Here is a 461373-nt window from a genome sequence, read left to right as displayed (position 1 = left end):
CTCCCCCATGACCGATACCCCAGATCGTGACGAACGCCATTTGGCGCGCATGTTGCGTAAAAAAGCTGTGATCGACGAACGCATCGCCAACTCGCCAAACGAATGCGGCCTGCTGCTGGTGCTCACCGGCAATGGGAAAGGCAAAAGCAGCTCGGCGTTTGGCATGCTCGCCCGTTCCATGGGCCATGGCATGCAGTGCGGCGTGGTGCAGTTCATCAAGGGTCGCAACAGTACCGGTGAAGAATTGTTTTTCCGCCGCTTCCCGGAGCAGGTGCGTTTCCACGTGATGGGCGAAGGCTTTACTTGGGAAACCCAGGACCGCCAGCGTGACATCGCTGCCGCCGAAGCGGCCTGGGCGGTGTCCCGCGAGTTGCTGCGCGATCCGTCGATTGGTCTGGTGGTGCTGGATGAGTTGAACATCGCTCTCAAGCACGGCTACCTCGACCTCGATCAGGTCCTCAGCGACCTGCAAGCGCGTCCGCCGATGCAGCACGTGGTGGTGACCGGCCGCGGCGCCAAACCCGAGATGATCGAGTTGGCCGACACCGTTACCGAAATGGGCATGATCAAGCACGCCTTCCAGGCCGGTATCAAGGCGCAGAAGGGCGTTGAACTGTGAGTGAGCCACGTCATTGCCCGGCGGTATTGATTGCCGCGCCGGCCTCCGGTCAGGGCAAGACCACCGTCACCGCCGCCCTGGCGAGGTTGCATCGCAACCAGGGGCGCAAGGTGCGCGTCTTCAAGTGTGGCCCGGACTTTCTCGACCCGATGATCCTCGAGCGCGCCAGCGGTGCGCCGGTGTATCAATTGGACATGTGGATGGTCGGCGAGCAGGAAAGCCGGCGACTGTTGTGGGAAGCCGCCGCCGAGGCTGACCTGATTCTCATTGAAGGGGTCATGGGCCTGTTCGACGGTACCCCGTCCAGCGCCGACCTGGCGCGTCACTTCGGTGTGCCTGTACTCGCGGTGATTGACGGCACGGCCATGGCGCAGACCTTTGGCGCCCTGGCACTGGGCCTGGCCCGCTATCAACCGGACCTGCCGTTTGCCGGTGTGCTGGCCAACCGGGTCGGCACCCTGCGCCATGCGCAATTGCTCGAAGGCAGCCTGACCGAAGGTTTGCGCTGGTACGGCGCGCTGTCCCGGGAAACCGGAATCGAGCTGCCGAGCCGACACCTGGGCCTGGTTCAGGCCAGTGAATTGAACGATCTGGATCTGCGTCTCGATGCTGCTGCCGATGCCCTGGCCAGCAGTTGCGAAGTCGCGCTGCCGCCCGCCGTGGCGTTTGCGGCCCCTGAAGTGATCGCGGTCGAGCCTTGGCTGGCCGGCGTGCGCATTGCCGTGGCGCGTGATGAAGCCTTTGCGTTCACCTATGGCGCCAGCCTGGACCTGCTGCGGGCGATGGGCGCCGAGTTGGCATTCTTCTCGCCGATTCGCGACACGCAACTGCCGCCCGCCGACAGCCTCTACTTGCCCGGCGGTTACCCGGAACTGCACCACGTGGCGCTGGCGCAGAACACGTCGATGCTAGAAGCGATCCGCGCCCACCATGCAGCCGGCAAACCGTTGCTGGCCGAATGCGGCGGCATGCTCTACCTGCTTGATTCGTTGACCGATGTCGAGGGCACTCGCGCCGAGTTGGCGGGCTTGCTGGCGGGGGATGCGGTGATGCAGAAACGCCTGGCGGCGCTCGCCTTGCAGGCGGTTGAATTACCGGAAGGCTCGCTGCGCGGGCACACCTATCACCATTCGCTGACCACCACCGAGCTGGCTCCGATTGCTCGCGGCCTGAGCCCAAACGGGGGGCGCGGCGCGGAGGCCGTTTATCGTGAGGGGCGGATGACGGCTTCTTATGTGCATTTCTATTTTCCGTCAAATCCTCCTGCGATTGCTGCGCTTTTTGCGCCGGACCTTACGGACGCCATCGCGGGCAAGCCCGCTCCTGCAGGGGGCGAGTGTATTGGTGTAGGAGCGGGCTTGCCCGCGATGAGGCCATGACCGACAACGCCTTCTCCGAGGCCGAACGCCAAGCGGTCTACCGCGCCATCGCCGAACGCCGTGACATGCGTCACTTCACGGGTGGCACCGTAGAACCTGAGCAACTGCGGCGCCTGCTCGAAGCCGCGCACCAGGCGCCGAGCGTTGGCCTGATGCAGCCGTGGCGCTTCATCCGCATCAGCGACCGAAGCCTGCGCGGCAGGATCCAGTCGCTGGTGGAGGAAGAACGCATGCGCACCGCTGAGGCCCTCGGCGAGCGCAGTGACGAATTCATGAAGCTGAAAGTCGAAGGTATCAACGACTGCGCCGAGGTGCTGATTGCGGCGCTGATGGACGACCGCGAACGGCATATTTTCGGCCGCCGCACGTTGCCGGAAATGGACATGGCCTCGTTGTCCTGCGCGATCCAGAACCTGTGGCTGGCATCCCGCGCCGAAGGGCTCGGCATGGGTTGGGTTTCGTTGTTCGAGCCCCAGGCCCTGGCTGACCTGTTGGGGCTGCCCGCCGGGGCCAAGCCTTTGGCGATTCTCTGCCTGGGACCGGTCGAACAGTTTTATCCGGCACCGATGCTGGTGCTTGAAGGCTGGGCGCGGGAACGTCCATTAAGCGAAATGTTGTATGAGAATTATTGGGGAGTGAGTCAATGAGTGTGGCGTTGTTGAGTGTCGCTGCGGTGGCGCTGGATGCGCTGCTGGGCGAGCCCAAGCGCTGGCATCCGCTGGTCGCCTTCGGCCGTTTTGCCGACCGCATCGAACAACGTTTCAACGGGGGTGGTCGCGGCTGGCGCAGCCATGGCGTGACGGCCTGGGTGATTGCGGTCGTGCCGCTGACCTTGCTCGCCACGGCTTTTTCCTGGGCGCCTTATGTGGGTTGGATCGTCGAGATTCTCGCCCTCTATTGTGCGCTTGGCTTGCGCAGCCTGGGGGAGCACGTCGAGCCGGTTGCCAAGGCTTTGCGTAGCAATGATCTGGAGCAGGCGCGCCAGCGTGTCGGTTATCTGGTCAGTCGCCAGACCACTGAGCTGGATTCAACCGAAGTGGCCCGCGCCGCCACTGAATCGGTCCTGGAAAACGGCAGTGACGCCGTCTTCGCGGCGTTGTTCTGGTTTGCCGTGGCCGGCGCGCCAGGGGTGGTGCTCTATCGCTTGAGCAACACGCTGGACGCGATGTGGGGCTATCGCAACGAGCGTTTCGAACGCTTCGGCTGGGCGGCTGCGAAGATCGACGACGTGCTCAACTACATTCCTGCCCGATTGGTGGCGTTGACCTATGCACTGTTGGGCAAGACCCGACTCGCATTCAAATGCTGGCGCACACAAGGCCCCACCTGGGACAGCCCGAACGCCGGTCCGGTGATGGCCGCCGGGGCAGGCGCCCTGGGGGTCGAGTTGGGTGGGGCGGCGATTTATCACGGTGAGTTGCACCAGCGTCCCCAGTTGGGCGAAGGTGTGCCAGCGGACGCCGATTCCATTGATCGAGGCTGGCAACTGGTCCAGCGCGGGGTATGGTTATGGTTGCTGATTCTGTGTGTGGGAGCTGAATTTTATGCTTGAACACGGTGGTCGGTTGCGCAAGGCGGCGCTTGAATACGGCATTGCCGAAGCGGATTGGCTCGACCTGTCCAGCGGCCTTGCGCCCTGGCCGTTTGCCGTGCCGGACATTCCGCTGCGCGCCTGGGCGCGGTTGCCGGAAGCCGACGATGGCCTGGAGCAGGCGGCCTGCGAATACTACGGCGCCTCGCAGGTGCTGCCGGTAGCGGGCTCGCAAATGGCGATCCAGTTGCTGCCGCGTTTGCGTCGGGCCGGCAAGGTCGGAGTGCTGTCACCCTGTTACGCCGAACACGCCGAGGCCTGGCGCCGCAACGGCTACATCGTGCGTGAGGTGGTGGAACAGGAAGTCGATTTTTTCATCGACAACCTCGATGTGCTGGTGGTGGTCAATCCGAACAATCCAACCGGCTTGTGCATCGCGCCTACGCGTTTGCTGGAATGGCATTCCCGGTTGGCTCAACGGGGCGGCTGGTTGGTGGTGGACGAGGCGTTCATGGACAACACGCCGCAATTGAGCCTGGCACCTTTTTCCCATCAGGTCGGCCTGGTGGTGCTGCGCTCCTTCGGCAAGTTTTTTGGTTTGGCCGGCGTGCGCCTGGGGTTTGTCCTGGCCGAGCGCAAGTTGCTCAAGTTGCTTGCCGAACAAGTCGGACCCTGGGCTGTCAGTGGGCCGACCCGTGTGCTGGGGCGAGTCTGCCTGCTGGATAAACAGGCGCATGCCAGTCAGCGCGCGCGCAGCGATGCCGCCAGTGAGCGGCTGGTGACGCTGCTGGAAAAACACGGTTTCAAACCCCAGGGCGGTTGCGCCCTGTTTCAGTGGCTGAGCACCGAACACGCCGAAGAGTTGCATGAGTTCATGGCCCTGCGCGGCATCCTGCTGCGCCTGTTCTCCAGCACCAGCAGCCTGCGCTTTGGCCTGCCGGGCGAGGAAGCTGATTGGTTGCGGCTGGATCAGGCACTCGAAGCCTTTGCCGGGGAAAAACGATGACTGCGCTCAAGCCCCGGGGCTCCACCTTGATGGTACAGGGCACCACGTCCGACGCCGGTAAAAGCACGCTGGTGACGGCCTTGTGTCGTTGGGTCACTCGCCAGGACGTCGAGGTGGTGCCGTTCAAGCCGCAGAACATGGCGCTCAACAGTGCCGTGACCGCCGACGGTGGCGAGATCGGTCGCGCACAAGCCGTGCAGGCCCAGGCGGCTTATCTCGAACCGCACACCGACATGAATCCGGTGCTGCTCAAGCCCAACAGCGACACTGGCGCCCAGGTGATCATCCACGGCCGTGCGGTCACGACGATGAATGCGGTGGCGTACCACGACTACAAAGCCATCGCGATGGAAGCGGTGCTGGCTTCGCACCAGCGCTTGAGCGCGGCGTATCCAGTGGTCATGGTCGAAGGCGCGGGCTCGCCGGCAGAGATCAACCTGCGTGCCGGCGACATTGCCAATATGGGCTTCGCCGAGGCGGTGGATTGCCCGGTCGTGCTGATCGCCGATATCAATCGCGGCGGAGTGTTCGCGCACCTGGTCGGCACACTGGAGCTGTTGTCGCCCAGTGAGCAGGCTCGGGTCAAAGGCTTCATCATCAACCGTTTTCGTGGCGACATCGCCTTGCTCCAACCGGGACTCGACTGGCTGCAGGCCCGCACCGGCAAACCGGTGATCGGCGTCTTGCCCTACGTGATGGACCTGCATCTGGAAGCCGAGGACGGCATCGACCAGCGTCAGGCCGACAAGGCCGATCAGGTGCTCAAGGTGGTGGTGCCGGTGTTGCCGCGTATCAGCAACCACACCGATTTCGATCCACTGCGCCTGCACCCCCAGGTGGACTTGCAATTCATCGCCCCCGGCCAAGCCATTCCCCCCGCCGACCTGATCATTCTTCCCGGCTCCAAAAGCGTGCGCAGCGATCTGGCGTACTTGCGGGCGAATGGCTGGGACACTGCCATCACCCGCCACTTGCGTTACGGTGGCAAGGTGTTGGGGATATGCGGTGGTCTGCAAATGCTCGGTGAACAAGTCCACGATCCGCTGGGCCTTGAAGGCGCGCCCGGTTCCAGTGCCGGCCTTGGGTTGTTGGCGTTCGAGACTCGGTTGGAAGCCGACAAACAACTGCGCAATGTGCGTGGGCGCCTGGTGCTGGAGGATGCGGACGTCATGGGTTATGAAATTCACGCCGGCGTCACCACCGGGCCAGCCCTGGAGCAAGCGGCCGTGTTCCTGGATGACGGTCGCTGCGATGGCGCGCAGAGTGCCGACGGGCAGATTTTCGGCACTTACCTGCATGGCTTGTTCGAGTCGCCGGCGGCCAGTGCCGCGTTGTTGCGGTGGGCAGGGCTGCGGGATGTGCAGGAAGTCGATTACCACGGGCTGCGCGAGCGGGATATCGAACGGCTGGCGGATCTGGTGGAGAAGCATCTGGATACCGGGCTTTTGCGCAAGCTCTGTGGGATTTGAGTTGTTCCTGCCCGCGATGAGGCCGGTTGCCTCACCATCTATTTTTCAGGATGTCTCAATGATCCAACTGATCCTCGGCGGCGCCCGCTCCGGCAAGAGCCGCCTGGCCGAGAAACTCGCCGCCGACAGCACCCTGGCTGTGACCTACATTGCCACCAGCCAACCGCTGGACGGTGAGATGAATGATCGTGTGGCCCATCATCGCGCCCGGCGACCGGCCGCGTGGGCGCTGATCGAAGAGCCGGTGCAGCTCGCGCGCGTCCTGCGTGAAACCGCCCGGGCTGACCGTTGCCTGCTGGTGGATTGCCTGACCCTGTGGATGACCAATCTGCTGATGCTCGACGACGCCGAACGCCTGGCGAGCGAGCGGGAAGCGTTGCTGGACTGCCTGGCGGACCTGCCGGGCGAAATCATTTTTGTCAGCAACGAGACCGGAATGGGTGTCGTGCCGCTGGGCGAATTGACTCGCCGTTATGTCGATGAAGCCGGTTGGCTGCATCAAGCGCTGGCTGAACGTTGCCAGCGCGTGGTGCTGACTGTCGCCGGCTTGCCCCTGACTTTGAAAGGAAACGCGTTATGACCCAATCCTGGTGGCTGAATCCATGCAAGCCCATCGACGCCCAGGCCGTCGAACAGGCGCAGGCTCGCCAACAACAGCTGACCAAACCCGCCGGTTCCCTCGGTCATCTTGAATCGGTGGCGGTGCAATTGGCCGGTATGCAGGGGCAGGTGAAACCAAGCCTGGACCAGGTATGGATCGCCATTTTTGCCGGTGACCATGGCGTGGTGGCAGAGGGTGTGTCGGCGTTTCCCCAGGAAGTCACCGGGCAGATGTTGCTCAACTTCGTCAGTGGTGGCGCGGCGATCAGCGTGCTGGCGCGCCAGCTCGGCGCATCACTGGAAGTGGTCGACCTTGGCACGGTGACGCCGGCGTTGAACCTGCAGGGTGTGCGTCATTTGAACATCGGCCCGGGCACGGCGAATTTTGTCCAGGGCCCGGCCATGAGCCAGGTTCAGGGCGAACTGGCCTTGCAGGCCGGCCGCGACAGCGCTCGCCGCGCCCTCGAGCGGGGCGCGCACTTGTTCATCGGCGGCGAGATGGGCATAGGCAACACCACTGCAGCCAGTGCGTTGGCCTGTGCCTTGCTCGATTGCCCGGTCACCCACCTGACAGGCCCTGGCACCGGACTGAACGCTGCGGGTGTCAGCCGTAAGGTGCAGGTCATCGAACGGGCGTTGTCCGTGCACGCGGCCCAGCGCGGCGATGCGTTGCAGACCCTGTTCAACCTTGGTGGGTTTGAAATCGCCGCACTGGTGGGCGCGTACCTGGCGTGCGCCCAGGAAGGGATCGCCGTGCTGGTGGACGGGTTCATCTGCAGCGTCGCGGCGCTGTTGGCGGTACGCCTGAACCCGCCGGCGCGCCAGTGGATGCTGTTTGGTCATCGTGGTGCTGAGCCGGGTCATCGTCATGTGCTGCAAATGCTGGAGGCCGACCCGGTGCTGGAGCTGGGTCTGCGATTGGGCGAGGGCAGTGGTGCGGCGCTGGCCGTGCCGGTGCTGCGCCTGGCGTGTGATCTTCACGGGCAAATGGCGACGTTCGCCGAGGCGGCCGTCGCGGATCGTCCGGCATGACCTTGCGCCTGGACCTGCTGCGCCACGGCGAAACTGAACTCGGTGGCGGCCTGCGCGGCAGTCTCGACGATGCGCTGACCGACGCCGGTTGGGCGCAGATGCGTGCGGCGGTGGTTGCGCAGGGGCCCTGGGATCGGCTGGTCAGTTCACCCTTGCAGCGTTGCGCGCGCTTTGCTGAAGAACTCGGCGAGCAACTGGGTTTGCCCGTGCAACTGGAGGTCGATCTGCAGGAACTGCATTTCGGCGCCTGGGAAGGGCAGAGCGCAGCCGCGTTGATGGAGACGGATGCCGAAGCGCTCGGCTTGTTCTGGGCCGATCCCTACTCGTTCACACCGCCGCAAGGGGAGCGCGTCGAGGACTTTTCGGCGCGGGTCCTGGCCGCCATTGCGCGGCTGCACGCAGCCCATGCCGGCGAACGGGTGTTGTTGATCAGCCACGGTGGGGTCATGCGCCTGCTGCTGGCGCAGGCACGTGGATTGCCACGCGAGCACTTGCTCAATGTGGAAGTCAGGCATGGCGCGCTGTTTTCTTTAAACGTCACACCCGGTGTCCTTCTCAAGGAATTGATCTGACCATGTTGCCGTTCTGGATCGCCCTGCAATTTCTCAGCAGCCTGCCGATTCGCCTGCCAGGCATGCCAGCACCCCAGGAGCTGGGGCGTTCTTTGCTGTTTTATCCGCTGGTGGGGTTATTGTTCGGGGTGATCCTCTGGACGTTGAACGGCTTGTTGCTCGGTGCGCCATTGTTGCTGCACGCGGCGCTGTTGCTGACGGCGTGGGTGTTGCTCAGTGGCGGCTTGCACCTGGATGGTCTGGCCGATAGCGCCGACGCGTGGCTGGGCGGTTTTGGTGATCGCGAGCGCACACTTGCGATCATGAAGGACCCGCGCAGCGGCCCGATTGCGGTGGTCACGCTGGTAGTGGTGTTGTTGCTGAAATTCTGCGCGTTGCTGGCGCTGATTGAGCAACAGCACGCGGTGTTGCTGATCATCGTGCCGGTAATCGGTCGCAGTGCGTTGTTGGGGCTGTTTTTGACTACGCCTTATGTGCGGGCGGGTGGTTTGGGGCAGGCGTTGGCGGATCATTTGCCGCGTTTGGCCGGCAAGCGGGTGTTGGCGGTTAGCGCTTTGGCGTGTGCGTTGATCGGTGGGCTCAGTGGGGCTTTTGCCGTCGTGTTGGCGGCGTTGGTGTTCGTCTGGTTGCGACGGGTGATGCTGCGGCGGCTGGGAGGGGCGACGGGGGATACGGCGGGGGCACTGCTGGAGTTGCTGGAGGTGGCGGTGTTGGTTGGGATTGTGTTGGTCTGACGTTGTTGTGTGAGGGAGTAGACCGCTATCGCGGGCAAGCCCGCTCCCACCATTTGACTTGTAGACACCAGGCGGAATGTGGGAGCGGGCTTGCCCGCGATAGCAATCTAACTTACAACACCATTTTTGAAACTTGATTTAACTGATTCGCGGGTATATACACGCACCATGCTCGACTCCCAATGTTTATGCATCAACCTGCGTCGCGCCGCTCGTGGCGTCAGCAGGCATTACGACGGCGCTCTCGATGGCTTCGGGATCAACGTCGCCCAGTATTCTTTGCTGTGCAATCTGCAGCGCCTGGACCAACCGAGCATTTCCAGCCTGGCCGAAGCCATGGGCCTGGACCGTAGCACCCTTGGGCGCAACTTGCGGGTGCTGGAAGGCGAGGGCCTGGTGATGCTGGTCGAGGGCGAAGACATGCGTAACCGCATCGTCAAGCTCACCCAAACGGGTGCTGAACGACTGGTGGCGGCCTTGCCGGCGTGGGAAGCCGCGCAACAACGATTGGTCGAACGCCTGGGTGCCGAGAAACGAGAAACCTTGCTCAAGCTGCTGGACGAACTGGCCTGAGGCCTGTTTTTCCGACTTTAAGCGGGTATATACCCGCTACCGGAGAATAAGAATATGACATCGATGTGGCGTACTTGCGGCTGGGTTCTGTTGGGGAGTGCGTTGATTCTTGCGTTGTCCCTGGGCGTACGGCATGGCTTCGGGCTGTTTCTGGCGCCGATGAGTGCCGAGTTTGGCTGGGGGCGTGAAACCTTTGCCTTTGCCATCGCGTTACAAAACCTGATCTGGGGCCTGGCCCAGCCCTTCACCGGCGCGTTGGCCGATCGCTTCGGTGCGGCGAAAGTCGTGCTGATCGGTGGTGTGCTGTACGCCTCGGGCCTGGCGTTGATGGGGCTGTCGGATTCTGCATTGACCCTGTCGTTGAGCGCCGGTCTGTTGATCGGCATTGGTCTGTCAGGCACCTCGTTCTCGGTGATACTCGGCGTGGTGGGGCGTGCGGTCCCGCCGGAGAAACGCAGCATGGGCATGGGGATCGCCAGCGCGGCCGGTTCCTTCGGTCAGTTCGCCATGTTGCCCGGTACGCTGGGATTGATCGGCTGGCTGGGTTGGTCGGCGGCGTTGCTGGTGTTGGGCCTGCTGGTGGCCATGATCGTGCCGTTGGTGAGCATGCTCAAGGACAAGCCATTGCCGGCGGCCGGCCACGAACAGACCCTGACCGAAGCACTGCACGAAGCCTGCTCCCATTCCGGGTTCTGGCTGCTCGCGTTCGGCTTCTTCGTCTGCGGTTTCCAGGTGGTGTTCATCGGCGTGCACCTGCCAGCCTACCTGGTGGATCAACATCTGCCCGCGACGGTTGGCACGACGGTGCTGGCGCTGATCGGCCTGTTCAATATCTTTGGTACTTATACAGCGGGCTGGCTCGGCGGGCGCATGTCCAAGCCGCGTTTGCTCACCGGTCTGTATTTGCTGCGGGCGGTAGTAATCGGACTGTTCCTGTGGGCGCCGGTCACGACCATCACGGCCTATCTGTTTGGTATGGCAATGGGCTTCCTCTGGTTGTCGACGGTGCCATTGACCAACGGTACGGTGGCGACCTTGTTTGGCGTCCGTAATCTGTCCATGCTCGGTGGGATCGTGTTCCTGTTCCACCAGCTCGGCTCGTTCCTCGGCGGCTGGCTGGGCGGGGTGGTGTATGACCGAACCGGGAGCTATGACTTGATCTGGCAAGTCGCGATTCTGTTGAGCCTGATGGCTGCCGCGCTGAACTGGCCAGTGCGTGAACGGCCTGTGGCGCGCCTGCAAACGCAAATGAGCGCGACATGAATAGCCTGTGGCCGCGGGTCGCCGTTGCGGCCGCTGGCACCCTGTTGCTGGCCCTGGCGTGGTGGGGCTGGCACCGGGGCGGGCTGGCGTTGATGCAACTGGGCATGGGTGCTTGCTAGCGCAAGCCCAGGGCGAGTAAGTTCGTTGCAGATGACTTGAAGGATGACTGGATATGTTGATGCGCTGGCTTGCTGTTCCCGCGTTACTCCTAGCCGTTGGCGGTTTGGCGCAGGCCGCCGAATGCCCGGAGCTGTTGCAGGGCTCGTTGCCGAAACTGCGCGCCAAGGAGTCCATCGATTTGTGCCAACGCTTCGCCGGCAAACCGCTGGTGGTCGTCAATACCGCCAGTTTTTGCGGCTTTGCCCCACAATTCAAGGGGCTTGAGGCGCTCAATCAGCAATACAAGGACCAGGGGCTGGAGGTCATTGGCGTCCCGTCCAATGACTTCAAGCAGGAGTCCAAGGACGGCGAAGAGACCGCCAAGGTCTGCTACGTGAACTACGGCGTGACATTCACCATGACCGAGCCGCAGAAGGTTCGTGGTGATGACGCCACGCATCTGTTCCGGGTGCTGGCAGCCCAGAGCAGCGCGCCGAAGTGGAATTTCTATAAATACGTGGTTGATCGCAAAGGCCACGTGATCGCCAATTTCTCCAGCCTGACCAAACCGGATGATCCAGCCTTCATCAGCGCCGTGGAAAAAGCCCTGGCTTCACAGCCCTGATCTTCATGCATTCTGTAGGAGCGAGCACGCTCGCGATGGAGGTTTAGGCCCCGCTGGGTGTCAGGCATCCAGCGTTATCGTTGACGACCATCGCGAGCATGCTCGCTCCTACAGGGACAGGTTCAGGCGTTGATCATCAGAAGCGGTAAGTTGCGCCTACACCAAAACCGTTTGCCGAGTTTTCATACTTGGAGCTATACGACTGGTTGCGAGGTGCACCGTTGGAGTTGTTCACCGTCACCGACTCTTCTTTCAGGTACGAGTACGCCACGTCGATGGTCAGGTCGTCGGTCGGGCTCCAGCCGGCGCCCACGCTGAAGATCGTGCGATCGCCAGTCGGGATGCGTGGGGAGCGGTGTTCGTTGTTGGTCGGCGACTGGTCGAAGGACAGGCCGGTACGCAATACCCACTGCTTGTTCAACTGGTAGGAAGCACCGATGGCGTGAGCCCAGGTGTCGTGCCAGTCTTGCTCTTCAGTGATGGTGCCGAACTGGGGACGCAGTGCGGCTGGAACGCCATCGTTCTCAACCGAGATCTCCTTCAGGCGGCTCCAGCGGGTCCAGGTGCTGCCTGCGTAGAGGGTCCACTGGTCGTCCAACTGGTGAGTCACGGAGAAATCAACCGACTCAGGGGTGGAGATGTCCAGGGAGGCATCGTACTTCTGGTTCGGATTCTGGCCTGCAAGGGCGAGACCGACGTAGCTGACCTTGGTGTCGCCGTCGAGTTTGTACTTCACTTTCGAGTGATAGGTCATGCCCAGGCGAGTGCTGTCGGTGGCTTGAACCAGTACACCCACGTTGAAGCCCAGGGCAGTATCGTCACCCTTGATGGTCACAGTGCCGTCCGGACCCCGAGGGTTCAGCGACAGGTTTGATTCCAGTTTGCCGTCGATGCGGTTGATGGTCGGCCCGAAACCGATCGACACCTTGTCGTTGAAGGCGTAGCTGATGGTTGGCTGGACGGTCACGATCTTGACTTCGCTTTTGCTGCCGAAGTACTTGCCGGCAAAGCCGTTCTCGTAGTCGGTTACCAGGCCGAACGGCGCGTATACGCCCAGGCCGAATGCCCAATGGTCGTCGATTGGCTTGACGTAGTAACCCATAGGTACGCCCATGAACGGAACCATGTCACCTTTATTGGTGCCGCGGTTCGGGCTGGAGCTGGCGTCGCTGATATCGGTGTGTGCGTCAATGAATGCAACACCGCCGGTCACTTGTTCGCGCTTGAGGCGCGCCATGCCGGCAGGGTTGCCAAATACGGTGGATGCGTCGTCGGCAGAAGAAGAGCGCCCGGCAAAACCTGTCCCCATCCCGCTGATGCTTTGTTCGTTGAGGGCGAAGCCACTCGCAAAGATCTGGGTGGAGGCGAGGGTAACGGCGAGGCTAAGGGTGGTTTTGAGCATGACTTTTTTCATTATTAGAACTCCTGATGATCACCGGGGCGGAAATTACCAACATTTTCGTCCGGGCGCTATAGGCTGTATCGCTTGAGTTAGAGCGGTTTTGTAGGACAATCCAACCAGATTCGCGGCATGTTGCACGATCTTTCGGAGCGGGGTGTATCAGCAGGCGACCTGATTCAGCGGTGAAACACAGGTTTGCCAGGCATAGGTGAAGTCTCTGAGGCGTCCTTGCGGCTGAAAGGTCTGGCGCCAGATGCGCGCCATGCCCAACAGATCGTCGGCTTCGGGGAGTGGAGTGTTCTGTTCTTCCACCAGCAGCCAGGCGATGGCTGTGGCGTAACGCAGGTTGACGGTCAATTCAATGTGGGGGCCACTGAGGAAAGCGTGTTGGCTGGCCAGCCCGCGGACCAGGCTGGCGCGTTCCGGGTCCAGTGCCAGGTAATCGTCCCACAGCGCCTGGTGGCGGGGTTCGGCAATTCGGTACAGGCCATGGCCACGGCGGTCATGCAGGGCGGAACCAAGGGCGGACTGACTGGCGGCGATGCCCAGCAACAGGGATTCGGCGGTTGCGTTATGGCGTCCAAGGTAGATCAACGTCGGACGGATCACATAACGGCAAAGTTCGCTGGCAGCGATACCCATAACACCCTCGGAACATGAAGTGGTCGGCGAGTCCTGAGAGGGAGCGTTGGCAGCGGTGGATAAAGACTCAGGCTCGCCGGAAGCGGATCAAGCCGCTTGAGTTGAAGTCTAGTGTCATATTCGCGTTGTAAAGGATTGTTTTTAAAATATTTCTGATCGGCAGTTATAAACGTTATATCGATTGGGACTTAGTCGCTGAGAAACACAAGGCAATAAAAAGCCCCGCTTTTAGGGCGGGGCTTTCGCTTTCGCTGCACTCTGTAGGAGCGAGCATGCTCGCGAATGGAGGTCGGTGCACCGCGGGCATTCAGGCATCCCGCGTTTTCGTTTACGTCCATCGCGAGCTTTTGCTCGCTCCTACATGGCGTGGCAGTGTCAGGCGACCAGCGCCTGGCGAGTACGCTCGATCACGGCCTGCAGCGGCTCGGCGCTGGAGTACTGGTCGGGGTACAGGCGTTCGCTGTGACGAGCGATGCCGTGTTCGTTGACCAGCGTAAAGCTGAAGCAGCCTTTGCGAGCGGCCATGATCAGGCAGTTCATCGGAGCAAAAGCATTGGTGAGGGTGCGGATTGCATCCTGTGTATGGATTTGAGTAGTCATTAAAGGTGTTCCTGCAAGCGACACGGATATGAACCGTGCAAAATTAAAACGTTCCAGTAACGACGACCACCATTGGTCGAACGAAGAACCCGACTGGAACAAAGCAGCCAGTTTGAAGCGCTGATTAAATTGGCGCGCTTGGGCTGGCAGGTAGGTACTTAGGAGGGCAGGCATCACATCGAGGGCAAAGGTTCTGGGCCCGGGGTGAAGATCCTGATCAATTTGCAGGTTGGTTCGGTCAGAGTAAGGGGCTTCGCAACACCCTTTGATTGCGATTCAAAGGTCGTGTTGGCGCAAGTTTTACCTGGAAACCATCGAGGTGGCCGATCCCGCTTGTTCGGTGGGCTTCTGTGCAAGAAGGCATGCCGGGGGGATTTGTTCGACCAGAATTGACTTTCAGCTTGGTACTAACGCCGCGGATAGTAACGGATCGAACGGAGAAAGGGAAGGGTATCGATCAATTACCTTTGAGTAGGCCTCTGGGCTCAATCCCCCTGCGGCATTTCCCGGGGCTTTTTTGCCCGAAATGGCCCGGAATCCGACAGTCGGTCAATGACGTTCGTCGCCCAAAAGGCGGCCTTAGGCCAGGGGTTGCCAAGGTTTATCCCCAGATTGGGTAACAAAACGCGCCGAAAAAGCGCATCCATATAACCGCCTTGGAGGTACTTGTGCACATTAGTTGCGCAACCTGTAACCTCGCTGTCACATCGCCCTCAAGCGCAATGGCTGCCTGCAGGAAAAATTTAAGTCAATGAAAAACATCGCTTTTTTTTACTGGTGAAAAAATCGTCAGTTTGACTGCGAGCCCCATTCCATAAGGCTTTGCGGGAGTTCAAGGGCGGTTGTCCACTGAGTTATCCACAGCTTCTGTGGATTGTCCCGAGCGCTTGCTCTAGGACGGGCGTGCCGGGATTTTTTAGACTTTACCTGTAAGAAAAAGAGAGTAGAGTGGCGCGCCTCCGATTTGCCCCACAGTGCTTTATGAAGTTTCGCTCCGTATCAGTTTCTACCACCTCAAATCCTTCCAGTGTTACCCCACCTCAACGCATTTCGATGCGCGTAGCCGAGTGGCTGCTCGACAGTCCACGCCTGGGTGACAACACCAATGTCAAACATTTCGCCGGACGTTTGCTCAAGCAGCCAGCTCGCGAAGGGGTGGTGGCCGCGCAAAGCCGCCTCGGCCAGTTAATGTGCCGCGAGTGTGGCAATGCCCGGGATCGCCGTATCGGCCAGGACCTCCTGCGCCAGGCGGCTCGAGCCGGTGACCGCCGTGCCCAGAAGGAACTCGGGTTGATCGAAGACTGAGCTGTCCAAGACCTGACGCCTTGGTTAACCTTCAATTTTCAGCGGATGGGCAGGAATGGCAATGGCGATGGACTTGACCAGCATATTGCTGGGTCTGGCAGGGGCCGCACTGCCGTTGTTGGCGTTGGCCTGGCAACTGCAACGCCGGGCGAGCCATTCGCAGTCGGACGTTGCCCTTTTGGAAGAGCGCCTGGCCATGGCTCAGATGGCCCAGAATGGCTTGAACGCGCAACTTGAAACCTGTCGCGACGAAATAGCCGATCTGGGGCAGGCTAACACCGCCAGGCAGGCTGAACTGGCCGCCCTGCGCCGTGAAGTCGAACTGCTGCAGATCGAGCGTGACGATGCCCGTGACGCTGCCCATGCCTGGAACATCGAGCGCGCGGGCAAGGAGGCCGAGCTGCGTCGTCTGGATGCGCAGGCCGCCTCGCTGAATGCAGAACTGCGTGAGCAACAGGAAAGCCACCAACAGCGCCTTAATGACCTGCAAGGCTCGCGAGACGAGCTGCGTGCCCAGTTCGCCGAACTGGCCGGCAAGATCTTCGACGAGCGTGAGCAGCGTTTTGCCGAATCCAGTCAGCAACGTTTGGGGCAGTTGCTCGATCCGTTGAAGGAGCGCATCCAGTCGTTTGAAAAACGCGTTGAGGAAAGTTACCAGGCCGAGGCTCGCGAACGCTTTTCCCTGGCCAAGGAGCTGGAGCGCCTGCAACAGTTGAATCTGCGCCTGAGCGACGAAGCCACCAACCTGACCCGCGCGTTGAAAGGCCAGAAAACCCAGGGTAACTGGGGCGAGCTGATTCTTGAGCGGGTGCTGGAACACGCCGGCCTGGAGAAAGGGCGCGAGTACCAGACCCAGGTCAACCTCAAGGGCCCGGACGGTGAGCGCTTTCAGCCGGATGTGATTATCTACCTGCCGGGCGACAAGCAAGTGGTGGTCGACTCCAAGGTCAGCCTGACCGCCTATCAGCAATTCGTCGCGGCTGAAGATGACGGCATTGCCCAGATCGCCATCAAGCAGCACGTGCAATCGTTGCGCAGCCACGTCAAGGGGCTGGCCGGCAAGGACTACAAGCGCCTCGACGGCCTGCACAGTCTGGATTTCGTCTTGTTGTTCGTGCCCATCGAGGCGGCGTTTTCCGCCGCGTTGCAGGCCGAGCCGAGCCTGTTCCAGGAAGCGTTCGACCGCAACATCGTGATTGTCAGTCCGACCACCCTGCTGGCCACGCTGCGGGTGATCGACAGCTTGTGGAAGCAGGAGCGCCAGAGCCAGAACGCCAGGGAAATTGCCGAGCGGGCAGGATGGCTGTACGACAAGTTTGTGTTGTTCATCCAGGATCTGGACGAGGTCGGAAATCGCTTGCAGCAGCTGGACAAAGCCTACAGCGCGGCGCGCAACAAGCTGACAGAAGGTCGCGGCAATCTGGTCAGTCGTAGCGAGCAACTCAAGTTGCTCGGGGCGCGCGCCAGTAAAAGCCTGCCGGCGGATTTGCTGGAGCGGGCGATGACGGATGTCGATGGGTTGGTCGAGCTGCCTGAATAAACTTCGCTCCAGGTGTCCGCATCCCCCCTGTAGGAGCGAGTTTACTCGCGATGGTCGTCAACGATGACGCAGGACACCTGACACCCTGCGGTGCCTGGGCCTCCATCGCGAGCAAGCTCGCTCCTACAGGTCTCCGCATCCCCCCTGTAGGAGCGAGTTTACTCGCGATGGTCGTGAACGATGACGCTGGACACCTGACACCCTGCGGTGCCTGGGCCTTCATCGCGAGCAAGCTCGCTCCTACAGGTGTCCGCATTCCCCCTGTAGGAGCGAGTTTACTCGCGATGGTCGTCAACGATGACGCTGGGTACCTGACACCCTGCGGTGCCTGGACCTTGATCGCGAGCAAGCTCGCTCCTACAGGTAAAGCGCCGATCACAGCGGCAGATGCCGGCTCAACAAGGCGCGCAGCGCCGCAGGTTTGACCGGCTTGGCCAGGTAATCCAGGCCAGCTGCATGCACCCGCGCCACCGTCTCCGGGTGACCATCGGCGCTGATCACCACGCCTGGCACCGGCTCACCCAGGCGGGTGCGCAGCCAGGCCATCAACTCGGTCCCGGTCTCGCCATCGTCCAGGTGGTAATCGACCAATGCCAATTGCGGACGTATGCCGCTGTCCAGCAGTGCCGCGCACTCGTCACGGTTGCGGGCGGTCCAGACCTGGCAACCCCAGCGGGTCAGCAGGCTGTTCATACCGATCAGGATGCTGTCTTCATTGTCGATGCACAGTACCTGCGCGCCGCTCAACAATTTACCGTTGAGTTCGGTGGCGTTGATCGGTGCGGCAACAGGGGCCTTGCTCAACGGCACGCTGACGCTGAACACGCTGCCGCGTCCTGGCCAGGAGCGCACTTGCAAGGTATGGCCGAGCACACGGCACAGCCCATCGGCAATGGCCAGGCCCAACCCCAGGCCTTTCTCGGCGCGGGTCTGATGGCTGTCGAGGCGCTTGAATTCTTCGAAGATCACTTTCAATTTGTCTTCGGCAATCCCCGGGCCGCGATCCCAGACTTCCAGGCACAGCTCGCCCTTGCGCCGACGTACTCCCAGCAGCACCGGGCCACGGGCATAGCGGAAAGCATTGGTGAGGAAATTCTGCAGGATCCGGCGCAGTAGCTTGATGTCGCTGTCGACCCGCAGGGTGCTGCCGCGCACCCTGAACTTGAGCCCTTGCTCGCGTGCCAGCGCCTTGAATTCCGCGCCGAGAATGTCAAACAGCTCGTTGAGCATGAACGGTTTGATATCCGGGTTGATCTTGCCGTTCTCCAGGCGCGAAATATCCAGCAGGTCGCTGATCAGGTCTTCGGCCGAGCGCAGTGACGAATCCAGGTGTTGCACCAGCTTCTGCGCCTCGCTGGACAAGCCGTCGTCCTGATGGGACAAGGCGGCAGAGAACAGGCGTGCGGCGTTCAGCGGCTGCATCAGGTCGTGGCTGACCGCCGCAAGGAATCGGGTTTTCGACTGGTTGGCCGACTCGGCGGTGCCCTTGGCTTCGGTCAGCGCGATGTTGAGTTGCGACAGCTCGTGGGTGCGCTCCGTTACCCGGCGCTCCAGGCCTTCGTTGGCTTCGGTGAGCGCCTGTTCGGCCTCGCGGAACGCGGTGATGTCGGTGAAACTCATGACAAACCCGCCGCCCGGCATCGGGTTGCCGATCAACTCGATCACACGCCCGTTAGGGAACAATCGTTCGGAGGTGTGGGCGCGGCCCTGGCGCATCCAGTGCAAGCGGCGCGCGACGTGCACTTCCGCTTCACCGGGGCCGCAAAGCCCACGCTCGGCGTTATAGCGGATGATGTCGGCAATCGGACGGCCGACACTGATTAACCCGTCGGGGTAGTTGAACAGCTCCAGATATCGTCGGTTCCACGCTACCAGGCGCAGCGATTGATCGACCACGCTGATGCCCTGGGTGATGTTCTCGATCGCACCCTGCAACAGCGCGCGGTTGAACTGCAGCACTTCCGAGGCTTCGTCGGCGATTCGGACGACGTCCTCAAGTTGCATTTCCCGACCTTCGATGGCGGCTTTTACCACTGCCCGCGTCGAAGACGCGCCGAGTACACCGGCCAGCAGGCGTTCGGTGTGGGCGATCCATTCATCGTCGGCGTTCTGGTTGGGGTTGAAGCCTTTGCCCTGGCGGTAGGCGAAGCGGATAAAGCTCTGGCGGGCCCGTTCTTCACCGACAAAACGGGCCGCCAGTTGCAGCAGGTCGTCGATTTGCACCGCCAGCATTGAACGGGCGCTGGGGCGGGCACTGATTTCCTGGCCAATGAAACGACCTGCTTGCCAATGTTCCGAGACGCGGGTTCGCGACAGTACCGATACCCAGGCGAACAGGGTGAAGTTGCCCGTCAGGGACAGCACCACACCTTGCGTCAGGGGGGTGATTGGCAGATTCAGTGGATTGCTGTGCAGCCAGGCCAGGCCCGGGAAGCTGCTCAATGACAAGCCCAGGCTGTGGGCGGCAATCGGCAGGACCAGCGTGTAGAACCACAGGAACGTGCCAGCGGCGAGACCCGCGAACACGCCCCGGCGATTCGCCTGTTTCCAGTACAACGCACCCAGCATGGCCGGCGCCAGTTGGGTCACGGCGGCGAAGGCGATCTGGCCGATAGTCGCCAGGCTGGCGGTTGAGCCCAGCAATCGATAGCTGACGTACGCCAGCAGCAGAATTACCACGATGCTGACGCGGCGCACGGAGAGCATCCATTGGCGGAACACTTCGAACGGCCGCTCGGCATTGTTACGGCGTAGCAACCAAGGCAGCAGCATGTCGTTGGAGACCATGGTCGACAGCGCCACACTGGCCACAATGACCATGCCGGTCGCCGCCGACGCGCCGCCGATAAATGCCAGCAATGCCAGCGCGGGATGGGACTGGGCCAGTGGCAGGCTGATCACGAACGAGTCAGGTATCACTGAACTGGGCAGCATCATTTGGCCGGCCAGGGCGATGGGCACCACAAACAGCGCCGCCAGCGCCAGATAGGCGGGGAACACCCACTTGGCCAGGCGCAGGTCCTGCGGATCGATGTTCTCCACCACCGTCACATGGAATTGTCGCGGCAGGCAGATGATCGCCATCATTGCCACACCGGTCTGCACCACCATCGATGGCCAGTTGATGGTTTCCTTCCAGTATTCCTCCAGGCGCGGGGCGAGCATGGCCTGGTCGAACAGGTCGTCAAAACCGTCGTACAGCCCGTAAGTCACGAACGCGCCGACCGCAAGAAAGGCGAGCAGCTTGACCAGCGACTCGAACGCAATCGCCAGCACCATGCCGCGGTGGTGTTCCGTGGCGTCGAGGTTGCGAGTACCAAACACGATGGTAAACAGCGCCAGTACCAGTGACACGATCAGCGCGGTGTCCTGGGCGCGGGTGCCCATCGCGTCGGCACCAGCACCGATCAGCAGGTTCACGCCGAGCACGATGCCCTTGAGTTGCAGGGCGATGTAGGGCAGCACACCGACGAGGCAGATCAACGCGACGACGATCGCCAGCGACTGGGATTTGCCGTAGCGGGCGGCGATGAAGTCGGCGATGGAGGTGATGTTCTCCTGTTTGCTGATCATCACCATTTTCTGCAGGACCCACGGTGCACAGACCAGCAGCAGGATCGGCCCCAGGTAGATCGGGAGGAACGACCAGAGTTGTTCAGCCGCCTGGCCGACGGCGCCGAAGAAGGTCCAACTGGTGCAATAGACCGCCAGCGACAGGCTGTATACCCAGGCACGCACTCGCGGTGGCAGCGGCGTACTGCGCCGGTCACCGTAGAAGGCGATGGCAAACATGATGGCCATATAGGCCAGGGCAACGGCGGCGATCAGCCCGCTGGACAGCGACATGGAGACTCCAGACAAAAGACACCCGGGGCATTTGCCCGGACAGACAGTCTCGCACGACCGTCTGCGTTAGTCAGTGTCGACCAAGGTCGTGGCGTGGCGGGGTGTCGCATGGGGTTTTCCGGGGGATTTACGGTGGCTGAGCTGGCCTCATCGCGGGCAAGCCCGCTCCCACAGGTACAGCGGTGCTCTTTGTGGGAGCGGGCTTGCCCGCGATGGCGGTTTCACTGACTCAACGCAATCCCGACCAACCCCTGCAACTCCTCGATCTCCAGCGGCGCCGTGGAGAACAGAATGCGGAACACTGAAGGCGCCACCACCAGATTGATCAGATGATCCACGCTGGGCCTGGGCTGATCGGGGTAACGATCCAGGATCGCCTGCAACTGCCCGGCAATGATGGTCGCGCAGCAGCCGGGTGTCGGGCTCGCCTGTACATCGCGCAGCATGTTGCGGCCTGGCTCGGAGCTCATTTCGTCCAGGTACTGCTCCGCCCATGCCTGCACGTCGCCGCGAAGGCTGCCGGTATCGAGCGGCTGACTATCGGGTTGCATACGCGCCAGGGCGACGTCTGCGAGCAGGGCCGACAGATCACCCCAGCGCCGATAAATGGTCGACGGCGTAACGCCCGCGCGCGCAGCGATCTGCGGGACGGTCACGCTGGCGCGATCCTGCTCGGCAAGGAGCGCGCGCACCGCCGAGTGGATCGATTCCTGAACCCGGGCGCTGCGACCGCCTGGGCGTAAACCTTCTTTAATAGCCATGTGCCGGACCTTAACACAAAGAATTTGCTTTAAGCGCCAGTGAGTCGCACACTCCGCAAAAGCAAAAAATTAGCTTTTGCGGAGTGTGCACATGCCGAATTCAAATTCCACACGGTCAAGCCTGGGCTTTCTGGCGATCACTTTACTCAGTTTTCTCGCCGCTTCCACGGCGCCGACGCCCTTGTATCACCTGTATCAAGAGCAACTGCAGTTCTCGGCGGCAACCCTGACCCTGATTTTCGGCGTGTATGCCATGAGCTTGCTCGTGGCGCTGCTGACAGTCGGTTCACTTTCCGATTACCTCGGACGCAAGCCGGTCATTTTTACCGCGGTGCTGCTCAACATGTTGGCCATGCTGCTGTTTATCCATGCCGACAGCGTGGCCTGGTTGATCGGCGCGCGCGTCCTTCAAGGTTTCGCTACCGGGATGGCCACCGCATCGTTGGGGGCGGCACTGCTCGATTGCGATCGTCAGCAAGGCCCATTGGTCAATAGCGTAGCGCCGTTGCTGGGCATGGCGGCTGGGGCCATGGGCTGCGGCTTGCTGGTGGAATTCGCACCCCTGCCATTGCAATTGACCTTCTGGATTCTCTTCGCGCTGTTCGCCTGGCAGGCACTCTATGTCTGGCGTCTGCCAGAGAGCGTGAGTCCCCAACCTGGCGCGCTGTCGTCGTTGCTGCCAACGCTGCATGTGCCGGTGCAGGCGCGGCGGACCTTGTACCTGGTGCTGCCGATCAACACCGCCGCTTGGGCGCTGGGTGGTTTTTTTGCCTCCCTCGCTCCTTCGCTGGTGCGAACCGCCACGGGCTCGACCTCGAACCTGATCGGTGGCGCGACCGTGGCCGTGCTCACCGTCACCGGTGCCCTGATGATTTACACCTTGCGCAATCGGCCTGCCGACAAAGTTTTGCGCCTGGGGGCGAGCGTCCTGCCCGTGGGCGTGATACTCATTCTGCTGGCTGTGCACAGCGCCAGCCTGGTGTTGTTCTTCATCGGGACCCTGGTTGCCGGTTGCGGCTTCGGTGCGAGTTTTCTCGGCACGCTGCGCACGGTTGTGCCACTGGCCTTGCCGCATGAGCGAGCGGGGCTGATGTCGGCCTATTACGCGTTGAGCTATCTGGCGTTCTGCTTGCCGTCGTTGCTGGCCGGTAACCTGACGCGAACCTTTGGCCTGGTAAAGACAACCGAGGGCTACGGTGTCGTGCTGATCGTCCTCGCAGTCGGTGCGCTGCTGGCGTTGCTGCGCCAGCAGCGCGCCCAACCGTACAGCGCCGCCGGGCGTCCATGAAATGCGCCGCTGGGTGAAGCCGCAGCGGGGCATTTTGGGTTAGCCTTGGCCGGTCATTCATCGACGGACCGACCATGAACATCATCCGCAGCAAAAGTTTCACCGCCGAGCGTGCCTGGGGTGCGCTCGACATCGCCAACATGAATGGCATCACCACGCGCCTGCACTGGACCGACCAGCCCTACAAATGGCACGTGAACGACGGCCAGGAGGTATTCGTCGTGCTCGATGGCCACGTGCAGATGCGATACCGCGAGGACGGTGTCGAGAAAACCGTCGTACTGGAAGTCGGCGATATCTTCTATGCGTCGGTCGGGACCGAGCATGTGGCGCGGCCATTGGGCGTGGCGAGAGTCCTGGTGATCGAGTCGGAAGGCAGTGTCTAGAACACTTATCTGTAAAATAGATAACAGTTAGAGAAATTACCCGTTATATAGATATTCGATCTGGATCTACCATGGGCTCTACCTCTTCAGAGGACAGGAGTTCGACATGACATGCCCCACTATCGCCACGCCCAGTTTCAGACCTTTAAGCCATTTGCAGCATCCGCGCGATGTCATTCGCCATTTCACCCCGAACTGGTTCGCCGCCACCATGGGCACCGGTGTCCTTGCGTTGGCGCTTGCACAACTGCCATTCGCAGTGCCCGGTTTGCGAGCGTTGGCTGAAGCGCTCTGGCTGTTGAACATCGTTCTGTTTGCCTTGTTCACGGCGCTCTACGCAGCGCGTTGGCTACTGTTTTTCGATGAGGCCCGGCGCATTTTCGGCCACTCCACGGTCTCGATGTTCTTTGGCACCATTCCCATGGGGCTGGCGACCATCATTAACGGTTGCCTGGTGTTTGGGTTGCCGCGCTGGGGCGATGGCATGATTCAGGTCGCCGGGTTGCTGTGGTGGCTGGACGTAGCGCTGTCCGTGGCCTGTGGCGTGTTGATTCCTTATATGATGTTCACGCGCCAGGAGCACAGCATTGACCAGATGACCGCTGTCTGGCTCCTGCCGGTGGTGGCTGCCGAGGTCGCCGCCGCCAGTGGTGGGTTGCTTGCACCGCACCTGGCCGATGCCCATGCGCAACTCGTAGTGCTGGTCACCAGTTACGTGCTGTGGGCGTTTTCCCTGCCGGTGGCCCTGAGCATTCTGACCATCCTGTTGTTGCGCATGGCCCTTCACAAGTTGCCCCACGAAAACATGGCGGCGTCGAGCTGGCTGGCGCTCGGCCCGATTGGGACCGGGGCGCTGGGCATGTTGTTGCTGGGTAATGACGCGCCGGCGATTTTCGCCGCCAACGGCATGCCGGGTGTCGGTGAGATCGCTGCGGGCCTGGGGCTGGTGGCGGGGATTACGCTATGGGGCTTCGCGCTGTGGTGGATGTTGATCGCGTTTCTGATCACCTGTCGTTACCTGAGCTCCGGCATTCCGTTCAATCTGGGTTGGTGGGGCTTTACCTTTCCCCTGGGCGTCTATGCTCTGGCGACGCTGAAACTGGCGAGCCACCTGGACCTGATGTTTTTCAGTGTCTTTGGTTGTGCGCTGGTGGCGCTGCTGGTGGTGATGTGGTTGATCGTCGCCGGACGCACGGTGCAGGGCGCTTGGCGCGGCGAGTTGTTTGTCTCACCTTGTATTGCAGGTTTAAAGAAATAACCGTCCAGGATTCGGTAAGGTGTGGCCTGGATCGACGTTCGACATTCCAATAATTAGAATCCAGGCCACTCGTTACCCAAGAACAGGGACACACGGAAGATGAGTCACCCCTCACAGTTCACCTTGCTGCGCACCCGGCGCTTCCTGCCGTTCTTTCTGACTCAGTCCCTCGGGGCATTCAACGACAACGTGTTCAAGCAGTCGTTGATTCTTGCCATTCTGTACAAGCTGACCATCGAGGGTGATCGCTCGATCTGGGTCAACCTGTGCGCGCTGCTGTTTATTCTCCCGTTTTTCCTCTTCTCGGCACTGGCCGGGCAATTTGGTGAGAAGTTCGCCAAGGACGCGCTGATCCGTCTGATCAAGCTCGGGGAAATCGCGATCATGGTGGTAGGGGCGGTGGGGTTCGTCTTCGATCATCTGGCCTTGATGCTGGTGGCATTGTTCGCCATGGGCACGCACTCGGCGCTGTTCGGCCCGGTGAAATACTCGATCCTGCCCCAGGCGCTGCACGAGGAAGAGCTGGTCGGCGGCAACGGTCTGGTGGAGATGGGCACCTTCCTGGCGATTCTCGCCGGGACGATCGGCGCCGGGATCATGATGTCGTCCGCCAACTACGCCCCTATCGTCTCCACGGCGATCATCGGCATCGCGGTGCTCGGTTATTTGGCCAGCCGCAGCATCCCGCGTGCGGCGGCCTCGTCACCGCAAATGCGTCTGAACTGGAACATTTTCAGCCAGTCCTGGGCCACCTTGAAACTGGGGCTGGGGCAAACGCCGGCCGTGTCGCGCTCAATCGTTGGCAACTCGTGGTTCTGGTTCGTCGGGGCGATTTACCTGACGCAGATCCCGGCCTATGCCAAGGAGTGGATGCACGGCGACGAAACCGTGGTGACCCTGATCCTCACTGTATTCTCGGTGGGCATCGCCCTCGGCTCGCTGCTTTGCGAAAAGCTGTCCGGGCGCAAGGTTGAGATCGGCCTGGTGCCATTCGGCTCGTTCGGCCTGACCGTATTCGGTCTTTTACTGTGGTGGCATTCGGGTGGGATCCCCGACAACACCACCGGCCACGGCTGGATCGAAGTCCTCGGTTTCGCTCACACCTGGCTGGTGTTGATGGACATTCTCGGCCTGGGGATCTTCGGTGGTTTCTACATCGTGCCGCTGTACGCGCTGATCCAGTCGCGCACGCCGGAAAACGAGCGGGCGCGGGTGATTGCCGCCAACAACATTCTCAATGCTTTATTCATGGTGGTCTCGGCCATTGTCTCGATCGTGCTGCTGAGCGTGGCCAAATTGTCGATCCCGCACCTGTTCCTGGTGGTGTCGCTACTGAACATCGGCGTCAATGCCTACATTTTCAGGATCGTTCCCGAGTTCACCATGCGATTCATGATCTGGCTGCTCAGTCATTCCATGTATCGCGTCGAGCATCGCAACCTGGAGGCGATTCCGGATGAAGGTGCGGCGTTGCTGGTGTGCAATCACGTGTCGTTCGTCGACGCGTTGCTGATCGGCGGCGCAGTGCGTCGGCCGATTCGCTTTGTGATGTATTACAAGATCTACAACCTGCCCGTGCTGAACTTCATCTTCCGCACTGCCGGGACCATTCCTATCGCCGGGCGTCATGAGGACATCCAGATCTATGAAAAGGCTTTCACGCGGATCGCGCAGTATCTGAAAGACGGTGAGCTGGTGTGCATTTTCCCCGAGGGAAAGTTGACGGCCGATGGCGAGATCAACGAGTTCAAGGGCGGCCTGACGCGGATTCTCGAGGAAACCCCCGTGCCGGTGATTCCACTGGCGTTGCAGGGCTTGTGGGGCAGCTTTTTCAGTCGCGATCCTGCCAAGGGAATCTTCCGGCGCCTGTGGTCGCGGGTGACGTTGGTGGCGGGGCCGGCGGTAGCGGTTGAGTTGGCGGAGCCAGCCAGTTTGCGCACACGGGTCGGCGAGCTGCGCGGCACGCTGCGCTGAGGTATCGAGATGGGCCGCTGCGGCGGCCAGCCCGATTCAGCCTGCCATCGCCAGGCGATTGCGTCCTTCACGCTTGGCCACATAGAGCGCGCTGTCGGCACGGCGAAGCAGGCTCTCGGCCGACTCGCCGGGCAGCAGGGTCGAACAGCCAAGGCTGACGGTCAACTCGATCAAATGACCATCGGCGAGGAAATCCTGGTTCTGTGCACAAGCTCGCAGGCGTTCGCCAACCAGGGCTCCGGCCTCGCGGCCGGTGTTGGACAGCAGGATCAGAAACTCCTCGCCACCGTAGCGAAACACCATGTCGACGTTGCGCAACTGGCTCTTGATCGCGGCTGCCACGGCACGCAGTACGTCATCGCCAGCGCCGTGGCCATGGGTGTCATTGATCTGCTTGAAGTGATCGATGTCCAGCATGAGCACTGACAAGGGCTGCAGATGCCGACGCGACATGTCGATTTCCCGCTGCAGCGTCTGATCCATGGCGATGCGGTTGCCGGTATCCGTCAGCGGGTCGCGCAGAGCGCTTTGGGTGGCTGCGCGATAGAGCAGGGCATTGCGCATCGGGTACAACAGGGTCGAGAGCAGCGATTCGAGGTTGCCCAGCTCCTGATCGCTGAAGCGCTGGTTGCGGCGGAACACCAGTTCGCCCAAGTGCTCGCCTTCATGACTGAGGCTGTAGCTGATCGAGTGGTGGCCGCGTCGGCCGAACTCCAGGCGCAGGTCGCTGGCCTTGTGTTCATAGCTCAAGGCGTCCAGTGGCACCAGCCGATGAATTTCACGGAAAAACCCGTCGAGAATACGTTGCGGCTCAAGACTGGTCTGCAGCTGCTGATTCAACTGCTGGCGCACCTGCGCAAGGCTGACCGGCCGCTTCAGCAGTGAGGGTTGTAGACCAATGCCCAGGCGTTGCAATTTGGCAGCGTCGAAGTCAATTGCGTTGGTCTGGGGGGGTGATTTCATATGGCGTGCGCCCTTGAGCAGTAAGTCTGTCTTACAAGCAGGGTGAGGGCGGCACTGGCTGCGCGTCGTACTGATCCATCAGTCCCGTAGGACATTTACGACAAAGTTTAGTGGGAAGAGTGCCGTGACGGGAATTCGCCACGGCACAAAGCCGACGCACGGTATTACTGGGCGTTGAACGCCTGGCCGTTGATGCCAGTGCTGTCCGGACCCATCAGGTAGAGGTAGACCGGCATGATCTCTTCGGGGGTTGGGTTGTTCAGCGGATTTTCCCCAGGGTAAGCCTGGGCGCGCATGCTGGTGCGGGTGGCGCCGGGGTTGATGCTGTTGGAGCGCACCGGGGCAACGGTGTCGACCTCGTCCGCCAGGGTTTGCATTAGCCCTTCGGTGGCGAATTTCGACACGCCGTAAGCGCCCCAATACGCACGGCCCTTGCGCCCGACACTGCTGGAAGTGAACACCACCGAGGCGTCCTGCGACAGCTTGAGCAATGGCAGCAGGGTGCTGGTGAGCATGAACATGGCGTTGACGTTGACCTGCATGACACGCATGAAGTTTTCGCCGGACAGCTGTTCGATGGGCGTGCGCGGACCAATGATCGACGCGTTGTGCAGTAAGCCGTCGAGGTGGCCGAACTCGCCCTCGATCATCGCCGCCAGTTCATCGTACTGATGGGGCTGGGCGGTCTCCAGGTTGAACGGGATCACCGCTGGCTGTGGATGGCCGGCGGCTTCGATTTCGTCGTAGACCTGGGTCAGGTTGGCTTCGGTCTTGCCGAGCAACAGCACGGTGGCGCCGTGGGCCGCGTAGGCCTTCGCTGCGGCGGCACCGATGCCACGACCGGCACCGGTGACCAGGATGATGCGGCCCTGAAGCAGATCGGGGCGTGCGGAGTAATCAAACATAAGAACCTCAACAAATCAGGTTGTGCGCCGGGGTGACCGCTGCGCGGTCAATCGCGAGCAAGCTCGCTCCCACAGGGTCAGGGGTGTAAACACCACTTATGTACGACGCAGTAACTGTAGGAGCGGGCTTGCCCGCGATGGCGTCAGCCGAGACAACGCAAATCTCAGCACCCACACAACGCGCTATCAAGCACCTTGCGCAGCTCCAGCGGATGATCCACCACCACGTCCGCACCCCAATGCCGCGGATTGTCGTCGGGGTGAATGTAGCCATAGGTCACCGCCGCCGTACGGGTGCCGGCGTCGCGGCCCGACTCGATGTCGCGCAGGTCGTCACCGACGAACAGTACGCTGGCCGGGTCCAGGTCGAGCATCTTGCACGCCAGGATCAACGGCTCCGGGTCAGGCTTGCTGTTCTTCACATGGTCGGGGCAGATCAACAGCGCCGAACGCTCGGCCAGCCCCAGTTGCTGCATGATCGGCTCGGCAAACCGCACGGGCTTGTTGGTCACTACGCCCCAGATCAGGTTGGCTTTCTCGATGTCGGCCAGCACTTCAGGCATGCCGTCGAACAGCTTGCTGTGAACGGCACAACCCTTGAGGTAGCGTTCCAGGAACTCCTGGCGCAGCTCTTCGAAGCCCGGCGACTCCGGGTCCATGGAGAATGTCACGGCGACCATCGCCTTGGCGCCACCGGAAATTTCGTCGCGGATATGTTTGTCATTGATTGGCGGCAAGCCGCGATCGGCCCGCATTGCCTGACAGATCGCGATGAAGTCCGGCGCGGTGTCGAGCAGGGTGCCGTCCATGTCGAAAAGGACCGCTCTGATACGCATCGGCTTACTCCTCGCGCAGGGTCTGGATCATGTAGTTGACGTCCACGTCGCCAGCCAGCTTGTAATGCTTGGTCAGTGGGTTGTACGTCAGGCCGATGATGTCCTTGACGGTCAGGCCGGCCATGCGGCTCCAGGCACCCAGCTCGGAAGGGCGGATGAATTTCTTGAAGTCGTGGGTGCCACGCGGCAGCAGCTTCATGATGTATTCGGCGCCGACGATGGCGAACAGGTACGCCTTCGGGTTGCGGTTGATGGTGGAGAAGAACACCTGGCCACCCGGCTTGACCATTTTGTAGCAGGCGCGGATGACCGACGACGGGTCGGGTACGTGCTCGAGCATTTCCAGGCAGGTCACCACATCGAACTGTTCCGGCATTTCTTCGGCCAGGGCTTCGGCGGTGATCTGCTTGTATTCGACCTGCACGCCGGATTCCAGCTGATGCAGCTGCGCGACGGCCAACGGCGCTTCACCCATGTCGATGCCGGTCACGGTGGCGCCGCGCTGGGCCATGGCTTCGCTGAGGATACCGCCGCCGCAACCGACGTCGAGCACCTTTTTGCCGGCCAGATTGACGCGCTCGTCAATCCAGTTGACCCGCAGAGGGTTGATGTCATGCAGGGGTTTGAACTCGCTTTCACGGTCCCACCAGCGATGGGCCAGGGCTTCGAATTTGGCGATTTCGGCGTAGTCGACGTTACTCATGGTTCATCCTCTAAAACTTGAAAAATCCTGTTGCCCCGACGGCGGTCAGGGGGCTTACGATTCGTTGTGGCCGCTGATGCGCTGGCCCCAGGCCCTGGCGGTAGCGGCCAGTTGTTCTTCATCGAGCCGCGTCAGGCGGCGATCGTCGAGCAATTGTTTACCGGCGACCCACAGGTGTTTCACGCAGTCGCGGCCGGTGGCATATATAAGCTGCGAAACCGGATCGTAGACCGGCTGTTGCGCCAGACCAGACAGGTCGAATGCAACCATGTCCGCGACCTTGCCGATTTCCAGCGAGCCTGTCTCGGCTTCGATCCCCAGGGCTCGGGCACCGTTGAGCGTCGCCATGCGCAGGGCGCGATGGGCGTCCAGCGCAGTGGCCGAGCCCGCGACGGCTTTGGCCAGCAGGGCCGCCGTGCGGGTTTCGCCCAACAAGTCGAGGTCATTGTTGCTGGCCGCACCATCGGTGCCGACCGCCACGTTGACGCCCGCCTGCCACAAACGCTCTACGGGGCAGAAACCACTGGCCAGTTTCAGGTTCGATTCCGGGCAGTGAACCACCGTGGTGTTGCTTTCTACCAGCATCGCCAGGTCTTCATCGCTGATCTGAGTCATGTGTACCGCCTGAAAACGCGGTCCCAGCAGGCCCAGGCGCGCCAATCGGGCCAATGGTCGCTCGCCACGCTGCTCAACGGCCTGTTGCACTTCGAACGCGGTCTCATGCACGTGCATGTGGATCGACGCATCCAGTTCTTCAGCGATCACCCGGATTTTCTCCAGGTTTTCGTCGCCCACGGTGTAGGGCGCATGGGGGCCGAATGTCACTTTGATGCGCTCGTGATGCTTGAGGTCGTTGAACAGTTCTACGCCCTGACGAATGGCTTCATCGGCGTTGCTGGCGCCCGGGATGGGGAAGTCGAGGATCGGAATCGCGATTTGTGCGCGGATACCGCTGTTATGTACGCGTTCGCTGGCAACCTTCGGGAAGAAATACATGTCAGAGAAACAGGTGATGCCACCTTTGATCTGTTCGGCGATGGCAAGGTCGGTGCCGTCGCGTACAAAGGCTTCATCGACCCATTTGGCTTCTGCCGGCCAGATGTGGTTTTCCAGCCAGGTCATCAGTGGCAGATCGTCGGCCAGGCCGCGGAACAGGGTCATCGCCGCATGGCCGTGGGCATTGATGAGGCCGGGGCTGAGCAGCATGTCCGGCAATTCGCGGACTTCGCTCGCGTTGAGCTTGAGCGCGGCGGCGCGTGGACCAATGAACACGATGCGGCCGTCGCGGATGCCCAGACCATGGTCCTTGAGGACAACGCCAGCGGGTTCGACGGGTACCAGCCAGGTCGGCAGCAATAACAGGTCGAGCGCAGCGGCAGTGTTCGGCATCGAGGATCGGTTCCAGTACTTTTGTAAAAGATGGCGAAGTATACCCGAGCGTCTTCGCGGGGGGATCGCTATAATCGGCGGCTTTTGTTCATGAGTGCGGGGTGAAGGATGCGCGATCGACTGTTGGCGGCGGAGAAAGTTAAGGCCATCGATTGGCGTGATGGCGCCCTGTATCTGCTGGATCAGCGCATTTTGCCTCTCGAGGAAACCTGGCTTGCGTACACGAGTGCGGCCGGGGTGGCCGAGGCCATTCGGTCGATGGTGGTGCGCGGCGCTCCGGCAATCGGCATTGCTGCCGCTTATGGCATGGTGCTCGCCGCCCGGACCCGTATCGCCGAAGGAGGCGACTGGTATGCGGCGCTGGAAGAAGATTTCGCCCTGCTGGCCGACTCCCGTCCCACGGCGGTCAACCTGTTCTGGGCGCTGAACCGTATGCACGATCGGCTCGATCGCCTGAAAGGCCACGACAATCCGCTGGCCGCGCTGGAGGCTGAGGCCATCGCCATTCATGAAAGTGATCGCGAGGCCAACCTCACCATGGCGCAACTGGGGGTGGATCTGATCCGCAAGCACCAGGGCAATGCCCAGACCATCCTGACCCACTGCAACACCGGCGCGCTGGCCACGGGCGGCTTCGGCACGGCGCTGGGCGTCATTCGCGGTGCTTTCATCGAAGGCATGGTCGAGCGGGTGTATGCCGACGAAACCCGTCCCTGGCTGCAAGGTTCTCGATTGACCGCGTGGGAGTTGGTCAACGAAGGCATTCCCGTGACGCTCAATGCCGACTCGGCCGCAGCGCACATCATGAAGACCAAAGGCATCACCTGGGTCATCGTCGGTGCGGACCGCATCACCGCCAACGGCGATGTGGCGAACAAGATCGGCACCTATCAACTGGCGGTGAATGCCATGCACCATGGTGTGCGCTTCATGGTGGTGGCGCCGAGTTCGACCATCGACATGAACCTGGCCAGCGGTGACGACATTCCGATTGAAGAGCGCGAAGGTCGTGAGTTGCTGGAAGTGGGCGGCAAGCTGATTGGTGCGGATGTCGATGCGTTCAACCCGGTATTCGACGTGACCCCGGCGGACCTGATCGATGCGATCGTGACGGAGAAGGGCATTGTCGAGCGTCCGGATACCGCGAAGATGGCGCAGTTGATGTGCCGTAAGCGCCTGCATTAAAAATTTTTGTTGTCTGGGTAGGCCTGATCGCGAGCAAGCTCGCTCCTACAGTGGGTTGATGTCGCTCACAATCCCCTGTAGGAGCGAGCTTGCTCGCGATTAGGCCAGTAAAACCAACAAAAGAACCAGATCCAACCCTGTTTTCAACATTCGATACAGCTCTAAGCCCCTCAGAACCCCGTCAAGCCAGTCACCGCTCATCTAACTACTCTCCATGCGCATCAGGGGGATAGGTGCGTGGCGGCTCTTGTGATAACATCCGGCGGTTTCCAGGGTCGCCCGAGGTGGCGGCCCCAACTGCGCAGATCCATGGCATAACTTGTTGATTTGTCGTAAGTCGGTGCATTGGCAATCAGCCGGCATCGGCGAGCTTCGTTGGTCCTGACGAAGTTTCACCAGAAAAAGGAATCAGGCTTCTCATGGGCGAACTGGCCAAAGAAATCCTCCCGGTCAATATCGAAGACGAGCTGAAGCAGTCCTACCTCGACTACGCGATGAGCGTAATCGTCGGGCGGGCACTGCCGGATGCGCGCGATGGCTTGAAGCCCGTGCACCGGCGTGTGCTGTTCGCGATGAGCGAGCTGGGCAACGACTTCAACAAGCCGTACAAGAAATCTGCCCGTGTCGTCGGTGACGTGATCGGTAAGTATCACCCTCACGGTGATACCGCGGTGTACGACACCATCGTTCGGATGGCGCAGCCATTCTCGCTGCGTTACCTGCTGGTCGACGGCCAGGGCAACTTCGGTTCGGTGGACGGCGATAACGCCGCGGCCATGCGATACACCGAAGTGCGCATGACCAAGCTAGCCCACGAGCTGCTGGCCGACCTGCACAAGGAAACCGTGGACTGGGTGCCGAACTACGACGGCACCGAACTGATCCCGGCGGTCATGCCGACCCGTATTCCCAACCTGCTGGTCAACGGTTCCAGCGGTATCGCCGTGGGCATGGCGACCAACATTCCGCCGCACAACCTCGGTGAAGTCATCGACGGTTGCCTGGCACTCATCGACAATCCGGAGCTGACTGTCGATGAACTGATGCAATACATCCCTGGCCCGGACTTCCCGACCGCAGCGATCATTAACGGTCGCGCCGGCATCATCGAAGCCTACCGCACCGGTCGCGGACGCATTTACATGCGCGCCCGCTCGACCATCGAAGACATCGACAAGGTCGGTGGTCGCCAGCAGATCGTCATCACCGAACTGCCTTACCAGTTGAACAAGGCGCGCCTGATCGAGAAGATCGCCGAGCTGGTAAAAGAGAAGAAGCTCGAAGGCATCACCGAGCTGCGCGACGAGTCCGACAAGGACGGTATGCGCGTTGTGATCGAACTGCGTCGCGGCGAAGTGCCTGAGGTGATCCTCAACAACCTTTACGCCCAGACCCAGCTGCAGAGCGTGTTCGGCATCAACATCGTTGCGCTGATCGACGGTCGCCCGCGGATCCTCAACCTCAAGGACCTGCTGGAAGCCTTCGTTCGCCACCGTCGCGAAGTCGTGACCCGCCGTACCGTGTTCGAGCTGCGAAAAGCCCGTGAGCGCGGTCACATCCTTGAAGGTCAAGCGGTTGCCCTGTCGAACATCGACCCGGTCATCGCCCTGATCAAGGCCTCGCCAACGCCGTCGGAAGCCAAGGAAGCGCTGATCAGCACGCCTTGGGAGTCGACCGCCGTGGTCGCGATGGTGGAGCGTGCCGGCGCCGATTCGTGCCGCCCGGAAAACCTCGATCCGCAATACGGTCTGCGCGATGGCAAATACTTCCTGTCGCCAGAGCAGGCCCAGGCCATCCTGGAACTGCGCCTGCACCGCCTGACCGGCCTGGAGCATGAGAAGCTGCTGGCCGAGTACCAGGAGATCCTCAACCAGATCGGCGAGCTGATCCGCATCCTCAACAGCGCAGCGCGCCTGATGGAAGTGATCCGCGAAGAGCTGGAAGTGATCCGTGCCGAATACGGCGATGTGCGTCGCACCGAGATCCTGGATGCCCGTCTCGACCTGACCCTGGGCGACATGATCCCGGAAGAAGAGCGCGTCGTGACCATCTCCCACGGCGGTTATGCCAAGACCCAGCCTTTGGCTGCGTACCAGGCACAACGTCGTGGCGGTAAAGGCAAGTCGGCCACTGGCGTCAAGGATGAGGACTACATCGCTCACCTGCTGGTCGCCAACAGTCACACCACGCTGTTGCTGTTCTCCAGCAAGGGCAAGGTGTACTGGCTGAAAACCTACGAAATTCCAGAGGCGTCCCGCGCCGCTCGCGGTCGTCCACTGGTGAACCTGCTGCCGCTGGACAGTGATGAGTACATCACCACCATGCTGCCGGTCGAGGAATACACCGAAGGTCACTTCATCTTCATGGCCACTGCCAAAGGCACCGTGAAGAAGACCCCGCTGGAATCCTTCAGTCGTCAACGCAGTGTTGGCCTGATCGCGCTGGAGCTGGACGAAGGCGACGTGCTGATCTCCGCTGCCATCACCGACGGCGAGCGCGAAGTCATGCTGTTCTCCGACGGTGGCAAGGTGACTCGCTTCAAGGAAACCGACGTTCGCGCCATGGGCCGTACCGCTCGTGGGGTGCGCGGCATGCGCCTGCCGGAAGGCCAGAAGCTGATTTCCATGCTGATCCCGGAAGAAGGCAGCCAGATCCTCACCGCTTCCGCACGTGGTTACGGCAAGCGTACGGCGATCACCGAGTTCCCTGAGTACAAACGTGGCGGCCAGGGCGTTATCGCCATGGTCAGCAACGACCGTAACGGCCGCCTGGTTGGCGCGGTCCAGGTTCTCGACGGTGAGGAGATCATGCTGATTTCCGACCAGGGCACCCTGGTTCGTACCCGTGTCGACGAAGTGTCCAGCCTGGGCCGTAATACCCAGGGCGTGACCCTGATCAAGCTGGCCAACGATGAAACGCTGGTGGGGCTTGAGCGGGTGCAGGAGCCTTCGGAAGTCGAAGGCGACGAACTGGAAGGAGAAGAAGGTGCAGGGTTCGACGGTGAGGTCGTGATAGACGACGTTGCCGAAGACCAGCAACTCGACGCCGCCGCTGACGAAGAACCGCAAGAGTAAGCGGGTAAAGAGGGGGCGGATGAAAATTCGCCCCCTTGTTGTTTGCCCCTGATGAAAATATTGATTTCCTGTAGGAGCGAGCTTGCTCGCGAAGACGGACTGACATCCACTGACGATGTCTGCTGATAGATCGCTTCGCGAGCAAGCTCGCTCCTGCAGTAGATCGCTGCCGAGCGATCACAGTGTATTTGTTGTGTGATACCACCAAATCAGAGCGAGATTGGATGTGAGCAAGAGAGCCTATAACTTCTGTGCCGGTCCTGCGGCACTTCCCGAAGCTGTCCTGAAGCGCGCTCAAGGTGAACTCCTTGACTGGCACGGCAAGGGCCTGTCCGTCATGGAAATGAGCCATCGCAGCGATGAGTTCGTGTCCATCGCGACGAAGGCCGAGCAGGACCTGCGTGATCTGCTGAATATCCCATCGAACTACAAAGTGCTGTTCCTGCAAGGTGGCGCGAGCCAGCAGTTCGCTCAGATCCCGCTGAACCTCCTGCCCGAGGGCGGCAGCGCTGACTATATCGACACCGGTATCTGGTCGCAGAAAGCTATTGAAGAAGCTTCGCGCTACGGCCATGTCAATGTTGCGGCAACCGCCAAGCCTTACGATTATTTCGCGATTCCCGGCCAGAACGAATGGAAGCTGTCCAGGGACGCGGCCTATGTTCACTATGCGCCGAACGAAACCATCGGTGGCCTGGAGTTCCAGTGGATTCCCGAGACCGGTGACGTTCCGCTGGTCGCCGACATGTCCTCCGACATCCTCTCGCGTCCGGTCGATGTATCGCGCTTTGGCATGATCTACGCCGGTGCCCAGAAAAACATCGGCCCAAGCGGCATCGTCGTCAACATCATTCGCGAGGACTTGCTGGGCAAGGCCCGCGCCCTGTGCCCGACCATGCTCGACTACAAGGTCGCAGCCGATAACGGCTCGATGTACAACACCCCGCCAACCCTGGCCTGGTATCTGTCCGGCCTGGTGTTCGAGTGGCTCAAGGAGCAGGGCGGTGTCGAAGCCATTGGCAAGCTCAATGAAGTCAAACAGCGCACCCTGTACGATTTCATCGACGCCAGCGGCCTGTACAACAACCCGATCAACAAGTCCGATCGCTCGTGGATGAACGTGCCGTTCCGCCTGGCTGACGATCGCCTCGACAAGCCGTTCCTGGCCGGTGCCGAAGAGCGTGGCCTGCTGAACCTCAAGGGGCACCGCTCCGTGGGCGGCATGCGTGCCTCCATCTATAACGCCGTGGATATCGGTGCAATCAATGCGCTGATTTCGTACATGGCAGAGTTCGAGAAGGAACACGGCTGATGTCTGAGCAAGAACTCAAGGCACTGCGCGTTCGCATCGACGCCCTGGATACCAAGGTCCTGGAGTTGATCAGCGAGCGTGCACGCTGCGCCCAGGAAGTTGCGCGAGTCAAGATGTCTTCGCTGGCTGAAGGCGAAGTGCCGGTGTTCTATCGCCCGGAGCGCGAAGCTCAGGTGCTCAAGCGCGTGATGGAACGGAACCAGGGGCCGCTGGGTAACGAAGAGATGGCGCGGCTGTTCCGCGAAATCATGTCCTCGTGCCTGGCGCTCGAGCAGCCATTGAAAGTCGCTTACCTCGGCCCAGAAGGCACCTTCACTCAGGCCGCCGCCATGAAGCACTTTGGTCACGCCGTGATCAGCAAGCCGATGGCGGCAATCGACGAAGTGTTCCGCGAAGTGGCGGCCGGTGCGGTGAATTTTGGCGTGGTTCCGGTGGAGAACTCCACCGAAGGCGCGGTCAACCACACTCTCGATAGCTTCCTCGAACACGACATGGTCATCTGTGGCGAAGTCGAGCTGCGTATTCACCACCACCTGTTGGTGGGTGAAAACACCAAGACCGACAGCATCAGCCGCATTTATTCCCATGCGCAGTCGCTGGCCCAGTGCCGCAAGTGGCTGGATGCACACTACCCGAATGTCGAGCGCGTGGCGGTTTCGAGCAATGCCGAGGCGGCCAAGCGGGTCAAAGGGGAGTGGAACTCGGCGGCGATTGCCGGCGACATGGCGGCCAGCCTCTATGGTCTGACCCGTCTGGCCGAGAAAATCGAGGATCGTCCGGACAACTCCACGCGTTTCCTGATGATCGGTAACCAGGAAGTGCCACCGACCGGCGACGACAAGACGTCGATCATCGTCTCGATGAGCAACAAACCCGGTGCGCTTCATGAATTGCTGGTGCCGTTCCACGACAATGGCATCGACTTGACCCGCATCGAGACGCGTCCTTCGCGCAGCGGTAAATGGACCTACGTGTTCTTTATCGATTTCGTGGGTCACCACCGCGATCCGCTGGTCAAGGGCGTGCTGGAAAAAATCAGTCAGGAAGCAGTGGCACTTAAAGTGTTGGGTTCCTACCCGAAAGCCGTTCTCTAAGGGGTAGCAAATGAGTGGCAACTTCCTCGCCCTGGCACAGCCAGGCGTGCAACAACTGTCGCCCTACGTTCCGGGCAAGCCTGTGGACGAATTGGCGCGCGAGCTGGACATCGATCCGGCCAGCATCGTCAAACTGGCCAGCAACGAAAACCCGTTGGGCGCCAGTCCCAAGGCGCTGGCCGCGATTCGTGAAGAGCTGGCGGAGCTGACCCGCTACCCGGACGGCAATGGTTTTGCGCTCAAATCCCTGTTGGCCGAGCAGTGCCGCGTCGAGCTCAATCAGGTGACGCTGGGCAATGGTTCCAACGACATTCTGGAGTTGGTCGCCCGTGCTTATCTGGCGCCCGGCCTGAATGCGGTGTTCAGCGAGCATGCGTTTGCGGTCTACCCCATCGCGACGCAAGCGGTTGGCGCCACGGCCAAAGTGATCCCGGCCAAGGCGTGGGGGCATGATCTGCCGGCCATGCTGGCCGCGATCGACGCCAACACTCGCGTGGTCTTCATCGCCAACCCGAACAACCCGACCGGGACCTGGTTCGACGCCGAGGCGCTGGACGAGTTCCTCCAGGACGTGCCAGAGCATGTGCTGGTGGTGCTGGACGAGGCCTACATCGAATACGCCGAAGGCAGCGATCTGCCGGACGGTCTGGATTTCCTGGCGGCCTACCCGAACTTGCTGGTGTCGCGCACCTTCTCCAAGGCGTATGGCCTGGCGTCGCTGCGCGTAGGTTATGGCCTGTCCACCGCCGTGGTCGCCGATGTGCTGAACCGGGTTCGCCAACCGTTCAACGTGAACAGCCTGGCCCTGGCGGCTGCCTGTGCCGCGCTGAAAGACGAAGAGTACCTGGCCGAAAGCCGTCGCCTGAACGAGGCCGGCATGCAGCAACTGGAAGCGGGTTTCCGCGCATTGGGGCTGAGCTGGATCCCGTCGAAGGGTAACTTCATCTGCGTCGATCTGGATCGTGTAGCCGCTCCGGTGTTCCAGGGCCTGTTGCGCGAAGGCGTCATCGTGCGTCCGGTGGCCAACTACGGCATGCCCAATCACCTGCGCGTCACCATCGGTCTGCCATCGGAAAACAGTCGTTTCCTCGAGGCGCTGACCAAGGTTCTGGCTCGTGGTTGATGTCACTTTGCCGCAATCTGCTGAGCCTATGATCGGTCGCCTGGTGGTGGTGGGGCTGGGATTGATCGGTGGTTCGTTTGCCAAGGGCTTGCGTGAAAGCGGTCTGTGTCGCGAGGTGGTCGGCGTCGATCTGGATCCGCAATCGCGCAGGCTGGCAGTTGAGCTGGGCGTGGTCGATCGTTGTGAAGAAGACCTGGTGAAGGCTTGCCAGGGCGCCGATGTGATTCAGTTGGCCGTGCCGATCCTGGCCATGGAAAAACTGCTCGGCCGTTTGGCCAGCATGGATCTAGGGCAGACGATTCTGACCGACGTGGGCAGCGCCAAGGGCAATGTCGTGCGCGCGGCTACCGAGGTGTTTGGCGGCATGCCGGCGAACTTCGTGCCGGGTCACCCGATTGCCGGTTCCGAGCAGAGTGGGGTAGAAGCCTCCAATGCCGAACTGTTTCGTCGTCATAAAGTTATCCTGACCCCGCTGGATCAAACCGATCCGGCGGCGCTGGCACTCGTTGACCGCTTGTGGCGTGAGCTGGGCGCCGATGTCGAGCACATGCAGGTCGAGCGCCACGACGAAGTGTTGGCGGCGACCAGTCATCTGCCGCACTTGCTGGCGTTCGGCTTGGTCGATTCGCTGGCCAAGCGCAATGAAAACCTTGAGATCTTCCGTTACGCTGCCGGCGGTTTCCGCGATTTCACGAGAATCGCGGGGAGCGACCCGGTCATGTGGCACGACATCTTCCTCGCCAACCGCGAAGCTGTCCTGCGCACACTCGATACATTTCGCAGCGATCTCGACGCCTTGCGCGACGCGGTCGATGCTGGGGATGGGCACCAGTTGTTGGGCGTCTTCACTCGCGCCCGGGTTGCCCGCGAACATTTCAGTAAAATCCTGGCCCGCCGGGCTTATGTGGACGCTATGAACTCCAACGACCTGATTTTCCTGGGACAACCGGGTGGCCGCCTGAATGGGCGGATTCGTGTACCGGGCGACAAATCGATTTCCCACCGTTCGATCATGCTGGGCTCCCTGGCTGAAGGCGTGACCGAAGTCGAAGGCTTCCTCGAGGGTGAAGACGCCCTGGCCACCTTGCAGGCTTTCCGCGACATGGGCGTCGTGATCGAGGGACCTCACCACGGTCGCGTGACCATCCACGGCGTCGGCCTGCACGGCCTGAAGCCAGCGCCGGGCCCGATCTACCTGGGTAACTCCGGCACTTCGATGCGTCTGCTGGCGGGGCTTTTGGCCGCACAGAACTTCGACAGCACCCTGACCGGTGACGCTTCGCTGTCCAAGCGTCCGATGAATCGCGTGGCCAATCCGCTTCGCGAGATGGGCGCCGTGATCGAAACCGCCGCCGAAGGTCGTCCGCCGATGACCATTCGTGGCGGGCATAAACTCAAGGGCTTGACCTACACCATGCCGATGGCCAGCGCCCAGGTTAAATCCTGTCTGCTGCTGGCGGGCCTGTATGCCGAAGGCAAGACCACCGTCACCGAGCCGGCACCGACTCGCGACCACACCGAGCGCATGCTGCGCGGCTTCGGTTACCCGGTCAGTGTAAACGGCGCAACGGCATCGGTTGAATCCGGCCACAAGCTGACCGCCACCCACATTGAGGTCCCAGGGGATATTTCTTCCTCTGCGTTCTTCCTGGTGGCCGCATCGATTGCCGAAGGTTCGGAGCTGGTGCTCGAGCACGTCGGCATCAACCCGACCCGTACTGGCGTTATCGATATCCTTCGTCTGATGGGCGCTGACATCACTCTGGAAAACCAGCGTGAAGTCGGCGGCGAACCTGTTGCGGACTTGCGCGTGCGTGCAGCTAAACTCAAGGGTATCGATATCCCCGAAGAGCTGGTGCCGCTGGCCATTGACGAATTCCCGGTATTGTTCGTCGCCGCAGCCTGCGCAGAAGGGCGCACCGTGCTGCGCGGCGCTGAAGAGCTGCGCGTCAAGGAATCGGACCGGATCCAGGTGATGGCCGATGGCTTGCTGGCGCTGGGCGTCAAGTGCGAACCCACTCCGGACGGCATCATCATCGACGGCGGCCTGATCGGCGGCGGCGAAGTGCACGGTCACGGCGATCACCGTATCGCGATGGCCTTCAGCGTGGCGTCACTGCGCTCCACCGCACCCATCCGCATCCATGATTGCGCCAACGTCGCGACTTCGTTCCCGAATTTCCTGGCGCTGTGCGCGCAGGTCGGTATCCGTGTTGCACAAGAGGCTCAGTCGTGAAAAACATTGCCCCGGTTATCACCATCGATGGGCCGAGTGGCTCCGGAAAGGGCACGGTAGCCGGAATCCTGGCCAAGCGCCTGGGCTGGAACCTTCTGGATTCCGGTGCGCTGTACCGTTTGTTGGCGTTTGCGGCGCATAACCATGGCGTCGACTTGACCAACGAAGAACTGCTGAAAAAACTCGCCGCTCATCTGGATGTTCAATTCATTGCGGCGACCGAAGGTCAGTTGCAGCGCATTATACTGGAAGGCGACGAAGTCAGCGATGTGATCCGCACCGAAACCATCGGTGCCGGTGCTTCCCAGGTGGCAGCATTGCCGGCCGTGCGAGAGGCGCTGCTGCAGCGTCAGCGTGCATTCCAGGAGGCGCCTGGTCTGGTGGCTGACGGGCGGGACATGGGAACCGTCGTTTTTCCGGATGCCCCGTTGAAGATTTTCCTCACTGCCAGTGCCGAGGAGCGCGCGCGCCGTCGATACTTGCAGTTGAAGGGAAAAGTTGATGGTGTTAGTCTGTCGAGTCTGCTAGATGAGATACGTGCGCGCGATGAGCGTGACACCCAGCGAGCGGTAGCCCCGCTCAAGCCGGCGGCTGACGCCATTCAGCTGGATTCCACGGAATTATCCATCGATCAGGTGCTGGAACGCATCATGAGCGAGATCGCCATTCGCGATATCGCCGGGTGACCAAGAGGGCCGCAGGGGACCAGTCATAGTCCTGGGGCGCCTCTTTTAAATGCAACCAACCCACATCGTCTGGGATGTGGAAATGGGCGTATTCTTCGCCCTTATCTACAGGAATTAAAATGAGCGAAAGCTTTGCGGAACTCTTTGAAGAAAGCCTAAAAACCCTGAACCTTCAGGCTGGCTCCATCATCACCGGTGTTATCGTTGATATCGATTACCAAGCTCGCTGGGTAACCGTTCACGCTGGCCTGAAGTCTGAAGCACTCATCCCGCTTGAGCAGTTCTACAACGATGCTGGCGAACTGAACATCAACGTTGGTGACGAAGTTCACGTTGCTCTGGATTCGGTTGAAGACGGCTTTGGTGAAACCAAGCTGTCCCGTGAAAAAGCCAAGCGCGCTGAATGCTGGATTGTTCTGGAAGCAGCCTTCGCAGCCGAAGAAGTGGTCAAGGGCGTTATCAACGGTAAGGTTAAAGGCGGCTTCACTGTCGACGTTAACGGCATCCGTGCGTTCCTGCCAGGTTCTCTGGTTGACGTCCGTCCTGTGCGCGATACCACGCACCTGGAAGGCAAAGAGCTGGAATTCAAGGTCATCAAACTCGACCAGAAACGCAACAACGTTGTCGTTTCCCGTCGCAGCGTCCTCGAAGCCGAGAACTCCGCCGAGCGTGAAGCTCTGCTGGAATCCCTGCAGGAAGGCCAACAAGTCAAAGGTATCGTCAAGAACCTCACCGATTACGGCGCATTCGTCGATCTGGGTGGCGTCGATGGCCTGCTGCACATTACCGACATGGCTTGGAAACGCATCAAGCATCCTTCCGAAATCGTCAACGTTGGCGACGAGATCGATGTCAAGGTTCTGAAATACGATCGCGAGCGCAACCGTGTTTCCCTGGGCCTGAAGCAACTGGGTGAAGATCCATGGGTCGCTATCAAAGCCCGTTACCCAGAAAGCACCCGCGTTACCGCTCGTGTAACCAACCTGACCGACTACGGCTGCTTCGCTGAGCTGGAAGAAGGCGTTGAAGGTCTGGTACACGTTTCCGAAATGGACTGGACCAACAAGAACATCCACCCTTCGAAAGTCGTACAAGTCGGCGACGAAGTGGAAGTCATGGTTCTGGACATCGACGAAGAGCGTCGTCGTATCTCCCTCGGCATCAAGCAGTGCAAGTCCAACCCATGGGAAGACTTCTCTGGCCAGTTCAACAAGGGCGATAAAATCTCCGGCACCATCAAGTCGATCACCGATTTCGGTATCTTCATTGGTCTGGACGGCGGCATCGACGGTCTGGTTCACCTGTCCGACATCTCCTGGAACGAAGTGGGCGAAGAAGCCGTACGCCGCTTCAAGAAGGGCGACGAGCTGGACACCGTTATCCTGTCGGTTGACCCAGAGCGCGAGCGCATCTCCCTGGGTATCAAGCAACTGGAAAGCGATCCGTTCTCCGAGTACGTCTCGGTTAACGACAAAGGCGCCATCGTTAAAGGCACTGTGAAAGAAGTTGACGCCAAAGGCGCCATCATCGTTCTGGCCGACGATATCGAAGCGACTCTGAAAGCCTCCGAAATCAGCCGTGACCGCGTTGAAGACGCGCGCAACGTTCTGAAAGAAGGCGAAGAAGTAGAAGCCAAGATCATCAGCGTTGACCGCAAGAGCCGCGTAATCCAGCTGTCGATCAAGTCGAAAGACGTTGAAGACGAAAAAGAAGCCATCCAGAGCCTGCGCGACAAGCCAGTCGCTTCGGATGCTCCAGTAGCCACCACCCTGGGTGACCTGCTGCGTGCTGCACAAGCGGAAAAACAGAACTAAGTTCTGACTTTCTGTGAAAAAGGGCGACTTCGGTCGCCCTTTTTTGTGCCTGAGATTTAGTGCGGCCCACGTATTCCGGGGAAATCACCCTCGGGAAACCAAAGGCCGTCTACTGGGGTCTGTTTCTGTAGCAGGATCAAATGCTTATTTGCAGCTAGTCTTGGTCTAAAGCGAGTCGCAGTCGGACAGGGTGCCTGGCCTAAGGAAGTAAATGAACAAGCTCATTGTCGTGATAGCCCTAGTGATGCTGGCGGGTTGTGGCACCACAGCAAAGACGCATGCCGTGCGCGGGGTCAGCGGTATAAAGGTCGACTGCTCAGGGTTGGGCTCAGGATGGGAAAAATGCCAGAGGCGCGCCGCCAAGGAATGTAAGGGGGCCGGTTACAAAGTGATCACAAGGTCTGACGACGCCAAGGATGAGGATGAATACCCCTTCGGATTCAACCCTGCTGGCTACTTGACACGTACCATGCTGGTTGTCTGTGTGTAGCTGGCGCCCGGTATTGCTGAATCGCATCAGGTTCTCAATGCAACGTGGGGGCTGATGTCAATACTTAGGCTGTTCAAATGCCTCCGGTCGTGCTAAAACCTCTGAAGCGATTTTCCTAGCTGCTTGAAAAAGAAGGGAAAAATATGACGAAGTCGGAGTTGATCGAACGAATTGTCACCCATCAAGGGCTGCTCTCATCGAAGGATGTGGAATTGGCCATCAAGACTATGCTTGAACAGATGTCCCAATGCCTGGCGACCGGTGATCGGATTGAAATCCGCGGGTTTGGCAGTTTTTCTCTGCACTACCGCGCGCCACGGGTTGGGCGTAATCCGAAGACTGGGCAGTCGGTGAGTCTGGATGGGAAGTTTGTTCCGCATTTCAAGCCGGGGAAGGAGTTGAGGGATCGGGTTAATGAGGAGGAGGAGAGTAACGCCTGATTATTGGTGGGAGGCCTGAGTGAGCAAGATTAAACGTGTCACATTTGGAGCATTGTTATTGCTGCTGTCCGCGGTAGTAATCGTGTTCATGCTGGAGAACAGTCAGTCGTCAGAGCTGGTGTTTCTTGGCTGGTCGACTCCTCCGTTGCCCGTCGCAGTCTATATTGTAGCGGCGCTGCTGTTGGGTGGGGTGGTAGGGCCGGCGATCGGCTGGGTTGTGCGTTCGGGAAAAAAGGCGAGAGGGTAGTGACGTGAAAGTTTGGTGAATCGACTCTTCAGTATTTTACCGATTGTGATCAGCTAGTTTCTTATTGGGTAGTGGGAGTAGTTGGTTTGTTTGGAGTTTTTCATTCATAAAAAATGAGCGGTGTACCTTCTTGATATGGTTTATACGCTTGTCAGTTTTGTTTTCAGGGGGGGTTAAAACTGGTGGTGGGTAAAGTTTAATTAGATCTTAGTTAAGTTAGGTCCCATCTATATTTCAGGCCATTCTTTACCGTTCTCGCTTATTCAATTTCGCATGTCCGCGTTTCGAGATTTTCCCCAAACGTCACTATCTGGACTCTTGCTGAATAGCAATTATTCCGCTTCATTTATGAGTCAATGGCGAAGGCGAGTCGCTTGACTTGACCTGCTCGATGTCTATGTCAAAATGCCATCTGTTTAGTTGGTCTTCGGCGTTTCTTTGGCTTCTGCTTGCCCGATCTCACAGCTTCCATCGTCTTGATTTGGCATTGGCATGATAATGCCGTGCTTCGATCCGTGACCTGATGTGATGAAAAAATCAGATCCATGAGTGCTGTAGTCTGCGGGCAAACAATAGCTCCCATGAGGCTTGGTCTCGTCTGATACCTGTCGCAGGCTGGGTCATTCCCTGAAAATCGCGTGTCACAGAAGGCACTGGTCGACTCTTCAATTACTTTGAAGCCATGGAGGAAGATAAACGGCATAATGTGGTCTTTCGGTTACGGATGCGCTGCCAAGGCGTGACCGCCTGAACCATGGGCACGCCGACCAATACAGGTTCGCCAGTTGTGTAACCAGCATTTGAGTACGGCTGTCTGAGCTATGTGTGCTGCGTCGCGGGGACCAAACGGGAGTGCTGGTCTGCAAAACGATAGTTACCCATCCAAAGAAATAGTAGCGGCGGACGGTGATCCCCGCGCAGATTACGCGCTCATCGTTCAAGAATTAGCAAATGGAGTTTTACCCGATGTCAGGCATCAAGCAGGCGAGTGTTGACAAGTTCAAGAGCAGAGAAGCTCTGATTGGTATCGTTGGACTAGGTTATGTCGGCCTGCCTTTGATGTTGCGTTACAACGCCATTGGCTTCCGTGTTTTAGGTATCGATATTGATGAAGGCAAGGTCTCGCGACTGAACGATGGGCAGAGCTATATCGAACACATTCCTGCCGAGAAAATATTCGAAGCTCGGCAAAGCGGTTTCGAGGCTACCTCTGATTTTCGCCGGGCGAGCGAATGCGATGCACTGATTCTCTGTGTGCCAACGCCGCTGAACAAATATCGTGAACCAGACATGAGCTTCGTAATCAACACCACCGAGGCAATTAAGCCTCACTTGCGTGCAGGGCAGGTAGTTTCGCTGGAGAGCACCACCTACCCCGGGACGACTGAAGAAGAACTGCTCCCGCGTGTTGAAGAGGCCGGGTTGACGGTGGGCGAGAATATCTTCCTGGTCTATTCGCCTGAGCGCGAAGATCCAGGCAACCCGCATTTTGAAACTCGGACTATTCCCAAAGTAATTGGTGGGCACACCGCCGCGTGTCTCGAGGTAGGTATCGCACTCTATGAGCAGGCGATAGATCAAGTGGTTCCGGTCAGTTCAACCAAAGCCGCGGAGTTGACCAAGCTGCTGGAGAACATTCATCGTGCGGTGAATATTGGCCTGGTCAACGAGATGAAAGTGGTCGCTGACCGTATGGGCATCGATATCTTCGAAGTGGTCGATGCTGCTGCCACCAAACCATTCGGCTTCACTCCATACTATCCAGGGCCAGGCCTGGGTGGGCATTGCATTCCAATCGACCCTTTTTACCTGACCTGGAAGGCTCGCGAGTACGGTTTGCATACCCGATTCATCGAATTGTCCGGTGAGGTCAACCAGGCGATGCCCGAATACGTTGTCAGCAAGCTGATGGATGGCTTGAATAACGACGGCAAGCCATTGAAGGGCAGCAAAGTGCTGGTGCTGGGTATCGCCTACAAGAAAAACGTCGACGATATGCGTGAATCGCCTTCCGTCGAGATCATGGAATTGCTTGAAGCCAAAGGCTGCGTCGTGGCTTACAGCGACCCACACGTTCCGGTGTTCCCGAAGATGCGCGAGCACCACTTCAATCTGTCCAGCGAAGCGCTCACCGCCGAGAACATTGCAGGCTTCGATGCCATCGTCCTGGCCACTGACCACGATAAATTCGATTACGAGCTGATTCGCCAACACGCACGGTTGGTGGTCGACAGTCGCGGCAAGTACCGCACCCCTGAAGCTCATATCATCAAAGCCTGATTGCTGGAGTGTTCCTTTTGAAACGTTTCGCCCTTATTGGTGCCGCCGGCTACATCGCCCCGCGGCACATGCGCGCTATCAAAGACACGGCCAACGAGTTGGTGTCGGCCTACGACATCAACGACTCCGTCGGCATCATCGACAGCCTGTCCCCGCAAAGCGAGTTCTTTACCGAGTTCGAGCGTTTCATCGAACACGCATGGCAGCTCAAGCGCGATCCGTCTACCGCGTTGGACTTCGTCGCAGTGTGCTCACCCAACTACTTGCACCATTCGCACATCGCGGCGGGGCTGCGGCTTGGTTGTGATGTGATCTGCGAGAAGCCACTGGTCCCAACGCCTGAAATACTGGACGAACTGGCGCAGGTCGAGCGTGAGACCGGCAAACGCGTCTACAACATTCTGCAACTGCGCCATCATCAGGCCATTCTCGACCTTAAAGAAAAGGTTGCCGCAGAAGCTCACGACGGTAAATACGATGTAGAACTCACCTACATCACATCGCGGGGCAAGTGGTACATGGAGAGCTGGAAGGGCGATCCGCGCAAGTCTTACGGTGTCGCCACGAATATCGGCGTGCACTTCTACGACATGTTGCATTTCATCTTCGGCAAGCTGCAACGTAATGTTGTGCACTTTGCCAATGACTACAAGGCGGCTGGTTATCTGGAATACGAAAAGGCCCGAGTGCGTTGGTTCCTGTCGATCGATGCCAATGATTTGCCGGATTCCGTCAAAGGTAAAAAGCCCACTTACCGTTCCATCACCGTTGATGGCGATGAAATGGAATTCTCCGAAGGTTTCACCGACCTGCATACCACCAGCTACCGGGAAATTCTCGCGGGCCGTGGTTATTGCATCGAAGACGCGCGTCACTGTGTAGAGACCGTGAATACTATTCGTTCGTCTGCCATCGTCGCGCCACAGAACGACGAGGGCCATCCTTTCCTTGCAACACTGAGTCGCTGAGGTAGGACATGAGTTACCAGATTCATCCTTCCGCCATTGTTGACGACGGCGCGCAGATCGGAGACGACTCCAGGGTCTGGCATTTTGTTCATGTCTGCGGTGGCGCACGTATTGGCAAGGGCGTATCCCTCGGGCAAAACGTGTTTGTCGGTAACAATGTGGTGATTGGGGACAACTGCAAGATTCAGAACAATGTCTCGGTCTATGACAACGTCACCTTGGAGGAGGGCGTGTTCTGCGGGCCGAGCATGGTGTTCACTAATGTTTACAACCCTCGTTCGCTGATCAATCGTAAGAATGAGTACCGCGATACTCTCGTGAAAAAAGGCGCCACGCTGGGTGCCAACTGCACGATTGTTTGCGGTGTTGTCATTGGCGAGTACGCGTTCGTAGGTGCCGGTGCAGTGATCAACAAACCGGTACCGGCGTATGCACTGATGGTAGGTGTGCCTGCTCGCCAAATTGGCTGGATGAGCGAGTTCGGCGAGCAGCTGGAATTGCCTGTCACGGGCGAGGGCTCGGTGGTGTGCGAGCACAGCGGCGACCGTTACGTGCTCAGTGGTAATGAATTGCGTAGGGAAACAGGCGCGTCGACGATCTAGCAGCTTGTCTGTCAGGTTCGCAGTATCGTCCGAGTCATGACATGTTTTCACGGTGGCAAGCCGCCAATAACGAAGTGATTTATGGAATTTATCGATCTCAAGACCCAATACCGTGAGCTCAAGGATTCGATCCGAGATCGCATTGACCGTGTACTCGAGCATGGCCAGTACATCATGGGCCCTGAAGTGGTCGAGCTCGAGACTCGACTTGCCGAGTATGTGGGGGTTAAACACTGCATCAGTGCAAGCAGCGGCACCTGCACATTGTTGATCGCCATGATGGCTTTGGGAATTGAGAGGGGTGATGAGGTCATCACTACTCCTTTCACTTTCATCGCGACGGGCGAGATGATCGCATTGCTGGGCGCAACGCCGGTCTTTGTCGACGTCGAACCCCATACCGGCAACATTGATCCCGCAAGGATAGAAGCCGCCATCACGCCACGTACTCGGGCGATCATGCCGGTCAGCCTGTATGGGCAATGCGCCGACCTTGATGCCATCAATGCGGTGGCCGACAAGTACGGCTTGCCGGTCATTGAGGATGCGGCCCAGTCATTTGGCGCCACCTACAAAGGGCGTCGCTCCTGCGCATTGAGCACTATTGGCTCCACCAGTTTCTTTCCGTCCAAACCGCTGGGTGCCTATGGCGACGGTGGTGCATTGTTCACCGATGATGATCAGTTGGCCAAAGCCATGCGCGAGATTCGCATTCACGGGCAGGACCGACGCTACCACCATCCGCGTATCGGTCTCAATGGCCGGCTGGATAGCCTGCAGGCTGCCGTTCTGCTGGCAAAACTGGAGCGTTTCGACTGGGAAGTCGGGCGCAGGACTCAAGTGGCAGAGCGATACGATCGGTTGATCGCAGCAGCTTGTCCGGGGATCGTCACGCCTTGCGTTCTACCTGATCGTAGCAGTGTGTATGCGCAGTACACCTTGCAGGTCGATGCTCGTGATGAACTGTCCAAGGCGCTCAATGCGCTCGGTGTACCTACGGCTGTGCACTATCCGGTGCCGCTGCATCTCCAGCCGGCGTTTGAGTATCTGAGCCAGGGCCGGGGCTTCTTCCCGATTGCCGAATCATGCAGTCGGCGGGTGTTGAGTTTACCCATGGGACCGGATGTGACCGAGGAGCAACAGGCGCAGGTGGTTGACGCGTTACAAGTAGCATTGCGAAAAACTGTATGACGGCGTTGAAGCGACTGCTGAATTCCACTGCTACATACGCGTTGGCGAATGTCATCAACAGTGCCATCCCGTTTTTCCTCCTGCCCGTTCTCACAAGGGTTCTGGCGCCATCGGAGTATGGCGTGGTGACCATGTTCACCACTGTGGTGGGTGCGCTTTCGGCGTTCACCGGGCTGAGTATTCATGGTGCGGTCAGCGTGCGTCATTTTGATAGTGGCACTGATCACCCGCGCTTTGTCGGCGCATGTCTTGGTGTCCTGGCGGTGAGTACTAGCCTGGTACTGCTGGTGGTTTGGCTGATGGCCGGGCCGCTTGCCCGCTCGACGGAGATTCCCGAAAACTGGCTGCTGGTCGCTGTGCTGGTTTCGGCTGCGCAGTCCATCGTTCAGGTCCGTCTGGTGATCTGGCAGGTCCGAAACGAGGTGATGCGGTACGGTTTGTTCCAGATCCTGCAGACGTTCTTGAACCTTTCGCTTTCCCTCGGTTTGATTTTTTTTCTCGGTCTGGGTTGGGAAGGGCGGGTGCTGGGTATTACTTTGGTGGGCTTTCTATTTGCCGGCCTAGCGCTCTACGGTCTACAGCGTCGGCGGCTGGTTCGCTGGAGTCTGGAGCGTGAATATGTCCGGTCAGTCTTGCGCTTTGGCGTGCCACTGATCCCCCATGCAGTAGGTGCAATGATGATCGCCATGAGTGATCGATTTATCATTACTCATCTGCTGGGCATCGGTGTGACGGGCGCTTACGCGGTGGGCCTGCAGATGGGAATGGTGGTTGGGTTGCTGGCAGATGCTTTCGTCAAGGCTTTTGGTCCTCATCTCTTTTCCGAATTGAAAACCCGGGACTCGACAACCGGCCTTCGTATGGTCCGCCAATGTGCCGTAGTCTTTGCAGGTTTCCTGGTGCTGGCACTCGGCTATGTGGCATTTTTGCCGTACCTTTATCCCTTCATTGTCGGCGAGCAGTACAGTGCCTCGCTACCGATCGCGCAATTAATCGGTTTCGGCAATGCATTCATGGGGATGTATTATGTGGTGGCGGGATTCCTGTTCTTTTTTGAGCGAACCGTGCTTTTGGCGAAACTCACTTTGGCGGTCGGTTTGCTGAGCGTCGCGCTGACGTATTCGCTGGTGAATTGGGTGGGTGTAATTGGCGCCGCGTGGGCCTATGTACTTGTTCAGTTTATGTTCTTTATGGGGGCATGGCGCCTGGCCCAGAAGGTGTTCCCTCTGCCGTGGCGCTCACTGTTCAGCGCACAGAGTAATCCAAGATGCTAAGCATGGCCCGCAGGTTTTTAGTCAGGGTGCTGCTTGCCCTCAGTGCTCTTTATTGGCGAGTGATTTATTCTGAGTTCCGCGCACGCTATGGCGTGTCGCCACTCTTTCGTTTCAATGGCAAGAATATTTTGCTGTACGGAGACGGAAGGATCTGCCTAGGAGAGAATAGCTACATAGGTGATAACTCCACCGTGCATGCTTCTTCCGGGTTCAGTGTGCAAATTGGCATCGGTTGCCATATTTCATCGAACGTGCGGATATTCACTGAATCCGTTTTGCCGGATAGCGATTTTCGTGTGAAGCCGGTGCCTTCAAAAGCAGGCGATGTGATAATTGCCGAAGCGTGTTGGATTGGGGCAAACGTCCTAATCACTCCGGGTGTTTTAATTGGTGCAAATAGTGTAGTTGGTGCAAATAGTGTAGTAACACGAGATATTCCGCCGGATGAGATTTGGGGCGGTGTGCCGGCAAAGCTCATTAGGAAGAAGCGGCAGCAGGCTGCCAGCGCGGCTTCTTAACCACAGTAAAAACTTGTGATGTAGGGTTTATGATTCCATACGGTCGACAAAATATTAGTGATGACGATATTGCAGCGGTGGTTGAGGTGCTGCGTTCGGAGTGGCTGACTCAGGGACCCGGCATAGCCAGCTTCGAGCGAGCCGTGGCCGAGGTTTGCCAGGCCCGGCATGCAGTGGCTGTCAGCAATGCCACTGCCGCGCTGCACATCGCTTGCCTGTCGCTGGATGTAGGGCCGGGAGATCTGGTCTGGACCAGCCCCAACACCTTCGTCGCCAGTGCCAATTGCGCGCTTTACTGCGGCGCCGACATTGACTTCGTCGATATCGACTCGCAAACGCTCAACCTCAGTGTGGAGCTGCTGGCCGAAAAGCTGGAGGCCGCACGCGAGGTTGGCCGTCTGCCAAAAGTGGTTATTCCGGTGCATTTCTCTGGTCGCAGTTGCGACATGCAGGCCATCGCGGCGCTGGGCAAGGAATATGGTTTCCGGATCATCGAGGATGCCTCGCACGCAGTGGGCGCTGAGCATCAAGGCATGCCAGTCGGTGCTTGCCAGTACAGCGATATCACTGTCTTTAGCTTCCACCCGGTGAAAATCATTACCACCGGTGAAGGCGGCATGCTGACGACCAATGACATGGCATTGGCGAAGCGTTTGCTTCGGTTGCGCACCCATGGCATTGCGCAGGGCAACGACGAGATGGTCAGTGTTCCGCAGGGGCCATGGGAGTACCAGCAGATTGAACTGGGCTTCAACTACCGCATGACCAACCTGCAAGCCGCATTGGGCCTCAGTCAACTGGTGCGCCTCTCGCCGTTCATTGCGCGTCGTCGCCAACTGGTGCGGCAATATCATGCGCTTCTGACTGATCTGCCCATCGTTCTGCCGCAGGCCAGCGAAGAGTCGGCTTGGCATCTGTACCCAATCCGGGTACCGGCGGAACGTCGCCTGGATGTGTTCTCCAAATTGCGCGCCGCAGATATTTGGGTACAGGTGCATTACATCCCGGTGCATACCCAGCCGTATTACCGCAACCTGGGGTTCAAGCCGGGCGACTTTCCCGAGGCTGAAAGCTATTTCTCCGAGGCCTTCAGTCTGCCGCTGTTCTATGACCTTACCGACGAAGAGCAGCAAAGCGTGGTAGATTTGCTCCGCGAGGCCTTGTCTTGAAGGTGGCAGTGATACCTGCACGAGGCGGCAGCAAGCGCATTCCGCGCAAAAATATCAAGGAGTTCTGCGGACGACCGATGATCGCCTGGTCGATCCTGGCTGCGCAGCAGAGTGGTCTGTTCGAGCGTATAATCGTCACCACTGACGATGAGGAAATCGCCGAGGTCGCGCGTGCCTGGGGGGCAGAAACACCCTTCGTGCGGCCGCCGGAGTTATCCGACGACTACGCCGGGACCACCGAGGTGATCGCCCATGCAACACGCTGGTTGCAAGATCAGGGCGTTTCCGTCACGGCAGTATGCTGCATTTATGCGACTGCGCCGCTGATTCGGCCTGAAGATCTGGCACGTGGTCTGGAGATTTTCCATTCCGGAGTCTGGGCCTATGCGTTCTCGGTTGCCGAGTTTTCTCCTTCCGTTTATCGCGCCTTTCAGGCGTCTGCGGAAGGCGGTGTGTCTATGCTGTTTCCCGAGTTTTTCACAACGCGTTCCCAGGATTTGCCAGTCGCCTTGCACGATGCCGGTCAGTTCTACTGGGGGCGCGCTGATGCTTGGACCCAAGGACTGAAAGTCTTCGATCGCCACTCAACGCCGGTTTGCATTCCGCGTTGGAGGGTTCAGGATATCGACGTTATGGACGATTGGATTCGCGCTGAAATGATTTTCAAACAATTGATGAGTGACCAGAGACAATGAGTGCATCGGATTTTGTGACACCGCAGGAAGAGTTCTGGGCGGGTGACTTCGGGTCCGAGTACATCGGCCGTAACGACAGTCAGCAACTGCTGGCCTCCAACCTGAATTTCTTCACTAAGGCACTCAAGCAGGCTGGCCGGATTTCTTCGGGCATCGAGTTTGGTGCCAACATTGGTATGAACCTGCGGGCATTGCAGTTGCTTTATCCGGGCATCGACCTGCATGGTATCGAGATTAACCCTGACGCTGCGAAGCAGTTGCGGGCGAATATTGGTCAGGACAATGTCCATGAAGGCTCGATCTTCAATTATCCGGTGAACGAGCAAGTCGATCTGTCGCTGATCAAGGGCGTGCTCATCCATATCAACCCGGACATGTTGCCGGTGGTCTATGAGAAGCTCTATAGCGCCTCCCGGCGTTTCGTGCTGGTGTGTGAGTACTACAACCCTTCACCTGTCGCCATTTCCTATCGCGGTCATGCCGATCGCCTGTTCAAGCGCGATTTCGCTGGCGAGATGATGGATAAGTACCCGGACCTTAGACTGGTTGATTATGGTTTTGCCTACCGCCGTGACCCGGCGTTTCCGCAGGACGACATCACTTGGTTCCTGATGGAAAAGAGGGTTTGAGATGTTGAAGTACTGCGTTCGCTGCGTGATGCCGCACACCAAGCCGGACCTACATATCGACGAGGAAGGCGTCTGCAATGCTTGCCGTTCCTTCGAAAAACGCAAGGAAGTCGATTGGGACCAGCGCAAAAGCGAGCTTATGACGCTGCTTGAAAAGTATCGACGCCATGGCAGTAACTGGGATTGCATTGTTCCGGTAAGCGGAGGCAAGGACAGCACCTATCAGGTCATCCGGATGTTGCAGCTGGGTTTGAACCCGCTGTGCGTCACCTCGACTACCTGTGACCAGAGTGAAAACGGCCGGCGGAATATCCAGAATCTTCAGCGTCTGGGCGTTGATCATGTCCAGTTTTCACCCAACCCTCTGGTGCGTGCCAAACTCAATCGCATCGGCCTGACCGAGGTCGGTGATATTTCCTGGCCTGAGCACGTGGGTATCTTCACGATCCCGGTGCGTGCGGCTGTGCAATACAACGTGCCACTGATCGTCTGGGGTGAAAACTCGCAGAATGAATACGGCGGACCCGCGGCAGCCACCGAGAACAACACCCTTACCCGTCGCTGGCTGGAAGAGTTTGGCGGGCTGCTGGGGTTGCGCGTGTCCGATCTTTCCGAGACCTACGGCATTGAACCGCGCCACCTGCTGCCTTACCAGTACCCTTCGGACGAGGACCTGCAGCGGGTTGGCGTAACCGGCCTGTTCCTCGGGCACTATCTGCCATGGGATGGACTTTCCAACACCCTGATTGCCCAGGCACACGGTTTCATTACCAACGATCAGCCGGTTGAGGGGTCGATGGTCAACTACGAAAACCTGGACAATCACCAGACTGGTATTCATGACTATTTCAAGTACCTGAAGTTCGGCTTCTCTCGCGCCACTGATATCGCCTGCTTGCATGTACGGCGTGGACGTATCACACGACAGGATGCCGTTGAAATCGTCAAGGCGCGTGACGGCAAGTTTCCTTGGACCTACCTGGGTAAGCCAATCGCGGAAATACTCGAGCCGCTGGAAATGACCACGGACGAGTTCATCAAGATCTGTGACCGGTTTACCAACAAGAAAATCTTCAAGCGTGATGCCTCCGGCGTGCTGGCCAAGGATCGACACGGCAACCTTGTAAAGCTGAATCACGACAACGTATGAAAGTCGCCATCGTCAATTACGGGGTGGGCAACCTGAGCTCGGTACGCCGAGCCTTCGAGGAGCTGGGAGCCGAGCCGATAATCACCAATCACCCGTCCGCGCTGTACGACGTGAATCGTATCGTGCTGCCGGGTGTCGGGGCGTTTAAGGAAGGCATGGCTCATCTCAATCACGGTGGCTGGAGTGAGGCACTGCGTGAGGTAGTGGGCGAGCAGGGCAAACCGTTGCTGGGTATTTGCCTGGGCATGCAACTGCTAGCCAGCGAAGGCCATGAGAATGGCGTTACGCCCGGGCTCGGCTTGATCCCCGGTCAAGTGCGGCGCCTGGACGAGCTGGGCTGCACGTTGCGTATACCGCATGTAGGCTGGAACGAAGCGTGTCACGACGGCAGCGACGTTCTTTTTAACGGTATCCCGGACAGGTCGGACTTCTACTTCGTGCATAGCTATGCCTTTGTTACGGAGGCAGCTGAACATAAGCTAGCGACCGTTCCCTACGGCGTCGACCTGACCGCGGCTGTGCGCCAGGGACATGTATTTGGTTGTCAGTTCCACCCGGAGAAAAGCTCCAAGGCGGGCCGACGTCTACTTCGTAACTTCCTGGGCTATTCGCCATGTTGAAGGTTCGTGTCATCCCCACTCTGCTCTGGAAGGGGCTCGGGCTGGTGAAAGGTGCCGGCTTCGATAGTTGGCGGCGGGTTGGCCCCGTGCTGCCCGCGATCAAGGTCTACAACGCGCGCGATGTGGACGAATTGATTCTGGTGGATATCACTGCAACTCAGGAAGGTGAATTGCCGGACCATGATTCGGTCAATGACTATTCCGAAGAATGCGCAGTGCCGCTGACGGTGGGGGGCGGTATCACCAGCGTTGAGCAGGTGTTGGCGCTGTTGCACAGTGGTGCCGACAAAATTGCCATCAATAGCGCGGCCTACACCAGTCCCGAGTTGATTGAGGCGGCAGCCTCGCGTTTTGGTGCGCAATGCGTGGTGGCGAGCGTCGATGTCCGGCGCATGGATGATGGGAGCTATCGCTGCTTCAGCCATGCAGGCACCCAGGACACCGGTCGTGAAGTGGAGTCGTGGGCCAGAGAACTGGCTGCGCGTGGAGCGGGCGAGATTCTACTGACCTCCATCGAACGGGACGGCACCATGGGTGGATATGACCTGGCACTGGTGGAAAAAATTGCCAGGGCCGTGGATATCCCTGTGATTGCTTCCGGGGGGGCCGGCAGTTATCAGCACATGATTGATGTGGTAAAGCAGGCGGGGGCTTCAGCCGTGGCTGCGGCCAGTATCTTTCACTTCACCGAGCTGACGCCTGCTGGCGCCAAGGTTGCAATGCAGGCTGCTGGCATTCCGATGAGGCGCAATTTCCTGGGTGAGGCGAGTTCTTGAACGTCGTTTTGCGTGTCGATGCCGGCCAGAGAATGGGGACCGGGCACTTCATGCGTTGCCTTACCCTCGCCGACACGCTCGCGCAACGTGGTGCACAGTGCGTCTTTCTGTGCCGCGAGTTGCCGTCGCACCTTTCGCAGTTGCTGGCGCGTCACGGGCATGCGCTGCGCAGCCTGCCTGCACGTGAGAACGACACATCCGATACCGAGCTGGCGCATGCCGACTGGTTGGGTACGACGCAGGTCACTGATGCTGTCGATAGTCTTGAGGCGTTACAGGGACAGACGTGGGACTGGTTGATTGTCGATCACTATGCCCTCGACCGGCACTGGGAGACGCGTTTACGACAAACCGTGCGCAGGATCTTGGTGATCGATGACCTAGCGGATCGTCGACATGATTGTGACCTGCTGCTGGATCAGAATTTGTATCACGACATGCAGTCGCGTTATGACGGCAAGGTGTCCCAGGCATGCCAACGGCTGCTGGGGCCGCGTTTCGCGCTGTTGCGCGAAGATTTTCGTCGCCTTCGCGTGAATCTGTCTCCCCGTGGGGAGGAGATCAAGCGGGTGCTGGTGTTCTTCGGCGGCGTCGATGAACACAATTTCACTGGCCAGGCGCTGGCTGCTGTACCAGGTATTGCTCAGGCAGGCATTGAGGTCGATGTGGTGCTTGGTGCGTTACATCCGCAGCGTGCTGCTATCGAGACCCTGTGCCAGCAGCAGGGTTACCGTTGTCATGTGCAGACCACGCGAATGGCTGAGCTGATGGCCGGCGCTGATCTGGCGATTGGCGCAGGTGGAACGGCAACGTGGGAGCGGTGTAGTCTTGGACTGCCAACATTGGCACTCAGCACTGCGGACAATCAGACTCGACAGTTGGCCGATGCAGCAAGCCGGGGCCTGGTCTATACCCTTCCCGTTGGGGATAACTTTCAGGCGGATCTCGCGTTACACCTGAAAGCCCTCCAGCAAAATCCTGCTCTGCGCGCGCTGATTTCGAACCAGGGCATGGCTGCCGTGGATGGTTTAGGTGCGCAACGCCTGGCTGCACACATGGGGTGCACTGGTGTAGACATGCGTGCCGCACAGCCACTGGACTCTGCCGCCCTGTATCTCTGGCGTAACCATCCCTCGATCCGCGCTGTTTCTCGAAATACCGAGGAAATTTCCTGGGAGAATCACTGCCGCTGGTTCACGTCAGTGCTCGCAGATCCGCGACGTAAGCTGCTGATAGGCGAACAGGGCGGAGAGCCTGCGGGGGTTGTGCGTTTTGACCTGGAAGAAGGTGGTCAGGCAGAGGTGTCCATTTACCTAGTCCCCGATGCGGCCTCGTGCTGCCGCGGTGGTGATCTGCTTCAAAGCGCCGAGGACTGGATTTTCCGGCATTGCGCTGATGTGCGTTGGCTGCACGCGCATGTCAAGGGATCCAACAAACGCTCCAATGGGCTGTTCATGGCCGCAGGCTATGACATCGACAACACTCGATTTTCAAAGAAGTTGCATGAGCTATGACTGAATCATTCAAAATTGCAAATCGTCACATCGGCCCTGGTCATGCGCCTTTCGTCATTGCTGAAATGTCAGGAAACCATAACCAGTCCCTCGAGCGGGCTCTCGAAATCGTCGAGGCGGCGGCGCGCGCCGGCGCCCATGCTCTGAAAATTCAGACCTATACCGCGGATTCGATGACGCTGGACTTGGATGAGGGCGAGTTCCACATCAGTGACCCCAACAGCCTGTGGGCCGGTACTTCGTTGTACAAACTCTATGGCGAGGCGTTCACTCCGTGGGAATGGCATAAACCGATCTTCGACCGGGCACGCGAGTTGGGGATGATCGCGTTCAGCACCCCATTCGATGACAAGGCGGTCGATTTTCTCGAGGCGCTGGACGTACCCTGCTACAAGATCGCATCCTTCGAAAATACTGACCTGCCGTTGATTCGCCGTGTGGCAGCTACGGGCAAGCCGTTGATCATTTCCACCGGCATGGCCACGGTGGCGGAGCTGGACGAAAGCGTACGTGCTGCGCGGCAGGCCGGTTGCAAGGATCTTGTATTGCTCAAGTGCACCAGTACCTACCCGGCGACGCCGCAGAACACCAATATTCTGACCATTCCGCACCTGCGCGAATTGTTCGGCTGCGAAGTGGGATTGTCCGACCACACCATGGGTATCGGGGTGTCCGTCGCCAGTGTTGCGTTGGGCGCGACTGTGGTCGAGAAACACTTCACGCTGAGCCGTGCCGAAGGCGGGGTCGACAGTGCGTTTTCGATGGAGCCTGCCGAAATGGCGCAGTTGGTCATCGAAACCGAGCGTGCCTGGCAGTCCTTGGGACGTGTCAGCTATGGCGCCACCGCTGCCGAAGAGAAGAGCCGGGTTTTCCGCCGCTCCATTTATGCCAGCGAGGACATCGCAGAGGGTGAGCTGCTGTCGCCGGCCAACGTACGCATTATCCGGCCAGGTCTGGGGCTGCCACCGAAGTACTTCGAGCAGGTGATAGGCAAGCGTGCGAAACAAACCATCAAGCGCGGCACGCCGATCAACTGGAATCTTATCTAGTGCGGCAGCCAAGCTTTTCGCAACTACTGGAAATTGAGAACGACCCCGCGTTTCTGACGTTTCGCTGCCCCCGCAGCGGAGCGTTGCTTTGGCCTCTGGTCCGTAACCAGTTTTATCGCCAGTTGATTTCCGACCTCTACTACCAAGAGGCCCCGTTGATCGCTGCCGTGCCTGCCGTGCCACGTGGGCAAGCGCTGGCATCGCTTTCCCGTGTTGCTCGGCACAATCTGGGGCAAAGGCGCTTGAGTGGTGATGTTCTGGTAATCGGGACGGGGGCGGGCAGCTTCCTGCGGGAGGGACGATGGTTCAACCGCATTACCGACTATCTGGTACAGGCATCGCCGCCGGATACTGTGACCGTCGAAGGTCTGGTGGACTGGAACGTACCCCGGCCGCGCTGGAATCAACGGGTTTCCTACTGGTTGCCGTGGCAGGGTGCTATTACCTTAGCCGGACGGTTGTTGCAGCGAGATTCGCATGTTGCGATCGCGGGTGAGGTGCTGGCATACGCCAGGCAGCGGGCGAATGACCTTCTCGATTTGAACATCGCCGCGACACAGATGGATATGCTGGTTGGAATGTTGGCCCGCAAGTTGGCTCGCCTCCCGGTTGTCCATCATGCCTATCGGCGTCTGCTGGAAAAGGTTCGGCCGCGTTTGATCCTGCTGGAACAGGCTTGCTATGGCGATTTTTCGCCGATCAACCAAGTTGCCCGGGAGATGGGAATACGCGTCGCCGAGCCTCAGCATGGCATGGTGTCCGGTGGTCACGATGCGTATTGCTATGCGCCGCTACTGCGCGACAGTGCCGAATACAAAGCGTGTCTACCGCACGACTTCCTCGGTTATGGCTCGTGGTGGAACAAGCAGATCAATGTGCCGGTGGAGAAATGGGTGATCGGGCATCCCCATTACAGTGAGCAGCGACGCGGTATGTCACTAGCCAAAGGTGTGCAGAACGATATCCTTCTACTGGGCGATGGTATCGAGTTTCCGCTCTACGTGGCGTTGGCCACCGAGCTGGTTGAGCTGTTGCGCGGGCAGTACCGTATCGTGCTGCGTCCGCATCCGCTGGAGCGTGCGGAGGTCCATCGGCGTTATCCTGACGGTAAAATCGGGGACGTCTTCATTGATACCAATCGCGACATCTACAGCTCCTTTATCAGCGCGCAGGCTGTAGCCGGCGAAGTTTCAACCGGTTTGTTTGAAGCAATAGGCATTGCCGGTAAGGTCCTGTTGTGGGAAACGCCCAAAGCCCGATTCAGTTATCCCAGCCATCCGTTCTCCGGATTCGTGGATGCAAAAGGTTTGGTAGAAGAGCTGCTCAAGCCTGTGGGTTCCGGGTTGCCTGTTGTCGATGAGGATATCTGGGCAAGCGACTGGATGAGCAACTACAAAAACTATCTTGGCCACGTGCTTAACAATGCTGGCTGAAATTTTCGAGAAGAACGGGCCTGTGTTCCTTGCCTCGCTGACCGGCAAAATGGATCAGAACAAGGTATCCTGCGTCGCTTTGAACGGGCCTGATGCAGGGTGGTACTGGCCTGAAAGCGAAGCAACCCCAATCGATAGTGAATACTGGCCGTGCAAAAAATTTCTGTGATCGATTATGGCTGCGGCAATCTGGCCTCGGTCGTCAACATGATTCAGCATGTCGGCGCAGAGGCGCAGATCATTCGCTCGTCCGAGCAATTGGCCGATGCTGGCAAACTCATCCTACCCGGTGTCGGGGCCTTCGATCATTGCATGGGTAACCTGCGCGATGCCGGCTGGATCGCGCCGCTGAAACAAGCGGTCTTCGAGCGCCAGGTGCCGATCATGGGCATCTGCCTGGGTATGCAATTGCTAACCCGTGGCAGCGAGGAGGGGCGATTGCCCGGACTCGGTTGGGTCGACGCCCAAGCGCGACGTTTCCGGCCGGGCGATGTAGCGCTCAAGGTACCGCACATGGGCTGGAACGAGGTGCACCAGATGCGTGCAGATGTCTTGTTGCCGCCATCGGAAAGTCCGCGACGTTTTTACTTCGTGCACTCTTACCGGGTTGAATGTGCTGATCCCGATGATGTTCTGCTCCAGTGCGAATACGGCGAAACGTTCGTCGCTGCGTTCCGGCGGGCGAATATCTGGGGCTTCCAGTTCCATCCGGAAAAGAGCCACAGGTTCGGCATGGAACTTTTCCGACATTTTCTCGAGGTGTGACGTGCTCAAGCATCGTGTGATACCCGCGTTGCTGCTGCGCGAGGGTGGTCTGGTCAAGACCCAGAAGTTCGGCAAGCACAAGTACGTCGGTGACCCGGTCAATGCCATTCGTATCTTCAACGAGAAGGAAGTGGACGAACTGGTGGTGCTCGACATCGATGCAAGTCGCCAGGGGCGCGAGCCCGACTATGCGCTGATCGAGAGCATTGCAGCAGAGTGCTTCATGCCATTGGGATACGGTGGTGGTATTTCCACGATCGAGCAAGCGCGGCGGATTTTTTCTTCCGGCGTGGAGAAAGTTATCCTGCAGACCTCCGTGCTGGGCAATCCGAAGCTGGTCACCGAGATTGCCGAGCGGTTTGGCAGCCAGAGCGTTGTGGTGTCCGTCGACGTCAAGCGGGACTGGCTCGGGCGTTATCGCCTGTGGTCGTCTTCGGCGCGGCGCTCACACGGAGACGACTGGCTGTCGACCCTCAAGGAACTGGTCGCGGCGGGGGCCGGAGAGGTGCTACTGAATTCGGTTGACCGTGATGGCATGCAGCAAGGGTATGATCTGCGCTTGATTCAAAGCGCCGCAGAGGCAGTGGATGTGCCACTGATTGCTCTCGGTGGTGCGGCCGGACTGCAGGACTTTGTCGAGGCGGTCAAGGCTGGCGCCTCTGCCGTTGCTGCCGGCAGCCTCTTTGTGCTTCAGGGGCCGCACCGTGCGGTGCTCATCAGCTATCCAAAATATTCAGAGCTCGAGTCGCTTTTCAGGGGTAAAGATGTTTCCTAAAGAACACAGGGTATGTACTCGCTGCGTAATGGATGACAGTGCATCCGGTATATCTTTTGATGAACAGGGCATCTGCAATTTCTGCACGTATTTCCAGGAGCGCGTCAATGGCGTGGTTTTCGCTCAGGAAGCCGAACGTGCGCAGCGGCGCAAGGCTTTTATTGAACAGGTGAAAAAAGCCGGTGAGGGGAAGCCATACGACTGCATCATCGGGCTTTCCGGTGGTGTCGACAGCTCCTATGTAATCCATCTGGCATTGGCCGAAGGCCTTCGGCCACTGGCCGTGCACATGGACAACAACTGGAACTCAGAGTTGGCGGTCAACAACATCAAGAATCTGGTGACCAGCCTTGGTGTCGACCTATACACACATGTTATCGACTGGCCTGAGTACAGGGGGCTGATGCAGTCGTTCTTCGACGCCGACGTGATTGACGTGGAGCTTCTCTACGACAACGCGATGCTGGCGGTGAACTACGAGCAAGCGCGACGCTACGGCATCAAGTACATCCTCTCGGGAAGCAACTCGGCAACCGAGGGCATGCCGATGCCTGAGGACTGGAACTGGCGCAAGTGGGATAAGCGCAACATCAAGGCGATCGCGCGTCGCAATGCGGTGCGCATCAGGACCTTTCCGATCATGGGAACCCTAGGCTACATCTACAATCGTGTATTGCGCGGTATAAAATGGGTGTCGTTCCTCGATTTCTATGATTACCAGAAGGACGCGGCGCTGGACTTGCTTGAAGACAAATACGCCTACAAGCGCTATCCGTACAAGCACTACGAATCGGTGTTCACACGCTTCTATCAGGGCTACATCCTGCCGCAGAAGTTCGATGTGGATAAGCGCAAGCTGCATCTGTCGACCCTGGTGATGAGTGGGCAGATGACCCGCGAGCAGGCATTGACGCACCTGCAGCAATCTCCTTATGCCTCGTCTGAAGAGCTTGATCGTGATCGCAAGTACTTCCTGAAGAAGATGGGGTGGACCGAGGGTCAGCTGGAGGCGTACCTGCAAAGGTCGGCCAAGCCGCACGATGCCTATCCCAGTGAGCGATTTGCCTGGGACTTTATCCGCAAGCTGTATCAGATGAAGCGTTCGTCCTGAGTCTGTTCGATAAGGTTTGTCGGCTCTGATCTGTTAAGGGTTTTTCTTTTGAAAGTCTTGTTTTTGCACCCTGCGGCAGCGTTTGGCGGTGCCTCGAAAAGCCTGATCGAGTTGTACGCCATGTTGCGTGGCGCAGGAGTGCGCGGCACTGTGCTGACGCCCGCCGGGCCGGTCTGCCAATCCTTTGCCCAGGCAGGATTGCAGGTAGAAGCGGTCAGGGGGCTGAGCCAGTTCGATAACACCCGCTACGGTTACTACCGCAAGGTGCGCTGGCTTATTCTGCTGCGCGAACTATTCCTGCTGCCGTTCTCGCTGCTCGGATTGTGGCGCCTGCGCCGGGAAACCTTCGATCTGATCCACGTCAACGAAGTCACCTTGTTGCCCCTTGCGGTGATTGCCAAATGGATGCTGCGCGCGCCTTTGGTGGTCCATGTCCGTTCATTGCAGCGCAAGCCGGGCGTCGGCTTGCGTACTCGCTGGGTGAACGCTCTTTTACGCCGTTATGCCAACGCCGTAGTGGCGATTGACCATACGGTGGCCGCGACGCTCGAGCCAAACTTGCCGCTTAGCATTATCCATAACGGGCTCAAGGTCGCTGGGCAAGTCCCGGCCTCAGAACCCAAAGGGGATGATGAGGTGGTCAGGGTCGGTTTTCTGGGGGTGCTGATCCCACTCAAAGGCATCTTCGAGCTTGTCGAGGCGGTGCGTATTCTCAAGGAGCGAGGCGTACGTATCGAGTGCTTGGTCGCTGGCGAGAACGCGCGCCAACTTTCTGGTTTCAAGGCTTGGCTGCTCGGGAAATTCGGTTTCGCTCGGGATATGCGTGCCGAACTCGAAGCGCTGATCCGGCGTGACTGCCTGGAGGAACAGGTTAAGCTGCTCGGTTTCGTGAGCGATGTCCGTACGCTCTATCCGCAACTGGATATTCTCTGTTTCCCATCACACTTGGATGCGGCCGGTCGGCCGGTGTTCGAAGCGGCCTTCTATTCCGTTCCGAGCGTCGTCGCGGTGACCGATCCGGTGCCGGATGCCCTGGTACATGAGGTCACGGGACTGGCGGTGCCTGCACCCGATCCGACGCTGATCGCCAATGCCCTGCAGCGGATGGCCGAGGCTCCGCTCTGGCGCCGCCAGTTGGGCACGCAAGCCAGGAGCTGGGCAGAGCACACATTCTCGATCGAAGCCAATGCCGTGCGCATGCTCGATCTTTATCGGCATATTCTTTCATCACAGGCAAGTCGTTGAGTTATGCGCATTCTGATGCTGTCCCAGTACTTCTGGCCGGAAAGTTTCATTATCAACGATATCGTTCGGACCCTTGCCGAGCAGGGGCACGAGGTTGTGGTTGCTACCGGCAAGCCCAACTACCCGGACGGCACTATATTCGAGGGCTATAGCGCCAAGGGTACCCAGCACGAACGCTACCTCGGAAAGATTGATGTGCTGCGCGTTCCGCTTTGGCCACGAGGGGAAGGCGGGGCGAAAAACCTGATTCTCAACTACCTTTCCTTTGTCTTCGCCGGCTTGCTGTTTCTGCCTTGGATGCTGCGTAAACGAGAGTTCGACGCCATCCTGGTCTTTGCCCCTTCGCCTATCCTGCAGGCCATTCCCGCGATTCCATTGAAGTGGCTGAAGAGGGCGAAACTGGCTTTGTGGGTGCAGGACCTGTGGCCGGAAAGCCTGTCTGCCACCGGTTTCGTGCGCAATCGGCATTTGCTCAAACTGGTGGGCTGGATGGTCAAGGCGATTTATCGCCATTGCGACACGCTGCTGGTCCAGTCGCGCGCTTTCGTCGAGCCGGTGGCTCGCTATGCCGCACTCGAGAAGATTCAGTACTACCCCAACTCCATGGATGTGCGCAGTGAGCGGTTGGAGGTGGCGGTTTCGCCGGAGCTGGACACGCTGCTCAAGCAACATTTCTGTGTGGTGTTTGCCGGCAATCTGGGCACTGCCCAGGCGCTCGATACGCTGGTGCAGGCGGCGGAACAACTGCACGATGAACCGGATATTCGTCTTGTGCTGGTCGGCAGCGGAAGCCGCCTCGACTGGTTAAAATCGCAGCAGCAGGCGCTGGGGCTGGACAATTTGGTGCTGCCAGGGCGTTTTCCGATGGAGGCGATGTCTGCGATTTTTGAGCGCGCATCTGCCCTGCTGGTATCGCTCAATGATGAAGAGGCCTTCGCCCAGACCATCCCCAGCAAGATCCAGGCGTACCTCGCCGCTGGCCGGCCGATTCTCGCTTGTATGAACGGAGAGGGTGCTAGGGTGGTCTATGAAGCTGGGGCGGGGCTGACTTCGCCTGCTGAACAGGTGTTGCCTCTGGTTACCAATATCCGACGCATGAAAGCGCTGGGAGCGGCTGAGCGAGCGATCATGGGAGAGGCGGGAAGGGCCTACTTCGATGCGCATTTTGAGATGGACAGTCAAGTAACCCGTTTGGTCGAGTTGTTGCAGCGCTGACGGCGCAGGACGAGAAGGAATGGATGATGCGCGTGATGGTCTTCCCCGTCGCCTTCATGGCGAACACCTTCGCCATGATGGTGGTCATGATCGGACTGAGTCTGTTCGGAAAGTCCGCTCTGGCTGCGGATTTCGGACTTATTCACGGTGCCACGGTTGCGCTGTTCTACTCGTTTTCGGGCAATGCTCGCAGTCTGATTCTCTCTGAATCCGGCGCTATTGATGCTCCCGGAGTTCTTCGATTACGCCTGATTCTGCTGCTGCCGCTTAGCCTGCTGGCGTGGATGCTGTGTGCCGGAGTTGTGGATAGCAGCTGGTGGTTTGTTCTACTGTTGGTGGTTCGCCGCGCTGTCGAATGGTTGGCAGAGATATTTCTCAGTGAGCAGGAGTTGCGTCAGCAGGAACGCGCAGCGATCCGCTTCTTGCTTACCCAGGGCTGTCTCAGCCTGGCGTTGCTGCTTGCGCTGTTGAACGACGGCCCTTTGTCTATACCCATGACGTTGCTCTGGGCTCTGTCGCCATTGCTTGGGTGCATGAGTCTTGAGCTCCCAAAGCGTGCTCTGGACAGTGGTGTGCCACTGTCTTCCAGTATTCGGCTTATGTTGCCACACTTCGGTTCGACCGCGGTTATCGGTGTGTCGGTTTACGTTTTCCGCCTGTTCATCTTGTTGGTGGCGGACAAGCAGGTGGCTGGCGATCTGTTTTCGGCATTTGCCTTGGGCGGCATTCTAGGTGCGGTTTTCTCCCAGGCATTGGGGCCGACCATGGTGCGGCACGAGCGGCGCTCGGCGGGGCCGGGGCGTCTGGTCAAGATGTTCAATCTGATACTTGTCGTCATGCTGCTGACTGGTGGGGTGCTGGTGGCCGGGGTGTGGAGCGTTCCCCATTTGCTGGACTGGACGGAGAAGGACCATTTGTTCTGGCTGGCCGTGGGTTGCTCCTTGATGGGGGGGGCGTGATGGTGCTGGCACAGCGCATCCGTCTGCGCATTCTCCAGGATGAGGCCGGAGGTGACGTGTTCGGTTCGGACATGTTGTCGAACATTCTGCTGATTGCAAGTATTCCATTTTTGTATTACGGGATCGGCGTCAACGCCCTGGGAATGCTGTACTTGCTGGGTGCACTCCTGTCCTGGGTGTTCTACGCCAGTGAACGTCACGGCCTGCTTTCCTGGCGCGATTCAGGCTGGTTCATACAGAAAAACCTGCTGCTGATGATTGCGCTGATGATCTTTCTGCCCGTGTTTTTCCAACTCAATGGCGGCATTTTTCATGATCCATCCCATAGTTTCAGCCACGGAGGAGTGCTGGCTATGTTACCGATTCCCCTGTCGGTACTGGCTTGTTATCTGGGGATTGTGTTGCTCGGTCGCTACTCGCACGCGCGGCTGGCGCTGCTGAGTTTGTTTTTCGTTTTCATCGGCATGCTGTTGACCAGTCTGCTAATGGGGCTGGACGCGAGCGGAGGGGGGAGTCAGAAGATGATATTGCTGATCCAATACATCCTGCCGATGTTCGCTTTGGTGCTTGGGCAGCAGTTTGGCATGCGCGAAGGCGCGCTGACGCTGGTTGCTAAGGCCGCACTGTTCATTCTACTGTCGGTATTACCTTTGCAGTTGCTGGCGACTCTAACGTCCGGTGAGGTACTGCTTTCGCCTTCTGTCTACATCTTTAGCATCTATCAGCACCTGCAGTATGCGTCGTTGTTGTTCGTCGCAGCATTCGTGCTTGCACTGTTCACGCTCTGGGGGCGTACAGGTTTTGATGGATGGCTGCGCGCCTTGGCGTTGCTGATGGGCGGCTACGTGATTTTGTCCTGGTCACTGCTTGCGATGCTACTCTTCGTGCTGGCGGTATTTTGCTTTGTTGTTCAGCAAGTGGCGCGAGGGCGACGCTTGGTATCTTTGTTAGGCGTACCGCTTTTGGCGATATGCGGGGCGATGCTGTCGTTTCTGTACATGCGTTATGTGTTGCAGGCGCAAGTGCCGACATCGCTGTCGGGGGCGACCAATCTTTCCATGCGGTTGCTCGAGGGGCGGGTCGGTTATCTGGAGAGCTGGATGTTTTATATCGATGGCATTTCCGTGAGTTGGAACAGCGCCCTTTTCGGCCATGCTACCTCGCCAGAGAGAGGGCTGTACCCCAGTGCGCTCAACTACTATCTCGATTTCGCTTACAACTTCGGTCTGCTGGGATTGTTGCCGCTAATCGCGCTGGCTCTGTATAGTCTCGCGGTCGTATGCCGACGGTGGCAGGATTTTTGGGCGCACAGTCCATACATGGGCCTAGCGTTGGTGGTCATGTTTATGCTGGTGGTCGACAGCACGTTCAAAGTTGGCCTGCGCCAACCGTATTCTGGCGTAATAATGTTCTTTTTATGGGGTTTGTTGCTGGCGGTGATTTCTCTGCCAAAAGCGCACCTTTCATCGGTAAACGGAAATGTTCTCTGAGGGATTATGCGCTGGGATATTCTGATTAAAAGTGCTTGGTTACTAGTATTAGTGGGAATTGCGATTATCGGTGCCTGTGCATTGGCCGAATATCAGGGAAGTTCCTGGATTTATATACTGTTTACTTTGCTCTCGACGGCAGTTTTGTTCTTTGGCTTCGGTCGAGGTGCGATTTTTTTCGATTCCTTTATTGGAGTCTTGCTGTGGATTGGCTTCTGGCTGAAGTTCAGTGTGCACACCGCTTTTTCCCAAGGTCGCTTTAATATTTCGGTGGGGACTTTCGATGGGAGCCCTGACTCTCTGGATCAGGTGCTACTTGTAGTTTGCTGCGCTCTGACGGCAATTTTACTCGTGCGATTTGTTCGTCAGCGCTTCTTTTTTAGTTATCCTGATACCCTGCCGAATATATCCTATACCGGCTTGTATGCTTTTTATCGAAACTATCGCGTCGCGCTACTGACTGCGTTTGTTCTGGCGGTATTGGCTGTTTGTATATCCAACGCATGGTTCGGTATTTACCAGCGAGGCCTGGTTGAACGGATAAAATTACCTTTCGGTCTGAATGGTGTTTACGCCTGGCTGTTAATGTTTGGCATGGCGTCCATTTCTGCAATTATATTGCGTTTCGAATTCGAGTTGAACAGAGATCGTTATTGGATCGCAATCGTCATCGCTCTACTGGAGGTGGCGTTGTCCAATATCTCCTTGTGGAGTCGGGGCATGATCCTTAACGGCTCTGCATTGATGTATGGCGCCGTGACACAATTTCGGCAGCAAGAGCCTCGCTTGCGTTTGGGGTTAGCGGGATTTGTGGTAGTGGTTTTTGGTACTTTTTTTGTTGCGTCGGTGTTGTCTGTCAACTACCTGCGTGCGAATGCTTTTTACACTGGTTACACTCAGGCTGAGCGTAATGGAGCAGTTGTGGAGCAGACCTCCACTCTGTTTCTTGATCGTTGGGTGGGTGTGGAAGGTGTCATGTCTGTAGTCGGTTCCACGGATAAAGGCTGGGCGTTGTTCAAAGAGGCACTTTCCGAGAAGTTCGATAAAACTGTAAACTCTTTTTATGACAAAAATTTTGTGGAGTCTTCCTACGACAACTCTCGAGGTGATGGTACGCACTTCGTTTCGTTGCCAGGATATATCGCTTTTCTGTTTTATCCTGGGTCCTATCTCTTTTTGTTTTGCGCAGTGTTTGCGTTCTCGGTAGTTGCAGCATTTGTTGAGTACATGGTTTACCGGCTGGGCGGAAAGAATTTGGTGTTCTGCGCGTTGATTGCTCAGGTTGTAGCTTTTCGTTATACCAGCTTTGGTTATGTTCCGTTGCAAAGTTACATGCTATTCGGTTCCATATTTTTGAATGTTCTGATTCTATTTTTCGTTGATAGATTTTTGCGTTTTTCCTACAAGATTTGAAATTCTGAGAAGGTTTACGATTCATGGCACGAGTTCTGGTTCTTGGTGTTACCGGCATGCTCGGCAATGCTGTTTTTCGTGTGTTCTCTGCTGATGCAGGCCATGAAACGTGGGGTACGCTACGTAGTGCAGCGGCGCTGCGGAATTTTCCGCTTCAAACGCATAAGCGTTTGCTGATTGGTGTAGATGCGCTCGATCAGGATGCGCTGACGGCGGCATTCTCCCGGGTGAGGCCAGATGTGGTGATTAACTGTGTCGGGCTGATCAAGCATCTGGCAGATGCAAAGGATCCGCTCACCGCTCTGCCGATTAATGCCATGCTGCCGCATCGGCTGGCCCGGCTGTGCGAGTTAAGCGGTGCGCGGCTAATCCATGTGAGCACCGACTGCGTGTTTTCCGGGCGTAAGGGTGGTTACCTGGAGTCCGATGCTTCGGATGCAGAAGATTTGTATGGCAAGTCCAAGTACATCGGTGAGCTGCATGATTTGCCCCACGCAATTACGCTACGTACATCGATCATCGGACATGAGCTCGGTTCGAGCCATGCGTTGGTCGATTGGTTCCTGTCTCAGCAGGGGAGTGTAAAGGGATTTACCAAGGCAATTTTCTCCGGGCTGCCGACGGTTGAACTAGCGCGGGTTATGAAGGACTTCGTCGTTCCTCACATGAGTCTCAATGGCCTGTATCATGTTGCTGCGGAGCCGATCGCCAAGTTTGATTTACTGGGTTTGGTCGCCTCGGAGTATGGCAAGCAGATTGACATTCGGCCGGATGATGCACTGGTCATTGATCGCTCGCTGAACGGTTCGCGTTTTCGTGAGGTAACTGGCTACGTGGCGCCGGGTTGGTCAGAGCTGATTCGCAAGATGAATACGGATCGTTGAATATTGCTGGTTTCGACTGTTGCTGATGCTGCTAGACGTTTTGAGTAATTTGTAGCCGACGAGCTAGATGGCTTTATCTTAAATTGCGCTTCGTTGCGAAGCCCCATGATTCAGAAGGTTTACATGTTCGACGACAAGGTATTGATGATCACCGGTGGTACCGGTTCCTTCGGCCATACGGTCCTCAAGCGCTTTCTCAATACCGCTGTGCGTGAGATCCGCATCTTTAGCCGTGATGAGAAGAAGCAGGAGGACATGCGCATCGCCCTGGCCAATGACAAGGTCAAGTTCTACATCGGTGATGTTCGTGATTACGACAGCTTGCGTCAGGCGATGGTCGGTGTGGATTACATTTTCCATGCAGCGGCGCTGAAGCAGGTTCCGTCCTGCGAGTTCTATCCGATGGAAGCGGTGCGCACCAACGTGCTGGGCACCGAGAACGTGTTGAATGCCGCCATCGCCAGCGGTGTGCAGCGGGTTGTGGTGTTGAGCACTGACAAGGCGGTCTATCCGATCAACGCTATGGGCATCTCCAAGGCAATGTCCGAGAAGTTGATGGTGGCCAAGTCGCGCATGATCCCGGCTAATGGCCCGGTCATTTGCGCGACCCGTTATGGCAACGTCATGGCTTCGCGGGGCTCGGTGATTCCCTTGTTCGTCGACCAGCTTCGCACGGGTGGCGCGCTGACGGTGACCGATCCGGAAATGACCCGCTTTCTCATGTCGCTGGAAGATTCCGTTGATCTGGTTTTGCATGCTTTCGAGCACGGCCAGCAAGGCGATTTGTTCGTTCAGAAAGCCCCGGCCTCGACAGTCGGCGACCTGGCCGAAGCGCTCAAGCAACTGTTCAGCAAGAAAAACGAGGTCAAGGTGATCGGCACTCGCCACGGCGAGAAACTCTACGAGTCGCTGGTTTCCCGTGAGGAAATGGCCAAGGCCGAGGACATGGGGCGTTACTACCGGATTCCGGCGGATAACCGTGACCTGAACTACAACAAGTACTTCGTCGAAGGCGAGGAGCGTATATCCGAGTTCGACGACTACACCTCGCACAATACGGAGCGCCTGGATGTACCGGGTATCAAGGAGCTTTTGCTGAAACTCGATTACATCAAGGAGCAACTCAATGCTTAAGGTGATGACGCTGGTCGGCACACGCCCCGAGCTGATCAAGATGAGCCGGGTCATCGCCGAACTGGATCGCCAGGTCGACCATGTCCTGGTGCACTCCGGACAGAATTACGATTACGAACTCAACCAGGTGTTCTTCGACGACCTGGAAATCCGCAAGCCGGATCATTTCCTCGGCGCTGCCGGTGATACGGCCGCCAAGACCATCGCCGAAGTCATTGCCAAGTCCGATGAAATCTTCGAACTGGAAAAGCCTGACGCGTTGCTGCTATATGGCGACACCAATACCTGCCTGGCAGTGATCTCCGCCAAGCGTCGTAAGATTCCGGTGTTCCATATGGAGGCGGGTAACCGCTGTTTCGATCAACGGGTGCCTGAAGAGCTGAACCGCAAGGTGCTGGATCACCTCAGTGACATCAACATGGTGTTGACCGAGCATGCTCGCCGCTACCTGATCGCCGAGGGTATTCGTCCTGAAACGATCATCAAGACCGGTTCGCACATGCAGGAAGTCCTCGACTACTACATGCCCAAGATCGCGAAGTCAGATGTGCTGGCCCGCAGCGGACTGGAACAGGGCAAGTTTTTCATTGTCAGCGCTCACCGTGAGGAAAACGTCGACACGCCGGATAACCTTCGCGATTTACTGGATACCCTGCGAGCGTTAGCCGATCACTACGGCTTCCCGGTGATCGTTTCCACCCATCCGCGTACGCGCAAGCGGTTGGAAGCCCTGGGTGAGTCTCTCGATCACCCGCTGATTCGATTCGTTAAACCTTTCGGATTGCTCGATTACATCAAGCTGCAGATGTCGGCATTCTGTGTCCTTTCCGACAGCGGCACCATTACTGAAGAAGCTTCGCTGCTGAACCTGCCTGCGGTCACGCTCCGCAATGCCCATGAGCGTCCGGAAGGCATGGATGAAGGGACCTTGATCATGAGTGGTCTCAAGCGTGGTTCCGTGATGGATGCTGTTCGCGTGGTCACCAGTCAGCACTCGCGTGACCAGCGCCAGGTTCCGCTGGTGCCGGACTATAAGGGGGGACCGGTTTCCTTGCAGGTGGTTCGTGTGGTCCTGAGCTATACGGACTACATCAATCGCACAGTATGGAACAAGGTTTGAACGGGCTATGACGCGGGTTCTTTTAACGGGTGCCAGTGGCTTTGTCGGGTCGGCAGTCGAGGCCCATCTGTTGGACGACTCGCAGTATGTCGTGCGTTCTGTTTATCGACAGCCAACTCAGTCGGCGTTGCCGCGTTTGCAGATGTGCCATGTGCCAGCGCTTGAACGGGAGACGGATTGGAGCGAGCCGCTTCAGGGCATCGATGTTGTAATTCACTGTGCGGCCCGCGTGCATGTGATGGACGAACGCGAAGCCGATCCGCTAGCCGTTTTTCGTCAGGTAAATGTCCAGGGAACGCTGCGTCTGGCGGAACAGGCCGCTCAGTGCGGGGTTCAACGGTTCATCTATCTGAGTTCGATCAAGGTCAATGGAGAAGGCACGCTACCAGGTCGTGCGTATACAGCCGACGATCAACCGTCTCCACTTGATCCCTACGGTATTTCAAAACTGGAGGCGGAGCAGGCGTTGCAAGCGCTCTCGGCACGGACCGGGATGGAGGTCGTTATCATCCGCCCCGTGTTGGTCTACGGGCCAGGGGTCAAGGCAAATTTTCGTAGCATGATGTCTTGGCTCAATCGCGGCGTGCCGTTACCCCTCGGGTCCATTTCGAACAAGCGCAGTCTGGTAGCCGTGGATAATCTGGTCGGCCTGATCGTCACGTGCATCCATCATCCCGCCGCCGCGAATCAGGTATTTCTGGTAAGTGACGATGAAGACTTGTCGACCAGTGAATTGCTGCGACGGATGGCCCGGGCTCTGGGGAAACCAGCACGCTTGCTCCCCTTGCCTATGTGGCTGCTTGACGCCGCCGCGCGAGTCTTAGGGAAAAAAGCCCTGTCTCAGCGTCTCTGTGGATCGTTGCAGGTTGATATAGAAAAAACGAAGTCATTGCTCGAATGGACCCCGGCAATCAGTGTGGATGGGGCGTTGGCAAAGACTGCAAAAGATTTCCTGGAGCATTGAGTGTGGCAAGGAGAACGTGGTTGGTAATCAGAAAGTCGAACGAAGGGACTTCGTGCAATGCGTGATCGGTTATTGAATCTTCCGCGAGGTTCCAAGCGGGTCTTGCAATTGTTGGTCGACGTCGTCTTGGTATGGGGTGCTCTTTGGCTGGCGTTCGTTGTGCGCCTGGGAATTGGACGCCCGATCAACCCTTTCGAGGATTACGCTTGGTTATTCATGGCTGCGCCGATCATCTCCATTCCAATTTTCATGCGCCTGGGTTTGTATCGGGCGGTGATGCGTTATTTCGGCAATGATGCTCTGGTCAGTATCTTCAAAGCTGTCACCCTGTCAGCGCTCGTGCTGACGGTTTACGTATATTTGTATCGCCCGAATGTATTGGTGCCTCGGTCACTGATTTTCAATTATTGGTGGTTGAGCTTGTTAATGGTCGGTGGCCTTCGACTGTTCATGCGTCAGTACTTTCTCGGGGACTGGTTTCTTGCCGGGCAGCATGTGCCTTTTTTGCGTCAGGACAATGATGCCACCAAGGTGGCCATCTACGGTGGCGGTGCAGCGGGCAATCAGTTGGTCGCGGCATTGCGCATCGACAAGGCGATGCGTGCGGTAGCCATTATTGACGACGACGAGGGCATCGCAAGCCGTGTGATTGCGGGCCTCAAGGTCTATCGGCCTACGGACATTGAACGAATGATTGCCGAGACCGGTGCGACGGAAGTGTTATTGGCTATTCCGTCAGCTTCGCGTGCTCGAAGACGTGAAATTCTGGCCACTCTTGAATCCTACCCCGTCCACGTGCGCACGATCCCAGGGTTCATGGACCTGGCCAGCGGTCGAGTCAGTGTCAGTGACTTGCAAGAAGTCGATATCGTTGATTTGCTGGGGCGAGATCCGGTGGCCGCGCAGCAGGATCTGTTTGAGCGCTGCATTCGTGACCATGTTGTCATGGTCACCGGCGCTGGCGGGTCGATCGGTTCGGAGTTGTGCCGACAGATTCTCACCAGCGAGCCTACCGCGCTGATTCTGTTCGAGCACAGTGAGTTCAATCTTTACAGCATCCAGATTGAGCTTGAGAAGTTAATTCAGGACAAGGGGCTTAGGCTTGAGTTGGTGCCGATCCTCGGCTCGGTCCGAAACAGTGAGCGTTTAGTGGATGTGATGCGCACCTGGGGCGTGAAGACGGTCTACCACGCTGCGGCCTATAAGCATGTGCCGATCGTTGAGCACAACGTTGGCGAAGGCGTGCTGAATAATGTCCTCGGAACCTTGCAGACCGCCCAGGCCGCAGTGCAAGCCGGAGTGAAGCACTTTGTTCTCATTTCAACCGACAAGGCGGTACGTCCGACGAACGTCATGGGTTGCACAAAGCGCCTGGCAGAAATGACGCTGCAAGCTTTGAGTCGTGAGCCCAATCCCCTGTTGTGGGGCAATATCTTTACCGCCCCCTGCGCAAACACGACACGGTTCACCATGGTGCGATTTGGCAATGTGCTCGGTTCATCGGGTTCTGTCATTCCGTTGTTCCGGGAACAAATCAAGAATGGCGGACCGATCACGGTAACTCACCCGAATATGACGCGTTACTTCATGACCATTCCAGAGGCTGCGCAATTGGTAATCCAAGCGGGGTCCATGGGGCAGGGCGGCGATGTGTTCGTGCTGGACATGGGGCATCCAGTGAAAATCGCTGATTTGGCGGAAAAGATGGTTCACTTGTCGGGTTTATCTCTACGAAACGAGGCGCGGCCTAATGGGGATATTGCTATCGAATTCACCGGGTTGCGCCGCGGCGAAAAGTTGTACGAAGAGTTGTTGATTGGTGACAACGTTTCTCCGACCGAGCATTCGATGATCATGCGGGCGGACGAAGAGCATCTTCCTTGGGAAAGCTTCAAAGAAGCGATTACCGCCTTGCTGCGGGCTGTAGCGGAAGATGATTATGTGAAGGTTCGAGCGATGTTGTGCGATACGGTCAATGGTTACGTACCTGAGTGCGAAATTGTCGATCTGATTCATCAACGTCGTCAGGGTCCAATGCGATCTGCCGCCGATTGACTCCACGCCCGTCGAAGTGCTGTTCTTGCGCTTTATATGCAGGGGCACGGCATACAATGCCAATAGACTGTTTTTAATTATAAGGTCGTTAACAATGGACTACTGGTGGCTCATCCCGGCATTGGCCGGGCTTTCTTTTTGTCTCACTGCCGTCCTGCGTCGCTATGCATTGTCAAAGAGCTTGCTGGATATCCCGAATATGCGTAGCTCACATTCCGTGCCGACACCACGTGGCGGCGGCGTTGCCATAGTTATGAGCTATCTCGGTGGCTTGACGGCACTGTCAGCGACTGGGTTGATACCCGCGACGGTGTTTATCGCATTGACTGGCGCAGGAGCGCTGACCGCTATCATCGGTTTTTTGGATGATCATGGGCACATCGCCGCCCGTTGGAGATTGTTGGCGCATTTCTCAGCCGCTGCATGGGCTGTGTGGTGGTTGGGTGGGCTACCCGTTGTCAGCGTGTACGGCCTCCAGATTGATATGGGCTGGGTCGGTCATCTTCTTGCCGTGATTTATCTGGTATGGATGTTGAACCTCTATAACTTCATGGACGGTATTGATGGCATCGCAGGTGTCGAAGCTGTAACAGTTTGCGCGGGCGGCTTCCTGCTTTATTGGGTAAGCAATGTTGCAGGTCAGGGATGGCCGTTGATTCTGCTTATCGCCGGCGTTGCAGGTTTCCTGTTCTGGAACTTTCCGCCCGCTAGAATTTTCATGGGGGACGCGGGTAGCGGATTTCTCGGGATAGCTCTGGGCGTCTTGTCCCTACAGGCGGCGTGGATTTCCTCTGATTTGTTCTGGGCGTGGCTGATACTCCTCGGTGTGTTTATCGTTGATGCCACCTTTACTTTGCTACGCCGTCTCATACGCGGGGATAAGGTGTATGAAGCTCATCGCAGCCACGCTTATCAGTTTGCATCTCGTAGGTTTGGCAGGCATCTGCCCATTACATTGGCTGTAGCGATGATCAATGTCTTTTGGTTGCTGCCAGTGGCGCTATGTATGGTTTTGTACAGGCTGGATGGTGCTGTGGCACTGACAGTTGCGTACCTACCGTTGATAGTCCTTGCTTTCAAATACAAGGCGGGCGAGCGCGAGGACGTCCCAGCGCAGCGCACTTCCTAAGCAGGTATTGAGTGGGCGTTGCTTTTTTATTGTTTCACATTCTGCAACGAAACCATTTTTGACAGGCTCCATAGATCACCTAAATTTGAGAAGCAGCTTTGGAATGGCTGCTTTCTCAATCGATGTTATGGAGCTTTCTTTATGCGTACCGGCTATTTCTGTTCTCTGGCCTTCGCTCTACTTGCCAGCGCCTCAACCAATGCCTTAGCAGCGCCTCCCAAGAACCCGGAGATCAGTAACTCACCTTTGATCATGGAGTTGTCTCCGAAGCCTCAAATCGAAAAGATCGACCTGAATCAGGCTGATGCTTCAACCCTGCAGCGAGAATTGACTGGAATTGGAGAGGCCAAGGCAAAGGCGATTGTTGCATATCGCGATGCAAATGGCCCGTTTGCGTCGGTGGATGAATTGCTCGAAGTCAAAGGAATCGGCAAATCGATTCTGGACAAGAATCGAGAGAAGTTAGAGGCAAACTAAAACTCTAGCACGCCCTGGAGGCCGGTCATGGACCGGCCTTTTTTTGCGCGTGTAAATGCTACCGCGTGTAAAACCTGTTTATTTGTTTATCGCTGAAGATATATCGTCGCGAAATTCCCCTGCAAATTTCAGAAACGTCCTACAACGAAAAGCTTGTTATTTCAAATAATAACTGAGAAAGTGCGCCGGAATTTGCTGTAGCGAGTTTCATTGTACGTGATGCGGTTTTCGAGTGGACGTGGATAGTTATTAATGCTTGGGAAACTAACCCGCAATAACTAATTATCGATTCTTTAAAGTTAGTAAGCAAGTTACATGTCTGCTCGAACGTACGTAGTTTTAGCTGGCCTGGCTTGAGTACGCATTTGGTATCCTCATATTGTTAAGAATATGCATTTTTCCTTTAGCGATCATGGCTAACTCTTTTTCCATGATGGCTATCATGATCGGTTTAAGCCTGTTCGGAAGACCGGAACTCGCTGCGGATTTCGGCATCGTCCATGGTGCTACGGTTGCACTTTTCTACGCCTGTTCTGGCAATGCGCGAAGTATCATTCTCGCTCGGAGTCGTGTCGTCGACACTGTCTATATCTTAGGTTTGCGTTGTTATTTAGTAATTCCCCTCGGTACATTGGCGTTTATTTTAAGCGTTGGCTTGGTTTCGTCAGGCTGGTTGTTTGCTTTTGTACTAGTGCTACGGCGTGCGTTCGAGTGGCTGGCGGAAGTATTTTTGAGTGAAGGGGAACTTAATCGTCACTCCCAGGGTGCGCTACGTTCTTTATTCACGCAAGGCATTGCAAGTATCGTGGTACTCGTTACGCTCTGTCACGACACGACGATTGGTTTCTGGGCGCTGGTTGTATGGTCGGTCACACCGCTGTTCTGGTGCGTTAGCGGTGAGGTATTCAGACCAAGAATTCGATCGATTTCTGATGGATTCAAGCAACTTAAAACCTTGTTGCCACATTTTGGTTCAACGGCTGTGATCGGCATTTCGGTATATGTTTTCAGGGTTTTCATCATTTTGCTCGTTGGAAGCGAAATGGCGGGTGACCTCTTTTCAGCTTTTGCACTCGGAGGAATATTAGGGGCGATTTTCACACAGGCTCTAGGGCCCACGCTGGTGCATAACGAGTTTGAAACCAAGTCGGCGGGTCAGGCACGACGTTATATAACCCTGCTTGTATGGGGCTCTTTTAGTTTGGGTACATTGTTGATAGGGCTTACATTAATACGGCCCGAATTATTTAAGTGGACAGGGAAGCACGATCTGTTCTGGTTGGCAGTCGGTTACTCGCTCCTGGGTGGACCTATTATGGTCATGGCTCAACGAGTGCGCTTGCGTCTGATCCAGAGCCACGATGCACAGGACGCATTAGGTTCAGATATTTTAGCTAATATTCTGCTTGTTGGATGTATACCATTTCTTTATTACGGACTCGGTGCTTCGTCTCTCACCCTACTTTATTTGCTAAGCTCAACGTTGGCTTTGGTTTTTTACGCCAGTGAGAGAAAAGGGTTGCTTAGCTACATGATGTTGGATAGGGCCAGACGATGGATCCTTTCAGGTGTCGCACTGTTTCTGTTTCTTCCGATATTTTTTCAGCTGTCCGGTGGGTGGTATCAGGGTAAAAATCCTTATTTTTCCAGTGAGGGATATCTGATGCAGTTGCCTCTACCTGTTTCTGTATTGGCCGCTTATGTAGGTATTGCACTATTCGGGACGTACGCTAGAGTTCGCCTGTCACTTATTTTTGTCTTCTGTCTATTCATTGGGATGTTGCTCTCAAGTCTATTGCTGACAGGCGAAAGAGGTTTGCAAGGGCAAACCAAGTTAATTCTGATTCTCCAATATATCCTACCTGTTTTTGCTCTTGTTCTCGGGCAGCAATATGCGAGGGAAAAGAGTGCTATACCGATAATGGCTAAAACTTGGTTGACAATTCTATTATTAATTGTGCCAGCCGAGATTGCCTCGACAATTTCTGAGAGGATGGACATTCTCTCTCCGTCGGTGTATCTGTTCAGTATCTATCAGCATATGCAGTATGTACCGGTCATTTTTTGAAGCGGATTTGTCATCGCTCTGTTTTCTCTATTTCAGGAGCCAAGGTATCGCAAACTTTTGATATTGCTCGCGCCAATGATGGGTGTCTATCTCGCACTATCATTTTCCACGCTGGCTTACCTGCTGATGTTAGTCGGCGCATTGATCTTTCTCATTCGGAGTTTCTTATTCAGAAAATACGTCTGGCAAAGCGCTTTAATGGCATCGCTCGGCGGCGCCGGCATAGTCCTCGGCCTTGCGTTTCTGGCCAATGGTGTGGTGATGCAAGCCAAATTTGGCACCAGTGTTCGTATGGATCAGTTGAACGTCGCGGCGCAAAGCATGCCAACGGAGGCGGTGGTCCCGCTAGTTGAAGCAAATCCAGCCTGGCACACATTGGAGCGTAAGAAGGCAGAATGCCATTCCGGCAATGCCCTCGAAGGCTTCCTGGAGGCCCTCGAGATGGAGTGTCTAGAGAATTATCCCGTGACAGAGATAGAAGCAGGTGAGCCAAAAAAAGCGGAAGGGGAATCTCTCAACAATCGCCAAGAGCGCCTGGAATATTGGGATTTTTACGTGACCGCAATTTTTCACGATTTGACCTCTTTTTGGCTAGGTCATGATCATGCGCCTGATAGAAATAAGATTCCCAGCGCTCATAACTACTACTTGGACTTTGCTTATAATTTCGGATTTTTGGCCGTGATACCTTTTGTTGGGTTGATCGGTTATACGATCTACTGCGCTACACGCAACGCCGCACGGATCTGGGCATCTACCGAAATGACGGGCGTGACAGGCGTAGTGCTATTTTTGCTCCTTGCCGACAATATGTTGAAGGTCGGTATGCGGCAGCCTTACCCGGGAATAGTGGCTTTTTTTCTTTGGGGCATGCTCATCTCGCTTCTCATTGAAATGAGAGATGAGAAGCGTCACTCAGATCGCGCTTGCCGCAAGGCAACGCTCTACCGTTGATCAATAGCGCCAATTTAGCGATGCGCGTTTCCGACGCGTGTAAGTCTCGAAAGTTAAAATTCCACATCCGCAATTGGAACTCGGCTGTTTGGCCGACATTTTGTCGGCATTATACCGTGCATGAATGATATCAATATGGTGGCGCGAGGCCTGGCCGAGACCCTAAACGCCGTAACTATGAGTAGTGGGCATCATGAATAAAACGCAATGGTCTGATAATACATATTGCTTGCTACCGTTGGTCGGTAAAGTTTTAAGGGGCTACCGTAGCAATTACTTGAGTTAGAAGAAAAAACCGGCGTTCGAACAGATCGAAATCGTGTTTTTCTACAGTTATGTGTGTTCGACACCTGCTCGATATGCTTCTACGCTCAGCTGACAAAATTCTGATATCCCCTTGGCAGCAGCTTATTTGATAAAACTATTCATTTTTCCGGCAGCTTTCATGGCCAACACTTTTGCCATGATGGTTATCATGATCGGTTTGAGTCTGTTTGGCAGGCCGGAGTTAGCTGCGGATTTTGGTATTGTCCACGGCGCTACGGTTGCACTGTTTTACTCATGTTCCGGCAATGCCCGAAGCATCATTCTTTCTCGAAGCAAGGTCGTTGACACGGCCTATATCTTGCGTGTGCGCTGTTATTTGTTGATTCCCCTCAGTGCTCTGGCTTTTGTTTTAAGCATCGGACTGGTGTCGTCAGGCTGGTTATTTGCATTGGTATTGATTTTGCGTCGCGCGAGTGAGTGGCTCGCGGAGGTGTTTTTAAGCGAGCAAGAATTCGATCGTCACTTTCAAGGGGCACTACGTTCTTTCCTGACGCAGGGTATTGCGAGTTTTTTTGTGCTCGTTGCGCTTTGTCTCGACACAGCTATCGGTTTTTGGGTCTTGGTTGTCTGGTCGCTTACCCCTCTGTGCTGGTGCGTTCGCCGCAGCATGTTCGTATCGGCATTGCGAAGAGATTTCGGTGGATTTAAATATCTCCAACTGTTGTTACCTCACTTTGGCTCTACCGCAGTGATCGGCGTTTCAGTATTCGTCTTCAGGCTTTTCATCATTCTGCTGGTTGGAAGTGAGGTCGCGGGTGACCTTTTCTCAGCTTTTGCGCTCGGGGGTATATTGGGGGCGCTCTTCAGCCAGGCTTTAGGGCCGACTCTGGTTCATAACGAGTTTGAGGTCCAATCATCCGGTAAGGTCTTGCGATATCTAAACCTGCTCGTATGGGGCTCGCTAGGCTTGGGAATACTGCTGGTAGGTCTCGCATTACTGCGGCCCGAGTTATTTCACTGGACAGGCAAGCATGATCTTTTCTGGCTAGCGGTTGGGTACTCGCTCATGGGCGGAGCAGTCATGGTCAAGGCTCAACGGATGCGCCTGCGTCTGATCCAGAGCGACGAAGCACAAGACGCTCTGGGCTCGGATATCTTGGCTAATATTCTGCTCATCGGTTGTATCCCATTTTTGTATCACGCCCTCGGTACGTCGTCTCTTACCGCGCTTTACTTGCTCAGCTCCACATTGTCACTTGTATTTTATGCCAGTGAAAAGAATGGTTTGTTGAGCTCCGGGCTGCTGAAGGGATCCACACGTTGGGTTCTGCCATCTCTTGCTTTTTTATTATTTATCCCACTTTTTTTTCAACTGTCAGGTGGGTGGTATCACGGACAACATCCTTATTTTTCCAGTGAGGGCAAGCTGGCGCAGCTACCTATACCCGTCTCTGTCTTGGCGTGTTATGTCGGTATTGCGATCTATGGAAGATACACGACGGCGCGCCTGTCGCTTATCTTCGTTTTCTTTTTGTTTATGGGTATGTTGCTAACAAGTCTGTTGTTGGCAGGCGACGCCGGTATCCAAGGACAATCCAAGCTAATCTTGATTGTGCAGTACATCCTGCCGGTCTTCGCGTTGGTGCTTGGACAGCAGTGCGGGAAGAATCTAAGCGCTATTTCTATAATCGCCAAGGTGTGGTTGGTCATGCTCCTGCTCATTGTGCCGGTGGAGGTTTATTCAACGATATCCAAAGGACCGGGTACTCTTTCACCGTCGGTTTACCTTTTCAGTATCTACCAACATATGCAGTATGTGCCGGTCATTTTTTCGAGCGGTTTTATCATTGCTCTGTTTTCTCTATTTCACGTGCCGTGGTACCGGAAATTGCTGTTCTTGTTTGCTCCGATCATGGGCATATATCTAGCACTTTCATTTTCAATGTTGGCTTACCTGCTGGTTGGTTCCGGCGTGCTGGTGTTTTTAGTTCGGAACATTTTATCGAAAAACGGTATAAAGCAGACTATTGTGCTGATGCTACTCGGCGGATTGGGTGTGGCTCTTAGCCTGTTTTTTTTAGCCAGCGGCGCCTTTATGCAGGCGAAATTTGGCGTCAATCTTCACATTGACCATCTGACTAGCCATGTTGCAGAAGTGTCAGCACAGTTGGAGACACAGCCACTCAGTAATCGACAGGAACGGCTAGCATATTGGAACTACTACTTGATCGAGGTTTTTGATAATTTCAGATCGTTTTGGCTGGGGCATGAACAGGCTCCCGATAGATCAAAAATACCCAGCGCGCATAACTATTACCTGGATTTTATTTATAATTTTGGGTTTCTGGCTGTCTTGCCAATTTTGGGGCTGATCAGTTTTACGATTTATTCTGTGATACGCAACGCGTCTCGGATTTGGGCTTCCTCCGAAGTACTCGGAGCGACAGGTGTAGTTGTATTTTTGCTTCTTGCAGACAACATGTTAAAAGTCGGAATGCGTCAGCCTTACCCTGGAATACTGACATTTTTTCTTTGGGGAGTCGTTATAGCGATTCTCGTCGAAATGAAACGTGGGAAGGGGGCTCCTCAGCAAGCAGGCCCCGGAAGCAATTCCACAATCGTGTAATCAAGCTGCTGGTACCGATTGCATACCTGCTCTGCGATGCAAAGACCCCGCTACACGATTTTCGATCCTCAACCCGGAGCACCTCTGGTCGAGGATCGGAAAATTATAGCTATCATATTCTTTTTAGATTATGCATATAATAATTGCGCATCCACCCGAAGCGTTCTGTAATCAGACGCATATCTTGCTCGCATGCAACCTCTGGAGCCATTTTCATGACCACCACGCACCCCCAAAACACCGCCCTAATCACCGGCGCCTCCTCCGGCATCGGCGCCATCTACGCCGACCGCCTCGCCGCCCGCGGCTTTGATCTACTCCTGGTCGCCCGCGATCTGGAACGACTGGAAAGCGCGGCCACCCACCTACGCACCCAACACGGCATTCAGGTCGAAGTGTTGAAGGCCGATCTCACCCAAAAAGACGACATCCTCAAACTCGAACAACGCTTGCGCAGCGATTCAAGCATCGCCCTGCTCGTAAACAACGCTGGCGTGGCCGCGGATGGCTTGTTGGCCAATGCGGATCTGGATCAGCTGGAAAAGCTCATCCAGCTCAACGTCACGACCGTTACGCGCCTTGCCTCGGCTGCCGCCGCTGGTTTCGCCAAGGCAGGGCGGGGCACGATCATTAACATCGCGTCGGTGGTGGCTTTGTTTCCTGAGCGCTTCAATGCCACGTACAGCGCCAGCAAGGCGTATGTGTTGAGTCTGTCGCAATCGTTGGGTGCCGAGCTGGAAGGCACCGGTGTCAAGGTGCAGGCGGTGTTGCCTGGGGTGACTCGTACCGAGATTTGGGAGCGTTCCGGTATCGATGCGAGTCAGATTCCGGCGGATATGGTGATGGATGCGGGGGAGATGGTTGATGCGGCGCTGTCCGGTTTGGATCAGGGCGAGTTGGTTACCATTCCTTCGTTACCGGACGCCAATGAATGGAGCGCCTTTGTAGCGGCGCGGCATGTCATGGCGCCGAATCTGTCCAAGAGCAAAGCTGCGGCACGATACAAGTAATGCACCCTATAACTGAGGACGTTGCGGTATGAATGACCGTCGAGTGGTTGTAACGGGCATGGGGTTGGTTTCTCCGCTGGGGAGTGGCCTCGAGGTTGTCTGGTCGAGGTTGTTGGCTGGGCGTTCCGGCATCCGGAATTTGCCGGACGAAGTGGTGGCCGATTTGGCAGCCAAGGTGGGTGGTCCAGTGCCCGCTGTGGCTGAGGATGCCGAGGCGGGGTTCGATCCGGATCTGGCGACACCTCCCAAGGAACAGAAGAAGATGGACCGCTTCATCATGTTCGCCATGGAGGCGGCACGCCAGGCGATCGCACAGGCTGGTTGGCAACCGCAGACGGATGATGCCCGAGAGCGTACGGCAACGATCATCGGTTCTGGGGTAGGTGGTTTCGGTGCGATTGCCGATGCGGTGCGTACCACGGACAGTCGTGGGCCGCGGCGTTTGTCGCCGTTTACGATCCCGTCGTTTCTGGTGAATTTGGCCGCTGGCCATGTGTCGATTCAGCACGGTTTCAAGGGGCCGCTGGGCGCGCCGGTGACTGCGTGTGCAGCAGGGGTACAGGCGATTGGCGATGCGGCGCGGTTGATTCGGTCTGGAGAAGCGGATATTGCCTTGTGCGGTGGCGCGGAAGCGGCGATCGATCGAGTCAGTCTCGCCGGGTTTGCTGCTGCTCGGGCGTTGTCCAGCGGCTTCAACGACACGCCGGAGCGTGCTTCGCGCCCGTTCGATAGTGATCGGGATGGCTTCGTCATGGGCGAAGGTTCGGGACTCCTGGTTATCGAGTCGCTGGAGCATGCCCTGGCCCGAGGTGCGCAGCCGCTGGCGGAACTGGTCGGCTACGGCACCAGCGCAGACGCGTATCACCTGACTGCCGGGCCTGAAGATGGCAGCGGTGCGCGACGAGCGATGTCGCTTGCCTTGGCTCAGGCTGGAATCGCCCCCGATCAAGTGCAACATCTCAACGCGCACGCCACGTCGACGCCGGTTGGGGATCTGGGCGAGTTGGCAGCGATCAAATCGTTGTTCGGTGCGGACAACAAGATCGCCGTGACGTCGACCAAGTCGGCTACCGGGCATCTGCTCGGCGCTGCGGGGGGGATTGAGGCGATTTTCACCCTCTTGGCGATTCGCGACCAGATTGTGCCAGCCACCCTCAACTTTGATAACCCGGACCCGGCAGCGCAGGGTGTGGACATCGTTCACGGTCAGGCGCGACCGATGGCAATCGAATATGCCCTGTCCAATGGCTTTGGTTTTGGGGGAGTGAATGCCAGCGTGTTATTCAAGCGCTGGCAGGGTTAACCCTTGTATTGCTTGAGCAGCCGGCGGTTCACGTCGAGTATGCGCTGAGCCAACTCAGGGCACTCGACGCTGCGTGACAGCAACAATGCCCCGACCAGGGCAGACATGATGAAGATGCTCTGGTCGGATGCATCGCCCGCGTCGAGGGTGTTTTCGATCTGCTCGAGCCTGCCCCTGAGCACGCTATCGGAACTCGGGCTGGGGCGGCCACGCAGGCCCAGCTCCGATGACATGGTCGGCAATGGACACCCTTCATGGGGCGAAGTCTGGTGCCATTCGGACAGGTAGCAGTCGATAAACGCTTCGAGTGGATGTTCTTCGGCAAAGCGCTGCGCACAGAGGTCTTCTACCTGCTGACACGCCGCCTGCAGCGCCTCTTCCACCAGTTCGTCCTTGGACTTGAAGTGCGAGTAAAACCCGCCGTGTGTCAGACCCAGCGCTTTCATCAGCGGTTGCAGGCCTGTCCCACCAATGCCGTCACGGCGAAACCGTGCTGAAGCTTCCTTGATTATGCGTTCGTGGGTCTGGGCTTTATGGTCCTGCGAGTAACGCATTTGAGATCTCCGCAACGATGAACCATAGTAACCAATGAAAATTGAATGGTGACTGTACTTCTACTTCTAAAAAGCGTGCAGATGCGTCCAACGTCGTCGTAGCTCATTAAATGAACTGTAACGGGCATTGGCTCAAGTTTGCTTTTGATTATTGCCCTGATCCGGGCTGGAGGACATGTCACAGGTCAGTGTAGGAGCAAGCTTGTCGAGGCGTCGAACCGTCGCGATGCTGTCTCAAACACCGCTGGGTGTCAGTCCATCAGCGTTATCGTTGACGACCGATCGCGACGGTTCGACGCCTCGACAAGCTCGCTCCTACAGGGATGGGCAGGGCAGGGCAGAGCATCAGCGATCCTGCGCATCCTTGGCATCCGCTGCCGCATTGCGCTCCGCAACACGCTTGCGCTGCTCATCGGTCAGTTCGACCTTGTTGGCCGTGTCGCGCAGCATCATCAAACCGCCGACGATCGAGCCGATTGCAACGACCAGAATCAACCAGGCATACCAGGGCATGGGAATCTCCTTGAGTGCAGTTCGGTTGGCAGTTTTGCCAACCGATCCTGCTTACCACTTTGAGCGATTTATTTTCGCGGTGGTTCCATTCTATGCCTGATCTGCCGGTTGTACCTGCCGTCAGTCAAAGTCCGGTCAACATGGCGTCCGTGGGCGCATCCGCGCGCAGTTGCGCTGTCAGCATGAAGTAAACGAATCCCACGGCCATGAAGCCGAGGAAAATCAGCCCGATCAACGTGTTGAACCAGGCCATTGCCACCAGGCACACCACCGCCAGCGCCAGGGCAATGATGGGCAGCAGGGGGTAGCAGGGAGCACGGAAGGTGCGCTCGAGGTTGGGTTCGGTTTTGCGCAGTTTGAACAGGCTGAGCATGCTCATTATGTACATGACGATGGCACCGAACACGGCCATGGTGATCATCGCTGCCGTCAGTGTCATCCCGCCGAGGTTGATCAGGCCGTCGCTGTAGATGGCGGCGATGCCGACCACGCCACCGGCGATGATTGCTCGGTGCGGCGTCTGGAAGCGCGACAGTTTGGCCAGGGATGCCGGCAGGTAACCGGCGCGGGCAAGGGCGAAGAACTGGCGCGAGTAGCCGAGGATGATCCCGTGGAAGCTCGCCACCAGGCCGAACAGGCCGATCCACACCAGCATGTGCAACCAGCCGGAGTTTTCGCCGACCACGGTTTTCATCGCCTGCGGCAGCGGGTCGTTGATGTTCGACAGGGTGCGCCAGTCGCCGACGCCACCGGCGAAGAACATCACGCCCATTGCCAGTATCACCAGGGTCAGGATGCCGCTGATGTAGGCCTTGGGAATCGTGCGTTTCGGGTCCTTGGCTTCTTCGGCGGCCATGGCGGCGCCTTCGATGGCGAGGAAGAACCAGATCGCGAATGGAATCGCCGCGAACATGCCGGCTATCGCGGGGGCGCCGAACACATCGGAACCTGCCCAGCCATTGAGGGCGAAGTTGCTGAAACTGAAGGCCGGAGCAACCACGCCCATGAACACCAGCAATTCAGCCACGGCGAGCACGCACACCACCAGTTCGAACGTGGCGGCGAGTTTGACCCCGAGAATGTTCAGGGTCATGAACACCAGGTAGGCGCCGACTGCGGCGTGCTTCGGATCGAGCGCCGGAAACTGCACGTTCAGGTAGGCACCGATCGCCAACGCGATGGCCGGTGGCGCGAAGACAAATTCGATCAGCGTCGCCAGCCCGGCGATCAATCCACCTTTTTCACCAAAGGCGCGGCGGCTGTAGGCAAAGGTCCACCCGCGTGAGGAATCGCGGTGGTCAGCTCGGTGAAACTGAAGATGAAGCAGGTGTACATGGTGGCGACCATCAACGAGGTCACCAGGAAGCCGAGTGTGCCGGCCACGCCCCAGCCGTAACTCCAGCCGAAATACTCGCCGGAAATCACCAGCCCGACCGCGATGCCCCACAGGTGGAGCGTGCCCAGCGTGGGTTTGAGTTGTGTGTTCATGCGTTTCTCCCTGGACGGTTGGAAAGCTCGGGGGAGGGCGTGTGCAGTGGGCGTGCCATTTTGTAGATGAGTGTCGTAAAGGCCTGAAACCTGTCGTATCGGGGATGTTCGCGGCTGGATGTACTGTTTTTGTGCATCAGTTGGGGGCAGCGGTGACTGTGCCGGCCTCTTCGCGGGCAAGCCCGCTCCCACAAGGTTCTCTGATGATCACAAATCTTGAGTACACCTCGATACTTTGTGGGAGCGGCGGTGCGACGGTTCGACTTGCCCGCGAAGAGGCCCGTCCTGCCTCCACAGAGCCCACTCTTTACACTTTCTTTATGCCCCGCCACACCCCTCGATCTCGTTCCTTTACAGCCTCCCTCCCGACAATGACTGCACACGCGGCAATACGCCGTTACACGGAGAATTTCCATGAGCGTTCTGGACGGAGTGTCACTGCTGCTGGCAGTGGGGCTGTTCATTTATCTGTTGGTTGCGCTGTTGCGCGCGGACCGGAACTAGGAGCGGCTATGCACAGTTATGACTATTGGCTGATCCTGGCCTTCTTCGCCGTGGTGCTGATACCGGCACCGTTCCTGGGGCGTTTCTATTACAAGGTCATGGAAGGGCAGCGCACCTGGCTGACGCCGGTGCTGGGGCCGGTGGAACGCGGCTGTTATCGTGTGGCCGGGGTCGATCCGCACGCCGAACAGAGCTGGCAGAAGTACACCCTGGCCTTGCTCGCGTTCAACCTCGCGGGTTTTTTGCTGTTGTTCTTCATCCTGTTGTTTCAGGGCCATTTGCCGTTGAACCCGCAGAATCTGCCGGGCCAGGAGTGGACGCTGGCGTTCAACACCGCTATCAGTTTCATGACCAACACCAACTGGCAGGCCTACAGCGGCGAGGCCTCGCTGAGCTACCTCAGCCAGATGGCCGGCCTCACCGTGCAGAACTTCGTCAGCGCCGCCACGGGCCTGGCGGTGCTGGTGGCGCTGTGTCGCGGGATTGGTCGCAAGTCCGCGCAGACCCTGGGCAACTTCTGGGTCGACATGACCCGCGCCACCCTCTACGGCCTGTTGCCGCTGTGCCTGCTGCTGGCGCTGTACCTGGTGTGGCAGGGCGTGCCGCAAACCTTCGCCCAGTACGTCAATGCCGTGACGATGCAAGGCGTGGATCAGGTCATCCCGCTTGGCCCGGCCGCCAGCCAGATTGCGATCAAGCAACTGGGCACCAACGGCGGGGGCTTCTTCGGTGTCAACTCGGCGCACCCGTTCGAGAATCCGACGGCGTGGAGCAACCTGTTCGAGGTTGCATCGATCATCCTGATCCCGGTGGCCCTGGTGTTCACCTTCGGCCACTACGTGAAGGACCTGCGCCAGAGTCGCGCGATCATTGCCTGCATGTTCGCGCTGTTCCTGATCGGTGGGGCGACGTCACTGTGGGCCGAGTATCAGCCTAACCCGACCCTGAACAACGTCGCCGTCGAACAGACCGCGCCGCTGGAAGGCAAGGAAGCGCGCTTCGGCACCACCGCCACCGTGCTCTGGTCGGTGACCACGACGGCCGCCTCCAACGGTTCCGTCAACGCCATGCATGACAGCCTCAACCCCCTGAGCGGCATGGTCGCGTTGGTCAACATGATGGTCGGCGAGGTGATCTTCGGCGGCGTCGGCGCCGGGCTCTACGGCATGTTGCTCAACGTGTTGATCGCGGTATTTCTCGCCGGCCTGATGATCGGCCGCACCCCCGAATACCTCGGTAAAAAGCTGCAAGCCAAGGAAGTGCAACTGCTGGTGGTGACGCTGCTGGTGATGCCGGTGGGCGTGCTGGTGCTTGGCGCGATTGCTGCGAGCCTGCCCGGGCCGGTGGCATCGGTGAGCAACCCCGGCGCGCATGGCTTCAGCCAGCTGCTTTACGCCTACACCTCGGCCAGCGCCAACAACGGCTCGGCATTCGGCGGCTTTGGCGCCAACACCGCGTTCCACAACCTGATGCTGGGTCTGGGCATGTTGATCGGCCGCTTCGGTTACATCCTCCCGGTACTGGCCCTGGCTGGCAGCCTGGCGATGAAGAAAACCGCCCCGGTTGGCCAGAACAGCTTCCCGACCCACGGTGCGCTGTTCGTCACCCTGCTGACCGTGACCATTTTGCTGGTGGGCGGCCTGACCTTCCTGCCGACGCTGGCACTGGGTCCTATTGCTGAACATTTGAGTATGGGCTTCTAAGCCTCTCTATTTAGGAGCAGCATCATGAATATGCCTGCTGTAAAACCCGCCGCTGCCAAGGCGCCGGAACACGCAAAAACCGCGATCTCTGCGTTATGGCGCCCGGCGCTGATCCAGGCCTTCGTCAAGCTCGACCCTCGTCAGTTGCAGCGTGCACCGGTGATGTTGGTGGTCGAACTGACGGCGGTACTGACCACCGTCCTGTGCTTCATCCCTGACAGCGCGGTGCCGACGTTCGTCGCCGCGCAGATCGCCCTGTGGCTGTGGTTCACCGTGCTTTTCGCCAACTTTGCCGAAGCGCTGGCCGAAGGTCGTGGCAAGGCTCGCGCCGACAGCCTCAAGGCCGGCAGCGAAGGCCTGAGTGCCCGGCGTAAAAACGCCACTGGCACGTTTGAAGTAGTCCCAGCCGCGCGATTGCGCAAAGGTGACGTGGTGCGGGTCGAGGCCGGGGAAATGATCCCCGGTGACGGCGAGGTCATCGAAGGCATTGCAGCGGTCAACGAAGCGGCGATTACCGGGGAGTCCGCGCCGGTCATCCGCGAGTCCGGCGGCGATCGTTCCGCTGTGACCGGCAACACGCGGCTGGTGTCCGACTGGCTGCTGGTGCGCATCACCGCCAACCCCGGCGAGTCGACACTGGACCGCATGATCGCGCTGGTCGAAGGCGCCAAGCGCCAGAAGACCCCGAACGAAGTGGCGCTCGACATCCTGTTGATCGGCTTGACCCTGATCTTCCTGCTAGTGGTCGTGACCCTGCAGCCGTTCGCCCACTTCGCCAACGGCAGCCTGCCGCTGGTGTTCCTGGTGGCGTTATTGGTCACGCTGATTCCGACCACCATCGGCGGCCTGCTGTCGGCCATTGGCATCGCCGGCATGGATCGCCTGGTGCGCCTGAATGTGATCGCCAAATCCGGTCGCGCGGTGGAAGCGGCGGGGGACGTGCATGTCTTGTTGCTGGACAAGACCGGCACCATCACTTTCGGCAACCGTCGTTGCGCGGCGATTTATGCAGCGCCTGGCGTAACCGCGAGGGATCTGGCTGAGGGCGCACTGTTTGCATCGCTGGCGGACGAGACGGCGGAAGGCAAATCCATCGTCGAATACCTGCGCAATTTGCATCCACAGTCTGAACCGGCCCCCGAGGTACTGACCGTCGTGCCGTTCAGCGCCGAGACGCGCTTGTCCGGGGTCGATTATCAAGGGCACGTGTATCGCAAGGGTGCCGTGGATTCGCTGCTGACATTCGTGGGTCAGAAACGCGCTGATCTGGCGCCAGCCCTGTCCCGTGAAATCGACAAGATCGCCCAAAGTGGCGGCACGCCTTTGCTCGTGTGTGTCGACGGCAAACTGCTCGGCGCCATCCACCTCAAGGACGTGGTCAAGCCCGGCATCCGTGAGCGTTTTGCCGAGCTGCGCAAATTGGGTATTCGCACCGTCATGGTGACTGGCGATAACCCATTGACCGCTGCGGCGATTGCGGCGGAAGCGGGTGTTGACGACGTGCTGGCCGAAGCCACGCCGGAGAAAAAACTGGCGCGCATTCGTCATGAGCAGAATGACGGTCGATTGGTGGCCATGTGCGGCGACGGCGCCAACGACGCACCCGCCCTGGCCCAGGCCGATGTCGGCATGGCGATGAATGACGGCACGCAAGCCGCGCGCGAGGCGGCGAACATGGTCGACCTCGACAGCGACCCGACCAAGTTGTTGGACGTGGTGCAGATCGGCAAGGAATTGCTGGTGACCCGTGGTGCGCTGACGACGTTTTCCATCGCCAATGACGTGGCCAAGTACTTCGCGATTCTGCCCGCGTTGTTCGCCTCGATCTACCCGCAACTGGGCGTGCTCAACATCATGCAGTTGAGCAGTCCGCAGAGCGCGATCCTGTCGGCCATCGTGTTCAACGCGTTGATCATCGTGGTGCTGATTCCACTGGCCCTGCGCGGCGTGCGGGTGCAGGCGGCAAACGCGGCGGCACTGCTGCGACGCAACCTGTTGATCTACGGCCTCGGCGGGATCCTGGTGCCGTTCGTGGGCATCAAGGCGATCGACATGTTGCTGACGGCGCTGCACCTGGTCTAACCAACACATTCACCCTGTAGGAGCGAGCACGCTCGCGATGGTCGTCAACGATGACGAGGGGCCTCTGACACCCCGCGGTGATCCCGAGTCCATCGCGAGCGTGCTCGCTCCTACAGGTGAAGCCACCTCTCTGAGTTCGAGGAATTAGAAATGTCCACAATCATACGTCCGGCCCTGAGCCTCCTGATGCTGATGACCCTGATCACCGGTGTCGCTTACCCCCTGGTCGTCACCGGTGTCGCCCAGATTGCATTCCCCACTCAGGCCAACGGCAGCCTGGTACACGACGCCGAAGGCAAGGTGCGCGGTTCGTCGCTGATTGCCCAGGATTTCGTCGGTGACGCCTGGTTCCATCCACGGCCTTCCGCCGGTGCATTCGCGACGGTGTCGAGCAGCGCGAGCAACCTGTCGCCGAGCAACCCGGCACTGGCAACGCGGGTGATCGACGAGGCCGGTAAACAGTTGGTGCCAGGACAAGGTCCGGTGCCGCTGGCGCTGCTGACCACTTCGGGCAGCGGCCTCGATCCACACTTGCCACCGGCGGCGATTGCCTATCAACTGGCGCGTGTCGCGCAGGCGCGCAATCTGCCAGTGTCGACGTTGCAACAGTTGCTGGAGGCGCACATCGAGCAACCGTTGGTGGGGCCGCCGGTGGTGAATGTGTTGGCGCTGAATATGGCGTTGGAAAAACTTTAAATCTGTGTTGACGCCATCGCGGGCAAGCCCGCTCCCACAGGAGGCGGTGTCGTTCACAAATTTTGTGTTCAACACTCAACCTTGTGGGAGCGGGCTCGCTCGCGAAGGCGGCCTCAAAGACACCTCATCAACATCAGAAAAAACGAGACCCCAGCATGAGCAACTCCGGCCGCGCCGACGCCCTCTTAGCAGACCTGCCCCGCGACGGCCGTGGCCGGCTCAAGGTGTTCCTCGGCGCGGCACCCGGCGTGGGCAAGACCTACGCCATGCTGCAAGCGGCGCACACCCAATTGCGCCAGGGCGTGAAAGTCATTGCCGGCGTCGTCGAAACCCACGGTCGAGCCGAAACCGAAGCGCTGCTCGGCGGCCTGCCGCAGCAGCCGCTGGTGCGTTCGCAATACCGTGGCGTGATGCTCGAGGAAATGGACCTTGACGGCTTGCTCGCCGCCAGGCCGAAGTTGGTGCTGGTGGACGAGCTCGCCCACAGCAACGCCCCGGGCAGTCGTCATGCCAAGCGCTGGCAAGACATCCAGGAACTGCTTGCCGCCGGCATCGACGTGTACACCACCGTCAACGTCCAGCACCTGGAAAGCCTCAACGACCAGGTACGCGGTATCACCGGCGTGCAGGTTCGCGAGACCTTGCCCGACTGGGTGTTACAGGAGGCCTACGAGCTGCTGCTGATCGACTTGCCACCCCGCGAGTTGCTCGAGCGCCTGCGCGACGGCAAGGTGTATGTGCCGGAGCAGGCGAGGGCGGCTATCGACGCGTTCTTCACCCAGACCAACCTCACTGCCCTGCGTGAGATGGCGATGCAAACCGCAGCGGCCCAGGTCGATAATGACCTGACCCAAGGTTATCGCCAGCTCGGCCAGGCGGCGCCCACCGTGCGCGGTCGGCTGCTGGTGGGTGTCGACGGCGATGACCAGGCCGAGCGGCTGGTGCGCCATGCCAGCCGGGTGGCCCAGCGACGGCACCTGCCTTGGAGCCTGGTGCATGTGGACAATGGCCGGGTGGCCGACGAGCAATCGCGCCTGCGCCTGCAAAGTGCCCAGCAACTGGCGGAGCGACTGGGCGGCGAAGTGGTGTTACTGCGCGCCGGTGAAGTGGCGAAAACCCTGATCCAGCATGCGGCCGAGCGACGTGCCAGCCTGGTGCTGGTTGGCCAGTCCCGGCAGCGCTGGCGTCGGCGGGTGTTCGGTGGCGGCCTGGCATCGCGCTTGCTGCGCGATGCCCGTGGGCTGGAAATCAACGTCCTGGACAGCGACCACACACAGGATCAACCGCGCTTGCGGTCGCCGCGTTCGCTTGTCTGGTTCGACTATGCGCTGGCGGTGTTGGCGACGTTGCTGGCCAGTGCCCTGGCCTGGGCGGTGGCCAGTGTCCTGCCGTTGCCGAATATCTCGCTGGTGTTCCTCGCCGCGGTGCTGCTGGTGGCGGTGCGCAGCAGCCTGGGCCCGGCGCTGGTGTGTGCGGCGCTGTCGTTCCTGACCTATGATTTTTTGTTCATTCCGCCGAATTTCTCCTTGAGTATCCAGCGCGAAGAAGACGTGCTGACCTTGCTGTTTTTCCTGCTGATGGCAGCGCTCACCGGCAACCTCGCGGCGCGCCAGCGTCAACAATTGCAGGCGCTGCGCGACACCCAGGAAGAGACCAGCGAACTGCTCGACCTGTCGCGCAAGCTCACGGCCGCCACCGACCGCCAGGCCGTGGTCAGCGCCGCCGCGCAGCATCTCGACGGCTGGCGCGATGCGCAGGTGTGCCTGCTCAATCGCGATGGACCGGCTGCCTGGAAAGTCGAGACCGGCGGCCCGCTTGAATTCACCGAGGCCGAGCGTGCGGCTGCGGACTGGGCCTGGCAACACGACCAGCCCGCGGGCGCTGGCACTGGCACGTTGCCGTTCGGCCGTTGGTGGTGGTGGCCGTTGTCCGTGGACGATGGACCGCTGGCGCTGTTGGGTGTCTGCGCCAAGGAGGGCCAGACGCTGAGCGGCCAGCGCCGACGTCTGTTGACCGCCTTGAGCCAGCCACTGGCTCAGGCCTTGGCGCGTGCACAACTGGCACAAGACCTGGAGGCGGCGCGTCTTCACGGTGAAACCGAACAACTGCGCAGCGCCTTGCTCGCCTCGGTGTCCCACGATTTGCGGACGCCGCTGACCGCCATGCGCGGCAGTATCGACAGCTTGTTGGCGTTGGGCGAAGCAATCCCGCTCCAGGACCGTCGCGAACTGCTCGAAGGCACCCGCGATGAAGCCGAGCGCCTGGACCGTTACATCCAGAACCTGCTGGACATGACTCGTCTGGGCCACGGTGCGCTGAAGCTGGCACGGGACTGGGTGGCGCCGGCCGATATCGTCGGCAGTTCGCTGAGTCGCCTGCGGGCGGTACTGGCGCCACTTCAGGTGAGCGTGGATGTGCCGGCCCAGTTGCCGCTGCTGTACGTTCATGCGGCGCTGATCGAGCAGGCGCTGGTCAACGTGCTGGAAAACGCCACACGTTTTTCTCCCCTGCACGGTCGTTTGCAGGTGCAGGCAGGTGTGAAGGAAAACGAGCTGTTTTTCTCGGTCAGCGATGAAGGGCCGGGGATTCCCGAGGCTGAGCGGGCGAAGATTTTCGACATGTTCTACACCGCCGCGCGCGGGGATCGGGGCGGGCAGGGCACGGGGCTCGGGCTGGCGATCTGTCAGGGCATGGTCGGCGCCCATGGTGGACACATCAGCGTTGGGGACGGCATCGAGGGGCGCGGTACTTGCATCGCCCTGCACCTGCCGTTGCAGGAGCAACCTGCCGACGAAGACGAGGGCTGAGCCTTGAATCCTCAAGCCAGAACCCGCAAGCCTGATACTCTTTGGATCTCCCCATGCCGCGACCGCCAACCATGAGCCAGACCACGACCATCCTGGTCATTGACGACGAACCGCAGATCCGTAAATTTCTTCGCATCAGCCTGGCTTCCCAGGGCTACAAGGTCCTGGAGGCCGGGACCGGCACCGAAGGCCTGGCGCAAGCGGCACTGAGTAAACCCGACTTGCTGGTGCTCGACCTCGGCCTGCCGGACATGGACGGCCAACAGGTACTGCGCGAGTTTCGTGAATGGTCGACGGTGCCAGTGCTGGTGTTGTCGGTGCGTGCCAGCGAAGGACAGAAGGTCGAGGCGCTGGATGGCGGCGCCAACGACTACGTGACCAAACCGTTCGGCATTCAGGAATTTCTAGCCCGGGTGCGTGCGTTGTTGCGTCAGGTGCCGGCGGGGGACGCTCAGCAGGCAGCACTGAGCTTCGGCCCGCTGACCGTGGACCTGGCCTATCGCCGGGTGTTGCTCGAGGGTGTGGAAGTGGCGTTAACCCGTAAGGAATACGCAGTGCTGGCGCAACTGGCGCGGCATCCCGGGCGAGTCATCACCCAGCAGCAGTTGCTCAAGGACATCTGGGGGCCGACCCATACCGAAGACAGTCATTACCTGCGGATCGTGGTCGGGCATCTACGCCAGAAACTGGCCGACGACCCGACCCGGCCGAGGTTTATCGTGACCGAGGCGGGCGTGGGTTATCGGTTGTTGGGGCAGGGGTAGTTTACAGTTTTGTATTGATTGCACTGGCGCTATCGCTCCCACATTGGTCCTGTGTACACAGTTCCCCTGTGGGAGCGGGCTTGCTCGCGAAGAGGCCGCGACAGCCACCCCAGAACCGTCAGGACTCGCGCTCACTCTCATACCGATCCAACGTGTCCCGTGCAATCTCCCGCCCCAGCGCGATCAACTCCGGTGCCTTGTAGAACTCGAAAAACCGGCACACCCGCTTCGGCACGTTGATCAGAATGTCGGGTGGATAACCGGCGATCTTGTACTGCGCCAGCGACGTCTGCATCACTTCGAAGCTCTGGTTGATAAGGTCCAGCAGGGACGCCGGCCCGACGTTATCGATGATGAACGAGCCGGTGGCCGATTTCGGTGCGCCATCGCGCTCCGGAGCGGCCGCCGGTTGCTGGGCTTCGGGTGCGGCGGATTCGATCCATGGATTGATCTCGGCGGCCTCGGCGATCAAGGCTTCTTTCTCGAGTTGCAGCAGCTTTTCCGCCTGCTTGCGCCGGAACGGCATTTTCGAACCCACCGAACTCATCAGGTTGTCGAAACGTGTGCGGAAGGCGGCGGGACGCTGGATCACCGGCAGTTTGTAGTGACCCTGGTTGGTCGAGTTGAGGTTCACCGCGATGATCAAGTCGCAATGGCTGGACACCACCGGCACGATCGGCAACGGGTTGAGAATGCCGCCATCCACCAGCATGCGGTTGCCCTGCATGACCGGGGTGAACAGGCTGGGAATGGCGGCCGAGGCGCGCATCGCCTGGTGCAGGCAACCTTCCTGGAACCAGATTTCCTGCTGGTTGGTCAGGTCGGCGGCCACTGCCGTGTAGGGAATGCGCAGGTCCTCGATATTGATCTCGCCGACGATCTTGCGGATCTGCCCGAAGACCTTTTCCCCGCGAATCGCGCCGAGGCGAAAACTGACATCCACCAGGCGCAACACATCCAGGTAGTCCAGGCTTTCGATCCAGTCGCGGTATTCATCCAGTTTGCCGGCGGAATAGATCCCGCCCACCACTGCCCCCATCGAGCATCCGGCGATACAGGCAATGTCATAGCCACGCCGTTCGATCTCCTCGATGACCCCGATGTGGGCGTAACCCCGCGCTCCCCCGGAGCCCAGTACCAGCGCGACGCGCTTTTTCATGAATCGCCCTCGTCTGTCCAGGCTCAACAATGCACCCATCAAGGGGGGCGCTTCAATCGCCGGAGTCGCTCCACCCCCTGAACGCGTCGTTTTTTCGACACTCGATGATAGCAGATGGTTATTCTTACCAACGCTAGAGTTTCAGCTGCAGGCCAAGGCACTTTTCACGTGTGGCAACGTCTTAGCAGCACGACTGTTTCCAATATCGAGGAGTAAATGATGAAAGCGTGGATCTGCGTGCCGATGATTGCCCTGGCACTCGCTGGTTGTGCCGGTAAAACCGCTTATCGTGAGAGCTGCGGGAGCCAGATCGATGCCGCGTGGCATGAGCTGGACCTGGCCAAGGCCGAAGGCTTTGCCGGTACGGTCAGTTACTCCAAGGCGCTGTCGCTGCTGACCGGGGCCAAGACCCAGCAGCAGTTCGAAGCCTACGAGGGCTGCACCAGCAAGGCGGAAAAGGCACGCTTCTACATTCGTGAGTCCCGCGCGGGCCGTTGAGGCATGATGCAGGATTGAGCCTGGGATGCAGGGAGTAAACGATGTCTGCTTTGGTTGATCGGTTGGTGGCCCATGTCCTGGGTATCGAGGTCCGCTTGTTGGCCTGTCAGGCGCGTTTACAGGCGCGCACTGACCCCGAGGCGCTTCACGATCTGCGCACCACGGTTCGCCGTTTGCGCAGTCTGCTGCGGCCGTTGCGCGGTTTGCCGGGGGTCGAGCAACTGGAAGAGGCGGCCTCCCGGGTCGGCCAACTGACCACACCACTGCGTGACCGCGAAGTGCTGGCGGCCTATCTGGTTGAGCACAACCAGCCCGAGGCGGCACGGCGGCGCATGGCGCAGATGGCCCAGGCGTATCCGGCGGTGGCGGCGAGCACCGAGCTCACGCAGTTACAGACTATCCTCGCTGCCTTCCCGCGTTTTCTGCGCGCAGCGCAACATCAGGGGTTACTCAAGGGGTTGCGCAGGCAGATCGAGAAACGCCTGGCCAAACAGTGGAAGATACTCGATGAGGCCCTGCACGATCCGGCGCATGATCGCCACCGCCTGCGCCTGCTGATCAAGCGCGTGCGCTACGGCATAGAAGCCTACCCGGAACTCGATCGCCTGCCGAAACCGGCCTTGCCCAGACTCAAGTCTGCACAGGGCGCCCTGGGTGACTGGCACGATGCCTGGCAATGGCTGGCCCGCGCCGAGGAAGAGGCCGATCTGCAACCGTGCGTGGCCGCGTGGAAAACCACCCTGGCCGAGGCCGAAGGCCGTGCCGACAAGGTGCTCGATAAACTCAGCAAGGCCTGCTTCAAATCCTGAGTCGAACACCGCCCCCACCTGTGGGAGCGGGCTTGCCCGCGATGAGGCCAGCACTTGCAACATCAATGTGACTGACCGATCGCTATCGTGGGCAAGTCGAATCGTCGCACCACCGCCCCCACAGGGGCGGGTTGCGCAGACAGATCGGCCCATCTGTCAGTGATTTTGTCCGGAATAAACCCTGTGCCAGCCCCCGGTGCTCGCTAATATCCCTCCATCCTTTTTCGGTTCCTGAGGTCCTCATGCGCTTTTCCGATCTGCTCGATGCCGTCCGCAGCCAGCCGTTGGAGCTATCTATCCCGGCCGAATGGGCGCAGGGCCGGGCCAGCTTCGGTGGGCTGGTGGCGGCGCTGCAATACGAAGCCATGCGTGCGAAGGTCCCCGCCGATCGTCCCGTGCGGTCGCTCGCGATCACCTTTGTCGGGCCCGTCGAGCCAGAAGTGCCGGTCCGTTTCGAAGTCGATGTGCTGCGCGAAGGCAAGGCCGTCAGCCAGGTACTGGGGAGGGCTGTGCAGAAGGGCCAGGTCGTGACGTTGATCCAGGGCAGCTTCGGCGCCTCGCGGCCGTCCGAGGTGGCGGTGGCCGCCACGTCTGCTCCATCGATGAAGCACTGGGACGAGTGCCAGGAGCTGCCTTACGTCAAGGGCGTGACCCCGGAGTTCATGCGCCATCTGGCGATGCGTTGGAGCGTGGGCGGTCTGCCGTTCAGTGGCAACAAATCCCGCGAGATGGGCGGCTGGGTGCGCTTGCGTGGGGACGTAAAGGAAGAGGCGGTGAGTGAGTCGCACATCCTGGCACTGGTCGATGCCTGGCCACCGTCGCTGTTGCCGCACCTGAACAAACCGGCGATGGGCAGCACGCTGACCTGGACCATCGAATTCGTCCAGCCGTTGCTCGAGCTGAGCACACTGGACTGGTGCAAATACCTGGTTGAAATCGAACATGCCGCTGACGGCTACGGTCACGCGGCGGCCAAACTCTGGAACGTGGACGGTCAGTTGATCGCCATGAGTCGGCAGACCGTGACGATTTTCGCCTGATCAGTTTCGACGGTGGCGTTCACGCCAGGCGCGCCACCAGCCACCGCTGAGTAAAAAACGCGGAAAGGTCAGGAACTGCTCGACCATTAAACGCGACACCGCGTCCTTACGATCACTGAATGGCTCGGAGGCTTGCGCCTCCAGACTGTGGCCGTGGCGTTGCAGGCCCAGGGCCGCCAGCAAGCCGATGACGCCAATCGCGAAATTCGCAAAGTTCAGGCTGAACACCCCGGACACCATCAGCAAAAATGCCACGATGAACAGCGGCACGGCAATCAGGTGCAGCACCAGGTTGGTCGGGTGCTGGTGGTTGCCCGGATACGCGCGCCATTGCCAGGCGGGGAGGTTGGGGTGACGTTTGCCCATGATGCCGATCCTTAATCCATGTTGAACATGATTGAAGAATAGGCGTGGGACGGGAGGGGAGCGAATCGAGGTTGGCTATTGGGGTGATAGGCGGTCATGTCTTGGATAGGTGTTGACCGGGTAGGCACCATCGCGAGCAAGCTCGCTCCTACAGGGAGGGCGGGTTCCACTGTAGGAGCGGGCTTGCCCGCGATGCGGTCTCAGAGCTTCAGCTGACCAATCGCCTTGCTCAACTCCCCAGCCAGCGCCGCCAGCTCATTACTGGTCGTCGCCGAATCCACCGTTTGCTGCACGGTATTCTCGGTCACATCACGAATACCCACCACCGCACGGTTCATCTCTTCGGCCACCTGGCTCTGCTGTTCCGCAGCCACGGCAATCTGCGTGTTGCTTTCACGCATTTGCGCGACGGCGCCGGTGATCTCCACAAGCGCGGCTCCGGCTTCCTGCGCCTGTTGCACGCAATCGTCGGCCTTGTACGAGCTTTCCTGCATGAAGTCCACGGCATCCCGAGTGCCGGCCTGTAGCGCCGAGACCATCAGCGTGATCTCGTCGGTGGAAATCTGCACGCGCTTGGCCAGGTTGCGCACTTCATCGGCCACCACGGCAAAGCCACGCCCCATTTCCCCGGCGCGGGCCGCTTCGATGGCCGCGTTCAATGCCAGCAGGTTGGTCTGCTCGGCGATGCTGTGGATCACGTTGACCACACCGTTGATCTTCTGGCTGTCCTCGGCCAGGCGCTGAATCATCTCGGCGGTCTGTTGCACGCCTGTGGACAACCCGGCAATCGACTTCTGCACACGAATCACCACTTCCTGGCCACTGCCGGCCAGGGTGTCGGCCGATTGCGAGAGGTCGCGGGTGGCGCCGGCGTGTTGGGCGATGTGGTGCACGGTGGCGGTCATTTCATTGATGGCCGTGGCCGCCTGGTCGGTTTCGCTTTGCTGGCCGAGCATGCCGTGTCGCACCTCGTTCATGCTCGAGGCCAGGCGCGCCGCGCCGACATCGAGCTGCCGAGCGGTGTTGGCCACGGTGTTGACCACCCGCTGATAACCGGCCTGCATCGCGTTGAATGCGCCGGCCATCTGGCCGACTTCGTCGGAGCACGCCAGCGGCACCCGTGCGGCTAGATCGCCGGTTTTCTCAACGTGCAGCATGACGTCTTTCAAGGTGTTGAGTTGGCTCAGCAGGAAGCGGATCAGCAACTGCGAGGCGCCAAGCATCGCCAGCATCAGGATGAACACCGCCACCGCGTAGTTGACGAAACGTTCGCCGAACACCTGGACCAGGCTCGGGCCGTGGGCGATCACGGCGACGCGCTGACCATCGGTGCGGGTCAACACCTCGGCACCCATCAACGGGTTCTCACCAAACAGCGGCATCGAATGGAATTCGACCCAGCCGTTGGCGTCCGTCAGTGCCTGGACGGGTTGCCCGTTCAACACAGGCGCCTGGCCACGGTTGAAGGTCAGCAGGTTGTCGTTCTTGGGCAACGCCTGCCCGGCCGGCCAGGCGGCGAGCAATCGCGCCTGGGCCTGGGCAGATGCCTGAGAAGCGTGGCTGCGGGCCTGCTGCTCGAGCTGTACGGCGTACAACACCAGCAACAATGTCGTGACGAAGGCGACCGCGTTGACCGCCCAAAATTTATATTTCAGCGAGATATTGCTAATCCAGGCACCCATGGAGGTTTTCTCTGATAGCGGAAACAGCATTGGCAAGGTGCCAGCATTGTGCCGCATACCGTGCCGTGGATGTTGATATGCGTCAACCTTCCCGTCGTCGCACCCGCCCAGCGATGAACGGCGTAATGCGCTATTCTTCGCGCCTTCAAAATTCCCTCGCTACAGGACATCGCCCATGAAAGCCGCACTCGTCGAACTCATCAGCAAAATCAGCTCCGGGTGCATGGGCGAAGACGAAATTCTCAAGATCGCCGATGAGGCTGCGCAAGCCTACGCAGACCCCGGTGCTTTTCTGGCAGCCATTCCGGACATCAACTACGACGACACTTTCCCGATTCCATTGGGCGAGTGGGTCGTGGTCGGCAGCCTGCCGGAAACGGTGCTGTTCCAGGCTGACACTTACATGGACCTGTTTGCGCAGATCGTCGCTTCGTTCGGCCCGGACGTGACGTTCAACATCAAACCCAAGCAACTTGCGAAGACCGAGGCCTTGACCGCGCTCAATCGCATCCAGGTGCAGATGGGCAGCATGAACAAGGAAAATGGCGGTTACACACTGTTGAATTTCAGCCAGTTGCTCGACGACGAATTGCAGGTGGTGCTGGTCTACGGCAACGACGTCCCGCGTGTGCTTGAGCTGTGCGCTCAAATCGGCATCGCTGCCGCACCATCCCTCGAAGCATTAAAAGTGGCGATCCACGTTTAATCGAATAAAACGGAACCCTGGCAACGGCCGACTATTCTAAGAGGCACACCACTCTTAGTAGGGAGCGACACCATGGGTTCAACGTTCAATGGCCTGATTGGCCTGATCATTCTTGCCCTGGACATCTGGGCCATCATCAACGTGCTGAAAAGCGGCGCCAGCACCGGGATGAAAATCATCTGGGTGCTGCTGATCCTGCTCCTACCGGTTCTGGGCCTGATCATCTGGGCCATCGCCGGACCGCGAGGTAATGTGCGGATCTGACACTATTCCCACGACACCACCGACCCTGTAGGAGCTGGCTTGCCAGCGATGGCAGCGCTGCGATCTGTCTGAATGACTTCAGTGAAGCCATCGCAGGCAAGCCAGCACCTACAGAGGTTTGGTCCAGCCATCAACAGAGGTTCGACCTGTCATCTTGCGCAACGTAGAATGCGCGCCTTTCCATTACGGGCGGGTCACCGTCCGTTGCAACCCGCATTCCTCGGAGCACTTCCCATGACCACCATCCCGACAGGCGAGTACCTGGAAACCCTCTACGAAGGCTACGGCCAGCGTTTTCGCATGGAAAAACTGCTGCATGAAGTGCGCACCGAACACCAGCACCTGGTGATTTTCGAAAACCCGCGCATGGGCCGGGTCATGGCGCTGGACGGCGTCATCCAGACCACCGAAGCCGACGAGTTCATCTACCACGAAATGCTCACCCACGTGCCAATCCTGGCGCACGGCAACGCCAAGCGCGTGCTGATCATCGGCGGTGGCGACGGTGGCATGCTGCGTGAAGTGACCAAGCATCGCAGCGTCGAGCACATCACCATGGTCGAGATCGACGGCACCGTGGTGGACATGTGCAAGGAATTCCTGCCGAACCACTCCAAAGGTGCGTACGAGGACCCACGCCTGAACCTGGTGATCGACGACGGCATGCGTTTCGTCGCCACCACCACTGAAAAATTCGACGTGATCATCTCCGACTCCACCGACCCGATCGGCCCGGGCGAAGTGCTGTTCTCGGAAAACTTCTACCAGGCCTGCCATCGCTGCCTGAACGAAGGCGGCATCCTGGTAACCCAGAACGGCACGCCGTTCATGCAGATCGAAGAAGTCAAAACCACTGCCGGGCGCCTGCGCAGCCTGTTCCCGGACTGGCACTTCTACCAGGCCGCAGTGCCGACCTACATCGGCGGTTCGATGACCTTCGCCTGGGGCGCGACCGACACCGCGTACCGCAAACTGTCTCGCGAAACCCTGCAACAGCGCTTCGCCGGCAGCGGCATCGTCACCCGCTACTACAACCCGGAAATCCACCTGGGCGCTTTTGCCTTGCCACAATACGTCCTGCAGGCAGTGAACAAGCCAAGCAACGACTAAAGGCTTAAACACCCCCCCATGTAGGAGCGAGCTTGCTCGCGATAGCGGTAGACCAGTCGCCAGTTTTATATCTGGCACACCGCCATCGCGGGCAAGCCCGCTCCTACAGTGGAGTCCTGCTATTTATTTGTATCTGTGCATCGCAATCCATGTGAACGTTCCCCCAAGGCCAAAGTCCAGATAAATGTGAACCCACATACGGGTTTGTTCGAGGAGGCTTTGATGCAAAAGTGGAAAGTCACTTTCGTGGATGATCACGGCGAAACAGTCGATGAAGTCTTTGAGTGTGAGCAGTGCCCGGATAACGAGCAAGCCGCCAAACTCATCAAGGCTCGGCTCCTGCCAGTCGCCGCCGAACTGGATCTGAACGATCTGGAAGGGCGAACCAGCGACGCGAGTGTAAAAAGTCTCAAGATTCAGAACAGCATACAAATCCTCGGTATCTCCCCCGTCTGAAACACCTCACCGCACATCTGCTACAACCAGGCCTTGGCAGCTCGACTTGCAAGGGGCTAATCTGCAAGCGAGATCAGCGAATGGATCGCTAAGGTCTGGTCTTGTCAGCTACATGCTTGTTCCCATCGCAGTGCCCGCGTTGTTTGTGCGGGCGTAGGGAGTACGGAAAGTCTATCCATCGGTTTAAGGAGGACGTTTCATGAGCACAGAAGCCTATCAAGAAGACATCAGCAGCTCGGTGCTGCGCCGCATGAAAGAAGGCGGTTTCGATTTTTCACGGTTCCATCCCATCGAGTTCTACGCCATTTTCCCGGACGAGGAGCGGGCGCGCAGGGCGGCAGGGCATTACTGTGGTGAATCCTTGAATGCACAAGTCAGCGCGCGCGACGATGGCGCATGGTCTCTGGAACTGAGCAAAGTGATGTACGCCACCTACGACGGTATCGGCGACTTTGAGCAGGATTTCGAGGCCGTGGTCGAACCGCTCGGCGGCATCATCGAAGGATGGGGCGTCAAGCAGGAGGTGCGAGGGCGACTCGCCTGACATTATGACCGCACTCAATAACGGCTGACCTTCGGGTTGGCCGTTTTCGTTTGAGCAGGGTGAAACCCGTCTTGGCAAAATCCTGAAACAAGAATAGATGACAAAAAAAAGCCGCCTGGGGAGGCGGCTAAAAGGGAAGTTCGGGGAGCAAATCCAGCGAATGGGTGGATTATCCGCATCGACAGCCGAGCAGTGAAATCAACTCTGGCTATGCTGCTGATAGACCGCAGTATTGCCTTGCAATGAAGCGGGGATGATCAGGTTGGAGCATTTGTCGCACAGGAATGGTGCGGCCAATGCAGTTTGAATATCCAACCGATTGATATTAAAGCGTTTATGCCGATGGCACGGGCCTTGCGAAGGCCTGTTAGTCCGGGTGACAAGGAGTACGGCATGATCCGCACCTATTACGATGAAATGTACGATGCCGGCGGCCAGGTTCGCCCGCATTACCGGGAATTTGCCCGTTGGCTGGCCGAAACGCCGGATGAGCTGCTGGCTCAGCGCCGTCGCGAAGCCGATCTGCTGTTCCATCGCGCCGGGATTACCTTCACGCTCTATGGGGACGAGCAGGGCACCGAGCGCCTGATTCCCTTCGACACCATCCCGCGCAGTATCCCCGCCAGTGAATGGCGGATTGTCGAGCGCGGCTGCATCCAGCGGGTCAAGGCGTTGAACATGTTCCTCGCCGACCTCTACCACGAGCAGCGCATCATCAAGGCCGGCTTCATCCCGGCCGAGCAGGTGCTGGCCAACGAGCAGTACCAGTTGGCGATGCAGGGGCTGGATCTGCACCGCGATATCTATTCGCACATCTCCGGCGTCGATCTTGTGCGCGATGGCGATGGCACGTACTACGTGCTCGAAGACAACTTGCGCACCCCCAGCGGTGTCAGCTACATGCTCGAAGATCGCAAGATGATGATGCGGCTGTTCCCCGAGTTGTTCTCGACCCAGCGCATCGCGCCGATCGACCACTACCCGAACCTGTTGCTCGACACCCTGAAAAGCTCCAGCCCGATCGACAACCCCAGCGTGGTGGTGCTGACGCCGGGGCGCTTCAACAGCGCGTTCTTCGAGCATGCATTCCTCGCCCGTGAAATGGGCGTCGAGCTGGTGGAAGGCGCCGACCTGTTCGTGCGCGATGACAAGGTGTTCATGCGCACCACGGACGGGCCGAAAGCCGTCGATGTGATCTACCGCCGGCTCGACGACGCATTCCTCGACCCGCTGGCGTTCAATCCGGATTCGATGCTCGGTGTTCCGGGGCTTTTGTCGTCCTACCGCTCAGGGAACGTGGTGCTGGCCAATGCCATCGGTACCGGCGTGGCAGACGACAAGTCGGTGTATCCGTTCGTCACCGACATGATCCGTTTTTACCTGGATGAAGAGCCGATCTTGAAGAACGTTCCTACATACCAGTGTCGTAATCCTTCCGAGCTTTCCCACGTCCTGGCCCATCTGCCGGACCTGGTGGTCAAGGAAACCCAGGGTTCCGGCGGTTACGGGATGCTGGTGGGGCCGGCCGCGACGACGGCGGAGATCGAGTCGTTCCGCGCGCGCATCAAGGCCAAGCCCCATGCTTATATCGCGCAACCGACGTTGTCTTTGTCGACCTGTCCGACCTTCGTCGAGAACGGCATAGCACCGCGGCATATCGACCTGCGCCCGTTTGTATTGTCAGGCCGCGAAACCCGGGTCGTGCCCGGTGGTTTGACCCGCGTTGCCCTGCGAGAAGGCTCCCTGGTGGTGAATTCCTCCCAGGGTGGCGGAACCAAGGACACCTGGGTGGTCGAGGATTGAAGGAAGCCTGCCATGTTAAGTAGAACTGCCTCGGATTTGTATTGGATGTCGCGTTACCTGGAGCGGGCGGAAAACCTCGCCCGGATGCTCGACATCAGTTATTCGCTGTCGCTGATGCCCCAGGACGGTCGTGGCGATGGTTTGCACGAACTGGCCATGCCGTTGCTGATCACCGGCACCCTGGACGATTACCTGGCGCGTCACGGCGAATTGCACGCCGAACGCCTGCTGCATTTCTTCGCACTGGACGCGGCCAACCCGGCGAGCATCTACAGCTGCCTCGGTGCCGCGCGGGCCAGCGCCCATGCGGTGCGTGGGCGGATTACCGCCGACATGTGGGAAAACATCAATGCCACCTGGCTGGAAATTCGCGGCATCGCCGAACAGGGTTTAAGTCGCTATGGCATGAGCCGTTTCTGCGAATGGATCAAGGAGCGTTCGCACCTGTTCCGTGGCGCGTCCTATGGCACGATCATGCGCAACGATGCATTCCGTTTCATTCGACTGGGCACCTTTGTCGAACGGGCCGACAACACCTTGCGCCTGCTCGATGCCCGCTACGAAATGGCCGGCGACCAGGCCGAAGCGGTCAGCGACGGCACGGCTCACGCCTATTACCAGTGGAGTGCGTTGTTGCGCGCCCTGTCGTCGTTCGAGGCGTACACCGAAATCTACCGCGATGCGCCAGGTGCCCGGCAGGTCGCGGAACTGCTATTGCTGCGCGTCGACGTGCCGCGCTCCTTGCGGGCCTGCACCGAGGAAATCGACCAGATCCTTGCTCAGTTACCCGGTGCCAACGGCCGGCCTGCACAACGTCTGGCGGCGGAAATGGACGCCCGCCTGCGTTACACAGGCATCAATGAAATCCTCGAGGAAGGCCTGCACGCCTGGCTGACCGAATTCATCCCGCTGGTGCGCCAGTTGGGCAATGCCATACACAGTTCCTACCTGGAGGCGGCATGAGACTTTCCATTAGCCACGAGACCACCTATCACTATGAAGACCAGGTGCGCGCCAGCATCCAGTATCTGCGCCTGACGCCCCACGACAGCGAGCGCCAGCACGTGCTCAGCTGGCAACTGGACCTGCCGCGTCCGGTGCGTGCGCAGCTCGATCCGTTCGGCAACATCCTGCACGTGCTGACCATGGACGAGCCGCACGAAGCGATCATCATTGGCGCTCGGGGTCAGGTCGACATCGACGAACTGCGCGAAGCCGAGCACGAGAGCCAGTCGGCGCTGCCGTTCCTGCGGTTCACCCGATTGACCGAAGCCGACGAATCCTTGCGCGCATTTGCCGAAAAAACCTGCAAGACCCGCCGTGATCGCACGGCGCTGATCGACCTGATGCACGGCCTGAATGCGCACATGACGTACACGCCGGGCTCCACCGAAGTCGATACCAGCGCGTCCCAGGCCTTCGCCGGGCGTTCCGGTGTTTGCCAGGACCACACCCACGCATTCCTGGCCTGCGCCCGCAGCCTGGGCGTTCCTTCGCGTTATGTATCGGGCTATCTGTACAGCGAGAACTCAGAGCACCTGGCCAGCCATGCCTGGGCGGAAGCCTGGCTGGACGATGCGTGGTACAGCTTTGACGTGACCAATGAACTGGCCCGCCCCGAGCGTCATCTGAAGCTTGCGGTAGGCCTGGATTACCTGGACGCATGTCCGGTACGCGGAATGCGTCGGGGCGGGGGTTGCGAGCAGATGCACGCGAAAGTGCTGGTGTCGCCGACGCCGGTGATTTCGGCGGTGCAGCAATAAATTCAACGCCCCCCTACAGGGGGGCGGGTGCTGATCAGGGCTTAACCTTCCGCCCAGCCATGTGTTTCAAATACCCCACCAGCATCTCCAACTCCGCATCGGGCAACACCGCTGCCGCAAACCCGGGCATCTTCGCCTGCGGCCACTGCCGCAGGCTCTGCGGATCACGGATGTAGCGCTTGAGGAAGTCCGCCCCGAAATACTCGGTCGGGTTGAACGGGATATTCAGATCCGGGCCAAACTGTGCGTCACCTTCGCCATTGAGGCGATGACACGCCAGGCAGTTTTTCTGGAACAGCGCAAAACCCTGGTTCACCGGATCGTCTACCTTCAACTTTGGATCGGGTAACAGGGCCGGAAAACGCTCGGCCACCGGCGCCAGGCGCTTGATCGCGGCGACCTGGAACGGCCATTGTTCCGGGCTGATGTGCCCGGCCCTTGGATCGGTCCACACCAGATAAAACGGTCCCGCGCTCGGCTTGCCCGCCGACAGCGCCGGCCAGGGTTTGGCGGGGTCTTCAATCGCCAGCCAGGCCCGCGAGCCCTTGGTATCGAGCAACGGCGCAGCGGCCAGCTCGGCGGCGAACCCATCCAGCGCCACGGCTTGCAGGTGATCCTGTGGCGTGACGCCTGTGAGCAACGCGGCGAGAGGCACGGCGCGATAGTCCATGTCCTTTTTATAGGAAACGTCGTCCTTGATCGTGATGGTCTGGAGCTGTGGATGCTTGAGCAAGTCTTCGGTTTGCCAGGTGCGGCTGGTTGCGCCCAGCTCCAGGTTCAGCTGTGCGGCATACAGGGGCGAACCCACCAACAGTGCCCCGATCAGAAAAAGCGTTTTCACATGTTCGCCGCCCATGTCGTGGAAGTGCCGCCAAGGGTGGCACAGCCATGCTGGCCCGGGTAGCGGGCCAGTCACATTTTTAACGAGGCGATAAAAACTGTGTCAGCCAATCACCTTGGTCAGGTTCGGCACGATCAACAACAGAGTAGTGGCGAAGAGAATGAGCCCGGCTTGACGAACTTTCGAATGTTTGAACATGGCTTGACCGCCTTTATTGTTATTTCCTGATGCCTGCCTGCATTTCTCCATGACGGCAGAGCGTTGCACTTCCTGTTTGACGAGCGCTCGGCAAAACCCGACGACAACTTCGTACATGTTCACCTTAGGGCTCGTTGAGGCCCGCGTCAGCCGTGGCTTAGATCCATTTCATATGGTGAAGTTAAATAAAGCTTTAAAAACGGCATGAGGCCTATTGCCAGCTTCTTTGCCGGCCTTTTACTAGACGGCTCGGGATGCTGAGACGGTTCATCCGGTAGTCGACTACCGTTCGTCTGAGCGTGTCCGTCAACCCGGCTGAGCATTGCGGTCATTGATTCGGCGGCGGCTCGGCATATGGTGAAGGCTCGATATTTTCACCGTCAGGTTCTGTCATGACCCAAGCTCTGATTTTCGACGCGTTACGCACGCCCCGTGGCAAAGGCAAGGCTGACGGAGCCTTGCACAGTGTCAAACCAGTGAATCTGGTGGCGGGATTGCTCACCGCCCTGCAACAACGCACCGCACTGGACACCCGTCAGGTGGATGACGTGGTCCTGGGCTGTGTGACGCCGGTGGGCGACCAGGGGGCCGACATCGCCAAGACGGCGGTGCAGGTGGCCGATTGGGACGTCAGCGTGGCGGGCGTGCAGATCAATCGCTTCTGCGCATCAGGGCTTGAGGCGGTCAACCTCGGGGCGATGAAAATACGCTCCGGTTTCGAGGATCTGGTGGTGGTCGGTGGCGTCGAGTCGATGTCCCGGGTGCCCATGGGCAGCGACGGTGGTGCGTGGGCGCTGGACCCGGAAACCAACCTGCACAGCCATTTTACTCCGCAGGGCGTGGGCGCGGACCTGATCGCCACACTGGAAGGCTTCAGTCGCGAAGACGTCGATGCCTACGCGCTGCATTCCCAGCAGAAGGCCGCACGGGCCAGAGCCGACGGAGCGTTCAGCAAGTCACTGGTGCCGGTGCGCGACCAGAACGGCATCCTCCTGCTCGACGTTGATGAATTCATCCGCGCCGACTCCACCCTCGAAGGCCTGGGCAAACTCAAGCCGAGCTTCGAGATGATGGGCCAGATGGGTTTCGACGCCACCGCGCTGCGGGTCTACAGCCATGTGGAACGGATCAACCACGTGCACACGCCGGGCAACAGCTCCGGCATTGTCGACGGGGCAGCCTTGATGCTGATCGGCTCCGAAGCGAAGGGCCGCGAACTGGGCTTACAGCCACGGGCGCGGATTGTCGCCACGGCCGTCACCAGTACCGACCCGACCATCATGCTGACCGGCCCAGCGCCGGCGACGCGCAAGGCGTTGGCCAAGGCTGGGCTGCGGGTCGAGGACATCGACCTGTTCGAGGTCAACGAGGCCTTCGCCTCGGTGGTGCTGAAGTTCATCAAGGACATGGCCATCGATCCGGACAAGGTCAACGTCAACGGCGGCTCCATCGCCATGGGCCATCCGCTGGGTGCCACCGGTTGCGCGATCCTCGGCACCCTGCTCGACGAACTGGAAGCCCGAAGCCTGCGTTTTGGCCTCGCGACCCTGTGTGTCGGCGGCGGCATGGGCATTGCCACCATCATCGAACGCCTTTGAGCCTTCAAGGAAGCCTCTTCATGACGCAAGCCATTCGCTACGAACAAGGCCAGGACCGGATCGTCGTCCTGACCATCGACATGCCGGGCCAGACGGCCAACACCATGAACGCGGTGTATCGCGAGGCCATGGCCGTCTGCGTCGCTCGCCTGGTGACGGAAAAAGACAACATTGCCGGCGTGATCATCACCTCGGCCAAGAAAACCTTCTTCGCCGGCGGCGACCTGAACGAGCTCATCAAGGTCGGCAAGCCCCAAGCCAAAGCCTTCTACGACATGGTGCTGACGCTCAAGAGCCAGCTGCGAACCCTGGAAACCCTGGGCAAACCGGTGGTCGCCGCGATCAACGGTGCGGCGCTTGGGGGCGGTTGGGAGATTTGCCTGGCCTGCCATCATCGAGTGGCGCTGGACAATTCGTCGGTACAACTCGGCTTGCCGGAAGTCACCCTGGGCTTGCTGCCGGGTGGCGGTGGGGTGGTGCGCATGGTGCGCATGCTCGGTCTGGAAAAAGCCTTGCCGTATCTGCTGGAAGGCAAGAAAGTCCGCCCCCAGCAAGCCTTGCAGGCGGGGTTGATCGATGAACTGGCGGCCGATGGTGATGAGTTGCTGGCCAAGGCGCGGGCCTGGATCCTGGCCAATCCGGTGGCAATACAGCGCTGGGATGTAAAGGGTTATCAGATTCCGGGCGGTACGCCATCGCACCCCAAAGTCGCGCAAATGCTGGCAATTGCGCCGTCGATCCTGCGCACCAAAACCCAGGGATGCCTCCCGGCGCCGGAGAAAATTCTGTGCGCTGCAGTGGAGGGTGCGCAGGTGGACTTCGACACCGCACACCTGATCGAAACCCGCTACTTCACCGAACTGACCACGGGCCAGATTTCGAAGAATCTGATTGGCACCTTCTGGTTCCAGCTCAACGAAATCAACGCCGGCGGCTCACGGCCCCAAGGGTTCGCACCGTACGTCACGCGTCGAGTCGGTGTGCTCGGGGCCGGCATGATGGGGGCGGGCATAGCCTTCGTCAGCGCCTCGGCGGGTATCGAAGTGGTGCTCAAGGACATCGATACGACGGCAGCCGAGAAGGGCAAGGCGCACTCTGCGGCATTGCTGGACAAGAAGGTCGCCCGTGGCCACATGACCTCCGAGCAGCGCGAAGCGATTCTGGCGCGTATCCATCCCACCGCAAGCGATGCAGACCTGGTCGGTTGCGACCTGATCATTGAAGCGGTGTTCGAAGATCGTGAGCTCAAAGCCAGGGTGTCATGCGCCGCCCAAAATATCGCCGGAGAGGATGCGGTGATCGCCTCCAACACGTCGACATTACCGATCACTGGCCTGGCTACGGCCGTGCCGCATCAGGGTAAATTCATCGGCCTGCATTTCTTCAGCCCTGTTGAGAAAATGCCGCTGGTGGAGATCATCAAGGGCGCAAACACCAGCGATGAAACCCTGGCTCGTGGTTTCGATTTCGTCCTGCAAATCAGGAAAACGCCGATTGTGGTCAACGACAGTCGCGGTTTCTTCACGTCGCGGGTGTTCGGTACCTTCACCAACGAAGGCATCGCCATGCTCGGCGAGGGTGTGAGCGCCGCGATGATCGAAACCGAGGCACGCAAGGCAGGCATGCCTATCGGGCCTCTTGCGATCTCTGACGAAGTTTCCCTCAGCCTGATGAGCCATATCCGTCAACAAACTGCGAAAGACCTGAAAGCGGAAGGCAAGCAAATGGTCGAGCACCCAGCGTTTGCCGTCATCGATTTGTTGCTCAACGAGTACAAGCGGGCGGGCAAGGCCGCTGGCGGTGGTTTCTACGACTACCCGGCGGGTGGCCAGAAACACTTGTGGCCGGCGTTGAAAACCCGTTTCGAGAAAACCGACGGGCAGATTTCCCCGAAAGATATACGAGATCGCCTGCTGTTCGTGCAAGCCATCGAAACCGTACGTTGCGTGGAGGAGGGCGTATTGACCTCGACGGCGGACGCCAACATAGGTTCGATCTTCGGCATCGGTTTTGCGGCCTGGACCGGCGGCGCGTTGCAGTTCATCAATCAGTACGGCGTTAAGGACTTCGTCGCGCGCGCGCAGTATCTGGCCGAACAGTACGGCGAACGGTTTCTCCCGCCGGCCCTGTTGCTGGAAAAAGCGGCCAGGGAGGAAGTGTTTTAAACGCGTTTTTGGGGACCAATGACGCAAGCCAGGGCTTGCCTGCCAACGTGTTTCGAGGCAGGCTCTGGTGTGTGCATTATTCCCATCACGTGTCAGGTATTTTTTATGTCGCTACGCATCTGCATTCTGGAAACCGACATCCTGCGTCCGGAACTGGTCGATCAATATCAGGGTTACGGGCAGATGTTCCAGCGTCTGTTTTCGCAGCAGCCCATCGCGGCCGAATTCACCGTGTACAACGTGATGCAGGGCGATTATCCCCGTGATGACGAGACCTTCGATGCTTACCTCGTGACCGGCAGCAAAGCCGACTCCTTCGGCACCGATCCGTGGATTCAAACCCTCAAGACCTATCTGCTGACCCGCTATGAACGTGGCGACAAGTTGCTCGGCGTGTGCTTCGGCCATCAATTGCTGGCGTTACTGCTGGGCGGCAAGAGCGAGCGCGCCACCCAGGGCTGGGGCGTTGGCACGCACAGCTACAAACTGGCAGCCAAGGCGCCGTGGATGAACCCGGTGCGCGAGGAGCTGACCTTGCTGATCAGCCACCAGGATCAGGTGACCACGCTACCGGAAAACGCCACGGTCATTGCTTCCAGCGATTTTTGCCCCTTTGCCGCCTACCACATCAATGACCAGGTGCTGTGCTTCCAGGGCCACCCGGAATTCATCCATGATTACTCGCGAGCCTTGCTGGATATTCGCCAGGAGGCGTTGGGCGAGCAAATTTACTCCAAGGGCATCAGCAGCCTTGAGCAGGAACATCACGGCACCACCGTGGCCGAATGGATGATGCGCTTCGTCGCGCACAAGCCACAGACTGTTTGAAACAGCATCGCGAGCAGGCTCGCTCCCACAGGGTCTGGTGTCTATCGCAGATCCAATGTGGGAGCGAGCGTTTTACAACCACCCCGACCTTTTGAAACTGCCCCAAAGCCCCGCACACCCCACCGCAATGAATCCCAACACCGTGAAATACCCGTAGTGCCACGTGAGCTCAGGCATGTTCTGAAAATTCATCCCGTAGATGCCGGCAATCGCGGTGGGGAACGCCAGGATCGCCGCCCATGCAGCAAACTTGCGCTGCACCACGCTCTGTCGTGACGCCTCCAGCAACACCCCGACCTCGATGGTCTGGCTGGCAATCTCCGCCAGTGTCGTCAGGTCTTCCATCTGGCGGGTCACATGGATTTGCACATCGCGAAAATACGGGCGCATGTTCTTGTCGATGAACGGGAAGCTGAGCTTCTGTAACTCCTCGCTGATTTCTACCATCGGCGCCGCATAACGGCGCAGGCGCACTACGTCCCGGCGCAGGCCATGCAGTCTCTGGATGTCGTGTTCATTCAAGGCGCTGCACAACACGTTGCGCTCCAGTTCGTCGATCTCGGCGTGAATGGCTTCGCCCACCGGCTGATAGTTTTCGATCACGAAGTCGAGGAGGGCATAGAGTACGAAATCTTCTCCATGCTCGAGCAGCAGCGGACGCGCCTCACAACGCTGACGGACATGAGCGTAGGACGCCGAGTGACCATTGCGTGCAGTGATGATGTAGCCGTTGCCAGCGAAGATATGCGTCTCGATGAACTGCAATTTGCCGTCGTGACGGATCGGTGAGTAGGTGACGATGAACAGCGCATCACCGAACGTCTCCAGCTTCGGGCGGCTGTGTTTTTCCAGGGCATCTTCGATAGCCAGTTCGTGGAGGTTGAACTGGCGTTGCAGGTTGGCAAGTTCTTGCGCATCCGGCTCTTCGAGGCCGATCCAGACGAAGTGGTCAGGCTTGGCAGCCCAGGCGGCGCCTTCGTCGAGGGTGATATTGGTGACTTTTTTACCGGCGCTGTAAACCGCGGCAGCAACAACTCGACCCATGATTGAGTTTCACTTCTTCTTGGTGGGTGGTAACAGACAATCTTCAGCTTAGCCTTGTCTGTTGCTTGAGAGTCAGTGAAATCTGCGCAGTTCACCCGTCCTTCGCCGGTAAAGAAAACCCGCACAAGGCGGGTTTGGTATTACGCGGCTTGCAGTTGCCGATCCATCGAGGCGATGCACTCACGCATCTGCTCGCGACACTGGGCGATCAGCTGCGGCATGTCGTCCAGGCTCAATCCTGCGGTCGGAATCGCTGGCAGCGAACGGATCAGAATTTTCCCACTGCGCCAGCGGTTCAATCGCATGTGCTTGACGTAAGTGCTGACACACACTGGCACGATCGGCACACCCGCGGCGATGGCCATCTGGAACGCGCCTTTCTTGAATGGCAGCAAATCCTCTCCAAGGTTGCGCGTGCCTTCTGGGAACACCCAGATCGACGTGTCCTTGTGCTGCAAAGTGTGTGTGGTGGTCAGCATCGAACGGCGCGCCTTGTGCGCGTTGCCACGGTCGATCAGCACATTGCCTGCCAGCCAGAACAACTGGCCGAACAGCGGCACCCACTTCAGGCTTTTCTTGCCGATGCACACGGTACGGTGGGGCACCACGTTACCGAATACGAACAGGTCATAATTGGATTGGTGATTGGCTACGATCACGCAGCTCTGCGGTTTGTCGATCAAGGGACCGACGTCCGTCTTGACCCGCAAACGCAGAATGCACATCGCCGGCCAGGCATATAAACGTGCACAGAGTCGGCTGTTGTCCGGATTGAATGGCCGGCATAGCCCAAGAATCACGCCCAGTACACCGGCCAGAATAAAGTGCAGGCCCATCAACAACATACGTAACACAAACAGCATTTTGCAGGCCCCACCGGGACAAAAGGTGGCGCAGTGTACGGATGTGCACTGTTTTCGGCAATTACCGCGGTAGAGGTAGGAGATAGGCGATGTTTAAGTAAAAGTTTCCGACTGCTTGGTCAGATGTGTTCTAGAGCGGTTGTAGGTCTTTTCCGATCACTGTTGTAAGAGCGAGCTTGCTCGCGATGAACGCGAGATCACCGCTGCGTTTCAGGCGTCTCGCGTTCGTAGGGGCATGGCCAGGGTATTTAAACCAAATGCTCCTGATCCATGATGATCGCGTTATCCAGCGTATCCAGCAGCGCCTTGCGCACTTTCAACTTGGTGTTTTTGTGCGCGCTCATGTTGATCTTCTTCAGTTGGCGCGCCGCCGCCAACGCGGTTTCCTGCAGCGCTTCAGGCGCGACCACGACATCCAGGAATCCGGCATCCACCGCGCTTTGCGGGTTGAACATCTCACCATTGATCACCGAACGGTGGAACGCCGACTTGCGCAGGCGATCACGGGCCAGCTCGATACCCGCGTGGTGCATGGTCATGCCGATCTGCACTTCGTTCAAACCGATGCTGAATGGACCGTCGACACCAATGCGGTAATCGGCCGACAACAACAGAAACGCCCCCTTGGCGACCGCGTGCCCAGGGCAGGCAACAATCACCGGGAACGGATGCGACAGCAGGCGCCGGGCCAGGGTCGAACCTGCGGTCACCAGCGACACGGCTTCTTTCGGCCCGGCGGTCATCACCTTCAAGTCGTACCCGCCCGACAGAATGCCCGGCGTGCCAGTAATGATCACCACCGCGCGATCAGTCACAGCCTGATCCAGCGCCGCATTGAATGCGGCAATCACGTCCGGGGAAATGGCATTGACCTTGCCGTTGCTCAAGGTCAGAGTCGCGATACCGTCTTCGAGGTGGTAGGAAATCAACTCACTCATGACGCTATTCCTTGTATGAAAGTTGAGGCAGACGTTACCCACCACCGTAAGCGAGGTAAAGCGCCGTGACTGACTCGCCAGTCACCGTTTTCAGCGGCCAGGCCCCGATGCAGCACGTCCACCGCGCATTGCCTTGCACAACGAAGCGGGAAGCCCAGCCGAAGATTGGCAGGTTTGCCATGCCCCAAAGCACGCGGAACGTCTAAATCGCTAACCGCATGAAAATTCTGCAAAAAAAAATTGCCATCGGAAATGCTTTCGACTACATTAGCGCGCCTCGACAGACAGAACATGTTTGAAGAGATACGGTGAAGTGTCCGAGTGGCTTAAGGAGCACGCCTGGAAAGTGTGTATACAAGAAATTGTATCGAGAGTTCGAATCTCTCCTTCACCGCCACATTCGATGTAAACAGAACCCCTGATTTCGGAAGAAGTCAGGGGTTTTGTGTTTTCTTGGGGCTGATTTTTGAAGGGGCGTCCCTGATCGTATTGATGTAGGACCTTCTGATAATGACGTAGGGCTTTTAACGTGTGTGTGGGACGTAAGGCTCCAACCCCTTGTTGTCAGAGGCTATTTCGGTAAACGGTGTAAAGTCAGCGGATTTGAGGAGGGCTGTTCATACAGGGCTTTTAGCGTCGAGAATGGTTCAGCGGATGGTGTTGATGACGCCGCCCTTCATAATCCCGGAATGGACGCAGGTACGTTATGCAGGAATTCACCCCCAAACAGGCAGAGCTGGAGAAGGTTCACGTGGAAATCGTCAAGCTGATTGCGGAGCAACGAAAGTTGAACGCTGAGGCCGGCAAGATGACCTGTGAAGTTTTCTGGTATCCGGTGACTGTCGCCATCGGTCTGATCGGCACGGTGGCCACCGTCACGACGTTGCTGCTCAAAGTCCTCTAGTTTTGCTGCCTGCCCTTCAACCAGGGCCATGAATAGGAAATTCCATGATCACCACCACGACCCACGCCATCGAAGGCCGACAAATCACGGCTTACCTGGACGTTGTCAGCGCCGAGTCGGTACAGGGGGTCAACGTTATCCGGGATATGTTCGCCGGGATGCGCGACTTCTTTGGGGGGCGCTCCCAGACATTGGAACGTGCACTGAAGGAAGCTCGGATTCAAGCCACTGACGAGATCAAGGAGCGGGCCCGGGCACTTCAGGCCGATGCGGTGGTAGGGCTTGATTTCGAGATCAGCATGCCAGCCGGGAAGGGCGGGATGGTGGTGGTTTTTGTGACCGGGACAGCCGTCAAGCTGCGTTGACCGAATCAGGACAACACAGGCGCCAGAGCGCTCCATTCGTCGGGCATCGTGCCTCTGAATCACAAGTCCACTAATGACCGGCTAGTCTCAAATGCTTGGCGGTCGACAGGTTTCAGGCAATAGGGCTTGCCGATGTCGACCCCACTTTTGAAAGGGGTGCTGAAATGGCTGATCCGTATATCGAAGACGATGGTGCTGAGTTTCCAATCAACAACTGCGTGCAGTGCGGCCAGACCGAGTACATGGTGGGCTTCGGTGATGAAGAGGTCAGGCTCGACAAGATGAAGACCACGGTGCGCCTGGGCCCGAAAGCGAAATTCATGCCCAGGGTAGCGGCTCCGGCCAAGAGGGAGCAGGTCGTTCACGGACCCCGCCATTGAGCGATTTTTGCCGCGTTTAGAGGAGTGTTTATCGACGTATTTCTGCGTCCGATTTTTCACAAAGTTTTCACACTGCCTTTCGTAGGCTCAACTCATCCGTTAGAAAGCAACACCTGGCCCGTCTCCCCAGCGGGCTTTTTTTTGCCTGCCATAAAACCTTTTCCTTAAACGCTGTCCAACCGTCGCCAAAGGCGAGGTTGCGTTCGTGCGTCTGGACTTTCTCGCCGCTAAAGCATTCAATCTCGACCCTTTTTGATTTCCACCCTATTTTGAGGTTTTTGTCATGCGTTTAACTCTGCCAGCTCTGGTTCTGGGGCTTCTGGTCGCTCAAGGTGCGATGGCTGCTGGCGACGGCACTGCCGCGCTGGGTGGTGGTCTGGGCGGCGCGCTGGGTAACGTGGTCGGCCAAAGCATGGGCGGCAGCACCGGCGCAGCGATTGGTGCAGGTGTCGCGGGCGCCGCAGGCAGTGCCGTGGCCGCGCGCAAGGGCAGCCGCACCAAGGCTGCGATCGGCGGCGGCGTAGGTGCTGCCGGCGGCTCGGTGATCGGCAATAGCCTGGGCGGCAAGACCGGCTCCACCATCGGTGCGGGTCTGGGCGGCGCAATCGGCGGCGGCGTAGGCAGCAACCTGGGCAAGGGGCACAAGCGCCACTGATTCTGATCGCTCAAGAAAGCCCGGCTCGATGCCGGGCTTTTTCGTTTGTGCAGGTTGGAACGTTTGGCGCCAGGCTACCTCTCAACTGGTACACACCTGAATTGATGCGAGGTTTGGTCATGACGCCCAAGACGCAAGCCAAGGAAGAGAAAGGTCCCAGCGGACTGCCTTTTATCAATGATCCGGGCAATGAAGATCCGGGGTCGTTGATGGATGATGCAACAGTCCCACTGATGGATGAGGATGACGACGAAGACACGCCGGAATATCCACTGCCTTCGCCCACCGATTCGCTGAAACGAGATCAGCGGCCGCCGGATGATGAGGATGAGCGCGGCGACAAACAATAAATCGCTTCACAGGCATTAATCGTTGGTGGCCTCTGTATCGAGCCAGCGTTCGAAAAATTGCTTCTGGAGATCGGGATTGTTCGTGAGATTTTTATCCTCGTAATCGAAAATATTCACGACATCACGTCTGGTTGCGTTTCGGCCCAGGGTCAGTTCGTAGGCTTTTACACCCTGTGTCATTTGTGACGACATGCTGGACGGATGGACATTGATTTTGGCGCCCTTGCATAAAAAGGTGACGTCTTGATGCTCTTTTCTTATCTGCCCCAGACACTGGTAAAAATCGTTACCTGCGTAAGACTGGCTATACCCATTGCCCATGACAAAGGTAATAGTCGTATTGTCCGAGTCACAGAGTAAGTCGGCTTGCTGGCGCTCGCCCTGTTTGATAATCGCTATCTCAACACGGTCCATTGCTATTTCCTGTTGGGGTTCAAGATAGTAGTGCCCGTAGCTTGGCCGTTCGCTTCAATGGAGGTTACTCCGAGAATATCCTCTTTCTTGACGCCCCCTTGGATGGCTACTTCTCGTTCACTGGAAAATTTATAACGCTTACCAAACTCTTTGACCAGATCTCGCCCCGGAATAGGCCGAAGGGTATACAAGAAACCTTTTCGCATTCTGAATCTCGTTGCGAAATCAATCCCCACTTCTCGATCCGGGGTGGTACTTACGAAGTTACTTGGAGGATTGCTGCTGTCGTTCGAGTGAAGCAGCAAGTCATTGCTGGTACCTCTGGGCTTGAATCCTGTCTGAAAAATCTCATCCGGATCGCGCGGATCTCCACGGTATAGGTATTTTTCTTCGGGGTAGAGCGGGAGCATGACTTCCGCGTCTACGACGCTTACCCCTTCCGTTGGGTCCTCAGCCTCTGGTGTTGTTGAACACCTTCGCCTACCCGGACACCCATTCAACCCCAACGGATCCACCCACCCCGTCGGGCTCCGCGTATACCGATACTGATTCAACCCGCCAGCCAACCTGCTCGGATCCGGTGTCAGGTACCGTCCGGTATCGGGCTGGTAATACCGGTGCCGGTTGTAATGCAGCCCGGTTTCAGCGTCGAAGTACTGGCCCTGGAAGCGCAGTGGCTGGTCGAGAACCTCATGGGTGTCGCGGGTGAGGCGGGTGAGGCGACCGTAGGCGGTGTAGCGGGCGGCCCAGATGATGTCGCCGCCGTAATCGGTAAGTTCCTGCGGGGTGCCCAGGTGGTCCAACTGGTAGTAAAACGGGCAAGTCTTGCCCGGTCCCTTGCCATTGAGCAGGACCAGGGGGCGGAAGCTGCCCGGTTCGTAAATATAACTGCGGTAGTGCTCGCGGCCGCTTTCGGCAACGAGGTGGTCGCCCTGCCAGAAAAACTCGGTCGTCTTGCCATCTACGGTTTTGCTGATACGTCGACCAAACGCATCGTAGCGGTATGTCGCCTGGCTGCCGTTGGCCAGGGTGGCGCCGATCAGCCGGTGCTGGCAGTCGTAGCGGTATTCGGTGACGAGCTTCTGACCTGCACCGCGACGTTCGCGAATGAGGTTGCCGAACGCGTCGTAGTCGTAATGCCGGTCTCCCTGCACCAGCAGGCGGTTGCCCTTTATCTTTGGTACGCCGGGACGGTCGTACATCATCAGGTTGCCAGCCGGGTCGTGGCCAAAGCGTTCCGGTTGCTGGTCACGAGCGTGACGTACCCCGATCAGACGATCGAGCGTGTCGTAGTCATAGCTGCGTTGGCCGTGGCGCGTGTCGCTGACCCGTTCGAGATTACCGGTGGCGGTGTAGGCATAATCTCGGCGATAAAGTAATTGCTGTTGCATTACAGCATGGGTTTTCAGGCGGCCCTGGTCGTCGAACTGGTACTCGCTGAGCAGCAAGCCCTGGCGGCGGGTCTGCTCATGACCGGCGAAAAATGTGTGCGTTGTCAGCCGCACGCCATTGAGGTCAATGGCTGTAAGCGTGCCGCCACGGGCGTGGTGATAGTCAAGCTTGCTGCCGTCCGGCAGGCGCAGTTGGTTGAGTTGTCCACAGGCATCGTAGCCATAACGTAACGTGCCCCAACCCTGGTGTTCGGTGACCAGCCGATCCTGTGGGTCATATTCGAATTCCAGCGGGTGGTCCTGACCATCATCGACGCTGACCAGCCGCCCGACGCTGTCGTAGCGGTATTGGACCTTGGCGCCATCTGGCAGCGTCTTGACCAGCAGGCGCCCGATCGAGTCGCGCTGGTAGGCGGTGATCAGCTTCGAGTCGTCGTCACCGAACTCGGTTTTCTCCAACAGATGCCCATTGAGGTCGTAGGCATACTTTGTACGCCGACCATCGAATGCGATTTCCTGACGGATCAGCCCGCCGGACGTGTGGTCCAGGCGATAGTTTTCGCCGGATTCGTTTTCGATTTCCGTCAGCAGCAGGCGCGCGTTGTCGAAGCGATATCGCACCTGCGAGCCATCAGGATTGATCCGCAGGCTGACCAGGTGCAGGTCGTCGAGGTATTCGTAGCGAGTGACGCGGCCCAGCTCATTGCGTTCGGCGATGACCTTGCCATAGGCGTTGTAGCGGAAGGCGCGGCTAGTGCCTGTGGCCGACGTCTTTTGCAGCAGTCGCCCCACGGCGTCCCACGTGTAGTGGGTAATGACGCCGTGCTCATCCTGCCGGGTCGTGCACCGGCCTCGGACGTCGTAGGAAAAAATCCGTTGGCTACCATTTGGCAGCGTCTCTTCGGTCAGTTGTCCCAGGCCATTGCGGACGTAGACATGCCGGCTGTTATCCGGGTAGCAGGTCGAGAGCAGCCGGCCTTTGTCATCGAAGTAATGGCGAGTGACTTGCCCATCGGGGTCGGTCGCCTCGATAACGTCACCCTGGGCATTGCGCAGATACGTCCACTGCGCCTTGCCGCGGCATTTCGAGTGCAGGAAGCCGTTGCGATGCTCGTAGGATGTTGGCTCGCCTTCGGGCGGAATCAGGGCCTTCAATCGCCCGTTTTCGTCGTAGATATATCGAGTAGTCGCGCCCAGTGGATTCTTTTCGGCGACCAGGCGGCCTTTGTCGTCATACGCCTTAAGGTGCTCTGCGCCGTTCGGTTCGAGGCGACGGATCAGTCGAGCCTGTTCATCATGCTGGTAAAGCGTTTTGCTGCCATCGACGCTTTTGACCTGCACACCACCGTTGTCATCCCAGACATAGTTCGTGTCCATTTGCATGAACGACGCCCAGTGCCGTACGCAACGCACGGCCTTGCCGGACCTTTCCCACTCCCAGAAAAAACTCGCGCCACCGGCCAGTTGCCGCTGCAGGATGACGTGCTGATCGTCGTAGTCGTAGCGCTCGCTTTCACCGGCTGCATTGGTCGCCTCGATCAGCCGATGACAAGCGTCATAGCGGTAGAACACCAAGGTCTGCTCGGTGCGCCATGCATCCTCCGGCGTGGCGGCTGCCTGGTAGCTCTGGTACTCGACGGTGGCGAGGTGGCGTCGCTCATAACGCAAACACAGCGCCCGACCGGCACCGTTGTCGAGGCGCATGATCCTGTCGGATCGGTCGCGTTGGACCGTCAGACGATTGCCATAGGCATCGCTGATGGCGGTCAGGTGTCCCGCCCGGAAGTGGTAGAAACGGGTGGTCTCGCCCGCCTGGGAAATGACCAGCTCTTCGGGCTCATCCCCCAGATAAATCGCTGCCCGCGCCAGGCTGTTGTGAATGGCGGGGCGTGCGCTGGTGGCCAATGGAAAACGCGTGCGGCGGTTTTCGTGATCTATCCAGATGACGGTGTCGCCCTCGATTTCCAGCCGATGCGACAAGGAATGACTCCAGCCGAATCCCAGGCCGCTGTCCGTTTCGACCGCACTGGTGCGATAAACGCGGATGAACTCGAAAGGCAAAAGCCCATTCAGCGCGCCATCGCTCAAGATCAGCAGCCCCTCGCCAGTGACCATCGACACCGGGCAGCCATTGGTCGCGGTTTGGTCCGCCGAGCCGACATTATCGCCATTGGGGTTTTTGGCTGGAGAAGGGGCGTCGTCGCGATGTTCCTGGCGGCTCAACCGGGTCCACGCTACTGACCTGGTGCGTGCGAGAGCCAGCGGATCACTGACTTGCGCAACGGCAGCCTCGGCGGTCGTGATCTGTAGAGCAGCAGCGGGGGCCGCTTTGAGTTGTGCAGGACGGGCAGCGACCATCAACGGTTTGAGTACGCCGGCATGCCGGGCCAGATTGGATTGGGTGCCCAGCCCGACCAGTCGCGAACTCGCTGCGGCCAGCCAGCGGCGGGCCTGCTCGGACTTGATCGTGGCCAATACCCGGGGGCTGATGCCGACGTTCAGTCCGGCGAGCCCCGTGAGGCGTGCCAGCAGGAAACCGATCAGTACCGGCGTGCGAACCTGCGCCACGACTTCAGCGACGTACTGCGGCGGCAACAGGCGCAGCCAAGTGGCGAAGGCCGCTAGATGGATGAACATCAGCGGCTCGTCGCTCAGCAGCAACAGCAGGTTGGCAATGGCTTCGGGCGAAGCGCCGAAGAGCGTTTCAAGTTCAGCTGCCGTCAGGTACTCGAGGAGCTTTTCGCGGTTGCCCTGCAGGTCTGCGATCAAGGTGAAGACTTGCTTCACGTCATCCCACAAACCATGCAACGCGTTGTCGAACCCTTGCCAATCGGCTTGTTGCAGCACGCCGTAGCGCTCGGTGAATGCCGCGTCGGAAAATCCAGCCCACAATTCCTGGAACTCGGTCGCCCACTCCTGGCGCAACCAGGTTTCCAGTTCATCGATTTCACGTTGATAGGACGCGTAGAGCGTCTTGACGTGCTCGCTGGAAACGTTGGGGAAGAACGTGATGCGACAGCGCTGGCCGTCGATCGGCTCGCCGAAGGTCGCCACGCCATGGTCTTCGGCCAGGATGGGTTCGAGCCCCCGCTCGATGTCCAACGCCCAGCCGCTCCAGAAATTTTCCGCCCAGGCGTTGTAATCGTTGAGACAAAGACGAAAGTCCGCGATCAGTGGTTCGACGTCCGGTTGCGCGGGGTCCATGGCGGCGACAGCGAGCAGGCCGATGGCGTTGTTCAAGGCCAGGACCTTGTCTGGTTTGGACATTCGCAGTGCCTCGCGCGGATCGAATTTCGGATCGCGAGACTTTGCTGGGGATCAGCAGGGAAAGAAGTCGGGAAAGTAGGCGATTTGTGTAGGGAAAATCGCTAATTCGCGGCCAGCGTCTTCATCCATCATTTTCCGGTGCGGGGAGATTGTCCGTTGATCTTTGTCGACCGCGCTCGCTATGCTGCTGAAACCTTTAATCCAATCCGCGATCCGGCTGCGTCCGGCTCGGTCGGGATGTCGTTAAAAACGGATCAGATGCGATGAGTGCACCGCTGAAAGAGTTCCGCCCGATCAAAGCCGTGATTTTCGACATGGACGGCTTGCTGCTGGATACCGAGGGTATCTACACCGAAGTCACCTCGATCATTGCCGGGCGCTACGGTCGCACGTTCGACTGGAGCGTCAAGCAGAACATCATTGGCAGGGGCGCGGGGGATCTGGCGCGGTATGTGGTCCAGGCGCTGGATTTGCCGATCACCGCCGAGGAGTTCCTGGAGATCCGCGAGCCTTTGATGCGCGAACGGTTCCCGACGGCCCAGGCCATGCCCGGTGCCCAGGAACTGGTCCGGCACCTCAACGCCAATAACGTCCCGATTGCCGTGGGCACCAGCTCGTCGCGTCAGTCGTTCGGCCAGAAAACCACCTTGCACCGCGACTGGTTCGGGCTGTTTGACTTCATCGTGACGGCGGATGACCCGGAAGTCGGTGCGGCCAAACCGGCGCCGGACATTTTTCTCACTGCTGCACGGCGCCTGGGCGTTGCGCCCGAGGACTGCCTGGTGTTCGAGGATTCGCCGTTCGGTGTCACGGCGGCGAAGGTGGCGGGCATGACGGCGATTGCGATCCCCGATGCCGCGATGGCTGACGAAAAATACGCACACGCCGATGGCATTATTCGTACGCTCAAGGCGTTCATGCCCAGTGATTACGGACTACCCGTACTGTAGGAGCGAGCATGTCGAGGCGTCGAACCGTCGCTCCTGCAAGGGATTGACAGGTCAGGCGCCAAAACCACCATCGATCGTCAGGCTCGCCCCGGTGATGTAACCGGCTTCAGGGCCGGCCAGGTAGGCGACGAAGCTGGCGATTTCTTCGGCGTGTCCGTAACGACCCACGGCCATCAACGGTATCAGGCTTTCGGCGAAGTCGCCGCTGGCCGGGTTCATGTCGGTGTCGACCGGGCCCGGTTGCACATTGTTGATGGTGATGCCGCGTGGGCCGAGGTCACGGGAGAGGCCTTTGGTCAGGCCGACCAGCGCCGCCTTGCTCATGGCGTACGGGCCACCACCGGCGAAGGGCATGCGATCGGCGTTGGTGCTGCCGATGTTGATCACGCGACCGCCTTCGGTCATGTGTTGGGCGGCGGCCTGGGTGGCGACGAATACGCTGCGCACGTTGATCGCCAGCGTCTGGTCGAAGTGCTCCAGTTTGAACTCTTCCAGAGGGGCCACGGCCAGCACGCCCGCGTTGTTGACCAGGATATCCAGGCGACCAAAGGTTTGGACGGTGGTGCTGACCGCGTTGCGAATCGCCTCGGCATCGCCGCTGTCGGCCTTGATGGCCAACGCCTTGCCGCCGCTTGCGGTGATGCTGTTTTGCAGCTCTTCGGCTTTGGCTGTGGAACTGACGTAGGTGAAGGCGACGGTCGCGCCTTCAGCGGCCAGGCGCTTGACGATGGCGGCGCCGATACCGCGGGACCCGCCCTGGATCAAAGCCACCTTGCCGCTGAGGTTCTGAGTAGTCATGTCGATCTCCAAGTCCCGAGGCGAAATGTCTCGGCTGATGGAGCGTAGTATCGATGGCGGATAACGGGCTGAGTAGCCGGTGATTTCGGCGTGCTGTTTCAACTGGAAGTTGAAAGTGGTCTACCCCCCTGTAGGAGCAAGCTCGCTCCTACAGAGGAAAACTCACGCCTTCGATTTGCTGATGATGTTCCCGGCATGCAGCCCGCATTCTTTTTGCGTGGCTTCTTCCCACCACCAGCGACCTTCACGTTCGTGCTGGTTCGGCAGTACCGGCCGGGTGCAGGGTTCGCAGCCAATGCTGATGAATCCGCGCTCATGCAGGCTGTTGTAGGGCAGTTCGAGCATGCGGATGTAACCCCAGATTTCTTCGCTGGTCATTTGTGCCAGCGGGTTGAACTTGTACAGCGTGCGTTCCGGGGTGGAGAACGCGGTGTCGATTTCCATCACTGCCACTGCGCTGCGGGTGCCGGGGCTCTGGTCCCGACGTTGGCCGGTTGCCCATGCCTTGACGCCGGACAGCTTGCGACGCAGCGGTTCGATTTTGCGGATGCCGCAGCACTCGCCATGGCCATCCTTGTAAAAGCTGAACAGACCTTTTTCCTTCACGAAGGGTTCGAGTTTCGTGTAGTCCGGCGATACCAGCTCGATGTCGATCTTGTAGTGCTCACGCACCTGGTCGATGAAACGATACGTTTCAGGGTGCAGCCGTCCAGTGTCGAGGCTGAACACCTTCACGTTCTTGTTCAGTTTCCAGGCCATGTCCACCAGCACCACGTCTTCGGCGCCGCTGAAAGATATCCACAGGTCATCGCCGAATTCGGCGAAGGCGAGTTTCAGGATGTCCTGGGCGGATTTATTGGCATAAGTCGTGGCGAGTTCCACGACGTCGAACGTTGGGCTCATCAGGGCGGCTTCCTACAGGTCGGTGGCGCTGGGCGCTCTATATGGAGCTGATGGTAACAAAATCCTGCCGTGGCTGGCGCGGCCTGTGCGTTGCGCCGCTCCCTGTGAGCGGATAGAGTTCGGCGGGCTTTTTGCTCGCGCGGCTCAATAATCAATACAAATGGGGTGTCTTGTGGAAATTGCCTGTCTGGATCTTGAAGGTGTGCTGGTCCCGGAAATCTGGATCGCCTTTGCCGAAAAAACCGGGATTCAATCCCTCAGAGCCACCACCCGGGACATTCCCGACTACGACGTGTTGATGAAGCAGCGCCTGCGGATTCTCGACGAGCACGGCCTGAAACTGGCCGACATCCAGGAGGTGATCGCCACGCTCAAGCCGTTGGACGGCGCCGTCGAGTTCGTCAACTGGCTGCGCGAGCGCTTTCAGGTGGTGATCCTCTCGGACACCTTCTACGAATTCTCCCAACCGCTGATGCGCCAGCTGGGATTCCCCACGCTGCTCTGCCATCGTCTGATCACCGACGAAACCGGGCGGGTGACGAGCTATCAGTTGCGTCAGAAAGATCCCAAGCGCCAGTCAGTCCTGGCTTTCAAGAGCCTTTACTATCGGGTAATCGCAGCCGGGGATTCCTACAACGACACCACGATGCTGGGGGAGGCGGATGCGGGGATTTTGTTCCATGCGCCGGAGAATGTGATCCGCGAATTCCCGCAATTCCCGGCGGTGCACAGCTTCGAAGACCTCAAGCAGGAGTTCATCAAGGCGTCCAACCGCACGCTATCCCTGTAAACCGACCCCTGTAGGACCGAGCTTGCTCGCGATGGACGTATTAACACCACCGGGTGTCAGGTGCCCAGCGGTGTGACCACCACCATCGCGACGGTTCGACGACTCGACATGCTCGCTCCTACAGGTTCAGGTTCAGAGACCCTGCAGGGTGTCGAGTAGCACCTTCACCTTGGTGATCGATTCCTGGTACTCGGCCTGCCACTGCGAATCGGCAACGATCCCGCCGCCACCCCAGCAGCACACCTGTCCGTCCTTGACCAACAGACTGCGAATGGCGATGGAGCTGTCCATCTCGCCGCGCACGTCCAGGTACAGCAGCGAGCCGCAATACAAGCCGCGTCGCGTCGGCTCCAGCTCGTCGATGATCTGCATGGCGCGAATCTTCGGTGCTCCGGTGATCGACCCGCCCGGGAAGCTGCCGGCGATCAGGTCCAGAGCGTCACGACCACACGCCAGCTCCCCGGTCACGCTGCTCACCAGGTGATGCACATTCGGATAACTTTCCAGGCTGAACAGCTCCGGCACGCGTACCGAGCCGACGCGGCATGTGCGGCCCAGGTCGTTGCGTAGCAGGTCGACGATCATCAGGTTTTCCGCCCGATCCTTGGGGCTGGCCAGCAGTTCGGCGGCGTTCGCGGCATCTTCGTCGGCATTCAGGCTACGAGGGCGGGTGCCCTTGATCGGGCGGGTTTCGACGTGGCGCTCGCTGAGCTTGATGAAGCGCTCTGGCGACAGGCTGAGCACCGCGCCACCGTCGGGCAGGCTCTGGAAACCGGAAAACGGGGTAGGGCAGGCTGCCCGCAGCGCGCAGTAAGCGGCCCACGGATCACCCGCGCATTCGGCGCGAAAGCGCTGTGCGAAATTGACTTGATAGCAATCGCCCGCCTGGATGTATTGTTGGATGCGCTCCAGTGCCTGGCGATAATCGTCTGCGCTGAGATCGGGCTGCATGGGCGCGTTGAGCTTGAACGCCTCGACCGGATCAGCCAGCGGCTGGCTGAACAGCGCGATCAGGCGCTGGCGTTCGCTGTCGGCCAGTGTCGGATGGAACACCAGCTGGCTGGTCTCGCGCTGGTGGTCACTGATCAGTGCCCAGTCGTACAAGCCAAAACGTGCATCGGGCAGGTGCAGGTCATCGTGTGCCTGGCTCGGCAGGTGCTCCAGATGCCGAGCGAAGTCGTAGCTCAGGTAGCCGATCAGGCCGCCTGCGAAGGGCAGGTCAAACGGGACGCTGGCTTCGCCCAGTCGTTGCAGATGAAGGCGCAGGCGTTGCAGGAAATCGCTGCCGCTGTCGTCGGGCGCGACCGTCAGTTGCTCCAGCGGCCAGGCGCTGAGCAGGTCGAAGCGTCCTCGCTCGGCACTGGGGCGGCCGCTGTCGAGCAGCACGGCGCCGGGGGCATGGCGAATCGCCGCGAAATACTCGGCGGGGTTGGCGCGATAGGGCAGCGGGTGTACGGAGCAGGTCAGCATGGACGGAGCTTAACCTTCGACCGGTGGAATATGCCCGAACATTTCCTGGACGAACGCCATGCGCTCCTCGACGGTCTCCGTCACACCACGGGCTTTCAGCTCCTCCAGCCGAGCCTCGACCGCATGGGTGCGCAATGTCAGGCCGCAGTCGTTGGCGATCTGGATGTTCAGCCCTGGCCGGGCATTGAGCTCCAGGATCAGCGGGCCCTTTTCCTGGTCCAGCACCATGTCGACACCGATGTAACCCAACCCGCACAGCTCGTAGCAGCCCGCTGCGAGCTTCATGAATCCGTCCCAGTAGGGCAGTTGCACGCCGTCGACCGCGTTGGTGGTGTCCGGGTGCTTGGTGATGATGTTGTTGAGCCAGGTACCGCGCAGGGTCAGGCCGGTGGCGAGGTCGACACCGACGCCGATGGCGCCCTGGTGCAGGTTGGCCTTGCCGCCTGACTGGCGGGTCGGCAAGCGCAACATCGCCATGACCGGGTAGCCCATCAGCACGATGATGCGGATGTCCGGCACGCCTTCGTAGCTGATGCTCTTGAAGATCTGGTCGGGCGTCACCCGGTACTCGATCAGCGCCCGGTCCCGGTGCCCGCCCAATGAATACAGACCGGTAAGGATGCTCGAGACATGGTGCTCGATTTCCTCATGGCTGATGATCTTGCCGGACACCGTGCGATAGCGGCCCTCGAACCGGTCGGCGATCACGATGATGCCGTCACCGCCCGCGCCCTGGGCCGGTTTGATCACGAAGTCGCTGCGCCCGCCGATGATCTCGTCGAGGTTATCGATTTCTTTCTCTGTGGAGATGATGCCGTACAGTTCCGGCACATGAATGCCGGCGGCGATCGCACGTTCCTTGGTGAGGATCTTGTCGTCCACAATCGGGTACAGGCTGCGCTTGTTGTACTTGAGCACGTAGTCTGCGTTGCGTCGATTGATCCCCATGATGCCCCGGGCTTCCAGGGCTTTCCAGGTCTTCCAGAAACCGAACATCAGGCGTCAGCCTTCTTCAGGAACGCCTTGAAGCGCACCAGTTCGGTGAGGCGGTAGCCGCGATAGCGACCCATGGCCAGCATGAAGCCCACCAGGATCAACAGGACGGCCGGGAAGGTGAACACGAAGTACACCAGCTCTGGCACGCTCATGATCAGGTGCGCCAGGGAGGCGGCGAACAGGGTGCCAATGGCCACCTTCATCGCATGGCCGGAGCCGCGTTCTTCCCAGGTGATCGACAGGCGTTCGATGGTCATGGTCAGGATTACCATCGGGAACAGCGCCACGGACAAGCCGCGCTCCAGGCCGAGTTTATGGCTGAACAGGCTGATCGCCGCGATCAGCACCACCACGAAGGTCAGCACCACCGACAGCCTCGGCAGCATTTGCAACTTCAAGTGCTCAAGGTAGGAGCGCAGCGACAGCCCCAACGCGGTGATCACGGTGAACAGCACGATACCGAAGCCCAACTGGGTTTCGCGGAAGGCCAGGGCGATCAGCACCGGGGTGAAGGTGCCCAGGGTCTGCAGGCCGATCAGGTTGCGCAGGATCAGGATCACCAGCACGCCGATCGGGATCATCACCATGATCATGAACGTCTGCTGGGTTTGCAGCGGCAGGCCGTACAGCGAGTATTCGAGGAAGTTGGCGTCGGTGTTTTCGTCGGTCAGCTTGGCCAGGCGAATGGCGTTCATTTCGCTGTTGTTCAAGCTGAAGGTCACGTTGGCTTTCTTGCCGCCGTCGACGGTGATCAGGTTCTCGTCACCGGTCCACCACAGCAGGCGATCGGTGGGCAGGCCCTGCTCGCCGGTTTCCGGGTTGAAGTACAACCAGTCGGTGCCGTTGAAGCTGCGCAACCACAATTCCGGTGTTTGTGGCTGGTCGGCCACCAGGCGGATGGTGTGGACCTTTTCCACCGGCACGTGGGCGATGGACAGCACCAGTTCGACGATCCTGGCCTTGTGCCCGCTGGACGGATCGCCCGCCAGCAACAGTTTCACGTTGTCGTCGTTGAGATTGTTGACACGCTTGATCGCCTCGCCAATGAATGTCTCGACGTCGGCCGAGTGTTGGCGAATCGGTGCGAGCAGCGCCTCGGCAGCAATTTTCTCAGGGCCTTCTACCACGATGCTGTCGCGAAAGGTCGGGCCTTTGATCTTGGTTTTTTCGGCGCTGTAGCGCTTGGTCAGCACCAGGCGGTAATACAGGGTCTGATTGCCCTTGGCCCGACGTGCAGACCAGGTCACCTTGCGGTTGCCATCGACGCGGTTCACCGCCACGCCGTAGTTATTGGAGATGAAGCTTTCATTGAGGCTGACGTAATCGCGGCTCAGTGGCGGCACGAACATCTGGATCTTGACCGGGTCCTTGGCGTTGGCGACGAACTCGACCTTGGCGTCGATGTTCCACAAGTCGTCGGTGGCGTCCTCGGTGACGGGAATGCCGAGCACGAAGATCTGGTAGGCCGTGACCGAAATGCCGAGTACCACCAGGATGGCGATCAGCATTTTCAGATGGAGGGTAAGAGCGCGCATTGGAATTACTCTGCGGTATGTACGTCGGTGGCGCAGGCGGGTTTGCCAGCGGCGTATTTAAGACTGGGGTCGACCAGTGCATCGAAGCGTTTGAGTGCTTCGGAGCCAATCAAAAGTGGATATTGGAACGCACTTCGGTCGGTCAAGTTCACTTCGATACTGCGCAAGGCCGAACCCATGCAGATATCCAGCTCGATCACAGGGCGGGCGGTGTATTTCTTGCCCTCCTCGGGATCATAGTCGCCGGCACGTCGTTTGATCTTGCTGACCCGGGCCAGCGGCCGTTCGATCGGATGCGAATGCGCGGTGTCGATGGCCAGATAGAAGCGCACCCAGGATTCGCCATTGCGTTTGAAGCGCTTGATGTCGCGGGCACTGAGGGAGGCGGTTTTTGCCCCGGTATCGAGTTTGGCCGCAACTTCCAGATTGATGCCGTCCAGCGAGGCGTACTCGTTGAGGCCGTACACGGTTTTTTCCCCTGCCGCGGCGACACCGGGCAGGCAGAGCAGATAAAGAAAGGTCGGGAAGGGCTTGAGTCTCATAAATCCTGGTGCACAGCGGTCCGTGTTTCGATTCGAGGCCCTGACATCGCTGCGCGAGCTCCTTCGTATGCCTATCAACTGACGATAAGTGCAGATGCCATCGACAAATGCGGGCGGCATTCTAGCACGGTGCTCCTGTGGCGCCACCGCAGAGAGATGGCTATAAACAGAAGGGCTGCTTCGTTCTGGTGCAGACGGTTATTAGACGATTGTCGACAATTCCTATTTATCCTTTGACTGTTACGCCTTGATTCGCTACTTTTTGGCGCATCAGCTTTCAAGGTGTCGACAATATGCTGGATCAACTCGATCCCCCCGTCATTGCTCAGGACGATTCGGAAACACTTTCCGAGAACGTCTTCCGGCGTATCCAGGCGGCCATCGTCAAGGGCGAGATCGCCCCGGGCAGCAAGATCTCCGAGCCGGAGCTTGCGCGTACCTATGGCATCAGCCGCGGCCCATTGCGCGAAGCAATCCACCGTCTGGAAGGCCAGCGCCTGCTCGTCCGTGTACCGCACGTCGGTGCGCGGGTGGTGTCGTTGAATCACGCCGAGCTGGTTGAACTCTACGAGATCCGCGAGTCCCTCGAAGGCATGGCCTGTCGCCTGGCCGCCGAGCGCATGACCGTGGAAGAAATCGACGAGCTGCGTCAGGTCCTGGAGACCCATGAACGCGATGCCGCGTTCCAGGCGGGGGTCGGTTACTACCAGCAGGAAGGCGATTTCGACTTCCATTACCGGATTATCCAGGGCAGCGGCAACCGCACCCTCACGCAAATGCTCTGCGGCGAGCTGTATCAATTGGTGCGCATGTACCGCATCCAGTTTTCCACCACACCCAATCGCCCGCACCAGGCCTTTGCCGAACACCACCGAATTCTCGATGCCATCGCCGACCGTGACGGTGAGCTGGCCGAGTTGTTGATGCGTCGTCACATCGGCGCTTCCAAACGCAACATCGCCCGTCATTACCAGGACGGCGCCAACCCGACAGCCAAACGAGGTGAGTCATGAGTTCCAACAAGAGCACTCCAGGCCAGCGTTTCCGCGATGCGGTCGCCAGCGAGCATCCATTGCAAGTGGTCGGCGCGATCAACGCCAACCACGCACTATTGGCCAAGCGTGCCGGTTTCAAAGCCATTTACCTGTCCGGTGGCGGCGTCGCTGCTGGCTCCCTCGGTGTGCCGGACCTGGGCATCACCGGCCTGGATGACGTGCTGACCGACGTACGTCGTATCACCGACGTCTGCGACTTGCCGCTGCTGGTGGACGTGGATACTGGTTTCGGGTCCTCGGCCTTCAACGTCGCACGCACCGTCAAGTCGATGATCAAGTTCGGCGCGGCAGCGATTCACATCGAAGACCAGGTCGGCGCCAAGCGTTGCGGCCACCGCCCTAACAAGGAAATCGTTTCGCAGCAGGAAATGGTCGACCGCATCAAGGCCGCCGTCGATGCCCGTACCGACGACAGCTTCGTGATCATGGCCCGTACCGATGCCCTGGCGGTGGAAGGGTTGGAATCCGCCCTTGATCGCGCCGCCGCCTGCATCGAGGCCGGCGCCGACATGGTGTTCCCGGAAGCCATCACCGAGCTGGACATGTACAAGTTGTTTGCGAGCCGCGTGAAAGCGCCGATCCTGGCCAACATCACCGAATTCGGCGCGACCCCGCTGTACACCACCGAGCAACTCGCGGCGGCGCAAGTGTCACTGGTGCTGTACCCGCTGTCGGCGTTCCGCGCCATGAACAAGGCGGCGGAAAACGTCTACACCGCCATTCGCCGTGACGGTACGCAACAGAACGTGATCGACACCATGCAGACCCGCATGGAGCTTTACGATCGCATCGATTACCACACCTTCGAGCAGAAGCTCGATGCGTTGTTTGCGTCCAAGAAGTAACGAGTACCCGTGACACTGCCTGAACCTGTAGGAGCGAGCATGCTCGCGATGGTAGACGCCACACCGCTGGGTATCAGATCCCCTGCGTGATCGTTGACGTCCATCGCGAGCATGCTCGCTCCTACAGGGGGTAAGAAATATCTCTGACAAATTCAAGAAAACTGGAGACAGCAATGGCCGAAGCAAAAGTACTCAGTGGCGCCGGGCTCCGTGGCCAGGTGGCCGGGCAGACTGCATTGTCCACCGTGGGTCAATCGGGCGCAGGCCTGACGTATCGCGGTTATGACGTTCGCGACCTGGCGGCTGACGCACAGTTCGAGGAAGTCGCTTACCTGCTGCTGTACGGCGAACTGCCGAGCAAGGCGCAACTGGCGGCCTACATCACCAAGCTGAGCAAGCTGCGCGACCTGCCGCAAGCGCTCAAGGAAGTGCTCGAACGCATCCCGGCCGATGCCCATCCGATGGACGTGATGCGCACCGGTTGCTCGTTCCTGGGCAATATCGAGCCTGAAAACGACTTCTCCGAGCAGCGCGACAAGACCGATCGCCTGTTGGCCGCTTTCCCGGCGATCATGACCTATTGGTATCGCTTCAGCCACGAAGGCAAACGCATCGATTGCGTGAGCGACGAGCCGTCCATCGGCGGTCACTTCTTGCACCTGTTGCATGGCAAGAAGCCAAGCGAGTTGCACGTGAAGGTGATGAACGTTTCGCTGATCCTGTATGCAGAGCACGAGTTCAACGCCTCGACGTTCACCGCGCGCGTCTGTGCGTCGACCCTGTCCGACCTGTTCTCCTGCATCACGGCAGCCATCGGTTCGCTGCGCGGCCCTTTGCACGGCGGCGCGAATGAAGCGGCGATGGAAATGATCGAGCGTTTCTCATCGCCGGAGGAGGCGATCCAGGGCACCCTCGGCATGCTCGAGCGCAAGGACAAGATCATGGGGTTCGGTCACGCGATCTATAAAGACAACGATCCGCGTAACGAAGTGATCAAGGGCTGGTCGAAAAAACTCGCAGACGAAGTGGGCGACAAGGTGCTGTTCCCGGTTTCCGAAGCCATCGACAAGACCATGTGGGAACAGAAAAAACTGTTCCCCAACGCCGACTTCTACCATGCCTCGGCGTACCACTTCATGGGCATTCCGACCAAGTTGTTCACACCGATTTTCGTCTGCTCGCGCCTGACCGGCTGGGCCGCCCACGTGTACGAACAACGCGCCAACAACCGCATCATCCGCCCAAGTGCCGAATACACCGGCGTTGAACAGCGCAAGTTCGTGCCAATCGAACAACGCTGAATGGTGGGGGCTGGAACTGAACACGCCACCCCCCTGTAGGAGCGAGCTTGCTCGCGATAGCGGTTGACCTGACACACCGCAATCGCGAGCAAGCTCGCTCCTACAGGGGATCGGCGCAACGCCCCGCCTTTTGTATTTACCGTGACCGAGTCCCGACTGATGAACACAGAATTCCGTAAACAACTGCCCGGCAGCAACCTGGATTACTTCGATGTCCGCGCCGCGGTCGAGGCCATTGCGCCAGGCGCCTACGACACGCTGCCGTACACCTCCCGCGTGCTGGCGGAAAACCTGGTGCGTCGCTGCGACCCGGCCACGCTGACCGAATCCCTCAAGCAATTCATCGAGCGCAAGCGCGACCTCGATTTCCCGTGGTTCCCGGCCCGCGTGGTGTGCCACGACATTCTCGGCCAGACCGCTCTGGTGGACCTCGCCGGCCTGCGTGACGCCATCGCCCAGCAGGGCGGTGACCCGGCGCAGGTGAATCCGGTGGTGCCGACGCAATTGATCGTCGACCACTCCCTGGCCGTCGAACGTGGCGGTTTCGATCCCGAGGCGTTCGAGAAGAACCGCGCCATCGAAGACCGTCGCAACGAAGACCGTTTCCACTTCATCAACTGGACCAAGAAGGCGTTCAAAAACGTCGACGTGATTCCACCGGGCAACGGCATCATGCATCAGATCAACCTGGAGAAAATGTCTCCGGTGATCCAGGTGCGCGATGGTGTAGCGTTCCCCGACACTTGCGTCGGCACCGACAGCCACACCCCGCACGTGGATGCGCTGGGTGTGATCGCCATCGGCGTCGGTGGCCTTGAAGCGGAAAGCGTGATGCTCGGCCGCGCGTCCTGGATGCGTCTACCGGAAAGCGTCGGCGTCGAGTTGACCGGCAAGCTGCAACCCGGCATTACCGCCACCGACATGGTGCTGGCGCTGACCGAGTTCCTGCGCAAGCAGAAGGTCGTGGGCGCATGGCTGGAGTTCTTTGGCGAAGGCGCGGCTGCGCTGACCCTCGGCGACCGCGCAACCATCTCCAACATGGCACCGGAATATGGCGCCACGGCGGCGATGTTCTACATCGACCAACAGACCATCGACTACCTCAAACTCACCGGCCGTGAAGACGAGCAGGTGCAGTTGGTCGAAAACTATGCCAAGCAGATCGGCCTGTGGGCCGATAGCCTCAAGGGCGCGCAGTACGAGCGTGGCTTGACGTTCGATTTGTCTTCGGTCGTGCGCAACATGGCTGGCCCGAGTAACCCGCACGCTCGCGTGGCCGTCTCGGACCTGGCAGCAAAGGGCATTTCCGGCCAGTGGGAAGACGTTCCGGGCCAGATGCCGGACGGCGCCGTGATCATCGCCGCGATCACCAGTTGCACCAACACCAGCAACCCACGCAACGTGATCGCTGCGGGCCTGCTGGCGCGCAACGCCAACAAGCTCGGCCTGACCCGCAAACCCTGGGTCAAGACGTCCCTGGCCCCCGGCTCGAAAACCGTGGCGCTGTACCTGGATGAAGCCGGCCTGACCGATGAACTGGAACAGCTCGGTTTTGGGGTGGTGGCGTTCGCCTGCACCACCTGCAACGGCATGTCCGGTGCACTTGACCCTGTCATCCAGCAGGAAATCATCGACCGCGACCTGTATGCCACCGCCGTATTGTCGGGTAACCGTAACTTCGACGGGCGAATTCACCCGTACGCCAAGCAGGCGTTCCTGGCTTCGCCGCCGCTGGTGGTCGCCTATGCCATCGCCGGGACCATCCGTTTCGACATCGAAAAAGACGTGCTGGGCCTGGATGCCGATGGCAAAGAGATCCGCCTGAAGGACATCTGGCCAAGCGACGCAGAAATCGAAGCAGTGGTTAAGGCTTCCGTGAAGCCCGAGCAGTTCCGCCAGGTCTACATCCCGATGTTTGCGATCCAGGAAGACACCGGCCCCAAAGTCACGCCGCTGTACGACTGGCGCGAGATGAGCACCTACATCCGCCGTCCGCCGTACTGGGAAGGCGCCCTGGCCGGGGCGCGTCCGCTCAAGGGCATGCGCCCGCTGGCGGTCCTGCCGGACAACATCACCACCGACCACCTGTCGCCGTCCAACGCCATCATGATGGACAGCGCCGCCGGCGAATACCTGGCGAAAATGGGCCTGCCGGAAGAGGATTTCAACTCCTACGCGACACATCGCGGGGACCACCTGACCGCGCAACGCGCAACCTTCGCCAACCCGAAACTGTTCAACGAAATGGTCAAGGAAAACGGCAAGGTCAAGCAGGGCTCGCTGGCCCGCGTCGAGCCGGAAGGTCAGGTGATGCGCATGTGGGAAGCCATCGAGACCTACATGGATCGCAAGCAGCCGCTGATCATCATCGCCGGCGCTGACTACGGCCAGGGCTCGTCCCGCGACTGGGCGGCCAAGGGCGTGCGTTTGGCCGGTGTCGAAGCGATTGCCGCCGAAGGTTTCGAGCGCATCCACCGCACCAACCTGGTGGGCATGGGCGTGTTGCCACTGGAATTCAAGCCGGGCACCAATCGCAACACCCTGGCCATCGACGGGACCGAAGTCTATGACGTGATCGGCGAGCGCACCCCGCGGGCCGACCTGACGCTGGTGATCCATCGCAAGAACGGCGAGCGCGTCGAGGTGCCGGTGACCTGCCGCCTCGATACCGCTGAAGAGGTATCGATCTACGAAGCCGGCGGCGTGTTGCAACGCTTCGCCCAGGACTTCCTCGAAGAATCGGCAGTCGCTGTTTAAAACTCGGTGTGCAGACAGGGGGATTTCAAATCCCCCTGTCTGCTTCAAGTTCAGGAGTAAGGAACACCATGGCTGACGCAGCTGTTTTTCCGAAGCAAATCAAGATTCCGGCCACCTACATGCGTGGTGGCACCAGCAAGGGCGTATTTTTCAGCCTGCAGGATTTGCCTGAGGCGGCGCAGGTTCCAGGTCCCGCCCGAGACGCCCTGTTGCTTCGGGTCATCGGCAGCCCCGACCCGTATGACAAGCAGATCGACGGCATGGGCGGTGCAACCTCCAGCACCAGCAAAACGGTGATCCTGTCCAAAAGCATCAAGGCCGATCACGATGTCGACTACCTGTTCGGCCAAGTGTCCATCGACAAGCCCTTCGTCGACTGGAGCGGTAACTGCGGCAACTTGACGGCGGCAGTTGGATCGTTCGCCATCAGCAACGGCCTGGTGGATGCCAGCCGCATTCCGCACAACGGCGTGGCGGTGGTGCGCGTGTGGCAGGTCAACATCGGCAAGACCATCATCGCCCACGTACCGATCACCAACGGCGAGGTGCAGGAAACCGGCGATTTTGAACTCGATGGGGTGACCTTCCCCGCAGCGGAAGTGCAGGTCGAATTTCTCGACCCGGCGGCGGAAGAAGAGGGCGGGGGCGGTTCGATGTTCCCTACCGGCAACCTCGTCGATGACCTGGAAGTGCCGGGCGTTGGCACCTTCAAGGCGACCTTGATCAACGCGGGCATTCCGACGATTTTCGTTAACGCGGCAGACATTGGCTACACCGGGACCGAGTTGCAAGGCGCGATCAACGGGGACCCGAAAGCGTTGCAGATGTTCGAGACCATTCGTGCTTATGGCGCTTTGCGCATGGGCCTGATCGCCAACGTTGACGAGGCGGCCAAGCGTCAGCACACACCGAAGGTGGCGTTTGTCGCCAAGCCTGCGGACTACGTGGCTTCCAGCGGCAAGGCAATTGCGGCCGGTGACGTCGATCTGCTGGTGCGGGCACTGTCCATGGGCAAGCTGCACCACGCGATGATGGGCACTGCGGCGGTGGCCATTGGTACGGCGGCGGCGATTTCCGGGACCCTGGTCAACCTCGCGGCGGGCGGCATCGAACGCAACGCAGTGCGCTTCGGCCATCCGTCCGGCACCTTGCGGGTGGGCGCCGAGGCGAGACAGGTCAACGGTGAGTGGATCGTGAAAAAAGCCATCATGAGCCGCAGTGCGCGGGTGTTGATGGAAGGGTTTGTACGGGTGCCGGGGGATTGTTTCTAGCAGACATTGAACAACTGTGGGAGCGGGCTTGCCCGCGATGGCGGTGTGTCAATAACAGAAACTTCGACTGACACACCCAATCGCGAGCAAGTCGAATCGTCGCACCGCCGCTCCCACAGTTTTTGACCGAGTTTCATATTAGAAAAATGATTCAACCCACCGCGATCAACCCGAACCGAGGTCCCATCAACGAACCACTTCACGAGTGAATCGAACATGAGCGCCAACGTTGACCTGAACAATCGCCCGGACTATGACCAGGTCCTGCAGGACATTGCCGATTACGTCCTCAACTTCAAGATCGAGTCTGCCCAGGCCCTGGACACCGCCCGCAACTGCCTGATGGATACCCTGGGCTGTGGCCTGCTGGCGCTGCGTTTTCCCGAATGCACCAAGCACCTGGGGCCGCTGGTCGAAGGCACGGTGGTGCCACACGGCGCACGCGTGCCCGGCACGTCGTTCCGGCTCGATCCGGTCAAGGCGGCGTGGGACATCGGTTGCATCGTGCGTTGGCTCGACTACAACGACACCTGGCTCGCCGCCGAATGGGGCCATCCGTCAGATAATCTCGGTGGCATTCTTGCGGTGGCCGACCACCTGTCGCAAAAACGCCTGGCCAACGGCGAAACGCCACTGACCGTTCGCACCGTGCTCGAAGCGATGATCATGGCCCACGAAATCCAGGGTGTACTCGCGCTGGAGAATTCCTTCAATCGTGTAGGTCTTGACCACGTCATTCTGGTCAAGGTCGCCTCGACGGCCGTCACCGCCAAACTGATGGGCGCCAATCGCGAGCAGTTGTTGTCCGCGCTGTCCCATGCCTTTGCCGACGGTCAAGCCCTGCGCACCTATCGACATGCGCCCAATGCCGGTTCGCGTAAGTCGTGGGCGGCGGGCGATGCGTCCAGCCGGGGCGTACGCCTGGCGGACATCGCGATGCGTGGCGAGATGGGTATTCCCGGTGTGCTGAGTGCCCGGCAGTGGGGCTTCTACGACGTGCTGTTCAGTCATACCAACAATGATTTGGCGCTCAAGCCCGGGGACAGGCGCGAATTCAGCCTGTCCCGGCCATACGGCAGCTACGTGATGGAAAACGTACTGTTCAAGATCAGCTTCCCTGCAGAGTTCCACGCGCAAACCGCCTGTGAAGCCGCCGTTATCTTGCACCCACAGGTGCGCAATCGCCTTCACGAGATCGACAGGATCGTCATTACCACCCACGAATCGGCGATTCGCATCATTTCCAAGGTCGGCCCGCTGGCCAATGCGGCGGATCGCGATCACTGCCTCCAGTACATGACCGCCGTGCCACTGGCTTTCGGCAATCTGGTGGCCGAGCAGTACGAGGATGATTTCCACAAGGCACACCCGATCATCGACGTGCTGCGCGAGAAAATGGTCATCGTCGAAGAACCGCGTTTCACGCGTGAATACCTGGAAGCGGACAAGCGTTCCATTGCCAACGCGGTGCAGGTGTTTTTCAAGGACGGTTCCAGCACCGAAAACGTGGTGGTGGAATACCCGATTGGCCATCGCCGTCGGCGTGCAGAGGGCATTCCCCTGCTGGAGGACAAGTTCAGGGCGAACCTGGCGACACGGTTTGCCGGGCAGCGCTGCGAGGAAATTTTTGCGTTGTGCAAGGGCCAGGAGCGGCTTGAGATGACGCCGGTCAATCGGTTTGTGGATTTGTTTGTTATCTAGGGGACGGCGTTATCGTTCGATCACGAGCAAGCTCGCTCCTGCAGGGAACTTGTGAACACCGAAGATCCCTGTAGGAGCGAGCTTGCTCGCGATGGCGCCCGAACAGGCGCTACACAATTATTTGAATCGCCGCTCCACACCTTTCTCCACAAGAATCTTCGCCGAGATTTCTTCAACGGAAAAATGCGTGGAGTTGATGTGAGGAATGTTCTCGCGGCGAAACAGGTTTTCCACCTCGCGCACTTCGAACTCGCATTGTGCGTAGCTCGAATAGCGGCTGTTGGGCTTGCGCTCGTTGCGGATGGCCGTAAGACGGTCTGGATCGATGGTCAGGCCAAACAGCTTGTGCTGGTGCGAACGCAGGGCGCTTGGCAGGGTCAGGCGCTCCATGTCGTCTTCGGTCAGCGGGTAGTTGGCGGCGCGAATGCCGAATTGCATGGCCATGTACAGGCAGGTGGGCGTTTTGCCGCAGCGTGACACGCCCACCAGGATCAGGTCGGCCTTGTCGTAATAGTGCGTACGGGCGCCATCGTCGTTGTCGAGGGCGAAGTTAACGGCCTCGATGCGTTCCATGTAATTGGAGTTGGTGCCGATGGAATGGGACTTGCCGACGGTGTAGGAAGAATGCTCTGTCAGTTCCTGTTCAAGCGGTGCCAGGAAGGTCGAGAAAATGTCGATCATGAAACCATTGGACGTTGCGAGAATCTCACGGATGTCCTGATTGACGATGGTGTCGAAGATGATCGGCCGGAAGCCGTCGGTTTCGGCGGCCTTGTTGATTTGTTGTACCATGGCCCGCGCTTTGTCCGCGCTGTCGATGTACGGGCGGGTGAATTTGCTGAAGGTAATGTTTTCGAACTGTGCCAGGAGGCTTTGACCCAAGGTTTCGGCGGTGATGCCGGTGCCATCGGAGATAAAGAAAGCAGATCGTTTCATTTGCACCTTGGCCCTTAAGCTAGTAGCGAAAACTGGATATGATAGGCGCGATTTGCCGGCCGCCAATGGCCCGCATTCTCACTTATTTTCCAGGTCCAGGCCATATAGCTGGCAAATGCTCCATTTAGAGCGCCGGTTTTGAGCTTTTCCAACACAGTTAGTGGAGAGATCACCTTGGTAGAGTACGTAGTTTCCCTCGATAAGCTCGGCAAACACGATGTTGAGCATGTGGGGGGCAAGAACGCATCCCTGGGCGAGATGATCAGTAACCTCGCAGGTGCCGGTGTATCGGTACCCGGTGGCTTCGCCACGACCGCCCAGGCTTATCGTGATTTCCTGGAATTGAGCGGCCTGAACCAGCAGATTCATGACGCCCTCGATGCCCTGGACGTCGACGACGTGAATGCCCTGGCCAAGACCGGCGCACAAATCCGCCAATGGATCATGGAAGCTGAGTTCCCCGAGAAACTGAACACCGAGATCCGCACCGCATTCGCCGCGCTGTCGGCCGGCAACCCTGACGTCGCTGTGGCCGTGCGCTCTTCCGCCACCGCGGAAGACTTGCCGGACGCTTCCTTCGCAGGTCAGCAGGAAACCTTCCTGAACATCCGTGGTGTCGAGAACGTCATTCGTGCCGCCAAGGAAGTGTTCGCTTCCCTGTTCAATGACCGTGCTATTTCCTACCGCGTGCACCAGGGCTTTGACCATAAACTGGTCGCCCTGTCGGCTGGCGTGCAGCGCATGGTCCGCTCCGAAACCGGCACCGCCGGCGTGATGTTCACCCTCGATACCGAGTCGGGCTTCCGTGACGTGGTGTTCATCACCGGCGCCTACGGCCTGGGTGAAACTGTCGTACAAGGCGCGGTGAACCCGGATGAGTTCTACGTCCACAAGGACACCCTGACCGCGGGTCGCCCGGCGATCCTGCGCCGCAACCTGGGCAGCAAGGCCATCAAGATGATCTACGGCGACGAGGCCAAGGCCGGTCGTTCGGTCAAGACCGTCGATGTCGACAAGGCCGATCGCGCGCGTTTCTGCCTGACCGACGCTGAAGTCAGCGAGCTGGCCAAGCAAGCGATGATCATCGAGAAGCACTACCAGTGCCCGATGGACATCGAGTGGGCCAAGGACGGTGACGACGGCAAGCTGTACATCGTGCAAGCCCGTCCGGAAACCGTGAAGAGCCGCACCCAGGCCAACGTCATGGAACGTTACCTGTTGAAGGAAACCGGCACTGTGCTGGTCGAAGGTCGCGCCATTGGCCAGCGCATCGGCGCCGGCAAGGTCCGCATCATCAAGGACGTGTCCGAGATGGACAAGGTTCAGGTCGGTGACGTACTGGTTTCCGACATGACCGACCCGGACTGGGAACCGGTCATGAAGCGCGCCAGCGCCATCGTCACCAACCGTGGCGGCCGTACCTGCCACGCGGCGATCATCGCCCGTGAGCTGGGCATTCCGGCCGTGGTCGGTTGCGGTAACGCCACCGAGCTGTTGAAAGAAGGCCAGGGCGTCACCGTTTCCTGCGCCGAAGGCGACACCGGCTATATCTTCGAAGGTCAATTGGGCTTCGACATCAAGAAAAACTCCGTCGACGCCATGCCGGACCTGCCGTTCAAGATCATGATGAACGTCGGCAACCCGGATCGCGCCTTTGACTTCGCGCAGTTGCCGAACGCCGGTGTGGGCCTGGCCCGACTGGAGTTCATCATCAACCGCATGATCGGCGTCCACCCCAAGGCGCTGCTGAACTATGACGGCCTGCCACAGGACATCAAGGACAGCGTCGACAAGCGCATTGCCGGCTACAACGACCCGGTCGGCTTCTACGTCGAGAAACTGGTCGAGGGCATCAGCACACTGGCTGCCGCGTTCTGGCCAAAAAAGGTCATCGTGCGCCTGTCGGACTTCAAGTCCAACGAATACGCCAACCTGATCGGCGGCAAGCTGTACGAGCCGGAAGAAGAAAACCCGATGCTGGGCTTCCGTGGCGCTTCGCGTTACATCAGCGAATCATTCCGTGACTGCTTCGAGCTCGAATGCCGCGCACTCAAACGCGTGCGCAACGAGATGGGCCTGACCAACGTCGAAATCATGGTGCCGTTCGTCCGCACCCTGGGCGAAGCGAGCCAAGTGGTGGACCTGCTGGCCGAGAAAGGCCTGGTCCGTGGCGAAAACGGCCTGCGCGTCATCATGATGTGCGAGTTGCCGTCCAACGCGATCCTGGCCGAAGAGTTCCTTGAGTACTTCGACGGCTTCTCCATTGGTTCCAACGACCTGACCCAGCTCACCCTGGGACTGGACCGGGACTCCGGGATCATCGCGCACCTGTTCGACGAGCGTAACCCTGCGGTCAAGAAGCTGCTGGCCAACGCCATTGCCGCTTGCAACAAGGCCGGCAAATACATCGGCATCTGCGGCCAGGGCCCTTCGGACCACCCTGACCTGGCCAAATGGCTGATGGAACAGGGCATCGAGAGTGTCTCGCTGAACCCGGACTCCGTACTGGAAACCTGGTTCTTCCTGGCGGAAGGTCAAGCTTCGGCCTGACAAGCAACCCTGTACCTGTAGGAGCGAGCACGCTCGCGATGGACTCAAAAACACCGCGGGGCACCTGATGCCCCGCGTCATCGTTGGCGACCATCGCGAGCGTGCTCGCTCCTACAGACATCCAGACTCAATCAGGGCGGGCATCCACGGATGCCGCCCTTTTTTGTGCAAGAGCATCATGCAAAGCAGCAGCAATCTATTTCCTGTCGCCCTGATCAGCGCCGAACGGCGCGGTGATCTGAGCGAAGATGTCTATCGTTTGAAACCCGGCAACAGCCCCGACAGTACGGTCGAGTTGGCGGTCACGCGTCTGGGCATGGCTGACGAGTCGGTCGCGCGCGGTGTGCCGGTGATCCTGTTGCACGGCAGTTTTTCCAATCGCCGCTTCTGGTTCTCGCCCAAGGGTGTGGGGCTTGGGGCTCACCTGGCGCGTTTGGGGTTCGACGTGTGGGTCGCGGAAATGCGTGGCCATGGCTTGTCCCAGCGTAATCAGGACTACCGCAAGAACCGCGTCGCCGATTACGCCCGGTACGATCTGCCGGCCATTGGCGCGTTCGTGCGCGAGCAGAGCGGCCAGGTTCCGCACTGGATCGGTCACTCCCTGGGAGGCATTACTCTGGCGGCGGCACTGGGGGGCGAATATATCGGTGAGCCGGTCGTGGCCTCGGCGGCGTTCTTTGGCACGCAAGTGAGCCGCACTTACTGGCCACTGAAGATCCCGCCGGTGGAGTGGGGCGGGCGCTTCATTCTCAAACGTTTTGCCCAGCTGTCCGGTTCACGGCTCAAACGCGGCCCAGAGGACGAGCCCATTGGCCTGGCGCTGGAAAGCATGCGCTGGTACGGCTTGTTCGGGCGCTTTGGTGATCGTGACAAGGATTGGTGGGCCGGTTTGGCCAACGTGCAATTGCCGGTGCTGGCCGTGAGTGCGGCGGGCGATCACCAGGACCCGGAATGGGCGTGCCGCAAGCTGTTCGATCAGTTGGGGTCGGCGCAAAAGCAATTCATAAACCTGGGCCGCGAACAGGGTTTTGGCGGCAACTTCGGGCATGTGGAGATGCTCGTCAGCAAGGCGGCGCAGGCTGAGGTCTGGCCGTTGGTGGCGCGCTGGTTGAACGATCAACAGACGCCATTGTTGGGTGAAAAGCCGGATCTGGCGACGGCGGTCTGAGCCAGATGCTCTATTATGGGCATTTCGCTCTGCATGGCTTGCGGCTAAGATATGACGCATTGCGCTTTTTCGGTCACTTTGCGACATCCTCGATTGTCTTCCTTTTTTCAGGAGTTTCTCGATGAATCATTACCTTACGCCTGACCTGTGCGACGCCTATCCGGAGCTGGTGCAGGTGCTGGAACCGATGTTTAGCAACTTCGGTGGCCGTGACTCTTTTGGCGGCGAAATCGTGACCATCAAGTGCTTCGAAGACAACTCGCTGGTCAAGGAGCAAGTCGAGCTCAAGGGCAATGGGAAGGTGCTGGTGGTCGATGGCGGCGGTTCCCTGCGTCGCGCCTTGCTGGGTGACATGCTGGCGGAGAAAGCGGCAAAAAACGGTTGGGAAGGGCTGGTCATCTACGGTTGCATTCGTGACGTCGATGTCATCGCGCAAACCGATCTGGGCGTCCAGGCCCTGGCCAGCCACCCGATGAAAACCGACAAGCGCGGTATCGGCGACCTCAATGTTGCAGTGACCTTCGCCGGTGTCACCTTCCACCCGGGCCACTACATTTATGCGGACAACAACGGTGTGATCATTTCGCCAAGTCCGCTGAAAATGCCTGAGTAAGCTTTAGCCGACCTTGAGAATGGAGTGCGGATGTTCGAGGAAGACAACGCGCAGTGGGGGCTGGTACATGCCCTGGTGCTGGATGGCAAAGGCGGTGCGCGTTCGATTGCCCGGACTGAGCTAGACGATTTGCAGTTGCAGGCGCATGAAAGCCTGTGGCTGCACTGGGATCGCAGCCACCCGCAAACCCAGACCTGGTTGCGTAAATCCAGCGGCCTGAGTGAGTTCAATTGTGATCTTCTGCTGGAAGAGAACACCCGACCGCGTCTTCTACAGCTAACTGACAGCGAGCTGCTGCTATTTTTGCGTGGGGTGAACCTCAATCCAGGTGCCGAGCCCGAAGACATGGTCTCGGTGCGGATCTTTGGTTCGGCGCGGCGGGTAATTTCCCTGCGGTTGCGGCCGCTGCGTGCTACTGATGAACTGTTGGTGCAGTTGGCGGATGGCAAGGGTCCGAAAACCACTTCTGAACTCATCCTTTATATGGCTCAAAACCTCACCAACAAAGTGCAGGATCTGGTCAGTTGCCTCTCGGAAGTGGTCGATGAGGAAGAAGAAAAACTGGATGCCGACGAACGGTATACACCGGAGCATGGCTCCATTTTGCAGATCCGTCGCAGGGCGGCCGGGCTCAAGCGTTTTCTGGCGCCGCAACGGGATATTTTTGGTCAACTGACACGGATAAAATTGCCCTGGTTCGTTGAGGACGATGGCGATTACTGGAACGAACTGAACAACAGCCTGACCCGTTATCTCGAAGAGCTGGAATTGACGCGAGAGCGCGTGGGGCTGGTCCTGGAGGCTGAAGACCGGCGTTTGAGCGTGCGCATGAACCGCACGATGTATCGCTTCGGGATCATCACCGGGATCTTTTTGCCGATGAGTTTTCTCACCGGTCTGCTGGGTATCAACGTGGGTGGCATTCCGTTTTCTGCCAGCCCCTACGGCTTCATGATTGCCTGTTTGTTGATGGTGTTGGTGGCGCTCGGCCAGTGGTGGTTATTCAGACGTTTGCGTTGGGTCTGACAATGCGCCATGTGACCTGTGCAAAATTGACCGCGTCTTTCACAGACATCACGAGAGGTGCGTATGCACGATCCGTTTGAACAGTCTTTGCGCGACATGCTGAACGCTTCACCGTCCACCCGTGACGACGATGCGTGCCTGGGCCGCGTCCTCAAAACCGCCAATCGCCAGGTCGGTGCCGGCGATCTGTTCAGTCTGCTGGGCCGCTGGCTGCCCGCGTTGATGATCGCCTTGAATAACGGATCGGCCCACGTCTCGCCGGTTTCCCGTCTGCATAAATCTACTGCCCGCACTGCTGATAAGGCTGATTGAATATGGAACTTGATCTCTGGACACAGAGCCTCGTCACTGCAATGACTGCGTTATGGACCAAGGTTGCAAACTTCATCCCGAACCTTTTCGGCGCATTGGTTGTGCTGCTGCTGGGGTTCGTCGTGGCGAAACTTCTGGACACTTTGCTGTCGAAGTTGCTCGCCAAGCTGGGCCTCGATCGCCTGATGGGCGGCACAGGCCTCACTAAGTTGATGTCCCGGGCCGGCCTGCAAGTGCCGATCTCAACCCTTATCGGCAAAATCGTCTATTGGTTCGTTCTGCTGATTTTCCTGGTTTCTGCAGCAGAATCCCTTGGGCTTGAGCGAGTTTCAGCTACGCTGGATATGTTGGCGCTGTATCTGCCGAAAGTTTTTGGCGCCGCGCTGGTGTTGCTGGTGGGTGTGTTGCTCGCGCAATTGGCCAATGGGCTGGTGCGCGGTGCTGCGGAAGGGGTAGGTCTGGATTACGCATCAGGCCTGGGGCGAATCGCCCAAGGCCTGGTCATTATCATCAGTATTTCGGTGGCGATCAGCCAGTTGGAGGTCAAGACTGACCTCCTGAACCATGTGATTGTCATCGTTTTGATTACCGTTGGTCTGGCGGTTGCGCTGGCCATGGGGTTGGGAAGCCGGGAAATTGCCGGTCAGATTCTTGCGGGAATCTATGTGCGTGAGTTGTATCAAGTTGGGCAACAAGTGCGTGTTGGCGAGGTCGAAGGCCAGATCGAGGAGATCGGCACGGTTAAAACCACATTGCTGACCGATGAGGGTGAGCTAGTCTCTCTCTCCAATCGGATTCTCCTGGAGCAGCATGTGAGTAGCCGCTAACCCGGCAAACCCTGCTAATGTATGCCGCCGCAAAATGCCCTGAAGGGCTGCGGTGGACATTGACCTGACTGTCGGCCTGACTTGTTTTGAATAACGCTCAACCGCTCTCCACGCGCTATGACCCCCGCGAGCTCTCTGATGAGGAGTTGGTCGCGCGCTCGCATACCGAGCTGTTTCACGTAACGCGCGCCTACGAAGAGTTGATGCGGCGTTACCAGCGAACATTATTTAACGTCTGTGCACGATATCTTGGGAACGATCGCGACGCAGACGATGTCTGTCAGGAAGTGATGTTGAAGGTGCTGTATGGGTTGAAGAATTTCGAGGGGAAATCGAAATTCAAGACATGGCTGTACAGCATCACGTACAACGAATGCATCACTCAGTATCGAAAGGAACGGCGAAAGCGTCGCTTGATGGACGCGTTGAGCCTGGACCCCCTCGAGGAAGCGTCTGAAGAAAAGACGCCTAAACCCGAGGAAAAGGGTGGGCTTGATCGCTGGTTGGTGCATGTGAACCCGATTGACCGGGAAATTCTGGTGCTACGATTTGTCGCAGAGCTGGAGTTTCAGGAGATCGCAGACATCATGCATATGGGCTTGAGTGCAACAAAAATGCGTTACAAACGTGCTCTAGATAAATTGCGTGAGAAATTTGCAGGTATTGCTGAAACTTAGTTCGGCGCAAATTATCTCTTACGTGTAGGCAAGTTCTGATAGAATTGCCGCCGAGTTGTCCCCCGGTTTGTGGGACTGATTCACTATCACCAGATGGGGATTTAACGGATGAAACTGAAAAACACCTTGGGCTTGGCCATTGGTTCTTTGATTGCGGCCACTTCGGTCGGCGCATTGGCACAGGGCCAAGGCGCAGTTGAAATCGAAGGTTTCGCGAAGAAAGAGTACTACGACAGCCAGCGCGACTTCAAAAACGACGGCAACCTCTTCGGTGGTTCGGTTGGTTACTTCCTGACCGACGACGTTGAACTGCGTCTGGGCTACGACGAAGTGCACAACGTGCGTAGCGATTCTGGTAAGAACATCAAGGGCTCCAACACTGCCCTGGACGCTCTGTACCACTTCAACAACCCAGGCGACATGCTGCGTCCGTACGTCTCCGCTGGTTTCTCGGACCAAAGCATCGGCCAGAACGATCGCGGTGGTCGTGACGGCTCCACCTTCGCCAACGTTGGCGGCGGTGCCAAGCTGTACTTCACTGACAACTTCTACGCCCGTGCTGGCGTTGAAGCTCAGTACAACATCGACAAGGGCGACACCGAGTGGGCTCCTAGCGTCGGTATCGGTGTGAACTTCGGTGGCGGCTCCAAGCCTGCTGCTGCTCCAGTTCCAGCACCTGCTGAAGTCTGCTCCGACAGCGACAACGATGGCGTGTGCGACAACGTCGACAAGTGCCCGGACACCCCAGCCAACGTTACCGTTGACGCTGATGGCTGCCCAGCAGTTGCTGAAGTCGTACGTGTTGAGCTGGACGTGAAATTCGACTTCGACAAGTCGGTCGTCAAGCCAAACAGCTACGGCGACATCAAGAACCTGGCTGACTTCATGAAGCAGTACCCAGCCACCACCACTACTGTTGAAGGTCACACTGACTCCGTCGGTCCTGACGCTTACAACCAGAAACTGTCCGAGCGTCGTGCAAACGCCGTTAAGCAAGTTCTGACCAACCAGTACGGTGTTGAGTCGTCCCGCGTTCAGTCCGTCGGCTACGGCGAATCCCGCCCAGTTGCTGACAACGCCACTGAAGCTGGTCGCGCTGTTAACCGTCGCGTAGAAGCGCAGGTTGAAGCTCAAGCTAAGTAATTAGCTCGCAGCTTGAAAAAAGCCCGGCTTAGGCCGGGCTTTTTTTTGCCTGTGATTTGACCACGTCCCCCCATTATCGCGTCATTCGTTTTTTGTAGGAGCGGGCTTGCCCGCGATGGTCGGCAACGATGATGCTGGCTGTCCAAATGCCCGCGGTGCCTGGGCCTCCATCGCGAGCATGCTCGCTCCTACAGGGAACGCGTTTTCTTGTGGGCGCGGGCTTGCTCGCGATGGTCGTCAACGATGACGTGGGCTGTCTGAATGCCCGCGGTGCCTGGGCGTTCATCGCGAGCAAGGCTCGCTCCTACAGGGGAACGCGTTTTCTTGTGGGCGCGGGCTTGCCCGCGATGGTCGTCAACGATGACGTGGGCTGTCTGAATGCCCGCGGTGTCCGGGTCTCCATCGCGAGCAAGGCTCGCTCCTACAGGACGGCGCCGATCAGACTGTAGGAGCGAGCATGCTCGCGATGGTCGTCAACGATGACGCTGGCTGTCTGAATGCCCGCGGTGTCCGGGCCTCCATCGCGAGCAAGGCTCGCTCCTACAGGGGAACGCGTTTTCTTGTGGGAGCGGGCTTGCCCGCGATGGTCGTCAACGATGACGTGGGCTGTCTGAATGCCCGCGGTGTCCGGGTCTCCATCGCGAGCAAGGCTCGCTCCTACTGGATGGCGGTGACTGTCTGGATTTCTGCGCTGCAGGTACTGGCGATGCCGGCCACTGCACCGATGACCAGGATCGCCGGGCTTTTCAGTTCGAAGTCGCGGGCGTCTTCTTCCATGCGACTCAGATCGCTACGACATTCGCGCTGGTGGGGCAGGGAAGCGTTTTCGATCATCGCCACCGGTGTATCGGCCATCATCCCCCCGAGCAGCAGTTGCTCACGGATTTCGCTCAGTTTCGCCACGCCCATGTACACCACCAGGGTCGTGCCGCCCTGGGCCAGTGCCTCCCAGTTCAGGCTGCTGCCATCCTGGGTGTGGGCGGTCACCAGTGTCACGCCGCGGGCCACGCCTCGCAGGGTCAACGGGATGTCACACTGTGTCGCGCCTGCCAGCCCGGCTGTAATGCCATTCACCAAGTCGACCTCGACCCCACGCTCACGCAGCCACTGCGCCTCTTCGCCACCCCGGCCGAAAATGCACGGGTCGCCACCCTTGAGACGGACCACGCATTTACCCTGGCGGGCATAGCGCAGCATCAATCGGTGGATGAAGGCCTGGGGCGTGGAGCGACAACCGCCACGTTTGCCCACGGGAATGATCCGTGCGCCCGGGCAATGTTCGAGCACCGCCTCGTTGACCAGGTCGTCGATCATCACCACATCCGCTTCGTTCAGTGCCCGAACAGCCTTGAGGGTCAACAATTCCGGGTCACCAGGACCTGCACCCACCAGCCAGACTTTCGCGTTCATAGTGTTTTCCTCACGAGGTGACGGCGACCGGCTGCGCAGTGGCCGCCAGCAAACGCTTGATTTCCGGGACGCAGGAACCGCATTGCGTGCCGCAACCCAGTTCCTGTTTCAAACCTTGCAGATCCAGGCCGCGGCGAATACCGGCGCAGACCGCGCCCTGGCTGACGTTTTTGCAGTTGCACAGTGTTTTGCTGCCGGCACTCGGTTCGCTGACGTTGCCAGGCGGTGCGCTCAGCGGTGCGAGCAGCCAGCGCCGTAACTGTTCGTCGACGCGGCCTTGTAGCCACAAATCCTGCAACCAGTGCTGGGCGAGGGTTTCGCCCGCCAGGCGAATCGCGGTGATACGACCGGCGTCGATGCGCACGCGTTTGCCGATGGAGCGTCGTGGATCGTCGTAGGCCAGCACCGGACCCTCGTCCAGACCCAGGCAGCGGTCGATGTCGCGCAGCAATTGCGTATCCGGCGGGGTGGCGTTGGCTGCGCGTATCAGCAGGGCAGGACGATCCCGTCCGGTCAGGCTGAGGTTGACGTAGGAAAACGCCTCACACAGCGGTCGTAGCGTCTCAAAATGGCGTTGAACATCGCCTTCGACCAAGGCGAAGAACGTCCACGGCAGGTTGACCGGGTCAAGCCGTACGCCGGTGTGTTTGAGTTCCGGTTGCTTCGACAACGGGTCGAACGCTGGTTGGGTAATGCCGTTGACGCCACCCTTGAGAAAGCGATCCCCCCAGTGCATGGGCAAGAACGCCTGGCCGGGGCGCACGCTGTCGTCGCCACCGACGGCGACGATGACTGCACCGCGACGGCTTTTCAGGCTGACCAGTTCACCGGCTTGCAGCCCATGGCGTTGAAGATCATCGGGATGCAGGCTCAACACGGCTTCACTGACATGCCCGAACAGTTGCGCGGCGGTGCCGGTGCGGCTCATGCCGTGCCATTGATCGCGCAGGCGCCCGGTGATCAGCGTCAGCGGGTAGTCGCTGTCGCGTTGCTCCCTGGCGGCGCAATAGGGATCGGCAATAAACCGCGCGCGCCCATTGGCGGTGGGGAATATCCCATCGGTGTACAGGCGTGTCGTACCCGCCGTTGCGCCGGCGGGGAAAGGCCACTGTTGCGGCCCGAGGTGGTCGATCAGGTCGTGGCTGATGCCGGACAGATCCAGATCCCGTCCACGGGTCAGTTGTTTGTACTCATCGAACAACTGCGCGGGCGATTCGAAGGCGAACAGGCTCGGTTGTCCCGGACGCAAATGTTTCTCCAGGCGTTGCGCAAAGTCCACGGTGATCGCCCAGTCGGAGCGCGCTTCACCCGGTGCGACAACGGCGCGGCGAACGTGGGAAATCCGCCGTTCCGAATTGGTCACCGAGCCTTCCTTCTCACCCCAGCTGGCGGCGGGTAACAACAGGTCGGCGAACCTGGCGGTTTCGGTGGTGTGAAAGGCTTCCTGCAACACCACGAACGGGCAGGCCTCCAGGGCTTCGCGCACCGCGTTCTGGTCCGGCATCGATTGCGCCGGGTTGGTGCAGGCGATCCACAGCGCCTTGATGGTGCCATTGCGCACTTGCTCGAACAGTTCGATGGCTGGCAAGCCGGTACTGTCCGGCAGTTGATCCACGCCCCAGTACGCTGCCACTTCGGCGCGATGCTCTGCATTGGCCGCTTCGCGATGGCCCGGCAGCAAGTTCGACAGGCTGCCGGTTTCGCGGCCGCCCATGGCATTCGGCTGGCCGGTCAGGGAGAAAGGCCCGGCACCGGGACGACCGATTTGCCCGGTGGCCAGGTGCAGGTTGATCAGCGCACTGTTTTTCGCGCTGCCGGAGGTCGACTGGTTCAGGCCCATGCACCACAACGACAGGAAGCTCGGCGAGGTGCCGATCCAGCGGGCGCATTGCTGCAGTTGTTCGATATCGATCCCGCACAGCTGCGAGACCATCGGCGGGGTGTAGTCGCGCACCAGATCCTTGAGTTCGGCCAGGCCTTCGGTGTGCGCCTCGATGAAGTCGCGGTCAATCCAGCCTTCCCACAGCAGCAGGTACAAAATCCCATGGAACAAGGCGACATCGGTGCCCGGCAGAATCGCCAGGTGCAAGTCGGCCAGGTCACAGCTGTCCGTGCGACGAGGGTCGATGACGATGACTTTCATCTCAGGCCGACGGGATTTGGCCTCTTCCAGGCGGCGAAACAGTACCGGATGGGCGTAGGCCATGTTGCTGCCGACGATCATCACGCAGTCGCTCGACTCGAGGTCCTCGTAGCTGCACGGCGGGGCATCGGCACCCAGGCTGCGCTTGTAGCCGACCACCGCCGATGACATGCACAGCCGCGAATTGCTGTCGATGTTGTTGGTGCCGACCAGCGCCCGCGCCAGTTTGTTGAAGCTGTAGTAATCCTCGGTCAGCAGTTGCCCGGAGATGTAGAACGCCACGCTGTCCGGGCCATGTTCGGCAATGGTGCTGGCGAACACGCTGGCGGCGTGATCGAGGGCACTGTCCCAATCGGTGCGGCTGCGGGCCTGGCCCTTGCCCAGGCGCAGTTGTGGATACAACGCACGCGCCGCGAGGTCGCCCGTCAGGTGCAGGGTCGAGCCTTTGCTGCACAGTTTGCCCAGGTTGGCCGGGTGCGCCGGATCGCCGCTGACGCCGAGGATGCGCTCGCCGTCGTGCTCGATCAGCACGCCGCAGCCGACGCCGCAGTAGCAGCAGGTGGAGGCCGTGATCTGGCGGTTCATCAGCTGGCTTCCCGCAAGTCATGCTGCATGGAATCGGCCAATTGAAGGGCGCCGAACATCAGCCGATCACGAATCTCGGCGATGTCGAGGTTCTGCCGAATCTGCTGGAAATATTCCCCGCCATCCACGGTGTCGCCGTACAGGCAGGCGCCGACCAGCACGTCGTCCTTGATCACCAGTTTCTTGTAGATGCCGCTGATCGGATCGCTGAGGGTGATGGTTTCGGTGCCTTCGCCGCCCATGAAGTCGCCCGCGGAAAACAGGTCGATACCGGTGACTTTCAGTTTGGTCGACGTCACCGAGCCCTTGTAGGTGGCGAACCCCAGGCGAGCGAGGTGATTGGCGCAGACCTTGGCCTGTTCGAACAGTGGCGCGACCAGGCCATAGGCGGTGCCACGGTGACTGGCGCATTCGCCGATCGCATACACCCGCGGGTCGTAGGTTTGCATCGTGTCGTTGACCAGGATGCCTCGGTGGCAGGGTAGCCCGGCTTTTTCCGCCAGCTCGGTCGCCGGACGAATGCCGGCCGCCATCACCACCAGGTCGGCGGGGATCGTATCGCCGTTGTGGAATTCCACTGAGCCGACCCGGCCGTTGCCCGCATCGTGCAGCGCTTTGGTGTGTTCACACAGACGAAAATGCAGGCCACGCGCCTCCAGCGCGCTTTGCAGCATGCGACCGCTGACGCTGTCCAGTTGCCGCTCCAGCAGCCATTCGCCGTTATGCACCACCGTGACGTGCATGCCGCGCAGCATCAGACCGTTGGCCGCCTCCAGACCGAGGAGGCCGCCACCGATCACCACGGCGTGGCGGTGGGTTTTTGCGGTGTCGATCATCAAACGGGTGTCGGCGATGTCGCGGTAGCCGATGACACCGTGCAGGGTGTTGCCGGCTATAGGCAGGATGAAAGGGGTCGAGCCGGTGGCAATCAGCAGGCGGTCGTATTCGGCTTCGGTGCCGTCCTCGGCGATGACCCGGCGTTTGATCCGGTCTATCTGCACCACTTTGCGATTGAGCAGCAGCTTGATGCCGTTGTCCTGATACCAGTTCAGGTCGTTGAGCACGATGTCTTCGAAGGACTGCTCGCCCGCCAGTACCGGCGATAGCAGGATGCGGTTGTAGTTGGCATGGGGCTCAGCGCCGAAGACGGTGATGTCGTACAGCTCGTTACTCAGCTTGAGCAACTCTTCGAGGGTACGAACGCCGGCCATGCCGTTGCCGATCATCACCAGTTTGAGTTTTTTCATCAGCTTCTCCAGCGTGTTCGACAAATGGCGCGCAAACAAAAAAGGCATCCCCGCTGGTTATCCAGCGAGGACGCCTTTGTCCTGATCCCGTTCTCTCGGGAAGCCCAGCCGTCATCGTTGAAGGCTGGTCTTTATGTTTGATGGGAGAGGTAATGCAGCGGTTGTGCCAAGTTGGCGGGCGCCCGTATTTGTTGGGGCGGGGCATTGGTCTGGAAGGCAGGGGTGCACCGAATCGAAGCGGGTTGCCCACAAATGGAGCGGGTATTCAGCAGGTTTTGTGGTGAATGTTGCGCCGCCTTCGCGAGCAAGCCCGCTCCCACAAGAGCACCACCGTACTTGTGGGAGCGGGCTTGCTCGCGATGGCCGCGACTCGGTTCAGCTGTGAAACAACAAAACCAGCAGCACCAGATTCCCCAACAGCGACACCAACCCCAACGTGCGCCACACCTTCAGCGGTTCACGCTCCAGCAGCGGTCGAGGTCGCACACTCAGGCTGCGCCGTTCGCCCTGTTCCAGCACCAGCAGCCATTCTTCCGCCGTCTCGAAGCGCTGGCCGGGATCGGCGGCCACCGCACGCTCCAGGCTTTGTGCCATCCACTCCGGCAAGTCCGGCCGATAGCGACTGGCGCTGACCGGCGCGCCGAATCGTGGGCGCTGGAAGGCTTCGATTTCGCCGTAGGGAAAATGCCCGGTGAGCAGGAAATACAGGGTCACACCGACCGCATACAGATCCTGTTGCGCAGTGGGCGGGTCGCCGCGAAAGGCTTCCGGGGCGATATAACTCGGCGTGCCGGGCAACGTCGAGGGCTGATCTTCCGACAGGCCGGGGCAATAGGCGAGGCCGAAATCCAGCAGGCGCAATTCGCCATCGTCCCCCAGCAGCAGGTTTTCCGGTTTGATGTCGCGGTGCAGGATCTGCCGACGATGCAGCATGCCGACCGCCCGCAGCAGGCGCTCCGCCAGGTCCAGCCATTGCCCCAGCGCCAGCGTGGTGTTGTTTTGCGCCAGTTGCGCCAGGGTCGAGCCGGCGTACTCGCGCATCGCGTAGTACAGGTGCTGGCGTTGGCCGCCGGCATGCACTTCGGGGAAATGTCGCCCGGCGACCCGCTTGAGAAACCACTCCTCTGAGAGCAGTGCCTGCCCGGCAAGATGATCGTCGCGCAGGGCTCCGGGCAAGGTTTTCAACAGCCAAGGTTGTTGCTGGGCGTCGTGTACCCGATACAACAGCGATTGCTGACTGTGTCCGACGATCCCCTGGACCTGCCAGCCCTCGAAAGACTGGCCCGGCTTCAGTGCGGGCGGAAGGGGCCATTGCTGCAAGTGAATCAACGCGTCGCCGATGCTGGTTTCGCCCAGGGCGTCGACCCGGACCAGCAGTGCACTGGCATTGTCCTGGCTGCCGGCCAGGTGCGCGGCGTTGACCAGGGTTTGCGCGGCGCTGTGCAGGTCCGGTTGATCGCGCAGGATCGCCGCAATGGCGGTATCACCCAACACGGCCCAGATGCCGTCGCTCAGTAGCACGAAACTCTCGTCGACACGCAACTCGCCGTCGAGAAAATCCAGCACCAGGTGTTGATCCAGGCCCAAGGCACGCTTGAGCACATGCTGCATGCCTGGCTGGTCCCAGACATGGTCTTCGCTGATGCGTTGCAACTGGTCGGCATGCCAGCGATAAACCCTGCAGTCACCGACATGGGCCAACGTGAAGCGTCGACCGCGCATGACCAACGCGCTCACCGTGGTCAGCAGCGGTTGCCCGCCACCGTTGGCCTGCAACCAGCGATTCTGTGCCAGCAGCAGGCGGTCCAACGCTTGGGCGACACCCCAGGTTTCCGGGGTGGCGTAATAGTCCAGGGCCAGCGCCTGCAAGGTCGAGCGGGCGGCGAGCCCGCCATCGGCGCACTGGCTGACGCCGTCGGCGATGGCGAACAGGTAGCCCTTGCTCGCCGCCAGTGCCGGCGCCGGTGTGACCAGGCGCAGGGCGTCCTGGTTTTCTTCGCGGGGACCCGTGGCGCTGGCTTCGGCGAAACTCAGTTGCAGGCTCATTCAGCCCTCACACCCGCGCGGCGGTGACGGCAGCCGAGCCCCAGGTGGTTCTCCAGCGACGCTTGACCGCGTGCAGGCCGAACCAGGCGAGCACGCCCAGGCTGGCGAATAACCACAAGGCCAGTTGGTAGCTGCCGGTGCTCTGCTTGATTGCACCCATCCCGGCCGCAAGGGCGAAACCGCCGATGCCACCGGCCATGCCGATCAAGCCGGTCATCACGCCGATCTCGCGACGGAAACGCTGTGGCACCAGTTGGAACACGGCGCCATTACCCGCACCCAAACCGAGCATGGTGCACACGAAAAGCGCCAGTGCCGCGTAGGAACTGGGCAGGTTGAAGCCCACGGCCGCGATGCAGATGGCTGCGACGGTGTACATGCCCAGCAGGGTGCGAATGCCGCCAAAGCGGTCGGCCAATGCACCGCCCAACGGACGCATCAGGCTGCCGCCAAACACGCAGGCGGCGGTGTAGTAACCGGCAGTCACCGGGCTCAGGCCGTATTGATCGTTAAAGTAGCCGGGCAGCGCGCTGGCCAGGCCAATGAAGCCGCCGAAGGTCACACAGTAGAAGAACATGAACCACCAGCTGTCACGGTCGCCCAGGGCCTTGAAGTAGTCGGCCATCGACTTGGCTTTGGGCCGTTCCGGGGCGTTTTTCGCCAGGCAGGCAAACACGATCAGGGTCAACACCAGTGGGATCACCGCGAAGCCGAACACGTTGCTCCAGCCAAACGCGGCCGCCAGCACCGGGGCGATCAACGCCGCCAGTACGGTGCCCGAGTTACCGGCCCCGGCGATGCCCATGGCCTTGCCCTGGTGCTGCGGCGGATACCACTGTGACGCCAGCGGCAGTGCCACGGCGAAAGAGGCGCCGGCCATGCCGAGGAACAGACCCAGCACCAGCGCCTGCTCGTAGCTGTGGATCCCGAGTTTCCAGGCGCCGAACAGGGCGCAGATGACGATGACCTGGCCGATGATCCCGGCGGTTTTGGGTGACAGGCGATCGGCGAGCATGCCCATGATGAAGCGCAGCACGGCGCCAGCCAGGATCGGCGTGGCCACGACCATGCCGCGTTGTTGAGTGGTCAGGTGCAGGTCGCCGGCGATTTGCACGGCCAAGGGGCCGAGCAGGTACCAGACCATGAAGCTCAGGTCGAAATAGAGGAAGGCCGCGAACAGGGTCGGGGTATGGCCGGATTTCCAAAAGCTTGAATTCATCGCGCACCTCAGCTGTGAGTCGTCTTGAGAAGGAGTCATGAGCTTGCAGGTGGGGGGCCGCAACGGCCGCTCCACCGGCCCCGAGCTGTGGGGCCAAAACAAAAAAACGCCGCCACCTGATGGGCCATGGGCCTATCGGGTGAGCGACGTCTTTGTCGTAGGTGGGGCAACCGCCGTTGGTTACCTGTGGAGGAATGCTTTGCCAGATCTGTGCCAACAGGTGAGACCGTGTGACGGCCAATCGCGAGCAAGCCCGCTCCCACAGAGGATTGCGGTCCCTGTAGGAGCGAGCTTGCTCGCGATGGCGTCCTTCAACCCAACAGTTCACTCATGGCAATGATCTGCTCCGCCACCTGAATCAACTTCTGCTGCCGGCTCATCGCCTGGCGACGCATCAGGGTGTAGGCCTCTTCCTCGTTGCAGTCTTTCATCTTCATCAGCAGCCCCTTGGCCAGCTCGATGCGCTTGCGCTCGGCCAGTTGCAGGTCGCGTGCATGGAGCTGGGCGCGCAGGGCCTGGTCGCTTTCGAAGCGGGCCATGGCGACGTCGAGAATGGGTTGCAAGCGTTGTGCGTGGATGCCTTCGACGATGTAGGCACTGACCCCGGACTTGATCGCCTGGCGCATCACATCGGGGTCATGTTCGTCGGTGAACATCACGATCGGGCGTGGCTGGTCGCGGCTGACCAGCACCACTTGCTCCATCACATCGCGGCTCGGTGACTCGGTATCGATCAGGATCACGTCCGGACGCACCGTTTCGACGCGGGCAGGCAGGTCGATGGTCAGGCCGGATTCGTCGATCACTTCGAAGCCGGCTTCGGTCAGCGCCGCTTTGAGCCGGCCGACTTTCTTCGCGGTGTCATTGATCAGCAGGATACGCAACATGTTCGCAGTCTCCTGTCAGCGGCTGGCGAGTAGGGACGAGCTGTAGCTCATGGCGTGCAGCTTGAAACTGCGGGCATAACCGGCCGGATCCGAGCCGTCCCAGGTCTTGCCATCAATCAATTGGCTGCTGCGCATTTCCCGGCTCGACGAGGCGATACCGACGGCGCTGGCGGCCGCTTTATACAAGTCCAATTGCTGCACCTGCCGGGCCACCGCGAGGTAGTCCGGATCGTCGCGCAGCAAACCCCAGCGCCGGAACTGAGTCATGAACCACATGCCATCCGACAGATACGGCAGGTTGACCTCCCCATCGTCGTGGAAACGCAGGGCGTGCGGGTCCTGCCAGCGATTGCCGAGACCGTCGTCGTAATCGCCGAGCAACCGGGGCTCGATGCAATCGAGCGGCGCGTCCAGGTACTCAGGCGCGCTCAACAATTGCGCGGTGCTGCGGCGGTTCTCGGTACTGTCTTCGATAAAACGGCTGGCTTGCAGGATTGCCATCACCAGCGCACGTGCGGTGTTGGGGTATTGCTCGATAAAGGCGCGCGTGCAGCCGAGGACTTTCTCCGGATGATCGGGCCAAATGGTCTGGGAGGTCGCCAGGGTGAAGCCGAGGTTCTGTTTCACCGCGCTGGCAGCCCAGGGCTCGCCGACGCAGAAACCGTCGATACGCCCCGCTTGCAGGTGCGCAACCATTTGGGGCGGAGGCACCACCACGCTGTCTACGTCATGCAATGGATGAATGCCCTGGCTCGCCAGCCAGTAATACAACCACATGGCGTGGGTACCGGTGGGGAAGGTCTGGGCGAAGGTGAGCTTTGGGCGACTTTGGTGCACGTGGCGGTCCAGTGCTTCAGGACCGGTCACTCCCAGCGTTTGTAAACCGTGGGACAGGTTGATGCTCTGGCCGTTCTGGTTCAGGCCCATGAGCACCGCCATGTCGGTGGCCGCCACGCCGCCGATACCCAGGTGCACCGCGTAAACCAGGCCATACAGACTGTGGGCGGCATCCAGTTCGCCACTGACCAGTTTGTCCCGCAGGTTGGCCCATGATGACTGGCGCTTGAGGTTCAAGGTCAACCCGTAGGGCTGGGCGAAACCCTGCGTGGCCGCCACCACGACCGAGGCACAGTCGCTCAAGGCCATGAAACCGAGGTTGATTTCGGTCTTTTCCGGGGCATCGCTGCCATTGACCCAGGCCAACGGGCCGGCTGATGGTTCGTTCATCGCGTCTTCACCTTGCAAAAAAAAGCGTCGCCCCGCGTCCTCGCATGCGCAAGGCCGGGTGACGACGCCGTTGTCCGTGCACTCATCCCGCCGTTGACATGAGTGCTGATACCCGGTGGGTGCAAGGCATATGCCAGAGCGGCTTTCATCAGGTTTTCATCAGGACTTGCAGGGCGCGGTCTTTCATCCTGCCGAACCTTGATCGCCAGGCTGAACAGAAAATGGGCGTGCACACTGAACCTCTTTGCCTCACACATCCTGCCCCTGGTCGCTGCGGCGAATGGGTGATGCATTTGCGCATCAGCGAATCGGGCCTGTGTCTGGGGGCGGCGTCACACTGTCGGCTGCCCGGCGGTTGGGAAGGGTTGGTCGCGGCCAGCGAGCCGTTGCACATGCACGGTGGCGGCGTGCAGGTGCTACCGCTGACGCCGGCATTGCTGGTGAAGTTGCAGGTGTTTCTCGACGTGAGCGACGTGCTGATCGACCCACAACCGCGCCCCGGCACCTGGGCGATGTTGCCAGTCGGGTTGGACACCGTGCGGTCGGAGCGTGGGTTGGAGCAGTGGTACATCGCCCAGGCCCTGGGTGGCGGTCCGGCTTTCCAGGCGTTTGCGCAGGTGCTGCGACATACCGAGAGTTACGGGCTCGTGCGATTCCTGCTGGAGCAGGGCACCCGCAGCGAAAAGCTCATCGAACTGGCACGGCGATACGGCGTGTCGGTGTCGCACTTTCGGCGCCTGTGCCGCCAGGCATTGGGCAGCGCGGCCAAACCTGCGTTGCGTGGCTGGCGCACGGGCAGGGCGCTGCTGAACATGAGCCTGCAAGACAATTCGCTGACAGATGTTGCGCTGGACCTGGGCTATGCCTCGTCTTCGCATTTCTCCCGGGAAATCCGCGAATTGGTGGGCTTCTCCCCCAGCAGCCTGTGCGACATCACGTATCTGCCGGGGAAGTGAGGCAATGAGCCATCGATTGATTTTCCTGTTGGCCATCTGTTTGCACAGCGCCTGGCTCCTGGCGCCACCCAGTGTGCAGGCCAGTGTCTACGAAGCGCGCGAGCAGAGTGTGCGCACCTTTTTCAGCGAGTTGTCCGGGCCGCTCGGCAAGCCGGTCGTCGTCAGCAAGAGCGCGGCGGCCAAGCGGATTTCGGGAACCTTCGATCTGCGCGAACCGCAGCAGGTCTTTGAGCGCGTCAGCAGGCAGATGGGGCTGATCTGGTACAGCGAGGGCCAGGCCATTTACCTGTACGACGCCGGCGAATTCAAAAGCTCGATGATGGCACTGCAAACACTGACCGTGGCAAAACTGCAGGCGTTCCTCGAGCGCTCCGGGTTGTACGATCGGCGCTATCCGTTGCGCCACGACGGGCTGCGCACTTTCCATGTCTCCGGACCGCCGATGTACGTCGATCTGGTGATACAAGCGGCCGGGATGATGGACAACCAGCGCTCGGAGCTGATGCTGGGCAAGCAGCAGATTGGCGTGATCCAGGTGCGCAATACCTTCGTCGGCAACCGCCAATACGATCTGCGCGACGACAAGATCACGATCCCTGGCCTTGCGACGGTGATCGAAGACTTGCTGCGAGGCGAGCGCAATGGTGTCGAAGCGACCGTGGCGCAGGCCTCGGTGGAACCACCGGCACAGATGCCGATGTTTCCGCTGGCTGGCCTGGCGAACACGCTATCGGACCAGGACCCGTCTGCACCGCGCATCCTCACGCGAGACATGGCCGCCGGCAATATCCGGGTAGTGGCCTATCCCGACACCAACAGCCTGCTGGTCAAGGGGCTGCCGGAGCAGGTGCGTTTCATCGAGAACCTGGTGACGGCGCTCGACACGCCCAAGCGCCACGTCGAGCTGTCGCTGTGGATCATCGACCTGCACAAGGACGAACTCAATCAGTTGGGGATCAACTGGCAAGGAGGGACGAAGGTGGGTGGGAAGCTCGGTGTATCGCTCAATACCGGCTCGACCACCACCCTCAATGGCGCGTCATTCGTCGCGCGGATCCTGGCGCTGGAGCGTACCGACCGGGCGAATGTGGTGTCGCGACCGATGATCCTGACGCAAGAAAACGTCCCGGCGATTTTCGACAACAATCGCACTTTTTATGCGCCGCTGGTGGGCGAGCGCAGTGTCGACCTGCAACACGTAACCTACGGCACGCTCGTGAATGTCTTGCCGCGCTTTGCCCAGACCGACGAAATTGAAATGTCGCTGACCATCGAGGACGGCAACCAGATCGACAATCCGGCCCAGGGCGAGCAACCGAGTGCATTGCCGACGGTGGGTCGCACCCGCATCAGTACCGTGGCGCGGGTGCCTCCGGGCAAGAGCTTGCTGGTGGGGGGCTTCACCCGGGATGACCACAGCGAGCAAATCGGCCGGATCCCGGTGCTCGGCTCGATTCCGTGGATCGGTCGGCTGTTCAGTTATCGGCAAAGTCGTTCAGCCAACACGGTGCGTGTGTTTCTGATTCAGCCCAGGGAAATTCGCGATGCGCTGGAGCCGCAGGTCACAGAGCCCGCTGCGCAATTGCTGACCCCGCAACAGCACGAACGTGTAAGGCGAAGCTACCTGCGGGGGGGCGACCGGTGATCCCGTCCCCGATTTCCAGCGGCGGGCGTGCAGCCCAGGCGCGGCTCAACAGCGAGAAGGCGGGTGAGTACCCACCGCCACAGGCCATCCAAAGTGAGGCCGACGACGGCGTTGCGGTCACGCTAAGCCAGCGCCTGGTGCAGGCCAGTGATGAAATGTCCGCTGCGCTCACCCAGTTTCGGGTACGGCGACATTTCGAATTGAAGTCCGAGGGTGTGCCGGACAACTTTGAGCGGGTGCTGGAAGACGACGTTCTACCCAAGGTGCAGCAACTGCTCAGGCTGGCGCCGCTTGCCGACCCACCGGTTGCCGGGCTACTGAGTATGGCTCGCAAGCTGTTCGCCGATGACAGTGATCTGGTGTGGGTGTTGCGTGAGTTGTTGCGCCGCAAGGCGCTGGACACTCTCAGTCGGCAACGACTCGAAATCCTGTTGCAGGCGGTGGTCGCCCAGGCATGTCCCAAACGCGTCAGCGCGGGGATCAACGCCGCACTCAAGGCCCGACTGTTCGGTGCCAGCATGTCCGTGCGGGCCGCATTGTTGCGAGAAACCTACCGGGATTTTCTCGAATCCGATGACGGACCGGTCGGCTGTTATCAGGACTGGATTGCGCTCTACGGATGGAGTCAACGCAGGCACGTGCTGGCCTTCATCGAGGCAGCGCTGCTCACCGACATCAGCGCCCAGGACCCGAGTTGTTCACGCCTGGAATTTGGCCAACTACTGACCCGACTCATGGGGCTCAAGTGCCTGCGTTCAGCCGAAATCCTGTTTATCGATGGTGTGCTCAGCGATCCGGCGCTCTGCCGACACAACGCGGACGAAGGCGACTGGCTGGTGTTTCTGCTCGGACTGTTGACCTGTCCGGATGAACTCGACGCGTGGCTGTTCGGCGTCCTCGGTGAGTCGGTGCGCTTGAGTGCCCATCCTGAGCGGTCGGCGCTGGTGCAGACGGTACGACGCCTGAGCCTGCAATTGCCGTTGGCGTTGTTTGCCGACGAACAGGCACTGCAGCGTCTGGCACTGCAATTTGTGCATCTGGCCACCATTGCCTTCGGTTACGAAGGCCTGGCCTCGAGACGATCTGGTGGTGACGCGTGACCCGCCTGCTCAATGTGTTTTTACGCAACGTCGGCGCACGGCCGGAACTGCTGATCCTGAGCCTCATGGTGATGATCATCGCGATGCTGATCATTCCCTTGCCGACGGTGCTGGTGGATTTTCTGATCGGCCTGAACATCGTCATTTCGCTGTTGGTGTTCATGGGCTCGTTCTACATCGAGCGCATCCTCGCTTACTCGACTTTTCCTGCGTTATTGCTACTGACCACGCTGTTTCGCCTGGCGCTGTCGATCAGCACGAGCCGACTGATCCTCAGCCAGGCCGATGCCGGCGAGATCATTGCCTCATTCGGCGAATTCGTGATTGGCGAGAGCCTGGTGGTGGGCTTCGTGATCTTTTCCATCGTCACCATTGTCCAGTTCATCGTGATCACCAAAGGTTCGGAGCGGGTCGCCGAAGTGGCGGCTCGGTTCTCCCTGGACGGGATGCCGGGCAAGCAGATGAGCATCGACGGCGATCTCAAGGCAGGTGCACTCAGCGCCGAGGAAGCCCGGGAAAAACGCAGCGTGCTGGAGCGTGAAAGCCAGTTGTACGGCTCCTTTGACGGTGCAATGAAATTCATCAAGGGCGATGCGATTGCCGGCATCGTCATCATCTTCGTCAACTTCATCGGCGGCATGGCCATCGGGGTCGGGCAATTGGGCATGGACATGTCCACCGCCCTGTCGACCTACACCCTGTTGACCATCGGCGATGGCCTGGTCGCGCAGATTCCCGCGCTGCTGATCGCCATTGGTGCCGGATTCATCGTCACCCGCGTCAACGGCGACGACAGCAACCTGGGGCGCAACATGCTCACGCAGACCCTGGGCAACCCGTTCGTGCTGGGGGTGACGGCGCTGCTGGCATTGGGGGTAGGCCTGCTGCCGGGTTTTCCGTTGTTGACCTTTGTGCCCATCGCCGCGTTGTTGGCCTCGGTGGTGTATTGGCGCCAACGGCGGGGCACCGGGCAGGCGGGCCCGCACGCCCCGGCCAGCGAGCCGGATGCGCTGAACCCAGGCCCGGGGTTGCTCGATGACATCGACCACATCGCGACCCAAACCATTGCCCTGATGCTGTTGGTGCCCACCGCCCAACTGGGCGGTTTGATCAAGGCCCGTTGGGCTGCGCGTTTTCGCAGCCAGTTTTTCGTCGACTACGGCCTGCGCATTCCCGAACCGCTGCTGCGTGGCAACGACGGCCTGCCGGCGCATCAGGTGGCGGTGCTGATCAACGAAGTGCGTGCCGAGCAGTTCGATATCCATTTCGATCACTGGCGCCTGCTCGACTACTCGCCGGATCTGGAACCGCTGGGGTTCTCCCTGGTGCGCGGCAAGGACAGCAATCGCCAGGGCGGCGTGTGGGTCAATGCTGTCGACAGGGAGCAGGTCCTGCAACTGGGCTATCAACTGCGGGCGGCCGATGAAGAATGTTATCGCTGCCTGGTGACTTTGCTGGCACGGCATATCCAGGAGTTTTTTGGCGTCCAGGAAACCAAGCAATTGCTCGATGAAGCGGAAAGCCGGTACCCCGACCTGCTCAAGGAGGTGTATCGCCACGTCACGGTGCAGAAGGTCGCTGAAGTGCTGCAACGGCTGGTCGGTGAGCGTATTTCCGTTCGCAACCTCAAGCTGATCCTTGAGTCGCTGGCCTATTGGGCCTCGCGGGAAAAGGACGTGCTGGCCCTGGTCGAACACATTCGCGGGACGATGGCGCGCTACATCAGCAACAAATTCGCCCAGGGCAATGACCTGCGGGTTTTGCTGTTGTCGCCGGAGTTCGAAGACGTGGTGCGACGGGGCATCCGGCAGACGTCGGGTGGCAGTTTCATCAACCTGGAACCGGCCGAGGCCGAGGATCTGATGGACCGCCTGGGTGTCGGCCTGGACAACCTGCACATTGCGCACAAGGACATGGTGCTGCTGTGTTCGGTCGATGTGCGGCGCTACCTCAAGAAGCTCATTGAAGGGCGCTTCCGTGAACTGGACGTGATGTCGTACGGCGAAGTGTCCGAGACCGTTTCAGTCAATGTCCTCAAGACGATTTGAACGCCCGATGAACGACCTCCTGACCCCCCTGCAATTGGAACGGCGCGCGGCGCACCCGCTGCGTTTGCGGGGCCCCTTGCTCGAAGCGGCACTGGACAATGTCGTGGTGGGTGAAATCTGCGAAGTACGCGGTCACTGGCGCTCGCCGCAGGTGGCGGCGCGGGCGCAGGTGATCGGTTTCCAACCCGACGCGGTGGTGCTCAGCCTGCTGGGCGACGGCAGGGGGTTGTCCAGGGCGTCCATGATCGTGCCCACGGGCGCGACTTTGCGCCTCAACTGCAGCGAGGCGCTGCTGGGCAGTGTGGTCGATCCCCAGGGGCAGATTGTTGAGCGACTGGCACCGCCGAGCACCGAGGCACCTCAGGCGTATCCGGTGGATGCCAATCCTCCGGCGTATTACCAGCGGCGGCCGGTGACACAGGCGCTGAGCACCGGTATCCGGGTCATCGATGGCCTGCTGACCTGCGGGGTCGGGCAGCGCATCGGTCTGTTCGCCTCGGCGGGGTCGGGCAAGACCACCTTGATCAACATGCTGATCAGTCACAGCGATGCCGACGTTTTTGTCATCGGCCTGGTCGGTGAGCGTGGGCGTGAAGTGACCGAATTCATCGAGAGCCTGCGCCAGTCGCCCCGACGAGCACAGTGCGTGGTGGTGTTCGCGACTTCGGATTACTCCTCGGTGGATCGCTGCAATAGCGCGTTGCTGGCCACGACCATCGCCGAGTATTTCCGCGATCAAGGCCGGCATGTGCTGTTGTTGATGGACTCGCTGACCCGCTACGCCAGGGCGCGTCGCGACCTGGCCCTGGCGGCTGGCGAGGCGCCGGCCCGTCGGGGTTATCCCGCGTCGGTGTTCGACGCCTTGCCGCGATTACTGGAACGGCCGGGCGTCACTGCCAGCGGCAGCATCACGGCCTGGTACACGGTGCTGTTGGAAAGTGACGACGAACCGGACCCGATTGCCGAAGAGATCCGCTCGATTCTCGACGGCCATCTCGAGCTCAGCCGCGCGCTCGCCGCCAAAGGGCATTACCCGGCGATCGATGTCTTGCGCAGCGTCAGCCGAGTGGCCACCCAAGTGACCGGCGCGCAGACGCAGCAATTGGCCGCGTCGGTGCGCGCCGACCTGGCTCGCCTGGAGCAATTGCAGGTATTTCTCGACATGGGCGAGTACACCGCGGGTGTCGATGCCGCCAACGACCAGGCATTGCAACGCCGCGAGGCCCTGACCTGTTGGCTGCGTCAACCGACGGCCGAACATTGTCCCCCGGACGAAACCCTGCGGAGCCTCGATGAACTCTTTGCCTGACCGACAGCGCCTGTTGTCCCTGCGCCAAATGCGCCAGCAACGTGCGCAACGGGCGCTGCACCTGACTCACCAGCAGTTGCAGCCACTGCTGCGTGAACTCTCGGCATTCGACGGCCAGGAGGCCTCGTTGCGCAATCTGCTGGCCAGCCATCGCGCCAGCGATTGCACCCTGGATTGCAGGCAGCTGTTGGCGTTGTTACGTACCCAGGCAGTGATCCGACGCCAGATTGATCTGCTGCGCCTGGAGCGCGATCACGTCGCCGGGCAGTGCAGGCAACTGGAGCAGTTGCTGCACCAGCAACGGCAGCAGTTGGGTGATGCGCGGCGTCAGTACGAGACGTGCGCGCGGTCTGTGCAGCAAATGGCACGTACGCAATGGCTGGAGCGATTGCGCCGAGAAGAACGAGACAGCGAAGAAATGATGGGAGCAGGGCGATGAACGACGTTTCCTCGGTTACACCGGCGGCGGCACCGAGTGGGTTACCCGATCACGAAGTGATCGCCCATGGGCCGTCGGTTTTGCGCGTACCGGCTCAACCGGATGAACTGCCGCAAGGCGTGCTGGATTTGCTGGCGATGCTGGTGGTGCAGCCCCCATCCAATGGTGGTGCTGTCCAAACGCGGGCCCTTGCGGGTGAAAAGCGCCCTGAGCGTGCAGCGCAGCGACGACTCGACTTACCCGTGAAGGCGCCCGTGCAGCCAACGACCCCCTCCCTGAGTGTGACGCCAAACATCGTCGATACCTTGGCCGACGCGCCTGGCCCTCTGCCCATCGAGCAAACGGTTGATGTCCCGGTGATTCCCTCTGTCGACGAGGCCGAAGTCTCCATCAACCTATACGGCACACGCCCCGTACATTCGGGCCAGCCGCTCTTGCTCCCGACCACTCCGACACCAACCCCAAAACCCTGCCTCGAGATGAAGAGTGAAACGCCGGTGGCACCTTACCCAGGTCTGTTGCAGGTGCCCTTCAACAAAGGTGTGGTCAGCGGGCAGGTGACGGTCACTCGAGAATCCGAGGAGCCGGCGCGCACGCTGCTGCTCACTCCGAGCAACGGCCAGGTGTTCGACCACCTCAAGGCACCGTTCGAACACCTGCGCGATCCCGGTTGGCGGTTGGTGGATCAGCGGGGTGAGCAACCGCGTCAGGATGCCCGGCAGGCACGGGATGATGAACCGCAAGAGTCTCCCGAATGAGTTCGTTGCAGTTGCGCCGGGTAGAGGCCGTGACGCACGCCCGCGTAAAAGCGGTGCAGGGCTGGCGCCAGGCTGGTCAGGGGGCGGGGCTGGGCCGGCTGGCGCCACAAACGACTTACCTCGGGTTTTGCGCTGGCGACTGGCGTGGCCTGGTCAGCCCCCACGAGTGGCTCCAGCACACGCTGCCGCAACTGCACGCCTGGATGCCCGGGGAAGGTTCGGCCACGAGCATCGCGCACCTCTTCCAGTCCGTGCCGCAACCGTTGCTGCCGCAGGTGCAGGCATTGTGTTACCAGGCACTGACCGAGATTGAGCTGGTCACTGGGCAGGCCCTGCCGGGCGACGACTTGCCATGGCTCGACACGCCGCGCGGACGAGTGTGGGTGACGCAGCTGCCGACGCGGCGACCGGTCAGTGAACAGCCGCCATCGACGCGCGTGTTGCAGGATCTGCCGCTGCATCTGCAGTGGTTGCTGGGTATCAGCTACCTCACTCATGGCAGTTTGGCGAGGCTGGGGCAGGGCGATGTCCTGCGTATGGAACATCGGATCGACCGCTGTCTGCTGGCCAATCGTTGCATTGGCGTTTTCACGTTCACTGAAGAGGGACTACACATGCAAGCAACGGTCGCCGACCAGGCCATCGCCGCGCCGGACGAACTGACGACTCTGCCAGTGCGCCTTGAATTCCTGCTCGCCTCCCAGGCGACTGATCTGGGCACGCTGGCGCGGATATTGGATGGACAACTCATCGCTTTGCCGAGCGATGCTGCCCGTCACATCGAGATACGCGCCAATGGCAAATCCGTTGCCCGTGGCGAGCTGGTGCAACTGGACGATGGGTTGGGGATCGAGGTGCTCCAGGTGTACGCGGCGGAACAGTCGCGATGAATGATGTCTCGCTGATTGCACTGCTGGCATTCGCCTCGCTGCTGCCGTTCCTGGTGGCGGCGGGCACCTGCTACATCAAGTTTTCCATCGTGTTTGTCATCGTGCGCAACGCCTTGGGTTTGCAGCAGGTGCCGTCGAATATGACCCTCAATGCGATCGCCTTGATGCTGGCGATTTTCGTCATGACGCCGGTCATGAAACAGGGCTATCGCTATTACAAGGAAGAGGCGGTCGCCTTTACCGACATCGAGTCGGTGGTCGATTTTGCCGAGAACGGCCTCGGTGGCTACAAGGATTACCTGCGCAAGTACACCGACCCTGAACTGGCACTGTTCTTCGAGCGCGCGCAAGCGGTGCAGAGCGATGACGAGAGCAGCGTGGCCGACGATGAGGCGCTTGCGCCCTCGCTGTTCGCCTTGTTGCCGGCCTACGCGCTGAGTGAAATCAAAAGCGCGTTCAAGATCGGTTTTTACCTGTACCTGCCTTTCGTGATCGTTGACCTGGTGATTTCCAGCATCCTGCTCGCGCTGGGCATGATGATGATGAGCCCGGTGATCATTTCGGTGCCGATCAAACTGGTGTTGTTCGTTGCACTCGATGGCTGGGCGCTGCTGTCGACCGGCTTGGTCAGGCAATACCTGACCCTGCTGGCCTAGGGGCGCTTGTGAACGATCTGGTGTATGCCGGCAATAAAACCCTGTACCTGATTTTGCTGATGGTGGCCTGGCCGATCATCGTCGCCACGGTGGTCGGCCTGGTGGTTGGCCTGGTCCAGACGGTGACTCAGTTGCAGGAGCAGACGCTGCCTTTCGGTTTCAAGCTGCTGGCGGTGGCGGCATGCCTGTTTCTGCTGTCGGGATGGTATGGCGAAACCCTGCTCGATTTCAGCCGTGAAGTCATCCGCCTGGCGTTGGCTTAGCGGGATGTCGGTGACGCTGTTCTTCGATCTGTACGCCTGGTTTGCTGGCGCGCTCGTGGGATTCGCGCGGCTGGCGCCGATGTTTTTCATGCTGCCGTTTCTCAACAGTGGCGTGCTGACCGGAGCACCCCGGCAGGCGGTGATCCTGCTGGTGGCGGCCGGGTTCTGGGGATATATAGGCGAGCCGCTGCCGCGTCTCGACAGCCTGGCGTTTCTCGGCTTGCTGCTGCGCGAAGCCGGGATTGGTGTGTTGCTCGGGTGCCTGTTGTGCTGGCCTTTCTGGGTCCTGCACGCCATGGGCAACCTGATTGATAACCAGCGCGGGGCTTTGCTCAGCAGTACCGTCGACCCCGCCAACGGCGTGGATACCTCGGAGGTGGCGAACTTTCTGCAACTGTTTGCCGCCGTGGTGTATCTCGAAGGCGGTGGTCTGCTGTTGATGCTCGAGACCGTCGGCCATAGCTATCGCCTGTGTGCACCGGTCACCTCCTGCGCCGTGAGCGTGCAGGCGCTGTATGGCCTGCTCGATGCGCTGATGGACAAAATGTTGGTCATCAGCGCGCCGGTGGTGGCCACCTTGTTGATCAGTGAAGCGCTGCTGGGTCTCCTTTCGCGGTATGCACCGCAGATGAACGCGTTTTCAGTGTCGCTGACCATCAAGAGCCTGGTGGCACTGGCGGTGCTAATGGCGTATTTCGGCGTGCACTTGCCCGATGAAGTCCTGCGCATGGCACCCAGTTTGCCAATGCTCGAACGGCACCTGACTGTCGACGGGGAGGCGGGCAATGTCCTCCAGCGCTTCGAAGACTGAGAAACCCACCGCCAAGCGCCTGCGTGATGCTTCGCGCAAAGGGCAGACGTTCAAGGCGCGGGATCTGGTGGTCACCTGCCTGACGCTTTGCGGCATCGCCTACATGGTGTTCAACAGTTCGCTGCTGGACCTGATGGAAGGCTATCGACGCATCATCGCCTCGGGTTTTAACGCCGACCTGCAGCAGTATTCGGCGACACTGGTCGTGGTGGGGCTCAAGGCGCTGATGCCGCTCCTGGTGGTGTGCGCCCTGACCAGCGCCATTCCGGCATTGCTGCAAAGCGGCTTCGCCATGGCCAGCGAAGCCCTGAAGCTGAACTTCGGCGCGTTGAACCCGATCAATGGCCTGAAAAAACTGTTCAGCCTGCGCACGCTCAAGGACACGGTCAAAGCGCTGTTGTACCTGGGCAGTTTTGCCCTGGCCCTGTGGATTGTCTGGATCACCCAGCGCAAATTGCTGTTTGCCCAGCTGTTTGCCCGCACCCGGGATCTGTTTGCGATCTGGGGCCACTTGCTGCTGGTGCTGGTGTTGGCGTTTCTGCTCTGCGTGCTGTTGATCGTGGTGCTCGATGCGCTGAGTGAATACTGGCTGTTCATGCGCGATCAGAAGATGGACAAGGACGCCGTCAAGCGTGAACACAAGGAGCTGGACGGCGACCCGCAGATCAAGGGGCGCCGCCGCGACCTGCACCTGGAGTTGTTGTCCGAGCAGGTCAAATCCGATGTGCGCAGCTCACGGATGATCATCGCCAACCCCACTCACATCGCCATCGGCGTGTATTTCCGGCCGGAAATCACCGTACTGCCTTTCATCTCCCTGATGGAAACCAACCAACGCGCCCTGGCCGTCCGGGCGTATGCCAACAAAGTCGGCGTCCCGGTCATCAACGACCCCGCCCTGGCCCGGCGCATCTACAAGACCCACCAGCGCTACAGCTTTCTCCAGGTGCAGGAGGTCGAGGAAGTGCTGCGCCTGTTGATCTGGCTGGAACAAGTCGAGCAGGCCTGACGCATTCCCGTAGGCGCTGCCGGTCGAGGCTCGATGGCTCGCGAGGCTTGCATGAGCGCTATTTGGCAGCGCTGCCTCGTGATGCTTTGGCTCAATGCAGTGGCCAGTAGCGCTGGCAATTTTTCAGGAGTGTGGCCGATGAGTCGCGACAAGCAACAACACGAACAGGTCGCCATGGACGTCGTCGATGCCGTCCTGGGTGGGGCGACATTGAAGGAGGTGCAGGGACTTCGCGACGAACACATGGACGGCCTGTATGGCTTCGCCTTCAAGTTCTATGAACAGGGGCGGCTGGACGATGCCGAGAAGTTTTTCCACTTCCTGTGCATCTACGACTTTTACAACAGCCATTACTGGATGGGTTTGGCGGCGGTGCATCAGCTCAAGCACAACCACCAGAAAGCGATCGACCTGTACGCCATCGCCTTCGCCCAGGGCCGCAACGACTATCGACCGATGTTCTACACCGGTCAGTGCCAGCTCGCCCTGGGCAAGATTGGCAAGGCCAGGTCGTGTTTCCAGTACGTGCTTGAACAGGCCACGCAAGAGAACTTGCGCCAACAGGCCCAGGTGTACCTCGACACGCTGGCCCCCATCGAAGAGAACTGAACATGAGCGAAATCAGCAGCACATTCATTCCGGTTTTTACGCCAGGTCCTGGCCGTTCCGAACGCTTGGACGACAAGCCTACGAAGCTGGACGCCGTGAATTACCACAAGGCAGGCCAGGAAGCGCTGGGGAACCTGATGTCGGTTCAATACGACGCGGGTGCGCGAACGCCCGTCGAGGTCATCGGCCGGCCGCAATTGCACCCGCCCCTGGCCCGCGACAATGGCAAGGCATCGCAGGGTGATATGTTCACGTTGCTCATGGCGATGATCAGCGAGCTGCTCGGCGAGGTCGATGTCAACAAGCTCAAAAACCGGTTGACGATGTTGCAAAGCCTGGCGAGCGCGAGGCAACAGGGCCACGAAAAACTGGCGGCCAAATACACGTCGGCGGTGGCCGCGATGGAAGCGGCGGAAGGCGCCGTGGACCTCGGTCGACAACAGTTGGAACCTTTGCATGAGCGCGTTCAATACCTGAAGCGCCAATTGACTGAAAGCGAAACCCGCCTGGCAGGGCTGGCGCCCGGCTCTCCTGAACAGGTGAACGAAGCGGCTGTTCGCGACCGTGTTAAAACCGAACTGGCCAAGGCCACCCGGGTGGTCGAGAAAGCCACCGATGCCCAACTGAAACTGATCGAGACCGCCAATGCCGCCGCCCGGTCCTTGCTGGTCGTGGCCCGGCAGGTGGAGCAGGCGGGCGTGATTGGCCCGTCGATCAGCCAAGCCGATGAAAAAGCGCTCAACGCCAGTGCCCTGGCCTTGCTCAACCGGTTGAAAATCATTGAGCTGCTGGGCGACGCCGCGCAGAACAAGGAAGAACTCAACCAGGCGTTGTTGCTGGAACTGCAGGCCCGGTTGCAGGAAAAAATGAAGGTTGAGTCGGAAAAATACCTGGAAGAAGTCCGTAAAGCCGAAGCAATGCAGAAGACCATGGGCTGTGTCGGCAAGATCGTCGGCGCCCTGGTGTCCATCGCCAGCATTGTCGCGGGCGTCCTGACGGTCAATCCGGTGCTGATTGCCGTAGGCGTGATCGGTGCCGCCATCATGATTGCCGAAGAGGTGGTCAAGCAAGCCACCGGAACGTCGTTCATGGGCGAAGTGATGAAGCCGCTGACGGCGGTGATGCAGGAAGCCGTGAAGCTGTTTACCGAGCTGTACACAAAGACGTTGATGGCCTTGGGTGTCGATGAAAAAACGGCGAAGGACATCGGCCAGATCGCCGGCATGATCGCAGGCATCGCCGCCACACTCGCCGCAATCGTTCTCACGGCCATGGTCGGAATCAAGGTGATTGGCCCGATGCTTGGCGCCATCGCGTCGAAAATCGGCGCGGTGGTGGCGCAAGCCGCACCGGCCGCGGTGCAGGCCACCAGGCAACTGGCGTCCTCGCTCGGTAATACCCTGACCCAGATGCTCAGCCAACTGCGCCATTTCGTCAGCAACGGTGCGGACCCGGTGACGTTGGCCCGTTACGCGGCCAGGGTCGAAATCGCCCAGGCTGTCACCGAGTTTGCGGGCGTCGGTGCGCAGGGAGCGCTGGGTGTCCAGAGCGGTGCGCATCAAGCCCAGGCCGCCCGGCGCCTGGCGGATGTGCGGGTGCGCACGGCCGTCAACGAGCAAATTACCGGCTATCTCACGCGGGTGGTCGAGGATTATGGCAAGGCGATGCAGGACCGCAGCCGACAGATCGAGCAAGTCCTTGCCGACCAGCAACGCAGCCATGCGGTCAGTCTGTATATGGCACGCAACGCCTGAATCCACGGATACAAGGAGTTTTCCATGAACATCAATCCCAGCACTGCAGCCCCAATCCTGTCACCTGTCACGGTGATCACGGACAAAGTCTGGCTCTCGTCCGATGACTCGGACCTCAAGCGCGTGGTCGGGCAGGGACAGGTTTTGCAAGCGTTGTCGGACACTTCGCCAGAGGAACTGGCGCGCGCCATCAACGGCTATCAACCCAACGAGTCCGATCAGCGTGATTGGCTCGCCGCCACGCTGGCGGCAGGCGATGAAGTGCGCAACGATCTGATCTTCGACCCCGGCGCCTGGGAGAAGCACGCCAACGTGCTGGTGGCCGCGATCATCGCGTTGAATGTCGCACGGGTGGCCAACGCCCAGCTTCGAGGGCATTTCAGCGTGATGGCCTCTGACGCCGCCAAGTCCCAGGGCGCGGCGATTGTCGAGTCGGGCAAGGCCGCGATGTACAGCGCCATCACGGCCGCAGTGGTTTCGGGGACCATCGCCGGTTTTGCACTGCTCAAGAACTTTCAGGGGCAGGGACTCAAGCAGGCAGACATTGATCTGCACAAGCGCAATTCGCTGGATGCCGGCACCCTGGAGCGTGACTTGCAGCAGGCGCGCGCTCGCGATGACTGGAACCCGGACACCCCTTACAAGGTGACCACTTTCGATGATTTTGCCCGCCTGAAAACCGTCGATTTCAAGCCCCAGGGCTCGACGTTGAGCGCTCAGGAGCAAGCCTGGTTCAACCGTGAAATCATCAAGGCGCAGAACGTCGGGCGAACGTCCGACTGGCTGAGCCAGGCGAGCGGAAAAGGCATTGAAAAGCGCCTGGAAATCGGCCGTGCGCTCAACGCGATGTCGATGAGCCTGAGCCAGGTGGTAACGAGCATGGTGCGCATGGGCGAGCACGCCGCGCGGGAGAAGGAGGTCCTGCAACAAAGTGCACAGAACGTGCAAAAAGGCCTGGGCGATGAAGTCGCGCAAAAGGACTCGGCGGATGCCGCGTTGTTGCAAAAACTCATGGAAATAGCCATGCAATTGTTTCAGTCACGGATAGACGTGATCAGCAAAATGGCCTGATCGGAGAACTGCATGAACATTGTCGACTTCATAGCGCCCCAGAATCGCCAGACCGTAGATTCCCATCAAGTTGCCGACATCCCCCAGCCGTCCGAATTACCCGCAGCAGCGAAGGTTGACCCACCTCTGGGCCAGCTGTTGGAACAAGCGAGCAAAGGGGTCAATCGCCAACTTGGCAACCTGCTGAGGGTCCAGCCACCCGCTGAAAAGCTGACGAGTCTGTTGTTGACAGGCGCTACTGCGCAAGCCGACATCACCGCGTTTAGTGAGCAGCTCGAGGGTCAACGCATTCGCGGCCAAATCTGGGCGCAGCAAGTGGACCGGACGGGTACGCTGATGGCGCATGTGCAGCAAACCCTGTCCGAGGCAGAGCAGGACCGTCTCATTGCCGCTCAACAGCATGTGTGGGCCGAACTGGACGACAAGGCTGCACTGCCTGGGAACATTGCCGACGCCTTGGATCGGCGCGATGCCCCGCCTGGTGAATTCTTCGGCAAACTGCGCGAACTGATTGAGCTGATCAAGAACAGCTACCTCGCCGTCTATCAACACATCATCGATGGCTTCACCCGGTTCTTCGGCGACTTCAACCAGGCGATCACCGCCAAGCTGAAGGACTGGATCGAAGGTGTGAAGGACGGCAAGGAGGTCAAGCTGGATGTGGGGCAGCTTGCAGCAGCGTTGCGCACACTGGTGCGCAAATATTCGCCACCCAATCCCGCCGCCGTATTGTTCCCGGCTCCGGGGATGAGCAACGGCGCGAGCAGGGCAGAGGCACAAAAGTGGCTGGCGGCGCTGGGCCTGCCGGCCGAAAGCCTCAGGAAAAACACCAACGGCACCTACAGCGTGGTCATGGACCTCAGCCCCTTGAACACCATGATCAGCCAACTGCCGACGGGGGCCAGTGTCACCTGGGATTCCGCCCGGTTCCAGTCCTGGCAAACCGGCTTCAACGCCCAGGAGGAGCGACTGAAGAACATGCTGCAATCCTTCACCCAGAAATACTCCAACGCCAATGCCTACCACGATAACTTCAACAAGATCCTGTCTTCGCACCTGAGTCAGTATGCGGAGATGCTCAGGGCGATGCTCAACATCTGACAGGCACGGTATTTTTACGGTTTTGTCCTACGGCAACAGTCGACTTTCCTTTCGCACAGATGTGATATCGCCCTGCGGAATCATCGCACTCAACTTCCTATAGTCACGCAGCTTGTCATCTTGAGCCCGCTCTACGGCGGGCTCGATTGCGTTTCAGTACCTTCCTGTAGAGAAGTTTTCCAATATGGACAGTGCAACTGATGAAAAGCCGGGCCGGTCATTTGTGTTTGACCGCTGGCTCCTGCAAAGCGACGGAACGCTGATGCGAGATGGACACGGAGTCCATGTACCCCCCAAAGAACTGAGTGTGTTGCGCTTGCTGCTGGCATCGGCGGGCAAGGTGATCACCAAGGATCATCTGCTCGACTGTGCATGGCCGGCGATCGATGCCGGCGAGGAATCGTTGACCCGCTGCATTTACGCCTTGCGCAAGCTGCTCAGGGACAACAAGGATTACATTGCAACGGTATACGGCAAGGGTTATCGGTTCACTTGCCCGGTGGTGGCACTAAGGGTCAACGAACAGACAGCGGCCAAGGTCTCGTCCTTGGCTGTCCTGCCGTTTCGCGGTGTGAGTCAATCGCTGGCGCTGGATTGGCAGGACGCAATGATCCGCCAGTTGACCACGGCATTCGGCGAGGCGCTTCACGTCGTTCCATCAAGCTTGATGGTCGCCTATGACCCGCCTGTCGACACGCGGGGTATGGTCGAGGAGCTGATGGCGGACTTTTACCTGACAGGGCGGCATGTGCAGCGTGAGGGTGGACAACAGTGGTCGACCGAGTTGATACGCGGCAGCGATCATGCGCTGTTGCATGCACAGGCGCTGCCCGGGGAGAGCCTGGAAGAGGCGCTTGGCGAATTGACCCGTCTGGTTGCCCAGCGTTTGCCGGGCCTGCGCCCCTGTGCCAATACGTGCTCGTCCTACCCGGCCGTGGTGGCTTACCTCAACGGGTTATGCAACGTTCAGCAACACACACCGCAAAGCCTGCGCGAAGCACTGGTGCAGTTCCGTCATGGCCTGCAGCTGGATGAGCGTTACGCCCCCGCCTGGTGTGGCCTGGTCGATGTCTGGCTGGGGCAGGCGATGCTGGGATTGTGCGATCAGGACGACGCCATTGACCTGGCACAGTCGGCGGTCGCCAGAGCTCTGACGCTGGACCCCGGCAGCACATCAGCCATCGCACGGCTTGCCTTGCTCACCAGCTTGCGTGGTTGCGAGGAAGCGGCGCAGGTGCTGTTCCGACGTTGCCTGCTGGCCGCCGACCAGGCCGACGTGCATTTCCTGCATGGGTGGCATCTCTGGTTCTGGCAACGTAATGGGCAGGCAATCCAGAGCCTCGACAGGTGCCTGCACCATGATCCCCATTGCGTACGGGCAAAGTTGCTGCGAGCGCGCATCGCCCAGGCCGGTGAGCCCGGGCAAATCATCGGCGTCGTCTCGGCGGGTCATCCGGCGGTTTTGCCGAGTCGCCCCAGCGCTCTGTTCAATTCTGATGAGGGTAGGGCCGTCACCGCATAATTGGGTCAGGAACCGCACGTGCAGGGCCTCTAGCATGGGGGTACTTTCACTGCCCGGAACCTGATCGGTGACACAGACCTCAGCCTCCCCTCAACAGCCCTGTGTCCTGCGGATCCTGAACGGTCCGCTCCAGGGCTGCGAGTTTCCCCTGGCGGCGCCGCGCACCTTGTTCATCGTCGCGCCGCTTGATCTGTTAGGCACGCAAGCCCTGGCCGTGAGTGTTCCCGAGGACGCGATATTTGTTCCCCTGGAGCAGGGCGGTTGCAACTTTGAAGTGGTGTTGAGTGAGCATGAGCCGAACGGCGTGACCCTGCACATTCTCGGCGACTGCGCGCAAACCCGGCATTGCCCCTTTCAGCAAGCCACCCAGATCGGGGGTTTGCAGATGGTCGTGCTCGAGGCAGGACAGGTTTGGGCACTGCAGGTGGTGGGGCAGCCGGGGCTTTCGACGAATGCGCCTGATCGTCACTGGCCGCCAGCCCGGTTGGCGAAATGGGTGGCGGCGGGGCTGGGGGCTGCACTGCTGATGGCGTCGTCGGGCTTCTGGTCGATGTCTGGCCCGGCGCCACAAACCCAGGTGCGCAGCCTGATTATGGGCGCCGACATCGAGGTCGTGCTGGGGCGAGACCAAAAGGTGTACGTGTTTGTCGCCTCCGAGCGCGATGCCGGTTGGAGCCGGCAAGTGTTGATGCGCAACACGGCGTTGACCAGTCAGGTACTGGTGGTCGAACAGGAGCGCCGTCGCCTGGAGCGCCTGCTGGTCGACCACGATCCACAATTGGCCTGGCACGCGCTTGACCTCAGGGACCCGGCGAAACCCCGGCTGCTGCTCAGTGCGCAGCGCAGTCTGCTCACCCCCGAACGCCAGGCGCAACTGCTCGACGTGTTGCTCAAGGCGGCTCCCTATGCCCGGGAAGTGGTGGTGCAGGTACAGGATGACAAGCTGCTTGCCGACTTGGCCGAACAGGGCTTGCTCCGTCTGGCACTGGCCTTCAGGCGGGTCGGGAATGCCAACAGCGTGACCTTCGCCATCGGCGGGGATTTGCAGGACGCCGAGCTGGCGGCCGCTCGGCAGTACGTCGATGCGTTTCATCGACAGTGGGGTGATCGCTACGTGCATTTCGCTGTCGAGCTCAAGGATGACTTGCTCAAGGGCAAGTCATTTCAAAGTGGCCCACAGGGCTACATCAAGACGACGACGTCGTCCTGGTTTTTTCCCAATTGAATCTGGAGGTGACCTATGCCTGGCGTAGGGAGTGCGGTGAGTTTTGTCGATGATTTTCTCGGTCAGCAAGCGGCAGCGTTCGAAGTCGGCGCGAGCAAGCTCAAAACAGAGCTGGACAAGGCATTGGCTGATCTCGGGAACGATGCGTCCGATCCCGGGAAGCTGGCGGCCTACCAGGCAGCCTTCTCGTCCTACACGGTGTTCCGCAATGCCCAGACCACCACGGTCAAGGGCTTCAAGGACATCGACATGGCGATCATCCAGGCGGCCCGCTGATTGTTTTTCCACGGGTCATCGTCCCCTGGCGATGGCCATTTTCACGAGTGCACGGCATGACTGTTCAGAGCATTTCTCCACCGCTGTTCGAGCCTGCGGCCTTCACGCAATTGCGCAGCCCGCAGGAAGGTTCGGTGGTTTCACTCGAGCATCGTCTGATCGAAGCGTTCGCAGGTGCAGCGGTGGACAGCGCGCGGGAGGTGGCGGCAATCGAGCACCTGTCACAACGTCCCGATATCACTAGCCCCGAAGCGCTGTCGCAATTGCAGGAGCGGATGGGGCAATACAACGTCGACATCAATCTGCTCAATACGTTGGTCCGCAAGGCGGTGGGCACCGCTGAAACATTGTTGCGCGCATCATGAGGGCGAGTGTGTGTTTGTTGGTGGTGTGCCTGGCACTGGCGGGATGTCGCCAGCCGAGTCTGCTGGAAGGGCTGGACCAGCAGCAAGCCAATGAAGTGTTGGCGCTGTTGCAACGCAACAACATCGCGGCGAACAAAGTCGACGCCGGTAAAGCCGGTTATGCGGTGAAGATCGATCAGGCGGATTTTTCCGCCGCCGTCGATTTGCTCAACCTCTATTCGTTGCCCTCCCGGCCTCGGCTGCAAGTGGCCGATATGTTTCCCGGCGATGCGTTGGTGGCGTCCCCCAGAGCAGAAAAAGCCAGGCTGTATTCGGCATTGGAGCAGCGCCTGGAACAATCGATCGCCGTTCTTGAGGGTGTGGTCTCGGCACGGGTGCACATCAGTTACGACCTGGATGCCGGGGAGGGCGGACGCAAGGTCGCACCCATTCACCTGGCGGCCTTGGCCGTGCATGAACGAGACGTCGAGCCGCAGTTGCTGATCAGCGACATCAAGCGCTTTCTGAAGAACAGTTTTGCTGGCGTCGACTACGAGAACATCTCGGTGGTGCTGTCGGCACGTTCGCCCACGCAACACGTCGCACCTTCGGTGGTTGCGGCGCCGCAGGATGCGCGCTGGATCTGGATGCCCTTGATTGTGCTGTTGGCCGGTGGCGCTGGGCTCGGTTACCGACTGTCCAAAAGAGGATGGCGCAATGTCGTGCGTTGAGCGTTTGCGGCGGATTCTCGACGAACCGCTGGATTATCTGCACCCGCAGCGGCTGCAATTGCCGGCCGGGTTCAATCATGCAGAGGCGCGACACGCACTCAACCAGATCCTGCTTGAAAGGATGGACTCACCTGAGGCATCGACTTCGATGCCACTCACTGCCGTGGCGCAGTTGTGGATTCGGACGTGGCGGCAATTGCCCTACATCGCTTGCCTGATAGGGGCCTGGCGCCTGTTTCCGCAACTGGTGCGGGACAAGGTTTTGCAACAGTTGCCAGCGCCAATGCGCCACTTTGCCGGTTGCCGGCCTGGTCCTCGCGTTTGCCTGCCGCTCGAGCGCTCCTGCGCGGTGCTGCATCAGGTGGAAGCGGCGGGTTTCAACGCGCTGGTGGGGTTGTCCGGGTTCATCCCGCCGCCGTTGATCCAGCGGCTGCCCTTGCAGTTTTCTCCCTTGGTTGTCGATCAGCATGCGCAGTGGCCGGACGCAGCTGCCGATACAACGCTTTTTTTCCTGGCGGTGCAGCATGCTCGACTCTATCCGAACCCTGAGTGATATGCCGGCATCGAGCGACGCGCGGGTCGCCCGTGAAGACCTCGTCGCGGCGCGTCAGCGACGGGCCTTGCAAATCCAGGCGCAGCGGCGTGCGCGAGCGTGTGTCGAGCAGGCTCGTGGCGAGGCTGAAGATATTCGCGCCCAGGCGTTCAGCGAAGGCTATGCCAGTGGCATCGTTCGCGCCGCGCAGGACCTGGCAAACGGCTTGCTCGGATCGCGGGCGCTCGGCTTGCAACTGCGCGAGGACCTGGCGCGCGGTGCACGCGAGTTGCTGCGCGATGTACTGGTCCGCGGCGAGTGGCTGGACGAGATGCTCGAGCGTTGGCTGGCCGAGCAGTCCGATACCCGGGTGCCCTTGCAGGTGTTGTTGCCTGAACGCTGCAAGTCTCAAGGCCCTGCCTTGCGCGAGCGATTGCAGGCGCTGTGGTCCGGCGCGCTGGTTTTCGATTATCGGCCCGAGGAGCGCTACGTGTTTCGCCTGGCTGACCAGTTACTTGAATTTGATCTCGACGCCGTTTGCCAGCGCCTGGAACCCCTGCTGATGGCGCGGCTGACCCACCTGCCCGAGTCGGTGCGACGCCTGGATGCAGCTTCCATCGATCTGTTGCAGGACCTCTGTTCCAGGTTCTGCGCGCAGGTGCGCCATGAAGATTGAGTCCACCTATCACACGCCCAGGTCGGTGACCGCCGTCGAGTCCCTCGAATCGCGATTCATGACCGCGCTAGGCAAGCCTGCAGGGGCGCCCCCGGACAAGTCGCCGGCCGGTTTCGAAGAACTGTATCGGCGCCTGTCAGCGATGGAGGGGCGGGGCGAAAAGTCTCATTACGTTTTTCTCAAGTCGCTGCGTGACGAAGAGGGCACCACACGGCTGTACCCCAACGCCCAGGCGTTGTTGACGGTCACGCAGCAGTTGCTGGTTCGCCTGAAAGAGGATGGGTTGGAGCAGTCGCAACTCTACAAGGAAATCAAAGGTGCCAATGGACGGGCCTTCAACATGAAACTGGCCGTGCTGAACTACATGCGTGATGTGTTTCAGCCGATGGACGACGATGCCAGGGAGAGCAATTAATGGAAACCAACGTACTAGGCACTTTGCCCCCCCCGTCAGCAGCGCACGCCACAGAGTCGCGAGGCACTTCCCCGCCTCTGCTGGGGGCGCTGGCGCTCCATCCCTCTGAACTTGCATCGCAACTTCCGCCGGATCTTCAATCGAAGCGATTTGCGGCGAGTCTGAGGCAGATGGGCGCCGCCGCTGCAAGGGAGTTCGAGGCGATTGACTTAGGTCACATCGACGCCCAGGTCGCACAAGACATCGAAGACTTCGTCAGGAATGGCCAGCGCTCTGGAGGCTCCGATCTCGAGTCGGTGTTCGTTCAGGCGCAGCGGCTGACCACCGAGCAGACCCCGGTCGGGCGCATGAATGCCCTGTTCGAAGCCGCCAAGGATTTGCTGGCAGCGGCCAAGGGGCCGGCACTCAATCTGGCCCACGTCGCCGGGCGGACCGGATTGATCGTCGGGCTGACGAAAATGCTCAATTACGTCGTGCGTGATTACGTCGACGATGCCATGAAAATGGGTAACACACCCGACGCGGTCAAGGCCTGGTGGGTGTCAGCGCTGGCAATGATTGGCCCGGCACTGATCCTGGTCGGGGCGGTTCGAAACGGACTGAACGGCACGGGAAGCGTTTCTTCGAACCTCTGGCGTGTGCTGACGGCAAGCTTGACGGTGGGGGCGCTTATCGCGTCGCGCCTGACAGGCATGGATAGCAAAACGCTGCCGGCGATGGTGGGGGCGACGTTGTACTCGGTGCTCAGGGACCTGCTCAACACGCTGTTTCCACTCAAGGACAATGCGGCCGCCCCCAGCGGGATGAACACCGGGGCGACGGCGGTCATCTACGGTGTGTCCCAATACATTCTGGCGCAGGTGGGACAACTGATCCCGACGGTTAATGGCAGTGGATTGATGCCCAATCTGATCCGCACCAGCCTGGACAGCTTTGGCCTGGTCCTGGATGACGTCGTCTACATGCTGTGCAGAAGCTGTGACTGGCTGACGGGCGCGTCGATGCCGGAACCACCGGTTGCCGGTTATGAACAGGAGCGAGACAGAACGCTCAAGGTGCTCGCAAGCGCTCAGGTACCTGACCGGCATCAGTGCGCCAATACGGCGTTCAACATTGGCGGGCAGCGGATGGCGGTTGCGCATGCGTTCACACTGATACTGCCGGCGATGTTTTCCATTTTGCAGACGTCAGAGGTCGAAGATCCGCAGGGCCTGTTGAACCTGTTCATCGGATTCATGTCGGCCGCTATCTACCTTCCTTTGGTTTTCGGCGCCCTGATGCGCACCGACCGTTCCTACACGCTGAGCGAAACCCCGACGGCTTGAGTCCGAGCAAAGCAGTCGCCTGTCTGCGCCGTGCCGGCTATAATCGCCGGCACTTTTCGCCGCCCTGAGTTCAAGCCGCCCATGTACAGCCTGGCCCGTCAACTGTTGTTCAAATTGTCTCCGGAAACCTCCCACGATCTGTCCCTCGACCTGATCGGCGCGGGCGGGCGTTTGGGCCTCAATGGCTTGCTGTGCAAAAAGCCTGCAAACGTGCCGGTGAACGTCATGGGCCTGGAGTTCCCCAACCCGGTCGGCCTGGCCGCCGGTCTGGACAAGAATGGCGCGGCCATCGATGGGTTCTCCCAGTTGGGCTTCGGTTTCGTCGAAATTGGCACCATCACCCCGCGTGCGCAACCCGGTAACCCAAAGCCGCGAATTTTCCGCCTGCCCGAAGCCGAGGCGATCATCAATCGCATGGGCTTCAACAACCAGGGTGTCGATCACCTGCTGGCGCGCGTGCAGGCGGCAAAATACAAGGGCGTGCTGGGCATCAACATCGGCAAGAATTTTGACACCCCGGTGGAGCGCGCCGTTGACGATTACCTGATTTGCCTGGACAAGGTCTACGCCCACGCCAGCTACGTCACGGTCAACGTCAGCTCGCCCAACACACCGGGCCTGCGCAGCCTGCAATTTGGCGATTCGCTCAAGCAACTGCTGGCCGACCTGGCCGAGCGCCGGGCGGAACTGGCGCTGCGTCACGGCAAGCACGTGCCGCTGGCGATCAAGATCGCACCGGACATGTCGGACGAAGAAACCGTTCAGTTGGCGCAAGCCCTGATCGAAACCGGGATGGACGCGGTGATCGCCACCAACACCACCTTGAGTCGTGTTGGCGTCGAAGGTATGGAACACGGTGACGAGGCGGGCGGCTTGTCCGGCGCGCCGGTGCGGGACAAGAGCACCCACACCGTCAAAGTGCTGGCCGCCGAACTGGCGGGTCGTTTGCCGATCATCGCCGTGGGCGGCATCACCGAAGGCAAGCACGCCGCCGAGAAAATCGCCGCCGGCGCGAGCCTGGTGCAGATCTACTCCGGCTTCATCTACAAGGGCCCGGCGTTGATCCGCGAGTCGGTGGATGCGATTGCTGCGTTGCGCTGACCAGTTACCCCTGTAGGAGCGAGCCTTGCTCGCGATGGTGGCCCAGGCACCGCGGGGCATCAGACAGCCCGCGTTATCGTTGACGACCATCGCGACGGTTCGACGCCTCGACGAGCCCGCTCCTACAGTAAGGGGGGCAGGCATAAAAAAGGGCTCCTCGAAGGAGCCCCTGGGCCGAAGCCCGCCGCCCGGATGGGGCGTGCGTGGTAAGTCGAAACGTAATCAGGTTGTCGTGTCGGAATTAAGTGCCCTGTGTCAGCCGACGGCGTGAAGTTCGTTGAGTCTGTGGATACCCGCAGTGCCGGTCATACCGTCCCAGTTGTCGCCGCGTCCTTCTCGCCAGCCGTTGATCCAGGCTTGGCGTACTGACGGTAGAGTAAAAGGGCAAAGCTCACGGGATTTGCCACCTACGCCATATTGATATCCGCGCAAAAATGCTCTTTCCAACGGATCACGCTTAAGTCTTCTCATAGGGTGTAGCCCTCACTTGTTGACTGTTTTTATCGCGTTGACCTCAATCGAGGTCTGGCAGAAATTTCTGCCGTTGGTGGCTCGCTGCCGGCGTGGCGAGCCAAGGTGTTGACGTCAGTTGTGGCGTCAACCTGTGTTGAGTTCTAACCAATACGTCACATCGAGGGAATGATCGTTTTGTCATAAGGACGTAACGATAAAGATGCTAAGGCCATAAGTAACTCAATGTTTGTTGGGTCTTTATCGGTCAAACCCCTGTATGATCGGCCCCCCACGAGATGATGACGGTAATCCTCCAGTGAGAATGGCTCGTGTTAAATCGCGCGTCATGCGACGAAGGGTCGCGTTATGACATTTTGTTGCATCAACTTTTTTATCTGTCCGTGCATCTAAGCTCTTCTAACCCGAGCAGCACGGGTGGGTCGGCACACCTTCCTGCCACGCGGGCGCTCTCTGAGAAAAGCGCCTGATTGAAAACCGGTCCGGCAACGCGTTGTCGGTCCACTCTGCCAAAGGCTCTGAATCACCATGTCCGATCGTTTCGAACTCTTCCTCACTTGCCCCAAAGGCCTTGAAGGCCTGCTCATCGAGGAAGCCGTCGGGCTTGGCCTTGAAGAAGCCCGCGAACACACCTCGGCCGTGCGCGGCATGGCCACGATGGAAGCGGCCTATCGCCTCTGCCTGTGGTCTCGCTTGGCAAACCGGGTGCTGCTGGTGCTCAAGCGTTTCCCGATGAAAGATGCCGAGGACCTGTATCACGGCGTACTCGACATCGAGTGGCAAGACCACATGCTCAGCGATGGCACCCTGGCTGTGGAATTCAGCGGCCACGGTTCGGGGATCGACAACACCCACTTCGGCGCCTTGAAGGTCAAGGACGCCATCGTCGACAAATTACGCACCCCGCAAGGTGATCGTCCGTCCATCGACAAACTCAACCCGGACCTGCGCGTTCACCTGCGCCTGGACCGTGGCGAAGCGATCCTTTCCCTCGACCTCTCCGGCCACAGCCTGCACCAGCGCGGTTATCGCCTGCAGCAGGGTGCGGCACCGCTGAAGGAAAACCTGGCGGCGGCGATCCTGATCCGTTCCGGCTGGCCGCGTATCGCGGCCGAAGGCGGCGCGCTGGCCGACCCGATGTGCGGTGTCGGTACGTTCCTGGTTGAAGCAGCGATGATCGCCGCCGACATGGCACCGAACCTGCGTCGTGAACAGTGGGGCTTCACCGCCTGGCTCGGCCACGTGCCGGCGCTGTGGAAAAAACTCCATGAAGAAGCGGTTGAACGTGCCTCCGCTGGCCTGGCCAAACCGCCGCTGTGGATTCGCGGTTACGAAGCCGACCCGCGCCTGATTCAACCGGGGCGCAACAACGTCGAGCGTGCGGGCCTGAGCGAGTGGATCAAGATCTACCAGGGCGAAGTCGCGACGTTTGAGCCACGTCCTGACCAGAACCAGAAAGGCCTGGTGATCTGTAACCCTCCGTACGGTGAGCGTTTGGGTGACGAGGCGAGCCTGCTCTATCTCTACCAGAACCTCGGCGAACGTCTGCGCCAAGCATGCCTGAATTGGGAAGCCGCGGTGTTCACCGGCGCCCCGGATCTGGGCAAGCGCATGGGTATCCGCAGCCACAAACAGTATTCGTTCTGGAACGGCGCCTTACCGTGCAAGCTGCTCTTGATCAAGGTCACGCCTGACCAGTTCGTCACCGGCGAGCGTCGCACGCCCGAGCAGCGTCAGGTCGAGCGTGAGCAGGCAGCTTACGATCAAACCCCGGACGTGCCGCAAGAACGCCAGTACAACAAGAATGGCAACCCGATCAAACCGGCGCCGGTGGTGATCGAGCAACCGCGCTTGAGCGAAGGCGGGCAGATGTTCGCCAACCGACTGCAGAAAAATCTCAAGGCGCTGGGCAAGTGGGTCAAGCGTGAAGGCATCGACTGCTATCGTGTCTACGATGCCGACATGCCGGAATACTCCATGGCCATCGACCTGTACCAGGATTGGGTGCATGTGCAGGAATATGCCGCGCCGAAGTCCATTGACCCGGAAAAAGCCTCGGCACGCATGTTTGACGCGTTGGCGGCTATTCCGCAGGCGCTGAACATCGACAAGAGCCGCGTGGTGGTCAAGCGTCGCGAACGCCAGAGCGGTACGAAGCAGTACGAGCGCCAGGCGGCGCAGGGCAAGTTCGTCGAGGTCAACGAGGGCGGCATCAAGCTGCTGGTGAATCTTACCGACTACCTCGACACCGGGCTGTTCCTCGACCACCGGCCAATGCGCATGCGCATTCAGAAAGAGGCCGCCGGCAAACGCTTCCTCAATCTGTTCTGCTACACCGCGACCGCCAGCGTGCACGCGGCCAAGGGCGGAGCGCGCAGCACCACGAGTGTCGACCTGTCGAAAACTTACCTGGACTGGGCGCGTCGTAATCTGTCGCTGAACGGTTTCTCCGACAAGAACCGCCTGGAGCAGGGTGATGTGATGGCCTGGCTTGAATCCAGCCGTGACGAGTACGACCTGATCTTCATCGACCCGCCGACCTTCTCCAACTCCAAGCGCATGGAAGGTGTGTTCGACGTGCAGCGTGACCAGGTGCAACTGATCGACCTGGCGATGGCCCGTCTGGCGCCCGGTGGCGTGCTGTACTTCTCCAACAACTTCCGCAAGTTCGAGCTGGAGCCCAACCTCAGCGAGCGTTATGCCGTCGAGGAAATCACGGCACAGACCCTCGATCCGGATTTTGGCCGTAATGCGAAGATTCACCGGGCGTGGAAGATCACGCTGCGTTGATGCTGATCCTCCTGTAGGAGCGAGCATGCTCGCGATGGATTCAAAAACACCGCTGGGTGTCAGGCGCCCCGCGTTATCGTTGACGACCATCGCGAGCATGCTCGCTCCTACAGGGGAACTGAGTTTCACCCATCGGCGAGTACTGGCCAAATTGATGGCTAATAGCTATAACTCAAGACATGGCCAATGCGCATTTCCAGCACCTGGCGTTTTGAGTGGCCTTTATGTCGTTGTACTCCGTGCGCCCCAAGATACTGGGTTTTATCAGTGAAGACGCTTCGGCCTGGATGGTCGCGCTGCTGGTATTGATTGTCGGCGCGGTCCTTACGGGCCTGCTGGCCTGGTCGACCCTCAACCTCTTTCAGCAGCAACTGCGGCAACGTTTCCAACTGCTGGCCAGTGAACGTTACAGCCGCATCACCGAACGTTTCGAAGACCAGGAGCAACGCCTTGATGGGCTGCGCCGGTTTTTCATCAATTCCGATGCGGTCCAGCGCGAGGAATTCAATGGCTATACCAAACCCCTGCTGCGCCGCACCCAGGCTTATTCGTTTGCGCTGCGGGTCAGTGGTCCCGAGCGCGCCGAGTTCGAGCGCCGGGTACGCGCCGAGGGCTATGCCGATTTCACCATTCGCGAACTGAACGCCGACGGGCAACTGCAACTGGCGGCTGAGCGCGATGAGTATGTGCCGGTGCTCTACAGCGAAACCCAAAGCAAACTCGGCGCGCCGCTGGGTTACGACCTGCTGGCACAACCGCTGCGCCGCGACACCCTTGAACGGGCGGACCGGCACGGGCAGATGGCCGTTTCGCAACCGATGCATCTGGTCAGCATTGACCCAGCCTACGCACGGGGCGTGCTACTGGTGGCGCCGGTCATCCTGCGCAACAGCAGTCCCGACAGCAAACCCTTCGGCTATGTGATGGCGGTGATCAGCATGCGCCAGTTGCTGGCTGAGGACCTGCCGGAAGCCAGCCGCGATTACCTGTCGGTCCGCATCCTCGATCTGTCCGTCGGCGATCAGCATGAAGTGCTTTACGAATCCCCAAGCGGCCCCGCCGACAGCGAACTGGCGGCAACGCGGGAATTGCGGATCGCTGACCACGAGTATCAGGTCGACATCCAGCCCAGCGAGGCCTTCCTGCGGGCCAACCATTCCTCGGTGAACAGTCTGGTGATCCTTGGGGGCCTGCTCAGCCTGTTGCTCAGTGCGTTGCTTTATGTGCTGGTGAGCCAGCGTCAACGGGCGTTGAAAATGGTCGAACAGCGCACTCAGGAGTTGCGTGACCGCGAGCAGGAGCTGCGCGGTACTCACGGCCAATTGCGTGGCGTGTTGGACGCCGCGACCCAGGTGGCGATCATCGCCACGGATTTGCGCGGTGTCATCAGCACATTCAATGCCGGGGCGGAGCAGATGCTTGGCTACTCCAGTCTCGGCGTGGTGGGGCACATGACCCTGGAAAATCTCCTGCTGCCCCGGGAGCTCGAAGCGCGCTCGGCGGAGTTGAGCGCACGGTACGGCAAACCGATCCCGACGTGCCAGGCGATGCTGGTCGAAGGCGGCGAGCAGGGCGGGCACGAGGCGCGGGAATGGACCCTGGTGCGCAGCGATGGTAGCCATCTGACGGTGAACATGCTGGCTACGCCGGTGCTCGACGAACAAGGGCTGTGGGTCGGGCACCTGGCAATCTGCATCGACGTCACCGAGCGCAAGCGCGTGCATGAGGCCCTGGCGGCACGGGATCTGCTATTGAAGAAACTGAGCGCTCACCTGCCCGGCGGCATCTATCAGTTCAAAATGGAGTTCGACGGACGCTTCAGCGTGATCTACGCCAGTGACGGCATCCGCGAGATCTACGAATTAGACCCGGAGGTGTTGCTGCTCAACGCCGAATCGATCTTCACCCGGATTCATCCCCAGGACATCTCACGGGTCCGCGCCTCGATCCGTGCGTCGGCGGACACGCTCAGCCCTTGGCGCGAGGAATACCGCGTGCTGCTGCCCACCAGCGGCCTGCGCTGGGTGCGTGGCGAGGCGACGCCGGAGGAGCTGCCCGGTGGCGGCGTGCTCTGGCACGGCTACATCTCGGACATCTCGGACCTGAAGCGGGTCGAGGAAGAACTCAGGGCGCTGTCGGTGACCGACGCTTTGACCGGCATTCATAACCGTCGTTACTTCCAGGAGCGCCTGACGACCGAAATGGCTCGGGTCGAGCGGGGCGGCGGCGAGTTGTCGGTGATCATGCTGGACATCGATCACTTCAAGCGCATCAACGACCAGCACGGCCATGCTGTGGGTGACCGGGTGTTGCAAGCGGTCTGCGAGCGCATCGGTCACCGGCTGCGGCGCACCGACGTGTTCTGTCGCCTGGGCGGCGAGGAATTCATGGTGCTGTGCCCCGACATCGACGGCGAGAAGGCCCATCTGTTGGCGTTGGAGCTGTGGCAGGGGCTGCGCAGTACGCCAATCGACGAAGTCGGGACCGTCACGGCCAGTTTCGGCATTGCCAGCTGGCGGGTGGGCGAGGGCGCGGACGCGCTGTTGCTGCGGGCCGACTCGGGTGTTTACGCGGCGAAGCAGGCCGGCAGAGATCGGGTGGAAAGCGAGATCAACTAGGTTGCCGCCGTTCCTGTAGGCGCGAGCTTGCTCGCGATGGCGTTGTGTCAGTCATGGAGATGTCGAATGACTGACCGCAATCGCGAGCAAGCTCGCTCCTACAGGTTCGGTGGTGTTTTTGTGGGCGCGAGCATCGGCTGGGCGCCGGTTACAACACCGACGCCGTCTCAGGCAATTTCGGCTGGCGATACAGGTCCAGCAGCACCTGATCCAATACCGACGAAGCGCCGAACGGGGCCTTGTCGTTGAGGATCGCCACCACCGCCCAGGTATTGCCGTTGACGTCGCGGCTGAAGCCGGAAATCGCGCGTACGGTGTTCAGGGTGCCGGTCTTGACGTGGGCTTCACCGCGCATCGCCGTGGTTTTCAGGCGTTTGCGCATGGTGCCGTCAGTGCCGGCAATCGGCATCGAGCTGATGAACTCGGCGGCGTATGGGCTATGCCAGGCCGCTTGCAGCATCGCGGCCATTTCCCGAGCGCTGACACGCTCGGCGCGCGACAGGCCGGAACCGTTTTCCATCACCAGGTGTGGCGCGGTGATGCCTTTCTTCGCCAGCCACTGACGCACCACGCGCTGGGCAGCCCTGGCGTCGTCGCCGTCGGCCTCGGTGCGGAACTTCTGCCCCAGGCTCAGGAACAGTTGCTGGGCCATGGTGTTGTTACTGTATTTGTTGATGTCGCGGATGATTTCCGCCAGGTCCGGGGAAAATGCCCGGGCGATGACCTTGGCGTCTTTAGGCGTGGCGGCCAGCACATCCTTGCCCTGGATGCTGCCCCCCAGTTCCTTCCAGATCGCCCGCACGGCACCGGCGGTGTAGGTCGCGTGATCGAGCAGCGACAGGTAGGTCTGCGAGCTGCAGCCGTCGCCCAATTGACCGCCGACGGTCACGGTCACTGAACCGTCAGGCTGCGTCACGGGGTTGTAGCGCACGCCGCCTGTGCATTGCTTGGAGTTGAGCGCCTTGACCTGGTTTTCGATGCGGATACTGGCAATCGGTGGTTCCACCGACACCAGCACGCGGCCGTTGTCATTACGGGCCACGAAACGCAGAGCCTTGAGGTTGACCAGCAGCGAATCGGGCTTGACCAGGAACGGTTTATTCTCGTCATTGCCGTCATCGTTGAACTCGGGCAACTGTGGTTGCACGAAGAAGCCGCGATCCAGCACCAGGTTGCCGGTTACTTGGGTCACACCGTTGGCGCGCAGGTCGCGCATCAGCAGCCACAGTTTTTCCATGTTCAGCTTCGGATCACCGCCACCCTTGAGGTAGAGGTTGCCGTTGAGGATGCCGCCACTCAGGGTGCCGTCGGTGTAGAACTCGGTTTTCCACTGGTGGTTCGGGCCGAGCATTTCCAGGGCGGCGTAGGTGGTCACAAGCTTCATGGTCGAAGCCGGGTTGACCGAGACGTCGGCATTGAAAATGGTCGGGGTGCCTGGGCCGGTGAGCGGGATCATCACCAGCGACAGGGCGTTGTCTGGCAGCTTGCTGGCCTTCAGGGCCTTTTCGACGTTGGGGGTCAGCGCGGTATTGATGGCGGCGGCAGAAGCGGGGAGGGCCAGGGGGAGAAGAAGGCTGGCCAGTAACAATGGACGCAAAGATTTGATCATGTGAAATAAAACCCTACAGCCGAGGGGAAAAATACGAGGGCATGAAAATAAAGTCCCTCAGTGACATTAAAGTGTCCGCATTATGCCCCAAGGTGTAGCGGCTTGTGCCGTGCGCAGGTGCCCTGATCCGCTATTTTTTTACCGGCGGTCACTGCTCTCGCCCAGAGAACCGGGCAATTGCCTGCTTAAACTGGTAAAGTGCCGGCCGTTAATACTTTTGAGGATTGTTCCAATGGCGACTAACCGTTCCCAGCGTCTGCGCAAAAAACTGTGCGTCGATGAATTTCAAGAGCTGGGTTTCGAACTGAACCTGGAGTTCAAGGAAGATTTGGCTGATGAAGCCATCGACGCCTTCCTCGACGCGTTCCTCAAAGAAGCCATGGAAGCCAACGGTCTGGGCTACGTGGGCGGCGACGACTTCGGTCTGGTTTGCCTGCAGAAGCGTGGCTCGGTATCCGAAGAGCAGCGCGCTGCCGTTGAAGCCTGGCTCAAAGGCCGCAGCGAGCTGACCGAAGTGACTGTCAGCCCGTTGATCGATGTCTGGTACCCGGAAAAGCCAATCAATAAGGCTTGATGGCAGCGGCAAGCTGCAAGCGGCAAGCTGATTCGGCTTGTAGCTTGCAGCTTGCAGCTTGCAGCTTGCAGCTTGCAGCTTGCAGCTTAAAGCTGCTTTTTCCAGTTAAGAATCACCAGCGTCACCACCCCCGCAATAATTCCCCAGAACGCCGAACCGATGGAAAACAGCGTCATGCCCGACGCCGTGACCATGAAGGTGATCAGCGCCGCTTCCCGCTCCTTCGCTTCGCTCATGGCGATGCTCAGGCCATTGATGATCGAACCGAACAACGCCAGTGCGGCAATCGACAGCACCAGTTCCTTGGGCAACGCGGCAAACAGCGCCGCCAGCGTCGCGCCGAAAACCCCGGCGATGCCGTAGAAAATCCCGCACCAGACGGCCGCCGTGTAACGCTTGTGGCGATCCTCGTGGGCATGGGGCCCGGTACAGATGGCTGCGCTGATGGCGGCCAGGTTGATGCCGTGGGAACCGAACGGTGCCAGCAGCAGCGAGGCGATGCCCGTGGTCGTGATCAACGGTGAAGCCGGGACCTGGTAGCCGTCGGCGCGCAGCACGGCGATGCCCGGCATGTTCTGCGAGGTCATGGCGACCACGAACAGCGGGATACCGATGCTGATGGTCGCGGCCAGGGAAAAGTGCGGCGTGGTCCAGACGGGTGTCGCCACTTCCAGATGAAACGCGCTGAAATCCAGCAGCCCCATCAGCCCGGACAATGCGGTGCCGATCAGCAGCGCGGCCAGTACGGCGTAGCGCGGTGACAGGCGCTTGACCACCAGGTAGGAGAAAAACATCCCCAGTACCAGGGCGGTTCGATGCTGGGCAGCGACGAAGATTTCGCTGCCGATCTTGAACAGAATCCCCGCCAGCAAGGCTGCCGCCAATGACGCCGGGATCTTCTTCACCAGGCGTTCGAAGCTGCCGGTCAGGCCGCAGATGGTCACCAGCACCGCACAGGTCATATAGGCGCCGATGGCCTCGCCATAGCTGACCCCGCCGAGGCTGGTGATCAGCAGTGCCGCGCCCGGGGTCGACCAGGCGATGGTGATGGGGGTGCGATAACGCAGGGACAGGCCGATGGAGCAGACCGCCATCCCGATGGAGATCGCCCAGATCCACGAGGAAATCTGCCCGCTGGTCAGCCCGGCCGCTTGCCCGGCCTGGAACATCAGCACCAACGAACTGGTGTAGCCGGTCATCATCGCGATGAAACCGGCGACGATGGCCGACGGTGACGTATCGGCCAAGGGGCGCAGCGGCGTGTGTATAGCGTCGTTCATGACGGCGGTGTTCCTGATCTTGATGAATTTCCCGCCCGTCCACTGTCCCTTGCAGGAGCGAGCATGCTCGCTCCTGCAAGGGAGCAGGGGCGGGGGAGGCTGAGCGGGGTTTAAAGACTAAACTCAAATGTGAGCAGGTATTGCCATACAGCCGGTGCGACAAACAGCCGTACAGTCGTGTTGCCACCATCCATTGTGTACAATCGCCGTGTTTTTTACGCGATACTTGCCAGCGACCCGCTGTGTCGTATTACAGTCAAGGTCAATTCGCCGCCGTTCTCCCGACCCGAGTGCCCATGAACGAACAGTTGCAGCCCCTCAAGAAACAACCGCGAGCAGGCAAAGCCGGCCGCAGCGGAACCCAGGACGATATTGTCTACGCGCATATTTTCGAGGCCATCCTTGAACAGCGCCTGGCGCCCGGCACCAAGTTGAGCGAAGAAGCGCTGGGGGAAATTTTCGGGGTCAGTCGCACCATCATCCGCCGTGCGCTGTCGCGTCTGGCGCATGAGGGGGTTGTGCTGTTGCGACCGAATCGTGGCGCCGTGGTGGCAAGCCCGAGTGTCGAAGAGGCGCGGCAGGTGTTCTTCGCCCGGCGTCTGGTCGAGCGTGCAATCACCGAATTGGCCGTGCAACATGCCAATGCCGAAGAACTCGCCGAGTTGCGCCAAATGGTCAACGACGAACGCGACAGCTTTTCCCGTGGCGATCGGGGTGCAGGCATTCGTTTGTCGGGCGAGTTCCACCTCAAGCTCGCCGAGGCGGCGAAGAATGCCCCATTGATCAGCTTCCAGCGCAGCCTGGTGTCCCAAACCTCGCTGATCATCGCCCAGTACGAAAGCGGCAACCGTTCCCACTGTTCCTACGATGAACACACGCAACTGATCGATGCCATCGAAGCGCGTGACACCGAGCGGGCGGTGGATTTGATGATGCACCACATGAATCACATCGACAGCAAGCTCAACCTCGACGAGGAGAGTGCCTCGGACGACCTGCATGCGGTGTTCTCGCATCTGTTGCAGACCAAGAAGGCGGGGCGGTCGCCGGCCAAGATCTGATCTGGCACCGCGTCGCTTTCATCGCGGGCAAGCCCGCTCCTACAGAGCGTTGTGAGCACCTGTAGGAGCGGGCTAGCCCGCGATGACGGCCTGACGGACACAAAAAATCCCCCGGACTGAAAAAAGGTAGCGGGGGATTTTTTATGCTTGAAAAACCTTACCGCTGATGCACCAGATTCCCCGCCGCATACGTCTGCGCCACCGTACGGTCATCCCCCAGCGTCATCAGCACAAACAACGTCTCGGCAATGTTCTTCGCCTGCTGCAAGCGGTAGGCGAGTAGCGGGGTGGCGTTGTAATCGAGGACCAGGAAGTCGGCGTCGCTGCCCGGTTGCAGGTTACCGATGCGGTCCTCGAGACGCAGTGCGCGGGCGCCGCCGAGGGTCGCCAGGTACAGCGACTTGAACGGGCTCAGGCGTGCGCCCTGCAATTGCATGACCTTGTATGCCTCATTCAGGGTTTGCAGCAGCGAAAAACTGGTGCCGCCGCCAACGTCCGTGCCCAGGCCCACATTCACTTTATGTTTCTCGGCCATTGGCAGGTTGAACAGGCCGCTGCCGAGGAAGAAGTTCGAGGTCGGGCAGAAAGCAATCGCCGAACCGGTTTGCGCCAGGCGCGCACATTCGTCGTCGCACAGGTGCACGCCGTGGGCGAACACCGAGCGCTCGCCCAGCAACTGATAGTGGTCGTAGACGTCGAGGTAGCCCTTGCGCTCCGGGAACAGCGCTTTGACCCACTCGACTTCCTTGAGGTTTTCACTGATGTGGGTCTGCATGTACAGGCCCGGGTACTCGCTGAGCAACTGACCAGCAAGGGTCAGTTGCTCCGGGGTGCTGGTCGGCGCGAAGCGGGGGGTCACCGCATAGTGCAGGCGACCCTTGCCGTGCCAGCGTTCGATCAGCGCCTTGCTTTCGACGTAGCTGGATTCGGCGGTGTCAGTCAGGTAGTCCGGGGCGTTGCGGTCCATCATCACCTTGCCGGCGATCATGCGCAGGTCCAGGCGCTCGGCGACCTCGAAGAACGAATTCACCGACTGTGGGTGCACGCTACCAAATACCAGCGCGGTGGTGGTGCCGTTGCGCAGCAGTTCCTTGACGAAGATGTCGGCGACCTGGTCAGCGTGGGCCTTATCGGCGAACTGGCTCTCGCAGGGGAAGGTGTAGGTGTTGAGCCAGTCCAGCAGTTGCTCGCCGTAGGCGCCGACCATGCCGGTTTGCGGCAGGTGGATATGGGTGTCGATGAAACCCGGGGTAATCAGCGCATCCTGGTAATGGTTGATCTCGATATCGGTCGGCAGGGTCGGCAGCAGTTCGCTGGCGTGGCCGAGGGCGGTGATCTGGCCGTTATCGACCACCAGCAAGCCGTCCTCGAAATACTCATAGGACGCTTCGATCCCCACTTCGGCGGGGTCGGCGATGCTGTGCAGGATGGCGGCGCGGTAGGCTTTGCGAGTCAGAGGCATAAGGTTCTCAGTTCGAGGCTTTAAGTTGTGCGGTTTGACTGCGGCGTGACACCGGCAGCAGCTTGGCGATCGGTTCGGCACTGGATGTTTGCTGCCCGAAGTTCGCGTTATAGGTGGCGATGATTTCGCCGGCGATGGAGACAGCGATTTCCACCGGCAATTTGCCCTTGACCTCGCCGATGCCCATCGGGCAGCGCATGCGTTGCAGGACGGCGGCGTCGAAACCCCGGTCGCGCAGGCGGTGTTCGAACTTCACCCGTTTGGTCTTCGAACCGATCAGGCCGAAGTAGGTGAAGTCATTGCGCTTGAGGATCGCCGCCGTGAGTTCCAGGTCGAGTGAGTGGTTGTGGGTCATGACGATGCAGTAGCTGCCGGCGGGCAGGTCGTCGATTTCATCCACGGGCTCTTCGCTGACGATCTTGCGCACGCCGTGGGGGATCTGCTCGGGGAATTCTTCATCCCGCGAGTCGATCCAGCGCACCCGGCAAGGCAGGCTGGCCAGCAGCGGCACGAGCGCTCGGCCGACATGCCCGGCGCCGAACACGGCGATCTGCGCCTGGACCTGGCCCATCGGTTCGAACAGCAGCACGGTGACGCCACCGCAGCACTGGCCAAGGCTGGCCCCCAGGCTGAAACGCTCCAGGTGGGTGTTTTGTTTGCCACTGGCGAGCATCTCGCGGGCGATGTGCATCGCCTTGTACTCCAGGTGCCCGCCGCCGATGGTGTCGAACGCATGGCGGGCGCTGATGACCATCTTCGAGCCGGCATTGCGCGGCGTCGAGCCCTGCTCTTCGATGATGGTCACCAGCACGCAGGGCTCACCGCGGTTTTGCAGGTCGGCGAGGGCGTCGATCCAGTTGTACATGTTTCACCCCTACAACATCGTTGTTTGTTCTGGCCTCATCGCGGGCAAGCCAGCTCCTACAGAGATCCAGGGTGCGCAGAAGATCCCTGTAGGAGCTGGCTTGCCAGCGATGGGATCGCCTAGTTCTTAGAACGAAGCCATCTCGGTTTCAGTCTCGACAGCCTTGGCCACCTTCAACTGTCGCATCTGCTCGCAGCCCCACAACACCCGCTCCGGCGTCGCCGGCGCATCGATCTTCGGTTGATGTTTGTAATCACCGAGGCTCGCCACCGCATCCTTGATCGCGCACCACGCAGCGATGCCGAGCATGAACGGTGGTTCGCCCACGGCCTTGGAGTGGAACACCGTGTCTTCGGGGTTCTTGCGGTTTTCCACCAGCTTCACTCTCAGGTCCAGCGGCATGTCCGCCACGGCCGGGATCTTGTAGCTGGCCGGGCCGTTGGTCATCAGCTTGCCCTTGTTGTTCCACACCAGCTCTTCCATGGTCAGCCAGCCCATGCCCTGGATGAAGCCGCCCTCGACCTGGCCGATGTCGATGGCCGGGTTCAGCGAGGCGCCGACGTCGTGGAGGATGTCGGTACGCAGCATCTTGTATTCGCCGGTCAGGGTGTCGACCAGCACTTCGCAGCACGCCGCACCGAAGGCGAAGTAGTAGAACGGCCGGCCACGCGCCTGGCTGCGGTCGTAGTAGATTTTCGGGGTCTTGTAGAAACCGGTGCTCGACAGCGACACCTGGGCGAAGTACGCCTGCTGGATCAACGCCTCGAAGGTGAGGATGTGATCGCGAACCCGCACGTGACCGTTGTGAAAGACCACATCTTCTTCGCTGACCTTGTAGTGTCGCGCGGCGAATTCCACCAGGCGCTGCTTGATCGTTTCGGCGGCATTCTGTGCCGCCTTGCCGTTGAGGTCGGCGCCACTGGACGCAGCGGTCGGCGAGGTGTTCGGTACTTTGTCGGTGTTGGTGGCGGTGATCTGCACGCGGTCCATTTCCACCTGGAAGACTTCGGCCACCACCTGCGCGACCTTGGTGTTCAAGCCCTGGCCCATCTCGGTGCCGCCGTGATTCAGATGGATGCTGCCGTCGGTGTACACGTGCACCAGGGCGCCTGCCTGGTTGAGGAAACTGGCGGTGAAGGAAATGCCGAATTTTACCGGGGTCAGCGCCAGGCCTTTTTTCAGGATCGGGCTGTTGGCGTTGTAACGGCGGATCGCTTCGCGGCGCTCGGCGTACTGGCTGCTTTCTTCCAGTTCGGCGGTCATTTCCTCGAGCATGTTGTGCTCGACGGTCTGGTAGTAATGGGTGACGTTGCGCTCGGTCTTACCGTAATAGTTGGCCTTGCGCACGGCCAGTGGGTCGAGGCCGAGGTGACGAGAGATGGCGTCCATCACTTCCTCGATGGCGACCATGCCTTGCGGACCGCCGAAACCACGGTAGGCGGTGTTCGACGCGGTATTGGTCTTGCAGCGATGGCCATTGATGGTGGCATCGCCCAGGTAATACGAGTTGTCCGAGTGGAACATGGCCCGGTCGACGATCGAGGCCGAAAGGTCCGGCGAGCACCCGCAGTTGCCGGCCAGTTCCAGGGCAATGCCGTGCAGGCGGCCGGTGCTGTCGAAGCCGACGTCGTATTCGACATAGAAGGGGTGGCGCTTGCCGGTCATCAGCATGTCTTCGACGCGCGGCAGGCGCATCTTGGTTGGCTGGCCGGTGAGGTGCGCGATGACCGCGCACAGGCACGCCGGGCTGGCGGCCTGGGTTTCCTTGCCACCGAAGCCGCCTCCCATTCGGCGCATGTCGACCACGATCTTGTTCATCGACACGTCGAGCACCTCGGCGACGAGCTTCTGCACTTCGGTCGGGTTCTGCGTCGAGCAGTACACAATCATGCCGCCGTCTTCGGTCGGCATCACCGACGAGATCTGGGTTTCCAGGTAGAAGTGTTCCTGGCCGCCGATGTGCAAGGTGCCCTGTAGGCGGTGTTCGGCTGTGGCTAATGCGCCGGCCGAATCGCCGCGCTGATGGGTGTGGCTGTCGAGCACGAAGTGGCGTTTGCGCAGGGCTTCGACGACGTCCAGCACCGGCTCCAGGTCTTCATATTCGATGATCGCGGCCATGGCGGCCTTGCGCGCGGTTTCCAGATCCCTGGCGGCGACAGCCACCACCGGCTGGCCGACGAATTGCACGGTGTCGATGGCCAGCAACGGATCGCCCGGCAGCAGGGGGCCGATGTCTTTCAGACCCGGTACGTCTTCGTGGGTGATGGCGATGCGCACACCTTCGAAGGCATAGCAGGGGGTGGTGTCGATGCTGATGATCCGGGCATGGGCGCGGTCTGACAGGCGTGCATAAACGTGCAGCTGATTGGGGAATTCGAGGCGGTCGTCGATGTACTGCGCTTCGCCGGACACATGCTTGGCGGCGCTGTCGTGCTTGACGCTGCGGCCGACACCGGTGGTCAGGTCCTGCGCGAACAATTGCGCCAGTTCAGCCTGGGTCTTCTCTACGACGTGATGATTAGACATAAGCGGTCACCCGGGTCTCGATGTGCGGCGTTTGCAGTTCGATGAAGTATTTGCGCAGCAGGTTCTGGGCGCTGAGCAGGCGATATTCCTTGCTGGCGCGGAAGTCCGAGAGCGGCGTGAAATCCTCGGCGAGGGCGGCACAGGCACGTTCCACCGTGATGCTGTTGAACGGTGCTCCGCGCAATACGGTTTCGCAGGCATTGGCGCGTTTGGGGATCGCGGCCATGCCGCCGAAGGCCACGCGAGCATCGCTGATCACGCCGTTTTCCAGACGCAGGTTGAAAGCGGCGCAGACCGCGGAAATGTCATCGTCCAGGCGCTTGGACACCTTGTACGCCCGGAACAACTGTTCGGCGCTGGCGCGGGGCACGATGATCTTCTCGATGAACTCGCTGTCCTGGCGCGCCGTGACCCGGTAATCGATGAAGTAGTCCTCAAGGGCGATGGTGCGACGTGTGTCGCCCTTGCACAAAACGATCTGCGCGCCGAGGGCAATCAGCAGCGGTGGCGAGTCGCCAATCGGTGAGGCGTTGCCGATGTTGCCACCCAGAGTGCCCTGGTTGCGGATCTGCAAGGAGGCGAAGCGTTGCAGTAGTTCGCCAAAATCCGGGTACTCGGCCTTCAAGGCCTCGTAACAGTCGGACAGGGCAGTGGCAGCGCCGATTTCCAGACGATCGTCGAAGCGCTCGATGCGTTTCATTTCGGCGACATTGCCCACGTAGATCATCACCGGCAAGGTGCGGTGAAACTGCGTGACTTCCAGCGCCAGGTCGGTGCCGCCGGCCAGTAGCCGGGCTTGTGGATAGGCGTCGTAGAGGTCTGCCAGGTCGGCAACGGTCAGCGGCACCAGGCAGCGTTTGTCGCCACTGTTGAGTTCGCCGATGTCGGTGGGGGCGATCGCTTTCAGGCGGGTGATGGTCTCGGCCTCGCGGGCATCGAACTGGTCAGGCTTTTTCCCGTAGCACGATTGCTCGGCTGCTTCCAGGATCGGGCGATAGCCGGTGCAGCGGCACAGGTTACCGGCCAGGGCTTCGTGGGCCTTGTGAGGATCGGGGGCATCACTGTTCTTTTGCAGAGCAAACAGCGACATGACAAAACCGGGTGTGCAGAAGCCGCATTGCGAGCCGTGACACTCGACCATGGCTTTTTGCACGCTGTGCAGTTCGCCCTGGTGCTTGAGGTCTTCGACGCTGATCAGTTGTTTGCCGTGCAGCGACGACACGAAGGTCAGGCAGGCGTTGAGGCTGCGATAGCGAATGTGTTCGCGCCCGGTCTCGTCGGTCTGCAACTCGCCGACGACCACGGTGCACGCGCCGCAGTCACCGCTGGCGCAGCCTTCTTTGGTGCCGGGCTTGCCCACATGGTCGCGCAGGTAATTGAGCACGGTCAGGTTCGGGTCCAGGGCGTGCTCGCTTCGAAGTTCCTGGTTGAGTAAAAACTGGATCACGGAAGGCCTCGCAGATTCATTATTGTTGTTAAGCGACTTGAACCGAATTTATCAGTTCTGACTTTTGGGTCAATGATTTTCTGACTTAAAGGTCAGGAAAAATCATTTTGTCGATCAACAGCACGTTCCCTCAGTATTGACCCTTGCGGCGTCACCTGCTTTTTTGCGGGTTTCGTGCCAAAAACCGCTGTGTGGGCACTCCGCCACAACCCCTCATGTGCGCTACACTGCGCCGCTTGTGCAGATCGAAGAGTTTGAAGGGACAACCATGACGTTCAAGGCGCCGGACAGCCTCGCCGAGCAAATCGCGCACCACCTCGCCGAACGCATCATTCGCGGTGAAATGAAGCCCGGAGAGCGCATCCAGGAACAGAAGGTCACGCTGGCCCTCAATGTCAGTCGTGGTTCGGTCCGCGAGGCGCTGCTTATTCTCGAGCGTCGCCACCTGATCGCGATCCTGCCGCGACGCGGTGCCCACGTCACCGAGCTCACTGCCCACAAAGTGCGCAGCCTGTGCACCCTCATGGGCGAGTTGTACATCATGCTCGGCAACGCCGTGGCCACTGGCTGGCAAGTGCAGGCCGACCTCGCGCCGTTCGTGCAGATCCAGCAACGCCTGCAGGGCAGTTTCGAGCGCCAGGACATCCGCACCTTCGTCGATGACAGCTTCAACGTGATGCGCGCCGCATATCCCTTCGCCGATAACCCGTATTTGCAGGAAACCGTCGAAAACCTGCAGCCGGCCATGAGCCGTGCGTATTTCCTGGCCCTGGACCAGCGCAAGGCGTCGATGAGCGAGTACCTGGCCTTGTTCTCCCAACTGCTGGGCGCGGTCATCGCCCGTGATTTCCCGCAGATACGTGAAGTGCTGACGGCCTATGGCCAGCGCAGCTGTGATCTGGTGATCTCTGCCCTGACGGACGCTTAAGCGTGCGGCTCAAGTGCATCAAGCTGGCGGGGTTCAAATCCTTCGTCGACCCGACCACGGTAAACTTCCCCAGTAACATGGCGGCGGTGGTCGGGCCCAATGGTTGCGGCAAGTCGAACATCATCGACGCCGTACGATGGGTGATGGGCGAGAGCTCGGCCAAGAACCTGCGTGGCGAGTCGATGACTGACGTCATCTTCAATGGCTCGACGAGCCGCAAGCCGGTGAGCCAGGCGAGCATCGAGCTGGTGTTCGATAACAGTGATGGCACCTTGATCGGCGAGTACGCCGCCTATGCGGAAATTTCCATTCGCCGCAAAGTGACCCGCGACAGCCAGAACAGCTACTTCCTCAACGGCGCCAAATGCCGCCGCCGTGACATCACCGATATTTTCCTCGGCACTGGCCTGGGGCCGCGCAGTTACTCGATCATCGAGCAGGGGATGATCTCCAAGCTGATCGAAGCCAAGCCGGAAGACTTGCGCAACTTCATCGAGGAAGCGGCGGGGATTTCCAAGTACAAGGAGCGTCGGCGCGAGACTGAAAACCGAATCCGGCGCACCCACGAAAACCTTGCGCGCCTGACCGACCTGCGCGAAGAGCTCGAACGCCAGCTCGAACGCCTGCACCGTCAGGCCGAGTCCGCCAAGAAATACCAGGAATACAAGGGCGAGGAGCGTCAGCTCAAGGCGCAGTTGTCGGCACTGCGCTGGCAGGCGCTGAACGAGCAGGTTGGTCAGCGCGAGGCCGTGATCGGCAATCAGGAAGTCACCTTCGAAGCATTGGTGGCCGAACAGCGCAACGCCGACGCCAGCATCGAACGCCTGCGTGACGGTCACCATGACCTGTCCGAGCGTTTCAACCTGGTGCAGGGGCGCTTTTATTCGGTCGGCGGCGACATCGCCCGGGTCGAGCAGAGCATCCAGCACGGTCAACAGCGTCTGCGGCAGTTGCAGGACGATTTGAAGGAAGCCGAACGCGCGCGCCTGGAAACCGAATCGCACCTGGGGCACGACCGCACCTTGCTGCTGACCCTCGGCGAAGAGCTGGACATGCTCGTGCCGGAGCAGGAGATCACCAGCGCTGCCGCCGAAGAAGCCGCCGCGGCGCTGGAAGAATCCGAAACCACCATGCACGGCTGGCAGGAACAGTGGGACGCCTTCAACCTCACGGCCGCGGAACCGCGTCGCCAGTCCGAAGTGCAGCAAGCGCGGATCCAACAGCTGGAAACCAGCCTGGAACGCTTGGCCGACCGGCAGAAACGCCTGGGCGAAGAGCGCGATTTGCTTTCGGCGGACCCGGAAGACGCGGCGATCATGGAGCTGACCGAACAGTTGGCGGCGAGTGAGGCGACCCTGGAAGACTTGCAGGCCAGTGAAGAGGCGCAGGTCGAGCGCCTTGAACAACTGCGCCAGCAACTGCAGCAGGCGCTGTCGGCGCAGCAACAGGCCCAGGGCGATTTGCAGCGCCTCAATGGGCGCCTGGCTTCGCTCGAAGCCTTGCAACAGGCTGCGCTCGATCCGGGCACCGGCACCGCCGAGTGGCTGCGCGAGCAACATCTGGCCGAGCGTCCGCGATTGGCTGAAGGCCTGAAAGTGGATGCGGGCTGGGAGTTGGCGGTGGAAACCGTGCTTGGCGCCGATCTGCAAGCGGTGCTGGTGGACGATTTCACCGGGGTCGACCTCGCGGGTTTCAGCCAGGGCGATCTGCGTTTACTCAGCCCCGCGAGCGATGGCGTGCGTGTGCCCGGCAGCCTGCTCGACAAGGTTGAAGCGCAGATCGACCTGTCTCCGTGGTTGGGCCAGGTCAAACCGGTCGACAGCCTGGAGCAGGCCTTGGCGCTGCGTGGTCAACTGGCGACCGGACAAAGCCTGATCAGCCGTGATGGCTACTGGGTTGGCCGGCACTTCCTGCGCGTGCGCCGGGCCAGCGAAGCGGAAAGCGGCGTGCTGGCGCGGGGCCAGGAAATCCAGCGACTGGGGCTTGAGCGCGAAGAGCGAGAGGCCTCGGTCGAGACCCTGGAAACGCAATTGCAGAACCTGCGGGCGCAACAGCGGCAACAGGAAAACGGTCGTGAACATTTGCGCCGACTGCTGCAAGACGAGGCGCGCCAGCAGGGCGAGCTCAAGGCGCAATTGTCTGCCGGCAAGGCCAAGGCCGAGCAGTTGACCTTGCGCCGCCGCCGGCTCGATGAGGAGCTGGCCGAGCTGGCCGAGCAGCGCGAACTGGAGCACGAAAATATCGGTGAAGCGCGCCTGCAATTGCAGGACGCGCTGGATTCCATGGCGCTGGACACCGAGCAGCGCGAGCTGCTGCTGGCCCAGCGCGACAGCCTGCGCGAACGTCTCGATCGCGTGCGTCAGGAAGCGCGGCAGCACAAGGATCATGCCCATCAATTGGCCGTTCGCCTGGGTTCGCTGCGGGCGCAGCACGACTCCACTCGCCAGGCGCTGGAACGTCTGGAAATGCAGTCCGAGCGCCTGACCGAAAAGCGCGAGCAACTGAGCCTCAATCTGGAGGAGGGCGAGGCGCCGCTGGAAGAGCTGCGCCTCAAGCTTGAAGAGCTGCTCGACAAGCGCATGACCGTCGATGAAGAACTCAAGACCGCGCAAATCGCCCTGGAGGATGCGGATCGTGAACTGCGCGACGCCGAAAAACGTCGTAACCAGGCCGAACAGCAATCGCAGCTGATTCGTGGCCAGATGGAATCCCAGCGCATGGAATGGCAAGCCCTGACCGTGCGCCGCAAGGCCCTTGAAGACCAGTTGCTGGAGGACGGTTACGACTTGCATGGCGTACTCGCCACGCTCGCGCCTGAGGCCAACGAGAAGGACGCCGAAGAAGAGCTCGAACGCATCGCTGCGCGCATTGCACGCCTGGGTGCGATCAACCTCGCGGCCATCGATGAATACCAGCAACAATCGGAGCGTAAACGTTATCTGGATGCGCAGAACGACGATTTGGTGGAAGCGCTGGATACCCTCGAGAACGTGATACGCAAGATCGACAAGGAGACCCGCAACCGCTTCAAGGATACCTTTGATCAGATCAATGGTGGTTTACAGGCGCTTTTCCCAAAAGTTTTCGGCGGAGGCAGCGCGTATTTGGAACTGACGGGCGAAGATCTACTCGATACAGGGGTGACAATCATGGCGCGCCCGCCCGGGAAGAAGAACAGCACCATCCATTTGCTCTCCGGTGGCGAGAAAGCCCTGACCGCATTGGCCCTGGTTTTTGCGATCTTCAAGTTGAACCCGGCACCGTTCTGCATGCTCGACGAAGTGGACGCGCCACTGGACGACGCGAACGTCGGCCGCTACGCACGACTGGTGAAGGAGATGTCGCAGACGGTGCAGTTCATCTACATCACCCACAACAAGATCGCCATGGAAATGGCCGATCAATTGATGGGGGTGACGATGCACGAGCCCGGGTGTTCGCGATTGGTGGCGGTGGATGTCGAGGAGGCCATGGCGATGGTGGACGCCTAGCGGCGTAGCTTCGAGCTGCAAGCTGTAAGCTGCAAGAGGTTGTGCTTGGAACTTGAGGCTTGTAGCTTGAGCCGCGCGCCTGATTAAACGAGCAAATTGTTGGGTGAAGATGGCAAATCGACACAATTTGCGCGGCGATTTCGACAGACGGTGTAAAGTTGTCTTTGGTCGTGCTAGTTTAATGTCAAATTTTCGTATACGTGGGCAAAACGCCTGTCAGAACATAGAGTTGGCGCCACGTTTTAAAGCGGTTTACCAGTTGTAAACCCCTTATTTTTCAGCATTTTTTATAGAGGCACGGGATTACATGGAAATCGGTCTGCGCGAGTGGCTGATCGTCATCGGCATCATTGTCATTGCCGGTATTCTTTTTGATGGCTGGCGCCGGATGCGCGGCGGCAAGGGGAAACTGAAGTTCCGTCTTGATCGAAATCTGTCCAACTTGCCGGATGACGACGGTAATGCCGAGCTATTGGGCCCGTCCCGCGTGCTCGATACCCATAAAGAACCGCAACTGGACGAGCATGATCTGCCGTCGGTCAGCGCGCCGGTCCGTGAGGCTCGTGAGTCGGGTTCCAAACGGGGCAAGCGTGGCCATGGCGAACCATCCCAGGGCGACATGAACCTCAGCCTCGACCTCGACGGTGGCCCGAGCTTCAACAGCCGTGACGATGATTTTCCGGACGACAGCAAGTCCTCGCCGTCTCTGGGCGACAAGGAGCAGCCGCAAGCCGAAGAAGTGCTGGTGATCAGCGTGATCTGCCGCGACGCGGCCGGCTTCAAAGGACCGGCGCTGTTGCAGAACATCCTGGAAAGCGGTTTGCGTTTTGGCGAAATGGACATCTTCCATCGCCACGAAAGCATGGCCGGTAATGGCGAAGTGCTGTTCTCCATGGCCAACGCTGTCAAGCCGGGTATCTTCGACCTGGACGACATCGACCATTTCAGCACCCCGGCCGTTAGCTTTTTCCTCGGTCTGCCGGGTCCACGTCATCCCAAGCAAGCCTTCGACGTGATGGTGGCTGCGGCGCGCAAACTGTCCCAGGAGCTCAACGGCGAGCTCAAGGACGACCAGCGCAGCGTGCTGACCGCCCAGACCATCGAACACTACCGTCAGCGCATCGTTGAGTTCGAACGTCGCGCATTGACCCAGAAGCGTTGAGAACAGGATCGTGCCACGCGACCTGTACCTGTAGGAGCCGAGCTTGCTCGCGATGGCGTCTATGAGATCGCCATCGCGAGCAAGCTCGGCTCCTACAATAAGTTTTGCCGCATCAACAGATTGAGCAGCTTCGGCTGCTCTTTTGCTTTATGAGAGAACACCCATGACCGCCGCCAAAAACCGCATTCTAGAGCTGCGCGCTGAACTCGATCAGCACAACTATCGTTATCACGTGCTGGACGAGCCGAGCATTCCGGACGCTGAATACGATCGCTTGTTCCACGAACTCAAAGCCCTCGAAGCGGCCAATCCGGAGCTGATCACCAGCGACTCGCCGACGCAACGCGTTGGCAGCGCTGCGTTGTCGGCGTTCACTCAGGTGCGTCACGAAGTGCCGATGCTCAGCCTCGGCAACGCCTTCGAAGAAACCGATATGCGCGAGTTCGATCGCCGGGTGACCGAAGGTCTCGACCTGCCGGCCGGTGATCTGTTCGGCGGCGGTTCGGCGGTGGAATACAGTTGCGAGCCTAAACTCGATGGCCTGGCGGTCAGCCTGCTGTATCAGGACGGCGTACTGGTGCGCGGCGCTACCCGTGGCGACGGCACCACCGGCGAAGACATCAGCGTCAACGTGCGTACCGTGCGCAATATCCCGCTGAAGCTGCAAGGCACTGGCTGGCCGGCGACGCTGGAAGTGCGCGGTGAGGTGTTCATGTCCAAGGCCGGTTTCGAACGGCTGAACGCTACGCAGCTTGAGGTGGGTGGCAAGACCTTCGCCAACCCGCGCAACGCGGCAGCGGGTAGCTTGCGCCAACTGGATTCGAAGATTACCGCCAACCGTCCGCTGGAGTTCTGCTGCTACGGCATTGGTCAGATCTCGCAAGACATCGCCGACACCCACATTGGCAACCTGAAGCAGCTCCAAACCTGGGGCCTGCCGATCAGCCGCGAGCTGAAGCTGGCGCACGGCATCGACGAGTGCCTGGATTACTACCGCGACATCGGTGAGCGCCGCAATGGCCTGGCTTATGAAATCGATGGCGTGGTGTTCAAGGTCAACAGCATCGCCTCCCAGCGTGAGCTGGGCTTCCGTGCGCGTGAACCGCGCTGGGCGATTGCCCACAAATTCCCGGCAATGGAAGAGCTCACCGAACTGCTCGACGTGGAATTCCAGGTCGGTCGTACCGGTGCGGTGACCCCTGTCGCCCGATTGAAGCCGGTGAAGGTCGCCGGCGTCACCGTGGCCAACGCAACGCTGCACAACATGGATGAAGTGGCGCGCCTGGGCCTGATGATCGGCGACACCGTGATCATTCGCCGCGCCGGCGATGTGATTCCGCAAGTGGTGCAGGTGGTGCTCGAGCGTCGCCCTAAGGATGCACGCGCCGTACAGATTCCCGAGCGTTGCCCGGTGTGCGGTTCCCATGTCGAACGTACCCAACTGGTCAAGCGCAGCAAGGGTCGCGAAACCGTCAGTGAAGGCGCGGTGTATCGCTGCGTTGGCCGACTGGCCTGCGGCGCGCAGCTGAAACAGGCAATCATTCACTTCGTGTCGCGCCGCGCCATGGACATCGAAGGCCTGGGCGACAAGAGCGTCGAGCAACTGGTCGATGAAGGTCTGGTGAGTTCGCCGGCCGACCTTTATGCGCTGAAGTTCGAAGACATCGTCGAGCTCGAAGGTTTTGCCGAGCTGTCGAGCAAAAAGTTGCTCAGCGCCATCGAGGACAGCAAGCGCCCGAGCCTGGCGCGCTTCATCTATGCCCTGGGCATTCCCGATGTCGGCGAGGAGACGGCCAAGGTCCTGGCGCGCTCGCTGGGGTCGCTGGAGCGGGTCCAGCAGGCATTGCCAAACGTGCTGACCTACTTGCCGGACGTAGGGCTGGAAGTGGCCCACGAGATTCACAGTTTTTTTGAAGACAAGCACAACCAGCAAGTCATCGCCGATCTGCTCAAGCATGGTTTGCAGATTCAGGATCAGGGCGAGCTGAGTGCCGAGTTCGCTGCGAGCACGACCCTCGGTGGTTTCCTGGACAAGCTGCACATTCCGTCGGTCGGGCCGGGTGGCGCGCAGAAACTTGCGGAAAAATTCGGATCCCTGGAAGGCGTGTTCAATGCCGATTGGCTGGATATGCGCCAGGCCCTGCCGGAGAAACAGGCCAATTCGGTTCGCGAGTTTTTTGCCTTGGCCGAAAACCGCGAGCTGGCGCAAGCGGCGGAGCAACAATTGCGCGATTTCGGCATGCACTGGTTGAGCGAGAAAAAAGTCGTCGAAGGCTTGCCGCTGACGGGCCAGACCTGGGTGTTGACCGGCTCGCTGGAGTTGATGAGTCGCGACGTGGCCAAGGACAAGCTGGAAAGCCTCGGCGCCAAGGTGGCCGGTTCGGTATCGGCCAAGACCCACTGCGTGGTGGCGGGGCCCGGTGCGGGCTCCAAATTGGCCAAGGCGAATGAGCTGGGGTTGAAGGTGCTGGATGAGGAGGCGTTTGTCAGTTTCCTGGGTGAGCACGGCATATCTGCGTAGCTACCTCCTGTAGGAGCGAGCTTGCTCGCGATGATGATCGTTCCCACGCACGGCGTGGGAACGATCTCGATGGAGCAATGATCTAGTCTTGGCAACCCCCAAGGAAGAGATCGCCATGCTCCGTTTCTTCGAACAGCTCAGTTCGCGCATCGCCGCGCCCTTCATCGGCGAGCGTTCGCGCAACAGCAAGGTGTGGAACTGCCGCTGCGGGCAATCGCTGTTTTTTCCCAACAGCCAATGCCTGGCCTGTTCGGCGGCCCTGGGTTATCAGCCACAGCAAGGCCGCCTGACCTCCATGCAACCCGCCGAACAGGCGGGCACCTGGCTACTCGACGCCGACCCCGACGCCGGTGCCTGGCGCCGCTGTGCCAACCTCGACTCGCCGGCCGCCTGCAACTGGCTGTTGCCGGCCAGCGATTCTCACAGCTTATGCATCGCGTGCCGACTCAATCGCACCATCCCCGACCTGTCGATTGACGACAACCACGAGCGCTGGCGCAAGGTCGAAGCAGCCAAGCGCCGGCTGGTCGCCCAGTTGCTCGGCCTGGGCCTGCCTATCGTGCCCCGGTCCGAAGACGCCGAGGCGGGCCTGGCGTTCGACTTCATCGGCGTCGACCTGGAAGGCAAGCCGCCCACCACCGGCCACGCCAATGGCCTGATTACCCTGGATATCAGCGAAGCTGACGACGCCCACCGCGAACAGGTGCGGGTGCACATGCATGAGCCGTATCGCACGCTGCTGGGGCATTTTCGGCACGAAGTCGGTCACTATTACTGGGATCGACTGATTGCAAACACCGAGTGGCAGGCGCCGTTTCGTGACCTGTTCGGTGACGAGCGGGCGAGCTACGCCGACGCGCTGGAACGCCATTACCAGCAAGGTGCGCCTTTGGATTGGCAGCAACACTTCGTCAGCGCTTACGCCACCATGCATCCGTGGGAAGACTGGGCGGAAACCTGGGCGCACTACCTGCACATGATGGACGCAGTGGACACGGCCCTCGGTTTCGGCATGAGCGCCCTGGAGATGGACCTTGACTACCAGCCGTTCCCGGCCAGCGTCCTGTTCGATTCACAGCACCCCGGCGGCGCGGCGTTCCTCTCGTTCGTCAACGCCTGGATCGAACTGGCGAGCATGCTCAACGAACTGTCGCGCAGCATGGGGCAGGCGGATTTCTACCCCTTCGTCCTGCCACCGGCGGCGATCACCAAGCTGCACTTCATCCACCTGGTGATCTCCTCTAGGAGCGAGCTTGCTCGCGATGGTCGTTAACGATAACGCTGGATGTCAGGATAGCCAGCGGTGCCTGGGCCTCCATCGCGAGCAAGCTCGCTCCTACAGGATTTCACCGTGAACATGCAGCAAGACCCCGCAGAAGCGGGCTCTCCCGCAACAGCCTTTGCATGTCCTTGAACCCACTCAAATTTTTTATCCCGGCCAACGGTTGTAACTTCGTCCCAGACAGGTACAATGGCGCGGCTCGCCGTCAGGCGGGCGTCGTTATGGTGACCCCATCGGTCCCCCCGCAACGATTACCCGTGAACCTGGTCAGAGCCGGAAGGCAGCAGCCACAGCGGGAACATTGTGTGCCGGGGTGTGGCTGGTGGGGTTGCCTCCATAACGCTACGCGGACCCTCTCTCGCGTTATCCCGCTTAAATCATCTTCCCTGCTCTGCCCTGAATGTGCTCAGGGGCGGATTTTTGTCGTTTGCGATTTGGCACACAAAAAAGGAGGCCGACCTGTCGATTCAGGTCGGCCTCCTTTTTTATGTCTGTCGCTCGAGCTTTGAAAGGGCCTGGTCGACCGCGGCGATCAGCTTGCCCAGATCCTTCGGCGCGGTTTTGTGGATGACGGAGAACAGGTAAGCGCGTTGTTCGTCTTCATCATCCAGATCGACAAAAAATGCCTTGAGCTGGACCCCCAGCACAGTGGCAAGCAGGAACAGCGCCTCCACGCTGGGCGTGTAGGTCCCGGTTTCGAAGCGGCTGATGGTTTTGGGGTCAAAACCGGTCCTTTCACCGAGCTCAGCCTGAGTAAGCCCTGCGACCTTGCGGTAACGACGAATGGCTGAACCCAAGCTTGAAATTTGCATCGCTCAATTCCCATTTAGAATCAAGAACTTAACGATAGATTTTCGCATTAGGCAACCGCTCGATTCATCACTTTGCTATGCAAATTGTGATGTAATTCGTAGAATAGCCACTCCCAAGGGGATATTGGGTGTCCGGTTCTCTGAAGTTCGCCTGGTGGCGCAGAGCCAGCACTGCGCTCCTCCCCACCAGTGAGTGGCGGGCTCAGCTTGGCTTTGCCGTGCAAAAAATTACCGAAATGGCCGTTGCTGCGTCCCTGTCGTTGAGACTAGTAGATCGGCGGCTACCAATGGGCCATCAATGGCTGTACATGGAGTGATCACGTGGCGCTGCGCAAGTGGATTCAACTCTTCTTCACCGGATATTGCGTGCTGGTCGAACGCGATCGCCGCTAGCGGCAGTGAGCCTGAATCATGGACGAGAAATACCGCAGGGCCGTGGATGCCGCCGCGATTTTTTCCGAGACGGACGTCACCGGTCGGATCACCTACGTCAACGATCAGTTCTGCGCCGTGTCCGGCTACAGTCGTGACGAACTGCTCGGACAGAACCATCGTTTGCTCAATTCCGGGCTGCACCCGACCGAATTCTTCCTCAACATGTGGCGCACCATCGCCTTGGGCAATGTGTGGAAGGGGGAAATCTGCAATCGCGCCAAGGACGGCAGTCTGTTCTGGGTAGAGAGCACCCTGGTGCCGGTGCTGGACGACATCACTGGGCGGATTCACCGTTTCCTCGCCATTCGTTTCGACATCAGTGAAAAACGCCAACTGTTGCATTCCCTGCAATGGCGCGTGGGGCATGACGTCCTGACCGGCCTGCCCAATCGTGCGTTTCTTTCCGACTTGCTCGAACAGGCGTTGGCCTTTTCCCGTCAGGAAAACATTCCCTTGGCGGTGTGTATGCTCGACCTCGATGGTTTCAAGGCCGTCAATGATGGCTACGGGCATGCCAGTGGCGATCTGTTGCTGGTGGAAGTGGCCAGGCGCTTGCGTGACATCGTTCGCGGTGAAGACGTGGTGGCGCGGCTGGCGGGTGACGAGTTCGTGCTGGTGTTGCGTTATGTGCGCGACCTGCCGGAGCTGCGCGCGGCGCTCAATCGGGTGCTGGGGGCATTGTCTGCCCCTTATTCGGTGCAGGGCAAGGCGCTCAATGTCTTCGCCAGTATCGGTGTGACGCTGTTTCCCCATGACGACGAAGACGCCGAAACCTTGCTGCGCCACGCCGATCAGGCCATGTACGTGGCCAAACAGAGCGGGCGCAACCGGTTCCATTTGTTCGATGTGGGGCGCGATCAGGAGGTCAAGGCGACGCACCAGACCGTCGAGCGGGTGCGACAGGCGCTGGCTGCTGGTGAATTGCGCCTTTATTACCAGCCCAAGGTGCATATGCGTCATGGCGTCATCGTCGGGTTCGAGGCGCTGCTGCGCTGGGAGCATCCGCAGAAGGGCACGATCCCGGCTCGGGAGTTCTTGCCGGTGGTGGCGCAAACTGACCTGATTATCGACATCGGCGAATGGGTGATCGATCAAGTGTTGCAACAATTGGGTCGTTGGCAGGCCGCCGGGCAGGGCTGGCCGATCAGCGTGAACATTACCGCCCGGCATTTCCAGCGTGCCGACTTTGTCGACCGCCTTGATCAGTTGCTCGCGCGGCATGCCCACGTCCCGCCGCAGAGGCTGGACCTGGAAATCGTCGAGTCGGTCGCCGTCGAGAACATCCAGCATGTCAGTGCTTGCCTGCAAGCCTGTCAGGCGCTTGGGGTTCAGTTCTCGTTAGGGGACTTCGGCACCGGGTATTCCTCGCTCAGTTACCTCAAGCGCTTGCGCACGCAGACGATCAAGATCGACCGCTCGTTCATTCGCGACATTCTGCATGATCACGACGATCTGGCCCTGACCAAGGCCGTGATAGGCCTGGCGCGGGCGTTTGGCCGGCAGGTGATTGCCGAAGGGGTGGAAAGCATCGAACATGGCCGGATGCTGTTGCAACTGGGGTGCGACATTGGCCAGGGATATTTCATCGCCCGTCCGATGCCGGAGGACGAGGTGCAGCGTTGGGCCGAACAGTATGTTGCGCCACGGCCATGGCGGCTGGACGAGGCCGTTCCGTGAAAAGGGCGGTTATCGATTGTCCGCATTACCCACATACAGCCGGATGATGTCGTCGATCTCCCCGGACATTTTCATCCGCAGCAGCGTGCGCAGGATGCGCTGCACGGGCACGTTCGGATCGTTGCGAACGAAGCAGCCAACACTTTGCTCCTGCAGCACCGCCACGCCTTGCAGTTGCCGATCTGAGGGCTGGCGCTGGTTGAACCAGTCCAGTGTCCACAGGTTGCTCACCGCATAACGATAGCGTCCGGCCAGCAGCTTCTCCAGCGCCTGATCCTGGCTGCGTGCGTCCTCGCGCAGCAAGTGGCCGTTGTCGAACAGGGGTTGCAAGGTCGGATAGCTGTAACCCAGCACCGTACCGATGGTCTGGCGCGGCAGGTCTGCCGGGACCACGGCGAGTGGCGGGCCCCGGCGGCTGACCAGCACGTCCGGTTGAGTCCACAGCGGGATGCTCCAGATATAGTCGCCGGATTGATTCGGCAGCCACGATTGCGCGGCATAACAGCGCACATCGACTTCACCATGTTCCATCGCGCCCTGCACGCGTGCCCGGGGCAACACGTGGAACTCGGCCGGCACGCCGACCTGAGTGGCCAGGCTGAGCATCGCGTCATACAGGATGCCTTGGGTCGGCTGGCCGCGCTCCAGTTGCACCATCGGCATGGCCCAACTGTCGGGCAGCACAAAGCGCAAGGGCGCCTCTGCGGCGCTGGCGTTCAGACCGATCAACAGCAGTGCCCCCAAGGCCAGCCGCATAGACGCTCCAGTACGGATCGAACCCGGGCCAATAAAAGCCCCAAGTGTGCATCTTAGCCAGATTAGACGAGCATGCCGGATGCAATTTTGCCCTTGCTCCGCTAGCATTAGCCGCTTCTGTTCCTTGGTTGCGACGGTTTTCGATGAGTTATCAGGTTCTTGCACGTAAATGGCGTCCGCGCTCGTTCCGCGAAATGGTCGGCCAGACCCATGTGCTCAAGGCTCTGATCAATGCCTTGGACAGCCAGCGGCTGCACCATGCCTACCTGTTTACCGGTACACGCGGGGTCGGCAAGACCACCATTGCGCGGATCATCGCCAAGTGCCTGAACTGTGAAACCGGCATCACCTCCAGCCCCTGTGGCGAGTGTTCGGTATGCCGTGAGATCGATGAAGGGCGCTTCGTCGACCTGATCGAGATCGACGCCGCGAGCCGGACCAAGGTCGAGGACACCCGCGAGCTGCTGGATAACGTGCAGTACGCGCCAAGCCGTGGGCGCTTCAAGGTCTACCTGATCGACGAAGTGCACATGCTGTCCAGTCACTCCTTCAACGCGCTGTTGAAAACCCTCGAAGAGCCGCCGCCCTACGTCAAGTTCATCCTGGCGACCACCGATCCACAGAAACTTCCTGCAACGATTTTGTCCCGTTGTTTGCAGTTCTCCCTGAAAAACATGACTCCGGAGCGGGTGGTCGAGCATTTGACCCATGTGCTGGGCGTCGAGAACGTTCCGTTCGAAGACGATGCGCTTTGGTTGCTGGGCCGTGCTGCAGATGGTTCGATGCGCGATGCCATGAGCCTGACCGACCAGGCGATTGCCTTCGGTGAAGGCAAGGTCATGGCCGCCGACGTGCGGGCAATGCTTGGCACCCTCGACCATGGTCAGGTGTATGACGTCTTGCATGCGCTGATCGAAGGTGATGCCAAGGCATTGCTCGAAGCGGTGCGCCACCTCGCCGAGCAAGGCCCCGACTGGAACGGCGTGCTGTCTGAAATTCTCAACGTGCTGCACCGGGTCGCCATCGCCCAGGCCTTGCCTGACGGCGTCGACAACGGCCACGGCGATCGCGACCGGGTGCTGGCACTGGCCCAGGCCTTGCCCGCCGAAGACGTGCAGTTCTATTACCAGATGGGCCTGATCGGCCGCCGCGATCTGCCGCTGGCGCCGGACCCGCGTGGTGGTTTCGAGATGGTCCTGCTGCGGATGCTCGCGTTCCGTCCGGCAGACACCGAGGGCGCACCGAGGCAGCCGCTAAAGCCAGTGGGGATCAGCCAGGCCACGGTTGATTCCGCCAACTCAGTGGCTGCCGCACCGGTGGTTGCGCCCGTAGTCGTTGCAGCGCCTGTACCGGCTGCCGTTCCTGAGCCCACGCCCGAGCCGGTCGCTCCTGTGGTTGCGCCTGAGCCGGTTGCCGAGCCTGAGCATGTCGCGGTGGAAGAAGTCGTCGACCTGCCTTGGAACGATCCGGTAGAGCCCGAACCCGAAGTCATCCAGCAGCCTGCCGTCGAGCCGGTGCTGGAAACCATCGCTGAACAGCCCGAGCTGCCGCCAGTCCTGGCGCAGACGCCGGACAGCGTCGTGCCGGACGCACCGGACGTCCCGGAGTGGGCCTCTGCGTCGATTCCCGAGCCTTCTGTGGCTGACGTCGATGCCGCCACACCAGGCATCGACCTGGACGACGATGAGCCGCCGCTGGACGAGGACTACATCGAGCCGGACATGGATTCGGCGTACAGCTATCTCGACGAACTGGCCAGCGAACATACCTCGGAGCCCGCGCCGGAGCCCGAGCCGGAACCTGCAGCGATGCCCGCCACCGGACTGGCGCTGGAATGGTTGGAGCTGTTCCCGAAATTGCCTATTTCCGGCATGACTGGCAGCATCGCCGCCAACTGCACATTAATCGCCGTCGATGGCGACACCTGGCTGTTGCACCTCGATCCAGCCCATAGCGCGCTGTTCAACGCGACCCAGCAACGTCGGCTCAACGATGCGTTGAACCAGTACCACGGACGCCCATTGACCCTGAACATCGAGCTCATCAAGCCCGAGCAGGAAACGCCCGCCCAGGCGGCATCCCGTCGTCGTGCCGACCGCCAGCGCGAGGCGGAGGAATCGATCCATGGCGATCCGTTCATCCAGCAGATGATGCAGCAGTTCGGCGCGGTGATCCGTAACGATACTATTGAACCTGTCGAGGCCCTGGTCAGTCAGGGCTAGTAACTGAAGGCGTTCGACCTGGTGGCCGGACGCTGCTTGATATCCACGTACTTTGAGGTGATTACCATGATGAAAGGTGGCATGGCCGGCCTGATGAAGCAGGCGCAGCAAATGCAGGAAAAAATGGCCAAGATGCAGGAAGAGCTGGCCAACGCCGAAGTCACCGGTAAGGCCGGTGGCGATATGGTCACCGTGGTGATGACCGGTCGTCATGACTTGAAGAGCGTGAGCATTGACCCGAGCCTGGTCGAAGGCATGAGTGAAGACGACAAGGAAATGCTGGAAGCGGTCATTGCTGCGGCCGTCAACGACGCCGTGCGCAAGATCGAAGCCAACAGCCAGGAAAAAATGGGCAGCATGACCGCTGGCATGCAACTGCCACCGGGTATGAAAATGCCTTTCTGATTCGCCTTGGCGGATGAGATGAGTTAAACAGGATGCCAGGCTGAGTGCCTGGCATTTTTGTTTGTGCCTGAACGATATGTGGTGATTGTGAGGGCGCCATCGCGGGCAAGCCCGCTCCTACAGAAGACTTGTGAACACCACCGATCCATTGTGGGAGCGGGCTTGCCCGCGATGGCGTCAACTCGGCCTTACGGTCGGAAACATCGAACCCCAAACCGCCACCAAGGTCTGCTCATCTACACCGGCCAATCTCAACGATCAAAGGAGACGCTCACATGTCCGAAGCATTGACCCTCAACCAACGTATCGTACTGGCGTCCCGTCCGGTGGGCGCACCGACGCCCGAGAACTTCCGTCTGGAAAGGGAGGCACTGCCGGAGCTGGCCGATGGTCAGGTGTTGCTCAAGACACTTTATCTGTCGCTGGACCCTTACATGCGCGGGCGCATGAGTGACGCACCGTCCTACGCGGCGCCGGTGGAGATCGGTGAGGTGATGACCGGCGGTGCTGTCAGTCGGGTCGAGCGTTCGTTGAACCCCAAGTTCCACGAAGGCGACCTGGTGGTCGGCGCTACCGGCTGGCAGAGCCACAGCATCAGTGACGGGCGCAACATCATTGCGGTGCCGTCCGGACTGCCGAGCCCGTCGATGGCCTTGGGCGTGCTGGGCATGCCGGGTATGACGGCCTACATGGGCTTGATGGATATCGGCCAGCCCCAAGAGGGTGAAACACTGGTGGTGGCTGCGGCGTCCGGCGCGGTCGGTTCCGTGGTGGGCCAGGTGGCGAAGATCAAGGGCTTGCGGGTCGTCGGCGTGGCGGGCGGTGCGGACAAATGCCGCTACGTGGTCGAAGAACTGGGGTTCGATGCCTGCATCGACCACAAAGGCGCGAATTTCGCCAGCGAACTGGCGTCGGCCTGTCCCAATGGCATCGACATCTATTACGAGAATGTCGGGGGCAAGGTCTTCGATGCGGTCGTGCCGTTGCTCAATCCCAAGGCACGTATTCCCTTGTGCGGCCTGATTGCGTCCTACAACGCCAGCGAGGCGCCGACCGGCCCGGATCGCCTGCCACAGTTGCAGCGCACGCTGCTGACCAAGCGCGTACGCATCCAGGGATTCATCGTGTTTGATGACTACGGTGACCGCCAGCCGGAATTCGTCAGCGCCATGGCCCCGTGGGTGCGCGATGGCAAGGTGAAATTCCGCGAGGACGTGGTCGATGGTCTCGAGAACGCGCCCGAGGCGTTCATTGGCCTGCTGGAGGGACGCAACTTCGGCAAACTGGTGGTGCGAGTCGCGCAGGACTGAGTATTTGACGCTAAAGAGAGGCGCGGGTATAAACCGCGTCTCGTTGTTTTTGTCGGACTTTTCCCCATGAGCTTCAGCCCTTTGATTCGCCAACTGATCGATGCCCTGCGAATTTTGCCTGGGGTCGGTCAGAAAACTGCCCAGCGCATGGCGTTGCAGCTGCTCGAGCGTGATCGCAGTGGTGGCGCGCGCCTGGCTTCGGCCATGAGCCAGGCCATGGAAGGGGTGGGCCACTGCCGCTTGTGCCGCACGTTGACCGAAGACGACCTGTGCCCGCAATGCGCCGATACCCGTCGCGATGACACCTTGCTATGCGTGGTGGAAGGCCCGATGGACGTCTACGCGGTGGAGCAGACCGGTTTTCGCGGCCGTTACTTCGTGCTCAAGGGCCACCTCTCGCCGCTCGACGGCCTTGGCCCGGAAGCCATCGGTATTCCCCAGTTGCTGGCGCGGATCGACGAGGCGGGGACATTCGCCGAAGTCATTCTGGCTACCAACCCGACGGTCGAAGGTGAAGCCACCGCGCATTACATCGCCCAGTTGCTGGCGAACAAAGGCCTGATCGCTTCGCGCATCGCCCATGGTGTGCCGTTGGGTGGCGAGCTGGAGCTGGTGGATGGCGGGACGCTGGCGCATTCGTTTGCGGGGCGCAAGCCGATTTCGCTGTGATTCCATGGCGCCTGATCTGGCGCTATCGCGGACAAGCCCGCTCCTACAGGGGACTTTTGGTGTGCGCAGATGCCCTGTAGGAGCGGGCTTGCCCGCGATGTCTGTCTGGCCCGCACATTCTGGTTGAAAACCAAGCAAGCGCTCGGTTAACTTCGGCGAACCCCTTCAGCGGAGTTCGCCGATGCCTGCTTTCCAGGAATACTTCGACCCCAACCACCAAATGATCCGTGACAGCGTCCGACGCTTCGTCGAACGCGAGATTCTCCCGGGCATCGATCAATGGGAGGAGGCCGAGGGCTTTCCCCGTGAGCTTTACCTCAAGGCCGGTGCGGCGGGGATTCTGGGCATCGGTTACCCGGAAAGGTTCGGTGGCAGTCATGAGGGCGATCTGTTCGCCAAAGTCGCCGCCAGCGAAGAGCTGATGCGCTGTGGCTCGGGCGGGCTGGTGGCAGGGCTGGGATCGCTGGACATCGGCCTGCCGCCTATCCTCAAGTGGGCCCGGGCCGATGTCCGTGACCGTGTCGTGCCGCAGGTGTTGTCCGGCGAAAAAATCAGCGCTCTGGCCGTCACCGAACCCGGTGGAGGCTCTGACGTCGCCAACCTGCAGACCCGTGCCGTACGGGACGGCGATTTCTACCGGGTCAATGGCAGCAAGACCTTTATCACCAGTGGCGTGCGCGCCGATTTCTACACGGTGGCGGTACGCACGGGCGAACCGGGTTTCGCCGGCATCAGCCTGTTGCTCATCGAGAAGGACACCCCTGGCTTCACTGTCGGTCGGTCACTGAAGAAAATGGGGTGGTGGGCCTCGGACACCGCCGAGCTTTTCTTCGACGATTGCAGGGTGCCTGTGGGGCATCTGATTGGCGGCGAGAACATGGGGTTTGCCTGCATCATGGGCAACTTCCAGAGCGAACGCCTGGCACTGGCGCTGATGGCCAACATGACCGCGCAACTGGCGCTGGAAGAAAGCTTGACGTGGGCGCGTCAGCGCGAAGCGTTCGGCAAGCCCATTGGCAAGTTCCAGGTGATCAAGCATCGCCTGGCGGAGATGGCGACGGCGCTGGAAGTCTCAAGGGAGTTCACGTATCGGCAGGCAGCAAAAATGGCGGCGGGGCAGAGCGTGATCAAGGAGATCTCCATGGCCAAGAACTTCGCCACCGACACGGCGGACCGGATCGTCAACGATGCCGTGCAGATCCTGGGTGGTCTGGGTTACATGCGCGAGAGCCTGGTGGAGCGGTTGTACCGTGATAACCGGATACTGTCGATTGGCGGGGGGACGCGGGAAGTGATGAACGAGATCATCAGCAAGCAGATGGGGCTTTGATCTGCGGTGTGGCGACCGACGCCATCCCTGTAGGAGCGAGCTTGCTCGCGATGGAGGTCAACGATAACGCGGGCTGTCTGAAAGCCCGCGGTGTGGCGACTAGCATGGCGAGCAAGCTCGCTCCTACAGGGATGGGGGCCGTTACAAGTGCCGCTTACTTATCGGTCAACGCAAACTGCGTCAGGCAATAAGTAGGAATGCCCATATCTTCCAGGCGCTGCGAGCCACCCAGCTCCGGCAAATCGATGATCGCCGCCGCTTCATGCACGCGCGCGCCCATGCGCCGAATCAGGTTGGCCGCTGCGATCAGCGTACCGCCTGTGGCGATCAGGTCATCGAACATCACCACCGAGTCGCCTTCGCACAGGCTGTCGGCGTGCACTTCAAGGAAGGCTTCGCCGTACTCGGTCGCATAACCTTCGGCCAGTACATCCGCCGGCAGTTTGCCCTGCTTGCGAAACAGTACCAGCGGCTTGTTCAGTTGATAGGCCAATACCGAACCAATCAGGAAACCCCGAGCGTCCATCGCACCAATGTGGGTGAAGTCGGCTTCGACGTAGCGGTGGGCGAAGCTGTCCATCACCAGGCGCAGGGCGGTGGGGGACTGGAAGAGCGGGGTGATGTCACGAAAGATGACGCCCGGTTTCGGGAAGTCGATCACCGGGCGGATCAGGGATTTGATGTCGAAGGAGTCGAAGACCATCGTCGAGGTGTCCTGGCAGGCTGCAAACGTCGCAGTATAACGGCGGCAGAACCGTTTGGCTCAGCCGCCTTCGTCGCATCAGCTCTCCAGCGAGCCGCCGGCCAGAGCGCAGAGCTGGATCGGGTCGAGGATCTGGATTTCCTTGCCCTCGGCAGCGATCAGTTCGTTCGCCTGGAAACGTGTGAACACCCGCGACACGGTTTCCACCGCCAGGCCCAGGTAGTTGCCGATTTCGTTGCGCGACATGCTCAAGCGGAACTGGTTGGCCGAAAAGCCGCGAGCCCGAAAACGCGCCGACAGGTTGACGAGGAAGGTGGCAATGCGTTCGTCGGCAGTCTTTTTCGACAGCAGCAGCATCATTTGTTGATCATCGCGAATTTCACGGCTCATCACACGCATCAACTGACGGCGCAGTTGGGGCAGTTGCAATGCCAGTTCGTCGAGGCGCTCAAAGGGAATTTCACAGACCGATGTGGTCTCCAGTGCCTGGGCCGAGACCGGATGTTTCTCGGTATCCATGCCCGACAGTCCAACCAGCTCGCTCGGCAGATGGAACCCGGTGAGCTGTTCTTCACCGCCATCGCTCAGGCTGAATGTCTTCAGCGCACCGGAGCGTACTGCATAAACGCAATCGAAGTTGTCGCCCTGGCGGAACAGGAATTCGCCTTTTTTCAACGGGCGGCCACGTTTAACGATTTCGTCCAGCGCATCCATGTCTTCCAGATTCAGAGAAAGTGGTAAACAGAGGGGGGCCAGGCTGCAATCCTTGCAATGAGCCTGGTTGTGAGCGCGCAGTTTTACTGGCTCGGACATTTCTTAAATCCTTGTGGGAAATCACACATAAGACGTAAGGGTAACTCAACGGCAGTCATTCAGGCCAGCGGTGTGCCGAATTGTCACATCATGATCAAGGGCGTCCGACGGAACTTTTCCAAAGAGGGGGCCAGCGGGGCCGTTTCAAATCACCCGGGAAAAACGCTGACGATTTTGCTGATCCAGGTAGGCGTCGAACACCATGCAGACCGAGCGTACCAGCAGGCGTCCTGCGGGCAGTACGATGATGCGATCCTCTTTCAGTTCAATCAAACCGTCTGCGGCCATGCCCTGCAATTGTGGCCACAGCGGAGCGAAGTAGCCGCGAAAGTCGATGTTGAAAGTCCGTTCGATGGCGGCGAATTCCAGCTCAAAACTGCAAATCAATTGTTGAATGATCGCGCGCCGCACGCGATCGTCGCTGGTGCACAGCAGGCCGCGGTTGGTGGCCAGTTGCGCCGAGGCCAGGGTGTTCTGGTATTGGTTCAGGTCGCTGCTGTTCTGGCAGTACAGGTCGCCGATCTGGCTGATGGCTGACACGCCCAGGCCAATCAGGTCGCAATGGCCATGGGTGGTATAACCCTGGAAATTGCGTTGCAGGGTCGACTCTTCCTGGGCAATCGCCAGCTCGTCGTCGGGCAGGGCGAAGTGGTCCATGCCGATGTAGCGGTAGCCGGCCCTGGTCAGTTGCTCGATGGTCTGTTGGAGCATTTCCAGTTTCTGTGCAGGCGTGGGCAACTCGTCGCTGTCGATGCGCCGTTGCGGCATGAAGCGTTCTGGCAAATGCGCATAGTTGAACACCGACAACCGATCGGGTTGCAGGCTGATGACTTCCTCGACGGTGCGGGCGAAGTGTTCCGGTGTTTGCTTGGGCAGGCCGTAGATCAGGTCGATGTTGATCGAGCGAAATTGCAGGGTTCGCGCCGCCTCGATCACTGCGCGGGTTTCATCCGGACTTTGCAGGCGATTGACCGCCCTTTGCACGGTAGGGTCGAGGTCCTGCACGCCGATACTGACCCGATTGAAGCCCAGTTCACGCAACAGGCCCATGGTCGACCAGTCGGCCTCGCGCGGGTCGATCTCGATGCCGTAGTCGCCGCTGTCGTCGTCCAGCAAGTTGAAGCTCTTGCGCAACTGGGCCATCAGTTGACGCAGTTCGTCGTGGCTGAGAAAAGTCGGCGTGCCGCCGCCGAAGTGCAGTTGCTCGACTTTCTGTGCCGGGTCGAGATGACAGGCGATCAACTGGATTTCCTGCTCCAGGCGTTGCAGATAGGGCTGGGCGCGTCCGCGATCCTTGGTAATGACCTTGTTGCACGCACAGTAGTAGCAAATGTTCGCGCAGAAGGGGATGTGCACGTACAGCGACAGGGGGCGCAGGGCCTTGCGGCTTTCGCGAAGGGCGTGGAACAGGTCGAAGGTGCCGACATGCCCGTCGAATTGTACGGCGGTCGGGTAGGAGGTGTAACGCGGACCCGCCAGGTCGTAACGGCGGATCAGGTCGGTATCCCAACGAATGTCGTCGAGCATCATGCGGGCATTCCCCGGATAGGCTGGCAGTGCGGCGAGTCTATGGGGTGCGGCGTTGGGGCATCTTGATTTGCGTCAACGCTCAAGATTTGGCGCGTCTACTCCAACCCTGTAGGAGCGAGCATGCTCGCGATGCGATGTATCAGGCGACGTGTGTATCGTCTGAAACGCCGCCATCGCGAGCAATCGAGCGTCGACCGGCTGCTCCTACAGGATTGGGGGGGTTAATGCCCCATCAACCAATGCTGATGCGGCCCCGGCAGGGTCCAGATTCCAAACAGGATCACCAGCAAGCCACCGGTCATGCGCACGCTGCGTTTGTGCAGCAGCGCCGTGACCCGTTCCGCCGCCAGCCCGGTGGCCAGCAATACCGGCCAGGTGCCCAGGCCGAACGCGAGCATCAGCAACGCGCTGTCCAGCGCATTGCCCTGGCTGGCCGACCACAGCAACGTGCTGTAAACCAGCCCGCACGGCAGCCAGCCCCATAGCGCGCCCAGCAGCAAGGCCCGTGGCAGGCTGGACACCGGCAGCAATGTGTTCGCCACCGGCTGGATATGCCGCCACAGGCCGCGCCCGAGGCTTTCGATACGGGTCAGGCCGCTCCACCAGCCGGCCAGGTACAAACCCATGGTGATCAGCAACAAACCCGCGAGGATGCGCATGAAGGTGGCCGCCGGGCTGTTCGCGACCGCCCAGCCGGCCAGGCCGATCAGCAGGCCGGCGGTGGCATAGCTGAGGATGCGCCCCAGGTTGTACGCCAAGAGCAGGCGAAAGCGTCGGCTGCGTTGGTCTTTCGGAATGGCCAGGGTCAGCGCGCCCATCAGTCCGCCGCACATGCCCAGGCAATGGCCACCACCCAACAGGCCGAGTATCACCGCCGAGACCAGCAGTGGCGCCAGTTCAAGCATGTGGCGGCGCCTTGTCGTTGTCCGGTTTGGCCGGTTGGCCCGTGGCCTCGTCGACCGCCGCCGTGTGATTGGGGTCCTGGTCGTCGAAGAGGATGCTGTGGGCCGGGCCGTCCAGGTCATCGTACTGACCACTGTCGACTGCCCAGAAGAAGATGTAGATCGCGATGCCGACGATCAGCAGCGCCGCCGGGATCATCACGTAGAGAGCTGGCATGGTAAGGCTCCAGACCCGCGCGGCTCAGGCCGGCAGCGGGCGATATAGCGGTGTGGCGCTGACGGCCGCCGATTTCGGCAGGCGAGTCAGGCGCAGGGCGTTCAGCACCACGACCAACGAACTGATGGACATGCCGACGGCGGCCCATACCGGCGTGATCCAGCCAAGGGCGGCGAACGGCAACATGAGGCCATTGTACAGTGCGGCCCACAGCAGGTTTTCGACGATGATCCGGCGCGTCCGCCGGGCCAGGCTGAAGGCCTGCACCAACGCGTCGAGGCGATTGGACAGCAACACGGCATCGGCACTGGTTTTCGCCAGGTCCGTGGCCGAACCCATGGCCACGCTGATGTCGGCAGCGGCCAGCACGGGAACATCGTTGACGCCGTCACCGAGCATCAGCACCTTGCGACCTTCCTTGTGCAATTGCTGCAGGACTTGCAACTTGTCGTCCGGGCGCAAGCCGGCGCGGGCTTCGTCCATGCCCAGTTCGGCGGCGACACTGGCGACCATCGGTGAGCTGTCACCGGACAGCAGCAGCGTGCGCCAGCCACGGGCCTTGCACGCAGCGATCAGCGCGGGCGCATCATCACGCAAACGGTCATCGAGAACGAACCACGCCAGCGGACCCTCGGTATCACCCAACAGTAGCCATTGCCCGGCTTCATCGGGCATCAACGGCGCGGCGGTGCCACTGAGTTCGCAGACAAAATCCGCCTGGCCGATGCGCAGACGCTGCGTGCCGACCCAGCCTTCCAGGCCCAGGCCCGGAGTGCTGTGAACGTCCTCGGCGGCCAGTGGCGCGCGGCCGAACGCTCGGGCAATCGGGTGTTCGGAGCGGTTCTCCAGGGCGGCGGCAAGGCTCAGGCAATCATCGCTGCCCAATGTGCCGAGCGGGTGTATCGAACGCAATGCCAGTCGCCCTTCGGTGAGCGTGCCGGTCTTGTCGAAAATCACCGTGTCGATCTGGTTCAGGCCTTCGAGTACATGGCCGCGGGTCAATAGCAGTCCGAGTTTGTGCAGGGTCCCGGTGGCAGCGGTGAGCGCAGTGGGTGTGGCGAGGGACAGGGCGCAGGGGCACGTCGCGACGACCATCGCCAGCACGATCCAGAAAGCGCGTGAAGAATCCAGCTCCCACCACACCACACCGATGACCGCCGAGGCGATCAGCGAGAGCAACAGGAACCACTGCGCGGCGCGGTCGGCAATCTCCGCCAGGCGGGGTTTTTCCGATTGGGCCCGATCCAGCAGGCGGACAATCGCCGACAGTCGGGTGTCGTGTCCCAGGGCGAGGACTTCCACGGTCAGCGCGCCTTCGACGTTGAGCGTGCCGGCGGTGACAGCGTCGCCCGGCAAGCGCGGTTGCGGCAGGTATTCACCGGTCAGCAGGGATTCGTCGATGCTCGATTGACCTTCGAGGATCTTGCCGTCGGCTGGCAGGACGGCGCCAGGATGGACCAGCACCTGATCGCCGACACGCAATTCGCTGAGCAGGATGCGCTCGCTCTGGCCGTCGGCCGCCAGTCGCAGGCAAGAGGCGGGCAGCAGGTTGACCAGTTGCGCGGTAGCGGCGGCGGTGCGTTGCCGGGCGCGACGTTCCAGATAGCGCCCGGCGAGCAGGAACAGGGCAAACATGCCGACGGTGTCGAAGTACAGCTCGCCGACTCCGGTGATCGAAGTCCAGATCCCCGCGAGGTAGGCGCAACCAATCGCCAGCGACACGGACACGTCCATGGTCAGGTGGCGGGTGCGCAAGTCGCGCATCGCGCCCTTGAAAAACGGCGCACAACTGTAGAACACGATGGGCGTGGTCAGGAACATCGCGACCCAGCGCAGGATGGTGTGAAGTTCGGGGCTCAGATCGATATTGAATTCCGGCCAGGTGGCCATGGTCGCCATCATTGCCTGGAACCATAGCAGCCCCGCCACACCGAGCTGGCGCAGTGCCAGGCGATTCTCGCTGGCCAGCTGCTCGCTGGCTCGGTCGGGCTGGTAAGGGTGGGCGGCGTAACCGATCTGGCGCAATTGGCTGAGCATCTGGCTCAGCGGCAGTTGTCCATCGGCCCAGCGCACGTGCAGGCGATGGTTCGACAGGTTCAGGCGCGCCTCGGCCACAGCGGGCAGGCCGCGCATGTGTTTCTCGATCAACCAGCCGCAGGCGGCGCAACTGATGCCTTCCATCAACAACGTGGTTTCGGCGAGTTCGCCATCGTGACGTACGAAAGGCTTTTGCACATCGGCGCGGTCGTACAGCGCCAGTTCATCGATCAATTGCACCGGCAACGCTTCGGGGTTCGCCGAGGCTTCACTGCGGTGTTGGTAATAGCTTTCCAGCCCACCCGCGACAATTGCCTCGGCCACGGCCTGGCAGCCCGGGCAACAAAATTCGCGGGTTTCTCCGAGGACGACGGCGGTGAAGCGGCTGCCGGTTGGGACGGGCAGGGCGCAGTGATAGCAGGCAAGGGGGCTGGTCATGGGGGATCTATATAGTTTTGAAGGTCCTCATCGCGAGCAGGCTCGCTCCTGTAGGAGCGGGCTTACCCGCAATGCGCGAAGCGCGGCTTTATTTTTTCAGGTCTTCGGCACCTTGAAGCGGCTCGTCACCCAGCAGCAGATCCTTGTCATGGTTGACCAGTTCTTCCTCGAACATACGCCAGGTCTTGTCGCCTTCCACGCCCAGCAGTTCGACAAACCGGCGGCCTTCGATTTTATCGCTCAGTTGGCCGATGTAGCGGCCCTGTTCGGTCTCGCTGCGGGCCAGGCTGATCTTGCGATCCTTCTCCGGCTGGGTCGGCGAGATCAGGTTCAGTTCCAGGATTTTTGGCTGGCTGTTACCGCTCAGGCGCAAGTCGACTTCGCCAGTCACGTCGTCCAGGTGCACACTGGCACGCATCTGCAGAGTCTGCGCCAGCAGTTCGCGGTCCAGGGAGCGGTTGATGCCTTTGCCCGCCTCGTAGTAGTTGTCGTTGACCAGGTTGTCCGGGTTGTTCACCGCGATGGTCACCATGGACAAGGTCAGCGTCACCGAGCAGGCGAGGATACCAATGATGATCCACGGCCAAAGGTGCTTGTACCAGGGGCTTGCGGCATTTGCTGCGGGCATGATCACTTCTCTCAACGAATTTGTGGGCCGATGAATCGGCTCTTGGCTTCAACGTGGATGGTCTCGTCATCGGCGTCCCTGAGGATGAATTTCACCTCGTTGGTGCTCGATGGCAGTTTTTCCGGGGCCATGGACAGTTCCACTGGCTGGCTGACGATGTCACCCGCGACCACCTTGATCTCGCGTCGACCTTGCAGCTTCAGGTCCGGCAGCCCGCTGGCCTCGAGTACGTAGGTGTGGTCGCGTTGATCCTTGTTCATGATCTTCAGGCTGTAGACGTTTTCGATTCGGCCCTCGGCGTTCTCACGGTACAGGACGCGGTCCTTGCTGACGTCGAAGCCCACCAGCGAACGGGTCGCGAAGGCGGTAGCGAGAAGGGCGATCATGGCCAGCAACACCACGGCATAACCGATCAGGCGCGGACGCAGCTTATGGGTTTTCTGCCCCGAGAGGTTGTGTTCGGTGGTGTAGCTGATCAGGCCGCGCGGGTAGTCCATTTTGTCCATGATCGCATCGCAGGCGTCGATGCAGGCGGCGCAACCCACGCACTCGACCTGCAGACCGTCGCGAATGTCGATACCGGTTGGGCAAACCTGTACGCACATGGTGCAGTCGATGCAATCCCCCAAACCCTGGGCCTTGTAGTCCACGCCTTTCTTGCGCGGCCCACGGCTTTCGCCACGGCGTGGATCGTAGGAAATGATCAGGGTGTCCTTGTCGAACATCACGCTCTGGAAACGTGCGTACGGGCACATGTAAATGCACACTTGTTCGCGCAGCCAGCCCGCGTTGCCGTAAGTGGCCAGGGTGAAGAAGCCGACCCAGAAATAGGACCAGCCATCGGCGTCGCCCGTAAAGAAGTCCAGCACCAGTTCGCGAATCGGCGAAAAGTAACCCACGAACGTCATGCCGGTGACGAAGCCGATGAGAATCCACAGGGCATGCTTGCTGAACTTGCGCAGGAACTTGTTGGCGCTCATCGGCGCCTTGTCCAACTTGATGCGTGCGTTGCGGTCACCTTCGGTCACCTTTTCGCACCACATGAAAATCCAGGTCCAGACGAATTGCGGGCAGGAATAGCCGCACCAGACCCGTCCTGCATAAACGGTGATGAAGAACAGGCCGAAGGCGCTGACGATCAGGATGCCGGACAACAGAATGAAGTCCTGGGGCCAGAAAGTGGCGCCGAAAATGAAGAATTTGCGTTCCGGCAGGTTCCACCAGACGGCCTGATGACCGCCCCAGTTCAGCCAGACCGTGCCGAAGTACAGCAGAAACAGGAAACCGCCACCGATGATCCGCAAGTTGCGAAACAGCCCGGTGAAGGCGCGGTTGTAGATTTTTTCACGAGAGGCATAGAGGTCGACGCTTTTGTCCCCCTTGGCAGGTGGAGTCACGTCGTGTACCGGAATTTGGTTGCTCATCGGTTGCATCCCACGGCAGTGGAGAAATGCCCCGGTCAGTACGTGCCGACCGCGGTCAAAAAGGGGTATTGCAGTGGCGCAATGATACCCCTGTAGCTCTATCACAAGGGTGCGACCATTGGTCACGTTGGTGGAAATGAACTGACAGTGTAATGACCTGTATCAATTGACTGGTGAAATTATGGACGTTTTTGCGGTTGCGGACGCTCAATCCATCCATGGGTTGATCAACTCAACGCCGCTGGACTTGAAGTCGTCGATATTGCGTGTGACCACGGTCAGGCCATGCACCAGTGCAGTGGCGGCGATGAGGGCGTCGCTTTCGTTCGCCTGATCCGGAACATGCAGGCGTGCGCAGCGCAATGCCACGGCCGCATCCACCGCGAGGATCCTGCCATCGAAGGCCGGCATGACGTGCCGTTTGAGCCAGGTCCGCAAGACACTCCCCTGGGCGGGGTCACGACGCTCCATGCGCAACACGCCGGTTTCCAGTTCCTTCAATGTGATGGCCGAGATAAACAGGCGTGGCGCGAGGATGCTTTTGGCCCAGGCGACGACGTTCGCATCGGCCTGGGGTTTGCGCAGTTCCGAGATCACATTGGTGTCGAGTAGGTACATCAGGTCAGGTCCACGGGGCGGTGAGTGATCACGGCACGCTCGGTTTCGAATTCGATATCCGCCGCTTCGGGCATCACCAGCAGTTCGACGATATTGGCGTTCATGCCGGTGAGTTTTTCGTAGTCCTCAATGCTTAGCAGTACATGAGCCGGCCTGCCACGATCGGTGATGATTACCGGACCCTGACGGGTGGCTTTTTTGGCACTACTTGTGTCCTGGTTGAATTCACGGCTGGAGAGGGTAGTGATGGCCATGGAGGTATCCCCTTGCAAACAGATTTGTAGAAACGTTACTACATGGTCTGCCGGGTAACAATTCAAGTGGCCGCCATTCGTCGTTTCGACCCGCGCCGTGGAGGAGGTTTTAAGCAAAAAAAAGCCCCGTCGAATGACGGGGCCGTTTTTTGTAGCAGGCGTTTGCCTTACTGAGCGTCTGGCGCCGGGGCCTTCTCACCGTGAGAAAGGCTGTAGACGTAAGCGGCCAGCAGGTGAACCTTGTCGTTGCCCTGCATTTGTTCCTGCGCAGGCATCTGGCCCTGGCGGCCGTAACGGATGGTCTGCTGCAGTTGAGCGAAGCTCGAACCGTAGATGAACGCGCCCGGGTGAGTCAGGTCAGGTGCGCCCATGGCAGGCGTGCCTTTGCCTTGTGGGCCGTGGCACGCCACGCAGTTGGCTGCGAACAGTTTCTGGCCCGCCTCCGGATCAGCCTTCGCGCCTTCAGGCAGCTTGCGGCCATCGAGGTTGGTCAGCACGAATGCAGCGACATCCGCAACGCCTTGCTCGCCGATCACTTCAGCCCAGGCCGGCATCACGGCGTGACGACCGCCCATGATGGTGGTCTTGATGGTTTCCGGTTCGCCGCCCCAGCGCCAGTCGGCGTCGGTCAGGTTCGGGAAGCCATAGGCACCCTTGGCGTCGGAACCATGGCAAACCGAGCAGTTGGAGGCGAACAGGCGGCCACCCATCTTCAGGGCTTGTGGATCCTTGGCCACTTCTTCGATCGGCATGGAAGCGAATTTGGCGAAGATCGGCCCAAACTTGGCGTCCGATTTGGCCATTTCCTTTTCCCACTCGTGAACGCCGGTCCAGCCGGTCTGGCCGTTGGCGAACGCGGTCTGCTTTTCGTTATCCAGGTAGTTGTATCCTGGCAGCAGGCCCTTCCAGTTGCCCAGGCCCGGGTACAGCACCAGGTAACCCAGGGCGAAAACGATGGTGCCCACGAACAGCATGAACCACCATTTCGGCAGTGGGTTGTCGTACTCCTCGATCCCGTCGAAAGAGTGGCCGACCGTCTCTTCGGTCTGCTCGGCGCGCTGGCCCTTGCGGGTCGACAGCAGCAGCCAGGTCAGGGAAAAGATCGTACCGAGACTGAGGACTGTGACGTACAGACTCCAGAATGTAGTCATTCTTTGTTACTCCTAGAAGCTTGCTCGACGTGCTTGATGGCTTCGGGATCATCCGCGAAAGGCAGCAAGGTCGCGTCTTCAAACTCCGACTTGCGCTTGGGGCTGAACACCCACAAGGCCAGACCCACGAAAGCCACCATCACAACGACGGTGCCCAGGCCACGAATCATCCCGATATCCATCCAGATCACCGTTTGCTTTTGATGATGGTGCCCAGGCCTTGCAGATAGGCCACCAGCGCGTCCATTTCGGTTTTGCCCTTCACAGCATCCTGAGCGCCGGCGATGTCTTCGTCGGTGTAAGGGACGCCGAGCGTACGCAAGACTTCCATTTTCTTGGCGGTGTCTTTGCCGTCGAGCTTGTTTTCCACGAGGAACGGGTAGGCCGGCATTTTCGACTCGGGCACGACGTTGCGCGGGTTGTACAAGTGCGCACGTTGCCAGTCATCGGAATAACGACCACCGACGCGGGCCAGGTCCGGACCGGTACGCTTGGAACCCCACAGGAACGGGTGGTCCCAGACGCTTTCACCGGCGACCGAGTAGTGGCCATAACGTTCGGTTTCAGCACGGAACGGGCGGATCATCTGCGAGTGGCAGCCGACACAACCGTTGGCGATGTAAATGTCGCGGCCTTCCAGTTCAAGAGCGGTGCGCGGCTTCATGCCTTCGACCGGCTTGTTGGTGACGTCCTGGAAAAACAGCGGAACGATCTGGGTCAGGCCGCCAACACTGACGGCGATAACCATGAAGAAGGCCAGCAGGCCAATATTCTTCTCGACTGCTTCATGCTTCATCAGTGAGCTCCAACTACAGCAATCTGTTCGGCGGCTTTGGCTTCAACCGGGTTCGAGGCGCGTACGGTACGGTAGACGTTGTAGGCCATGAACAGCATGCCGGAGGCGAAGAACGCACCGCCCAGGGCTCGTACGATGAAACCAGGATGGCTGGCTTGCAGCGCTTCGACGAACGAGTAGGTGAGGGTGCCGTCATCGTTGATTGCACGCCACATCAGGCCCTGGGTGATGCCGTTGACCCACATCGAAGCGATGTACAGAACGGTACCGATGGTCGCGAGCCAGAAGTGAGCATTGATCAGGCCAACGCTGTGCATCTGGGCACGGCCGAACAGTTTCGGAATCATGTGGTAGATCGCGCCGATCGAGATCATCGCTACCCAGCCCAGAGCGCCGGCGTGTACGTGGCCGATGGTCCAGTCGGTGTAGTGCGACAGCGAGTTGACGGTCTTGATCGCCATCATCGGGCCTTCGAAGGTCGACATGCCGTAGAACGCCAGCGATACCACGAGGAAGCGCAGGATCGGGTCGGTGCGCAGCTTATGCCAGGCGCCCGAGAGGGTCATCATGCCGTTGATCATGCCGCCCCAGCTTGGCGCCAGCAGGATGATCGACATCGCCATGCCCAGCGACTGTGCCCAGTCCGGCAGCGCGGTGTAGTGCAGGTGGTGAGGACCGGCCCAGATGTACAGGGTGATCAGTGCCCAGAAGTGCACGATCGACAGGCGATAGGAGTAGATCGGACGTTCGGCCTGTTTCGGCACGAAGTAGTACATCATCCCCAGGAAGCCGGTGGTCAGGAAGAAACCCACGGCGTTGTGGCCGTACCACCACTGGATCATCGCGTCAGTCGCGCCTGAGTAGGCCGAGTAGGACTTGAAGAAACTGACCGGCAGGGAGGCGTGGTTGACGATGTGCAGCATGGCCGTCACGACGATGAACGCGCCGTAGAACCAGTTACCGACATAGATGTGCTTGGTGTTGCGCTTGGTGATGGTGCCGAAGAACACCAGACCGTAGGTCACCCAGACGATGGCCAGCAGAATAGCCAGTGGCCATTCCAGTTCCGCGTATTCCTTGGTAGTGGTGTAACCCAGTGGCAAGGTAATGATCGCGCCGACGATCACCGCTTGCCATCCCCAGAAGGTAAAGGCTGCGAGGCTGTCGGAAATCAGTCGCGTTTGGCAGGTTCGCTGCACGACGTAGTAAGAAGTGGCAAACAGTGCACATCCACCGAAGGCGAAAATCACCAGGTTGGTGTGCAGCGGGCGCAGGCGTCCAAAAGTCGTCCACGGCAGACCGAAGTTCAATTCCGGCCATACGAGCTGTGAGGCGATGAAGACACCGAGCCCCATGCCAAGGATCCCCCAGACCACCGTCATGATGGCGAACTGGCGGACTACCTTATAGTTATAAGCAGTCGGACTGATTGCTGTGCTCATTCTAAGGTTCCACGGTTTGGGTGTTTTATTAGGAGTAAAAATCGGTCGCAAGTATGGAGAAAGCGGGGGGTCATTGCAACGCGCCATGACCTGGGTCAATGCTTTCAACCGCTGATTCTGCGGCCTTTCCATGCGCCGCGTAGGGTCAAAAATACCCGACGAGAAAACGTCGTTGCGAATGGGAACGATGCGGGGGTCAGGTCGTATGTAACGAGCTGTGTTTAAACGCGACCATCAGGTGATCGATGACAAGGGTCGCAATAGCCGGTATCTACCAGCCTTTGCGGCCTGTCATCGCAAGATTCGTCGCACACATCGGGTTGGGTCGACCTCGAGCCGGCACTTGCCATCGCGTGTCGGAGCAAGCTTAGACCCGAATCGGGGGAACTGAAAGGAGGACTAACGAAGGGGTGCGACAAATAGAAGCAGGGCAAAGCTGCAGGCTGCGAGCCGCAAGTTAAAAACCTGTGGCTCGCCAGATGTTCACTTTGCCCTGAGTACAGCGGGGCGTTTTGCTTTGCTTTTACTTGTTGCTTGTAGCTTGCAACTTGTCGCTCAACTGCTCGCCCCCTTTCGAGAGACTGTAGACGTAGGCTGCGAGCAGTTGCACCTTGTCGTTGCCAAGCAGTTCGTTCTGCGCCGGCATATGACCTTGGCGTCCATGGCGGATGGTCTGTTGCAGTTGTGCCAGGCTGGTGCCGTAGATGAAGCCGGCGGGTTGCGTCAGGTTCGGCGCGCCCATGGCTTCGGTACCCTGGCCATTGGCACCGTGACAGGCTACGCACATGGTGCTGAACGCTTGCTGTCCGGCTTGCAGGTCGGCCGTATCGTCAGCTGGCAAAGGCAGGCGTGCCAGATCATGACGCACGTAGGCGGCGACGTTTTTTACACCGGCTTCACCGAGCATTTCACCCCAGGCCGGCATCGCAGCGATGCGTCCGCCCATGATGGTGGTCTTGATGGTGTCGGCGTTACCGCCCCAGCGCCAGATGCTGTCGGTCAGGTTAGGGAAGCCGAAGGCGCCCTTGGCGTCGGAGCCATGGCAGACCGAGCAGTTCGAGGCAAACAGGCGACCGCCCATTTTCAACGCTTGCGGGTCCTTGGCCACTTCTTCCACGGGCATGGCGGCGAACTTGGCGAAGATCGGTCCAAATTTGGCGTCGGCCTTGTTCATCTCCTTTTCCCATTCGTTCACGCCGGTCCAGCCATTCTCGTAGCCGGGCAGGATGCCTTTCCAGTTGCCCAGGCCCGGGTAAAGGATCAGGTAGCCGACGGAAAACACCAGGGTGCCGGCAAACAGCATGAACCACCACTGCGGCAGCGGGTTGTCATACTCTTCGATGCCGTCGAAGCTGTGGCCCATGGTCTGATCGACGCTGCCCTTGGTTTCGCCCCTGCGGGTGCCGATCAGCAGCCAGGTCAGGCCGATCAGGCTGCCGATGGTCAGTACGCAGATCCACGTACTCCAGAAGGTGGTCATGACCGGGTACTCCTTGTGACAGGTTCTTGGGTGCTATCAGGTTGAGGCTCATCGGCAAACGGCAGCAGGCGCGCCTCGGCGAATTCCGGATTGCGCTTGCCGTTGAACACCCACAGCGTCAGGCCGACGAAGGCCACGAACACCACGACGGTGCCCAGGCCGCGGATCAAGCCGGTACTCATTTCCAGGTCCATGGCTCACCTCTTGCTCTTGATGGCAGTGCCGAGCACTTGCAGGTAGGCAACCAGGGCGTCCATTTCCGATTTGCCTTTGAGCGATTCGGTGGCGCCGGCAATGTCGGCGTCGGTGTACGGCACGCCAAGGGTACGCATGGCCTTGATCTTCGCTTCGGTGTGGCTGCTGTCGAGTTGATTGGCAACCAGCCATGGGTAGGCCGGCATCTTCGACTCGGGCACCACGTTGCGCGGGTTGTACAAGTGCGCGCGGTGCCAGTCATCCGAGTAGCGGGCGCCTACGCGGGCCAGGTCCGGACCGGTACGCTTGGAGCCCCACAGGAACGGATGGTCCCAGACGCTTTCACCGGCAACCGAGTAGTGACCGTAGCGTTCGGTCTCGGCGCGGAACGGACGGATCATCTGCGAGTGGCAGCCGACGCAACCTTCGCGGATGTAGATGTCGCGGCCTTCCAGTTGCAGCGCGGTGTAGGGCTTCATGCCTTCCACCGGCTTGTTGGTCACGTCCTGGAAGAACAGTGGGACGATCTGGGTCAGACCGCCGATGCTCACCGCGAACACCATCAGCAGCATCAGCAGGCCGACGTTCTTTTCAATCGTTTCGTGTTTCATGGCGGACTCCTCAGGCCATTTGCGCGGCGGCAACGACGTCAGCAGGCTGCGAGGCCCGCACGGTGCGCCAGGTGTTGTATGCCATCAAGAGCATGCCGAAGAGGAAGATTGCCCCGCCTACCAGTCGCACGATGAAGCCTGGGTGGCTGGCCACCAGCGTTTCGACGAAGGAGTAAGTCAGCGTGCCGTCTTCGTTGACTGCGCGCCACATCAGGCCTTGGGCGATGCCGTTGACCCACATCGACGCGATGTACAGCACGGTGCCGATGGTCGCCAGCCAGAAGTGCGCATTGATCAGAGCGATGCTGTGCATCTGCTCACGACCGAAGACTTTCGGGATCATGTGGTACAGCGCGCCGATGGAAATCATCGCTACCCAGCCAAGAGCGCCGGCGTGTACGTGGCCAATGGTCCAGTCGGTGTAGTGGGAGAGGGCGTTGACCGTCTTGATCGCCATCATCGGACCTTCGAAGGTCGACATGCCGTAGAACGCCAGGGATACCACGAGGAAACGCAGGATCGGGTCGCTGCGCAACTTATGCCAGGCACCCGACAGGGTCATCATGCCGTTGATCATGCCGCCCCAGCTTGGCGCCAGCAGGATCAGCGACATCACCATGCCCAGCGACTGTGCCCAGTCCGGCAGCGCGGTGTAGTGCAAGTGGTGAGGACCGGCCCAGATGTACAGGGTGATCAGTGCCCAGAAGTGCACGATCGACAGGCGATACGAATACACCGGGCGCTCGGCCTGTTTCGGCACGAAGTAGTACATCATCCCCAGGAAGCCTGCGGTGAGGAAGAAGCCCACGGCGTTGTGGCCGTACCACCATTGCACCATGGCATCAGTCGCACCGGCGTACAGCGAGTAGGACTTGGTGAAGCTCACCGGCAACTCAAGGTTGTTGACGATGTGCAGGATGGCAACGGTAAGGATGAACCCGCCGAAGAACCAGTTACCGACATAGATGTGCTTGGTGTTGCGCTTGGCCACGGTGCCGAAAAACACGATGGCGTAAGCGACCCACACAATGGTGATCAGAATGTCGATCGGCCATTCCAGCTCGGCGTATTCCTTGGAACTGGTGTAGCCCAGTGGCAGGCTGATTGCCGCCAGCAGGATCACCAGTTGCCAGCCCCAGAAGCAGAATGCGGCGATTTTCGGCGCAAACAATTGGGTTTGGCAGGTGCGTTGCACCGAGTAGAACGAACTGGCGAACAGGGCGCAGCCGCCGAATGCGAAGATCACAGCGTTAGTGTGCAGAGGGCGCAAACGCCCGAAGCTGGTCCACGGCAAGTTGAAGTTGAGTTCGGGCCAGACCAATTGAGCCGCGAGAAAAACCCCGAGCCCCATGCCGACGATGCCCCACACCACCGTCATAATGGCGAATTGGCGGACCACCTTGTAGTTGTAGGCGGTACTGATAGAAGTGTTCATGGTTCCCCATCCACGGTTCAGCCCAAGGAAAAACGTTCGCGCAAGGCAGACGCACCCTTCGACTGGAGTTATAGGCAGACTAAAAGCGAGGCAAGCATGGACAAAGAGCACAAGGCCAGTATTGACGGGGATCAATGGGCGCGGTGCCTGGACGAACAGGGATGGTTATGGAATGCAGCGGCTGTAAAGGGTTCGGCGCCGTCCGCGACGCTGATTCTCGCCCATGGCGCCGGTGCGCCGATGGACAGCGACTGGATGACTGACATGGCCGTGCGCCTTGCCGCGCTTGGGGTCAACGTGTTGCGTTTCGAGTTTCCCTACATGGCCCAACGGCGTGTCGATGGTGGCAAGCGTCCCCCGAACCCCGCGCCCAGGCTGCTGGAGTGCTGGCGTGAGGTCTATGCGGTGGTGCGACGCCATGTCGCTGGGCGGCTGGCCATTGGCGGCAAGTCCATGGGCGGGCGAATGGCCAGTCTATTGGCCGATGAACTCGGCGCCGATGCGCTGGTGTGCCTGGGGTATCCGTTTTACGCGGTGGGCAAACCGGAGAAGCCACGGGTCGAACATCTGGCGGGGTTGCAGACGCGCACGTTGATTGTCCAGGGCGAGCGCGATGCGCTGGGAAATCGGGAGGCGGTTGAGGGGTATGGGTTATCGCCGAGTATCGAGATCTGCTGGCTGGTGGCGGGGGATCATGACTTGAAGCCGTTGAAGGCGTCCGGGTTTACCCATGAGCAGCATCTGGCGGCTGCGGCGCAGAGGGTGGCGGGGTTTCTGCTTTAGGATATTTGTGGCCTGGACTTGCCCGCGAAGAGGCCAGGACAGCCAATAAAAAAGCCCGGACAGCACTCACTGTCCGGGCTTTGTTTTTCCCGCGGCACTCAGCGGTTAAACCGCTCCACCAGCGAATACTGGGTATTCGCCGTCTTGATCAATTCCTCACTGAGCAGCGCCGAGTTCTGCGCCTGTTCCGAGGTCTGGTCCGCCAGGTGTGAGATGTTGCTGATGTTGCGGCTGATCTCTTCGGCCACCGAGTTCTGCTCTTCGGTGGCGGCGGCGATCTGCGTGGTCATGTCGGTGATGTTGGCCACCGCTTCGCTGATCCCGACCAGGGCCTGGTCTGCTTCCAGTACGCGTGCCACGCCTTCTTCAGCCTGGCGATGACCGGCGTCCATGGTCTGCACGGCGGAGTTGGCGGTCTGTTGCAGCTTGGCGATCAGGGCGTGGATCTGCCCGGTGGATTCGCTGGTGCGCTGCGCCAATTGACGGACTTCGTCTGCCACCACGGCGAATCCGCGTCCCATTTCCCCGGCGCGTGCCGCTTCGATGGCGGCGTTCAGGGCCAGCAGGTTGGTCTGGTCGGCGATGCTTTTGATCACATCGACCACGCCACCGATTTCGTCGCTGTCCTTGGCCAGTTGAGTCACGGTCAGGCCGGTCTCACCCACCACCTCGGACAGACGCTGGATCGCATCCCGGGTTTCCCCGGCAATATCGCGACCGCGCCCGGTCAGGCGATTGGCTTCCTGGGTGGCGTCGGCGGTGCGTTGCACGTGACTGGCCACTTCCTGGGTGGTGGCGGCCATCTGATTGACGGCGGTGGCCACCTGCTCGGTCTCGAGGCGCTGGCGCTCCAGGCCGGTTGAACTGTCGTGCGCCAGGGAGTCGGACTGCCGGGCTTGTTCGGTCAAGTGCTCGGCAGTGTCCTGCAGACGGGTCAGGCAGGTGCGAAGACGAGCTTCCTGGCTGAGGATGGACATTTCCAGGCGCGCCTGGGCGCCACGGCTGTCGGTGTACATCTGCGCAATCAGCGGGTCGGAGGTGGTCTGTTCCGCCAGGCGCAGCAGGCGCTTCAGGCCACGCTGTTGCCAGCTCAAGCCGAGCAGGCCCAGCGGCACGGACAGGCCCGCGGCCAGGGCAAAACCCCAATGGGAATTGAGCGAGGCGCCGATCAGGAAGCTCAGTTGGCTGACCAGGATGAAGGGCAGCCAGTCCTGTAGCACCGGCAGCCATTTGTCGGAGGAAGGAATCGCCGACTTGCCCTGGTTGATGCGCTGATAAAGCGCCTTGGCACGCTGGATCTGCTCGGCCGTGGGCTTGACCCTTACCGATTCGTAGCCAATGACCTGATTGCCCTCGTACACCGGGGTGACGTAGGCGTTAACCCAGTAGTAGTCACCGCTTTTACAGCGATTCTTGACGATACCCATCCAGGGTAAGCCTTGTTTGAGCGTGCCCCACATATGCGCAAACACTGCAGCCGGCACGTCGGGGTGACGCACCAGGTTATGCGGTGCACGGATCAATTCGTCGCGGGAATAGCCGCTGATTTCGACGAACGCATCGTTGCAGTAGGTGATCACGCCCTTGGTATCGGTTGTAGAAATCAACCGTTGCTGAGACGGGAAGGTCCGCTCGCTTTGAGTAATGGGCTGGTTGTTACGCATGGCAATTTAAGTCCGCAAGGCTTTCCAGTGTTGTCGGCACCTCCTGCGATTAACTGAAATTAATTTTTAATATTGGCACCTGCGCCGAGCCAGCCAGCGCTGTCAGCCGGCGAGCATCGGGTACGTGAACAAGCCGAAATGCAGCATGTTCAGACCCAGGTGCGTGGCTATTGCCGCGGCCAAACCGCCGAATCGGTAAGCCAGGCCGTAGCCGATGCCTGCCAGGGTTGCCAGCAGCACCCATTGCCAACCCGCGCCCAGGTGGGAAAGGCCAAACAGCAGGGCGGCGAGCAGCAGGGCGAGGTTTTCGCCCTGTGGCAGGCGGTTGAAGACACGGCTCAGTCCGCCCTGGATATAACCGCGAAACAGGGCTTCTTCCACCAACGTCACCAGCAGCAGGTTGTTGAGCAGCCATAACCAGGCCTGGTCGGGCCATTTCGGCGCCCAGCCGACCACACCCAGCGCCACGGCGCCACCCAGCGCCAGCACACCACTCACCATCAGGCCCAGCAGCGTGCCCAGCAGGGCCGGGCGCAGCGAGCGGCCAGCGACGATCCACGGGCAGACCAGCAAGAGCCAGACGCCAATCAGCGGTTTGTCGAGGTTCAGGTACATGGAAAACGGCACGGCATCGTCGGTAAAACGTTGTGTCGGGATGCCTCTTCCATTATGGAAGCCGGGAAGCCAGTGCATCGCCAGCGCCAGCGCCGTGCACACGAACAAGGCGTGTCCCAGGGGGCGGCCGACGCCGATATGCGGCTGTCGGGCGGCGTAACCGGCGATCACCAGGGTCAGGACCGTGATGCCCGCCAGCCAGCCGAGTTGGCCGTAGGTCAGGGCCAGGCCGTAACCGAGGGTGAGCAGAATCAGGTATGTCCATGGCGGGGCAGTGGGCATTGGGGGTGTCCTTGTGTCCAAAATTGCGTGCGCGCCTGCAGGGTGGCAGGTCCGATAAAAATGCGGCGATTATAAAGGCCGGGTAAATAAACACACCGCCTTGAGTTTTTCTTCTATCGTCGTATCGGTCGGGCGTTGCAATGGCCCGATGACGCTCTGATTGGGTCGCTGAAGCTTGAGCCGGGAGTGAATACGTGTGAGCTGTCATTCTTGTTCGTGTGGTCGGGATCAGTGCCTGGCGAGTGCCTATGTGGGCATAAACGCGTTGCCCGGTGGCGGACAGCACGTTTGGCACTGCTTTAAGTGAGGTCCCGGGTCGAGAAAATCGTGCTGGCCGCCGACCTTGCCGGTACGGCGGTATTTGCAGTCGAAGGCGCGATTACCGCGATGCGCAGCGACCTCGACCTGCTGGGGGTGATGGTGATCTCGTTCATCGTCGCCCTGGGCGGTGGTGTCACCCGCGATTTGCTGATAGGCGCAACGCCACCCAATGCCATCAGAGACTGGCGCTATCCAGCGCTGGCGCTTTCGATGGGCGCGCTGGCATTCATTTTTCATGAGCACGTACTGGGCTGGTCCGGCTCGACCCTCATCGTACTGGATGCAGCGGGACTGGCCTTGTTTGCCGTGGCAGGGGCGCAGAAGGCGCTCAACTTTGGCATCACGCCGTTTGTGGCAATGCTCATGGGCACGATCACGGGCGTAGGTGGCGGGGTGTTGCGCGACATCGTACTGGCGCGGGTGCCGATGGTCCTGCAGGCTGACCTGTATGCGAGTTCGGCGTTCGTGGGTGCCGCCACCTTGATCATCAGCAGGCGCCTGGGCCTGCCGCCTGTGGCTGCGGCGTTTTTGGCGGGCGCAGCCTGTTTGCTGCTGCGCCTGCTTTCGGTTCATTTTGGATGGCAGTTGCCGAAAGTCATGGCGGGTTGATTGGCGATTATCTGCAGGAATCTGGCCCAGGGCTCTTGCGTGAAACGCCCACAAGCCGCGCGAGACAGATCTCTGAATCTGCGTGGGGATTGACCAAGGCACAACCCCCACCCAGGCTGATCAGGACGCGATCAACTGGCGCAGTACGTAATGCAGAATTCCCCCCGACTTGAAGTACTCGACCTCATTGAGCGTATCGATCCGGCACAACACCTCGACTTTCTCGCGGCTGCCGTTTTCGCGGGTGATGACCAGCGTCAGGTTCATCCGCGGGGTCAGTTCCACGCCGGAAAGACCGAGGATGTCCAGGGTTTCCTTGCCGGTCAGGTTCAGACTCTTGCGGTTTTGGTCCAGCTTGAATTGCAGCGGCAACACGCCCATGCCGACCAGGTTGGAGCGGTGGATGCGTTCGAAGCTTTCGGCGATGACAGCCTTCACTCCCAACAGGTTGGTGCCCTTGGCTGCCCAGTCACGGCTCGATCCGGTGCCGTATTCCTGGCCGGCAATCACCACCAGTGGCGTTGCCGTGGCCTGGTAACGCATGGCGGCATCGTAGATCGCCATGCGTTCCCCGGTGGGAATGTAGATCGTATTGCCACCTTCCTCACCGCCGAGCATCTCATTGCGAATACGGATGTTGGCGAATGTGCCACGCATCATCACCTCATGGTTACCGCGCCGGGAACCGTAGGAGTTGAAGTCGCGAGGCTCCACGCCTTTCTCGCGCAGGTAGCGTCCAGCCGGGCTGTCGGCCTTGATGTTACCCGCCGGGGAAATATGGTCGGTGGTGACCGAGTCGCCCAGCAACGCGAGAACGCGGGCACCCGTGACGTCCCCGACCGCCGGAGGTGGGCCGCCGATATCGTCGAAAAACGGCGGATGCTGGATATAGGTCGAATCATCCTGCCAGACATAGGTCGCCGCTTGGGGCACTTCGATGGCTTGCCATTGTTCGTCGCCGGCGAACACTTCGGCGTATTCCTTGTGGAACATCGCCGTGTTGACCTGGTTCACCGCGTCGGCAATTTCCTGGGTGCTTGGCCAGATGTCCCGCAGGTAAACCGGCTTGCCGTCCTTGCCGTTGCCCAACGGTTCGCTGCTGATGTCCATGCGCACCGTACCGGCCAACGCATAGGCGACCACCAGCGGCGGGGAGGCCAGCCAGTTGGTTTTCACCAGCGGATGCACCCGGCCTTCGAAGTTGCGGTTGCCCGACAGCACGGAGGCGACGGTCAAGTCGGCGTTCTGGATGGCTTTTTCGATCGGTTCCGGCAGCGGCCCGGAGTTACCGATACACGTGGTGCAGCCGTAGCCAACCAGGTCGAAGCCCAATTGGTCGAGGTAGGGGGTCAAACCGGCCGCCTTATAGTAGTCGGTCACCACTTTGGAGCCAGGCGCCAGGGAGCTTTTCACCCAGGGCTTGCGCTTGAGGCCTTTCTCCACCGCTTTTTTCGCCACCAGGCCAGCGGCCATCATTACGCTCGGGTTGGAGGTGTTCGTGCAGGATGTGATGGCGGCAATCACCACTGCGCCGTTTTTCAGCCGGTGGGTCGTGCCTTCGAATTCATAGTCCACTTCTCCGGCCATGTCGGCATTGCCCACCGCCACGCCACCACCGCCCTCGCTTTCCAGGCGGCCTTCTTCCTTGCTGGTGGGTTTGAGGGTCAGGCCCAGGAAATCGCTGAATGCCTGCGCGACCTTGGGCAGTGCCACCCGGTCTTGCGGGCGTTTCGGCCCGGCAAGGCTGGCTTCGACGCTGGCCATGTCCAACGCCAGGCTGTCGGTGAACACCGGTTCCTTGCCCGGCAGGCGCCACAAGCCCTGGGCCTTGCTGTAGGCCTCGACCAGTTTCACGGTTTCCGGTGGCCGGCCGGAGAGGCGCAGGTAGTCCAGCGTGACTTCATCCACCGGGAAAAAGCCGCAGGTGGCGCCGTATTCCGGAGCCATGTTGGCAATGGTCGCACGGTCGGCCAGCGGCAGGTCCGCCAAGCCGTCGCCGTAGAATTCGACGAACTTGCCGACCACACCTTTCTTGCGCAGCATCTGCGTGACGGTCAGCACCAGGTCGGTGGCGGTGATGCCTTCCTTGAGCTTGCCAGTGAGTTTGAAACCGATCACTTCGGGAATCAGCATCGACACCGGTTGGCCGAGCATCGCCGCTTCCGCCTCGATGCCGCCGACGCCCCAACCGAGTACGCCAAGACCATTGATCATGGTGGTGTGGGAATCGGTCCCCACCAGCGTGTCGGGGAACGCATACGTGCGGCCGTCTTCGTCCTTGGTCCAGACGGTGCGGCCAAGGTATTCAAGGTTGACCTGGTGGCAGATGCCGGTGCCCGGCGGTACCACGCTGAAGTTATCGAAAGCGCTCTGGCCCCAGCGCAGAAAGGCGTAGCGTTCGCCATTGCGCTGCATTTCGATGTCCACGTTCTGTTCGAAAGCGCTGGGGCTGGCGAACTTGTCGACCATCACGGAGTGGTCGATCACCAGGTCTACCGGCGATAACGGATTGATGCGCTGCGGGTTGCCGCCGGCCTTTGCCATGGCGGCGCGCATGGCCGCCAGGTCGACCACGGCCGGAACGCCGGTGAAGTCCTGCATGAGCACGCGCGCCGGGCGGTACTGGATTTCCCGGTCTGAGCGGCGCTCCTTGAGCCAGGCGGCAATGGCCCGCAGGTCGGCACCGGTGACGGTTTTTTCGTCTTCCCAGCGCAGCAGGTTTTCCAGCAGCACTTTCAACGACATCGGTAACTTATCCAGGTCACCGAGGCTTTTGGCCGCATCGGGCAAGCTGAAGTAGTGGTAGGTCTTGTCGTCGACTTGCAGGGTTTTGAGGGCTTTCAGGCTATCGAGGGACGGCATTGCAATCACTCCTTTGCGTCCGCACGGCTACGGACTGAGGGGACGGGCAGAGCATTAAACCTAGCTCTATTTGCTGTGTAAGGCGAATGACCGGATGATCTTTGCGCCATCTCGGTGGGTACGATACTCAGAGTCTATGACCATCGTGATCGTTCGAAGCGATCACCTCAATCGTCGGATGGTGTTAGGCCACTAAACCCAGGGATATCGAGAATGTGGGCTGGGTCCGGGGTGGGGAACTCGGCTATCATGCGCCGGTTTTCGTGACAGGCTCTGCTTCATGCAGCCTTCGCATTGCGCAGTGGTTGAACGTCTCGCCACGTGCCCAGGAGTAAGAATGAACACCCTTTTCATGCACTGCCGGCCGGGCTTCGAAGGTGAAGTCTGTTCCGAGATTTCCGAACATGCCGCTCTGCTCAACGTTTCCGGGTACGCCAAGGCGAAAGCCGCCAGCGCCTACGCCGAATTTGTCTGCACCGAAGAAGACGGCGTCCGGCGCCTGATGCGCGGCCTGCGTTTCAGCGATCTGATTTTCCCGCGGCAATGGGCGCGGGGCGTTTTCATCGACCTGCCGGAAACCGACCGTATCAGCGTGATCCTCGCGCACCTGGAGGATGTTGCGCCCTGTGGCAGCCTGTGGCTGGAAATGGTCGATACCAACGACGGCAAGGCCTTGTCGAACTTCTGCAAAAAGTTCGAAGTGCACCTGCGCAAGGCCCTGATCGCGGCGGGCAAGTTGGTGGATGACCCAGCGAAACCGCGTCTGTTGCTGACCTTCAAAAGCGGTCGCGAAGTGTTCATGGGCCTGGCCGAGTCGAACAACTCGGCCATGTGGCCGATGGGTATCCCACGCCTGAAATTCCCCCGTGAGGCGCCGAGTCGCTCGACGCTGAAACTGGAAGAAGCCTGGCATCACTTCATCCCGCGCGAACAATGGGATGAGCGTTTGCACAGCGACATGACCGGCGTTGACCTGGGGGCCGCGCCGGGCGGCTGGACCTGGCAACTGGTTAACCGCGGCATGCTGGTGACCGCCATCGACAATGGCCCGATGGCCGAAAGCCTGATGGACACCGGCCTGGTGCAACATTTGATGGCCGACGGTTTTACCTACAAGCCACGGCAACCGGTGGACTGGATGGTCTGCGACATCGTCGAGAAGCCCGCGCGCAACGCGGCGATGCTGGAGGAGTGGATTGGTGAAGGCCATTGCCGCGAAGCGGTGGTCAACCTCAAGTTGCCGATGAAACAGCGATATGCCGAAGTGAAACGACTGCTGGAGCGCATCGCCGATGGCTTCAAGGCGCGCGGCATCCGGGTTGAGGTGGGCTGCAAGCAGCTGTATCACGACCGCGAGGAAGTGACCTGCCATTTGCGCCGTCTGGACGTGGCCAAGCCAAAATCCCGCTGATGCATCACCGCCTGTCCCTGTAGGAGGATCATGGCGTCATGCCACAGATGACCGAATACCCGCCAATGCGCGACAATGCCGGCCAGCTTCAGGAGTAAACCATGAGTGAAATGCTTGATACGCCGGTAGACGGCACCCTCGACGCCACGGGTCTCAACTGTCCGGAGCCGGTGATGATGCTGCACCAGCACATCCGTGACCTGGCACCCGGCGGCCTGCTCAAGGTGATCGCGACGGATCCGTCGACGCGTCGCGACATCCCCAAGTTTTGCGTGTTCCTCGACCATGAACTGGTTGCCCAGCATGAAGAGGCCGGTACCTACCTCTACTGGATTCGCAAGAAGCTCGCCTGAGCTTCGCGATGGCTTATGCCCGAACTGCCAACCCGCCAAAGGAACCTGCGATGCTGATCGTTGCCGACGAAAATATTCCGCTGCTCGATGCATTTTTCGAACACTTCGGTGAAATCCGCCGCGTTGCAGGCCGCTCCATCGACCGCGCCACCGTCGAACACGCTGACGTTCTGCTGGTGCGTTCGGTGACCAACGTCAACCGCGCGTTACTCGAAGGCAGCAACGTTCGCTTCGTCGGCACCTGCACCATTGGCACTGATCACCTGGACCTCGAATACTTCCAGCAGGCCGCTATTACCTGGTCCAGCGCCCCCGGTTGTAATGCTCGCGGGGTGGTCGACTATGTGCTGGGGAGTTTGCTGACCCTCGCCGACATCGAAGGCGTCGACCTCAACCAGCGCACTTATGGCGTGGTCGGCGCGGGGGAGGTCGGTGGCCGGCTGATCGATGTGTTGAAAGGGCTGGGCTGGAAGGTGCTGGTGTGCGACCCGCCACGGCAGGCGTGCGAAGCGGGCGACTACGTCAGTCTCGAGCAGATCATCGAACAATGCGATGTCATCAGCCTGCACACGCCGCTGACGAAACAGGGCGCGGAGTCCACCTGGCATCTGTTCGATCGCAATCGTTTGAACCAGCTCAAGCCTGGCGCCTGGCTGATCAACGCCAGCCGTGGCCCGGTGGTGGATAACGCCGCGTTGCGCGAGGTGTTGCTGCAGCGCGAAGACCTCCAAGCAGTATTGGACGTCTGGGAAGCCGAGCCCGAGGTCGATGTCGCGCTGGCTGAGCTCTGCGTGTTGGCCACTCCGCACATTGCCGGCTACAGCCTCGACGGCAAGCAACGTGGCACGGCGCAGATTTATCAGGCCTACTGCGATTTTCTCGGGCAGCCGGCCCAGGTCCAACTCAGCGAGCTGCTGCCGCCGCCCTGGTTGTCGCAGGTGACATTGAGCGCTGACAGTGACCCGGCCTGGGCGTTGGCGATGATGTGCCGGGGCGTTTACGACCCGCGCCGAGATGACGCGGATTTTCGCCGCAGCCTTGGGGGTAGTGTGGGTGAGCAGCGCGCCGCGTTCGATGTGCTGCGCAAGAACTATCCGCCACGCCGGGAGATCGATGGGTTGCAGGTGCGGATCGAAGGGGATTCGCCGCCGTTGCGGGCAATGGTGTTGGCGTTGGGGGCTTCGCTGGTCTAGAGATCGGGTGGGCCCTATCGCGGGCAAGCCCGCTCCCACAGGTTTCTCAGGTCCCGGAGCCCCTGTGGGAGCAGGCTCGCCCACAAAAAACCCGGCCATCAGGGCCGGGTCCGGAAGACGCAGGCTTATCAGTCTTGTTTTGCAGGCTTGACCAATCGTTTTTCCAGTTCGCGGCAGGCCTTCTGGATCATTCCTTCGGTGATTGGTACTTCGCGGCCTTTTTCGTCAATGATCGAGCAACCCAGAGACTGGTTCGGCTGCGTGCGGATCACTTGAATCTTGTCGCTGCTGCTGTTTTGCAAGGACATGGCCTGTCTCCTCATCAGGTTGTGTGCCTACTGTAGAACCGCCAGGTGACCGGGCTGTGACAACTCCCTGCGGTCTGCACGAGGCGGCGATATCAGTCCAACAGAAATATCCGCACATGACTACCCCATAGCTTAGATCGATAGCGCCTAGGGTTGGGTCATCACGGTCATAATTAACCTGACTCATTGTGATTTACAGAGTTCCCCCCATTAAGAGGGGGTAGCAGTCCCTTTATTCTGTGAACTGGAAAATCCTGATGCTTTCTGCCCGTCACCGTCGTGCGATTCGCCTGGCCAGTCGATTCCTCATGCCTTATCGCTGGCAATCCCTGGGCGCCTTGCTCGCGCTGATTGTCACCGCAGGCATTACCTTGTCCATGGGGCAGGGGATTCGGTTGTTGGTGGACCAAGGCTTCATGACCCAGTCACCGCACTTGCTCAACCAGACTATCGGCCTTTTCATGTTGCTGGTGGCGGGTCTGGCGGTCGGCACGTTCGTGCGGTTTTACCTGGTGTCGTGGATTGGCGAACGGGTGGTGGCCGACATTCGCCGTCAGGTATTCAACCATCTGGTTTACCTGCACCCGGGATTTTATGAAAACAATCGCAGTTCCGAGATCCAGTCGCGGTTGACTGCCGACACGACGCTGCTGCAATCGGTGATCGGTTCGTCGTTGTCGTTGTTTTTGCGCAATCTGTTGATGGTGATCGGCGGGGTCGTGCTGCTGTTCATCACCAACCCCAAACTCACCAGCATCGTGGTCGTTGCCTTGCCGCTGGTGATCGCACCCATTCTTATATTCGGCCGACGGGTACGCAGCCTGTCGCGCCTGAGCCAGGACCGAATCGCCGATATCGGCAGTTATGTGTCCGAAACCCTCGGCCAGATCAAAACCGTGCAAGCCTACAACCACCAGGTCCAGGACGAGCAGCGATTTGCCGCGACCGTGGAAGAAGCGTTCAACACCGCCCGCAAGCGGATTTTTCAGCGCGCCTGGCTCATTACTCTGGTGATCGTGCTGGTGCTGGGGGCGGTTGGCGTCATGTTATGGGTCGGCGGCATGGACGTGATGGCCGGACGAATCTCCGCGGGCGAGCTGGCGGCTTTCGTTTTTTATAGCCTGATCGTCGGCAGCGCGTTCGGCACCCTGAGCGAAGTGATTGGCGAGCTACAACGGGCGGCGGGCGCCGCCGAGCGGATCGCCGAGCTGCTGCGCTCTGAAAATATCATTCAGCCACCGGCGACGGAGCTGATAACGTTGCCCGAGCGCGTCGCGGGCAATCTGCTGCTGCAAGACGTGCGCTTTTCCTATCCCTCGCGCCCTGAAAGCTACGCCATCGATGGCTTGAACCTGACGGTGAACGCTGGGGAAACCCTCGCGCTGGTCGGCCCTTCCGGCGCCGGCAAGTCGACGGTCTATGACCTGCTGCTGCGATTCTACGACCCTGCCGAAGGGCGAATCCTGCTGGACGGCGTGCCACTGAGCCAGTTGGACCCACTCGACTTGCGCCGTTGCTTCGCCCTGGTCTCGCAATCCCCGGCCCTGTTTTTCGGCAGCATCGAAGAGAACCTGCGCTACGGTAACCCGACGGCGACACTGGAACAGGTCAAGGAAGCCGCAAAAATTGCCTACGCCCACGACTTCATCGAGGCAATGTCCCAAGGCTACCAGACCCACCTGGGCGATGCCGGCCTCGGTCTGTCCGGTGGTCAGCGACAACGCCTGGCCATTGCCCGCGCATTGCTGGTGGACGCGCCCATCCTGCTGCTCGACGAAGCCACCAGCGCCCTCGACGCCCAGAGCGAACACTTGATCCAGCAGGCCCTGCCAAGCCTGATGAAAAACCGCACCACCCTGGTCATCGCCCACCGCCTGGCCACCGTGAAAAACGCCGACCGGATCGCGGTGATGGATCAGGGCAGGCTGGTGGCGGTGGGCACGCACCAGGAACTGATCGCCAGTAACGCGTTGTATGCGCGGTTGGCGGCGTTGCAATTTAACGCCACGAACACCCTGTAGGAGCGAGCTTGCTCGCGATGAACGTCCAGACACCGCAGGGTACCAGGCATCCCGCGTCATCGTTCACGGCCATCGCGAGCATGCTCGCTCCTACAGACCGACCAAGTAACCGACCAAGTAAAAGCATCCGGCTACACCAGGCGGATTGAACATCCGGCAAAAAAAAGCCCGCATTTTTCAATGCGGGCATTTTTGTCAGCGCCTCAAGTCGGCTCACTGGTCATCAAAATACCGCTCATGCCAATCCACCAGCGGTTGTGGTGAATTGAGCTTCTGGCCGTAGATCACCGAATACGACAGCACGTTCTGCACATACTGGCGCGTTTCGTCGAACGGGATGCTTTCGACCCACACGTCGAAGCTCAGGTGATCGGCGCCTCGCAGCCACTGCCGTACGCGGCCGGGGCCTGCGTTGTAGGCGGCTGAGGCGAGGACGCGGTTGCCGTTGAACTGGCTGTGCACCTGGCTAAGGTAGGCGGCGCCGAGCTGGATGTTCTTGTTCGGGTCGAGCACCTGTTGTGGCGACGCCAGGGGAATGCTGAATTTGCGAGCGGTCTCCTTGGCGGTGCCGGGCATCAGTTGCATCAGACCGCTGGCGCCGACGCTGGAACGAGCGTCGTCCATGAAGGCGCTTTCCTGGCGAGTAATGGCAAACACCCAGCTTGAATGCAGGCCACGCACCTTGGCTTCGCGTACCAGGGTGTCGCGGTGGGCCATCGGGAAGCGAATGTCCAGGTCATCCCAGTATTGCGCCTGGCTGATGGTGCGGATCGCCGGGAAATACCATTTCAGGTCGTAGGCCAGTTTCGCCTGGGCGACCATTTCGTCACGGTTGAAGTGCCGGCTGACGTGGTACCACTCGCGACGCCCATCGACGATTTGTCCGCGTGCATGGAACTCCAGGGCGCGTCGCACGCCGGGCGTATTACGCACTTTGTTCATCAGTGCCTGGCTGAGCACCAGCGGCTTGTTGACCAGCGAGTACGGCTGTTGCGAGCGGTCGGCGGCGAGGAAGCCGTAGAAGTCGCGCTCACGAGCAAGGTTCTTGTACAGGGTCAGCGCTTCCGGGTTCTGCGGCTGCGCGAGCTCCAGGCTGCGTGCCTGCCAGTAACGCCAGCGGTTGGTGGTCGCCAGGTCCTGCGGCAGGCGGCGGGTCAACTGATAGGCGTCGTCCCAACGTGCCAGGCGCAACAGCAGGCGAAGGCGCCATTCGGACACGGTGTTGTCGCGCAGTTCCGGGTCGTATTTGGTCATCACGTCCAGTGCGCGGCTGTCGAAACGCCGGGCGAGGGTCAGGCCGATTTCCCGGGCGATCGCCACTTTTTCATCGCGGGAAAAGTGCATGCTGCTGGCATAGCCATCGAGCAATGCCATGGCCTTGTCCGGGTCCTGCCGGGCCAGGCGACGCAGGCCGAGACTGACGATGTCGGACATTGGCTCGTCCGCCGGGGTGAAGCGCGACGGCTGGTTGAGCAGTTCAGGTTTCTGCGCCACATCCACCAGCAGGCGGCCGCGTGGGGCGAGGGTGCTCAGGCCGTTGACCAGGCTATTGGCCAGCGGGTAATTGCGGGCCTGGGCGGCGAGCTTGGTGCGCTCCCAGCGTTTCTGTTCCGTCAACTGGCCTTCGGCGGCCCACATGCCGAACAGCGCATCGCAAGCGGCGGGCTGCGATTTGCCGGTCAGCCAAAGCTTGTTGGCGTTGGCGTAGCCTTCGGACTTGAGGTTATGGCTGATCTGGTATTGCGCGTTCAGGCAGTCCAGTTCAGTGAAGTTGAGCTTGGGATCGTAGTATTTGACGAAAGTCGCCCAATCGCCGCGCTCGGCCAACCAGCGCAACCAGCGCAGTTTCATCCAGTTGGCCTGCGGCAGGTCGCCATGTTCGGCGAGAAATTTCTCGATCTCGGCGTTGCTCGCCGTTTTCAGGCGTGCGGTCAGCTCGTCATAGGCCAGATACGGCTCCAGCGGGTAAGTGCTCAGTGCCTGGCTGTAACGAAAGTAAGGGCCGGTATCACCCTTGGCCAGGGCGCGTTTGGCTTCATCGTAATACTGGCGTTGGGTGGACAGGTCCACCGCCTGGACTGTTTGAGCGGCAGTGGCAGAGAGGAGCAAGCAGGATAAAAGACTGAAAAGGCGACTGCGCATGAGACATCCGGGCAGAAAAAACATGACAAGCGCGGACATTGCCCGCGCTGAATTATCTGTAGCTTAGCCTTTTGCCAGCAGCGGGCGAAAGCTTTGCGGCCTCGTCAGCATCAGTTCGCAACATTTGTGTCGCAGAGTGTCTCTCAGGTGAAATTGCGGGCCTTCTGAAGCCTCGATTCAGGTAGAATGCGCGCCCGGTTTTTGGAGAAGCTCATGACCCTGCTCAAATTCAGCGATGTGTCCCTTGCTTTCGGCGCTATGCCGTTGTTGGACAAGGTGTCCTGGCAGATCGCCCGTGGTGAGCGGGTGTGCATCATCGGCCGCAACGGCACTGGCAAGTCCAGCATGATGAAGCTCGTCAAGGGCGACCAGAAGCCCGATGACGGCGCTGTCTGGCGTGCCCCCGGCCTCAAGATTGGCGAATTGCCGCAAGAATTGCCGGTAGCCGACGAGCGGACCGTCTTCGACGTGGTGGCCGAGGGCCTGGACGGTGTCGGCGCGCTGCTGGCCGAATATCACCACTTGAGCCAGAACATCGTCACTGATGCCGATCTGGACAAGTTGATGCACGTCCAGCATGACCTCGAAGCCCGTGACGGCTGGCGTTTGCAAACGCTGGTCGACAGCACCCTCAGCCGCCTGCAACTGCCGGCCGACAAGACCCTCGCCGAATTGTCCGGCGGCTGGCGTCGTCGCGTCCTGCTGGCCCAGGCCCTCGTGTCCGAGCCTGATCTGCTGCTGCTCGACGAACCCACCAACCACCTGGACATCGGTGCGATCGCCTGGCTTGAAGAAGCACTGAAGGATTTCCAGGGGGCCGTGCTGTTCATCACGCACGACCGCTCCTTCCTGCAGAATCTGGCAACCCGTATCCTCGAACTGGACCGCGGTGGCCTGATCGACTGGAACGGCGACTACGCCAGTTTCCTCGTGCACAAGGAAGCCGAACTGGCTGCGGAGGCTACTGCCAATGCGCTGTTCGACAAGCGCCTGGCTCAGGAAGAGGTGTGGATCCGCCAAGGCATCAAGGCCCGTCGTACCCGTAACGAGGGCCGCGTTCGTGCTCTGAAGGCCCTGCGTGTCGAGCGTAGCGAACGCCGTGAGCGCACCGGCAAGGCCAACATTCAACTGGAAACCGCGGAGAAGTCCGGCAAACAGGTCATGGTGCTCGAGAACGTCAGTTTTGCGCACCCGGACGGCCCATTCCTGATCCGCGATTTCTCCATGGTGCTGCAACGTGGCGACCGTATCGGCCTGCTCGGCGCCAACGGCACCGGCAAGACCACGCTGCTGAAACTGATGCTCAGTGGCTTGCAGCCTACCAGCGGCAAGGTGGAGGAGGGCACGAAGATCGATGTCGCCTACTTCGACCAGTTGCGCCATCAGTTGGATCTGGAAAAAACCGTGATCGATAACGTCGCCGAAGGCCGCGACTTCATCGACATCGACGGTCAGAGCCGTCATGTGCTGAGCTACCTCGGTGATTTCCTGTTCAGCCCCCAGCGTGCGCGTACGCCGGTCAAGGCGTTGTCCGGTGGTGAGCGTGCCCGACTGTTGCTGGCCAAGCTGTTCAGCAAGCCGGCCAACCTGCTGGTCCTCGACGAACCGACCAACGACCTCGACGTGGAAACCCTCGAACTGCTGGAGGAGGTGCTGCTGACCTTCAACGGCACCGTACTGATGGTCAGTCACGACCGTGCATTTCTCGACAACGTGGTCACCAGCACCCTGGTGTTCGAAGGTGAAGGCAAGGTTCGTGAATACGTCGGTGGTTACCAGGACTGGCTGCGGCAGGGCGGTTCGCCACGCCTGCTGGGCGTGACCGAGAGCAAGTCCGGCAAGGCTGACCTGAATTCGGCGGTGGTCAAGGCGGAGCCGGCACCGGTTGCGGCTGAGGCATCGGTCGAAGCGCCTGCGGCGAAGAAAAAGCTCAGCTACAAGTTGCAGCGTGAGCTGGAAATGTTGCCTGGCCAGATCGAAGCGATGGAACAGCAGATCGCTGCCGTTGAAGCGCAAATGGCGGATGCCGGTTTCTACCTGCGTCCTGCTGCGGAGACCGCTGCGGTGATCGCCAAGCTGGAACAGATGCAGGCCGAGCTCGACGTAATGGTCGAGCGTTGGGCGGAGCTGGATGCCTGATTGACTGCGCGGTGAACGCCGGATTTGCGATGTTCACTGTACTGTAGGAGCGAGCTTACTCGCGATAGCGGTGTCAATCGACATATCAGTTGCCTGACACACCGCCATCGCGAGCAAGCTCGCTCCTACAGGGAGCGTGATTTCAGCTTTTGACCAGGCGCACCGCCAGCACATCGCAAGGTGCGCCGTGCAACACGTCATTGGCGGTGGAGCCTAGCAGCAATGCCAGGCCATGCCGGCCATGGCTGCCCACGACGATGAGGTCGCAACCCTGCTCCTTGGCCAGGTGGTGAATTTCCTGGCGCGGCTGGCCGTAGGTCAGGTGGCTGAATTCCCGGGAAACTTCCGGATATTTCACAATCAGCCGGTCCAGACGGTCCTTGGCTTGATCGAACTGTTGCTGCTGCAATTGGGAAAGATCCATCGGCACGTCGCCGCCGAACGCCATGGCCATCGGTTCGACGATGTGCACCAGGGACAATTTCGCGCCACTGCTCACCGATAGCTCGCGAGCGCGCTTGATGACAGGGTCACACTCTTCTGTGAGATCTACCGCAACCAGAATGTGTTCATAGGGCATGAGATGCTCCTCCTGAGAACTGCAATAAGAGTAAGTATGGCTGGTTTCAAGCGCTTTGTTTTCAGAGTGGCTTCAAGCGCTCATCAAGAATCGGGTGTACACATATGACGGTCTGGATAGTGGTGTCAATCCTGTTGGTGGTCTTGAGCCCTCTGGCATGGCTACGACCGTCACGCGCCCAGAGTGGGCGAATCGCCCTGCGCACGGAGGCACGCCGTATCGGATTGGCCATGCAACTGGCGCCTCAGGAGTGGCCGCACTGGCTGCACCCGGAGCCGCCAAACCCCTGTGCGCAGTACCATCGGCCCCGTCGTGGCAGCCAACCGGCTTGCTGGGTTTACTGGCAAAAATCGCCGGGTGTATGGGTCAATCAGTGGCAGGAGCCCTGCGACGATCAGGCGCTGCTCAATCATTTCGAAAAATTGCCGGCCAACGTGTACAAGGTCGAAGCCGACAAGCAGATGATCACCTTGTATTGGGGTGAGAAGGGCGAAGCTGAAGTGTTGCAGCACATTGATGCGACGCTCAAGGCGTTGGCCTGATGTAGGAGCGGGCATGTCGAACCGTCGCGATGGTCGTTAACGATGACGCGGGATGCCTGATATCCCGCGGCGCCAGGTCCTCCATCGCGAGCAAGCCCGCTCCTACAGAATCTGCATTCCCTGTAGGAGCGAGCATGCTCGCGATGGCCGAAAGTGCGCCAGGGGGTGTCAGGGATCCCGGGTCATCGTTAACGACCATCGCGAGCATGCTCGCTCCTACAGGTCCGCAATAAAAAGCCCGACAACATCGTCGGGCGGGGTTGGCCAGGCAGGCCGGTAATTCGGTCGGGCTGATCCCGCGCATGGCGCTCGCCAGTGCGTTCATCTTTCCCTGTGGTTTCGCCAGCTTAGCCTGTTCCGCGCAGGCTGCGGTGAATTAGGGCGACTTTTCTAATGATTGATTCTATGAATGTGTGTACATGCCATTGCGCGTAGCACGCCTTTTTCCTACAGAAATGACTGCAAAGTCGCTTTTCAACCCGCATTTTGGGCGATTGACAATTGCCGGAAATTCCGTGAAGGTGGCGTACCCAAATCAAACGGGCGTATGAATTGAGCGTTTGCATTAGAGCGCGCTCCAACAGAATCCCGACTATCGCGTTGGCGGGTGTGTCGGGTGGATTGGCGTAGCATCGACGAGGTCGTCCCTGCCAGCCATTCGCCTGCTTCCGACGTGTACTGTTCAGCTTCCATATCGTGGAGATCAGTTGATGATTTACGAAGGTAAAGCCATCACGGTTAAGGCTCTTGAAAGTGGCATCGTCGAACTGAAGTTCGACCTCAAGGGTGAGTCCGTCAACAAGTTCAACCGTCTAACCCTGAATGAATTGCGTCAGGCCGTAGACACCATCAAGGCAGATGCGTCGATCAAGGGTGTGATCGTCAGCAGTGGCAAGGACGTGTTCATCGTCGGCGCCGACATCACCGAATTTGTCGACAACTTCAAGCTGCCGGATGCAGAGCTTGTTGCTGGCAACCTCGAAGCCAACAAAATCTTCAGCGATTTCGAAGACCTCAACGTCCCGACCGTAGCCGCGATCAACGGCATCGCCCTGGGCGGCGGTCTGGAAATGTGCCTGGCTGCGGACTACCGCGTCATGTCCACCAGCGCCAAGATCGGTCTGCCGGAAGTCAAGCTGGGTATCTACCCTGGCTTCGGTGGTACCGTTCGCCTGCCACGCCTGATCGGTGCCGACAACGCGATCGAGTGGATTGCCGCCGGCAAGGAAAACCGTGCTGAAGACGCACTGAAAGTCGGTGCCGTCGACGCCGTGGTTGCGCCTGAGAAGCTGCAGGACGCCGCACTGGAACTGATCAAACGCGCCATTTCCGGCGAGTTCGACTACAAGGCCAAGCGTCAGCCGAAGCTGGAAAAACTGAAACTGAACGCCATCGAGCAGATGATGGCCTTCGAAACCGCCAAAGGTTTTGTGGCCGGTCAAGCGGGCCCGAACTACCCGGCGCCGGTTGAAGCGATCAAGACCATCCAGAAAGCCGCGAACTTCGGTCGCGACAAGGCGCTGGAAGTCGAAGCGGCCGGTTTCGTCAAACTGGCCAAGACCTCTGCTGCGCAGAGCCTGATCGGCTTGTTCCTGAACGATCAGGAGCTGAAGAAAAAGGCCAAGGCCTACGACGAGATCGCCAGCGATGTGAAGCAGGCTGCCGTATTGGGCGCCGGCATCATGGGTGGCGGCATCGCCTATCAGTCGGCTTCCAAGGGTACGCCGATCCTGATGAAGGACATCAACGAACACGGCATCGAGCAGGGCCTGGCAGAAGCCGCCAAGCTGCTGGTCAGCCGCGTTGAAAAAGGTCGCATGACCGCGGCGAAGATGGCTGAAGTGCTCAACGGCATTCGTCCGACGCTGTCCTACGGTGACTTCGGTCACGTGGACCTGGTGGTTGAAGCCGTCGTCGAGAACCCGAAGGTCAAGCAAGCCGTACTGGCTGAAGTCGAAGACAAGGTCAAAGAGGACACCATCCTCGCTTCCAACACCTCGACCATTTCCATCAGCTTGCTGGCCAAGGCCCTCAAGCGTCCGGAAAACTTCGTCGGCATGCACTTCTTCAACCCGGTGCACATGATGCCGCTGGTGGAAGTGATCCGTGGCGAGAAGTCCAGCGAGCAGGCCGTTGCCACCACCGTTGCTTACGCCAAGAAAATGGGCAAGAACCCGATCGTCGTCAATGACTGCCCGGGCTTCCTGGTCAACCGTGTGCTGTTCCCGTACTTCGGCGGTTTCGCCAAGCTGGTCAGCGCCGGTGTGGACTTCGTCCGTATCGACAAGATCATGGAAAAATTCGGCTGGCCGATGGGCCCTGCCTACCTGATGGACGTCGTCGGCATCGACACGGGCCACCACGGCCGTGACGTGATGGCTGAAGGCTTCCCGGATCGAATGAAGGACGATCGCCGTTCGGCTATCGACGTTCTCTATGAAGCCAAGCGCCTGGGCCAGAAGAACGGCAAGGGCTTTTACGCTTACGAGGCTGACAAGAAGGGCAAGCAGAAGAAAGTCGCCGATCCGTCGGTGCTGGAAGTGCTCAAGCCGATCGTCTACGAGCAGCGCGAAGTCACTGACGAAGACATCATCAACTGGATGATGATCCCGCTCTGCCTGGAAACCGTGCGTTGCCTGGAAGACGGCATCGTCGAAACCGCCGCCGAAGCCGACATGGGTCTGGTCTACGGTATTGGTTTCCCTCCATTCCGTGGCGGTGCGCTGCGCTACATCGACTCGATCGGTGTTGCACAGTTCGTTGCCCTGGCTGACCAGTACGCTGATTTGGGCGCGCTGTACCACCCGACCGCGAAGCTGCGTGAAATGGCCAAGAACGGCCAGAGCTTCTTCGGTTAAGCGCCCCCAACTAGAGTGAGAGTGAACTTATGAGCTTGAATCCTAGAGACGTCGTGATTGTCGACTTCGGTCGTACTCCGATGGGCCGCTCCAAGGGCGGCATGCACCGCAACACCCGTGCCGAAGACATGTCGGCACACCTGATCAGCAAACTGCTGGAACGCAACGTCAAGGTCGACCCGAACGAAGTCGAAGACGTGATCTGGGGCTGCGTGAACCAGACCCTGGAGCAGGGCTGGAACATCGCCCGCATGGCATCGCTGATGACCCAGATCCCGCACACGTCGGCCGGCCAGACCGTCAGCCGCCTGTGTGGTTCGTCGATGAGCGCGCTGCACACCGCCGCACAAGCGATCATGACCGGCAACGGTGACGTATTCGTGGTCGGTGGCGTCGAGCACATGGGCCACGTGAGCATGATGCACGGTGTCGACCCGAACCCGCACATGTCGCTGTACGCGGCGAAAGCCTCGGGCATGATGGGCCTGACCGCGGAAATGCTGGGCAAAATGCACGGCATCACTCGCGAACAGCAGGACGCCTTTGGCGTGCGCTCCCACCAACTCGCTCACAAGGCGACGGTGGAAGGCAAGTTCAAGGACGAGATCATCCCGATGCAGGGCTATGACGAGAACGGTTTCCTGAAACTGTTCGACTACGACGAAACCATTCGTCCGGAAACTACCCTGGAAAGCCTGGCGGCTCTGAAGCCAGCATTCAACCCCAAGGGCGGCACCGTGACAGCCGGTACTTCCTCGCAGATCACTGACGGTGCTTCGTGCATGATCGTGATGTCGGCGCAGCGTGCACAGGACCTGGGCATCCAGCCGTTGGCGGTGATTCGCTCGATGGCGGTAGCAGGTGTGGACCCGGCGATCATGGGCTATGGTCCGGTACCGGCCACGCAAAAAGCCTTGAAACGCGCAGGCCTTGGCATCAACGATATCGACTTCTTCGAGCTCAACGAAGCTTTCGCTGCACAGGCCCTGCCAGTGCTGAAAGATTTGAAAGTGCTCGACAAGATGAACGAGAAGGTTAACCTGCACGGCGGCGCGATCGCCCTGGGTCACCCATTCGGTTGCTCCGGTGCGCGTATCTCCGGCACCCTGCTGAACGTGATGAAGCAAAATGGCGGCACCTTCGGGGTGGCTACCATGTGCATTGGTCTCGGCCAAGGCATCTCCACCGTCTTCGAACGCGTTTAAGCGTTCCGTTGACGGAAGCCGGGGCCAAGTGCCCCGGTTTTTGTTTTTCTGACATTATTTTTATTTTTATTTTGAAAAGATTTGAGTGAGGGCCATTACATGCCGATACAACCTGGGCTCTACCAGCATTACAAGGGTCCGCAATACCGAGTATTCAGTATTGCGCGCCATTCGGAAACGGAAGAAGAAGTGGTCTTTTACCAAGCCCTGTATGGCGATTACGGCTTTTGGGTACGTCCCTTGAGCATGTTCCTGGAGTCGGTCGAGGTTGACGGCGAGCAGGTGCCACGCTTTGCTTTGGTGCAGGCTGAACCGAGCGTTTTTTCGAAGCCATAAGCTGAGTGCGCGCGAAACCCTGCGCTTGACCTCATCTTGCAGCCACTATATATAGCGGTGCCGCGTCAGGCGCCAACCGCCTTTCACTTCTAGAATTCAGGAATTTTCTGATCCATGGGCAAATCGCTGGTCATTGTGGAATCCCCGGCTAAGGCCAAGACCATCAACAAGTATCTGGGCAACCAATACGTGGTGAAGTCGAGTATCGGCCATATCCGAGACCTGCCCACCAGCGGTTCGGCGAGCGCCAGCAAAGAGCCAGCCGCCAAGCGCGGCAAGGCTGCGGGCGAAGGTCCGGTGCTCACACCGAAGGAAAAGGCGCGCAATCAACTGGTTTCGCGCATGGGGGTCGATCCCGATCATGGCTGGAAAGCCAAGTACGAGATCCTTCCGGGCAAGGAAAAAGTCATTGAAGAGCTGCGTCGGCTCGCCAAGGATGCTGACACCATCTATCTCGCAACCGACTTGGATCGCGAGGGGGAAGCCATTGCGTGGCACCTGCGCGAAGCCATCGGTGGGGACGACAGCCGCTATAAGCGTGTGGTGTTCAACGAAATCACCAAGAAGGCGATCCAGGAAGCCTTCTCCGAGCCGGGCGAACTGGATATCGACCGCGTCAACGCCCAGCAGGCGCGTCGTTTCCTCGATCGCGTGGTGGGTTACATGGTTTCGCCGCTGCTGTGGGCCAAGATCGCCCGTGGCCTGTCCGCCGGTCGTGTGCAATCGGTTGCCGTGAAGCTGGTGGTCGAGCGCGAACGTGAAATCCGCGCGTTCATCCCGGAAGAGTACTGGGAAGTCCACGCCGACCTGGGCACCGCCAAGGGCGCGACTGTGCGCTTCGACGTGGCTCGCGAGAAGGGCGAGGCCTTCAAGCCGTTGAACGAAGCCCAGGCCATGGCCGCGCTGGAAAAGCTCAAGGCTTCCAGCTACAGCATCGTCAAGCGCGAAGACAAGCCGACCAGCAGCAAACCGTCGGCACCGTTCATCACCTCCACCCTGCAACAGGCCGCGAGTAACCGCCTGGGCTTTGGTGTGAAGAAAACCATGATGATGGCCCAGCGTCTGTACGAAGCCGGCTACATCACCTACATGCGTACGGACTCGACCAACCTTTCGGCCGATGCCGTGGCGATGGCGCGTACCTATATTGAAAGCGAGTTCGGCAAGAAGTACCTGCCGGAATCGCCTAACGTCTACAGCAGTAAGGAAGGCGCACAAGAGGCTCACGAAGCGATTCGTCCGTCCGACGCCAACACCACGCCGGCGAAGCTGTCGGGCATGGAGCGTGACGCTGAGCGCCTCTACGAGCTGATCTGGCGTCAGTTCCTCGCCTGCCAGATGCTGCCGGCCCAATACCTGTCGACTACCGTGACCGTCGGTGCTGGCGAGTTCGAGCTGCGTGCCAAGGGACGCATCCTGAAGTTCGACGGCTACACCCGCGTCATGCCGCAAATCGCCAAGCCAGGTGATGATGACGTGTTGCCTGACATGGCTCAGGGCGATGCGATGAAGCTGATCAAGCTTGATCCGACCCAGCACTTCACCAAGCCGCCGGCGCGTTACTCGGAAGCGAGCCTGGTCAAGGAAATGGAAAAACGTGGCATCGGTCGTCCTTCGACCTATGCGGCAATCATTTCGACCATCCAGGATCGCGGCTACGTAGCGTTGCACAATCGCCGTTTCTATTCGGAAAAGATGGGCGATATCGTCACCGAGCGCCTGTCCGAGAGCTTCTCCAACCTCATGGACTACGGTTTCACCGCCGGCATGGAGGAGAATCTCGATGATGTGGCCCAGGGCGAACGCGACTGGAAAAACGTGCTGGACGAATTTTACGGGGACTTCAAGAAGAAGCTCGAAGTCGCCGAAAGTGCAGAAAACGGCATGCGTGCCAACCAGCCGGTGATGACCGATATCCCGTGCACCACCTGTGGCCGTCCGATGCAGATCCGTACTGCCTCGACCGGTGTGTTCCTTGGCTGCTCGGGCTACAGCCTGCCGCCGAAGGAGCGCTGCAAAGCCACCGTCAACCTGGTCCCCGGCGACGAAATCGCCGCGGACGACGAGGGTGAGTCGGAGTCGCTGGTGTTGCGCGGCAAGCATCGCTGCCCGATCTGCAGCACGGCGATGGATGCGTACCTGCTCGATGAGAAGCGCAAGTTGCACATCTGCGGTAACAACCCGGATTGCGCGGGCTATGAAATCGAAGAGGGCAGCTACCGTATCAAGGGCTATGAAGGTCCGAGCCTGGAATGCGACAAGTGCGGTAGCGAGATGCAGCTCAAGACCGGCCGTTTCGGCAAGTTCTTCGGTTGCACCAATCCGACGTGCAAGAACACCCGCAAGCTGCTGAAGAGCGGTGATGCGGCGCCGCCGAAGATGGACCCGGTGAAGATGCCTGAGCTCAAATGCGAAAAGGTCAACGACACCTACATCTTGCGCGACGGTGCTTCCGGCCTGTTCCTCGCGGCGAGCCAATTCCCGAAAAACCGCGAAACCCGTGCTCCGCTGGTCATTGAGATCATTCCGCACAAGGATGAGATCGATCCGAAGTACCACTTCCTCTGCGAAGCGCCGAAGAAGGACCCGGACGGCCTGCCGGCCGTGATCCGCTACAGCCGCAAGACCAAGGAGCAATACGTGCAGACCGAAGTCGACGGCAAACCGACCGGCTGGAAAGCGTTCTACGACGGTGGCAAGTGGACCGTTGAAGACAAGCGACCTGCCGCGAAGTCTTAAGCGAAAGTGAATGAAAAGGCCGCATCCAGCATGCGGCCTTTTTTGCGCTTGCGGTGGTATCGCCTGATCCCCGACACTGTCTGACCTGCATTACGCAATTATTTCGTTGTGGAGGCTGCCGTCATGGCCCACGAACTCTATACCCGTACCAACCAGAAGATCTATTTCGCCGGCCTATCGCTGGAGGCCCTTGCCAAGGCGGAAGAGGGGCGGGCGATGAACTCCCTGGCGTTGATCCAGGCCGGGCGTGAGTCGGCACTGTTTCACCTGTATGGAGCGTTGCTGGGGCTTTGTCATGAGATCGCTGGCTTTTATCGCTTGCCGCAGGCAAATGCGCCACGGGCCGAGATGCTGCTGACCCGGGAAGTGCTGGAGACTATTGCCATTCCGGAAATGGCAGAGATGGTCGAGCTGGCGCAAAATCCTGAAACCTGGCTGGCCAGGTTACTGTCGGCGCATGCGGCGCTGTTTCAGCCGCCACGGGCGCCTCACAAACCCAAGGGGGACGTGACCCAACCGTTGATCGTGGCCGTTAACCTGGATGAAGATGACGAGCCTCAGGAACTCAGTCGCGAAGAACTGGAAGCATGGCGGCAAAACCTCAAGGCGTTGGCGCTGCGCTTTCGTGAAGGGTTGAACGAATGCTGACGACTTGAGCTCCGGGGTCAGTTGCAATGAGCTGATCCAGAAGTTGCTGTCCGAAATTTCTCTTCATGGTGGCATTTGGTCAAGATCCTCAGCGAAGCCTGACCGATGCCTATATAATGCCGGCCTTTCGTGGAGTACAGACCTTTATGCCAACGTCCTTTCTAGAAATTGTCGAGTTACCAGACGGCCGAATCGAGCTGCGAAGGGCTGAGGACGAGGGTTCTCTGGTTACTTTGAATTTCTCCGAGGATGCCAAGGCGTTCCTGCAAGGCCAGCACGTGGAGGTCGCCAAGGCGATGTTGAGCGTCGGCGTTCAGATGGCCGGTCGCCTGGTGGAGGGCGAATTCAACACGGATGAGGGTAATCGGGTCCTTCACTGATCCCGTTTGTCGCTTTTTTCGATACACCTACAGATCGGCTTCTCTGTCCTTGGAGAAGCCCTGCGTCAGACGGCGCACCCCTTGTTTAGCCCAGTCGAATATTCAAGCTTTGTGCATCCCCTGTGCGGGCCGCGCTAATCAACTGTTGCCGTGCGGTGGTTCCCAAAGGATTGAGCCAGCTGACGACCGTATGACTGCGCCCCAGGCGCAAGGCCTCACAGGTCAACTGCTGCGCGCTCTGGCTACCGCGCGGTTGCAACAGCAGAATGCGTTCACGATTCAGGCCAGCATCCCGTAGCCAGGTTTGTGTCACGCTGGCAGGTGGGGCGATCAATGTCAGCCACCGTGCATCCTGGTCTTCGCTCAGGTCGCGGAGAATCGGTGCCAAAAGGCTCAGGCAGTTCCCAGCCGCGCCACGCAATGATAGCTCGCTGAAGACTTCAGGTTCGGCGCTCCAGGGCGACTCGACCACGTCTTTCAGGATGGGCGCCATCGGCTGCATCATGAATGCCTCGAACAGCGGCAGTTGGGCTTGCTGTGGTGCGTGTGGGAACTGCATAAAGCCTCCTTTAGCGGCGAATGACGCCGACACTCAAGCCTTCGATCACCAGTTCCTGATCTTTCAGGTTGACTTCGATAGGGGCGAATTCAGGGTTCTCGGCAATCAGCCAGACTTTGCTGCCATCGCGCTTGAACCGCTTGACGGTCACTTCGTCTCCGATCCGTGCCACCACGATCTGGCCATTGCGAGCCTCGCGAGTGGTGTGAACAGCTAGCAAGTCGCCATCAAAAATGCCGATGTCCTTCATGCTCATGCCGTGAACCCGCAACAGGTAGTCGGCACGGGGCTGGAAGAAGGCAGGATTGATGTTGCAGGACTCTTCGACGTGCTGTTCGGCGAGGATTGGGGCACCGGCTGCGACTCGGCCAATGATCGGCAAGGTGGATTCGTCGGCCTTGGCTTCGAAGCCGGGGATGCGGATACCACGGGAAGCGCCCGGCGTCATCTCGATGGCGCCTTTGCGGGCCAGAGCCTTGAGGTGCTCTTCCGCTGCGTTGGGCGACTTGAAACCCAACTCTTGGGCGATTTCCGCGCGAGTAGGTGGATAGCCATTGTCTTCAAGGCAGCGTTTGATGAAATTCAGAATCTCTGCTTGGCGTGGCGTCAGCTTTAGCATTTTGATCGCTCTGTCTTTTTATACAGTGACTGGGATTATATACAGTGAAAGCATCTTGGCAATGCCCCTTTTTTTGCCGACCGCCAGACGGTCGATCCCAGTGCTGATTAACAGGGCATTAATGTATGGTTAAATAGCTGACCGAGCATTCCCAAAACGAACTGGCAGGCTTGACAACGCAAGGGCTGAAACGTATGTTTCAAACAAGTGTTTGTCAGGCGGAGTAGCCATGGCCCAGTCGGAAACCGTTGAACGCATTCTCGATGCTGCCGAGCAGTTGTTCGCGGAAAAAGGGTTTGCTGAAACCTCGTTGCGTTTGATCACCAGCAAGGCTGGGGTCAACCTCGCGGCTGTGAACTATCACTTCGGTTCGAAAAAGGCGCTGATCCAGGCTGTCTTCTCGCGCTTTCTCGGACCGTTCTGCCTGAGTCTCGATAAAGAGCTGGAGCGCCGCCAGGCCAAGCCGGAAAACAAGCCGTCCCTGGAAGAGCTGCTGGAAATCCTCGTTGAACAAGCACTGGTGGTGCAGCCACGCAGCGGCAACGATCTTTCCATCTTCATGCGTTTGCTCGGCCTGGCGTTCAGTCAGAGTCAGGGTCACCTGCGTCGCTACCTGGAAGACATGTACGGCAAGGTATTCCGCCGCTACATGTTGCTGGTGAACGAGGCCGCACCGCGAATTCCTCCGATCGAACTGTTCTGGCGCGTGCATTTCATGCTCGGGGCCGCAGCTTTCAGCATGTCGGGTATCAAGGCTCTGCGGGCGATTGCCGAAACCGATTTCGGCGTCAATACGTCCATTGAGCAGGTCATGCGCCTCATGGTGCCTTTCCTGGCCGCTGGCATGCGTGCCGAAACCGGCGTGACCGATACGGCCATGGCCACTGCGCAGTTGCGTCCTCGTAGCAAATCGACGCCGGTCGCCGCCAAGGTTTGAGCGTACATGGGTGGGCGCGGCAGCTGACATCCGCTAAGCTAGCCGCCCATGCCCACTCCCGTTTTGAATCCACTCCCCATTGATATCGCCGACCTGCCGGGTACCGTCCCCGACAGCGATTGCGTGCGAGCCGGGTTCATCGTTATCAAGGAATCTCTATGACTGCTGGCCTGCAAGGCTCGTTGATGGTGGACGTCGCCGGTACATGGCTGACGGCTGAAGATCGCCAATTATTGCGCCAACCTGAAGTGGGCGGCCTGATCATTTTTGCCCGCAATATCGAGCATCCCCGGCAAGTCCGCGAGCTGAGCGCGGCAATCCGCGCGGTTCGCCCTGATCTGCTGCTGGCCGTGGACCAGGAAGGCGGTCGGGTCCAGCGCTTGCGCCAGGGCTTCGTACGCCTGCCGGCGATGCGCGCCATCGCCGATAACCCGAATGCCGAATACCTGGCCGAACAGTGCGGCTGGATCATGGCTACCGAAGTGCTGGCCGTCGGCCTGGACCTGAGCTTCGCTCCGGTGCTGGACCTGGATTACCGACGCAGTGCCGTGGTCGGCACCCGGTCGTTCGAAGGCGACCCGCAGCGTGCGGCCTTGCTGGCCGGTGCATTTATTCGCGGAATGAACAGCGCGGGCATGGCCGCCACCGGCAAGCATTTCCCCGGACATGGTTGGGCTGAAGCGGACTCCCACGTCGCCATTCCGAATGACGAGCGCAGCCTCGATGAGATCCGCGCCAACGACCTGGTGCCATTCGCACGGTTGAGTCAGCAACTGGCGGCGGTCATGCCGGCCCATGTGATCTATCCACAGGTCGACTCCCAGCCGGCCGGATTTTCCCGCCGCTGGTTGCAGGACATCCTGCGTGGCGAGCTGCAGTTCGATGGCGTGATCTTCAGCGACGATTTATCGATGGCCGGTGCCCACGTGGTCGGCGATGCCGCGAGCCGCATCGAGGCGGCGCTGACCGCCGGTTGCGACATGGGCCTGGTGTGCAATGATCGCGCAGCCGCAGAACTTGCCCTGAGCGCCGCCCAGCGCCTGAAGGTCAAGCCGTCTGCTCGCATTGCCCGGATGCGTGGCGAGGCCTGCGCCAGCACCGAATATCGTCAGGACCCACGCTGGCTGACCGCCATTGGCGCCCTCAAAGACGCTCAACTGATTGAATAAGGATTTTACGTTATGACGGTTTACGCGATCATCGGTGGCACCGGCCTGACCCAATTGGAAGGGCTGAGTATTCGTCAGTCACTGGCCGTCGATACGCCCTATGGTGCGCCATCGGCCGAGGTGCAGATCGGCGAGTATGCCGGTAAGGAAGTGTTGTTCCTCGCCCGTCACGGCCATCCACACCGTTTTCCACCGCATCAGGTGAACTACCGCGCCAATCTCTGGGCGTTGAAACAGGCGGGTGCCGAGGCGATTCTTGCGGTCAACGCCGTCGGTGGCATTCATGCGGCGATGGGCACCGGGCATTTCTGTGTGCCGCATCAACTGATCGACTACACCAGCGGTCGCCAGCACACCTATTTTGCCGATGACCTGGAGCAGGTCACGCACATTGACTTCAGCTATCCGTACAGTGAACCGCTGCGTCAGCAACTGATCGCGGCGCTGGCGGCCGAGGGTGTCGCGTGCAGCAGCCATGGCGTTTATGCCTGCACCCAGGGGCCACGCCTGGAAACGGTTGCCGAAATCGCGAAGCTGGAACGTGACGGTTGCGACATCGTCGGCATGACCGGCATGCCGGAAGCGGCACTGGCTCGTGAGCTGGAACTGGATTATGCCTGCCTGGCATTGGTAGTGAATCCGGCGGCAGGCAAGTCGACGGCAGTGATCACCATGGCCGAGATCGAACAGGCGCTGCATGACGGGATGGGTAAGGTGAAGTCGACGTTGGCGCGCGTGCTCAGGGGTTGATTAGGGCTTGATACCGGGTTGACCCTATCGCGACGGTTCGACGCCTCGACAAGCTCGCTCCTACAGGTGCAATGTCGGCCTCTGTAGGAGCGGGCTTGCACGCGATAGCGATGTAACAGGCACCACAAACCTCAGCGTTTATCCAACTTGTCCGGTAACGGCGCAAACAACGCTTCGATATCATCGCTCTGCAACTTCCAGTCCCCGGCTTTGCGCCCATCCAGCACGCCCGCAGCGAGGTCGGATTTTTCCTTTTGCAGGTGCTGGATTTTTTCCTCGACCGTGCCGCGTGCAATCATCTTGTAGACGAACACCGGTTTTTCCTGGCCAATCCGGTAGGCACGGTCGGTCGCCTGGTTCTCTGTCGCCGGGTTCCACCATGGGTCGTAGTGAATCACGGTGTCCGCTTCCGTCAGGTTCAAACCAACGCCGCCTGCCTTCAGGCTGATCAGGAATATCTGACGCTTGCCGCTCTGGAAGTCCTTCACGGGGGCGCGGCGGTCGCGGGTCTGGCCAGTGAGCAGCGCATAGTCGATACCGCGTTTATCCAGCTCGGCTTCGATCAATGTCAGCATCGAGGTGAACTGCGAAAACAACAGGATTCGCCGACCTTCCTCGAACAATTCCTCGAGCATTTCCATCAGGCTGTCGAGCTTGCCTGAGGTGCTGCCGCGAGCGGGCAGGGTGGCGTCGTTGACCAGGCGCAGGTCGCAGCACACTTGGCGCAACTTCAGCAGTGCCTCGAGGATGATGATCTGGCTGCGTGCCACGCCTTTACGGGTGATTTCGTCGCGCACCTTCTTGTCCATGGCCAGGCGCATGGTTTCATACACATCGCGTTGGGCTTCGTTGAGCTCGACCCAGTGGATGATTTCCGTCTTCGGCGGCAACTCGGTCACCACTTGCTCCTTGGTCCTGCGCAGCAGGAACGGCTTGATCCGACCGTTCAGGTGCTGGAGTCTGACTTCGCTGGCGCGTTTTTCAATCGGTACCCGGTAATCGCGGTTGAAGCTTTTCACATCACCCAGCCAGCCCGGTAACAGGAAGTGGAACAATGACCACAGTTCGCCCAAGTGATTTTCCAGTGGCGTACCGCTCAGGCACAGGCGTTGGCGTGCATTGAGTTCACGCGCGGCCTGCGCGGCCTTGCTGTTCGGGTTCTTGATGTACTGCGCTTCGTCCAGCACCAGTACATGCAGTGGTTGTGCGGCCAAGCGTTCGACGTCCTTGGGCAGCAGGGCATAGGTGGTGAGGATCAGGTCGTAATCGGCCAGATGGTCAAAATGTTTTTTGCGACTGGCGCCGTACAGCGCCAGTACTTTGAGCTGCGGCGTGAAGTGCGCCGCTTCGTCGAGCCAGTTCGGAATCAGGCTGGTGGGCATGACCACCATGCACGGCCGGTCGAGGCGTCCGGCGTTTTTCTCGCTGAGCACATGGGCCAGGGTTTGCAGGGTCTTGCCCAGGCCCATGTCATCCGCGAGGATGCCGCCGACTTCCAATTGCCGCAGCGACTGCATCCAGCTCAAGCCTTCGAGCTGATAAGGGCGCAAGGTCGCGTTCAAGCCTTCGGGTGCAGTCGCGCTGTAGTCGCGGATGTCGCGCAGGCGCTGGGCAAAGGTGCGGATCTGCTCGCCACCTTCCCACTGCAGGGGCATGTCCTCCAGCGGATTGAGACGCGTGGCGTCAGCCTTGCTCAACCGCAGAGTGGTTTCGCCGGGTTCTTGCAGGTAGAACTCGCCGAGGGTCGCCAGCACCGGTTTCAAACGTCCGAAAGGCAGGGCGACTTGCAGTGGGCCGTATTCCGAGTTCGGGCGATTGGGGATATTCACCAGGATCAATTCGTCATCGCGGCGGCGGGCGAGGCGTTCCGGGTTGAGGATCTCGGTATGGGAGCGCATCAGGTTCAGCAGGATCGGCAGCAGGCTCAGCCGCTCGCCATTGACGATGATGCCCAATTCAAGATCAAACCAGTCGCGTTCCGGAGCCTGTTCGACGGTCGCGTACCAATCGTCCACGGCGGTCAGGTCGAAGCCGAAATCTTCGTCGATCTCCAGCTCCCAGCCTTGGGCGCGAAGCTTGGGTAGCTCATTGAGCGTGAACGTCAGCCAGGCGCTGTCGTTGACCATTTCATACAGCTCACCGGCGCTTTCCGGCAGGGCCTTGCTCTGGCGGGTGGCGATCTTGAAGCCGAGGATTCGCAGTTGTTCCCTGTAGGCTTGTTCCACTTCCGGATGGCGTTTTATCCGTAGCGTCTGTGTTTCCTGGCGAATCAGCACGTCGGCATTTTTCTGCCCGCTGGTGTATTCATCCAGATAGCTGAAGGAAAGCGCGGCACGGTGCTGGATATAGCGTTGCATCCGCCCGTTACGCGGTTCGAAGGCACTGAACTCGATGCTCGCCAGCCACAAGCGTGGAACCGGTTGCACGTTGTCCACCAGCACCTGGGGTGGTGCCTTCGGGCTGCGGTTTTCCAGAACTGCCTGGAGTTTTTCCAGCAGTTCGGCATCTTGTGCGGCGGCGGGGTAGGCCAGGGTTTCCTGGACTTTGAGCAGCACGGCTGCGCAATGCTTGCAGTTGTTGCGTACCGGGCAGGTGCACGTGGCATCGACCATCAGCAGGGTGGCCTTGGCTGACTCGCGCAAGTGAATGGTCTGGCGGTAGACGTTACCGCCAGACCCTTCGCAAACTGCCGTAATCGTCGAGTCGCCGGCCTCGACGATTCTCACGCGGTTTTCCAGCGCGTACCGCCGGCCGCGCTCCAGGCTCTGTTCCTTGAATCGGCTGACCCAGGAAGGTGCCAGGGGTTTGCTCAGGGGCGCGGACATAGGAGGTATCAGTCCGGAATTTCTTCAGGAACCGGGCGCGGCGCAGGAGCGGTCAGCGAGGTAATCTTGATCAGCAGGCCAAGGTGGCCAGCGTCGAGGAAATTCAGTTGGCCGTTCTTGGTATGGCTGTCGGTCTTCAGGCGCTCGCTGGCGGTAACCAGGCCGTCCGCGTTGATCTGGTTGACCCAGAAGTCGGCGTCGACGTCGGTAAAACGCCCCTGCTTGATGCTCAATGTGCCCTCGATCGGGAACTGGCCGAATTGTTCCTTACCGTCGCTGATCGCCACCCTGGACACTTCCTCGCCCAAGGTTTGTTGCCAGGCTTTATGGAGCAACACTGTGTAGTCATTGCTGGCGGTGAGCTTTTCCACCTCGCCATTCAGGCTTGGCGTGCGCAGGCTGTCGGGACTGATGCGTTGTGCGCCGGCGTCCCAGTCTTCCGGCGCTGCTCGGCTGACGATGGCCGGCACGGCGTTTTGCCGGACCAGAATCATTTCGACCTGATACAGATCATCGGCATGCGCCATCGGGGCGGCCAGGGTCATCAGCAAGGTCGTGAAGCGAAACAGGCGCATGCGGCGTCCTTCAAGCAGTTTTCGGAATGAGGCACTCAAGCAGTGCCTCTACAGTATTAAAGCGCTCTTCCGGGCGCTCCATCGGCACCATGAACTTGAATATCGTGGCGCCTTCGAATTTGTAGCGTTTGGGTTGGCCCTGAATCAACTTGATCAGTGTCAGCGGATCCACTGGTGTCTGCGCCGCGAACTCGATGCGGCCACCTTGCGGTCCGCCGTCGACTTTCTTGATGCCCAGCCCTTCGGCCTGCAACTTCAGCGCCGTGATGCGCATCAGGTTCTTCGTCGGCTCCGGCAGCAGGCCGAAACGATCGATCATTTCGACTTGCAGGTCCTTGAGGCCATCCTCATCGGTGGCAGAGGCAATGCGCTTGTACAGGATCAGCCGCGCATGCACGTCCGGCAAGTAGTCTTCCGGAATCAGGGCCGGAACGCGAAGATTGACCTCGGGGCCACCGCCCAGCGGCTGGTCGAGGTTGGGTTGTTCGCCCTTGCGGATCGACTTCACCGCGCGTTCGAGCATTTCCATGTACAAGGTGAAGCCGACCGCTTGAATCTGTCCGCTTTGACCGTCCCCCAGCAGTTCACCGGCGCCGCGGATTTCCAGGTCGTTGGTGGCGAGCACGAAGCCGGCGCCCAGGTCCTGGGTGTTGGCGATCGCCTCCAGGCGCTTTTCCGCATCCGGGGTGATTTGCTGGCGCGGCGGTGTCAGCAGATAGGCGTAGGCCTGGTGGTGACTGCGGCCAACGCGACCACGCAACTGGTGCAACTGCGCCAGGCCGAACTTGTCGGCACGCTCGATGATGATGGTGTTGGCGCTCGGCACGTCGATGCCGGTCTCGATGATGGTCGAGGCGATCAGCACGTTGAAGCGTTTGTGGTAGAAATCGCTCATCACCTGTTCGAGTTCGCGTTCGCGCATCTGCCCGTGGCCGATGCCGATCCGTGCTTCCGGCACCAGTTCGGCGAGGTCGGCGGCGCATTTCTCGATGGTCTTCACATCGTTGTGCAGGTAGTAGACCTGGCCGCCACGCAGCAGCTCACGGAGCAGGGCTTCCTTGACCGTGCTCTTGTTCTGTTCCATCACGAAGGTGCGCACCGACAGGCGCCGCGCCGGCGGGGTAGCGATGATCGACAGATCGCGCATGCCCGACACCGCCATGTTCAGCGTGCGCGGGATCGGGGTCGCAGTGAGGGTCAGGATGTCGACCTCGCTGCGCAGGGCCTTGAGCTGTTCTTTTTGGCGTACTCCGAAGCGGTGCTCTTCGTCGATGATCACCAGGCCGAGGTTTTTGATCTTCACATCGTCCTGCAGCAGCTTGTGGGTGCCGATGACGATGTCGATCTTGCCCTCGGCCAGGTCCGCGACCGCTGCGCTGACGTCCTTGGCCGACTTGAAACGGCTCATCACTTCCACGGTCACCGGCCAATCGGCGAAACGGTCGCGGAAGCTGTTGTAGTGTTGCTGGGCGAGCAGGGTGGTGGGCACCAGGATCGCCACCTGCTTGCCACTGTGCACGGCAATGAACGCCGCGCGCATCGCCACTTCGGTCTTGCCGAAACCGACGTCGCCGCAGACCAGGCGATCCATCGGTTTGGGCGCGAGCATGTCTTCGCGCACGGCTTCGATGGTGGTTTGCTGGTCGGGCGTTTCCTCGAACGGGAAGCCGGCACTGAACGTGGCGTAGTCCGCTTTCGGGTCGGCGAAAGCGTAGCCTTCTCGGGCGGCGCGGCGTGCATAGATGTCGAGCAGTTCCGCTGCCACGTCGCGCACCTGTTCGGCGGCTTTGCGCTTGGCTTTCTGCCAGGTTTCGGAGCCCAGGCGGTGCAGCGGGGCCAAGGCATCGTCACTGCCGGTGTAGCGCGCGATCAAGTGCAGGTTGGCCACCGGCACGTAGAGCTTGGCGCCCTCGGCGTATTCCAGGGCGAGGAATTCGGCGGCCTGGTTGTCGATCTCCAGCGTGGCCAGGCCCAGGTAGCGGCCGACGCCGTGGTCGATGTGCACAACCGGCGCACCTTCGCGCAGCTCGGTGAGGTTCTTGATCACTGCATCGTTATTGGCGTCGGCGCGTTTCTCCCGGCGCCGGCGCTGCATCACGCGCTGGCCGAACAGCGGACTTTCGGCAATCAGTGCAAGGGCCGGGTCCTCAAGTACCAGGCCTTCGTCGAGTGGCGCAATGGTGATCGCCAGGCGGTCCTTGCCGGCGACGAAGTCCGGCCAGCTGTCGACGGTTTTTGGTCGCAGCTTCAGGCGCTCCAGTAACTCCAACAGCACTTCGCGACGGCCCGCTGACTCGGCGGTAAACAACACGCGGCCAGGGAACTCGTCGAGAAAACCGGCCAGCGCGGCCAGAGGTTGGGTCGCCTTGGCTTCGATGGCCAGGTCCGGCAGTTGACTCGCCGGGAAGCGTTCGCGGCCGGCGCCGGCTTCCACATCCTGCTGGCTGGCGACTACCCGGGGCCAGTTCTTCAGCCGCGCGAAACAGTCTTCCACCGGCAGGAATAATTCCGCGGGTGGCAATAAAGGACGGGAAGGGTCGACGCGGCGCTCTTCATAGCGATTGCGCACGTCATTCCAGAAATTCTCTGCGGCCTGCTCGATCCCCGGCAGGGAAAACACTTGTGTGTCCTGGGGCAGGTAATCGAACAGGGACGAGGTTTCTTCAAAGAACAACGGCAGGTAGTACTCGATGCCTGCTGGGGTAATCCCGCTGCTCAAGTCCTGGAAAATCGGAGTCCGCCGGAAGTCCACGTCGAAGCGTTCGCGAAAGCGCGCCTTGAACCGGGTCACTGCCTCTTTTTGCAGCGGGAATTCCTTCGCCGGCAGCAGCTTGACCGAATCGACCTTGTCGATGGATCGCTGGTTTTCCGGGTCGAAGGTGCGCAGGGTCTCGATTTCGTCGTCGAACAGGTCGATGCGATACGGTAATTTGCTCCCCATCGGGAACAGGTCGATCAACGAACCGCGCACCGTGAATTCGCCATGTTCGTACACCGTATCGACGTAGCGGTAGCCGGTGGCTTCGAGCCGAGTGCGCATCTGCTCGACATCGAGCTTCTGGCCGACGTCCAGCACCAGGCTGCTGCCCAGCAGGAATTTGGTCGGTGCCAGGCGATGCAGGGCGGTGGTGATCGGTACGACCAGCACGCCGTGACTCAGCTCCGGCAGCCGGTAGAGCGCGGCGATGCGCTGGGAAATGATGTCCTGATGCGGCGAAAACAGATCGTAGGGCAGGGTTTCCCAGTCCGGAAAATGCAACACGGGCAAATCCGGGGCGAAGAAACCCAGCTCTTGCTCAAGCCGTTCGGCGCTCTGGCTATCGGCGGTCAGCAGCAGGGTAAAGCGCCTGGCAGCGCTGGCAGCCTCGGCGATAGCCAGGCTCAGGGCGGCACCGGGCAAGTTGCCCCAGTGCTGTTTACCTGCCGCGGCAGGGAGATGCGGTAGACGCAGGACGGGCACGGAAGTTTGAGCTCCAGCGTTGCGACAAAGTCGGTAATTGTAGCGGGCAGGGATGCCGCCTGTCAGTTGCAGACTTCGTCTATTACGTACGTTTGGCGAAATGTAGTGGTAAAGACAAAATACAGCGGTTTTTTGTTCAAATTCACTGATTATGTAGTGGCAAAACAAGCGGGTGTTACGGAGGGTTACGGACAAGACGACGGTGTCTACGAAAATGAGGGGCCGCTGAAACCCGCGAATTTACTGGGCTCCAGCGCTGTCATTTTTTTCGTTCGACTCATTTGTTACGGATCGCACGACAGGCGCGCATTGCTACGCGGGTTTCTCGGCGGCATAATGTAGCCCCTTTTTTCTGCCCCTACATGTGGAAGGTTCCCGTGACTCAGAAGCCCGACCAGTGTCTTGGTGAATGGATCGACCGTGAAGCACTCGCAGAAGCGATGATTCCGCTTATCGGTCAGCTCTACCGCAATAACAACGTGGTGAGCTCGATCTATGGCCGCAGCCTGATCAACCGTTCAGTCATCGCGATTCTCAAAGCTCACCGCTTTGCTCGTCACCGCCAGTCCGACGACACCGAACTGTCCGTCCACGAAACATTCCCGTTGATCAAGGCGATGAGCGAGCTCAAGCTCGGCGCCGCTTCGGTTGACCTGGGCAAGTTGGCCGCCAAATTCAAAGCCGAAGGCAATGGCCGTACTGCCGAGCAGTTCGTCCGCGAAGAGCTGGCCGATGTAGTAAGCCAGCAGAACGCCTCGGCTCGCAAAGGCACCGACGTTGTCCTCTACGGCTTCGGTCGTATCGGCCGTCTGCTGGCGCGGATCCTGATCGAGAAAACCGGTGGTGGCGACGGCCTGCGCCTGCGCGCCATCGTCGTGCGCAAGGGGGCCGAGAATGACCTGGTCAAGCGTGCCAGCCTCTTGCGCCGCGATTCGGTCCATGGTCCGTTCGATGGCACCATCACCATTGATGAAGCCAACAACACCATCACCGCCAACGGCAACCTGATTCAGGTGATCTACGCCAAGAGCCCGGCCGAAGTCGACTACACCCAATACGGCATCGAAAACGCCCTGATCGTCGACAACACCGGTGTATGGCGTGACGCCGACGGCCTGGGCCAGCACCTGGCCTGCCCGGGCGCTGCCCGTGTGATCCTCACCGCACCTGGCAAGGGCGCGCTGAAGAACATCGTGCACGGCATCAACCATGGCGAAATCAGCCCAGACGACAAGATCATCTCGGCGGCTTCCTGCACCACCAACGCCATCGTGCCGGTGCTCAAGGCAGTCAACGACAAGTTCGGCATCGTCAACGGCCACGTCGAAACCGTTCACTCGTTCACCAACGACCAGAACCTGATCGACAACTTCCACAAGGGCAGCCGTCGTGGCCGCGCCGCGCCACTGAACATGGTGATCACCGAGACCGGTGCCGCCACCGCAGCCGCCAAGGCGCTGCCAGTGCTCAAGGGCAAGCTGACCGGTAACGCGATCCGTGTTCCTACGCCGAACGTGTCGATGGCCATCCTGAACCTGAACCTGGAAAAGGCCACCACCCGCGACGAAATAAACGAGTACCTGCGCCAGATGGCCATGCACTCGGACCTGCACAAGCAGATCGACTACGTCAGCTCCCAGGAAGTGGTCTCCACCGACTTCGTTGGCTCGCGCCACGCAGGTGTAGTGGACGCTGAAGCGACCATCACCCAGGATAACCGCGTTGTGCTGTACGTCTGGTACGACAACGAATTCGGTTACAGCTGCCAGGTGGTGCGCGTGATGGAAGACATGGCCGGTGTGAACCCGCCTGCATTCCCACGCTAAGCACTCGCTGCACATGAAAACGCCCCGGCTTGGCCGGGGCGTTTTTGTTTGTGGGAGGGGGGCCTGTACCCTGTAGGAGCGAGCATGTCGAGGCGTCGAACCGTCGCGATGGTGTCATGAGCGGCGCTGGGCATCAGGTAGCCAGCGTTATCGTTGACGACCATCGCGAGCGAGCTCGCTCCTACAGGAGTGGGGGGATCAGGCTGTGCCGACGGTCGCCATGCGCAACGCATGACGGTTCCCACGGAACAGCACCAATGTGGCAATCAAGCCCAGTACCGCGGCGCCAGTTAGCCAGATCCCCGGCGCCGCTTTGTTATCCAGTACATGAATCAGGTAAGTACAGGCCGCCGGCGTAAAACCGCCGAACGTCGCGGTCGCCAGACTGTAAGCCAGGGAGAAGCCCGTGGTCCGCACGTGCACCGGCATGATTTCCGTCAGTGCCACGACCATCGCGCCGTTGTATGAGCCATACAGGAACGACAACCACAACTCGACAATCAACAAGTGGCTGAAGCTGGGATTCGCCACCAGCCACGACAGCGCCGGGTAGGCGGTGAGAATCGCCAGGATGGTTGCCGCCAGCAGCAGGGGCTTGCGCCCGACCTTGTCGGACACGGCGCCCATCACCGGCAGCCAGAAAAAGTTCGACAGGCCGATGCACACGGTCACCAGCAAGGCGTCCATGTCCGACAGGTGCAGTTCGGCCTTGCCGAAGGTCGGCGTGTAGGCAGTGATCAGGTAGAACGACACCGTGGTCATCACCACCAGGGCCATGCCGGCGATGACAATGCCGAAGTTCTGACCGATCGAGCGGATGACTTCCGCCAGGCTGGGGCGGTGTTTTCGTGCCTGGAATTCCGGTGTTTCCTCCAGTGAGCGACGAATCACGAAAATCACCGGCACGATCATGCAGCCGATCAGAAACGGCACACGCCAACCCCATTCACCCATCTGTTCCGGGCTCAGCCAATGGTTCAGGCCAACGCCGAGCAGACCGGCGAACACCACGGCGGCCTGCTGGCTGGCAGACTGCCAACTCACAAAAAAGCCTTTGCGACCTGGTGTGGAAATCTCGGCAAGGTATACCGACACGCCGCCAAGCTCTACGCCGGCGGAGAAGCCTTGCAGCAGGCGGCCAAACAGAACGATCAGAGGCGCGGCGACGCCCAGGGTGGCATAGCCCGGCACGCAAGCGATCAGCACGGTACCGGCCGCCATCATGGCCAGGGTGATGATCAGGCCCTGGCGCCGGCCGTGGCGGTCGATGTAGGCACCGAGGAAAATCGCCCCCAAGGGACGCATGAGGAAGCCGGCGCCAAAGGTGGCCAGCGATAGCATCAGGGATGCAAAAGCACTGTCGGCAGGGAAGAAGGTTTTGGCGATGGCCGTGGCGTAGAAGCCGTAGACCATAAAGTCGAACATCTCGAGAAAATTACCGCTGACAACGCGAAAAATCGCTTTGCCTTTGCCCGTATTCGAGGACATGGGAATGCACTCACTCTTGTCTGTCTGATCGGAAATCCCTGATGTAGACGTGTTCCCCCCATCACCTGTGCGGTGAATTCCCTTGGTGGGCGAGTTGTAACAATATGTGTATAAAGATCGTTAGGCAACAACTGGTTAGCTTGCTGCTTAAGCGTTTCAGTCGTCGTCGGATCAAGGTGAGGAGGGCTGGCTTGTCGCATAATGCCGGGCATGGGTGGTGTGTCCGGAATCAAAGCGGGGAGCGCAGCAAGTGTTGAATGGGTGGCAGGGTCTCGGTTTTTTATTGCTTGGCGCGTTGTCGGGCTGCGGCAACGGCGACTCCATGGAAGGTTTTGGCGGCCCGACCATGGGCAGCACCTATTCAATCAAGTACCTGCGTCATGCCGATCTGCCCAAGCCGGCAGAGGTCCAGGCCGAGGTGGAAAAAATCCTCGCCGAGGTGGACCGGCAAATGTCGACTTATCGCAGCGATTCCGACATCGAGCGTTTCAACGATCGACCCGCCAACACCTGTCAGGCCATGCCCGCGCCCGTGCTGGAACTGGTTCGGGTGGGTGAGCAGTTGTCTGCGCAAAGCGACGGCTCATTCGATCTGACGGTGGAACCTCTGCTCGATCTTTGGGGCTTCGGCCCCCAGGCTCGCGGTGAAAAGGTCCCGAGCGCCGAGGCGCTGGCTGACGCACGACAGCGTGTGGGTCATCAGCACCTGCGCATCGATGGCGATCAGTTGTGCAAGGATGCGGCCGTCGAAGTCGACTTCAACAGTATCGCAGCGGGATACGCGGTTGACCGTATCGCTGCGAGGCTCGAAGCCATGGGCATCCGCAACTATCTCGCTGAAGCCACGGGCGAACTCAAGGCTTCGGGCAGGAAACTCGACGGCTCGGCGTGGCATGTCGCCCTGGAGGAACCTCGGGACGATCAGCAGGTGGCGCAACGGATCATCGCCGTCGACGGGTTGGGTGTGTCGACGTCTGGCGACTACCGCAACTATTTCGAGCAAGATGGCCGGCGCTATTCCCACACCTTCGATGCTCGCACCGGTGCGCCGGTCTCACACACGCTGGCGTCGGTCACGGTGATTAATCCTTCGGCGTTGTTGGCCGATGGACTGTCGACGCTGCTGCTGATTCTCGGCCCGGAGCGTGGTTGGGACTACGCGGAAAAACATGGTATCGGCGCATTTTTTGTGATTCGTGCCGATACAGGTTTCGTCACACGCACCAGTCAGGCTTTTGAACGCCTCATTGGCGCAAAAACCGAGTGATCAACGTACTGAAGACTGGCGTTGTAGTGCAGGCAAAACTAGCCTACGACGCGACCAAGGGTTAATGTGCCCGGCGTTGACGCTTCTATAGACTGTGTCCGGGTTCTGCACTGGCCCCAAATTGTTCCTTCACGCCGCCGACCGGCGTGATTTAGCCGCAGGCGCACAGCGCCGCGGCCTGTTCTGAGGAGTACGCATGGCTGTCTACAACTACGACGTGGTGGTACTGGGTTCCGGCCCGGCGGGAGAAGGCGCGGCAATGAACGCCGCCAAGGCAGGGCGCAAGGTGGCCATGGTCGACAGCCGTCGCCAGGTCGGCGGTAACTGCACCCACTTGGGCACCATCCCGTCCAAGGCCCTGCGTCATTCGGTCCGGCAGATCATGCAGTTCAACACCAACCCGATGTTCCGGGCCATCGGCGAACCGCGCTGGTTCTCCTTCCCGGACGTGTTGAAAAGCGCCGAGAAAGTCATTTCCAAGCAAGTTGCCTCCCGCACCGGCTACTACGCCCGTAACCGTGTTGACGTGTTCTTCGGAACCGGTAGCTTCGCCGACGAGCAAACCATAGAAGTGGTTTGCGCCAATGGCGTGGTGGAAAAACTGGTGGCCAAGCACATCATCATTGCCACTGGCTCGCGCCCGTATCGCCCGGCGGACATCGACTTCCACCACCCGCGTATCTACGATAGCGACACCATCCTCAGCCTCGGTCACACCCCGCGTAAACTCATCGTCTACGGCGCTGGCGTGATCGGTTGCGAATACGCCTCGATCTTCAGCGGTCTGGGCGTACTGGTAGAGCTGGTGGACAACCGTGGCCAGTTGCTGAGCTTCCTTGACTCGGAAATTTCCCAGGCACTGAGCTACCACTTCAGCAACAACAACATCACCGTTCGCCACAACGAAGACTACGACCGTGTCGAAGGCGTGGACAACGGCGTGATCCTGCACCTCAAGTCCGGCAAGAAGATCAAGGCCGACGCCTTGCTCTGGTGCAACGGCCGTACTGGCAACACCGACCAGTTGGGCCTGGAAAACATCGGCGTGAAGGTCAACAGCCGTGGCCAGATCGAAGTTGACGAGGCTTACCGCACCTGTGTGCCGAACATCTACGGCGCAGGCGATGTGATCGGCTGGCCAAGCCTGGCCAGTGCCGCCCACGACCAGGGTCGTTCGGCCGCTGGCAGCATCGTCGAGAACGGCAGCTGGCGTTTCGTCAACGACGTTCCGACCGGCATCTACACCATTCCCGAGATCAGTTCGATCGGCAAGAACGAGCAGGAACTGACCCAGGCCAAGGTGCCTTACGAAGTGGGCAAGGCGTTCTTCAAGGGCATGGCGCGTGCGCAGATCGCCGGCGAGCCGCAAGGCATGCTCAAGATCCTGTTCCACCGGGAAACCCTGGAAGTGCTGGGTGTTCACTGCTTCGGTTACCAGGCCTCGGAAATCGTCCACATCGGCCAGGCCATCATGAACCAGCCGGGCGAACTGAACACGTTGAAGTACTTCGTCAACACGACGTTCAACTACCCGACCATGGCCGAAGCCTATCGGGTCGCGGCGTACGACGGCCTCAACCGGCTTTTTTGAGCGGCTCCGGCCGGTGGCCTGAGCCGGCCGGGGAGACCGATTTCAGCAATTCTCGAGGGTGGCAGTGGCCAAACCGGGAAAGTCTGTAATCAGGCTGTCAACGCCGAAGTCGGCGAGTCTGCGCATCAGCGCGGGCTCGTTGACGGTCCACACCGACACATGCAGCCCCTGACGCTGCGCCTTCTGCAGGCGTTCCGGCGTACACAGGGTCCAGTTCAGCGCCAGATACTCACAGCCATAGCTCGCCGCGACCTTCAACGGGTCGAGCCAGGCGTATTCGGCCACCAGCCCACGCGACACATCCGGCACCAGGTCCAGCGCGGCTTTGAGCACTTCCCGTGAGCTCGAGGTGATCGTCACCTTGTCGAGCAGGCCGAAACGCTGGGCCATCTCGCGAATCGCCAGCACCGTGGTCGCGGCGCGGGTGCGTGAAGCGCTTTTGACTTCCAGTTGCCAGTGCTCGAAGGCGCATTTTTCGAACAGCTCCTCCAGTGTTGGAATCGGGCAGGGTTTGATCCAGCCCGGGCCGCCCTTGCGTGCGTCGTATGTCACCAGTTCCGCAGCGGTGTGCTCGACCACCTTGCCGCGCCGGTCGGTGGTGCGCTTGAGCGTCGGGTCGTGGATGACCATCAGCTCGTTGTCCATGGACAGGTGCAGGTCGAGTTCGCAGCGGCGCACGCCGTGCTTGAGGCATTCCTGAAAGCTGGTCAGGGTGTTTTCCGGTGCTTCGCCCTTGGCGCCGCGATGGCCGTAGATGAGGGTCACGGTTCTTCCTTAAGTTAAATGCCTGATTCTTGTTCGCGGGCCAGGCGTCGTTCCTGGGCCTGCTTTTGCAAAATGTAGCGGGCGAGCAGTTGGCGCTGCGCATCGGTAGGGCGTTCGAACTCGGTGCCGACATCGAAGCCGTCGCCCTTGGGGTCGCAATGTGTGACACGGGCGCGCAGCAACAAGCCAAGGGCCTGCGGCATCAACACCAGTTTGATCGACAGGTGGGCGCCAGTGGCAATGGGGGTCGGATGCTGGAAGTCGATGCCACCCTCGGAGATGATCACCGGTTGTGGCTCGCCGATCTGGCCGAGCACGGTGAGGGCGACCACCTGGCTGAGCAGGTCGATGCGTTTGTTCTGAACCTTGAGGAATGCCGCGAGGTTGCGGTCGCGCTCGCTGATCTGGCGCAACAGGTGCTGCGACTCGAATTCGCTCAGGTGCAGTTCGCTGAGCAGGTTGAAGAGCGGGGAAGCATCCTGCAACACTTCCTGGCCTGCGGCTTCGGGAGCGGACAGGGGCCGAATTTCCAGTGCGATCGTGTCCTCGATACGGTAGTATTCGCGGCGATCTTCTTCATCTAATGTCGACATGGCGAACCCATGGTAGCGGCGGTGGTCTGAGTGTAAAGCTGGTTATCGACCCCCGCCACAAGGACGTTCCTTTTCCCTCCGAACAAGCCCCGACATGTTCAGACCTCTCTTCGTATTTATTGGCACGCGTTACACCCGTGCAAAGCGTCGCAATCACTTTGTGTCGTTCATTTCCCTGACTTCGATGATCGGTCTCGCCCTGGGCGTGATCGTGATGATCGTTGTGCTGTCGGTGATGAACGGCTTCGATCACGAGATGCGTACCCGCGTGCTGGGCATGGTGCCCCACGCGACCATCGAGTCCAGTGAGCCGATCAGCAACTGGCAGGGCCTGGCCGACAAGGTCAGGCAGAACCCGCAGGTGACGGCCGTTGCGCCATTCACCCAGATGCAGGGCCTGCTGACCAACAACGGCAGGGTCTCCAAGGTACTGCTCAATGCCATCGACCCGGCGCTGGAGCGGCAGGTGTCGATCATCGACAAGTTCATGTTGCAGGGCAAACTCGATGACCTCGAGCCCGGCAGTTTCGGCATCGTCATCGGCGACAAGGCGGCCGCCAAGCTTGGCGCGGCCATTGGCGACAAGCTGACCTTCGTCGCGCCAGAAGTCACCGTGACACCGGCGGGGATGTTCCCGCGCATGAAACGCTTTACCGTGGTCGGCATTTTCCATGTGGGCGCCGGCGAGATCGACGGCTATCTGGGCGTCACCAACCTGCAGGACCTGGCGCGGCTGCACCGCTGGAAGCCGGATCAGGTGCAGGGCATCCGCCTCAAGTTCGAAGACCTTTTCCAGGCGCCGCGCACGGCCTGGAGCATTGCCCAGCAGTTGGGTGAGGATCGTTACTACGCCCGCGATTGGACCCGCACCCACGGTAACCTGTACCAGGCGATCCGCATGGAAAAGGCCATGATCGGCCTGTTGCTTCTGCTGATCGTCGCGGTGGCGGCGTTCAACATCATTTCCACGCTGGTGATGGTGGTGAACGACAAGAAGAGCGACATCGCGATTCTGCGCACCCTGGGCGCCACGCCGCGCACGATCATGGGTATCTTCATGGTGCAGGGCACGGTCATCGGCGTAGTCGGCACATTGATTGGCGCCGTGGTCGGGATCTTCGCCGCGTTGAACGTCAGCGCCGCGATCTCGGCACTCGAAGGCCTGATCGGGCACAAATTCCTCAACGCCGACGTGTATTTCATCGATTACCTGCCCTCGCAAGTGCAGAGCCAGGACGTCGTCATGGTCTGCGCCGCCGCGTTGGTCCTGAGTTTCCTCGCCACCCTGTATCCTGCCTGGCGTGCCGCGCGCACCCAGCCTGCGGAGGCGCTACGTTATGAGTGAGTCGGGCATGAGTGAAAAAGCAATCTTGAGCTGCCGCAACCTGGGCAAGTCCTACGAGGAAGGCCCGGAGTCGGTGCAAGTCCTGGCCAACCTGCAACTGGAGCTGCATCCAGGGGAGCGCGTGGCGATCATCGGCAAATCGGGCTCGGGCAAGAGCACCTTGCTCAATCTGCTCGGTGGCCTCGATACGCCAACCCAGGGCAGTGTCTGGCTCGATGGCGAAGAGCTTTCGGCGCTGAGCGAGAAGAAGCGTGGCCTGCTGCGTAACCGCGCATTGGGCTTCGTGTATCAGTTTCACCATTTGCTGGCCGAATTCACCGCGTTGGAAAACGTCTGCATGCCGCTGCTGATCGGCAAGACCGCGATCCCCGAAGCGCGCCAGCGTGCCAGCGCGCTGCTGGAAAGGGTGGGGCTCGGTCATCGCCTGGAGCACAAGCCGGCCGAGCTGTCCGGTGGCGAGCGCCAGCGCGTGGCCATCGCCCGCGCCCTGGTGAACCGGCCTGGTCTGGTGATGCTCGATGAACCCACCGGTAACCTCGACTTGCACACGGCCGAGGGCATCCAGGATCTGATGCTGGAGTTGAGCACGTCGATGCGCACCGCGTTTCTGGTGGTGACCCACGACATGAACCTGGCTCGCCAGATGGATCGTGTCCTGCACTTGCAGGAAGGTCGCCTGACGCCCATCTGATTGACTGAAACCCGAGGCGCCGAGTGTGCCTCGGGTCTTTTATTTTTATACGGTGCTTCCGCGAATGTTCAGACCGTTATCGATCTATATCGGCACACGCTATACCCGCGCCAAGCGCCGCAATCGCTTTGTGTCCTTCATCTCGATGACCTCGATGATCGGCCTCGCCCTCGGCGTGCTGGCGATGATCGTGGTGTTGTCGGTGATGAACGGCTTCCAGCGCGAAATGAGCTCGCGCATCCTCGGCATGGTGCCCCACGCGACCATCGTCGGCGTGAACCCGATCGACGATTGGCAGCCAGTGGCCGCAGCAGCGATGAAGAACCCGCAAGTGACAGCTGCCGTGCCGTTCACCGAACTGGAAGGCATGCTGTCCTACAAAGGCTCGATGCAGCCGATCCAGGTCAGCGGCGTGGATCCGGCGCTGGAAGGCAAGGTGTCGATCGTCGCCCAGCACATTGTGCAGGGGCGTCTCGATGCGCTGAAGCCGGGTGAATTCGGTGTGGTGATTGGTGAAATCACGGCGCGCCGCTTTCGCTTGAATGTCGGCGACAAGATCACCCTGATCGTGCCGGAAGTCAGCACCGCGCCGGGCGGAATCACCCCCCGCATGCAGCGCCTGAACGTGGTCGGCGTCTTCAAGGTCGGTGCCGAGCTCGATGGCTCCATGGCGCTGATCCACGTCGCCGATGCCGCGCAGATGCAGCATTGGCAACCGAACCAGGTGCAGAGTGTGCGCCTGGCGGTGAAGGATCTGTACGCTGCGCCGAAGGTCTCCAGCGATATTGCCGGTGGCCTGGGCACAGCCTACAAGGCTGACGACTGGACCCACACCCAGGGCAGTCTCTTCAGCGCGATGAAGATGGAAAAAACCATGATTGGCCTGCTGTTGCTGATGATTGTCGCTGTAGCGGCCTTCAACATCATCGCCACGCTGATCATGGTGGTGAACGACAAGGGCGCTGACATCGCGATCCTGCGTACCATCGGCGCCACGCCCCGGCAGATCATGGGGATCTTCATGGTCCAGGGCACGGTGATCGGTGTGGTCGGCACCTTGATCGGCGGTGTTCTCGGAGTGATCGCGGCGCTGAACGTCAGTGAGCTGGTGGGCTGGTTCGAGCGGGTCAGCGGGCAGCACATCTTCAGTTCCGACGTGTACTTCGTCAGCAACCTGCCTTCGGAGCTACAGGGCGGGGATGTGGCATTGATCTGCACGGCGGGGCTAGTGCTGAGCTTCCTGGCGACGGTTTATCCGGCGTGGCGTGCGTCGAAGGTTGAGCCGGCGCATGCGCTCCGATATTCGTAAGCGGTTGAGTTATGTGTTGGCCGGGCCAGCCTCATCGCGGGCAAGCCCGCTCCCACAGTGATCGAGTTGAAGCACGCCCCTGTGGGAGCGGGCTTGCCCGCGAAGAGGCCGGCCGGGCTGGCCTCAATCCCCTTTTGGTAATTCAATCAAGAACCGCGTCCACCCATCCGCTGATTCGCAACGAATCTGTCCACCATGAGCCCGAACGATTGACTCGGTAATCGCCAGCCCCAACCCCGCATGTTCGCTGCTCCCTTCCTGGCGTGCCGGGTCTGCCCTGTAGAACCGGTCGAATAAACGGGGCAGTAAAGCCGCTTCAATACCGGCGCCGCTGTTTTCGACGGTCAGGGTTACGCGCTTGATCTGGTCGACGATCCGCACTCGAACCTCACCGTCTGCCGGCGTAAAACGCAGCGCGTTATCCAGCAAATTCGACAGCGCCCGCCGCAACATGCCGCGATCACCCTTGATGCGTGCGTTGCCTTCGCGACTCACCATCACCCCGGCGTCCTCGGCCAGCGGTGCAAAAAACTCCAGTAACACATCGGTTTCTTCAGCCAGCTCCAGCGGTTCACGCCTGGGCATCAGCAAGCCGTGGTCAGCCTTCGCCAGGTACAGCATGTCGTTGACCAGTTGCGCCATCCATTGCAGTTCCTCGAGGTTGCTGTGCAGTGCTTCGCGGTAATCCTCGAGGGCGCGCGGGCGGGTGAGGGTGACCTGAGTGTGGGTCAGCAGGTTCGACAGCGGTGTGCGCAGTTCATGGGCGATGTCGGCGGAGAACGCTGAAAGGCGCTGAAAAGAATCGTCGAGGCGTGCGAGCATGGCGTTGAAGTGGTGGGCCAGTTGCGCGAGTTCCGGCGGCATGTCTTCTGCGGGCAAACGCGCGTTGAGCGATTGCGCGCTAACGCCGCGAGCCACTGCACTCATGCGGCGCAAGGGGCGCAACCCGCTGCGCGCCGCCCAGGCACCGAGCAACGCCGTCGCCAGGGCGGACAGGCCGACGGTGAGCCAGATAAGGCGCTGCATGCGTTGCAGAAAGTGCTGGTGATGGGTGATATCCAGCAGCAGCGTCAGATTGGGAGAATCCTTCTTGTCCACGAACAGGGGCGCATTCAGCACACGATAGTCGCTGCCGTTGTCGTTGAGGGTCGATAACCCTGGCGCCTGCGGGAGCCGTTCGGGTACGTCCGCCGAGCTGTCGTACCAGCGCTGGCCATCCGGACCGGTAATGCGCAGGGATAAATCGGCCTGACGGCTCAACTCTTCCGCCAGCCGGGCTTTGCTTTCACTCGATTGCAGGTCATGCAGCGCCCGTCGAAGGCCGATCAGCTTGGCGTCCAGCAGTTGCTGATCCAGTTCAACGAAATGCGCCTCGCTGGCGCGGCTGAACAATACGCCGGCCACCAGCGATACCACGGCGGTGCAGGCTGCGAACAGCAACGCCAGGCGGCTGCTCAAGGACAGTCGGCGCATCAGGCAGGCCGCTCTTCAAGGACGTAACCCATGCCACGCACGGTGTGGATCAGCTTGTTCGGGAACTGGTCATCGATCTTCAGGCGCAAGCGACGGATCGCCACTTCGATGACGTTGGTGTCGCTGTCGAAGTTCATGTCCCAGACCTGGGAGGCGATCAACGACTTGGGCAATACTTCGCCCTGGCGGCGCAGGAGCATTTCCAGCAGGGCGAACTCCTTGGCGGTCAGGTCGATGCGCTGGCCATTGCGTTCGACCCGCCGGCGGATCAGGTCCAGGCGCAGGTCCGCCAGTTGCAGGCTGGTTTCCTGAGGTTGAGCACTGCCTCGGCGCAACAGGCTACGCACTCGTGCCAATAGCTCGGAGAAGGCGAAGGGCTTGACCAGGTAGTCGTCGGCACCGAGTTCGAGACCGTGGACCCTGTCCTCCACGGCATCTCGCGCTGTCAGAAAAAGTACGGGCGTATCGAGACCTGCATTGCGCACCGCCTGCAGGATTTGCCAACCATCGCGGCCGGGCAGCATCACATCGAGGATCAGCAATGCGTAGTCACCGCTCAATGCCATCTGCTGACCCGTGTTGCCGTCGGCGACCAGCTCGGTGTTGAACCCGGCCTCGGCCAGGCCCTGGCGCAAATAGAGACCGGTTTTTGCCTGGTCTTCGACGATCAGCAGTTTCATGGACGACTCTGGGTAAAGGATACGAACGCTTTATACCGTGGGCGGTGTCAGCACGGGCCAACCTTACAAAGTTGTAATCTGTCTGTCAGGTTGCGGGCAGCAACGGCAGTTTAGAGTTTTCCTCAAGCTGAACCCCTATCTTGTTGGAGTACGACGATGTTTTTACGCAATGTGTTGGTCGCGTGCCTGTTGGCGCTGAGTTCGCCTGTGTGGGCTGCGTCGGGTCACAGCTACGACTTCGGGCAACCGGCACCGGCCGGCAAGGCGACGCGCAGCGTTGAAGTGGTGATGGGCGACATGTCGTTCACGCCCAAGGCCATCGATATCAAGGCGGGTGAAACCGTGCGTTTTGTGCTGGTGAACAAGGGGCAGTTGTTGCACGAGTTCAATCTGGGCGATGCGGCGATGCATGCAAAGCACCAGCAGGAAATGCTGAAAATGCAGGAGAATGGCATGCTGACGCCGACCGGGGTGAAGGCGATGGATCACGGCGCCATGACCGCAATGGATCATGGCATGAAGCACGATGACCCCAACAGCGTGCTGGTCGAGCCGGGCAAGACCGCCGAGTTGACCTGGACCTTTACCAAGGCAACCAACCTGGAGTTCGCCTGCAATATCCCCGGCCACTACCAGGCAGGCATGGTCGGCAAATTGACTGTCAGTCAGTAAGCACTCTAAGGCGGGGGCAAAGGCTGATAGAATCCGCTGATTCTTCAGTCAGGTTTCCGCCATGCATCCCGCAGCCGAACACTCGCCGCTGGGCAAATCCAGCGAATATATTGCCACGTACACGCCGTCCCTGCTGTTTCCGATCCCGCGCACCGCGAAATGGGCCGAGCTGGGGTTGACGGCCGATACTTTGCCGTACAAGGGCGTGGACTTCTGGAACTGCTTTGAGCTGTCGTGGCTGCTGCCGTCGGGCAAGCCGGTGGTGGCCATCGGTGAGTTCAGCATTCCTGCGGACTCCCCGAACATCATCGAATCCAAGTCGTTCAAGTTGTACCTCAATTCCCTGAATCAGACCCCATTCGCCGATATCGCCAGCCTTGAATCGACGCTGATCAAGGACCTCTCGGCAGCGGCGGGCAAGCCGGTGGGCGTGCGGGTTCGCAGCTTGCGCGAGGTCGAGGCCGAAGGCGTCGTGGCCTTGCCTGGCGTGTGCATCGATGATTTGGACATCAGCGTCAGCAACTACGAGCATCCGCGCCCGGAACTGCTGCGTTGCGACGACTCGCGCATTGTCGAGGAGAGCGTGCACAGCCATCTGCTCAAATCCAACTGCCCGGTGACCAGCCAGCCCGACTGGGGCAGCGTGGTGGTTGAATACCGTGGTGCGGCGCTGGATCATGCCAGCCTGCTGGAATACATCGTCAGCTTCCGCCAACATTCGGACTTCCACGAGCAGTGCGTGGAGCGGATCTTCCTCGACCTGCAACGCTTGTTGAAACCTGCGAAATTGACGGTGTATGCGCGTTATGTGCGCCGTGGCGGGTTGGATATCAATCCGTATCGCAGCACTGAAAGCGTTCAATTGCCGAACCATCGATTGGTCCGCCAGTGACCCGCTGATGGTGGGAGCTAGCCTGCTCCCACCATCACGTTCAGTGGATTGGGATTAATCAGATCCCCATATTGCCCAGCGCCTGGGCGATGTTGCGCAGGGTGCCAGCCAGGGTCGGGTGTTCGAGCTCGAAGCGTTCCACCGCCAGATTGACGCCGTCGGCGAGACTGGTGTCGGGGGTTTTGGTTTCCAGTTCAAGCTTCAGCTCGATTTGTTGCATCAGTTCGTGCAGGTTCTCGCGCTCGGACTCGGACAGTGGAGGATTCTGTTCCAATTGCTCGCGCAGGGCATTGAGCTGTTCTTGCAGTTCGCGGGCAGGCATGGTGTTCTTCCTTATGTCGATAGGCACTGGCATAGACCGCAGCGGCTCGCCAAAGGTCTATGGCTGACCTTTAGATTAATCCACTCGTGCGCAACCTGCATGATCTCGATCAGGGCTTTTCGCCTTTGCAGCGACGCAGGCTGATGTCTGCCAGGCAGGTGTCGAGTTCGCCAAGGTGATCGATTACCGAGTGCACCCCCAGACCGAACAGTTGCACCGTAGCCTTGCCGCGCAGGCGTTCACGTTCCTTCTGGCTCAAGGCATGCCAATCCTTGGGGGCCATCCCGCACAACGAGCCGCAGGACGCCAGGCCAATCGTCCACAACCCGGCGTTCAGGCCGGCCTGCAAGAGTCGTGGTTCGCCGCTGACCAGTACGCAGCCATCCAGTCGCTCGATATTCAATGCCATCAATGCTTGCCAGCAGGCATCCGGCGCCGGCCACGGGCTTATTGTTGCAGGGTGTTGCGTTGGCCTGATCCATTCCGGCAGCGCAGTCGCCAGGGATTGGCTGAGGGCAGGGGAGAGTTCGTCGAGCCAGGCGCAGGGTATCTGCTGGCGCTGCAGGCTGAGCAGGCTGTCAAGTGCGCCTGGAGTCATCTCGGCTTGGTCGGCACACTGCACGCCTTGCTGGCGCGTGCGAGCGCCGAAATCCACCAGGCAACCGCTGAGGCCGAACAGGATGGCAGTCAGGTTCGGTGCAGCGAGGGGCAAGGCTTCGGCGTGTGGCATGTCAACGTCCCTGAAATAACGAAAAGACTATGGGATATCGATGACAGTTGAGTGACATTGCTGTGAATGGCTCGCAGTCGTGCGCGAATCGCTGTAGGTCATCGCCTACGAGGCTGCATAAATAACTGTTTCCGTCTTATACTTGCCAGCTTGATGCCCGGGCCAAGAGGCCTGCGCCCCGTACAAACCCAAGGAGTTTTTTATGCGCTGGAGCAATCATCTAGCTCAGCTTTGTGTGTGCGCCAGCGTGTTGCTGGTTCCGTTCGTTGCCCAGGCAGCCACGGAAGACGATCCTTGGGAAAGCGTCAATCGTCCGATTTTCGAGTTCAACGACTTCATCGATACCTACGGGCTCAAACCTCTGGCTCAAGGCTACCAGGCCGTGACCCCGCAGTTCCTCGAAGACGGCATCCACAACATGTATCGCAACGTCGGTGATGTCACGAACCTTGCCAACAACATCCTGCAAGCCAAGCCGGCTGCAGCAGGCGTCGACACGGCTCGCCTGATTTTCAACACCACCTTCGGTCTGCTGGGTTTCTTCGATGTGGGCACCAAGATGGGCCTGAATCGCAGCGACGAAGACTTTGGCCAGACGCTGGGTTACTGGGGTGTCGGAAGCGGCCCATACGTCATGCTGCCGCTGCTGGGTCCTAGCACCGTGCGCGACGCGCCGTCCAAATTTGTCGACAGCTATACCGGTCCTTACCGCTACATCAACGACGTACCGGTGCGAAACTCGATCTTCGCCCTGAATATCGTGGATACCCGCGCCAGCCTGCTGTCGAGCGAGAAGCTGATCAGTGGCGACAAGTACACGTTCATTCGTAATGCCTACCTGCAAAACCGCGAGTTCAAAGTGAAGGACGGCCAGGTCGAGGACGATTTCTGATACCGGGCGTAAAAACGACAAAGGCGGCCGACTGGCCGCCTTTGTTCGTTCTGGGATTCGTTATTTCATCTTCAGTATTGTAAGCCCGAGTTTCTGGCCACCGCCGTCCTGTTCTTTCACCCACACCACTTCGGTATCGGCTTCAAGGCCCCTGAGCGCGGCGTGATCGAACTCGATTCGCACGCTGAGGCGGTCGCCAACCGCAAACGAACGAGGCGCCTCGACTTGCATGCCACTGCTGGAAAGGTCGATGCAGACGGCTGCAACCTCATCTCCCTGATGGATCAGCGCGACATCGGCATCGACCCGCATGCGGATGAAATCCCGCTTTTCGCTGTAGTCCCGATCGGTTCGACTCATGGGCTTGGTCCTTCCATTGGGTTACGGTTTTGCCTGTTCTTATAACTCCCGGTGATTTGACAAGTAAAGACGTCAAGCGACCATCGGCGCACGCTTGAAACGCCCCGCGGATGGGAGTACCGTCTGCGCCTTAGAAGGGCACCTCTGGTGTGCCGGTGAGTAGGGTCCATGCCCGAAAGCGGTGCGGCAGAGAGGCTAGAAAGCGAATCCAGTAGTGTGAGCCGGGACATTTCCCTGCCTGCTACGCCAACCTAATTCTGGCGCCGTTTGCCCACATGCCAAAAACCAGTGCCACGCTGCTGATAATCGATGATGACGAAGTAGTGCGCGCGAGCCTCGCCGCCTATTTGGAGGACAGTGGTTTCAGCGTCTTGCAGGCCAGCAACGGCCAGCAGGGTCTACGGGTATTCGAGCAAGACAAGCCCGACTTGGTCATCTGCGATCTGCGCATGCCGCAGATGGGCGGTCTCGAACTCATCCGTCAGGTCACCGAGCGCTCGCCGCAAACCCCGGTCATCGTGGTGTCCGGCGCTGGCGTGATGAACGACGCGGTCGAGGCGCTGCGCCTGGGCGCGGCGGATTACCTGATCAAGCCTCTCGAAGATCTGGCCGTGCTCGAGCATTCCGTGCGTCGGGCCCTGGATCGCGCGCGGCTGCTGCTGGAAAACCAGCGCTATCGCGAGAAGCTGGAAAAGGCCAACCGCGAGCTCGAAGCCAGCCTGAACCTGCTCCAGGAAGACCAGAATGCCGGTCGCCAGGTGCAGATGAACATGCTGCCGGTCAGTCCCTGGACCACCGACGAGTTCAAGTTCGCCCATCAGATCATCCCGTCGCTGTACCTGTCGGGTGATTTCGTCGACTACTTCCGGGTCGATGAGCGTCGGGTCGCGTTCTACCTGGCGGACGTTTCGGGGCATGGCGCTTCTTCAGCCTTCGTCACCGTGCTGCTGAAGTTCATGACCACGCGCTTGCTGTTCGAGTCCAAGCGCAACGGCACATTGCCGGAGTTCAAGCCTTCCGAGGTCCTTGGCCATATCAACCGGGGCCTGATCAGTTGTAAGCTGGGTAAACACGTCACGATGGTCGGTGGTGTCATCGACGAGGAGACAGGTTTGTTGACCTATAGCATCGGCGGTCATTTGCCGTTGCCTGTGTTGTACACGCCAGAGAGTGTCCGTTATCTGGAAGGGCGTGGGCTGCCGGTGGGGCTCTTCAACGAGGCCACCTACGAAGACCACGTGCTGGAGCTGCCGTCGACGTTCAGCCTGACGCTGATGTCTGATGGCATTCTGGACCTTTTGCCAGAACCTACACTCAAAGAGAAAGAAGCGGCCTTGCCCCAACGGGTCAAGACAGCGGGCGGCACCCTGGATGGGCTGCGGCAGGTTTTTGGATTGGCCACGCTAGGGGAGATGCCGGATGATATCGCCCTGTTGGTGTTGAGCAGGAATCTTCAATGAGTACCGGTAGAATCCAGTTCGCCGAGCAGGACGGCACCTTCGTCCTGAAGTTCGTCGGTGAAGTTCGCCTGACCCTGTGTTCGGCGTTGGATGCGACTATTGAGCGGATCTTCACGGCGTTGAACTTCAACGCGATCGTGATCGACCTGACCGAAACCCGCAGCATCGACAGCACCACCCTTGGCCTGCTGGCCAAGCTGTCGATCCTGTCGCGGCAGAAGGTCGGCCTGCTGCCGACCGTTGTCACCACCCACGAAGACATCACCCGGCTGTTGCAGTCCATGGGCTTCGAGCAGGTGTTCAACATCGTCGACAAACCCGTGCCATGCCCGGAGTGCCTGGACGATCTGCCCGATCAGGATCAATCCGAAGAAGTGGTGCGGATCAAGGTGCTCGAAGCGCACAAGATCCTCATGGGGCTCAACGATTCCAATCGCGAAGCGTTCCATGACCTGGTGAACGCGCTGGAGCGGCGCTGATCCAGGACCTCTGTAGGAGCGATGGTGGCCCCGACACAGCGGGGTTTCAGACATCCCGCGTAATCGTTGGCCTCCATCGCGAGCAAGCTCGCTCCTACAGGGATGGCGCCAGCCGATCCACCTCATGACCCAACGGCCGCAAAAAAGGGCGAACCCACCAGGGTTCGCCCTTTTTGCATGGCTACAGATCAGCTCACAGCTTGGCCTGCAACAGCGCCTCGAGCTTCTCCTGATCCCGGGCGAACTGACGAATACCTTCGGCCAGTTTCTCGGTTGCCATTGCGTCCTCGTTGGACAACCAGCGGAATTGCGCTTCGTTGAGGCTCAGGCGCGCTTCGCCGGCATTGCCCGGCACCAGTTTGCGTTCCAGCTTGCCGGTGTCCGCCGCCAGCTTGTCGATCAGGTCGGGGCTGATGGTCAGGCGGTCACAGCCGGCCAATTGCTCGATCTGGTTCAGGTTACGGAAGCTGGCACCCATGACCACGGTCTTGTAGTCATTGGACTTGTAGTAGTTGTAGATGCGCGTCACCGACTGTACGCCCGGATCATCGGCGCCGGTGTAGTCGTTGCCGTTGGCTTTCTTGTACCAGTCGTAGATTCGGCCCACGAATGGCGAAATCAGGAACACACCCGCATCGGCACACGCCGCCGCCTGGGCGAACGAGAACAGCAGGGTCAGGTTGGTCTGGATGCCTTCTTTTTCCAGAATCTCGGCAGCGCGAATGCCTTCCCAGGTGGACGCGATCTTGATCAGCACGCGATCACGGCCAATGCCGGCCTTGTCGTACAGCTCGATCAGGCGGTGCGCACGCTTGAGCATGGCGTCCGTGTCGAACGACAGGCGCGCATCCACTTCGGTGGAGATGCGTCCAGGGATGACTTTCAGAATTTGCTGACCCACCGCAACGCCAAAGCGGTCGCTGGCCAGGCCTACATCACCTTTGCAGTCGCTGACACATTCATTCAGCAGATCGGCATAGCCGGCAATGGCTGCGGCCTTGAGCAGCAGCGAGGGGTTGGTAGTTGCGTCCACCGGCTTGACGCGGGTGATTGCATCCAGGTCGCCGGTATCGGCAACCACGGTGGTAATCTGTTTGAGTTGTTCCAGCTTGGAAGTCATGAGCGTGCTCTGTCCTATGGGTCCAATGACATTACCCGAGCGCTGACAGCCACTCAAGGGTGCATGTACGTATCGAAGGCCCCGGCGGCAACAACCTGAAAAACGGCTGTTTGAATGGCGGGGCGCGGTGTCGATAAATACGATGACAAAACCGCGTACAGGTTCAATGCGAGCGACGGCGAGCGTGATCGTGCCTACCGTCCTTCCAGCAACTGCGCCGCCTGATCGAGCAACGCCAGGGGCTCTTTCGTCTTGTGGATATCCACCGACAGCAACTGGCGGAACTTGCGTGCACCCGGAAAGCCGGTGCCCAACCCCAGCACATGGCGGGTGATGTGGTGCATTGACCCGCCCGCATCAAGGTGCGCCGCAATATAAGGTCGCAACTGCGCCAGCGCCTCGGCCCGGCTGATGATCGGTGCCGTGCTGCCGAACATTTGCTGATCCACTTCGGCCAACAGATAAGGATTGTGATACGCCTCGCGGCCCAGCATCACACCGTCGAACGTCTGCAAATGCTCGCGACAGTCTTCCAGCGTCTTTATCCCGCCGTTGAGAATGATCTCCAGCTCCGGAAAATCCGCTTTAAGGCGCGCCGCCACGTCATAACGCAACGGTGGAATGTCCCGGTTCTCCTTGGGCGACAACCCTTCCAGAATCGCAATCCGCGCATGCACGGTAAAACTCGTGCACCCGGCCTCCCTAACCGTACCGACGAAATCACACAACTGCTCGTAACTGTCGCGCCCATTGATGCCGATGCGATGCTTGACCGTCACCGGAATCGACACCGCATCACGCATGGCCTTCACGCAATCGGCCACCAACTGCGGATGCCCCATCAACACCGCGCCAATCATATTGTTCTGCACCCGATCACTGGGGCAGCCGACATTCAGGTTCACTTCGTCGTAGCCATGCTCCTGCGCCATGCGCGCACAGGCCGCCAGGTCCAACGGCACACTGCCGCCCAGTTGCAGGGCAAGCGGATGCTCGGCTTCGTCGTGGCGCAGGAAACGCTCGTGATCACCGTTGAGCAGGGCACCGGTGGTGACCATTTCGGTGTAGAGCAGGGCGTTTTTGGAGAGCAGGCGCAGGAAGTAGCGGCAGTGTCTGTCTGTCCAGTCCATCATGGGTGCAACGCTGAAGCGCCGAGACAGCGCGGGGCTTGATTCTGCTGGGCTAAAGCTCTGTTTATCTAGCATTTTACTCAACGTGTTCTAGGCGTGTTTTGGGGCGTTTTCAGGCGTTTTTTAAGGCTCAGTGGTACGATGTACCACTCAAAAACTGACGCGTACCACTTTCGATATGGCGACTATCAGGGCAAGAAAACTGGCAGATGGGACGGTGAGCTATACAGCTCAGATCCGCATCAAGCGCGACGGAGTGCAAGTCTACCAAGAGAGCCAGACCTTCGCCCGGAAACAGGCCGCCCAAGCTTGGGCGCGTAAGCGCGAGACGGAGCTGGATGAGCCTGGCGCGATCGAGCGAGCGAGCCGCAAGGGCGCCACGGTTAAAGAGATGAATGCTCAGTACTTGGTGGAGGTTGAAAAGGCCAGACCATTGGGCAAGACCAAACGCGCGACGCTGACCGCCATCGGCGAGACATACCTTGGCCAGTTGACCGATACGGACATCAACACCCAGACCCTCGTCGACTTTGCCCTCTGGCGAATGAGCAAGGAGGGCGGCGGGGTGCAGCCACAAACTGCCGGCAATGACCTGGCGCACCTCGGCGCTGTTCTGGCGATTGCCAAAGACGCATGGGGGTACCAGGTCGATCCACTGGCGATGGGCGGCGCCCGCCGAGTACTGCGCAAGCTGGGCTACAACCTGAAAAGCCGGGAGCGTGACCGCCGGCCTGCGTTGGACGAGCTGGGAAGGGTGCTGACGCATTATCAGGTCATGCTAGCGAGGCGCCCGAGTGTCACCAATATGCTGAAGGTTGTGGGCTTTGCCCTGTTCTCCACGCGTCGGCTGGATGAAATAACCCGTATTCGCTGGGCGGACGTCGACGAAGCTGGACAGCGGGTACTGGTGCGTGACATGAAAAACCCCGGGCAGAAGATTGGCAACGACGTTTGGTGTTATCTGCCGGACGAGGCGTGGCAGATCCTTCAGTCAATGCCGAAGGCCGGCGACGACATATTCCCCTACAGCCCTGAATCAATCTCTACATCCTGGGCAAAAGCGTGCAAGTTCCTGGAGATCGCAGATCTGCACTTCCACGACCTCCGACATGAAGGTATTAGCCGCCTGTTTGAAATGAACTGGGATATCCCGCGTGTGGCGAGTGTTTCCGGCCACAGGGATTGGAATTCGATGCGGCGATACACACACCTGCGTGGCAAGGGGGACCGCTATTTAGGCTGGGAGTGGCACGAGAAGATATTGAGGGCGCCCGTCCAACTGGGCGCCGCATCAATAAAGTGGCTCAAACGACGTGTTTTAACCCGTTGAGCTGGCGGTTCTCTTTTACTGCGGCCGCGCGTTGTAGGTCCAGGTATGCGGCCAGGTCGGTGAGGTGGATACCCTTGGCCGATTTCTGGCTCGGCTCCAGGCGTGTGATCGGAAGCTTGATCTGACCACTCATCACCTTGCGCTGGAACATCTCCGGCGTGAGGTGGGTGAAGTAGTCCCGGCACACCATTTCCAGCGAAATAATTGCCTGGCCGTCGTATTGGGCCATGAGAATGAAGGCTGTGTTCATGGTGCTCCCCTCACATCCGAAACGATTGATGAATGCGAGCCGGCTGAGCCGTATGTTCTGCTGGTTCCGCCGCTGCGCCCTGAATCTCACAAACGAACCGGTGCCGCTCCCGGTTGGGCGCAGTCAGTGCCTTGGTCAGACCTGGTACGGCGCCGTCGCATTGTTCGTTGGCGTAAGGGCCGCTCCAGCTATCAGCCTTCACCACCTGGCAATCTGTGCGGGTCGCATCCGCGCACAGGTAAAGCAGCAGGAAAACAGTCATGACCGTTGCTCCAGTTTCGCCACGCGTGCGGACTCGTATTGGCTCGCCAGTATCTCTACCGCGCCGTCAATCCACCCACAGGATGGTTTCCCAGCCGCCACGTTGGCCAGGTGCTCGGCTTCATTGATTTGAAAGCCCAGGTGAAAGTACGCGGTGCCGTCGAGTTCAAACTTGACCCCGCCGCTCATGAGCAAGTGGCCCGTGTTTACCCCCAACCGCTGCCAATATTCATGGGAGCTGAGGCGTTTTGGGCAGTGCTCTGCCCACAAGGCAACCAGGCGTTCATGCTCAGCCCGAATTGCTGCGCGATCTTCCTTTGACATGCCTTTGGCAAGCTTGGCGGTGCTGCGCAGTGAGCGGTAGCCATAGTCGTCAGGGCGGCACCAGTGCGCATCCAGCTCAGCACCGCCTGTAAGTTTCACTCCACCAGCAAAGTGGGAAGTGATGTCTCGCATTGGTGCGATCTTGCCACCGAAATGCTCGCCCAGCGCGACCAGTAGAGCGCTGAAAGCATCCTTCATGACGTAAAAGCTCCGAACAATTTCGACGGTTGCTGGTTCGCTGGACTTATAAAAGTAGTCAGCCATGATCACTGCCCCTCCATGAGCATGCGTGTCAGCGCATTGGGCTGGCCGTCTGGTGTCAACTTGCTCAGCGGTTGCTTGGTGGTGCGGCCACCACCGCTGATTGCGACGTAGCTGACCTTGTCGCCGACGGCGAGTGGGGTTGTGATAGCCTCTGCGGTGCTGCTCTGGGGTTGATTCGCTTTCATGGTGCTTCTCCTTTGGGTGGTAGGTGTCGGGGAGTTGGCGCTCCTCGACACCATCTTTCAGGCCGGTTTGGCCCGGTCTTGCTCAATAATCGTTATGACTTCGTCCCGGTCTTTCGCGTAAGCGAAGGGCAGTTCGCCCCCAGGGCGGGTAATGGGGTAGCGCGACTCTGGCAACCGGCACAGCGCGACGGTGTAGCCGTTGTCGGTAACCCAGCAGTTCTGCTGGACTTGCCCGTCCCTATTGCGTTTCGGCGCCCATTTCATGTCCAGGTACCTATCAGTTCTTCCCAGATCGCATCGCCGTCAGGCAGGTACGTGTGCACCTCTTGCTCTGGCGAGTAGTCCAGTTGCAGCACCGCCAGGCAGTCGTCGAACAATGCGGTGTCGAGGCCGCGCAGACTGGTCAGGACGAAGGGGTAGTCGCGGCCGTTGTAGAGCCCGAGCAGGAAGCGACCGATGACTGCGCTCTGGCCTGTATCCCGCTGGGCGACAGGAACCAAGCGAGCGAGTGCCTCGATACCTGCTTTTCGGATGGCGGGGCGGTTGGCTTCAAACTCTTGCAACTGCTGAAACCAATTAGGCTGCGGCTTTTCGGCAGGCATGTTCATGCGCATTCTCCTTTCGAAGGCCGGATCAGTAAGGAATGGTGTCGTGGAAAGCGATGTCGTGAACCAACTTCCTGGTCTCAAGCTGAAGGTCCTGCGGAACAGCGAGAAGATTGCAGAGCAAGTCAACCAGACAGATCATCTGTGCACAGTTGAGGGCTGTGCGCCCGTTGAGGTCCGCCCCGTATTTACGAGTGAGCTGGCCTTGATATGCGGGTAAAAAAGCCTTGAGACTGCTGCAAATCCATTCTCCAGACTGCGCAATCTCGATACCGAACGCACTTGCCTCAGCTGCGTCGACGTTGCCAATGGCTTCCGGCCGGATCCTTGGCGTGTGGGCGTCGTGAGCTGAGAGATCGACCGTAACCATTCTGCTGGTGACCGCATCACTGCATTCCAGCCGTTGGTTGGCGGTTATCACCAAAGCCCCGCGGAATGTCACTTCCTCACTAAGGCCATCCACCGAGCGAATGCTCACGCTGCCGGAGCTGAAAAGCGGCTTCAATTCATCCCAGTCAATGGATTGGCCTAACTCGCCTTGTTCCTCGCAAATCACAATCCGTTGCCCTGCGCTGGCAAACGTGCGCGCTCGCCCGGCTGGAGTGGAATGCCCCAGAAAGTTGGAATAAGGCGTTTGTCCGTTCAGCTTTTGGAGGTAGCCCAGCAGCAGACTCTTGCCGCTGCCGGCGGCGCCGACGATCTGCAGGAATGGGAAGCTAGTCTGGTCTTCGCGAATTCGGCCGGCATGCACCGCTCCCATCCACCAGGCCATAGCCAGTACCCCGCGCGCGCCGAAGTAGGCGACAAAATCATTGAAGCGAATGGCCGATTTGAGTTCGTTTTTCATGCTGCTGCTCCTGTTGTTGCGGTGGTTACACGCCCTGGAATACCCAGCAGCGAATGGTTTTAGGCTTGTCGAAGGCGTCAACCTGGCGCGACGAGTTGACGGGCTTGTTCGACTCCAGAAACTTGGGTGACTTGCTGGTCTTAAGCAGGCGTTTCAGGTCGCTCAGCGGCGGTACCTGTTGCCGTTTGTTGGCGGCCATTTCCACAAACTCGTTGAGGTTCACGGCGATCAGCCCATCGCGACGCGCATGGTTCAGCGCGGCTTTCTCGTCCATGCCGTTGAGGAATTCGTACAGATCCCAAAACTCGCGCACGGTCGGGTGGTCGGCGTTGATTGCCTGCTGCCGCTCCAAGGCCATGCGGTTGATTTCGGCGTGTGCGAGGGCCTTACGGCGGTCTCCCAGCGGTACGACGCCGGCAAGCGCGTCCACCAGGCTGCGCAACTGGGCGTGGTTCTTGGCGATACGCACGGTGCGCACACCAGGCAGGGCCAGCAGCTCCTGTTCGTAGCCGGAGGTGTTTTCCTCCAGCAGCCGCATGGTTTCGGCTTCACGTTGCAGCGCCTTGACCAGGAAGCCGCTGATGCTGTCCATCGGCATGCGCTCCAGCTGCTCGGCGTACTGCTTGGTCTCCGGGGTGTGGTGCTCGCGTGTCAGGTGGACGTGGCAGATACGCTGCAGGATTGGCTCTGATGCGTTCACTGGGTTATTTTGCGCAATCAGCAAGGCGGCGCGGAATGGCGGTTCGTGGGTGTCGTTGCCGTTGTTTTTCACGCCGGTGGAGCGAACGCTGCGGCCGTTGTACGCGGTCTTCAATTCATCCCAGTCGAAGTGTTTAACCGGCTGGCCTTCCTTTTGTTCACGCTCGGACTCGATCAACACCACCGGCAAGTTGCTGACCTGCGAGAAGTTACGCGCACGGCTGGCGGCGGTTGCTTTGGACGGGTCGAAGCCTTCGTAATCGGTACGCCCGACCGACTTCCACAGCAACTCCACCAGCGTGGTCTTGCCCGATCCGGCTTCACCCACCAGCTCAAGGAACATCAGCGACTTGTGGATCTGGCGGATCTGTTCGGCGTGCAAAGCGCCCAGCCACCAGGCCAGCACCACCAGCCCCTGTACGCCAAAGCAGCGCCAGTAGATGTCGAACCAACCTTCGTTATAGGCGTTGAGGTCGGTGTTGATATGCAGCACCGGCGACTGGCTCTGTGACTTGATGCTCAGTTTTCCGAGGTCAAAAAAGTCCTCTTTGTTGCGAACCTGCACCTTGCCGCCGTGAAAGGCCAGATCGTTGAAGACATAGGCGCCGTGGTCGCGGCTGTAGCCTATCCATTCGATGGTGTTGACGGTTTTCAGGCAGTCCAGTTGGGGGGCCAGGATTCGTTTCAGCTGCTGGGCGCTGCCCTCGAACATCGCGCCGTTGGAGACGTTGAGCAGGCGATTCGCGAACTCTGGCGCCGACGTGAGCTGTTTGGCCGTGAACGTGCTTTTGATGGCCGGCCCTTGTGGGCGCTCGATACGGAAGTAGTACCAAGCCTCATCGGTCAGGTCGTTGCGCATGTAATACAGCGCCTGGAAATTGCAGTTGGCGATGCTGGTCACCGAGCCAGATTGGCGCAGTGCCTTGTTGCGTCGCTGTTCTTCCGTGAGCAGCTGATCTTCGTGGCGTTCCGAGCTTTCCAGATCGGTCATCGCACGGTCGTACTTTTCGAGGTCCAGCCGAAACCAGTACAAGCGTTTGCGGAACGTGAAGTGAAATTCTTTGCGCTCGTTGCGCACGTAGATCAGGAACGCCTTTTCTTCAGCCGAGTCAGCCAGCAGCAAATCGCCCTGGTGGCGCGCTTCGCTAAGGTCCTGCTCAATGCGCTCGGCGCGTTTGTCGTCGCCCTCGATCGACTTCCACCGCAGATGTAGGTCGTTCCAATCGACCTTTTTCCCGTTGGGCTGCGGGATTACGGCTGCTGTGCAGGTGAAGCCTAGGTCGCGCGCTTCCTTCGCCCAGCGGCGCATGTTGGCCTTGGCGATTGGCTCGTTATCCAGTGCCCACACCAGGCGCGGCAGACGTTTGTCAGCGTCCTGCCGTAACTTGAACAGTGCCTTGAGTGAGTCAATGGGGCAGGGAGCGCTGGACATCATCGACACGGCCGGCACTTCGTTGTGCAGCAGAGCGATGGAGTCGAATATCCCCTCGACGATGTACAGCTCGTCGACTTCCAGCAAGTCCACACTCGGCGGGCACCACCAAACGCCCTTGTAACCGGTCAAGCCTTCCCCGGTGGGGCGGAAGCGCGCTTTCATCTTGCCGAATCGGTCGGGCCGATCTATCAGGCGCTCCCAGTAACCACCTTTCTCCAGGGCAAAGCGCACCGTGGCGCTACCGATGTTCAGCCGGCCATCCCAGTAGTTTTCCTGAGTGAACAAGCCGGCGATCAGCTCAAATTTGAAACCCCGCGCAAACTCAAGGTAGGCGCGAGCTGTGGCCTGAGGGTTGTCCGCTGTCGAGGGCGCGGTTTTGCTCCAGTCGTTGAACAGATCGTCGTAGACGTCTTTTACGTAGACGCGATGGTCGCACTTTTCCGGCCGTCCGCAGATCAGCGTCCAGGGCGAGTCGTAGAAGGTGTAAAGGGTTTTCTGGCGGCAGGCTGGGCACACACCCTTGCGCATGTAATTGGTGTTGGCCATGTGCTTGAGCTGGTAGTCCCGCTCAATGCGTTGGATGACGTCGGCTCGCAGCCTTTGTTCCATTTCCATCGTGGCTTACTTCGCTTCGTCGAGACTGTGTTTAAGGGCGCCAATCAGGCTTTTTCGTGCGGCCATCGCGGGGAAGGCCACGAGCAATGAGCCGTGCCGCAAACCCTCGGGGATCAGGCGAAAGCGGTCGTCATACCAATGCTCGTTGAGCAGCACCGCGTACTGCGCACGGAGCTCAACGAGCAGTGCCTCAGCGTGGTCGCGGGGCAGTTTTGCGGTGATGGCGATGTCGATTTCCATGGTCCACCTCGGATTGCGGGCAAAGCTCACCCAAACCCATTGGGAACGGGGCAGGGCGGGGGTTTAAAAGGGAGCGTTACTGAGGGTGTGGCTTGTGTACGGCGTTGCGCTGGTCGAGCATTTTCTGCGGTAGAAAACGAGCCGGGACGGGGAAGCGTTGATCCGCCAGAACATCCACCAGGTGCACACGGGTGCTGTCAGCCCCAGCGGCCCAGTCAACGCCTATCCAACGGCGCTTTTTGATCATCTGCAGTTCAGTCCATGCGTTGTGTACAAGCTTTGGCGCCATGAACACAGGCACTTCCAAGGCAAGGGTCAGGTGGCGAATGCAGCGATCGAACAGCAAATCGGAATCCACCAGGTGTTCAGCCTCGTGGCGTTGCAGGTAAGCGAAAGCAGCTTGTTGCATGCTGCTGCGGTAGTCATGAGTCTGTTGATCGAGGTTCATCACGCGCGCTCCATTTCCAGTTGGTCCAGCAGATCGGGGTGATCGTTGGCGGTTTTCATTGTCTGGCGGCGAATGACCACGTCTGCGACTGGTAGCTTTACAGCCGGGTTTGGCATGCCGCTGGGGCTCAGTTCGTGGGTCATTTGAAACTCAGCACGCGCCACGAAGCCGCAAGCCTCGTTGGTGCATTGCAAGTAAGCGATACGCAGGAAAATGTGTTGGCCTTCGCTGGTGCGAATACGCATGCGGCCGTGGCAGTGAGGGCAGACCAGTTTGTAAGTACTCACTAGACAGCTCCCTGGCTGTAGAGCTGGATGGTCGCGAACACTTCGGCGTAACGGGCCGACATGTAGGTGATCAAGGCGGCGATGATCGCGTCGGCTTCACGCTTTTCGATAACACCGTCATCCAGGGCCGTAGACATGATCTGGTCGACCTTGCCGCGCTGGGCCGAGGCCTTGAGCGAGCGGCTGTACAACTCCACGTTGTCCAGGTTCTCCGGGACGCTCAGCGGAACGAACATGCCGCCGTACATTGAGGCGATGTAGTCGGCCAGGAATGTGGTCCCGGCGACTTGCTCCAAACGGTGAATGTGTTCGTCGGTCAGTGGGCGGCTGCCGGCGTTCTCGTAGGCCTGGTTGTCGAACTTCTTCAGCGGCATGCCGAGGTCTGCCGAGGCATACGACCGACCGCCTGGGTAGGCGCCGATGACGGCCATTACGACGCTCTTTCTGCTGTCTAGAACTGGGCGTTTCATCTTCTGGTTTCCCCTTGGAGCCAGAGGCCCTAATTTGTGATCACGCCGTCTTTGATACCGAGCAGCACGGCGGCGCGGTGAGCTTCACCGCGTAAGCACTTTTTCTGTCCGTTCAAAACTGCGTAAACCGTCGAAGGGTTGAATTCATGTTCCTCAGCCCAGTCTTTTGCCGATATTCCGAGTCGTGCGAGACGGTCACGGGCCTCTTGGCATGCTTGCTCGATGGGGGATGCGTTCGGCATAGTCTCGTTTCGTGTGGTTTCGTGTGATGACAGGGGAAGAATATTCAACGAGTGTTGAATAGTCAACTCAATAAGGGGTCGTTTTGTTGAATATCGGTGAAAGGCTGAGGGAGGAGCGCGTTCGCTTGGGTTTTAATCAGGCGGATTTCGCCGCATTTGCGGGCGTGGCTAAGACCTCTCAGTTCAACTACGAAAAGGGTGATCGGAGCCCGGATGCGGATTACCTGGCCGCTGTAGCGGAGCGAGGCGTTGACATCCTTTATGTGGTCATCGGTCAGCGCCTGCCGGTTACAGAACCGACGCTTTCATCTGATGAAATAGAGATGGTTGAGCACGTGCGGTCGTTGGACGACGAGGACAAAGGAGCTGTGAAACGGCTTCTGCGGGCGTTCAGTCACAAAAAATAAGGAGGTAACAATGAACCAAGGATTTAAGTTCGCTGTTGTGATTACGCTGCTCTCTGCCCTGTCTGGGTGCGGAACCGATGAAAAGGTGCAGACAGTCTCAAGTAAGGATTTCGGTGATGCCTGGCCGTTCACAGTTGATAGTGTCGATTTGCTGTGTGATGGCCCGTCGCCCAAAGCATTGGCAAGAACTTCTGACGGAACGGTCTACGCGCTGAACGGGAGTGCCCGTAGCATCGCTAAAAGTCGGGGGTGGGCCGATGGGCGTGACATTACAAAGCCAAGCCCAACGATGCCGACGATAAAGATGGACTACAGCGATATTGTCCAAATCGCGCAGGAGCTATGCCCTAAGCCTTAAGCCCTTTTCTCATAATCGTTCCTACGCTCGTGGCGCACCCATACACGTTGAAAATCCCCGCTCCTCCTGGTGCTTTGTTTGGCACCTAGGTTGGTGCCGGGCACTAGGACGTGTAGAAGGGAGCAACACATGTCGTCAAGTAACGAGGTGCAGGCCAAGCAGTCCGAAAACGTTGAGTACAAGACTCTGAATCAGCGTGAAAGGTTGGTTCTGCAGATGTTCAGACAGTTAAATCATCAGCAGAAAAAGGACATCCTGCGATTTTTCGATGTGCTGTTAAACGCAAGGTGATTGAGAAGCCCGGCAGTGCCGGGCTTTTTCGTCTATGCGGTTTCGATCTGCATTTTCTTCCATTCTCGATCCACTGCACGCTTGGCCGTCTTTTCAGTAGCGTACAGCCACCGCAACCGCCTCGGCTTCGTTTGATCCCCCGCCGTAATCGACTTTTCCTTCCCGGTTTTCTGGTCGCGGTAGTACGCGATGATCCCCGTGTGATCACCCTTGTTCTCATCTGCCAGGTCCTCAACGTTGTCCTCCGGCAGCTTGCTTTCCAGCTCGAGGCTGACGGTATACCCACCGTCCGCACTCAGGCTGTGCGCCACATTCCCGCCGTACCAGATGATCTCGTCGATTTCCGCTTTCACTCCCTGAAGCGTGTACGTCAACTCAGGGATCAGATCCGGCCGGCCCATTGCCAGGGTGTAGCTGAGCGTGGCACTGCCGCGTTGTAGGCGCCGGAACTCAGCCCGAGCGGCGCGCAGGGCTGATTGTTGGTCGCTGTAGGTGTGGCGCAAGTCTTTGAGATTGTCACCGCCGCCGGCGATGGCCTCCTGTTTCTTGGCGCTGTTGACGTCATAGTAATAAGCACGCACGCCGTCGTAGCTGTCGCGGTCGGCTTGCAGGTAACGGTGTTGGTCGCCGTCTGCGCGGGTGAGGGTGATGTGCGGCAGGTCCATGCCGCTGGCGTTCTTGCCTCCGCCCGCCGGTAGGCACAGCAGGCATCCTGCTTTGACGCTGGCCACCGCATCGAACTCTTCCCCCAGGCGGCTGATCAGGTTGGCGTCGGATTCGTTGGCCTGGTCGAGCTGCAGGATGGGCAAACCGTCGAGCGCGCCGGCGATGGTGGCGGTGAGACCGTTGCCGATGGCGATATCGCCCAGGACGTCGCCGAGGGTGGTGTTGCTCCAGCTGCGTTCGCGTTTGGTTTTTAGGCCCTTGCGCAGGTCTGCCGATCGAGCGCGGATGCTGAGCACGTCGGGCGCACCGCTATGTTCGGTTTCGTCGACGGTATAGGTGCCTTTGTCCACCAGGCCTGTGTCGCTCCAGCCCAACCACAACCGGACCACTGCACCCTTCGGCGGAATCGTCAGTAAGCCGTCATGGTCGCTCAGTGTGATGCTGAGTTGGTCGGCCTCGACGCCGCGGTTGTCGGTCAGCTCCAGGCTCATCAGCCGCGGGCTGATTATTTGGGCAATGTCCAGGCCGTCGACGGCGAGCCGGAAGGCCGGCACCGGATAGGCTGCGTCCCGGACGTAGCGCTCTGCGGTGTTTCGCAGGTAACCGGTGACCTTGGCAATGATGGGCTCGATCACAGCAGGCCCCGCAGGATGTTGACGCCGATGCTGGTACCAGCGCCGAGCAGGTCGATACGGTCATCGTCGGTGCGCTTGAGGCTCAGGGTGAACTCAATGCGCCGTGCCGTACCATCGGGGAAAAAAATGGTCCTGGTTTCGCTGAGGCTTTCGATCACCCACAGGCCGTAGATCTGCCCTGTGCCCTCGACCATGGGCCAGGCCTTGCCGGTGTTTGCCATCAGGCGTAGCGAGTCGAGGCTGAGGGCTGTGCCGGCCAGTTCGGGGAAAAGGATGCCGGGGAGTGTGATGGCGTCTTCGCCACGGCCAACGAATTGCCGCGCAGGGGCGGCGCCGATGCGGTTGTTGCTGGCGTGGCGCCAATCGGTTTGGCGTTGCAGCTCCTGGTAGGCGGCGGTGTGGAGGCTGAACACGAACATGCCTAGGGCCATCATCATGGTGGTTATTCCAGGTCGGATAGTTTGCTGCGCTGACGCGCTTTCTTTTCGTTTTCGATGCGGGCCAGAATCGCGCGCAGGCTCTTTTCCAGGCTTTGCATGTCGGTGCCAGGCCCTGCCGTGATGCTGATTTCGTAGGTGTCGTGGCTGTCGTAGACGACCGCTGCTGACGATCCGCTAATCGGGGGCGCGTTATCCACGGCAAACGCCGGCATAGCGGTGGCGCCGAGTGCCAGCGTGCCTGCGGCGGTCATCTGCTTGCTCATGCTGGTCAGGGCGTCCAGCGGGCCTTTCTGCCCTCCCTCAAGCCCCTGAGTAAGCCCGGCCATGGTGAACCCGCCGAGCTCCGCAAACACCCGCGATGGGCTGTGGATGCCGAGTTTTTCCTTGAACCAACCAATGCTGGCGTCTCCGATCGAGCCGATGGCGTCTTTGACGGCGCCGATTCCGGCCGTCAGCCCATTGATCAGGCCGTTGACGATCATGCCGCCGAACTCGGTGAAGCGGCCGGGTAGTTCGATGCCCAGGTAACTCATCACGCCGGCGAACGCTTGGTACACCAGGCCGAGGGGGCTGAAATTGACCAGGGTGGTGATGATGCCGCCGATCCCACCATCGAAACCCGCTTTGATCTCGGTCCATGCATTGGCGAAGTAGTTCTTCACCGCATCCCAGTTTTTGTAGATCAGGTAGGCGCCGCCGGCGAGCGCGGCGACAACGGCGGCGATGATCAGAACGATTGGGTTCGCTGCCAGACCCCACAGGGCCACGCCTACGGTGCGCAGGGCGGTCAGCAGGGCGCCGCCCATTGTCGTGGCGACCATACGAACGCCCTGGGCAAACATGGGGAAAGCATTGCGGGCCAGTCCGGTCAGCGTGGGCATCAACCGGCCGAGCATTTTGGTGATGCCGCCGCCCTGGAGACCGAACATGGTCATGCCGTAACGCAGCACCGCAAACGGCCCCAGCATGCTTGCCATGGTCAGCGCCAGACCGCCGAAAACGAATGCCATCGCGGCAATTGCAGCCACGACCTTGACCAGGCCCCCGGCAAGTTTGGGATTCTCCCTGGCCCAGGTGCCGATGCTATTGGCGATTGCGCCCAAGGTGTTGATCAGATCCTTCAGGTCCGGGGCTACCGCAGCACCGAATTCCGCCATGGCATTGGTGAAGCTGCCCTCGGCGGCTTCCATGACATTGGAAAGGGTGTTGAGCTGCTCGTTGACGCGGGTGCGCAGATCCGCCTGGGTTTGCAGCTTCTGCTGGACCTCCTGATACCCGGCCAGGCCCTTGTTCATCATGGTGTTGAGGGTGGTCAGCGTTTCAGCGTCATCCCCGAACAGCTTCTTGATGATGGCGTTGCGGTCAACGTCGTTGAACGCCTTGAGCTTTTCCACCTGGGCGTACAGGTTCTCCAGGCCCGCAAAGTTCCCCTTGTCGTCGGTGAATTTGAAGGACACGCCAGTTTTCCCACCGGCCGCGATCTTGTTGGCGCTGTTGACGTGGTCTTCGTCCAGCCCGGCTTGGAAGATTTTGCGAAAGGCGTTGCCGGCGGAACTACCTTCCATACCGGCCTGGTCCATCATGATCAACAGCGGCGCCAGTTCCTTGGCCGCATCAATCCCCGACTTCTTGATCACGTCCATCACCGGCGCGATCTTGCTGAAACCCTGGAGCATGTTGCCGGGGTCCACACCGGCATAGAACCCGCGCTGGATGGTGTCCATCAGGCCCATCATGTCTTTTTCGGTGGTGCGCGTGGCGTCCTGCATTTTGGCCGCGAATTCCGCCGCCTCTGTGGCTTCCATCTTCAACTGGACGCCCAGGTATGCAGCCGCCTCACCGGTCCCGCCGAGAATGCTCTGCGCACTCAGGCCCTGGCGACGGAGCATGGTCATCATGTTCTGGAAGTCGGCGGTGGTGCCTGGCAACCGGTCACCCAGCTTGGTGGCCAGGTCGGTGATTTTTTGGAAGTCCTCCGAGACCTTGCCGGTGTCGTCCATCATCGACACTTTGAGCTGTGTGGCTGAGTCCTCATTGGGCGCAAACGCCTTCACTGCGGCGGCGATAGGGCGGCTGGCTGCGTAGCCAACACCCAAGCCGGCGGCGCCGTTCACGGCAAGGTTGCCGGCGGCGCGCTGGGACTTCTCCATCTGGCTGCGAGCTGCTGCCGCACGTTTATGCTGGGCGCTTAGCTCGGCCATGCGCTTGGATTGCGTACTGATGCTGGCGTTGGTGGAGTTAATTTGCTCGCGCAGCTGGCGCTCATGGGTGCCGAGATTTTTAGTGCTGATGCCTGCGTCGTAGAGCTTCGATCGGAGCCCTTGCAACTGCACGTTCTGTTGCTGGTGCTGTTGCTTGAGCCGGGTGGCCTCGCGCACCGCTGCCTGGAAGCTGCGGGTCATTGCCCTGGTCGGCGCGTCGGTCGCGGCGAGTTCCTGGCTGAGGGATTTGACTCGATCGCGTGCTGCAGTGAGCGAAGCACCGGTTTGCTCGGCAGCTGCACGCTGAGCCCGCCAGGCGCTGACGTCTTTCTGTTGGGAGGTGAGTTCTTTCAGGCGGTCGCGAGCGGCCTTGAGGGCACGTGCTGTCTCGATGCCCCCTTCGCTGATGTGCTTCAGCGGGCGGGTAGCCTTGTCGATGGTACTGAGCAGCACCTGAAGTCTCAGATCATTTGCCATCGGTGGAGCTCCGCACCCTGGCGCGCTCGCGCCAGTCCATCAGTTCCTTCAGGCCCAACTGATCCATGTCAGCTGGAGCCCAGTGAAAAACCACGGCCAGGTCGGCCATGGCGTCCTCTACGCAACGAGGGATGCGTCCGTCTTCATCGATTTCTGTAACAAAAAACCGCACACCTTGGTGCCGAGCGCGAACAGATCGGCAGGGTCCATCGACGTAACTTCGACGGCGGTGAGAGTGGGGCTGCTGATGCGCGGTACGACCTTGACCAAGCTGTTGACGTCCATCTGCAACAGCTCGGACAGGCTCACGCCACGCAGCTCGCCCGAATTGGGTTTGCGCAAGGTGATGTTGTCGATGGTAGTGGTGCCACGGCGGATCGGGGTGTCAAGAATGACCGTGTTGTCGTCGGCCAGGGGTTTAACGTCAGGCTGTTCGGTGGCTTCGGGTTTCATGGGTACTGCTCCTGGTGATTAAAGAATGGGGTCAGCGATCGATGCCGGCGATCAAAGGCCGATGGCGCTGCGCTGTTTCTCCAGCATGTCGACGCCGCCGACCTTTTCGATGAAGTTCAGCAGGTCGATTTCGATGATGTCTTCGTTGTCGACGGTCAGCTTGTAGTAGGTGCAAGTGGTGGTGACGGAGTGCTCGGTGTCTTCACCTGGTGTCGCGTCACCCATTTCAATGGTTTCGTGACGGCCGCGAACGGTCACCTCTACGGCGCTGATTTCCCCGGTGTCGTCCTGCTGGAAGGCACCGGCGAAACGCAGGGGAATACCCGCTGCGTTGACCGCGCCGAACTGCTTGAGCACGACCAGGTCCAGGCCGCCCAGCTTCCATTCCAGCTGGATGCCGTCGTCGGACATGCCCAGGTCAGCCTTGACCGGGCCATTCATGCCGGCGGCGCGCCAGGCCTCCATCTTGCGGCCCAAGGCGGGCAGGGTGACGGTCTTGACCTTGCCTGCGTAGCTGCCGCCATCGTTGAACAGGTTCATGTTTTTCAGTTTGTGAGGCATGGCCATGGCGGGGATCTCCGGGGTTATGGCACGGGGTTAACTCCCCCTCGCGGGGAGGCCCGGTTTAAGCAGCGATTGCGGCGGCGAACTGCATCAGGTAGCGATCGGTGATGCGCTGACGCAAGGTGAGGTCTTCCAGCGGCGGCACTGGGGTGTAGTCGTAGTCGAGGGTCAGCTTGCCGGCCTTGAGTGTGTCCTTATCGTTGATGTCTTCCGGGTACCAGCACTGCCCGCCGATCAGGTAGCCCTGGGCGATCAGCTCGCGGAACTTGGCGTTGATCCCGTTGATGATGTCTTTGACCAGGGACGCGTGCATTGGCTTGTCCATGGCCCACATGTGTGCCTCGGCCATGGTGTCGGCGATGATCTGCGCAGTACGGGTGTAGTTTTCGAACGCGAACAGCGGGTCGTCGCTGCACGTGCGGCTGCCCCAGAAGCGGAAGCCACCCTCGTTGATCAGGGTGGTGACCTCGTTGCTGTTGAGGTAGTTGGCGTCGGTGGCCGGGTTTTGCAGGTCCCAGAACACGTCGGCGCTGATTCCGGTCACGCCGTTGACCGCGACGTTGGAGAGTGTCTTGTGCCAGCCGGTTTCCTTGTCGATCTTTGCGCGCAGGCCCAAGGCGCGGGCCACCGCCGACGCGGTGACTGTCGCGCTGGTGACCGTGTCCCAGTTCTGGAACTCTGGCCAGATCACCATGACCTCACGGGCGCCGAAGTTTTCGCGGTAGGCGACCACCTCTTCCTTGGTTTTGCAGTCCCACGCGCTGACGTAGGCGAAGGCGCGCAGGTCCTGGGCAATCGATACCAGGGCGGTGGCCACCGGCTGACTGTCGAGGCCTGGCACGCCGAGAATGCGTGGCGTCATGCCCACACGGGCCTTGGCTGCGAGCAGGGCTTTCATGCCGGTGTATTTGCCGTCAGCGGTGGTGGTGCCGATCAGGGCGGTGGTGGTAGCAGCTGCGTCTGCGCCTTCCTTCACTCGCACCACGATGGTGTAGGGCTTGGTCTGGTCGGCGATGGCTTGCAGGCTCTTCGCCAGGGTGCCTTTCACGCCGGCTTTGGCGATGGCGGTTTGCACATTGGTCAGCAGGACAGGGGTGTCCAGCGGGAAAGCGAGCGGGTCCGCATCTTCAGCCGTACATACCAGGCCGATGACTGCGGTTGCGATGGTGCGAATAGGGCGGGTGCCGTCGTTGAGTTCGAGAACCCGCACGCCGTGGAGATAGTCTGAACCGGCCATGGGTGGTTGCCTGCGCTGTGATGGAATGACAGTGCACAGGCTGCCGCGCGCGCGCCGGATGGGCGAGCGGCGGCACTTGTAGGGAATGGGGTTACAGGTGGCAGATGGTCAGGCGGGATTGATCTTGTAGCGTTTGCCTCCACCGATGCGAACGCCAGCCCAAAACAGCCAGGCTCGCCAGCGTGCAATTCCCTCGGCACGCAGGCCACGGTACAGCACCGCATCGGCCTGTTTACGAGTGAGCGGGCCGGTGGTGTAGAGCCAGTCGTGCACGGTGGCGGCGTAGTTGCCGTAGCCAGCGAGCAGGGCGTACAGCACGAATAGGAAGATGTTGTGCAAGAACCGGATGCTGGCGAAGTCGGTTCTGAAGCCCGCCGGTACCGTTATCACGCCGTGCTCATCGTCCTGCAGCAACAGCTCGTCCAGCAGAGTGCGCTCCCACTTGCTGTCCTGTTCGGTTTTCAGGGTGTTCAGGAACTTGCTCATGCCGGCCACCATACGTCGTCGGTGAAGTTCTCAGGAATCTCCGGCAAATCTTTCAATGCACGACCGGCGTAGATCAGTTCCGACTTCCGTAGCGCGGCGGCTCGCCCGAACTCCACGACGGTCTGTGCATCCATGGGCACCAGGGTGTTTTCGGCGCAGATCCAGGCGAAGTCCTGGTCGGGGGTTGACCAGCGCAAGTCGCCGGGTTGAACGCCTGCCACCACTGCCATGAACGCCATTTGGGCAGCCCCAGCAATGTTCTCTCGGTCAGTGGCTTTCGATTGATAGAGCACTCCGCCGAACGTCACTCCCGCATCGATCCGGCGGTCGCGTTCCGCATCGATCTGGCCCCCTGTCACGACTATCGGCAGTACCGGTGCATCGACGAGATAAGGCAGGCCGTTCTCGTCGTGAGCGCGAACTTTGCCTGGCGCTGGATCGCCAATGACCGACAAATACACGGCGTCTGAAATCTCTACTACGTCTTCTGGCATGTTCTGCCCATGAACAGCGGGGAGGTAGGTGCATCCGGTTTGCTGGCTGTAATAACGTTTCACGATTGATCCTCTCAATAGCCAACGGCGAAGTAGCTAACGTTGTCGACGCCGTTATCGTCTGCCCAAATTGTCAGCGTGGTTTTGGTGCTCTGCCAGGCGACGTTGTAGCGAACACCGTCGACGTTTCCGCTCTTCCGGCTCGGATTTACGTTCAGTACGACATTCGGGAATTCCAGTGCATACGGAATGTTCGCCGACGCATTGCCGGCGATCGCACCGGATGTACCCCATTGAAAGATCAGCCCGCCCAGCCAGGACGGGAAGGCTACATAGCCGTTGGCTAACAGGCTAACTGCGAAGCCTTTGCGGAGCTTCCTCGGCGTAGCCATCACAGCATCGTTTGCGCCATCGAGCATCTGCGCATCAGTTGCAACCTTCGCGGTACCCTGATTGATTTCGGTTGCCTGGGCCGCAAGAGCCGTCAGCGCTGCAATATCAATGTTTCCCTGATTGATCGGCGCGTTCCAAGCCTTGAGGCACCACATCACTGCCAAGTTGCGCGGGCGAGTCTCAGAGCCGCCAAACTTTCCGGTTCTCCAAGCAGCAGTTCCATTCCAATTGTTTGGGTTGCCAGATGTTGCCCCTGCGGGAGATCCAAGCGCCCCCGTGACACCGTGATCGTGCTCCTCAAGTTGACTGAGTTCTAGCGTGCCGATTGCCCTCCCTGGGTTTACCCCGCGCCCATGGTCCCAGCCCCGCAGAAACTCGCCGCGCGACTCAGGCAAGCGGAAGTTTCCAGCCCCTCTTCGCCCTTGTTGAAAGCGCCGCCCAGGAACGTCGCCAGGTCTGGATAAGCCGCCGCGCTCTTGACGCTGCCGTCCAGCTCCAGAAAGCCCGGGGCTACCTTGTCCACGGGGAAACCGATCATCGAGCCCACCGGCAACGCCGAGGCCTGGGCGATCATCGCCGCGATTTCATCCTTGGTGTATGTGTCGGTGATTCCGTGACCCGCCAGTGTGGTAGGGGTGGTACCGGCAATCACCCGGCCGTACTTGTCGACCGTTACCTTGGTGTATGCGCCCGCGCTGACACCCGTGCGTCCAGCGACCATTTCGAAGGCCAGCGCAGTAGTGCCCAGGACAATGGGAGCGTCCGTTACCAGCTGCCACACGCTATCGCCGTTGACCGTGCCCTTTTCAACACTGACAAACAGCCCAGGCGTCACCTCGACGCTGGTGTCAGCATCCTGTGCACGTTTCCAGGCGCCCGCTGCGGGGACAACGTAGATACCGTTTTCCTTGGCTTGAGCCTGATCCTTCACCAGGACGCGGGCACCTGCCGGCAACAGCTCGCCGTCGATGGTCTGTATACCGCTCAGCACGATATTTGCCGTAGTGGCCGCCAACACTGAGTGCTTGTAGTCCAGCTTTGACAGCGCCTCAACAATGACGGTGTCGACGTATTCGCGAGTCGCCAAGACAACGCTGGGGTCGATCTTCAGCTCAATGTTCGCCGTGCTGCTGACGATCAGGTTGATGCGAATCACCTGCGTCCGGCCAGAACCCTGGGTGAGCAGCGGCTTGAACGTGGGCGCGCAGTTGGCGACTGCAACCATGTCGCCGTCCGCGTCGTATAACGCCAGCTCCCGCACCCACCAGCCGCCGACGGTCTCCGGGATGATCTGTTCAGCGATGATCACGCTGGCATTGGCCGGGTCTACCTTCACCTGGTTCAACGGTGCACGTCGGCGCTCGTTGATCAATTTGGTTTGCGTGCGGCTGGGGATAGGGTCGGTGCCGTTGGCATCACCCACGGCCATCTGGGCGAACGTCCAGGATGTACCTAGGGCTGCGGCGTTCGCCTGCTTGGCTTCACCTACGGCGGTGAGGATCGCGAAGAACTGGCTGTTTTGGTCGGTCATGAGTAGATGTCCATCGTGTCGATATGGTGTTCGCGGCCACCGATGCGGTACACACCGCTGACGTCGATATCGCGCTGGGTCGGTGGGTAAACGCTGAGTTCGTCGCCTTCGTAAACGCAGGCCCCGATAAACACGGTGCCGGTGCTTTCAAGGCTGATGGCCAGGCCAGTCAGTGGGCGGGTGAGCGGCTTGGCGTCATCGATCAGCCAGGTCAGCTCCAGGTACATTTCTTCGGTGATGCCGGTGTCGAGCACGCCGACCTTCAAGGCGAACGTGCCGGGCAAGCCTTCCGGTACGGTCTGCCACCACTCCACAACCTCGATCAGGTAGCCCAGCGGCTCGACCACGCGGCGCAGGGCGCCGATGGTGCCTTTGTGTGCGTGGATATAGCGGGACGAGCGAATGGCCGCGCGCTTGGTGGCCTCGGTCCAATTGCTATCCCACCGGTCGACCGAGAAGGCCCAGGCCAGGTAGGGCAGTACTGCCACCGGGCAGGTGTTCGGGTTGCACAGATCCCGCAGCGGGATCGGCACGCGCTGAATCTCCGCGAGCGCTTGTGCCGCCTGGCGCTCAAGCGTAGTGGAGTTGTTCGGTAGCAGCTGCTGGGCGCCCATTACTCAGCGCCCTTTGTGATGGTGACGACGGTGCAGAAGGGCGCCTGCTCCTTGGTGGCGACGATATCGACCCAATCTTCCAGCACGACCTTGCGCACACCTTCGACGAACAGCGCCGCGTGCAGGGCGGATTCCGACACCTCCATAGCCAGGCGGCGACGTTGGTTCACATAGGCCCGTAAGCTCTGTTCAGCCGCAGCAAGGATTGGCTCAGACTCGGGGCCACTGGTCAGCAAGTACAGCTTGGCTTTCACCTGGTACCGAACGATTTCTGCGGGCTTCACCGTCAGGCGGTCGGCCACGGGCCGGCGGTCATCGTCGCTCAGATACTTCTTGACGGTGGCGACCAGGTCGGCCGACGCGGTGCCGTCGCCGAGCAGGGCCTGCACTGTGACCACTGCCACGGCGGGTGATGGGCTTTCAGCGGTCGCATCGGCAACGCGGCCATCAGCCCCACGGGCATGGAAAATGTAACTTTGGCGCGGGCCGGCGGTGCTCAGCCCCTCCCAGGCCATTTGTGCGCGTTCGCGCAAACTGTCGTCGCCTTCCATGATCCGTGCGACAGGCGGGACGGCCATGGGCTTGGCTTCCTGAACCACCAGGCGCTTGACGTTGAAGTTGCCCGCCAGCTGGTCCAAATCGGGACCTTTGGCAAAGGCCAGCAGGTTCGCCATGGACGCCTCATTCACCCGCTGACGCCAGATGGTCTCGCGGTAGGCGTTCTCCTGCAGCAGCTTTGCCAGGGGCTCCGACTCCATGTCGAGGCGCGCGGCAATCTGTTCCTGTTCCTCGATCGGCCACAGGCTGATCATGTAGGCCTTGCGCTCGGCCAGGATCAATTCGAAGTCGATCTGCTCGACGATCTGCGGTGCGGGTAGCTGGCTGAGGTCAATCGCGGCAAAGGAATTCATACGCTTCCCCCCAGTTGCAGCGGCAGGCTCAGGCTTAAGGGTTCATTGGTGTCGACGACGGAGCCTTCCAGCTCGAGCACGGACTGCCCTTGCAGGTTCGCGCCCAGGAACTGCACGCGACTTAGGCTGATACGGGTCTCCCAGCGCATCAGCGCCATGACCGTACCCGCGTATACGCGAAGACGGGTGGCGTCGTTGAAAGGATGGTCCACCAGCTCGGGCAGCAGGCTGCCGTATTCGCGACGCATCACCCGGGTGCCGATGCGGGTAGTGAGGATGTCGGTGATGCTCTGGCCGATGTGGTCCAGATCGCTGATGGTTGCGCCGGTTTCTCGGTTCATTCTGGTTTCCCCGTTTTCGCGCTGCCCACCAGCACCCCGCCGTGCAGGTGCTTGACCAGGCTGATGGTGGCCGCGACCACGTCTTCGGATACGGTCACCAGGCCGACCACGTTCTGGTTGCCGGTTTGGTTGTAATCACCCTGGTGATTGATGGGGCCGATGATGTTGATACCGCCCTTGCTGACCAGGCTTGTGGTGCCGCTATCGGGCAGGGTGGCGCTCAGGTGATGGGCGACGCTGTCGTACTCGATCACCGCACCGTCGGCGTAGGTGCGACGGTGCAGGCCCGCGCGGTTGCCGTTGGCGGGGATGTGGTCGCTGAATAGGCCGGTTACGACGATGCCGTTGGCGAGCTGGCCGGATGGGCTGAAAAGGATCACTTGTTCGTCGACGGTGGGCGGGTCCCATTCGCGGTCAGAGCCAGCGCGCAGCGCAAGCCACGGCAGCCAGGTGGTGGTCAGCTTTCCGGTTTTTACCTGCACGCGCGGGGGATCCATCTGCACGGCGGCGATTACGCCGAAGCGGATGAGGTTTTCGAGCATGCGGGAGAGGGCGGCGAAGTCGTTCATGGCGCCGATGGTGGCGCCACGCGCGTGGGAGTGCAGCCTAAGAGGGTTGTACAGCCGAGAGGTACAAATCAATCACCAGGTTTGGGCTGCTTTTTTGGTCTCGGCTGTCGAGCGGGAATAGCTTCGGACAAACCAAGTGCTGCCTGTCCTGTTACTACTACGCGATATATGAATTGCTCAAGTGTAGTAATTAATATAACGAACGTTTTGCGATCAGGTGACCATCCTCGGTGCGCCGCTGCATTACCTGCGTCTGTGACTACAGAAAGAGTATTTGCTTCTGTTTCGCCAATATAACCTTGGGTCTGCAACTCTTTTACTTTTTTCTCTAGCGAGTGACCTGGGTCTATTTTGAGAATTTCAGTGGTTCTATCTAGAGCTGTTCTCAATCCCACAGAGGCAAGTATGAATGAATCAGCCTCATAGGCCTGATAAACCTCATAAAGGATCGTATAAAGTTGAGGATCTATCTGGTCGATACTCCAAACCCAATCAGGTTTTTGACTCTTTTTCTCGGGGGATGGGTAGGTTTCAATCTTTATTGGGTTATATGTGATCGGTTCGCGAGTAACTGGGTGGTAGTCCCCTTCCCAGTCTTCTGAGTTCCAGCTGCTTTTGTGGTAAAAAACTATTTTGCATCCCGCGCATTGAGCAAGTTTGTGATCGTTCTGCCCTTCTTGATAATGTTCTCCATCTGTCCAGCTCCATGGATCATCAAATGCTCCAAGAATATTGCACGTTCGCTCTCCATCGCAGCGCGGGCAGTGAGCAAGGAAGGTGTTTGTCATACGTAGAACTCCATTCTGGACAATAGAAATTTCGCTCTGTTAGGAACTGAACTTTCGACGTGTTTTTACACCTGTCTGAATTTGGAGTCTACGTAGCCAGGTGAGAGAGTAGGTTGTCACGTATCAGATCTATGTCCGCATCAGTAAAACCCAAGACTGCTCGTTGCTCATATCTTACGTCGGGCGCACCACGCTCAGCGCGGTCCTTCAAACCATACTGGTGAACCCTGGCAATCCTTGCGATACGCCCGGTGAAACCTACAGTCACGGCATTGCTATCACCACGAACCTTCAGATACGACGCGGTCCGCAACTTCTTGAACATTGCCAGCTTCCGCTTAATTCGCCCTTGCTTCCCCCTCAGGTCCCGTTGTTTGCGTGGCGCAAATTTGGTCCCGTCAGGGTTTTCCTGCGCCATCACGCGCTTCTGCTGGCTGCGGCGCAGCTTCTGGCCAATGTTCCGAGCCAGTTTGCTGCGCTCCGTCGGTTCCAGCCGATCCAGCAGCACCGCCGCCCAAGTCTCCAGGGCTTCGAGGTTATTCGCCACTAGGCACTCTCCACTCATTGGTATTGCCCTGGGCACCAGGCTTCCAGTTCGGATCGAGGTAGCCCGCGACGTACTGAGGTTCGTTCGGATGCTTCACGGTGGTGTTGCCCTGGTCGTCCTCCCCCACCACAACACGTTCTGTCAGTGGCAGGGTAATGCTGAGGTCCACCTTGTTCTTGTCCAGGATGTCGGCTTCGAACTGGATGCCGTCTTTGACCTTGTCGAGGTTTTCCAGCAGCTCGGACTGATTGACGCTGAGCCAACCCAGGATCGGCAAGATCACGCTATCGGGATGGCCGGCGAACTCAGTAAGGATGATCTGTAGGTCGAAGCTGTATTCAAACGACAGGGTGTGGGCGGCAGTGCAGCGGACTTTGCCGTTGTCGATGAATATCAGCAGACGGTCGGGGTTGTGCTTGAACTCGGCGACGGTGGCCAGGAGGTGGGCGCGTAGGCTTTCCGGCTTATTCATTGATTGGCCTGCTGGTGTTTGTAGACCATGTCGACCTGCGCCGCGCAGTCAGCCCAGGCGGCTTCGGCGCGGTCGTCGTCGGTCAGGAGGTCACCGTTATTGAGCGGACTTGTCGCCGGCAGGTGGCACGGCACTACGGCCGGACAGCCAGTCACGATAAGCGGCGGCGCCGGTGATGGCGGGGCGCTCGCGCAGCCGGCGAGCAGCGTCAGGCAAAGGCTGAGTAGACCAGTCGCGCAGTTCGTCGTTTTCACGTTTCAGTTCCTCGATTGTTCGCTCGCGTTTTGCCAGGCTCTGGCGTAGCTGGTCCTGCTGGCCGCGCAGGGTGTTCTGTGCGTCGCGTTCCTGTTTCAGGGTATCGGCGAGGGCATTGGCGGTTTTCAGGTTGCGGTCGGCGTCGTCGCGGGCGGACTTGGCCGCATCTTGTGCCCGTTCGGTTTTGCCTTCAGCGACGTCGATGCGTGTTTCTTGGGCCCAGATCAGCAGCGCTAAGGCGCCGAGCAGGGCGAGGCCATACAGTGCCTGGCGCAGGGTGCTCACGCGCGGTACCAGCCGAGCTTGTTCATGTCGGCGGTACCGAGCTGTTTGATCGGGCCGCGCACGATTACGGCCCGTGCGTCGTTCATGATCTGGATGGCTTCGGCCAACAACTCCATATCGCTTTGTTCGGTCGACTCCGGTACGACCAGCAGGTCACCGTCCTTTACCCGTAGCTTTTGCAGCGCTTCGAAGTCGATCATGCCGCCACCCCTTTGCCGCATTCGCAGGCGGCGTGCCGCTCGTAGGCGCGCTGAAGCTTGGTGTCGTAGAGATTCCGCAGATAATCCGGACCGTTGTAGAGCCTGGCGAACTCGGCCCATTTACGGCCCTTCAGCGCCTTGTGCAGCACCGGGTCGGTTTCGATGAAGCGGGTGAAGGCGTCGAGCTGCTGCGATTCGCCGGCAGTCATCGCCGCGACGAAGGCCTGCACGCTGGCGTAGCCGAGGCGCTTCCAATGAAAGCCCATGATCTGGAACGCTCCCCATGAAGCCGACTCCAGGGCGGCCGTGTCGTCGATCAGGCGGGCCATGGCCAGGCGCGGGTGTTCGGAGGCACCGCCGATGTATCCGCCGGGCTTCGGATTGACCAAGGCAGGGTTAGCGATGGCGAGCTGGTCGGCGTGACGCTTGAGTTCGGTAGCGTCATCGCTGACATGTCGAGCCGTGGCGAGCTGTCGGTACATGATGTGCCGTTCGAACAGGATCACCGGCTTGCCGTTGTCGAGGAACCCTTTGCCCTTGGATTCCACCTCATTGACCGCGTAGATGCTCGCCAACGGCACGTCGAGGCGTTCGGCAGCGGTCACTAGGTCGATGTTGCGCAGCAGCTGGGCGCATTCGCCACCCGCTAGGCTGGTTTGGGTCTTGGTACCGGCGATGCCGTCGGCGACCAGTCCGACTTTGACCTGGTAGGCGCGGACGGCAGCTTCGGTGGTGTCGCCGTAGTGTCCATCCGGCACCAGGCTGGCGCCCTGCTTGTTGAGGTTCTTTTGCAGCATCAGCACCGCTTGCGAGCGGTCGCCATAGCGAAGGGTGGTGGTCATGCGCTGGGCCTCAACAGGGCGGCGACGTTGCCGCGTGAACGGAATATCAGGATGCAGAGCAGCACGATGGCAGCGGCCTGCCCGAGGCTGGTGGGCTGGCGCTCCAGCAGGATCTCCAGACCGCAGATGCACAACGTGGCGCCAAACAGGCTTGCCAGCAGTGAGATGCTGCGCCGGTACCGCGCATCGCCTCGGGTGTAGCAGGCCAGGCGCAGAGCACTCAGCAGGTAGGCAATCGCCGCGATCAACTGCACGGCCAGTTCGATGTTCGGCATATCAGGTGCCCCCTCTGATGCGACGCCATATGTCCCAGATGTCCGCTTTTTCCACCCACACCATCAGCTTGATGCTGATCGGGATGACCACCAGGGCACAGAGAAACGCACTGCCGCCGCTGGTGATAAACGGAATTGCCTGTAAGGCCATGGGCGCAAACAGGTAACCCACGCCAGCCGACAGGAATAGTGAGCCCAGCCGCTGCCAGACTTTGAGGTCGCGCTTGGTACTAGTAACCAGCCAGGCGCCGAGGATGGCGCCAAATAGCGCCCCATCGTCGATAACGGGCGTTACGGTGGACAGGCCCAAACCAATGAGCAGGCCAGTCACAACGCTGGAAGTCGGATCAGCCATGGTGTGGTTTTCCTTGGATGCAGGGGGTCAGTTCCATAGCTGCACCATCTGCCGCTGGGGCGCGCTGGTTTGGGCTTCGGGCATGTTGACGACAAGGCCTTGCGGCAGGATCGGGCCGTGGTCAGCCAGGCCGGGGTTGGCTTCCAGCACGGCCTCGGTGACGCCGGCGGTGCGGCCGTAGAACCGCCAGCAGAGGGCGTCGACGGTGTCGGTTTGATTGGTGCGGATGGCGACGGGCATCAGATCAGCTCCACTGTGGTGCGGCTGATCCCGAGGAAGTCACGGACGGCCCAGCGCAGGTCGCGGCGATAGTCGTCGATGGTTGGGGTGGTTTCTTCGGCTTTGTCGCTGCCGGTGTTGGTCGCGCTGTAGTCGCGGTACCGCTCGCAGACTTCGGCGCCGGTACCGGCCTCGATCGCACGGCGGTACAGGTGGGCCTGGACTGAAACGTCTTTGATCATGTCGTCAGGCATATCGGCCAGCGTGGCGTAGCCGGCGGCCTGTTGCGTGGCCTTCCAGGACTTCAATTCGCGGTTGAGGTTGATGGCTGCGGCGATTACGGCAGTTTCCAGGCGGGCTGGCGTGACGCTGTTGTCGATGCGCAGGGTGGCCCGCAGCTGCTCAAGGTCGATTGAGGGCCAGAACGGGTCGGTGTTGATATGGCCGCCGGTGACTGGGCCGCTGGCTACAAATGCGCTCATGGAACGGCACTCAAAAATAGGTCGCCGGTGGTCGGGGCATCACGTTCAGGAGGAGCGGCCTGGCCGATCCGCCCCGAGCCGGCGGGGTGCGTGGGGACGCTCGGTTAGCTGCTGGTAGCAGCGTGTTTTTTGAGGAGGCGTTCTACGCGCTCCAGATCCTTTTTGCCGCCGCAGTTGCTGTGCAGGTCGATGGCTTTGCTCAGGTGAGCCTTTGCCAACACCAGAAAACCAACGTCGGTTGTCGTGAGGTCTTCATTCGGGACTTTGGCAGCGTTTTCCTTACCGATTGCCAGGTGCAGCTTGGCGCGGGCTTGGTCGGGCATGTCCTGTTCAGCGGTAATGCGTGCTGCCTGCTCCAGAATCCACAACGGGAAGCCTTCGCCAGCTTTCTGCGATTTGAGCGCAGCTTCGGCGATTTCCTCGGCGATCAAGGTGCCAGTGGTGCGTTCGAAGCGGTCCGGCATGTTCAGGCCGTGCTTGATGACGTATTCGGCGATTTGCAGCGCACCGGGGTAGCCGCCGGCATCGATGCACCAGAGCATTATCGTAGTGAGCACTTCGTCCTGGGCACCGTTGCCAGCGTCCAGTACACCTTGCACGTAGGATTCGTACTCAGGGATCAATAGCGCCTTGAGTTCCGCTTTGCCCTGGTTGGACTGCACCTGCTTGAGACGTGCACGGTGCTGGGCCAGTTGGGCAAGTTGGTGCTCGTAGGCAGTAGCGCCTGCCATTGATGTGGCCGGCGCTTTTGCGGCGGCCTCTATGGCTGCACGTTTGCGCAGCTGGTTGCGTTGGGCGGGGGTCTGGTGCATGGCGTGCCTCTTAGCCTTCAACCGGTGCTTCAACCGGTGCTTCAGTCGGTGCTGGGTAGACGACGGCGGTGATGCCTTCCACCAGCGCGACCAGGCCGAAATCTTCGATCACATAGGCTTCGTTCGAAGACTGATAGTCAGCGATTCGATCCAGCTCAGGTTCGTCTTTCAGGTGACGACGGCGGGCCCCGTTCTGGTAGTAAATCGAAAGGTTGCTGAGGGTGGTGACCAGCACGGTGTTATCCGGGAAAAAAGGCGCGTCGACGACCGGCAGGCCGCCCAAACGGGCGCGGCTGACAATCTCTTGAGCGGCGTTTTCTTCCTGGTTGGAGTCAGCCCCCTTTTCCACGGCTGCCAGCAGTTTGCTGTGCATCAGGTTGCGGGAAACCAAGACGCGCAGATCCGGCCGGGTGCGGTGCCATGGGTCGAGCATCTGGATCGCGTCGAACACCAGGCCGTCGAGGTTGGCGTAATCACCCTCGAATACAGTGTCTACTCCCGCAACCTTGATGACTTTGCGGGGGCCAATGGTGGCAGCGTCCAACACGCGGTCATCGGCGCTGAGGCGAATTTTTTGCAGCCAACCGATGTTGACGTCTTGCAACAGGGGGTTGGCGGCACGGTTGGTGGTTGCTGCAGCGCTGGTACCGTTGAAGCCGATCATGATGCGGTCCAGGGCCTGGCGCAGGATGATCGCGTTGCTCAGCTTGACTTGGAAGTCGGGGAACTTGGCCCAGGCATCCAGCAGGGCATAGGGGAACGCGCTGTCGAAGTTCGTCTGCTTGCAGACGTAGCTGTCTTTGCTCAGCGTGCTGCGGCTCAACGGGCTGCGACGGGTGCCGCCGGAGGTATCAGTGCGGCTTGCAACCGGGCCATTTACGCCCAGCAGCAGGGCCTCGCCGGACTGCTCGTCGACGCCAATGATGTTGATCTGCTTCAGGAAACCATCGGATTCCTGCACCGCAACTTCCAGTTTTTGCTGGATGCTGGGGTCGACGCTGAATTTTTCGTGGGCACTGGCTACGCCATTGAGCAGGGCGATCTGCACGGCCAGGGCGGCGAAGGCGAAGCGTGTTTCTTTACGCATGGGGGTGTTCTCCGGTGAATAGGCTTGTCGGTGTTGGGCCGTGGGTTCAGTAAGCAGTCAGTACGGTGCCTGCACCGCCAGTGCTGTGCGGGCGCTGTGGCTGGCTGAGGTCAGCGGTTTGCCCGAGCTTGGTTTTGAGCTCTTTCAGCTCGGTATCCAGGCTGGTGAACTGCTTTTTCAGATCGACCAAGGCCTTGCTTGAAGCGTCGGCTTGCTCAGCCTGCTGGGTGGCGAGGGTTACCAGGCTTTCCAGCGCTTCACCGATGTCGGAGAAAGTGTTGGCGTCCTTGCCATCCTTGTCCTTGCTCAGTTTGATGAACTCACCGAGCTTGGCCTTGATTGCTGCAAAAGCACTCGGTTGGTCGGTGACTTCTTCGAATTCGAGTAAGGCCTCCTCGGCAGCGCTGAACAGGTTGTCTTTGTCCTGTTTGCGTCCGGCCAAGGTGCCATGTGTAGCGCTGAAGCTCAGGGCTTCGGTGCCCAGGCTGGCTGGGGTGTCAGTGATGGCGAGGCCGACCAGGTAGGCCTTGCCGCTATCGGCAAACTTGGGTTGGATCTCGACCGAGGTGTAGACCTTCTGACCGGCCTTGTTCAAGGCCAGCAATGCGTCGTTGGGTTCGAGCTGGGCGAACAACGCCAATTTCTTGATTCCGGCAATCTCGACTTCTTCAGCCTTGAGCGCCACTACGTCGCCATAAGCGCCGAACTCGCCGCCGGGCCAGTAACCCTTGATGTGTTCGCAGTTGATGCGAGCACCATAGGTGTTCTGGCTGTACTGCGAGGCCATGTCGTCAATCCAGCTCCGCTCGATGATGCGGCCATCGGTGGTCGCGCCTTCTACGGCAATGCGGGTCCACTTGGAGCGGAATTTCTGTTTGGTGCTGCTGGCCATGGGGAGTCCTCAGTGCGGTGGCGGCGAACTGCCGTTGCGATGTGGGCATGGTCGGTAGCTGGGGCCTCGCGGGCAACGAGCCGGACTTGTAGCGCGCCGCCTTACAGTGAACGGGGCGGGTATACCACGCGCGCGGGAGGCAGCATCTGCGCCATGAATGCTCTCGCTGAAATTCCCGTCCGTGATAACCGTCGCCAGGCCAAATTTTTGTACTGGACGGGTTGGCGCATCACCGAAATTGCCGAGTACTTGGACGAAAAAGAGAAGACTGTTCACAGCTGGAAAACCCGTGATGAATGGGACCGGGCGGATAATGTCGAGCGCATTGGCGGGGCGCTGGAGGCCCGGCTGGTGCAGTTGATCCTGAAGGAAGGCAAGACCGGCGGCGATTTCAAGGAAATTGATCTGCTCCACCGGCAGTTGGAGCGCCAGGCCCGTATTCAGAGGTTCCAGGGCGGCGGCACCGAGTCTGAGCTAAACCCGAAGCTGAATGACCGCAACAGCGGGCCGAAGAAAAAACCAAGCCGCAACGAGTTCAGCGAAGAGCATATCGAGCTGCTCACCCAGGCCTTTGTCGATGGATGTTTCGGTTATCAGCTGGACTGGTACAAGGCGGGTAATCAGCGCACCAGGGCAATCCTGAAAAGCCGGCAGATCGGGGCGACTTTCTACTTCGCTCGGGAGGCGTTGATCGATGCCCTGACCACGGGCCGTAACCAGATATTCCTGTCGGCGTCGAAGAATCAGGCCCACATTTTCAAGTCGTATATTCAGTCCTTTGCCAGGGAAGTCGTCGGCGTCGAGTTGACCGGCGATCCCATCACGCTTGCGAACGGCGCCGAGCTGCACTTCCTGGGCACCAACGCCCGAACCGCACAGGGCTACCACGGCAACTTCTACTTCGATGAATTCTTCTGGACGTTCAAGTTCAAGGAACTGAACAAGGTCGCCTCGGGCATGGCGATGCAGAAACAGTACCGCCGCACTTACTTCAGCACCCCGTCGAGCATGGCCCACGAGGCCTACACGTTCTGGACGGGGGAGCGCTTCAACAAGGGCAAGCCTGCCGCCAACCGTATTTCCGTGGATGTGTCCCACGATGCCCTGCAACAGGGGCGGTTGTGCGAGGACAAGGTGTGGCGGCAGATCGTCACGATTCTGGACGCCGAGCAGCGCGGCTGTGACTTGTTCGACCTTGAAGAGCTGCGCCAGGAGTACGACGCCGAGGCCTTCCAGAACCTGCTGATGTGCCAGTTTGTGGACGACGGGGCGAGCATCTTTCCGCTGGCAATGTTGCAGTCGTGCATGGTGGACAGTTGGGTCAACTGGGCCGAGGACTACAAACCATTGGCGCCGCGCCCGTTGGCTGACCGCCAAGTGTGGTTGGGCTATGACCCGGCCGAAACGGGCGACAGCTCTGGTCTGGTGGTCGTAGCGCCGCCGATGGTGCCGGGCGGTAAATTCCGGGTGATTGAGCGCCACCAGTTCCGTGGCATGGACTTCGCGGCGCAGGCCGAATCCATCCGCATGGTGACCCAGCGATATTGGGTGACCTATATCGGCATCGACGTAACGGGTATGGGCTCGGGCGTGGCGCAGCTGGTGCGGCAGTTCTTCCCCGGACTGACAACTTTCAGCTATTCGCCAGAGGTGAAGTCGCGCCTGGTCATGAAAGCCTATGACGTGATCAACAAGGGTCGACTGGAGTTCGACGCCGGCTGGACGGACTTCGCGCAATCACTGATGGCTATCCGCAAAACCATCACCGCCAGCGGCCGGCAGTTCACCTATACGGCTGGGCGTAGCGAATCAACCGGCCATGCCGACCTGGCTTGGGCGCTTTTCCATGCACTACACCACGAACCGCTCGAAGGGCAGACGGCTGCCAATACCGGGCGGATGGAGCTTTTTTGATGAGTACAAATAATGAGGTGGCGGTTGCCACTGAGCAGGCGGTGAGTGATCACAAGTCGGTGGCATTCACGTTCGGTGAGCCGGAGTCGGTGTTGTCGGCCAGGGAGATATTCGACTCGTTGGAGTGCTGGTTTAACGGACGTTGGTACGAGCCGCCATTGTCGCTGGACGGGCTGGCTCGGTCGGTTAAGGCCAGCGTTCACCTCGACTCGGGGCTGCGCTTCAAGCGCAACCAGCTGACCCGCACCTTCATCCCGCACAAGCTGCTGAGCCGTGAGGCGTTCGACCAGTACGCCCAGGATTATCTGGCATTGGGCAATGCGTACGTGGAGGCGCGGCGGTCACTACTGGGCTCGACTGTGGCGCTAAAGCCGCCGTTGGCGAAGTACATGCGAGTGGGGAAGGACGACCGCTTTTTCCAAGTGCAGGGCTGGAAGAATGAGCATGAATTTGACCAGGGCAGCGTCTTTCACTTACGTGAGCTGGATCTGCATCAGGAAATTTACGGGTTGCCGGAGTGGCTCTGTGCTCTGCAATCGGCGCTGTTGAATCAATCGGCGACGTTGTTTCGCCGCAAGTACTACGAGAACGGCAGTCATGCGGGTTTCATCCTGTACATGACGGACGCGGCGCAGAACGAATCCGACATCGACGACTTGCGCACCGCTTTGAAAAATTCCAAGGGGCCGGGCAACTTCCGCAACCTGTTTGTGTACGCGCCGAACGGGAAGAAAGAAGGCATACAGCTCATACCGGTCAGCGAGGTTTCGGCCAAGGACGAATTCAACTCGATCAAGGACCAGACTCAGGGCGATGTGCTCGCGGCTTTGCGGGTTTATCCCCAACTGATGGGCATCGTGCCGAAAAACGCTGGGGGCTTTGGCTCCCCGAAGGAGGCAGGGGAGGTATGGGCCACCCTGGAGCTTGAGCCGATTCAGGCACGCCTGGCCCTTCTCAATGATTGGGTCGGCGAGGAAGTCGTGCGCTTCAAGCCATTTGAACTTGGAGCGGGGGAGAAATAGTACCCCCGCGCAGTAAACGAGGCGACGAGCAGGTGCGCTAACACCCGCTCGACGCTGAATCACTCGAACACGCCGAGTGCTCCAACCAAGGCCTCGCCCCACTGCGCAGGGGGTGCGAAGCCTAAGCGAATCCAATTGTCGAAACAAGGATCACTTATGAGCACACCGATAATCCCGTGGATGGGCGGCAAGCGTCGCCTGGCAGATCGCCTTATTCCGCTGTTCCCACCCCATGAATGCTACGTCGAGGTATTTGCCGGCGGCGCCGCGCTTTACTTCATGCGGCCCCAGGCTGCGCCGGTTGAAGTCCTCAATGACATCAACGGCGACCTGGTGACTTTGTATCGCGTGGTGCAGAACCACTTGGAAGAGTTCGTGCGCCAGTTCAAGTGGGCGCTCAGCTCTCGCCAGGTGTTCGAATGGCAGAAGATGACCAGGCCGGAAACGCTCACCGACATCCAGCGGGCTGCCCGGTTTTTCTACCTGCAGCACCATGCCTTCGCTGGCAAGGTCAGCGGGCAGACCTTCGGTACCGCCACCACTGGCCCTGCCATCAACCTGCTGAGGATCGAGGAGAACCTGTCTGCTGCCTGGCAACGGCTGTCGGGTACCTACGTCGAGAACCTGGGCTGGCTGGAATGCGCGGAGCGGTACGACCGGCCGCACACCTTCCACTACATGGATCCTCCTTACTGGCAGACCGCAGGCTATGGCGTGGACTTTCCCTTTGAAAACTACGAGCGAATGGCCGACTTTATGCGCCGCTGCAAGGGCAAAGTGATGGTCAGCATTAACGACCACCCCGATATTCGGCGTGTGTTTGATGGGTTCCACTTCGAAACGGTGGACATCCGATACAGCACGGCTAATCAGCGGCAGGGGAAAGCCGAGGTCAGCGGGGAGCTGGTGATCATGAATTGGGAGCCCGATGCCTTCGGCGGGCTGTTCTAAGGAGCGGGCTCAATCAAGCTGGCGTCCTTATTTCTCACGTTGCCCACGGCGGTGTTGACCTTGAACCATTCAAAGGTTTCGGACGGCTCGCCCTGGTGCAACACCATCTGCTCGGCACGCTCCTTCGGCGTTGTCGGATCCAGCCATTCGCGGGCAAGGTCCGGCGTAAGTACCACTGGCCTTCTGTCGTGGATGTCCACCATGCCACCAGCGCTATCGGCGGTAATGATCACAAAACCGTCATGCTCGCCTGGGCCTTCATCAGCGTCTGGTAGCTGTCCAATGGCTGCGCACAAAATCGGTGCCCCGTCCCGCCTGCGGATCAGATAAGGCTGTTTCTTCGGTCCGCCTACATCAACCCACTCGAACCAGTTGTCGATAGGCGTGATCGCACGGTGTGGCCAGATCGCCCTAAAGAACGGGCCGTGTGCAACCTTTTCGACACGTGCATTGATGGGCGCGGCCCGGTCTTTCGCCCAATGCGGGCGCCACCCCCATCGCACAGAATCGGCGTGTAGCAGCTCGCCCTGGAGGTGTAGTAACGCCACGTGGGTCGTTGGGGCGACGTTGTATCGCTCGATCGGCTGATCACCCACCGAGTTTGCCAGGGCATTGGGCATGCTCAGTGCCGCAACAAAGTCGTGGATTCCCCGGTACTGCGACAGTCTTCCGCACATGGCAAACCCTCTTTCCGTTTGACCTTAGACAATCGTGGTCGGCCGAGGTCTCATTTCATTGACGATGCGCCGCAGCTCGTCCGCCTCCCGCCTGCTCACATTGGACAATGTGGTCAGGTCGGCGATTTGCTTACGCATTGCTGCGGCTTCGGCTCCACGTTCCCGCAGATACCCCGCAAACTCAGTGTTCTTCGCCTGGGTTTCCAGAAGCATTTGACTGATACCGAAAACGTCTGCCCGCGCTTTGCGTAATTGCAGATTGAGTTCCTGGATCTCGTTCTCCAGCAGACGGCAATGCTGTCGGTACATCTGCAGTGGGGTGGGGAGACCAAGCCATCCGAGGGTGTCTTCATCACTGTTCATGGGTACGAATCCAATACTGTATGCGCATACAGTAAACGACGTTTGGTCATGACGCGATTTGAGGCGACGAGCTGTAGGGGGAGGCGGAGATTGGGCCGGAAAAGTCAGCTGGGATAGATGAAAGTTTGCCCTTCAGAAGCATGAAAAAACCCACTTCAACATAGCATTTGCTGGCTGTCACGGCAAGCGTTGAGGGCTGCGTGGGCCAATAAACACGGGGCTTTCAGCATGTTTCCGCCTACCCATCAGTCGCAGCCAGGACAGGCCCAGGCTCACCGTTGTAAGGCAGGGGAGTTGGCGTGCTACACAGGGCCACTGACATGCCACAAGTGGGGCAGTGGCGTGCTTCAGCACTCGGCGCGCGCCGTCGTCCCCCCACCTCGCCTGCGGGCTAAATGGCTCGTTATTTCTGCGACCCTGCGGACCACTCCCGGCGGCTCAGGCTGGGCGCTTGCTTGGCGTTGTAGAGAGGTTGAAAGCCTGCGGAACCCTGCACCGAGGGGGTATTTCTTCGAAAGGTCTGGAGGCGTTGCAGAGCAGGTAGAGGGGGGGTATTTCAAAAAGAGTAATTTCAGTAACCACGTTTGGTTAATAGGCTGGAGGCCCCGTATTTCGTGGGGTTGGGTATTACAAAAAGGAGTAACAGAGAAGTAATTGAAAAGGTAATTTTTTGCCAACGTGTTGTTTTTAAAGGGTTTTTATAAAAATGAGAATTACATTTATAAAGAGTAATCAGATTACTTCAATATTACTTAAAGATTACCTTTTGCCCGGAATACAAAACCCTTCAATTTCAATGGCTTGAGCATGAAAAACGGTCAAGATTACTTATGTTACTCTTTTTTGCCCCCCTCCAGATTTTGAATCTCAGCCCCCACACATGTGATGCGCACGCGTGAAATGTGCGTTTGAACACAGTGATGAGGCGGGATGCTGAGTTTTATGGCTGGGCCAGGCTGACGTCTAGACGCCACTGGGAATGAGTCGGTCAATTTTTCTGTTTGGCGGTTTTTTTGCCATCTAAAGCCAGTGATTTTTTTTTGGCCAGACAAAGGCTCAGCTGATCGGGCAATTGCTCTATTGAGATGAGTGCAAGATTGTCCGTGAGGATTCGTTCATCTTGTAGAACTGCAAATGATGGAGACCACAGGAGACCTTCTTTATCGAACTCGTATACAAGTTGGCGGCTAGGTAATCCCATGGCTTTCAACCTTGATACTAAGCGCGCAGCCTGAGACGCAGCATCCGATAAGGCGTCGTGTGCCTCGTAAAGCTTTTTAACGTCTTTGCCTCGAAAAATGAACGACACCTGGCAGCCGTCATAGTGAGAATGAAAATCCAGTATTGGGTCATGACGCTCGGCCATTCTGCGCAGCAGTTTTCGAGTCCAGTCGCGGATCGCAAAATAACTATCTTTGCCTGCTTCGGATGCAAAGGCCGTGAGGAAGGGCTTGCCTACGAGAAGCACGAAGGCAACCCCGATGATAATCAGCTGGTGGGAGGAGCCATCGGCGTTATGTGACAGGGCTGTGCGTTTGATTTTTAATGGAGCGTCACTCGTAGCTTCATCTAGCCATGCATCGTCGACGTCTCTTGGGTCCACCGCAATTTCAATTCTTACGTCGTCTGGCAAGTCGGATAGCTTCAACGGTGGTCGCACGGTGGATGTGATATCGAGCTCCAGATCGCTGAAGGCTAGTACGTTTCCCCCTGAGTAGTATCCCAGGATGGCAGCGACAAACTCTCTACCTGATGCTGTCTGAAAATACGCACTTTCTAGGACTTTACCCTTTGGCTGTCCAGGATCGTGATTATGGAGAAGGCTGAATGGCGCTTCGTTCACGCTAGCGACTAGCTCATGGGGGTTCAGGTCCAGTAGGAGCTCGCCGTCGTCACCACGTCCATCCGACCATATTATCGATCGCACAATTTTTCCGAAGGCGCCCGACGAGTGTCGCTTCTCGGCCTCTTCAAACCACTCAAGAGCCTGAGGGCTGTCGTTCAAAAGATCACTCATGGATATTCCTTGAAAAGTAGCGTTTCGCAGAGCATAGCAGCGAGAAGGAACGGGTGAACCATGAGATCGTTTTGACCGTATTTTGTTGGATATTTGGGGGGGCGGAGGGCGGTGCGATGGTACAAAAGTGGTACGGATAATCTGTATTAAGCCTCAATCCCTTGTATGTAAGGGCGGGCGATTAGTCGTTCCAATCCATCACCGATAAACCTGTTGAATTTGAGCGTGAATGGTTTCAATCCCCCCCATCCGCACGCTCAATACGCAAGTTCCCGAAACGGACGGATCTCACTCGGCGGGCAATTGCTCGCTCCTAGCTCAAGGTGCCAGTAGCCCACATCGGTCCATTGACCGAGCTTGTAACCGACCTTCGGGTAGGTACCGATGTGACGGAAACCAAGTCGCTCATGCATTCCTACGCTACCCGAATTAGGCTGGGAAATACCTGCATAGGCAGAACGAAAGCCCTGTCGAGCTAGGGTGGGCAGCAACACTTCATAAAGGCTGCGGCCCACACCTTTGCGACGTTCGCTCTCGGCAATGTAGACGGTGACATCTACTGCCCAGCGGTACGCCGCGCGAGCTCGATGTTGGCTGGCATAGGCGTAGCCGACCACTATGCCTTCTCGAACCGCAACCAGGTAAGGATAGGTCTGCAGTGTCACTGCGATACGCTGTTGTATCTCTTCGACGGTCGGTGGCACCTCTTCGAAAGAAATTGCGGTGCTGGTTACTATCGGAGCGTAGATAGATTGGATGGTCAAAGCGTCGTCAAGCTGTGCCACCCTTATTTCGAAAGACATATATGACCTTAGATTGAGCGTTGGTTCACGCGTGCCATGAGTTGTTCGGCGCTTTCCTTGCGTTCTGAATACCGATCTACCAGGAAGGCCTGACTGTCACGCAGAAGTAGCGTGAATTTTATGAGCTCCTCCATCACGTCGACCACCCGATCGTAGAACGCAGAAGGCCTCATTCGACCAGCCTCGTCGAATTCCATATAGGCTTTCGGTACAGAGGATTGATTGGGAATTGTGAACATGCGCATCCAGCGACCCAATACACGCAACTGATTGACCACGTTGAAGGACTGTGAACCGCCGCAGACCTGCATCACTGCCAGTGTCTTCCCTTGGGTAGGGCGAACAGCGCCGAGCTCAAGAGGTACCCAGTCGATTTGCGCCTTGAACACGGCTGACATCGCGCCATGTCTTTCCGGTGAACACCAAACCTGACCTTCCGACCACAACATCAGGTCGCGCAGTTCCTGCACCTTAGGGTGATCCACCGGAGCGTCGTCGGGCAGTGGGAGCCCGGTAGGATTGAAGACTCGGGTTTCCGCACCGAAGTACTCAAGTAAGCGCACGGCCTCTTCTACCAGCAGACGGCTGAAGGAGCGCTCACGAGTCGATCCATATAGCAACAGGATCCGAGGCTTTTGATCGTTCGGGCGAGGCGTCATCTGCGGAGCGTCGAACAGAGAAAGGTCCAGGTTGGGTAGTTGCTCTGACATAAGTACTCCTTCTCAGATTGTGCCGATTCGATCCAGCTCACGTTTGAGTTCATCGCGGCTGAGGCTGTTGAAGGGAAGGGCTAGGAACGCTTTGCAGCGTTGTTCGATTCGAGCAAGCGTGACGCTGAACGCGGCATCAACCGTTGATTCGTCACCCACGGTATCGGACGGATCTTCTAGGCCCCAATGAGATTTCAAGGCCGGGCCGAAGTACACCGGGCAAGATTCACCCGCCGCTTTGTCGCATACAGTGATGACGACATCCGGAGGGTTATCTTCGAATGCTTCATTGCCCTTGCTGTGCAAGCCTTCGATGGAGATGCCCGACTGTTTCAAGGTAGTCAAACTGCGTGGCAGTACCTGCCCTTTGGGAAAGCTTCCGGAGCTCACCGCTTTGAATCCTTCCGGCGCTAGGTGGTTAAACATGGCTTCTGAAAGAATGCTACGGCAGCTGTTGGCCGTGCACATGAACAGGACTCGCATTTATTGCTCCTTCCGCTCTTCGCGGATACCAAAGACTTAGGCACAGCGCCAGTTCGAGGGTGTTATCGATTGGGATTAGCAGCAGGCAATATCGCGGAAAGGGCGTCCATCCATATTCTGTAGGCGGGAAGCGTCCTCCTGCAGCCACTGAACGTTAGCCCGTAATGTCACTTGCAATATCTCGTACACCCAGGCGGGAAGGTCCGGATTTAGACGGTAGTAAATCCATAGCCCCTGGCGACGATCCTGCAACAAGCCACTACCGCGTAAATGTGCGAGGTGGCGGCTGATCTTCGATTGGCTATCGTCGAGAGCACACATCAGTTCGCAGACGCAAAGCTCTCCATGGGAGGCGATCAGTAATGTGGCGCGGGCACGGGTTTGATCTGCCAGGCTTTTGAATACTTCTGGAGGGGTTATCATGCCGAATACTTTTATATGTGGATAATCGAATATACGCATATAAGCATATGTGGGACAAGTACCCACGGACGAACGCCCGCTTTTGGTCAACCTTTGGGGATGGTGTTGGTACGAAAGTGGTACGTGGATTTATGAGTGGCTCTACAAGGCCAATATTACCGGTACTTTTGGATTAGTAGCTCCAATCCATCATCGGCACGGGATGTGCGCGCACCAAGAGCTTTGCCCGTGGTTTAGGGCATTTTTAGGGCAGAACAAGGACCGCTTTAGGCCGCATTAGGCCTTCACGGCAGCGAGAAAACCGCGGGTTTACAGGCCCATAGCGGCCTGTGTGAATGACTGAAGGGGTTCGAATCCCTATCTATGCCTCTGAAGTTTCGAGCGACCGCTTACCCAAAACTGCCCTTCGTGGAGGGCAGCAGTCGGCCATAAGCAGTCGGTCGTGACCGTCTGCTGTTGGCCGATACCTCCGTCGTCACGATGTTTTTTGGAGTGGGCGACCAGGTTGAAGTAGGTTTGCTACAGCCATCACCAGATCTTCCAAAGACCAAGGTTTCTCCAAGTACGTCGTTGAGGTGGGAACAGTTGAGGCATCCAGCGCGTAGCCGGAAGTGAGGATCGTGGCGATGGACGGCCATTTCGTCTTCACCAACGCGACAAATTCGGCGCCTTGCAGTTGACCTGGCAAACCATGATCCGCGATGACGAGCGAACAATCATTCGGCCTGCTCAGCAGGTAAATCAAAGCCTCATCTGCGGTTTCAAAGTCCAAGGAGTGGAGACCAATCTCGGCCAAAATATCGACCATCAACACGCGAAGTATTGGGTCGTCCTCAACAACGATCGCCCATCCGGGTATGGGTGAGAGTTTTTCCCATTCTATGTTCACGCAATGGTTCCTTGCTCGAATGTCGCCATATGCGGTTTTGACGCCTCCCGTATAGGCATTTTTTGAGAAACTAATGATCAGACGTCCGCGAAGAAACGTCTCTTAATTGAGAGAGACAAACGACACCTTTGAGTTGATCGCGGCCCTTCTCGGTAGCCAGCGATCGGCCCTTATCGACCTCTTCGGCAGCACTATTTTTATGGTCCTGATCACTATTTGGCTAATACCACCGTGCCCGTCGCTTGGTGCGCTGCCATTTCAGAACGAAGCTCACCAATCAAATTTGCAATTGCCCGGCTGGACGTCAGTTCGCTGGTCGTAACCGCAGTGACCAGAAGATCGACCCGGCCAGAGGTCGAATCGAATACCTTGATCATCAAAGATCCGTCCGGATTGGCTGAGCATGTGCAGGAGAGAGGCTGGAATCCACATTCAATAATGTGACGAAGCTCTAGTGTCGAGATCATGACTCGCGTCCCTTGGGTCGGATGAAAGGAATCTAGCTTATTAATATTAGCTGCGGATCCTCGGTATGGGAGGCTGGAGTCACATCTCGTTGCAACCCCCCGCAGTGACCGCTACGGGTCGTTTTCTGCCTGTGGCGGCCAGATGAAAATGGCCCATGGCTACTCGAGCAGATGGTAATCGTCACGGGTCCTTGGATCCATGGTTCCACCTCGGCAGTTATGGCCGCGCATGGGCTTCAGTCCAGGAAGAAAGACGAGAGCCTCCGCTTCGAATGCGAACGACAAAGCTTGCATCGTGACCGGCCGCAATGTCCGCCGGCCTTCCTCAAGCCCCTTGATTGCCATGACAGAAACCCCGGACCGAAATGCGAGTGCCTCCGCTGACCAGTTCAACATGGCGCGGGCAGGGGCGCAGTGGAAGGCCGAGAAGGACAACGGCAGGTCACCTATAAAAGGGCCGGGTCCCCATTCGATGCCCGCTTCTTTCAAGGCTCTGATCTGCTCCAGGTCGATAATTTTTCCCGTCATCACACAATCCCTAGAATGCTGTTTGTATATACAGTAAAGCACGCAGGGGCGAACCGTTCTAGAGCCTCACATCGAAATTGGAGGAGTCACGGTATTATGGAAGATGGCAGGGAGCGCAAATGATGATGCGGTGATCGGCCGGTAGGACGCGAGGATTGTTTAGGAAGCGGATGATCTAGGTGCAGGCGTCTGTTCAGTTCATGCGGAGTCTGCGAAAAACAGAAACAGACACCTTAACAGACACCTAGTTGAAGCGAGGAAGGCTGGAGGCCTTGAAAATAGTGGAGCGGGTGAAGGGAATCGAACCCTCGTTATCAGCTTGGGAAGCTGGAAAAAAATCTTTTGTAGAACCCGCTCAAAAGATGATTAGACCGATTTGGGTGGCAAATCAATCCACAAGTCGTCTTACATACTTTTTGGATATCCACCCTTCAACGCCATCTTGCCCCACGACAGATACACGCAGCCATACACGATTGTCATTTTCGAGCACTTCTAATAGCGCACCATCAGATAAGAAGACCTCTAAGACCTCCGCTTTCATTCCGGGATTTGCCCGTAAACGAACCGATTCACCTCTGACAAACCTATAATTTTTTAGCAAGTCCAGTGGTATCTCACAAGCGGCACTGCGAATAGTTTTACCCAATTGCCCCGCAGTCATCCCAGGAAGAATTTTTGGCTGCAGAAAACATAGTTCTTCACGTGCTCCATTTTGCAAGGCAAGGTATCCGAAAGATGCGCCAGTGAGCCAGATAAGCCATGTTATGAACCATTTTGTGACTGAGCTAAGGTTCGAGATGTCCCCAGCTTTAGAAATGCTGGATAACTCCGCTTCGATAGCCGCCCGGCTTGCTCCTATATCCTCCGCAGTGAGGCTACTCCCTTCAGCCAGTGCAAGATGTGAGATTAGCGAAGTAAGCGCGTTGTGTTCATCCTCCCTCGCTACGCTTATTGTTTCAAGGACAGTTTGGGTGGGGAGTGCATGCCAATCAAAGTTTTGTGACTCGGGCAACGAGCTGATAGCCGCCAAAGACGCCCCTAACGACAATATCGCAGGAAAGGACTTCATGAATGTTTGAATGGCTCTGAAGTCAAGTGCAGGCCCCATAACGGCTGCTTGCATAGCTTTGAAGTCCAGTGCAGGAATCAAGGTGGCTGCTTGCATAGCTTTAAAATCAATTGCGGGCCCCATGACAGCCGCTTGCATAGCTTTAAAGTCCAATGCGGGGCCCATTACAGCCGCTCGCATAGCTTTAAAGTTGATTGCGGGGCCCATGACAGCCGCTCGCATAGCTTTAAAGTTGATTGCGGAGCCCATGCTAGCCGCTCGCATAGCCTTAAAGTCCAGTGCGGGAATCATGTTGGCCGCTTGCATAGCCTTAAAGTCCAGTGCGGGAATCATGGTGGCCGCTTGCATTGCTTTAAAGTCGAGTGCGGGAATCATGGTGGCCGCTTGCATTGCTTTAAAGTCGAGTGCGGAAATCAGGGTGGCTGCTCGAATGGCTTTAAAGTCCAGTGCATGAGGAAACGCAGGCTCTACTATGCACAAATTCAAGTCAGGATTCGGCGCCCCTTCAGTAGTATCAAGCGAGATTGAGTCGGCGAATGAGTTCGCCTCAAGCTCAGTTGTACTTTTATTAGTCTTATGCCCATCGTTTTCGGGACGCTGGTCGCTGTTGTCATCCATCCTCTCTTGCTCCAAAAAATACGATAGCGGTCTAGCGAGTAAGGTTTTTAACATCATTGGCGTGTGGATGAGGCGGCTACTTGTTGCCCTTGTCTCTGTTTTCGATGCCTTTTAGCTTGTTAGCTGAAAAGAATCAAATATCTCATCGGCTTCGTTCGAATCGGAAGCGTTCCGCTTCGTAAACAGGTGGGCCGTATTCCCTGGACATCTTCATCTCCTCTGAACCAATTCGTCCCAAACCGCCATCATCGCTGGGTTCAATATGATTTTAAAGTGCCATGCTGCAATGTGATGGCGCCTTTTGGTTGGAGTCGTCGTGAGCGCATCACCCCGCAGGTCTTTTTAGGGCAAAATTAGGGCAGGTCACAACCCGCTTTAGGCCGCAACAGGCTGCTGGCAAAAGGTGCAACCACCTCATTAGCTGGCCTGAAGCGGTCCACAGGTATTCCGGAAGGGGTTCGAATTCCTATATTTGGGGGCGTCTTACGTTGGAAGGTAAGGTGAAAGCTCGAGCTGGAAAGAGTGGTTAGCTGGAGTCGCCTGAAGAATTTCTGCGTGGGGATAGAGACGCTTTATCATTAGTGACAAGGCTGCTCGTTGGTCAGGCGGCATGCGACAGCCCAGGACAACCCCCGTAAGCTCTTTAGCACCGAATTTTACGTCTTCGTGAGGAGCATTTTTACTTCGTCCATCTCCTGAAAATAAGCGCCACTCACTTTCATGCCTCCAAGCGTCAGATTTTGTATAAATCAAAGTATTGATTCGCTTGGCTTGGTCGAAGTCAATAAGCCCTGACAAAAAGTCAGAAAGTTCGTTTTCTTCGAAGAGCATGGGTATGTCTTTCATGTAAGACATTTTAATGGCTGTTTTATAAGGACTGTCTGCTCCAGGCTCATCTTGAAAGCGGAAAACCGCACCTCTATTGCTGTCGGCATAATATGCCCACATTAGCTGATTAATGGGCGAATCCGTCAGGCATAAGATTTTGGTTGTGGAGAGCTGGTCTCTTGTGTCGCGATATGTTTGATGAATATTTTTGTCAATGGATGCGAATGATTTTTGTATGCCTTCCTCCATGTTCCGCATAAAAATCTTCTTAGGTACACCTTTAAGGTATGGCCTCATTAGTTCGAATGCCGCTGACATTTTGTTTTCAGGATGTCCAATAAGTTCACCCTTATGTACCTTCCAAAGTTTATCTAACGTATCGCGAAGCACTTTTTTACGGTCGAAATTGATACGCAGGTCAAACTGAATGTCGTAGGGGTCATTCAAGGTAGCAGGCGTACTCCAGCGGAGAGTCTGATTTTCTAGCACAATGTTAGCGGTGCTGTAGGTCATGTACTTATAGAAGGCTTCAGGCATGGTTCTAGCTCATGGTGTCTGATCGCCCAGATGCCATCATGCCTCGTCTCAATAGTCAATTCACCCCAAGGACTGTCAGAACTTTTGCCTGTCTTCGAAAGGCTCACTCATCACTCAGGGTGGTACAAAATTGGTACGCACTGAGGATGTGTGCTCTGCATACGGTGTTTGGAAAGACGCTTATGAAAAGTCAGTCCAATCCATCATCGGGGCAACAGAAAAACGGCGAGAGAGTGAAGCTGAGTGCTGGGGCATCGGAGATCGGAATCAGGAAGGCGAAGGCCCGCAGTTTATCAGGGATGAGTCGGAGATTGCGTGATTGGAGATGGCCATTGATGTCCTGGGGCATCAATGGCCGTCTGGGATTATTTTGCGTCTTGCACCGCAATCCACTGCCCCAACACCTTCTGATACTTCCCCGTCACCTTGGCCAGGTGCAGCCACTGATCGACGTACAGTTTCCACGTCATGTCATCGCGTGGCAGCAAGTACGCTTTCTCGCCGTACTGCATGAACTGCGTCGGGTTCACCGCGCACAAACCGGGCTTGAGTTTCTGCTGGTACAGCGCTTCCGAGGCATCGGTGATCATCACATCGGCCTTTTTATCCAGCAACTGCTGGAAGATGGTGACGTTGTCGTGCAGGGCCAGTTGGGCTTTGGGCAGGAACGCGTGGACGAAGGCTTCGTTGGTGCCGCCGGCGGGTTCCACCAGGCGCACCGCTGGCTGGTTGATTTGCTCGACGGTCTGGTAGAGCGCCTGGTCTTCGCAGCGCACCAAGGGGATTTTGCCGTCGACGTCCAGGGTGGTGCTGAAGAACGCCTTTTTCTGGCGCTCCAGCGTCACCGAGATGCCGCCCATGGCGATGTCGCATTTACCCGCCAGCAGGTCGGGCATCAGGGTTTTCCAGGTGGTCTGTACCCATTGCGGCTTGACGCCCAGGCTGTCGGCCAGTGATTGGGCCATGGCAATGTCGATGCCTTCGAATTCGCCGCTTTCGGTCTTGAAGGTGTAGGGCTTGTAGTCGCCCGTGGTGCAGACCCGCAGTTGCCCTTGCTCAATGACGTTGTCCAGGTGCGAAGGCTCCGCTTGGGCACCCAACGACAGGGCGAGCAGGCTGCCGATGACTGACACACGTGTTGTTGTTCTCATTGTTATCCGGCTTCCGTGAGGGAGGTGGGGGCCTGATTGTGCCGCAAATAGAGCGGCGAGCTGCAAACCATCGCGAAAGATACCGTGTCTGATTCGATACAAACTCGTGTTTGAATAATAATGAGAAGCCTTATCAATAGCTCTTGTCTAAAGATTACTTTCGATTAGACTCCCGCAGGCCGTAGGCATACGGCGCTCTTGATGTAAGAAAAAACACAAAAATCTTTCGCGGGGAGCGGGGCGTGAAAAAAAATACAATTGCGTTGGCTGTAGGGTCGGCTGTTTGCCTGTCTGGCAGTGTGTGGGCGGCCGACCCATCGAGCACATTGGAGATCGCTCCGATCACGGTGACGGGTGAAAAGATCAACCGTACCCTGGAGCAGACCCAGTCAAGCGTCGTGGTCGTGACGGACAAACAGTTGCGCGAGAAGGAAGATCACAACCTGATCGACGTGTTTGCCCGCACCCCTGGTGTCTACAACCAGTCCGGCAACGAGAACTGGGGTATTCGCGGCGTGCCGGTGTCGGGTTTCGATGACCAGGGCCCGGCCACCCTCAACGGCGCGGTCTCGGTATTTGTCGACGGCGCGGTGCAACCCAACCGTGCACTGACCCTCAGCCCCATGCCGCTGTGGGACGTCGAGCAGGTTGAAGTATTTCTCGGCCCGCAGTCCACCACTCAGGGTCGTAACTCCCTGGCCGGTGCCGTTGTCATCCAGACCAAAAATCCAACCTTCGAACCGAGCTTTTCCGCGCAAACCAACGTAGGCAACTACAACGAGCGCGGTGGCGCGGTGGCGGGCGGTGGTTCGATCGTCGATGACAAGATCGCCGGCCGTATTGCCGTGGACTATCAGGAAGGTGACGGCTACATCGACAACGTCTTCACGGGCGATGACGCCAATCCGACTCGCGCTGCCAATGCCCGTGGCAAATTGCTGATCCTGCCCAACGACGATCTCGATGTGCTGCTCACCTATGCCCATGGCGAAAGCCGTAAGGGCGACAACTCGGTCATGCGTGAGAACGACAGGATTCGTTATTACAAGGTATCGTCCAACACCAAGGCCTACGACAAGCTCAAGCAGGACACGGTCAGCGCCAAGGTCGATTATCGTCTGGATGACAACTGGTCCATCACCAGTCTTACGGCCAACACCGACTCGGACTACGACGCACGTCTCGACTTTGATCAATCCGCCACGGCCAATCGGGTCGTGCAGCGTAAGCAATACGGTGACTTGTTCAGCCAGGAGCTGCGACTGAACTACAACTCGGACACCGTGAAGAGCTTCGTTGGTGCGTATTACGGTCACAACACCAACAATTTCCACGACCGGTTGTTGAACAACAATGCGCTGTCCGGCACTGTCAAAGGCGATACGACAATTGAAAACAACGCCGTGTCCGGCGAAATCGACTGGACCTTCGCCCCACGCTGGACGTTGATTACCGGTCTGCGTTACGACCACGAGACCAACGACACCGATATCGAGGTGGATGATTTCTCCAGCCCCGGCAAGGTCAAGAAGTCGTTTGACGCGGTGCTGCCGAAACTGGGTGTGGACTATGAGTTGGCCACCGACCAGTACGTCGGCTTCATGGTGCAGAAGGGCTATCGCGGCGGGGGCGTCAACGTGCGCGCTGGAGGCGGGCACGAAGATTACGATCCGGAATACACTACCAACTACGAGCTGTCCTACCGCGGCTCGTTCTTCGACAAGAGCCTGCGCACCCGCGCCAACCTCTACTACACCGACTGGAAAGACCAGCAGGTCAGTGCGCTGGACCCGAACACCGAGTTTCTCCACGTGTTCAACGCCGGCAGCAGTGACATCAAGGGCCTGGAAGTCTTTGTCGAGAAGGATTTCAGCGAACAGTTGACCCTGACTGCCGGTGCATCGGTGACCGATGGCAAGTACAAGGATTTCGTCACGGGTGACGGTCGGGACATGAGCGGCGAGGACTTCCTCTATTCGCCCAAATACAAGATGTCGCTGGGCGGGACCTATCGCTGGAATGATCGCCTGACCCTGAACACCGACGTGGTCTACCAGAGCACGGCACCGTCGGAATACGAGTTCGACGATGCCGGCCAGGTCACGGGCGAGCGCCGCAGCGACAACTACTGGCTGGCGAACTTCAACGCCGAATACAAGATCACCAAAAATGTGGCGGTATCCGGTTACGTGAAGAATGCCTTCGACAAGGAATACGTGACCAACAACCGCAGCGGCGACATCATCGATGTCGGCGCACCACGCACGGTGGGCCTGGTGCTGCGTTACGACATGTAAGGCGAGTCAATCGTGGGACGGGGGAGGGTTCAACGTTTGGTCGTTGATTTCTCCGCTGTCGCCACCGTCCCGCTTCCGCAATTGATGTAGGACGAAGTCTTCAGCCAGCGCTTGTCCGGGTAGTACGAAAACAGCAACTGCCCGCCTTTCATTGAGTCAATCAGCTTATGGGCAATGGCCGGGCGCACGGCCGGGCAGCCGAGGCTGCGTCCGATCCGCCCATTCGCCCGCGCAAGCACCGGACTGACGTAGGGGGCACCATGAATGACGATAGCCCGTTCGAAGGCGTTGTCGTTGAAGCCCGGTTCCAGACCTTCCATGCGCAACGAGTAGCCATTCTGCCCAACGTAGCTCTGCTGGGTGCGATACAGGCCGATGCTCGTGGCGAAACTCTCATTGCGGTTGGAGAAATTGACGGCCATGTTCTCGCCACTGTTGCGGCCATGGGCGACCAGTTCCTGAAACAGCAGTTTGCGCTTCTTCAAATCGAACACCCACAGGCGTTGCTGAGTCGAAGGCAGGGAATAATCGATGATGGCAAGTCTTTGGACAGGAGCAGCGCCTTGAGCGATGCTGCATTGCGAGGCACGAACGGCGAGATCGATGACCTTGGCATCAGCCTGCGGAGCCGCTTTGATAAGGGCGGAGGCCAGGGAATCGGCGTAGGCTGACGGTACGAACATTGCAGTCAGCAACAGGCCCGGCAGCAGGTGGCCAAAACGTAGTAGCGCCATATAGATGTCTCATCATGTTAAGTTCGAGTCTAGCAGTGCGTAGAAAGCCAGGCGTTGAATGCGGGAGATTAAGGATTATCCATGGTGCTTTTAACAAGGTTATTCGTCATAAGCCGCGTATTTTTTATGGTCTTTCTGATCAGCGGCACGGCGCTTGGGGAAACGTCGTCGATTGAGACGCTAACAACAGCTAACTCCGTTTTACCGGCGGCAGCCGATGACGATGTCGCTCTGGCGATCCAGGCTTCGCTGGAGCCGCTTGAAACGGCGTTTCCTCCACTGCTGACGTCGGCGCGTCATCGGCGCCTGGACGTTACTCGTCTGGTCATGGATTTTTACACCCATCGCGCCTACCGCGCAGCATGGACCCAGGACAGCGACGTCGAACAACTGATCGCCAGCCTCAACGCGACCGACGCGGATGGCCTGAACCCGGCGGATTTTCACATCGATGAGCTGATCCGATCCCGGGAAGCGCTGCAATCGTCGTCCGCCACCGCCGAACAGCGAGCGGCATTCGATCTGGCAACCACGCATACCTTCATCACCGCGTTGCTGCAATTGCGGCGCGGTAAGGTCGACCCTGCGCGACTCGACATCCACTGGAACTTCGATGCCGATGGCGTCGATCCTCGTGACGACCTCAACGCATTCTTCGCCGCACTCGACAACCATGAGGTAGCCAGGGCGTTTGTCCTGGCGCCGCCCCAGGAAGCGGTCTACGCGGGGATGCGCCAGGCATTGGCGCAATTGCGCAGCGTACGCGAGCGTGGCGGCTGGCCAAAAGTGACGGTGGATCATTCGCTCAAGCCCGGCATGGATGAGCCGGCGGTCGCGCAGTTGCGCGCGCGGATGGTCGCGGCCGGTTTTCTCGATCCGCGGCTGATTCACGGCAACAAGTACGACGGCGCCGTCACTGCGGCGGTGAAGAAGTATCAGGACGAGCAATACCTGGGCGCGGACGGCATGGCCGGGGCCAACACCCTGGCGGCGTTGAACGTGCCTGTCGAGGCGCGGATCGATCAGGTACGGGTGAACATGGAACGGGCTCGCTGGTTGCTTTACAAGCTCCAGGGCACCTTCGTGATCGTCGATATCGCCGGCTATAAGGTCGCGATGTACCGCGATGGCCAGCCGATCTGGCGTTCCCGGGTGCAGGTCGGCAAGGCGGCGCGCAATACTCCGATTTTCCAGGCGCAGATTTCCTACATCACCTTCAATCCAACCTGGACCGTGCCACCCACCATCCTCAAGGAAGATGTACTGCCGAAAATCCAAGTCAATCCCGGCTACCTGGCGGCCAACCGCATGCGGGTGATCGATCGCGAGGGTCGCGAGGTGGACCCTTCCACTGTCGACTGGACCAATCCACGTGGGCTCAGTCTGCGCCAGGATGCGGGTAAGGACAGCTCGCTGGGGCAGGTTGTAATCCGCTTTCCCAATGATTACGCCATTTACCTTCACGACACGCCGCATCGCGAGCTGTTTGCCAAGACCGTCCGGGCGACCAGTTCCGGCTGCATCCGCGTGGAGAACCCGCTGCAACTGGTCGAGTTGCTGTTCAACGACCCGATCAAATGGGACAGCGCCGGCATTCAGAAACAACTGGCCAATGGCAAGACGGAGAACATTCGGCTGCCGGTGAAGGTGCCGGTATTGCTGGCGTACTGGACGGTCGATCTGGGCAGCGACGGACGTGTGTCGTTTAAACCGGATGTGTATGGCTACGATGCACCTGTATTACGGGCGTTGAATCGTCCTTCGCCTGTGCCTGTGTTGAGTTTGCACGCGGTGGTGGCGGGCCAATAGTCGACGGGCGAACGTAGGCGAGCGGGGGATGCGCGAAGTCATTGGGCGCATTTGCAAATGCTCGATGTAATACCTGTCGAAAGGACAATTGCCCCTTGTCGACACGTAGACTAAGCTCGCCATGTTTAAGGGTTTTGGGCCGCTTGCCCATGCCTTGCCCTTGCAGGATGAGCTTTTGCCTATCTCCGACGACGACCCCCGCCACACCAGTGGTACTGCCTTGAAACGGCTGCCCCTGCGCAAGGCTGCGGTGCTGTTTATCACCTTGGTGTGTTTGTGCCTGTTTGGCTTGCTGTACCTGCAACTCGAACAATCACGGCGGCACGATCTGGAGGTTGCCGAGGCGGCGTCCTCAAACCTGACCCGGGCCGTGGCGCAGCAGGCTGAAGATACTTTCACGAAAGCTGACCTGGTGCTGACCAGTCTGGCGGACTGGTTGCAGGCCGACGGTTTCGGCCCGGCACAGATATCCGTACTGCAGAAAATGTTCGCCCGACGTGTGCTGGCGCTGAGTCAGTTGCACGGGATCTTCCTCTTCGACCAGAAAGGCCAGTGGATCGTCACCTCGTTCGAGGGGCTGCCCCGTGGTCCCGGTGTGGCGGACCGGGAGTATTTCCTGTTTCACCAGCAGAACATATCGTCCGTGGCGCACATTGGTCCGGCGATTCGCAGTCGTACCAACGGCGAGTGGATCATTCCCGTTTCCAAGCGGGTGAATGACAGAAACGGCAACTTCAAGGGCGTTTTGCTGGCCGGCATCAAGCTCAGCTACTTCGATCAATTCTTCAAGAGTTTCAGCCTCGATGAAAACGGTTCGATCGCGCTGGCGCTGAGCGACGGAACGTTGCTGGCGCGGCGGCCGTTCGTGGAGGCGCAGATCGGCCAGTCGTTGGCCAAGGGCGAGATATTCAGCAAGTACCTGGCCGGTGCCATGTCCGGCAACGCGATGATCGCTTCGGTGCTCGACGGCTCCATGCGGTTGCATGGTTACCGGCAACTCGATGCCTACCCGCTGGTGGTCACGGCGGCGACCTCCAGGGAATCGATTCTCAAGGGTTGGTACGATACCGCGTTGCAGTCCAGTCTCATCGTGGCCCTGGTGGTACTGGGCGTGGGCCTTTTCGGCTGGGTGTTCGTGCGCCAGGTGCGCCTTGGCGAGCGGGTCGAGCAGGATCTGCGCAAGGCGCAGGAAGCTCTGAAGCTGATCGCGACCCATGACAGCCTCACGGGGCTGGCCAACCGTCGACTGTTCGAGCAGGCACTGGAGATCGAATTCAGCCGTGATATCCGGCAGTCGACTTCGTTGGGCCTGATCATGCTCGATATTGATTACTTCAAACGCTACAACGATGCCTACGGCCACGTGGCCGGTGATCATTGCCTGGCGGAAGTGGCACGTGCGGTGAAAAGTTGCTGTCAGCGCCCGGTCGACCTGGCCGTGCGTTACGGCGGAGAAGAATTCGCGGTCCTCCTCCCTGAAACCGACATTCATGGCACGCTCGTCGTGGCCGAACAGATCCGCCGCAGTGTCATGGCGCGCAACATTATCCACAGCGGCGCGCCCAGCGGCCATGTGACCGTGAGCTTGGGCTGTCATGCCTTTGTGCCGACGCGCCTGGACAGCATTGAGGTGTTCATCGAACGCGCCGACGCGGCCCTGTACCAAGCCAAGCATTCGGGGCGGAACCGGTCGGCGGTGTTGTCGATTGAAGGCGCTTTCGGGGAACTGATGCGTTCTGATCGCTGAGTGCAGCGAGCGCCCTCAACAGGGTCGACTTTATGCGGTCAACCGCCGGTGCCGCCTCCCGCGCCGCCGGTGCCTCCACCTGACGACCCGGTCCCGCCACCCGCGCCGGAGCCACCGGAGCCGCCGGTTCCGCCGGAACTGCCACTGGAGGTGCCCGAGCCGCTGCCGCCCCCGTTGCCGCCGTTCCCGCCATTATTGCCGCCCGAAGGTTCGCCGGGGTTGTTGTTGGGGGACATGGTCGAGCCGCCCGTGGATCCAGATTTGGTGCCGCTGGCGTCAGCGCCATCGCCGCTGGCCGCATAGGCAGTTGCGCCAGTGGCCAGCAGACTCGCCAGGAGCACTGAGGTGAGTTTGATGTTCATCAGGATACCTCTTCAAATGTGAGTCGATACCTGATGTTGGTGTAGCGCGCCGAGGACTTGGTGCTGACCGGGTGACGAGCGGTTAACTAGCGAGAAGCGTCGCCTGCGAGTTTGTGCTCGAGATTTTCGCGTACCTGCGGCCATTCATCATCAATGATGCTGAACCGCACGGAATTGCGCTTGCGGCCGTCCGGCATGATGCGCTCATGACGCACGATGCCTTCCTGCTGCGCCCCGAGCCTGAGAATGGCATTGCGCGATTTCTGGTTGTTTTCATCGGTGGTGAATTGCACGCGCACGCAGCCCAGGACCTCGAAAGCGTGGCGCAACATCAGGTATTTGGCTTCGGTGTTGACGAAGGTTTTCTGCCAGCGACTCGAGATCCAACTGCTACCGATTTCGAGCTTGCGGTTGAGCGGGTCAACCTTCCAGAACCGTGTCGAACCGATCACCTCGCCCGTTTCGTTCAGCACGATCGCGAAGGGCAGCACTGTGCCGGAATCCCGGCCGTCCAACGCTTTTTTCAGGTAGGCGTCCACGGTTGTCGTGGAGGGTACGATGGTGACGGTCAGGTTCCACAGTTCGCCGTCGGCAGCGGCCTGGACCAGAGCATTGGCATCGCTGTATTGCAGTGGGCGCAGGCTGATTCTTTCGCCGTGCAGGGTGGTATCCATGGGCTGATTTTTCTCGGCGGATCAGAAGGGTTCAGGACGCCTATTACGCCGTATCTGCAAACCTCGACGCAACCAGCGCAAGGAGCGGATGTCACACGCACAACACCTTTGTCCGGAGGGCTGGCCCATGAAGAAATTGCGAATCGCAACGTTCAACGTCAACGGCCTGCGCGCCCGACTGCCCAACCTGCTGGCGTGGCTGGAACGAGAGAAACCGGACATCGCCTGTCTGCAGGAACTCAAGTCGGTGGACAGTGCGTTTCCCGCCGCCGAACTTGAGTCGGCGGGTTATGGTGCCATCTGGCAAGGTCAATCGTCGTGGAACGGCGTGGCGATCCTGGCGCGCGATGCCCAGCCCCTGGAAAGCCGACGCGGTCTGCCCGGTGATGACAGCGATACCCACAGTCGCTATCTGGAGGCGGCGGTGCATGGTGTGCTGGTGGGGTGTTTGTATCTGCCCAATGGCAATCCGCAGCCAGGTCCGAAATTTGATTACAAACTGGCATGGTTCGAAAGGCTAATCACGTACGCCAAGGGTCTGCAAGGCACCGAACATCCCGTGGTGCTGGCCGGTGACTACAACGTGGTGCCGACCGACCTGGACATCTACAACCCACGTTCCTGGCTCAAGGATGCGTTGCTCCAACCGCAAAGTCGTGAGTGTTATCAGCGATTGCTGGATCAGGGTTGGACCGACTCACTGCGCCATTTGTATCCCGAGGATCGGCTCTACACCTTCTGGGACTATTTCCGACAACATTGGCAGAAGAATTCCGGTTTGCGTATCGACCATCTGCTACTCAATCCGGCGCTGAGTCCTTATCTGCAAGAGGCGGGTGTCGATGCCTGGGTGCGCAATGAGCCGCATGCCAGCGACCATGCTCCGACGTGGATACAACTGAGTTCACGCAAGCAACGCTGACTTGTTCGAGTGGCAATTGGTGAAATCAATTGTCGGTCGCGACGCTTTTTCCCTTATACAGGGTGCCACAAGCGGCACCTCGTATAAGGAATGACCAATGAGTGAGATACGCCTGAGCAATCGCGCGTTGTACCTGCAACGGCTGGGTTACGACATGACTCCGCCGCCGACCCTGGAAACCCTGCGCCAACTGCAGCTGCGTCACACCGGTGTCTTCCCGTTCGAAAACCTCACCACGTTGTCCGGCCAGCCGGTGCTGATCGACCTGGCCTCTATCGAACACAAGGTCCTGCACCAAGGGCGCGGTGGTTACTGTTACGAACTCAACCATTTGTTCCTGGTGCTGCTGCAGGAGCTGGGCTTCGACGCTCAGGGTATCTCCGGCCGCGTGGTCATGGGCCAGCCTGAAGGCGCCTGGACCGCGAGAACACACCGCTTGAGCCTGGTTACCCTGGATGGCGTGCGCTACATTACCGACGTGGGGTTCGGCGGTATGGTACCCACCGCGCCACTGAAGCTCGACACGGATGCTGAACAATCCACACCCCATGAACCCTATCGCATTGATCGGCATGTGGATGGCTACACATTGCGCGCCAAGGTTGAGGATGAGTGGCGGCCGATGTACATCTTTGACCTGCAGCGCCAGGAAGACATCGATTACGCGGTCGGCAACTGGTACGTCTCGACTTCTCCAGATTCACCGTTCATCCAGCGCCTCATGGTTGCGCGAACGGGTGACGGCTCGCGGCACACGTTGAACAATGGCAGCTTCGCGATCCATCGGATCGGCCATGAGAGCGAGCGACGCCAGGTCGCGGATGTGGAAGAACTGGTTGCGTTGTTGAAGGGAGAGTTCGGCATCCAAGTGCCTGCCAATGAGCCGTTGAAGCAAGTACTTGGGCGGTTGATCGAACCCGTGTAGGGCGGGCCTATGGGCGGGCATCAGGCTCCATCATTTGCTGAATTTCGCTGACGGCGTCGAGCAGCTTTCTCTCCAGTGTTTTCAGGTCAGAGGCGGTAATGCCTTTTTTCAGATGCGCAGCGTCTGGGGCCGCATCTTTTTTTGATTGAGCAGGGCATGGCGCAGTGTGTTGTTGATCACTGTCTGGTAGCCATACCCTTCGCTTTCCGCCAGTGCCCGAGCCGCTTCTATAACGGACTCGTCCAGCATGATGGTAATGCGGGTTTTGCCCTTGGCCGGAGCAACCGCCCCGCGCCTGGCATTTTTGAAATCGTATTCATCTTTCATGGCTTAAGCCTCCAGGTATTGGCGACGCTCGTTTCTCGTGGCGGCGCGCGCTGAAATGATTCGAACGAAATTCGGGTCGCGATAGGTGTATGCGACCACCAGCAAACGACCTTTTGCATCCAGCCCCATGGTGACCCAGCGTTGCTCATCATGATCTTCATCCTGAAGCGTCAACGCTCTTTCGTCATTAAACACAGCCTCGGAATCAGCAAGGCTCACACCACGATGCTTCAGTTTATTTGCCGCGTTCTTGCTTTTGTCGAACTGAATTTCGAATGACTTTATTATGCATACTTTATATGTATATAAAAGGAGGCAACTCTACCGGTCGTCGCCAGGCTCATTAAGAGCCTAGCGGGGGAAAGCGGCGGCCTTGAGGTCATGTATTTCAAGGTTTATTGAGCCATTACGGGGTATGGCGGCACTGGGGTGTGACCAAGTGTTCATAAAATGTCCATAGAGTTGTATACAACTCTATGGACATTTGTCTTTGGTCTTGCATACAGTGTGCGCATAACAAAAACCAGGGAACCCCCCAATCATGAAAACGCCCCATGTTTCACACCAACGGCCCGAGGACGAAAACCTTGGGATCGGCGCGAATATGGCTTACGGCCTGCAACATGTTCTGACCATGTATGGCGGTATCGTCGCGGTGCCCTTGATCATCGGCCAGGCGGCCGGGCTCTCACCGGCGGACATAGGTTTGTTGATTGCTGCTTCATTGTTTGCGGGGGGGCTGGCGACGTTGCTCCAGACCCTCGGCCTGCCGTTTTTCGGTTGTCAGTTGCCGCTGGTGCAGGGCGTGTCGTTCTCAGGCGTCGCCACCATGGTGGCAATTGTCAGTACGGGCGGGGAGGGTGGGTTTCAGGCGATCCTGGGCGCGGTGATCGCCGCCTCACTGATCGGCTTGCTGATCACACCGGTGTTTTCGCGAATTACCAAGTTCTTCCCGCCGCTGGTCACCGGAATCGTCATCACCACCATTGGCCTGACGCTGATGCCGGTGGCTGCTCGCTGGGCCATGGGCGGCAACAGCCATGGGGCGGATTTCGGCAGCATGGCCAACATCGGCCTGGCAGCAGTGACGTTGATGCTGGTGTTGCTGCTGAGCAAGATCGGCAGTGCGACCATCTCCCGTTTGTCGATCCTGCTGGCGATGGTCGTGGGTACGATCATCGCGGTGTTCCTTGGCATGGCGGACTTCTCGTCAGTCACCCAAGGCCCGATGTTCGGTTTCCCCACACCGTTCCACTTCGGCATGCCGACATTCCATTTTGCCGCGATCCTGTCGATGTGCATCGTGGTCATGGTGACGCTGGTAGAGACCTCGGCGGACATCCTGGCCGTCGGGGAAATCATTGACACCAAGGTAGACTCCAAGCGGCTGGGCAACGGGCTGCGGGCCGACATGCTGTCGAGCATGATCGCGCCTATCTTCGGATCGTTCACACAGAGCGCCTTCGCCCAGAACGTCGGGCTGGTGGCGGTGACCGGAATCAAGAGCCGCTATGTGGTCGCCACGGGCGGTCTGTTTCTGGTGATCCTTGGCCTGCTGCCTTTCATGGGGCGGGTCATTGCAGCCGTGCCGACCTCGGTTCTGGGGGGCGCGGGCATTGTGCTGTTCGGCACCGTGGCCGCCAGCGGCATTCGTACGCTGTCCAAGGTCGACTATCGCAACAACGTCAACCTGATCATCGTTGCGACCTCCATCGGTTTCGGCATGATCCCGATTGCCGCGCCGAATTTCTACGACCACTTCCCGAGCTGGTTTGCCACGATCTTCCATTCGGGTATCAGCTCCTCGGCGATCATGGCCATTGTGCTGAATCTGACCTTCAACCACCTGACCGCCGGTAACTCGGACCAACAGTCGGTATTCGCCGCTGGCACTGAGCGTGTGCTGCGTTATCAGGACCTGGCCGCGTTACGCGAAGGCGATTACTTCAGCGAAGGCAAGCTGCGTGACTGCGACGGCAAGGAAGTACCCGTGATCGAAGTGGACGACCACGGGCACGGCGAACCGCGAACGATGCACGCCAACAGCAGCGAGCACGCCTGACCCTTGTAGGAGCGAGCTTGCTCGCGATGGCGGTGTGTCAGCCAGCGAAGATGTTGGATGTGCCGGCCTCATCGCGAGCATGCTCACTCCTACAGAGAAAACCTGAAGGTCACTCCACCGAAGTCTGCAACACCTCGATCCACAACGCTCCCTTGCCCGAAGCCGCTTCGCCCACACGTTTGAGCGCGCCCTTGTCGCCGACGGCATAGGTGCCAACCTTTTCGCTTTTCTCACCCGTTACCAACAACCATTTGCCGTTCGGCGAAAATGCGATGTTGCGTGGCTGCTTTTCTTGCACCGGGTAGTTGTCGAGAAAGCGCAAGCCGCCCGAGGCCGTATCGACCGCAAACGCCGACACTGAACTGCTGGTGCGTTCGGTCATGTACAGGAGTTTGCCGTCAGGCGAGAGCCGCAGGTCTGCCGCCCAGATACGCGGCGTCGGGTCGTCCTTCAAGTCGTTGTTGCGCGCATCGCGCACTTCACCGTGAGCCAATTTCAGCCGCTCGGGAATCCCGTTGGCCACGCCAATCTCCTTCAGGGCTCCGGTGCTGTCGTTGATGGAAAACGCAGTGACCGTGCCGCTCATCTCGCCGACCACGTAAAGGAATTTGCCGTCCCTGGAAAACGCCAGGTGTCGAGGTCCGGTATTGGCCGGAACGCTCACGTAGCCGCTGTCGATGGGGGAGAGCGCGCCGGTCTTTGCATCCAGGCGATATTGCAGGACGCGGTCGGCCCCCAGGTTGCCGGTGTAGGCAAAACGATTGCTAGGGTCGGTGCGGACCGAGTGGGCGTGGGGGCCGGTGGGGTAGCTCTGAATGTTGTCCGAAGGCTGATAGCCCTTGTCAATGGCTTGCACGGTCACGGCGTCGCCGCCATATGAGGCGCCGAGCAGGTAGTGCCCCGATCTGTCGGTAGACAGGTAAGCCATGCTTTGCGCCAGCGGTGCCTTGGTCGATGGCGTCAGTTGCCCAGTCTTTGCGTCGATGCTGTAGCCCAACACCTGGAACGGTTTGACCCGCAACGCCGCGAACAACACTTTGCCGTCAGGTGTGATGGCCATTGGGTTGACCTGATCGCCGGCGTTGACCTGATTGACCAGGCTCAGCGTGCCATTGTTCTGATCGAGGCGGTACTGGGAAATCAACCCGTCTCCCGGGCTGGATATGTAGGCGTAGGTGGCGGCATTGGCTTGCAGGCTGAGGCCACCGATGACGGCGGCGGCCAGGAGGAGGTTTTTACTCACAGTGGATCCTTTTATTGTTATTGATGTGGTCAGTCATCCTATGACTGAAACATCTGGACATCAATGCCTCGGCTGCATGAAAACTGAAATTTCCGGAGCTATGGCGATTTGCTATGCCCGCACAACATTTATGGGTTTGAAATATTTTTAAATAATCTCGTTTTAACAAGTGTTGTACGACATCGTACTTACTGTGTTCGACTTCGCGGGTTCTCACAAAAAAAACAATGGAGATACCCTCTATGACCAGCATTCCTTCCGTGGAAGGCCAGGCTGCGGCGCCCGCGCAAAGTCGATTTCTACGAATATTCAAACTCCTGGGCCCAGGCATCATTGCCGTGCTGTCCTGGCTGGGGGCGGGTGACCTGATCACCTCGTCCGTGGCCGGTGCCAACTACGGTTACGCGATGATGTGGGTGCTTGCGGTCTCCCTGTTGCTGAGATACCTGATCGTCAACATCATCGCGCGCTTCCAGCTGTGCAATAACCAGGGCATGACCATCCTGCAGGGCTACGCTCAGCTCAATCCGTTTTTTGCCTGGTTCTTGCTCGTCTACGCCCTATTGATGGGCCACTTGATGAACGCCTACATGATAAAGGGGGCAGGGGAGTCGCTGGCGATGCTGTTCAAGATCGAGCAGCCGTTGCTCTGTTCGGTGGCGGTGGTACTGGCAGTGTGGATGCTGGTCGGTCGCAACATCTACTCGATGATCGAAGGCGTGATGAAGTTGCTGCTGGCGATCATGACCCTGGCGTTCATTGCGCTGGCTGTGATGTCCGGCCCGGATGTAGGCGGCATCATCAAGGGCACCATCGGTTTCAGCATTCCCAAGGACGAGGGTGTGCATGGCGCGTTGCTGGTGGCGGTATCGGTCATCGGCGCTGTTGCCGGTTCGATCGCCAACTTCGTGCATCCTTACGTCATGCGCCAAAAGGGTTGGGTTGGCCCGCAACACAAGCGCATTCAACGCAACGATCTGCTGTTTGCCGTGTTTATAGGGATCATCATCAACCTGGCCATCTGGATCGTAGGCGCGGAAATCCTCCGTCCCAACGGCATCGAGGTCAAAACCCTGGGCGATCTGGGCAAGGCGCTGGAAATCTATTTCGGCTCCATCGGTTGGTATGTGTTCTTCATCGGCGTATTTGCCACGTTGTTCGCCAGTATTTCGGGCAAGACCACCGCATTCCCGATGCTGATCACCGATGCCTTCCAACACGTGTTTCCCAAGCGTCGCGACAAGTATGGCAAAGAGTTTCACCATGACCCGATGCACAAGTGGTTCATGCTGTTCATCCTGGTCACGCCACTGATCTGGTCGCTGCCCGGCATGCCAGACTTCGTGACGCTGACCATCGGTGTCAGCGCGCTGAACATCATTGGCCTGCCCATCATTTCCCTCGGCTTGCTGATCATGTCCAACCAGAAAAAATTGCTGGACAAGCAGTACCGCAACAACCTGTTCGAGAACATCGCACTCGCATTCGCGACGGGCCTTGCACTGTGGGTTGCCTTCCAGTTGGGCGTTGATTTGTTCGCCTGATATCGGGGAATGTCGAGGGGACGCAATGCCCCTCGACATCGATGCCTCAATCGGTCACAGACCCTTTCGGAATTTTTCCGGCAAAACTGTCCACCAGGCTCGCCACCACCATCTCACCCATGCGCGTGCGGGTCTGCACAGTCGCGCTGGCGCGATGGGGTTGCAGCACCACCTGTTCGTTGCCGAACAGCGTCTCTGGAACGCGCGGCTCATCGACGAACACGTCCAGCGCTGCGCCCGCGATCTCTCCGGCCGCCAGTGCCGCGACCAGATCGACCTCGTTGACCAGCTTGCCCCGGGCGACGTTGATCAGATAGCCACCCTTGCCCAGCGCGTGCAGCACATCGGCATTGATGATGGCTTCGGCCTTGTCGGCAGCAGCGGCGAGAATCAGTGCATCGCTTTGGCTGGCCAACTGCTTCAGGTCGGCGACGAAATTGTGGTCCACATCGCTCATCGGTTGCAGGTCGGTGTAGCTGATCGGGCAGCCGAATGCTGCGGCACGAACCGCGACGGCACGACCGACCCGGCCCATGCCGACAATGCCGATGCGCATCCCGGACACCTGGCGCGCCAACGGCAAAGGGGCCAATGGCGTCGGACTATGCGGCCATTGGCCCGAACGCACATAACGGTCACTGGTACACAGGCCACGGCACACGGCGATCAACAGGCCGATGGCCAGGTCAGCCACGTCTTCGGTCAACGCACCGATGGTCGCCGTCACGCGAATTCCGCGATCCCTGGCGTAGGCCAGGTCCACGGCATCGGTCCCTACACCGTTGACGGCCACCACCTCCAGTTTCGGCAACTGCGCCATCAGCGCCTGGGTGATCCCGGTGTGACCGCCGGTGATCACACCCCGAATGTTGTTGCCATGCTCTTTGATATAGGCCGCTTTGTCAGCCTGTTCGAAATAGCGCCTGATGGTGAACAATTCGCCCAGGCGGGTGTTTATTTCCGGAATCAGGATCGGGCTGAGCTGCAAGACTTCTGGTTTCATGTGAACCTCGTGGAGCGCAATAAAAAAGCCGGTCAACCGCGACCGGCAAACGGCATGGCAGTGGCCATGACGGTCATGTTCAGGACATTTGCCGACAACGGCAGGGCGGCGATGTAGCGCACGGCATCGGCGACGTGCTGGACGTCCACCATGGGCTCTACGGCGATACTGCCGTTGGCCTGGCGCACGCCTTTGGTCATGCGCACCGACATCTCGGTCAGGGCGTTGCCAATGTCGATCTGGCTACAGGCAATGTTGAATTCGCGGCCATCCAGGGCCAGGGATTTGGTGAGCCCCAGCACCGCGTGTTTGCTGGCGGTGTAGGCGCTGCTGAAGGGGCGCGGAGTGTGAGCCGAGATCGAGCCGTTGTTGATGATGCGCCCACCCATGGGCTGCTGCCGGCGCATCAGCCCAAAAGCACCGCGGGCGCAGAGGAAAACGCCGTTGAGGTTGGTGTCGATCACGTTTCGCCACTGCTCGAAGGTGAGCTCATCCAGCGGAACGGCGGGGGCATTGACCCCGGCGTTGTTGAACACCACGTCCAGGCGTCCGTACTTCACGGTGATTTCGGCAAACAGCGCATCGACGCTGGCCGGGTCGCGCACATCAGTGGGGACCGCCAAGGCCTCGTGTCCTTCGACGGCGGCCAGTTCCGCCAGTTCCAGCAATGGCTCCGGCCGGCGTCCCGCGAGCACCACGGTGAAGCCGTCGGCCATCAGGCCAAGGGCCACGGCGCGGCCTATTCCGCTGCCGGCACCGGTTACCAGGGCGACTTTCAAAGGATGGGTCATCTTGTTGTTTCCTTTTTTTATTCACTGGGGCGTGTGGTGTGTCAGTGTCAGGGGCGATTGCCGACGCGCATTTCGATCTGGCCGATGCCGTCGATACCGGCATTGATGACGTCGCCGGGTTGCAACACATCGACGCCGGCCGGGCTGCCGGTCATGATCAGGTCGCCGGCACGCAAAGCGACGAAGTGGGAGATGCGGCTGATGACCTCGCTGACAGACCAGATCTGGCTGTCGAGGCTGTCGCGCTGGCGTTCCTCACCGTTGACGTTCAGCCACAGCTCACCCTGTGGATGGCCGGCGCGTGACACCGGCACGATGGCGGTGATGGGGGCCGCGCCGTCGAACACCTTGGCGCCTTCCCACGGCATGCCGTTGCTCTTGGCCGCGATCTGGACATCGCGACGTGTCAGGTCAAGGCCGGCGCCATAACCCCAGACGTAGGCCAGGGCCTGGTCCTCGGGGATATTCGCGCCGCCTTCGCCGATGGCCACCACCAGTTCAATTTCGTGGGCAAACTCTTCGGTCATGGGCGGGTAGGCGATTTCACCCTGTGCATCCACTACGTTGCTCGCTGGCTTCATGAAAAACACCGGCGGCAGGCGGGACTGGCCTTGCGTGCCCGGCCAGGTGTAATTGCGGCCGACGCAAAATACCCGGCCGACGGGGAAGCGCTGCTGGCTGCCGGCGACCGGCAAGGTCACAGGCAGATCGGGGGTAAAAACGTATTCGGTCATGTTCATCCTGGTACGGGTCCTGTAGGAAGCATCAGCGTACGGCGGCAGTCCTGGCTGAAGTTGGACGAATGCCGCCTCGTATTGGAGAAAAAAGCTTTTCTTGAATCAGCGGGCCTTGAGTTCGATGCGATACAGCCGGCCCAGAAGCAACGAGTAGGACAAGGTGCCCATCAGTGCTACACCCCCGATGAACCAGAAGGCCCAAGCGAAAGAGCCCGTCGTCTGGACAATGGCGCCAATCACGATCGGGGTGACGATCCCGCCAATGTTGGCGGCCAGGCTGGTCACCCCTCCCGTCAGGCCGATCAGTTCCTTGGGCGCGACTTCCGATACGGCTGCCCAGGATGAGGAGGCGATTCCCTGGGCGAAAAAGGCGATCGTCAGGATGGCAATGCAGATGACGTTCGAGTCGGTGAAATTCACCAGGACGATCGACATGCCCAGCATCGAACCGACCACCAGCGGCAATTTGCGTGCGAAGGACATGGAGTAGCCGCGGCGTATCAACAGGTCGGAGACGATCCCGGCAAGCAGAATGCCCACTGTGGCGCCAATGAACGGCAGCACGGCGAAGATCCCGGCCTTGATGGTGGTCAGTTGCCGTTCTTCGATCAGGTAGGTCGGGAACCAGGTGAGGAAGAAGTACAGCGCCGAGGTGCTGGCGAACTTGCCGATGCAGATCGCCCAGATTTGCCGGTAGCCGAACAGCTCGGCGATTTGGCGCCAGTTGAACCGGGTGCGCTCCTGGCTGCTCTTGACCAGGCCGCCACCGGATTCGATGTATTTCAGTTCTTCCTTGCTGACTTTCTTGCAGCTCAGTGGGTCGCGGTACAGGAACAACCAGATCACCCCGAACACGATGCCGAGCAATCCTGTGCTGTAGAACACATGGCGCCAGTCGAAGGTGGTTGCCAACCAGAGCAATGCGCCGGTGAACAGGGCGGTGCCGAGGTATTGGCCGCACACGTAAATGCTGCTGGCCATTCCGCGTTCGCGCGCCGGGAACCACACCGTCACCGCCCGGCTATTGGCCGGAAATGCCGGCGCTTCCATTGCACCGACGGCCAGGCGCAAGCCGAACAACGAGGCAAAGCCCGTGGCAAAACCCTGGAGCACGGTGACTGTGGACCAACTGATCAGCGACACCCCATAGGTCAGCCGCGAGCCGAAGCGGTCGGCAATGAATCCGGCGGGCACCAGTGCGAGTGCGTAGGTCCAGGCGAACGCGGAAAAAATCAGGCCCATTTCGATCTTGTCCAGGCCCAGGTCCTTGGCCATGAACGGCGCCGCAATCGAGATGTTCACCCGGTCGATGTAGTTGATGATGGTTGCAATCAGCAGCAGCGACAGCATGAACCAGCGTCGACGGGTTGGCAGGCGCTGGGTGGGGGCGGCGTCACTGACGCCGGCCGTCGCCGTGGAGGTGGTGGAGTTGGACATGGATAGGCCTCGTTATTGTTAGAAGAATCGAGATTTCTGCGCGCAGCCGGGCCCAATACCCCAAGGTGGAGCAGTGCAATGCCTGGATGAGCTAAGTGGACAGCCGGGTGTCAGGTCTGCGGCGACACATTGCGCAGGGGGAAATCCGGGGAGGGGGCGGGTGGGTCAGTCAGGGAAAAAAGCAGGTTCATGAGGTGCGCACCAATTGATTGTTTTTGGAGGGGTCGGGCTGCATTGCCTGACACAGTGGTCGTACGACCTTCCAAAATCAACGGCGGCTTTAGATCGTTTTTTCTCTTGGAAACGCTGATCAATGCATCTGTCCAAGAACTTATTTTTGCGTGTTTTGTTTTTTCGTTTTTATAACTACATGTTTTTAAAGAATAAAAAATTGATTTTGTGATTCGTTTTTTTGGACAAGAAATTTTCCACACACCGATACAATTAATTCGTCGATACCCACGTCATCCTATGAGTTGTTGAAATAGGCCCGGTTTCACCGTCACAATCTCCCACGTCGCCGCGTCCCTTACGGCGTGCCGACAAGCTGTCCAAATACCTGTCGAGGATGCCCAGGAGATGTCGTCACCGAGTCGAGTACCCACCTACGTCATGCAGCAGCGCAGTGAGTTGACGGACTTCTACATCCGCGACAAAAAGGGCCGGCGTGCCGAAACCAGCCCCCATCGCCACGAATACTTTCAGATTCAGATCAACCTGGGGGGCGACACCGTTCAGCACATCGGCAACGTCGAGCGTCCGTTCCCGCGCAACACGCTGGCGTTCATCCTGCCGCACCGCGTGCACGTGATTCCGCACCCTGCGGACAGCAATTTCATCGTGATCAATTTCTCCCAGACCTTCCTGTTGCCGCACTTGCAATGCGATCCGATGGATCTGGAAGAGGTGTCGATTCTGCTTGCGCCGGAGCTGTCGCCGTTCCGCTTCCAGGAGCATCTGGATTTCATTCTGGGTGATGAGGATTTCAGCAAAGTCTGCGCCTTGATCGAACAGATGCGCGTGCTCGATGAAAACCGTCAATTCGGCACCCGCGAAATGCTCAAGGGGTTGCTGCTGCAACTGGTGGGAAGTGTGTGCGCCTTGTATGCCGAGCCGCTCAAGCGGCTGGCCGAGGAGAATGCTGCCGAAGTCAGCCGGCGCGACGCGTTGAGCAGGATGTCCGAGTATTTGCGCAAGAACATCGCCGACCCGGACCTCAATCTGATCAAGGTGGCCGCCGCGACCTACCTTTCACCGACCTACCTGACGCACTGGTTGCGCAAGGAAGTCGGAAAGACCTTTACCGAGTTGGTGCTGGAGCGCAGGATGCATGCCGCTCGTAACTACCTGCTCAATGGCACGCGACCCGTGGGGGAGGTGGCGCGGCTGTGCGGATTTGCCGACGAAGCCTACTTTTCGCGGCGCTTTCGTCAGATCCATGGCCAGCCACCGGGGCAATTTCGGCGCCAGCAACTCAATCCTGATACGCCGCAATCACCGTTGAACACGTGATGCGCGTGGCAAAAACGAAAAAACCCGCCATAAGGCGGGTTCTTTGATCTGGCTCCACGACCTGGACTCGAACCAGGGACCCAGTGATTAACAGTCACTTGCTCTACCAACTGAGCTATCGCGGAATGGCGTGTATGTTACTGATTCAAAAAGGGAAGTCAAGCGTCCGTTGGCAATTTGAGGCCGCCGGTGGGACAAACGGTGTTTTGGCAGCGATTGGCGGCCGGCTCAACCACCAAAGGTGATAGTGCCCATCATCAACTTGGCGTACAGCGCCGTGGCGGCCAGTTGCACCAGCCACAGGGCCAGGCCACCGAGGAACACGCCGGTGGCGACCTGCATCACCAGGCTTTTGGCGCGCTTGGCTTGGGGGCGGGGGATGAAGTCATCCAGATCGTCGCGATCATCGCGGTCGGCGCGCAGGTTGTCGTTTTTCATGGAGTCTCCGGGTTCTACACGAATCCCTGTAGGAGCGAGCTTGCTCGCGATTGCGATGTGTCAGTTATCAACAATGTTGAATTAAATACCGCGTCGCGAGCAAGCTCGCTCCTGCAGTTCCTATCTCGGACAAATAAAAAACGGGAAGCGCTCAGGCTTCCCGTTTTTTGTATCAGCGCGAGGTTCAGATCACCGCGACAATCGCCTTGGTGACGACATCGATGTTGCTCTGGTTCAGCGCAGCCACACAGATGCGGCCGGTGTCCAGGGCGTAGATGCCGAATTCATTGCGCAGGCGGTGAACCTGTTCAACGGTAAGGCCCGAGTAGGAGAACATGCCACGCTGACGACCGACGAAGCTGAAGTCGCGTTGCGGGGCATTTTTGGCCAGCAGGTCAACCATCTGGTTGCGCATGCCTTTAATGCGCAGGCGCATCTCGGCCAGCTCGGCTTCCCACTGGGCACGCAGTTCCGGGCTGTTCAGCACGGCGGCGACAATGCTTGCGCCATGGGTTGGCGGGTTGGAATAGTTGGTGCGGATCACGCGTTTGACCTGCGACAGCACGCGCGCGCTTTCTTCTTTCGATTCGCTGACGATCGACAGGGCGCCAACGCGCTCGCCGTACAACGAGAAGGATTTGGAGAACGAACTGGAGACGAAGAAGGTCAGGCCCGATTCCGCGAACAGGCGCACGGCAGCCGCGTCTTCGTCGATACCGTCGCCAAAGCCCTGATAGGCCATGTCGAGGAAAGGTACGTGACCTTTGGCCTTGACCACTTCCAGGACGTTTTTCCAGTCCGCCGGGCTCAGGTCGACACCCGTCGGGTTGTGGCAGCAGGCGTGCAGCACCACGATGGAACCGGACGGCAGGGCGTTCAGGTCTTCCAGCAGGCCAGTACGGTTGACGTCGTGGGTGGCCGCGTCGTAATAGCGATAGTTCTGCACCGGGAAGCCAGCGGTTTCGAACAGCGCACGGTGGTTTTCCCAGCTTGGATCGCTGATCGCCACGACGGCGTTGGGCAGCAGTTGCTTGAGGAAGTCGGCACCGATTTTCAGGGCACCGGTACCGCCTACGGCTTGGGTGGTGACAACGCGACCAGCGGCGAGCAGTGGCGAGTCATTGCCAAACAGCAGCTTTTGCACGGCCTGGTCATAGGCGGCAATACCGTCGATCGGCAGGTAACCACGAGAAGCGTGTTGAGCGACGCGAATCGTCTCGGCTTCGACAACGGCGCGCAGGAGTGGAATTCGCCCCTCCTCGTTGCAATAAACACCGACCCCCAGATTGACCTTGCTGGTACGGGTATCGGCATTGAATGCTTCGTTGAGGCCCAGGATTGGATCGCGTGGTGCCATTTCGACAGCGGAGAACAGGCTCATTTTTGCGGCGGCTCTGAATGGAGTGTGGAGGGACGTGCCGCGCTCCAGCCGAATGCACTAGAGCGGTGCACAAACGGGGAGCTAGTATAGAGGCCATCGGCGAGTGCTGGCGACAGCCCATTCGGCTTTTAGCGTAAGTTTTTCCGATTATTTTTCGACCGTTAGTCGATTGGTCGCGTCAGAGTCTTTAAGGGATGTAGGACGTTTGCCTTGAAAGAGTCGGCAATCGACTCCACATTGAGCCCAATCCAGTTTTTTTCCTCGGGCGGCTTCGGTCGTTTGCGGTCTTTTTCGTTGCTGTCCGGTTTGCCCGGACCGGCGCGACCCAGGGGTATTTCATGTCTGAATTCCAGCTAGTCACCCGCTTCGAGCCCGCCGGCGACCAGCCGGAAGCCATTCGCCTGATGGTCGAGGGCATCGAGGCAGGTTTGGCGCACCAGACGCTGCTCGGCGTAACCGGTTCCGGCAAGACGTTCAGCATTGCCAACGTGATCGCCCAGGTGCAGCGCCCGACTTTGGTCCTGGCGCCGAACAAGACCCTGGCCGCGCAGTTGTACGGCGAATTCAAGGCCTTTTTCCCCAACAACGCCGTCGAGTACTTCGTTTCCTACTACGACTACTACCAGCCCGAAGCCTACGTGCCGTCGTCGGACACCTTCATCGAGAAGGACGCCTCGATCAACGATCACATCGAGCAGATGCGCCTGTCCGCCACCAAGGCGTTGCTGGAGCGCAAGGATGCGATCATCGTCACCACCGTGTCATGCATCTACGGTCTGGGCAGCCCGGAAACCTACCTGAAAATGGTGCTGCACGTGGATCGCGGCGACAAGCTCGACCAGCGCGCCTTGTTGCGCCGCCTTGCCGACCTGCAATACACCCGCAATGACATGGATTTCGCCCGTGCGACTTTCCGCGTGCGCGGTGATGTGATCGACATCCACCCGGCTGAATCGGATTTCGAGGCGATCCGCATCGAGCTGTTCGATGATGAAGTGGAGAACATTTCGGCATTCGACCCGCTGACCGGCGAGGTCCTGCGCAAGCTGCCGCGCTTCACCTTTTACCCGAAAAGCCACTACGTCACGCCCCGGGAAACCCTGCTCGATGCGGTCGAGGGCATCAAGGTCGAGTTGCAGGAGCGCCTGGAATATCTGCGTTCGAACAACAAGCTGGTGGAAGCCCAGCGCCTTGAGCAGCGCACGCGTTTCGACCTGGAGATGATCCTCGAACTGGGTTACTGCAACGGCATCGAAAACTACTCGCGTTACCTGTCCGGGCGCCCGGCCGGCGCCGCGCCACCGACGCTCTACGACTATTTACCCGCCGACGCCTTGCTGGTGATCGACGAGTCCCACGTCAGCGTGCCGCAAGTCGGCGCCATGTATAAGGGCGACCGCTCACGCAAGGAGACGCTGGTGGAGTACGGCTTCCGTCTGCCGTCGGCGCTGGACAACCGACCAATGCGTTTCGACGAATGGGAAGGGGTGAGCCCGCAGACCATTTTCGTTTCGGCCACACCGGGCAATTACGAGGCAGAACACGCCGGACGCGTCATTGACATGGTGGTGCGCCCCACTGGCCTGGTGGACCCACAGATCGAGATCCGCCCGGCCCTGACCCAGGTCGACGACCTGCTCTCGGAAATCAACAAGCGTGTCGCTGTTGAAGAACGTGTGCTGGTGACCACGCTGACCAAGCGCATGGCCGAGGACCTGACTGATTACCTGGCCGATCACGGTGTGCGCGTGCGCTACTTGCACTCGGACATCGACACGGTGGAGCGCGTTGAAATTATCCGTGACCTGCGCCTGGGTACTTTCGATGTGCTGGTAGGCATCAACCTGCTGCGCGAAGGTCTGGACATGCCCGAGGTGTCGCTGGTGGCGATCCTCGATGCGGACAAAGAGGGCTTTCTGCGCTCGGAGCGCTCGCTGATCCAGACCATCGGTCGAGCGGCACGTAACCTCAATGGCCGGGCAATCCTGTATGCCGACCGGATCACCGGTTCCATGGAGCGTGCGATTGGCGAGACCGAGCGTCGGCGGGACAAGCAGATCGCTTTCAACCTGGCCAACGGCATCGTCCCCAAAGGGGTGATAAAAGACGTTGCCGACATCATGGAAGGCGCCACCGTGCCGGGTTCGCGCAGCAAGAAGCGCAAGGGCATGGCCAAGGCGGCCGAAGAGAGCGCCAAGTACGAAGCCGAGCTGCGTTCGCCGGGCGAGATCGCCAAGCGGATCAAGGCGCTGGAAGAGAAGATGTATCAGTTGGCTCGGGACCTTGAGTTCGAAGCAGCGGCGCAGATGCGCGATGAGATTGCCAAATTGCGCGAGCGCCTCATCACCGTCTGAGTTCCAAGTCGTTCCTGCTGGCCTCATCGCGGGCAAGCCCGCTCCTACAAGGATTTTGTGCGCACCACAGAGCCCTGTAGGAGCGAGCTTGCTCGCGATGAGGCCGGTAAAGGCACCTCAAAACTCAATGCGCCTCCCCAGCCTTGAGCCCCACCGGCAACTTCTTCGTCAACAACACCGCCACCATGCTGATTCCCAGCGCAATCCCGACAAAATGAAACGCATCGTTGTAAGCCATGATCGACGCCTGCTGGTGGGCGATCTCACTTAGCTTGCCCAATGCTGCCGTTTCACTACCAAAGCGGTCGGTCAATGAAGCGAGCCGCTCGGCCACCTGCGGGTTGGTCGGCACGATCGCTTCACGCAGATAATCGAAGTAGGTCTTGGTCCGCGCATCCAGCAAGGTGGCGAGGAGGGCAATGCCGATGGCGCCTCCGAGGTTGCGCAGGATATTGAACAGGCTCGACGCCGACCCCGCGTCCTGCGGCAGGATGTAGGCAGTGGCGATCAGCGAGATGGTCACCATGATCAGCGGCTGGCCAAGGGCGCGGATGATCTGGATCTGATTGAACTGCGGCCCGGCGAAGTCGGGGTTCAGCACGCCCGAGGAAAAACTCGCCAGTCCGAACAGGCCGAAACCCACGGTGCACAGCCATTTTGGCGACACGTATTTCATCAGTTTGGGCACCAGCGGGATCAGGAACAACTGCGGCACGCCCATCCACATGATCACCTCGCCGATCTGCAGGGCGTTGTAGTTCTGGATCTGCGCCAGGTACAACGGCAGCAAATAGATCGATCCGTACAGCCCCACGCCCATGCCAACGCTGGAAATGCTCGACAATCCAAAGTTGCGATTGCCGAGGATGCCCAGGTTGATCAGCGGATTGGGTTTGGAGAATTGTACGATCACAAAGGTGATCAGGCTGACCAGGGCGATGCTGCCGAGAGTGACGATCAGGGTCGATTCGAGCCAGTCCTTGCGATGACCCTCCTCGAGAAACACCTGCAAACAGCCAAGGCCGACGCCAAGGGTGACGATACCGGCGTAATCGGTACTTTTCAGTAATTCCCAGTGTGCCTCTTTCTTCTCCAGGCCATACATCAGGCCTGCAATCATGATCAGCCCCGGGGGTATGTTGATATAGAAGATGTACTCCCAACCCCAGTTTTCCGTGAGCCAGCCACCGAGTGTCGGGCCGATGGAGGGGGCGAACGTGGCGGTCATGGCAAACATCGCCATGCCTTTGGCTCGGTGATGTTCAGGCAGTTTGATCAGCGTCAGGGTGAACGCCAGCGGGATCAGTGCACCGCCGGTGAAACCCTGCAGGGCGCGGAACACGATCATGCTCTCCAGGCTCCAGGCCATGGAGCAGAGCAGCGAAGCGACGAGAAACCCCAGCGACACCCAAACGGCCAGGCGCCGTGCCGATAGCAACTGCACCAGCCACGCCGTCAGCGGAATCATGATGATTTCCGCCACCAGGTAAGACGTGGAAATCCACGAGCCTTCTTCCAGGGTCGCCGACAGCGCGCCCTGGATGTCCTTGAGCGACGAATTGGTGATCTGGATATCGAGCACTGCCATGAACGCGCCGAGCATCACGCTCATGACCGCAATCCAGTCCCGCCGAGTCGGTTCGCCGACCGGGCGGATCAGTTGATCACCGGCCATCGATCGGGGCGTCTTTGATATTCACTGTCGCGGTAACCGACATGCCCGGGCGGATCTTGCCGCGCAGCGGGTTATTGGCGGCGAAGGTCAGTTTTACCGGAATTCGTTGTACGACTTTGGTGAAGTTGCCCGTGGCATTATCCGGCGGCAACAGGCTGAACTGCGCGCCCGAGGCCGCGAACAGGCTGTCGACCCGTGCCTGGATGGGCGTGTCGCTGTAAGCATCGAAAGTGAGCTCGGCTTTCTGGCCAGGCTGCATGTGACCGATCTGGGTTTCCTTGAAGTTGGCTTGAATCCAGATGTCCTGGTCCGGGACGATTGACAATAAATAGGCGCCGGCCTGCACGAATTGGCCATTACGTGCAGCGCGCTGGCCGATCAGGCCACTGATCGGCGCGTGGATTTCGCTGCGCGTCAGGTTCAGTTCGGCCTGGGCCAGGTCGGTCCGGGCATTGGCGATCATGGCGTCGAGGCGCTTGATTTCGGCCGTCAGCGAATCGACCTGCTGGCGCTGGCTTTGCGCATCGGCCTGGGCCTTGCTCACCTGCGAGCGGGCGATGTGGTTGTCGGCGGAAAGGGTGGTGACCCGTTCTTCGGAGACATAACCCGGTTTACGCAGCGCCTGGGCGCGGGACAGGTCGATTTGCGAGCGGCCAAGGCTGGCCTGGCTGGACGCCACTTGCGCATCGCTGGCGGCGATCAGGCTGGCCTGCTGGGTCAGCTTGCTTTGCGCTTGCAGGCGTTCGGCCTGGCGCGTGGCGAGCGCGGCGTTGGCGCGGTCGACGGCGAGTTGGAAGTCATCGCTCTCGAGCTTGATCAGCAGTTGCCCTTTTTCGACGTGCTGGTTGTCCTGCACCAGCACCTGTTCGATGCGCGCACCCAATTGACTTGAGACACGGGTGATCTCGCCCTGGACATAGGCGTTGTCGGTGCTTTCATAAAAACGTCCCTTGAAAAACCAATGAGCAAAAAAGCCCCCGGCAATCAGCAGGACGATCAACAGGAAACTGAACAGGCGACGCTTGAGTTGGGCAGGCATGGGGCAAACTGTAGTCGAGTAATTGTAAGGAAATTTATCAGCAGGCGAATTTGGCATACAGCCAATAGTGGGTAAATGCCATCGGGTGATAATCGGTCATTCATCGAGGCCAAGACCCCTTGCAGACGCAAACTTGGCTTAAATGCCCTGCTCACTGGAGCCGGGCGGGCAACGCCTGTAACATTCGCCCTTTGTTTCATCTTCATTTCGAGACTTGCCATGACCACCGTCCGCACGCGCATCGCGCCATCGCCTACCGGGGACCCCCACGTAGGTACCGCTTACATTGCTCTGTTCAACTACTGCTTTGCCAAGCAGCATGGCGGCGAGTTCATCCTGCGGATCGAGGACACCGATCAGTTACGTTCGACCCGCGAGTCCGAACAGCAGATCTTTGACGCCCTGCGCTGGCTGGGTATCGACTGGAGCGAAGGCCCGGACGTGGGCGGCCCGCACGGCCCATACCGGCAGAGCGAGCGTGGCGATATCTACCAGAAGTATTGCCAGCAACTGGTCGACATGGGTCACGCGTTCCCGTGCTTCTGCACCGCCGAAGAACTGGACCAGATGCGTGCCGAACAAATGGCTCGCGGCGAAACCCCGCGTTACGATGGTCGTGCGCTGCTGCTGTCCAAGGAAGAAGTCGCCCGTCGCCTGGCGGCCGGCGAGCCGCACGTGATCCGCATGAAGGTGCCGAGCGAAGGCGTGTGTGTGGTGCCGGACATGCTGCGTGGCGATGTCGAGATCCCGTGGGATCGCATGGACATGCAAGTGCTGATGAAGACCGACGGTCTGCCGACGTATTTCCTGGCCAACGTGGTCGACGACCATCTGATGGGCATTACCCATGTGCTGCGTGGTGAGGAATGGCTGCCATCTGCGCCGAAACTGATTTTGCTGTACGAATACTTCGGCTGGGAACAACCGCAGTTGTGCTACATGCCGCTGCTGCGTAACCCGGACAAGAGCAAGCTGTCCAAGCGCAAGAATCCGACGTCGGTGACATTCTACGAGCGCATGGGGTTCATGCCTGAAGCCATGCTCAACTACCTGGGACGCATGGGTTGGTCGATGCCGGACGAGCGCGAGAAGTTCTCGTTGCAGGAAATGGTCGACCACTTCGACCTGAGTCGGGTGTCCCTGGGCGGGCCGATCTTCGACATCGAGAAACTGTCATGGCTCAACGGCCAGTGGTTGCGCGACCTGCCGGTGGAAGAGTTCGCCAGTCGCCTGCAGACCTGGGCGCTGAACCCCGAATACATGATGAAAATCGCGCCCCACGTCCAGGGGCGTGTGGAAACTTTCAGCCAGGTTGCACCGCTGGCCGGCTTCTTCTTTGCCGGTGGCGTCAATCCGGATGCCAAGCTGTTCGAGTCCAAGAAACTGTCGGGCGATCAGGTCCGTCAGTTGATGCAGTTGATCCTGTGGAAACTGGAAAGCCTGCGTCAGTGGGAGAAGGACAGCATCACCGCGACGATCCAGGCGGTGGTCGAATCCCTGGAATTGAAGTTGCGCGACGCCATGCCGCTGATGTTTGCCGCCATTACGGGGCAAGCGAGCTCGGTGTCGGTGCTCGATGCCATGGAGATCCTGGGTCCGGATCTCACGCGTTTCCGCCTGCGCCAGGCCATCGATCTGCTCGGTGGCGTGTCGAAAAAGGAAAACAAGGAGTGGGAAAAACTGCTGGGTAACATCGCCTGATCCAGGGTGTGCTTCTGTAGCTGCTGCCGGAGGTGGTGGCTACAGCAGCGCAAATGCCCCGCATTTACGGGGCAGGGCGGTAAGTGATTGTTATGGCGGAAAATTTTTTTGAAAATTGTTGAAAATAAGTTTGACAGGTTTCCGAAGCGCCATTAAGATTCGCCCCGTCCTCAGCGATGAGGGGCTATAGCTCAGCTGGGAGAGCGCCTGCATGGCATGCAGGAGGTCAGCGGTTCGATCCCGCTTAGCTCCACCAATTTACACTTCAAGGTCTGGCCACACCGGCCTTGAAGCGATCAGCACTCAGCACTGATCAGTTGTAAAGAAGGGTTTGCGTCCCCTTCGTCTAGTGGCCTAGGACACCGCCCTTTCACGGCGGTAACAGGGGTTCGAGTCCCCTAGGGGACGCCAGTTTTACACAAGCGATGTTGCAAGATGTCGCTGCGCCGCGAGGCGAAAAATCCGGGGCTATAGCTCAGCTGGGAGAGCGCCTGCATGGCATGCAGGAGGTCAGCGGTTCGATCCCGCTTAGCTCCACCAATTTTACACTTCGAGGTCTGGCCACACCGGCCTTGAAGCGATCAGCACTCAGCACTGATCAGTTGTATAGAAGGTTTTGCGTCCCCTTCGTCTAGTGGCCTAGGACACCGCCCTTTCACGGCGGTAACAGGGGTTCGAGTCCCCTAGGGGACGCCACGATTACCCGCTCTGCGGGATTTATAAGGGTCATTCAATTATTGAATGGCCCTTTTGTTTGTCTGGCGTTTGGCCAAATTCCCTTATTTTCTTCAAACTGTGCATCTGACCGGCGGTCACATTCTTGACTTGCAGAATATTATTATGAGAATAATATTCTAGTCGTAATATTTGGAGGCAGCGATGAACGACAAGAAAGCTCAAACCCGCGAACGCATTCTCAAGGCCGCCAGTGCAGCGCTGATCCAGCGTGGCCCGGCCGAACCGAGCGTGGGCGAAGTGATGGGGGCGGCCGGCCTGACGGTGGGTGGCTTCTATGCGCACTTCGAAAGCAAGGACGCCATGATGCTGGAAGCGTTCAAGCAACTGCTCGGCCACCGCCGTGGACTGATCGCCGACATGGATGCGGATTTGACCGGCGAAGAGCGTCGCGCACTGGTGGCGGCCTTCTACCTGTCACGCAAACATCGCGACTCCTCGGACTCAGCCTGCCCGATCCCGGCCTCGGTCGGCGAGTTGGGGCGCTTGCCCGAGTCGTTTCGTGTGGCGCTGAACGAGCACGTGGAGCTGATGGTCGCGCAACTGGCGGCCAGCCCGGAGGACACCGACAAGGCGTTGGCCGATATGGCGCTGATGGTCGGTGGTCTGGCCCTGGCAAGGGCGCTGGGACCAGGAGAATTGTCCGATCGATTGCTGCGTGCCGCCAAGTCGGCGGTGCTATGACCTGAAGGCATTGGCCTGGGGAGTGAGAGCGATGAGCGCGTTAAAGTGGGTTCGTGGCGTTAATGGCACCTTGGGCTGGTTTGCACCGAAGCTGGTTGCGGCGAAAATGCGACTGGCATTCATGACACCGCGGGAACTGCCGCCGCGCGATTGGGAATTGCCGATGTTGGCGAAATCCGAACGCATCACCTTGCGGTTCGGCCTCTCCGCCTTGCGCTGGGGTCAAGGTCCGGCGGTGTTGCTGATGCATGGGTGGGAAGGGCGGCCGACGCAGTTTGCCAGCCTCATCAGTGCTTTGGTCGACGCCGGCTACAGTGTCGTGGCGCTGGATGGTCCTGGTCACGGTCGCTCACCTGGCCGTGAAGCCAACGTCATGCTGTTCGCCCGCGCCATGCTCGAGGCGGCCGCCGAGTTACCACCCCTGCAAGCCGTCATCGGCCATTCCATGGGCGGCGCGAGTGCCATGCTGGCGGTCCAGTTGGGGTTGCGCACCGAGACCCTGGTCACCATTGCCGCGCCGGCGCGAATTCTTGGCGTGCTGCGCGGTTTTGCCCGTTGCGTGCGGCTGCCGCCGAAAGCCCGCTCTGCGTTCATTCGTCAGGTTGAAAAGGACGTGGGGATGCGCGCGGCGGCGCTGGATGTCGCACGCTATCAGCTCGACATGCCTGGCCTGATCGTTCACGCCGAAGACGACCGCCTGGTCTCGGTCAAGGAATCCCAACTGATCCACGATGCCTGGTTCGACAGCCGTTTGTTGCGGCTGGCCGAAGGAGGGCACCAGCGAGTGCTGGCCGACCCGCGTGTGATTGATGGTGTGTTATCACTGCTGGCCGGTCGCAGCCTGCAATCACGCCAATCGGCCTGAGCATCCGTTACACTGCCCCGGTCGCATTAATCTGACCGGGAGTGGGCATGGGCTGGGATCGGGCAACGCCATTTATCATCGATCTGGAAGTGGGCGCCGAGGACATCGATGGCCTGGGGCACGCCAATAACGCGGTGTACGTGACCTGGCTCGAACGCTGTGCCTGGCGTCACTCCCAGCGCCTGGGGCTGGATCTGGTTGAATACCGGCGGCTGGACAGGGCGATGGCCGTGGTGCGCCACGAGATCGATTACCTGGCGGCGGCCTACGAGGGCGATCAGTTGCAATTGGCGACCTGGATCGTCGATTGGGACCAGCGCCTGAAAATGACCCGGCACTTCCAGCTCAAGCGTCCAAGCGACAACGCCACGCTGCTGCGTGCGCAGACCACCTTTGTGTGCATCGAGCTCTCCACGGGGCGACCCAAGCGCATGCCGGCCGAGTTCATCGAAGGTTATGGCCCGGCCTTGATCCTACCGCCGCCACACCCCCTGTAGGAGCGAGCTTGCTCGCGATGGCGGTGTGTCAGCCAGCATGATTCCAACTGACACACCACCATCGCGAGCAAGCTCGCTCCTACAGGTTCAAGTGCAGTTTTTGGATGTAATCCAGTAAACTGCCGCACGTTTTTCCTCGAGTGTGTTTTCCATGCAAATTGCCTTGGCACCCATGGAGGGGTTGGTCGACAACATCCTGCGTGACGTGCTGACCCGCGTCGGCGGTATCGACTGGTGCGTGACTGAGTTCATCCGCATCAACGACCAGTTGCTGACCCCGGCCTATTTCCACAAGTTTGGCCCCGAGCTGCTGACCGGTGCGCGTACCGCCGCTGGCGTGCCTCTGCGTGTGCAACTGCTGGGATCGGACCCTGTGTGCCTGGCGGAAAACGCAGCACTGGCTTGTGAGTTGGGCTCTGAAGTCATCGACCTGAACTTCGGATGCCCCGCCAAGACCGTCAACAAGTCCCGGGGTGGGGCCGTGCTGCTCAAGGAGCCCGAGTTGCTCAATCGGATTGTCGAGCATGTCCGTCGGGCGGTACCGGCGCACATTCCGGTCACCGCGAAAATGCGCCTGGGTTTCGACAGCCCGGACGGTTCGCTGGTCTGTGCCACGGCGCTGGCCGAAGGTGGAGCAGAACACATCGTCGTGCACGCCCGGACCAAGACCGATGGTTACAAGCCCCCGGCACACTGGGAATGGATCCCTCGGGTGCAGGACGTGGTCAAGGTGCCAGTGTTCGCCAATGGCGACATCTGGAGCGTCGAAGACTGGCGCCGTTGCCGGGAAATCAGCGGTGTGGAAGACATCATGCTCGGTCGCGGTCTGGTTTCGCGCCCCGACCTGGGCCGGCAGATCATGGCCGCCCGCGCAGGCGAAGAGGTGGTCGAAATGACCTGGGCCGAGCTGCTGCCGCTGATCCAGGACTTCTGGCTGCAAGCCAAGGCGCAGATGACACCCCGTCAGTCGCCGGGTCGCCTGAAGCAATGGCTGGCCATGCTGACGCGCAATTACCCTGAAGCGGTGGAGCTATTCACGGTGCTGCGCCGCGAAACGGAGCCGGATCAGGTTTCGCGTTTGCTCGGGGTGCCTGAGGCTGCCTGAAGATTTTTGCAAGAAATTCTGAAAAACCTCTCTTGAAATGCAATCAGCGGTCCCTATCTAAGGGTTACGCGATGCCGAATTCGGGTCGCGGAGACACAAAAACTTGCTGATTGTTTTCAGGAGATTTGAATCATGACTACTGCATTTTCTCTCGCGCCTCTGTTCCGTTCCTCGGTTGGTTTCGACCGGTTCAACGACCTGTTCGAAACCGCCCTGCGCAACGAGCCAGGCAGCTCTTACCCTCCCTACAACGTGGAAAAACGCGGTGACGATCAGTACCGCATCGTCGTGGCGGCGGCCGGATTCCAGGAAGAAGACCTGGACCTGCAAGTCGAGAAGGGTGTGCTGACCATCAGTGGCGGCAAACGCGATGCAACCGAGGGCGTGACCTTCCTGCATCAGGGCATCGCCCAACGTGCTTTCAAGCTGTCCTTCCGCCTGGCCGACCACATCGAAATCAAGGCTGCGGACCTGCGTAACGGTCTGCTCAGCATTGACCTGCTGCGCGTCGTTCCGGAAGAGGCGAAAGCCAAACGCATCCCGATCAACGGGGAGCAAAAACCGGCTTTGCAACACTAAGGCCGAGCAGTGAAAAAGGGCGCCGAATGGCGCCCTTTTTTGTGCACAGGTGGTTAACGCTGGCCGATCGTCTGCGCGTTCACGGCGCGCGGATGGCGAGACGAAAACAGCAGCCCGCCGGCGATTTGCCAGATCACCGCAAACGCGCCGATCAGGAACACGATGTCGCCGAAGGTGCGGATCCAGCGCAAGGTTTGCAGCAGATCCTGTTGCATGAACTCCTCGCTGCGGGCGTACCACAGGCCTTGGCTGGCACTGGCGTAGAACTGCAGGATGCCGACTGGCAGCAGGCTGGTGAAAATCATCAGCGCCAGGCCGCCGTTAAGCCACCAGAAGCCCGTGCGCATCAGGCGATCATTGAACTCGAGGTTTGGCCGCAGGTAACGCAGGATCAACAGGCTGAAGCCCAGTGCCAGTGAGCCGTAAACTCCGAACAACGCGGCGTGCGCATGCAGTGGCGTGGTGTTCAGGCCCTGGATGTAATAGAGCGATATCGGTGGGTTGATCAGGAAGCCAAACACGCCGGCACCCAACATGTTCCAGAACGCCGTGGCGATGAAGAACTGCAATGGCCAACGAATCCGCGCCATCCATTGCGCACGCTCTTTCAGGCGCCAGTTTTCCCAGGCTTCATAACCCAGCAGGATCAGGGGGACCACTTCCAGTGCGCTGAAGGTCGCGCCCACCGCCATCACCGGTGTGGTGGTGCCGGCAAAATAAATGTGGTGGAAGGTGCCGGGAACGCCGCCAAGCATGAACAGCGAAGCCGAGCCCAGGGTCGCGGTAGTTGCCAGCCGTTTCGATACCAGACCCATGCTGGTAAAGATGAAGGCCAGCGCAGTAGTGGCGAACACTTCGAAGAAGCCTTCAACCCACAGGTGGACCACCCACCAGCGCCAGTATTCCATGACCGACAGGTTGGTGCGCTCGCCGTAGAACAGGCCCGCGCCATAGAACAGCCCAATGGCGATCACCGAGCAGGCCAGTAACGCCAGCAGGTTTTTATCGCCCGGTTGGCGCAGGGCAGGCACCATCGCGCGCAACATCAGCACCAGCCAGAACACGATGCCGGCGAACTTGGCGATCTGCCACAGACGCCCCAGGTCCACGTATTCGTAACCCTGATGGCCGAGCCAGAAACTCCACTCGGCGGGCATCAGTTGCGCGATGGCGAGGAAGTTGCCGGTGTACGAGCCGACCACCACCAGCACCAGTGCCCAGAACAGCACATCGACCCCGAGCTTCTGGTATTTGGGGTCTTTGCCGCCATTGATGAAGGGTGCCAGGAACAGCCCCGCCGCGAGGAAGCCCGTGGCGATCCAGAACATCGCGCTCTGCAGGTGCCAGGTCCGGGTCAGCGAGTAAGGGAACCACTTCGACAAGGGCAGGCCGTAGAAATCCTGGCCCTCGACCGTGTAGTGCGCGGTCACGCCACCCATCAGCACCTGGAAGCCGAACAGCGCGCCCACCAGCAACAAATATTTGCCCAGGGCCTTTTGCGATGGCGTCAGTTTGATCAGGCTCAACGGGTCCTGCGCAGGAACCGTGGGTTCGCCTTCTTCGTGCTTGCGCAGGAACGCCCAGCCCCAGACAAGGAAACCGATGCCGGCCAGCAGTACGACGATGCTCACAATCGACCAGACCATGTTCTCGGCTGTGGGATTGTTGTCGATCAACGGCTCGTGCGGCCAGTTGTTGGTGTAGGTAGCGGCCTGGCCGTCACGCTCGGTGGCGGCCGCCCAGGCGGTCCAGAAGAAGAACTGCGTCAATTGCTCGCGCCGGGCGGCGTCCGGCAGGGTGTTCTCTTTCATCGCGAAGCTTTCACGGCTGCCATGCAACGATGGATCGTTGCTGAACAGGGCGTGGTAGTAGGCAGCGGTTTTCGCGATGGCCTGGATGCGTCGCTCACTGAGCACAAGCGTGCCATTCACCAACCGGTTGCCGCGATACTCGCGCTTGAGCTGGTGGCGCAGCAGCGCCTGCTGGTCATCATCGATCTGGCTGTAGGCCTTGCCGAAACGCTGTTGCGCCCCCAGGTCCAGCCAGGCGAGCAATTCGCGATGCAGCCAGTCGGCGGTCCAGTCGGGCGCCTGGTAGGCACCGTGACCCCAGATCGAGCCCACCTGCATGCCGCCGATACTCTGCCAGGCGGTCTGGCCGTCGAGGATGTCGTCGGCGCGAAACAGCGTGGTGCCATCGACGCTCTGCACCTGTTCGGGGATCGGTGGTGCCTGTCGGTAGATTTCCCGGCCGAACCAGCCCAGCAGGCAGAACGTCACGCCGAGGACGCCTATCAGCGACCACCATAATTTGCGGTATTCACCCATGGAGCACCTCCATCTGAACGGGGTTGTGTGGGGGTCGCGGCAGCGTCATCGCTGTCGGATCGGTGTTGCGGTGCATATCAGCTCCTTGATGTTGACGTTCGGCATTTGGGCGTAGCCCTATCAAGACTCGTGCCGAACGCAATGACCAGGTTTTACGGGCCGGACTGCCAGTCTGGAGTCCAAATGACTCGTTACGGTTGCGGTCACATTGACTGCATCCTGGTCGTTATGACCTACAAAAAAAGCGCCCGCATAACCGGTATGCGGGCGCAAAAAACCGGCCCTGTGATCGGGAAGGGTGGGCCGGGGTATTGCAGGGAGGGCGATCGACTGTTGGCGATCAGTCAGCGGCGGTGCGGGGGAGGCACGCCGCCGACGTGGGATTAAATCTACGGGGTGGGCGGTGCGGCGTCATTTGTACGCAGGGTCAGTGGCGTCATGTGTAGGTTTGAGGGATTCATACGCAGGTATGGGAGAACCCCTATCCCTGTAGGAGCGAGCAAGCTCGCTCCTACAGGGTTTAGCGCAACAACCGCTCGAACGCCTCCACCGGCAACGGCTGGCTATGCAGGTAGCCTTGATACAGGTGGCAACCCAGCCCCTGTAAAAACTGCAGCTGCTCCGGCGTTTCGACACCTTCTGCAATGACCTTCAATTCCAGGCTGCGGGCCATGGCGACGATGGCCCGGATGATCTCGGCGTCGTTGGGGTCGGTGGTGGCGTCGCGGATGAACGACTGGTCGATTTTCAGGGTGTCCACCGGCAGGCGCTTGAGGTAGGTCAGCGAGGAGTAACCGGTGCCGAAGTCATCCATGGCAAAGCTGACGCCGAGTTTTTTCAGTCGGCGCATTTTGCTGATGGTGTCTTCCAGGTTCTGGATGACGATGCCTTCAGTGATTTCCAGTTTCAGCATCGAGTAGGGCAGGTTGTGACTGGTCAGGCTGTGCTCGATACGCTCGACGAAGTCATTCTGGCGGAACTGCCGTGGGCTGATATTCACGCACAGGCTGAACTGCAAGGGGTTGACCAGGCCCTTGGCAATCAATTGCCGGAAGGCATTGCACGCTTCGTCGACGATCCAGGTACCGACTTCGAGGATCAGGCCGCTGTCTTCCAGCACCTTGATGAATTCGGCGGGGGACTGCGCACCCAGTTCCGGGTGATTCCAGCGCACCAGTGCTTCTGCACCGACGATGCGATTGTCACGCGCGTCGACCTGGGGCTGGAAATGCACATCGAATTCGCCCCGGGAAAGTGCCAGGCGCAAGTCGGTTTCCATGCGCAGGCGTTCACTGGCAGCCTTCTGCATGGTGTTGTGATACATCTGCGCGGTGTTGCGCCCTGAATCCTTGGCCCGATACAACGCGATGTCCGCGCGCTTGAGCAGATCGGTCGGGGTCGAGCCGTGATCGGGGATCAGCGCGATGCCGATGCTTGGCGTGACTTGCAATCGCTGGCCGTCGAGGAACATCGGTTCCGACAGCAGTTCGCGCATGGTATCGGCCAGCTCGCGGACCTGGGCCGAGACTTCATTGCGCGTGCCTTCGAGGCCACTGAGCAGCACCACGAATTCATCGCCACCCAGGCGCGCAACGGTGTCCTCCATGCGCACGCTGGCTTCCAGGCGCGCGGTGATAATTTTCAGTACCGTATCGCCAACCGGATGACCCAGTGAGTCGTTGATGTGCTTGAAGTGGTCAAGGTCGAGGAACATCAGCGCCCCGCGCAGGTTGTGGCGCTTGAGCAGGGCGATCTGTTGGCTCAGGCGGTCCATCAGCAACGCGCGGTTCGGCAGGTTGGTCAACGGGTCGTGATAGGCCAGGTGCCGGATCTGCGCCTCGGCATTTTTCAGCAGGCTGACGTCGCGAGCGGTCAGCAGCAGGCAGGCCGTTTCGTTGAGGGTGATCGGTTCCACCGAAACCTCGACCGTGAGCAGTTCGCCGCGCTTGTTGCGCCCGAGCATTTCCTGGTGGTGTACCCGGCCCTTGATCTGCAATTCGGCGAGCAGCGCCGAGCGTTGTTTTTCTTCGGCCCAGATACCGACCTGGTACACCGTGCGGCCGACCACCTCATCGGAGCGGTAGCCGGTCAGGCGACAGAAACCGTCGTTGACCTCCAGATAACGCCCGGTATCGCGTTCGGTAATGGTGATGGCATCAGGGCTGGAATGAAACGCCTTGGCGAATTTCTCTTCGCTGGCCTTGAGCGCCGCTTCCGAGCGTTGCTGCTGGGTGATGTCGCGCAACGTGGTAACGATGCAGGGCTGGTCGCCGACACTGATCTGGCGGCTGGAAATCACGCACGTCAATGACTGGCCGTTTTTATGCCTGACCAGGATGGCCACGTTGTTCAGGCCCTGTTCGCGGACCACTTGTTCGATCCGTCGCTGACTCTGGCTCGAGGCGTCCCACAGGCCGATTTCGTCGGCGCTGCGCCCAATCACCTCGGCCGTGCTCCAGCCAAAGGTCTGGGTGAAACTGGAGTTGATCTCGATGAATTGGCCGGTGTCCTGGCGGGTGACGCAGATCGGGTCCGGGCTGACCTGAAACAGGGTGGCGAACTTCTCTTCAGAGGTGATGAGCTTCTGTTCGCGCTCAACCTGATCGGTGATGTCCAGCAAGGTGCCTGCCATGCGCAGAGGCGCGCCGTTTTCATCGCGGTAGAGGCGGGCGCGGCTTTCCAGGTAGCGCGATGAACCGTCCTCGAGTTGCACGCGGTAGGTCAGTTGATAGTTGCCGGCCGGGCCTTCGCGCAGGCTGCGATAGGCGTCGCGCATGCTGTCACGTTCCTCGCCGGGCACGCCTTCGAAAAAATCCTCGAACGATTCATGGAAGGGTTTGGCTTCCAGGCCGTGCAATTGCGCGGCCCGCGCCGAGCCGTAAAGCATGCCGCTGGGAATGTGCCAGTCCCAGGTGCCCAGTTGCGCCGAATCCAGCGCCAGGTCAAGGCGTTCCTGGCTGTCTTTCAAGGCGAGTTCGGCCGCCTTGCGCTCGGTGGTGTCGAGGAAGGTGCTGAGCAGATAGGGCTGGCCTTCGAGTTCGACTTTCTGCGCGCTGAGGATGCCGTCGTGGATCTGACCGTTGCTCGCGCGAAACTGCACTTCCATGCTGATCAGTTCGCCCTTGGCCTTGGTTGCCTTGACCAGTTTTTCCCGCTGCTCCGGGTGCACCCACAGGCCCAGTTCGACCGTCGTGCGGCCAATCGCGTTTTGCACCGGCCAACCGAACAGGCTTTCGAAATACTGGTTGGCCTCGGTGATCAGGCCGTCGTCCTGGCGCGTCAGCAAAACCATGTTCGGGCACAGGTGGAAGAGTGTCGCGAAGCGTTTTTCCGAGCTGCTCAGCGCCTGCTCGCGCTGGCGCTGGTGAGTGATTTCGCGAATCACTCCGATCATTCGGGGCCTGCCATGTTTGTCCGGTAGCAGGCTGCCGTTGATCTCCAGCCAGTGCAGGCTGCCGTCGGGCCAGCGGATGCGGTGGTGCATCGCCTGCTCCAGCGGTGCGCCGGCAATTACGGCATGGAATGCGCGGATGGTCTTGGCGCGGTCTTCCAGCGGCAGCAGGTCGAGGTATTCCAGATCGTCGGGCAGGGGCTGGTGGGGGTCGAAGCCGAACAAAGCCTGGGTCCCCCGTGACCAACTGATCTGTCCGCGCTCGATGTCCCAGTACCAGGCGCCCAGGCGTGCACCGTTGAGGGCGGCGAGCAACTGCGGTGCGCTCTCCCAGCTTTGCTCCGACTGTTTGGGGTCAAGCGCCTGGATACGTGGCATGGGTGGAATACGGTCAACAGATTTGGGCATTGGCAAGCCTTAGGCTGAATTGGCGTTGAGCACAGGCTCTCGCGGCTCTATAGGAGTAGCACAAGTCAGCCTTGAGTCCCTGGCAGATCGATTTGTGCATCCAGCAGGGCCATGAAGGCCCGCGCTGCGTTCGAGAGCGTCCGTTCGGTGTGCAAGATATAGCCTAGCTGGCGAGTGAGTTGTATGCCCGGCAAAGGAATGCGCGCTACCTGCTCGTCGAGCATGGTGCGCGGCAAGACGCTCCAGGCCAGGCCGATCGAGACCATCATCTTGATGGTTTCCAGGTAGTTGGTGCTCATGGCGATGTTGGGTGTCAGGCCCTGGGCTTCGAACAGCCGCTGGACGATGTGATGGGTAAAGGTGTTGCCGCCGGGGAATACCGCCGGGTGCAGGGCGATATCCGCCAGGCTCACGGCGCCGTTGCTGATCAGTGAATGTTCCGGGGCGACCACGAAATCCAGCGGGTCATCCCAGACCGGCGTGGCCTTGACCAATGTGTGGGGTTCCGGCGCCAGCGTGATGACCGCCAGTTCGGCGCGGCCATGCAGAATTTCTTCGTAGGCCACTTCCGAATCGAGGAACTGAATATCCAGCGCCACTTGCGGGTAACGCCGGGTGAACTCCCTCAGCAGGGGTGGCAAGCGGTGCAGGCCGATGTGGTGACTGGTGGCCAGGGTCAGGCGACCGGTCACTTCGCCAGTCAGGTTGGTCAGGGCGCGGCGGGTGTCGTCCAGCACGTTGAGGATCTGATAAGCGCGCGGCAGCAACGCCCTGCCAGCCTCGGTCAAACCGACCTCCCGGCCCAGTCGGTCGAACAGACGCACGTTCAATTGCTGCTCCAGGCCGGCAATACGTTTACTCACCGCCGGTTGCGTCAGGTGCAGCCGTTCACCAGCGCCGGAGAAGCTACCAGTCTCGGCAATTGCAATAAATGCATTCAGGTTGGCGAGATCCATGGGTGTATTCCAGTTGGTTATCCAAAGCATAAAAAATATCAATTTGAGTTATTTAATCTAACCCCATAGCATCAGCCTCACAAGCCAAAGGGTTATTGAAATCAAATAAACCCAGGGCATAGAAACAAGCTGATGAGGAAACCGTCTGATGGCCGGCAAAACGCTCTACGACAAGCTCTGGGAATCGCACCTGGTCAAACAGCGCGACGATGGCTCTGCGCTGATTTATATCGATCGTCACATCATCCATGAAGTGACCTCACCGCAAGCGTTCGAAGGCCTGCGTCTGGCCGGGCGCAAGCCTTGGCGCATCGATGCCAACATCGCGACCCCGGACCACAACGTACCGACCACGCCGGAGCGCAAGGGCGGCATCGAAGCGATTGCCGACCAGGTGTCGCGTCTGCAGGTACAGACCCTCGACGATAACTGCGATGAATACGGCATTGTCGAATTCAAGATGAACGACGTCCGCCAGGGCATCGTCCACGTCATCGGTCCGGAGCAGGGTGCGACCTTGCCGGGCATGACCGTGGTCTGCGGCGACTCCCACACCTCGACCCACGGCGCTTTTGGTGCCCTGGCTCACGGTATCGGCACTTCCGAGGTCGAGCACGTGCTCGCCACCCAGTGCCTGGTCGCCAAGAAAATGAAAAACATGCTGGTGTCGGTCGAAGGCACTTTGCCGTTCGGCGTCACGGCCAAGGACATCGTCCTTGCCGTGATCGGCAAGATTGGTACCGCCGGCGGTAACGGCCATGCCATCGAATTCGCGGGCAGCGCCATTCGCGATCTGTCGGTCGAAGGCCGTATGACCATCTGCAACATGTCCATCGAAGCCGGCGCACGCGTTGGCCTGGTCGCCGCCGATGAAAAAACCGTGGCCTACGTGAAGGGCCGTCCATTCGCCCCGAAAGGCGCGGAGTGGGATTTGGCCGTCGAGGCCTGGAAAGACCTGGTGTCCGATGCCGATGCCGTGTTCGACACCGTCGTCAAGCTCGACGCCGCCCAGATCAAGCCGCAAGTCAGCTGGGGCACTTCGCCGGAAATGGTCCTGGCTGTTGATCAGAACGTGCCGGACCCGGCCAAGGAAGCTGACCTGGTTAAACGTGGTTCCCTCGAGCGCGCGTTGAAGTACATGGGGCTGACCGCCAATCAGGCGATCACCGACATTCAGCTCGACCGTGTGTTCATCGGTTCGTGCACCAACTCGCGGATCGAGGACCTGCGTGCTGCGGCGGTGATCGCCAAGGGCCGCAAAGTAGCCTCCACCATCAAGCAGGCCATCGTCGTGCCGGGCTCTGGGCTGGTGAAAGCGCAGGCCGAATCCGAAGGCCTGGACAAGATTTTCCTTGAAGCCGGTTTCGAATGGCGTGAGCCGGGTTGCTCGATGTGTCTGGCGATGAACCCGGACCGTTTGGAGTCGGGCGAGCACTGCGCCTCGACCTCCAACCGTAACTTCGAAGGCCGTCAGGGCGCGGGTGGCCGTACCCACCTCGTGAGCCCGGCCATGGCCGCTGCGGCGGCGGTGAACGGTCGTTTCGTTGACGTCCGTGAATTGATCTGAGGAGCGCAGCATGAAAGCCTTTACCCAGCACACTGGTCTTGTCGCGCCTTTGGATCGTGCCAACGTCGATACCGATCAGATCATCCCGAAACAATTCTTGAAGTCGATCAAGCGCACCGGCTTCGGTCCTAACCTGTTCGACGAATGGCGTTACCTGGATGTCGGCCAGCCGTACCAGGACAACTCCAAGCGCCCACTCAACAAGGACTTCGTCCTCAACGCCGAGCGCTACCAGGGCGCCAGCGTATTGCTGGCCCGCGAGAACTTCGGTTGCGGTTCCAGCCGTGAACACGCGCCATGGGCCCTGGAAGAGTACGGTTTCCGCAGCATCATTGCGCCGAGCTACGCCGACATCTTCTTCAATAACAGCTTCAAGAACGGCTTGCTGCCGATCATCCTGAGCGACGAGGAAGTCGATGAGCTGTTCAAGCAGGTCGAAGCCGATCCGGGTTACCAGTTGCAGATCGACCTGCAAACCCAGACCGTGACCCGTCCGGATGGCAAGGTGCTGAGTTTTGAAATCGATGCGTTTCGCAAGCACTGCCTGCTCAACGGTCTGGACGATATCGGCCTGACCTTGCAGGACGGCGATGCGATTGCGGCGTTCGAAGCCAAGCACCGGGCGAGCCAGCCTTGGTTGTTTCGTGATGCGTAACTGATGTAGTCAGGTCCGGCCCCATCGCGGGCAATCCCGCTCCTACAGGGGATCACCTTACCTGTAGGAGCGAGCTTGCTCGCGATGAGGCCGGTACAGACACCCCAAGACTCACCCCAGAAAGGAAGTCCCCATGACCAGCACCCCCCAGCACAGCCAGGTAGTCCAGAAACAATTCGGTGAGCAAGCTGCGGCTTACCTGAGCAGTGCCGTCCACGCTCAAGGCACCGAATTCGCACTGCTACAGGCTGAACTGGCGGGGAAGGGCGCGGCCCGGGTCCTGGACCTGGGTTGCGGCGCTGGCCACGTGAGTTTTCACGTGGCACCGCTGGCCGGGGACGTGGTGGCCTACGACCTGTCGCAACAAATGCTCGACGTGGTCGCCGCTGCGGCGGTCGATCGTGGTTTGAGCAATATTTCCACGGTGCGTGGCGCCGCTGAGCACCTGCCGTTCGCCGATGGCGAATTCGATTTCGTGTTCAGCCGTTATTCGGCGCACCATTGGAGCGATCTGGGCCTGGCCCTGCGCGAAGTGCGCCGGGTATTGAAGCCGGGTGGCGTGGCGGCGTTCATCGATGTGTTGTCACCGGGCAGTCCGTTGTTCGACACTTACCTGCAAAGCGTCGAAGTACTGCGCGACACCAGTCACGTGCGTGATTATTCCGCCGGTGAGTGGTTGCGCCAGGTCAGTGAGGCGGGGTTGCACACCCGCAGCACCACGCGTCAGCGCCTGCGCCTGGAATACAGCTCCTGGGTGGAGCGCATGCGCACACCGCAAGTGATGCGCGCGGCGATCCGCGAATTGCAGCAGTCGATGGGCACTGAAGTGCGCGAGTATTTCGAGATTGACGCCGATGGCTCTTTCAGTACCGATGTCCTGGTCCTGATGGCCGAACGATAGAATTTTTCCGGGCGCGCCTGCGGGCGCACCGACTGATGACATGAGGAAAGCATGAGCAAGCAGATTCTGATTCTCCCAGGCGATGGTATTGGTCCGGAAATCATGGCCGAAGCGGTCAAGGTGCTGGAACTGGCCAACGACAAGTACAGCCTGGACTTCGAACTGAGCCACGATGTGATCGGCGGCGCCGCCATCGACAAGCACGGCGTTCCGCTGGCCGATGAAACCCTGGAGCGTGCCCGTGCCGCCGACGCGGTGTTGCTGGGCGCCGTGGGTGGACCGAAATGGGACACCATCGAGCGAGACATCCGCCCTGAACGCGGCCTGCTGAAAATCCGTGCGCAACTGGGCCTGTTCGGCAACCTGCGTCCGGCGATCCTGTACCCGCAACTGGCAGAGGCTTCCAGCCTGAAGCCGGAAATTGTCTCGGGCCTGGACATCCTGATCGTTCGCGAGCTGACCGGCGGCATCTACTTCGGCGCGCCACGCGGTACCCGCACGCTGGAAAACGGCGAGCGTCAGTCCTATGACACTCTGCCTTACAGCGAAAGCGAAATCCGCCGCATTGCCCGTGTCGGTTTCGACATGGCCATGGTGCGCAACAAGAAGCTGTGTTCGGTGGACAAGGCCAACGTCCTGGCGTCCAGCCAGTTGTGGCGTGAAATTGTCGAGCAGGTGGCCAAGGATTATCCAGAAGTCGAGTTGAGCCACATGTACGTCGACAACGCCGCCATGCAACTGGTGCGGGCGCCGAAGCAATTCGACGTAATCGTCACCGACAACATGTTCGGCGACATCCTGTCCGACCAGGCCTCGATGCTCACCGGCTCCATCGGCATGCTGCCCTCGGCGTCCCTGGACACCGAGAACAAGGGCATGTACGAGCCGTGCCACGGTTCGGCGCCGGATATCGCGGGGCAGGGCATTGCCAACCCGCTGGCAACCATTCTGTCGGTGTCGATGATGCTGCGTTACAGCTTCAATCAGTCGGCCGCCGCCGATGCCATCGAAAAAGCCGTCAGCCTGGTCCTGGACCAGGGCCTGCGCACGGGCGACATCTGGTCGGCCGGTTGTACCAAAGTCGGTACGCAGCAAATGGGTGACGCAGTAGTCGCCGCGCTGCGGAATCTGTAATCTCTCGGGCCCGCTGCCACTTTCACCCCCGAAAGCAGCGGTCCACTTTTCAAGAAGGTGTAGTTGCGATGAAACGTGTAGGTCTGATCGGTTGGCGCGGTATGGTCGGTTCCGTGCTCATGCAGCGGATGCTGGAAGAGCAGGATTTCGATCTTATCGAGCCGGTGTTTTTCACCACTTCCAATGTCGGCGGCCAAGGCCCGTCCGTGGGCAAGGACATTGCTCCGCTCAAGGACGCTTACAGCATTGAAGAGCTGAAAACCCTCGACGTGATTCTGACCTGCCAGGGTGGCGACTACACCAGCGAAGTATTCCCCAAGCTGCGCGAAGCCGGCTGGCAGGGTTACTGGATCGATGCCGCTTCCAGCCTGCGCATGCAGGATGACGCGGTGATCGTGCTGGACCCGGTGAACCGCAAGGTCATCGACCAGCAGCTCGACGCAGGCACCAAGAACTACATCGGCGGCAACTGCACCGTCAGCCTGATGCTGATGGGCCTGGGCGGCCTGTTCGAGGCCGGTCTGGTCGAGTGGATGAGCGCCATGACCTATCAGGCGGCGTCCGGTGCCGGCGCGCAGAACATGCGTGAACTGATCAAGCAGATGGGCGCGACCCACGCGTCCGTCGCCGATCAACTGGCCGATCCGGCCAGCGCGATCCTCGACATCGATCGTCGTGTCGCCGAAACCATGCGCAGCGACGCGTACCCGACCGAAAACTTCGGTGTACCGCTGGCGGGCAGCCTGATCCCGTGGATCGACAAGGAACTGCCAAACGGCCAGAGCCGAGAAGAGTGGAAGGCCCAGGCCGAGACCAACAAGATCCTCGGTCGCTTCAAGAGCCCGATCCCGGTGGACGGCATCTGTGTACGGATCGGCGCCATGCGCTGCCACAGCCAGGCGCTGACCATCAAACTGAACAAAGACGTACCGATGGCCGACATCGAGGGCCTGATCAGCCAGCACAACCCTTGGGTCAAGCTGGTGCCGAACAACCGCGATGTCAGCATCCAGGAGCTGAGCCCGAACAAGGTTACCGGCACCCTGAACATCCCGGTTGGGCGTCTGCGCAAGCTGAACATGGGGTCGCAGTTCCTGGGTGCCTTCACCGTCGGCGACCAGCTGTTGTGGGGCGCTGCCGAGCCGCTGCGTCGCATGCTGCGGATCCTGCTCGAGCGTTGATCGGTTGATGCAATGAAAGAACCCGTGCCTTGTGAGAGGTGCGGGTTTTTTATTTTGGGTTGTCCGCAACGGCCCCATCGCTCTCACAAGTGCACCACCGTACCTGTAGGAGCGGGCTTGCCCGCGATGAGGCCGGTACAATCAACGCAGGCCCCAGCAGAAATTGCCTGCATCCCACCCACCCGGTAAAGTGCCGCTCCCCCCGTTTCGCCAGAGGCAGACCATGACCCAGACCCTTGACATCGCCGTGATCGGCGCCACCGGTACCGTCGGCGAAACGCTGGTACAGATTCTCGAAGAGCGCGACTTCCCCGTCGGCAACCTGCATCTGCTGGCCAGTAGTGAATCCGCCGGCAGTTCGGTGATGTTTCGTAGCAAGAACGTGCGGGTGCGGGAAGTCGATGAATTCGACTTCAGCAAGGTGCAACTGGTGTTCTTTGCGGCCGGCCCGGCAGTCAGCCTGAGTTTTGCCTCGCGGGCGGTGGCGGCCGGTTGCTCGGTCATCGATCTGTCCGGCGCCTTGCCGGCTGATCAGGCGCCACAAGTGGTGCCCGAAGCCAATGCCGAGGTGTTGGCTGGTTTGAAAAAGCCTTTCCTGGTCAGTAGCCCGAGCCCATCGGCCACCATCTTGTCCGTGGTGCTGGCGCCATTGCTCAACGTGCTCGACCTGCAACGGGTCCACGTGACGGGCAGTCTGGCGGTCTCCGATCAGGGGCGCGAAGCGGTCACTGAGTTGGCCCGGCAAACCGCCGAGCTGCTGAACATGCGCCCGCTGGAGCCGAAATTCTTCGATCGGCAGATGGCGTTCAACCTGCTGGCGCAGGTCGGCAAGCCGGATGATTCGGGCCATACGTTGCTGGAAAAACGCCTGGTGCGCGAGCTGCGCCAGGTCATGGCGCTGCCTTTATTAAAGATTTCCGCCACTTGCATTCAAGCCCCGGTGTTTTTTGGCGATAGCTTTAGCGTGACCTTGCAGTCAGCCAGCGCTGTGGACCTGGTGAAAGTCAACCAAGCACTGGAAGACGCTCCGGGGATCGAGCTGGTGGAAGCCGGCGACTACCCGACACCGGTCGGCGACGCGGTAGGGCAGGATGTGGTCTACGTGGGTCGTGTCCGGGCGGGAATCGACGACCCGTCGGAACTTAATGTGTGGCTGACGTCAGATAACGTACGCAAAGGCGCGGCGCTCAATGCTGTGCAGGTGGCTGAATTGTTGATAAAAGACCTGCTGTAAAAGATACTTGGCGACAATTTGCAAAATGATTCCTGGCGAGCACATGGCTTCGCCGGATTGCTGAAGGCGAGTCACCCTGCGGGGCTTTCCGGGGCATGAAAGAAATGATCGCGCGCGGCGACCCTTCGCCGCCGCGCGCAATGCCTTACGGCAGCGACAATCAACACCTTCTCGCTGGCCGAGGAATGTTCAGACAAAGGATGAGGCTATGGTTCAAGTTCGCAAACTGGTGTTAGCAATAGCGGCCGCCTCGGCGCTGTCCTCCGGTATGGCGCATGCGCTCGGGCTCGGGGAGTTGACCCTGAAGTCGTCGCTGAACCAGCCGCTGGTGGCGGAAATCGAGTTGCTCGACGTCAAGGAACTCACCGCTGCCGAAGTGGTGCCAAGCCTGGCCTCGCCGGAAGATTTCGCCAAGGCCGGTGTCGACCGCCAGGCGTTCCTCAATGATCTGAGCTTCACGCCAGTCATCAACGCCAGTGGCAAGAGTGTCCTGCGCGTGACCTCCAGCAAGCCGCTTTCCGAACCGATGGTGAAGTTCCTGGTTCAGGTGATGTGGCCCAATGGTCGCCTGCTGCGCGATTACAGCGTCTTGCTCGATCCGTCCAAGTTCTCCCCGCAAGCCGCTGATGCGGCTGCGCAGCCAGCTCCCGCCCAGTCCGTCACGGCCCCCGTGACCGGTGCCAGCAAACCGGGCGAGTACACGACCACGCCGCGCGATACCCTGTGGGAAATTGCAGCGAAGGCCCGCAATGGCGGCTCGATCCAGCAAACCATGCTGGCCATCCAGGCGCTGAACCCCGACGCTTTCATCAATGGCAACATCAACCTGCTGAAAACCGGCCAGGTGTTGCGTCTGCCCGACCAGACCCAGAGCACCAGCGTGGCGCAACCCAAGGCCGTCGCTGAGGTTGCTGCCCAGAACGCCGCATGGCGTCAGGGGCGTCGTTATGTCGCCAAGCCTGGCACCGGCCAGCAGCAGCTCGATGCAACCAATCGCGGTCGTCGTGACGGCGCTCCCGCGCAAGCGGCCAAGGACAATCTGAGCCTGGTCTCCGCCGAGACCGGAAAAGCCAACGGCAAGGGTCGTGCGGGTGATGCGAAGGCCATCGGCAACAAGCTGGCCGTGACCCAGGAAAGCCTGGATACGACCCGTCGTGACAATGCCGAGTTGAAGAGCCGCATCACAGACCTGCAAAGTCAGATGGACAAGTTGCAGCGCCTGATCGAATTGAAGAACAACCAGTTGGCCAAGCTGGAAGCAGGGGGGGCGGCAGCGCCTGAAGCCGCACCTGCTGCCCCCGCAGGCGCAATCGCCACGGCGCCGGTCATTTCGGCCGAGCTGACCCCGAGCCCGACGCCTGCACCAGCCGCACCGGCAACGCCAGCCCCGCCAGCCGCCGAAACCGCTCCGGCGCAGCCACCGGTCGAGCCAGCGCCTGCGGCGTCGGACGACCAGGCATTCAACGACTTGCTGACCAATCCGGTGCTGTTGGGCCTGATCGGTGGCGGTGCGGTGATTTTGGCCCTGTTGTTGCTGTTGCTGGCGCGTCGTCGCAAGGCCCAGCAGGAAGCCGAGAAACACCTGCGCATGGCCCGGGCGTTGTCTGAAGAACAGGACATGAATTTCGATCAGGACCTGCCGGAAAGCAGCTTCGAAGGCCTGGAAGTGCCTGCAGCCAGCGTCAAGCTCGCCACTGCGCCAGCTCCGGCGCCTGTTGTAACCCCTGCGCCGGTCCCTGCTCCTGCTCCTGCTCCGGTGATCGCGCCGGTCGTGGTGACGCCGCCGATTGCTGCGCCGTTGGTGGCGCCGGCTGGCGAACACGATGACGATGTACTCAACAAGGCTGAGTCGCACATGGCTGCTGGCCGTTTGAATCAGGCTGCAGCGTTGCTTGAAGACGGCATCAAGCAGGAACCTCAGCGCAGTGACCTGCGCCTGAAGTTGATGGAAGTCTATGGCCAGCAGGGCGATCGTGATGCATTCGTCGGCCAGGAGCGTCAGTTGGTGGCCAACGGTGAGAACTTCGCCCGTGTCGAAGAGCTGAAAAACCGCTTCCCGGCCATGGCAGTGGTGGCGGCCGGTGGCCTGGCGGCTGCCGCCGTCGCGGCCGAGCTGGATGCGCAGTACGTCAAGGACCTCCTGATGGACGAGCCGGCGGCCGAAGAGCCGGCGCTTGGCGATGACGACCTCGACAGCGCGTTCGATCTGAGCCTGGACGATCTGGACATCCCGGTAGCGGCGGCGCCAGCGCTGGAGCCAGAACCGGAAGTGCTGGGGGAACTGGATGAGTTCCCGGCGGAAGACGACCTGAGCTTCGAATCGGTCTTGCAGCAGCAGACCGAAATCAAGGAAAACCTCGATGACCTGTCAGACTTCGATCTGGACATGGATCTGGGTGCCGAGCCTTCGCCTGCCACGCTGGCTGAAGACGATTTCCTGCTGAGCCTGGATGATGACCTCAAGGACTTGCCTGTCGCTGACGCGCCGGCTGCGCCTGAAGTGCTGCTGGACGATCTGGAGCTGCCGTCTGATTTCGATCTGTCGCTGGCCGATGAAATGGACGCGCCGGACGCCTTTGCTGCTGAGCTGGATGATGTCAACGCCGAGCTCGATCGCCTGTCCCAAAGCATGAGCGAACCGACCTTCACCGCAGAGGATGCCATGGCTTCCGCAGCAGACGAGCCGGAATTCGACTTCCTTTCCGGCACCGATGAAGTTGCCACCAAGCTCGATCTGGCACAGGCCTACATCGACATGGGCGACGCCGACGGTGCCCGGGACATCCTCAACGAAGTCGTGACCGAAGGAAACGACGGTCAGAAGAGCGAAGCCAGGGAAATGCTTTCACGTCTGGCTTGAGTGATTGCGTAGCATCGAAAACGGCAGCCCATTGAGGCTGCCGTTTTTGTTTGTGCCCCTCACCGCTGCGCTCATCCTGCCGCCATCGCGGGCAAGCCCGCTCCTACAGGGGGCGCATTCCAGATGTGGGAGCGGGCTTGCCCGCGATGGCGATTGAACAGTCACCGCATAAAAAACAGACCAGCCAATCCGACCGCCTTATAATGCCCGCCTTTGCGTACATCAGCAGGCTTCACTTCTTGGCAAATATAGATAACCCAGCGGCCGAAATGGCGGCCGAGGGCTTTTTTCGCGTGGCCCTGGGCGTTGAATACAAGGGTTCGCGTTTTCGTGGCTGGCAACGCCAGGCCTCCGGTGTGCTCACCGTGCAGGAAACCCTGGAAAACGCGCTGTCCAAAGTCGCCGACTCACCGGTGTCACTGCTCTGCGCAGGACGTACGGATGCCGGTGTGCATGCCTGCGGTCAGGTGGTGCACTTCGACACGCAGGTCGAGCGGTCGATGAAAGCCTGGGTCATGGGCGCCAACATCAATTTGCCCCATGACGTCAGCGTTTCCTGGGCCAAAGTCATGCCGGCGCATTTCCATGCGCGGTTCAAGGCCATTGCCCGGCGTTATCGTTATGTGATCTACAACGATCAGATTCGCCCGGCACACCTGAACGAAGAGATCACCTGGAATCATCGCCCGCTCGACGTCGAGCGCATGGCCGAGGCCGCACAATACCTGGTCGGCACCCACGACTTCAGCGCCTTCCGCGCCGGACAGTGCCAGGCCAAGTCGCCGATCAAGGAACTGCATCACCTGCGTGTCACGCGTCACGGCAAAATGATCGTGCTGGACATCCGTGCCAGTGCTTTCCTGCATCACATGGTGCGCAACATCGCTGGCGTGCTGATGACCATTGGTGCTGGCGAGCGTCCTGTGGAGTGGATGAAAGAGGTGCTGGACAGCCGCATCCGCCGTTCGGGCGGGGTAACGGCCCATCCGTTCGGGCTGTACCTGGTGCAGGTCGAGTACCGGGACGAGTTTGAATTGCCCGAGCGTTACATCGGCCCACACTTCCTGACCGGTTTCACCGAACTTGACGGCTGACGCCCTCGAATGCATTTGCTACCATCCGGGACTTTCCCGGATTTCCCCTGAGGTTTTATCGACATGTCAGCCGTTCGCAGCAAGATTTGCGGGATTACCCGCATAGAAGATGCGTTGGCGGCGGTCGAGGCCGGGGCGGATGCGATCGGATTCGTGTTTTACCCAGGTAGCCCCCGCGCCGTGACGTTTCAGCAGGCACGCGACATCATCAAGGCACTGCCGCCGTTCGTGACCACCGTGGGGTTGTTCGTCAACGTCAGCCACTGCGAGTTGGGCGAGTTGCTCGACGCGGTGCCGCTGGACGTGCTGCAGTTCCATGGCGACGAACCCGCCGCCGACTGTGAGTGCTGGCATCGACCCTACATCAAGGCACTGCGGGTCAAGGCCGGTGATGACATCGCCGCAGCCTGTCGGGCCTTTCCGAACGCCAGCGGCATTCTCCTCGATGCGTATGTCGAGGGCGTTCCTGGTGGAACCGGTGAAGCGTTCGACTGGTCTTTGATACCTAAAGGCTTGAACAAACCGATCATCCTGGCAGGTGGCCTGACGCCGGATAACGTCGCCGAAGCGATTGCACGGGTTCAGCCATACGCCGTGGATGTCAGCGGTGGGGTAGAGGCCAGCAGGGGCATCAAGGATCACGCAAAGATCCGGGCATTCATTGAAGCGGTACGCGGCAGCAGGTAGTGGATGTGACGGCTGGCAGACTGCCGCCGTCCCAAAATGCACTGCGCCACGCTGCATGCAGCAGACAGGCAGGCAAGGCTGAGGATTGATGGGTTGCACGCTGGTCTCTTCACTGACCCGGCCACTCGATGATCATCGCCACACACATGAATTTAGCTTAAAGGCATACGCGGGACCGCGAACCAGAGCGTTCGGGCCGTCGGTACTGGAGAAAGAAAGCATGAGCAACTGGTTAGTAGACAAACTGATCCCTTCGATCATGCGTTCCGAGGTCAAGAAGAGCTCGGTGCCTGAGGGTCTGTGGCACAAATGCCCCTCTTGCGAGGCGGTGCTGTATCGGCCGGAGCTGGAAAAAACCCTGGATGTTTGCCCCAAGTGCAACCATCACATGCGTATTGGCGCCCGCGCCCGCATCGACATTTTCCTCGATCCGGAAGGCCGTAACGAGTTGGGTGCGGACCTGGAACCGGTCGATCGCCTGAAGTTCCGCGACGGCAAGAAGTACAAGGACCGCCTGACTGCGGCGCAGAAGCAGACCGGCGAGAAAGACGCACTGGTCTCCATGAGCGGCACCTTGCTGGGCATGCCAGTCGTGGTTTCGGCGTTCGAGTTCTCCTTCATGGGTGGTTCGATGGGGGCCATTGTCGGCGAGCGCTTTGTTCGCGCCGCCAACTACGCCCTTGAAAACAAATGCCCGATGATCTGCTTCGCCGCCTCCGGTGGTGCGCGGATGCAGGAAGCCCTGATTTCCCTGATGCAAATGGCCAAGACCTCTGCGGTGCTGGCGCGTCTGCGTGAAGAGGGCATCCCGTTCATCTCCGTCTTGACCGACCCGGTCTACGGCGGCGTTTCCGCCAGCCTGGCGATGCTCGGCGACGTGATCGTCGGTGAGCCCAAAGCTCTGATCGGCTTCGCCGGTCCGCGCGTGATCGAGCAAACGGTTCGCGAAAAACTGCCGGAAGGCTTCCAGCGCAGCGAGTTCCTGCTGGAGCACGGCGCAATCGACATGATCGTTCACCGTCAGGAGCTGCGTCCACGTCTGGGCAACCTGCTGGCGCAACTGACCGGCAAACCGACGCCGAAATTCGTCGCCGCACCCGTTGAGCCGATTGTCGTTCCGCCGGTACCTGCCAACCTATGACCCAGCGCACCCTTGGCGAATGGCTCGCCTACCTTGAGCAGTTGCACCCTTCGGCCATCGACATGGGCCTTGAGCGCTCGCAACAGGTAGCGTCCCGCATGGGGCTGGGCAAGCCGGCGCCTCGGGTGATCACGGTCACCGGCACCAACGGCAAGGGTTCTACCTGTGCGTTCGTGGCTTCGTTGCTGCGGGCGCAGGGGTTGAAAGTCGGCGTCTACAATTCTCCGCATCTGCTGCGTTACAACGAGCGGGTGCAGGTCAACGGTGTCGAAGCCAGTGACGCCGAGCTGTGCGAAGCCTTTGCAGCCGTGGAGGCGGGGCGTGGCGACACTTCCCTGACCTATTTCGAAATGGGTACGCTGGCCGCCTTCTGGCTGTTCCAGCGATCCGGCCTCGATGCTGTCGTGCTCGAAGTTGGCCTGGGCGGGCGTCTGGACACGGTCAACGTGGTGGATGCGGACATGGCGCTGGTGACCAGCATCGGCGTGGATCACGCCGATTACCTGGGCAACACCCGCGAATCCGTGGCGTTCGAAAAAGCCGGCATCTTCCGCCAGGGCGCGCCTGCGCTCTGCGGCGACCTGAATCCTCCTCAACCTTTGCTGGATAAAGCGCGCGAGCTGGCTTGCCCGTTTTTCCTGCGAGGGCGTGATTTTGACCTCGGTGTGACCGATAACGGCTGGCAATGGCGCGGCGTTGACGCTCGGGGGCAGGTGGTCGAGCTGCATGACCTGCCGCTGCTCGACCTGCCGATGGAAAATGCCGCGCTGGCGTTGCAGGCCTATCAGCTGCTCGGCTTGCCATGGGAGCGGGGGCAGATTGTCGATGCCCTGAGCGCTACGCGGGTGGTCGGTCGCCTGGATCGCCGCTCGTTCAATTGGCAAGGCAGGCGCCTGAACCTGCTGCTGGATGTGGGACATAACCCGCATGCCGCCGAGTATCTGGCCAGGCGGCTGGCAAGTCGGCCACCGCTCGGCAAGCGCCTGGCGGTGTTCGGGTTGCTGGCGGACAAGGATCTGGATGGTGTTATTGGCGAGTTGGGTGCTAGTGTCCAGCATTGGGCCGTCGCGCCGCTGGATTCGACCCGGACGCGGCCGGTTGCCGATTTGCACGAGGCCTTGCTCGCGCGGGGTGCCTCGGTGACATCCTTCGACAGCGTGTCGGCGGCGCTGGAAGGCCAATGTGCACTGGCAACGAGCGACGATGAGATTTTGTTGTTCGGATCATTTTATTGTGTCGCCGAGGCCCTTGAGTGGCTGACTCGGCGCTCCACGGAGGAAGCGGCAAATGGCATTGCTGGATAAGGCCTACAAACAGCGCATGGTTGGCGCTTTGGTGCTGGTGGCCCTGGCGGTGATTTTCCTGCCAATGCTGTTTTCTCGGCAGGATGAACAGCGCCAGGTGACGGTCGAAGCCCCGGCTGCGCCGCAGGCGCCTTCAGTGCCACCGGTGCAGGTTGAGCCCGTCGTGGTGCCGGAGCCGCAAGCCTTGCCGCAAGAGCCGGTGCCAGGTGATGACGAAATCGCCCAGACCGAAGAATCCTCGACGCCGGTGGCGCCGACTGCACCGGTCTCGCCTGCACCCGCCGCAAAGCCCGTCGCGCCTGCTGCGCCTGCGCCCGTGCCGGTCAACAAGCCAACCACAGCGCCGAGCCAGCCGATTGGTGCCGTACCCAAGCCCGACACCACGCAAAGCCGTGTTGATGCCAATGGCCTGTCGGTGAGCTGGTCGGTACAACTGGCCAGCCTGTCGAACCGTGCCAGCGCGGAAAATCTGCAAAAGACCCTGCGCAGCCAGGGCTACAACGCCTATATCCGCTCCTCTGATGGCAAAAATCGCGTGTTTGTCGGACCGCTGATCGAGCGTGCCGAAGCCGATCGTCTGCGTGACTTGTTGAATCGCCAGCAGAACCTCAAGGGTTTTGTCGTGCGCTTCCAGCCTGAACGCGGGTAAAAACTATCAGCCCGATTTGAAATGCACTGACAATCGCAGCTTACCGACACGCATGGGCTCTGCTAAAATGCGCCGCCTTATCCGTCTGTAGGCTGCACTGTGCCATTTACCTGGGTTGACTGGGCGATCGTTGCAATCATCGCCATCTCCGCTTTGATCAGTTTGAGCCGCGGCTTCGTCAAGGAAGCATTATCGCTGGTGACCTGGATCATCGCAGGGGTCGTCGCCTGGATGTTCGGTGGTGCATTGTCCGAGTACCTCGCCGGATACATCGAAACGCCATCGGCTCGCGTGATCGCGGGCTGCGCAATCATGTTTGTCGCCACGCTGATCGTAGGCGCAATGATCAATTATCTTATCGGCGAATTGGTTCGCGTCACCGGCCTGTCCGGGACCGATCGATTTCTCGGCATGGCCTTCGGCGCCGCGCGTGGCGTGTTGCTGGTGGTCGTGGCGGTCGGGCTGTTGAGCCTGGGGCCGGTACAGCAGGACGGGTGGTGGCAGCAGTCCCAGCTCGTGCCAAAATTTCTATTGGTTGCAGACTGGTCCAAAAACCTGATTCTCGGGTGGAGCAGTCAGTGGCTTGCCAGCGGTATCAGCGTACCCGCTGAAATACCGTTCAAGGAGCACCTCTTGCCGACGGCCAAAACGCCCCAGTGAGTTGTGTTCAATCCAGTTCCATAAAGTAGGGGTTGCTTCGCATGTGTGGCATCGTCGGTATCGTCGGTAAGTCGAACGTCAATCAGGCGCTGTATGACGCGCTAACCGTGCTCCAGCACCGCGGCCAGGACGCTGCCGGTATCGTGACCAGCCATGACGGCCGGTTATTCCTGCGCAAGGACAACGGCCTGGTGCGTGACGTGTTCCAGCAGCGTCACATGCAGCGTCTGGTGGGCCACATGGGTATTGGCCATGTGCGTTACCCTACCGCGGGCAGCTCGACGTCGGCCGAAGCCCAGCCGTTCTACGTCAACTCGCCTTACGGGATCACCCTGGCGCACAACGGTAACCTGACCAACGTTGAACAGTTGGCCAAGGAGATCTACGAATCGGACCTGCGCCACGTCAACACCAGTTCCGACTCGGAAGTGCTGCTTAACGTGTTCGCCCACGAACTGGCCCAGCGCGGCAAGTTGCAGCCGACCGAAGAAGACGTGTTCGCCGCCGTGACCGACGTGCACAACCGTTGCGTGGGTGGTTATGCCGTTGTGGCGATGATCACCGGCTACGGTATTGTCGGTTTCCGTGACCCGCACGGCATCCGCCCGATCGTGTTCGGCCAGCGTCACACCGACGAAGGCGTCGAGTACATGATCGCTTCCGAAAGCGTGTCCCTGGACGTGCTCGGTTTCACTCTGATTCGCGACCTGGCCCCGGGCGAAGCGGTTTACATCACTGAAGATGGCAAGCTGCACACCCGTCAGTGCGCGACCAACCCGTCCCTGACTCCGTGCATCTTCGAACACGTCTATCTTGCGCGTCCGGACTCGATCATCGACGGCGTGTCGGTGTACAAGGCCCGTCTGCGCATGGGTGAGAAACTCGCCGAGAAAATCCTGCGCGAGCGTCCTGAGCACGACATCGATGTCGTCATCCCGATCCCGGACACCAGCCGCACCGCGGCGCTGGAGCTGGCGAACCACTTGGGTGTGAAGTTCCGCGAAGGTTTCGTGAAGAACCGCTACATCGGTCGCACATTCATCATGCCTGGCCAGGCTGCGCGGAAAAAATCCGTACGCCAGAAGCTCAACGCCATCGAGCTGGAATTCCGCGGCAAGAACGTAATGCTGGTGGACGACTCCATCGTTCGCGGCACCACCTGCAAGCAGATCATCCAGATGGCCCGTGAAGCCGGCGCGAAAAACGTCTACTTCTGCTCCGCGGCCCCGGCTGTGCGCTTCCCTAATGTGTACGGCATCGACATGCCGAGCGCCCACGAGCTGATCGCCCATAATCGTTCGACTCAGGACGTGGCCGACCTGATCGGTGCCGACTGGCTGATCTATCAGGACTTGCCTGACTTGATCGAAGCGGTCGGTGGCGGCAAGATCAAGATCGACAAGTTCGATTGCGCGGTGTTTGATGGCCAGTACGTCACAGGCGATGTGGACGAGGCTTACCTGGACAAGATCGAGCAGGCACGTAACGATGCCTCCAAGGTCAAGACCCAGGCGGTCAGCGCGATCATCGACCTGTACAACAACTGAGTTTCAACCGGCCCTGAGGGGCCGGTTTTGTATCTACTGAAGAGCAAGGCAAGGAGTGACAGCATGAGTCAGGATTGGGATGCCGGTCGGTTGGACAGCGACCTCGAAGGCGTAGCGTTCGATACCCTGGCGGTACGTGCCGGTCAGCACCGCACGCCGGAAGGCGAACACGGTGATCCGATGTTTTTCACTTCCAGCTATGTATTTCGTACGGCCGCCGACGCGGCCGCACGCTTTGCCGGGGAAGTGCCGGGCAACGTCTACTCGCGTTACACCAACCCGACCGTGCGTGCGTTCGAAGAGCGCATTGCCGCCCTGGAAAGCGCCGAGCAGGCCGTGGCGACTTCTACCGGCATGGCCGCGATCATGGCGGTGGTGATGAGTCTGTGCAGCGCCGGCGACCATGTACTGGTGTCGCGCAGCGTGTTCGGCTCGACCATCAGCCTGTTCGAGAAATACTTCAAGCGTTTTGGCATCGAGGTTGATTACGTGCCCCTGGCGGACCTGTCCGGTTGGGACGCGGCGATCAAGGCCAACACCCGGTTGCTGTTCGTCGAGTCGCCGTCCAATCCGCTGGCCGAACTGGTGGATATTGCCGAGCTGGCGAAAGTCGCCCACGCCAAAGGCGCGATGCTGGTGGTCGACAACTGCTTCTGCACGCCCGCCTTGCAGCAACCGCTGAAGCTCGGTGCAGACATCGTCGTGCACTCGGCGACCAAGTTCATCGATGGCCAGGGCCGTTGCATGGGCGGCGTCGTGGCCGGTCGCAGCGAACAGATGAAGGAAGTGGTGGGTTTCCTGCGTACCGCCGGTCCTTCGTTGAGCCCGTTCAACGCCTGGATTTTCCTCAAGGGCCTGGAGACCCTGGGCCTGCGCATGAAGGCGCATTGTGCCAATGCCCAGGCGCTGGCCGAATGGCTGGAGCAGCAGGACGGCATCGAGAAGGTTCATTACGCGGGCCTCAAAAGCCATCCACAACACGAACTGGCCCGGCGTCAGCAGAAGGGGTTCGGCGCCGTGGTGAGTTTCGAGGTCAAGGGCGGCAAAGAGGGCGCATGGCGGTTTATCGATGCGACCCGTTTGATTTCCATCACCGCCAACCTTGGCGACAGCAAGACCACCATCACCCACCCGAGCACCACCTCCCATGGTCGCCTGGCGCCTCAGGAGCGTGAGGCGGCGGGTATTCGTGACAGCCTGATCCGCGTGGCGGTGGGGCTGGAAGACGTGGCTGACCTGCAAGCCGACCTGGCTCGTGGGTTGGCTGCCTTGTGATCGAGTTGTCTTCGTTGACCATGGCATCCATGGGTCGCGTAGCACTGGTGACTGGTGCTGCGCGGGGGATCGGCCTGGGAATTGCCGCCTGGCTGATCAGTGAGGGCTGGCAGGTAGTGCTGACGGACCTGGACCGCGATCGCGGGACGAAAGTGGCGAAGGTGCTCGGCGAAAACGCCTGCTTCATCGCCATGGACGTCGCTAACGAGTCGCAGGTGGCCTTGGGTGTGGCCGAAGTGTTGGGGCAGTTCGGACGCCTGGATGCGCTGGTGTGCAATGCGGCGGTGGCCGATCCGCACAACATTACGCTGGAAAGTCTCGATCTGGCGCATTGGAATCGGGTGCTTGCGGTGAACTTGAGCGGGCCGATGCTGCTGGCCAAGCACTGTGCGCCCTACCTGCGTGCCCACAGTGGTGCGATCGTCAACCTGGCCTCGACCCGTGCACGGCAGTCGGAGCCTGACACCGAAGCCTATGCGGCCAGCAAGGGCGGCCTGCTCGCGCTGACGCATGCGCTGGCGATCAGCCTGGGGCCGGAGATTCGCGTCAATGCCGTCAGCCCTGGCTGGATCGATACCCGTGACGCTGCGGTGCGCCGGGCTGAACCGCTGACGGATGCCGACCATGCGCAGCATCCGGCGGGCAGGGTAGGGACAGTGGAAGACGTGGCGGCGATGGTGGCCTGGCTGCTGTCCAGAAATGCCGGTTTCGTCACGGGCCAGGAGTTTGTGGTGGATGGCGGGATGAGCAAGAAGATGGTCTATGAGCAATGAGGGGCAGCTTCAAGCTTCAAGCTGCAAGTTCAAGCACGATCGACATCCCAGCTTCACCTCGCACTGGCTTTTGCTTGCAGCTTGTAGCTTGGCGCTTTTAGCTGTTTTTGAAAAAAACTCCAATCCTGCTATTGACTTAGGTTCGCCACCTGCGTAAATTTCGCGGCCTCGGAGATGCAAACGGGTGATTAGCTCAGCTGGGAGAGCGTCTGCCTTACAAGCAGAATGTCGGCGGTTCGATCCCGTCATCACCCACCACTCCCGAGAGTCTTGCGAAAGCAAGATGGAAGCTGAAAAGCCTCCACCGACGCGCAGCGGTAGTTCAGTCGGTTAGAATACCGGCCTGTCACGCCGGGGGTCGCGGGTTCGAGTCCCGTCCGCTGCGCCATATTTTACGAATCGGATTTTTCCGGTTCGCGGTTGAAAAGCACCGAAGCTTTCAATCAAACGAGTTTGATGGACGCAAGTCCACAGCGATACGCAGCGGTAGTTCAGTCGGTTAGAATACCGGCCTGTCACGCCGGGGGTCGCGGGTTCGAGTCCCGTCCGCTGCGCCATATCTGCTTCAAGGACCACTGAACGCCTTGATGCTACGAAGGCCGCTGATTCATCAGCGTTTACTTCGGACCGATAGCAAAGACCCTGGTCGAAAGACCGGGGTTTTTTGTGTCTGAAATTCGACTTTTATGCCCCTTTTTCCTTCTCCGTGCGATTTTATGCGTATCCGCTGCATAAAGGGCTTGGTACGGCGCACTGACATTAATTAGAATCACTCTCATTTGCGAAACCCCCGGGGCTTCTTGAGATGAGTGATGTGCTGCAGGAGCAAACCCTTCACGACCTGTACCGCGATCATCGCGGCTGGCTGGAAAGCTGGCTGAGCAGGCGCCTGGGTAACGGTTGTGATGCGGCCGACCTGAGCCAGGATACCTTCCTGCGCGTGCTCGCCAGCTCGCAGCGCATCGCCGACCTGCAGGAGCCCAGGGCCTATCTGCTGACCGTGGGCAAACGCCTGCTGAGCAATTTCTACCAGCGTCGCAGCCTCGAGCAGGCCTATTTGGCCGCACTGGCGCCGCTCCCTGAAGAGTGCGCACCATCCCCCGAGCAGCGCTGGCTGCTGCTGGAAACCTTGCAAGCGCTGGATGAATTGCTTGATGGCTTGCCGAGGGCGGTGCGCCGGGCATTTCTGTGGAGCCAGCTCGAAGGCTTGAGCTATCAGCAGATCGCCGAGCGTTTGCAGGTGTCCGAGCGCACCATCAAGCGCTACATGGCGCAAGCCTATGAACATTGCCTGCTGGTGGACCTGTGAACAGCCAGGCGGTGGATCCGCGTCAGGCCGTGCGAGCTGCCGCACAATGGCTCGCGTTGTTGGAATCGGGCGGGGCCAATGAGCAGGACCGGGCGAACCTGCAGCGCTGGCGCGATGCTCATTCCACTCACGAGCACGCCTGGCAGAAGGCTCAAGCGTTGCGCCAGCGTTTCGCCGACTTGCCGCCCGCGCTGGCGATGAGCAGCCTGGATCGTCCTGACCCCGGACGACGTGTGGTGCTCAAGCGCGCGCTGGGTGCAGTGGCATTGGTGCCGGCGGCCTGGCTGATCAGTCGGCAACTGCCGCTGGACGTCTGGCGTGCCGACCTGCACACCGCCACCGGTGAGCGCAGGAAAGTGCAATTGGCCGATGGCAGTTCCCTGCAACTCAATACCGCCAGCGCCGTCGACGTGGATGTGCAGGCGCGCCGGGTGAAATTGATCGAAGGTGAGATGTCGCTGAAAGCGCCGGGTTCGGTGTCGATGACGATCCAGACTCGATTTGGCAACGTGATCGTCAGTCAGGGCGAGGTCTGTGTGCGTCAGGACGTGCGCGGATGCAGGGTCTCGGTATTCGACGGTTCTGTGCAGTTGCAGCCTTTGCAAGGGCCGCTGCTGGCCTTGCGCGCCGGTCAACAGGTCAGCCTGCAAGCGGCGGGCGCCGGAGCAATTGCGCCATTCGACGCGCTGGCGCCGGGCTGGCGCGAAGGCGTGCTACTGGCGAACAACCAGCCGCTGGGGGATTTCCTTCGCGAGCTCGGCCTGTATCGGTCCGGCATCCTGCGTTGGGATCCGGAGCTGGAAAAGCTGCGGGTGACCGGCAGTTTCCTGTTGGACGACACCGATCGTGTCCTCGCGTTGCTCGCCGCCAGCCTGCCGTTGGAGGTGCACTCGCGTACCCGTTATTGGGTCACCTTGCTGCCGCGCAAAAATAGTGTGTAAAGCCTGTCCCCTTTTGCGGGCTCGCTGGTCATTCAAGGCATGTGAATGATCAAGAGAGCAATTCCGATGCCTGCAACTTGTTTCCCGCGCCCGGTTTCCTCCCGTCTGCGTCCGTTGTTGCACCTGAGCCTGATGCTGGGCCTGAGTGCCAGTGCGTTGTTCGTTGCTCCAAGCTGGGCTGAAGACGGCGCCCGCCGTCAATATCAGGTGCCGGCCGGGAGCCTGGGCAATGCGCTGACCCGTTTCGCCGGCTTGGCGGGCGTCAACCTTTCGGTAGACCCGGCGCTGGTGAGTGGTCGCAACAGCAGCGGGCTTTCGGGTGAATACGCTGTAGAGGAGGGCTTCGCCCGGCTGTTGCAGGGTTCCGGCCTGCAACTGCAACCGGTGGGGGAGCAAGCCTACATTCTCACGCCCGCACCCGACGGCAGCAGCCTGCAGCTGGCGCCGACCTCGATTCTCGGGGCCGCGGATGGCGCGCAGGGCGAGGTGTTCGCCGGTGGCCAGGTCGCGCGTCGCGGTTCACAAGGTTTGCTGGGCTCCAAGGACTTCATGGAAACGCCCTTCAGCATGACCACTTACACCAGTGAGGTGGTCAAAAATACTCAGGCGCGGACCTTGGGTGACCTGATTTCCACTGATCCTTCAGTGCGCGCCACCAACCCGGCGGGCGGGCGTTACGAGCAGTTCACCATTCGCGGCTTCAGCCTGTTCAACAGCGATGTTGCCTACAACGGGCTTTACGGCGTGCTGCCGACCTATTCGATCGACATGGAGATGGCGGATCGCGTCGACATCATCAAAGGCCCGAGCCAGCTTATCAATGGCATCTCGCCGCGCGGTGCAGTGGGGGGAGGGATCAACGTCGAGCCCAAGCGTGCGACTGACAAACCCATCACGTCATTCACCGGCAACTATGCGTCCGACAGCCAGGTCGGTGGTGCTGTGGATATCGGCCGGCGCTTCGGCGAGGACAACAAGTTCGGCCTGCGTTTCAACGGCGTGAAGCAATCGGGCGACACCGAATGGGACAACCAGAATGTCGATCGCGAAATGGCCGTGCTCGGCCTGGATTTTCGCGGTGAGCGCCTGCGACTGGCGACCGACATCGGGCGTACCGAGCGTGATACCGATGCGCCGCAGGAGCGGGTGCAGATCGGGGTCAATGCGCAGGTCCCGAGTGCCAACGATGTGCGCCACAACTATGCGCAGCCCTGGAGCAAGGCCAGCACCAATGACACCTTTGGTACGGTGACCGGCGAATTCGATGTCAGCGATTCCGTGATGCTCTATGGCGCTGTCGGGGCACGCGAGAGTCACCATGATTTCCTCCGGCATGCGGTTTCGGTGACCAACAACCGGGGCGATTTTACCGTTCAGCCGCGTGACTTCACCCGTGACGAAAATGTTCGCACTGCCACAGCCGGAGTGCGCAACTGGTTCCACACCGGTGCCGTAAGCCATGAGGTGAACCTGGCGGCCAGCTATTTCTACATGGACTTCGAAAACGGCGGCGCTCGCTATGCCTCGGGCAACAGCAATCTCTATAACCCGGTGGTGACACCGACGCCTGTACGGCCGACGCGACTCGATTCGAAGGTCTACACCGAGAACCGCTTCAGCGGCGTGGCGTTGTCCGACACGCTGGGCTTCTTCGATGATCGTTTGTTGCTGACCCTGGGTGCCCGGTGGCAGCGGGTGAAAGTTGACGACTGGTCTGACGATGTCAAAGGTGACACCGCCTATGACGAGGAAAAGGTTTCACCGTCGGGCGGGATTCTGTTCAAGGCCACCGACAAGCTGTCCTTGTACGCCAACTACATGGAAGGCCTGAGCCAGGGCAAGATCGCACCGTCGACTTCGATCAACGAAGACGAGATTTTCCCGCCATTTGTCAGCCGCCAGGTCGAGGTCGGCGCCAAATACGATGCCGGCCCGTTTGCGGTCACCGCTGCGGTATTCCGCATCAAGCAACCGGCCTACGAGACCAATGCCACCACTCGGGTCTTCGGGCCCAACGGCAAGCGCCAGAACGATGGTGTGGAGTTGAGTGTGTTCGGTGAGCCGCTCAAGGGATTCCGCCTGCTCGGCGGAGTGATGTACATCGACAGCGAGTTGACCCACACCACCAACGGCACCTTCGACGGTAACCGTGCGCCGGCCACGCCCAAATACAACGTCAATCTGGGGGCCGAATGGGACGTACCGAACCTTGAGGGCCTGACGTTGACCAGTCGTGGCATCTATTCCAGCTCGCAATACCTGGACCAGTCCAACGTCAAGGAAATCGATTCCTGGGAGCGGTTCGACGTGGGCGCGCGTTATGCCTTCAAGGTTGAAGACAAGCACATCACACTGCGGGCCAATGTCGAGAACGTGGCGGATAAGCGGTATTGGAGTTCGGCCGGGGCTTCGGATGACAGCGAACCGGGGTTGACCTTGTCTACGCCGCGGACTTATTTGCTGTCGGCGACCGTAGATTTCTGATGGATTTGTATCGTTCGAGCTGACGTTATCGCGGACAAGTCCACTCCTACAGGGGGCGTAGTCGATCACAAAATGTGTGGATGACACAAAACCCTGTAGGAGCGGACTTAAATTCCCCACCGTCCTCAAAACACTCCCTCTCAGCAAATTTCTGATTCTTTGGTCAGATTTTTCGTATCAAGCTGTTTTCTAAAAGTGCATAAGCCTATAAAGTTAACCTTTCGGTCAGCTTTGCACTGTCTATCGACCCTCTGCTTCGTCAGGAGGGCGCCTGCACGACCCGAGATTCCCAGAACATAACCAAAAGGGCGGATCCACAACCGCCCAGAGGATGATCCATGTCCAACCGTGATATTTCCCGGCGCTCGTTCCTTCAGGGCGGGCTGGTGGCGGGCGTGAGCGTCACGCTTACGCCTCTCAGCAGTAAGGCTCTGGCGGCCCTGATGGAAAACAGCGTGACCGTGCCGTCCGAGCAATGGCTCGGCAGCAACGGCAAGGCGCGCGCCCGAAATGATGCCTTGTCCAAGGTCTGCGGCAGTAAAGTGTTTGCCCGTGATATCCGCGCCAAGGACATGCCGGGCTGGCCGCTGCAGCAAGGCCACGCCATGCTTCTGAAAACCATCAAGGCCGATCGCATCTACGACGGTTACGACCTGTCGTGGCTTGGCACCGAGTTGCAGCCCGACCGTATTGTCACTGCCGACGACCTCGTCAAGGACGGCATCGTCTTTCCGGAAGAGCACGCGCCCGATCCACTGCTGCCGACAGGCAAGGTGCCGATGTTCATCGGTCACCCGGTGGCGATCCTGATCTGGAACGATTTCGAACGTTTCCGCCAGGCCAAGGCCAAGCTCAAGTTCAACGACAAGGCCATCCGTTACGGCGCCCAGGTGCCGTTCTACGAAGGCGATCCGTACGGCAGCTTCCGTTACGTGCGTGTGGGCGGTGCAACGTCAGCGGACGAAGACGAATTCGCCAGCCTCAAGGATTCGATCCTGTTCCCGATGCTGCGCAATCGCCGCCCGGTGTGGAATTCCCAACCGAACCTGCATGGCGACCTGACCGAGCGCGGACTGTTTTACGCCGAACGCATGAAGCAGCAGATCGACACGCCACCGGACAACTGGCTGGTGTTCGACGAGCGCTACAAGACCCCGTCGATCGAACCTGCCGCGATGGAGCCGGACAACGGCAACGGTTGGTACGACCCGGCCACCAAGACCCTGCATTTTGTGGTCGCCACCCAATGCCCGCTGGAAACCGCCACCGAGACCGCGAAAATGATCGCGCCGTCGCGTTTCGGCCTGGCCAACCTGAACATGCACCCTGGCTACACGGTCGGCTACGGCTCCAAGGACCACAACATTTTCGTCTACTACGCGGCCCTCGCCGCGCTGTATGGCGCGGGTGTGCCGGTGCGCCTGGCCAACGATCGCTACGAGCAGTTCCAGAGCGGCATCAAGCGCCACCCGTTCGACATCCGCTATCAGTTGGCGGTGGACAAGACCGATCACAGCTTCAAGATTTTCCGCGCCGAGATGAGCGTCGACGGCGGTGGCCGGGTCAACTACAGCCCATCGGTGGCGGCGGTTGGCGCCACCGCAGCGCAGTCGATCTACTACATGCCGCAGAATGACCTGCAGGTCACTGCCTACCATTCCCGCGCCGTCGAGGCCGGGTCGATGCGTGGCTATGGCACGCTGCAAAGCATGGCGTCCACCGAAATGATGGTTGACGAAATTGCCGGCCGTCTCGGCATCGACGCCATTGAACTGCGCCGCAAGAACGCTTTGCGCTCGGGCATGAAGAACACCCAGGGCGCGGTTCCTGCGGGGGCCTTGCGCTTGCACGAAATCCTCGACAAGGCTGCCGCCCACGAGGTCTGGAAAAACCGCGATGCGATCAAGCAACAGCGCGAAGCCGCCGACCCGGATAACTGGTACGGCGTCGGTTTTGCGATCTGCCAGAAAGACTTCGGCACAGGTTCCGAAGCGCCGATGGCCAGTATCGAGTTCACCGCTGAGGGACGTATCAGCCTGCGCCACATCGGCATCGAGATCGGTACCGGCATGTCCACTTCACAAGCCATGGTGGTCGCCGACTTCCTCGGTAACCCGGCGCACGAAGTGAAGACCGGCGAAACCGAGTGGAAGGAGATGCAACTGGTCACCGGCGGCAACCCTTACATCATGAGCCAGGCCGAGCAGGACAGTCTGCTGCGCAATCCACGCTGGGTCGGCAAGCTCGCCTCGGCCTCATCGGCGACCAACTCCGCCTACTACTTCAGTCACGCCACCCGTGAAGCGGCGCGTGTGCTGTTCAACCACGGCTTGTGGCCGGCTGCGCTGGAAATCTGGCGACAAGGTCCTTACGGCGGCCAGGCCAACCCGTATGTCGTGCGTCGCGAGGACGCCCATTGGGTCGACGGCAAACTCACCGCCAACGGTATGGAACCGCTGCCGTTCGAGGTACTGGCCAAACGTGCCCACGAGCGCGGACTGGTGACGGGCGCCACGGTGCACGGTTTCAACCGCTGGAGTTGGGCCGAGGCGGAGTTCAGCATTGACGGCGTTCGCGAGCGCCTGCCGCTCGACGGTATGGCGGTCAAGTACGGCGAAGGCGCGCCGGCAGCGAAGAAGGCGCAGATGAATAGCGCCGGTTTCCACTTGCTCGACCGCCAGAACGTGCACTACCCGGACACGCAACTGAACAACGCGGCGGTGACTTACTACAGCCCGGTTGCCACGCTGGTGGAGTTGAAAGTGAACAAGGGGTCAGCCGAAGTCCAGGTGCTAAACCACCATTCGTGGGTCGAGTGTGGTCGTGTGCTGGTGCCGGAGCTGGTCAAGGGGCAGATCGAAGGCGGTACGGCCATGGGCATCGGCCATGCGCTGATGGAAGAGATGCCGTTGTACGAAGGCGGGCCGGGGGAGGGGGACTGGAACTTCAACCGCTACCGCCTGCCGATGGCACGCCACGTCGCGGTATGGAAGCAGACGGCGGAGATCCTGCCACCGCTGTCGCCAAGCGATCCGTCCAAGGGTATCGCCGAGGTCGTCATGATCCCGGTGGTCGGTGCCATCGGTAACGCCGTTGCCCACGCCATCGGCAAGCGGGTTCGCGACCTGCCTATCACTTCTGCACGCATCAAGGAGGCCCTCAATGGCTAACCGTCCGCTTCAACTGACCCTCAACGGTCAATCCGTCGGCCCAGTGGACATCCCTGATGACCTGCCGATGATCGATTACCTGCACGAATACAAGAACCTCACCGGCTCGCGCCTGGGCTGTGGCCAGGGCATTTGCCACGCCTGCGTGGTGATCGTCGACAACCCCGACGGCACCAGCGAGGAAGTGCGCACCTGCATCACCGGCGCGCATTACTTCGAAGGCAAGAAGGTGCGGACCATCGAAGGCCACGCGACCCGCGACGAGCAGGGCAAGGTCACCGAGCTGAACCCTGTCCAGCAGCGTTTCGTGGACGAATTCGCCTTCCAGTGCAGTTATTGCGCTCCCGGTTTCGTCAACGCGGCGACAGTGCTGGTGGAGAAGCTGCAGCGCCAGCCAACGGTCAAGAGCCAACTGGAGAAAGTCATCGAGGACAGCCTCGGTCATCACATCTGCCGTTGCACCGGGTACGTGCGTTACTACAACGCGACGCGCAACGTTTTAACCGATCTCGGTCTGGTCAAGGAGGGTTAAGCATGAACCATTTACTGACCCGCCTGGCATTGGCGGTCGGTCTGGCTGCGCCTGTGTTGCTGGCGCAGGCGGGCGATCAAGTGAAGCGCGGCGAATACCTGGCCCGCGCCGCTGACTGCATGGCCTGTCATACCGCGCCGGGTGGGGCGCCGTATGCCGGGGGCCTGCCGATCGTCTCGCCATTCGGCACCATCTACGGCACCAACATCACCCCAAGCAAGGAGCACGGCATCGGCCTCTACAGCGATGACGAATTTTTCGCCGCGCTTACCGAAGGCAAGCGGCGCGACGGGGCGAACCTGTATCCGGCGATGCCCTACACCTCGTATCACCTGATGCCCCGTGAAGATTCGGACGCGATCCACGCCTACCTGAAAACCGTCGAGCCGATCGAGCGTGCCGCGCCGGTCACCCGCCTGAGTTTTCCGTTCAACGTCCGTCCGGGCCTGATTGCCTGGAACCTGATGTACGGCAAGGACGTGAAGCTCTCGCCTGTTGAAGGCAAGAGCGAAGCGTTCAAGCGCGGCCAGTACATGGTCGACGTGCTCGGTCACTGCGGTGAATGCCACACTCCACGCGGGTTGCCCGGTGCGATGCAGCAGGACAAACGCCTGTCGGGCGGCGTCCTCAACGGCTACCTGGCGCCGAGCCTGCTGGCCACTGATCTGGCGGCGCGTGGTTGGAATCATCAGGACCTGAGCACGTTCCTCAAGCACGGCATGAGCGCCCAGGGCACGATGTTCAACGAGATGTTCCCGGTGTTCCACAACAGCACCCAGGGCCTCAATGATGCGGACCTGTCGGCCATGGCCACCTTTCTGCTGGGTGATCAGCCACCGGCAGCGAAGATGCTCACCGATGTGCCACTGGACAAGCTGGGTGCGAGTGCCCGGCGCGGCCGTCAGGAATATTTGAACGTCTGTGCCGGATGTCATGCGCCTGAAGGTGAAGGCAAGCCGCACATTGCCGTGGCCATGCGGGGCAACACCACGTTGCGCCTGGAGGACCCACGCAACCTGGTGCGGGTGATCGACGACGGCATCGGCGAGCAGAAGTTTTCCGGTTTCGAACATATGCAGCCGATGCCTGGGTTCTCTGAAAAACTCAGCCACGAGCAGCTTACCGATCTGCTCAACTACCTGCGTCAGGGCTGGGGCGGGCAGATGAGTGACCTGGCCGTGAGCGATGTGCAGAAGCTGCGCGCCGACGCGCCAGCGCTCGAGCACAAGGCCCACTGACATGCAGCATCTGGATCTGCAAGTGGTGCGCCGTGCGCTGGAGTGGTCGACGGCTGGCCAACAGCTGTGGCTGTGCACGGTGCTCGCCACCTATGGCTCGGCGCCACGCGCGCCCGGCTCGCTGCTGGCGGTGAACGCCGCAGGGCAGTGGATCGGATCGTTGTCCGGCGGTTGTGTCGAAGAGGATTTCCTTGGGCGCGTGGCCGAAGGCGCCTTCGAGCAGGCGGTCAGTGTCGTGCGCTACGGCGAAGGTGATGACCCGCGCTCGCGAGTCAGCCTGCCCTGTGGCGGCGTGCTGGACGTGCTGGTCGAAAAGCTCGAGCCGGACTGCGACGTGCAGGGCCATTTGCGCGAGCTGGAATTGGCGCTGTTGGGCCGACGTCGTTTGATCCGTGAAGTTGACCTGGCCAGCGGCGCCCGCAACCTGTTCGATGATCGTGAGCAGGGCGTGCGTGTCGAACGGGAAATCGACCGCGTGCGCCTGCGAATCGGTGCCGCCCAGCGCTTGTTGCTGGCGGGGTATTCCAGCGTGGCGCAAGCCTGTGCGGAGTTTGCCGTGGGGCTGGGCTTTGAGGTGATCCTGTGTGATCCACGCAATGAAGTACTTGAAGGTGTGGTGCTGGACAACGTCGAGATTCGCCGCCAATTGCCATCGGTGTTCATTGCCGACGGTGGCTGTCATTCTGATACGGCGGTGGTCGCCCTGACCCATGATCCGCGCATCGATGATCTGGCGATGATGGAAGCGGTGCGTACCGAAGCCTTTTACATCGGTGTGATGGGGTCCCTGCAAACCTCGCAAAAGCGCTTCGAACGCCTGCGTCGGATCGGCGGGCTGGGAGAGACCGACCTGGCGCGCATCCACGCGCCCATCGGCTTGAACCTGGGCAGCAAGACCCCGGCGGAAATCGCCCTGGCCGTGCTGGCCGACATTCTGCGTATCCGCAGCGGCATCCCGCGCGATCGCCTCTGATCTCCTACAGGGGTGGGTGGTGTTGGTTAATAGCCGAATTTATCCCGCAACCCGTAATACCACGCCCCCAGCGCTGCAAACGGCGTGCGCAACAATTGCCCGCCCGGGAACGGGTAGTGCGGCAAGTCGGCAAACGCATCAAAACGCTCAGCCTGACCACGCAATGCTTCGGCCAGCACCTTGCCTGCAAGATGCGTGTAGGTCACGCCATGACCGCTGCAACCCTGGGAGTAGTAGATGTTGTCACCCAGGCGTCCCACCTGCGGCAGACGCGACAAAGTCAGCAGGAAATTACCCGTCCAGGCGTAATCGATCTTCACGTCCTTGAGCTGCGGGAATGCCTTGAGCATCTTCGGCCGGATGATTGCCTCGATGTTTGCAGGGTCTCGCGCGCCATACACCACACCACCACCGAAGATCAGGCGCTTGTCGCCGCTCAGGCGGTAGTAATCGAGCAGGTAATTACAGTCCTCGACGCAATAGTCCTGAGGCAGCAGGTTGTGCGCCAGCTCATCGCTCAAGGGTTCGGTCGTGATCACCTGGGTGCCGCAAGGCATCGACTTGGCGGCCAGCTCCGGCACCAGGTTGCCGAGATAGGCATTGCCCGCGACGATGATGAATTTGGCGCGCACCTTGCCTTGGGGCGTGTGCACCACCGGGTTGGCACCGCGCTCGATGCGCACCGCCGGCGATTGTTCATAAACCGTACCCCCCAGCGACTCGACGGCCACCGCTTCGCCCAGCGCCAGGTTCAGCGGGTGAATGTGGCCACCGCTCATGTCGAGCATGCCGCCCACGTACTGCTCGCAATTGACCACTTCGCGGATGCGACTTTGATCCATCAGCTCGAGCTGCGTGTGACCATAACGCTCCCACAGGCGCTTCTGCGACTCCAGGTGGCCCATCTGCTTGGGCGTCATCGCGGCAAACACCCCGCCGTCCTTCAAATCACACCGGATATCGTATTTGGCGACCCGCTCCCGAATGATGCGGCCGCCCTCGAAGGCCATCTGCCCCAGCAACTGCGCCTGCTTGGGTCCGACTGAGCGCTCGATCACATCGATGTCGCGGCTGTAGCTGTTGACGATCTGGCCGCCGTTGCGACCCGAGGCACCAAAACCAACCTTGGCCGCTTCCAGCACTGTGACCTTGAGGCCACTCTCCAGGAGAAACAGGGCAGAGGACAACCCCGTGTAGCCAGCGCCGATCACGCAGACATCAGTCTCGATTTCACCCTGCAGTACCGGACGCGGGGGAACTGCATTGGCCGACGCAGCGTAATAGGACTCGGGGTAGGGGGTGTTCGCCATCCTGCAGCCTCTGTTTAATAAATTTAACGAGTGCAGCGATCCTACCCGAGTTGAAAATCCACCGCCAGCCACCTCAAATGCTTCCGCGCCGCAACGAAATTAAAAATTTTGCATATTCATAGGGTTAGCGCGAAAAAAGGTGTTGACACCCCTCCGGATTTCCGTAGAATGCCGCCTCACAGCAGGCACGTAGCTCAGTTGGTTAGAGCACCACCTTGACATGGTGGGGGTCGTTGGTTCGAGTCCAATCGCGCCTACCAAACAAAATCCGCTCTGCTGGGCGGTCTGAAAGGGCTCACCGAAAGGTGAGCCCTTTTTTGTGCTTCAAATTTCATGCAGAACGTTCACAAAATATAGGCTTCGTTCACACTGGGCAATGTGAACGCCGATATCAGCTCATTCTGGACGGTGAGGGGGTTAGCTTAAGGTGTAGGGGTGATTGACCTGCCACCAATTCCAGAGGGCGATCAAGGTGCTTATGGCGCCAATTAGCAGTGGAGTGATGTGGTTGGTAAACCATGGGGTGATGAATGCACCTTTCAGCGTCACATACGATTTCACTGTCCAAGTAAAACACTTGCTGGGTACGTATGTATCAAGAGGGGCGTTGTCTCCAAACTTTACCCATTCCCCGGCTCTGGTGTAGTGGTAGTGGGCTGAAATTCGCATCTCTGTTCGCCTCTCCCTGCTGTAATGATGCAGCTCAAATTCTTCCTCCGGTTGATCTCTACGATCCTCTTTCAGTCGTTCGTAGCATGTCAGGTAGGCGTGCCCACGATTGAATTTTGTCTTCTCGTTCGGTGAGTGCTTTTCGGTGTGGATGGCTTGAACGCTTTTTTTCAGTTCGAAATGCTTTCTCCAGACGGCAGCCTTTCTTAAGGAGTTGTCGTATAGCTGATTCATGGCCTCGTCAAAACGAAAGCCACCGCTTGGTATGTGTTGAATAAATCGAAACCAGAAGTAGATGTTGAGGCAGGCAAGCACGAGCCAAACGCTATTCGTGCGATGCTCAAGATGTATTTCCGTGCCCATAAGCTTGAAGGCGGTTAGATTTGCACCGAAGAACCATAGCGCCAAAACCACTGCCGAATAGGTGAGTAAAAAGCCACGGGCTTTCTTGAAGTCGCCCCCATCATCTAGCGTTGAATCCACCGTTCACACCCTTCTGGTAGCGTAAATGAATGATATTAACACTCCGTCGGAGGTGGGTTAGGTGTGTGGGAGGTAAGGCGGACTGTAAGCTCCGGCTGATTGGGGTGCCACTAGTAGTCTCGTGGTTGGATTGAGCAAGTCATCATCACAGATGATCCTAATAGAAGGTATGTGGAAGCAATGATCTGTATGAAAATAGGAGTCAGGGCGATTGTGGTGCTGACTCTGGCAGCGACCACAAATGCGTGGGCGTCAATGGATTATAGATGCACGATCGAAAGCACTGTCGCTGCAAAAGAGAAGCCTATAAACCGCATCTACATCGGCAAGCAATTCACCGTAGAGAGGCGGACTGGCTTGATGGCGGGAGCTCTGAAGAATTCTTACGTCACCGACCCACAAGTCATTGACTACGGATCGACTGAGAATAGCTACAAGGCCGTAGCGACCATGCGGAAGGATCAGGGGGCGGGAGTCGGTTCAAGCATCTATGCACTGACGATCAATGAGTACTACGAGGGCGACAGAAAGCCCTTCATCTTCCTGCAAAACGACGAAGCGTTTCTCGGTTGGTGCGAGCATTTCTGAATTGAGGTGGATCGCAAAGCGTGCCAATCCCTTCTGTCTTACCATGGGCTACTGATGATTCTGACGTAGCTTTTCTATGACTGTGGTGATGGCGTCTGCGTTCATATCAAGTCGTTTCAGTGCGGTGGTGATGTTGCCGGGTGTGGCTGGTGGGGGTGGTTCAGGTTGATAGCGAAATGCCTTGATTCCCGGTATTGTCAGTCCTTGGCTCACTTGGCATCGAGGGAATGATGAGATTTTCTGAACACTTCCAACTTGGTCTTACGCAGCCCTATTTAGACTTTGTCGATATTCGCTTGGATACGGACGTGCCCGTTTTTTTGGAGCCGAGCGCAATAAAGTCATTAAGTAGCCCATGGGGAAATGAATTGTCGTCACTTCTCCAGACTTTTTTGAAGAGGTGTTGACGCTAATTCGCTCTGGCAATAATGATAAAGCACAAAGGCTGCTTTCGTCGCTTAATGAACGAAATGAGTTTCACTTGGGTTACTCGGCAAACGAGTCTCGAGGTCATGGATTTGGTAGCGGATCGGCTAAGAGCGTTTGGGGTGCCCTCAGTCAAAGTGATGCTGTAAAGACTGGCCTGCTGAGAGACCTTGAAGACACTGCATTGCTAATTCCGGGTATAGGGACGGACATGATATCTGATGCGGTGTGCAATATTTTGCGTGGCCCGCTTATTAGATATACTCAGGATATGTGTTCTTTTTACGGTGTTCCTTTAACTCCTGATGTAGATTCTGGTCCTATATGGAATGCGGAGAAGGGGAGATGGGAAACGGCTCTTGTTCCATTGCCAATTACACCTTACGGAAAGGTGATTTTGGTTCCTAAGCTTCTAGTCCGTCAGCGTCTTAGCTATAAGTTTGATGAGTATTATCGGTATTATTTGCTTCCTCAAATGCAGCAAGAGCATCTGAGCGCAAGGTCGAGTCTTGTAGAGGTTCTGAGTAATGGTAGCGAGCGAGTTACTAAAAAGGCTCTGATGGAGAAGTATGGGCGTGATAAGTTGGCTGCTGTAAGGGAGACCCAGTTGCGTCCTAGAGTTTTGGATGAATATAGAGAGTACAAAGGAAATAATGTTTCCTCGCCGTTGTCTCATGAGCAGCTTTCAGAGGTTGAGGGGGTTGAACTTCCTGACTTGAACACTCTGGTGCTTCAGATGAAAGCCTTGGCTCCGGGAAGAAATGATGCCGATGCTTACGAAAAAATTATCGAAAAAATATTCTCGGTTATTTTCTATCCTTCCCTTTGTAATCCTAAAAAACAGGCCGTTTTACACCAAGGTCGAAAACGGGTTGATATTACGTATAGCAATGAAGCAAAGAGTGGTTTTTTTGCATGGCTGTCTCTTCACTACTGTGCACCATTGATATTTATTGAATGCAAAAACTACGGGAAGGAGATCGGTAACCCTGAAGTTGATCAACTGTCTTCTAGGTTTGGGCCAAGTAGGGGGCAGGTTGGTATTCTGGTATGTCGGTCTATTGAGGATAGAGCTCTTTTGTTGCAGAGATGCAAAGATACTGCCAAGGATAAAAGGGGGTATATGCTTGTTTTAGAGGATAAGGATGTCGAAGAGCTGGTGAGAATTTATAATAATGATCGGGATAATATTTTTGAGGGCTTTAGGCAGCAGTGGAATAATTTAATTACTTGATTTTCATGCTGTCCTCAGGTTGTTTTCGGGAAGGTGGGCGACGGCTCAGGTTCTTGAGTAGAGGGGCATAACAGGATGTTTGCAGTGAATACAAAAAAAATTATCTGGCTCATCTCACTATTGATGGGGCTGAGCCTAGCCGTAGTGTTGGCACCTTGGATTATTCAGTTTGCCGGATCATCGTTCAGTTCTGAGCCAAGTAACTGGGGTGTGTTTGGAGACTATTTCGGGGGTGTGTTCTCATCGCTGATTTCTGCCTTCGGGTTTGTCGGTGTAATTACCACAATTGTCATCCAATCCCGCACAATTTCTGCCCAGCTTGATGGCATAGCCCAAGAGAAAGAAATTAGAGACGATGAAGTGTACGCTAAGCAGTCTCTTGAGTGTTTGAATGAAGCATATGGGAAGCTGAAAAGCTCCGATGATGGTGGTTTGTACAGGAATAGAATTGCATGGCTGGAGTCAGCAAGATTGATCATTGTTGCACAAAACTTATCAAAGAGAATTAAGAGCGATAGTATGCGAGAAAGCTACAGAGCAGCAGAGAAAGTAGTGCGCTCAAAATTTAGCAGCTTGCTCAATCCCGACAACAACCCTAGCACAATGCAACCCACCTACTTTTATGAAATGGATTGGGATAGGTGGGCTGAGGGGCGTAGGCAGGAGCCGATAGATAGAATCTCTGTATTCGTAATTTACAGATTTGCAAGCTGGCAGATAGACGAACCAGATGAGTTAGATTCTTTAGCGGAAGAGGTTAATGCTGGCGTTATCAATCTAAGATACTTTGGTGCTAAGCGTTTTCTTGAACAATCAGAACGGCGTTGAGTTTATGGCACTGCCTAGATATCTAAAGTCTCAAGTGCACTTGGCGAGGGTAACTGGATGGAAATCGACGATTCAAATTACTTTCTAAAACTAGACTACATCCACCCGGCGTTTTTGGCCCGAATTTTGACAGAAAAGAAATACCCCAAAGGTTTCAGGGGGTGGATGCTCAAGAATGAAATAAAGCCGATTGATATGTATTGCTATCTATACGCAAAGTATGGACCGCCTAATGGATTCATGAACTTCTTGAAGAGCGACTCTTCTAATAACCTCGTGCATTGGGAGTGGTCCTTCATGAATGATGACGGACTAGTCATGATTCAAGGGCAGTTATTTCGAACAGAGGTTCACCTACTGGGCACCTTCAACCGCCCTGCGATTACTAAGCAAAATCTGATCTCTCAGATACGTGATGATCTAAAAAAATACGGAAAGCAAATTAAAGCGATACGCACTCAGCTTGAGAAGTGGACTGAGTTTGTAAACCCATATCAAACTATCGAATCAACCATTGAGACACAAATTAAAAAGCTGCGCGAGCTTAACCTACAGCCTTCCAACGACAAGGTACACACACCTACTTCTATGGAGGAACTGAAAACCTATTCTGAACGCTTCTCTGCTATGGCGGAGAAATACACCTTTGGCACAGGACTCGCTTTTGGGGTGCGGTGTATGCTGCCTGTATTGGCTGAGACTTTCATCAATCTTTTAATATTTAGCCTTGCCAAAAAAGAAATCAAAGAAGACGACGTAAAATACAAAAGCATCGTATCCGACACAATAACAAACAGGCTCAATCTTTTGCATGTCCACTGTCAAGGATTCGCACAAGAGGTTGACCATACGCACAGGGCATGTAGGAATTTCTATCAACTGATGAGCGATAGGAATGATCTTCTGCACGGAAATTTCAACGTTAACAAGCTTAAGATTGGCGAGGTGTACTTCAATGGTAAAACACCCGTGAAGTACGAATACGGCGACTTGTGGGAAGACACCATTGGCACCTCGATAGAAAGCGTTAAACTTGAGCGCATTGAGGACAACTATACTGCGGTGAAAACTTTCATTTCTTACCTAATCTCATTGCTGAGACCTGATATTCAAACGATCATTAAAATGCTCATGAGCCACCGCGACCTTGGATACAACGAAAAGATGAGTAAATTGGGAGTGCTCTTTTCTACAAGAGCCATTGAGGGCTTTTTGTTCTTCGAAAGTGAATTTGCAGAACTCGAACTTTCACCAGTTGAGTGATACTGAAAAATACTCTGCTCGCCGAGTAAATCTCCCTTGTCCGTACTTGCTTGATTTTTCGATGGTAAATATAATAGTGATGGTATTTTAGTTATTGCCCTATGAGAGATACGTGAGTAAACTCAGCCAAAACCAACATCATGAGAGCTACCCATGAATACCTACAAGTACTCATCCTACTATAAAAGCGGGCTAACCTTTGAAGAGCTTTCTAAGGAAGAACAAGAGCGTAATATCGGGCTATTTTACACCGATGTGGTTAGCCTCTTTGAGGATGGCGATGAAATCATCTCAATGGATGACAATGGCATCGTGAGCATTCAAACAACTCTGGATGAGAATGAGTGTGATGATTTGGTCGCAAAGGTAGCTATAGGGTTATACCTATTGCCTATGAAGCAGTGAGTAGAGCGATTTCACTAGGAGGTACCTCTCAGAACTGGAGTTTGGTAGCAGCGTATTGTAGTTGAACTCCATTCACTAACACGTGATGTCAGCTTACCCCTCTCATTCGGGCAATCAGCACACTCGGCAACATCTTACCGCCTCTCCACAGGCTCCATTCATTATAGAGTGTGCGCTATCTCTATGTGCTGGGGTTTGGTCCTCAAAGACGCAACAACCTGTGCCGCTTTCTATTTCGGGCTGGTCTGGCCTGCACACGCTCCGCTGTAACAGAGTTCTATTTTAACAAAACTCACTGCGTGCTGCTGTAGATGCATTCCAATGGTGGCAGTGTAAAATGTCAGGCGCACTGGACGTGACCTTGAGTAAAGTCCACCCCCTATTTTGTAATCTCGATTTCAAGTCGAATCCGTATGTTCAAGTGGTCAAAATCCCTGAGTGAATATATCTGGATATTGATCCGACATAATTAACGCCACGGACTTCTGTGAATGACCACCAGCCGACATCTTCGCCAAATCCCCTGATCCTTCTCAGGATCGCGTATGTGGTGTGTTAGATGAATACCAGTGTCTTGCACGCACTCAGCCTTTATCGTTGGCTAGTGAGGGCTGGGCGATTTAATTCGAAGAGAACTGAAGTCCAAGGTTCTTCATTACTCGACTCACTTGGATTGAAGACCACTTACCGCCCCGGCTTGTGGGGATGCCCTTGCCGTTCAGGCAATCAGCCACCTGTTGCAGAGTACTGCCGTTGTCGTGCAGGCACTCAGTGATGTGTGGGCGTACTGACTTCAGCCACAGTTTTGAACGCTCTTGAATGGCCACATTCCCCTTGGCCCGGTTGACATTGGTGCGGCCTTTCTCCAGTGCTTCAGTACGGCGGGCGATCTTCTCGGCAGACTGGATGTCACCCTCATCAGCACGCTTCTTGAGGGTTGCCAGAGTTTCCTTGGTACGTTGACTGATGAACTCCCGCTCCTGTTGGGCTAGTGCTGCAAACAGGTGAAGTTCAAATGTCTTAGCGTGGGGCATGGTTGCCACTTTGAACTCTGTCTGCTCCATCAGACGGGCGATGTGGTGAACGGAACGGGACAACCGGTCCAGCTTGGCAACAACTAACTGGGCTCCCAATTCCTTGCACATTGCCAAAGCCTTGGCACCCTCTGGACGATCCTCAATAGCCAACTTACCCGACACGACATCCACGAACGCACCGACGATGTTCCAACCGTTCTGTTGGGCTGCACGGTTGATGTACTCAAGTTGAGCCTCAAGACCTAGACCAGACTCACCCTGCCCCCGAGTCGAAACGCGGCAGTAGCTCACTACGTCGATGGTGCTGGTGGTGGTCATGTCTTGGCTCCTGAAAGTGTGTCTGGAAACCAATGTAACATGGCATGAACGGTCGTTCTAGGTTTGTTATAGCCGTTCTTGACGAAGAAGTCTGATCGCACTGGCGATCCCTTCGGCGTTTGAGTCGAGGACTTGCAACGCTGACACGGCGTTGTCTGGCACATCCACAGAGCCACGTTCAGCCACCCACTTGGCGAGTTCTTCGATAGCAGCACCAATGCCGTTCTGACTGATCACCAGCAGCTCTAGGGCGTTGGCTATAGCTTCGTTCTGTTCTGACATGGCTGTCGTCCTTGATGGGTGAACAAAGATCGTAGCTTAGACGTTACTAAATGACGTATATCGGAACTTGTCGTGAGATCGACAAACCGTCATGGTTAACGCCAGCACCCTGTGACGGCATTGCTACGCCGTTTGTGCAAAGGTCTGTGATGGATGATCATCCAGCGTTGGCTGGTGACTCGTTTTCCTCTCGTTTTCACCTGTTTTGCTTTCACCTGTGATGAAGTTGCAGAGAATGTTACGGGAATGCTTAACCTGAATTGCTCAGACACCTGTAAAAATGCGGGCTGGAGCAGTTGTTTGCACAATAAGTTGTCACATGAACGACCAGGATGATCCTGTTGTGATCCGTGATTCATCACCTGATTTAATCCTGTTGCAAATGGTGACTATAATGCAGATGTGAAAAAGCCCCTGTGACGCGGTTAGCGCAACAGAGGCTGATAAGGGTAGTGATGTGTTGGTGACATTGTAAAAGCTCTCAGAAAGGCTTGTAGGGGCTTGCAGCGTGTACTTGGTTGTTACGCTGGGATATCTAAAGGCTTGAACAATTCATTAACTTCTTTATCGATTTCAGCCAGTCGTTTTGCTTTCGCGTCCTCAATTTTCTTTTGTTCTTTCAATTCGGCAGACTGGATGAGTTGTTGACGTACCATGTCTTGGTAACGAGCACGCTCAGATTCAAGAAACTCAACATACTTCGTCTTCTCATTCACTCGAATTTCAGCAATGTCCTGAGCCTGCATTGCTTCTGGCTTGATCATCCAGCAACCGTATTTGAGTGCTTCAAAACTGATAAATTGGTTGCGTGCAATACGGTGGCCTTCAGCAGTCTTTGCTGATACCAGTTCCAAGAAATCATACGACAATGGTGCTGTGACATACGTCATTGATTGCGTAGTGTTGTGATACACATGAATCCAGCCTGCTACACGGCTTTCAAACTCTGCATCATCCCACTTTGGTGGAACGCCATGTACGATAATCTTATCTGTCTTAATGTCGGTAGTGGTATTGGTCATGTTTACTTCCTCGTTTGTTGTGAGATACGTGCTTTGATCTTGGTAATGGGCTTGCCACCGGGAATGCTAGCGAGCAGTTTGTTAACCTCGGCAATTTGCTCTTCAAAGCGATTAGTCAATTGCTTTGGTTGTTCTGGTTGTTGCGTTACTTGACTTGGTTGCAACTGTGCTTGATGCTTCAGATCAGGATTTTTCAACATTGCTTGTACATGTTCTTTCGCTTGTTTTTGAACAAGTGCTTCTGCTTGCCTTGCTGCTCTTCTTTCTTCTTTCTTCTATCTTTGCGTCAACTCTTGTGCGCTCGTTAGCAATATCTAATAGTCGTGCAATCTCTCGTTCAAGTGCTTGTGCTTGGTTCTCTTCAGTTGTCATTTGTATTCCTCTTGAGCTAGGTGCAGTGCTGAAACACCATGTTCTGTTGTCAGTTGGTCGATGATGTCAGTGGCGCGACGGTATTCTGTTTTATTACCTATCGCGGCTGCTGTCTGCTTGACGTAAATGTAATGTTTAATTTGCTGAATCGCCAAGAGACGTTCAAGCTCGTACGTAGTGAGTAAGTTCACTATATTCATTGTGGGTTTTTCCTTTTGAAGAGTTAATTGTAGAAATAGGCTGGCATATGGTTGATTTAGTACTTTACATGCCCAGTTTATGTGGCTTGTAGACGAGGTAAAACAGGTACCCTGTACCCTAGCTAGGGGTCGCCATTTTTATCCGGTTTCGACCAGTGAACTCAGGAACGAGGGGCTAATGGCTGCGAGCTCACCAGCGGACACCAGAGTCCCATTACGATTAGCCTTTGACTTCAACCGATAGTACTTATCCAGTACAGTGCTTGAAGCAGCATGGAAGGTGTGATGTTGATCTGGTGTGGGTATATTAGATGTTGTGATAACAGCTTTGATCAGTTGTGATGGCGTGTGCAGTACGAGGTAATTGCTCAATGGTATTTCCTTATTTTCGTTGAATTAAGTTCCTTTGATTTACAATGGAAGTAGGTGTAATTACAGCTGTTATCAGCTTCTGGTCGGTGGTGTCCCAAGTGCACGACTCATCACAAGCGCATCAACAGTCAATCCAAGATTGTTCGCTACAAGCCGCAAGCTTTCAAAGTGCTGAACTGTGAAAAGTAACTTCAAAGGAATGTGTTGTTTTTGACTAGATCGCCAGATACGGACCCTGCAAGTTGAACTGCATGTTTTGATATGAGACCGTTTGTTAATCATTTTTTTGTTACAGCTCAAACAATTTTTAATGCGCATAAATGTGCCTCCTTGATATTGGTAAGGTGGTTGGTTGAATGGTTGCATATGTTGCCGAATGGCCAATAAAAAAGGCCAACCTGTTGAGGATGACCTTTTTAATTTAGTGGAGGAGAGTTGCCAACATACTGTCGAGAAATGGCTAAATAACCTAACAGTAGCACCATGAGGGAGTGGTGATGAGGATGTTGTTTGGCTCTCTCCTATATATCTACCATTCTATCAAGTCAGTTGAAATAAGTCAATACAGTTGCAACTAAATGCAACCTTTTTTTCATTGTTTTTAAATGTGGAAGTGTGATCTGGATTTATTCGAAGTGACATGCAATGTTGGGCTTCAGGAAAGCATGCAGATGATTATGATGTATTTGGTTTTGGTCGTAGATGATCGAGGCTGATTGTTTAACGAGTGTATTGTTTAAGGGTGAACATATTTGTCTATTTACAAACAATTCACTCTCTATCAATCATGATTGGCAATCACGCCAGCGTCAACGGTGTGATGTTGATGACTGATGCTTGGTTCACTTTGTTCTCTTGCCCTGAATGTTCTCAGAGAATGTTCCCGTGTTACCACATAGAAGCAATGTCAACACTTTATTCGCTTACGCATCACTGCTGATCACATCAGTATGTCAATCGATTAAATTTCACTAACCATAAAACCAGTGTCAGCAAGTGAGCCGGAGGCGAATGCTTTACAGATGTGGGAAAGCGAAGCCCACCATGCTTTTGATCTGATTTCAGAGTATCACTCTGAATGCGTACTTCTGTTGTGTACAACAGGATGTAATGTCTTTGTTTGATGGGGTCTATCCCCATCCTTTTCTCTACCTATCTCTAATGCCTCACTGGGCGAGCTAGCCCAGAAATATTCAATGCCCAAAGATTAAACTTTGGGAGGAGAACTTGTGAAACTGCACATCTTTCCTAAAAAGCTTCTTAGGATCAATGTGCAGAACTGCCAGCGTACTGTGGTGAATTTACAGGATTGCTATGTGTCAAACAGCCTGAGCTAAACGCCATTCCTTTCTCCAATTCGAAACGGTGTTTCGATGAGCGTCTGTGATGCTTACAATTTCAACATTCTTCTTGCCTTGTCCAAATAGTTCGAATACTTGCAGTTTCCTTGGGTCTTCAGTCGTTCTGCGATCTTTATGGACAGGGATGGTTTCAGACAAGCTCCAGTCAATCTTGGCATTCGGCATGTACGTGGAGACAAAGTAATCAGCCACTCGCTCATCCGGTACGAATAGTTGAATCTTCTTAGTATTGCTTTTGTCTCGTATTGCTGTCCGAGTCGCTGCCTGTAAGCTAGGTTCCAAAAATCTGGTGACGATGAATCCTTGGCGAAATACACGACCATACTTTGCAGCTAGATATTCCAGTGCGAGCTGATCGGATGGCGATGGATTTCCACCAAACAAGAGGACGGCGTCAGTTTCGCCTTGATAATCATTCAAGCCGCGACTGTCGATTGAGCAGCGATGCACGGTTCCCCTTGGCAGCCATCTGAAGCTTGCCCACTTGTTGCTGAACAGAAGCGGAGTTCCAATGGTCCGCTGGAGGATTTCTTTCAGAATGTCATCAATCACCAGAGGCTCTCCCTGCTTCTGCTGATCCATAGCACTTCCATCATGTGCAGTCATTGTTACAGCGGATTTGCTGTAGTTTCGCCCCTTCGGCATGACAGGGTGGATCGTGACAGGGGAGGTGTAGCCGTCAAACGCTGGCGTGAAATCAGACCTTGCGTATGTGACTCCATGCACCTGAGCAAAATCATCGAACAGACTACCAATTACACTGGCCGCAAGAACGTGCACCTCTTCCGCCGCAGCAAAGGTGTCCCAGCAGTTGGACTCGACTACTGATCGAACATACCTGTTTCCATTGGGTATCTCGGAATCAATGAATACTGGATGCCCATCCTTCAGGCATTCGTAGATACGAGCCCCTTCTTTGCTCAACATCGACGTGCGGTCTGCTCCTGCTGATACAGCCTTGAAGGTCGCCAATGATGTTTCAATCGCACCTGCACAACCGTCCCGTATATGTAGACGTCCATCCCGCTCCACTGCGTTCACAAACAGTTGAGCAAGCTCCGATGGCTCGAATGGGTACGCTGGAAAATCAACCACAGGCGGTAGTTCGTCGACGACTAGCATCCAGCCATGGAGCAAATTTGGTCGTACGGCAAAAATGCTCAGATGTGTCGTGATAATCAGATGGTTTGCCTTCGTCTTCAATGCAGCCGTCAGCTCCGTGCCAACGTGATCACAGGTGGTGGAGTTGATGACACGGTAAGGCAGGCCAGCTGGCAAACGGCTAACAAAGCTATCGGTGAGGTCGAGGGTGGGGAGTGCTAGTGCAATGGAGCGTCCCGCAGAAAGCAGAGACGGAATTTGGCTAATGAGTGCCTGAGTCTTGCCCGCTCCCGGAGCGGATACAGCGGTGTGGAGCACTTTATTGGGGACGATACTGGTCATCTTAATTTCTCCTTCTTTAAGTTCAATTCATAGGCAATTCCTCTCGGGGTGCTGCCAATTGGTTTTGGTAAATCGCAGACGCAAAAAAACCTCCTTGCAAGGCACCAATTTGGATCGGTGGTCGCGTGGAGGTTTCCAGATTGTCTGTCTGCTCACTGAAGCAGGCGCGCTATTATACAGTATTTAAAGACAATGTCAACTATTGTGTTGCTATTAGTTGTTGTTATGTGCTTGGCAGCGAAAGATGTCCCAGTGCATCGACCATTGTTTTGAATGGGAAGTGGCTAAACCATTTGGATGGGGCGGGGCAGCCAATTCCTAATTCATCGTGGCTACCCCTTTAGTTTGATCAGTCGATTAGGTGCAACACGTCCCTGACATTCAGGTGGGAGTAGCGAGCAACTGATCGCGTATCCCTGTGTCCTGAGACGATCATGATCTGAGCGTTGTTGAATCCCTTTTTCGCGACGTTCGTGATTCTGGTGTGCCTGAGTTGGTGAAGTCGAACGCTACTGTCTAAGCCTGCCTTCACGCGTGCCAAGCGCACAGCCTGAGTTACGGCGTGCGGTGTAACCGTGAACACTTGGCCGTTTGGGTGGCGTGCCACAGTAGCCAACAGTTGGGCAAGTTGGAGTATTTCAACAGCACGGTGGGTGAGGGGGACTGATCGGGTGCCGTTCTTCCCGTCGATCACATCGGCAATGCGGTCATTGAGGTGCAGGCAGTCTTTGGTCAGCTTCAGGATTTCGGATCGCCGCATTGCCGTCTCGTATGCCAGTTCCACAATGAGTTGCATGGTGGGAGACAGTTTCGCCAGTAATCGCTCAAGCTCGCTTGCACGAACAACCTTATCGGAAGAGCGATCAGGCTTTGGGAGTGCGATATCGCTGATAGGGTTGTGAATGTTGATCAGTAGGCCGCGTTTGGCGAACCTGTAGAAGCGGGACATGAATGCGAGTTGCGTTCTGCACGTGGACGGCTTGACCCTCTTCAATCGCATGATCTTGAAGTCGTTGATCATCTGCGGGGTGATTTCGTGAATGGGTTGCGTGAAGTGTCTGCCCAAATGCTCAACGATTTTCAGTGCGTGGTCGTAGCTACCTTTCCCCTTGAGCATGGTTTCGCAGTAGGTCATGCCCAACGTATAGATGGTGTGGTGCTTGCGATCCATCGTCACGGCTTCAAGCTGATTGGCCCATGACTGAGCTTCGGCTTTGGTGGCGAAAGTTTTCGACTGGGCAGATTTACCCTTTACCCGTACCTGAGCGTTCCAGTTGCCAGACGGAAGTAAGCGAATATTGGCCATTTTTGACGCCTCATAATGTGAATGGGCGTTCTGTGAAATCCAAGAGCAGCAGGGCTTGCAGCTTGCGCAAGCAGACATTGACATGGTGGGGGTCGTTGGTTCGAGTCCAATCGCGCCTACCAAACAAAATCCGCTCTGCTGGGCGGTCTAGAGGGGTCACCGGAAACGGTGACCCCTTTTTGCTTTTGCGATTTGCAAAAAACTGCCCCCCTCAGTCGGATCACACCTCTTGGTTTTGTTTCCTCATCTTCAAAAGTGCATCTCTCGTCATTTGCTCATGAGCAGTGCTTGTGATTGCTGCTGGGGGAGGATTGGATTTGCGACTGTCGTCGCTTGACTTACACAAAAAAGCCCGCTCAGTGGCGGGCTTCTTTTTAGCTGTCGGCTTGGACGGGCGGATAGCCTAGTTGAATCTTGAGCTCATGCTCTATTTTTCGACATTCCCGACTGAGCACGCTTTTTTCTTCAGCTGAGCCTGTGAATTGGCGTTCTTTGCGATGGCACAGTTCAATCGCGTCGCGTGTACGGGCTTTCGAGTTTCCTTCCACGATAGCGCCATATACCAGAAATAAAACGACAGCGGCACATACGCCGCCTACTGCTCTACCAATCATTTCGCCCCCATCAACATGCCTCAATGTTATCATTTAATGGCAAACAGCTACTATTTTTTCCTGCGGAGTGTAGGAAAAATCGCATCCGGTAGTAGGCTTTATGTCGAGTGGGAACGTCAGGAGGAAATACGAGCGATGCGTCTGCACTGGGTTTGATCGCTGCTACCAGGATGGAGGCCTGAGTAAAGCCGTCCTCGGCCGGTTTATTCTCACTCGACCGCTTACTGGGGTGCCGGAAGGGCTGCTCGCTTCAGTTGCGGGCACTAGTCAATAATTGTCAACCCACCATGCTCCGCGCGTTCACTCCAAGCGATGGTGTGGCTCGTCTTGTTCCGGCGCACTTTTTTTATTCCGCAATCTCCAGTGCGTTCGAAGGTCTCCGAGACATCGTCGGGTGTTGAACATCGCCCCTGCGATGGCTTGCTTGCAGTCGCTAGTCCCAAAAATGGATCTCTTAACGTCCCCTCATTAACCCAGTTTTGAGAGAAATTACAATTTGCGACGAGGGACAAGGCATGCAGATTTGGCAGCAGGCCTGGCCAATTCGTTGAATGCAGGATGCCGGTTGATGAGCTACTACTGACAAGTCTTATCTTGGGCACACTGGCAGGAGTTTATCGATGGCTCACTGGCTTCTTGCAGCGCTTCATCTCTTGGCGTTTGGCGTGGGATTCTGGGCGGTGCTGACGCGTGGTACACACTTTCGGCGTTTGGCCGCAGGCGCTGGCGGGGCTCGCAGTGTTTTGATCGCGGACAATATCTGGGGGATTTGCGCCCTGGTTCTGTTGGTGACCGGTGGGATGCGTGCTTTCGGCGGATTTGAGAAAGGCACGGATTATTACCTGCAGCAGCCGTTGTTTCACCTCAAGATGACGCTGTTCGTGTTGATTCTGTTGCTGGAGCTCGCACCGATGATGACTTTGATCAAGTGGCGAATAGCGCTGGCCCGCGGCGCGACAATCGATACCGCACGCGCGAAGTTGTTTGCGCGGATCAGTCATGTTGAAGGTTTGATGATGTTGCTGATGGTCGTCGCTGCAACGGGTATGGCGCGTGGCGTTACGTTTGGTTAACGGTTACCCACAAAAGCAGCGAGCAGCCTGACGCGAGGAATAGGGCGTGGAAGCCTGCGAATCTTTAGCCAGCCATCGTCGTCGAGAACGGGCTGGCTACTGACTGCAGCAGGATTCAGGACTGCGGTTTGTCCGGGGCGGTCAAACCGGCTTGAATGCGCTGGTAAATTTCTTCGCGGTGCACCGCAACGTCTTTCGGGGCATTGATACCGATTCGGACTTGCTGGCCGCTTACGCCCAGGATGGTGATCGTAATGTCATCGCCAATGTTTATGCTTTCACCGACTTTGCGGGTGAGTATCAGCATGGTCTTCTCCTTGATTGCTTTGTTGGGCACCTGATTCGGACAGTGCAGAGGTCGGTGGTATGTATAGATTAGTGCGAAGTCTCACGGTTTGGGTGCCTCTTTCTGACGCGCAGATGCTGCATTAATTCCCAAGGCGTAACTATACAGAGGCCGCATCCATCATTCTCGTTGTTTTCAGTCCATTTTGTGGGGCTCAACAAGTATTCATGGATGATAAAATCCCCGCTTTGAGTCTTCAGAGGGAAGCGTTGTGCGCAAATTGGCCTTGGTAATCGCAGTACTGGCGTTGGCGGGATGTGGTGAGGGCAAGCGCGTTGAAGCGGCAAAGCCGCAACCTTCGGCGGTCTCGACGCCGGCAGTCGCTTCTGCACCTCAATGGGATCTTGAGGTGCGGGGTGAAATAACCCAGGCCGTCAGCGATTTGAGTGGCTGGTTGATTGAGCACAGCTTCATCGCCAATGTGGTCAAGGAAAACGGCAAGACCCGCATCCTGATGGGGCCTTACAGCTCGAAAGCCGAGGCTGAGGCCAAGCAGGACGAGGTGCGCGCGGCGCTGACTCGTGCCAAGAAACAGAATATTGAATTGCTGGTCATCGAGCGGCCGGCGGCTCAATAAAGGCGTCTTCGCTGTAGCCAGGCGATCCTTCGATTGGGTTGAAACAACAAAGGCCCCGGATTTCCAGTCCGGGGCCTTTGTTGTTTCAATCGTGTTTAACCGCAAGCTTTCATGTCGACCGGTCCGACGAACTCATTGCCGCGCCCCATCACGCACGCCACGCTCTGGTTGCGCTGCCGCTCCCAGGCTTGCACCGGGTAGGTTTTGTTCCAGGCGTCATACAGTTGCCGATCCTGTTTGGACAGGCGTAAACCGTATTGCTTGCTCATGTAGAAATAAGTTCGAGCAATCATGCCGCGAATGGATGGGCGTGGCATAACCTTCTTCGCCTTGAAATCAATCTGAGTCAGGCACGAACCATACTGGCCCGATTGCTCCGGCAGCCAGCCGAAGCTGAAATTGCTGCGGTCTCCGTTCACCTCGCCAATACTCGGCACCAAGTTGTGCAAGTCGGCTTCGGCCCTTTGATACGTCGGGTCGTGTCGCGTGCAATTCTTGCGTCCGCCTTCCTGCCAGCATTGGCGCTGATGGCCAATCTGCCAGGCCGGGACGATGTGCTCCCACTCGATGCGCGAGGCGCGTTTGGCGTTTTTACGCGGTATGTAACCGCAGACTGAGAGGTTCACCTTGTTGCCGGTGTACTTGCACCCGCAATAGAACTCGGTGGACTGCGGGGCATACAGCTTCCAGGCGACTTTCTTGGCTTCGTTGAAGGTGCGCGGGGCGTCGGCCTGGGCGCCCACGGTGAAAAATATCAATAGCAAAACAAACCAGCGGACACTCATTGACTCAGTCTTCCTTCGGCACAACCCAGAAAATCTGCACACCGCCATCGTCGCGATAGGCGAGGGTGACGTTATCGTTCTCGTCGATTTCCTCGAGTAACTGCTCCCAGTCATCCACGGGCTCGTCCGGCAAACGGAAGATCAGTGCGGCCCTGGCTTTCTGGGCGGTGGGGGAATTGATGATTTTCTGAACGCGAATGCCCATGCGTTGATAGGCGTCAGGAGAAGCGGAGGTGGTGTCCACGGAATTGTCCTTATTAAGCTGTACGTGCATACAGTATTTAACCGTAAGCATTTTCGCAACTGCTTAAAATTCAAGAAAATCCTCTGACAGCGTTTTTTTCCGTTTGGTGTAGGAAGAAGGAATTTTTTATCCGCCAGTGTGGCTGTGAGCGTCGCTAAAGAATTCCGTACTCAGGTCGATGCCCTTCAAAGGATTTTTTTCCAGGAGTTCCCATGTCCCTTTCGATTGGCTTTCCCCATCCGAGCGCAATCACCATCGGCGGTAAATCCACAGCCACGATCGACGCCCTGAGCGAATCGACTTCAGGGACCTCCGCCTTGGCCCTGGGTAAGGACGAGGAGGGGGATGTCACTCAAGTGCGAACCGGTGGCGGCCCACTTACCGAGAATAAAAAAGCCGATAGCGACAGCGGGAGTGACCAGAGTGTCGCGGTGAAGACGTTGCTCAAGCGCATGCGCGAGCTGCAACAGCAACTGCGAGAGCAACAGCAACAATTGGCAGCAGCGCAGGCCGCTCCTTACCCCACGCCGGAAGCGAAGCAGGCAGTCGTGATGTCGATTCAGGGACAAATCGCCGACACCAGCAGCGCACTGCTGCAAGTGACGGCCAGCCTGGTCAAGGAAATGGCAAAGGGTTCCAGTACGGGCAACATCGTCAGCACCACGGCTTAGGTTGCGTGGTGTTCAGAGCGAGTGTAGCTCTCAGGGTCGTTGACAAATGACTACAAGGTTCGCATGTAAGATGCCGGCTGCTGTTCAAGGGAATGAGCAAAGGTTCCAGCACCACCACGGCGTGGGTTTCATAGGTTGTCGCTACGAACGCAACTCTCAGGGTCGTTGACAAATGACTACAAGGTTCGCATAGTTCGGTCTTCGCAAACGTTTGCGGGGCTCCGTCGATCGCTTATTCCCTGGCGCTGGCGGTGAAGCTTACACCAGCGCAAGCGTTGCTCAGAATAATCATAAGATCGGAGTGAACCCATGAAGCTGCCATTCGCTGGACGTCTTCTTGCTGTCGCTATGCTGGCTGCCGCATCCGCCGCGCTGCCTGTCTCCTCGGCTTTCGCCGAATCCCCTGAAAAGCCCAAAGTCGCGCTGGTCATGAAATCCTTGGCCAATGAATTCTTCCTGACCATGGAAGATGGCGCCAAAGCCTACCAGAAAGAACACTCCGGCGATTTCGAACTGATTTCCAACGGCATCAAGGACGAAACGGACACCGCCAACCAGATCCGTATCGTCGAGCAGATGATTGTTTCCAAGGTCAATGCACTGGTGATCGCCCCGGCTGACTCCAAAGCCATGGTGCCAGTGATCAAGAAGGCCGTGGATGCCGGCATCACAGTGGTCAACATCGATAACCAGCTCGACCCTGCTGTGGTCAAAAGCAAAAATATCAGCGTTCCGTTCGTAGGCCCGGACAATCGCAAGGGTGCACGTCTGGTGGGCGAATACCTGGCCAAACAACTGAAGGCCGGTGACGAAGTCGGCATCATCGAAGGCGTGTCCACTACCACCAACGCCCAAGCCCGCACCGCAGGCTTCAAGGATGCAATGGAGGCGGCGCAAATCAAGGTCGTGTCCCTGCAATCCGGTGATTGGGAAATCAACAAAGGCAACCAGGTTGCCGCCTCCATGCTCAGCGAATACCCGAACATCAAGGCGCTGCTGGCTGGCAACGACAGCATGGCCGTCGGCGCGGTGTCCGCGGTGCGGGCGGCGGGCAAGGCCGGCAAGGTGCAAGTGGTCGGGTACGACAACATCAATGCGATCAAGCCGATGCTCAAGGACGGTCGCGTCCTCGCCACGGCGGACCAATACGCCGCCAAGCAGGCGGTGTTCGGCATCGAAACGGCGCTGAAGATCATCAAGGGTGAAAAGGTCGACAGCGGCGCCAACGGCGTCATCGAAACGCCGGTCGAGCTGGTAACCAAGTAGTCCTTCTCGCGGCACAACGGTGCTCGCCCGTCCGGGCGAGCGCATGGAGATTCTTATGTCAGTTTCCGCACCGAACGCTGTCCTCTCGGTCAGCGGTATCGGCAAGACGTATGCGCAACCTGTCCTCACCGGCATCGACCTGACGTTGATGCGTGGCGAGGTCTTGGCGCTGACCGGCGAGAACGGCGCCGGCAAAAGCACGCTGTCGAAGATCATCGGCGGGCTGGTCACGCCGACCACTGGCCAGATGCAATTTCAGGGTCAGGATTATCGTCCTGGCAGCCGTACCCAAGCGGAAGAGTTGGGCATCCGCATGGTCATGCAGGAGCTCAATCTGCTGCCGACCCTGTCCGTGGCGGAAAACCTGTTCCTCGACAATCTGCCGAGCAATGCAGGTTGGATCAGTCGCAAGCAACTGCGCAAGGCAGCGATCGAAGCCATGGCTCAGGTCGGGCTGGACGCAATCGATCCGGACACCCTGGTTGGCGAGTTGGGCATCGGTCATCAGCAAATGGTCGAGATTGCCCGCAATCTGATTGGTGATTGCCGGGTGCTGATCCTCGACGAGCCGACCGCGATGCTCACCGCTCGCGAAGTGGAAATGCTCTTCGAGCAGATCACCCGCTTGCAAGCGCGTGGCGTGTCGATCATTTACATTTCCCATCGCCTTGAAGAGCTGGCGCGGGTGGCGCAGCGCATTGCGGTGCTGCGCGACGGCAATCTGGTGTGTGTCGAGCCGATGGCCAACTACACCAGCGAACAACTGGTCACCCTGATGGTTGGGCGTGAACTGGGCGAACACATCGACATGGGGCCGCGCAAGATTGGCGCGCCAGCGTTGACGGTCACGGGCCTGAGTCGTGCCGACAAGGTGCGCGACGTGTCCTTCGAAGTGCGTGCCGGCGAGATCTTCGGCATATCCGGGCTGATCGGGGCAGGGCGCACCGAGTTACTGCGCCTGATTTTTGGTGCCGATGTCCCGGACAGCGGCACGGTTGCGCTGGGTTCGCCGGCGCGGGTCGCGACTATTCGCTCGCCAGCGGATGCCGTTGCGCACGGTATCGCCTTGATTACCGAAGACCGCAAGGGTGAAGGCTTGCTGTTGACGCAATCGATCAGCGCCAACATTGCCCTGGGCAACATGGCGGAAATTTCCAGGGCGGGGGTCGTCAACAACGCCGATGAGTTGTCCCTGGCCCAGCGCCAGGTCGACGCCATGCGCATCCGCAGTTCCAGCCCGACGCAAACGGTATCGGAGCTGTCCGGCGGCAACCAGCAGAAAGTCGTGATCGGTCGCTGGCTGGAGCGCGACTGTTCGGTGTTGCTGTTCGACGAGCCTACACGTGGCATCGACGTAGGCGCCAAATTCGACATTTATGCACTGCTCGGTGAGCTGACCCGTCAGGGCAAGGCGCTGGTGGTGGTGTCCAGCGACCTGCGCGAACTGATGTTGATCTGCGACCGCATTGGCGTGCTGTCGGCGGGGCGTCTGATCGAGACATTCGAGCGCGACAGCTGGACCCAGGATGACTTGCTTGCTGCCGCTTTTGCCGGTTACCAAAAACGTGATGCGTTGCTCAACGAAGCAGCGCCTAGGGATCTCCCATGAAAACTGCAACGCCTGGCGGTAAACGTAGCGGCAACTTCTACGGTCTGGGCACTTATCTGGGTCTGGCCGGTGCCTTGCTGGCGATGATTGTGCTGTTCTCGATCCTCAGCAGCCATTTCCTGTCGTATGACACCTTCAGCACCCTGGCCAACCAGATTCCGGACTTGATGGTGCTGGCGGTCGGCATGACGTTTGTGTTGATCATCGGCGGCATTGATCTCTCTGTCGGGTCGGTGTTGGCGCTGGCGGCATCGACTGTCAGCGTGGCCATTCTTGGCTGGGGCTGGAGCGTGCTGCCGGCGGCACTGCTGGGCATGGCGGCCGCGGCATTGGCCGGGACCATCACGGGTTCGATCACTGTGGCCTGGCGTATTCCGTCGTTCATCGTTTCCCTGGGTGTCCTGGAAATGGCGCGAGGCGTGGCGTATCAGATGACCGGTTCGCGCACCGCCTATATCGGCGACGCCTTTGCGTGGCTGTCCAATCCGATCGCGTTCGGCATTTCACCGTCATTCATTATTGCCTTGTTGATCATCTTCGTGGCGCAAGCCGTATTGACCCGCACCGTGTTCGGGCGTTACCTGATCGGTATCGGAACCAATGAGGAAGCGGTGCGTCTGGCCGGGATCAATCCCAAGCCCTACAAGATCCTCGTCTTCAGCCTGATGGGGTTGCTGGCCGGGATCGCTGCGTTGTTCCAGATTTCGCGGCTGGAGGCAGCGGACCCGAATGCCGGTTCCGGCCTGGAGCTGCAAGTGATCGCAGCGGTGGTGATCGGTGGCACCAGCCTGATGGGCGGGCGCGGCTCGGTGATCAGCACGTTTTTCGGGGTGTTGATCATTTCCGTACTGGCGGCTGGCCTGGCGCAGATTGGCGCGACCGAGCCGACCAAGCGCATCATTACCGGTGCGGTGATCGTCGTGGCGGTGGTGCTGGACACCTACCGCAGTCAACGCGCAAGTCGGCGGACCTGAGCCATGGCAACCATCAAAGATGTGGCAGCCCTTGCAGGGATTTCCTACACCACCGTTTCCCACGTGGTAAACAAGACGCGTCCGGTCAGTGAAGAAGTACGGGTCAAGGTCGAGGCGGCGATCAAAAGCCTCGACTACGTGCCCAGTGCGGTGGCCCGCTCATTGAAAGCCAAGACCACGGCCACCATCGGCCTGTTGGTGCCGAACAGCCTCAACCCGTACTTCGCCGAGCTGGCGCGCGGTATCGAGGATTACTGCGAGCGCAATGGCTATTGCGTGATCCTGTGCAACTCCGACGACAACCCGGACAAGCAGCGCAGCTACCTTCGCGTACTGCTGGAAAAACGCATAGACGGGCTGATCGTGGCCTCCGCCGGTGGGGATGCCGGTTTCGCCGAAGGGCTGGCGGGCGTGCGTACGCCGATGGTCATCGTCGACCGTGGGCTGCAAGGCGTGAGTGCCGACCTGGTGCGCATCGACCATGAATACGGCGCATATCTGGCGACCCGACACCTTTTGGAGTTGGGGCATCGGGATATCGCCATGATCGGTGGTCCGGCGGACACCAGCGTCGCGCAGATGCGTCTGGCAGGTTATTGCCGTGCCTTGCAGGAGGCGGGCGTCGAAGTGGTTCACGAGCGTGTGCTGCAAAGCGACTTCACCAGCACTGGCGGTTACGTTGCTGCCGCAACCCTGCTGGAAAACAACCCGCCCACGGCGATTTTTGCCGGTAACGACATGATCGGCTTCGGTGTCCTGCGAGCCGCCGCCGAGCGCAACATTCGCGTGCCGAGCGAACTGTCGGTGATCGGCTTCGACGATATCCAGATGAGCCGCTATGTCTATCCGGCGCTGACCACCGTGGGCCAATCGATTCTGCAATTGGGCGAAATGGCGGCCGGTGTGCTGTTGCGCAGGATCGCCAAACCGGAAACGGCTATCGATCAACGGATCGTGACGCCGAGTATTGTCTTGCGTGAATCGACTGCGCCCCTGGCCGGTCTGTTCGCGCAATTGCGTTGAAACTTTGAGTAGCGATGTATGCCAGCAAAAGTAGTGGTGATAGGCAGCCTGAACATGGACCTGGTGACTCGTGCTTCGCGCCTGCCCCGGGGCGGCGAGACGCTGATCGGTGAGTCGTTTACCACGATTTCCGGTGGCAAGGGTGCCAACCAGGCAGTGGCTGCGGCACGGTTGGGTGCGCAGGTATCGATGGTCGGTTGCGTGGGGAGCGATGCCTATGGAGAGGTGCTGCGCGGGGCATTGTTAGCCGACGGCATCGATTGTCAGGCCGTCAGCACCGTTGACGGCTCCAGCGGTGTGGCGCTGATTGTGGTCGATGACAACAGCCAGAACGCTATCGTCATCGTGGCTGGCGCCAATGGTGCGCTGACGCCGGCGTTGATCGATCAGTTCGACGCGGTGCTGCAAGCGGCGGACGTGATCATCTGTCAGCTGGAAGTGCCGGATGCCACCGTCGGGTACGCGCTCAAGCGCGGCCGGGAGCTGGGCAAATCGGTGATTCTCAATCCGGCACCGGCCAGTCGGGCGCTGCCGGCGAACTGGTATGCGGCCATTGATTACCTGATTCCCAACGAGAGCGAAGCATCGACCTTGACAGGGTTGCCGGTGGACTCACTGGCAACCGCCGAAACGGCGGCAACGCGGCTGATCGCCATGGGGGCGGGCAAGGTCATCATCACGCTCGGCGCGCAAGGCTCACTGTTTGCCGACGGCCAACGCCTCGAGCACTTTGTCGCGCCGAAGGTGAAAGCGGTGGACACCACGGCCGCAGGCGACACCTTCGTCGGTGGTTTTGCCGCTGCACTGGCCGGCGGCAAAAGTGAACGCGAGGCCATCCACTTCGGTCAGGCTGCCGCTGCACTGTCGGTCACCCGCGCGGGGGCGCAACCCTCGATTCCCGATCTGTCTGAAGTGCAGGCCACAGCATGAAAAAAACACCGCTACTCAACGTCGCCTTGTCGCGGCTGATTGCATCCCTGGGGCATGGCGACCTGGTCGTGATCGGCGATGCCGGACTGCCAGTGCCGCCGGGTGTCGAGTTGATCGACCTGGCCCTGACCCAGGGTATTCCTGATTTCGTCAGCACCTTGAGCGTCGTGCTCAGCGAAATGCAGGTCGAGCGCCATGTACTTGCCCGGGAGATCCTGGATAAGCAACCATCCGCTCTGGTTGCGCTGGACAGACTGCATGCCGAAGGTGCGCTGGGCCAGCGCGAGTTGCTCAGCCATGAGCAGTTCAAGGTCTTGAGCCGACAGGCGAGGGCGATTGTGCGCACCGGCGAATGCCAGCCGTACTGCAACATTGTTCTGGCGGCCGGGGTCACCTTTTAAGTTGCTTGATCTTTCCCCCTGCACAAGGAGTGCACCATGTACCGCAATGTCCAGAAACTGCTGCTTCGGAGCCTGCTGCTTTTGTCCCTGATATCCGCAACGAGCGCCCACGGGGCACAAAATATCGACCTGATCATCGACACCGATCCCGGTGCCGACGACGTCGTGGCCTTGCTGTTTGCCCTGGCATCACCGCAAGAGTTGAGCATCCGTGCGTTGACCACCGTCGCTGGCAATGTGCGCCTGGACAAGACCTCGCGTAATGCGCGGCTGGCTCGTGAATGGGCAGGGCGCGAGGAAGTGCCGGTGTATGCTGGCGCGCCAAAACCACTGATGCGCACTCCGATTTATGCGGACAACATTCACGGCAAGGAAGGCATGTCGGGCGTCACCGTGCATGAGCCTGAGAAGGGGCTGGCGCAGGGCAATGCCGTTGATTACCTGATCGATACCCTGAAAACGGCCAAGCCCCATAGCATCACCATCGCCATGCTGGGGCCTCAGACCAATCTGGCCCTGGCACTGATCCAGGCGCCGGAGATCGTTCAGGGCATCAGGGAGGTGGTGATCATGGGCGGCGCGCACTTCAATGGTGGCAACATTACGCCGGTGGCTGAGTTCAATCTGTTCGCTGATCCGCAGGCTGCAGAGGTCGTGCTCAAGAGCGGCGCCAAACTGACCTATCTGCCGCTGGACGTGACGCACAAGATTTTGACCAGTGAAGCGCGCCTTAAGCAGATCGCCGCACTGAACAACAATGCCAGCAGGCTGGTGAGCGATATTCTCAATGAATACATCAAGGCCGATATGGAGCACTACGGTCTGACGGGTGGGCCGGTGCATGACGCTACCGTCATCGCCTATCTGCTCAAGCCTGAGTTGTTCAGCGGTCGTTCGGTCAATGTGGTGATCGACAGCCGCGAAGGCCCGACCTTCGGCCAGACCATTGTTGACTGGTACGACGGCCTGAAGGCGCCAAAGAATGCTTTCTGGGTTGAGAACGGTGATGCCCAGGGCTTTTTTGACCTGCTGACCGAGCGTCTGGCTCGCCTGAAGTAAGCCAAAACCCGCAGGCGACGGCCTGCGGGTTTACTCCCTTTCGTTGATTTCGGCGCCCTGGTAGCCCGCCGGGTATTTCTCGAATACTTGTGCGATGAAGGATTGCGCGGCCTCGGTTCCCAGTTCCTTGACCAGCAAGTCGACACTGATGATCGCCAGTTCCTCCGGGCTGCCCGGGCTATACGAACTGTGGCCCAGCGGCCATTTGGCCTTGATGTCGGCGTCTATGTTTACGGTGGTCATGATGGCGCTCGTGAATGGGGTGAAGTCTGCATGAAGTTAATCATTTTGCCGCTTGTTTGGCACTCCGATTTAGGCATGAGGGCAGGGCTGTGCCACACTGCCTCATTGATGATTTTTCAAGGACCGTGTTGTGCAGATCGATTTGAATGACGGCCTGACCCTGGAGGCCGTGCGCCAATTGCTGGCCAGTGCCAGCGATGATGAGCATACGCAGTTGCGGGTAACCAAGGGCGGCATTGCCTACATTTCTTCGGGTGTCGTGGGCGGCACCGACATCGATGGCCTGCTGTTTCGCCTCGAGACCTGGGCCAAGGGCTCCGGATACGTGGGCCGGGTTGCAGCCAGTGATGAGGTCTGGGTCACGCAGATTTTCAACGCATTGAAAGACAACTGGCCGAAGCCACCCTTCGATTACATCGATATCTATTAAGCGCCATTCATATCCGGTCACGATTGAGAAGTGAACGACGGGATTGGCTCAGGCAAACTTGTCGATCGACCGGATCGAAAGCAAGGTGCTGGCACCTGGTGAAACCAAACGCCGGATTGGCGGTCGCACGATCTCAGCTCAATCAATTGAATAAAGGAGGCTTCATGCCTTGGAAGCTCGCGTCATTGGGTACTTTGCTGGCCGCTAGCCTGCTGGCTGGTTGCAGCAATACATCCACCGACTCGGCCACGGACCCTGTTGCGGCGACCGACACCGGTCATAGTCGCTGCGAAGCAACGGCGGCCGAGTTCGCAATTGGCAAGAAGGCTTCGCCTGAGCTGCTGGAGCAGGCACGCGTTCGCGCAGGCGCGCAAAACGCCCGAATCCTCAAGCCCAACGATATGGTGACCCTGGAGTACCGCTCCGATCGCCTGAACCTGAGCACCGATAACAGCCTGGTCGTCAATCGCGTCAATTGCGGCTGACACCGCACCCGCTTTTTCATCACCCATAAAAAACCCCGTCACATGGACGGGGTTTTTTTAGTGCGCCTGGAAATTACTCTGGGCGAACTTGTGCAGCTTGCATACCCTTTTGGCCTTTCTCAGCCACGAAGGAAACGGTTTGGCCTTCTTTCAGGCTTTTGAAACCGTCGCTTTCGATAGCTTTGAAGTGTACGAACAGGTCGTCACCGCCACCTTGAGGAGTGATGAAGCCGAAGCCTTTTTCATCGTTGAACCATTTAACGGTGCCGGTTTGGCGATTAGACATGGTGTATCTCCAAGAAACATATATTTTCAGTAGTACTGTGTTGCTCAGGCCAACTGGGCACACCCGGGTATCATAGTCGAAATGTTCGCTTTGGGAGCCCCCCGCAGGTGCTGTTTGCCGCGCAGTCACACTTTCTTTGTTGCCTGATAAGCCTGGAAGCCCCGATTTAAAAGGCTTTCAGGCGAAAGTAAAGACGATAAAAAAAGCTGTAAAACCTACATAAATTGTTGAAAAAAACGCTATTTGCGGCCTTTTCAACGACAGTTGCGGCCTTCGCAGCCGGTTTTTCGCTTTATTTTTTGGCCTTGTTATCAGCCTTGCACGCCGAAATCTGGGTCAGCGCTTTCTGTTTCAGAGCATCACTGGCCTTATTGTCCATCAGCGCCTGAAGGTCGCTGGCCGGGTAGGACTTGATGGCATCCGCGCCACAAGCGCAGTGCGCCTTGGCGGCCGCCGCGCCGATCTGCGGGGTGGCCGCTTCGGTGCACTGGGCCATGTACTTCTCGCGTTCGCCCTTCGGCCAGTCCGCATGGGCCGTCAGCGGCAACAGGAGGACGATGGGGGCGACGACTGCGAATAAACGATTCAGACGCATGCTGAGATGCTCCTTTTGGGTCGATGTCTTTTTATCTGAGGGGTTAACAGGGTTCAAGTTCAGCACTCTGGCACAAAATGGCTGATTTGCCCCGACGTAAAACCCAGGCCCGCGACAACCGTTCATCTGTGCTAACATGCCCGGCTCGGGTGTTTGCAGGCTGCGCAGGACCTCCCGTCCCGTTGGCGGCAGATGTCCGAATAACCCTGATTTGAATCCCAGTCACTCTGGTTCGGTTTTTCCGGTTGGCCGCAAGGCTCCTGCCGCTGTAAGGCAGGCGTTCGTCATTGAATGGCCGGGACTGGATCTTGTACTGGCTCATCCCAACCCACGTGACCTTTGGTAGGGGTCACCACTAGGAGAGGAGGCGCCATGCCAACTATTACTCTTCCCGACGGCAGTCAACGTTCATTCGATCACCCGGTTTCCGTAGCCGAGGTTGCCGCATCCATCGGTGCAGGCCTGGCCAAGGCCACCCTGGCCGGCAAGGTCAACGGCAAGCTGGTCGATGCCAGCGATACCATCGACAGTGATTCCACGCTGCAAATCATTACGCCAAAGGATGAAGAGGGGCTGGAGATCATTCGCCACTCTTGCGCGCACCTGGTTGGCCATGCGGTCAAGCAGCTGTACCCGACTGCCAAGATGGTCATCGGGCCGGTCATTGATGAAGGCTTCTATTACGACATCGCCTTCGAGCGTCCATTTACGCCGGACGACATGGCTGCCATCGAACAGCGCATGCAGCAGCTGATCGAGAAAGATTACGACGTGATCAAGAAAGTCACTCCGCGCGCGGAAGTGATCGAAGTGTTCAAGGCCCGCGGCGAAGACTACAAGCTGCGCCTGGTCGAGGACATGCCGAACGAGCAGGCCATGGGCCTGTACTATCACGAAGAATACGTCGACATGTGTCGCGGTCCGCACGTACCGAACACCCGCTTCCTGAAGTCCTTCAAACTGACCAAGCTGTCCGGCGCCTACTGGCGCGGCGATGCCAAGAACGAGCAATTGCAGCGCGTTTATGGCACGGCGTGGGCGGACAAGAAGCAACTGGCGGCTTATATCCAGCGCATCGAAGAAGCTGAAAAGCGCGATCACCGCAAGATCGGCAAGCGCCTGGGCCTGTTCCACACCCAGGAAGAAGCGCCTGGCATGGTGTTCTGGCATCCGAACGGTTGGACCCTGTATCAGGTGCTCGAGCAGTACATGCGCAAGGTTCAGCGCGATAACGGTTACCTGGAGATCAAGACACCTCAGGTGGTTGATCGCAGCCTGTGGGAGAAATCCGGGCACTGGGCCAACTACGCCGACAACATGTTCACCACTGAGTCGGAAAGCCGCGACTACGCCATCAAGCCAATGAACTGCCCTTGCCACGTGCAAGTGTTCAATCAGGGCCTGAAGAGCTACCGCGAGCTGCCGATGCGACTGGCCGAATTCGGTGCCTGCCACCGTAACGAGCCATCGGGTGCGCTGCACGGCATCATGCGTGTGCGTGCATTCACTCAGGACGACGCCCACATCTTCTGCACCGAAGAGCAGATGCAGGCCGAATCCGCTGCATTCATCAAGCTGACCATGGATGTCTATGCCGACTTCGGCTTTAAAGACATCGAGATGAAGCTGTCCACTCGTCCGGAAAAGCGCGTCGGATCCGACGAGCTGTGGGATCGCGCCGAAGCTGCATTGGCCGCAGCGCTGGACAGTGCGGGCCTGCCGTACGATCTGCAGCCGGGAGAGGGCGCTTTCTACGGTCCGAAGATCGAATTCTCGCTGAAAGATTGCCTTGGCCGTGTGTGGCAGTGTGGTACCCTGCAGCTCGATTTTAACCTGCCTGTGCGTCTGGGCGCTGAATTTGTCTCCGAAGACAACAGTCGCAAGCATCCAGTTATGCTGCACCGGGCGATCCTCGGATCGTTCGAACGCTTCGTCGGAATATTGATCGAGCACTACGAGGGAGCATTCCCTGCGTGGCTCGCTCCGACCCAGGCTGTAGTGATGAATATCACTGATAAACAGGCAGATTTTGTCAGCCAAGTGGAAAAAACTCTCAACGAAAGCGGGTTTCGTGCCAAGTCTGACTTGAGAAATGAAAAGATCGGCTTTAAAATCCGCGAGCATACGTTGCTCAAGGTTCCCTATCTTCTGGTTATCGGGGATAAGGAAGTTGAGACGCAGACTGTCGCTGTGCGTACTCGTGAAGGTGCTGACCTGGGCTCGATGCCCGTCGCCCAGTTCGCCGAGTTCCTCGCGCAAGCGGTTTCCCGGCGTGGTCGCCCAGATTCGGAGTAATTATTATTAAGCGTGAAATGAGACAAGATAAACGAGCTGCACCGAAAGCCCCGATCAACGAGAATATCTCGGCACGCGAGGTTCGGTTAATTGGGGCTGAAGGTGAACAGCTTGGGATTGTGTCAATTGAAGACGCGCTTCTTAAGGCTGAAGAGGCCAAGCTGGATTTGGTGGAAATTTCCGCCGATGCAGTACCCCCTGTTTGCAAACTGATGGACTACGGCAAATCGATCTTCGAAAAGAAGAAGCAGGTTGCCGCGGCCAAGAAAAACCAGAAGCAGATTCAGGTTAAAGAAATCAAGTTTCGTCCAGGGACGGAGGAAGGGGATTACCAGGTAAAACTGCGCAACCTGGTACGTTTCCTGAGTGACGGGGACAGGGCCAAGGTATCCTTGCGATTCCGCGGCCGTGAGATGGCCCACCAGGAGCTGGGGATGGAACTGCTCAAGCGAGTTGAAGGTGACTTGCTCGAATACGGTTCGGTCGAACAGCATCCTAAGATGGAAGGACGCCAGCTGATCATGGTCATCGCCCCGAAAAAGAAGAAGTAATCAACAGGGCACGGCAGGCCTTCTGATTATGTTTATCAACTGAATGCGGAGTATCCGAACATGCCAAAGATGAAAACCAAAAGTGGTGCTGCTAAGCGGTTTCTGAAAACTGCTAACGGTATCAAGCACAAGCACGCTTTCAAGAGCCACATCCTGACTAAAATGTCGACCAAGCGTAAGCGTCAACTGCGCGGTAGCAGCTTGCTGCATCCGTCCGACGTGGCAAAAGTCGAGCGCATGCTGCGCCTTCGTTAATTTTAGTCAAGAATAGAGGAAGTAACTCATGGCTCGTGTAAAGCGTGGCGTCATTGCCCGTAAACGTCACAAAAAAATTCTGAAACTTGCTAAAGGCTACTACGGCGCTCGCTCCCGCGTATTCCGTGTTGCCAAGCAAGCGGTAATCAAGGCAGGCCAATACGCCTACCGTGACCGTCGTCAGAAAAAACGTCAGTTCCGCGCTCTGTGGATCGCTCGTATCAACGCTGGTGCTCGTATCAACGGTCTGTCCTACAGCCGTTTCATCGCCGGCCTGAAAAAAGCGTCCATCGAGATCGACCGTAAGGTTCTGGCTGATCTGGCAGTGAACGAAAAAGCGGCGTTTGCTGCGATTGTCGAGAAAGCTAAAGCCACCTTGGCTTAAGTACCCCCGACAGTCACCCGGCCTCACCTCAGTGGGGCCAGGTGTTAAACGTCATAAATAGGGGAAGAGCCTTCAAGCTCTTCCCCTATTTTGTATCTGGAGTCTGTACATGGAAAACCTGGATGCGCTCGTCTCGCAAGCTCTAGAGGCTGTGCAAAGCGCTGAAGACATCAATGCCCTGGAGCAAATCCGGGTTCACTACCTTGGCAAAAAAGGTGAATTGACTCAGGTGATGAAGACCCTGGGGAATCTGCCGCCAGAGGAGCGCCCACAGGTCGGCGCCCTGATCAACGTTGCCAAGGAGCGTGTTACAGAGGTTCTCAATGCTCGCAAGGCACTGTTTGAAGAGGCCGAGCTGGCCGCCAAACTGTCTGCCGAGTCCATTGACGTGACCCTGCCTGGCCGTGGCCAGACCTCGGGTGGCTTGCATCCGGTGACCCGCACTCTGGAACGTGTCGAACAATTCTTCACCCGCATCGGCTACGGCATCGCCGAAGGCCCTGAGGTCGAAGACGATTACCACAACTTCGAAGCGCTCAACATCCCAGGCCATCACCCGGCCCGGTCGATGCATGATACCTTCTATTTCAATGCCAACATGTTGCTGCGCACCCACACCTCGCCGGTACAGGTCCGCACCATGGAATCGAAACAGCCGCCGATCCGCATCGTCTGCCCAGGCCGCGTGTATCGCAGCGACTCCGATATCACCCACTCGCCGATGTTCCACCAGGTCGAAGGCCTGCTGGTTGATCGCGACATCAACTTCGCCGACCTCAAAGGCACCATTGAAGAATTCCTGCGTGTGTTCTTCGAGAAAGAGCTGGCCGTGCGTTTCCGCCCTTCGTATTTCCCGTTCACCGAGCCATCGGCTGAAGTGGATATGGAATGCGTGATGTGCAGCGGCAAAGGCTGCCGCGTCTGCAAGCAGACGGGCTGGCTGGAAGTCATGGGTTGCGGCATGGTCCATCCGAACGTGCTGCGCATGTCCGGCATCGACCCGGAAGAGTTCTCCGGCTTTGCCTTCGGCATGGGCGTGGAGCGTCTGGCCATGCTGCGTTACGGCGTGAACGACTTGCGTCTGTTCTTCGACAACGACTTGCGGTTCCTCGCGCAATTTCGCTAGTCGTAATGAATTCTTAGGAGAGCAGGATGAAATTCAGTGAACAATGGCTGCGTGGCTGGGTTAGCCCGCAGGTAAGTCGCGACGAGCTGGTTGCTCGTCTGTCGATGGCCGGTCTCGAGGTCGATAGCGTGACCCCGGCGGCCGGCGAATTCAGTGGCGTGGTGGTAGGCGAGGTGCTGAGCACCGAACAGCACCCTGACGCTGACAAGTTGCGTGTTTGCCAGGTCAGCAATGGCTCGGAAACTTTCCAGGTCGTTTGCGGTGCGCCGAACGTGCGTCCGGGCCTGAAAATCCCGTTCGCCATGATCGGTGCCGAGCTGCCGGGCGACTTCAAGATCAAGAAAGCCAAGCTGCGTGGCGTCGAGTCCAACGGCATGCTGTGCTCCCAGGCGGAGCTGCAAGTCGGTGAAGGTAACGATGGCCTGATGGAACTGCCGGTCGATGCACCGGTGGGCCAGGACATCCGTGAGTACCTGAACCTGAACGATGCCAGCATCGAGGTCGACCTGACTCCTAACCGTGGTGACTGCCTGTCCCTGGCCGGTCTGGCCCGTGAAGTCGGTGCGCTGTATGCGGCCAAGGTCAATCGCCCCGTGGTGGCCAGCGTTCCTGCCGTGCACGACGAAGTGCGTTCGGTTGAAGTGCTCGCGCCAGCCGCTTGCCCGCGTTACCTGGGTCGTGTCATTCGCAATGTCGACCTGTCCAAGCCTACGCCGCTGTGGATGGTCGAGCGTCTGCGTCGTGCCGACGTACGCAGCATCGACGCTGCCGTCGACATCACCAACTACGTGATGCTCGAATTGGGTCAACCGCTGCACGCATTTGATCTCGCCGAAATCAATGGCGGCATCCGCGTACGTATGGCCGAAGAAGGCGAGAAGCTGGTATTGCTCGACGGCCAGGAAGTCAGCCTGCGTAGCGATACGCTGGTGATTGCCGACCACACCCGCGCCTTGGCCATTGCCGGCGTCATGGGTGGCGAGCACAGTGGCGTCAACACCGCGACCACCCGCGACATTTTCCTGGAAAGTGCGTTCTTCGATCAGATCGCCGTGGCCGGCAAGGCCCGTTCCTATGGCCTGCACACCGACGCCTCGCACCGCTATGAGCGTGGCGTGGACTGGAAACTGGCCCGTGAAGCCATGGAGCGCGCCACCGGCCTGCTGCTGGAGATCACGGGTGGCGAAGCGGGTCCGATCATTGAAACAGTCAGTGAACAGCACCTGCCGTCGATCGCACCGATCACCCTGCGTGCGCCTCGCATCACCCAGATGCTGGGCATGGAAATGGATTCGGCCGAGGTCGAGAGCCTGCTCACTGGCCTGGACCTGACCATTACTGCCGAAGGGGCAGGGCAGTGGCGTGTAGACGTGCCAAGCCATCGCTTCGACATCAGCCTTGAAGTTGACCTGATCGAAGAGCTGGCGCGCCTGTACGGCTACAACCGCCTGCCGGTTCGTTACCCGCAGGCTCGCCTGGCTCCTCAAGCCAAGGCCGAAGCGCGTAGCGACCTGCCTGAGCTGCGTCGCCTGCTGGTGGCTCGTGGTTATCAGGAAGCAATCACTTACAGCTTCATCGATCCGAAACAATTCGAGTTGTTCAGTCCGGGCGTGGAGCCGCTGTTGCTCGCCAACCCGATTTCCAACGACATGGCCGCGATGCGTTCGTCCCTGTGGCCAGGCTTGGTCAAGGCGCTTCAGCACAACCTGAACCGTCAGCAGGACCGTGTGCGTCTGTTCGAGAGCGGCCTGCGCTTCGTCGGTCAGCTCGACGGCTTGAAGCAGGAGCCGATGCTGGCGGGCGTCGTTTGCGGCAGCCGCTTGCCGGAAGGCTGGGCACAAGGTCGCGATGTCGTGGATTTCTTCGACGTCAAAGCCGATGTGGAAGCGGTGTTGGGTTTTGCCGGTGCGCTGGATTCGTTCACGTTCGTGCCGGGCAAGCACCCTGCGTTGCATCCAGGGCAGACTGCGCGCATTGAGCGCGAGGGTCGCCTGGTCGGCTTCGTTGGCGCAATTCACCCTGAATTGTCGAAAACCCTGGGCCTTGATCGTCCGGTCTTCGTGTTCGAGCTGGTTCTGGCGGAAGTGGCAACCGGCAAAATGCCTGAATTCCGCGAGTTATCGCGCTTTCCTGAAGTGCGTCGTGACCTGGCATTGATCGCGCACCAGGACGTCGCTGCTGCGGCTGTACTGGACGTAATCCGTGAAAATGCAGGCGAATGGCTGACAGACCTCAGGCTATTTGACGTGTATCAGGGTAAAGGCATTGATCCTGATAGAAAAAGCCTCGCAGTTGGCTTGACCTGGCAGCATCCATCGCGCACTCTTAATGACGATGAGGTGAATACCGCAACGCAAAATATCCTCACCTCGCTCGAACAAAGGTTGAACGCCACGTTAAGGAAGTGACGTATGGGGGCTTTGACGAAAGCTGAGATGGCGGAACGTCTGTATGAAGAGCTGGGCCTGAACAAACGGGAAGCCAAGGAATTGGTCGAACTGTTTTTCGAAGAAATCAGGCACGCGCTCGAAGACAACGAACAAGTCAAATTGTCCGGTTTCGGCAATTTCGACCTTCGGGACAAACGCCAGCGGCCTGGCCGCAATCCGAAAACGGGTGAAGAAATCCCGATCACGGCTCGCCGTGTGGTCACCTTTCGTCCAGGGCAGAAGTTGAAGGCCCGAGTTGAGGCTTATGCTGGAACCAAGTCATAACGACGAACTACCCGTCATCCCGGGCAAACGCTACTTCACCATTGGTGAAGTCAGCGAGCTGTGTGCGGTAAAACCACATGTGCTGCGCTACTGGGAGCAGGAGTTTCCTCAACTCAACCCCGTCAAACGACGCGGAAACCGCCGGTATTATCAGCGCCAGGACGTGCTGATGATCCGGCAGATCCGCGCACTTCTTTACGATCAGGGTTTCACCATCGGCGGCGCACGCCTGCGCCTGTCCGGCGATGAAGCCAAAGATGACACCACCCAGTACAAACAGATGATCCGGCAGATGATTGCCGAGTTGGAAGATGTGCTGGTTGTCCTCAAGAAATAAAATCATTCGTTTGAATACTTCCATTTTTCAAACGCTTGCGATACATTCTTGAGCGTTCTTCGAAGTGAGGAACAAGTTTCACGCCTAGTCGGGGCGTAGCGCAGTCCGGTAGCGCACTAGCATGGGGTGCTAGGGGTCGAGTGTTCGAATCACTCCGTCCCGACCATATTTCCTGAGTAAAATCAGACAGTTAAGCCGATCATCTGGATCGGCTTTTTTGTGTCTGCGCAAAACCCGCGCAAAACTGGCGCAAAACTACCCAGTGATTTCGCTGATATTCAGGTCCGGAATCGCCTCGGACCAGACGATTTCCTCATGGTCCCGCTGGTAGTTTCTGGTCATGCCCTCGCTCGCATGGCCAGCAATTTTCTGCCCATCCTTACCGGCTTTTTTGTAGAGATGCAGCGACAGCGCTCGCACCTCGTGGAAGCCCGGCATCTCTTCCTCCTTCCATCCCTTGTAGCATTCCGCCGCCTCCCGGGCGTCCTTGAACGCTCGAGTCAAATACCTCTCTTCAACCTTCGTCCAGTGGTCCTTGGTTTGTGCCTGTTTCTGTTTCAGGCGATCGGGCTTGCGGTGCACCAGGTATGGCGAGACCACATCGTCGCGGCACCGGCTGATCACCGCCTGCAACTCCGTCGTAACGCGGAAGCGAATCCATGCCGCGTCACTGGCCTTGGCCGTCTTCTTCTGCACGACGTACAGGAATCCCTCCCGAACTCCATCAAAGCGCATATCGAGGATGTCGGTTCGGCGTTGCGCGGTGATCAGGGCCAAGTCGATGGCGTTCTGCAGCCATGCCGGAGATTTCTCCCGGATGGCTTTCAGTCCCTCGACGGTATGGCGCTTGCGCTGTTTTTTCTCGATGCGGTTGATGGTGCTGGCCGCCGGGTTGTCCGGGCAGAGCCCTTTCGCCGCGGCGTGGTTGAATATGTCTGTCAGCAGCGCGCGGCACTGGTTCGCCGTGCGAGGCGTGAGTGCGTCCAGCATTTCGGCGACCATGCGAATCGTGATCTGGTCAACGGCCTTGCCTTCGAACTGCTTCCGGAAGCGCCTGAAGTGCACCGCGTATAAGCCGAGGGTGCCCTTGGCCAATTCGCGCGGCGGTAGAACGTCGCGTTCGTAGGTGTCGAGGAAACCGGCAAACGAATCGGTGGGTTGGTTCATCACTGCGCCGACAAGGTCAGCGCCGCGCATGAATTCCAGGTTTAACTGCTTCGCGGCGTCGATTGCCTTGATGCGATCGGCGCCGAACTGAAACCACTTCCCATCTATTGGCCGCCGGTAGCGGTATGTCGAGCGCCGCGCATCGAAGTAGAGGTTCTGCGGGAGGTTCTTATTCGCCTTGTTCCGCGGCCGAGGGACCATCATGCAGCTCCTTTCAATACCATCGCCACCAGGTCGTTACCGTCCGAGCGGGTGAATGCGGTCCAGTCAACGTACCAGAGTTTCCCTATCTGCTCCCCGGGCACCGCGCCGTTTCGGATGTGGTTGCGGATAGCTTGCGGGCACTGCGGGGTGCCGTTCTCGCCCCAGCGCCGGCGCTGGAACTCACTGATCTTGATCAGTTCTCGTTTCATTGGGTGCTCCATGCCGCGTGTGGCGGCAGAAGGTGGGGATGGGGTCAGCCGATAATCGCTGTCAGGGTTGCAGTACCGTCGCCGTGGATGGTGCGCGTATGCACAACTGGCGCTGCTGGCGAGCGGATTGCGTGGAACGCTTTGACGAAAGCCCCGTAGCACTCGCCGTCGTCGCCAGCCAGGTGGGTCGTGCAAGCGAGATCGGCATCTTCCTCGTTTGGGATGTGTGCGCTGAAGATCATTGCGATGCTGTGTTCTTTGCAGATCTGGATGATTTGCGCCATCAGCGGGTTGATCTGTACGTCGTAAATGTCTTCTTTGGTCATGGGGATTCCTCGACTGCCGATCACCGGCAGGCTGGTAGATGTTGGATAACAGATGAGGGGTATGAAGCAGTCTGACTTTCTGGGCTAATATTTAAGTGTTCGCTTCGCCAGTAAGTTGCTCCTGTGATACTCCTTCTGACGTGGCTGGCGGGGCGGACTCATTTATCGTGGCCCGTTGTAGATGAGCCAGGCCATGTAGGCGAGGGCAGAGGCTGGGATGATCATGGCGTCACCTGCTTGATGTTCGACTCGACCCATTTGCGCATGCGCACCCAGCGCTGCTCCGGTGTTTCGGCGTGCCAGCTACCTTCGTCATTCATAAAAACGATTTCTGAAGCCATGGCGGGGCTGATGCCAAACGCCTCACCTACGGCTTCTCGGTCATCCGGATCGAGCACCGCCATATCCACACCGCGCTTCGCCCCAACCACGCCGATGGTGCAAAACTCACCTTCCGCCTGCAGGGAGTCGGCGATCAGGCGCTTGCCCGGCATGGCGTCCAGTGCATCGCGCAACTCAATCAGGAAGGCTTGACCGCGCCCGCCTCTGAGTGCGGAGGTGACGGCTCCTCTCCAGCAGATCAGGCTCCAACCACCGCAATCATCGCTGTATCCGCTGCGGCTCATGGCGTCACCTCGCGGCGCGCCCATTGCACATAAGGGCCGTCCTCGGTGTCGAAAATCCCCATCAGGAACCACTCAGGCCCTGGTGACTCGGGATTCCAAGCGGTGCACGCCGCATCCTCTTCCGGAAGTTCGTAAATCTCGTCACCCGAGTGCCAGCCTTTCAGTTCCAGCCCTTGCTCCTTCGTCCAGGCGGTGTATGGGGCAGGATCTTCGCCTTCACCAAAGTTCGGGATGTTCGGGTGGTACCACCAACCATCCTTGTCGCGTTTCACTTCGACTGGGCCGAAAGGTTTGGCGCTGTGGGCAGCGCATGGCATCACGTAGAGCACATTGGAGTAATCGCCGCCGCCAGAGCTCAACTTCATCTGACATCCGCATTTGGCTGGCTCGCCATTCACGAACGTTATCTTTTCGTCAGGCATGACTGTTCCTTTGCCGCTATGGCGGCTGAGAGTTGTACATAAAATTTGGATTCGTATAACCGTTTTGACCAACTGTCCGATACCGTTTCGGCGCGGTTGCGCTTCGTTCGAATGGGTCTAGTTTTGGACTGTGTTAACCCTCACAAGGAACCGGCAGGAGGGCTCTATGAGACTTCGAGGCGATGTGTTTTGGGCGTGGGCAGATCCCGAGCTCCACAGCAGAACACACGATGAAACTCTGAATGATGGGACTTTCATCGACGTGCAAGTCAGGCTGTCGCGTGCCGGCGAGACTCAAAGGTTCATCGGGGTTTATGCTCCTGGTGGCATGGCGTTGCATGAAGAGGCTGTTGACCCACGCCCTGGTGAATCGATGACTAGAGCTTTGGCTTGGGGTGTCGGTCGAGCTCGACAGTTGGCTACCGCAGGAAGTGCGAGTACTTGCCGCTCAGCTTCCTCGAGATAGCGGCTGACTTTGAAGGGGAGGGATAAAGCTGACCGGTGGTCAGAAGGTATGAATTATCCGAGGTGGCCGTACTCGACTGTTCGAGGAGCGGCGGTTTCTCAATGGCGGTGAGCTCCGCCCAGGAGAAACGCTATGGCTTCTATCGATGACTTCAGATTTGAGTCGCACCAGCTTCTGTTAGAGCTTGACGCTGCCACCATGGGAATGATGACGCTGGTTTCATCAAGGTGTGTTTCAGGTCCCGAGTGGGATGCTGCAAACAAGAGGCAGCACGAAGCCTATAAATGCTGGGATGCCTTTATGAATGCGCCGCTCATCTCCGGTACCAACGTCCTTCCGCCTGCTATCTGAATGGCTAATTCAGCGAGTGAAGCTGACTTTGAAGGGGGAGGGAGTTACTGCTGGAGTTTGCGAACGGCTGCGTCGTATTCGAGGGGATCGCTGTTTGGGTAACGCTCGATGATCTCAATTAGGCGCTCGCGCTCAGGATCAACGGGCCGTACTACCGATCCCGGCGCGGGCTGCTCGCCTGGGTGAGGGATGTAACGAAGTGCTGCTTTGTATGCCGCACCCAGCGCATCATCCAGATCACCGCCACCCTGCTTGGACGTGTTGAAGGCAAGGATCTGCTGAGCTCGAACGTCGTAGCTGCGCTCCACGGACATAAGCGCCACATGCTCACCATGGCCTTGCGTCAGCTCATCAATCCGCTGATCCGCTTCGTTCAAGCGAAGCTGCAGGGCGTCACGCTCGGCCCGAAGGCGCTGGACCTTGCCTGCATCCGGCTGGGCGTAGAGCCCGACAACCCGGTAGCCCAGCTCTTCGCCATCGTTCATTGAATCGACTTCATCGTCGAGGTGATGCGCCTCGTCAGATACGCAAAGCTCGCTGTAGTGCGGCTTCCCATCTGGCTGCATGATTTCGTACATGAAAGGCTTTAAATCTTGCGGCGGTACAGCGGCGGCGATTGCGTCCCGGTATGCGTTGACGTGCCCGTTGGCCTTGAACATGGCAACAAGGATTTCTCGGGTCGCCTCAGTCGGCACCAATTTCCATTGATTGTTCATCCTGCAATCTCCATTGATACCAGATCATTGGCATTCACAACCGTCATGCCGAGGCGGTGGGCGATTTGAACTTCGAGTTTCGCGCCCTCCGATCTTTCCCATCCGGGCAGCAGGGCGATCACGCCGCACAGGCCCAGGCGGGTCAGGTCGTAGGCCATGTAGTCTGCCCACTGGGCGCCTGCGACGATGCCGTGGTCTGCCGGGTTCTCGACTTCGTAACCCCGGGCGCGCAATTGGTCGGCCATGGCGTTGAAGGCTGGATAGTTGAAGTCCTCAATCCCGGTCATGGGCCCGGCGACGTACACGCGCCTGGTGCGGGTGGCGGCGAGCGTCACACCAGGCGCAACTACTGCGCTGATCCGGTCAACTGCCCGGTCAATCGGGCCTTGAATGAAAGGCGGTGGTGGTTCGTTCGCCGGCGGAACCATCTGAGTCACCGCGGCAATCATGCCCATCAGCGATTCGGTGACGATCGAGCGAAGATCAGGCTTGCGGTTTTCTGTGGGCATGGGGCGTCCTATGCCGGGGCATGCCCGGGCGGTAATTTTTGAGTCGGTGGACTGAAGCCAGCGCAAGCTGACATCATCAAAGTCTTTGCAGAGGGAGTGGCAGTCGTGGAGAGAAGGACTATCGGGATTGTTTTGGCAATTGGGCTCGCCGGTCTTGTCGGCAAAGGGATGATTGATAGTCACAACAATCCATCCGCCAAAACCTCTTCCAGCTACAGCATTGCTCAAGTTCAGGCTGCGCCAGTTCAAGCATCTCCCACGAAGGGGGTGACCAAGGCTGAAGATTCTGAGTTCAACCATGATCTGTCAAATGCTCATAGCAGTCGCAATCTCTCAAAAGCAGATCTGGCGTGGCATGCGCTGAATACCTACGGTTGGGACTGCTCGGAAGTGGTTTCTGAGCAACAACCACCTACAGCAAAGTACTCAGTGATAACGTGTTCGAGTGGCTTGAAACTTCGAGTTTATCGGCGAAGCGACGCACATCCGATCATCCGAAATATCAAGGGAGGCTATGACTGAACCTGTTGTGCGGACATAGGGGATCCTCGCCGTTATAGTTCCGGGATCTACAGGGGAGTGGGTTATGAGTTGGGAGAATATTTCGTTTTGGATTGAACACCACCCGGGACTTGCTTCTTGGGTACAGGCGCTGGGGTCAATCGCAGCTATCTGGGGAGCATTTCAAATCAGCAATATGCAAGTGAAGAAACAGAGTTTGCACAAAGAAAAGGACACTCGAATACAGGCTTGGGCATATTTTGCGGTGGCGAAGAGTGCAGTGGATAATGCTATTTCACTTTTTGATTCTGCAGATGAGGCGATTTCATACGGGCACTTCAAATTAAACTGGGATCTCCACCACTCACACATGATTGAGTCATCTTTAGCGTCTTTGAAACTCATTCCTCCACACGCGCTAGGTTCTTACGATCTTGTTATAGCTTTTAACGGACTAATGGCAAATATGTCCGGTATTCTGATTGACGTTAAACAAGGTCTTGATCCGGAGGAAATTCAGTCTAAGCAGTACATGTTTTTCCGGGGTGAGCTGAGCATGCGTCGCTTCAACATTGGCTCCTATTGGGAGAAATTCGGTAACGCGTTTTTGGATAAGCATGACGGAGTTAAACCTGACGATATTTCCATGCCAGTGCATAAGTAAATGCAGACGCCTGCCTCGCCGGCTGGCGTGATTCGTTGAAGTGGGGTATTTGTGTTCGGCCCGGCATGGAGCCGGAATAAGGAGAAACAATGTCTTTCAGCTACGCAGCAGAGAAGTTTGCATCTGCCCGATCCGTTCTGATGCTTCCTCACCCTCAAGGTGAGGATCAGTCAATCGCTTCCGCTTTTTTCGAGTGTGGTCAGGGTTTGGATCGATTCGACAGATCTCTTTTTGACGAAAATTCGAGCATATGGATTAGGCAGCTCGATCAACTCATGAAGACAGATGGGTTGGAGGATCCGGATAGAGAAGGGTTGTTCATGATCAGGGCTCGCCAACTTTCCATCGATGACCAGCTACAGCTCTCTACTGTCGTGGATGAGCTGCAATGTTGGTTCAGTCGCCGGAAAGACTGAATTTCCCATGCGTTCGCCCAATGTGACAATTGGGCGAGGGCTGATCAGGCTCTCCGGACTTTGAATCGGAGCATAGCTTTGATGCTGTGGCAGTAATCCTGAAGTCGCTCATAGGCCTTGTATTTGGCCTGACCGAGAGTCGCCGCCCACACCCTGACCAAGTCGTCTCTGGCCTCTCGGCTCCAGCTGAGGTCATCCCAATCATGATTGAATGGCAGAACCAGCCACTCTTTGAGTGGCAGCGTCTCGGCCATCACGCCGTACTGAATTTCATGGGTCGGGTGGTAGTTGCTGATCCGCTTCTTCGGATCTTCGTCCAGCACCACGCCGATGTAGTGGCCGCGATCTGCCAGAATGACGCCGGGCTTGCCGTAGGCGATGACGCGGCGGCCGACTTCGGCTGGCACTTGATAGTGCTGCCGCACGTATGCACAGTTTTGGCTCATGGATTATCTCCAGTCAGGCACCGCCCTCCCATACGGGATGCGGTTGTGTGAAATTTGGTGAAGTAGCAGAGTGATGGCTCTATGATTCGCCATCACTCACGCATGGAGCGCAATAGATGCGGATTTTGATGGTTTCAACGATTGCATTGCTCATCGCCGGCTGCTCTGGTCCAGGTGTTGTGCCAATGGGGCGCGACACTTACATGATCGCGAAGGAAGGCAGCTTTACTACCTTTAGTGGCGGTGCAGTAAAGGCTCAGCTATATCAGGAGGCGAATGCCTTTTGCGAGGGCAAGGGCAAGCAGCTGATGCCGCTTAAAGATTCATCCATAGACAAAGGTTACGGCCGGCATGCCAATGCCGAGGTGCAGTTCCGTTGTCTTGACGCAAACGATCCAGAGTTGCGCCGTCCGACAATGGTGAACGAGCCCAATATGAAGATCAAAGTCGAGTAAAAGCCTCTCAATTATCGGTGGCGGCAATTTGGATATTGGTTGGGGTATTACGAGTGACCGGCATGGTGCCGGATCAAGGAGTGAGATATGGCTATTGACTACAGCGATGGGGCATACATTCTTTACGGTCAAATCCCGGAAAAGCCGAGAGTAGGGTGGGCGGAAAATGGCTTTGCCTATTCAGACAACGGTACTTGGAAGTTTCGTTTGGATGGCGAAGAGGTCTATGGCCTTGGCGGAGACCTTGCAGGATTGGTGGAAGGTGGCGTTGCGCTAACAAAGGCCGGCCAATTCCTCTTTATCATCGAGCCGGATGCGTGATCACAATGCAGGCTTGATGACCTCGTCCTCTGGCTCGCCCGGGTCGGCGCTCAACGCGGCAATGCTCTTGGTGTAGAAACTCCGAGACACCTTTTCGTTTAGCTCGTAAGGTGTCGTGACACAACGAAGCATTCGCGCCGCCGTTTCGAAGTCGGCGGCGATCACGTTGCGCAGCAGGTTCTGATACACCTCCTGCTGATTATTGAAGCCGTGTTTCTTCATCAGGCGCTTGAGGTCCGGCATGAACACGCCGGCCACCTCAACCTTGAACACGCAAATGCCTTTCTTCGCATCGTCCTCGGCCTTCTTGGCCCGTTTCTTCTTCTGCTTCAGCGACTCCGCTGTCGGCTCCTGCTGTTCCTCGGCCATGGCGTGCCTCTTCAATTCCGTGGGCCGGTATATCCAGCCATGTCTGTCTTCGGCGCTGGCGCACCTGGTTGCTGATTCGTCTCAATGCCCAGCACCGAAGTAAGCGAACACAACCAGTAAAGAGGCGGCACCGATGGTCCAGCGGAGCATGCTTCGCCCGAAACTTCCGGCGGACACTCGGATGTCTTCGAAGAAGTCGGCGTTCTTTTCGAGCTGCTTTGCGTAATCGCAGGCCATGTCGTGACCGTCACGGGCGCCGCGGGAAAGCTCGGTACCGCGCTCGATAACGTCGAACTTGTTCTTGCCCAGCGGCACGACGTTGAAGCGTGGTGCTCGGGCTGGCTCTTCGCGACCGATCATCTTGTACATCTCCGAGGTGGACAGCAGAACGCGTTCCCGCAGCACCTGCAGGACCGCATGTTTTTGGCGAATTGTCTGGTTCATGACGATCCCTCTGTGTGGGGTTGCGTTTATTCGTCAGCACTCGGCCGTCCTGCTGGTTGCCGTTGGGCGCAGGGGAGAGTGCTGACGGATAAAGGCGGGGCAAAAGAAAGGCCCGTGGACGTTCAGGCCTTTCACAGATGCAGTAATCTCAGATGCGAGGTTTTTGGCGGGATCGGTCAGCGCCAGAACGCAACGACCCCGATGATCGTTCGCCAGCGCTCGGCATGGGAGCGCAATGGATCGCCTGACACGCTCGCAAGCCTCGAGGGTTCTGGCCTTTCAAAACTCAGCGTGGCACCGATCAGGATGATCTGGAGCATGAAGTTCTCCGGTTGATGATGCAGGTGGCCGGTATCGGTATTAGTCGTCCGCATCCCGCTGCCCACTCAGTGAATGGGCAGAAGTGATGCTATTCAGCCTGGAGCGCTTCGATTGCTTGCCGGTAATCGGCAGCGTTGGTGCGGTTGTTTGCAGCGTCTTCGAACTGACCTTCTGCCTCCTGGATAGCTGCGTTGTTCTCGCAGTTGGAGGTGTGTTGTTGGAGCTGGGCTATTTTCATGGGTGATTACCTGTCGGTTGTCATCCCAAGCAGCCCTCGCGAGAAGGCTGCTCAGTGATGCGCTGCCGCTAGATGAGGCCCGCCAGCTTCAACCACACCGCAACAATCGGTGCCAGCATCGAAGCCACAGCGGCGTAATCGGCGAATAGGTAAAGCATGGCGAACCTCCAATTGTTTACTTCGTATCTCCACCACACTCGTCGCCGGAGTCCTCTCTCTGCCCGCTGCCGCATCTGGCGTCACATCGGGTGGCTTGCGTGGTTTCGCACACTCACATGGGGGAGTGCGGCCAGGTCCAGAGCTGGCATAGGGATCGAAATTTATGTTTCGCGCTGTACCCGTTGCCGGGGATCGATCCGCGAAGATTCCTGACTGTTAAAGAGCGGTTGAGCATTTCGGCTCTTGCCTCGTGTGCTTGCTCTGAAGCACAAGTCGGCTTGCATTTATAAAAGCATGCTTGTGAATTGAATGCAAGCAAGCTTGTGTTTATTTTGCTTACTGTATGCATGTACAGCATTATAGAGAGGCGGTTATGGCTAAGCAGAAGGGGGGGCCCGGCGCCATCGCCGCGGGCAGCAATGACGGGCATGGAGCGACTGGGTCTAAGGGTGTCGTCGATGATTAATCACCCAGTGGCGCAGGCGCAGCGCTGGGTGACAATTCATCGCCTGGACACGGACGGGGATAGGGAGTGGGAGGAGGTACTGGGCGTGATTGCCGATATGGACGAGCTTGAGCTGACGCTAAATGACGACGGCAGCGTGACGGTGAGGTGGGAGCAACAGGAAGTGGAGAGCGCGGGAAGGGGAGAGGCTGAGTTTGAGCTGGAAGAGGACGTTGCGCCTTTCTGATATTCGAAGCCGAGCCCGCCGAGGCGGCGGGCTCGCCGTAACTATTGTGCTGTCTCTTTTTGAAGGCTTTCGAGAAGCTCTTCTTTCGAGGAGGATGACAGAGAGGCGCGCTGAGTTTTCAGCTGGTCTAGTAAGTAGTCATTGCTGATTTCAAACTCATCAAAAATGGTTGGCCATGTTTTAATATAGGTTTTTATTTTGTCGTCACTTGTTACAAGGCCAGGCTCACCGTACAGTTGCGAAGTTTTCAGCCTGCTGTGGATAGAATAGGCTTCTTTAGAGATGTTGCGCCCTACTAAAATTAATTCAAATCTCGTAAGGTCGCTGTTAAACTCAGGGTAGTGACTTAAAATCGATGCGTATTCATCAAGTTGCTGCAGATGTTTGTTGTTCAGTGATACCCCTGGGCGCTTGATCTCGACTATCACACATCTGAAAAATTTACGGCCCCTTGCATCGAGTTGTAATTTTTTTCGAATTAAAAGTAAATCTACTTGTCGATTCGCGCCGTCGATCTCTACATCGCTGGCTAAATCCTCGATAGTAACCTCATCGATGTTTTTTATTTTGGAACGTAGGTTTTTTGCCGTGTTTGTGAACGTATCTTCTTCCGCTCCGAGTATTTCGTAAGCAGGGCCAAATAGCCAAGTGTTGTTTTCAATAACCTTTTGTAAGTCAGGAGTCTCTAGGATGTCTTTGTAATGGACATTCATGATTTCCTTAAGCTGGCTAACTGCCGACTCGCGATGCTGCAATAATTCAATCGTTTGGATGATGTTATCGAGCTTTGTCTTCTTTAGCTGACTTGCAAGCTGGGTCATGGCTGCGGCATCCAGATTAAGTACGCTTTCGAGTACATCGAATATGCCACTATTTTCGTTTGAAACTGACAATCTGTCTAATAATCTTATAATCAGTCTGCGCTGGGTTTTATTACCGCCGACGAATAATTTTGGTTCTCTAATTAGTACGGCTTTAACGATTTCTTTAACATGAGATAAGCGCCATGTGGACTCACTATGGTTAAGTCCTTCATAACTTGGAAAGTCACCGGCTTTTTCAAAAGCGTCAATTTGCTCTTGTGCTTTACCTACTAGGAATTCTGCATAGCAATGCCTTAAGAACGCATTTAAGTCTCTAATGAGCAGCCGGAAATCCTCGGATGTCAAGAAAGAACTAAAGGGCTCGCATAAACTATCATCTTCTTTAACATAGCGCTCAAGAAAAGAGGATTTGATAAAAACTGAAGTATAATAGTCTCTTTTCTTGTTTAGGCTGCTGTACTGCTTGTAAATCGTTTTCAGCTTGCTGGATATGAAGTACAGGTAAGATTTTTCCGTGCCAGGTCTCTCATCCCACTGGACTAGGTCTACGTCAAATATTGCAGAGTTTGTTTTGATGGCAAGTGAGGTTTTTGTGTGCGATTGCGGTAGAATTTTAATGCCATTTATAGTGATTGTTTTTTCCGGCATCAGCACAAGGTGCGGTCCAAATTCTTTGCTAAACTCTTTTATTAGAAAGCTGTCAGTTGGGAGGTTTTTTTCAAAGTTTGTCAGAGTGACGCATGTGCCAGACTTAAAATTCGAAAGCAGACCGTGCTGCTCATCTGGCTGAATGGTTCTGCCATCAACTGCGCTTAGATTACTACTCAGCACTACAATTCGAGCATCGTTTCCCTCAAAGCGAGTAAACCATTTCGCACTATGACATATTTTGTGAAATGCGAGTCGACCCCGTCCCTGAGATCCATGAGAGTCGAATGAGTCCTTTTTTAATGAGTCATTGAATCTGCGAAAGTTTTCGTCTGGCTTATCAATGTTAATGCCAGTACCATTATCTAAAATAGTAACGGAAACAGTTCCACCTATTTCCGTACTTTCAATGTCGATCTGGACTGTTGTTGCTCCGGCGTCTAGGCCGTTCCAAACAAGTTCAGCGAGTGCTTGCCAAGGCTCAACATTTTTGAAATGTTTAGTGATGCCACTGTGCGTGATGGTGTTAGATCCAGAAAAGTCTCGGGCGACAAAATCCATGGTCAATTGATCATCCTCAGTATTAGCGCCCGTTTAGCGCAGGTATTTCAGCATTTAAATTTAATGAGCATTCCACACCGGACCACACCGGAAGCTCCCGCGCCTGTATGTAGATCTCGTTACGCATCACGCAAAATCTTTCCCGCCTTCACATCTTCCGCATGCCTTGTAAGCCGATCCTCATCCGCATGAAACACCGTGCACATCTTCAGCACGGCCTGGGCGTCTGCCTCATTCCCTGCCAGGCTGAGCCGCTCAGCAATCCTCATCAGCTCTACAGCTGACCACTTGAGGTCGGAGGCAATACCTTGCAAATCGCGCTTTAAATCTTGGTTTGGCTTGGTCAGAGACATAGCGTCACACCGGTTGTCCGTTCCACACGTAAAGCACGCGAGCCAGGATGTGGGTATCGTCCACTCGGATATCCTCTGGGTCGTGGTGCTTGTTGTCCGAGATCATCTTGAAGCGGTCCTTGCCTTTCTTCTGCAAGCGCTTTACGTACAGCATGTCGTCGTGAGAGAAGAGGTAGATGCCATCCCCGGTGAACTCCCGGATCGTGATGTCCACGAGCAGGGGGTCGCGATCCTTGATCGTCGGAGTCATAGACTGACCCCACCCAGTAATCATCTTGAGATGGAAGTGCTCTTTGAAGGTGACGCCCAGGTCACGCAAATGTTTGGGGCTGACCCGTATGTCCTGAAGCATTTCTGGATATTCATGCGGGATCTGGCCGCCGCCCATCGCTGCGCGCACGTCGTAGTGGGCAATCCATACTTCATCACCGACCTGACCGGCCCGAGTGAAGTCGACTTTCACTACGTTGGTTGACTTCGACTCCAGCGCAGTTTCTTCCACTGCCTCGGCGATTCGCGCTCGTGCTTCTTCCGACAGCCCCCGGCCGTGCTTAGCGAGCATCTGCTTGACCAGATCTGCAGATGACTTATTGCTGGGTTTTGGAGTATCTACGACCTTCCGGCTCGGCGGCTCACCCTTGCCGGAAAGTAGCCAATCAACCGTCGTGTCATATCCTTCAGCGATCGCGACGAGGTTTTCGTTCTTTATGTTGCCGGTGTCGCCGGCAAACCACTGACGAACAGCTTCGTAGCTGACCCCGCAGGTTGTCGCTATATCCCTTTTGAATCCTCGTGGCCCGATCTCAGGCTTTCGCGCAAGGACGAGTTTCGTAATCCGGTCAGTAATTTTCATGCAAGCAATCTACAAGTTAGCTTGGCAAGCATGCTTGCTTAGTAAACACAAGCATGCTTGAATTGACGTGTGCCCAAAGGAGTCAGCCATGAACCGTGCCGACGCAATTAAACATTTCAAAGGGATCACGCCCCTCGCCAAAGCGCTCGGCATTACGTACGAGGCTGTCCGGCAGTGGGGCGAGGAGATTCCTGAGCTACGTCAGTACCAGCTCGAGCTTGTAACTGCCGGCCAGTTGAGAGCCGACAAAAAGAAAACTGCTGCATAAGCCGTCCTTGTCATTGATCTGTTGAGCGAATGATCGCCGCACCTGGCGAGCGCTGCCACGGAAACAAATTTGAGGTTTTACGAATGGAAGATTTCTTGAGGGCCTGCCACACCACCATCAAGGAAAACGGGGCAGAGGAGCTGGCTGGGAAAATGTGCATGGCGCACGTGAGCCTGTTGCAGCGCTCGAATCCGGACAACGCAGCCCACCACCTGACAATCGAGCATCTGTTTGGCGTGCTGCTGCATACGCAAGACATGCGCCCACTCATGGCGCTCGCCGACCAATTCGGTTTTGACCTAATGGCTCGCGAAAAGCCGGTCGCCAAGCCGCTGATGGTCGCGCTCGGTCATTTGTCG

General features: G+C 59.1%; 437 protein-coding genes, 12 tRNA genes, 1 other RNA gene and 5 pseudogenes (1 of these 455 cut by a window edge). 266 read left to right on the top strand and 189 right to left on the bottom strand.

Annotation, left to right across the window (positions count from 1 at the left end; genetic code table 11):
- Positions 1–7 precede the first annotated feature (7 nt).
- From cobO to AB4O36_RS18205, 14 genes are all read left to right on the top strand, one after another.
- The gene (gene cobO / locus AB4O36_RS18270; protein ID WP_075948452.1) at positions 8–619 is read left to right on the top strand and encodes a cob(I)yrinic acid a,c-diamide adenosyltransferase; all 612 of its coding nucleotides are present in this window, start codon (positions 8–10) and stop codon (positions 617–619) included.
- Entirely contained in the window at positions 616–1998 is a 1383-nt protein-coding gene (locus AB4O36_RS18265) for a cobyrinate a,c-diamide synthase (RefSeq protein ID WP_460139948.1), read from the top strand. Before cobO ends, AB4O36_RS18265 begins: the two co-directional genes overlap by 4 nt.
- Entirely contained in the window at positions 1995–2645 is a 651-nt protein-coding gene (bluB, locus tag AB4O36_RS18260; RefSeq protein ID WP_460117076.1) for a 5,6-dimethylbenzimidazole synthase, read from the top strand. The genes AB4O36_RS18265 and bluB overlap by 4 nt, the downstream gene beginning before the upstream one ends.
- The gene (cbiB, locus tag AB4O36_RS18255; RefSeq protein ID WP_460117075.1) at positions 2642–3550 is read left to right on the top strand and encodes an adenosylcobinamide-phosphate synthase CbiB; all 909 of its coding nucleotides are present in this window, start codon (positions 2642–2644) and stop codon (positions 3548–3550) included. Before bluB ends, cbiB begins: the two co-directional genes overlap by 4 nt.
- A complete protein-coding gene (cobD, locus tag AB4O36_RS18250; RefSeq protein WP_460139947.1) occupies positions 3543–4535 on the top strand; it encodes a threonine-phosphate decarboxylase CobD in 993 nt (330 codons plus the stop codon). Before cbiB ends, cobD begins: the two co-directional genes overlap by 8 nt.
- Positions 4532–6004 (top strand): cobyric acid synthase, encoded by a 1473-nt coding sequence (locus AB4O36_RS18245; RefSeq protein ID WP_460139946.1) that lies wholly within the window; start codon positions 4532–4534, stop codon positions 6002–6004. Before cobD ends, AB4O36_RS18245 begins: the two co-directional genes overlap by 4 nt.
- Positions 6005–6062: 58 nt before the next feature.
- Positions 6063–6584 carry a bifunctional adenosylcobinamide kinase/adenosylcobinamide-phosphate guanylyltransferase gene (gene cobU, locus AB4O36_RS18240; protein WP_460139945.1) on the top strand — a complete coding sequence of 174 codons (522 nt, stop codon included), beginning with the start codon at positions 6063–6065 and terminating at the stop codon, positions 6582–6584.
- On the top strand, positions 6581–7636 hold the full coding sequence (gene cobT / locus AB4O36_RS18235) for a nicotinate-nucleotide--dimethylbenzimidazole phosphoribosyltransferase (protein WP_460139944.1): 1056 nt from the start codon (positions 6581–6583) through the stop codon (positions 7634–7636). The genes cobU and cobT overlap by 4 nt, the downstream gene beginning before the upstream one ends.
- Complete coding sequence (cobC, locus tag AB4O36_RS18230; RefSeq protein ID WP_460117070.1) at positions 7633–8208, top strand: alpha-ribazole phosphatase family protein; 576 nt, start codon at positions 7633–7635, stop codon at positions 8206–8208. The genes cobT and cobC overlap by 4 nt, the downstream gene beginning before the upstream one ends.
- Positions 8209–8210: 2 nt before the next feature.
- Positions 8211–8942 carry an adenosylcobinamide-GDP ribazoletransferase gene (locus AB4O36_RS18225; RefSeq protein WP_460117069.1) on the top strand — a complete coding sequence of 244 codons (732 nt, stop codon included), beginning with the start codon at positions 8211–8213 and terminating at the stop codon, positions 8940–8942.
- A 168-nt stretch (positions 8943–9110) separates the two neighbouring features.
- A complete protein-coding gene (locus AB4O36_RS18220) occupies positions 9111–9515 on the top strand; it encodes a MarR family winged helix-turn-helix transcriptional regulator (RefSeq protein WP_460117068.1) in 405 nt (134 codons plus the stop codon).
- A gap of 54 nt (positions 9516–9569) precedes the next feature.
- Complete coding sequence (locus AB4O36_RS18215; protein ID WP_460139943.1) at positions 9570–10778, top strand: MFS transporter; 1209 nt, start codon at positions 9570–9572, stop codon at positions 10776–10778.
- Positions 10775–10897, top strand: a complete 123-nt coding sequence (locus AB4O36_RS18210) for a hypothetical protein (RefSeq protein WP_460117066.1) — start codon at positions 10775–10777, stop codon at positions 10895–10897. The genes AB4O36_RS18215 and AB4O36_RS18210 overlap by 4 nt, the downstream gene beginning before the upstream one ends.
- Before the next feature lie 53 nt (positions 10898–10950).
- Entirely contained in the window at positions 10951–11502 is a 552-nt protein-coding gene (locus AB4O36_RS18205) for a glutathione peroxidase (RefSeq protein ID WP_460117065.1), read from the top strand.
- Between the two features lie 136 nt (positions 11503–11638).
- On the opposite strand, the gene AB4O36_RS18200 is transcribed toward AB4O36_RS18205, so the two are convergent.
- The 3 genes from AB4O36_RS18200 to AB4O36_RS18190 all read right to left on the bottom strand — a co-directional run bounded on the left by AB4O36_RS18200 (position 11639) and on the right by AB4O36_RS18190 (position 14146).
- A complete protein-coding gene (locus AB4O36_RS18200; protein WP_460117064.1) occupies positions 11639–12916 on the bottom strand; it encodes an OmpP1/FadL family transporter in 1278 nt (425 codons plus the stop codon).
- 147 nt (positions 12917–13063) lie between these two features.
- On the bottom strand, positions 13064–13546 hold the full coding sequence (locus tag AB4O36_RS18195; RefSeq protein WP_460117063.1) for a hypothetical protein: 483 nt from the start codon (positions 13544–13546) through the stop codon (positions 13064–13066).
- A gap of 375 nt (positions 13547–13921) precedes the next feature.
- Positions 13922–14146 (bottom strand): hypothetical protein, encoded by a 225-nt coding sequence (locus AB4O36_RS18190; protein WP_008031832.1) that lies wholly within the window; start codon positions 14144–14146, stop codon positions 13922–13924.
- Positions 14147–15127: 981 nt separating this feature from the next.
- Between AB4O36_RS18190 and AB4O36_RS18185 the strand changes: the two genes are divergently transcribed.
- Both AB4O36_RS18185 and AB4O36_RS18180 read left to right on the top strand, forming a co-directional pair.
- The gene (locus tag AB4O36_RS18185; RefSeq protein ID WP_460139942.1) at positions 15128–15451 is read left to right on the top strand and encodes a sel1 repeat family protein; all 324 of its coding nucleotides are present in this window, start codon (positions 15128–15130) and stop codon (positions 15449–15451) included.
- Positions 15452–15647: 196 nt separating this feature from the next.
- Positions 15648–16991, top strand: coding sequence for a DNA recombination protein RmuC (locus tag AB4O36_RS18180; RefSeq protein ID WP_460126788.1), 1344 nt, complete (start codon positions 15648–15650; stop codon positions 16989–16991).
- 375 nt (positions 16992–17366) lie between these two features.
- On the opposite strand, the gene AB4O36_RS18175 is transcribed toward AB4O36_RS18180, so the two are convergent.
- The gene (locus AB4O36_RS18175; RefSeq protein ID WP_460117061.1) at positions 17367–20837 is read right to left on the bottom strand and encodes a hybrid sensor histidine kinase/response regulator; all 3471 of its coding nucleotides are present in this window, start codon (positions 20835–20837) and stop codon (positions 17367–17369) included.
- A gap of 221 nt (positions 20838–21058) precedes the next feature.
- Entirely contained in the window at positions 21059–21598 is a 540-nt protein-coding gene (locus AB4O36_RS18170; protein WP_460139941.1) for a TetR/AcrR family transcriptional regulator, read from the bottom strand.
- A 91-nt stretch (positions 21599–21689) separates the two neighbouring features.
- Between AB4O36_RS18170 and AB4O36_RS18165 the strand changes: the two genes are divergently transcribed.
- From AB4O36_RS18165 to AB4O36_RS18150, 4 genes are all read left to right on the top strand, one after another.
- Positions 21690–22886: an MFS transporter gene (locus AB4O36_RS18165; RefSeq protein ID WP_460139940.1), complete on the top strand. Its 1197-nt coding sequence runs from the start codon at positions 21690–21692 to the stop codon at positions 22884–22886.
- A 74-nt stretch (positions 22887–22960) separates the two neighbouring features.
- The gene (locus tag AB4O36_RS18160; RefSeq protein ID WP_460117058.1) at positions 22961–23272 is read left to right on the top strand and encodes a cupin domain-containing protein; all 312 of its coding nucleotides are present in this window, start codon (positions 22961–22963) and stop codon (positions 23270–23272) included.
- Between the two features lie 106 nt (positions 23273–23378).
- The gene (locus AB4O36_RS18155; protein WP_460139939.1) at positions 23379–24530 is read left to right on the top strand and encodes a TDT family transporter; all 1152 of its coding nucleotides are present in this window, start codon (positions 23379–23381) and stop codon (positions 24528–24530) included.
- Between the two features lie 99 nt (positions 24531–24629).
- On the top strand, positions 24630–26504 hold the full coding sequence (locus AB4O36_RS18150; RefSeq protein WP_460139938.1) for an MFS transporter: 1875 nt from the start codon (positions 24630–24632) through the stop codon (positions 26502–26504).
- Positions 26505–26540: 36 nt separating this feature from the next.
- Here the strand turns inward: AB4O36_RS18150 and AB4O36_RS18145 are convergent, their stop codons facing one another.
- The 5 genes from AB4O36_RS18145 to AB4O36_RS18125 form a co-directional block, all read right to left on the bottom strand.
- A complete protein-coding gene (locus tag AB4O36_RS18145) occupies positions 26541–27467 on the bottom strand; it encodes a GGDEF domain-containing protein (RefSeq protein WP_460139937.1) in 927 nt (308 codons plus the stop codon).
- A gap of 164 nt (positions 27468–27631) precedes the next feature.
- Positions 27632–28372 carry a YciK family oxidoreductase gene (locus AB4O36_RS18140; RefSeq protein WP_460117054.1) on the bottom strand — a complete coding sequence of 247 codons (741 nt, stop codon included), beginning with the start codon at positions 28370–28372 and terminating at the stop codon, positions 27632–27634.
- Positions 28373–28536: 164 nt separating this feature from the next.
- Positions 28537–29208 carry an N-acetylmuramic acid 6-phosphate phosphatase MupP gene (gene mupP / locus AB4O36_RS18135; RefSeq protein ID WP_460117053.1) on the bottom strand — a complete coding sequence of 224 codons (672 nt, stop codon included), beginning with the start codon at positions 29206–29208 and terminating at the stop codon, positions 28537–28539.
- Between the two features lie 4 nt (positions 29209–29212).
- Positions 29213–29911 (bottom strand): bifunctional 2-polyprenyl-6-hydroxyphenol methylase/3-demethylubiquinol 3-O-methyltransferase UbiG, encoded by a 699-nt coding sequence (gene ubiG, locus AB4O36_RS18130; protein WP_460117052.1) that lies wholly within the window; start codon positions 29909–29911, stop codon positions 29213–29215.
- Between the two features lie 54 nt (positions 29912–29965).
- On the bottom strand, positions 29966–31300 hold the full coding sequence (locus AB4O36_RS18125) for a TRZ/ATZ family hydrolase (protein ID WP_460117051.1): 1335 nt from the start codon (positions 31298–31300) through the stop codon (positions 29966–29968).
- 108 nt (positions 31301–31408) lie between these two features.
- Between AB4O36_RS18125 and mtnA the strand changes: the two genes are divergently transcribed.
- From mtnA to fabF, 47 genes are all read left to right on the top strand, one after another.
- The gene (gene mtnA / locus AB4O36_RS18120) at positions 31409–32485 is read left to right on the top strand and encodes an S-methyl-5-thioribose-1-phosphate isomerase (RefSeq protein WP_460139936.1); all 1077 of its coding nucleotides are present in this window, start codon (positions 31409–31411) and stop codon (positions 32483–32485) included.
- Between the two features lie 419 nt (positions 32486–32904).
- Positions 32905–35559, top strand: a complete 2655-nt coding sequence (gene gyrA / locus AB4O36_RS18115) for a DNA gyrase subunit A (RefSeq protein ID WP_460117048.1) — start codon at positions 32905–32907, stop codon at positions 35557–35559.
- A gap of 226 nt (positions 35560–35785) precedes the next feature.
- A complete protein-coding gene (gene serC, locus AB4O36_RS18110) occupies positions 35786–36871 on the top strand; it encodes a 3-phosphoserine/phosphohydroxythreonine transaminase (protein ID WP_460139935.1) in 1086 nt (361 codons plus the stop codon).
- Positions 36871–37965, top strand: a complete 1095-nt coding sequence (gene pheA, locus AB4O36_RS18105) for a prephenate dehydratase (protein WP_460117046.1) — start codon at positions 36871–36873, stop codon at positions 37963–37965. The genes serC and pheA overlap by 1 nt, the downstream gene beginning before the upstream one ends.
- Before the next feature lie 10 nt (positions 37966–37975).
- Positions 37976–39088, top strand: coding sequence for a histidinol-phosphate transaminase (gene hisC / locus AB4O36_RS18100; RefSeq protein WP_460139934.1), 1113 nt, complete (start codon positions 37976–37978; stop codon positions 39086–39088).
- Positions 39089–39116: 28 nt separating this feature from the next.
- Entirely contained in the window at positions 39117–41324 is a 2208-nt protein-coding gene (locus AB4O36_RS18095; RefSeq protein WP_460142159.1) for a bifunctional prephenate dehydrogenase/3-phosphoshikimate 1-carboxyvinyltransferase, read from the top strand.
- Positions 41321–42010 (top strand): (d)CMP kinase, encoded by a 690-nt coding sequence (cmk, locus tag AB4O36_RS18090; RefSeq protein ID WP_460117044.1) that lies wholly within the window; start codon positions 41321–41323, stop codon positions 42008–42010. Before AB4O36_RS18095 ends, cmk begins: the two co-directional genes overlap by 4 nt.
- Before the next feature lie 119 nt (positions 42011–42129).
- Positions 42130–43824, top strand: a complete 1695-nt coding sequence (rpsA, locus tag AB4O36_RS18085) for a 30S ribosomal protein S1 (RefSeq protein ID WP_460117043.1) — start codon at positions 42130–42132, stop codon at positions 43822–43824.
- Positions 43825–44035: 211 nt separating this feature from the next.
- Positions 44036–44314, top strand: a complete 279-nt coding sequence (locus AB4O36_RS18080) for a hypothetical protein (RefSeq protein WP_460139933.1) — start codon at positions 44036–44038, stop codon at positions 44312–44314.
- Positions 44315–44457: 143 nt separating this feature from the next.
- Positions 44458–44754, top strand: coding sequence for an integration host factor subunit beta (ihfB, locus tag AB4O36_RS18075; protein ID WP_460139932.1), 297 nt, complete (start codon positions 44458–44460; stop codon positions 44752–44754).
- A 19-nt stretch (positions 44755–44773) separates the two neighbouring features.
- Positions 44774–45001 (top strand): LapA family protein, encoded by a 228-nt coding sequence (locus tag AB4O36_RS18070; RefSeq protein ID WP_460139931.1) that lies wholly within the window; start codon positions 44774–44776, stop codon positions 44999–45001.
- 966 nt (positions 45002–45967) lie between these two features.
- Positions 45968–47281, top strand: a complete 1314-nt coding sequence (wbpA, locus tag AB4O36_RS18065) for a UDP-N-acetyl-D-glucosamine 6-dehydrogenase (RefSeq protein WP_460139930.1) — start codon at positions 45968–45970, stop codon at positions 47279–47281.
- Positions 47282–47298: 17 nt separating this feature from the next.
- The gene (gene wbpB / locus AB4O36_RS18060) at positions 47299–48249 is read left to right on the top strand and encodes a UDP-N-acetyl-2-amino-2-deoxy-D-glucuronate oxidase (protein WP_460139929.1); all 951 of its coding nucleotides are present in this window, start codon (positions 47299–47301) and stop codon (positions 48247–48249) included.
- Positions 48250–48257: 8 nt separating this feature from the next.
- Positions 48258–48851: a UDP-2-acetamido-3-amino-2,3-dideoxy-D-glucuronate N-acetyltransferase gene (gene wbpD, locus AB4O36_RS18055; RefSeq protein ID WP_460139928.1), complete on the top strand. Its 594-nt coding sequence runs from the start codon at positions 48258–48260 to the stop codon at positions 48849–48851.
- Between the two features lie 81 nt (positions 48852–48932).
- Positions 48933–50042, top strand: a complete 1110-nt coding sequence (locus AB4O36_RS18050; RefSeq protein ID WP_460139927.1) for a DegT/DnrJ/EryC1/StrS family aminotransferase — start codon at positions 48933–48935, stop codon at positions 50040–50042.
- A complete protein-coding gene (locus AB4O36_RS18045) occupies positions 50039–51316 on the top strand; it encodes a lipopolysaccharide biosynthesis protein (RefSeq protein WP_460139926.1) in 1278 nt (425 codons plus the stop codon). Before AB4O36_RS18050 ends, AB4O36_RS18045 begins: the two co-directional genes overlap by 4 nt.
- Before the next feature lie 2 nt (positions 51317–51318).
- Positions 51319–51834 carry an acyltransferase gene (locus tag AB4O36_RS18040; protein WP_460139925.1) on the top strand — a complete coding sequence of 172 codons (516 nt, stop codon included), beginning with the start codon at positions 51319–51321 and terminating at the stop codon, positions 51832–51834.
- A gap of 29 nt (positions 51835–51863) precedes the next feature.
- The gene (gene pseC, locus AB4O36_RS18035) at positions 51864–53003 is read left to right on the top strand and encodes a UDP-4-amino-4,6-dideoxy-N-acetyl-beta-L-altrosamine transaminase (protein ID WP_460139924.1); all 1140 of its coding nucleotides are present in this window, start codon (positions 51864–51866) and stop codon (positions 53001–53003) included.
- Between the two features lie 2 nt (positions 53004–53005).
- Positions 53006–53698, top strand: coding sequence for a pseudaminic acid cytidylyltransferase (gene pseF / locus AB4O36_RS18030; protein ID WP_460142158.1), 693 nt, complete (start codon positions 53006–53008; stop codon positions 53696–53698).
- On the top strand, positions 53695–54327 hold the full coding sequence (locus AB4O36_RS18025) for a pseudaminic acid biosynthesis-associated methylase (protein ID WP_460139923.1): 633 nt from the start codon (positions 53695–53697) through the stop codon (positions 54325–54327). Before pseF ends, AB4O36_RS18025 begins: the two co-directional genes overlap by 4 nt.
- Position 54328: 1 nt before the next feature.
- Positions 54329–55477 (top strand): N-acetyl sugar amidotransferase, encoded by a 1149-nt coding sequence (locus AB4O36_RS18020; RefSeq protein ID WP_460139922.1) that lies wholly within the window; start codon positions 54329–54331, stop codon positions 55475–55477.
- The gene (gene hisH / locus AB4O36_RS18015; protein WP_460139921.1) at positions 55474–56097 is read left to right on the top strand and encodes an imidazole glycerol phosphate synthase subunit HisH; all 624 of its coding nucleotides are present in this window, start codon (positions 55474–55476) and stop codon (positions 56095–56097) included. The genes AB4O36_RS18020 and hisH (AB4O36_RS18015) overlap by 4 nt, the downstream gene beginning before the upstream one ends.
- Positions 56091–56873 carry an imidazole glycerol phosphate synthase subunit HisF gene (gene hisF, locus AB4O36_RS18010; RefSeq protein ID WP_460139920.1) on the top strand — a complete coding sequence of 261 codons (783 nt, stop codon included), beginning with the start codon at positions 56091–56093 and terminating at the stop codon, positions 56871–56873. Before hisH (AB4O36_RS18015) ends, hisF begins: the two co-directional genes overlap by 7 nt.
- Positions 56870–58387, top strand: a complete 1518-nt coding sequence (pseG, locus tag AB4O36_RS18005) for a UDP-2,4-diacetamido-2,4,6-trideoxy-beta-L-altropyranose hydrolase (RefSeq protein ID WP_460139919.1) — start codon at positions 56870–56872, stop codon at positions 58385–58387. The genes hisF and pseG overlap by 4 nt, the downstream gene beginning before the upstream one ends.
- The gene (gene pseI / locus AB4O36_RS18000; RefSeq protein ID WP_460139918.1) at positions 58384–59436 is read left to right on the top strand and encodes a pseudaminic acid synthase; all 1053 of its coding nucleotides are present in this window, start codon (positions 58384–58386) and stop codon (positions 59434–59436) included. Before pseG ends, pseI begins: the two co-directional genes overlap by 4 nt.
- Positions 59436–60869: a hypothetical protein gene (locus AB4O36_RS17995; protein ID WP_460139917.1), complete on the top strand. Its 1434-nt coding sequence runs from the start codon at positions 59436–59438 to the stop codon at positions 60867–60869. Before pseI ends, AB4O36_RS17995 begins: the two co-directional genes overlap by 1 nt.
- Positions 60859–61038 carry a hypothetical protein gene (locus AB4O36_RS17990; protein ID WP_460139916.1) on the top strand — a complete coding sequence of 60 codons (180 nt, stop codon included), beginning with the start codon at positions 60859–60861 and terminating at the stop codon, positions 61036–61038. The genes AB4O36_RS17995 and AB4O36_RS17990 overlap by 11 nt, the downstream gene beginning before the upstream one ends.
- Entirely contained in the window at positions 61035–61634 is a 600-nt protein-coding gene (gene hisH, locus AB4O36_RS17985) for an imidazole glycerol phosphate synthase subunit HisH (RefSeq protein ID WP_460139915.1), read from the top strand. Before AB4O36_RS17990 ends, hisH (AB4O36_RS17985) begins: the two co-directional genes overlap by 4 nt.
- 1 nt (position 61635) lies before the next feature.
- Complete coding sequence (locus tag AB4O36_RS17980; protein WP_460139914.1) at positions 61636–62409, top strand: AglZ/HisF2 family acetamidino modification protein; 774 nt, start codon at positions 61636–61638, stop codon at positions 62407–62409.
- Positions 62399–63520, top strand: a complete 1122-nt coding sequence (locus tag AB4O36_RS17975; protein WP_460139913.1) for an N-acetyl sugar amidotransferase — start codon at positions 62399–62401, stop codon at positions 63518–63520. The genes AB4O36_RS17980 and AB4O36_RS17975 overlap by 11 nt, the downstream gene beginning before the upstream one ends.
- A 48-nt stretch (positions 63521–63568) precedes the next feature.
- Positions 63569–64765, top strand: coding sequence for a glycosyltransferase family 4 protein (locus AB4O36_RS17970; protein ID WP_460139912.1), 1197 nt, complete (start codon positions 63569–63571; stop codon positions 64763–64765).
- Between the two features lie 3 nt (positions 64766–64768).
- Complete coding sequence (locus AB4O36_RS17965) at positions 64769–65980, top strand: glycosyltransferase family 4 protein (RefSeq protein WP_460139911.1); 1212 nt, start codon at positions 64769–64771, stop codon at positions 65978–65980.
- Between the two features lie 26 nt (positions 65981–66006).
- Positions 66007–66939 (top strand): hypothetical protein, encoded by a 933-nt coding sequence (locus AB4O36_RS17960; protein WP_460139910.1) that lies wholly within the window; start codon positions 66007–66009, stop codon positions 66937–66939.
- Positions 66939–68429: a hypothetical protein gene (locus AB4O36_RS17955; RefSeq protein WP_460139909.1), complete on the top strand. Its 1491-nt coding sequence runs from the start codon at positions 66939–66941 to the stop codon at positions 68427–68429. Before AB4O36_RS17960 ends, AB4O36_RS17955 begins: the two co-directional genes overlap by 1 nt.
- 6 nt (positions 68430–68435) lie before the next feature.
- Positions 68436–69842, top strand: coding sequence for a hypothetical protein (locus AB4O36_RS17950; RefSeq protein WP_460139908.1), 1407 nt, complete (start codon positions 68436–68438; stop codon positions 69840–69842).
- Positions 69843–69865: 23 nt separating this feature from the next.
- Complete coding sequence (locus AB4O36_RS17945) at positions 69866–70726, top strand: dTDP-4-dehydrorhamnose reductase family protein (RefSeq protein WP_460139907.1); 861 nt, start codon at positions 69866–69868, stop codon at positions 70724–70726.
- Positions 70727–70849: 123 nt separating this feature from the next.
- Complete coding sequence (locus tag AB4O36_RS17940) at positions 70850–71860, top strand: polysaccharide biosynthesis protein (RefSeq protein ID WP_460142157.1); 1011 nt, start codon at positions 70850–70852, stop codon at positions 71858–71860.
- Positions 71853–72980 (top strand): non-hydrolyzing UDP-N-acetylglucosamine 2-epimerase, encoded by a 1128-nt coding sequence (wecB, locus tag AB4O36_RS17935; protein ID WP_460139906.1) that lies wholly within the window; start codon positions 71853–71855, stop codon positions 72978–72980. Before AB4O36_RS17940 ends, wecB begins: the two co-directional genes overlap by 8 nt.
- Positions 72981–72987: 7 nt before the next feature.
- Positions 72988–73944: a UDP-glucose 4-epimerase family protein gene (locus tag AB4O36_RS17930; RefSeq protein ID WP_460139905.1), complete on the top strand. Its 957-nt coding sequence runs from the start codon at positions 72988–72990 to the stop codon at positions 73942–73944.
- 57 nt (positions 73945–74001) lie between these two features.
- Positions 74002–75999 (top strand): polysaccharide biosynthesis protein, encoded by a 1998-nt coding sequence (locus tag AB4O36_RS17925; protein WP_460139904.1) that lies wholly within the window; start codon positions 74002–74004, stop codon positions 75997–75999.
- A gap of 94 nt (positions 76000–76093) precedes the next feature.
- Positions 76094–77128: an MraY family glycosyltransferase gene (locus tag AB4O36_RS17920; protein ID WP_460139903.1), complete on the top strand. Its 1035-nt coding sequence runs from the start codon at positions 76094–76096 to the stop codon at positions 77126–77128.
- Between the two features lie 141 nt (positions 77129–77269).
- Entirely contained in the window at positions 77270–77605 is a 336-nt protein-coding gene (locus AB4O36_RS17915; RefSeq protein ID WP_460139902.1) for a ComEA family DNA-binding protein, read from the top strand.
- Between the two features lie 442 nt (positions 77606–78047).
- A complete protein-coding gene (locus tag AB4O36_RS17910) occupies positions 78048–79673 on the top strand; it encodes a hypothetical protein (RefSeq protein ID WP_460139901.1) in 1626 nt (541 codons plus the stop codon).
- Positions 79674–79751: 78 nt separating this feature from the next.
- A complete protein-coding gene (locus AB4O36_RS17905) occupies positions 79752–80627 on the top strand; it encodes a hypothetical protein (RefSeq protein ID WP_460139900.1) in 876 nt (291 codons plus the stop codon).
- A 445-nt stretch (positions 80628–81072) separates the two neighbouring features.
- Positions 81073–83520 (top strand): hypothetical protein, encoded by a 2448-nt coding sequence (locus tag AB4O36_RS17900; protein WP_460139899.1) that lies wholly within the window; start codon positions 81073–81075, stop codon positions 83518–83520.
- 215 nt (positions 83521–83735) lie between these two features.
- Positions 83736–84530: an SDR family NAD(P)-dependent oxidoreductase gene (locus tag AB4O36_RS17895; protein ID WP_460139898.1), complete on the top strand. Its 795-nt coding sequence runs from the start codon at positions 83736–83738 to the stop codon at positions 84528–84530.
- 28 nt (positions 84531–84558) lie between these two features.
- A complete protein-coding gene (gene fabF / locus AB4O36_RS17890) occupies positions 84559–85833 on the top strand; it encodes a beta-ketoacyl-ACP synthase II (RefSeq protein ID WP_460139897.1) in 1275 nt (424 codons plus the stop codon).
- Here fabF and AB4O36_RS17885 read toward each other — a convergent pair.
- From AB4O36_RS17885 to eat, 3 genes and pseudogenes are all read right to left on the bottom strand, one after another.
- Complete coding sequence (locus AB4O36_RS17885; protein WP_460139896.1) at positions 85830–86387, bottom strand: TetR/AcrR family transcriptional regulator; 558 nt, start codon at positions 86385–86387, stop codon at positions 85830–85832. The genes fabF and AB4O36_RS17885 overlap by 4 nt on opposite strands.
- A 345-nt stretch (positions 86388–86732) precedes the next feature.
- Positions 86733–86900, bottom strand: coding sequence for a DUF2897 family protein (locus AB4O36_RS17880; RefSeq protein ID WP_460117011.1), 168 nt, complete (start codon positions 86898–86900; stop codon positions 86733–86735).
- 124 nt (positions 86901–87024) lie between these two features.
- Positions 87025–88388, bottom strand: a pseudogene (gene eat, locus AB4O36_RS17875) (ethanolamine permease).
- 414 nt (positions 88389–88802) lie between these two features.
- Here eat and kdpF point away from each other — a divergent pair.
- From kdpF to AB4O36_RS17845, 6 genes are all read left to right on the top strand, one after another.
- Positions 88803–88892 carry a K(+)-transporting ATPase subunit F gene (gene kdpF / locus AB4O36_RS17870; RefSeq protein WP_007899818.1) on the top strand — a complete coding sequence of 30 codons (90 nt, stop codon included), beginning with the start codon at positions 88803–88805 and terminating at the stop codon, positions 88890–88892.
- 8 nt (positions 88893–88900) lie between these two features.
- On the top strand, positions 88901–90595 hold the full coding sequence (gene kdpA / locus AB4O36_RS17865) for a potassium-transporting ATPase subunit KdpA (protein WP_460139895.1): 1695 nt from the start codon (positions 88901–88903) through the stop codon (positions 90593–90595).
- A 24-nt stretch (positions 90596–90619) separates the two neighbouring features.
- Positions 90620–92677 (top strand): potassium-transporting ATPase subunit KdpB, encoded by a 2058-nt coding sequence (gene kdpB, locus AB4O36_RS17860; RefSeq protein WP_460117009.1) that lies wholly within the window; start codon positions 90620–90622, stop codon positions 92675–92677.
- Between the two features lie 150 nt (positions 92678–92827).
- Positions 92828–93373: a potassium-transporting ATPase subunit KdpC gene (kdpC, locus tag AB4O36_RS17855; protein ID WP_460139894.1), complete on the top strand. Its 546-nt coding sequence runs from the start codon at positions 92828–92830 to the stop codon at positions 93371–93373.
- Positions 93374–93528: 155 nt separating this feature from the next.
- Positions 93529–96180 (top strand): DUF4118 domain-containing protein, encoded by a 2652-nt coding sequence (locus tag AB4O36_RS17850; protein WP_460139893.1) that lies wholly within the window; start codon positions 93529–93531, stop codon positions 96178–96180.
- A gap of 71 nt (positions 96181–96251) precedes the next feature.
- A complete protein-coding gene (locus AB4O36_RS17845; protein WP_460142156.1) occupies positions 96252–96944 on the top strand; it encodes a response regulator in 693 nt (230 codons plus the stop codon).
- Between the two features lie 118 nt (positions 96945–97062).
- On the opposite strand, the gene AB4O36_RS17840 is transcribed toward AB4O36_RS17845, so the two are convergent.
- The gene (locus AB4O36_RS17840; protein WP_460117006.1) at positions 97063–98103 is read right to left on the bottom strand and encodes a patatin-like phospholipase family protein; all 1041 of its coding nucleotides are present in this window, start codon (positions 98101–98103) and stop codon (positions 97063–97065) included.
- Positions 98104–98322: 219 nt separating this feature from the next.
- Here AB4O36_RS17840 and AB4O36_RS17835 point away from each other — a divergent pair, with 219 nt between their 5' ends.
- From AB4O36_RS17835 to AB4O36_RS17825, 3 genes are all read left to right on the top strand, one after another.
- On the top strand, positions 98323–98601 hold the full coding sequence (locus AB4O36_RS17835; RefSeq protein ID WP_368553346.1) for a hypothetical protein: 279 nt from the start codon (positions 98323–98325) through the stop codon (positions 98599–98601).
- A 41-nt stretch (positions 98602–98642) separates the two neighbouring features.
- Entirely contained in the window at positions 98643–99410 is a 768-nt protein-coding gene (locus tag AB4O36_RS17830; protein WP_460139892.1) for a CHAD domain-containing protein, read from the top strand.
- A gap of 242 nt (positions 99411–99652) precedes the next feature.
- Positions 99653–100450 (top strand): acyl-CoA thioesterase, encoded by a 798-nt coding sequence (locus AB4O36_RS17825; RefSeq protein WP_460117004.1) that lies wholly within the window; start codon positions 99653–99655, stop codon positions 100448–100450.
- Here the strand turns inward: AB4O36_RS17825 and AB4O36_RS17820 are convergent, their stop codons facing one another.
- Positions 100451–100816, bottom strand: a complete 366-nt coding sequence (locus AB4O36_RS17820; RefSeq protein ID WP_460117003.1) for a terminase — start codon at positions 100814–100816, stop codon at positions 100451–100453.
- A 200-nt stretch (positions 100817–101016) separates the two neighbouring features.
- Positions 101017–102498, bottom strand: coding sequence for a methyl-accepting chemotaxis protein (locus AB4O36_RS17815; RefSeq protein ID WP_460117002.1), 1482 nt, complete (start codon positions 102496–102498; stop codon positions 101017–101019).
- A 175-nt stretch (positions 102499–102673) separates the two neighbouring features.
- On the opposite strand from AB4O36_RS17815, the gene AB4O36_RS17810 reads away from it, so the two are divergent.
- From AB4O36_RS17810 to AB4O36_RS17775, 8 genes are all read left to right on the top strand, one after another.
- Positions 102674–103204 (top strand): hypothetical protein, encoded by a 531-nt coding sequence (locus AB4O36_RS17810; RefSeq protein ID WP_460139891.1) that lies wholly within the window; start codon positions 102674–102676, stop codon positions 103202–103204.
- A gap of 72 nt (positions 103205–103276) precedes the next feature.
- Positions 103277–103468 (top strand): PLDc N-terminal domain-containing protein, encoded by a 192-nt coding sequence (locus AB4O36_RS17805; RefSeq protein ID WP_131062453.1) that lies wholly within the window; start codon positions 103277–103279, stop codon positions 103466–103468.
- 234 nt (positions 103469–103702) lie between these two features.
- Entirely contained in the window at positions 103703–104578 is an 876-nt protein-coding gene (speE, locus tag AB4O36_RS17800) for a polyamine aminopropyltransferase (protein ID WP_460139890.1), read from the top strand.
- 222 nt (positions 104579–104800) lie between these two features.
- Positions 104801–105034, top strand: a complete 234-nt coding sequence (locus AB4O36_RS17795) for a hypothetical protein (protein ID WP_460116999.1) — start codon at positions 104801–104803, stop codon at positions 105032–105034.
- A gap of 199 nt (positions 105035–105233) precedes the next feature.
- The gene (locus AB4O36_RS17790) at positions 105234–105578 is read left to right on the top strand and encodes a ribonuclease E inhibitor RraB (protein WP_192301951.1); all 345 of its coding nucleotides are present in this window, start codon (positions 105234–105236) and stop codon (positions 105576–105578) included.
- Between the two features lie 393 nt (positions 105579–105971).
- A complete protein-coding gene (locus AB4O36_RS17785; protein ID WP_460139889.1) occupies positions 105972–107381 on the top strand; it encodes a circularly permuted type 2 ATP-grasp protein in 1410 nt (469 codons plus the stop codon).
- Between the two features lie 12 nt (positions 107382–107393).
- A complete protein-coding gene (locus tag AB4O36_RS17780) occupies positions 107394–108344 on the top strand; it encodes an alpha-E domain-containing protein (protein ID WP_460116997.1) in 951 nt (316 codons plus the stop codon).
- Complete coding sequence (locus tag AB4O36_RS17775; RefSeq protein WP_460139888.1) at positions 108341–109144, top strand: transglutaminase family protein; 804 nt, start codon at positions 108341–108343, stop codon at positions 109142–109144. Before AB4O36_RS17780 ends, AB4O36_RS17775 begins: the two co-directional genes overlap by 4 nt.
- Before the next feature lie 34 nt (positions 109145–109178).
- On the opposite strand, the gene AB4O36_RS17770 is transcribed toward AB4O36_RS17775, so the two are convergent.
- Positions 109179–110000 (bottom strand): c-type cytochrome, encoded by an 822-nt coding sequence (locus AB4O36_RS17770; RefSeq protein WP_460139887.1) that lies wholly within the window; start codon positions 109998–110000, stop codon positions 109179–109181.
- Positions 110001–110087: 87 nt separating this feature from the next.
- Complete coding sequence (locus AB4O36_RS17765; protein ID WP_460126897.1) at positions 110088–110306, bottom strand: hypothetical protein; 219 nt, start codon at positions 110304–110306, stop codon at positions 110088–110090.
- 269 nt (positions 110307–110575) lie between these two features.
- On the opposite strand from AB4O36_RS17765, the gene AB4O36_RS17760 reads away from it, so the two are divergent.
- The 3 genes from AB4O36_RS17760 to AB4O36_RS17750 all read left to right on the top strand — a co-directional run bounded on the left by AB4O36_RS17760 (position 110576) and on the right by AB4O36_RS17750 (position 114774).
- On the top strand, positions 110576–111781 hold the full coding sequence (locus AB4O36_RS17760) for an acetyl-CoA C-acetyltransferase (RefSeq protein ID WP_460139886.1): 1206 nt from the start codon (positions 110576–110578) through the stop codon (positions 111779–111781).
- A gap of 20 nt (positions 111782–111801) precedes the next feature.
- Positions 111802–113946 (top strand): 3-hydroxyacyl-CoA dehydrogenase NAD-binding domain-containing protein, encoded by a 2145-nt coding sequence (locus tag AB4O36_RS17755; RefSeq protein ID WP_460139885.1) that lies wholly within the window; start codon positions 111802–111804, stop codon positions 113944–113946.
- A 105-nt stretch (positions 113947–114051) separates the two neighbouring features.
- Positions 114052–114774, top strand: a complete 723-nt coding sequence (locus AB4O36_RS17750; protein WP_460116992.1) for an amidotransferase — start codon at positions 114052–114054, stop codon at positions 114772–114774.
- Positions 114775–114846: 72 nt separating this feature from the next.
- Here the strand turns inward: AB4O36_RS17750 and AB4O36_RS17745 are convergent, their stop codons facing one another.
- From AB4O36_RS17745 to AB4O36_RS17735, 3 genes are all read right to left on the bottom strand, one after another.
- The gene (locus AB4O36_RS17745; protein ID WP_460116991.1) at positions 114847–115818 is read right to left on the bottom strand and encodes a magnesium and cobalt transport protein CorA; all 972 of its coding nucleotides are present in this window, start codon (positions 115816–115818) and stop codon (positions 114847–114849) included.
- A 140-nt stretch (positions 115819–115958) separates the two neighbouring features.
- Positions 115959–116681, bottom strand: a complete 723-nt coding sequence (locus AB4O36_RS17740) for a 1-acylglycerol-3-phosphate O-acyltransferase (RefSeq protein ID WP_460139884.1) — start codon at positions 116679–116681, stop codon at positions 115959–115961.
- A 248-nt stretch (positions 116682–116929) separates the two neighbouring features.
- Entirely contained in the window at positions 116930–117619 is a 690-nt protein-coding gene (locus AB4O36_RS17735) for a crotonase/enoyl-CoA hydratase family protein (RefSeq protein WP_460116989.1), read from the bottom strand.
- Between the two features lie 307 nt (positions 117620–117926).
- Between AB4O36_RS17735 and AB4O36_RS17730 the strand changes: the two genes are divergently transcribed.
- The 6 genes from AB4O36_RS17730 to AB4O36_RS17705 all read left to right on the top strand — a co-directional run bounded on the left by AB4O36_RS17730 (position 117927) and on the right by AB4O36_RS17705 (position 120273).
- Positions 117927–118016: transfer RNA gene (locus AB4O36_RS17730), tRNA-Ser, on the top strand.
- Positions 118017–118325: 309 nt separating this feature from the next.
- Entirely contained in the window at positions 118326–118523 is a 198-nt protein-coding gene (locus AB4O36_RS17725) for a hypothetical protein (RefSeq protein ID WP_460116988.1), read from the top strand.
- A 44-nt stretch (positions 118524–118567) separates the two neighbouring features.
- Complete coding sequence (locus AB4O36_RS17720) at positions 118568–118888, top strand: YbjQ family protein (RefSeq protein ID WP_460116987.1); 321 nt, start codon at positions 118568–118570, stop codon at positions 118886–118888.
- A gap of 164 nt (positions 118889–119052) precedes the next feature.
- Complete coding sequence (locus tag AB4O36_RS17715) at positions 119053–119268, top strand: hypothetical protein (RefSeq protein WP_460116986.1); 216 nt, start codon at positions 119053–119055, stop codon at positions 119266–119268.
- Positions 119269–119551: 283 nt separating this feature from the next.
- Complete coding sequence (locus AB4O36_RS17710) at positions 119552–119923, top strand: bacteriocin (protein WP_192301938.1); 372 nt, start codon at positions 119552–119554, stop codon at positions 119921–119923.
- Positions 119924–120042: 119 nt separating this feature from the next.
- Complete coding sequence (locus AB4O36_RS17705; protein WP_460139883.1) at positions 120043–120273, top strand: hypothetical protein; 231 nt, start codon at positions 120043–120045, stop codon at positions 120271–120273.
- 15 nt (positions 120274–120288) lie between these two features.
- On the opposite strand, the gene AB4O36_RS17700 is transcribed toward AB4O36_RS17705, so the two are convergent.
- Positions 120289–120687: a hypothetical protein gene (locus AB4O36_RS17700; RefSeq protein WP_460116984.1), complete on the bottom strand. Its 399-nt coding sequence runs from the start codon at positions 120685–120687 to the stop codon at positions 120289–120291.
- A 2-nt stretch (positions 120688–120689) separates the two neighbouring features.
- Positions 120690–125345 carry an RHS repeat-associated core domain-containing protein gene (locus tag AB4O36_RS17695; protein ID WP_460139882.1) on the bottom strand — a complete coding sequence of 1552 codons (4656 nt, stop codon included), beginning with the start codon at positions 125343–125345 and terminating at the stop codon, positions 120690–120692.
- A 263-nt stretch (positions 125346–125608) separates the two neighbouring features.
- Between AB4O36_RS17695 and AB4O36_RS17690 the strand changes: the two genes are divergently transcribed.
- A complete protein-coding gene (locus tag AB4O36_RS17690; protein ID WP_460139881.1) occupies positions 125609–126295 on the top strand; it encodes an HAD-IA family hydrolase in 687 nt (228 codons plus the stop codon).
- 51 nt (positions 126296–126346) lie between these two features.
- Here the strand turns inward: AB4O36_RS17690 and AB4O36_RS17685 are convergent, their stop codons facing one another.
- Both AB4O36_RS17685 and AB4O36_RS17680 read right to left on the bottom strand, forming a co-directional pair.
- Positions 126347–127093, bottom strand: coding sequence for a 3-oxoacyl-ACP reductase family protein (locus AB4O36_RS17685; protein ID WP_460139880.1), 747 nt, complete (start codon positions 127091–127093; stop codon positions 126347–126349).
- Positions 127094–127255: 162 nt separating this feature from the next.
- On the bottom strand, positions 127256–127996 hold the full coding sequence (locus tag AB4O36_RS17680) for a phosphoadenylyl-sulfate reductase (protein WP_007971943.1): 741 nt from the start codon (positions 127994–127996) through the stop codon (positions 127256–127258).
- A 172-nt stretch (positions 127997–128168) separates the two neighbouring features.
- On the opposite strand from AB4O36_RS17680, the gene thrH reads away from it, so the two are divergent.
- Positions 128169–128786: a bifunctional phosphoserine phosphatase/homoserine phosphotransferase ThrH gene (thrH, locus tag AB4O36_RS17675; protein ID WP_460116980.1), complete on the top strand. Its 618-nt coding sequence runs from the start codon at positions 128169–128171 to the stop codon at positions 128784–128786.
- Positions 128787–128918: 132 nt separating this feature from the next.
- On the opposite strand, the gene pabB is transcribed toward thrH, so the two are convergent.
- From pabB to rloA, 4 genes are read right to left on the bottom strand one after another with little or no spacing between them, the layout of a single operon-like run.
- The gene (gene pabB, locus AB4O36_RS17670; protein WP_460139879.1) at positions 128919–130256 is read right to left on the bottom strand and encodes an aminodeoxychorismate synthase component I; all 1338 of its coding nucleotides are present in this window, start codon (positions 130254–130256) and stop codon (positions 128919–128921) included.
- Between the two features lie 9 nt (positions 130257–130265).
- The gene (locus AB4O36_RS17665; protein WP_460116978.1) at positions 130266–131252 is read right to left on the bottom strand and encodes an alpha-L-glutamate ligase-like protein; all 987 of its coding nucleotides are present in this window, start codon (positions 131250–131252) and stop codon (positions 130266–130268) included.
- Positions 131252–132787 carry an osmotic stress tolerance membrane protein RloB gene (rloB, locus tag AB4O36_RS17660; protein ID WP_460116977.1) on the bottom strand — a complete coding sequence of 512 codons (1536 nt, stop codon included), beginning with the start codon at positions 132785–132787 and terminating at the stop codon, positions 131252–131254. Before rloB ends, AB4O36_RS17665 begins: the two co-directional genes overlap by 1 nt.
- A gap of 5 nt (positions 132788–132792) precedes the next feature.
- Positions 132793–133329 carry a retropepsin-like aspartic peptidase RloA gene (gene rloA / locus AB4O36_RS17655; protein WP_460116976.1) on the bottom strand — a complete coding sequence of 179 codons (537 nt, stop codon included), beginning with the start codon at positions 133327–133329 and terminating at the stop codon, positions 132793–132795.
- 296 nt (positions 133330–133625) lie between these two features.
- Between rloA and AB4O36_RS17650 the strand changes: the two genes are divergently transcribed.
- The 6 genes from AB4O36_RS17650 (at position 133626) to prpD (ending at position 142259) form a co-directional block, all read left to right on the top strand.
- A complete protein-coding gene (locus tag AB4O36_RS17650) occupies positions 133626–134342 on the top strand; it encodes a GntR family transcriptional regulator (protein ID WP_460126779.1) in 717 nt (238 codons plus the stop codon).
- Positions 134339–135229, top strand: coding sequence for a methylisocitrate lyase (gene prpB / locus AB4O36_RS17645; protein ID WP_460116975.1), 891 nt, complete (start codon positions 134339–134341; stop codon positions 135227–135229). Before AB4O36_RS17650 ends, prpB begins: the two co-directional genes overlap by 4 nt.
- Before the next feature lie 173 nt (positions 135230–135402).
- Positions 135403–136530, top strand: coding sequence for a bifunctional 2-methylcitrate synthase/citrate synthase (gene prpC, locus AB4O36_RS17640; protein WP_460116974.1), 1128 nt, complete (start codon positions 135403–135405; stop codon positions 136528–136530).
- A gap of 159 nt (positions 136531–136689) precedes the next feature.
- Positions 136690–139287: a Fe/S-dependent 2-methylisocitrate dehydratase AcnD gene (gene acnD, locus AB4O36_RS17635; RefSeq protein WP_460139878.1), complete on the top strand. Its 2598-nt coding sequence runs from the start codon at positions 136690–136692 to the stop codon at positions 139285–139287.
- A gap of 68 nt (positions 139288–139355) precedes the next feature.
- Entirely contained in the window at positions 139356–140558 is a 1203-nt protein-coding gene (gene prpF / locus AB4O36_RS17630; protein ID WP_460139877.1) for a 2-methylaconitate cis-trans isomerase PrpF, read from the top strand.
- A 216-nt stretch (positions 140559–140774) separates the two neighbouring features.
- Positions 140775–142259, top strand: coding sequence for a 2-methylcitrate dehydratase (prpD, locus tag AB4O36_RS17625; RefSeq protein ID WP_460139876.1), 1485 nt, complete (start codon positions 140775–140777; stop codon positions 142257–142259).
- Positions 142260–142376: 117 nt separating this feature from the next.
- Here the strand turns inward: prpD and ppsR are convergent, their stop codons facing one another.
- Complete coding sequence (gene ppsR / locus AB4O36_RS17620) at positions 142377–143195, bottom strand: posphoenolpyruvate synthetase regulatory kinase/phosphorylase PpsR (RefSeq protein ID WP_460116970.1); 819 nt, start codon at positions 143193–143195, stop codon at positions 142377–142379.
- A gap of 174 nt (positions 143196–143369) precedes the next feature.
- On the opposite strand from ppsR, the gene ppsA reads away from it, so the two are divergent.
- The 8 genes from ppsA (at position 143370) to AB4O36_RS17580 (ending at position 151511) form a co-directional block, all read left to right on the top strand.
- The gene (ppsA, locus tag AB4O36_RS17615; RefSeq protein WP_460116969.1) at positions 143370–145745 is read left to right on the top strand and encodes a phosphoenolpyruvate synthase; all 2376 of its coding nucleotides are present in this window, start codon (positions 143370–143372) and stop codon (positions 145743–145745) included.
- Between the two features lie 178 nt (positions 145746–145923).
- Positions 145924–146913, top strand: a complete 990-nt coding sequence (locus AB4O36_RS17610) for an alpha/beta fold hydrolase (protein WP_460139875.1) — start codon at positions 145924–145926, stop codon at positions 146911–146913.
- A 121-nt stretch (positions 146914–147034) separates the two neighbouring features.
- On the top strand, positions 147035–147526 hold the full coding sequence (gene rraA, locus AB4O36_RS17605) for a ribonuclease E activity regulator RraA (RefSeq protein WP_046027054.1): 492 nt from the start codon (positions 147035–147037) through the stop codon (positions 147524–147526).
- A gap of 30 nt (positions 147527–147556) precedes the next feature.
- Complete coding sequence (locus AB4O36_RS17600; RefSeq protein ID WP_460139874.1) at positions 147557–148552, top strand: zinc transporter ZntB; 996 nt, start codon at positions 147557–147559, stop codon at positions 148550–148552.
- 63 nt (positions 148553–148615) lie between these two features.
- Entirely contained in the window at positions 148616–148864 is a 249-nt protein-coding gene (locus tag AB4O36_RS17595) for a CrfX protein (protein WP_460116965.1), read from the top strand.
- Positions 148865–148866: 2 nt separating this feature from the next.
- Complete coding sequence (locus AB4O36_RS17590; RefSeq protein WP_007916401.1) at positions 148867–149691, top strand: mechanosensitive ion channel family protein; 825 nt, start codon at positions 148867–148869, stop codon at positions 149689–149691.
- Between the two features lie 86 nt (positions 149692–149777).
- Positions 149778–150368, top strand: coding sequence for an RNA polymerase sigma factor SigX (gene sigX, locus AB4O36_RS17585; protein ID WP_460116964.1), 591 nt, complete (start codon positions 149778–149780; stop codon positions 150366–150368).
- Positions 150369–150476: 108 nt separating this feature from the next.
- Positions 150477–151511 carry an OmpA family protein gene (locus AB4O36_RS17580; RefSeq protein WP_460116963.1) on the top strand — a complete coding sequence of 345 codons (1035 nt, stop codon included), beginning with the start codon at positions 150477–150479 and terminating at the stop codon, positions 151509–151511.
- Positions 151512–152168: 657 nt separating this feature from the next.
- Here AB4O36_RS17580 and cobA read toward each other — a convergent pair.
- From cobA to AB4O36_RS17545, 7 genes and pseudogenes are all read right to left on the bottom strand, one after another.
- Complete coding sequence (gene cobA / locus AB4O36_RS17575) at positions 152169–152921, bottom strand: uroporphyrinogen-III C-methyltransferase (RefSeq protein ID WP_460139873.1); 753 nt, start codon at positions 152919–152921, stop codon at positions 152169–152171.
- A 10-nt stretch (positions 152922–152931) separates the two neighbouring features.
- Complete coding sequence (locus AB4O36_RS17570; RefSeq protein WP_460139872.1) at positions 152932–155649, bottom strand: nitrate reductase; 2718 nt, start codon at positions 155647–155649, stop codon at positions 152932–152934.
- 32 nt (positions 155650–155681) lie between these two features.
- Positions 155682–156896, bottom strand: a pseudogene (locus tag AB4O36_RS17565) (NAD(P)/FAD-dependent oxidoreductase); the annotation flags it as partial.
- 375 nt (positions 156897–157271) lie between these two features.
- The gene (locus AB4O36_RS17560) at positions 157272–158942 is read right to left on the bottom strand and encodes a protein kinase domain-containing protein (protein ID WP_460139871.1); all 1671 of its coding nucleotides are present in this window, start codon (positions 158940–158942) and stop codon (positions 157272–157274) included.
- Positions 158943–158949: 7 nt separating this feature from the next.
- The gene (locus AB4O36_RS17555; protein WP_460116959.1) at positions 158950–160161 is read right to left on the bottom strand and encodes a nitrate/nitrite transporter; all 1212 of its coding nucleotides are present in this window, start codon (positions 160159–160161) and stop codon (positions 158950–158952) included.
- Positions 160162–160472: 311 nt separating this feature from the next.
- The gene (locus AB4O36_RS17550) at positions 160473–161048 is read right to left on the bottom strand and encodes an ANTAR domain-containing response regulator (RefSeq protein WP_084318725.1); all 576 of its coding nucleotides are present in this window, start codon (positions 161046–161048) and stop codon (positions 160473–160475) included.
- A 15-nt stretch (positions 161049–161063) separates the two neighbouring features.
- Positions 161064–162275 (bottom strand): CmpA/NrtA family ABC transporter substrate-binding protein, encoded by a 1212-nt coding sequence (locus tag AB4O36_RS17545; RefSeq protein ID WP_460139870.1) that lies wholly within the window; start codon positions 162273–162275, stop codon positions 161064–161066.
- 287 nt (positions 162276–162562) lie between these two features.
- On the opposite strand from AB4O36_RS17545, the gene AB4O36_RS17540 reads away from it, so the two are divergent.
- The 26 genes from AB4O36_RS17540 to AB4O36_RS17415 all read left to right on the top strand — a co-directional run bounded on the left by AB4O36_RS17540 (position 162563) and on the right by AB4O36_RS17415 (position 186841).
- Positions 162563–163231 carry a helix-turn-helix domain-containing protein gene (locus tag AB4O36_RS17540; protein ID WP_460139869.1) on the top strand — a complete coding sequence of 223 codons (669 nt, stop codon included), beginning with the start codon at positions 162563–162565 and terminating at the stop codon, positions 163229–163231.
- 4 nt (positions 163232–163235) lie between these two features.
- Positions 163236–164876, top strand: coding sequence for a type III secretion system outer membrane ring subunit SctC (gene sctC / locus AB4O36_RS17535; RefSeq protein ID WP_460139868.1), 1641 nt, complete (start codon positions 163236–163238; stop codon positions 164874–164876).
- Complete coding sequence (gene sctW, locus AB4O36_RS17530; RefSeq protein WP_460139867.1) at positions 164873–165976, top strand: type III secretion system gatekeeper subunit SctW; 1104 nt, start codon at positions 164873–164875, stop codon at positions 165974–165976. The genes sctC and sctW overlap by 4 nt, the downstream gene beginning before the upstream one ends.
- 5 nt (positions 165977–165981) lie before the next feature.
- Positions 165982–168024 (top strand): EscV/YscV/HrcV family type III secretion system export apparatus protein, encoded by a 2043-nt coding sequence (locus tag AB4O36_RS17525; protein WP_460142155.1) that lies wholly within the window; start codon positions 165982–165984, stop codon positions 168022–168024.
- A 7-nt stretch (positions 168025–168031) separates the two neighbouring features.
- Positions 168032–169333 carry a type III secretion system ATPase SctN gene (sctN, locus tag AB4O36_RS17520; RefSeq protein ID WP_460116954.1) on the top strand — a complete coding sequence of 434 codons (1302 nt, stop codon included), beginning with the start codon at positions 168032–168034 and terminating at the stop codon, positions 169331–169333.
- The gene (locus tag AB4O36_RS17515) at positions 169317–169772 is read left to right on the top strand and encodes a type III secretion protein (protein WP_460139866.1); all 456 of its coding nucleotides are present in this window, start codon (positions 169317–169319) and stop codon (positions 169770–169772) included. The genes sctN and AB4O36_RS17515 overlap by 17 nt, the downstream gene beginning before the upstream one ends.
- Positions 169769–170530, top strand: coding sequence for a SpaN/EivJ family type III secretion system needle length determinant (locus tag AB4O36_RS17510; RefSeq protein WP_460139865.1), 762 nt, complete (start codon positions 169769–169771; stop codon positions 170528–170530). The genes AB4O36_RS17515 and AB4O36_RS17510 overlap by 4 nt, the downstream gene beginning before the upstream one ends.
- Positions 170527–171420, top strand: a complete 894-nt coding sequence (locus tag AB4O36_RS17505) for a FliM/FliN family flagellar motor switch protein (RefSeq protein ID WP_460139864.1) — start codon at positions 170527–170529, stop codon at positions 171418–171420. The genes AB4O36_RS17510 and AB4O36_RS17505 overlap by 4 nt, the downstream gene beginning before the upstream one ends.
- Positions 171417–172076: an EscR/YscR/HrcR family type III secretion system export apparatus protein gene (locus tag AB4O36_RS17500; RefSeq protein ID WP_460116950.1), complete on the top strand. Its 660-nt coding sequence runs from the start codon at positions 171417–171419 to the stop codon at positions 172074–172076. Before AB4O36_RS17505 ends, AB4O36_RS17500 begins: the two co-directional genes overlap by 4 nt.
- Before the next feature lie 8 nt (positions 172077–172084).
- Positions 172085–172339, top strand: a complete 255-nt coding sequence (locus tag AB4O36_RS17495; RefSeq protein ID WP_460116949.1) for an EscS/YscS/HrcS family type III secretion system export apparatus protein — start codon at positions 172085–172087, stop codon at positions 172337–172339.
- Between the two features lie 4 nt (positions 172340–172343).
- A complete protein-coding gene (gene sctT, locus AB4O36_RS17490; RefSeq protein ID WP_460142154.1) occupies positions 172344–173150 on the top strand; it encodes a type III secretion system export apparatus subunit SctT in 807 nt (268 codons plus the stop codon).
- Positions 173125–174159, top strand: coding sequence for an EscU/YscU/HrcU family type III secretion system export apparatus switch protein (locus AB4O36_RS17485; RefSeq protein ID WP_460139863.1), 1035 nt, complete (start codon positions 173125–173127; stop codon positions 174157–174159). The genes sctT and AB4O36_RS17485 overlap by 26 nt, the downstream gene beginning before the upstream one ends.
- A gap of 138 nt (positions 174160–174297) precedes the next feature.
- On the top strand, positions 174298–174768 hold the full coding sequence (gene sicA, locus AB4O36_RS17480; RefSeq protein WP_460139862.1) for a type III secretion system translocator chaperone SicA: 471 nt from the start codon (positions 174298–174300) through the stop codon (positions 174766–174768).
- Positions 174769–174770: 2 nt separating this feature from the next.
- Positions 174771–176522, top strand: a complete 1752-nt coding sequence (gene sctE, locus AB4O36_RS17475) for a type III secretion system translocon subunit SctE (RefSeq protein ID WP_460139861.1) — start codon at positions 174771–174773, stop codon at positions 176520–176522.
- 24 nt (positions 176523–176546) lie between these two features.
- Positions 176547–177593, top strand: a complete 1047-nt coding sequence (locus AB4O36_RS17470) for a cell invasion protein (RefSeq protein WP_460139860.1) — start codon at positions 176547–176549, stop codon at positions 177591–177593.
- A 12-nt stretch (positions 177594–177605) separates the two neighbouring features.
- Entirely contained in the window at positions 177606–178694 is a 1089-nt protein-coding gene (locus tag AB4O36_RS17465; RefSeq protein ID WP_460139859.1) for an IpaD/SipD/SspD family type III secretion system needle tip protein, read from the top strand.
- A gap of 184 nt (positions 178695–178878) precedes the next feature.
- A complete protein-coding gene (locus AB4O36_RS17460) occupies positions 178879–180216 on the top strand; it encodes a winged helix-turn-helix domain-containing protein (RefSeq protein WP_460139858.1) in 1338 nt (445 codons plus the stop codon).
- Positions 180217–180283: 67 nt separating this feature from the next.
- Positions 180284–181441: a PrgH/EprH family type III secretion apparatus protein gene (locus AB4O36_RS17455; RefSeq protein ID WP_460139857.1), complete on the top strand. Its 1158-nt coding sequence runs from the start codon at positions 180284–180286 to the stop codon at positions 181439–181441.
- A 15-nt stretch (positions 181442–181456) separates the two neighbouring features.
- The gene (gene sctF / locus AB4O36_RS17450; protein ID WP_460139856.1) at positions 181457–181717 is read left to right on the top strand and encodes a type III secretion system needle filament subunit SctF; all 261 of its coding nucleotides are present in this window, start codon (positions 181457–181459) and stop codon (positions 181715–181717) included.
- Positions 181718–181773: 56 nt separating this feature from the next.
- Positions 181774–182082 carry a type III secretion system inner rod subunit SctI gene (sctI, locus tag AB4O36_RS17445; protein WP_460139855.1) on the top strand — a complete coding sequence of 103 codons (309 nt, stop codon included), beginning with the start codon at positions 181774–181776 and terminating at the stop codon, positions 182080–182082.
- A complete protein-coding gene (locus AB4O36_RS17440; protein ID WP_460139854.1) occupies positions 182079–182792 on the top strand; it encodes an EscJ/YscJ/HrcJ family type III secretion inner membrane ring protein in 714 nt (237 codons plus the stop codon). The genes sctI and AB4O36_RS17440 overlap by 4 nt, the downstream gene beginning before the upstream one ends.
- Complete coding sequence (locus AB4O36_RS17435) at positions 182779–183345, top strand: secretion system protein (RefSeq protein WP_460139853.1); 567 nt, start codon at positions 182779–182781, stop codon at positions 183343–183345. Before AB4O36_RS17440 ends, AB4O36_RS17435 begins: the two co-directional genes overlap by 14 nt.
- Positions 183317–184000, top strand: coding sequence for an oxygen-regulated invasion protein OrgB (locus tag AB4O36_RS17430; RefSeq protein WP_460139852.1), 684 nt, complete (start codon positions 183317–183319; stop codon positions 183998–184000). The genes AB4O36_RS17435 and AB4O36_RS17430 overlap by 29 nt, the downstream gene beginning before the upstream one ends.
- Entirely contained in the window at positions 183990–184415 is a 426-nt protein-coding gene (locus AB4O36_RS17425; protein WP_460139851.1) for a hypothetical protein, read from the top strand. The genes AB4O36_RS17430 and AB4O36_RS17425 overlap by 11 nt, the downstream gene beginning before the upstream one ends.
- Positions 184415–185740: a hypothetical protein gene (locus tag AB4O36_RS17420; protein ID WP_460139850.1), complete on the top strand. Its 1326-nt coding sequence runs from the start codon at positions 184415–184417 to the stop codon at positions 185738–185740. The genes AB4O36_RS17425 and AB4O36_RS17420 overlap by 1 nt, the downstream gene beginning before the upstream one ends.
- Positions 185741–185821: 81 nt before the next feature.
- A complete protein-coding gene (locus AB4O36_RS17415; RefSeq protein WP_460142153.1) occupies positions 185822–186841 on the top strand; it encodes a quinone-dependent dihydroorotate dehydrogenase in 1020 nt (339 codons plus the stop codon).
- 255 nt (positions 186842–187096) lie between these two features.
- On the opposite strand, the gene rmf is transcribed toward AB4O36_RS17415, so the two are convergent.
- Positions 187097–187312 carry a ribosome modulation factor gene (gene rmf, locus AB4O36_RS17410; RefSeq protein WP_003223300.1) on the bottom strand — a complete coding sequence of 72 codons (216 nt, stop codon included), beginning with the start codon at positions 187310–187312 and terminating at the stop codon, positions 187097–187099.
- A gap of 528 nt (positions 187313–187840) precedes the next feature.
- Between rmf and rlmKL the strand changes: the two genes are divergently transcribed.
- Positions 187841–190102 carry a bifunctional 23S rRNA (guanine(2069)-N(7))-methyltransferase RlmK/23S rRNA (guanine(2445)-N(2))-methyltransferase RlmL gene (rlmKL, locus tag AB4O36_RS17405; protein ID WP_460116934.1) on the top strand — a complete coding sequence of 754 codons (2262 nt, stop codon included), beginning with the start codon at positions 187841–187843 and terminating at the stop codon, positions 190100–190102.
- 224 nt (positions 190103–190326) lie between these two features.
- A complete protein-coding gene (locus AB4O36_RS17400) occupies positions 190327–192720 on the top strand; it encodes a sensor domain-containing diguanylate cyclase (RefSeq protein WP_460139849.1) in 2394 nt (797 codons plus the stop codon).
- Between the two features lie 148 nt (positions 192721–192868).
- Here AB4O36_RS17400 and dacB read toward each other — a convergent pair whose 3' ends face one another.
- Positions 192869–194329 carry a D-alanyl-D-alanine carboxypeptidase/D-alanyl-D-alanine endopeptidase gene (dacB, locus tag AB4O36_RS17395; RefSeq protein WP_460116932.1) on the bottom strand — a complete coding sequence of 487 codons (1461 nt, stop codon included), beginning with the start codon at positions 194327–194329 and terminating at the stop codon, positions 192869–192871.
- Between the two features lie 232 nt (positions 194330–194561).
- Here dacB and AB4O36_RS17390 point away from each other — a divergent pair, with 232 nt between their 5' ends.
- Positions 194562–194903, top strand: coding sequence for a YggL family protein (locus AB4O36_RS17390; protein WP_460116931.1), 342 nt, complete (start codon positions 194562–194564; stop codon positions 194901–194903).
- Between the two features lie 86 nt (positions 194904–194989).
- On the opposite strand, the gene AB4O36_RS17385 is transcribed toward AB4O36_RS17390, so the two are convergent.
- A complete protein-coding gene (locus AB4O36_RS17385; protein WP_460116930.1) occupies positions 194990–196183 on the bottom strand; it encodes a benzoate/H(+) symporter BenE family transporter in 1194 nt (397 codons plus the stop codon).
- A gap of 296 nt (positions 196184–196479) precedes the next feature.
- On the opposite strand from AB4O36_RS17385, the gene AB4O36_RS17380 reads away from it, so the two are divergent.
- Complete coding sequence (locus tag AB4O36_RS17380; RefSeq protein WP_460116929.1) at positions 196480–197244, top strand: GntR family transcriptional regulator; 765 nt, start codon at positions 196480–196482, stop codon at positions 197242–197244.
- 157 nt (positions 197245–197401) lie between these two features.
- Here AB4O36_RS17380 and guaD read toward each other — a convergent pair whose 3' ends face one another.
- The 4 genes from guaD to xdhA all read right to left on the bottom strand — a co-directional run bounded on the left by guaD (position 197402) and on the right by xdhA (position 203544).
- Positions 197402–198706: a guanine deaminase gene (gene guaD / locus AB4O36_RS17375; RefSeq protein ID WP_460139848.1), complete on the bottom strand. Its 1305-nt coding sequence runs from the start codon at positions 198704–198706 to the stop codon at positions 197402–197404.
- Between the two features lie 7 nt (positions 198707–198713).
- Complete coding sequence (xdhC, locus tag AB4O36_RS17370; RefSeq protein WP_460116927.1) at positions 198714–199571, bottom strand: xanthine dehydrogenase accessory protein XdhC; 858 nt, start codon at positions 199569–199571, stop codon at positions 198714–198716.
- Between the two features lie 126 nt (positions 199572–199697).
- Positions 199698–202097: a xanthine dehydrogenase molybdopterin binding subunit gene (gene xdhB, locus AB4O36_RS17365; RefSeq protein WP_460139847.1), complete on the bottom strand. Its 2400-nt coding sequence runs from the start codon at positions 202095–202097 to the stop codon at positions 199698–199700.
- Complete coding sequence (gene xdhA / locus AB4O36_RS17360; RefSeq protein WP_460139846.1) at positions 202090–203544, bottom strand: xanthine dehydrogenase small subunit; 1455 nt, start codon at positions 203542–203544, stop codon at positions 202090–202092. The genes xdhB and xdhA overlap by 8 nt, the downstream gene beginning before the upstream one ends.
- 268 nt (positions 203545–203812) lie before the next feature.
- Between xdhA and AB4O36_RS17355 the strand changes: the two genes are divergently transcribed.
- From AB4O36_RS17355 to ffs, 6 genes are all read left to right on the top strand, one after another.
- The gene (locus tag AB4O36_RS17355; RefSeq protein ID WP_460116924.1) at positions 203813–204472 is read left to right on the top strand and encodes a GntR family transcriptional regulator; all 660 of its coding nucleotides are present in this window, start codon (positions 203813–203815) and stop codon (positions 204470–204472) included.
- Between the two features lie 2 nt (positions 204473–204474).
- Complete coding sequence (gene smc / locus AB4O36_RS17350; protein WP_460139845.1) at positions 204475–207963, top strand: chromosome segregation protein SMC; 3489 nt, start codon at positions 204475–204477, stop codon at positions 207961–207963.
- 307 nt (positions 207964–208270) lie between these two features.
- Positions 208271–209125 (top strand): cell division protein ZipA, encoded by an 855-nt coding sequence (zipA, locus tag AB4O36_RS17345; protein ID WP_460139844.1) that lies wholly within the window; start codon positions 208271–208273, stop codon positions 209123–209125.
- A 163-nt stretch (positions 209126–209288) separates the two neighbouring features.
- Entirely contained in the window at positions 209289–211646 is a 2358-nt protein-coding gene (gene ligA, locus AB4O36_RS17340) for an NAD-dependent DNA ligase LigA (RefSeq protein WP_460139843.1), read from the top strand.
- Positions 211647–211761: 115 nt separating this feature from the next.
- Positions 211762–212919, top strand: a complete 1158-nt coding sequence (locus AB4O36_RS17335; protein WP_460139842.1) for a zinc-binding metallopeptidase family protein — start codon at positions 211762–211764, stop codon at positions 212917–212919.
- Between the two features lie 240 nt (positions 212920–213159).
- Positions 213160–213256: signal recognition particle sRNA small type (gene ffs, locus AB4O36_RS17330), an RNA gene on the top strand.
- Between the two features lie 157 nt (positions 213257–213413).
- On the opposite strand, the gene AB4O36_RS17325 is transcribed toward ffs, so the two are convergent.
- Entirely contained in the window at positions 213414–213740 is a 327-nt protein-coding gene (locus AB4O36_RS17325) for a helix-turn-helix domain-containing protein (RefSeq protein ID WP_460116919.1), read from the bottom strand.
- Between the two features lie 411 nt (positions 213741–214151).
- On the opposite strand from AB4O36_RS17325, the gene AB4O36_RS17320 reads away from it, so the two are divergent.
- Positions 214152–215852, top strand: a complete 1701-nt coding sequence (locus AB4O36_RS17320) for a putative bifunctional diguanylate cyclase/phosphodiesterase (protein ID WP_460139841.1) — start codon at positions 214152–214154, stop codon at positions 215850–215852.
- 9 nt (positions 215853–215861) lie between these two features.
- On the opposite strand, the gene AB4O36_RS17315 is transcribed toward AB4O36_RS17320, so the two are convergent.
- Entirely contained in the window at positions 215862–216608 is a 747-nt protein-coding gene (locus tag AB4O36_RS17315; protein WP_460116917.1) for a substrate-binding periplasmic protein, read from the bottom strand.
- A gap of 143 nt (positions 216609–216751) precedes the next feature.
- Here AB4O36_RS17315 and dnaX point away from each other — a divergent pair, with 143 nt between their 5' ends.
- The 5 genes from dnaX (at position 216752) to AB4O36_RS17290 (ending at position 222544) form a co-directional block, all read left to right on the top strand.
- Entirely contained in the window at positions 216752–218830 is a 2079-nt protein-coding gene (dnaX, locus tag AB4O36_RS17310) for a DNA polymerase III subunit gamma/tau (protein ID WP_460139840.1), read from the top strand.
- 66 nt (positions 218831–218896) lie between these two features.
- Positions 218897–219235 (top strand): YbaB/EbfC family nucleoid-associated protein, encoded by a 339-nt coding sequence (locus AB4O36_RS17305; RefSeq protein ID WP_460116915.1) that lies wholly within the window; start codon positions 218897–218899, stop codon positions 219233–219235.
- 275 nt (positions 219236–219510) lie between these two features.
- On the top strand, positions 219511–220545 hold the full coding sequence (locus AB4O36_RS17300; RefSeq protein ID WP_460139839.1) for an NADP-dependent oxidoreductase: 1035 nt from the start codon (positions 219511–219513) through the stop codon (positions 220543–220545).
- A gap of 66 nt (positions 220546–220611) precedes the next feature.
- Positions 220612–221214, top strand: coding sequence for a recombination mediator RecR (gene recR, locus AB4O36_RS17295; protein ID WP_460116913.1), 603 nt, complete (start codon positions 220612–220614; stop codon positions 221212–221214).
- Positions 221215–221395: 181 nt separating this feature from the next.
- Entirely contained in the window at positions 221396–222544 is a 1149-nt protein-coding gene (locus tag AB4O36_RS17290; RefSeq protein ID WP_460139838.1) for an acyl-CoA dehydrogenase family protein, read from the top strand.
- Positions 222545–222698: 154 nt separating this feature from the next.
- Here AB4O36_RS17290 and AB4O36_RS17285 read toward each other — a convergent pair whose 3' ends face one another.
- The 18 genes from AB4O36_RS17285 to ccoN (AB4O36_RS17200) form a co-directional block, all read right to left on the bottom strand.
- A complete protein-coding gene (locus tag AB4O36_RS17285) occupies positions 222699–223247 on the bottom strand; it encodes an adenine phosphoribosyltransferase (protein WP_368553529.1) in 549 nt (182 codons plus the stop codon).
- A 78-nt stretch (positions 223248–223325) separates the two neighbouring features.
- On the bottom strand, positions 223326–224060 hold the full coding sequence (fnr, locus tag AB4O36_RS17280) for a fumarate/nitrate reduction transcriptional regulator Fnr (RefSeq protein WP_460116912.1): 735 nt from the start codon (positions 224058–224060) through the stop codon (positions 223326–223328).
- 144 nt (positions 224061–224204) lie between these two features.
- Positions 224205–225587 carry an oxygen-independent coproporphyrinogen III oxidase gene (hemN, locus tag AB4O36_RS17275; protein WP_460126771.1) on the bottom strand — a complete coding sequence of 461 codons (1383 nt, stop codon included), beginning with the start codon at positions 225585–225587 and terminating at the stop codon, positions 224205–224207.
- 224 nt (positions 225588–225811) lie between these two features.
- The gene (locus AB4O36_RS17270) at positions 225812–226495 is read right to left on the bottom strand and encodes a sulfite exporter TauE/SafE family protein (protein WP_460139837.1); all 684 of its coding nucleotides are present in this window, start codon (positions 226493–226495) and stop codon (positions 225812–225814) included.
- Entirely contained in the window at positions 226488–226709 is a 222-nt protein-coding gene (gene ccoS, locus AB4O36_RS17265) for a cbb3-type cytochrome oxidase assembly protein CcoS (protein ID WP_460116910.1), read from the bottom strand. Before ccoS ends, AB4O36_RS17270 begins: the two co-directional genes overlap by 8 nt.
- 24 nt (positions 226710–226733) lie before the next feature.
- On the bottom strand, positions 226734–229184 hold the full coding sequence (locus tag AB4O36_RS17260; protein ID WP_460139836.1) for a heavy metal translocating P-type ATPase: 2451 nt from the start codon (positions 229182–229184) through the stop codon (positions 226734–226736).
- A gap of 88 nt (positions 229185–229272) precedes the next feature.
- Entirely contained in the window at positions 229273–229812 is a 540-nt protein-coding gene (locus tag AB4O36_RS17255; RefSeq protein ID WP_460139835.1) for a FixH family protein, read from the bottom strand.
- 11 nt (positions 229813–229823) lie between these two features.
- The gene (gene ccoG / locus AB4O36_RS17250; RefSeq protein WP_460139834.1) at positions 229824–231236 is read right to left on the bottom strand and encodes a cytochrome c oxidase accessory protein CcoG; all 1413 of its coding nucleotides are present in this window, start codon (positions 231234–231236) and stop codon (positions 229824–229826) included.
- A 207-nt stretch (positions 231237–231443) separates the two neighbouring features.
- Positions 231444–231854, bottom strand: a complete 411-nt coding sequence (locus AB4O36_RS17245; protein ID WP_460139833.1) for a PIN domain-containing protein — start codon at positions 231852–231854, stop codon at positions 231444–231446.
- Positions 231854–232108 (bottom strand): type II toxin-antitoxin system Phd/YefM family antitoxin, encoded by a 255-nt coding sequence (locus AB4O36_RS17240; protein WP_460116905.1) that lies wholly within the window; start codon positions 232106–232108, stop codon positions 231854–231856. Before AB4O36_RS17240 ends, AB4O36_RS17245 begins: the two co-directional genes overlap by 1 nt.
- A gap of 167 nt (positions 232109–232275) precedes the next feature.
- Positions 232276–233259, bottom strand: a complete 984-nt coding sequence (gene ccoP, locus AB4O36_RS17235) for a cytochrome-c oxidase, cbb3-type subunit III (RefSeq protein ID WP_460139832.1) — start codon at positions 233257–233259, stop codon at positions 232276–232278.
- Positions 233256–233441, bottom strand: coding sequence for a CcoQ/FixQ family Cbb3-type cytochrome c oxidase assembly chaperone (locus AB4O36_RS17230; RefSeq protein ID WP_032831505.1), 186 nt, complete (start codon positions 233439–233441; stop codon positions 233256–233258). The genes ccoP (AB4O36_RS17235) and AB4O36_RS17230 overlap by 4 nt, the downstream gene beginning before the upstream one ends.
- A 5-nt stretch (positions 233442–233446) precedes the next feature.
- A complete protein-coding gene (gene ccoO / locus AB4O36_RS17225; protein ID WP_460116903.1) occupies positions 233447–234055 on the bottom strand; it encodes a cytochrome-c oxidase, cbb3-type subunit II in 609 nt (202 codons plus the stop codon).
- The gene (ccoN, locus tag AB4O36_RS17220) at positions 234055–235497 is read right to left on the bottom strand and encodes a cytochrome-c oxidase, cbb3-type subunit I (protein ID WP_460116902.1); all 1443 of its coding nucleotides are present in this window, start codon (positions 235495–235497) and stop codon (positions 234055–234057) included. The genes ccoO (AB4O36_RS17225) and ccoN (AB4O36_RS17220) overlap by 1 nt, the downstream gene beginning before the upstream one ends.
- Positions 235498–236020: 523 nt before the next feature.
- Entirely contained in the window at positions 236021–236977 is a 957-nt protein-coding gene (ccoP, locus tag AB4O36_RS17215; protein WP_460139831.1) for a cytochrome-c oxidase, cbb3-type subunit III, read from the bottom strand.
- On the bottom strand, positions 236974–237171 hold the full coding sequence (locus tag AB4O36_RS17210; RefSeq protein WP_460116900.1) for a cbb3-type cytochrome oxidase subunit 3: 198 nt from the start codon (positions 237169–237171) through the stop codon (positions 236974–236976). Before AB4O36_RS17210 ends, ccoP (AB4O36_RS17215) begins: the two co-directional genes overlap by 4 nt.
- Before the next feature lie 3 nt (positions 237172–237174).
- Entirely contained in the window at positions 237175–237783 is a 609-nt protein-coding gene (ccoO, locus tag AB4O36_RS17205) for a cytochrome-c oxidase, cbb3-type subunit II (protein WP_192301849.1), read from the bottom strand.
- A 10-nt stretch (positions 237784–237793) separates the two neighbouring features.
- Entirely contained in the window at positions 237794–239218 is a 1425-nt protein-coding gene (ccoN, locus tag AB4O36_RS17200; protein WP_460139830.1) for a cytochrome-c oxidase, cbb3-type subunit I, read from the bottom strand.
- Positions 239219–239314: 96 nt separating this feature from the next.
- Between ccoN (AB4O36_RS17200) and AB4O36_RS17195 the strand changes: the two genes are divergently transcribed.
- A complete protein-coding gene (locus AB4O36_RS17195) occupies positions 239315–240001 on the top strand; it encodes an alpha/beta family hydrolase (RefSeq protein WP_460116897.1) in 687 nt (228 codons plus the stop codon).
- Between the two features lie 98 nt (positions 240002–240099).
- Here AB4O36_RS17195 and AB4O36_RS17190 read toward each other — a convergent pair whose 3' ends face one another.
- Together AB4O36_RS17190 and AB4O36_RS17185 are read right to left on the bottom strand one after the other, a co-directional pair.
- Positions 240100–241665, bottom strand: coding sequence for a methyl-accepting chemotaxis protein (locus tag AB4O36_RS17190; protein ID WP_460139829.1), 1566 nt, complete (start codon positions 241663–241665; stop codon positions 240100–240102).
- A gap of 102 nt (positions 241666–241767) precedes the next feature.
- A complete protein-coding gene (locus AB4O36_RS17185) occupies positions 241768–242562 on the bottom strand; it encodes a CPBP family intramembrane glutamic endopeptidase (RefSeq protein ID WP_460139828.1) in 795 nt (264 codons plus the stop codon).
- A gap of 327 nt (positions 242563–242889) precedes the next feature.
- Between AB4O36_RS17185 and AB4O36_RS17180 the strand changes: the two genes are divergently transcribed.
- Complete coding sequence (locus AB4O36_RS17180; protein WP_460139827.1) at positions 242890–243492, top strand: trimeric intracellular cation channel family protein; 603 nt, start codon at positions 242890–242892, stop codon at positions 243490–243492.
- 120 nt (positions 243493–243612) lie between these two features.
- On the opposite strand, the gene acnA is transcribed toward AB4O36_RS17180, so the two are convergent.
- Positions 243613–246354 (bottom strand): aconitate hydratase AcnA, encoded by a 2742-nt coding sequence (gene acnA / locus AB4O36_RS17175; protein WP_460139826.1) that lies wholly within the window; start codon positions 246352–246354, stop codon positions 243613–243615.
- Positions 246355–246691: 337 nt separating this feature from the next.
- Between acnA and rlmM the strand changes: the two genes are divergently transcribed.
- The 3 genes from rlmM (at position 246692) to pdxB (ending at position 249311) form a co-directional block, all read left to right on the top strand.
- The gene (gene rlmM, locus AB4O36_RS17170) at positions 246692–247765 is read left to right on the top strand and encodes a 23S rRNA (cytidine(2498)-2'-O)-methyltransferase RlmM (protein ID WP_460139825.1); all 1074 of its coding nucleotides are present in this window, start codon (positions 246692–246694) and stop codon (positions 247763–247765) included.
- A 101-nt stretch (positions 247766–247866) separates the two neighbouring features.
- Positions 247867–248118 (top strand): sulfurtransferase TusA, encoded by a 252-nt coding sequence (gene tusA, locus AB4O36_RS17165; protein WP_054054315.1) that lies wholly within the window; start codon positions 247867–247869, stop codon positions 248116–248118.
- Positions 248119–248168: 50 nt separating this feature from the next.
- Complete coding sequence (gene pdxB / locus AB4O36_RS17160) at positions 248169–249311, top strand: 4-phosphoerythronate dehydrogenase PdxB (RefSeq protein ID WP_460139824.1); 1143 nt, start codon at positions 248169–248171, stop codon at positions 249309–249311.
- Between the two features lie 128 nt (positions 249312–249439).
- On the opposite strand, the gene AB4O36_RS17155 is transcribed toward pdxB, so the two are convergent.
- Positions 249440–249619, bottom strand: a complete 180-nt coding sequence (locus AB4O36_RS17155) for a PA1571 family protein (protein ID WP_460139823.1) — start codon at positions 249617–249619, stop codon at positions 249440–249442.
- 257 nt (positions 249620–249876) lie between these two features.
- On the opposite strand from AB4O36_RS17155, the gene AB4O36_RS17150 reads away from it, so the two are divergent.
- On the top strand, positions 249877–251640 hold the full coding sequence (locus tag AB4O36_RS17150; protein ID WP_460139822.1) for an ABC transporter transmembrane domain-containing protein: 1764 nt from the start codon (positions 249877–249879) through the stop codon (positions 251638–251640).
- Between the two features lie 213 nt (positions 251641–251853).
- Here AB4O36_RS17150 and AB4O36_RS17145 read toward each other — a convergent pair whose 3' ends face one another.
- Positions 251854–253782 carry a transglycosylase SLT domain-containing protein gene (locus AB4O36_RS17145; RefSeq protein ID WP_460139821.1) on the bottom strand — a complete coding sequence of 643 codons (1929 nt, stop codon included), beginning with the start codon at positions 253780–253782 and terminating at the stop codon, positions 251854–251856.
- Positions 253783–253995: 213 nt separating this feature from the next.
- On the opposite strand from AB4O36_RS17145, the gene AB4O36_RS17140 reads away from it, so the two are divergent.
- Entirely contained in the window at positions 253996–255921 is a 1926-nt protein-coding gene (locus AB4O36_RS17140; RefSeq protein WP_460116883.1) for an ATP-binding cassette domain-containing protein, read from the top strand.
- 142 nt (positions 255922–256063) lie between these two features.
- Here AB4O36_RS17140 and AB4O36_RS17135 read toward each other — a convergent pair whose 3' ends face one another.
- Complete coding sequence (locus tag AB4O36_RS17135) at positions 256064–256501, bottom strand: universal stress protein (protein WP_460116882.1); 438 nt, start codon at positions 256499–256501, stop codon at positions 256064–256066.
- A gap of 104 nt (positions 256502–256605) precedes the next feature.
- On the opposite strand from AB4O36_RS17135, the gene AB4O36_RS17130 reads away from it, so the two are divergent.
- The 7 genes from AB4O36_RS17130 to AB4O36_RS17100 all read left to right on the top strand — a co-directional run bounded on the left by AB4O36_RS17130 (position 256606) and on the right by AB4O36_RS17100 (position 265209).
- Complete coding sequence (locus tag AB4O36_RS17130; protein WP_460116880.1) at positions 256606–257043, top strand: hypothetical protein; 438 nt, start codon at positions 256606–256608, stop codon at positions 257041–257043.
- A gap of 710 nt (positions 257044–257753) precedes the next feature.
- A complete protein-coding gene (gene fadB / locus AB4O36_RS17125; protein WP_460116879.1) occupies positions 257754–259901 on the top strand; it encodes a fatty acid oxidation complex subunit alpha FadB in 2148 nt (715 codons plus the stop codon).
- Between the two features lie 29 nt (positions 259902–259930).
- Positions 259931–261106: an acetyl-CoA C-acyltransferase FadA gene (gene fadA, locus AB4O36_RS17120; RefSeq protein WP_096512656.1), complete on the top strand. Its 1176-nt coding sequence runs from the start codon at positions 259931–259933 to the stop codon at positions 261104–261106.
- Positions 261107–261205: 99 nt separating this feature from the next.
- Positions 261206–261442 carry a DUF1653 domain-containing protein gene (locus AB4O36_RS17115; RefSeq protein WP_123365569.1) on the top strand — a complete coding sequence of 79 codons (237 nt, stop codon included), beginning with the start codon at positions 261206–261208 and terminating at the stop codon, positions 261440–261442.
- A gap of 114 nt (positions 261443–261556) precedes the next feature.
- On the top strand, positions 261557–264181 hold the full coding sequence (topA, locus tag AB4O36_RS17110; RefSeq protein ID WP_460116877.1) for a type I DNA topoisomerase: 2625 nt from the start codon (positions 261557–261559) through the stop codon (positions 264179–264181).
- Between the two features lie 123 nt (positions 264182–264304).
- Positions 264305–264829, top strand: coding sequence for a DUF6586 family protein (locus AB4O36_RS17105; protein ID WP_460116875.1), 525 nt, complete (start codon positions 264305–264307; stop codon positions 264827–264829).
- A gap of 146 nt (positions 264830–264975) precedes the next feature.
- Positions 264976–265209, top strand: a complete 234-nt coding sequence (locus AB4O36_RS17100) for a hypothetical protein (protein WP_460116874.1) — start codon at positions 264976–264978, stop codon at positions 265207–265209.
- 85 nt (positions 265210–265294) lie between these two features.
- Here the strand turns inward: AB4O36_RS17100 and sulA are convergent, their stop codons facing one another.
- The gene (gene sulA / locus AB4O36_RS17095) at positions 265295–265768 is read right to left on the bottom strand and encodes an SOS-induced cell division inhibitor SulA (protein ID WP_460139820.1); all 474 of its coding nucleotides are present in this window, start codon (positions 265766–265768) and stop codon (positions 265295–265297) included.
- Between the two features lie 10 nt (positions 265769–265778).
- Positions 265779–266387, bottom strand: coding sequence for a transcriptional repressor LexA (gene lexA / locus AB4O36_RS17090; RefSeq protein WP_460116871.1), 609 nt, complete (start codon positions 266385–266387; stop codon positions 265779–265781).
- A 229-nt stretch (positions 266388–266616) separates the two neighbouring features.
- Between lexA and AB4O36_RS17085 the strand changes: the two genes are divergently transcribed.
- The 3 genes from AB4O36_RS17085 (at position 266617) to AB4O36_RS17075 (ending at position 269243) form a co-directional block, all read left to right on the top strand.
- A complete protein-coding gene (locus tag AB4O36_RS17085; RefSeq protein ID WP_460116870.1) occupies positions 266617–267324 on the top strand; it encodes a TetR/AcrR family transcriptional regulator in 708 nt (235 codons plus the stop codon).
- A 158-nt stretch (positions 267325–267482) separates the two neighbouring features.
- Positions 267483–268493 carry a beta-N-acetylhexosaminidase gene (gene nagZ / locus AB4O36_RS17080; RefSeq protein WP_460139819.1) on the top strand — a complete coding sequence of 337 codons (1011 nt, stop codon included), beginning with the start codon at positions 267483–267485 and terminating at the stop codon, positions 268491–268493.
- A gap of 12 nt (positions 268494–268505) precedes the next feature.
- Positions 268506–269243: an S-methyl-5'-thioinosine phosphorylase gene (locus AB4O36_RS17075; protein ID WP_460139818.1), complete on the top strand. Its 738-nt coding sequence runs from the start codon at positions 268506–268508 to the stop codon at positions 269241–269243.
- A 131-nt stretch (positions 269244–269374) separates the two neighbouring features.
- Here the strand turns inward: AB4O36_RS17075 and AB4O36_RS17070 are convergent, their stop codons facing one another.
- Genes AB4O36_RS17070 through mfd form a run of 3 tightly spaced genes read right to left on the bottom strand, consistent with a single transcriptional unit; the run spans position 269375 to position 276103 of the window.
- The gene (locus AB4O36_RS17070; protein WP_460139817.1) at positions 269375–272068 is read right to left on the bottom strand and encodes an SNF2-related protein; all 2694 of its coding nucleotides are present in this window, start codon (positions 272066–272068) and stop codon (positions 269375–269377) included.
- Positions 272069–272076: 8 nt separating this feature from the next.
- Entirely contained in the window at positions 272077–272643 is a 567-nt protein-coding gene (locus AB4O36_RS17065) for a CsiV family protein (RefSeq protein ID WP_460116863.1), read from the bottom strand.
- A 10-nt stretch (positions 272644–272653) separates the two neighbouring features.
- A complete protein-coding gene (gene mfd, locus AB4O36_RS17060; protein WP_460116862.1) occupies positions 272654–276103 on the bottom strand; it encodes a transcription-repair coupling factor in 3450 nt (1149 codons plus the stop codon).
- A 362-nt stretch (positions 276104–276465) separates the two neighbouring features.
- On the opposite strand from mfd, the gene AB4O36_RS17055 reads away from it, so the two are divergent.
- Entirely contained in the window at positions 276466–277929 is a 1464-nt protein-coding gene (locus AB4O36_RS17055) for a glyceraldehyde-3-phosphate dehydrogenase (RefSeq protein WP_460139816.1), read from the top strand.
- A 198-nt stretch (positions 277930–278127) separates the two neighbouring features.
- On the opposite strand, the gene tcuC is transcribed toward AB4O36_RS17055, so the two are convergent.
- A complete protein-coding gene (gene tcuC, locus AB4O36_RS17050) occupies positions 278128–279417 on the bottom strand; it encodes a tricarballylate/proton symporter TcuC (RefSeq protein WP_460116858.1) in 1290 nt (429 codons plus the stop codon).
- Positions 279418–279667: 250 nt separating this feature from the next.
- Between tcuC and AB4O36_RS17045 the strand changes: the two genes are divergently transcribed.
- A complete protein-coding gene (locus AB4O36_RS17045; RefSeq protein WP_460139815.1) occupies positions 279668–280684 on the top strand; it encodes an FAD:protein FMN transferase in 1017 nt (338 codons plus the stop codon).
- A gap of 196 nt (positions 280685–280880) precedes the next feature.
- Positions 280881–282275: a Si-specific NAD(P)(+) transhydrogenase gene (gene sthA, locus AB4O36_RS17040; RefSeq protein WP_085723066.1), complete on the top strand. Its 1395-nt coding sequence runs from the start codon at positions 280881–280883 to the stop codon at positions 282273–282275.
- A gap of 42 nt (positions 282276–282317) precedes the next feature.
- On the opposite strand, the gene AB4O36_RS17035 is transcribed toward sthA, so the two are convergent.
- Both AB4O36_RS17035 and AB4O36_RS17030 read right to left on the bottom strand, forming a co-directional pair.
- Complete coding sequence (locus tag AB4O36_RS17035) at positions 282318–283040, bottom strand: glycerophosphodiester phosphodiesterase (protein ID WP_368553611.1); 723 nt, start codon at positions 283038–283040, stop codon at positions 282318–282320.
- 14 nt (positions 283041–283054) lie between these two features.
- Positions 283055–283633: a PilZ domain-containing protein gene (locus AB4O36_RS17030; RefSeq protein ID WP_460139814.1), complete on the bottom strand. Its 579-nt coding sequence runs from the start codon at positions 283631–283633 to the stop codon at positions 283055–283057.
- Positions 283634–283727: 94 nt separating this feature from the next.
- Here AB4O36_RS17030 and AB4O36_RS17025 point away from each other — a divergent pair, with 94 nt between their 5' ends.
- The 3 genes from AB4O36_RS17025 to AB4O36_RS17015 all read left to right on the top strand — a co-directional run bounded on the left by AB4O36_RS17025 (position 283728) and on the right by AB4O36_RS17015 (position 286978).
- On the top strand, positions 283728–284978 hold the full coding sequence (locus AB4O36_RS17025; protein ID WP_460139813.1) for a lipoprotein-releasing ABC transporter permease subunit: 1251 nt from the start codon (positions 283728–283730) through the stop codon (positions 284976–284978).
- Positions 284979–284985: 7 nt separating this feature from the next.
- On the top strand, positions 284986–285669 hold the full coding sequence (lolD, locus tag AB4O36_RS17020; protein WP_460139812.1) for a lipoprotein-releasing ABC transporter ATP-binding protein LolD: 684 nt from the start codon (positions 284986–284988) through the stop codon (positions 285667–285669).
- Positions 285670–285733: 64 nt separating this feature from the next.
- Positions 285734–286978: a lipoprotein-releasing ABC transporter permease subunit gene (locus AB4O36_RS17015; protein WP_460139811.1), complete on the top strand. Its 1245-nt coding sequence runs from the start codon at positions 285734–285736 to the stop codon at positions 286976–286978.
- Positions 286979–287101: 123 nt separating this feature from the next.
- Here the strand turns inward: AB4O36_RS17015 and AB4O36_RS17010 are convergent, their stop codons facing one another.
- Positions 287102–288451, bottom strand: coding sequence for a heavy metal sensor histidine kinase (locus tag AB4O36_RS17010; protein ID WP_460139810.1), 1350 nt, complete (start codon positions 288449–288451; stop codon positions 287102–287104).
- A complete protein-coding gene (locus AB4O36_RS17005; RefSeq protein WP_460139809.1) occupies positions 288451–289131 on the bottom strand; it encodes a heavy metal response regulator transcription factor in 681 nt (226 codons plus the stop codon). Before AB4O36_RS17005 ends, AB4O36_RS17010 begins: the two co-directional genes overlap by 1 nt.
- A 156-nt stretch (positions 289132–289287) precedes the next feature.
- Between AB4O36_RS17005 and copI the strand changes: the two genes are divergently transcribed.
- On the top strand, positions 289288–289803 hold the full coding sequence (gene copI / locus AB4O36_RS17000) for a copper-resistant cuproprotein CopI (RefSeq protein WP_460139808.1): 516 nt from the start codon (positions 289288–289290) through the stop codon (positions 289801–289803).
- Between the two features lie 61 nt (positions 289804–289864).
- The gene (queF, locus tag AB4O36_RS16995; protein ID WP_460139807.1) at positions 289865–290695 is read left to right on the top strand and encodes an NADPH-dependent 7-cyano-7-deazaguanine reductase QueF; all 831 of its coding nucleotides are present in this window, start codon (positions 289865–289867) and stop codon (positions 290693–290695) included.
- Positions 290696–290753: 58 nt separating this feature from the next.
- On the opposite strand, the gene AB4O36_RS16990 is transcribed toward queF, so the two are convergent.
- Entirely contained in the window at positions 290754–291017 is a 264-nt protein-coding gene (locus AB4O36_RS16990; RefSeq protein WP_460116838.1) for a DUF4404 family protein, read from the bottom strand.
- Between the two features lie 109 nt (positions 291018–291126).
- Positions 291127–291747: an HAD family phosphatase gene (locus AB4O36_RS16985; RefSeq protein WP_460139806.1), complete on the bottom strand. Its 621-nt coding sequence runs from the start codon at positions 291745–291747 to the stop codon at positions 291127–291129.
- Positions 291748–291949: 202 nt separating this feature from the next.
- On the opposite strand from AB4O36_RS16985, the gene AB4O36_RS16980 reads away from it, so the two are divergent.
- On the top strand, positions 291950–292639 hold the full coding sequence (locus tag AB4O36_RS16980) for an MlaA family lipoprotein (RefSeq protein ID WP_460139805.1): 690 nt from the start codon (positions 291950–291952) through the stop codon (positions 292637–292639).
- Between the two features lie 60 nt (positions 292640–292699).
- Here AB4O36_RS16980 and AB4O36_RS16975 read toward each other — a convergent pair whose 3' ends face one another.
- Entirely contained in the window at positions 292700–292999 is a 300-nt protein-coding gene (locus AB4O36_RS16975) for a PilZ domain-containing protein (RefSeq protein WP_460139804.1), read from the bottom strand.
- 275 nt (positions 293000–293274) lie between these two features.
- Between AB4O36_RS16975 and rssB the strand changes: the two genes are divergently transcribed.
- Both rssB and rssC read left to right on the top strand, forming a co-directional pair.
- Entirely contained in the window at positions 293275–294459 is a 1185-nt protein-coding gene (gene rssB, locus AB4O36_RS16970; RefSeq protein WP_460139803.1) for a two-component system response regulator RssB, read from the top strand.
- Entirely contained in the window at positions 294456–294938 is a 483-nt protein-coding gene (gene rssC, locus AB4O36_RS16965) for an anti-sigma factor antagonist RssC (protein ID WP_460116829.1), read from the top strand. Before rssB ends, rssC begins: the two co-directional genes overlap by 4 nt.
- A gap of 193 nt (positions 294939–295131) precedes the next feature.
- Here the strand turns inward: rssC and tal are convergent, their stop codons facing one another.
- Together tal and dusA are read right to left on the bottom strand one after the other, a co-directional pair.
- On the bottom strand, positions 295132–296058 hold the full coding sequence (gene tal, locus AB4O36_RS16960) for a transaldolase (RefSeq protein WP_460139802.1): 927 nt from the start codon (positions 296056–296058) through the stop codon (positions 295132–295134).
- 194 nt (positions 296059–296252) lie between these two features.
- Positions 296253–297263: a tRNA dihydrouridine(20/20a) synthase DusA gene (gene dusA, locus AB4O36_RS16955; protein WP_460139801.1), complete on the bottom strand. Its 1011-nt coding sequence runs from the start codon at positions 297261–297263 to the stop codon at positions 296253–296255.
- Positions 297264–297366: 103 nt separating this feature from the next.
- Between dusA and AB4O36_RS16950 the strand changes: the two genes are divergently transcribed.
- Positions 297367–298518: a tyrosine-type recombinase/integrase gene (locus AB4O36_RS16950; protein ID WP_460139800.1), complete on the top strand. Its 1152-nt coding sequence runs from the start codon at positions 297367–297369 to the stop codon at positions 298516–298518.
- Here AB4O36_RS16950 and AB4O36_RS16945 read toward each other — a convergent pair.
- From AB4O36_RS16945 to AB4O36_RS16885, 13 genes are all read right to left on the bottom strand, one after another.
- On the bottom strand, positions 298493–298768 hold the full coding sequence (locus AB4O36_RS16945) for a pyocin activator PrtN family protein (protein WP_460139799.1): 276 nt from the start codon (positions 298766–298768) through the stop codon (positions 298493–298495). The genes AB4O36_RS16950 and AB4O36_RS16945 overlap by 26 nt on opposite strands.
- A gap of 10 nt (positions 298769–298778) precedes the next feature.
- Positions 298779–299030 carry a hypothetical protein gene (locus tag AB4O36_RS16940; protein ID WP_460139798.1) on the bottom strand — a complete coding sequence of 84 codons (252 nt, stop codon included), beginning with the start codon at positions 299028–299030 and terminating at the stop codon, positions 298779–298781.
- Entirely contained in the window at positions 299027–299617 is a 591-nt protein-coding gene (locus AB4O36_RS16935; RefSeq protein ID WP_460139797.1) for a hypothetical protein, read from the bottom strand. The genes AB4O36_RS16940 and AB4O36_RS16935 overlap by 4 nt, the downstream gene beginning before the upstream one ends.
- A 2-nt stretch (positions 299618–299619) precedes the next feature.
- The gene (locus AB4O36_RS16930) at positions 299620–299802 is read right to left on the bottom strand and encodes a hypothetical protein (RefSeq protein WP_460139796.1); all 183 of its coding nucleotides are present in this window, start codon (positions 299800–299802) and stop codon (positions 299620–299622) included.
- Positions 299803–299859: 57 nt separating this feature from the next.
- Positions 299860–300066, bottom strand: a complete 207-nt coding sequence (locus tag AB4O36_RS16925; RefSeq protein WP_460139795.1) for a hypothetical protein — start codon at positions 300064–300066, stop codon at positions 299860–299862.
- Positions 300063–300410, bottom strand: a complete 348-nt coding sequence (locus AB4O36_RS16920) for a DUF7673 family protein (RefSeq protein ID WP_460139794.1) — start codon at positions 300408–300410, stop codon at positions 300063–300065. Before AB4O36_RS16920 ends, AB4O36_RS16925 begins: the two co-directional genes overlap by 4 nt.
- Before the next feature lie 25 nt (positions 300411–300435).
- Positions 300436–301254, bottom strand: coding sequence for a hypothetical protein (locus AB4O36_RS16915; RefSeq protein ID WP_460139793.1), 819 nt, complete (start codon positions 301252–301254; stop codon positions 300436–300438).
- A gap of 25 nt (positions 301255–301279) precedes the next feature.
- Positions 301280–303997, bottom strand: a complete 2718-nt coding sequence (locus tag AB4O36_RS16910; RefSeq protein WP_460142152.1) for a toprim domain-containing protein — start codon at positions 303995–303997, stop codon at positions 301280–301282.
- Positions 303998–304009: 12 nt separating this feature from the next.
- Complete coding sequence (locus AB4O36_RS16905; RefSeq protein WP_116079536.1) at positions 304010–304243, bottom strand: hypothetical protein; 234 nt, start codon at positions 304241–304243, stop codon at positions 304010–304012.
- A gap of 76 nt (positions 304244–304319) precedes the next feature.
- On the bottom strand, positions 304320–304691 hold the full coding sequence (locus AB4O36_RS16900) for a hypothetical protein (protein WP_460139792.1): 372 nt from the start codon (positions 304689–304691) through the stop codon (positions 304320–304322).
- Entirely contained in the window at positions 304691–304978 is a 288-nt protein-coding gene (locus tag AB4O36_RS16895; RefSeq protein ID WP_460139791.1) for an Ogr/Delta-like zinc finger protein, read from the bottom strand. The genes AB4O36_RS16900 and AB4O36_RS16895 overlap by 1 nt, the downstream gene beginning before the upstream one ends.
- Positions 304978–305448, bottom strand: coding sequence for a YmfL family putative regulatory protein (locus tag AB4O36_RS16890; RefSeq protein ID WP_460139790.1), 471 nt, complete (start codon positions 305446–305448; stop codon positions 304978–304980). The genes AB4O36_RS16895 and AB4O36_RS16890 overlap by 1 nt, the downstream gene beginning before the upstream one ends.
- A 29-nt stretch (positions 305449–305477) precedes the next feature.
- Positions 305478–305690, bottom strand: a complete 213-nt coding sequence (locus AB4O36_RS16885; protein WP_078049807.1) for a DNA-binding protein — start codon at positions 305688–305690, stop codon at positions 305478–305480.
- A gap of 86 nt (positions 305691–305776) precedes the next feature.
- On the opposite strand from AB4O36_RS16885, the gene AB4O36_RS16880 reads away from it, so the two are divergent.
- Positions 305777–306097 carry a helix-turn-helix domain-containing protein gene (locus AB4O36_RS16880; protein WP_179028544.1) on the top strand — a complete coding sequence of 107 codons (321 nt, stop codon included), beginning with the start codon at positions 305777–305779 and terminating at the stop codon, positions 306095–306097.
- A gap of 10 nt (positions 306098–306107) precedes the next feature.
- A complete protein-coding gene (locus tag AB4O36_RS16875) occupies positions 306108–306455 on the top strand; it encodes a DUF2511 domain-containing protein (protein ID WP_314532987.1) in 348 nt (115 codons plus the stop codon).
- A 323-nt stretch (positions 306456–306778) separates the two neighbouring features.
- Here AB4O36_RS16875 and AB4O36_RS16870 read toward each other — a convergent pair whose 3' ends face one another.
- From AB4O36_RS16870 to AB4O36_RS16735, 28 genes and pseudogenes are all read right to left on the bottom strand, one after another.
- Positions 306779–308047 carry a phage late control D family protein gene (locus AB4O36_RS16870; RefSeq protein ID WP_460139789.1) on the bottom strand — a complete coding sequence of 423 codons (1269 nt, stop codon included), beginning with the start codon at positions 308045–308047 and terminating at the stop codon, positions 306779–306781.
- Positions 308044–308484 carry a phage tail protein gene (locus tag AB4O36_RS16865; RefSeq protein ID WP_460139788.1) on the bottom strand — a complete coding sequence of 147 codons (441 nt, stop codon included), beginning with the start codon at positions 308482–308484 and terminating at the stop codon, positions 308044–308046. Before AB4O36_RS16865 ends, AB4O36_RS16870 begins: the two co-directional genes overlap by 4 nt.
- Before the next feature lie 5 nt (positions 308485–308489).
- Positions 308490–311165 carry a phage tail tape measure protein gene (locus AB4O36_RS16860; RefSeq protein WP_460139787.1) on the bottom strand — a complete coding sequence of 892 codons (2676 nt, stop codon included), beginning with the start codon at positions 311163–311165 and terminating at the stop codon, positions 308490–308492.
- Entirely contained in the window at positions 311155–311274 is a 120-nt protein-coding gene (locus tag AB4O36_RS16855) for a GpE family phage tail protein (RefSeq protein ID WP_083207100.1), read from the bottom strand. The genes AB4O36_RS16860 and AB4O36_RS16855 overlap by 11 nt, the downstream gene beginning before the upstream one ends.
- A gap of 8 nt (positions 311275–311282) precedes the next feature.
- Positions 311283–311618, bottom strand: coding sequence for a phage tail assembly protein (locus AB4O36_RS16850; protein ID WP_460139786.1), 336 nt, complete (start codon positions 311616–311618; stop codon positions 311283–311285).
- 51 nt (positions 311619–311669) lie between these two features.
- Positions 311670–312185: a phage major tail tube protein gene (locus AB4O36_RS16845; RefSeq protein ID WP_065882237.1), complete on the bottom strand. Its 516-nt coding sequence runs from the start codon at positions 312183–312185 to the stop codon at positions 311670–311672.
- A gap of 58 nt (positions 312186–312243) precedes the next feature.
- The gene (locus AB4O36_RS16840) at positions 312244–313419 is read right to left on the bottom strand and encodes a phage tail sheath protein (protein ID WP_154845359.1); all 1176 of its coding nucleotides are present in this window, start codon (positions 313417–313419) and stop codon (positions 312244–312246) included.
- A gap of 108 nt (positions 313420–313527) precedes the next feature.
- Positions 313528–313905: a DUF1353 domain-containing protein gene (locus AB4O36_RS16835; RefSeq protein WP_460139785.1), complete on the bottom strand. Its 378-nt coding sequence runs from the start codon at positions 313903–313905 to the stop codon at positions 313528–313530.
- A complete protein-coding gene (locus AB4O36_RS16830; protein WP_460139784.1) occupies positions 313902–314462 on the bottom strand; it encodes a DUF4376 domain-containing protein in 561 nt (186 codons plus the stop codon). Before AB4O36_RS16830 ends, AB4O36_RS16835 begins: the two co-directional genes overlap by 4 nt.
- An 11-nt stretch (positions 314463–314473) precedes the next feature.
- Positions 314474–316323 (bottom strand): annotated as a pseudogene (locus AB4O36_RS16825) (phage tail-collar fiber domain-containing protein).
- Entirely contained in the window at positions 316320–316937 is a 618-nt protein-coding gene (locus tag AB4O36_RS16820) for a phage tail protein I (RefSeq protein ID WP_460139783.1), read from the bottom strand. Before AB4O36_RS16820 ends, AB4O36_RS16825 begins: the two are co-directional and overlap by 4 nt.
- Complete coding sequence (locus AB4O36_RS16815) at positions 316937–317848, bottom strand: baseplate J/gp47 family protein (protein ID WP_460139782.1); 912 nt, start codon at positions 317846–317848, stop codon at positions 316937–316939. The genes AB4O36_RS16820 and AB4O36_RS16815 overlap by 1 nt, the downstream gene beginning before the upstream one ends.
- The gene (locus AB4O36_RS16810; protein WP_141605797.1) at positions 317845–318189 is read right to left on the bottom strand and encodes a GPW/gp25 family protein; all 345 of its coding nucleotides are present in this window, start codon (positions 318187–318189) and stop codon (positions 317845–317847) included. Before AB4O36_RS16810 ends, AB4O36_RS16815 begins: the two co-directional genes overlap by 4 nt.
- Positions 318186–318758 (bottom strand): phage baseplate assembly protein V, encoded by a 573-nt coding sequence (locus AB4O36_RS16805; RefSeq protein WP_460139781.1) that lies wholly within the window; start codon positions 318756–318758, stop codon positions 318186–318188. Before AB4O36_RS16805 ends, AB4O36_RS16810 begins: the two co-directional genes overlap by 4 nt.
- A gap of 68 nt (positions 318759–318826) precedes the next feature.
- Positions 318827–319546 (bottom strand): DUF4145 domain-containing protein, encoded by a 720-nt coding sequence (locus AB4O36_RS16800; protein WP_460139780.1) that lies wholly within the window; start codon positions 319544–319546, stop codon positions 318827–318829.
- Positions 319547–319634: 88 nt separating this feature from the next.
- Positions 319635–320093: a phage virion morphogenesis protein gene (locus AB4O36_RS16795; protein ID WP_460139779.1), complete on the bottom strand. Its 459-nt coding sequence runs from the start codon at positions 320091–320093 to the stop codon at positions 319635–319637.
- Positions 320083–320565 (bottom strand): phage tail protein, encoded by a 483-nt coding sequence (locus AB4O36_RS16790; RefSeq protein ID WP_460139778.1) that lies wholly within the window; start codon positions 320563–320565, stop codon positions 320083–320085. The genes AB4O36_RS16795 and AB4O36_RS16790 overlap by 11 nt, the downstream gene beginning before the upstream one ends.
- A pseudogene (gene lysC, locus AB4O36_RS16785) lies at positions 320562–320747 on the bottom strand (Rz1-like lysis system protein LysC); the annotation flags it as partial. The gene AB4O36_RS16790 and the pseudogene lysC, both read right to left, overlap by 4 nt.
- On the bottom strand, positions 320662–321105 hold the full coding sequence (gene lysB / locus AB4O36_RS16780) for an Rz-like lysis system protein LysB (RefSeq protein WP_460139777.1): 444 nt from the start codon (positions 321103–321105) through the stop codon (positions 320662–320664). The gene lysB and the pseudogene lysC, both read right to left, overlap by 86 nt.
- A complete protein-coding gene (locus AB4O36_RS16775) occupies positions 321102–321305 on the bottom strand; it encodes a hypothetical protein (protein ID WP_460139776.1) in 204 nt (67 codons plus the stop codon). Before AB4O36_RS16775 ends, lysB begins: the two co-directional genes overlap by 4 nt.
- Positions 321302–322147 carry an N-acetylmuramidase domain-containing protein gene (locus AB4O36_RS16770; RefSeq protein WP_460139775.1) on the bottom strand — a complete coding sequence of 282 codons (846 nt, stop codon included), beginning with the start codon at positions 322145–322147 and terminating at the stop codon, positions 321302–321304. Before AB4O36_RS16770 ends, AB4O36_RS16775 begins: the two co-directional genes overlap by 4 nt.
- A complete protein-coding gene (locus AB4O36_RS16765; protein WP_046035110.1) occupies positions 322144–322422 on the bottom strand; it encodes a phage holin family protein in 279 nt (92 codons plus the stop codon). Before AB4O36_RS16765 ends, AB4O36_RS16770 begins: the two co-directional genes overlap by 4 nt.
- Position 322423: 1 nt before the next feature.
- Positions 322424–322777: a putative holin gene (locus AB4O36_RS16760; RefSeq protein WP_122748500.1), complete on the bottom strand. Its 354-nt coding sequence runs from the start codon at positions 322775–322777 to the stop codon at positions 322424–322426.
- A 27-nt stretch (positions 322778–322804) separates the two neighbouring features.
- Positions 322805–323017, bottom strand: a complete 213-nt coding sequence (locus AB4O36_RS16755) for a tail protein X (protein WP_460139774.1) — start codon at positions 323015–323017, stop codon at positions 322805–322807.
- Positions 323017–323478, bottom strand: coding sequence for a head completion/stabilization protein (locus AB4O36_RS16750; protein WP_460139773.1), 462 nt, complete (start codon positions 323476–323478; stop codon positions 323017–323019). Before AB4O36_RS16750 ends, AB4O36_RS16755 begins: the two co-directional genes overlap by 1 nt.
- A gap of 104 nt (positions 323479–323582) precedes the next feature.
- On the bottom strand, positions 323583–324290 hold the full coding sequence (gpM, locus tag AB4O36_RS16745; RefSeq protein ID WP_460139772.1) for a phage terminase small subunit: 708 nt from the start codon (positions 324288–324290) through the stop codon (positions 323583–323585).
- A gap of 10 nt (positions 324291–324300) precedes the next feature.
- Positions 324301–325377, bottom strand: a complete 1077-nt coding sequence (locus tag AB4O36_RS16740; protein WP_460139771.1) for a phage major capsid protein, P2 family — start codon at positions 325375–325377, stop codon at positions 324301–324303.
- 46 nt (positions 325378–325423) lie between these two features.
- Complete coding sequence (locus AB4O36_RS16735) at positions 325424–326269, bottom strand: GPO family capsid scaffolding protein (protein WP_105227833.1); 846 nt, start codon at positions 326267–326269, stop codon at positions 325424–325426.
- Positions 326270–326422: 153 nt separating this feature from the next.
- On the opposite strand from AB4O36_RS16735, the gene AB4O36_RS16730 reads away from it, so the two are divergent.
- The 3 genes from AB4O36_RS16730 (at position 326423) to AB4O36_RS16720 (ending at position 330156) form a co-directional block, all read left to right on the top strand.
- Positions 326423–328183: a terminase ATPase subunit family protein gene (locus AB4O36_RS16730; RefSeq protein ID WP_269131698.1), complete on the top strand. Its 1761-nt coding sequence runs from the start codon at positions 326423–326425 to the stop codon at positions 328181–328183.
- Positions 328183–329205 (top strand): phage portal protein, encoded by a 1023-nt coding sequence (locus AB4O36_RS16725; protein WP_460139770.1) that lies wholly within the window; start codon positions 328183–328185, stop codon positions 329203–329205. The genes AB4O36_RS16730 and AB4O36_RS16725 overlap by 1 nt, the downstream gene beginning before the upstream one ends.
- Before the next feature lie 156 nt (positions 329206–329361).
- Positions 329362–330156: a DNA adenine methylase gene (locus tag AB4O36_RS16720; protein ID WP_460139769.1), complete on the top strand. Its 795-nt coding sequence runs from the start codon at positions 329362–329364 to the stop codon at positions 330154–330156.
- Here AB4O36_RS16720 and AB4O36_RS16715 read toward each other — a convergent pair.
- From AB4O36_RS16715 to AB4O36_RS16650, 14 genes are all read right to left on the bottom strand, one after another.
- Positions 330153–330833: an SOS response-associated peptidase family protein gene (locus tag AB4O36_RS16715; RefSeq protein WP_460139768.1), complete on the bottom strand. Its 681-nt coding sequence runs from the start codon at positions 330831–330833 to the stop codon at positions 330153–330155. The genes AB4O36_RS16720 and AB4O36_RS16715 overlap by 4 nt on opposite strands.
- Positions 330834–330857: 24 nt before the next feature.
- Complete coding sequence (locus tag AB4O36_RS16710; protein ID WP_312494916.1) at positions 330858–331196, bottom strand: hypothetical protein; 339 nt, start codon at positions 331194–331196, stop codon at positions 330858–330860.
- Positions 331197–332184: 988 nt separating this feature from the next.
- Complete coding sequence (locus tag AB4O36_RS16705) at positions 332185–333213, bottom strand: hypothetical protein (protein WP_460139767.1); 1029 nt, start codon at positions 333211–333213, stop codon at positions 332185–332187.
- Positions 333214–333470: 257 nt separating this feature from the next.
- Positions 333471–334016: an arsinothricin resistance N-acetyltransferase ArsN1 family B gene (locus AB4O36_RS16700; protein WP_460139766.1), complete on the bottom strand. Its 546-nt coding sequence runs from the start codon at positions 334014–334016 to the stop codon at positions 333471–333473.
- A gap of 8 nt (positions 334017–334024) precedes the next feature.
- Entirely contained in the window at positions 334025–334726 is a 702-nt protein-coding gene (gene arsH, locus AB4O36_RS16695) for an arsenical resistance protein ArsH (protein ID WP_460139765.1), read from the bottom strand.
- A gap of 12 nt (positions 334727–334738) precedes the next feature.
- Positions 334739–335209 (bottom strand): arsenate reductase ArsC, encoded by a 471-nt coding sequence (locus AB4O36_RS16690; RefSeq protein ID WP_460139764.1) that lies wholly within the window; start codon positions 335207–335209, stop codon positions 334739–334741.
- 75 nt (positions 335210–335284) lie between these two features.
- Positions 335285–335632: a metalloregulator ArsR/SmtB family transcription factor gene (locus tag AB4O36_RS16685; protein ID WP_460142151.1), complete on the bottom strand. Its 348-nt coding sequence runs from the start codon at positions 335630–335632 to the stop codon at positions 335285–335287.
- Between the two features lie 475 nt (positions 335633–336107).
- A complete protein-coding gene (locus AB4O36_RS16680; protein ID WP_460139763.1) occupies positions 336108–336521 on the bottom strand; it encodes a response regulator in 414 nt (137 codons plus the stop codon).
- Positions 336522–336733: 212 nt separating this feature from the next.
- Positions 336734–336988 carry a DUF1652 domain-containing protein gene (locus AB4O36_RS16675; RefSeq protein WP_323628657.1) on the bottom strand — a complete coding sequence of 85 codons (255 nt, stop codon included), beginning with the start codon at positions 336986–336988 and terminating at the stop codon, positions 336734–336736.
- Positions 336989–337147: 159 nt separating this feature from the next.
- A complete protein-coding gene (locus AB4O36_RS16670) occupies positions 337148–337516 on the bottom strand; it encodes a helix-turn-helix domain-containing protein (RefSeq protein WP_460139762.1) in 369 nt (122 codons plus the stop codon).
- A gap of 282 nt (positions 337517–337798) precedes the next feature.
- Positions 337799–337871 (bottom strand) — tRNA-Gly (locus AB4O36_RS16665).
- 33 nt (positions 337872–337904) lie between these two features.
- Entirely contained in the window at positions 337905–339206 is a 1302-nt protein-coding gene (locus AB4O36_RS16660; RefSeq protein ID WP_460139761.1) for an SH3 domain-containing protein, read from the bottom strand.
- A gap of 483 nt (positions 339207–339689) precedes the next feature.
- Positions 339690–340571: a DUF2971 domain-containing protein gene (locus AB4O36_RS16655; RefSeq protein ID WP_460139760.1), complete on the bottom strand. Its 882-nt coding sequence runs from the start codon at positions 340569–340571 to the stop codon at positions 339690–339692.
- Between the two features lie 365 nt (positions 340572–340936).
- The gene (locus AB4O36_RS16650) at positions 340937–341722 is read right to left on the bottom strand and encodes a transporter substrate-binding domain-containing protein (RefSeq protein WP_460139759.1); all 786 of its coding nucleotides are present in this window, start codon (positions 341720–341722) and stop codon (positions 340937–340939) included.
- Positions 341723–341964: 242 nt separating this feature from the next.
- Between AB4O36_RS16650 and AB4O36_RS16645 the strand changes: the two genes are divergently transcribed.
- Positions 341965–344019, top strand: coding sequence for a TonB-dependent receptor (locus tag AB4O36_RS16645; protein WP_460139758.1), 2055 nt, complete (start codon positions 341965–341967; stop codon positions 344017–344019).
- A 29-nt stretch (positions 344020–344048) separates the two neighbouring features.
- Here the strand turns inward: AB4O36_RS16645 and AB4O36_RS16640 are convergent, their stop codons facing one another.
- Positions 344049–344753 carry a murein L,D-transpeptidase catalytic domain family protein gene (locus tag AB4O36_RS16640; RefSeq protein WP_460139757.1) on the bottom strand — a complete coding sequence of 235 codons (705 nt, stop codon included), beginning with the start codon at positions 344751–344753 and terminating at the stop codon, positions 344049–344051.
- 81 nt (positions 344754–344834) lie between these two features.
- Between AB4O36_RS16640 and AB4O36_RS16635 the strand changes: the two genes are divergently transcribed.
- Together AB4O36_RS16635 and AB4O36_RS16630 are read left to right on the top strand one after the other, a co-directional pair.
- Positions 344835–346562, top strand: a complete 1728-nt coding sequence (locus AB4O36_RS16635; protein WP_460139756.1) for a L,D-transpeptidase family protein — start codon at positions 344835–344837, stop codon at positions 346560–346562.
- A gap of 175 nt (positions 346563–346737) precedes the next feature.
- Entirely contained in the window at positions 346738–348309 is a 1572-nt protein-coding gene (locus AB4O36_RS16630) for a sensor domain-containing diguanylate cyclase (RefSeq protein ID WP_460139755.1), read from the top strand.
- Positions 348310–348347: 38 nt separating this feature from the next.
- Here AB4O36_RS16630 and AB4O36_RS16625 read toward each other — a convergent pair whose 3' ends face one another.
- Positions 348348–348674: a hypothetical protein gene (locus AB4O36_RS16625; protein WP_460126767.1), complete on the bottom strand. Its 327-nt coding sequence runs from the start codon at positions 348672–348674 to the stop codon at positions 348348–348350.
- An 83-nt stretch (positions 348675–348757) separates the two neighbouring features.
- Positions 348758–349345 (bottom strand): GNAT family N-acetyltransferase, encoded by a 588-nt coding sequence (locus AB4O36_RS16620; RefSeq protein WP_460116794.1) that lies wholly within the window; start codon positions 349343–349345, stop codon positions 348758–348760.
- A 127-nt stretch (positions 349346–349472) separates the two neighbouring features.
- Here AB4O36_RS16620 and AB4O36_RS16615 point away from each other — a divergent pair, with 127 nt between their 5' ends.
- Together AB4O36_RS16615 and AB4O36_RS16610 are read left to right on the top strand one after the other, a co-directional pair.
- A complete protein-coding gene (locus AB4O36_RS16615; RefSeq protein ID WP_460116792.1) occupies positions 349473–350267 on the top strand; it encodes an exodeoxyribonuclease III in 795 nt (264 codons plus the stop codon).
- Positions 350268–350364: 97 nt separating this feature from the next.
- On the top strand, positions 350365–351192 hold the full coding sequence (locus AB4O36_RS16610) for an arylamine N-acetyltransferase family protein (protein WP_460116791.1): 828 nt from the start codon (positions 350365–350367) through the stop codon (positions 351190–351192).
- A 7-nt stretch (positions 351193–351199) separates the two neighbouring features.
- Here the strand turns inward: AB4O36_RS16610 and AB4O36_RS16605 are convergent.
- Positions 351200–351519, bottom strand: a pseudogene (locus AB4O36_RS16605) (BrnA antitoxin family protein).
- A gap of 3 nt (positions 351520–351522) precedes the next feature.
- Positions 351523–351804 (bottom strand): BrnT family toxin, encoded by a 282-nt coding sequence (locus AB4O36_RS16600; RefSeq protein ID WP_460116789.1) that lies wholly within the window; start codon positions 351802–351804, stop codon positions 351523–351525.
- Positions 351805–352060: 256 nt separating this feature from the next.
- Between AB4O36_RS16600 and AB4O36_RS16595 the strand changes: the two genes are divergently transcribed.
- Complete coding sequence (locus AB4O36_RS16595) at positions 352061–353581, top strand: nucleobase:cation symporter-2 family protein (protein ID WP_460116787.1); 1521 nt, start codon at positions 352061–352063, stop codon at positions 353579–353581.
- A gap of 109 nt (positions 353582–353690) precedes the next feature.
- Here AB4O36_RS16595 and AB4O36_RS16590 read toward each other — a convergent pair whose 3' ends face one another.
- Positions 353691–354824 carry a lactonase family protein gene (locus tag AB4O36_RS16590; protein ID WP_460116785.1) on the bottom strand — a complete coding sequence of 378 codons (1134 nt, stop codon included), beginning with the start codon at positions 354822–354824 and terminating at the stop codon, positions 353691–353693.
- Between the two features lie 242 nt (positions 354825–355066).
- On the opposite strand from AB4O36_RS16590, the gene AB4O36_RS16585 reads away from it, so the two are divergent.
- Entirely contained in the window at positions 355067–356368 is a 1302-nt protein-coding gene (locus tag AB4O36_RS16585) for an Nramp family divalent metal transporter (RefSeq protein ID WP_460116784.1), read from the top strand.
- A 46-nt stretch (positions 356369–356414) separates the two neighbouring features.
- Here the strand turns inward: AB4O36_RS16585 and AB4O36_RS16580 are convergent, their stop codons facing one another.
- The 4 genes from AB4O36_RS16580 to AB4O36_RS16565 form a co-directional block, all read right to left on the bottom strand.
- Positions 356415–357371, bottom strand: coding sequence for a 2-hydroxyacid dehydrogenase (locus AB4O36_RS16580; RefSeq protein ID WP_460139754.1), 957 nt, complete (start codon positions 357369–357371; stop codon positions 356415–356417).
- A gap of 32 nt (positions 357372–357403) precedes the next feature.
- Positions 357404–358162, bottom strand: a complete 759-nt coding sequence (locus AB4O36_RS16575) for an SDR family oxidoreductase (protein WP_460116780.1) — start codon at positions 358160–358162, stop codon at positions 357404–357406.
- Positions 358163–358209: 47 nt separating this feature from the next.
- Positions 358210–358902 (bottom strand): fumarylacetoacetate hydrolase family protein, encoded by a 693-nt coding sequence (locus AB4O36_RS16570; protein ID WP_460116779.1) that lies wholly within the window; start codon positions 358900–358902, stop codon positions 358210–358212.
- 99 nt (positions 358903–359001) lie between these two features.
- Positions 359002–360336, bottom strand: a complete 1335-nt coding sequence (locus tag AB4O36_RS16565) for an MFS transporter (RefSeq protein WP_460116777.1) — start codon at positions 360334–360336, stop codon at positions 359002–359004.
- Positions 360337–360915: 579 nt separating this feature from the next.
- On the opposite strand from AB4O36_RS16565, the gene AB4O36_RS16560 reads away from it, so the two are divergent.
- Positions 360916–361848: a helix-turn-helix transcriptional regulator gene (locus tag AB4O36_RS16560; protein WP_460116775.1), complete on the top strand. Its 933-nt coding sequence runs from the start codon at positions 360916–360918 to the stop codon at positions 361846–361848.
- Positions 361849–361897: 49 nt separating this feature from the next.
- Here the strand turns inward: AB4O36_RS16560 and AB4O36_RS16555 are convergent.
- From AB4O36_RS16555 to AB4O36_RS16545, 3 genes are all read right to left on the bottom strand, one after another.
- Positions 361898–361973 (bottom strand) — tRNA-Asn (locus tag AB4O36_RS16555).
- Positions 361974–362076: 103 nt separating this feature from the next.
- Complete coding sequence (locus AB4O36_RS16550; protein ID WP_460116774.1) at positions 362077–362286, bottom strand: hypothetical protein; 210 nt, start codon at positions 362284–362286, stop codon at positions 362077–362079.
- Between the two features lie 184 nt (positions 362287–362470).
- The gene (locus AB4O36_RS16545) at positions 362471–363667 is read right to left on the bottom strand and encodes an amino acid aminotransferase (RefSeq protein WP_460139753.1); all 1197 of its coding nucleotides are present in this window, start codon (positions 363665–363667) and stop codon (positions 362471–362473) included.
- Positions 363668–364005: 338 nt separating this feature from the next.
- On the opposite strand from AB4O36_RS16545, the gene uvrB reads away from it, so the two are divergent.
- The gene (gene uvrB, locus AB4O36_RS16540; RefSeq protein ID WP_460116771.1) at positions 364006–366021 is read left to right on the top strand and encodes an excinuclease ABC subunit UvrB; all 2016 of its coding nucleotides are present in this window, start codon (positions 364006–364008) and stop codon (positions 366019–366021) included.
- 124 nt (positions 366022–366145) lie between these two features.
- Here uvrB and AB4O36_RS16535 read toward each other — a convergent pair whose 3' ends face one another.
- Together AB4O36_RS16535 and AB4O36_RS16530 are read right to left on the bottom strand one after the other, a co-directional pair.
- Entirely contained in the window at positions 366146–367696 is a 1551-nt protein-coding gene (locus AB4O36_RS16535; RefSeq protein WP_460139752.1) for an MDR family MFS transporter, read from the bottom strand.
- A complete protein-coding gene (locus tag AB4O36_RS16530) occupies positions 367686–368735 on the bottom strand; it encodes an HlyD family secretion protein (RefSeq protein ID WP_460139751.1) in 1050 nt (349 codons plus the stop codon). Before AB4O36_RS16530 ends, AB4O36_RS16535 begins: the two co-directional genes overlap by 11 nt.
- Before the next feature lie 219 nt (positions 368736–368954).
- Between AB4O36_RS16530 and gltX the strand changes: the two genes are divergently transcribed.
- From gltX to AB4O36_RS16480, 10 genes are all read left to right on the top strand, one after another.
- Complete coding sequence (gene gltX, locus AB4O36_RS16525) at positions 368955–370436, top strand: glutamate--tRNA ligase (protein ID WP_460116766.1); 1482 nt, start codon at positions 368955–368957, stop codon at positions 370434–370436.
- Positions 370437–370616: 180 nt separating this feature from the next.
- Positions 370617–370692: transfer RNA gene (locus AB4O36_RS16520), tRNA-Ala, on the top strand.
- Between the two features lie 79 nt (positions 370693–370771).
- Positions 370772–370847 (top strand) — tRNA-Glu (locus AB4O36_RS16515).
- 53 nt (positions 370848–370900) lie between these two features.
- Positions 370901–370976: transfer RNA gene (locus AB4O36_RS16510), tRNA-Ala, on the top strand.
- 80 nt (positions 370977–371056) lie between these two features.
- Positions 371057–371132 (top strand) — tRNA-Glu (locus AB4O36_RS16505).
- A gap of 183 nt (positions 371133–371315) precedes the next feature.
- Positions 371316–371855 carry a TetR/AcrR family transcriptional regulator gene (locus tag AB4O36_RS16500; RefSeq protein ID WP_460116765.1) on the top strand — a complete coding sequence of 180 codons (540 nt, stop codon included), beginning with the start codon at positions 371316–371318 and terminating at the stop codon, positions 371853–371855.
- A 31-nt stretch (positions 371856–371886) separates the two neighbouring features.
- Entirely contained in the window at positions 371887–372720 is an 834-nt protein-coding gene (locus AB4O36_RS16495) for an alpha/beta fold hydrolase (protein ID WP_460116763.1), read from the top strand.
- A gap of 47 nt (positions 372721–372767) precedes the next feature.
- Positions 372768–373217: an acyl-CoA thioesterase gene (locus tag AB4O36_RS16490; protein ID WP_460116762.1), complete on the top strand. Its 450-nt coding sequence runs from the start codon at positions 372768–372770 to the stop codon at positions 373215–373217.
- A gap of 151 nt (positions 373218–373368) precedes the next feature.
- Positions 373369–374322, top strand: coding sequence for a tRNA dihydrouridine synthase (locus AB4O36_RS16485; RefSeq protein ID WP_460116760.1), 954 nt, complete (start codon positions 373369–373371; stop codon positions 374320–374322).
- Positions 374323–374454: 132 nt separating this feature from the next.
- On the top strand, positions 374455–374901 hold the full coding sequence (locus AB4O36_RS16480; RefSeq protein WP_460116758.1) for an Hsp20 family protein: 447 nt from the start codon (positions 374455–374457) through the stop codon (positions 374899–374901).
- A 53-nt stretch (positions 374902–374954) separates the two neighbouring features.
- Here AB4O36_RS16480 and AB4O36_RS16475 read toward each other — a convergent pair whose 3' ends face one another.
- From AB4O36_RS16475 to AB4O36_RS16465, 3 genes are all read right to left on the bottom strand, one after another.
- Entirely contained in the window at positions 374955–377228 is a 2274-nt protein-coding gene (locus AB4O36_RS16475) for a nitric-oxide reductase large subunit (protein ID WP_460139750.1), read from the bottom strand.
- Positions 377229–377748: 520 nt separating this feature from the next.
- Positions 377749–381027, bottom strand: coding sequence for an EAL domain-containing protein (locus AB4O36_RS16470; protein WP_460116754.1), 3279 nt, complete (start codon positions 381025–381027; stop codon positions 377749–377751).
- 65 nt (positions 381028–381092) lie between these two features.
- A complete protein-coding gene (locus AB4O36_RS16465; RefSeq protein ID WP_460139749.1) occupies positions 381093–381983 on the bottom strand; it encodes a LysR family transcriptional regulator in 891 nt (296 codons plus the stop codon).
- Between the two features lie 148 nt (positions 381984–382131).
- Here AB4O36_RS16465 and leuC point away from each other — a divergent pair, with 148 nt between their 5' ends.
- The 26 genes from leuC (at position 382132) to AB4O36_RS16335 (ending at position 411292) form a co-directional block, all read left to right on the top strand.
- Positions 382132–383550 carry a 3-isopropylmalate dehydratase large subunit gene (gene leuC, locus AB4O36_RS16460; protein ID WP_460139748.1) on the top strand — a complete coding sequence of 473 codons (1419 nt, stop codon included), beginning with the start codon at positions 382132–382134 and terminating at the stop codon, positions 383548–383550.
- Positions 383551–383560: 10 nt separating this feature from the next.
- Complete coding sequence (gene leuD, locus AB4O36_RS16455; protein WP_460116748.1) at positions 383561–384205, top strand: 3-isopropylmalate dehydratase small subunit; 645 nt, start codon at positions 383561–383563, stop codon at positions 384203–384205.
- Between the two features lie 133 nt (positions 384206–384338).
- Positions 384339–385106: a class I SAM-dependent methyltransferase gene (locus AB4O36_RS16450; RefSeq protein ID WP_460139747.1), complete on the top strand. Its 768-nt coding sequence runs from the start codon at positions 384339–384341 to the stop codon at positions 385104–385106.
- A gap of 51 nt (positions 385107–385157) precedes the next feature.
- Positions 385158–386240: a 3-isopropylmalate dehydrogenase gene (gene leuB / locus AB4O36_RS16445; protein WP_460116745.1), complete on the top strand. Its 1083-nt coding sequence runs from the start codon at positions 385158–385160 to the stop codon at positions 386238–386240.
- Between the two features lie 68 nt (positions 386241–386308).
- Entirely contained in the window at positions 386309–387421 is a 1113-nt protein-coding gene (gene asd / locus AB4O36_RS16440; RefSeq protein ID WP_175377544.1) for an aspartate-semialdehyde dehydrogenase, read from the top strand.
- Positions 387422–387644: 223 nt separating this feature from the next.
- Positions 387645–388655 (top strand): aspartate-semialdehyde dehydrogenase, encoded by a 1011-nt coding sequence (locus AB4O36_RS16435; protein WP_460116744.1) that lies wholly within the window; start codon positions 387645–387647, stop codon positions 388653–388655.
- Positions 388656–388863: 208 nt separating this feature from the next.
- Positions 388864–391515: a FimV/HubP family polar landmark protein gene (locus AB4O36_RS16430; RefSeq protein WP_460139746.1), complete on the top strand. Its 2652-nt coding sequence runs from the start codon at positions 388864–388866 to the stop codon at positions 391513–391515.
- 269 nt (positions 391516–391784) lie between these two features.
- The gene (gene truA, locus AB4O36_RS16425; protein ID WP_460126765.1) at positions 391785–392609 is read left to right on the top strand and encodes a tRNA pseudouridine(38-40) synthase TruA; all 825 of its coding nucleotides are present in this window, start codon (positions 391785–391787) and stop codon (positions 392607–392609) included.
- Positions 392610–392672: 63 nt separating this feature from the next.
- Positions 392673–393296, top strand: a complete 624-nt coding sequence (locus AB4O36_RS16420) for a phosphoribosylanthranilate isomerase (protein WP_460116740.1) — start codon at positions 392673–392675, stop codon at positions 393294–393296.
- A 220-nt stretch (positions 393297–393516) separates the two neighbouring features.
- On the top strand, positions 393517–394437 hold the full coding sequence (gene accD, locus AB4O36_RS16415) for an acetyl-CoA carboxylase, carboxyltransferase subunit beta (protein WP_460116738.1): 921 nt from the start codon (positions 393517–393519) through the stop codon (positions 394435–394437).
- Positions 394434–395741, top strand: a complete 1308-nt coding sequence (gene folC, locus AB4O36_RS16410; RefSeq protein WP_460139745.1) for a bifunctional tetrahydrofolate synthase/dihydrofolate synthase — start codon at positions 394434–394436, stop codon at positions 395739–395741. The genes accD and folC overlap by 4 nt, the downstream gene beginning before the upstream one ends.
- Positions 395725–396390, top strand: coding sequence for an SPOR domain-containing protein (locus tag AB4O36_RS16405; RefSeq protein ID WP_460139744.1), 666 nt, complete (start codon positions 395725–395727; stop codon positions 396388–396390). Before folC ends, AB4O36_RS16405 begins: the two co-directional genes overlap by 17 nt.
- Before the next feature lie 99 nt (positions 396391–396489).
- On the top strand, positions 396490–397050 hold the full coding sequence (locus AB4O36_RS16400) for a CvpA family protein (protein ID WP_017337640.1): 561 nt from the start codon (positions 396490–396492) through the stop codon (positions 397048–397050).
- Positions 397051–397091: 41 nt separating this feature from the next.
- Complete coding sequence (gene purF, locus AB4O36_RS16395) at positions 397092–398597, top strand: amidophosphoribosyltransferase (protein WP_368553716.1); 1506 nt, start codon at positions 397092–397094, stop codon at positions 398595–398597.
- Positions 398598–398660: 63 nt separating this feature from the next.
- Positions 398661–399872: an O-succinylhomoserine sulfhydrylase gene (locus AB4O36_RS16390; protein WP_460139743.1), complete on the top strand. Its 1212-nt coding sequence runs from the start codon at positions 398661–398663 to the stop codon at positions 399870–399872.
- Positions 399869–400645 carry an SDR family oxidoreductase gene (locus AB4O36_RS16385; RefSeq protein ID WP_460116729.1) on the top strand — a complete coding sequence of 259 codons (777 nt, stop codon included), beginning with the start codon at positions 399869–399871 and terminating at the stop codon, positions 400643–400645. The genes AB4O36_RS16390 and AB4O36_RS16385 overlap by 4 nt, the downstream gene beginning before the upstream one ends.
- Positions 400646–400827: 182 nt before the next feature.
- A tRNA-Val gene (locus AB4O36_RS16380) sits at positions 400828–400903 on the top strand.
- Positions 400904–400956: 53 nt separating this feature from the next.
- A tRNA-Asp gene (locus AB4O36_RS16375) sits at positions 400957–401033 on the top strand.
- 92 nt (positions 401034–401125) lie between these two features.
- Positions 401126–401202, top strand: a tRNA-Asp gene (locus AB4O36_RS16370).
- Positions 401203–401450: 248 nt separating this feature from the next.
- Positions 401451–401954 (top strand): sigma-70 family RNA polymerase sigma factor, encoded by a 504-nt coding sequence (locus AB4O36_RS16365; RefSeq protein WP_460139742.1) that lies wholly within the window; start codon positions 401451–401453, stop codon positions 401952–401954.
- Positions 401951–402895 (top strand): FecR domain-containing protein, encoded by a 945-nt coding sequence (locus AB4O36_RS16360; RefSeq protein ID WP_460139741.1) that lies wholly within the window; start codon positions 401951–401953, stop codon positions 402893–402895. The genes AB4O36_RS16365 and AB4O36_RS16360 overlap by 4 nt, the downstream gene beginning before the upstream one ends.
- Positions 402896–402961: 66 nt before the next feature.
- Entirely contained in the window at positions 402962–405379 is a 2418-nt protein-coding gene (locus tag AB4O36_RS16355) for a TonB-dependent siderophore receptor (RefSeq protein WP_460139740.1), read from the top strand.
- Positions 405380–405717: 338 nt separating this feature from the next.
- Positions 405718–408549, top strand: a complete 2832-nt coding sequence (locus tag AB4O36_RS16350) for a xanthine dehydrogenase family protein molybdopterin-binding subunit (protein ID WP_460139739.1) — start codon at positions 405718–405720, stop codon at positions 408547–408549.
- A complete protein-coding gene (locus tag AB4O36_RS16345) occupies positions 408542–409081 on the top strand; it encodes a (2Fe-2S)-binding protein (protein ID WP_460116721.1) in 540 nt (179 codons plus the stop codon). Before AB4O36_RS16350 ends, AB4O36_RS16345 begins: the two co-directional genes overlap by 8 nt.
- 2 nt (positions 409082–409083) lie before the next feature.
- Positions 409084–410319 carry a c-type cytochrome gene (locus AB4O36_RS16340; RefSeq protein WP_460116719.1) on the top strand — a complete coding sequence of 412 codons (1236 nt, stop codon included), beginning with the start codon at positions 409084–409086 and terminating at the stop codon, positions 410317–410319.
- Between the two features lies 1 nt (position 410320).
- Positions 410321–411292, top strand: a complete 972-nt coding sequence (locus tag AB4O36_RS16335; protein ID WP_460139738.1) for an XdhC family protein — start codon at positions 410321–410323, stop codon at positions 411290–411292.
- A 26-nt stretch (positions 411293–411318) separates the two neighbouring features.
- Here AB4O36_RS16335 and AB4O36_RS16330 read toward each other — a convergent pair whose 3' ends face one another.
- Positions 411319–412602 carry an NAD(P)/FAD-dependent oxidoreductase gene (locus tag AB4O36_RS16330; RefSeq protein WP_460139737.1) on the bottom strand — a complete coding sequence of 428 codons (1284 nt, stop codon included), beginning with the start codon at positions 412600–412602 and terminating at the stop codon, positions 411319–411321.
- 183 nt (positions 412603–412785) lie between these two features.
- Here AB4O36_RS16330 and AB4O36_RS16325 point away from each other — a divergent pair.
- Positions 412786–412862, top strand: a tRNA-Val gene (locus tag AB4O36_RS16325).
- A gap of 157 nt (positions 412863–413019) precedes the next feature.
- Here AB4O36_RS16325 and AB4O36_RS16320 read toward each other — a convergent pair.
- Complete coding sequence (locus AB4O36_RS16320) at positions 413020–413754, bottom strand: hypothetical protein (RefSeq protein ID WP_460139736.1); 735 nt, start codon at positions 413752–413754, stop codon at positions 413020–413022.
- A gap of 171 nt (positions 413755–413925) precedes the next feature.
- On the opposite strand from AB4O36_RS16320, the gene AB4O36_RS16315 reads away from it, so the two are divergent.
- The 5 genes from AB4O36_RS16315 (at position 413926) to AB4O36_RS16295 (ending at position 418498) form a co-directional block, all read left to right on the top strand.
- On the top strand, positions 413926–414342 hold the full coding sequence (locus tag AB4O36_RS16315) for a hypothetical protein (RefSeq protein ID WP_460139735.1): 417 nt from the start codon (positions 413926–413928) through the stop codon (positions 414340–414342).
- Positions 414343–414745: 403 nt separating this feature from the next.
- Positions 414746–416002 carry a hypothetical protein gene (locus AB4O36_RS16310; RefSeq protein WP_460139734.1) on the top strand — a complete coding sequence of 419 codons (1257 nt, stop codon included), beginning with the start codon at positions 414746–414748 and terminating at the stop codon, positions 416000–416002.
- Between the two features lie 84 nt (positions 416003–416086).
- Positions 416087–416830: a hypothetical protein gene (locus tag AB4O36_RS16305; RefSeq protein ID WP_460139733.1), complete on the top strand. Its 744-nt coding sequence runs from the start codon at positions 416087–416089 to the stop codon at positions 416828–416830.
- Positions 416831–416887: 57 nt separating this feature from the next.
- The gene (locus tag AB4O36_RS16300; protein WP_460139732.1) at positions 416888–418093 is read left to right on the top strand and encodes a hypothetical protein; all 1206 of its coding nucleotides are present in this window, start codon (positions 416888–416890) and stop codon (positions 418091–418093) included.
- Between the two features lie 153 nt (positions 418094–418246).
- Positions 418247–418498, top strand: a complete 252-nt coding sequence (locus AB4O36_RS16295) for a hypothetical protein (protein ID WP_460139731.1) — start codon at positions 418247–418249, stop codon at positions 418496–418498.
- A gap of 620 nt (positions 418499–419118) precedes the next feature.
- On the opposite strand, the gene AB4O36_RS16290 is transcribed toward AB4O36_RS16295, so the two are convergent.
- From AB4O36_RS16290 to AB4O36_RS16255, 8 genes are all read right to left on the bottom strand, one after another.
- Positions 419119–419853 carry a recombinase family protein gene (locus AB4O36_RS16290; protein WP_460139730.1) on the bottom strand — a complete coding sequence of 245 codons (735 nt, stop codon included), beginning with the start codon at positions 419851–419853 and terminating at the stop codon, positions 419119–419121.
- A gap of 66 nt (positions 419854–419919) precedes the next feature.
- Complete coding sequence (locus AB4O36_RS16285) at positions 419920–420135, bottom strand: hypothetical protein (protein WP_460139729.1); 216 nt, start codon at positions 420133–420135, stop codon at positions 419920–419922.
- 521 nt (positions 420136–420656) lie between these two features.
- Positions 420657–421157: a hypothetical protein gene (locus AB4O36_RS16280; RefSeq protein WP_460139728.1), complete on the bottom strand. Its 501-nt coding sequence runs from the start codon at positions 421155–421157 to the stop codon at positions 420657–420659.
- A 2-nt stretch (positions 421158–421159) separates the two neighbouring features.
- Positions 421160–421357 carry a hypothetical protein gene (locus AB4O36_RS16275; protein WP_460139727.1) on the bottom strand — a complete coding sequence of 66 codons (198 nt, stop codon included), beginning with the start codon at positions 421355–421357 and terminating at the stop codon, positions 421160–421162.
- Positions 421341–421529 (bottom strand): hypothetical protein, encoded by a 189-nt coding sequence (locus AB4O36_RS16270; RefSeq protein ID WP_460139726.1) that lies wholly within the window; start codon positions 421527–421529, stop codon positions 421341–421343. The genes AB4O36_RS16275 and AB4O36_RS16270 overlap by 17 nt, the downstream gene beginning before the upstream one ends.
- Positions 421526–421729: a hypothetical protein gene (locus tag AB4O36_RS16265; protein ID WP_460139725.1), complete on the bottom strand. Its 204-nt coding sequence runs from the start codon at positions 421727–421729 to the stop codon at positions 421526–421528. Before AB4O36_RS16265 ends, AB4O36_RS16270 begins: the two co-directional genes overlap by 4 nt.
- Before the next feature lie 1691 nt (positions 421730–423420).
- A complete protein-coding gene (locus AB4O36_RS16260) occupies positions 423421–424905 on the bottom strand; it encodes a hypothetical protein (protein ID WP_460139724.1) in 1485 nt (494 codons plus the stop codon).
- Positions 424906–425254: 349 nt separating this feature from the next.
- Positions 425255–426211, bottom strand: coding sequence for a tyrosine-type recombinase/integrase (locus AB4O36_RS16255; protein ID WP_460139723.1), 957 nt, complete (start codon positions 426209–426211; stop codon positions 425255–425257).
- A 1234-nt stretch (positions 426212–427445) separates the two neighbouring features.
- Between AB4O36_RS16255 and AB4O36_RS16250 the strand changes: the two genes are divergently transcribed.
- Positions 427446–427898, top strand: coding sequence for a DUF2214 family protein (locus AB4O36_RS16250; RefSeq protein ID WP_460139722.1), 453 nt, complete (start codon positions 427446–427448; stop codon positions 427896–427898).
- A 115-nt stretch (positions 427899–428013) separates the two neighbouring features.
- Here the strand turns inward: AB4O36_RS16250 and csrA are convergent, their stop codons facing one another.
- Positions 428014–428205, bottom strand: coding sequence for a carbon storage regulator CsrA (gene csrA, locus AB4O36_RS16245; RefSeq protein WP_008028241.1), 192 nt, complete (start codon positions 428203–428205; stop codon positions 428014–428016).
- Between the two features lie 250 nt (positions 428206–428455).
- Here csrA and AB4O36_RS16240 point away from each other — a divergent pair, with 250 nt between their 5' ends.
- Positions 428456–428821, top strand: coding sequence for an SPOR domain-containing protein (locus AB4O36_RS16240; RefSeq protein ID WP_460116680.1), 366 nt, complete (start codon positions 428456–428458; stop codon positions 428819–428821).
- A gap of 95 nt (positions 428822–428916) precedes the next feature.
- On the opposite strand, the gene AB4O36_RS16235 is transcribed toward AB4O36_RS16240, so the two are convergent.
- Both AB4O36_RS16235 and AB4O36_RS16230 read right to left on the bottom strand, forming a co-directional pair.
- On the bottom strand, positions 428917–429606 hold the full coding sequence (locus tag AB4O36_RS16235) for an endonuclease (RefSeq protein WP_460139721.1): 690 nt from the start codon (positions 429604–429606) through the stop codon (positions 428917–428919).
- A gap of 4 nt (positions 429607–429610) precedes the next feature.
- On the bottom strand, positions 429611–429901 hold the full coding sequence (locus tag AB4O36_RS16230) for a DUF1654 domain-containing protein (RefSeq protein WP_460116677.1): 291 nt from the start codon (positions 429899–429901) through the stop codon (positions 429611–429613).
- Between the two features lie 161 nt (positions 429902–430062).
- On the opposite strand from AB4O36_RS16230, the gene AB4O36_RS16225 reads away from it, so the two are divergent.
- The 8 genes from AB4O36_RS16225 to AB4O36_RS16190 all read left to right on the top strand — a co-directional run bounded on the left by AB4O36_RS16225 (position 430063) and on the right by AB4O36_RS16190 (position 437783).
- A complete protein-coding gene (locus AB4O36_RS16225; RefSeq protein WP_460139720.1) occupies positions 430063–430521 on the top strand; it encodes a hypothetical protein in 459 nt (152 codons plus the stop codon).
- A 309-nt stretch (positions 430522–430830) separates the two neighbouring features.
- Positions 430831–431787, top strand: coding sequence for a substrate-binding domain-containing protein (locus tag AB4O36_RS16220; protein ID WP_460116674.1), 957 nt, complete (start codon positions 430831–430833; stop codon positions 431785–431787).
- Between the two features lie 55 nt (positions 431788–431842).
- Positions 431843–433396 carry a sugar ABC transporter ATP-binding protein gene (locus AB4O36_RS16215; RefSeq protein WP_460116673.1) on the top strand — a complete coding sequence of 518 codons (1554 nt, stop codon included), beginning with the start codon at positions 431843–431845 and terminating at the stop codon, positions 433394–433396.
- Entirely contained in the window at positions 433393–434370 is a 978-nt protein-coding gene (locus tag AB4O36_RS16210; protein WP_460116671.1) for an ABC transporter permease, read from the top strand. The genes AB4O36_RS16215 and AB4O36_RS16210 overlap by 4 nt, the downstream gene beginning before the upstream one ends.
- Before the next feature lie 3 nt (positions 434371–434373).
- Complete coding sequence (locus tag AB4O36_RS16205) at positions 434374–435393, top strand: LacI family DNA-binding transcriptional regulator (RefSeq protein WP_460139719.1); 1020 nt, start codon at positions 434374–434376, stop codon at positions 435391–435393.
- Between the two features lie 18 nt (positions 435394–435411).
- Positions 435412–436323 (top strand): ribokinase, encoded by a 912-nt coding sequence (gene rbsK / locus AB4O36_RS16200; protein ID WP_460139718.1) that lies wholly within the window; start codon positions 435412–435414, stop codon positions 436321–436323.
- Complete coding sequence (rbsD, locus tag AB4O36_RS16195; protein WP_460116666.1) at positions 436320–436724, top strand: D-ribose pyranase; 405 nt, start codon at positions 436320–436322, stop codon at positions 436722–436724. The genes rbsK and rbsD overlap by 4 nt, the downstream gene beginning before the upstream one ends.
- A 36-nt stretch (positions 436725–436760) precedes the next feature.
- A complete protein-coding gene (locus tag AB4O36_RS16190; RefSeq protein ID WP_460139717.1) occupies positions 436761–437783 on the top strand; it encodes a nucleoside hydrolase in 1023 nt (340 codons plus the stop codon).
- A 30-nt stretch (positions 437784–437813) separates the two neighbouring features.
- Here AB4O36_RS16190 and AB4O36_RS16185 read toward each other — a convergent pair whose 3' ends face one another.
- Positions 437814–438026 (bottom strand): hypothetical protein, encoded by a 213-nt coding sequence (locus AB4O36_RS16185; protein WP_460116663.1) that lies wholly within the window; start codon positions 438024–438026, stop codon positions 437814–437816.
- 130 nt (positions 438027–438156) lie between these two features.
- Here AB4O36_RS16185 and AB4O36_RS16180 point away from each other — a divergent pair, with 130 nt between their 5' ends.
- Together AB4O36_RS16180 and AB4O36_RS16175 are read left to right on the top strand one after the other, a co-directional pair.
- Positions 438157–438456 (top strand): hypothetical protein, encoded by a 300-nt coding sequence (locus AB4O36_RS16180; protein WP_460139716.1) that lies wholly within the window; start codon positions 438157–438159, stop codon positions 438454–438456.
- 164 nt (positions 438457–438620) lie between these two features.
- Entirely contained in the window at positions 438621–438941 is a 321-nt protein-coding gene (locus AB4O36_RS16175; protein WP_460139715.1) for an I78 family peptidase inhibitor, read from the top strand.
- 73 nt (positions 438942–439014) lie between these two features.
- On the opposite strand, the gene AB4O36_RS16170 is transcribed toward AB4O36_RS16175, so the two are convergent.
- Entirely contained in the window at positions 439015–439227 is a 213-nt protein-coding gene (locus AB4O36_RS16170) for a cold-shock protein (RefSeq protein ID WP_003179963.1), read from the bottom strand.
- Between the two features lie 292 nt (positions 439228–439519).
- Positions 439520–439822, bottom strand: a complete 303-nt coding sequence (locus tag AB4O36_RS16165; protein ID WP_460116658.1) for a hypothetical protein — start codon at positions 439820–439822, stop codon at positions 439520–439522.
- A gap of 372 nt (positions 439823–440194) precedes the next feature.
- Between AB4O36_RS16165 and thrS the strand changes: the two genes are divergently transcribed.
- The 9 genes from thrS (at position 440195) to AB4O36_RS16120 (ending at position 447651) form a co-directional block, all read left to right on the top strand.
- Positions 440195–442117 (top strand): threonine--tRNA ligase, encoded by a 1923-nt coding sequence (gene thrS / locus AB4O36_RS16160; RefSeq protein WP_460139714.1) that lies wholly within the window; start codon positions 440195–440197, stop codon positions 442115–442117.
- Complete coding sequence (infC, locus tag AB4O36_RS16155) at positions 442117–442668, top strand: translation initiation factor IF-3 (protein ID WP_172668659.1); 552 nt, start codon at positions 442117–442119, stop codon at positions 442666–442668. Before thrS ends, infC begins: the two co-directional genes overlap by 1 nt.
- Positions 442669–442728: 60 nt before the next feature.
- Positions 442729–442923: a 50S ribosomal protein L35 gene (rpmI, locus tag AB4O36_RS16150; RefSeq protein WP_002553160.1), complete on the top strand. Its 195-nt coding sequence runs from the start codon at positions 442729–442731 to the stop codon at positions 442921–442923.
- Between the two features lie 28 nt (positions 442924–442951).
- Positions 442952–443308: a 50S ribosomal protein L20 gene (gene rplT, locus AB4O36_RS16145; protein ID WP_007905879.1), complete on the top strand. Its 357-nt coding sequence runs from the start codon at positions 442952–442954 to the stop codon at positions 443306–443308.
- 109 nt (positions 443309–443417) lie between these two features.
- Positions 443418–444434, top strand: coding sequence for a phenylalanine--tRNA ligase subunit alpha (gene pheS, locus AB4O36_RS16140; RefSeq protein ID WP_460116654.1), 1017 nt, complete (start codon positions 443418–443420; stop codon positions 444432–444434).
- Between the two features lie 26 nt (positions 444435–444460).
- Positions 444461–446842, top strand: a complete 2382-nt coding sequence (gene pheT, locus AB4O36_RS16135) for a phenylalanine--tRNA ligase subunit beta (RefSeq protein WP_460139713.1) — start codon at positions 444461–444463, stop codon at positions 446840–446842.
- Between the two features lie 3 nt (positions 446843–446845).
- Positions 446846–447148 (top strand): integration host factor subunit alpha, encoded by a 303-nt coding sequence (ihfA, locus tag AB4O36_RS16130; RefSeq protein ID WP_002553164.1) that lies wholly within the window; start codon positions 446846–446848, stop codon positions 447146–447148.
- The gene (locus tag AB4O36_RS16125; protein ID WP_003179985.1) at positions 447129–447485 is read left to right on the top strand and encodes a MerR family transcriptional regulator; all 357 of its coding nucleotides are present in this window, start codon (positions 447129–447131) and stop codon (positions 447483–447485) included. The genes ihfA and AB4O36_RS16125 overlap by 20 nt, the downstream gene beginning before the upstream one ends.
- Before the next feature lie 89 nt (positions 447486–447574).
- Positions 447575–447651: transfer RNA gene (locus AB4O36_RS16120), tRNA-Pro, on the top strand.
- An 89-nt stretch (positions 447652–447740) separates the two neighbouring features.
- Here AB4O36_RS16120 and AB4O36_RS16115 read toward each other — a convergent pair.
- The 5 genes from AB4O36_RS16115 to AB4O36_RS16095 all read right to left on the bottom strand — a co-directional run bounded on the left by AB4O36_RS16115 (position 447741) and on the right by AB4O36_RS16095 (position 450439).
- Positions 447741–448853 carry a phage integrase Arm DNA-binding domain-containing protein gene (locus tag AB4O36_RS16115; protein ID WP_460142150.1) on the bottom strand — a complete coding sequence of 371 codons (1113 nt, stop codon included), beginning with the start codon at positions 448851–448853 and terminating at the stop codon, positions 447741–447743.
- Positions 448853–449065 carry a hypothetical protein gene (locus AB4O36_RS16110; RefSeq protein WP_059404374.1) on the bottom strand — a complete coding sequence of 71 codons (213 nt, stop codon included), beginning with the start codon at positions 449063–449065 and terminating at the stop codon, positions 448853–448855. Before AB4O36_RS16110 ends, AB4O36_RS16115 begins: the two co-directional genes overlap by 1 nt.
- Before the next feature lie 44 nt (positions 449066–449109).
- Positions 449110–449391 (bottom strand): hypothetical protein, encoded by a 282-nt coding sequence (locus AB4O36_RS16105; RefSeq protein WP_460139712.1) that lies wholly within the window; start codon positions 449389–449391, stop codon positions 449110–449112.
- A gap of 221 nt (positions 449392–449612) precedes the next feature.
- Complete coding sequence (locus AB4O36_RS16100) at positions 449613–450017, bottom strand: hypothetical protein (protein WP_460139711.1); 405 nt, start codon at positions 450015–450017, stop codon at positions 449613–449615.
- Entirely contained in the window at positions 450014–450439 is a 426-nt protein-coding gene (locus tag AB4O36_RS16095) for a hypothetical protein (protein ID WP_460139710.1), read from the bottom strand. Before AB4O36_RS16095 ends, AB4O36_RS16100 begins: the two co-directional genes overlap by 4 nt.
- Before the next feature lie 166 nt (positions 450440–450605).
- Here AB4O36_RS16095 and AB4O36_RS16090 point away from each other — a divergent pair, with 166 nt between their 5' ends.
- Together AB4O36_RS16090 and AB4O36_RS16085 are read left to right on the top strand one after the other, a co-directional pair.
- The gene (locus AB4O36_RS16090) at positions 450606–450905 is read left to right on the top strand and encodes a hypothetical protein (RefSeq protein WP_460139709.1); all 300 of its coding nucleotides are present in this window, start codon (positions 450606–450608) and stop codon (positions 450903–450905) included.
- A 132-nt stretch (positions 450906–451037) separates the two neighbouring features.
- On the top strand, positions 451038–451256 hold the full coding sequence (locus AB4O36_RS16085; RefSeq protein WP_460139708.1) for a hypothetical protein: 219 nt from the start codon (positions 451038–451040) through the stop codon (positions 451254–451256).
- A 44-nt stretch (positions 451257–451300) separates the two neighbouring features.
- On the opposite strand, the gene AB4O36_RS16080 is transcribed toward AB4O36_RS16085, so the two are convergent.
- Together AB4O36_RS16080 and AB4O36_RS16075 are read right to left on the bottom strand one after the other, a co-directional pair.
- Entirely contained in the window at positions 451301–451972 is a 672-nt protein-coding gene (locus AB4O36_RS16080) for a hypothetical protein (protein ID WP_460139707.1), read from the bottom strand.
- Positions 451969–452730, bottom strand: a complete 762-nt coding sequence (locus AB4O36_RS16075) for a DUF4406 domain-containing protein (protein WP_460139706.1) — start codon at positions 452728–452730, stop codon at positions 451969–451971. The genes AB4O36_RS16080 and AB4O36_RS16075 overlap by 4 nt, the downstream gene beginning before the upstream one ends.
- A gap of 337 nt (positions 452731–453067) precedes the next feature.
- On the opposite strand from AB4O36_RS16075, the gene AB4O36_RS16070 reads away from it, so the two are divergent.
- Together AB4O36_RS16070 and AB4O36_RS16065 are read left to right on the top strand one after the other, a co-directional pair.
- Positions 453068–453646, top strand: coding sequence for a hypothetical protein (locus AB4O36_RS16070; RefSeq protein WP_460139705.1), 579 nt, complete (start codon positions 453068–453070; stop codon positions 453644–453646).
- Positions 453647–453735: 89 nt separating this feature from the next.
- On the top strand, positions 453736–454062 hold the full coding sequence (locus tag AB4O36_RS16065; RefSeq protein ID WP_460139704.1) for a hypothetical protein: 327 nt from the start codon (positions 453736–453738) through the stop codon (positions 454060–454062).
- Positions 454063–454106: 44 nt separating this feature from the next.
- On the opposite strand, the gene AB4O36_RS16060 is transcribed toward AB4O36_RS16065, so the two are convergent.
- Positions 454107–454508: a hypothetical protein gene (locus AB4O36_RS16060; RefSeq protein ID WP_460139703.1), complete on the bottom strand. Its 402-nt coding sequence runs from the start codon at positions 454506–454508 to the stop codon at positions 454107–454109.
- A gap of 116 nt (positions 454509–454624) precedes the next feature.
- On the opposite strand from AB4O36_RS16060, the gene AB4O36_RS16055 reads away from it, so the two are divergent.
- A complete protein-coding gene (locus AB4O36_RS16055) occupies positions 454625–454963 on the top strand; it encodes a hypothetical protein (protein WP_460139702.1) in 339 nt (112 codons plus the stop codon).
- A gap of 87 nt (positions 454964–455050) precedes the next feature.
- Positions 455051–455284 (top strand): hypothetical protein, encoded by a 234-nt coding sequence (locus AB4O36_RS16050; protein WP_460139701.1) that lies wholly within the window; start codon positions 455051–455053, stop codon positions 455282–455284.
- Here AB4O36_RS16050 and AB4O36_RS16045 read toward each other — a convergent pair whose 3' ends face one another.
- The 4 genes from AB4O36_RS16045 to AB4O36_RS16030 form a co-directional block, all read right to left on the bottom strand.
- Complete coding sequence (locus AB4O36_RS16045) at positions 455285–455653, bottom strand: hypothetical protein (RefSeq protein ID WP_460139700.1); 369 nt, start codon at positions 455651–455653, stop codon at positions 455285–455287.
- 81 nt (positions 455654–455734) lie between these two features.
- Positions 455735–456097: a hypothetical protein gene (locus AB4O36_RS16040; protein WP_460139699.1), complete on the bottom strand. Its 363-nt coding sequence runs from the start codon at positions 456095–456097 to the stop codon at positions 455735–455737.
- A gap of 176 nt (positions 456098–456273) precedes the next feature.
- Complete coding sequence (locus AB4O36_RS16035; RefSeq protein WP_460139698.1) at positions 456274–456417, bottom strand: hypothetical protein; 144 nt, start codon at positions 456415–456417, stop codon at positions 456274–456276.
- 89 nt (positions 456418–456506) lie between these two features.
- Positions 456507–456656, bottom strand: a complete 150-nt coding sequence (locus AB4O36_RS16030) for a hypothetical protein (RefSeq protein WP_460139697.1) — start codon at positions 456654–456656, stop codon at positions 456507–456509.
- A 578-nt stretch (positions 456657–457234) separates the two neighbouring features.
- Between AB4O36_RS16030 and AB4O36_RS16025 the strand changes: the two genes are divergently transcribed.
- Positions 457235–457507: a DUF1654 domain-containing protein gene (locus tag AB4O36_RS16025; RefSeq protein ID WP_460139696.1), complete on the top strand. Its 273-nt coding sequence runs from the start codon at positions 457235–457237 to the stop codon at positions 457505–457507.
- Positions 457508–457548: 41 nt separating this feature from the next.
- On the opposite strand, the gene AB4O36_RS16020 is transcribed toward AB4O36_RS16025, so the two are convergent.
- The 3 genes from AB4O36_RS16020 to AB4O36_RS16010 all read right to left on the bottom strand — a co-directional run bounded on the left by AB4O36_RS16020 (position 457549) and on the right by AB4O36_RS16010 (position 460746).
- Entirely contained in the window at positions 457549–459540 is a 1992-nt protein-coding gene (locus AB4O36_RS16020; RefSeq protein ID WP_460139695.1) for an ATP-binding protein, read from the bottom strand.
- Positions 459541–459659: 119 nt separating this feature from the next.
- Entirely contained in the window at positions 459660–459893 is a 234-nt protein-coding gene (locus AB4O36_RS16015; protein WP_305383993.1) for a hypothetical protein, read from the bottom strand.
- 4 nt (positions 459894–459897) lie between these two features.
- Complete coding sequence (locus AB4O36_RS16010) at positions 459898–460746, bottom strand: XRE family transcriptional regulator (protein ID WP_460139694.1); 849 nt, start codon at positions 460744–460746, stop codon at positions 459898–459900.
- An 88-nt stretch (positions 460747–460834) separates the two neighbouring features.
- Here AB4O36_RS16010 and AB4O36_RS16005 point away from each other — a divergent pair, with 88 nt between their 5' ends.
- Together AB4O36_RS16005 and AB4O36_RS16000 are read left to right on the top strand one after the other, a co-directional pair.
- Complete coding sequence (locus AB4O36_RS16005; RefSeq protein ID WP_460139693.1) at positions 460835–461014, top strand: Cro/CI family transcriptional regulator; 180 nt, start codon at positions 460835–460837, stop codon at positions 461012–461014.
- Positions 461015–461097: 83 nt separating this feature from the next.
- Positions 461098–461373, top strand: partial view of a phage regulatory CII family protein gene (locus AB4O36_RS16000; protein ID WP_460139692.1) — the 5' portion only. Its footprint extends 147 nt past the window's final position; the window shows 276 of its 423 coding nt (coding positions 1–276); its start codon is at positions 461098–461100; the stop codon falls past the right edge of the window.

Source organism: Pseudomonas sp. S2_E01 (assembly GCF_054668365.1).
Note: the sequence above shows the minus strand (reverse complement) of the source record. Positions and strands in the feature narration are given on the sequence as shown.

Coding starts and splice junctions, on each gene's coding strand:
- cobO (WP_075948452.1), top strand. CDS start 8: ATGACCGATACCCCAGATCGTGACGAACGCCATTTGGCGCGCATGTTG.
- bluB (WP_460117076.1), top strand. CDS start 1,995: ATGACCGACAACGCCTTCTCCGAGGCCGAACGCCAAGCGGTCTACCGC.
- cbiB (WP_460117075.1), top strand. CDS start 2,642: ATGAGTGTGGCGTTGTTGAGTGTCGCTGCGGTGGCGCTGGATGCGCTG.
- cobD (WP_460139947.1), top strand. CDS start 3,543: ATGCTTGAACACGGTGGTCGGTTGCGCAAGGCGGCGCTTGAATACGGC.
- AB4O36_RS18245 (WP_460139946.1), top strand. CDS start 4,532: ATGACTGCGCTCAAGCCCCGGGGCTCCACCTTGATGGTACAGGGCACC.
- cobU (WP_460139945.1), top strand. CDS start 6,063: ATGATCCAACTGATCCTCGGCGGCGCCCGCTCCGGCAAGAGCCGCCTG.
- cobT (WP_460139944.1), top strand. CDS start 6,581: ATGACCCAATCCTGGTGGCTGAATCCATGCAAGCCCATCGACGCCCAG.
- cobC (WP_460117070.1), top strand. CDS start 7,633: ATGACCTTGCGCCTGGACCTGCTGCGCCACGGCGAAACTGAACTCGGT.
- AB4O36_RS18225 (WP_460117069.1), top strand. CDS start 8,211: ATGTTGCCGTTCTGGATCGCCCTGCAATTTCTCAGCAGCCTGCCGATT.
- AB4O36_RS18220 (WP_460117068.1), top strand. CDS start 9,111: ATGCTCGACTCCCAATGTTTATGCATCAACCTGCGTCGCGCCGCTCGT.
- AB4O36_RS18215 (WP_460139943.1), top strand. CDS start 9,570: ATGACATCGATGTGGCGTACTTGCGGCTGGGTTCTGTTGGGGAGTGCG.
- AB4O36_RS18210 (WP_460117066.1), top strand. CDS start 10,775: ATGAATAGCCTGTGGCCGCGGGTCGCCGTTGCGGCCGCTGGCACCCTG.
- AB4O36_RS18205 (WP_460117065.1), top strand. CDS start 10,951: ATGTTGATGCGCTGGCTTGCTGTTCCCGCGTTACTCCTAGCCGTTGGC.
- AB4O36_RS18200 (WP_460117064.1), bottom strand. CDS start 12,916: ATGAAAAAAGTCATGCTCAAAACCACCCTTAGCCTCGCCGTTACCCTC.
- AB4O36_RS18195 (WP_460117063.1), bottom strand. CDS start 13,546: ATGGGTATCGCTGCCAGCGAACTTTGCCGTTATGTGATCCGTCCGACG.
- AB4O36_RS18190 (WP_008031832.1), bottom strand. CDS start 14,146: ATGACTACTCAAATCCATACACAGGATGCAATCCGCACCCTCACCAAT.
- AB4O36_RS18185 (WP_460139942.1), top strand. CDS start 15,128: ATGAAGTTTCGCTCCGTATCAGTTTCTACCACCTCAAATCCTTCCAGT.
- AB4O36_RS18180 (WP_460126788.1), top strand. CDS start 15,648: ATGGCTCAGATGGCCCAGAATGGCTTGAACGCGCAACTTGAAACCTGT.
- AB4O36_RS18175 (WP_460117061.1), bottom strand. CDS start 20,837: ATGTCGCTGTCCAGCGGGCTGATCGCCGCCGTTGCCCTGGCCTATATG.
- AB4O36_RS18170 (WP_460139941.1), bottom strand. CDS start 21,598: ATGGCTATTAAAGAAGGTTTACGCCCAGGCGGTCGCAGCGCCCGGGTT.
- AB4O36_RS18165 (WP_460139940.1), top strand. CDS start 21,690: ATGCCGAATTCAAATTCCACACGGTCAAGCCTGGGCTTTCTGGCGATC.
- AB4O36_RS18160 (WP_460117058.1), top strand. CDS start 22,961: ATGAACATCATCCGCAGCAAAAGTTTCACCGCCGAGCGTGCCTGGGGT.
- AB4O36_RS18155 (WP_460139939.1), top strand. CDS start 23,379: ATGACATGCCCCACTATCGCCACGCCCAGTTTCAGACCTTTAAGCCAT.
- AB4O36_RS18150 (WP_460139938.1), top strand. CDS start 24,630: ATGAGTCACCCCTCACAGTTCACCTTGCTGCGCACCCGGCGCTTCCTG.
- AB4O36_RS18145 (WP_460139937.1), bottom strand. CDS start 27,467: ATGAAATCACCCCCCCAGACCAACGCAATTGACTTCGACGCTGCCAAA.
- AB4O36_RS18140 (WP_460117054.1), bottom strand. CDS start 28,372: ATGTTTGATTACTCCGCACGCCCCGATCTGCTTCAGGGCCGCATCATC.
- mupP (WP_460117053.1), bottom strand. CDS start 29,208: ATGCGTATCAGAGCGGTCCTTTTCGACATGGACGGCACCCTGCTCGAC.
- ubiG (WP_460117052.1), bottom strand. CDS start 29,911: ATGAGTAACGTCGACTACGCCGAAATCGCCAAATTCGAAGCCCTGGCC.
- AB4O36_RS18125 (WP_460117051.1), bottom strand. CDS start 31,300: ATGCCGAACACTGCCGCTGCGCTCGACCTGTTATTGCTGCCGACCTGG.
- mtnA (WP_460139936.1), top strand. CDS start 31,409: ATGCGCGATCGACTGTTGGCGGCGGAGAAAGTTAAGGCCATCGATTGG.
- gyrA (WP_460117048.1), top strand. CDS start 32,905: ATGGGCGAACTGGCCAAAGAAATCCTCCCGGTCAATATCGAAGACGAG.
- pheA (WP_460117046.1), top strand. CDS start 36,871: ATGTCTGAGCAAGAACTCAAGGCACTGCGCGTTCGCATCGACGCCCTG.
- hisC (WP_460139934.1), top strand. CDS start 37,976: ATGAGTGGCAACTTCCTCGCCCTGGCACAGCCAGGCGTGCAACAACTG.
- AB4O36_RS18095 (WP_460142159.1), top strand. CDS start 39,117: ATGATCGGTCGCCTGGTGGTGGTGGGGCTGGGATTGATCGGTGGTTCG.
- rpsA (WP_460117043.1), top strand. CDS start 42,130: ATGAGCGAAAGCTTTGCGGAACTCTTTGAAGAAAGCCTAAAAACCCTG.
- AB4O36_RS18080 (WP_460139933.1), top strand. CDS start 44,036: ATGAACAAGCTCATTGTCGTGATAGCCCTAGTGATGCTGGCGGGTTGT.
- ihfB (WP_460139932.1), top strand. CDS start 44,458: ATGACGAAGTCGGAGTTGATCGAACGAATTGTCACCCATCAAGGGCTG.
- wbpA (WP_460139930.1), top strand. CDS start 45,968: ATGTCAGGCATCAAGCAGGCGAGTGTTGACAAGTTCAAGAGCAGAGAA.
- wbpD (WP_460139928.1), top strand. CDS start 48,258: ATGAGTTACCAGATTCATCCTTCCGCCATTGTTGACGACGGCGCGCAG.
- AB4O36_RS18050 (WP_460139927.1), top strand. CDS start 48,933: ATGGAATTTATCGATCTCAAGACCCAATACCGTGAGCTCAAGGATTCG.
- AB4O36_RS18045 (WP_460139926.1), top strand. CDS start 50,039: ATGACGGCGTTGAAGCGACTGCTGAATTCCACTGCTACATACGCGTTG.
- AB4O36_RS18040 (WP_460139925.1), top strand. CDS start 51,319: ATGGCCCGCAGGTTTTTAGTCAGGGTGCTGCTTGCCCTCAGTGCTCTT.
- pseC (WP_460139924.1), top strand. CDS start 51,864: ATGATTCCATACGGTCGACAAAATATTAGTGATGACGATATTGCAGCG.
- AB4O36_RS18025 (WP_460139923.1), top strand. CDS start 53,695: ATGAGTGCATCGGATTTTGTGACACCGCAGGAAGAGTTCTGGGCGGGT.
- AB4O36_RS18020 (WP_460139922.1), top strand. CDS start 54,329: ATGTTGAAGTACTGCGTTCGCTGCGTGATGCCGCACACCAAGCCGGAC.
- hisH (WP_460139921.1), top strand. CDS start 55,474: ATGAAAGTCGCCATCGTCAATTACGGGGTGGGCAACCTGAGCTCGGTA.
- hisF (WP_460139920.1), top strand. CDS start 56,091: ATGTTGAAGGTTCGTGTCATCCCCACTCTGCTCTGGAAGGGGCTCGGG.
- pseI (WP_460139918.1), top strand. CDS start 58,384: ATGACTGAATCATTCAAAATTGCAAATCGTCACATCGGCCCTGGTCAT.
- AB4O36_RS17990 (WP_460139916.1), top strand. CDS start 60,859: ATGCTGGCTGAAATTTTCGAGAAGAACGGGCCTGTGTTCCTTGCCTCG.
- AB4O36_RS17975 (WP_460139913.1), top strand. CDS start 62,399: ATGTTTCCTAAAGAACACAGGGTATGTACTCGCTGCGTAATGGATGAC.
- AB4O36_RS17965 (WP_460139911.1), top strand. CDS start 64,769: ATGCGCATTCTGATGCTGTCCCAGTACTTCTGGCCGGAAAGTTTCATT.
- AB4O36_RS17960 (WP_460139910.1), top strand. CDS start 66,007: ATGCGCGTGATGGTCTTCCCCGTCGCCTTCATGGCGAACACCTTCGCC.
- AB4O36_RS17955 (WP_460139909.1), top strand. CDS start 66,939: ATGGTGCTGGCACAGCGCATCCGTCTGCGCATTCTCCAGGATGAGGCC.
- AB4O36_RS17950 (WP_460139908.1), top strand. CDS start 68,436: ATGCGCTGGGATATTCTGATTAAAAGTGCTTGGTTACTAGTATTAGTG.
- AB4O36_RS17945 (WP_460139907.1), top strand. CDS start 69,866: ATGGCACGAGTTCTGGTTCTTGGTGTTACCGGCATGCTCGGCAATGCT.
- AB4O36_RS17940 (WP_460142157.1), top strand. CDS start 70,850: ATGTTCGACGACAAGGTATTGATGATCACCGGTGGTACCGGTTCCTTC.
- wecB (WP_460139906.1), top strand. CDS start 71,853: ATGCTTAAGGTGATGACGCTGGTCGGCACACGCCCCGAGCTGATCAAG.
- AB4O36_RS17930 (WP_460139905.1), top strand. CDS start 72,988: ATGACGCGGGTTCTTTTAACGGGTGCCAGTGGCTTTGTCGGGTCGGCA.
- AB4O36_RS17925 (WP_460139904.1), top strand. CDS start 74,002: ATGCGTGATCGGTTATTGAATCTTCCGCGAGGTTCCAAGCGGGTCTTG.
- AB4O36_RS17920 (WP_460139903.1), top strand. CDS start 76,094: ATGGACTACTGGTGGCTCATCCCGGCATTGGCCGGGCTTTCTTTTTGT.
- AB4O36_RS17915 (WP_460139902.1), top strand. CDS start 77,270: ATGCGTACCGGCTATTTCTGTTCTCTGGCCTTCGCTCTACTTGCCAGC.
- AB4O36_RS17910 (WP_460139901.1), top strand. CDS start 78,048: ATGATCGGTTTAAGCCTGTTCGGAAGACCGGAACTCGCTGCGGATTTC.
- AB4O36_RS17905 (WP_460139900.1), top strand. CDS start 79,752: ATGGGTGTCTATCTCGCACTATCATTTTCCACGCTGGCTTACCTGCTG.
- AB4O36_RS17900 (WP_460139899.1), top strand. CDS start 81,073: ATGGCCAACACTTTTGCCATGATGGTTATCATGATCGGTTTGAGTCTG.
- AB4O36_RS17895 (WP_460139898.1), top strand. CDS start 83,736: ATGACCACCACGCACCCCCAAAACACCGCCCTAATCACCGGCGCCTCC.
- fabF (WP_460139897.1), top strand. CDS start 84,559: ATGAATGACCGTCGAGTGGTTGTAACGGGCATGGGGTTGGTTTCTCCG.
- AB4O36_RS17885 (WP_460139896.1), bottom strand. CDS start 86,387: ATGCGTTACTCGCAGGACCATAAAGCCCAGACCCACGAACGCATAATC.
- AB4O36_RS17880 (WP_460117011.1), bottom strand. CDS start 86,900: ATGCCCTGGTATGCCTGGTTGATTCTGGTCGTTGCAATCGGCTCGATC.
- kdpF (WP_007899818.1), top strand. CDS start 88,803: ATGAGCGTTCTGGACGGAGTGTCACTGCTGCTGGCAGTGGGGCTGTTC.
- kdpA (WP_460139895.1), top strand. CDS start 88,901: ATGCACAGTTATGACTATTGGCTGATCCTGGCCTTCTTCGCCGTGGTG.
- kdpB (WP_460117009.1), top strand. CDS start 90,620: ATGAATATGCCTGCTGTAAAACCCGCCGCTGCCAAGGCGCCGGAACAC.
- kdpC (WP_460139894.1), top strand. CDS start 92,828: ATGTCCACAATCATACGTCCGGCCCTGAGCCTCCTGATGCTGATGACC.
- AB4O36_RS17850 (WP_460139893.1), top strand. CDS start 93,529: ATGAGCAACTCCGGCCGCGCCGACGCCCTCTTAGCAGACCTGCCCCGC.
- AB4O36_RS17845 (WP_460142156.1), top strand. CDS start 96,252: ATGAGCCAGACCACGACCATCCTGGTCATTGACGACGAACCGCAGATC.
- AB4O36_RS17840 (WP_460117006.1), bottom strand. CDS start 98,103: ATGAAAAAGCGCGTCGCGCTGGTACTGGGCTCCGGGGGAGCGCGGGGT.
- AB4O36_RS17835 (WP_368553346.1), top strand. CDS start 98,323: ATGAAAGCGTGGATCTGCGTGCCGATGATTGCCCTGGCACTCGCTGGT.
- AB4O36_RS17830 (WP_460139892.1), top strand. CDS start 98,643: ATGTCTGCTTTGGTTGATCGGTTGGTGGCCCATGTCCTGGGTATCGAG.
- AB4O36_RS17825 (WP_460117004.1), top strand. CDS start 99,653: ATGCGCTTTTCCGATCTGCTCGATGCCGTCCGCAGCCAGCCGTTGGAG.
- AB4O36_RS17820 (WP_460117003.1), bottom strand. CDS start 100,816: ATGGGCAAACGTCACCCCAACCTCCCCGCCTGGCAATGGCGCGCGTAT.
- AB4O36_RS17815 (WP_460117002.1), bottom strand. CDS start 102,498: ATGGGTGCCTGGATTAGCAATATCTCGCTGAAATATAAATTTTGGGCG.
- AB4O36_RS17810 (WP_460139891.1), top strand. CDS start 102,674: ATGAAAGCCGCACTCGTCGAACTCATCAGCAAAATCAGCTCCGGGTGC.
- AB4O36_RS17805 (WP_131062453.1), top strand. CDS start 103,277: ATGGGTTCAACGTTCAATGGCCTGATTGGCCTGATCATTCTTGCCCTG.
- speE (WP_460139890.1), top strand. CDS start 103,703: ATGACCACCATCCCGACAGGCGAGTACCTGGAAACCCTCTACGAAGGC.
- AB4O36_RS17795 (WP_460116999.1), top strand. CDS start 104,801: ATGCAAAAGTGGAAAGTCACTTTCGTGGATGATCACGGCGAAACAGTC.
- AB4O36_RS17790 (WP_192301951.1), top strand. CDS start 105,234: ATGAGCACAGAAGCCTATCAAGAAGACATCAGCAGCTCGGTGCTGCGC.
- AB4O36_RS17785 (WP_460139889.1), top strand. CDS start 105,972: ATGATCCGCACCTATTACGATGAAATGTACGATGCCGGCGGCCAGGTT.
- AB4O36_RS17780 (WP_460116997.1), top strand. CDS start 107,394: ATGTTAAGTAGAACTGCCTCGGATTTGTATTGGATGTCGCGTTACCTG.
- AB4O36_RS17775 (WP_460139888.1), top strand. CDS start 108,341: ATGAGACTTTCCATTAGCCACGAGACCACCTATCACTATGAAGACCAG.
- AB4O36_RS17770 (WP_460139887.1), bottom strand. CDS start 110,000: ATGGGCGGCGAACATGTGAAAACGCTTTTTCTGATCGGGGCACTGTTG.
- AB4O36_RS17760 (WP_460139886.1), top strand. CDS start 110,576: ATGACCCAAGCTCTGATTTTCGACGCGTTACGCACGCCCCGTGGCAAA.
- AB4O36_RS17755 (WP_460139885.1), top strand. CDS start 111,802: ATGACGCAAGCCATTCGCTACGAACAAGGCCAGGACCGGATCGTCGTC.
- AB4O36_RS17750 (WP_460116992.1), top strand. CDS start 114,052: ATGTCGCTACGCATCTGCATTCTGGAAACCGACATCCTGCGTCCGGAA.
- AB4O36_RS17745 (WP_460116991.1), bottom strand. CDS start 115,818: ATGGGTCGAGTTGTTGCTGCCGCGGTTTACAGCGCCGGTAAAAAAGTC.
- AB4O36_RS17740 (WP_460139884.1), bottom strand. CDS start 116,681: ATGCTGTTTGTGTTACGTATGTTGTTGATGGGCCTGCACTTTATTCTG.
- AB4O36_RS17735 (WP_460116989.1), bottom strand. CDS start 117,619: ATGAGTGAGTTGATTTCCTACCACCTCGAAGACGGTATCGCGACTCTG.
- AB4O36_RS17725 (WP_460116988.1), top strand. CDS start 118,326: ATGCAGGAATTCACCCCCAAACAGGCAGAGCTGGAGAAGGTTCACGTG.
- AB4O36_RS17720 (WP_460116987.1), top strand. CDS start 118,568: ATGATCACCACCACGACCCACGCCATCGAAGGCCGACAAATCACGGCT.
- AB4O36_RS17715 (WP_460116986.1), top strand. CDS start 119,053: ATGGCTGATCCGTATATCGAAGACGATGGTGCTGAGTTTCCAATCAAC.
- AB4O36_RS17710 (WP_192301938.1), top strand. CDS start 119,552: ATGCGTTTAACTCTGCCAGCTCTGGTTCTGGGGCTTCTGGTCGCTCAA.
- AB4O36_RS17705 (WP_460139883.1), top strand. CDS start 120,043: ATGACGCCCAAGACGCAAGCCAAGGAAGAGAAAGGTCCCAGCGGACTG.
- AB4O36_RS17700 (WP_460116984.1), bottom strand. CDS start 120,687: ATGGACCGTGTTGAGATAGCGATTATCAAACAGGGCGAGCGCCAGCAA.
- AB4O36_RS17695 (WP_460139882.1), bottom strand. CDS start 125,345: ATGTCCAAACCAGACAAGGTCCTGGCCTTGAACAACGCCATCGGCCTG.
- AB4O36_RS17690 (WP_460139881.1), top strand. CDS start 125,609: ATGAGTGCACCGCTGAAAGAGTTCCGCCCGATCAAAGCCGTGATTTTC.
- AB4O36_RS17685 (WP_460139880.1), bottom strand. CDS start 127,093: ATGACTACTCAGAACCTCAGCGGCAAGGTGGCTTTGATCCAGGGCGGG.
- AB4O36_RS17680 (WP_007971943.1), bottom strand. CDS start 127,996: ATGAGCCCAACGTTCGACGTCGTGGAACTCGCCACGACTTATGCCAAT.
- pabB (WP_460139879.1), bottom strand. CDS start 130,256: ATGCTGACCTGCTCCGTACACCCGCTGCCCTATCGCGCCAACCCCGCC.
- AB4O36_RS17665 (WP_460116978.1), bottom strand. CDS start 131,252: ATGTTCGGTTTCTGGAAGACCTGGAAAGCCCTGGAAGCCCGGGGCATC.
- rloB (WP_460116977.1), bottom strand. CDS start 132,787: ATGCGCGCTCTTACCCTCCATCTGAAAATGCTGATCGCCATCCTGGTG.
- rloA (WP_460116976.1), bottom strand. CDS start 133,329: ATGAGACTCAAGCCCTTCCCGACCTTTCTTTATCTGCTCTGCCTGCCC.
- prpB (WP_460116975.1), top strand. CDS start 134,339: ATGAGTTCCAACAAGAGCACTCCAGGCCAGCGTTTCCGCGATGCGGTC.
- prpC (WP_460116974.1), top strand. CDS start 135,403: ATGGCCGAAGCAAAAGTACTCAGTGGCGCCGGGCTCCGTGGCCAGGTG.
- acnD (WP_460139878.1), top strand. CDS start 136,690: ATGAACACAGAATTCCGTAAACAACTGCCCGGCAGCAACCTGGATTAC.
- prpF (WP_460139877.1), top strand. CDS start 139,356: ATGGCTGACGCAGCTGTTTTTCCGAAGCAAATCAAGATTCCGGCCACC.
- prpD (WP_460139876.1), top strand. CDS start 140,775: ATGAGCGCCAACGTTGACCTGAACAATCGCCCGGACTATGACCAGGTC.
- ppsR (WP_460116970.1), bottom strand. CDS start 143,195: ATGAAACGATCTGCTTTCTTTATCTCCGATGGCACCGGCATCACCGCC.
- AB4O36_RS17610 (WP_460139875.1), top strand. CDS start 145,924: ATGCAAAGCAGCAGCAATCTATTTCCTGTCGCCCTGATCAGCGCCGAA.
- rraA (WP_046027054.1), top strand. CDS start 147,035: ATGAATCATTACCTTACGCCTGACCTGTGCGACGCCTATCCGGAGCTG.
- AB4O36_RS17600 (WP_460139874.1), top strand. CDS start 147,557: ATGTTCGAGGAAGACAACGCGCAGTGGGGGCTGGTACATGCCCTGGTG.
- AB4O36_RS17595 (WP_460116965.1), top strand. CDS start 148,616: ATGCACGATCCGTTTGAACAGTCTTTGCGCGACATGCTGAACGCTTCA.
- AB4O36_RS17590 (WP_007916401.1), top strand. CDS start 148,867: ATGGAACTTGATCTCTGGACACAGAGCCTCGTCACTGCAATGACTGCG.
- AB4O36_RS17580 (WP_460116963.1), top strand. CDS start 150,477: ATGAAACTGAAAAACACCTTGGGCTTGGCCATTGGTTCTTTGATTGCG.
- cobA (WP_460139873.1), bottom strand. CDS start 152,921: ATGAACGCGAAAGTCTGGCTGGTGGGTGCAGGTCCTGGTGACCCGGAA.
- AB4O36_RS17570 (WP_460139872.1), bottom strand. CDS start 155,649: ATGAACCGCCAGATCACGGCCTCCACCTGCTGCTACTGCGGCGTCGGC.
- AB4O36_RS17560 (WP_460139871.1), bottom strand. CDS start 158,942: ATGAGCCTGCAACTGAGTTTCGCCGAAGCCAGCGCCACGGGTCCCCGC.
- AB4O36_RS17555 (WP_460116959.1), bottom strand. CDS start 160,161: ATGAATTCAAGCTTTTGGAAATCCGGCCATACCCCGACCCTGTTCGCG.
- AB4O36_RS17550 (WP_084318725.1), bottom strand. CDS start 161,048: ATGTTGCGTATCCTGCTGATCAATGACACCGCGAAGAAAGTCGGCCGG.
- AB4O36_RS17545 (WP_460139870.1), bottom strand. CDS start 162,275: ATGAACGAACCATCAGCCGGCCCGTTGGCCTGGGTCAATGGCAGCGAT.
- AB4O36_RS17540 (WP_460139869.1), top strand. CDS start 162,563: ATGCATTTGCGCATCAGCGAATCGGGCCTGTGTCTGGGGGCGGCGTCA.
- sctC (WP_460139868.1), top strand. CDS start 163,236: ATGAGCCATCGATTGATTTTCCTGTTGGCCATCTGTTTGCACAGCGCC.
- sctN (WP_460116954.1), top strand. CDS start 168,032: ATGAACGACCTCCTGACCCCCCTGCAATTGGAACGGCGCGCGGCGCAC.
- AB4O36_RS17515 (WP_460139866.1), top strand. CDS start 169,317: ATGAACTCTTTGCCTGACCGACAGCGCCTGTTGTCCCTGCGCCAAATG.
- AB4O36_RS17510 (WP_460139865.1), top strand. CDS start 169,769: ATGAACGACGTTTCCTCGGTTACACCGGCGGCGGCACCGAGTGGGTTA.
- AB4O36_RS17505 (WP_460139864.1), top strand. CDS start 170,527: ATGAGTTCGTTGCAGTTGCGCCGGGTAGAGGCCGTGACGCACGCCCGC.
- AB4O36_RS17500 (WP_460116950.1), top strand. CDS start 171,417: ATGAATGATGTCTCGCTGATTGCACTGCTGGCATTCGCCTCGCTGCTG.
- sctT (WP_460142154.1), top strand. CDS start 172,344: ATGTCGGTGACGCTGTTCTTCGATCTGTACGCCTGGTTTGCTGGCGCG.
- AB4O36_RS17485 (WP_460139863.1), top strand. CDS start 173,125: ATGTCCTCCAGCGCTTCGAAGACTGAGAAACCCACCGCCAAGCGCCTG.
- sicA (WP_460139862.1), top strand. CDS start 174,298: ATGAGTCGCGACAAGCAACAACACGAACAGGTCGCCATGGACGTCGTC.
- sctE (WP_460139861.1), top strand. CDS start 174,771: ATGAGCGAAATCAGCAGCACATTCATTCCGGTTTTTACGCCAGGTCCT.
- AB4O36_RS17470 (WP_460139860.1), top strand. CDS start 176,547: ATGAACATCAATCCCAGCACTGCAGCCCCAATCCTGTCACCTGTCACG.
- AB4O36_RS17465 (WP_460139859.1), top strand. CDS start 177,606: ATGAACATTGTCGACTTCATAGCGCCCCAGAATCGCCAGACCGTAGAT.
- AB4O36_RS17460 (WP_460139858.1), top strand. CDS start 178,879: ATGGACAGTGCAACTGATGAAAAGCCGGGCCGGTCATTTGTGTTTGAC.
- sctF (WP_460139856.1), top strand. CDS start 181,457: ATGCCTGGCGTAGGGAGTGCGGTGAGTTTTGTCGATGATTTTCTCGGT.
- sctI (WP_460139855.1), top strand. CDS start 181,774: ATGACTGTTCAGAGCATTTCTCCACCGCTGTTCGAGCCTGCGGCCTTC.
- AB4O36_RS17440 (WP_460139854.1), top strand. CDS start 182,079: ATGAGGGCGAGTGTGTGTTTGTTGGTGGTGTGCCTGGCACTGGCGGGA.
- AB4O36_RS17435 (WP_460139853.1), top strand. CDS start 182,779: ATGTCGTGCGTTGAGCGTTTGCGGCGGATTCTCGACGAACCGCTGGAT.
- AB4O36_RS17430 (WP_460139852.1), top strand. CDS start 183,317: ATGCTCGACTCTATCCGAACCCTGAGTGATATGCCGGCATCGAGCGAC.
- AB4O36_RS17425 (WP_460139851.1), top strand. CDS start 183,990: ATGAAGATTGAGTCCACCTATCACACGCCCAGGTCGGTGACCGCCGTC.
- AB4O36_RS17420 (WP_460139850.1), top strand. CDS start 184,415: ATGGAAACCAACGTACTAGGCACTTTGCCCCCCCCGTCAGCAGCGCAC.
- AB4O36_RS17415 (WP_460142153.1), top strand. CDS start 185,822: ATGTACAGCCTGGCCCGTCAACTGTTGTTCAAATTGTCTCCGGAAACC.
- rmf (WP_003223300.1), bottom strand. CDS start 187,312: ATGAGAAGACTTAAGCGTGATCCGTTGGAAAGAGCATTTTTGCGCGGA.
- rlmKL (WP_460116934.1), top strand. CDS start 187,841: ATGTCCGATCGTTTCGAACTCTTCCTCACTTGCCCCAAAGGCCTTGAA.
- AB4O36_RS17400 (WP_460139849.1), top strand. CDS start 190,327: ATGTCGTTGTACTCCGTGCGCCCCAAGATACTGGGTTTTATCAGTGAA.
- dacB (WP_460116932.1), bottom strand. CDS start 194,329: ATGATCAAATCTTTGCGTCCATTGTTACTGGCCAGCCTTCTTCTCCCC.
- AB4O36_RS17390 (WP_460116931.1), top strand. CDS start 194,562: ATGGCGACTAACCGTTCCCAGCGTCTGCGCAAAAAACTGTGCGTCGAT.
- AB4O36_RS17385 (WP_460116930.1), bottom strand. CDS start 196,183: ATGAACGACGCTATACACACGCCGCTGCGCCCCTTGGCCGATACGTCA.
- AB4O36_RS17380 (WP_460116929.1), top strand. CDS start 196,480: ATGAACGAACAGTTGCAGCCCCTCAAGAAACAACCGCGAGCAGGCAAA.
- guaD (WP_460139848.1), bottom strand. CDS start 198,706: ATGCCTCTGACTCGCAAAGCCTACCGCGCCGCCATCCTGCACAGCATC.
- xdhC (WP_460116927.1), bottom strand. CDS start 199,571: ATGTACAACTGGATCGACGCCCTCGCCGACCTGCAAAACCGCGGTGAG.
- xdhB (WP_460139847.1), bottom strand. CDS start 202,097: ATGTCTAATCATCACGTCGTAGAGAAGACCCAGGCTGAACTGGCGCAA.
- AB4O36_RS17355 (WP_460116924.1), top strand. CDS start 203,813: ATGACGTTCAAGGCGCCGGACAGCCTCGCCGAGCAAATCGCGCACCAC.
- zipA (WP_460139844.1), top strand. CDS start 208,271: ATGGAAATCGGTCTGCGCGAGTGGCTGATCGTCATCGGCATCATTGTC.
- ligA (WP_460139843.1), top strand. CDS start 209,289: ATGACCGCCGCCAAAAACCGCATTCTAGAGCTGCGCGCTGAACTCGAT.
- AB4O36_RS17335 (WP_460139842.1), top strand. CDS start 211,762: ATGCTCCGTTTCTTCGAACAGCTCAGTTCGCGCATCGCCGCGCCCTTC.
- AB4O36_RS17325 (WP_460116919.1), bottom strand. CDS start 213,740: ATGCAAATTTCAAGCTTGGGTTCAGCCATTCGTCGTTACCGCAAGGTC.
- AB4O36_RS17320 (WP_460139841.1), top strand. CDS start 214,152: ATGGACGAGAAATACCGCAGGGCCGTGGATGCCGCCGCGATTTTTTCC.
- AB4O36_RS17315 (WP_460116917.1), bottom strand. CDS start 216,608: ATGCGGCTGGCCTTGGGGGCACTGCTGTTGATCGGTCTGAACGCCAGC.
- dnaX (WP_460139840.1), top strand. CDS start 216,752: ATGAGTTATCAGGTTCTTGCACGTAAATGGCGTCCGCGCTCGTTCCGC.
- AB4O36_RS17305 (WP_460116915.1), top strand. CDS start 218,897: ATGATGAAAGGTGGCATGGCCGGCCTGATGAAGCAGGCGCAGCAAATG.
- AB4O36_RS17300 (WP_460139839.1), top strand. CDS start 219,511: ATGTCCGAAGCATTGACCCTCAACCAACGTATCGTACTGGCGTCCCGT.
- recR (WP_460116913.1), top strand. CDS start 220,612: ATGAGCTTCAGCCCTTTGATTCGCCAACTGATCGATGCCCTGCGAATT.
- AB4O36_RS17290 (WP_460139838.1), top strand. CDS start 221,396: ATGCCTGCTTTCCAGGAATACTTCGACCCCAACCACCAAATGATCCGT.
- AB4O36_RS17285 (WP_368553529.1), bottom strand. CDS start 223,247: ATGGTCTTCGACTCCTTCGACATCAAATCCCTGATCCGCCCGGTGATC.
- fnr (WP_460116912.1), bottom strand. CDS start 224,060: ATGTCCGAGCCAGTAAAACTGCGCGCTCACAACCAGGCTCATTGCAAG.
- hemN (WP_460126771.1), bottom strand. CDS start 225,587: ATGCTCGACGACATTCGTTGGGATACCGACCTGATCCGCCGTTACGAC.
- AB4O36_RS17270 (WP_460139837.1), bottom strand. CDS start 226,495: ATGCTTGAACTGGCGCCACTGCTGGTCTCGGCGGTGATACTCGGCCTG.
- ccoS (WP_460116910.1), bottom strand. CDS start 226,709: ATGCCAGCTCTCTACGTGATGATCCCGGCGGCGCTGCTGATCGTCGGC.
- AB4O36_RS17260 (WP_460139836.1), bottom strand. CDS start 229,184: ATGACCAGCCCCCTTGCCTGCTATCACTGCGCCCTGCCCGTCCCAACC.
- AB4O36_RS17255 (WP_460139835.1), bottom strand. CDS start 229,812: ATGCCCGCAGCAAATGCCGCAAGCCCCTGGTACAAGCACCTTTGGCCG.
- ccoG (WP_460139834.1), bottom strand. CDS start 231,236: ATGAGCAACCAAATTCCGGTACACGACGTGACTCCACCTGCCAAGGGG.
- AB4O36_RS17245 (WP_460139833.1), bottom strand. CDS start 231,854: ATGTACCTACTCGACACCAATGTGATCTCGGAACTGCGCAAACCCCAG.
- AB4O36_RS17240 (WP_460116905.1), bottom strand. CDS start 232,108: ATGGCCATCACTACCCTCTCCAGCCGTGAATTCAACCAGGACACAAGT.
- ccoP (WP_460139832.1), bottom strand. CDS start 233,259: ATGACTACATTCTGGAGTCTGTACGTCACAGTCCTCAGTCTCGGTACG.
- AB4O36_RS17230 (WP_032831505.1), bottom strand. CDS start 233,441: ATGGATATCGGGATGATTCGTGGCCTGGGCACCGTCGTTGTGATGGTG.
- ccoO (WP_460116903.1), bottom strand. CDS start 234,055: ATGAAGCATGAAGCAGTCGAGAAGAATATTGGCCTGCTGGCCTTCTTC.
- ccoN (WP_460116902.1), bottom strand. CDS start 235,497: ATGAGCACAGCAATCAGTCCGACTGCTTATAACTATAAGGTAGTCCGC.
- ccoP (WP_460139831.1), bottom strand. CDS start 236,977: ATGACCACCTTCTGGAGTACGTGGATCTGCGTACTGACCATCGGCAGC.
- AB4O36_RS17210 (WP_460116900.1), bottom strand. CDS start 237,171: ATGGACCTGGAAATGAGTACCGGCTTGATCCGCGGCCTGGGCACCGTC.
- ccoO (WP_192301849.1), bottom strand. CDS start 237,783: ATGAAACACGAAACGATTGAAAAGAACGTCGGCCTGCTGATGCTGCTG.
- ccoN (WP_460139830.1), bottom strand. CDS start 239,218: ATGAACACTTCTATCAGTACCGCCTACAACTACAAGGTGGTCCGCCAA.
- AB4O36_RS17195 (WP_460116897.1), top strand. CDS start 239,315: ATGGACAAAGAGCACAAGGCCAGTATTGACGGGGATCAATGGGCGCGG.
- AB4O36_RS17190 (WP_460139829.1), bottom strand. CDS start 241,665: ATGCGTAACAACCAGCCCATTACTCAAAGCGAGCGGACCTTCCCGTCT.
- AB4O36_RS17185 (WP_460139828.1), bottom strand. CDS start 242,562: ATGCCCACTGCCCCGCCATGGACATACCTGATTCTGCTCACCCTCGGT.
- acnA (WP_460139826.1), bottom strand. CDS start 246,354: ATGCCGTCCCTCGATAGCCTGAAAGCCCTCAAAACCCTGCAAGTCGAC.
- rlmM (WP_460139825.1), top strand. CDS start 246,692: ATGAACACCCTTTTCATGCACTGCCGGCCGGGCTTCGAAGGTGAAGTC.
- tusA (WP_054054315.1), top strand. CDS start 247,867: ATGAGTGAAATGCTTGATACGCCGGTAGACGGCACCCTCGACGCCACG.
- pdxB (WP_460139824.1), top strand. CDS start 248,169: ATGCTGATCGTTGCCGACGAAAATATTCCGCTGCTCGATGCATTTTTC.
- AB4O36_RS17155 (WP_460139823.1), bottom strand. CDS start 249,619: ATGTCCTTGCAAAACAGCAGCAGCGACAAGATTCAAGTGATCCGCACG.
- AB4O36_RS17150 (WP_460139822.1), top strand. CDS start 249,877: ATGCTTTCTGCCCGTCACCGTCGTGCGATTCGCCTGGCCAGTCGATTC.
- AB4O36_RS17145 (WP_460139821.1), bottom strand. CDS start 253,782: ATGCGCAGTCGCCTTTTCAGTCTTTTATCCTGCTTGCTCCTCTCTGCC.
- AB4O36_RS17140 (WP_460116883.1), top strand. CDS start 253,996: ATGACCCTGCTCAAATTCAGCGATGTGTCCCTTGCTTTCGGCGCTATG.
- AB4O36_RS17135 (WP_460116882.1), bottom strand. CDS start 256,501: ATGCCCTATGAACACATTCTGGTTGCGGTAGATCTCACAGAAGAGTGT.
- AB4O36_RS17130 (WP_460116880.1), top strand. CDS start 256,606: ATGACGGTCTGGATAGTGGTGTCAATCCTGTTGGTGGTCTTGAGCCCT.
- fadB (WP_460116879.1), top strand. CDS start 257,754: ATGATTTACGAAGGTAAAGCCATCACGGTTAAGGCTCTTGAAAGTGGC.
- fadA (WP_096512656.1), top strand. CDS start 259,931: ATGAGCTTGAATCCTAGAGACGTCGTGATTGTCGACTTCGGTCGTACT.
- AB4O36_RS17115 (WP_123365569.1), top strand. CDS start 261,206: ATGCCGATACAACCTGGGCTCTACCAGCATTACAAGGGTCCGCAATAC.
- topA (WP_460116877.1), top strand. CDS start 261,557: ATGGGCAAATCGCTGGTCATTGTGGAATCCCCGGCTAAGGCCAAGACC.
- AB4O36_RS17105 (WP_460116875.1), top strand. CDS start 264,305: ATGGCCCACGAACTCTATACCCGTACCAACCAGAAGATCTATTTCGCC.
- AB4O36_RS17100 (WP_460116874.1), top strand. CDS start 264,976: ATGCCAACGTCCTTTCTAGAAATTGTCGAGTTACCAGACGGCCGAATC.
- sulA (WP_460139820.1), bottom strand. CDS start 265,768: ATGCAGTTCCCACACGCACCACAGCAAGCCCAACTGCCGCTGTTCGAG.
- lexA (WP_460116871.1), bottom strand. CDS start 266,387: ATGCTAAAGCTGACGCCACGCCAAGCAGAGATTCTGAATTTCATCAAA.
- AB4O36_RS17085 (WP_460116870.1), top strand. CDS start 266,617: ATGGCCCAGTCGGAAACCGTTGAACGCATTCTCGATGCTGCCGAGCAG.
- nagZ (WP_460139819.1), top strand. CDS start 267,483: ATGACTGCTGGCCTGCAAGGCTCGTTGATGGTGGACGTCGCCGGTACA.
- AB4O36_RS17075 (WP_460139818.1), top strand. CDS start 268,506: ATGACGGTTTACGCGATCATCGGTGGCACCGGCCTGACCCAATTGGAA.
- AB4O36_RS17070 (WP_460139817.1), bottom strand. CDS start 272,068: ATGTCCGCGCCCCTGAGCAAACCCCTGGCACCTTCCTGGGTCAGCCGA.
- AB4O36_RS17065 (WP_460116863.1), bottom strand. CDS start 272,643: ATGCGCCTGTTTCGCTTCACGACCTTGCTGATGACCCTGGCCGCCCCG.
- AB4O36_RS17055 (WP_460139816.1), top strand. CDS start 276,466: ATGTGGAAGGTTCCCGTGACTCAGAAGCCCGACCAGTGTCTTGGTGAA.
- tcuC (WP_460116858.1), bottom strand. CDS start 279,417: ATGTCCTCGAATACGGGCAAAGGCAAAGCGATTTTTCGCGTTGTCAGC.
- sthA (WP_085723066.1), top strand. CDS start 280,881: ATGGCTGTCTACAACTACGACGTGGTGGTACTGGGTTCCGGCCCGGCG.
- AB4O36_RS17030 (WP_460139814.1), bottom strand. CDS start 283,633: ATGTCGACATTAGATGAAGAAGATCGCCGCGAATACTACCGTATCGAG.
- AB4O36_RS17025 (WP_460139813.1), top strand. CDS start 283,728: ATGTTCAGACCTCTCTTCGTATTTATTGGCACGCGTTACACCCGTGCA.
- lolD (WP_460139812.1), top strand. CDS start 284,986: ATGAGTGAAAAAGCAATCTTGAGCTGCCGCAACCTGGGCAAGTCCTAC.
- AB4O36_RS17015 (WP_460139811.1), top strand. CDS start 285,734: ATGTTCAGACCGTTATCGATCTATATCGGCACACGCTATACCCGCGCC.
- AB4O36_RS17010 (WP_460139810.1), bottom strand. CDS start 288,451: ATGCGCCGACTGTCCTTGAGCAGCCGCCTGGCGTTGCTGTTCGCAGCC.
- AB4O36_RS17005 (WP_460139809.1), bottom strand. CDS start 289,131: ATGAAACTGCTGATCGTCGAAGACCAGGCAAAAACCGGTCTCTATTTG.
- copI (WP_460139808.1), top strand. CDS start 289,288: ATGTTTTTACGCAATGTGTTGGTCGCGTGCCTGTTGGCGCTGAGTTCG.
- queF (WP_460139807.1), top strand. CDS start 289,865: ATGCATCCCGCAGCCGAACACTCGCCGCTGGGCAAATCCAGCGAATAT.
- AB4O36_RS16990 (WP_460116838.1), bottom strand. CDS start 291,017: ATGCCTGCCCGCGAACTGCAAGAACAGCTCAATGCCCTGCGCGAGCAA.
- AB4O36_RS16985 (WP_460139806.1), bottom strand. CDS start 291,747: ATGCCACACGCCGAAGCCTTGCCCCTCGCTGCACCGAACCTGACTGCC.
- AB4O36_RS16980 (WP_460139805.1), top strand. CDS start 291,950: ATGCGCTGGAGCAATCATCTAGCTCAGCTTTGTGTGTGCGCCAGCGTG.
- AB4O36_RS16975 (WP_460139804.1), bottom strand. CDS start 292,999: ATGAGTCGAACCGATCGGGACTACAGCGAAAAGCGGGATTTCATCCGC.
- rssB (WP_460139803.1), top strand. CDS start 293,275: ATGCCAAAAACCAGTGCCACGCTGCTGATAATCGATGATGACGAAGTA.
- rssC (WP_460116829.1), top strand. CDS start 294,456: ATGAGTACCGGTAGAATCCAGTTCGCCGAGCAGGACGGCACCTTCGTC.
- tal (WP_460139802.1), bottom strand. CDS start 296,058: ATGACTTCCAAGCTGGAACAACTCAAACAGATTACCACCGTGGTTGCC.
- dusA (WP_460139801.1), bottom strand. CDS start 297,263: ATGCTAGATAAACAGAGCTTTAGCCCAGCAGAATCAAGCCCCGCGCTG.
- AB4O36_RS16950 (WP_460139800.1), top strand. CDS start 297,367: ATGGCGACTATCAGGGCAAGAAAACTGGCAGATGGGACGGTGAGCTAT.
- AB4O36_RS16945 (WP_460139799.1), bottom strand. CDS start 298,768: ATGAACACAGCCTTCATTCTCATGGCCCAATACGACGGCCAGGCAATT.
- AB4O36_RS16940 (WP_460139798.1), bottom strand. CDS start 299,030: ATGACTGTTTTCCTGCTGCTTTACCTGTGCGCGGATGCGACCCGCACA.
- AB4O36_RS16935 (WP_460139797.1), bottom strand. CDS start 299,617: ATGGCTGACTACTTTTATAAGTCCAGCGAACCAGCAACCGTCGAAATT.
- AB4O36_RS16930 (WP_460139796.1), bottom strand. CDS start 299,802: ATGAAAGCGAATCAACCCCAGAGCAGCACCGCAGAGGCTATCACAACC.
- AB4O36_RS16925 (WP_460139795.1), bottom strand. CDS start 300,066: ATGAAATGGGCGCCGAAACGCAATAGGGACGGGCAAGTCCAGCAGAAC.
- AB4O36_RS16920 (WP_460139794.1), bottom strand. CDS start 300,410: ATGAACATGCCTGCCGAAAAGCCGCAGCCTAATTGGTTTCAGCAGTTG.
- AB4O36_RS16915 (WP_460139793.1), bottom strand. CDS start 301,254: ATGAAAAACGAACTCAAATCGGCCATTCGCTTCAATGATTTTGTCGCC.
- AB4O36_RS16910 (WP_460142152.1), bottom strand. CDS start 303,997: ATGGAACAAAGGCTGCGAGCCGACGTCATCCAACGCATTGAGCGGGAC.
- AB4O36_RS16905 (WP_116079536.1), bottom strand. CDS start 304,243: ATGGAAATCGACATCGCCATCACCGCAAAACTGCCCCGCGACCACGCT.
- AB4O36_RS16900 (WP_460139792.1), bottom strand. CDS start 304,691: ATGAACCTCGATCAACAGACTCATGACTACCGCAGCAGCATGCAACAA.
- AB4O36_RS16890 (WP_460139790.1), bottom strand. CDS start 305,448: ATGAAACGCCCAGTTCTAGACAGCAGAAAGAGCGTCGTAATGGCCGTC.
- AB4O36_RS16885 (WP_078049807.1), bottom strand. CDS start 305,690: ATGCCGAACGCATCCCCCATCGAGCAAGCATGCCAAGAGGCCCGTGAC.
- AB4O36_RS16875 (WP_314532987.1), top strand. CDS start 306,108: ATGAACCAAGGATTTAAGTTCGCTGTTGTGATTACGCTGCTCTCTGCC.
- AB4O36_RS16865 (WP_460139788.1), bottom strand. CDS start 308,484: ATGATGATGGCCCTAGGCATGTTCGTGTTCAGCCTCCACACCGCCGCC.
- AB4O36_RS16860 (WP_460139787.1), bottom strand. CDS start 311,165: ATGGCAAATGATCTGAGACTTCAGGTGCTGCTCAGTACCATCGACAAG.
- AB4O36_RS16855 (WP_083207100.1), bottom strand. CDS start 311,274: ATGGCCGACCTGGCCGTGGTTTTTCACTGGGCTCCAGCTGACATGGAT.
- AB4O36_RS16850 (WP_460139786.1), bottom strand. CDS start 311,618: ATGAAACCCGAAGCCACCGAACAGCCTGACGTTAAACCCCTGGCCGAC.
- AB4O36_RS16845 (WP_065882237.1), bottom strand. CDS start 312,185: ATGGCCATGCCTCACAAACTGAAAAACATGAACCTGTTCAACGATGGC.
- AB4O36_RS16840 (WP_154845359.1), bottom strand. CDS start 313,419: ATGGCCGGTTCAGACTATCTCCACGGCGTGCGGGTTCTCGAACTCAAC.
- AB4O36_RS16835 (WP_460139785.1), bottom strand. CDS start 313,905: ATGAGCAAGTTCCTGAACACCCTGAAAACCGAACAGGACAGCAAGTGG.
- AB4O36_RS16820 (WP_460139783.1), bottom strand. CDS start 316,937: ATGGGCGCCCAGCAGCTGCTACCGAACAACTCCACTACGCTTGAGCGC.
- AB4O36_RS16815 (WP_460139782.1), bottom strand. CDS start 317,848: ATGAATTCCTTTGCCGCGATTGACCTCAGCCAGCTACCCGCACCGCAG.
- AB4O36_RS16810 (WP_141605797.1), bottom strand. CDS start 318,189: ATGAACCGAGAAACCGGCGCAACCATCAGCGATCTGGACCACATCGGC.
- AB4O36_RS16805 (WP_460139781.1), bottom strand. CDS start 318,758: ATGAACGACTTCGCCGCCCTCTCCCGCATGCTCGAAAACCTCATCCGC.
- AB4O36_RS16800 (WP_460139780.1), bottom strand. CDS start 319,546: ATGACAAACACCTTCCTTGCTCACTGCCCGCGCTGCGATGGAGAGCGA.
- AB4O36_RS16790 (WP_460139778.1), bottom strand. CDS start 320,565: ATGAATAAGCCGGAAAGCCTACGCGCCCACCTCCTGGCCACCGTCGCC.
- AB4O36_RS16775 (WP_460139776.1), bottom strand. CDS start 321,305: ATGATCGACTTCGAAGCGCTGCAAAAGCTACGGGTAAAGGACGGTGAC.
- AB4O36_RS16770 (WP_460139775.1), bottom strand. CDS start 322,147: ATGACCACCACCCTTCGCTATGGCGACCGCTCGCAAGCGGTGCTGATG.
- AB4O36_RS16765 (WP_046035110.1), bottom strand. CDS start 322,422: ATGCCGAACATCGAACTGGCCGTGCAGTTGATCGCGGCGATTGCCTAC.
- AB4O36_RS16760 (WP_122748500.1), bottom strand. CDS start 322,777: ATGGCTGATCCGACTTCCAGCGTTGTGACTGGCCTGCTCATTGGTTTG.
- AB4O36_RS16755 (WP_460139774.1), bottom strand. CDS start 323,017: ATGCCCGTCGCCATCCGCACCAATCAAACCGACACCGTCGACGCCCTC.
- AB4O36_RS16750 (WP_460139773.1), bottom strand. CDS start 323,478: ATGAGCGCATTTGTAGCCAGCGGCCCAGTCACCGGCGGCCATATCAAC.
- gpM (WP_460139772.1), bottom strand. CDS start 324,290: ATGCACCAGACCCCCGCCCAACGCAACCAGCTGCGCAAACGTGCAGCC.
- AB4O36_RS16740 (WP_460139771.1), bottom strand. CDS start 325,377: ATGCGTAAAGAAACACGCTTCGCCTTCGCCGCCCTGGCCGTGCAGATC.
- AB4O36_RS16735 (WP_105227833.1), bottom strand. CDS start 326,269: ATGGCCAGCAGCACCAAACAGAAATTCCGCTCCAAGTGGACCCGCATT.
- AB4O36_RS16730 (WP_269131698.1), top strand. CDS start 326,423: ATGAATGCTCTCGCTGAAATTCCCGTCCGTGATAACCGTCGCCAGGCC.
- AB4O36_RS16725 (WP_460139770.1), top strand. CDS start 328,183: ATGAGTACAAATAATGAGGTGGCGGTTGCCACTGAGCAGGCGGTGAGT.
- AB4O36_RS16720 (WP_460139769.1), top strand. CDS start 329,362: ATGAGCACACCGATAATCCCGTGGATGGGCGGCAAGCGTCGCCTGGCA.
- AB4O36_RS16715 (WP_460139768.1), bottom strand. CDS start 330,833: ATGTGCGGAAGACTGTCGCAGTACCGGGGAATCCACGACTTTGTTGCG.
- AB4O36_RS16710 (WP_312494916.1), bottom strand. CDS start 331,196: ATGAACAGTGATGAAGACACCCTCGGATGGCTTGGTCTCCCCACCCCA.
- AB4O36_RS16705 (WP_460139767.1), bottom strand. CDS start 333,213: ATGAGTGATCTTTTGAACGACAGCCCTCAGGCTCTTGAGTGGTTTGAA.
- AB4O36_RS16700 (WP_460139766.1), bottom strand. CDS start 334,016: ATGTCTTTCGAAATAAGGGTGGCACAGCTTGACGACGCTTTGACCATC.
- arsH (WP_460139765.1), bottom strand. CDS start 334,726: ATGTCAGAGCAACTACCCAACCTGGACCTTTCTCTGTTCGACGCTCCG.
- AB4O36_RS16690 (WP_460139764.1), bottom strand. CDS start 335,209: ATGCGAGTCCTGTTCATGTGCACGGCCAACAGCTGCCGTAGCATTCTT.
- AB4O36_RS16685 (WP_460142151.1), bottom strand. CDS start 335,632: ATGATAACCCCTCCAGAAGTATTCAAAAGCCTGGCAGATCAAACCCGT.
- AB4O36_RS16675 (WP_323628657.1), bottom strand. CDS start 336,988: ATGATCTCGACACTAGAGCTTCGTCACATTATTGAATGTGGATTCCAG.
- AB4O36_RS16670 (WP_460139762.1), bottom strand. CDS start 337,516: ATGACGGGAAAAATTATCGACCTGGAGCAGATCAGAGCCTTGAAAGAA.
- AB4O36_RS16660 (WP_460139761.1), bottom strand. CDS start 339,206: ATGGATGACAACAGCGACCAGCGTCCCGAAAACGATGGGCATAAGACT.
- AB4O36_RS16655 (WP_460139760.1), bottom strand. CDS start 340,571: ATGCCTGAAGCCTTCTATAAGTACATGACCTACAGCACCGCTAACATT.
- AB4O36_RS16650 (WP_460139759.1), bottom strand. CDS start 341,722: ATGAGAACAACAACACGTGTGTCAGTCATCGGCAGCCTGCTCGCCCTG.
- AB4O36_RS16640 (WP_460139757.1), bottom strand. CDS start 344,753: ATGGCGCTACTACGTTTTGGCCACCTGCTGCCGGGCCTGTTGCTGACT.
- AB4O36_RS16635 (WP_460139756.1), top strand. CDS start 344,835: ATGGTGCTTTTAACAAGGTTATTCGTCATAAGCCGCGTATTTTTTATG.
- AB4O36_RS16620 (WP_460116794.1), bottom strand. CDS start 349,345: ATGGATACCACCCTGCACGGCGAAAGAATCAGCCTGCGCCCACTGCAA.
- AB4O36_RS16615 (WP_460116792.1), top strand. CDS start 349,473: ATGAAGAAATTGCGAATCGCAACGTTCAACGTCAACGGCCTGCGCGCC.
- AB4O36_RS16610 (WP_460116791.1), top strand. CDS start 350,365: ATGAGTGAGATACGCCTGAGCAATCGCGCGTTGTACCTGCAACGGCTG.
- AB4O36_RS16595 (WP_460116787.1), top strand. CDS start 352,061: ATGAAAACGCCCCATGTTTCACACCAACGGCCCGAGGACGAAAACCTT.
- AB4O36_RS16585 (WP_460116784.1), top strand. CDS start 355,067: ATGACCAGCATTCCTTCCGTGGAAGGCCAGGCTGCGGCGCCCGCGCAA.
- AB4O36_RS16580 (WP_460139754.1), bottom strand. CDS start 357,371: ATGAAACCAGAAGTCTTGCAGCTCAGCCCGATCCTGATTCCGGAAATA.
- AB4O36_RS16575 (WP_460116780.1), bottom strand. CDS start 358,162: ATGACCCATCCTTTGAAAGTCGCCCTGGTAACCGGTGCCGGCAGCGGA.
- AB4O36_RS16570 (WP_460116779.1), bottom strand. CDS start 358,902: ATGAACATGACCGAATACGTTTTTACCCCCGATCTGCCTGTGACCTTG.
- AB4O36_RS16565 (WP_460116777.1), bottom strand. CDS start 360,336: ATGTCCAACTCCACCACCTCCACGGCGACGGCCGGCGTCAGTGACGCC.
- AB4O36_RS16560 (WP_460116775.1), top strand. CDS start 360,916: ATGTCGTCACCGAGTCGAGTACCCACCTACGTCATGCAGCAGCGCAGT.
- AB4O36_RS16550 (WP_460116774.1), bottom strand. CDS start 362,286: ATGAAAAACGACAACCTGCGCGCCGACCGCGATGATCGCGACGATCTG.
- AB4O36_RS16545 (WP_460139753.1), bottom strand. CDS start 363,667: ATGAGCCTGTTCTCCGCTGTCGAAATGGCACCACGCGATCCAATCCTG.
- uvrB (WP_460116771.1), top strand. CDS start 364,006: ATGTCTGAATTCCAGCTAGTCACCCGCTTCGAGCCCGCCGGCGACCAG.
- AB4O36_RS16535 (WP_460139752.1), bottom strand. CDS start 367,696: ATGGCCGGTGATCAACTGATCCGCCCGGTCGGCGAACCGACTCGGCGG.
- AB4O36_RS16530 (WP_460139751.1), bottom strand. CDS start 368,735: ATGCCTGCCCAACTCAAGCGTCGCCTGTTCAGTTTCCTGTTGATCGTC.
- gltX (WP_460116766.1), top strand. CDS start 368,955: ATGACCACCGTCCGCACGCGCATCGCGCCATCGCCTACCGGGGACCCC.
- AB4O36_RS16500 (WP_460116765.1), top strand. CDS start 371,316: ATGAACGACAAGAAAGCTCAAACCCGCGAACGCATTCTCAAGGCCGCC.
- AB4O36_RS16495 (WP_460116763.1), top strand. CDS start 371,887: ATGAGCGCGTTAAAGTGGGTTCGTGGCGTTAATGGCACCTTGGGCTGG.
- AB4O36_RS16490 (WP_460116762.1), top strand. CDS start 372,768: ATGGGCTGGGATCGGGCAACGCCATTTATCATCGATCTGGAAGTGGGC.
- AB4O36_RS16485 (WP_460116760.1), top strand. CDS start 373,369: ATGCAAATTGCCTTGGCACCCATGGAGGGGTTGGTCGACAACATCCTG.
- AB4O36_RS16480 (WP_460116758.1), top strand. CDS start 374,455: ATGACTACTGCATTTTCTCTCGCGCCTCTGTTCCGTTCCTCGGTTGGT.
- AB4O36_RS16475 (WP_460139750.1), bottom strand. CDS start 377,228: ATGGGTGAATACCGCAAATTATGGTGGTCGCTGATAGGCGTCCTCGGC.
- AB4O36_RS16470 (WP_460116754.1), bottom strand. CDS start 381,027: ATGCCCAAATCTGTTGACCGTATTCCACCCATGCCACGTATCCAGGCG.
- AB4O36_RS16465 (WP_460139749.1), bottom strand. CDS start 381,983: ATGGATCTCGCCAACCTGAATGCATTTATTGCAATTGCCGAGACTGGT.
- leuC (WP_460139748.1), top strand. CDS start 382,132: ATGGCCGGCAAAACGCTCTACGACAAGCTCTGGGAATCGCACCTGGTC.
- leuD (WP_460116748.1), top strand. CDS start 383,561: ATGAAAGCCTTTACCCAGCACACTGGTCTTGTCGCGCCTTTGGATCGT.
- AB4O36_RS16450 (WP_460139747.1), top strand. CDS start 384,339: ATGACCAGCACCCCCCAGCACAGCCAGGTAGTCCAGAAACAATTCGGT.
- leuB (WP_460116745.1), top strand. CDS start 385,158: ATGAGCAAGCAGATTCTGATTCTCCCAGGCGATGGTATTGGTCCGGAA.
- asd (WP_175377544.1), top strand. CDS start 386,309: ATGAAACGTGTAGGTCTGATCGGTTGGCGCGGTATGGTCGGTTCCGTG.
- AB4O36_RS16435 (WP_460116744.1), top strand. CDS start 387,645: ATGACCCAGACCCTTGACATCGCCGTGATCGGCGCCACCGGTACCGTC.
- AB4O36_RS16430 (WP_460139746.1), top strand. CDS start 388,864: ATGGTTCAAGTTCGCAAACTGGTGTTAGCAATAGCGGCCGCCTCGGCG.
- truA (WP_460126765.1), top strand. CDS start 391,785: ATGGCGGCCGAGGGCTTTTTTCGCGTGGCCCTGGGCGTTGAATACAAG.
- AB4O36_RS16420 (WP_460116740.1), top strand. CDS start 392,673: ATGTCAGCCGTTCGCAGCAAGATTTGCGGGATTACCCGCATAGAAGAT.
- accD (WP_460116738.1), top strand. CDS start 393,517: ATGAGCAACTGGTTAGTAGACAAACTGATCCCTTCGATCATGCGTTCC.
- folC (WP_460139745.1), top strand. CDS start 394,434: ATGACCCAGCGCACCCTTGGCGAATGGCTCGCCTACCTTGAGCAGTTG.
- AB4O36_RS16405 (WP_460139744.1), top strand. CDS start 395,725: ATGGCATTGCTGGATAAGGCCTACAAACAGCGCATGGTTGGCGCTTTG.
- purF (WP_368553716.1), top strand. CDS start 397,092: ATGTGTGGCATCGTCGGTATCGTCGGTAAGTCGAACGTCAATCAGGCG.
- AB4O36_RS16390 (WP_460139743.1), top strand. CDS start 398,661: ATGAGTCAGGATTGGGATGCCGGTCGGTTGGACAGCGACCTCGAAGGC.
- AB4O36_RS16365 (WP_460139742.1), top strand. CDS start 401,451: ATGAGTGATGTGCTGCAGGAGCAAACCCTTCACGACCTGTACCGCGAT.
- AB4O36_RS16355 (WP_460139740.1), top strand. CDS start 402,962: ATGCCTGCAACTTGTTTCCCGCGCCCGGTTTCCTCCCGTCTGCGTCCG.
- AB4O36_RS16350 (WP_460139739.1), top strand. CDS start 405,718: ATGTCCAACCGTGATATTTCCCGGCGCTCGTTCCTTCAGGGCGGGCTG.
- AB4O36_RS16345 (WP_460116721.1), top strand. CDS start 408,542: ATGGCTAACCGTCCGCTTCAACTGACCCTCAACGGTCAATCCGTCGGC.
- AB4O36_RS16340 (WP_460116719.1), top strand. CDS start 409,084: ATGAACCATTTACTGACCCGCCTGGCATTGGCGGTCGGTCTGGCTGCG.
- AB4O36_RS16335 (WP_460139738.1), top strand. CDS start 410,321: ATGCAGCATCTGGATCTGCAAGTGGTGCGCCGTGCGCTGGAGTGGTCG.
- AB4O36_RS16330 (WP_460139737.1), bottom strand. CDS start 412,602: ATGGCGAACACCCCCTACCCCGAGTCCTATTACGCTGCGTCGGCCAAT.
- AB4O36_RS16300 (WP_460139732.1), top strand. CDS start 416,888: ATGGAAATCGACGATTCAAATTACTTTCTAAAACTAGACTACATCCAC.
- AB4O36_RS16295 (WP_460139731.1), top strand. CDS start 418,247: ATGAATACCTACAAGTACTCATCCTACTATAAAAGCGGGCTAACCTTT.
- AB4O36_RS16290 (WP_460139730.1), bottom strand. CDS start 419,853: ATGACCACCACCAGCACCATCGACGTAGTGAGCTACTGCCGCGTTTCG.
- AB4O36_RS16285 (WP_460139729.1), bottom strand. CDS start 420,135: ATGTCAGAACAGAACGAAGCTATAGCCAACGCCCTAGAGCTGCTGGTG.
- AB4O36_RS16280 (WP_460139728.1), bottom strand. CDS start 421,157: ATGACCAATACCACTACCGACATTAAGACAGATAAGATTATCGTACAT.
- AB4O36_RS16275 (WP_460139727.1), bottom strand. CDS start 421,357: ATGTTGAAAAATCCTGATCTGAAGCATCAAGCACAGTTGCAACCAAGT.
- AB4O36_RS16270 (WP_460139726.1), bottom strand. CDS start 421,529: ATGACAACTGAAGAGAACCAAGCACAAGCACTTGAACGAGAGATTGCA.
- AB4O36_RS16265 (WP_460139725.1), bottom strand. CDS start 421,729: ATGAATATAGTGAACTTACTCACTACGTACGAGCTTGAACGTCTCTTG.
- AB4O36_RS16260 (WP_460139724.1), bottom strand. CDS start 424,905: ATGACCAGTATCGTCCCCAATAAAGTGCTCCACACCGCTGTATCCGCT.
- AB4O36_RS16255 (WP_460139723.1), bottom strand. CDS start 426,211: ATGGCCAATATTCGCTTACTTCCGTCTGGCAACTGGAACGCTCAGGTA.
- AB4O36_RS16250 (WP_460139722.1), top strand. CDS start 427,446: ATGGCTCACTGGCTTCTTGCAGCGCTTCATCTCTTGGCGTTTGGCGTG.
- csrA (WP_008028241.1), bottom strand. CDS start 428,205: ATGCTGATACTCACCCGCAAAGTCGGTGAAAGCATAAACATTGGCGAT.
- AB4O36_RS16235 (WP_460139721.1), bottom strand. CDS start 429,606: ATGAGTGTCCGCTGGTTTGTTTTGCTATTGATATTTTTCACCGTGGGC.
- AB4O36_RS16230 (WP_460116677.1), bottom strand. CDS start 429,901: ATGCTTACGGTTAAATACTGTATGCACGTACAGCTTAATAAGGACAAT.
- AB4O36_RS16225 (WP_460139720.1), top strand. CDS start 430,063: ATGTCCCTTTCGATTGGCTTTCCCCATCCGAGCGCAATCACCATCGGC.
- AB4O36_RS16220 (WP_460116674.1), top strand. CDS start 430,831: ATGAAGCTGCCATTCGCTGGACGTCTTCTTGCTGTCGCTATGCTGGCT.
- AB4O36_RS16215 (WP_460116673.1), top strand. CDS start 431,843: ATGTCAGTTTCCGCACCGAACGCTGTCCTCTCGGTCAGCGGTATCGGC.
- AB4O36_RS16210 (WP_460116671.1), top strand. CDS start 433,393: ATGAAAACTGCAACGCCTGGCGGTAAACGTAGCGGCAACTTCTACGGT.
- AB4O36_RS16205 (WP_460139719.1), top strand. CDS start 434,374: ATGGCAACCATCAAAGATGTGGCAGCCCTTGCAGGGATTTCCTACACC.
- rbsK (WP_460139718.1), top strand. CDS start 435,412: ATGCCAGCAAAAGTAGTGGTGATAGGCAGCCTGAACATGGACCTGGTG.
- rbsD (WP_460116666.1), top strand. CDS start 436,320: ATGAAAAAAACACCGCTACTCAACGTCGCCTTGTCGCGGCTGATTGCA.
- AB4O36_RS16190 (WP_460139717.1), top strand. CDS start 436,761: ATGTACCGCAATGTCCAGAAACTGCTGCTTCGGAGCCTGCTGCTTTTG.
- AB4O36_RS16185 (WP_460116663.1), bottom strand. CDS start 438,026: ATGACCACCGTAAACATAGACGCCGACATCAAGGCCAAATGGCCGCTG.
- AB4O36_RS16175 (WP_460139715.1), top strand. CDS start 438,621: ATGCCTTGGAAGCTCGCGTCATTGGGTACTTTGCTGGCCGCTAGCCTG.
- AB4O36_RS16170 (WP_003179963.1), bottom strand. CDS start 439,227: ATGTCTAATCGCCAAACCGGCACCGTTAAATGGTTCAACGATGAAAAA.
- AB4O36_RS16165 (WP_460116658.1), bottom strand. CDS start 439,822: ATGCGTCTGAATCGTTTATTCGCAGTCGTCGCCCCCATCGTCCTCCTG.
- thrS (WP_460139714.1), top strand. CDS start 440,195: ATGCCAACTATTACTCTTCCCGACGGCAGTCAACGTTCATTCGATCAC.
- rpmI (WP_002553160.1), top strand. CDS start 442,729: ATGCCAAAGATGAAAACCAAAAGTGGTGCTGCTAAGCGGTTTCTGAAA.
- rplT (WP_007905879.1), top strand. CDS start 442,952: ATGGCTCGTGTAAAGCGTGGCGTCATTGCCCGTAAACGTCACAAAAAA.
- pheS (WP_460116654.1), top strand. CDS start 443,418: ATGGAAAACCTGGATGCGCTCGTCTCGCAAGCTCTAGAGGCTGTGCAA.
- pheT (WP_460139713.1), top strand. CDS start 444,461: ATGAAATTCAGTGAACAATGGCTGCGTGGCTGGGTTAGCCCGCAGGTA.
- ihfA (WP_002553164.1), top strand. CDS start 446,846: ATGGGGGCTTTGACGAAAGCTGAGATGGCGGAACGTCTGTATGAAGAG.
- AB4O36_RS16125 (WP_003179985.1), top strand. CDS start 447,129: ATGCTGGAACCAAGTCATAACGACGAACTACCCGTCATCCCGGGCAAA.
- AB4O36_RS16115 (WP_460142150.1), bottom strand. CDS start 448,853: ATGGTCCCTCGGCCGCGGAACAAGGCGAATAAGAACCTCCCGCAGAAC.
- AB4O36_RS16110 (WP_059404374.1), bottom strand. CDS start 449,065: ATGAAACGAGAACTGATCAAGATCAGTGAGTTCCAGCGCCGGCGCTGG.
- AB4O36_RS16105 (WP_460139712.1), bottom strand. CDS start 449,391: ATGACCAAAGAAGACATTTACGACGTACAGATCAACCCGCTGATGGCG.
- AB4O36_RS16100 (WP_460139711.1), bottom strand. CDS start 450,017: ATGAGCCGCAGCGGATACAGCGATGATTGCGGTGGTTGGAGCCTGATC.
- AB4O36_RS16095 (WP_460139710.1), bottom strand. CDS start 450,439: ATGCCTGACGAAAAGATAACGTTCGTGAATGGCGAGCCAGCCAAATGC.
- AB4O36_RS16090 (WP_460139709.1), top strand. CDS start 450,606: ATGAGACTTCGAGGCGATGTGTTTTGGGCGTGGGCAGATCCCGAGCTC.
- AB4O36_RS16085 (WP_460139708.1), top strand. CDS start 451,038: ATGGCTTCTATCGATGACTTCAGATTTGAGTCGCACCAGCTTCTGTTA.
- AB4O36_RS16080 (WP_460139707.1), bottom strand. CDS start 451,972: ATGAACAATCAATGGAAATTGGTGCCGACTGAGGCGACCCGAGAAATC.
- AB4O36_RS16070 (WP_460139705.1), top strand. CDS start 453,068: ATGAGTTGGGAGAATATTTCGTTTTGGATTGAACACCACCCGGGACTT.
- AB4O36_RS16065 (WP_460139704.1), top strand. CDS start 453,736: ATGTCTTTCAGCTACGCAGCAGAGAAGTTTGCATCTGCCCGATCCGTT.
- AB4O36_RS16060 (WP_460139703.1), bottom strand. CDS start 454,508: ATGAGCCAAAACTGTGCATACGTGCGGCAGCACTATCAAGTGCCAGCC.
- AB4O36_RS16055 (WP_460139702.1), top strand. CDS start 454,625: ATGCGGATTTTGATGGTTTCAACGATTGCATTGCTCATCGCCGGCTGC.
- AB4O36_RS16050 (WP_460139701.1), top strand. CDS start 455,051: ATGGCTATTGACTACAGCGATGGGGCATACATTCTTTACGGTCAAATC.
- AB4O36_RS16045 (WP_460139700.1), bottom strand. CDS start 455,653: ATGGCCGAGGAACAGCAGGAGCCGACAGCGGAGTCGCTGAAGCAGAAG.
- AB4O36_RS16040 (WP_460139699.1), bottom strand. CDS start 456,097: ATGAACCAGACAATTCGCCAAAAACATGCGGTCCTGCAGGTGCTGCGG.
- AB4O36_RS16035 (WP_460139698.1), bottom strand. CDS start 456,417: ATGCTCCAGATCATCCTGATCGGTGCCACGCTGAGTTTTGAAAGGCCA.
- AB4O36_RS16030 (WP_460139697.1), bottom strand. CDS start 456,656: ATGAAAATAGCCCAGCTCCAACAACACACCTCCAACTGCGAGAACAAC.
- AB4O36_RS16025 (WP_460139696.1), top strand. CDS start 457,235: ATGACGGGCATGGAGCGACTGGGTCTAAGGGTGTCGTCGATGATTAAT.
- AB4O36_RS16020 (WP_460139695.1), bottom strand. CDS start 459,540: ATGGATTTTGTCGCCCGAGACTTTTCTGGATCTAACACCATCACGCAC.
- AB4O36_RS16015 (WP_305383993.1), bottom strand. CDS start 459,893: ATGTCTCTGACCAAGCCAAACCAAGATTTAAAGCGCGATTTGCAAGGT.
- AB4O36_RS16010 (WP_460139694.1), bottom strand. CDS start 460,746: ATGAAAATTACTGACCGGATTACGAAACTCGTCCTTGCGCGAAAGCCT.
- AB4O36_RS16005 (WP_460139693.1), top strand. CDS start 460,835: ATGAACCGTGCCGACGCAATTAAACATTTCAAAGGGATCACGCCCCTC.